Origin of the sequence: Paenibacillus baekrokdamisoli (genome assembly GCF_003945345.1) — a bacterium.
GTDB lineage: Bacteria > Bacillota > Bacilli > Paenibacillales > Paenibacillaceae > Paenibacillus_Z > Paenibacillus_Z baekrokdamisoli.
Map to the genome: position 1 here is coordinate 2,537,543 of NZ_AP019308.1, position 461,373 is coordinate 2,998,915.

At 45.6% G+C, this 461,373-nt stretch carries 432 protein-coding genes, 4 tRNA genes, 1 other RNA gene, 5 pseudogenes, 1 riboswitch and 2 other annotated features (2 of these 445 only partly in view); of the genes and pseudogenes, 61 read left to right on the forward strand and 381 right to left on the reverse strand.

Going from position 1 to position 461,373, the window contains the following annotated elements; translation table 11 throughout:
- The 43 genes from trpE to EKN16_RS11575 form a co-directional block, all read right to left on the reverse strand.
- A protein-coding gene (trpE, locus tag EKN16_RS11375) for an anthranilate synthase component I (RefSeq protein ID WP_125656729.1) crosses the window boundary here: on the reverse strand, positions 1 to 689 show its start. It extends 862 nt beyond the left edge of the window; the window shows 689 of its 1,551 coding nt (coding positions 1-689); the start codon lies at positions 687 to 689; its stop codon lies beyond the left edge, outside the window.
- A 357-nt stretch (positions 690 to 1,046) separates the two neighbouring features.
- Positions 1,047 to 1,415: a chorismate mutase gene (gene aroH / locus EKN16_RS11380; protein WP_125656732.1), complete on the reverse strand. Its 369-nt coding sequence runs from the start codon at positions 1,413 to 1,415 to the stop codon at positions 1,047 to 1,049.
- A 2-nt stretch (positions 1,416 to 1,417) separates the two neighbouring features.
- A complete protein-coding gene (gene aroB / locus EKN16_RS11385) occupies positions 1,418 to 2,524 on the reverse strand; it encodes a 3-dehydroquinate synthase (protein WP_125656735.1) in 1,107 nt (368 codons plus the stop codon).
- A complete protein-coding gene (aroC, locus tag EKN16_RS11390) occupies positions 2,524 to 3,693 on the reverse strand; it encodes a chorismate synthase (protein ID WP_125656738.1) in 1,170 nt (389 codons plus the stop codon). The genes aroB and aroC overlap by 1 nt, the downstream gene beginning before the upstream one ends.
- 203 nt (positions 3,694 to 3,896) lie before the next feature.
- A complete protein-coding gene (locus tag EKN16_RS32210; protein ID WP_164522768.1) occupies positions 3,897 to 4,067 on the reverse strand; it encodes a hypothetical protein in 171 nt (56 codons plus the stop codon).
- A 65-nt stretch (positions 4,068 to 4,132) separates the two neighbouring features.
- Positions 4,133 to 4,915: a CheR family methyltransferase gene (locus tag EKN16_RS11395; protein WP_125656741.1), complete on the reverse strand. Its 783-nt coding sequence runs from the start codon at positions 4,913 to 4,915 to the stop codon at positions 4,133 to 4,135.
- A 56-nt stretch (positions 4,916 to 4,971) separates the two neighbouring features.
- A complete protein-coding gene (gene ndk / locus EKN16_RS11400) occupies positions 4,972 to 5,415 on the reverse strand; it encodes a nucleoside-diphosphate kinase (RefSeq protein WP_125656744.1) in 444 nt (147 codons plus the stop codon).
- A 27-nt stretch (positions 5,416 to 5,442) separates the two neighbouring features.
- Positions 5,443 to 6,417 carry a polyprenyl synthetase family protein gene (locus EKN16_RS11405; RefSeq protein ID WP_125656747.1) on the reverse strand — a complete coding sequence of 325 codons (975 nt, stop codon included), beginning with the start codon at positions 6,415 to 6,417 and terminating at the stop codon, positions 5,443 to 5,445.
- Positions 6,414 to 7,274, reverse strand: a complete 861-nt coding sequence (locus tag EKN16_RS11410) for a menaquinone biosynthesis protein (protein ID WP_232016366.1) — start codon at positions 7,272 to 7,274, stop codon at positions 6,414 to 6,416. Before EKN16_RS11410 ends, EKN16_RS11405 begins: the two co-directional genes overlap by 4 nt.
- Positions 7,237 to 7,899 carry a UbiX family flavin prenyltransferase gene (locus EKN16_RS11415; protein ID WP_232016367.1) on the reverse strand — a complete coding sequence of 221 codons (663 nt, stop codon included), beginning with the start codon at positions 7,897 to 7,899 and terminating at the stop codon, positions 7,237 to 7,239. Before EKN16_RS11415 ends, EKN16_RS11410 begins: the two co-directional genes overlap by 38 nt.
- Positions 7,893 to 8,768, reverse strand: coding sequence for a UbiA-like polyprenyltransferase (locus EKN16_RS11420; RefSeq protein WP_125656753.1), 876 nt, complete (start codon positions 8,766 to 8,768; stop codon positions 7,893 to 7,895). The genes EKN16_RS11415 and EKN16_RS11420 overlap by 7 nt, the downstream gene beginning before the upstream one ends.
- Entirely contained in the window at positions 8,765 to 9,484 is a 720-nt protein-coding gene (locus EKN16_RS11425) for a demethylmenaquinone methyltransferase (RefSeq protein ID WP_125656756.1), read from the reverse strand. The genes EKN16_RS11420 and EKN16_RS11425 overlap by 4 nt, the downstream gene beginning before the upstream one ends.
- Positions 9,485 to 9,490: 6 nt before the next feature.
- Positions 9,491 to 10,360, reverse strand: a complete 870-nt coding sequence (locus tag EKN16_RS11430; RefSeq protein WP_125656759.1) for a heptaprenyl diphosphate synthase component 1 — start codon at positions 10,358 to 10,360, stop codon at positions 9,491 to 9,493.
- Between the two features lie 81 nt (positions 10,361 to 10,441).
- Positions 10,442 to 10,996, reverse strand: coding sequence for a hypothetical protein (locus EKN16_RS11435; protein ID WP_125656762.1), 555 nt, complete (start codon positions 10,994 to 10,996; stop codon positions 10,442 to 10,444).
- 75 nt (positions 10,997 to 11,071) lie between these two features.
- A complete protein-coding gene (gene mtrB, locus EKN16_RS11440) occupies positions 11,072 to 11,293 on the reverse strand; it encodes a trp RNA-binding attenuation protein MtrB (RefSeq protein WP_125656765.1) in 222 nt (73 codons plus the stop codon).
- A 310-nt stretch (positions 11,294 to 11,603) separates the two neighbouring features.
- On the reverse strand, positions 11,604 to 11,879 hold the full coding sequence (locus EKN16_RS11445; RefSeq protein ID WP_125656768.1) for an HU family DNA-binding protein: 276 nt from the start codon (positions 11,877 to 11,879) through the stop codon (positions 11,604 to 11,606).
- A 259-nt stretch (positions 11,880 to 12,138) separates the two neighbouring features.
- On the reverse strand, positions 12,139 to 13,125 hold the full coding sequence (locus tag EKN16_RS11450; RefSeq protein WP_125656770.1) for an ABC transporter permease: 987 nt from the start codon (positions 13,123 to 13,125) through the stop codon (positions 12,139 to 12,141).
- Entirely contained in the window at positions 13,122 to 14,636 is a 1,515-nt protein-coding gene (locus tag EKN16_RS11455) for a sugar ABC transporter ATP-binding protein (protein ID WP_125656773.1), read from the reverse strand. Before EKN16_RS11455 ends, EKN16_RS11450 begins: the two co-directional genes overlap by 4 nt.
- A 52-nt stretch (positions 14,637 to 14,688) precedes the next feature.
- On the reverse strand, positions 14,689 to 15,807 hold the full coding sequence (locus EKN16_RS11460; RefSeq protein WP_125656795.1) for a sugar ABC transporter substrate-binding protein: 1,119 nt from the start codon (positions 15,805 to 15,807) through the stop codon (positions 14,689 to 14,691).
- Positions 15,808 to 16,052: 245 nt separating this feature from the next.
- A complete protein-coding gene (gene spoIVA, locus EKN16_RS11465; protein ID WP_125656798.1) occupies positions 16,053 to 17,531 on the reverse strand; it encodes a stage IV sporulation protein A in 1,479 nt (492 codons plus the stop codon).
- Positions 17,532 to 17,872: 341 nt separating this feature from the next.
- The gene (locus tag EKN16_RS11470) at positions 17,873 to 18,610 is read right to left on the reverse strand and encodes a YphF family lipoprotein (RefSeq protein WP_125656801.1); all 738 of its coding nucleotides are present in this window, start codon (positions 18,608 to 18,610) and stop codon (positions 17,873 to 17,875) included.
- 48 nt (positions 18,611 to 18,658) lie between these two features.
- The gene (locus EKN16_RS11475; RefSeq protein WP_125656804.1) at positions 18,659 to 19,003 is read right to left on the reverse strand and encodes a 2Fe-2S iron-sulfur cluster-binding protein; all 345 of its coding nucleotides are present in this window, start codon (positions 19,001 to 19,003) and stop codon (positions 18,659 to 18,661) included.
- A complete protein-coding gene (locus EKN16_RS11480) occupies positions 19,000 to 19,602 on the reverse strand; it encodes a nucleotidyltransferase family protein (RefSeq protein WP_125656807.1) in 603 nt (200 codons plus the stop codon). The genes EKN16_RS11475 and EKN16_RS11480 overlap by 4 nt, the downstream gene beginning before the upstream one ends.
- An 18-nt stretch (positions 19,603 to 19,620) precedes the next feature.
- Positions 19,621 to 19,917, reverse strand: coding sequence for a 2Fe-2S iron-sulfur cluster-binding protein (locus EKN16_RS11485; RefSeq protein ID WP_125656810.1), 297 nt, complete (start codon positions 19,915 to 19,917; stop codon positions 19,621 to 19,623).
- Between the two features lie 47 nt (positions 19,918 to 19,964).
- Positions 19,965 to 20,186: a DUF2768 domain-containing protein gene (locus EKN16_RS11490; protein ID WP_375782056.1), complete on the reverse strand. Its 222-nt coding sequence runs from the start codon at positions 20,184 to 20,186 to the stop codon at positions 19,965 to 19,967.
- Positions 20,187 to 20,308: 122 nt separating this feature from the next.
- Positions 20,309 to 20,590, reverse strand: a complete 282-nt coding sequence (locus tag EKN16_RS11495; protein ID WP_125656813.1) for a stage VI sporulation protein F — start codon at positions 20,588 to 20,590, stop codon at positions 20,309 to 20,311.
- Positions 20,591 to 20,659: 69 nt separating this feature from the next.
- Positions 20,660 to 21,697, reverse strand: coding sequence for an NAD(P)H-dependent glycerol-3-phosphate dehydrogenase (locus EKN16_RS11500; RefSeq protein WP_125656816.1), 1,038 nt, complete (start codon positions 21,695 to 21,697; stop codon positions 20,660 to 20,662).
- 14 nt (positions 21,698 to 21,711) lie between these two features.
- Positions 21,712 to 22,305: a glycerol-3-phosphate 1-O-acyltransferase PlsY gene (gene plsY / locus EKN16_RS11505; protein WP_125656819.1), complete on the reverse strand. Its 594-nt coding sequence runs from the start codon at positions 22,303 to 22,305 to the stop codon at positions 21,712 to 21,714.
- 197 nt (positions 22,306 to 22,502) lie between these two features.
- Positions 22,503 to 23,825, reverse strand: coding sequence for a ribosome biogenesis GTPase Der (der, locus tag EKN16_RS11510; RefSeq protein WP_125656822.1), 1,323 nt, complete (start codon positions 23,823 to 23,825; stop codon positions 22,503 to 22,505).
- A 297-nt stretch (positions 23,826 to 24,122) separates the two neighbouring features.
- Positions 24,123 to 24,308, reverse strand: a complete 186-nt coding sequence (locus EKN16_RS11515; protein ID WP_125656825.1) for a capping complex subunit for YIEGIA — start codon at positions 24,306 to 24,308, stop codon at positions 24,123 to 24,125.
- Positions 24,301 to 25,227, reverse strand: a complete 927-nt coding sequence (locus EKN16_RS11520; RefSeq protein ID WP_125656828.1) for a YIEGIA family protein — start codon at positions 25,225 to 25,227, stop codon at positions 24,301 to 24,303. Before EKN16_RS11520 ends, EKN16_RS11515 begins: the two co-directional genes overlap by 8 nt.
- A gap of 6 nt (positions 25,228 to 25,233) precedes the next feature.
- A complete protein-coding gene (locus tag EKN16_RS11525; RefSeq protein ID WP_125656831.1) occupies positions 25,234 to 25,860 on the reverse strand; it encodes a YphA family membrane protein in 627 nt (208 codons plus the stop codon).
- A 239-nt stretch (positions 25,861 to 26,099) separates the two neighbouring features.
- A complete protein-coding gene (gene rpsA, locus EKN16_RS11530) occupies positions 26,100 to 27,338 on the reverse strand; it encodes a 30S ribosomal protein S1 (protein ID WP_125656834.1) in 1,239 nt (412 codons plus the stop codon).
- A gap of 105 nt (positions 27,339 to 27,443) precedes the next feature.
- On the reverse strand, positions 27,444 to 28,019 hold the full coding sequence (locus EKN16_RS11535; protein ID WP_125656837.1) for a lysophospholipid acyltransferase family protein: 576 nt from the start codon (positions 28,017 to 28,019) through the stop codon (positions 27,444 to 27,446).
- 3 nt (positions 28,020 to 28,022) lie between these two features.
- Positions 28,023 to 28,724: a (d)CMP kinase gene (gene cmk / locus EKN16_RS11540; protein ID WP_232016368.1), complete on the reverse strand. Its 702-nt coding sequence runs from the start codon at positions 28,722 to 28,724 to the stop codon at positions 28,023 to 28,025.
- Between the two features lie 132 nt (positions 28,725 to 28,856).
- Entirely contained in the window at positions 28,857 to 29,072 is a 216-nt protein-coding gene (locus tag EKN16_RS11545; protein WP_125656843.1) for a hypothetical protein, read from the reverse strand.
- 90 nt (positions 29,073 to 29,162) lie between these two features.
- Positions 29,163 to 29,816: a flagellar brake protein gene (locus tag EKN16_RS11550; RefSeq protein WP_125656846.1), complete on the reverse strand. Its 654-nt coding sequence runs from the start codon at positions 29,814 to 29,816 to the stop codon at positions 29,163 to 29,165.
- Positions 29,817 to 29,917: 101 nt separating this feature from the next.
- Positions 29,918 to 31,252, reverse strand: a complete 1,335-nt coding sequence (ypeB, locus tag EKN16_RS11555; protein WP_125656849.1) for a germination protein YpeB — start codon at positions 31,250 to 31,252, stop codon at positions 29,918 to 29,920.
- A 106-nt stretch (positions 31,253 to 31,358) separates the two neighbouring features.
- Positions 31,359 to 31,517 (reverse strand): hypothetical protein, encoded by a 159-nt coding sequence (locus tag EKN16_RS32215; RefSeq protein WP_164522769.1) that lies wholly within the window; start codon positions 31,515 to 31,517, stop codon positions 31,359 to 31,361.
- Positions 31,518 to 31,605: 88 nt separating this feature from the next.
- A complete protein-coding gene (prsW, locus tag EKN16_RS11560) occupies positions 31,606 to 32,301 on the reverse strand; it encodes a glutamic-type intramembrane protease PrsW (protein WP_125656852.1) in 696 nt (231 codons plus the stop codon).
- Positions 32,302 to 32,340: 39 nt separating this feature from the next.
- Positions 32,341 to 33,567 carry a Glu/Leu/Phe/Val family dehydrogenase gene (locus EKN16_RS11565; protein WP_125666145.1) on the reverse strand — a complete coding sequence of 409 codons (1,227 nt, stop codon included), beginning with the start codon at positions 33,565 to 33,567 and terminating at the stop codon, positions 32,341 to 32,343.
- A gap of 165 nt (positions 33,568 to 33,732) precedes the next feature.
- On the reverse strand, positions 33,733 to 34,338 hold the full coding sequence (locus EKN16_RS11570; RefSeq protein ID WP_125656855.1) for a genetic competence negative regulator: 606 nt from the start codon (positions 34,336 to 34,338) through the stop codon (positions 33,733 to 33,735).
- A 249-nt stretch (positions 34,339 to 34,587) separates the two neighbouring features.
- Positions 34,588 to 34,908: a hypothetical protein gene (locus EKN16_RS11575; protein WP_125656858.1), complete on the reverse strand. Its 321-nt coding sequence runs from the start codon at positions 34,906 to 34,908 to the stop codon at positions 34,588 to 34,590.
- 264 nt (positions 34,909 to 35,172) lie between these two features.
- Here EKN16_RS11575 and EKN16_RS11580 point away from each other — a divergent pair, with 264 nt between their 5' ends.
- Positions 35,173 to 36,114 (forward strand): polysaccharide deacetylase family protein, encoded by a 942-nt coding sequence (locus EKN16_RS11580; RefSeq protein WP_125656861.1) that lies wholly within the window; start codon positions 35,173 to 35,175, stop codon positions 36,112 to 36,114.
- Here EKN16_RS11580 and EKN16_RS11585 read toward each other — a convergent pair.
- Genes EKN16_RS11585 through EKN16_RS11595 form a run of 3 tightly spaced genes read right to left on the reverse strand, consistent with a single transcriptional unit; the run spans position 36,074 to position 37,808 of the window.
- Complete coding sequence (locus EKN16_RS11585) at positions 36,074 to 36,922, reverse strand: metallophosphoesterase (protein ID WP_125656865.1); 849 nt, start codon at positions 36,920 to 36,922, stop codon at positions 36,074 to 36,076. The two genes, EKN16_RS11580 and EKN16_RS11585, sit on opposite strands and share 41 nt — an antisense overlap.
- 38 nt (positions 36,923 to 36,960) lie before the next feature.
- Positions 36,961 to 37,218 carry a hypothetical protein gene (locus EKN16_RS11590; RefSeq protein WP_125656868.1) on the reverse strand — a complete coding sequence of 86 codons (258 nt, stop codon included), beginning with the start codon at positions 37,216 to 37,218 and terminating at the stop codon, positions 36,961 to 36,963.
- A complete protein-coding gene (locus EKN16_RS11595) occupies positions 37,215 to 37,808 on the reverse strand; it encodes a CPBP family intramembrane glutamic endopeptidase (protein WP_125656871.1) in 594 nt (197 codons plus the stop codon). The genes EKN16_RS11590 and EKN16_RS11595 overlap by 4 nt, the downstream gene beginning before the upstream one ends.
- A gap of 157 nt (positions 37,809 to 37,965) precedes the next feature.
- Between EKN16_RS11595 and EKN16_RS11600 the strand changes: the two genes are divergently transcribed.
- The gene (locus EKN16_RS11600; protein ID WP_125656874.1) at positions 37,966 to 38,889 is read left to right on the forward strand and encodes a hypothetical protein; all 924 of its coding nucleotides are present in this window, start codon (positions 37,966 to 37,968) and stop codon (positions 38,887 to 38,889) included.
- A 5-nt stretch (positions 38,890 to 38,894) separates the two neighbouring features.
- On the opposite strand, the gene EKN16_RS11605 is transcribed toward EKN16_RS11600, so the two are convergent.
- Complete coding sequence (locus tag EKN16_RS11605; protein WP_232016369.1) at positions 38,895 to 39,224, reverse strand: rhodanese-like domain-containing protein; 330 nt, start codon at positions 39,222 to 39,224, stop codon at positions 38,895 to 38,897.
- Positions 39,225 to 39,507: 283 nt separating this feature from the next.
- Between EKN16_RS11605 and serA the strand changes: the two genes are divergently transcribed.
- Positions 39,508 to 41,100, forward strand: a complete 1,593-nt coding sequence (gene serA / locus EKN16_RS11610; RefSeq protein ID WP_125656876.1) for a phosphoglycerate dehydrogenase — start codon at positions 39,508 to 39,510, stop codon at positions 41,098 to 41,100.
- 149 nt (positions 41,101 to 41,249) lie between these two features.
- Here serA and EKN16_RS11615 read toward each other — a convergent pair whose 3' ends face one another.
- The 17 genes from EKN16_RS11615 to ribD all read right to left on the reverse strand — a co-directional run bounded on the left by EKN16_RS11615 (position 41,250) and on the right by ribD (position 57,258).
- A complete protein-coding gene (locus EKN16_RS11615; protein WP_125656879.1) occupies positions 41,250 to 42,686 on the reverse strand; it encodes a HAMP domain-containing sensor histidine kinase in 1,437 nt (478 codons plus the stop codon).
- The gene (locus EKN16_RS11620) at positions 42,687 to 43,403 is read right to left on the reverse strand and encodes a response regulator transcription factor (protein WP_125656882.1); all 717 of its coding nucleotides are present in this window, start codon (positions 43,401 to 43,403) and stop codon (positions 42,687 to 42,689) included.
- A gap of 39 nt (positions 43,404 to 43,442) precedes the next feature.
- Positions 43,443 to 44,702: a cytochrome c biogenesis protein CcsA gene (gene ccsA, locus EKN16_RS11625; RefSeq protein ID WP_125656885.1), complete on the reverse strand. Its 1,260-nt coding sequence runs from the start codon at positions 44,700 to 44,702 to the stop codon at positions 43,443 to 43,445.
- A complete protein-coding gene (gene resB / locus EKN16_RS11630; RefSeq protein WP_125656889.1) occupies positions 44,699 to 46,372 on the reverse strand; it encodes a cytochrome c biogenesis protein ResB in 1,674 nt (557 codons plus the stop codon). Before resB ends, ccsA begins: the two co-directional genes overlap by 4 nt.
- 19 nt (positions 46,373 to 46,391) lie before the next feature.
- Positions 46,392 to 46,919 (reverse strand): redoxin domain-containing protein, encoded by a 528-nt coding sequence (locus EKN16_RS11635; protein ID WP_125656892.1) that lies wholly within the window; start codon positions 46,917 to 46,919, stop codon positions 46,392 to 46,394.
- An 87-nt stretch (positions 46,920 to 47,006) separates the two neighbouring features.
- Positions 47,007 to 47,747, reverse strand: a complete 741-nt coding sequence (locus EKN16_RS11640; protein ID WP_125666149.1) for a pseudouridine synthase — start codon at positions 47,745 to 47,747, stop codon at positions 47,007 to 47,009.
- A gap of 164 nt (positions 47,748 to 47,911) precedes the next feature.
- Positions 47,912 to 48,445 carry a spore maturation protein gene (locus EKN16_RS11645; protein ID WP_125656895.1) on the reverse strand — a complete coding sequence of 178 codons (534 nt, stop codon included), beginning with the start codon at positions 48,443 to 48,445 and terminating at the stop codon, positions 47,912 to 47,914.
- A complete protein-coding gene (locus EKN16_RS11650) occupies positions 48,438 to 49,118 on the reverse strand; it encodes a nucleoside recognition domain-containing protein (RefSeq protein WP_125656898.1) in 681 nt (226 codons plus the stop codon). The genes EKN16_RS11645 and EKN16_RS11650 overlap by 8 nt, the downstream gene beginning before the upstream one ends.
- On the reverse strand, positions 49,112 to 50,317 hold the full coding sequence (locus EKN16_RS11655; RefSeq protein WP_125656901.1) for a D-alanyl-D-alanine carboxypeptidase family protein: 1,206 nt from the start codon (positions 50,315 to 50,317) through the stop codon (positions 49,112 to 49,114). Before EKN16_RS11655 ends, EKN16_RS11650 begins: the two co-directional genes overlap by 7 nt.
- 282 nt (positions 50,318 to 50,599) lie before the next feature.
- Positions 50,600 to 51,067 (reverse strand): GerW family sporulation protein, encoded by a 468-nt coding sequence (gene ytfJ, locus EKN16_RS11660; RefSeq protein WP_125656904.1) that lies wholly within the window; start codon positions 51,065 to 51,067, stop codon positions 50,600 to 50,602.
- Between the two features lie 67 nt (positions 51,068 to 51,134).
- Positions 51,135 to 51,830 carry a DUF2953 domain-containing protein gene (locus EKN16_RS11665; protein WP_183530714.1) on the reverse strand — a complete coding sequence of 232 codons (696 nt, stop codon included), beginning with the start codon at positions 51,828 to 51,830 and terminating at the stop codon, positions 51,135 to 51,137.
- Positions 51,831 to 51,921: 91 nt separating this feature from the next.
- The gene (scpB, locus tag EKN16_RS11670) at positions 51,922 to 52,554 is read right to left on the reverse strand and encodes an SMC-Scp complex subunit ScpB (protein ID WP_125656910.1); all 633 of its coding nucleotides are present in this window, start codon (positions 52,552 to 52,554) and stop codon (positions 51,922 to 51,924) included.
- Complete coding sequence (locus EKN16_RS11675; RefSeq protein ID WP_125656913.1) at positions 52,523 to 53,305, reverse strand: segregation and condensation protein A; 783 nt, start codon at positions 53,303 to 53,305, stop codon at positions 52,523 to 52,525. Before EKN16_RS11675 ends, scpB begins: the two co-directional genes overlap by 32 nt.
- A gap of 277 nt (positions 53,306 to 53,582) precedes the next feature.
- Positions 53,583 to 54,053 (reverse strand): 6,7-dimethyl-8-ribityllumazine synthase, encoded by a 471-nt coding sequence (gene ribH, locus EKN16_RS11680; RefSeq protein ID WP_125656916.1) that lies wholly within the window; start codon positions 54,051 to 54,053, stop codon positions 53,583 to 53,585.
- A 30-nt stretch (positions 54,054 to 54,083) separates the two neighbouring features.
- The gene (locus EKN16_RS11685) at positions 54,084 to 55,352 is read right to left on the reverse strand and encodes a bifunctional 3,4-dihydroxy-2-butanone-4-phosphate synthase/GTP cyclohydrolase II (RefSeq protein WP_125656919.1); all 1,269 of its coding nucleotides are present in this window, start codon (positions 55,350 to 55,352) and stop codon (positions 54,084 to 54,086) included.
- Positions 55,353 to 55,392: 40 nt separating this feature from the next.
- Positions 55,393 to 56,088: a riboflavin synthase gene (ribE, locus tag EKN16_RS11690; RefSeq protein ID WP_125656922.1), complete on the reverse strand. Its 696-nt coding sequence runs from the start codon at positions 56,086 to 56,088 to the stop codon at positions 55,393 to 55,395.
- Positions 56,089 to 56,136: 48 nt separating this feature from the next.
- Positions 56,137 to 57,258, reverse strand: coding sequence for a bifunctional diaminohydroxyphosphoribosylaminopyrimidine deaminase/5-amino-6-(5-phosphoribosylamino)uracil reductase RibD (gene ribD, locus EKN16_RS11695; RefSeq protein WP_125666151.1), 1,122 nt, complete (start codon positions 57,256 to 57,258; stop codon positions 56,137 to 56,139).
- Positions 57,259 to 57,415: 157 nt separating this feature from the next.
- Positions 57,416 to 57,619, reverse strand: a riboswitch (FMN riboswitch).
- 444 nt (positions 57,620 to 58,063) lie between these two features.
- Here ribD and EKN16_RS11700 point away from each other — a divergent pair.
- Positions 58,064 to 58,480 carry a DUF4395 domain-containing protein gene (locus EKN16_RS11700; protein ID WP_125656925.1) on the forward strand — a complete coding sequence of 139 codons (417 nt, stop codon included), beginning with the start codon at positions 58,064 to 58,066 and terminating at the stop codon, positions 58,478 to 58,480.
- Positions 58,481 to 58,635: 155 nt separating this feature from the next.
- Here EKN16_RS11700 and EKN16_RS11705 read toward each other — a convergent pair whose 3' ends face one another.
- The 14 genes from EKN16_RS11705 to ald (EKN16_RS11770) all read right to left on the reverse strand — a co-directional run bounded on the left by EKN16_RS11705 (position 58,636) and on the right by ald (EKN16_RS11770) (position 70,757).
- On the reverse strand, positions 58,636 to 59,067 hold the full coding sequence (locus EKN16_RS11705) for a peptidylprolyl isomerase (RefSeq protein ID WP_125656927.1): 432 nt from the start codon (positions 59,065 to 59,067) through the stop codon (positions 58,636 to 58,638).
- 29 nt (positions 59,068 to 59,096) lie between these two features.
- Entirely contained in the window at positions 59,097 to 60,428 is a 1,332-nt protein-coding gene (gene lysA, locus EKN16_RS11710) for a diaminopimelate decarboxylase (RefSeq protein WP_125656930.1), read from the reverse strand.
- Positions 60,429 to 60,556: 128 nt separating this feature from the next.
- Positions 60,557 to 62,341 carry a spore germination protein gene (locus tag EKN16_RS11715; protein WP_197719127.1) on the reverse strand — a complete coding sequence of 595 codons (1,785 nt, stop codon included), beginning with the start codon at positions 62,339 to 62,341 and terminating at the stop codon, positions 60,557 to 60,559.
- Between the two features lie 39 nt (positions 62,342 to 62,380).
- A complete protein-coding gene (locus tag EKN16_RS11720) occupies positions 62,381 to 62,815 on the reverse strand; it encodes a stage V sporulation protein AB (RefSeq protein ID WP_164522770.1) in 435 nt (144 codons plus the stop codon).
- Complete coding sequence (locus tag EKN16_RS11725) at positions 62,805 to 63,467, reverse strand: stage V sporulation protein AA (RefSeq protein ID WP_125656933.1); 663 nt, start codon at positions 63,465 to 63,467, stop codon at positions 62,805 to 62,807. Before EKN16_RS11725 ends, EKN16_RS11720 begins: the two co-directional genes overlap by 11 nt.
- Positions 63,468 to 63,642: 175 nt before the next feature.
- On the reverse strand, positions 63,643 to 64,398 hold the full coding sequence (gene sigF, locus EKN16_RS11730; protein WP_125656936.1) for an RNA polymerase sporulation sigma factor SigF: 756 nt from the start codon (positions 64,396 to 64,398) through the stop codon (positions 63,643 to 63,645).
- A gap of 20 nt (positions 64,399 to 64,418) precedes the next feature.
- Positions 64,419 to 64,865: an anti-sigma F factor gene (gene spoIIAB / locus EKN16_RS11735; protein WP_125656939.1), complete on the reverse strand. Its 447-nt coding sequence runs from the start codon at positions 64,863 to 64,865 to the stop codon at positions 64,419 to 64,421.
- Positions 64,862 to 65,215, reverse strand: coding sequence for an anti-sigma F factor antagonist (spoIIAA, locus tag EKN16_RS11740; RefSeq protein ID WP_125656942.1), 354 nt, complete (start codon positions 65,213 to 65,215; stop codon positions 64,862 to 64,864). The genes spoIIAB and spoIIAA overlap by 4 nt, the downstream gene beginning before the upstream one ends.
- Before the next feature lie 167 nt (positions 65,216 to 65,382).
- Positions 65,383 to 66,570 (reverse strand): D-alanyl-D-alanine carboxypeptidase family protein, encoded by a 1,188-nt coding sequence (locus tag EKN16_RS11745; protein WP_125656945.1) that lies wholly within the window; start codon positions 66,568 to 66,570, stop codon positions 65,383 to 65,385.
- A gap of 461 nt (positions 66,571 to 67,031) precedes the next feature.
- On the reverse strand, positions 67,032 to 67,229 hold the full coding sequence (locus EKN16_RS11750; protein ID WP_125656948.1) for an aspartyl-phosphate phosphatase Spo0E family protein: 198 nt from the start codon (positions 67,227 to 67,229) through the stop codon (positions 67,032 to 67,034).
- Positions 67,230 to 67,345: 116 nt separating this feature from the next.
- A complete protein-coding gene (locus EKN16_RS11755; protein WP_125656950.1) occupies positions 67,346 to 68,170 on the reverse strand; it encodes a purine-nucleoside phosphorylase in 825 nt (274 codons plus the stop codon).
- 57 nt (positions 68,171 to 68,227) lie between these two features.
- Positions 68,228 to 69,127 (reverse strand): site-specific tyrosine recombinase XerD, encoded by a 900-nt coding sequence (xerD, locus tag EKN16_RS11760; protein WP_125656953.1) that lies wholly within the window; start codon positions 69,125 to 69,127, stop codon positions 68,228 to 68,230.
- A gap of 151 nt (positions 69,128 to 69,278) precedes the next feature.
- Entirely contained in the window at positions 69,279 to 69,512 is a 234-nt protein-coding gene (locus EKN16_RS11765) for a DUF4227 family protein (protein WP_183530712.1), read from the reverse strand.
- Positions 69,513 to 69,641: 129 nt separating this feature from the next.
- Positions 69,642 to 70,757 (reverse strand): alanine dehydrogenase, encoded by a 1,116-nt coding sequence (gene ald / locus EKN16_RS11770; protein ID WP_125656959.1) that lies wholly within the window; start codon positions 70,755 to 70,757, stop codon positions 69,642 to 69,644.
- Positions 70,758 to 71,152: 395 nt separating this feature from the next.
- Here ald (EKN16_RS11770) and EKN16_RS11775 point away from each other — a divergent pair, with 395 nt between their 5' ends.
- A complete protein-coding gene (locus EKN16_RS11775) occupies positions 71,153 to 72,382 on the forward strand; it encodes a S8 family peptidase (RefSeq protein ID WP_232016520.1) in 1,230 nt (409 codons plus the stop codon).
- Between the two features lie 146 nt (positions 72,383 to 72,528).
- Here EKN16_RS11775 and fur read toward each other — a convergent pair whose 3' ends face one another.
- The 4 genes from fur to EKN16_RS11795 all read right to left on the reverse strand — a co-directional run bounded on the left by fur (position 72,529) and on the right by EKN16_RS11795 (position 75,590).
- Complete coding sequence (gene fur, locus EKN16_RS11780; RefSeq protein ID WP_125656965.1) at positions 72,529 to 73,011, reverse strand: ferric iron uptake transcriptional regulator; 483 nt, start codon at positions 73,009 to 73,011, stop codon at positions 72,529 to 72,531.
- A gap of 98 nt (positions 73,012 to 73,109) precedes the next feature.
- The gene (spoIIM, locus tag EKN16_RS11785) at positions 73,110 to 73,754 is read right to left on the reverse strand and encodes a stage II sporulation protein M (protein ID WP_125656968.1); all 645 of its coding nucleotides are present in this window, start codon (positions 73,752 to 73,754) and stop codon (positions 73,110 to 73,112) included.
- 63 nt (positions 73,755 to 73,817) lie between these two features.
- Positions 73,818 to 75,014, reverse strand: a complete 1,197-nt coding sequence (locus EKN16_RS11790; protein ID WP_125666157.1) for an endonuclease Q family protein — start codon at positions 75,012 to 75,014, stop codon at positions 73,818 to 73,820.
- A gap of 18 nt (positions 75,015 to 75,032) precedes the next feature.
- Positions 75,033 to 75,590 (reverse strand): NUDIX hydrolase, encoded by a 558-nt coding sequence (locus tag EKN16_RS11795; protein WP_125656971.1) that lies wholly within the window; start codon positions 75,588 to 75,590, stop codon positions 75,033 to 75,035.
- Positions 75,591 to 75,738: 148 nt separating this feature from the next.
- Here EKN16_RS11795 and mciZ point away from each other — a divergent pair.
- Positions 75,739 to 75,825: pseudogene (gene mciZ / locus EKN16_RS32960) on the forward strand (Z-ring formation inhibitor MciZ); the annotation flags it as partial.
- A gap of 172 nt (positions 75,826 to 75,997) precedes the next feature.
- Here mciZ and EKN16_RS11805 read toward each other — a convergent pair.
- From EKN16_RS11805 to lpdA, 6 genes are all read right to left on the reverse strand, one after another.
- Positions 75,998 to 77,134, reverse strand: coding sequence for a M20/M25/M40 family metallo-hydrolase (locus EKN16_RS11805; RefSeq protein ID WP_125656977.1), 1,137 nt, complete (start codon positions 77,132 to 77,134; stop codon positions 75,998 to 76,000).
- A gap of 185 nt (positions 77,135 to 77,319) precedes the next feature.
- Positions 77,320 to 78,045 (reverse strand): lipoyl(octanoyl) transferase LipB, encoded by a 726-nt coding sequence (gene lipB / locus EKN16_RS11810; protein ID WP_125656980.1) that lies wholly within the window; start codon positions 78,043 to 78,045, stop codon positions 77,320 to 77,322.
- A gap of 17 nt (positions 78,046 to 78,062) precedes the next feature.
- Positions 78,063 to 79,460: a dihydrolipoamide acetyltransferase family protein gene (locus tag EKN16_RS11815; RefSeq protein WP_125656983.1), complete on the reverse strand. Its 1,398-nt coding sequence runs from the start codon at positions 79,458 to 79,460 to the stop codon at positions 78,063 to 78,065.
- 16 nt (positions 79,461 to 79,476) lie between these two features.
- On the reverse strand, positions 79,477 to 80,460 hold the full coding sequence (locus EKN16_RS11820; protein WP_125656986.1) for an alpha-ketoacid dehydrogenase subunit beta: 984 nt from the start codon (positions 80,458 to 80,460) through the stop codon (positions 79,477 to 79,479).
- A gap of 1 nt (position 80,461) precedes the next feature.
- Complete coding sequence (locus EKN16_RS11825; protein WP_125656989.1) at positions 80,462 to 81,493, reverse strand: thiamine pyrophosphate-dependent dehydrogenase E1 component subunit alpha; 1,032 nt, start codon at positions 81,491 to 81,493, stop codon at positions 80,462 to 80,464.
- Positions 81,494 to 81,633: 140 nt separating this feature from the next.
- Positions 81,634 to 83,067 (reverse strand): dihydrolipoyl dehydrogenase, encoded by a 1,434-nt coding sequence (gene lpdA / locus EKN16_RS11830; RefSeq protein WP_125656992.1) that lies wholly within the window; start codon positions 83,065 to 83,067, stop codon positions 81,634 to 81,636.
- A gap of 192 nt (positions 83,068 to 83,259) precedes the next feature.
- Between lpdA and EKN16_RS11835 the strand changes: the two genes are divergently transcribed.
- Positions 83,260 to 83,556 (forward strand): DUF2627 domain-containing protein, encoded by a 297-nt coding sequence (locus tag EKN16_RS11835; protein WP_125656995.1) that lies wholly within the window; start codon positions 83,260 to 83,262, stop codon positions 83,554 to 83,556.
- Between the two features lie 465 nt (positions 83,557 to 84,021).
- Here the strand turns inward: EKN16_RS11835 and clpP are convergent, their stop codons facing one another.
- Both clpP and EKN16_RS11845 read right to left on the reverse strand, forming a co-directional pair.
- Positions 84,022 to 84,600 (reverse strand): ATP-dependent Clp endopeptidase proteolytic subunit ClpP, encoded by a 579-nt coding sequence (clpP, locus tag EKN16_RS11840; protein WP_125656998.1) that lies wholly within the window; start codon positions 84,598 to 84,600, stop codon positions 84,022 to 84,024.
- Between the two features lie 24 nt (positions 84,601 to 84,624).
- Positions 84,625 to 85,350, reverse strand: coding sequence for an RNA polymerase sigma factor (locus EKN16_RS11845; RefSeq protein ID WP_183530728.1), 726 nt, complete (start codon positions 85,348 to 85,350; stop codon positions 84,625 to 84,627).
- A 278-nt stretch (positions 85,351 to 85,628) separates the two neighbouring features.
- Between EKN16_RS11845 and EKN16_RS11850 the strand changes: the two genes are divergently transcribed.
- Entirely contained in the window at positions 85,629 to 85,937 is a 309-nt protein-coding gene (locus tag EKN16_RS11850; protein ID WP_125657004.1) for a hypothetical protein, read from the forward strand.
- 152 nt (positions 85,938 to 86,089) lie between these two features.
- Here EKN16_RS11850 and EKN16_RS11855 read toward each other — a convergent pair whose 3' ends face one another.
- Positions 86,090 to 87,181, reverse strand: a complete 1,092-nt coding sequence (locus tag EKN16_RS11855; RefSeq protein ID WP_125657007.1) for a phosphotransferase — start codon at positions 87,179 to 87,181, stop codon at positions 86,090 to 86,092.
- Entirely contained in the window at positions 87,153 to 87,725 is a 573-nt protein-coding gene (locus EKN16_RS11860) for a hypothetical protein (protein ID WP_125657010.1), read from the reverse strand. Before EKN16_RS11860 ends, EKN16_RS11855 begins: the two co-directional genes overlap by 29 nt.
- Before the next feature lie 186 nt (positions 87,726 to 87,911).
- Between EKN16_RS11860 and EKN16_RS11865 the strand changes: the two genes are divergently transcribed.
- From EKN16_RS11865 to EKN16_RS11875, 3 genes are read left to right on the forward strand one after another with little or no spacing between them, the layout of a single operon-like run.
- Positions 87,912 to 89,228, forward strand: a complete 1,317-nt coding sequence (locus EKN16_RS11865) for a glycosyltransferase (protein ID WP_125657013.1) — start codon at positions 87,912 to 87,914, stop codon at positions 89,226 to 89,228.
- A gap of 26 nt (positions 89,229 to 89,254) precedes the next feature.
- Entirely contained in the window at positions 89,255 to 91,021 is a 1,767-nt protein-coding gene (locus EKN16_RS11870) for a CotS family spore coat protein (protein ID WP_375782059.1), read from the forward strand.
- A 19-nt stretch (positions 91,022 to 91,040) separates the two neighbouring features.
- Positions 91,041 to 92,186, forward strand: a complete 1,146-nt coding sequence (locus EKN16_RS11875) for a glycosyltransferase family 4 protein (RefSeq protein WP_125657016.1) — start codon at positions 91,041 to 91,043, stop codon at positions 92,184 to 92,186.
- Positions 92,187 to 92,383: 197 nt separating this feature from the next.
- Here the strand turns inward: EKN16_RS11875 and EKN16_RS11880 are convergent, their stop codons facing one another.
- Entirely contained in the window at positions 92,384 to 92,740 is a 357-nt protein-coding gene (locus tag EKN16_RS11880) for a hypothetical protein (protein WP_125657018.1), read from the reverse strand.
- Positions 92,741 to 92,979: 239 nt separating this feature from the next.
- Here EKN16_RS11880 and EKN16_RS11885 point away from each other — a divergent pair, with 239 nt between their 5' ends.
- From EKN16_RS11885 to EKN16_RS11910, 6 genes are all read left to right on the forward strand, one after another.
- The gene (locus EKN16_RS11885) at positions 92,980 to 93,966 is read left to right on the forward strand and encodes a sugar phosphate nucleotidyltransferase (RefSeq protein ID WP_125657021.1); all 987 of its coding nucleotides are present in this window, start codon (positions 92,980 to 92,982) and stop codon (positions 93,964 to 93,966) included.
- The gene (locus EKN16_RS11890) at positions 93,963 to 95,261 is read left to right on the forward strand and encodes a UDP-glucose dehydrogenase family protein (protein ID WP_125657024.1); all 1,299 of its coding nucleotides are present in this window, start codon (positions 93,963 to 93,965) and stop codon (positions 95,259 to 95,261) included. Before EKN16_RS11885 ends, EKN16_RS11890 begins: the two co-directional genes overlap by 4 nt.
- Positions 95,258 to 96,208 carry an NAD-dependent epimerase/dehydratase family protein gene (locus tag EKN16_RS11895; protein ID WP_125657027.1) on the forward strand — a complete coding sequence of 317 codons (951 nt, stop codon included), beginning with the start codon at positions 95,258 to 95,260 and terminating at the stop codon, positions 96,206 to 96,208. The genes EKN16_RS11890 and EKN16_RS11895 overlap by 4 nt, the downstream gene beginning before the upstream one ends.
- A gap of 81 nt (positions 96,209 to 96,289) precedes the next feature.
- The gene (locus tag EKN16_RS11900; RefSeq protein WP_125657030.1) at positions 96,290 to 96,991 is read left to right on the forward strand and encodes a class I SAM-dependent methyltransferase; all 702 of its coding nucleotides are present in this window, start codon (positions 96,290 to 96,292) and stop codon (positions 96,989 to 96,991) included.
- A 60-nt stretch (positions 96,992 to 97,051) separates the two neighbouring features.
- Entirely contained in the window at positions 97,052 to 97,879 is an 828-nt protein-coding gene (locus tag EKN16_RS11905) for a glycosyltransferase family 2 protein (protein ID WP_125657033.1), read from the forward strand.
- A 39-nt stretch (positions 97,880 to 97,918) separates the two neighbouring features.
- Positions 97,919 to 98,878 carry a glycosyltransferase family 4 protein gene (locus EKN16_RS11910; RefSeq protein ID WP_125657036.1) on the forward strand — a complete coding sequence of 320 codons (960 nt, stop codon included), beginning with the start codon at positions 97,919 to 97,921 and terminating at the stop codon, positions 98,876 to 98,878.
- 186 nt (positions 98,879 to 99,064) lie between these two features.
- Here EKN16_RS11910 and EKN16_RS11915 read toward each other — a convergent pair whose 3' ends face one another.
- The 29 genes from EKN16_RS11915 to EKN16_RS12055 all read right to left on the reverse strand — a co-directional run bounded on the left by EKN16_RS11915 (position 99,065) and on the right by EKN16_RS12055 (position 129,221).
- Positions 99,065 to 100,144 (reverse strand): tetratricopeptide repeat-containing glycosyltransferase family 2 protein, encoded by a 1,080-nt coding sequence (locus EKN16_RS11915; RefSeq protein WP_197719128.1) that lies wholly within the window; start codon positions 100,142 to 100,144, stop codon positions 99,065 to 99,067.
- Between the two features lie 29 nt (positions 100,145 to 100,173).
- Positions 100,174 to 100,404, reverse strand: coding sequence for a hypothetical protein (locus tag EKN16_RS11920; protein WP_125657042.1), 231 nt, complete (start codon positions 100,402 to 100,404; stop codon positions 100,174 to 100,176).
- 89 nt (positions 100,405 to 100,493) lie between these two features.
- Positions 100,494 to 105,494: a beta strand repeat-containing protein gene (locus EKN16_RS33470; protein WP_197719129.1), complete on the reverse strand. Its 5,001-nt coding sequence runs from the start codon at positions 105,492 to 105,494 to the stop codon at positions 100,494 to 100,496.
- 1,810 nt (positions 105,495 to 107,304) lie between these two features.
- Entirely contained in the window at positions 107,305 to 108,111 is an 807-nt protein-coding gene (spo0A, locus tag EKN16_RS11930; protein WP_125657045.1) for a sporulation transcription factor Spo0A, read from the reverse strand.
- 283 nt (positions 108,112 to 108,394) lie between these two features.
- Positions 108,395 to 109,720: a SpoIVB peptidase gene (spoIVB, locus tag EKN16_RS11935; RefSeq protein WP_179955603.1), complete on the reverse strand. Its 1,326-nt coding sequence runs from the start codon at positions 109,718 to 109,720 to the stop codon at positions 108,395 to 108,397.
- Positions 109,721 to 109,842: 122 nt separating this feature from the next.
- Positions 109,843 to 111,543, reverse strand: a complete 1,701-nt coding sequence (gene recN / locus EKN16_RS11940; protein WP_125657051.1) for a DNA repair protein RecN — start codon at positions 111,541 to 111,543, stop codon at positions 109,843 to 109,845.
- A gap of 69 nt (positions 111,544 to 111,612) precedes the next feature.
- Positions 111,613 to 112,062: a transcriptional regulator AhrC/ArgR gene (gene ahrC / locus EKN16_RS11945; protein ID WP_125657054.1), complete on the reverse strand. Its 450-nt coding sequence runs from the start codon at positions 112,060 to 112,062 to the stop codon at positions 111,613 to 111,615.
- Positions 112,063 to 112,089: 27 nt separating this feature from the next.
- Entirely contained in the window at positions 112,090 to 112,548 is a 459-nt protein-coding gene (locus EKN16_RS11950; protein ID WP_125657057.1) for a hypothetical protein, read from the reverse strand.
- A 229-nt stretch (positions 112,549 to 112,777) separates the two neighbouring features.
- A complete protein-coding gene (locus EKN16_RS11955) occupies positions 112,778 to 113,596 on the reverse strand; it encodes a TlyA family RNA methyltransferase (RefSeq protein WP_125657060.1) in 819 nt (272 codons plus the stop codon).
- A 16-nt stretch (positions 113,597 to 113,612) separates the two neighbouring features.
- Positions 113,613 to 115,511: a 1-deoxy-D-xylulose-5-phosphate synthase gene (gene dxs / locus EKN16_RS11960; protein WP_125657063.1), complete on the reverse strand. Its 1,899-nt coding sequence runs from the start codon at positions 115,509 to 115,511 to the stop codon at positions 113,613 to 113,615.
- A gap of 113 nt (positions 115,512 to 115,624) precedes the next feature.
- Positions 115,625 to 116,536 carry a polyprenyl synthetase family protein gene (locus EKN16_RS11965; RefSeq protein WP_375782060.1) on the reverse strand — a complete coding sequence of 304 codons (912 nt, stop codon included), beginning with the start codon at positions 116,534 to 116,536 and terminating at the stop codon, positions 115,625 to 115,627.
- 2 nt (positions 116,537 to 116,538) lie between these two features.
- Entirely contained in the window at positions 116,539 to 116,793 is a 255-nt protein-coding gene (xseB, locus tag EKN16_RS11970; protein WP_125657066.1) for an exodeoxyribonuclease VII small subunit, read from the reverse strand.
- Between the two features lie 3 nt (positions 116,794 to 116,796).
- A complete protein-coding gene (gene xseA, locus EKN16_RS11975; RefSeq protein ID WP_125657069.1) occupies positions 116,797 to 118,149 on the reverse strand; it encodes an exodeoxyribonuclease VII large subunit in 1,353 nt (450 codons plus the stop codon).
- 9 nt (positions 118,150 to 118,158) lie between these two features.
- Positions 118,159 to 119,019, reverse strand: a complete 861-nt coding sequence (gene folD / locus EKN16_RS11980) for a bifunctional methylenetetrahydrofolate dehydrogenase/methenyltetrahydrofolate cyclohydrolase FolD (protein WP_125657072.1) — start codon at positions 119,017 to 119,019, stop codon at positions 118,159 to 118,161.
- A 30-nt stretch (positions 119,020 to 119,049) separates the two neighbouring features.
- Positions 119,050 to 119,502, reverse strand: a complete 453-nt coding sequence (nusB, locus tag EKN16_RS11985; protein ID WP_125657075.1) for a transcription antitermination factor NusB — start codon at positions 119,500 to 119,502, stop codon at positions 119,050 to 119,052.
- Between the two features lie 105 nt (positions 119,503 to 119,607).
- A complete protein-coding gene (locus EKN16_RS11990; protein ID WP_375782061.1) occupies positions 119,608 to 119,838 on the reverse strand; it encodes a DUF2273 domain-containing protein in 231 nt (76 codons plus the stop codon).
- An 11-nt stretch (positions 119,839 to 119,849) separates the two neighbouring features.
- Complete coding sequence (amaP, locus tag EKN16_RS11995) at positions 119,850 to 120,413, reverse strand: alkaline shock response membrane anchor protein AmaP (RefSeq protein ID WP_125657080.1); 564 nt, start codon at positions 120,411 to 120,413, stop codon at positions 119,850 to 119,852.
- A gap of 102 nt (positions 120,414 to 120,515) precedes the next feature.
- The gene (locus EKN16_RS12000; protein WP_125657083.1) at positions 120,516 to 120,923 is read right to left on the reverse strand and encodes an Asp23/Gls24 family envelope stress response protein; all 408 of its coding nucleotides are present in this window, start codon (positions 120,921 to 120,923) and stop codon (positions 120,516 to 120,518) included.
- A gap of 162 nt (positions 120,924 to 121,085) precedes the next feature.
- Positions 121,086 to 122,444, reverse strand: a complete 1,359-nt coding sequence (gene accC, locus EKN16_RS12005; RefSeq protein WP_125657086.1) for an acetyl-CoA carboxylase biotin carboxylase subunit — start codon at positions 122,442 to 122,444, stop codon at positions 121,086 to 121,088.
- A 49-nt stretch (positions 122,445 to 122,493) separates the two neighbouring features.
- Positions 122,494 to 122,982, reverse strand: a complete 489-nt coding sequence (gene accB, locus EKN16_RS12010; protein ID WP_125657089.1) for an acetyl-CoA carboxylase biotin carboxyl carrier protein — start codon at positions 122,980 to 122,982, stop codon at positions 122,494 to 122,496.
- 163 nt (positions 122,983 to 123,145) lie between these two features.
- Entirely contained in the window at positions 123,146 to 123,835 is a 690-nt protein-coding gene (locus EKN16_RS12015) for a SpoIIIAH-like family protein (protein ID WP_125657092.1), read from the reverse strand.
- Between the two features lie 32 nt (positions 123,836 to 123,867).
- The gene (gene spoIIIAG, locus EKN16_RS12020) at positions 123,868 to 124,503 is read right to left on the reverse strand and encodes a stage III sporulation protein AG (protein WP_125657094.1); all 636 of its coding nucleotides are present in this window, start codon (positions 124,501 to 124,503) and stop codon (positions 123,868 to 123,870) included.
- 18 nt (positions 124,504 to 124,521) lie between these two features.
- On the reverse strand, positions 124,522 to 125,280 hold the full coding sequence (gene spoIIIAF / locus EKN16_RS12025) for a stage III sporulation protein AF (protein WP_125657097.1): 759 nt from the start codon (positions 125,278 to 125,280) through the stop codon (positions 124,522 to 124,524).
- 52 nt (positions 125,281 to 125,332) lie between these two features.
- Positions 125,333 to 126,637 (reverse strand): stage III sporulation protein AE, encoded by a 1,305-nt coding sequence (gene spoIIIAE, locus EKN16_RS12030; RefSeq protein ID WP_232016371.1) that lies wholly within the window; start codon positions 126,635 to 126,637, stop codon positions 125,333 to 125,335.
- Positions 126,638 to 126,644: 7 nt separating this feature from the next.
- The gene (gene spoIIIAD, locus EKN16_RS12035; protein WP_125666167.1) at positions 126,645 to 127,040 is read right to left on the reverse strand and encodes a stage III sporulation protein AD; all 396 of its coding nucleotides are present in this window, start codon (positions 127,038 to 127,040) and stop codon (positions 126,645 to 126,647) included.
- Positions 127,041 to 127,070: 30 nt separating this feature from the next.
- Positions 127,071 to 127,274 (reverse strand): stage III sporulation protein AC, encoded by a 204-nt coding sequence (spoIIIAC, locus tag EKN16_RS12040; RefSeq protein ID WP_125657100.1) that lies wholly within the window; start codon positions 127,272 to 127,274, stop codon positions 127,071 to 127,073.
- 15 nt (positions 127,275 to 127,289) lie between these two features.
- Positions 127,290 to 127,808 carry a stage III sporulation protein SpoIIIAB gene (gene spoIIIAB / locus EKN16_RS12045; protein ID WP_125657103.1) on the reverse strand — a complete coding sequence of 173 codons (519 nt, stop codon included), beginning with the start codon at positions 127,806 to 127,808 and terminating at the stop codon, positions 127,290 to 127,292.
- Positions 127,801 to 128,814 (reverse strand): stage III sporulation protein AA, encoded by a 1,014-nt coding sequence (gene spoIIIAA, locus EKN16_RS12050; protein ID WP_125657106.1) that lies wholly within the window; start codon positions 128,812 to 128,814, stop codon positions 127,801 to 127,803. Before spoIIIAA ends, spoIIIAB begins: the two co-directional genes overlap by 8 nt.
- Positions 128,815 to 128,954: 140 nt before the next feature.
- On the reverse strand, positions 128,955 to 129,221 hold the full coding sequence (locus EKN16_RS12055) for a YqhV family protein (RefSeq protein ID WP_125657108.1): 267 nt from the start codon (positions 129,219 to 129,221) through the stop codon (positions 128,955 to 128,957).
- A 375-nt stretch (positions 129,222 to 129,596) separates the two neighbouring features.
- On the opposite strand from EKN16_RS12055, the gene comA reads away from it, so the two are divergent.
- The 3 genes from comA to EKN16_RS12070 all read left to right on the forward strand — a co-directional run bounded on the left by comA (position 129,597) and on the right by EKN16_RS12070 (position 131,802).
- Complete coding sequence (gene comA, locus EKN16_RS12060) at positions 129,597 to 130,454, forward strand: phosphosulfolactate synthase (protein WP_125657111.1); 858 nt, start codon at positions 129,597 to 129,599, stop codon at positions 130,452 to 130,454.
- A 77-nt stretch (positions 130,455 to 130,531) separates the two neighbouring features.
- The gene (locus EKN16_RS12065; RefSeq protein WP_125657114.1) at positions 130,532 to 131,242 is read left to right on the forward strand and encodes a 2-phosphosulfolactate phosphatase; all 711 of its coding nucleotides are present in this window, start codon (positions 130,532 to 130,534) and stop codon (positions 131,240 to 131,242) included.
- A gap of 98 nt (positions 131,243 to 131,340) precedes the next feature.
- Positions 131,341 to 131,802 (forward strand): DUF441 domain-containing protein, encoded by a 462-nt coding sequence (locus EKN16_RS12070; protein WP_125657117.1) that lies wholly within the window; start codon positions 131,341 to 131,343, stop codon positions 131,800 to 131,802.
- Between the two features lie 124 nt (positions 131,803 to 131,926).
- On the opposite strand, the gene EKN16_RS12075 is transcribed toward EKN16_RS12070, so the two are convergent.
- The 5 genes from EKN16_RS12075 to EKN16_RS12095 form a co-directional block, all read right to left on the reverse strand.
- Entirely contained in the window at positions 131,927 to 133,180 is a 1,254-nt protein-coding gene (locus EKN16_RS12075) for an aspartate kinase (protein ID WP_125657120.1), read from the reverse strand.
- A 260-nt stretch (positions 133,181 to 133,440) separates the two neighbouring features.
- Positions 133,441 to 133,998, reverse strand: coding sequence for an elongation factor P (efp, locus tag EKN16_RS12080; RefSeq protein ID WP_125657123.1), 558 nt, complete (start codon positions 133,996 to 133,998; stop codon positions 133,441 to 133,443).
- Between the two features lie 64 nt (positions 133,999 to 134,062).
- Entirely contained in the window at positions 134,063 to 135,136 is a 1,074-nt protein-coding gene (locus tag EKN16_RS12085; RefSeq protein ID WP_125657126.1) for a M24 family metallopeptidase, read from the reverse strand.
- A gap of 58 nt (positions 135,137 to 135,194) precedes the next feature.
- Entirely contained in the window at positions 135,195 to 135,635 is a 441-nt protein-coding gene (gene aroQ / locus EKN16_RS12090) for a type II 3-dehydroquinate dehydratase (protein ID WP_125657130.1), read from the reverse strand.
- 96 nt (positions 135,636 to 135,731) lie between these two features.
- Positions 135,732 to 136,256 carry a YqhR family membrane protein gene (locus EKN16_RS12095; protein ID WP_125657133.1) on the reverse strand — a complete coding sequence of 175 codons (525 nt, stop codon included), beginning with the start codon at positions 136,254 to 136,256 and terminating at the stop codon, positions 135,732 to 135,734.
- A gap of 250 nt (positions 136,257 to 136,506) precedes the next feature.
- Between EKN16_RS12095 and EKN16_RS12100 the strand changes: the two genes are divergently transcribed.
- Together EKN16_RS12100 and EKN16_RS12105 are read left to right on the forward strand one after the other, a co-directional pair.
- A complete protein-coding gene (locus EKN16_RS12100; RefSeq protein WP_125666168.1) occupies positions 136,507 to 137,409 on the forward strand; it encodes a DUF1385 domain-containing protein in 903 nt (300 codons plus the stop codon).
- A gap of 37 nt (positions 137,410 to 137,446) precedes the next feature.
- On the forward strand, positions 137,447 to 137,740 hold the full coding sequence (locus EKN16_RS12105; RefSeq protein ID WP_232016374.1) for a hypothetical protein: 294 nt from the start codon (positions 137,447 to 137,449) through the stop codon (positions 137,738 to 137,740).
- A 125-nt stretch (positions 137,741 to 137,865) separates the two neighbouring features.
- Here the strand turns inward: EKN16_RS12105 and mntR are convergent, their stop codons facing one another.
- The 8 genes from mntR to yidD all read right to left on the reverse strand — a co-directional run bounded on the left by mntR (position 137,866) and on the right by yidD (position 144,679).
- Positions 137,866 to 138,288, reverse strand: coding sequence for a transcriptional regulator MntR (gene mntR / locus EKN16_RS12110; RefSeq protein WP_125657135.1), 423 nt, complete (start codon positions 138,286 to 138,288; stop codon positions 137,866 to 137,868).
- Between the two features lie 183 nt (positions 138,289 to 138,471).
- Positions 138,472 to 139,185 carry a cytochrome c biogenesis CcdA family protein gene (locus EKN16_RS12115; RefSeq protein WP_125657137.1) on the reverse strand — a complete coding sequence of 238 codons (714 nt, stop codon included), beginning with the start codon at positions 139,183 to 139,185 and terminating at the stop codon, positions 138,472 to 138,474.
- Positions 139,186 to 139,209: 24 nt separating this feature from the next.
- The gene (locus tag EKN16_RS12120) at positions 139,210 to 140,013 is read right to left on the reverse strand and encodes a metal ABC transporter permease (RefSeq protein WP_125657140.1); all 804 of its coding nucleotides are present in this window, start codon (positions 140,011 to 140,013) and stop codon (positions 139,210 to 139,212) included.
- Positions 140,014 to 140,015: 2 nt separating this feature from the next.
- On the reverse strand, positions 140,016 to 140,822 hold the full coding sequence (locus EKN16_RS12125; protein ID WP_125657144.1) for a metal ABC transporter ATP-binding protein: 807 nt from the start codon (positions 140,820 to 140,822) through the stop codon (positions 140,016 to 140,018).
- Positions 140,823 to 140,893: 71 nt separating this feature from the next.
- Positions 140,894 to 141,847 carry a metal ABC transporter substrate-binding protein gene (locus tag EKN16_RS12130; RefSeq protein WP_125657149.1) on the reverse strand — a complete coding sequence of 318 codons (954 nt, stop codon included), beginning with the start codon at positions 141,845 to 141,847 and terminating at the stop codon, positions 140,894 to 140,896.
- Positions 141,848 to 141,982: 135 nt separating this feature from the next.
- Positions 141,983 to 144,028, reverse strand: coding sequence for a methionine--tRNA ligase (gene metG, locus EKN16_RS12135; RefSeq protein ID WP_125657151.1), 2,046 nt, complete (start codon positions 144,026 to 144,028; stop codon positions 141,983 to 141,985).
- An 89-nt stretch (positions 144,029 to 144,117) separates the two neighbouring features.
- Positions 144,118 to 144,303: a hypothetical protein gene (locus tag EKN16_RS12140; RefSeq protein ID WP_125657154.1), complete on the reverse strand. Its 186-nt coding sequence runs from the start codon at positions 144,301 to 144,303 to the stop codon at positions 144,118 to 144,120.
- 100 nt (positions 144,304 to 144,403) lie between these two features.
- Positions 144,404 to 144,679 carry a membrane protein insertion efficiency factor YidD gene (gene yidD, locus EKN16_RS12145; protein WP_125666170.1) on the reverse strand — a complete coding sequence of 92 codons (276 nt, stop codon included), beginning with the start codon at positions 144,677 to 144,679 and terminating at the stop codon, positions 144,404 to 144,406.
- 434 nt (positions 144,680 to 145,113) lie between these two features.
- On the opposite strand from yidD, the gene EKN16_RS12150 reads away from it, so the two are divergent.
- Genes EKN16_RS12150 through EKN16_RS12160 form a run of 3 tightly spaced genes read left to right on the forward strand, consistent with a single transcriptional unit; the run spans position 145,114 to position 148,214 of the window.
- Positions 145,114 to 146,106 carry a Gfo/Idh/MocA family protein gene (locus EKN16_RS12150; protein WP_125657157.1) on the forward strand — a complete coding sequence of 331 codons (993 nt, stop codon included), beginning with the start codon at positions 145,114 to 145,116 and terminating at the stop codon, positions 146,104 to 146,106.
- Between the two features lie 54 nt (positions 146,107 to 146,160).
- Positions 146,161 to 147,114 carry an AraC family transcriptional regulator gene (locus EKN16_RS12155; RefSeq protein ID WP_125657160.1) on the forward strand — a complete coding sequence of 318 codons (954 nt, stop codon included), beginning with the start codon at positions 146,161 to 146,163 and terminating at the stop codon, positions 147,112 to 147,114.
- Positions 147,115 to 147,131: 17 nt separating this feature from the next.
- Positions 147,132 to 148,214, forward strand: a complete 1,083-nt coding sequence (locus EKN16_RS12160; protein WP_125657163.1) for a Gfo/Idh/MocA family protein — start codon at positions 147,132 to 147,134, stop codon at positions 148,212 to 148,214.
- 169 nt (positions 148,215 to 148,383) lie between these two features.
- On the opposite strand, the gene EKN16_RS12165 is transcribed toward EKN16_RS12160, so the two are convergent.
- Both EKN16_RS12165 and EKN16_RS12170 read right to left on the reverse strand, forming a co-directional pair.
- Complete coding sequence (locus EKN16_RS12165; RefSeq protein WP_125657166.1) at positions 148,384 to 150,345, reverse strand: stalk domain-containing protein; 1,962 nt, start codon at positions 150,343 to 150,345, stop codon at positions 148,384 to 148,386.
- A gap of 156 nt (positions 150,346 to 150,501) precedes the next feature.
- Complete coding sequence (locus EKN16_RS12170) at positions 150,502 to 150,723, reverse strand: hypothetical protein (RefSeq protein ID WP_125657169.1); 222 nt, start codon at positions 150,721 to 150,723, stop codon at positions 150,502 to 150,504.
- A gap of 425 nt (positions 150,724 to 151,148) precedes the next feature.
- Here EKN16_RS12170 and EKN16_RS32970 point away from each other — a divergent pair.
- Positions 151,149 to 151,331 (forward strand): annotated as a pseudogene (locus tag EKN16_RS32970) (response regulator transcription factor); the annotation flags it as partial.
- 104 nt (positions 151,332 to 151,435) lie between these two features.
- Positions 151,436 to 152,056: a YktB family protein gene (locus EKN16_RS12180; protein WP_232016523.1), complete on the forward strand. Its 621-nt coding sequence runs from the start codon at positions 151,436 to 151,438 to the stop codon at positions 152,054 to 152,056.
- A 74-nt stretch (positions 152,057 to 152,130) separates the two neighbouring features.
- Here the strand turns inward: EKN16_RS12180 and EKN16_RS12185 are convergent, their stop codons facing one another.
- The 3 genes from EKN16_RS12185 to EKN16_RS12195 form a co-directional block, all read right to left on the reverse strand.
- The gene (locus EKN16_RS12185; RefSeq protein ID WP_125657178.1) at positions 152,131 to 153,354 is read right to left on the reverse strand and encodes an MFS transporter; all 1,224 of its coding nucleotides are present in this window, start codon (positions 153,352 to 153,354) and stop codon (positions 152,131 to 152,133) included.
- A gap of 58 nt (positions 153,355 to 153,412) precedes the next feature.
- Positions 153,413 to 154,102 (reverse strand): FadR/GntR family transcriptional regulator, encoded by a 690-nt coding sequence (locus EKN16_RS12190; protein WP_125657181.1) that lies wholly within the window; start codon positions 154,100 to 154,102, stop codon positions 153,413 to 153,415.
- A 187-nt stretch (positions 154,103 to 154,289) separates the two neighbouring features.
- The gene (locus EKN16_RS12195) at positions 154,290 to 157,298 is read right to left on the reverse strand and encodes an efflux RND transporter permease subunit (protein ID WP_125657184.1); all 3,009 of its coding nucleotides are present in this window, start codon (positions 157,296 to 157,298) and stop codon (positions 154,290 to 154,292) included.
- A 239-nt stretch (positions 157,299 to 157,537) separates the two neighbouring features.
- Here EKN16_RS12195 and EKN16_RS12200 point away from each other — a divergent pair, with 239 nt between their 5' ends.
- From EKN16_RS12200 to EKN16_RS12210, 3 genes are read left to right on the forward strand one after another with little or no spacing between them, the layout of a single operon-like run.
- Entirely contained in the window at positions 157,538 to 158,311 is a 774-nt protein-coding gene (locus EKN16_RS12200) for an ABC transporter ATP-binding protein (RefSeq protein ID WP_125666171.1), read from the forward strand.
- Positions 158,308 to 159,327, forward strand: coding sequence for an ABC transporter permease (locus tag EKN16_RS12205; protein ID WP_125657187.1), 1,020 nt, complete (start codon positions 158,308 to 158,310; stop codon positions 159,325 to 159,327). The genes EKN16_RS12200 and EKN16_RS12205 overlap by 4 nt, the downstream gene beginning before the upstream one ends.
- Before the next feature lie 55 nt (positions 159,328 to 159,382).
- Complete coding sequence (locus EKN16_RS12210; protein ID WP_125657190.1) at positions 159,383 to 160,048, forward strand: TetR/AcrR family transcriptional regulator; 666 nt, start codon at positions 159,383 to 159,385, stop codon at positions 160,046 to 160,048.
- Positions 160,049 to 160,158: 110 nt separating this feature from the next.
- Here the strand turns inward: EKN16_RS12210 and EKN16_RS12215 are convergent.
- The 7 genes and pseudogenes from EKN16_RS12215 to EKN16_RS12245 all read right to left on the reverse strand — a co-directional run.
- Positions 160,159 to 160,275 (reverse strand): annotated as a pseudogene (locus EKN16_RS12215) (peptide-methionine (R)-S-oxide reductase); the annotation flags it as partial.
- 8 nt (positions 160,276 to 160,283) lie between these two features.
- Positions 160,284 to 163,052 carry an ABC transporter permease gene (locus tag EKN16_RS12220; protein WP_125657193.1) on the reverse strand — a complete coding sequence of 923 codons (2,769 nt, stop codon included), beginning with the start codon at positions 163,050 to 163,052 and terminating at the stop codon, positions 160,284 to 160,286.
- Complete coding sequence (locus tag EKN16_RS12225; protein WP_125657196.1) at positions 163,049 to 163,732, reverse strand: ABC transporter ATP-binding protein; 684 nt, start codon at positions 163,730 to 163,732, stop codon at positions 163,049 to 163,051. The genes EKN16_RS12220 and EKN16_RS12225 overlap by 4 nt, the downstream gene beginning before the upstream one ends.
- An 86-nt stretch (positions 163,733 to 163,818) precedes the next feature.
- On the reverse strand, positions 163,819 to 165,174 hold the full coding sequence (locus tag EKN16_RS12230) for a sensor histidine kinase (protein WP_125657199.1): 1,356 nt from the start codon (positions 165,172 to 165,174) through the stop codon (positions 163,819 to 163,821).
- On the reverse strand, positions 165,174 to 165,893 hold the full coding sequence (locus EKN16_RS12235; RefSeq protein WP_197719130.1) for a response regulator transcription factor: 720 nt from the start codon (positions 165,891 to 165,893) through the stop codon (positions 165,174 to 165,176). Before EKN16_RS12235 ends, EKN16_RS12230 begins: the two co-directional genes overlap by 1 nt.
- 334 nt (positions 165,894 to 166,227) lie before the next feature.
- The gene (locus EKN16_RS12240; protein WP_125657201.1) at positions 166,228 to 167,412 is read right to left on the reverse strand and encodes an MFS transporter; all 1,185 of its coding nucleotides are present in this window, start codon (positions 167,410 to 167,412) and stop codon (positions 166,228 to 166,230) included.
- A 21-nt stretch (positions 167,413 to 167,433) separates the two neighbouring features.
- Entirely contained in the window at positions 167,434 to 168,696 is a 1,263-nt protein-coding gene (locus EKN16_RS12245) for an MFS transporter (RefSeq protein WP_125657204.1), read from the reverse strand.
- 190 nt (positions 168,697 to 168,886) lie between these two features.
- Between EKN16_RS12245 and EKN16_RS12250 the strand changes: the two genes are divergently transcribed.
- Positions 168,887 to 170,356, forward strand: a complete 1,470-nt coding sequence (locus tag EKN16_RS12250; RefSeq protein WP_125657207.1) for an aminotransferase class I/II-fold pyridoxal phosphate-dependent enzyme — start codon at positions 168,887 to 168,889, stop codon at positions 170,354 to 170,356.
- Between the two features lie 194 nt (positions 170,357 to 170,550).
- Here the strand turns inward: EKN16_RS12250 and EKN16_RS12255 are convergent, their stop codons facing one another.
- Positions 170,551 to 171,381: a dienelactone hydrolase family protein gene (locus EKN16_RS12255; RefSeq protein ID WP_125657210.1), complete on the reverse strand. Its 831-nt coding sequence runs from the start codon at positions 171,379 to 171,381 to the stop codon at positions 170,551 to 170,553.
- 198 nt (positions 171,382 to 171,579) lie between these two features.
- Between EKN16_RS12255 and EKN16_RS12260 the strand changes: the two genes are divergently transcribed.
- Positions 171,580 to 171,999 carry a DUF1885 family protein gene (locus tag EKN16_RS12260; RefSeq protein WP_125657213.1) on the forward strand — a complete coding sequence of 140 codons (420 nt, stop codon included), beginning with the start codon at positions 171,580 to 171,582 and terminating at the stop codon, positions 171,997 to 171,999.
- A 57-nt stretch (positions 172,000 to 172,056) separates the two neighbouring features.
- On the opposite strand, the gene EKN16_RS12265 is transcribed toward EKN16_RS12260, so the two are convergent.
- The 3 genes from EKN16_RS12265 to EKN16_RS12275 all read right to left on the reverse strand — a co-directional run bounded on the left by EKN16_RS12265 (position 172,057) and on the right by EKN16_RS12275 (position 173,436).
- A complete protein-coding gene (locus tag EKN16_RS12265; protein ID WP_125657217.1) occupies positions 172,057 to 172,386 on the reverse strand; it encodes a DUF1292 domain-containing protein in 330 nt (109 codons plus the stop codon).
- Positions 172,387 to 172,499: 113 nt separating this feature from the next.
- Positions 172,500 to 173,069: a stalk domain-containing protein gene (locus EKN16_RS12270; protein WP_125657220.1), complete on the reverse strand. Its 570-nt coding sequence runs from the start codon at positions 173,067 to 173,069 to the stop codon at positions 172,500 to 172,502.
- Positions 173,070 to 173,235: 166 nt separating this feature from the next.
- Complete coding sequence (locus EKN16_RS12275; RefSeq protein ID WP_125657223.1) at positions 173,236 to 173,436, reverse strand: hypothetical protein; 201 nt, start codon at positions 173,434 to 173,436, stop codon at positions 173,236 to 173,238.
- Between the two features lie 172 nt (positions 173,437 to 173,608).
- Here EKN16_RS12275 and EKN16_RS12280 point away from each other — a divergent pair, with 172 nt between their 5' ends.
- On the forward strand, positions 173,609 to 174,337 hold the full coding sequence (locus tag EKN16_RS12280) for an MBL fold metallo-hydrolase (protein ID WP_232016376.1): 729 nt from the start codon (positions 173,609 to 173,611) through the stop codon (positions 174,335 to 174,337).
- A gap of 98 nt (positions 174,338 to 174,435) precedes the next feature.
- Here the strand turns inward: EKN16_RS12280 and EKN16_RS12285 are convergent, their stop codons facing one another.
- The 3 genes from EKN16_RS12285 to EKN16_RS12295 form a co-directional block, all read right to left on the reverse strand.
- Entirely contained in the window at positions 174,436 to 174,693 is a 258-nt protein-coding gene (locus EKN16_RS12285) for a DUF3892 domain-containing protein (RefSeq protein ID WP_125657226.1), read from the reverse strand.
- A gap of 107 nt (positions 174,694 to 174,800) precedes the next feature.
- Positions 174,801 to 175,052 (reverse strand): hypothetical protein, encoded by a 252-nt coding sequence (locus EKN16_RS12290; protein WP_125657229.1) that lies wholly within the window; start codon positions 175,050 to 175,052, stop codon positions 174,801 to 174,803.
- Positions 175,053 to 175,138: 86 nt separating this feature from the next.
- Complete coding sequence (locus EKN16_RS12295; RefSeq protein ID WP_125657232.1) at positions 175,139 to 175,333, reverse strand: hypothetical protein; 195 nt, start codon at positions 175,331 to 175,333, stop codon at positions 175,139 to 175,141.
- 154 nt (positions 175,334 to 175,487) lie between these two features.
- On the opposite strand from EKN16_RS12295, the gene EKN16_RS12300 reads away from it, so the two are divergent.
- Positions 175,488 to 175,563 (forward strand) — tRNA-Val (locus tag EKN16_RS12300).
- 239 nt (positions 175,564 to 175,802) lie between these two features.
- Here the strand turns inward: EKN16_RS12300 and EKN16_RS12305 are convergent.
- The 3 genes from EKN16_RS12305 to EKN16_RS32980 form a co-directional block, all read right to left on the reverse strand.
- Entirely contained in the window at positions 175,803 to 176,174 is a 372-nt protein-coding gene (locus EKN16_RS12305) for a hypothetical protein (RefSeq protein WP_232016378.1), read from the reverse strand.
- A gap of 1,556 nt (positions 176,175 to 177,730) precedes the next feature.
- Positions 177,731 to 178,003, reverse strand: coding sequence for a DNA adenine methylase (locus EKN16_RS32975; RefSeq protein ID WP_232016380.1), 273 nt, complete (start codon positions 178,001 to 178,003; stop codon positions 177,731 to 177,733).
- Between the two features lie 11 nt (positions 178,004 to 178,014).
- Positions 178,015 to 178,518, reverse strand: a complete 504-nt coding sequence (locus tag EKN16_RS32980; RefSeq protein WP_232016525.1) for a DNA adenine methylase — start codon at positions 178,516 to 178,518, stop codon at positions 178,015 to 178,017.
- 124 nt (positions 178,519 to 178,642) lie between these two features.
- Between EKN16_RS32980 and EKN16_RS32220 the strand changes: the two genes are divergently transcribed.
- The gene (locus EKN16_RS32220; protein ID WP_164522771.1) at positions 178,643 to 178,807 is read left to right on the forward strand and encodes a hypothetical protein; all 165 of its coding nucleotides are present in this window, start codon (positions 178,643 to 178,645) and stop codon (positions 178,805 to 178,807) included.
- Positions 178,808 to 178,896: 89 nt separating this feature from the next.
- Here EKN16_RS32220 and EKN16_RS12320 read toward each other — a convergent pair whose 3' ends face one another.
- The gene (locus EKN16_RS12320) at positions 178,897 to 179,868 is read right to left on the reverse strand and encodes an aldo/keto reductase (RefSeq protein ID WP_125657239.1); all 972 of its coding nucleotides are present in this window, start codon (positions 179,866 to 179,868) and stop codon (positions 178,897 to 178,899) included.
- A 209-nt stretch (positions 179,869 to 180,077) separates the two neighbouring features.
- On the opposite strand from EKN16_RS12320, the gene EKN16_RS12325 reads away from it, so the two are divergent.
- From EKN16_RS12325 to EKN16_RS12335, 3 genes are all read left to right on the forward strand, one after another.
- Entirely contained in the window at positions 180,078 to 180,416 is a 339-nt protein-coding gene (locus EKN16_RS12325; protein WP_125657242.1) for a L,D-transpeptidase, read from the forward strand.
- Between the two features lie 279 nt (positions 180,417 to 180,695).
- A complete protein-coding gene (locus EKN16_RS12330; protein WP_164522772.1) occupies positions 180,696 to 180,950 on the forward strand; it encodes a hypothetical protein in 255 nt (84 codons plus the stop codon).
- 194 nt (positions 180,951 to 181,144) lie between these two features.
- Positions 181,145 to 182,149 (forward strand): S-layer homology domain-containing protein, encoded by a 1,005-nt coding sequence (locus EKN16_RS12335; RefSeq protein ID WP_164522773.1) that lies wholly within the window; start codon positions 181,145 to 181,147, stop codon positions 182,147 to 182,149.
- A 291-nt stretch (positions 182,150 to 182,440) separates the two neighbouring features.
- Here the strand turns inward: EKN16_RS12335 and EKN16_RS12340 are convergent, their stop codons facing one another.
- The 24 genes from EKN16_RS12340 to lspA form a co-directional block, all read right to left on the reverse strand.
- The gene (locus tag EKN16_RS12340) at positions 182,441 to 183,154 is read right to left on the reverse strand and encodes a uracil-DNA glycosylase (RefSeq protein ID WP_125657248.1); all 714 of its coding nucleotides are present in this window, start codon (positions 183,152 to 183,154) and stop codon (positions 182,441 to 182,443) included.
- Between the two features lie 141 nt (positions 183,155 to 183,295).
- A tRNA-Leu gene (locus EKN16_RS12345) sits at positions 183,296 to 183,381 on the reverse strand.
- 19 nt (positions 183,382 to 183,400) lie between these two features.
- Positions 183,401 to 183,477: transfer RNA gene (locus EKN16_RS12350), tRNA-Ile, on the reverse strand.
- A gap of 27 nt (positions 183,478 to 183,504) precedes the next feature.
- Positions 183,505 to 183,581 (reverse strand) — tRNA-Met (locus EKN16_RS12355).
- Between the two features lie 83 nt (positions 183,582 to 183,664).
- Positions 183,665 to 183,829 (reverse strand): hypothetical protein, encoded by a 165-nt coding sequence (locus EKN16_RS32225; RefSeq protein WP_164522774.1) that lies wholly within the window; start codon positions 183,827 to 183,829, stop codon positions 183,665 to 183,667.
- 138 nt (positions 183,830 to 183,967) lie between these two features.
- Complete coding sequence (locus EKN16_RS12360; RefSeq protein WP_232016382.1) at positions 183,968 to 185,506, reverse strand: ABC transporter substrate-binding protein; 1,539 nt, start codon at positions 185,504 to 185,506, stop codon at positions 183,968 to 183,970.
- A 5-nt stretch (positions 185,507 to 185,511) separates the two neighbouring features.
- On the reverse strand, positions 185,512 to 186,390 hold the full coding sequence (locus EKN16_RS12365; RefSeq protein WP_125657252.1) for an ABC transporter ATP-binding protein: 879 nt from the start codon (positions 186,388 to 186,390) through the stop codon (positions 185,512 to 185,514).
- Positions 186,391 to 186,397: 7 nt separating this feature from the next.
- Complete coding sequence (locus tag EKN16_RS12370; RefSeq protein WP_125657255.1) at positions 186,398 to 189,292, reverse strand: ABC transporter permease; 2,895 nt, start codon at positions 189,290 to 189,292, stop codon at positions 186,398 to 186,400.
- 3 nt (positions 189,293 to 189,295) lie between these two features.
- Positions 189,296 to 190,384, reverse strand: a complete 1,089-nt coding sequence (locus EKN16_RS12375; RefSeq protein WP_125657258.1) for an efflux RND transporter periplasmic adaptor subunit — start codon at positions 190,382 to 190,384, stop codon at positions 189,296 to 189,298.
- Positions 190,350 to 191,045, reverse strand: coding sequence for an ABC transporter ATP-binding protein (locus tag EKN16_RS12380; RefSeq protein WP_232016527.1), 696 nt, complete (start codon positions 191,043 to 191,045; stop codon positions 190,350 to 190,352). The genes EKN16_RS12375 and EKN16_RS12380 overlap by 35 nt, the downstream gene beginning before the upstream one ends.
- A gap of 263 nt (positions 191,046 to 191,308) precedes the next feature.
- A complete protein-coding gene (locus EKN16_RS12385) occupies positions 191,309 to 193,048 on the reverse strand; it encodes a methyl-accepting chemotaxis protein (protein ID WP_164522775.1) in 1,740 nt (579 codons plus the stop codon).
- A gap of 266 nt (positions 193,049 to 193,314) precedes the next feature.
- Positions 193,315 to 194,145 (reverse strand): ABC transporter permease, encoded by an 831-nt coding sequence (locus EKN16_RS12390; RefSeq protein ID WP_125657268.1) that lies wholly within the window; start codon positions 194,143 to 194,145, stop codon positions 193,315 to 193,317.
- A complete protein-coding gene (locus EKN16_RS12395; protein WP_232016384.1) occupies positions 194,129 to 194,947 on the reverse strand; it encodes an ABC transporter permease in 819 nt (272 codons plus the stop codon). The genes EKN16_RS12390 and EKN16_RS12395 overlap by 17 nt, the downstream gene beginning before the upstream one ends.
- Positions 194,944 to 195,945: an ABC transporter ATP-binding protein gene (locus EKN16_RS12400; protein ID WP_125657271.1), complete on the reverse strand. Its 1,002-nt coding sequence runs from the start codon at positions 195,943 to 195,945 to the stop codon at positions 194,944 to 194,946. Before EKN16_RS12400 ends, EKN16_RS12395 begins: the two co-directional genes overlap by 4 nt.
- A 481-nt stretch (positions 195,946 to 196,426) precedes the next feature.
- The gene (gene pyrE, locus EKN16_RS12405; RefSeq protein WP_125657274.1) at positions 196,427 to 197,074 is read right to left on the reverse strand and encodes an orotate phosphoribosyltransferase; all 648 of its coding nucleotides are present in this window, start codon (positions 197,072 to 197,074) and stop codon (positions 196,427 to 196,429) included.
- A 1-nt stretch (position 197,075) separates the two neighbouring features.
- Entirely contained in the window at positions 197,076 to 197,810 is a 735-nt protein-coding gene (gene pyrF / locus EKN16_RS12410) for an orotidine-5'-phosphate decarboxylase (protein ID WP_125657277.1), read from the reverse strand.
- A 258-nt stretch (positions 197,811 to 198,068) separates the two neighbouring features.
- Positions 198,069 to 201,287, reverse strand: a complete 3,219-nt coding sequence (gene carB, locus EKN16_RS12415; RefSeq protein WP_125657280.1) for a carbamoyl-phosphate synthase large subunit — start codon at positions 201,285 to 201,287, stop codon at positions 198,069 to 198,071.
- Complete coding sequence (locus EKN16_RS12420) at positions 201,274 to 202,419, reverse strand: carbamoyl phosphate synthase small subunit (protein WP_125657283.1); 1,146 nt, start codon at positions 202,417 to 202,419, stop codon at positions 201,274 to 201,276. Before EKN16_RS12420 ends, carB begins: the two co-directional genes overlap by 14 nt.
- Before the next feature lie 131 nt (positions 202,420 to 202,550).
- The gene (locus EKN16_RS12425; RefSeq protein WP_125657286.1) at positions 202,551 to 203,843 is read right to left on the reverse strand and encodes a dihydroorotase; all 1,293 of its coding nucleotides are present in this window, start codon (positions 203,841 to 203,843) and stop codon (positions 202,551 to 202,553) included.
- Positions 203,844 to 203,893: 50 nt separating this feature from the next.
- The gene (locus tag EKN16_RS12430) at positions 203,894 to 204,793 is read right to left on the reverse strand and encodes an aspartate carbamoyltransferase catalytic subunit (RefSeq protein ID WP_125657290.1); all 900 of its coding nucleotides are present in this window, start codon (positions 204,791 to 204,793) and stop codon (positions 203,894 to 203,896) included.
- A gap of 16 nt (positions 204,794 to 204,809) precedes the next feature.
- Positions 204,810 to 205,361, reverse strand: coding sequence for a bifunctional pyr operon transcriptional regulator/uracil phosphoribosyltransferase PyrR (gene pyrR, locus EKN16_RS12435; RefSeq protein WP_125657293.1), 552 nt, complete (start codon positions 205,359 to 205,361; stop codon positions 204,810 to 204,812).
- A 323-nt stretch (positions 205,362 to 205,684) separates the two neighbouring features.
- Positions 205,685 to 206,920, reverse strand: a complete 1,236-nt coding sequence (locus EKN16_RS12440; protein WP_125657296.1) for an LL-diaminopimelate aminotransferase — start codon at positions 206,918 to 206,920, stop codon at positions 205,685 to 205,687.
- Positions 206,921 to 207,025: 105 nt separating this feature from the next.
- Positions 207,026 to 207,997: an RluA family pseudouridine synthase gene (locus EKN16_RS12445; RefSeq protein WP_125657299.1), complete on the reverse strand. Its 972-nt coding sequence runs from the start codon at positions 207,995 to 207,997 to the stop codon at positions 207,026 to 207,028.
- On the reverse strand, positions 207,951 to 208,481 hold the full coding sequence (gene lspA / locus EKN16_RS12450; protein WP_125657301.1) for a signal peptidase II: 531 nt from the start codon (positions 208,479 to 208,481) through the stop codon (positions 207,951 to 207,953). The genes EKN16_RS12445 and lspA overlap by 47 nt, the downstream gene beginning before the upstream one ends.
- 234 nt (positions 208,482 to 208,715) lie before the next feature.
- Between lspA and EKN16_RS12455 the strand changes: the two genes are divergently transcribed.
- Entirely contained in the window at positions 208,716 to 209,432 is a 717-nt protein-coding gene (locus tag EKN16_RS12455; protein ID WP_125657304.1) for a TraR/DksA C4-type zinc finger protein, read from the forward strand.
- Between the two features lie 60 nt (positions 209,433 to 209,492).
- Here the strand turns inward: EKN16_RS12455 and EKN16_RS12460 are convergent, their stop codons facing one another.
- The 35 genes from EKN16_RS12460 to mraZ all read right to left on the reverse strand — a co-directional run bounded on the left by EKN16_RS12460 (position 209,493) and on the right by mraZ (position 246,940).
- Positions 209,493 to 209,777, reverse strand: a complete 285-nt coding sequence (locus EKN16_RS12460; RefSeq protein ID WP_375782064.1) for a DUF5665 domain-containing protein — start codon at positions 209,775 to 209,777, stop codon at positions 209,493 to 209,495.
- Positions 209,778 to 209,959: 182 nt separating this feature from the next.
- Positions 209,960 to 213,052 carry an isoleucine--tRNA ligase gene (ileS, locus tag EKN16_RS12465; RefSeq protein WP_125657307.1) on the reverse strand — a complete coding sequence of 1,031 codons (3,093 nt, stop codon included), beginning with the start codon at positions 213,050 to 213,052 and terminating at the stop codon, positions 209,960 to 209,962.
- A 54-nt stretch (positions 213,053 to 213,106) separates the two neighbouring features.
- Positions 213,107 to 213,444 (reverse strand) — a binding site (T-box leader).
- Positions 213,445 to 213,507: 63 nt separating this feature from the next.
- Positions 213,508 to 214,005, reverse strand: a complete 498-nt coding sequence (locus EKN16_RS12475; protein WP_125657313.1) for a DivIVA domain-containing protein — start codon at positions 214,003 to 214,005, stop codon at positions 213,508 to 213,510.
- Between the two features lie 160 nt (positions 214,006 to 214,165).
- The gene (locus EKN16_RS12480; protein WP_125657317.1) at positions 214,166 to 214,948 is read right to left on the reverse strand and encodes a YlmH family RNA-binding protein; all 783 of its coding nucleotides are present in this window, start codon (positions 214,946 to 214,948) and stop codon (positions 214,166 to 214,168) included.
- Positions 214,948 to 215,217 carry a YggT family protein gene (locus tag EKN16_RS12485; RefSeq protein ID WP_125657320.1) on the reverse strand — a complete coding sequence of 90 codons (270 nt, stop codon included), beginning with the start codon at positions 215,215 to 215,217 and terminating at the stop codon, positions 214,948 to 214,950. The genes EKN16_RS12480 and EKN16_RS12485 overlap by 1 nt, the downstream gene beginning before the upstream one ends.
- 7 nt (positions 215,218 to 215,224) lie before the next feature.
- Positions 215,225 to 215,677 carry a cell division protein SepF gene (locus EKN16_RS12490; RefSeq protein WP_125657323.1) on the reverse strand — a complete coding sequence of 151 codons (453 nt, stop codon included), beginning with the start codon at positions 215,675 to 215,677 and terminating at the stop codon, positions 215,225 to 215,227.
- 74 nt (positions 215,678 to 215,751) lie between these two features.
- Entirely contained in the window at positions 215,752 to 216,462 is a 711-nt protein-coding gene (locus EKN16_RS12495; protein WP_125657327.1) for a YggS family pyridoxal phosphate-dependent enzyme, read from the reverse strand.
- Positions 216,459 to 217,334 carry a peptidoglycan editing factor PgeF gene (pgeF, locus tag EKN16_RS12500; RefSeq protein WP_125657330.1) on the reverse strand — a complete coding sequence of 292 codons (876 nt, stop codon included), beginning with the start codon at positions 217,332 to 217,334 and terminating at the stop codon, positions 216,459 to 216,461. Before pgeF ends, EKN16_RS12495 begins: the two co-directional genes overlap by 4 nt.
- Positions 217,335 to 217,423: 89 nt before the next feature.
- The gene (locus EKN16_RS12505) at positions 217,424 to 217,702 is read right to left on the reverse strand and encodes a YlmC/YmxH family sporulation protein (protein WP_125666185.1); all 279 of its coding nucleotides are present in this window, start codon (positions 217,700 to 217,702) and stop codon (positions 217,424 to 217,426) included.
- Between the two features lie 149 nt (positions 217,703 to 217,851).
- Positions 217,852 to 218,634, reverse strand: a complete 783-nt coding sequence (gene sigG, locus EKN16_RS12510; protein ID WP_125657333.1) for an RNA polymerase sporulation sigma factor SigG — start codon at positions 218,632 to 218,634, stop codon at positions 217,852 to 217,854.
- Between the two features lie 114 nt (positions 218,635 to 218,748).
- Positions 218,749 to 219,978 (reverse strand): hypothetical protein, encoded by a 1,230-nt coding sequence (locus EKN16_RS12515; RefSeq protein WP_125657336.1) that lies wholly within the window; start codon positions 219,976 to 219,978, stop codon positions 218,749 to 218,751.
- 12 nt (positions 219,979 to 219,990) lie between these two features.
- Positions 219,991 to 220,830 (reverse strand): hypothetical protein, encoded by an 840-nt coding sequence (locus EKN16_RS12520; RefSeq protein ID WP_125657339.1) that lies wholly within the window; start codon positions 220,828 to 220,830, stop codon positions 219,991 to 219,993.
- Entirely contained in the window at positions 220,827 to 221,516 is a 690-nt protein-coding gene (locus EKN16_RS12525) for an ABC transporter ATP-binding protein (protein ID WP_125657342.1), read from the reverse strand. Before EKN16_RS12525 ends, EKN16_RS12520 begins: the two co-directional genes overlap by 4 nt.
- Positions 221,517 to 221,531: 15 nt before the next feature.
- On the reverse strand, positions 221,532 to 221,930 hold the full coding sequence (locus EKN16_RS12530; RefSeq protein ID WP_125657345.1) for a GntR family transcriptional regulator: 399 nt from the start codon (positions 221,928 to 221,930) through the stop codon (positions 221,532 to 221,534).
- 202 nt (positions 221,931 to 222,132) lie between these two features.
- Positions 222,133 to 222,963 (reverse strand): MetQ/NlpA family ABC transporter substrate-binding protein, encoded by an 831-nt coding sequence (locus EKN16_RS12535; RefSeq protein ID WP_125657348.1) that lies wholly within the window; start codon positions 222,961 to 222,963, stop codon positions 222,133 to 222,135.
- A gap of 43 nt (positions 222,964 to 223,006) precedes the next feature.
- Positions 223,007 to 223,666, reverse strand: a complete 660-nt coding sequence (locus tag EKN16_RS12540) for a methionine ABC transporter permease (RefSeq protein ID WP_125657351.1) — start codon at positions 223,664 to 223,666, stop codon at positions 223,007 to 223,009.
- Positions 223,663 to 224,667: a methionine ABC transporter ATP-binding protein gene (locus EKN16_RS12545; RefSeq protein WP_125666187.1), complete on the reverse strand. Its 1,005-nt coding sequence runs from the start codon at positions 224,665 to 224,667 to the stop codon at positions 223,663 to 223,665. The genes EKN16_RS12540 and EKN16_RS12545 overlap by 4 nt, the downstream gene beginning before the upstream one ends.
- 609 nt (positions 224,668 to 225,276) lie before the next feature.
- Positions 225,277 to 225,999: an RNA polymerase sporulation sigma factor SigE gene (gene sigE / locus EKN16_RS12550; protein ID WP_125657354.1), complete on the reverse strand. Its 723-nt coding sequence runs from the start codon at positions 225,997 to 225,999 to the stop codon at positions 225,277 to 225,279.
- A complete protein-coding gene (gene spoIIGA / locus EKN16_RS12555; protein WP_232016385.1) occupies positions 225,978 to 226,985 on the reverse strand; it encodes a sigma-E processing peptidase SpoIIGA in 1,008 nt (335 codons plus the stop codon). Before spoIIGA ends, sigE begins: the two co-directional genes overlap by 22 nt.
- A 269-nt stretch (positions 226,986 to 227,254) precedes the next feature.
- A complete protein-coding gene (ftsZ, locus tag EKN16_RS12560; protein ID WP_125657360.1) occupies positions 227,255 to 228,379 on the reverse strand; it encodes a cell division protein FtsZ in 1,125 nt (374 codons plus the stop codon).
- A 17-nt stretch (positions 228,380 to 228,396) separates the two neighbouring features.
- Positions 228,397 to 229,638, reverse strand: a complete 1,242-nt coding sequence (gene ftsA, locus EKN16_RS12565; protein ID WP_125657363.1) for a cell division protein FtsA — start codon at positions 229,636 to 229,638, stop codon at positions 228,397 to 228,399.
- Between the two features lie 231 nt (positions 229,639 to 229,869).
- Positions 229,870 to 230,634, reverse strand: coding sequence for a cell division protein FtsQ/DivIB (locus EKN16_RS12570; RefSeq protein ID WP_125657366.1), 765 nt, complete (start codon positions 230,632 to 230,634; stop codon positions 229,870 to 229,872).
- Between the two features lie 113 nt (positions 230,635 to 230,747).
- Positions 230,748 to 232,010: a UDP-N-acetylglucosamine 1-carboxyvinyltransferase gene (gene murA / locus EKN16_RS12575; RefSeq protein WP_125657369.1), complete on the reverse strand. Its 1,263-nt coding sequence runs from the start codon at positions 232,008 to 232,010 to the stop codon at positions 230,748 to 230,750.
- A gap of 15 nt (positions 232,011 to 232,025) precedes the next feature.
- Positions 232,026 to 232,931: a UDP-N-acetylmuramate dehydrogenase gene (gene murB, locus EKN16_RS12580; RefSeq protein WP_125657372.1), complete on the reverse strand. Its 906-nt coding sequence runs from the start codon at positions 232,929 to 232,931 to the stop codon at positions 232,026 to 232,028.
- A gap of 170 nt (positions 232,932 to 233,101) precedes the next feature.
- Positions 233,102 to 234,217, reverse strand: a complete 1,116-nt coding sequence (murG, locus tag EKN16_RS12585) for an undecaprenyldiphospho-muramoylpentapeptide beta-N-acetylglucosaminyltransferase (protein WP_125657375.1) — start codon at positions 234,215 to 234,217, stop codon at positions 233,102 to 233,104.
- Positions 234,218 to 234,224: 7 nt separating this feature from the next.
- On the reverse strand, positions 234,225 to 235,322 hold the full coding sequence (spoVE, locus tag EKN16_RS12590; RefSeq protein WP_125657378.1) for a stage V sporulation protein E: 1,098 nt from the start codon (positions 235,320 to 235,322) through the stop codon (positions 234,225 to 234,227).
- A gap of 45 nt (positions 235,323 to 235,367) precedes the next feature.
- On the reverse strand, positions 235,368 to 236,804 hold the full coding sequence (gene murD / locus EKN16_RS12595; protein ID WP_125657381.1) for a UDP-N-acetylmuramoyl-L-alanine--D-glutamate ligase: 1,437 nt from the start codon (positions 236,802 to 236,804) through the stop codon (positions 235,368 to 235,370).
- Between the two features lie 45 nt (positions 236,805 to 236,849).
- On the reverse strand, positions 236,850 to 237,806 hold the full coding sequence (mraY, locus tag EKN16_RS12600) for a phospho-N-acetylmuramoyl-pentapeptide-transferase (protein WP_125666189.1): 957 nt from the start codon (positions 237,804 to 237,806) through the stop codon (positions 236,850 to 236,852).
- A 12-nt stretch (positions 237,807 to 237,818) separates the two neighbouring features.
- Positions 237,819 to 239,261 (reverse strand): UDP-N-acetylmuramoyl-tripeptide--D-alanyl-D-alanine ligase, encoded by a 1,443-nt coding sequence (locus EKN16_RS12605; RefSeq protein WP_164522776.1) that lies wholly within the window; start codon positions 239,259 to 239,261, stop codon positions 237,819 to 237,821.
- Positions 239,261 to 240,745: a UDP-N-acetylmuramoyl-L-alanyl-D-glutamate--2,6-diaminopimelate ligase gene (locus tag EKN16_RS12610; protein WP_125657384.1), complete on the reverse strand. Its 1,485-nt coding sequence runs from the start codon at positions 240,743 to 240,745 to the stop codon at positions 239,261 to 239,263. Before EKN16_RS12610 ends, EKN16_RS12605 begins: the two co-directional genes overlap by 1 nt.
- Before the next feature lie 46 nt (positions 240,746 to 240,791).
- Complete coding sequence (locus EKN16_RS12615) at positions 240,792 to 242,732, reverse strand: stage V sporulation protein D (protein WP_125657387.1); 1,941 nt, start codon at positions 242,730 to 242,732, stop codon at positions 240,792 to 240,794.
- Positions 242,733 to 242,855: 123 nt separating this feature from the next.
- On the reverse strand, positions 242,856 to 245,036 hold the full coding sequence (locus EKN16_RS12620) for a penicillin-binding transpeptidase domain-containing protein (protein ID WP_125657391.1): 2,181 nt from the start codon (positions 245,034 to 245,036) through the stop codon (positions 242,856 to 242,858).
- Between the two features lie 10 nt (positions 245,037 to 245,046).
- Positions 245,047 to 245,454 carry a cell division initiation protein gene (locus tag EKN16_RS12625; protein ID WP_125657394.1) on the reverse strand — a complete coding sequence of 136 codons (408 nt, stop codon included), beginning with the start codon at positions 245,452 to 245,454 and terminating at the stop codon, positions 245,047 to 245,049.
- A 58-nt stretch (positions 245,455 to 245,512) separates the two neighbouring features.
- A complete protein-coding gene (gene rsmH / locus EKN16_RS12630) occupies positions 245,513 to 246,445 on the reverse strand; it encodes a 16S rRNA (cytosine(1402)-N(4))-methyltransferase RsmH (RefSeq protein WP_125657397.1) in 933 nt (310 codons plus the stop codon).
- Between the two features lie 57 nt (positions 246,446 to 246,502).
- Complete coding sequence (mraZ, locus tag EKN16_RS12635; RefSeq protein ID WP_125657401.1) at positions 246,503 to 246,940, reverse strand: division/cell wall cluster transcriptional repressor MraZ; 438 nt, start codon at positions 246,938 to 246,940, stop codon at positions 246,503 to 246,505.
- 224 nt (positions 246,941 to 247,164) lie between these two features.
- Here mraZ and EKN16_RS12640 point away from each other — a divergent pair, with 224 nt between their 5' ends.
- Positions 247,165 to 247,416, forward strand: coding sequence for a hypothetical protein (locus EKN16_RS12640; protein WP_125657404.1), 252 nt, complete (start codon positions 247,165 to 247,167; stop codon positions 247,414 to 247,416).
- Between the two features lie 117 nt (positions 247,417 to 247,533).
- Here the strand turns inward: EKN16_RS12640 and EKN16_RS12645 are convergent, their stop codons facing one another.
- From EKN16_RS12645 to EKN16_RS12675, 7 genes are all read right to left on the reverse strand, one after another.
- Positions 247,534 to 249,174 (reverse strand): RNA polymerase sigma factor, encoded by a 1,641-nt coding sequence (locus EKN16_RS12645; protein WP_125657407.1) that lies wholly within the window; start codon positions 249,172 to 249,174, stop codon positions 247,534 to 247,536.
- A 182-nt stretch (positions 249,175 to 249,356) separates the two neighbouring features.
- The gene (locus EKN16_RS12650) at positions 249,357 to 250,433 is read right to left on the reverse strand and encodes a DUF4349 domain-containing protein (protein ID WP_125657410.1); all 1,077 of its coding nucleotides are present in this window, start codon (positions 250,431 to 250,433) and stop codon (positions 249,357 to 249,359) included.
- Positions 250,434 to 250,683: 250 nt separating this feature from the next.
- Positions 250,684 to 251,955 carry an adenosylhomocysteinase gene (locus EKN16_RS12655; protein ID WP_125657413.1) on the reverse strand — a complete coding sequence of 424 codons (1,272 nt, stop codon included), beginning with the start codon at positions 251,953 to 251,955 and terminating at the stop codon, positions 250,684 to 250,686.
- Positions 251,956 to 251,973: 18 nt separating this feature from the next.
- The gene (bshC, locus tag EKN16_RS12660) at positions 251,974 to 253,623 is read right to left on the reverse strand and encodes a bacillithiol biosynthesis cysteine-adding enzyme BshC (protein ID WP_125657417.1); all 1,650 of its coding nucleotides are present in this window, start codon (positions 253,621 to 253,623) and stop codon (positions 251,974 to 251,976) included.
- A gap of 164 nt (positions 253,624 to 253,787) precedes the next feature.
- The gene (locus EKN16_RS12665; RefSeq protein WP_125657420.1) at positions 253,788 to 254,183 is read right to left on the reverse strand and encodes a DUF3397 domain-containing protein; all 396 of its coding nucleotides are present in this window, start codon (positions 254,181 to 254,183) and stop codon (positions 253,788 to 253,790) included.
- A gap of 23 nt (positions 254,184 to 254,206) precedes the next feature.
- Complete coding sequence (locus tag EKN16_RS12670) at positions 254,207 to 255,154, reverse strand: ketopantoate reductase family protein (RefSeq protein WP_164522777.1); 948 nt, start codon at positions 255,152 to 255,154, stop codon at positions 254,207 to 254,209.
- Between the two features lie 213 nt (positions 255,155 to 255,367).
- Positions 255,368 to 256,015 carry an RsfA family transcriptional regulator gene (locus EKN16_RS12675; protein ID WP_125657426.1) on the reverse strand — a complete coding sequence of 216 codons (648 nt, stop codon included), beginning with the start codon at positions 256,013 to 256,015 and terminating at the stop codon, positions 255,368 to 255,370.
- 269 nt (positions 256,016 to 256,284) lie between these two features.
- On the opposite strand from EKN16_RS12675, the gene EKN16_RS12680 reads away from it, so the two are divergent.
- A complete protein-coding gene (locus EKN16_RS12680) occupies positions 256,285 to 256,521 on the forward strand; it encodes a DUF2626 domain-containing protein (RefSeq protein ID WP_125657429.1) in 237 nt (78 codons plus the stop codon).
- 73 nt (positions 256,522 to 256,594) lie between these two features.
- Here the strand turns inward: EKN16_RS12680 and EKN16_RS12685 are convergent, their stop codons facing one another.
- Positions 256,595 to 257,764 (reverse strand): class I SAM-dependent methyltransferase, encoded by a 1,170-nt coding sequence (locus EKN16_RS12685; protein WP_164522778.1) that lies wholly within the window; start codon positions 257,762 to 257,764, stop codon positions 256,595 to 256,597.
- 102 nt (positions 257,765 to 257,866) lie between these two features.
- On the opposite strand from EKN16_RS12685, the gene EKN16_RS12690 reads away from it, so the two are divergent.
- Complete coding sequence (locus tag EKN16_RS12690) at positions 257,867 to 258,952, forward strand: coiled-coil domain-containing protein (protein ID WP_125657436.1); 1,086 nt, start codon at positions 257,867 to 257,869, stop codon at positions 258,950 to 258,952.
- On the opposite strand, the gene EKN16_RS12695 is transcribed toward EKN16_RS12690, so the two are convergent.
- Complete coding sequence (locus EKN16_RS12695; RefSeq protein ID WP_125657439.1) at positions 258,923 to 260,260, reverse strand: ABC transporter substrate-binding protein; 1,338 nt, start codon at positions 260,258 to 260,260, stop codon at positions 258,923 to 258,925. The two genes, EKN16_RS12690 and EKN16_RS12695, sit on opposite strands and share 30 nt — an antisense overlap.
- A 172-nt stretch (positions 260,261 to 260,432) precedes the next feature.
- Here EKN16_RS12695 and EKN16_RS12700 point away from each other — a divergent pair, with 172 nt between their 5' ends.
- Positions 260,433 to 260,972, forward strand: a complete 540-nt coding sequence (locus tag EKN16_RS12700; RefSeq protein WP_125657442.1) for a hypothetical protein — start codon at positions 260,433 to 260,435, stop codon at positions 260,970 to 260,972.
- Here EKN16_RS12700 and EKN16_RS12705 read toward each other — a convergent pair.
- Positions 260,969 to 262,300, reverse strand: a complete 1,332-nt coding sequence (locus tag EKN16_RS12705) for a PhoH family protein (RefSeq protein ID WP_125657445.1) — start codon at positions 262,298 to 262,300, stop codon at positions 260,969 to 260,971. The two genes, EKN16_RS12700 and EKN16_RS12705, sit on opposite strands and share 4 nt — an antisense overlap.
- Before the next feature lie 113 nt (positions 262,301 to 262,413).
- On the opposite strand from EKN16_RS12705, the gene EKN16_RS12710 reads away from it, so the two are divergent.
- Positions 262,414 to 262,959, forward strand: coding sequence for a YhcN/YlaJ family sporulation lipoprotein (locus tag EKN16_RS12710; RefSeq protein WP_125657448.1), 546 nt, complete (start codon positions 262,414 to 262,416; stop codon positions 262,957 to 262,959).
- Between the two features lie 43 nt (positions 262,960 to 263,002).
- On the opposite strand, the gene EKN16_RS12715 is transcribed toward EKN16_RS12710, so the two are convergent.
- The 7 genes from EKN16_RS12715 to EKN16_RS12745 all read right to left on the reverse strand — a co-directional run bounded on the left by EKN16_RS12715 (position 263,003) and on the right by EKN16_RS12745 (position 268,411).
- A complete protein-coding gene (locus tag EKN16_RS12715) occupies positions 263,003 to 263,344 on the reverse strand; it encodes a PNPOx family protein (protein WP_125657451.1) in 342 nt (113 codons plus the stop codon).
- Positions 263,345 to 263,424: 80 nt separating this feature from the next.
- Entirely contained in the window at positions 263,425 to 264,465 is a 1,041-nt protein-coding gene (locus tag EKN16_RS12720; protein WP_125657453.1) for an LCP family protein, read from the reverse strand.
- Between the two features lie 14 nt (positions 264,466 to 264,479).
- Positions 264,480 to 264,752 (reverse strand): hypothetical protein, encoded by a 273-nt coding sequence (locus tag EKN16_RS12725; protein WP_125657456.1) that lies wholly within the window; start codon positions 264,750 to 264,752, stop codon positions 264,480 to 264,482.
- A 56-nt stretch (positions 264,753 to 264,808) separates the two neighbouring features.
- Positions 264,809 to 265,117 carry a YlaH-like family protein gene (locus EKN16_RS12730; protein ID WP_125657459.1) on the reverse strand — a complete coding sequence of 103 codons (309 nt, stop codon included), beginning with the start codon at positions 265,115 to 265,117 and terminating at the stop codon, positions 264,809 to 264,811.
- Between the two features lie 132 nt (positions 265,118 to 265,249).
- Positions 265,250 to 267,091, reverse strand: a complete 1,842-nt coding sequence (typA, locus tag EKN16_RS12735) for a translational GTPase TypA (RefSeq protein ID WP_125657462.1) — start codon at positions 267,089 to 267,091, stop codon at positions 265,250 to 265,252.
- A 68-nt stretch (positions 267,092 to 267,159) separates the two neighbouring features.
- Complete coding sequence (locus EKN16_RS12740; protein WP_125657464.1) at positions 267,160 to 267,642, reverse strand: hypothetical protein; 483 nt, start codon at positions 267,640 to 267,642, stop codon at positions 267,160 to 267,162.
- A 106-nt stretch (positions 267,643 to 267,748) separates the two neighbouring features.
- Positions 267,749 to 268,411, reverse strand: coding sequence for a YjbE family putative metal transport protein (locus tag EKN16_RS12745; protein WP_125657467.1), 663 nt, complete (start codon positions 268,409 to 268,411; stop codon positions 267,749 to 267,751).
- 245 nt (positions 268,412 to 268,656) lie between these two features.
- On the opposite strand from EKN16_RS12745, the gene EKN16_RS12750 reads away from it, so the two are divergent.
- On the forward strand, positions 268,657 to 269,355 hold the full coding sequence (locus tag EKN16_RS12750) for a TerC family protein (RefSeq protein ID WP_125657470.1): 699 nt from the start codon (positions 268,657 to 268,659) through the stop codon (positions 269,353 to 269,355).
- A gap of 35 nt (positions 269,356 to 269,390) precedes the next feature.
- On the opposite strand, the gene thiI is transcribed toward EKN16_RS12750, so the two are convergent.
- The 6 genes from thiI to EKN16_RS12780 form a co-directional block, all read right to left on the reverse strand.
- Positions 269,391 to 270,611, reverse strand: coding sequence for a tRNA uracil 4-sulfurtransferase ThiI (gene thiI, locus EKN16_RS12755; protein ID WP_125657473.1), 1,221 nt, complete (start codon positions 270,609 to 270,611; stop codon positions 269,391 to 269,393).
- Complete coding sequence (locus tag EKN16_RS12760) at positions 270,608 to 271,774, reverse strand: cysteine desulfurase family protein (RefSeq protein WP_311546842.1); 1,167 nt, start codon at positions 271,772 to 271,774, stop codon at positions 270,608 to 270,610. The genes thiI and EKN16_RS12760 overlap by 4 nt, the downstream gene beginning before the upstream one ends.
- 111 nt (positions 271,775 to 271,885) lie before the next feature.
- Positions 271,886 to 272,608 (reverse strand): lytic transglycosylase domain-containing protein, encoded by a 723-nt coding sequence (locus EKN16_RS12765; protein ID WP_125657476.1) that lies wholly within the window; start codon positions 272,606 to 272,608, stop codon positions 271,886 to 271,888.
- Positions 272,609 to 272,770: 162 nt separating this feature from the next.
- Positions 272,771 to 273,160, reverse strand: coding sequence for a hypothetical protein (locus EKN16_RS12770; protein WP_125657479.1), 390 nt, complete (start codon positions 273,158 to 273,160; stop codon positions 272,771 to 272,773).
- 6 nt (positions 273,161 to 273,166) lie between these two features.
- Positions 273,167 to 273,379 carry a DUF1540 domain-containing protein gene (locus tag EKN16_RS12775; RefSeq protein WP_125657483.1) on the reverse strand — a complete coding sequence of 71 codons (213 nt, stop codon included), beginning with the start codon at positions 273,377 to 273,379 and terminating at the stop codon, positions 273,167 to 273,169.
- A gap of 53 nt (positions 273,380 to 273,432) precedes the next feature.
- The gene (locus EKN16_RS12780; RefSeq protein WP_125666195.1) at positions 273,433 to 273,933 is read right to left on the reverse strand and encodes a YpuI family protein; all 501 of its coding nucleotides are present in this window, start codon (positions 273,931 to 273,933) and stop codon (positions 273,433 to 273,435) included.
- A gap of 193 nt (positions 273,934 to 274,126) precedes the next feature.
- Between EKN16_RS12780 and EKN16_RS12785 the strand changes: the two genes are divergently transcribed.
- Positions 274,127 to 275,998 carry a S8 family peptidase gene (locus EKN16_RS12785; RefSeq protein WP_125657486.1) on the forward strand — a complete coding sequence of 624 codons (1,872 nt, stop codon included), beginning with the start codon at positions 274,127 to 274,129 and terminating at the stop codon, positions 275,996 to 275,998.
- A 147-nt stretch (positions 275,999 to 276,145) separates the two neighbouring features.
- On the opposite strand, the gene rnpB is transcribed toward EKN16_RS12785, so the two are convergent.
- The 28 genes from rnpB to EKN16_RS32985 all read right to left on the reverse strand — a co-directional run bounded on the left by rnpB (position 276,146) and on the right by EKN16_RS32985 (position 302,573).
- An RNA gene (gene rnpB / locus EKN16_RS12790) (RNase P RNA component class A) lies at positions 276,146 to 276,566 on the reverse strand.
- A gap of 88 nt (positions 276,567 to 276,654) precedes the next feature.
- Positions 276,655 to 277,776, reverse strand: a complete 1,122-nt coding sequence (locus EKN16_RS12795) for a Nif3-like dinuclear metal center hexameric protein (protein WP_125657489.1) — start codon at positions 277,774 to 277,776, stop codon at positions 276,655 to 276,657.
- Positions 277,743 to 278,531, reverse strand: a complete 789-nt coding sequence (locus tag EKN16_RS12800; protein ID WP_179955605.1) for a tRNA (adenine(22)-N(1))-methyltransferase — start codon at positions 278,529 to 278,531, stop codon at positions 277,743 to 277,745. The genes EKN16_RS12795 and EKN16_RS12800 overlap by 34 nt, the downstream gene beginning before the upstream one ends.
- Before the next feature lies 1 nt (position 278,532).
- Positions 278,533 to 279,360, reverse strand: a complete 828-nt coding sequence (locus EKN16_RS12805; RefSeq protein WP_125657492.1) for a hypothetical protein — start codon at positions 279,358 to 279,360, stop codon at positions 278,533 to 278,535.
- 109 nt (positions 279,361 to 279,469) lie between these two features.
- Positions 279,470 to 280,594 carry an RNA polymerase sigma factor RpoD gene (gene rpoD, locus EKN16_RS12810; RefSeq protein WP_125657495.1) on the reverse strand — a complete coding sequence of 375 codons (1,125 nt, stop codon included), beginning with the start codon at positions 280,592 to 280,594 and terminating at the stop codon, positions 279,470 to 279,472.
- A gap of 18 nt (positions 280,595 to 280,612) precedes the next feature.
- Positions 280,613 to 282,475 (reverse strand): DNA primase, encoded by a 1,863-nt coding sequence (gene dnaG / locus EKN16_RS12815; protein ID WP_125657498.1) that lies wholly within the window; start codon positions 282,473 to 282,475, stop codon positions 280,613 to 280,615.
- A 41-nt stretch (positions 282,476 to 282,516) separates the two neighbouring features.
- On the reverse strand, positions 282,517 to 282,990 hold the full coding sequence (locus EKN16_RS12820) for a YaiI/YqxD family protein (RefSeq protein WP_125657501.1): 474 nt from the start codon (positions 282,988 to 282,990) through the stop codon (positions 282,517 to 282,519).
- A gap of 73 nt (positions 282,991 to 283,063) precedes the next feature.
- Positions 283,064 to 283,882, reverse strand: a complete 819-nt coding sequence (locus tag EKN16_RS12825) for a pyruvate, water dikinase regulatory protein (protein ID WP_125657504.1) — start codon at positions 283,880 to 283,882, stop codon at positions 283,064 to 283,066.
- 33 nt (positions 283,883 to 283,915) lie between these two features.
- Positions 283,916 to 285,997, reverse strand: coding sequence for a glycine--tRNA ligase subunit beta (glyS, locus tag EKN16_RS12830; protein WP_125657507.1), 2,082 nt, complete (start codon positions 285,995 to 285,997; stop codon positions 283,916 to 283,918).
- Positions 285,990 to 286,877 (reverse strand): glycine--tRNA ligase subunit alpha, encoded by an 888-nt coding sequence (gene glyQ / locus EKN16_RS12835; protein WP_125657510.1) that lies wholly within the window; start codon positions 286,875 to 286,877, stop codon positions 285,990 to 285,992. The genes glyS and glyQ overlap by 8 nt, the downstream gene beginning before the upstream one ends.
- A 336-nt stretch (positions 286,878 to 287,213) precedes the next feature.
- Positions 287,214 to 287,960, reverse strand: coding sequence for a DNA repair protein RecO (recO, locus tag EKN16_RS12840; protein WP_125657513.1), 747 nt, complete (start codon positions 287,958 to 287,960; stop codon positions 287,214 to 287,216).
- Positions 287,961 to 287,993: 33 nt separating this feature from the next.
- Entirely contained in the window at positions 287,994 to 288,152 is a 159-nt protein-coding gene (locus EKN16_RS12845) for a YqzL family protein (RefSeq protein ID WP_125657516.1), read from the reverse strand.
- 101 nt (positions 288,153 to 288,253) lie between these two features.
- The gene (gene era / locus EKN16_RS12850) at positions 288,254 to 289,168 is read right to left on the reverse strand and encodes a GTPase Era (protein WP_125657519.1); all 915 of its coding nucleotides are present in this window, start codon (positions 289,166 to 289,168) and stop codon (positions 288,254 to 288,256) included.
- Positions 289,169 to 289,208: 40 nt separating this feature from the next.
- Complete coding sequence (cdd, locus tag EKN16_RS12855; RefSeq protein WP_125657522.1) at positions 289,209 to 289,640, reverse strand: cytidine deaminase; 432 nt, start codon at positions 289,638 to 289,640, stop codon at positions 289,209 to 289,211.
- 55 nt (positions 289,641 to 289,695) lie between these two features.
- Positions 289,696 to 290,055 carry a diacylglycerol kinase family protein gene (locus EKN16_RS12860; RefSeq protein WP_125657525.1) on the reverse strand — a complete coding sequence of 120 codons (360 nt, stop codon included), beginning with the start codon at positions 290,053 to 290,055 and terminating at the stop codon, positions 289,696 to 289,698.
- The gene (gene ybeY, locus EKN16_RS12865; protein WP_125657528.1) at positions 290,055 to 290,552 is read right to left on the reverse strand and encodes an rRNA maturation RNase YbeY; all 498 of its coding nucleotides are present in this window, start codon (positions 290,550 to 290,552) and stop codon (positions 290,055 to 290,057) included. Before ybeY ends, EKN16_RS12860 begins: the two co-directional genes overlap by 1 nt.
- A complete protein-coding gene (locus tag EKN16_RS12870; protein WP_125657531.1) occupies positions 290,549 to 292,792 on the reverse strand; it encodes an HD family phosphohydrolase in 2,244 nt (747 codons plus the stop codon). The genes ybeY and EKN16_RS12870 overlap by 4 nt, the downstream gene beginning before the upstream one ends.
- A 258-nt stretch (positions 292,793 to 293,050) precedes the next feature.
- A complete protein-coding gene (locus tag EKN16_RS12875) occupies positions 293,051 to 294,028 on the reverse strand; it encodes a PhoH family protein (RefSeq protein ID WP_125657534.1) in 978 nt (325 codons plus the stop codon).
- A gap of 6 nt (positions 294,029 to 294,034) precedes the next feature.
- A complete protein-coding gene (yqfD, locus tag EKN16_RS12880; RefSeq protein WP_125657537.1) occupies positions 294,035 to 295,228 on the reverse strand; it encodes a sporulation protein YqfD in 1,194 nt (397 codons plus the stop codon).
- Positions 295,229 to 295,265: 37 nt separating this feature from the next.
- A complete protein-coding gene (yqfC, locus tag EKN16_RS12885; protein WP_125657540.1) occupies positions 295,266 to 295,544 on the reverse strand; it encodes a sporulation protein YqfC in 279 nt (92 codons plus the stop codon).
- 155 nt (positions 295,545 to 295,699) lie between these two features.
- Entirely contained in the window at positions 295,700 to 296,458 is a 759-nt protein-coding gene (locus tag EKN16_RS12890) for a YqfB family membrane protein (RefSeq protein ID WP_125657543.1), read from the reverse strand.
- A gap of 205 nt (positions 296,459 to 296,663) precedes the next feature.
- Positions 296,664 to 297,659, reverse strand: coding sequence for a flotillin-like protein FloA (gene floA, locus EKN16_RS12895; RefSeq protein WP_125657546.1), 996 nt, complete (start codon positions 297,657 to 297,659; stop codon positions 296,664 to 296,666).
- Between the two features lie 13 nt (positions 297,660 to 297,672).
- Positions 297,673 to 299,052, reverse strand: coding sequence for an NfeD family protein (locus EKN16_RS12900; protein ID WP_232016386.1), 1,380 nt, complete (start codon positions 299,050 to 299,052; stop codon positions 297,673 to 297,675).
- 254 nt (positions 299,053 to 299,306) lie between these two features.
- A complete protein-coding gene (locus EKN16_RS12905; RefSeq protein ID WP_125657549.1) occupies positions 299,307 to 300,656 on the reverse strand; it encodes an MATE family efflux transporter in 1,350 nt (449 codons plus the stop codon).
- A gap of 145 nt (positions 300,657 to 300,801) precedes the next feature.
- Positions 300,802 to 301,245, reverse strand: a complete 444-nt coding sequence (locus tag EKN16_RS12910; protein ID WP_125657551.1) for a GatB/YqeY domain-containing protein — start codon at positions 301,243 to 301,245, stop codon at positions 300,802 to 300,804.
- 15 nt (positions 301,246 to 301,260) lie between these two features.
- Positions 301,261 to 301,434, reverse strand: a complete 174-nt coding sequence (rpsU, locus tag EKN16_RS12915; RefSeq protein WP_090573672.1) for a 30S ribosomal protein S21 — start codon at positions 301,432 to 301,434, stop codon at positions 301,261 to 301,263.
- 125 nt (positions 301,435 to 301,559) lie between these two features.
- On the reverse strand, positions 301,560 to 301,901 hold the full coding sequence (locus EKN16_RS12920) for a histidine triad nucleotide-binding protein (protein ID WP_125657554.1): 342 nt from the start codon (positions 301,899 to 301,901) through the stop codon (positions 301,560 to 301,562).
- Between the two features lie 318 nt (positions 301,902 to 302,219).
- Positions 302,220 to 302,573, reverse strand: a complete 354-nt coding sequence (locus EKN16_RS32985; RefSeq protein ID WP_232016387.1) for a hypothetical protein — start codon at positions 302,571 to 302,573, stop codon at positions 302,220 to 302,222.
- A 7-nt stretch (positions 302,574 to 302,580) separates the two neighbouring features.
- Here EKN16_RS32985 and EKN16_RS12930 point away from each other — a divergent pair, with 7 nt between their 5' ends.
- The 4 genes from EKN16_RS12930 to EKN16_RS32230 all read left to right on the forward strand — a co-directional run bounded on the left by EKN16_RS12930 (position 302,581) and on the right by EKN16_RS32230 (position 305,674).
- Positions 302,581 to 302,907, forward strand: a complete 327-nt coding sequence (locus EKN16_RS12930) for a hypothetical protein (RefSeq protein ID WP_125657557.1) — start codon at positions 302,581 to 302,583, stop codon at positions 302,905 to 302,907.
- Between the two features lie 507 nt (positions 302,908 to 303,414).
- A complete protein-coding gene (locus tag EKN16_RS12935; protein ID WP_125657560.1) occupies positions 303,415 to 304,752 on the forward strand; it encodes a phytoene desaturase family protein in 1,338 nt (445 codons plus the stop codon).
- A 24-nt stretch (positions 304,753 to 304,776) separates the two neighbouring features.
- Positions 304,777 to 305,451, forward strand: a complete 675-nt coding sequence (gene rpiA / locus EKN16_RS12940; protein ID WP_125657563.1) for a ribose-5-phosphate isomerase RpiA — start codon at positions 304,777 to 304,779, stop codon at positions 305,449 to 305,451.
- A gap of 19 nt (positions 305,452 to 305,470) precedes the next feature.
- The gene (locus EKN16_RS32230; protein ID WP_232016388.1) at positions 305,471 to 305,674 is read left to right on the forward strand and encodes a hypothetical protein; all 204 of its coding nucleotides are present in this window, start codon (positions 305,471 to 305,473) and stop codon (positions 305,672 to 305,674) included.
- A gap of 44 nt (positions 305,675 to 305,718) precedes the next feature.
- On the opposite strand, the gene EKN16_RS12950 is transcribed toward EKN16_RS32230, so the two are convergent.
- The 11 genes from EKN16_RS12950 to EKN16_RS13005 form a co-directional block, all read right to left on the reverse strand.
- Positions 305,719 to 306,333 carry a hypothetical protein gene (locus tag EKN16_RS12950; protein ID WP_125657569.1) on the reverse strand — a complete coding sequence of 205 codons (615 nt, stop codon included), beginning with the start codon at positions 306,331 to 306,333 and terminating at the stop codon, positions 305,719 to 305,721.
- Between the two features lie 269 nt (positions 306,334 to 306,602).
- The gene (locus tag EKN16_RS12955; RefSeq protein ID WP_125657572.1) at positions 306,603 to 310,322 is read right to left on the reverse strand and encodes an AAA family ATPase; all 3,720 of its coding nucleotides are present in this window, start codon (positions 310,320 to 310,322) and stop codon (positions 306,603 to 306,605) included.
- The gene (locus EKN16_RS12960; protein WP_125657575.1) at positions 310,322 to 311,545 is read right to left on the reverse strand and encodes an exonuclease SbcCD subunit D; all 1,224 of its coding nucleotides are present in this window, start codon (positions 311,543 to 311,545) and stop codon (positions 310,322 to 310,324) included. Before EKN16_RS12960 ends, EKN16_RS12955 begins: the two co-directional genes overlap by 1 nt.
- Positions 311,546 to 311,572: 27 nt before the next feature.
- Entirely contained in the window at positions 311,573 to 316,054 is a 4,482-nt protein-coding gene (locus tag EKN16_RS12970; RefSeq protein WP_232016389.1) for a UvrD-helicase domain-containing protein, read from the reverse strand.
- Positions 316,051 to 319,614, reverse strand: coding sequence for a helicase-exonuclease AddAB subunit AddB (addB, locus tag EKN16_RS12975; RefSeq protein ID WP_125657578.1), 3,564 nt, complete (start codon positions 319,612 to 319,614; stop codon positions 316,051 to 316,053). Before addB ends, EKN16_RS12970 begins: the two co-directional genes overlap by 4 nt.
- Positions 319,615 to 319,884: 270 nt before the next feature.
- Positions 319,885 to 320,610, reverse strand: coding sequence for a ThuA domain-containing protein (locus EKN16_RS12980; protein WP_125657581.1), 726 nt, complete (start codon positions 320,608 to 320,610; stop codon positions 319,885 to 319,887).
- A 1-nt stretch (position 320,611) separates the two neighbouring features.
- Positions 320,612 to 321,715, reverse strand: coding sequence for a Gfo/Idh/MocA family protein (locus EKN16_RS12985; RefSeq protein WP_125657584.1), 1,104 nt, complete (start codon positions 321,713 to 321,715; stop codon positions 320,612 to 320,614).
- Between the two features lie 27 nt (positions 321,716 to 321,742).
- Positions 321,743 to 323,293, reverse strand: a complete 1,551-nt coding sequence (locus EKN16_RS12990; RefSeq protein ID WP_125657586.1) for an ABC transporter substrate-binding protein — start codon at positions 323,291 to 323,293, stop codon at positions 321,743 to 321,745.
- 66 nt (positions 323,294 to 323,359) lie between these two features.
- Complete coding sequence (locus tag EKN16_RS12995; RefSeq protein WP_125657588.1) at positions 323,360 to 324,247, reverse strand: carbohydrate ABC transporter permease; 888 nt, start codon at positions 324,245 to 324,247, stop codon at positions 323,360 to 323,362.
- A 35-nt stretch (positions 324,248 to 324,282) separates the two neighbouring features.
- A complete protein-coding gene (locus EKN16_RS13000) occupies positions 324,283 to 325,233 on the reverse strand; it encodes an ABC transporter permease (RefSeq protein ID WP_232016390.1) in 951 nt (316 codons plus the stop codon).
- 177 nt (positions 325,234 to 325,410) lie between these two features.
- Positions 325,411 to 326,286: a helix-turn-helix domain-containing protein gene (locus EKN16_RS13005; RefSeq protein ID WP_125657591.1), complete on the reverse strand. Its 876-nt coding sequence runs from the start codon at positions 326,284 to 326,286 to the stop codon at positions 325,411 to 325,413.
- A gap of 121 nt (positions 326,287 to 326,407) precedes the next feature.
- Here EKN16_RS13005 and EKN16_RS13010 point away from each other — a divergent pair, with 121 nt between their 5' ends.
- Positions 326,408 to 327,535 (forward strand): Gfo/Idh/MocA family protein, encoded by a 1,128-nt coding sequence (locus EKN16_RS13010; RefSeq protein WP_125657594.1) that lies wholly within the window; start codon positions 326,408 to 326,410, stop codon positions 327,533 to 327,535.
- On the opposite strand, the gene EKN16_RS13015 is transcribed toward EKN16_RS13010, so the two are convergent.
- From EKN16_RS13015 to EKN16_RS13025, 3 genes are all read right to left on the reverse strand, one after another.
- A complete protein-coding gene (locus EKN16_RS13015; protein ID WP_164522782.1) occupies positions 327,513 to 329,183 on the reverse strand; it encodes a response regulator transcription factor in 1,671 nt (556 codons plus the stop codon). The two genes, EKN16_RS13010 and EKN16_RS13015, sit on opposite strands and share 23 nt — an antisense overlap.
- Positions 329,158 to 330,948 carry a sensor histidine kinase gene (locus EKN16_RS13020; RefSeq protein WP_125657600.1) on the reverse strand — a complete coding sequence of 597 codons (1,791 nt, stop codon included), beginning with the start codon at positions 330,946 to 330,948 and terminating at the stop codon, positions 329,158 to 329,160. Before EKN16_RS13020 ends, EKN16_RS13015 begins: the two co-directional genes overlap by 26 nt.
- A gap of 258 nt (positions 330,949 to 331,206) precedes the next feature.
- On the reverse strand, positions 331,207 to 332,649 hold the full coding sequence (locus EKN16_RS13025) for a class I SAM-dependent rRNA methyltransferase (protein WP_125657603.1): 1,443 nt from the start codon (positions 332,647 to 332,649) through the stop codon (positions 331,207 to 331,209).
- 123 nt (positions 332,650 to 332,772) lie between these two features.
- Between EKN16_RS13025 and EKN16_RS13030 the strand changes: the two genes are divergently transcribed.
- Positions 332,773 to 333,789: a Na/Pi cotransporter family protein gene (locus EKN16_RS13030; protein ID WP_232016391.1), complete on the forward strand. Its 1,017-nt coding sequence runs from the start codon at positions 332,773 to 332,775 to the stop codon at positions 333,787 to 333,789.
- Between the two features lie 63 nt (positions 333,790 to 333,852).
- Here EKN16_RS13030 and EKN16_RS13035 read toward each other — a convergent pair whose 3' ends face one another.
- From EKN16_RS13035 to EKN16_RS13095, 13 genes are all read right to left on the reverse strand, one after another.
- Positions 333,853 to 334,284, reverse strand: a complete 432-nt coding sequence (locus EKN16_RS13035; protein ID WP_125657606.1) for an NUDIX hydrolase — start codon at positions 334,282 to 334,284, stop codon at positions 333,853 to 333,855.
- Positions 334,285 to 334,478: 194 nt separating this feature from the next.
- A complete protein-coding gene (mtaB, locus tag EKN16_RS13040) occupies positions 334,479 to 335,870 on the reverse strand; it encodes a tRNA (N(6)-L-threonylcarbamoyladenosine(37)-C(2))-methylthiotransferase MtaB (RefSeq protein WP_125657609.1) in 1,392 nt (463 codons plus the stop codon).
- A gap of 5 nt (positions 335,871 to 335,875) precedes the next feature.
- Positions 335,876 to 336,655 carry an RsmE family RNA methyltransferase gene (locus EKN16_RS13045; RefSeq protein ID WP_125657612.1) on the reverse strand — a complete coding sequence of 260 codons (780 nt, stop codon included), beginning with the start codon at positions 336,653 to 336,655 and terminating at the stop codon, positions 335,876 to 335,878.
- 138 nt (positions 336,656 to 336,793) lie between these two features.
- The gene (locus EKN16_RS13050) at positions 336,794 to 337,510 is read right to left on the reverse strand and encodes a site-2 protease family protein (RefSeq protein ID WP_125657615.1); all 717 of its coding nucleotides are present in this window, start codon (positions 337,508 to 337,510) and stop codon (positions 336,794 to 336,796) included.
- Between the two features lie 153 nt (positions 337,511 to 337,663).
- Entirely contained in the window at positions 337,664 to 338,647 is a 984-nt protein-coding gene (gene prmA, locus EKN16_RS13055; RefSeq protein WP_125657618.1) for a 50S ribosomal protein L11 methyltransferase, read from the reverse strand.
- A gap of 221 nt (positions 338,648 to 338,868) precedes the next feature.
- Positions 338,869 to 339,063, reverse strand: coding sequence for a hypothetical protein (locus tag EKN16_RS13060; protein ID WP_125657621.1), 195 nt, complete (start codon positions 339,061 to 339,063; stop codon positions 338,869 to 338,871).
- Complete coding sequence (locus tag EKN16_RS13065; RefSeq protein ID WP_125657624.1) at positions 339,060 to 339,233, reverse strand: YfhD family protein; 174 nt, start codon at positions 339,231 to 339,233, stop codon at positions 339,060 to 339,062. The genes EKN16_RS13060 and EKN16_RS13065 overlap by 4 nt, the downstream gene beginning before the upstream one ends.
- Before the next feature lie 97 nt (positions 339,234 to 339,330).
- A complete protein-coding gene (gene dnaJ / locus EKN16_RS13070) occupies positions 339,331 to 340,470 on the reverse strand; it encodes a molecular chaperone DnaJ (protein WP_125666209.1) in 1,140 nt (379 codons plus the stop codon).
- A 108-nt stretch (positions 340,471 to 340,578) separates the two neighbouring features.
- Positions 340,579 to 342,417, reverse strand: coding sequence for a molecular chaperone DnaK (dnaK, locus tag EKN16_RS13075; protein WP_125657627.1), 1,839 nt, complete (start codon positions 342,415 to 342,417; stop codon positions 340,579 to 340,581).
- A 123-nt stretch (positions 342,418 to 342,540) separates the two neighbouring features.
- Positions 342,541 to 343,116, reverse strand: a complete 576-nt coding sequence (gene grpE / locus EKN16_RS13080) for a nucleotide exchange factor GrpE (protein ID WP_375782065.1) — start codon at positions 343,114 to 343,116, stop codon at positions 342,541 to 342,543.
- 23 nt (positions 343,117 to 343,139) lie between these two features.
- Positions 343,140 to 344,165, reverse strand: coding sequence for a heat-inducible transcriptional repressor HrcA (gene hrcA, locus EKN16_RS13085; RefSeq protein WP_125657633.1), 1,026 nt, complete (start codon positions 344,163 to 344,165; stop codon positions 343,140 to 343,142).
- Between the two features lie 782 nt (positions 344,166 to 344,947).
- Positions 344,948 to 345,160 carry a hypothetical protein gene (locus tag EKN16_RS13090; RefSeq protein WP_125657636.1) on the reverse strand — a complete coding sequence of 71 codons (213 nt, stop codon included), beginning with the start codon at positions 345,158 to 345,160 and terminating at the stop codon, positions 344,948 to 344,950.
- A gap of 359 nt (positions 345,161 to 345,519) precedes the next feature.
- Positions 345,520 to 345,981: an N-acetyltransferase gene (locus EKN16_RS13095; protein WP_179955621.1), complete on the reverse strand. Its 462-nt coding sequence runs from the start codon at positions 345,979 to 345,981 to the stop codon at positions 345,520 to 345,522.
- Positions 345,982 to 346,174: 193 nt separating this feature from the next.
- On the opposite strand from EKN16_RS13095, the gene EKN16_RS13100 reads away from it, so the two are divergent.
- A complete protein-coding gene (locus EKN16_RS13100) occupies positions 346,175 to 346,717 on the forward strand; it encodes a DUF1572 family protein (RefSeq protein ID WP_232016393.1) in 543 nt (180 codons plus the stop codon).
- A 93-nt stretch (positions 346,718 to 346,810) separates the two neighbouring features.
- Here EKN16_RS13100 and hemW read toward each other — a convergent pair whose 3' ends face one another.
- The 5 genes from hemW to gpr all read right to left on the reverse strand — a co-directional run bounded on the left by hemW (position 346,811) and on the right by gpr (position 353,070).
- A complete protein-coding gene (gene hemW, locus EKN16_RS13105; RefSeq protein ID WP_125657645.1) occupies positions 346,811 to 347,974 on the reverse strand; it encodes a radical SAM family heme chaperone HemW in 1,164 nt (387 codons plus the stop codon).
- Positions 347,975 to 348,095: 121 nt separating this feature from the next.
- Positions 348,096 to 349,913 carry a translation elongation factor 4 gene (gene lepA / locus EKN16_RS13110; protein WP_125657648.1) on the reverse strand — a complete coding sequence of 606 codons (1,818 nt, stop codon included), beginning with the start codon at positions 349,911 to 349,913 and terminating at the stop codon, positions 348,096 to 348,098.
- Between the two features lie 67 nt (positions 349,914 to 349,980).
- Positions 349,981 to 350,472, reverse strand: a complete 492-nt coding sequence (locus EKN16_RS13115; RefSeq protein ID WP_125657651.1) for a hypothetical protein — start codon at positions 350,470 to 350,472, stop codon at positions 349,981 to 349,983.
- Positions 350,473 to 350,509: 37 nt separating this feature from the next.
- Positions 350,510 to 351,721 carry a stage II sporulation protein P gene (gene spoIIP, locus EKN16_RS13120; RefSeq protein ID WP_125657653.1) on the reverse strand — a complete coding sequence of 404 codons (1,212 nt, stop codon included), beginning with the start codon at positions 351,719 to 351,721 and terminating at the stop codon, positions 350,510 to 350,512.
- Between the two features lie 332 nt (positions 351,722 to 352,053).
- Positions 352,054 to 353,070, reverse strand: coding sequence for a GPR endopeptidase (gpr, locus tag EKN16_RS13125; RefSeq protein WP_125657655.1), 1,017 nt, complete (start codon positions 353,068 to 353,070; stop codon positions 352,054 to 352,056).
- 212 nt (positions 353,071 to 353,282) lie between these two features.
- Between gpr and rpsT the strand changes: the two genes are divergently transcribed.
- Positions 353,283 to 353,555: a 30S ribosomal protein S20 gene (gene rpsT / locus EKN16_RS13130; RefSeq protein ID WP_125657658.1), complete on the forward strand. Its 273-nt coding sequence runs from the start codon at positions 353,283 to 353,285 to the stop codon at positions 353,553 to 353,555.
- Between the two features lie 80 nt (positions 353,556 to 353,635).
- On the opposite strand, the gene holA is transcribed toward rpsT, so the two are convergent.
- The 8 genes from holA to EKN16_RS13170 form a co-directional block, all read right to left on the reverse strand.
- A complete protein-coding gene (gene holA / locus EKN16_RS13135; RefSeq protein WP_125657661.1) occupies positions 353,636 to 354,658 on the reverse strand; it encodes a DNA polymerase III subunit delta in 1,023 nt (340 codons plus the stop codon).
- A gap of 237 nt (positions 354,659 to 354,895) precedes the next feature.
- Positions 354,896 to 356,035, reverse strand: coding sequence for an anti-sigma factor (locus EKN16_RS13140; RefSeq protein WP_125657664.1), 1,140 nt, complete (start codon positions 356,033 to 356,035; stop codon positions 354,896 to 354,898).
- A complete protein-coding gene (locus EKN16_RS13145; protein ID WP_125657667.1) occupies positions 356,032 to 356,580 on the reverse strand; it encodes an RNA polymerase sigma factor in 549 nt (182 codons plus the stop codon). Before EKN16_RS13145 ends, EKN16_RS13140 begins: the two co-directional genes overlap by 4 nt.
- A 306-nt stretch (positions 356,581 to 356,886) precedes the next feature.
- Entirely contained in the window at positions 356,887 to 357,840 is a 954-nt protein-coding gene (locus tag EKN16_RS13150; protein WP_125657670.1) for a D-2-hydroxyacid dehydrogenase, read from the reverse strand.
- 159 nt (positions 357,841 to 357,999) lie between these two features.
- Entirely contained in the window at positions 358,000 to 360,702 is a 2,703-nt protein-coding gene (locus tag EKN16_RS13155; RefSeq protein WP_125657673.1) for a ComEC/Rec2 family competence protein, read from the reverse strand.
- A gap of 170 nt (positions 360,703 to 360,872) precedes the next feature.
- Positions 360,873 to 361,403 carry a deoxycytidylate deaminase gene (locus EKN16_RS13160; RefSeq protein WP_125657676.1) on the reverse strand — a complete coding sequence of 177 codons (531 nt, stop codon included), beginning with the start codon at positions 361,401 to 361,403 and terminating at the stop codon, positions 360,873 to 360,875.
- Between the two features lie 30 nt (positions 361,404 to 361,433).
- A complete protein-coding gene (locus EKN16_RS13165) occupies positions 361,434 to 362,726 on the reverse strand; it encodes a homocysteine synthase (RefSeq protein ID WP_125657679.1) in 1,293 nt (430 codons plus the stop codon).
- 69 nt (positions 362,727 to 362,795) lie between these two features.
- Positions 362,796 to 363,323, reverse strand: a complete 528-nt coding sequence (locus EKN16_RS13170) for a ComEA family DNA-binding protein (protein WP_125657682.1) — start codon at positions 363,321 to 363,323, stop codon at positions 362,796 to 362,798.
- 241 nt (positions 363,324 to 363,564) lie between these two features.
- Here EKN16_RS13170 and comER point away from each other — a divergent pair, with 241 nt between their 5' ends.
- Positions 363,565 to 364,404 carry a late competence protein ComER gene (gene comER / locus EKN16_RS13175; protein WP_125657685.1) on the forward strand — a complete coding sequence of 280 codons (840 nt, stop codon included), beginning with the start codon at positions 363,565 to 363,567 and terminating at the stop codon, positions 364,402 to 364,404.
- A gap of 106 nt (positions 364,405 to 364,510) precedes the next feature.
- Here comER and leuS read toward each other — a convergent pair whose 3' ends face one another.
- The 20 genes from leuS to EKN16_RS13275 form a co-directional block, all read right to left on the reverse strand.
- Entirely contained in the window at positions 364,511 to 366,952 is a 2,442-nt protein-coding gene (leuS, locus tag EKN16_RS13180) for a leucine--tRNA ligase (protein WP_125657688.1), read from the reverse strand.
- 340 nt (positions 366,953 to 367,292) lie between these two features.
- Positions 367,293 to 367,546, reverse strand: a binding site (T-box leader).
- A 208-nt stretch (positions 367,547 to 367,754) separates the two neighbouring features.
- The gene (locus tag EKN16_RS13185) at positions 367,755 to 368,528 is read right to left on the reverse strand and encodes a class I SAM-dependent DNA methyltransferase (protein WP_125657691.1); all 774 of its coding nucleotides are present in this window, start codon (positions 368,526 to 368,528) and stop codon (positions 367,755 to 367,757) included.
- Positions 368,529 to 368,609: 81 nt separating this feature from the next.
- Positions 368,610 to 369,566 (reverse strand): CvfB family protein, encoded by a 957-nt coding sequence (locus tag EKN16_RS13190; protein WP_125657694.1) that lies wholly within the window; start codon positions 369,564 to 369,566, stop codon positions 368,610 to 368,612.
- Complete coding sequence (rsfS, locus tag EKN16_RS13195; protein ID WP_125657697.1) at positions 369,563 to 369,910, reverse strand: ribosome silencing factor; 348 nt, start codon at positions 369,908 to 369,910, stop codon at positions 369,563 to 369,565. Before rsfS ends, EKN16_RS13190 begins: the two co-directional genes overlap by 4 nt.
- Entirely contained in the window at positions 369,907 to 370,482 is a 576-nt protein-coding gene (gene yqeK, locus EKN16_RS13200; protein WP_125657700.1) for a bis(5'-nucleosyl)-tetraphosphatase (symmetrical) YqeK, read from the reverse strand. Before yqeK ends, rsfS begins: the two co-directional genes overlap by 4 nt.
- Positions 370,472 to 371,059, reverse strand: a complete 588-nt coding sequence (gene nadD, locus EKN16_RS13205; protein WP_125666211.1) for a nicotinate-nucleotide adenylyltransferase — start codon at positions 371,057 to 371,059, stop codon at positions 370,472 to 370,474. Before nadD ends, yqeK begins: the two co-directional genes overlap by 11 nt.
- A gap of 72 nt (positions 371,060 to 371,131) precedes the next feature.
- Complete coding sequence (yhbY, locus tag EKN16_RS13210) at positions 371,132 to 371,428, reverse strand: ribosome assembly RNA-binding protein YhbY (protein ID WP_125657703.1); 297 nt, start codon at positions 371,426 to 371,428, stop codon at positions 371,132 to 371,134.
- Between the two features lie 30 nt (positions 371,429 to 371,458).
- Entirely contained in the window at positions 371,459 to 372,373 is a 915-nt protein-coding gene (gene aroE, locus EKN16_RS13215; RefSeq protein ID WP_232016395.1) for a shikimate dehydrogenase, read from the reverse strand.
- 63 nt (positions 372,374 to 372,436) lie between these two features.
- Positions 372,437 to 373,558 carry a ribosome biogenesis GTPase YqeH gene (yqeH, locus tag EKN16_RS13220; RefSeq protein WP_125657706.1) on the reverse strand — a complete coding sequence of 374 codons (1,122 nt, stop codon included), beginning with the start codon at positions 373,556 to 373,558 and terminating at the stop codon, positions 372,437 to 372,439.
- The gene (locus EKN16_RS13225) at positions 373,555 to 374,082 is read right to left on the reverse strand and encodes a YqeG family HAD IIIA-type phosphatase (protein WP_125657709.1); all 528 of its coding nucleotides are present in this window, start codon (positions 374,080 to 374,082) and stop codon (positions 373,555 to 373,557) included. Before EKN16_RS13225 ends, yqeH begins: the two co-directional genes overlap by 4 nt.
- A gap of 123 nt (positions 374,083 to 374,205) precedes the next feature.
- Positions 374,206 to 376,434 carry a transglutaminase-like domain-containing protein gene (locus tag EKN16_RS13230; protein WP_125657712.1) on the reverse strand — a complete coding sequence of 743 codons (2,229 nt, stop codon included), beginning with the start codon at positions 376,432 to 376,434 and terminating at the stop codon, positions 374,206 to 374,208.
- Complete coding sequence (locus EKN16_RS13235; RefSeq protein ID WP_125657715.1) at positions 376,431 to 377,675, reverse strand: DUF58 domain-containing protein; 1,245 nt, start codon at positions 377,673 to 377,675, stop codon at positions 376,431 to 376,433. Before EKN16_RS13235 ends, EKN16_RS13230 begins: the two co-directional genes overlap by 4 nt.
- Before the next feature lie 5 nt (positions 377,676 to 377,680).
- Complete coding sequence (locus EKN16_RS13240) at positions 377,681 to 378,637, reverse strand: AAA family ATPase (protein WP_125657718.1); 957 nt, start codon at positions 378,635 to 378,637, stop codon at positions 377,681 to 377,683.
- Positions 378,638 to 378,818: 181 nt separating this feature from the next.
- The gene (spoVAE, locus tag EKN16_RS13245; RefSeq protein WP_125657721.1) at positions 378,819 to 379,169 is read right to left on the reverse strand and encodes a stage V sporulation protein AE; all 351 of its coding nucleotides are present in this window, start codon (positions 379,167 to 379,169) and stop codon (positions 378,819 to 378,821) included.
- A gap of 22 nt (positions 379,170 to 379,191) precedes the next feature.
- Positions 379,192 to 380,202 carry a stage V sporulation protein AD gene (gene spoVAD, locus EKN16_RS13250; protein ID WP_125657724.1) on the reverse strand — a complete coding sequence of 337 codons (1,011 nt, stop codon included), beginning with the start codon at positions 380,200 to 380,202 and terminating at the stop codon, positions 379,192 to 379,194.
- Positions 380,203 to 380,204: 2 nt separating this feature from the next.
- Complete coding sequence (gene spoVAC, locus EKN16_RS13255) at positions 380,205 to 380,657, reverse strand: stage V sporulation protein AC (protein WP_125666215.1); 453 nt, start codon at positions 380,655 to 380,657, stop codon at positions 380,205 to 380,207.
- A gap of 228 nt (positions 380,658 to 380,885) precedes the next feature.
- On the reverse strand, positions 380,886 to 381,077 hold the full coding sequence (locus tag EKN16_RS13260; protein ID WP_125657727.1) for a twin-arginine translocase TatA/TatE family subunit: 192 nt from the start codon (positions 381,075 to 381,077) through the stop codon (positions 380,886 to 380,888).
- Between the two features lie 26 nt (positions 381,078 to 381,103).
- Positions 381,104 to 382,297, reverse strand: coding sequence for a ZIP family metal transporter (locus EKN16_RS13265; protein WP_125657730.1), 1,194 nt, complete (start codon positions 382,295 to 382,297; stop codon positions 381,104 to 381,106).
- Between the two features lie 16 nt (positions 382,298 to 382,313).
- Entirely contained in the window at positions 382,314 to 383,360 is a 1,047-nt protein-coding gene (locus tag EKN16_RS13270; protein WP_125657733.1) for a multicopper oxidase domain-containing protein, read from the reverse strand.
- Positions 383,361 to 383,863: 503 nt separating this feature from the next.
- Positions 383,864 to 385,021, reverse strand: coding sequence for a LacI family DNA-binding transcriptional regulator (locus tag EKN16_RS13275; RefSeq protein WP_164522783.1), 1,158 nt, complete (start codon positions 385,019 to 385,021; stop codon positions 383,864 to 383,866).
- 155 nt (positions 385,022 to 385,176) lie between these two features.
- Between EKN16_RS13275 and EKN16_RS13280 the strand changes: the two genes are divergently transcribed.
- Both EKN16_RS13280 and EKN16_RS13285 read left to right on the forward strand, forming a co-directional pair.
- On the forward strand, positions 385,177 to 388,422 hold the full coding sequence (locus EKN16_RS13280; RefSeq protein WP_125657739.1) for a beta-galactosidase: 3,246 nt from the start codon (positions 385,177 to 385,179) through the stop codon (positions 388,420 to 388,422).
- A gap of 237 nt (positions 388,423 to 388,659) precedes the next feature.
- On the forward strand, positions 388,660 to 390,180 hold the full coding sequence (locus EKN16_RS13285) for an MDR family MFS transporter (RefSeq protein WP_179955606.1): 1,521 nt from the start codon (positions 388,660 to 388,662) through the stop codon (positions 390,178 to 390,180).
- 153 nt (positions 390,181 to 390,333) lie between these two features.
- Here EKN16_RS13285 and EKN16_RS13290 read toward each other — a convergent pair whose 3' ends face one another.
- From EKN16_RS13290 to EKN16_RS13305, 4 genes are all read right to left on the reverse strand, one after another.
- Positions 390,334 to 390,903: a nitroreductase family protein gene (locus tag EKN16_RS13290; RefSeq protein ID WP_125657742.1), complete on the reverse strand. Its 570-nt coding sequence runs from the start codon at positions 390,901 to 390,903 to the stop codon at positions 390,334 to 390,336.
- Between the two features lie 494 nt (positions 390,904 to 391,397).
- Positions 391,398 to 392,297, reverse strand: a complete 900-nt coding sequence (locus EKN16_RS13295) for a cation diffusion facilitator family transporter (RefSeq protein WP_125657745.1) — start codon at positions 392,295 to 392,297, stop codon at positions 391,398 to 391,400.
- A gap of 228 nt (positions 392,298 to 392,525) precedes the next feature.
- A complete protein-coding gene (locus EKN16_RS13300) occupies positions 392,526 to 393,362 on the reverse strand; it encodes a sugar phosphate isomerase/epimerase family protein (protein ID WP_125657748.1) in 837 nt (278 codons plus the stop codon).
- Positions 393,363 to 393,394: 32 nt separating this feature from the next.
- The gene (locus tag EKN16_RS13305) at positions 393,395 to 394,471 is read right to left on the reverse strand and encodes a Gfo/Idh/MocA family protein (RefSeq protein ID WP_125657751.1); all 1,077 of its coding nucleotides are present in this window, start codon (positions 394,469 to 394,471) and stop codon (positions 393,395 to 393,397) included.
- A 123-nt stretch (positions 394,472 to 394,594) separates the two neighbouring features.
- Between EKN16_RS13305 and EKN16_RS13310 the strand changes: the two genes are divergently transcribed.
- Positions 394,595 to 395,464: an AraC family transcriptional regulator gene (locus tag EKN16_RS13310; RefSeq protein WP_125657754.1), complete on the forward strand. Its 870-nt coding sequence runs from the start codon at positions 394,595 to 394,597 to the stop codon at positions 395,462 to 395,464.
- Between the two features lie 256 nt (positions 395,465 to 395,720).
- Here the strand turns inward: EKN16_RS13310 and EKN16_RS13315 are convergent, their stop codons facing one another.
- The 8 genes from EKN16_RS13315 to EKN16_RS13350 form a co-directional block, all read right to left on the reverse strand.
- Entirely contained in the window at positions 395,721 to 396,137 is a 417-nt protein-coding gene (locus EKN16_RS13315; RefSeq protein WP_125657757.1) for an organic hydroperoxide resistance protein, read from the reverse strand.
- Positions 396,138 to 396,467: 330 nt separating this feature from the next.
- Positions 396,468 to 397,229: a DeoR/GlpR family DNA-binding transcription regulator gene (locus EKN16_RS13320; RefSeq protein WP_125657761.1), complete on the reverse strand. Its 762-nt coding sequence runs from the start codon at positions 397,227 to 397,229 to the stop codon at positions 396,468 to 396,470.
- 100 nt (positions 397,230 to 397,329) lie between these two features.
- The gene (locus EKN16_RS13325) at positions 397,330 to 397,878 is read right to left on the reverse strand and encodes a D-lyxose/D-mannose family sugar isomerase (RefSeq protein ID WP_125657764.1); all 549 of its coding nucleotides are present in this window, start codon (positions 397,876 to 397,878) and stop codon (positions 397,330 to 397,332) included.
- Positions 397,875 to 399,104: a carbohydrate kinase family protein gene (locus EKN16_RS13330; protein WP_125657767.1), complete on the reverse strand. Its 1,230-nt coding sequence runs from the start codon at positions 399,102 to 399,104 to the stop codon at positions 397,875 to 397,877. Before EKN16_RS13330 ends, EKN16_RS13325 begins: the two co-directional genes overlap by 4 nt.
- A gap of 2 nt (positions 399,105 to 399,106) precedes the next feature.
- The gene (locus tag EKN16_RS13335) at positions 399,107 to 400,264 is read right to left on the reverse strand and encodes a Gfo/Idh/MocA family protein (RefSeq protein ID WP_125657770.1); all 1,158 of its coding nucleotides are present in this window, start codon (positions 400,262 to 400,264) and stop codon (positions 399,107 to 399,109) included.
- Positions 400,265 to 400,287: 23 nt separating this feature from the next.
- Positions 400,288 to 401,121, reverse strand: coding sequence for a class I fructose-bisphosphate aldolase (locus EKN16_RS13340; RefSeq protein ID WP_197719131.1), 834 nt, complete (start codon positions 401,119 to 401,121; stop codon positions 400,288 to 400,290).
- Between the two features lie 178 nt (positions 401,122 to 401,299).
- Positions 401,300 to 402,250: a sugar phosphate isomerase family gene (locus EKN16_RS13345; RefSeq protein ID WP_125657773.1), complete on the reverse strand. Its 951-nt coding sequence runs from the start codon at positions 402,248 to 402,250 to the stop codon at positions 401,300 to 401,302.
- Positions 402,251 to 402,300: 50 nt separating this feature from the next.
- Positions 402,301 to 402,999 (reverse strand): PIG-L deacetylase family protein, encoded by a 699-nt coding sequence (locus tag EKN16_RS13350; RefSeq protein ID WP_164522785.1) that lies wholly within the window; start codon positions 402,997 to 402,999, stop codon positions 402,301 to 402,303.
- A 164-nt stretch (positions 403,000 to 403,163) separates the two neighbouring features.
- Here EKN16_RS13350 and EKN16_RS13355 point away from each other — a divergent pair, with 164 nt between their 5' ends.
- Positions 403,164 to 404,051 (forward strand): helix-turn-helix domain-containing protein, encoded by an 888-nt coding sequence (locus EKN16_RS13355; RefSeq protein ID WP_125657779.1) that lies wholly within the window; start codon positions 403,164 to 403,166, stop codon positions 404,049 to 404,051.
- A gap of 131 nt (positions 404,052 to 404,182) precedes the next feature.
- Positions 404,183 to 405,091 (forward strand): copper amine oxidase N-terminal domain-containing protein, encoded by a 909-nt coding sequence (locus tag EKN16_RS13360; RefSeq protein ID WP_164522786.1) that lies wholly within the window; start codon positions 404,183 to 404,185, stop codon positions 405,089 to 405,091.
- A 2-nt stretch (positions 405,092 to 405,093) separates the two neighbouring features.
- On the opposite strand, the gene EKN16_RS33715 is transcribed toward EKN16_RS13360, so the two are convergent.
- From EKN16_RS33715 to EKN16_RS13560, 39 genes and pseudogenes are all read right to left on the reverse strand, one after another.
- Positions 405,094 to 405,207 carry an IS3 family transposase gene (locus tag EKN16_RS33715; RefSeq protein WP_125666221.1) on the reverse strand — a complete coding sequence of 38 codons (114 nt, stop codon included), beginning with the start codon at positions 405,205 to 405,207 and terminating at the stop codon, positions 405,094 to 405,096.
- A gap of 57 nt (positions 405,208 to 405,264) precedes the next feature.
- A complete protein-coding gene (locus EKN16_RS13370) occupies positions 405,265 to 406,659 on the reverse strand; it encodes an L-arabinose isomerase family protein (RefSeq protein WP_164522787.1) in 1,395 nt (464 codons plus the stop codon).
- Between the two features lie 5 nt (positions 406,660 to 406,664).
- On the reverse strand, positions 406,665 to 407,717 hold the full coding sequence (locus EKN16_RS13375; RefSeq protein ID WP_125657788.1) for an amidohydrolase family protein: 1,053 nt from the start codon (positions 407,715 to 407,717) through the stop codon (positions 406,665 to 406,667).
- Complete coding sequence (locus EKN16_RS13380; RefSeq protein ID WP_125657791.1) at positions 407,714 to 409,195, reverse strand: xylulokinase; 1,482 nt, start codon at positions 409,193 to 409,195, stop codon at positions 407,714 to 407,716. Before EKN16_RS13380 ends, EKN16_RS13375 begins: the two co-directional genes overlap by 4 nt.
- Before the next feature lie 193 nt (positions 409,196 to 409,388).
- Positions 409,389 to 410,504, reverse strand: coding sequence for an alanine dehydrogenase (ald, locus tag EKN16_RS13385; protein ID WP_125657794.1), 1,116 nt, complete (start codon positions 410,502 to 410,504; stop codon positions 409,389 to 409,391).
- Positions 410,505 to 410,536: 32 nt separating this feature from the next.
- Positions 410,537 to 411,325 (reverse strand): DeoR/GlpR family DNA-binding transcription regulator, encoded by a 789-nt coding sequence (locus EKN16_RS13390; RefSeq protein ID WP_125657797.1) that lies wholly within the window; start codon positions 411,323 to 411,325, stop codon positions 410,537 to 410,539.
- Positions 411,326 to 411,329: 4 nt separating this feature from the next.
- Positions 411,330 to 412,889 (reverse strand): aminotransferase class III-fold pyridoxal phosphate-dependent enzyme, encoded by a 1,560-nt coding sequence (locus tag EKN16_RS13395; protein ID WP_232016397.1) that lies wholly within the window; start codon positions 412,887 to 412,889, stop codon positions 411,330 to 411,332.
- 481 nt (positions 412,890 to 413,370) lie between these two features.
- Complete coding sequence (locus tag EKN16_RS13400) at positions 413,371 to 413,766, reverse strand: hypothetical protein (protein WP_183530742.1); 396 nt, start codon at positions 413,764 to 413,766, stop codon at positions 413,371 to 413,373.
- Between the two features lie 246 nt (positions 413,767 to 414,012).
- Positions 414,013 to 414,216: a hypothetical protein gene (locus tag EKN16_RS13405; RefSeq protein ID WP_164522788.1), complete on the reverse strand. Its 204-nt coding sequence runs from the start codon at positions 414,214 to 414,216 to the stop codon at positions 414,013 to 414,015.
- 126 nt (positions 414,217 to 414,342) lie between these two features.
- Positions 414,343 to 415,095 (reverse strand): annotated as a pseudogene (locus EKN16_RS13410) (transposase); the annotation flags it as partial.
- 90 nt (positions 415,096 to 415,185) lie between these two features.
- A complete protein-coding gene (locus EKN16_RS13415) occupies positions 415,186 to 415,680 on the reverse strand; it encodes a hypothetical protein (RefSeq protein WP_125657811.1) in 495 nt (164 codons plus the stop codon).
- Positions 415,681 to 415,684: 4 nt separating this feature from the next.
- Positions 415,685 to 416,008 (reverse strand): M91 family zinc metallopeptidase, encoded by a 324-nt coding sequence (locus tag EKN16_RS13420; RefSeq protein ID WP_125657814.1) that lies wholly within the window; start codon positions 416,006 to 416,008, stop codon positions 415,685 to 415,687.
- 13 nt (positions 416,009 to 416,021) lie between these two features.
- Entirely contained in the window at positions 416,022 to 416,654 is a 633-nt protein-coding gene (locus EKN16_RS13425) for a hypothetical protein (RefSeq protein ID WP_125657817.1), read from the reverse strand.
- A 15-nt stretch (positions 416,655 to 416,669) separates the two neighbouring features.
- Positions 416,670 to 417,404 carry an RHS repeat-associated core domain-containing protein gene (locus EKN16_RS13430; RefSeq protein WP_125657820.1) on the reverse strand — a complete coding sequence of 245 codons (735 nt, stop codon included), beginning with the start codon at positions 417,402 to 417,404 and terminating at the stop codon, positions 416,670 to 416,672.
- Between the two features lie 386 nt (positions 417,405 to 417,790).
- Complete coding sequence (locus EKN16_RS33720; protein WP_125657823.1) at positions 417,791 to 418,345, reverse strand: DUF2569 family protein; 555 nt, start codon at positions 418,343 to 418,345, stop codon at positions 417,791 to 417,793.
- Complete coding sequence (locus EKN16_RS13440) at positions 418,257 to 418,487, reverse strand: DUF8617 domain-containing protein (protein WP_125657826.1); 231 nt, start codon at positions 418,485 to 418,487, stop codon at positions 418,257 to 418,259. The genes EKN16_RS33720 and EKN16_RS13440 overlap by 89 nt, the downstream gene beginning before the upstream one ends.
- A gap of 570 nt (positions 418,488 to 419,057) precedes the next feature.
- Positions 419,058 to 419,325 (reverse strand): annotated as a pseudogene (locus EKN16_RS13445) (sigma factor-like helix-turn-helix DNA-binding protein); the annotation flags it as partial.
- A 326-nt stretch (positions 419,326 to 419,651) separates the two neighbouring features.
- On the reverse strand, positions 419,652 to 420,410 hold the full coding sequence (locus EKN16_RS13455) for a glycerophosphodiester phosphodiesterase (protein ID WP_125657835.1): 759 nt from the start codon (positions 420,408 to 420,410) through the stop codon (positions 419,652 to 419,654).
- Between the two features lie 20 nt (positions 420,411 to 420,430).
- The gene (locus EKN16_RS13460) at positions 420,431 to 421,420 is read right to left on the reverse strand and encodes a CehA/McbA family metallohydrolase (protein WP_125657837.1); all 990 of its coding nucleotides are present in this window, start codon (positions 421,418 to 421,420) and stop codon (positions 420,431 to 420,433) included.
- Positions 421,421 to 421,425: 5 nt separating this feature from the next.
- A complete protein-coding gene (locus tag EKN16_RS13465; RefSeq protein ID WP_125657840.1) occupies positions 421,426 to 421,890 on the reverse strand; it encodes a hypothetical protein in 465 nt (154 codons plus the stop codon).
- On the reverse strand, positions 421,890 to 422,732 hold the full coding sequence (locus tag EKN16_RS13470; RefSeq protein ID WP_125657843.1) for an ABC transporter permease: 843 nt from the start codon (positions 422,730 to 422,732) through the stop codon (positions 421,890 to 421,892). Before EKN16_RS13470 ends, EKN16_RS13465 begins: the two co-directional genes overlap by 1 nt.
- Positions 422,729 to 423,901: an extracellular solute-binding protein gene (locus tag EKN16_RS13475; protein ID WP_125657846.1), complete on the reverse strand. Its 1,173-nt coding sequence runs from the start codon at positions 423,899 to 423,901 to the stop codon at positions 422,729 to 422,731. Before EKN16_RS13475 ends, EKN16_RS13470 begins: the two co-directional genes overlap by 4 nt.
- Before the next feature lie 26 nt (positions 423,902 to 423,927).
- Positions 423,928 to 424,959, reverse strand: a complete 1,032-nt coding sequence (locus EKN16_RS13480; protein WP_125657849.1) for an ABC transporter ATP-binding protein — start codon at positions 424,957 to 424,959, stop codon at positions 423,928 to 423,930.
- A 34-nt stretch (positions 424,960 to 424,993) separates the two neighbouring features.
- The gene (locus tag EKN16_RS13485) at positions 424,994 to 425,818 is read right to left on the reverse strand and encodes an ABC transporter permease (protein ID WP_125657852.1); all 825 of its coding nucleotides are present in this window, start codon (positions 425,816 to 425,818) and stop codon (positions 424,994 to 424,996) included.
- Positions 425,819 to 425,847: 29 nt separating this feature from the next.
- Positions 425,848 to 426,858, reverse strand: a complete 1,011-nt coding sequence (locus tag EKN16_RS13490) for a LacI family DNA-binding transcriptional regulator (RefSeq protein WP_125657855.1) — start codon at positions 426,856 to 426,858, stop codon at positions 425,848 to 425,850.
- A 364-nt stretch (positions 426,859 to 427,222) separates the two neighbouring features.
- Positions 427,223 to 431,605, reverse strand: a complete 4,383-nt coding sequence (locus tag EKN16_RS13495; RefSeq protein ID WP_125657858.1) for an Ig-like domain-containing protein — start codon at positions 431,603 to 431,605, stop codon at positions 427,223 to 427,225.
- Positions 431,606 to 431,799: 194 nt separating this feature from the next.
- Complete coding sequence (locus EKN16_RS13500) at positions 431,800 to 437,487, reverse strand: DUF4838 domain-containing protein (protein ID WP_125657861.1); 5,688 nt, start codon at positions 437,485 to 437,487, stop codon at positions 431,800 to 431,802.
- A gap of 164 nt (positions 437,488 to 437,651) precedes the next feature.
- Positions 437,652 to 439,139, reverse strand: coding sequence for an ABC transporter substrate-binding protein (locus tag EKN16_RS13505; RefSeq protein WP_125657864.1), 1,488 nt, complete (start codon positions 439,137 to 439,139; stop codon positions 437,652 to 437,654).
- 13 nt (positions 439,140 to 439,152) lie between these two features.
- Positions 439,153 to 440,478, reverse strand: coding sequence for a Gfo/Idh/MocA family protein (locus EKN16_RS13510; RefSeq protein ID WP_125657867.1), 1,326 nt, complete (start codon positions 440,476 to 440,478; stop codon positions 439,153 to 439,155).
- 244 nt (positions 440,479 to 440,722) lie between these two features.
- The gene (locus EKN16_RS13515) at positions 440,723 to 441,706 is read right to left on the reverse strand and encodes a carbohydrate ABC transporter permease (RefSeq protein ID WP_125657870.1); all 984 of its coding nucleotides are present in this window, start codon (positions 441,704 to 441,706) and stop codon (positions 440,723 to 440,725) included.
- A complete protein-coding gene (locus EKN16_RS13520) occupies positions 441,703 to 442,614 on the reverse strand; it encodes a carbohydrate ABC transporter permease (RefSeq protein ID WP_232016401.1) in 912 nt (303 codons plus the stop codon). The genes EKN16_RS13515 and EKN16_RS13520 overlap by 4 nt, the downstream gene beginning before the upstream one ends.
- Positions 442,611 to 444,848 (reverse strand): DUF5696 domain-containing protein, encoded by a 2,238-nt coding sequence (locus EKN16_RS13525; RefSeq protein WP_125657872.1) that lies wholly within the window; start codon positions 444,846 to 444,848, stop codon positions 442,611 to 442,613. Before EKN16_RS13525 ends, EKN16_RS13520 begins: the two co-directional genes overlap by 4 nt.
- Positions 444,841 to 446,877, reverse strand: coding sequence for a YIP1 family protein (locus EKN16_RS13530; RefSeq protein ID WP_125657875.1), 2,037 nt, complete (start codon positions 446,875 to 446,877; stop codon positions 444,841 to 444,843). Before EKN16_RS13530 ends, EKN16_RS13525 begins: the two co-directional genes overlap by 8 nt.
- Complete coding sequence (locus EKN16_RS13535) at positions 446,878 to 447,756, reverse strand: carbohydrate ABC transporter permease (protein ID WP_232016403.1); 879 nt, start codon at positions 447,754 to 447,756, stop codon at positions 446,878 to 446,880.
- A 4-nt stretch (positions 447,757 to 447,760) separates the two neighbouring features.
- A complete protein-coding gene (locus tag EKN16_RS13540; protein WP_125666227.1) occupies positions 447,761 to 448,696 on the reverse strand; it encodes a carbohydrate ABC transporter permease in 936 nt (311 codons plus the stop codon).
- A gap of 79 nt (positions 448,697 to 448,775) precedes the next feature.
- Positions 448,776 to 451,736, reverse strand: a complete 2,961-nt coding sequence (locus tag EKN16_RS13545; RefSeq protein ID WP_125657878.1) for an extracellular solute-binding protein — start codon at positions 451,734 to 451,736, stop codon at positions 448,776 to 448,778.
- Positions 451,733 to 452,860, reverse strand: a complete 1,128-nt coding sequence (locus tag EKN16_RS13550; protein ID WP_125657881.1) for an ABC transporter ATP-binding protein — start codon at positions 452,858 to 452,860, stop codon at positions 451,733 to 451,735. The genes EKN16_RS13545 and EKN16_RS13550 overlap by 4 nt, the downstream gene beginning before the upstream one ends.
- A gap of 111 nt (positions 452,861 to 452,971) precedes the next feature.
- The gene (locus EKN16_RS13555; RefSeq protein WP_125657884.1) at positions 452,972 to 454,357 is read right to left on the reverse strand and encodes an ABC transporter substrate-binding protein; all 1,386 of its coding nucleotides are present in this window, start codon (positions 454,355 to 454,357) and stop codon (positions 452,972 to 452,974) included.
- Between the two features lie 56 nt (positions 454,358 to 454,413).
- Complete coding sequence (locus EKN16_RS13560) at positions 454,414 to 457,215, reverse strand: DUF4838 domain-containing protein (protein ID WP_125657887.1); 2,802 nt, start codon at positions 457,213 to 457,215, stop codon at positions 454,414 to 454,416.
- A gap of 444 nt (positions 457,216 to 457,659) precedes the next feature.
- Between EKN16_RS13560 and EKN16_RS13565 the strand changes: the two genes are divergently transcribed.
- The gene (locus EKN16_RS13565; RefSeq protein ID WP_125657890.1) at positions 457,660 to 458,658 is read left to right on the forward strand and encodes a LacI family DNA-binding transcriptional regulator; all 999 of its coding nucleotides are present in this window, start codon (positions 457,660 to 457,662) and stop codon (positions 458,656 to 458,658) included.
- A gap of 284 nt (positions 458,659 to 458,942) precedes the next feature.
- On the opposite strand, the gene EKN16_RS13570 is transcribed toward EKN16_RS13565, so the two are convergent.
- Together EKN16_RS13570 and EKN16_RS13575 are read right to left on the reverse strand one after the other, a co-directional pair.
- Positions 458,943 to 460,475 carry a glycoside hydrolase family 32 protein gene (locus EKN16_RS13570; protein ID WP_125666229.1) on the reverse strand — a complete coding sequence of 511 codons (1,533 nt, stop codon included), beginning with the start codon at positions 460,473 to 460,475 and terminating at the stop codon, positions 458,943 to 458,945.
- Between the two features lie 152 nt (positions 460,476 to 460,627).
- Positions 460,628 to 461,373, reverse strand: partial view of a glycoside hydrolase family 68 protein gene (locus EKN16_RS13575; protein WP_125657893.1) — the 3' portion only. Its footprint extends 736 nt past the window's final position; 746 of the gene's 1,482 nt are visible here — the last part of the coding sequence; its start codon lies beyond the right edge, outside the window — the gene reads right to left on this strand; its stop codon occupies positions 460,628 to 460,630.

Below are 461,373 nucleotides of genomic sequence, written 5' to 3' on the forward strand. Positions count from 1 at the left end.
TGTTCTTTAGTCAAATTGGAGGATACCTCTCCAAGGTCCGGATCTGGGAGTATGGCACCACCCGCCATTAATGTAGTAGACAGCGGCTGCTGCAGTCGTTCAATTGTTGCTTCTATATTGCTGAGCGTCTCTTCATATACCTTCTGAATAGCTTCATCTGTTCCAGCATGGGGAATATGAACATTGCCAATGACTTGAATTTGTTGTTTGAAATGGTCGAACACAATGACTTGATCACAAAACATAAATTGAAGATCATTCATATTCAAATCGTCTATCCGGTGAGGTGAAAGTTTCTCATAATACTGCAGCAAATCATAACCGAAGAACCCGATGGCACCGCCTGTAAACGGTGGAAGATCACCAATTGACGGGCTGCGGAAAGAGCGTAAATGTGCTTTTAACAGCTCAATTGGTTTCTCACGCAGAATCGTTTCTTCACCGTTCTGCTCAATAACCATCTCGCCGTTCTTGCCGCGAATGGTCATGAACGGGTTCGTACCGATAAATGAATAACGCGCCCATTTGACACCACCCTCAACGCTTTCTAACAGGAAGGCTTGACGATCCTTATAGAAGTGTTGAAAAATGCGAATTGGTGTCTCCGTGTCTGCCATCATATGTCTAACGATAGGAATTAGATTATACGTTTCTGATAGCTTAATGACCTGTTGCAGCTCGTTGTTCATACTCTATCTCTCCTCTAATGGAAAATAAAAAAACTCCTGCCGAAGCAGGAGTGTTCATGTCAGAAGATGGATCATGAGTGCTGGAATCAGAATTCAGCGAAATGACACCCAGATAGCGTGAATTCCTGCCCAAAGGCATGGAATAAGCTACAGATCACCGCTTGGAATCCTGCTAATTCTTCACTATGCTCAGCTCTACTCATCTCATCTTGCCCTCATAAACACGAACTCACTCGACTCAACTCTACTCTTGCTCTAACTATAAAATCACTATAACACCAGCACTAAGGACCCGTCAACATTAACCTTATCCTAAATAAGGAAAATCTGACAGCTTTAGATGTGTGTCATGATTACCTATGATTTTGTCAAATCTGGTCGAAGCGTCTGAGCTCCGCCTAAGTACACATGCTCGATGGCTTTTTGAGATTTGTCTGTATTAACAAGGACCATAAGACGGATACATTTCTCTAAGCTGCCTTTAACAGGGACTTCGAGCGCACACATAAGCGGCACTAGCTCCCATCCACTCATTTGCCTAATGGCACGTGCAGGGAAGGTATCATCCAAATCCCCCGTCACCGTTATAAATACATAAGCAATATCTTCAGGCACAATGCTATTCGCTGCAACGATTCCATTCAACAACTCGACCGTAGCTTGCAAAATCGGCTGTTCCTCATTAACATCCACCGTAATGGCGCCGCGTATTCCCCGTACACTCATCCTTAAACGGCCTCCTGCTTCAATTGTTCCACGATCTCTCGAATGAGAGCAGCGGAAACGGATTTGTTGATCTCTACTTTACCAATTTCAATGGGAACGATGAACACCATGGTTCCTTCTGCGAATTTCTTATCATGCATCATCGCTTCCATAATGGCATCTGTATCTAGGTGCTCAGGCAATCGAACCGGTAAGCCAACTTGCGACAATACACGTTTGGTTACCGTATATACATCTTCAGACGCTCCAAGCTTCACTGCAAGACGTGCTGCTCCAACCATACCAATCGATATCGCTTCGCCATGCAGCAGCTCTTTGTAGCCTGCTACGGCTTCCAACGCATGACCAATCGTATGACCTAGATTCAAGATCGCTCTTAAATCATTCTCACGCTCATCCTTTGATACAACTTCCGCTTTTACACTGCAGCCCATGAACAGGGCGTATCCAAGTGCATCTGCATCAAGTGAAGTAAGGCGTTCCGCATTCTCGTCACACCATTGAACGAATGCTGGATCCCATATGAGACCATGCTTAACGACCTCGGAAAGTCCTGCACTTATTTCACGCTTCGGCAAAGTTTGCAGCGTATTCAGATCGTATAAAACAAGCTCAGGCTGATGAAAGGCACCGATGATATTCTTTGCCAGCGGATGGTTAACGGCAACCTTGCCGCCTACGCTGCTGTCGTGAGCAAGAATTGTGGTCGGTACCTGAACGAATTTAAGGCCCCGCATATAGGAAGCGGCCACGAATCCAGCAAGATCGCCAACCACGCCGCCTCCGAGTGCAACGATTGTTGATTTACGATCAAGACCAGCATCTAATGCTTTGGTTACGAGGCTCTCAAGAACAGCTAATGATTTGGAGCTCTCACCCGGCTTGATGATGGCTGTTGAGACGTCAAAGCCAGCTGCGACAAGAACAGTCTGAAGCTTCTCTAAGTGCCGCTCCGCTACATTCTCATCGGTAATAATCATGAGAGGTGACTTCTTGCTTATGCCGCGCTGCGCGAATAGCTCTCCTGCGTCATCGAGCAGACCTTCACCAATATAAATCGGATAAGAGCGATCACCCAGCTCAACGGTTAATTCACGTCGCGGATGCATTAGTACTGCTCCAGTTGAGCCAAGTAGTTGTTATAATTCGCCCGGATTTCTTCCATGGAATCTCCACCGAATTTCTCCAAGAATGCTTTCGCAACTTCCCAAGCTACAACATGCTCCATAACAACGCTCGCTGCAGGAACAGCACAACTATCGGACCGTTCCACTTGCGCCGTAAATGCTTCTCTTGTATCAATGTCTACGCTCTGAAGCGGCTTATAAAGAGTAGGAATTGGTTTCATAACACCGCGTACGACGATAGGTTCCCCGTTCGTCATTCCGCCTTCGAATCCGCCTAGACGGTTGGATGCTCGGTGATAACCGCGCTCTGCCGTGTATAGGATTTCGTCATGTACCTGTGAGCCCTTAATGGAACCAGCTTCAAAACCGATACCAATTTCACAGCCTTTGAAAGCATTAATGGATACAACTGCTTGCGCGATGCGACCATCCAGCTTACGGTCATATTGAACATGGCTGCCAAGTCCAATTGGTACGCCTTCTACGATACATTCGACAATACCGCCGATCGAATCGCCTTCCGCTTTAATTTCATCAATATAAGCGGTCATCTTCTCTTCCGTTTCCTTATCAACAACACGAACAGATGATTCCTCTGTTATACGGATCAGGTCATCGATTGGCAGGTTGTTAGCCGGTGCTTCAATTTCTCCAATACGAATTACCTGTCCAGCTACTTTAATGCCGAAGGCAGACAAGAACTGACGAGCTACAGCTCCTACTGCTACACGGGCTGCCGTTTCACGGGCACTTGAGCGCTCCAGTACATTACGCAGATCCTTCAAGTTATATTTGAGACCGCCATTTAAATCGGCATGTCCAGGACGCGGACGATGGACGCGGCGTTTCTCTTCATCTCCACCTTCGATAGGCTCAATATTCATAACGGAAGTCCAGTGTTTCCAGTCGTTATTAGCAACGATTAGCGCAACTGGCGCTCCCGTCGTCTTCCCATGACGAACCCCGCCAACAATATTCGCGGTATCCTTCTCGATCTGCATACGGCGTCCACGGCCGTGTCCCTTTTGACGACGGTGCAGCTGAAAATTCAATTCCTCAAAATCTAATTGCAAATTGCTTGGTAGTCCTTCAATAATAGCTGTAAGCTGCGGACCATGCGTCTCACCAGCTGTCAAATATCTTAAACTCACTGCAAAGCCCCTCCTTCAATCCGAACAATACGCGTACGTCCCATCCGGTAATGTATACCTGCCCAAATATCTTTGCTCATTATAGTATAGCCTAGTCGGTTTGACAAGGAATTCGAAGCTCTCTTTCAAAACGTCTATGTAAAGAAAAAAGCTACCATTCACTCCTCAGGTAAGGGTGATTGATAGCAGAAAGTGATATAACTTTAACCGATTACTGACCGTTTACTCTGCAAGTTCTGCTGAGGATCAGCACCAAGATGGGGATCATTGATTAAGCCAGTTATCTGGCCGACATCGACCCCGAGTATTTGCGCGCATTCGCGGACGTTAATGAATCCTCTTCTATATGCTGCAATTACTTTTCGTTTGTCCATTCTAAACCCCCAACATAGTTAGACTACTCCTAGTATCGGAGAAGTTAGGAGGTGATATACATGACTTAGGTGCGTTTACGATAAAAGAAAGTTTCAACGGATTCAAAATCATACTGAGCCGGTGTGAAAATTTGCTCCGTACTCCCAACAAACAGTATTCCGCCGGGACGAAGCGCCCCCGAGAATTTCTGGTAAAGGAGATGCTTAGCTTCCTCTGTAAAGTAAATCATTACATTGCGGCAGACGATAATATCAAATCCGCTATCAAACGTATCATGAAGAAGATTTTGCTGTTTATACGTGATCGATTTCTTCAAATGATTAACGATTGTATAGTTTTCTTTATCCTCTTTGGAGAAATATTTGTTTAAGTAGGATTGCGGTACGTCACGAATGGAACGCTCATGGTAATTGCCAAGCGCCGCCTTTTGTAAGACAATCGCATCTAAATCCGTTGCTAGAATCGAGGTGCGATCTAATGCGCCGAGCTCTGATGCAATCATCGCTAACGTATAGGGTTCCTCGCCCGTTGAGCAGGCTGCACTCCAGATTCGAACGCGCCCGCCACCTTTTAGCATCTCAGGAATAAATTTCTTTTCCATCGCTTCCCAACGACTTGGGTTCCGCCAAAATTCCGAAACATTAATCGTCATTCGATCAAGAAACTCGTTAAGCAATCTATTATCCCGTTCAATTGCGTCGAAATAGGCAGCAAAATTATTAAATCCATTCTTCTGCCTAAGTGTCGTTAATCTGCGTTTCATTTGTGCTTCTTTATATTGTGAAAGATCAATATCTGTCTTGGCTTTCATTCGTTTCACGAATAATTCGAAATCCATGTCTTCCAAACTCTATTCCCCCGCTGCGATCGACTAGAAGCACACTATTTTGTTAAAAAGAACCATTAAATCCAACGCTGCAGTGTTCGCTCATATTCAAGCACTTCACTTGGAGCAAAGAAAATACCAATCTCCCTTTCAGCGCTTGATACAGAATCCGAACCATGTATAACATTGAAATTCGTATGTACAGCATAATCCGAGCGGATCGTACCTGGTGCAGCATCAATCGCGTTCGTCTTCCCAATAAGGGCACGCGATAGCGCAATAACATTGTCGCCCTCCCATACCATAGCAAACACGGGTCCTGACGTAACAAACTCAACGAGCGGTGGATAGAAAGGCTTCCCAACATGCTCCGCGTAATGACGCTCAGCTAGCTCTGGGGTTATCTGCATAAACTTAGCGGCAACAAGTTTCAATCCTTTGCGCTCAAATCGTGATAGGATTTCACCAATTAAACCACGTTGTACCCCATCTGGCTTGACCATTAAAAATGTTTTTTCCATCTGCTTTCTACCTCCCACTTGGGTCTATTAGTAGTTCCTTTTAGCTGCAAAATGAGCAATGTCCGTCAAATTCTTCTTCGCCGGAATATCCGGCAAACCCTTCAGAGCATCAATAGCCTTCTTAATATAGCGAGTGGCCATCTCTTCGGCAGTGTGAATGCTAGCGCTCTTACGTATAATGTTCAACGCCTTCTTCGTATCCCCTGCTCCATTCGACTCTCGAATTTTATTTATTTCGAGTAATAACGATTCGTTGATTGAAGGTTCTTGAAGAGCAAGCAGAACAGGCAGGGTGATATTGCCTTGTTTCATATCTGATCCCGGCGGCTTGCCTATTTGTTTCTCTGTTCCGAGCAGATCAAGTAAATCATCACGAATTTGGAACGCCATACCAAAGTTATACCCAAACTTATACAGCAGGTTGGCACTATGCTGATCTGAACCTGATGCAATTGCGCCTAACTGACAGCTAATAGCAACAAGTAAGGCTGTTTTACGACGAATACGAAGTAAATAATTGCGAACTGTCTGTTCTGTATTAAAGAAATCACGAATTTGTTCCATCTCACCGATGCACATCTGCACCATAGCCTTAGATAAAATCTGATGAATAAGTGGATTTTGAAGATCGGTCACAATCGTGAGCGCCTTGCCGTAAATGTAATCCCCGGTGTACATCGCAATGCGATTATCCCATTTGGACTTCACGGTCAATTGACCTCGCCTTGTCTCTGCATTATCAATAACATCGTCATGCACCAGCGAAGCCATATGAATAAGCTCCAGAGGCACTGCTATCTTCTCCAATACATCCAGACGGTAGTCGCCGAATTTGCCCGAAAGCAACACAAAAACGGGACGTATTCGTTTGCCTCCCGCTTTCAGTAGATGTGTGGACGTCTCGCTGAGGAGCGCATGATCCGATGTAACGCTTCGAGCAAGCTGGTTCTCGATAATCTCGAGATCGCTTTTCATTTTGGCGTAAATATCAAGTAGTTTCATTCGTTCACCTGTAGGGCAGTATGGTCTTCAAAAAAACAGATTTGGATTTCTTCGTCAAGCAAACCGAGCTGCTTAGCATAATCAAAATATAAAGAAAGACCAGCTTGCTCGTCCGAGCCGAAATGATAGGTTAATTCTTGAAAGTAACGACTCCAGTATGAAGGCTCACCGCCTAATTGTACGCAAGCCTTCTCAATAAGCGGCGAAGGATCCTGTAAGCTTAATCGTTTACTCTCAGTCAATGCATGAAGCACAGTCGCCACCGCCTCTGGATCGGCCTCAGCCGTCGTTCTACGAACGGCTACAAGCGCGAACGTCATTCCATAACCGGTCCAGCTCTTCCAAAGCTCGCCCAGATCAATAACAGTGAAGCCCTCGTTGCGCCATGATGCTTGGATAGCGGTATCTCCTATGAGTAGTGCCGCGTCCGCTTGTTCCAGCATGGAGTCAAGCAATGGCTCCATTGTTATATAAGAGGGGTTTGCTTTGTAATAAAGTGACATGATTATTTTCAACAAATTGACGGATGTTGCCGAGGTCGAAGTCATCGCAATTGTACCTCTGAGAACTGTTTCGAGCGGTTTCTTCGTAATCAGCAGGATGGAGTTAACCCGTCCCTTCGCGCTGACAGATAAATTCGGCAGCACCAGATAATCTTTTGCATGTTCGGCATAGGCATAGGAGGACATGGAAGTAATATCAATCTCCCCCTGCGCAAGTGCGCGGTTTAATGCTGATGGGACACGCGTATCTATAATAAAACGATCCCTCGGCAGCCATTGCTCCGCATAATGAAATATTGGCCAAACGTTAGCATAGTCAATACGTCCGATTGTGATCGGTCGATTTAACCCCATGCTGCTCATCTCCCCATCTTCTGTACAAATCATGATTAATTGGAAGTTGATCGAGCACTTTTCCAACAAGAAAATTTATTATATCATCAATCGATTGAGGTCCATGATAGAAAGCCGGCATGGCAGGTATCAGCCTAACGCCCATCCTGGCAAGCGTCAGCATGTTCTCCAGATGAATCGCATGCAGCGGCGTCTCACGTGGTATAAGCAGCAGCTTTCGTCCTTCTTTTAGCATAACATCAGCTGCTCTAGTCATCAAATTATCGGAGATTCCATTCGCAATGGAGGCAATCGTTCCCATGGAACATGGCATAATAATCATTCCCTCTACTTGGAATGACCCACTAGCAATAGAAGCGCCAATATCTGCATTAGGATGAAGAACAAGCTGCTTGCTGCTCATTTGCTGGTGAAAAACAGCTTCAAACGCGGCTAGTCGCTTAGTCGTATCCCAACCAAGCTCTTCTTTCATGACACGCCAACCCGCCTCTGTCACAACAAGATGAACATCTATATCTGAAGCAAGCAGTGTCTCGATCAAACGAATGCCGTATATAGAGCCACTGGCACCTGTAATACCGACCACCCAACGCTTCCTCGCAGCCAATCTGTTCTCTTCTACCACTTATGCAGCACCACCAAGTCTAGAAAGGTAAAGACGAATAAGACCGTACTTAACGCACCATTCATCGTAAAGAAGGCCGTTTGGACACGGCTCATATCACTAGGTTTAACGAGCCAATGTTCATAGAACAGAATGCCAGCAGCGATAATTGTTCCCACTAGATAGCCCCAGCTAAGGTCCGTCATCCAAAACAACGCGATAAAGCCAATTGCCGTAATAAAATGAAACACCTTTGCTATTCGCAATGCTCCGATAAGACCGAATCGAGCCGGAATCGAATGAACGCCTTCTTTACGATCGAAGTCAAAATCCTGACAGGCATATATAATATCGAAGCCTGCTAACCATGTGGCTACAGCAATATATAGGACCCATGCAGACAAATCTAGATGACCGGTTATCGCGACCCAAGCACCAAGCGGCGCAAGACCGATTGTCAATCCAAGAACAACATGACAAAGCCAAGTAAAGCGCTTCGTGTAGGAATATAAAACCAGCATGAATACTGCGATCGGCATCAGCTTCAAGCAAATTGGATTCAGCTTAGCTGCCGCAAAAAACAATAGAACAAAGGCTACTGCAATAAAGAGGAGAACTTCTCCTACTTTGAGCAGTCCCGCTGGAATTGCCCGTTTGGCTGTACGTGGATTCTTCTTATCAATTGCACTATCGATGACTCGGTTGAGCCCCATAGCCGCACTTCTTGCTCCCACCATCGCAAGAATGATCCAGCCGATCTCCCCCCACTCGGGCAATCGCTTCTCCATCATAACAGCGCCTAACAGAGCTCCCATGAAAGCAAAGGGTAAAGCAAAGATAGTATGCTCAACTTTAATCATTTCAAGGATAATGCCTAGTTTGCGAATCATGCTTCGTCCGTTCCCTTCGTCCCCATGTGTAACGCCGCGATTCCACCAGTCAAGGGATAGGCGCGCACGTTCCGGAAGCCAACCTCCCGGTAAATATCAGCTAGTTGATTCAGATCAGGAAAAGCCTTCAGAGAATCGGGAAGCCACTTATACTGTTCATAACTCTTTGCAAATAGCTTGCCAAGTGAAGGTAAAATATGTTCGAAATAAAAATAATAAATGGACTTGAATGGCTGCCACATCGGCTTGGACAATTCCAAGCAAACAACTTGTCCACCAGGTTTAACAACACGCTTCATTTCTTTCAATACTTGAACTAGGTCAGGTACATTACGAAGACCAAAGCCTATTGTTGCATAGTCAAATCGGTTATCCTCGAACGGTAGCTCCATGGCATTGCCATGAAGAAGGGAAATTTGAGCCTCTAATCCTTCTCGCTTTACCTTCTGCTGACCGTAATCAAGCATATGCTGGCTAAAGTCTAAACCCACCGTCTTACCAGTCTGACTAGCGCGCGCGAGTGCAATCGTCCAATCGCCTGTACCGCAGCACAAATCGATGGACGTTGCGCCCGGCTTGATATCCATTTTGCGCATCGTGAATTTTCTCCAGGTTTTATGCCTGCGAAAACTGAGCAAATCATTCATAAGATCATATTTGGGAGCGATGCTTTCAAACACCGCATGAACATGCTTCTCTTTGGAATCAGCTTGCATTGATAGTCACCTTCTCTCGTTGAGGACCGAGGCTGCCGGGATTAGCGGTCGCACAAACGTCTCTCCTATTTGTAAAAGCTCTTGTACGAGCTTATCGGATTCCAGACGTGATACGACAGCCCTAACATGCTCTACGGATTGTTTAAGCTTCTCGGTCAGCTGGCTTCGAATATCATACTTGATCACCAGCGACGAAACGTTGGCAAACTCATCTGTTTGATTCATAATAGCTCGCTTTTCTTCTTCCGTTCCTTCACCTAGAACATGCCAATAAGCCCAGCTTCCGCTGAACTGTTCGGGTTTCTCGCTGCGGGTTAGCTCGTCTAGTACCACTTCACATTGCCCAACACTCTGAAGAAGATCTTGCCAGACTCGAACCATCTGCTCATCCAGAATACTTGTAAAGGCTTGAAACAATTCCGTCTTGATCTGGATGCATTGATTCAAATATTCTTCAGCGCTCATCTTAAACTGTTTCATTCGCATATAGAAATTCACTTTGAGCTTGTTCACTTCACAAACACCAGCACTTATGCTTCTTATCATGTCTACCTGCCCCGCCTGTGATAAGAGCTGGTAGAATCGGCTGCTGAAATAATCCCCCGCCAGCACCTTTAATTGACGTGAACGCATTTCGCGCTCAGAGACGTGACCCGAGTTAGAATCAATCATGTCATGCGCATCCATCCCAAGCTGCACAAGCGACGCTACTAGCGAATAAAGCTCACTGTGCAATAGAGGTATGCGTTGATTGGCTAAAAAAGTAAAAAGCAACCGGATTCGTGAATCAGGAAAGTCCGGAAGCTCCGTGTACGTTTGAATCATATCGTAATCCACGTACTTCTTGGCCATCTCTGGTACTTTGTATGGTTTCATGTGGTCAAGCCTCCGGACAAACAGCGCTTCTCTTGCTGCTTCTATAATCTAAATTATTATACCATTTTGTTTGATTTTTCGCTACAACGAGGACACTTTGGAACTGTTTCCAGAGATGCTCAGCCGCAGCCGCTGCTTCCAAATGATATCCGTAAATGGATCAGATGAGCCCAGCTTTGATAAATCTGTGGTGAGCCATGAATCCGTTCGCCGGATATCTGTCGCAGCAATAAACCGAGTCGTTTCATAGCCGCTTTCATTTACGAGACCAGGTTCAACAAAACGCACCAGCACTCGATTGACGTTCTCTGCTTTTATGAATGCCAGATATAGAAGTCGTTCCAAATCCCCCATCCACAGCTGCGTATTAGAATCATTTCCTTCAACCGATAAATCTACCGAAAGAACAGCTTGGTTCCAAACAACCCTCTTCAGCTTTAATGTCAGCTGTAACCCCAGCATGGAATCTACTAAGTTATCCGAACTAAGCCGCTTTACAGGAACGGAGCGAAAAACAGCCACATCGCCATTCATTGCTGTCCTGTTCTTGAAATTGTGTGGAAGCGCTGATAATAAAACGGTTACCGCTACCGTTATAACCGAAGTGAAGAGCAGTCTTTTCCATATGGACCTCATACATAGCCCCCGTCCCAAGAATGACTTACTCTTACTATTGTACAAACTAAAAAAGCAGGCTATGCCTGCTTATCGTTAGTCTTCTGTATCAACCGTTCCATATTTGGTCATAACCGTTGCTTTACCACGAATTTTTATCGCGGAGGTGTGGTCAGTGAACTGACAAATCAATACTTCATTCTTATCCAGCTTCTCCGTATGGTGAAACTTTGTATCCAGCCCACGGGTCAGTCCAATTACCTGCACACCTTGTGCTTTTGCTTTTATGACGATATACTCGCCCTGCATGTCACTCATTTTGACGTCCTCCTCATTTTAAAAAACTGCCTCCCGAACCAGAAGCTCAGGACAGCAGTAAGTATCTTGTTATGTAAAATGATCGGTTACCGAATTCAGAGATGGAACTTCCACCAAGCTGCCCTAGCACAAGCAACCCCAAGAACTGCAAGGCTCAGTGTACTGGAATTACTCAAGCTTGTCAATAGGATTGCCACCATGAAGTTGCCACCGTGAATCCTTACACATGACCATTGGGATGAACGATTAATGAAAAACGCCCGAATGCAAAAATGCCATTCGGGCGTTATCAGTTGGCTATTGCCACTTCTTATTTGGAGACAAGGTCTTTCAGAGACTTACCGGCTTTAAAAGACGGGATCTTGCTAGCTGGGATATCAATTTCTTGACCTGTTTGAGGGTTGCGACCTTTACGTGCTTCGCGGCTCTTCACCTCAAAGTTTCCGAAACCTACCAACTGTACTTTATCTCCACCTTGAAGCGCTTCAGAGACAGCATCAAAAACGGCATCAACCGCTTTGGAAGCATCTTTCTTGGAAAGTTCAGTCAATTCGGCTACTTTCGCAATCAGTTCCGTTTTGTTCAATTCTTTCACCTCCCCTGACGGCAGCTCATAAGCACATCATTATCATTCTGTTTTACCGAAACCTGAGAAAATATACCTGCAGGTAAAGCGTTAACTTTATCGTAGTCAATTATCTGACAGCGACCGATTACCGCAATCTTTTCAGAATTTGGATAAGTGTGCATCTCCTGCATGCTGAACCATGAACAGATTTATAGTAATACAGTGCCTTTAGAATTTCAAGAGGTTCATCAAGTTTTCCCCTACTGTTCCTAGGGTTTTATGTCTTTTTACGGTTAAGATGAATAAATGTGACAGCAAGAGCAAGCACAAGCACGCCGCCTTTAACAATATCCGATTTATAATTTTCCAAATTTATCATGGTCATTCCGTTGAGAAGAACCCCCATAAGAACGGCACCTAAGAAGGTTCCGATCACGTTCGGACGTCCTGCGCCGAGCACTGAATAACCAACAAAAACAGCCGCTACAGACTCCATCAAGAGCGATGAGCCGGCATCGATTTGGCCTGTTCCTACGCGCGCCGCAAAAAGGATGCCTCCAATAGCTGCGAATACGCCTGAAGCGACGTAAGCAGCCGTACGAATCCTTTTGACACGCACTCCTGATAGCCGCGCTGCCTCTTCATTGCCGCCTGTCATTTGCATCTGACGTCCCCAGCGTGTGTAGGTGAAAAATAAATGAACCACAACGACAGCAACAATCATCAGAATGACCGATACTGGAATGCCAAGCAGTTTGCCCTGGCCTAGCCAAAGAAAGGAATCCGTAAACTTACCAGGCGCAGTTGTCCCATCTGTCATTTGCATATTATTGTAAATCGAATACCCTTTTGTAAACGTTTTGTGAACACCGCCTATAATATACATAATAGCGAGTGTAGCGAGCAGATCAGGTATCCGAACACGTACGATAAGGAAGGAATTAATCAGTCCTACAATCGCTCCGATGACCAGCGGCACGACGATAACAACGACAAGCGGCTGCTGGTACCACACCATTAGAGCGGAAGAAACTACCGTCGTCAGCGACACCGTTGAGCCTACGGATAAATCAAAGCCATCTACCGTTAAGGAAAAAGTGACACCTATCGCAACAAATGTCACGATCGAGATCGAACGAAGAATATCCGTTAAGTTGCTATACGTAAAAAAATGCTCATTCCATAAGGATAGGAACAAAATGATAAGCGCGATGACGAATAACGATCCGAATTTGAATGCAAAATCCATGGCTTTGTTCTTCATCCTGTAACCTCCTCTCCTCCGCTTGCTAATAGAAGAAGCTGCTCTTGCGTAGCTTTCCCTCGTGGAAAGGTTCCAACGAGACGCCCATCACACATAACAAGTATGCGATCAGCAATACCCAAGGCTTCTGTAAATTCACAAGTTAAATAAACGATCGCTTTTCCCTGCCCTGCCAAATCACCAATTATGCGAAAAATATCACTCTTCGCACCAATGTCGACACCTTTGGTTGGTTCATCGAATAGAAAAACATCCACATCTGCAGGAAGCCATTTACCTATCGAGACTTTCTGCTGATTGCCACCGCTTAAATACATCGTTTGCTGAGAGGCTGAAGAGGCCTTTATACCCAAACGGTTTATTAATTGGGAGGCGTTTAATGTTTCTGCGGACCTAGATAAAAAGCCGAATTTGGATATCAGATTCAAAATGGGCAGGCTAAGATTTCGTTTAACTGATTCCGCCACCAAAATGCCCTGCTTGCGTCGTTCCTCTGGCACCAATGCAATTCCGCTTCGGATGGCAGAAGCCGGTTCGTCCAGCTTTACCTCTTGTCCATTGACTTTAACAGTACCAGCTTCCTTGAGATCTGCACCAAATAACAAGCGTGACAGCTCGGTTTTACCCGCTCCAACCGATCCTACAATAGCTACAATTTCGCCTGATTTCACTTCGAAGCTGACATCACGTACAACATGAGAACGCGTTAATCCCTTTACTTCAAGAACGGTTGCACCAATCGGCGCCTCTATTTTCGGGAATTCTTCTTCAAAGGTACGGCCAAGCATAAACCGAACGATTTCATCAATTGAGGAATCTTTTGTCTCTGTTGTCAATACGCGTTGACCGTCACGCATCACCGTAATCCGATCGCAATTCTGGAACACTTCTGGCAATCGATGCGAGATAAAAATACAGCCAATGCCATCACTTTTCAATTGGTGCATGACACGGAACAACCGCTCAGCCTCCTCGAGGCTGAGCGGTGCGGTCGGTTCGTCAAAAATAACTACCTTCGCTTGTTCCGTTAACAAACGGGCGATCAGGACGAGCTGTTTCTCCGCTAGTGTAAGCTCTTCAACTTTTTTGCGGACAGGAATGCTCGCGCCAAGCCTTGCGAGCACGAGCTCTGCTTCCTTATGAAGACTGCTCCATTGCAGCCACATCGAGCTGTGATGAGAGGATATCCGGTCAAGCATGATATTCTCGGTAACGCTCAATTGTGGGACCAAGGCCGTATCAATCTCTTGGTATACACAATGTATACCGCCCGCCTTGGCATCCCCCGGAGTCTTAATCGCAATGAGCTTGCCATCGATCTCAATTGAGCCCGAATCCAGCTCGTAAGCACCGGATAAAACTTTCATTAAGGTGCTTTTACCAGCGCCATTTGCACCTAGCAGTGCATGAATTTCTCCTGCACGAACCTCTAGGTCCACATTTTGCAGGGCAGGTACGCCGGCAAACGATTTATTAATATTTTGCATACTCAGCTTACTAGTCGTTCCCATTACGCACCTCCTGTCTACCTGGAATCCGCTTGTGGATCCAGTAGAAAACTATTTATTTCGAGGTTTCAAGCGCTTTTAGCCAATCCGTGTAGCCCTGATCACTGTTGCCCCAGCCTTTAACATATTGATTCAATTGCGTTGTATTTACTTTTTCAGGAGCTTTAGGCAGCTCCTCGCGTTTAACGAAAACAGGATTCAGAACAACAACATCATCTGTTTGATCACCATGCAATTTCTGGTACAAATAACGAACTTGTACTCGTCCAATATCTTTAGGATCAACAGCAGCTGATGCAACCCAAGGGCTAGCAGGATCTTGAATCATTTGAAGATCCTCGTCGCTCATATCGATACCGTATACTTTAATTTCTGTACGGCCTGCTTGCTGAATTGCGCGTGATGCACCTTTGGCGAATTCATCCCATGCTGCCCAGACTGCTGTAATATCGCCTTTATTGGGATATTTTTTAAGTATAGCTTCCATCTGTGCTTGTGTATCCATTGCTGGGTTAGTAGCATTACCAAAAGCAGAAATTTCTTTTAGATCCGGGTATTTAGCTTGAAAAGCTTTGTAAGCTGTTTGGCGGCGCTCCATTGGAGCAAAGCCCGCTACCCATACCTTAACGATTGTTCCTTTGCCGCCAGCATCTGCTGCAAGCTGCTCAAGTGACATATCGGCCATTACTTTATCATCCTGCTGGAGAACGGTTACTCCTGGCACTTTAATGTCAGCATCAAAAACAACTACAGGAATATTCTTCGCTACTGCATTCTTAACGCCTGCTTCGAGCGCACCGGCTTGACCATGGTCAATTAGAATACCGTCAAAGCCTTGGTTGACAGCTGCATCAAGGTTTGTAGCCATTTTGGCTAAGTCACCATCTGCAGCGAATACTTGAACTTCTCCGCCAAGCTTGCCCACTTGATCTTTAACACCCGCAATATATTGGGATGAGAATGTACCTGTATTGAACTGCATAACCAGTGCGATTTTTTTACCTTTAAGAGATGCTTCCTCATTCTTGTTACCAGTTTGGTTCGTTGTATTGGTCGTCGTCGAACCCGTAGTGTTCTCTTTATTGCTTTCATGGGACTTGCTACCGCAGGCACTAACGACTAGCACCAAGGCTACTAACATGAATAGAATCGAACTTTTTCCCCACTGTTTCATCTTCATTTCTCCTCCTAAGCCTAAGCTTATCTCTATTAAATTAATCTAATCTAATAGTATCACCATTTCCGAGTATGTCAATCGGAAATGTGAATATACATGTCGAATATTCGCATATTTTGTCGCAAATGTCATTATAAAGTGATTTTATACTGAAATGCAACCTTTACGCCTATTTATTAAGTCCTTTTTTCACAACAAAAAAGAGACACGCAGTTATGCGCATCTCTTCTTCGTTCAGCGACTTACAATATGATCGCTATTAATCCGCCAGAGCCTTCATTGATAATTCGTCCCAATGTTTCCTGAAGTTTATAGCGCGCATTGTCCGGCATCATTGCAATCTTGCCTTGAATGCCTTCTCGAACGATGGAATGAAGGGATCGACCAAAGATATCCGACTCCCAGATTTTGATCGGGTCGTTCTCGAAATCCTGCATCAGATAACGGACTAGCTCCTCGCTTTGCTTCTCCGTACCAATGATAGGTGCGAATTCCGATTCAACATCAACGCGTATCATGTGAATAGAAGGCGCTGTTGCCTTTAAGCGGACGCCGAACCGTGAGCCTTGACGAATGAGCTCTGGTTCGTCTAGAGCCATCTCAGCAAGCGAAGGAGCTGCAATACCGTAGCCCGTCGTCTTCACCATCTCGAGTGCTTCAGCGAATCGGTCATATTCTCTCTTAGCGTGAGAGAATTCCTGCATCAGCTGCAGCAAATGATCTTTACCACGAATTTCAACTCCTACTACTTCCATCAGAATTTGATCATACAACTCATCCGGAGCATAAAGGTCGATCTCGGCTACCCCTTGCCCCATATTCATACCACTTAATCCGGCTCTAGCAATGAACTCGTATTCCATAAACTGCGTGACGACACGATCGACATCGCGCAGTCGACGAATATCCTTCACCGTGTCTCGAACGGAATTCTCATAATTGCTGCGCAGCCAATGGTTATCGTTCAATACCATGACCCAGCTCGGTAGATTCACGTTAACCTCATGGACTGGGAACTCATAGAGCACTTCTCGCAGAACAGAGATAACTTCCTCTTCACCCATTGTAGCTACACTTAATGTAATAACTGGGATGTCATACTTCACTTGCAGCTCATTGCGAAGCTGAATCGCTTCATCACTTTTCGGACGTGTTGAATTGACGATAAGGACGAATGGCTTGCCCACTTCCTTCAGTTCATTAACGACACGCTCTTCCGCTTCAACATAAGCACTCCGCGGAATTTCTGCAATGGTACCATCTGTTGTCACGACTACACCAAGTGTAGAATGCTCTTGAATGACCTTACGTGTTCCGATCTCGGCTGCTTCCTGGAACGGAATAGGCTCTTCGAACCACGGTGTTGTAATCATCCGGGGACCATTCTCATCCTCATATCCTTTCGCACCGACAACTGCGTAGCCCACACAATCTACGAGTCGTATGTTTACATCCAGCCCTTCTGCCACTCGGAGCTGTACGGCCTGGTTTGGTACAAATTTAGGTTCGGTCGTCATAATTGTTTTGCCTGCTGCACTCTGAGGCAGCTCATCAATAGCTCTTACCCGATCGGCATCGTTCGTGATGTTAGGCAGCACAACCGTCTCCATGAACCGTTTGATGAAGGTTGATTTGCCCGTGCGGACCGCTCCAACGACGCCGAGGTAAATATCCCCGCCAGTTCGTTCGGCTATGTCCTTGAAAATGTCAACTTTCTCCACTGAATATCCCCTCCCAATCGAATTTCGCCAGTACATGGACGTACCGTTATTACTGTGCTTCCTCCTGCTGCGTGTCGTCAGGGCTCGTCGCTATCGTCTACTTAAGAAGCAGACCAGCGACGTAACTCGTACATGATTTTGGACTAGTAATAGCTTATTGCGCATTTGTCCCAATTATGACGACTGTGTGGATGAAATCTTTTTGCTTTGATTTCTTTTCACTTAGCCCGTTCCGACCTTCCAAGATTGAGGTATATGAGAGAAAACGGACTCCTATGCCATAAACGCAAAAAAACCTCTCATCCCGAGGTGGGGATAGGAGGTTAGAATATGTGTTAAATCTATTTGAGCATAGCTTGCGGTTCCCCATTCTTAAGTCGGTAAATAGGCGATTTAACCGGCACCAAATCGGAATGCTCGACCAGCAGTTCACGTAAATCCTGCTTGTCATCCGGCTTTTTGCCGCTATCAAGCTTGTTAAGGGCTTGGGTAATATCAATCCCATAATCCAGATAGACGTTGCCTTTAGCATCCATAATTGTTGAGAGGGTCTGTCCAGTAAATACACTTTGAAGGACAGGCTCCTTAAGATTTAAATTGTCATAATTAATGCTTGTAAAATCGGGATAAACAGACTTACCTGTAGGAAGCTTGCCCTGATGTGCATCTGAATAAGCTTTAACAGATGCTTGAATATCATTTACCTTTTGAGAGAGAACGAGATTCATCAGCTTGACGGTCGGATCTGTTTCTTCGTTGATGATGAGGTAGTAGTAACTGCCGCCCTTCTCATAGGCCGTTGCCGGAATATCAGAAACATAATTCATTTGCTGCAGCTTTTCAAAGTCAATCCGATATTTCTCATATAAAGGTGTCTCAGGTGTACTATTCAGAATGGGAAGCAGGCCAGTATCCTTTTGATATTGGTCAACAACTGCTTGTACGGTAAGAATGGCGTCTTTAGGCGGCAGCTTATTCTGAGTCAGCTGATCCTTCGGATACAAACAGCCCGACAAAGCGACTGTCATCATCCCAATCACAACCACAGATGCCACCCGTTTGAAGAAGTTTAATGTCATATTGCCTCCTAATAGGTTTTCACAAAGATTACATCGTATGCCTATTCCTTACCAAAGCTCATCTTCTTCAGCTTGGCGCATGAGCTGGCGTCTAACCGCCGCTTTGAGCGGATCCTCAGGAACCTCTACAACCGCGTGGCCAAGTACTCTTGCTTGACAGGAGAGCCTTGTACCCAAGCGATCTGTTCCTGCCAGCTTGCGTCGTTCATTATCTTGAAGCGGGGATAATCCCGAAGGATTCTCAGCTAACACCTTACACATCAAGCAGGCTGCTTTCCCATCACATCTGGTGCGAATGGAAACCCCCGCTCTCCTTGATGCATCTAAAACAGTTGTTCCAGCCCGTACACTTGCCTTACGTCCGGATGGAAGAAACGTGATATCAACATTCATGATGATTCCCTCGTTTCTTCAATACCCAATATTGCATGAACGCGTGCTACCAGTTCCAATGACAATTTATTGGTCTCCTCGATATCAAGAAAAGCATCCTTGTGAGTTGCTAGCTGACCTTGCAAGGCATTTGCAATGAGCTTAACACGGTCGTCACGTCTACGGAGAACATTAAACCACATCTCATGTGCAAAGGGCACAATCCCGATCTTATAGCCATCCACTTGGATAGATTCCATGTAAGGGACAAGCATACGAGAAACCTCAACCTTATAAAGATCGATCCCCGTTTTAATTTCGAATCCACCGACAAGCTCGATGGACACGCCTTCAATGGAATAGTGACTTAGTACGGAACGATAAATACCGCTCACATTCACTTCTTGCTCGTCTACTGAATAGTCTTGCAAAAGCTTATGCAGCCGCCGAGCATCCTCTTCATCCGCATATAGATCTAAATCACGAGGTCGATTATCAAGAGCAAGGCCCCGGAGCATAAGACCTGTACTGCCACCAACCAGCCATAAGGCATCACTCGCTTGAGTAAGCTGAGCTACAATGGCTAAAGCTCGATAAATAGGATCATTCTTATTATCCATAGGACCCACGTCCTTTAATTAAAAATAAGGTTTGTTAATGGCTTTAATAGAACCAGCATCTGGCTTTATTATGGCTTGACAGGCGAGGCGATACCCTTGATCGAATTCCTCAGGCTCCATCCGATCCCACTCCGCATCCGTTACCTCTTCCAGAAATGCTGCACCTTCTTCAACCAAGCAGCGACATCTTGCACAAGTTCCTCTCGTGCAAGAGAACGCCCAATCAAGTTCATGCTTAATAGCCAAATCAAGTAAAGACATTCCCTCTTCCGCATCAATTGTAATGGCGCGGGTTCTGCTTATTAGTTCTAGCATAAGGTATGCTAACATCCTTTCTCCATTGTGGACTTTGGTGACTTTCGTTATGTAATGGAAATAAAGCCAAGAATACCACCCAGTACTAACATACCGAATGCTAGGATAGAAAGAATAAACCGTAAGATGCCTTTTGTCTTATATCGAGCTAATGAAATGATGAGGGCCGCTATTGCCATAAGCCCAATTCCTACGAGTGAAACCCACATTTTGGTCATTGGATCCATTTCTTGTTTACGCCACCCTTGTCCAACAAATATTCGTATCATTATAACATTATTCGAGTTTACTCGGCTAGTTTTTGCCTCATTCGATGCTATGGAAATAAAAAAGACACAAAGGCAAAAACTGGCGATTGAAATGCCAGGCATGCCTTCGCGTCTTTTCACTGCTACCTCTTAAGCATAAGCTTCATCAGCGCTTCCATGTTGTTCATATTCATGCCGCTCTTCTTAACAGCTCCAACAATGTCATTGATCGTTTGATCTGTCACAGGCACCTTAGCCATTGCCGAAACCGATTTGATCAGCTTACGAAGCTCATCCTCATTGGTCACCGTACTTTCAGATACGCCACTGGCCAGCTTTTTCACTGCATTTTCGGTTATCGGCTTGCCTGTTTTTTTATTGACGGCATTGAGTACATCCTTCGAAATATTGTTTTTACCGCTCATATCGTTCCTCCTCAGAGCTAGATGATCGCAGGCATCCGCTAGGTGCTGCTAGCATCATATGAGTGGTGATCATGATTGGTGTAGGCCCCAAGAGCCCGCATCTTCTTCCATTTCATGCGTTCGGCCGCGTCCCATTAAAGATTCCACAGCCTGACGAGGCGGTTTATTTTCAAACAAAACTTGGTACAGCTGCTCCGTAATGGGCATCTCTACCTCATATTGAATAGAGAGTTCATGGGCGGCGCTTGTTGTGCGCACCCCTTCCACAACCATACCCATTTGAGTAAGAACATCTGCCAAAGGTAAGCCCTCCGCCAGCATGGAGCCAGCGCGCCAATTACGGCTATGTTTGCTCGTACAGGTCACCACTAAATCACCAACACCCGCAAGACCTGCGAAAGTGAGTGGATTGGCACCCATAGCAATACCCAAACGACTTATTTCAGCTAATCCTCGGGTGAGCAGTGCCGCTTTGGCGTTATCTCCAAAGCCAAGTCCATCGGTTAAGCCTGCACCAAGTGCAATAATATTCTTAATCGCTCCGGCAACTTCAACGCCGACCACATCCATATTCGTATATACACGAAAATATGGCGTAATGAAAGCATCCTGCGCCCTCTCTGCCGCCTCTTGTGAAAGGGATGCGACGACGACCGTAGTCGGCTGCCGACGTACAACCTCTTCAGCATGGCTTGGACCTGACAAAACGACCAAGCGATTAGGGTCACCCTTGAGCTCCTCGGCTAGAACGGTCGTCATTCTTTTAAAGCTTCCCGACTCAAAGCCTTTGGTAGCATGAATGCACAAAGCTTCTGGGGAGATGAAGGGCGCGGCCTGCTTAGCTACTTCGCGCATGGCAGACGATGGTGCGGCAAAAAGAACGATAGAAGCATCTAACAGCGCCTCTTCGATCTCCGTTGTTGCTTGAATGGAATCCGGAAGAACAGCACCCTTGAGAAACTTACTATTCGTATGCTTGTTGTTAATCTCCTCAACTTGAACAGGGTTCCGGGCCCATATGGTGACTTCATAATGATTGTCAGCAAGAACAGCTGCGAGCGCTGTTCCCCAACTACCAGCCACAAGAACAGTTGCTTTCCGCTTCATTCTAAGAAGCCTCCTTACCCTTTTCTAGCACCAAGCTTGTTTTCTTTACCTTGAAGCAGCTTCACAATATTTTTACGATGGCGTACAAAAGCAAGCACACAAATGATTAAACTTCCCCAAAGATAGGCTGTCGGTTTGTCCATCAACCAGACGAAAACAGGTAATAATAAGGCAAGAACCAATGAACCAAGTGAAACATAACGAGTAACGGCAATAAGAATGATGGCGATAACGCCAGCTATAAGGGCAGGAATGAAAGCAAGTGATGCCATAACACCTACTGTTGTCGCAATTCCTTTGCCGCCTTTGAACCCAAAGTATACCGGCCAGTTATGACCGGCTATAGCGGCTAAACCACAAAGAACCGGCGCCCAATCACCGCCGGCAATCCATTTTCCAAGCCATACTGCCAGGACGCCCTTAGCGATATCAAGTATAAAGACAGCAGATCCTGGTCCTTTTCCAAGTACTCGTAACGTGTTTGTTGCACCAGCATTGCCGCTGCCATGATTACGAATATCAATGCCTTTTACCCATTTGGCAATTAAAATACTGAATGAGATCGAGCCTAATAAATAACTAATAAGAACAGCTAGAATGGTTAGCATTGAGATTCTCCTTAATCTTAACTCCAAACCTCCAAGGAGAGCTGTCCAAAAGAATCCCTCTTAGACACCCGAACGTTTGTTGATCCTTCTACTCTGCATACTTTGCATTTAATTAGCAAGCTTACTGCGTAAGTTCATAGCATATAACAAACATGAATAGACGCAGTAAGCCAGCTAGGACTTACTTAGAAATGGCCTTAATCCTCGTCGGATTTGCGGCGGGTAAAGATTCGGATCGGTGTTCCTTCGAAGTCGAAGGCTGCACGAATTTTGTTCTCAAGATATCGCTCGTAGGAGAAGTGCATCATATCTGGATCGTTAGCGAATAGTACGATTGTTGGTGGTTTAACGGCGACCTGTGTCGCATAGTTAATACGCAATCGTCTGCCTTTGTCCGTAGGTGGCGGATTAATCGCGATCGCATCAGACAGCACGTCGTTAAGCAAATGTGTCTGAATACGCAAAGCATGCTGTTCGGAAGCTCGTGTAACAATTGGCAGCAGTTTATGTAACCGCTGTTTTGTTAGAGCAGATAAGAACACGATCGGCGCATAGGTCATGAATAAGAATTGTTCCCTAATGTCCTGCGTAAAGTTTTTCATCGTCTTCTCATCTTTCTCGACAACATCCCATTTGTTCACGACAAAGATTGAAGCCTTGCCTGCTTCATGTGCATAACCAGCAATATGCTTGTCCTGTTCAATGATACCTTCTTCACCATTAATAAGAACCAGAACAACATCAGCACGCTCGATAGCCTTCAATGCACGCATAACGCTGTATTTTTCCGTTGTTTCATACACTTTACCGCGTTTGCGCATACCAGCTGTATCAATAAGCACATATTTCTGTCCATCACGTTCAAAAGGCGTATCGATAGCGTCGCGTGTCGTACCCGCAACATCACTAACAATAACCCGTTCCTCACCAAGCAATGCATTGACAAGTGAGGATTTACCAACATTCGGTCGTCCAATCAGAGCAACGCGAATAACATCATCCTCATAATGTTCTTCTGTAAGCTCAGGCAGCTTTTCTACTGCGGCATCCAATAGATCGCCAATACCCATCCCATGAGCACCAGAAATTCCAATAGGTGTTCCAAAGCCTAAATTGTAAAATTCATAAATATCATCATGCCGATTCAAGTTATCGACTTTATTAACGGCAACAACGATGGGTTTGCGTGAGCGCAGAAGCATTTGAGCAACTTCATCATCCGCTATCGTTAATCCATCCTTGGCATCAACCATGAAAATAATGACATCTGCTTCTTCGATAGCAAGCTCTGCTTGCATCCGAACAGACTTCATGATTTGATCTTCACCGTCAATCTCAATACCTCCAGTATCTACGACACTAAAGGCTCTTCCGTTCCATTCCCCAGCACTGTAAATACGATCTCGCGTAACGCCGGGCTTATCTTCTACAATAGCTAACCGATCTCCAATGATACGGTTAAAAATTGTCGACTTTCCCACGTTGGGACGCCCTACGATGGCGATGATGGGTTTAGACATTTTTTCACTCCTCCAAATTTAGCGCAACTCTGCTTCAATCTTTCTACATGGCATAATGATGAGAAGAATACAGATTCTGCCCAGCCATTTATAATAATCCTTCAAAATTGGTTTCTAAAAATACAAGCAAAGTATAGTAGAGGGTGTACTTTCTTATATTTAAAGCGTTACGGTTAACTACCGTCCCTTTTACCTTCAGTGAGCATGCATTGCAAAGCTATTCAAAACATCTGCCCGTTCATACGAAATGACTCACGACTACCATCATAGCAAAAAACGTCGGGCTTGGCTAACTTTTCATTCATGCCGATGATCCACTAAAATAAAAGATCCATTCTTCAAATCATGAGCATTCGCATCCAAAATCTTTTCCAATAAGAATGCCGTCGATTCCCGTTTAATTGTGTCAGGTTCTACAAATATCGGGGCTCCTCCGCCAACCGAACCTCCTTCAATGGTCACGATAGCAACGATTTTAGCCATGACTTTCCTCCTTTCCGCTATTAACGCTCGCTTCAGTTGGCATTCTAACTGCAGATTCTAAGATCGGAGCTCGCTGAGCGACAGCCACTGCCTTATCTCCATCTTTATCTTGGGGCAAAAGAAATACGGCTAACCTACCATCAGTCATACTCAGCTTTGCCATCGGCACAAGTGCAGGCTCTCCGTCATCTCGAAATACACCTAAGACCGTGGAAAGATCGAATAAAATTGCCTGCCGCTGACCAAGATTACTAAGCGTCGCTCTCCCGTTTGCATTATAAGGTGTCAAAATCAGGCCAAGCCCACGCTCTGCGACCACCTTTTGATTAGAGGAGAGCCCTACATTCATAATATATATATCACCCACGAATAAATCGGGACCATCGATGCGAACATCTGCCAATTCAGTCTTTGCTATGTGAGAGACCGATTTTCCGGTTTTAAGCAGATTAACTAACACAAGGGTAAGTCCTCCCATTATGAGACCAAATGGGAGACCAAGCGCAAGAGAGGCTAGTGTAGTCAATAAAGCGGAAAGGATAACCAAGTAATTACGTCCTTCAAAAACCATTGCGATCCCTTCAATATATGTCGTCCCTCTTGGAACTAGCTCCATACTATCGATTTGAGTTAGCGTATCTCTTTCCATTTTACGAACATCTCGAAACTGCTGTGCAGCGAGGGTAAGGAAGGTAATCGCCGTAAAATCTTTCTTGTACAGCGCTGGAACAGCAACAGCTCCCAGCGCAGCCGCGATAACACCAAGTGAAATGTGAATAATCCTCCCGTGTGGATAGGTTGGATACTGCCGATAATCTGTACGAAGCATCATCAGTCTAGAGCATATTCCGAATGCAACGCCAAGCATGATACCATATAGGACATGGTGCGGTTGCCCTGATTTCAGTTGTTCCCACATCGCCGATCAATTTCCCCTTTTTTGTCCGAATGGATCTTCTAAGAATCGAAGCGATTTAGGTCGCAGCCAGCCCTTCAAATGACCCATTAATCTCGCGGTTACAAGTGCAATCGCAATTCCATCCCACCATGCTAATGCTCCGACTATTTGATGCTGAAGGCCGATTGAGGGATGAAGGTTCAAATGAAAGGAGCCTATAACCGCTGCAATAACAACCGCAGCAAACTGCGTTCGGAGGCGATCGCATAACAAGCCTGTTAATAAACCAGCAATCAGAGGTCCATCCCATGCCGGACGTAATAAAATAAATACAGGATCAGCGATGTACATCGATCTAATCCACAGCCAAATTATCCCTATCATCAAGGAGCATACGCCGACGAACATGATCGTACCTGCACGACGAAGCGAGAACAGAGCGTATAAAGCTACAACTATAGTGAGAACAGCACTAGCTTTTATTGATAAGACATTGCTAAGTGGAATCTCGAAGAACTGCAGGGTAAATACGCCAATTATAAATAACGATAACATTCGCCGTGAAAGCTGATCTGCTACAAGCTCATTCCAGCCTGTCATATATAAAATAACGCCCATCATCATAAACCAGATCGCGATGTAGCCATCATTCACTCTCTCATCACCTCTCAATTCATTTATTATGCTCTGCGAACGAGCAACCTAATCTAAGCTTTGAAAAGCACAAGAAGAAACGGCTTACGCCGTCCTTGGCGGCGAAGCAAGTTTCTTCCCTCTGAAATATAAGCAAAGTATAGAGGAAACTTATACTTTCTTATATTTAAAAAAAGCCGCTTTTCTTAGCAATGTTCTGCTAGAAAAGCGGCTTTTGGTAACTACTTTATTGTAAGGACCTATTTCAATTTACTAAGTTTGTCGCCAAAGCGTTCAGCTAGTGTAAAGCTCATGCTTTCATTGCTTAGGCTAACATTTGGATTGTTAAGCTCCACTTTTTGCGAAGAACGAGGTGCTCTCTCTGCACGAGGAGCGCGTTCTGGCTGTTCTGGTGCTTCTTCGGTTTCTTTGATGCTTAGGCTAACGCGTTTCTCAGCTGGGTTGAAATCAAGCACTTTCGCTTTAACTTCTTGACCTTCTTTAACAACCTCATGCGGAGTTGTCACATGACGGTGTGCTAGTTGAGAAATGTGTACTAAACCTTCAACGCCTGGCGCGATTTCAACAAATACGCCAAAGTTCACAATACGACGAACCGTACCTGTTACGATGTCGCCTGTGTTGAATTGGCCGCCTGTAGTTTCCCAAGGACCTGGTTGAGCTGCTTTAATACTTAGGCTGATTTTACCTGCAGACGGATCAACTTTAAGTACTTTCACGCGAACGGCTTGACCTTCGGACACAACATCCTTCGGATGAGCCACATGCTGCCATGAAAGTTCAGATACGTGAACAAGACCATCAATGCCGCCGATATCAACGAAAGCACCAAATGGTGTTAAACGTTGAACAGTACCATCAAGCTCTTGACCCACTTCTAAAGCACCAATAACCTGTTGTTTGTTTTGCTCAAACTCAGAGTCAAGTACTTCTTTAGCGGACAAAATAACTTTGTTGTTCTCACGATCGATTTCTTTCACTTTTACGCGAAGCGTACGTCCTTTATAATCGCTGAAGTCTTCAACGAAATGACGTTCTACCATCGAAGCTGGAATGAAACCACGAACGCCAACGTCTGCAACAAGACCGCCTTTTACAACGTCTGCAACAACGACTTCGAAAATTTCACCTGATTCAAAACGGCTTTGCAAACCGTCCCAAGCGCGTTCGCCGTCAACGATTTTTTTGGAAAGAACTAGCTTTTCTTTCTCGTCGTCGATGCTAACCACTTTCAGTTCAACCTCTTGACCCACTTGTACAGCATCAGCTGCATTTTCAAGTTGAATCGAGGAAAGCTCGCGAAGTGGAATGACGCCGTCATATTTATATCCAAGGCTTACAAACACTTGGTTATCTTCAATCTTGACGATCGACCCTTTCACCGTGTCACCTTTTTTTAAGGACACGAAATTATCCATAGCCTCTTGGCTGATCGTTTCCGCTGGTGCGGTTTCTTGCACATTTGTTTCTTCTGACATTGAAATAACCTCCTCAGTTCATACCCCAACTTTATTTAAACGTGATGCCTCAGGTTGAAACAACTCTCTTAAGCTCACCGTCTAAAACATGAATAGTAAAAATAATTACTTTTGATGAACCATTGCGCGAATTTCTAGCATAATGGTGTCTGTCACTCGCTCTAGTACATCCGGTGAAGAATCATGAATGAATGCAGAAAGATCAATTGGCTTGCCATAACGAACTCTCATCTTACGAAAAATTCCATATTTCCCGATAATCGCGACAGGAATAACCGTAGCAGAACTTCGCATGGCAATCATGGCAGCGCCTTTTTTCCCCATACCTGATGCTGAGTTCCGTGTTCCTTCTGGGAAAATCCCCATTACGCCACCATCTTGCAGCAATTTGATTGCACTGCGGATAGCTTCTTTGCTGACGCCTCCCCTTTTGACGGGAAATGCACCAACTGTCCGGATTAGGGGTCCAAATAAAGGAATGTTAAACAGCTCCGCTTTGGCCATGTAATGCACTTTGCGATGAAGCTTAATGCCAACCGTCGGCGGGTCAAATAGGCTGATATGGTTGGAGCAAAGTACTACGGGTCCTTCTGCAGGTACGTTCTCCGTTCCACTAGCTTCGAAACGAAATAGCACGGCGTAAATCATGCGAAGCAGGCTGCGGCAAATTTTGTATACCATAGTTTACTTCGCCTCCGCCATTTTGGTTCGGCTTAAGTCTAGAATAAGTGCGACAACTTGGTCAATTGTCAATTCTGAACTGTCGAGCACGATTGCATCCTTGGCACATGAAAGCGGAGAAATCTCACGCTGCTCATCACTTCGGTCGCGGTCTGCAATTTCCTGCTCCAGCTGTTGAAGCGGAATTCTTTCATTTTCTTTCAGTTCCTGATAACGACGAAGCGCTCTAATCTGCACACTCGCGATAAGAAAAATCTTTAATTCCGCTTGAGGCAGCACCTGTGTGCCGATATCACGACCATCCATCACAATTCCTTTTAATGAGGCAAGCTCGCGTTGCATATCAACCAACTTCATTCGAACCGCTTCATGTGAAGCTACTTGTGAAACTCGAAGCGTGACCTCACGTGTTCGTATCGCATTCGTGACATCTTCCTCGTTCAGAAGCACGATCTGACCATCTACTACCGGCTTCAGACGAATATGTATCGATTCGACAAGTTTTTTCAGCCTGTCCGATTCATGCGGTTCAATGCCCAATCGATTCGCGGCCAAAGTAACCGCACGATACATAGCGCCTGTATCCACATAAATGTAACCAAGCTTCTCAGCAACTTTACGAGCGACTGTACTTTTGCCGGCACCAGCAGGGCCATCAATCGCTACGTTAATGCGGTCGCTGTCACTTTCCCCACTCCTGCTCAACGGTGTTTGACCTCCTTGAGTAACCATCAGCGGCTGAGAACCATGCTCTTGTCATCAAGAAAAAAGCAGGCACTGCCTGCGACAGTAAAAATTATACCACAGCAATTAAGCAGATGCAAAGAAGGCGAACCTCTAAATGGGTGTTCCTTCCATCCGATCCACCCCCGTAATCCATACTCTAACCCGCGGTATTTGCAGGGCCAGCTGACTTAAAACGACAGCGATAAGAAGAATAATAATTATTTTTTTGAGAACATTTGTCACTTCGTCAGAAAGTTTGGTAAGACGAGTGGTTTGATTCTTAAATGGATGTCGTTTGCGGGGAAGCAGGAAATGTCGAACGTTCATGGAAAAAACCCCCTTTCAAATTAGATAGGGTTAGTTTTTCCACGAACGGTTTCATTATGCATGAGGACGTATTGGCCTAGGAGGTAGAACTTATTTCTTACGAAAATCAAGCTGGCGTTCAAAACAATATCGAATGATTTTTTGACGCTCACTATCCGAAATACTCGCAAATTTTGCCATGATGTGGCACTTACCCGTTTCAAGCGGTTTTACGCGGACTACTTCTGCTTTGAAGCAGGAATGATCGATTGACCCATTGCGATAAGGTACTAGCAGCCAACAATCCAGCTCCGTTCCTTGCTTGATTGCCCACCTTGCATCCACTAGAAACGAAATTCCCCCACCTCCAACATCATCGGTCATTCCGATAAAACGAATATTAGAAGACATGCATATGGCAATTTCAAGCTCAGAGGCCACTCTCAGAAAATTTCGGCGTTGAACTTTTGTGATGGATTCTGGATCGGGTTTACGAATACGCACCAACTTCACAACGTCCTCTTTAAACCCCAATACATGGGAGTTAAAATAGCTCTTAACGCCATCTTCCGATACAAAATAAGCGGATAATTCATCGCCGAGAAACAACCGTTTGAAGCGCCCCGTGCCTTCAACAATTGGGATGTCAATATACAGTTCATCATCAGTAGAATCAGCAATTCTCGATTTATATTCAGTGGCAGCTTCTTCTTCGTCGGATGAAGCTACATGCAAATATAAAAATTGATTTACACCTGGCAGCATAGTCGCTTCCCTCCCTATTTCCTCGATTATAGCACAGCATGTCGAAATTTGGGGAGAGTCCTCAAAAAGAAAAGGCGTGCAAAAGTCGCACGCCTTAATACCTATTTTGGCATTTGTTCGATGGCTTCCTCAAGCCCGGTATCCGCATTTATGTATATACGGTACATCCCGTCATTGATGTGTCCGACAAACTCATAACACAGAACTTCATTACCCAAATCATTTTTGATGAGTGCCATGCGAACCGATTTCGTTTTGAAATCAGGATTTAGCACAGCTCGTGCATCAGCACTTTTCACCTTAGGTTGCGGCAGAGTACGTTTATGATGCTCATAGATATAATCATTCGCCTGCAGCCCAACGGCTTCACCATTATCCAGCGCGATCTTCACCGTTAACTTCTCTGGATAGATCAGAACGCCGTTTTGAGTGCCTACGCAAGTAAAAACGGCAACGGAATCATACTTGTCATAATTAATCGCCTTCATGCCCTCATAACCGTGTTTCGACAAGAACGCTATCGCTTTCTGTTCAGCATCGTTTGTCTTCAGCGTTTCTTTTCCCACTTTACGCGAATTCATGAACCAAATGAGCTGACCACCCTTTTGCGTGTAATCCAAATGGATGGTATCTTCCGGTTTCCCTTTGCTAACCGTTACTGAATAGGAGGTATGCTCCGTTCCTTTGCCATTCTCCACCACTTTAATACCACTTGTGTCCGAAAGCTTCAAGAATTCAGCTGCCATCTTCTTAATGTCCTCAGGAGACTTCATCTCGCCTCCAAGCATCTTGATCGTACGCTTCTGATACATGCTTGAGACTGAAGGGCCCCAATTGATTTCTGGATATTCACTTACTTTTTTATCGACGGTCTTAAACCCATCAATTATTGTGTTGTCTAGCGTGGATTTCTCCGTTGCAATGGCGGTCTCGACATCCATCCAACGAAGATTTTTGGTGATAACTTTCTCTTGGACATGAAGAAGATCATTTGATATTTGCTCGGAATTTGCATAAAGCGTCTTTAACATTTTGAACTCGTCCTTGGACAAAGGCTGTTTGGTCAAGTCACGTACCGATGTTTTATATGAAAAGTTGGCGATACGTGAAAGAAAATCCTCTGTTCGATTGAAGGGAAGCAGTGTCAGCGGCAGTTGATTAATCTCGCTTTGCGCTTGACTCGTCAGCCTCCATACATTAACAAGACCCTTGCGATGAATGCCTTGTGAAGTACTGTTGACTGCCAGCGTATTCCCGAGCTCCCGATGAACCTGCTCAACATGGTAGCTTAGATCATGGAAAGCACGTTGGTATTGATTCTCGGCTTTAATTAGAATCGAATTCTTTTCTTGATGCTCCTGATAGCCCCAATAGATAGAACCGATAAAAAACAGTGACATAACGGGAAACAACACAGCACTTAATCGACGGTACATAAGACAAAAGCTCCTTTCGTGTGCAAACCTACTGTTAGTTTGGTTTGCTCGAAGGAGCTTTATGCATCTTTGGTTAAGTTAACCTTTTGCTATTATTCGAATAAAGCTAAAGCGCCCGTTCCTCGACATCAAAATCGTTCGCATTGTTGCACAAGCATTGCTTGAAGCCTGTATCGATCTTATCTTTTTCTCTGCGTCCACGAAGGACAAACTTCTCGCCGCAGACCTTACATCTTATCGTTACTTTCACGCGTACCGATATCATCGTACCCTTATTTCCTCCTGAACGTTTTTGCTATAGGCTCTGCCAGAAGATCTTCTAAACCAATCTTCACCTATTATTGACGAAAACGTTACAGCTTAACCTCTTCTTCATGGCCGACGAAGCGAAAGGGGGATATGGCACTGGCCCGGTTCATTTTACGCAGACCTTTGACCCACAAATAGATCATGAGCGGAACGATAAACCAAACCCAATACGTTGTAGTAGAGCCCATGATCCAATCATATACACCATGCTCAATGAGAGGCACGAAAGCAGATAGAAGCAGGAAACTTCGATTCGGTTTTATTTTGGCGAACTTTGCTTTTCCTAAATAATACCCCATTGTAACACCAAAGAGTGCATGTCCCGAAACAGGCAGTAAAGCACGAACAAGAAGGGTCCCGAACGTAGCTGGCTGAAAAACAGCATACAGTACATTCTCAACTGTTGCGAAGCCAAGTGAAATCGCTACAGCATAGACGATACCATCATAAGGCTCGTCAAATTCAGTATGATTATAAATAATATGGTAGAGAACAAACCATTTTACAAGCTCCTCTACACCTGCTGAAATCGCAAATGCAAAGAGAAACGGCTGATCGCTCCACCAGAGGAGAAGGCCACGCTGAATCACCATAATCGGAAGCACGATGAGCACGCCGAGAAGAAAGACGCGAATAACCATATGAATCGGCTCAGCCTCGTAGCGATCCTTCAAATAGAAATAAGTAAGCAGTGAAATCCCCGGCGCAACTGCAGCGGTTAATATGGATAAAAGCAGCATTCTCTCGATGTCACCCCCTATGGAATTTCGCGTTAAATACTAAACCCAACCTCTAAAACGAACAGCCTCAGCCATTTTCCTTACTCCAACCATATAAGCAGCGAGCCGCATATTTACATGTCTTGTTTGATGTAACTCATAGACCTGATTAAAGCCGTGAACCATCATTTCGCGAAGCTTAGTATCCACTTCTGCTTCTGACCAATAGTAGCCCTGATTGTTCTGAACCCATTCAAAGTAAGAGACAATTACGCCTCCCGCACTCGCTAAGACATCGGGTACAAGCAAGATTCCCCGTTCCGTTACGATTCGAGTCGCCTCAAGCGTCGTAGGACCATTAGCAGCTTCAACAATTATTTTAGCACGAATTTTGTCCGCATTGTCGGCCGTAATTTGATTTTCTATGGCAGCAGGGACAAGAATGTCACAATCCAGTGACAATAGCTCTTCATTGGTGATCGTATCCTTGAATAAATTGGTTACAGTCCCAAAGGAATCTCGCCTCTCCATTAAATCTTCAATATCTAGTCCCTTCTCATTATACAACGCCGCGTTCACATCCGAAATACCTATAACTTTGGCACCAGCTTCGTGCATGAATTTGGCCAAGTAGCTTCCAGCATTTCCAAATCCCTGAATAACGACGCGAGCATCCTGAAGTGGGATTCCTTTTTTGCTAAGCGCTTCATCAATCATGATCGCAACTCCGCGAGCCGTTGCACTTTCGCGACCAAGTGAGCCTCCAAGAACGAGCGGTTTTCCTGTAATAAAACCGGGAGAATCAAATTCACGAATGCGGCTGTACTCATCCATCATCCAAGCCATTATTTGTGAGTTTGTCATCACATCGGGAGCCGGAATATCCTTTGATGGCCCCACAATTTGACTAATAGCACGCACATATCCACGACTCAAACGTTCCAATTCTCGGAAGGACATCTTACGAGGATCGCAAATGATTCCGCCTTTACCGCCGCCGTAAGGCAAATTAGCAATACCGCATTTGATGCTCATCCAAATAGATAATGCCTTTACTTCCATTTCATTCACATCCGGATGAAACCGGACACCGCCTTTTGTCGGACCTACAGCATCATTATGCTGGGAGCGGTAACCGATGAAAACCCTCGTATTCCCATCATCCATCCTAATCGGAATACGAACGGTAAGTAGACGGATAGGTTCTTTGAGAAAAGCAATCATATCCTCCCCGTAACCGAGCTTCTGAAGAGCCTCTTCGATTACGAGCTGTGTCGACTCTAACATATTATTCGTCTCTATATCTGTCAAAGGAAACTCACCACCTTATCAACAATAATATGAGCGGTTATTCCCTCAACTATTCGAAGGCAAATTCCCTAATGGAACGCAAACAAAAAGCATCTCGTATACAGGGCTTACCTGCAGCGGATGCTCATTTGTTTGAATACTTTAGAAATGATTGCATATTTCAGTCACGACATCGGAAGCAACGATTACTTTACCATACTCATCCAGTACAGCAGTGGTAATGGATGTCGCCTCTCCATATTCGGCCAGAAGGGCAATAATGGCATGATAACGAGGTAACTCTACACCTACAGGTTCAAAGGATAGCATATATCTGCCGTTATAGGCATACAAACGTCCGTCGTCTACTAAATTAGAAGCTTTGAGCTGCTTACAAACAGAGATGACGTCTTCAATATCTCGAAAAGCATACAAAACAACATCACTCTGTTCAAGTGTCACTTCCATCTCGTAGACGTCTTCGTCGTTGTCATCTTCTTGAGCTCGCTCATCGGATTTCCCATTCACTTTACCTCGTGTGACGATAACGACCATTCCTTGCGCTGGAAGTGCAAAAACTTCAACTGCAAGCGGTCCATTAGCGTCGAACCCGAGCTCATTGTAGGCTTGGTCCATCATTTCACTGAATAACTCGTGTACCTTCGGAATTTCGCGCCACATGTCTTCCTTCTGGATCCCACGCTCCAGCAGGTCGTCGAACGTTAGGAAAATTCGTATTTTGTCTTGATTGAGTCGTTCGATTTTCATGATAGGATCCTCCTTTTCGGCAGCATCTGCTTCGTTTTTGGCGGAGCAAAACCATCTTCGAAAGCACACAAACGCGGGCAATATCTGTTATATACAGATTATGAAGCTGCGCGTATTTGGTGAATAAATTGTGCTATGTAACTATGTTAGCATGTCTGAGATGGGAATGCACTAATTTCAAACAAAAAAAGAATCGTTTGCGCCGTCTAATTATACTACGAAAAAAGACGGACAAACGATTCATTTTTTTTAATGAGATTTGGTTTCGGACACGATTTGCTCAGCTTCCCTTTTCACGCTCGGGTCACTGTTTACAAGCATTTCAATCTGTCCCCATGAATCATTTGATTGATCTTTGGATGAGCCAGTCTGTTTTGCGGTCTTCTCCTTTGTTTCATGATCGAACTTATGGTTTATGACCGCATTAAACGCTTTTCCTCTCATACCCGTCCACACTTCGCCTGCAGACGAGCTAGCCCAGGCAAACATACCCGGTCTTTTTTTCGCTACATAAACGGCCGCCGCCACGCCAGCTAAGCTGCCTATTAGAAAACCAGTCCATTTCATCATACAATCCTCCTTCATTAACATTAGGAATCGCGTATAGTTTGGCCTTCAAAAGCAGCGGTCATCCCAGCATAAAAAAAGGAAGCAAGCCATTTTAGAATCCATTCCTTTGTATGTTACAATGACAAGAAGAAACGGATAACGCCGTCCTTGGCGGCGAAGCAAGTTTCTTCCTTCTGAAATATAAGCAAAGGTTGGAGAAAACTTTTACTTTCTTATATTTGAACAAATTCCGAAGTTTCCAAGAAAAAACCGGAGGTACCGAATATGACAACCCTTTATAAGACTACAAAAACGGCCACTGCAATTATTATAGCGCTGGGTATCCTGTCCGGCTGCGCTGCCTCTCCACAAGACAAGGCATCTAATGAAGAGAGCAGTAAATTAACCACAGACTCTCAATCGGCCAATGAAACAAGCAACAAGAATGTGAACAACAAAAAGCCAGACAAGGAAGAGCATCCGGCGGCTGGAACCGAGACAAATAACGGTACGGAAAATGCCGGAAGTAATAAGGACACTCCGACTAGCGATAATAAAGAAGCAGCAGTAAAAAAGCTGTATCGAATCAATAAAGTTTATCGATTTGAGCCAATCTCTAAGGAAACATCGAATAAGGTAGTCCTTCTCACCTTTGATGACGGACCAAAAGAAGACAAAATGATCAGCGGGCTGCTTGATACACTTGACAAACATAAGGCGAAGGCTATTTTTTTCGTGAATGGTTATCGAGTCAAGAAACATCCGGAACTTCTCAAAAAAATAGCCGACCGTGGACAAACGATCGGGAATCATTCATGGGATCACATTGATTTGAAGAAAGAAACGGCTGCTGTCGTTCAGAAGCAAGTCGATGATGTACAGACGCTCGTTAAGGAGACGATTGGAACCGCTCCTCTCTTCTTCCGTCCTCCATTCGGTTCAGGAGGCGATACAGTTAAAGAAATCGTCAAGAAAGACGGTATGCTCTTTATGACTTGGTCAAACGGTTCTCTGGATTGGGACAAAAGCACCAAGAACAAGCCTGACCTTGTTATTAAGAATGTATTAGATCAGCTTCATCCTGGTGCTAATATCCTCATGCATGAGCTGCCATGGACTGTAGAAGCACTCGATACGCTGTTAACGAAGCTCGAGCAAAAAGGATATGGCTTTATCGATCCAGCAACTATCGATGTTGAGCCTTCACAGCCGAAGAGCGCAAAGTAATGCGATGAAACTGCGCTGGCGCTAACAGTCTTATCGATAATTTAGAGGTTCCGAATCCACAACTCACAAACAACCGAGGCGACCATGCTTCGGTTGTTAGTTTTGTCCCAAGATCAAACCACCCCCGCCAATAAACCTTCTCTAGCGGACCACGACTAATAGGACCAATGAATGGCAAACAAACTTGCCCCCCGTGTGTATGTCCACATAATATTAAATCAATCGACTTTATCTCATCTCTACGAAGAGCAATCACGGGATCATGAGCAAGTAAAATGGTGAAAAGTTCATTACCATCGGCCGGTTCACTTATGGCAAGCTTAAGATTATCCCGCTTGGTTCGAGGATCATCAACACCCACAAGTCGGATACGGCTCCCATCCTTTTGTTCAAGTACGACGGCTTGATTAATAAGCAAACCTACTCTTTCCTCTTGAAGCATAACCTCTAAGGGGCGAATATTCTCATCATAATCATGATTGCCATATACCATATATACAGGCGCAATCGTCATCAGCTTACGGATATTATCACGACTCCGGGCAATTGCAACACCCTTCTCACGGAGGTCACCGCCAATAAGTACCAAATCCGTCTTCCCCGCTGCTTTGCACTGCGCAATGATTTCATTGGAAATGCTACGTCTATGTATATCTGAGATAAATAAGATATGGGTCTGATCAAATGAAGCGGGCAGCCGCTCCAAAACCACAGATTGCTGATCAAAATTATACCGATATGATTCCCAAACCATGTAACCAAGAATACCTACTGCAATAACCCCAAGACCTAAAATAAAATCGAACACCACACGGTTCCCTCCCCTTTCATCGCGTTCACCCAATTCTAGAATTTAGCATAGTTACGTCCCCATAGGAGTAAACCGATAAGCAAGGAGATAAAAAGTACGAATAATAGTCTGTAAAACCATTTGGTCATTTGCTGTTTATTGGAAGGATGAATGTGCCGTCTTGCTGGCAGTCCATCCTCAGGATGCTCATGTAACATCTCCGCATCCGTAGGATTGTCTGCTTTCTTGTTCGTTTCTTTGGAAGGGGCGGGCTGACGGTTATGTCCTCTACCAAATTTTTCAACTCTACTCATTCTTCCCTCCGAAAACGAATTACGAATCCCATAATCATATCAATAATAAAATGAGCTAGAATAGGTGCCCATAAAGTGCCTGTATGAATATAGACCCAGCCCAATGCATAGCTAATTGAGAATACAAGACCTGTCGGGATCCAATGACGCAAATAACGAACATGAATGGTTGCAAAAATGATACTGGTCCAGTAGGGTCCAATCTGGTGCTGAATGGCACCTCGGAATAATGTCTCTTCACAAATAGCGATAACAAGTGAAAGCACGGCGATATGCCAAACAGGTCGATTTTTGAAAATGCGGTCATTAACCCCCCCGTCATCCCCGACATCCTCAGGCACAAAACGAGAAATCAACAGGTCAACCCCTATGACAAGTACTGCCAAACCGAGTCCCCATAAAAGAAAATTTAACGATGAGGGTAAAGAAAACAATAAAAAAGGGTTGCGGTGCTGAAATAATAGCCAGACCAAACCGATAATAAAAGTAATTGCTTGTGTACTATACAAATTTATCAGCAGCAGACGGTCATCGATTTGGTCAAGATTAACTTTTTTGAAACGAATATTGCGAATATCGAATTTTTTCATCACTAACCGCCTGTCTAAAAGGTTCATATTTCCTTTTCAAATGTTTTACCCTATACTAGTAGGACAATCGTATTAAAAGAATTAAAATTATTAAACTTATCCTGCTTTTTATTGTTATTTTATACATATAAACGAAATAGAAATGAAGGGGATTATCATGGAGAAACGTTTGACCCGCACTGAAATGCTGTTTAGTCTTGGCTTTCTATTCATGCTTATCTTCGCCGTTGGTGCCTTTTTCTATGGTGTAAAAATTGGCTCAGATAAAACTGAGGCTAAGCTCGTTCAATCTACTATTCATTTAAGCAGCAAGAATGGCGTACCTACAGCATATCAACAACAGGATTTGGTTTCATTCTATCATACCGTATTTTTACCTTATCGTGAATTTCAAACCGAATGGTTCCAAACGCTGCATAAAATGTCGAGCGGACAATTATCCGATTCATCATCGGCTTTGAAAGAATTGTCCAGTTTGGCAAAACAGAAGTACGATGATGCTGAGCATGCTTCCGTACCAAAAGCATCTCCACTGCTCGAACAAGCCCAGCTTCAATTGCTGAAAGGTCTCAAAATGTTTAGCGACGCTTCCCAGCGTGGATCGGTTTCGGCGAAGGATATGTCTTCCTCAGATCTTGTCACCGCATTGATGAAGGATGCTTATTATTTAGAAGGCGTCAAACAATCAATGGCGGGCCAATCGAGCTATTACTTTGCGATGTTAAAATGGAGCTCATCGGTTAACCCGAATATCCCTGATCAGTTTGAATCTCCAACGGTTCTAGATATTCATAAGTGGAAGACCCTTCCTCTAACTGTTAAGAATACATACGTGGCTGACCAGCTCAAAGCTCGAAAGCAGTTGACCTCCTTCTACCCGCAGGATTTAACATCCCGAGTAGACCTGTTCATTAGTTCGGGCCAAGCAACCACTATGAAGATGAAAACTGTCGATGCTATCGTTGACTTGCTGATCAACACGAATGCGGTACGTTCTGGCGACTTTAACGAAAGCAAGGATCAGTTTTATGCAAAGGAATTACTACCTCAACTGCCATTCTTCTATCCGTCCAATCAATAGAAGCATTAATCGTATTGAAAACCTTCAAGAGAGGCTACAGCTGCCATCCCGCCAACAACATTGCGGAGGCTGCCGTAGCCTCTTTCATTTAAGTACCGACATGCTGCAACGCTGCGCACACCATGTGCACAGATAATATATATGGGCTTCCCATTGCTGTTAAATTCATTAAGACGATTGGGTATGGTCTCTAACGGAAGAAGCGTTGACTGCTCCAAATGGTAATATTCCCACTCTTCTGGCTCACGAACATCAATGATTTGTTCCTTTGTCAGCTCGCCAGACTTCATTAGTTCCAAAAAAAATCCAGGCTCTACATCCAGCCAATTTTCCACAAAATCTCCCCCTATTCACGGTCGATCATAACGAAATTTTCACAATTGAGCAAGTTTCGGCATTGCTTTTGTCCGTATTCTTGCTATAAAATAATAGAAGCTACTACGATGACGTTTGTCCGCTTATCGCTTTTTAGAAATGAGCAACAGAGTGTGTACAGACTCTCGCCCCAGCTGATGACTTTAAAACAGCTGCCCGGCGAGGGTTTTTCGCTTCTTTATACTAACATAAATAGGCGCATCGGTTTGTGAAGCGTCATAAACTCTCAGGAGGCTATCCAACATGTTTAAAGTATTGGTTTCAGACCCGATCAGTGATCTTGGTATTCAAAAACTCATGGATGCTGCGGATGTCAGCGTAGACAAGAACCCAGGACTAAGCGAGGATGAGCTTGTTGCTATTATCGGCGATTACGATGCTCTGCTCGTTCGAAGTCAAACACGTGTAACCGCTCGTATCATGGAGGCTGGTAAACGTCTTAAGGTCGTTGGACGTGCAGGTGTCGGTGTTGATAATATCGACCTTCCAGCAGCAACGCAGCGAGGGATTATCGTAATTAACGCACCAGATGGCAACACCATTACAACTTGTGAACACACATTCGCAATGATGATGGCTGTCGCACGTCATATTCCACAAGCCTACTTAAAAACGGTGAGCGGCGAATGGGATCGCAAATCCTTCCTCGGCGTAGAACTGCGCAATAAAGTGCTTGGTGTTCTTGGAATGGGTCGCATCGGTAGCGAAGTTGCTAAACGTGCTAAAGCCTTCGGTATGGAAATATTGGGCTATGACCCCTTCTTGACAGAGGAACGTGCTGAGAAGCTTGGCGTTCGTTTATCCAGTGTAGACGATATCGTACGGAATGCTGATTTCATCACCGTACACACACCGCTTACACCGGAAACCCGTCATATGATTTCCCGTCCTCAGTTCGAAGTTATGAAAAAAGGCATGCGTATCGTCAACTGTGCGCGCGGCGGATTAATTGATGAGGCTGCGCTTGTTGAAGCGATTGATCAAGGCATTGTAGCTGGTGCAGCTTTCGACGTATTCGAAGTTGAGCCACCTGCAGCTGATCATCCTTTTCTGACAAATCCTAAGATCATCGTCACCCCTCACCTAGGTGCTTCAACGGTTGAAGCTCAGGAGAATGTTGCGATCGACGTTTCGGAACAAGTTCTCAACATTCTACGTGACATTCCGTTCATAAATGCGGTGAATATGCCTCCAATTCCAGCGAATGTTCTTAATATTCTTCAGCCATACTTCAGCCTTGGCGAGAAGCTCGGTAGCTTCGTAGCACAGCTTACTGAAGGTGCTGTTGAAGAAATTACAGTTAACTATGCCGGTGAGCTAGCAGAGGTTGATACACAGCCCCTAACCCGTTACATTGTACGCGGCATTTTGTCGCATCACCTTGGTGCCGATCAGGTTAATGTTGTTAACTCGATGCACTTGGCCAAAGAGCGCAGCGTTAATATCGTTGTACAGAAATCGCATATCGCACGTGATTTCACCAATCTTGTGACCGTATCGCTTCGCTCGAAGAAAGTGGAACGTCTCGTTGCAGGAACCCTTCTAACTGGTTATGGCCAACGTATTGTACAGATCGACAGATTCCCTGTTGATGTGGCACCAGAAGGCAATCTGATCCTTATCTCACATCATGATAAACCAGGGATTATTGGTAATGTCGGTTCACTGCTGGGCAGTAACGATGTGAATATTGCAACTATGCAGGTTGCACGTGAGCTTGCTGGCGGATCTGCCATTATGGTGCTGACTGTCGATAAAGTAGCTTCAAAAGAAATCATTTCCGAACTTGTTAAATTACCTGATTTGATCAAAGCGAAAGAAATCAACCTTCTCTAATAGCAATTAAAAAAGCAAAAAGAGCGCCCAGTGATTGGGTGCTCTTTTTTTGTCTTATGAAGTCAAAAGCAAAATGTTTCACGACCAACAAGATTAGTCGGCTTACTTCAACAAAAAAAGCGCTTCTAGTCGAAGCGCTTTGCTATAAGCTATGCTGCTTCGACAGGAAGCAGCAAGGTGAATGTCGTTCCTCTACCCAACGCGCTATCCGCTTGGATTTGACCTCGGTGAGATTCCACGATATTTTTGACGATAGCAAGTCCGAGACCTGTTCCTCCCGATGTGGCGCCTCGTGTTCGCGCTTTATCCGCTTTGTAAAACCGTTCGAAGATATAAGGCAAATCCTCCTGAGGAATGCCGTTTCCTTCATCTCTTACTTTAAGCTCCACAAAGGGATGCTGATCAATCGTTACTCGATTAGCTGAGAGTATAATTTGAGCCCCTCCAGCCGTATGTCTCATCGCATTATCCAGCAGGTTCGTCAGCACCTGTTCGAGGCGATCTTCATCAGCTGCTTCCATAATAAGCGGCTCCCCGGGCACATCGCAGATCAGACGAATACTACGCTCCTTAGCAAGTACAAGAAATTTCCGGTGCACACGCTTCATGAGACTCTCAAGATCAATCTCTTCGAGCTTCATCTCGATATGTCCAGCTTCCATACGTGCGAGGTCCAGCAGGTCCTTCACTAGGCGTCCCATACGCAATGACTCATCATAAATGACTTGTACAAGCTCCTTGCGCTCCTCTGGAGAAGCGGCAATATCATCAAGAAGAGCTTCGCTGTAGCCTTGCAGCATAGAAAGTGGCGTCCGAATCTCATGCGAGACGTTAGCAACAAAATCACGACGCAGCTTCTCAAGCTTCGATTCCTCGGTCACGTTTCGCATAACAGCGACAGCGCCACGTACGGACTCATTGGACTTGAGCGGTGCCATAACTACAGACCAAACACCACTTTGGACATGAACCTTTTCGGTCTCATCATGCCCTTCTCGCAATACCTTACGATAGAGCTCGAACAAGGGTCCAGGTACCTGTCCACGTGACAGACTTCCACTGCGAATCATCTCTTCATTGCTCCACTCCAGCATGTTCCAGCGATCAATTAGTTGTTGACCATGCGGGTTCGCTAGAATCACTTTGCCCTCCGCATTAAAAGTGACAACCGCATCCGCCATACTGCGAAGTACACTGCCCAGATGATCCTTCTCATGGTTAAGATCCCGGATCAACGTATCAAGCTCAGCAGCCATATGATTAAACGTATTCGCGAGATCACCGATTTCGTCAGAGGAGCGAATCGGTACCCGTGTACGATACTCACCGTGAGAAATCAAGTCCGCCGCTTTCTTCATTTGAAGTAAGGGCTGTGTGATCTTGGTTGATAAGAAAAAAGCAAAGAATGTAGAAAGCAAGAAGCCAATAATCCCTGTGTAAACAAACAGCACTTTAACATCATGAGGATCATTAAATGCTATATCGATATACTGCAGCAGAAACATACCGAGTATTAGCAGGACAGTAGCTACAAGCGCTATGATAGTCAGCCACAGCTTACCTACTACACTACGCCATAACATCATTTACTTCGGGACCTCTAGCTTGTAGCCTACGCCCCAGACCGTGGTTATCATTGTCGCTGCTTCTGGTGATACTTTATTCAGTTTCTCTCTCAATCGCTTCACATGCGTATCGACCGTACGTAAATCTCCGAAGAACTCGTAATTCCATACGTCCTTAAGCAGCTCTTCACGCGAGAAAACCTTGTCTGGTGATATAGCTAGATAATGCAGCAGCTCATATTCCTTCGGTGTCAAGCTTACTTCTTGACCTCCAGCCATGACACGGTGGGCATCATGCTCAATAATTAGATGTGGAAAAACGATATTGTTGCTCGTCAATGCTTCCTTCGTTAAGAAAGCCGTAGCTGAGGAACGGCGCAAAATCGCTTTTACCCGATAAATGACTTCACGTGGACTGAACGGCTTCACAACGTAATCATCTGCTCCAACCTCGAAGCCCTGAACTCGGTTCATCTCTTCGCCTTTGGCTGTCAGCATAATAACCGGCGTCGCCTTCACTTGACGAAGCCGCGCGCACACTTCAATACCATCGATTCCTGGAAGCATTACATCCAGCAGAATCAGATCAAAGTCACTAACTGTAGCAAGGCGCAGCGCAGTCTCGCCATCCTCAGCTTCCTCAATCACGTATCCTTCTTTTTCCAAGTACATTTTGAGCAACCTGCGAATGCGTTCTTCATCATCCACGACTAGAATACGATGTAATTCCTGAGACATCTGAACCCGACTCCTCTCCATCAATCGTTACAATTTGACTTAAACACCAGCATAGGAATGCAGACCAACTAGGACTAGATTGACACCTATGAGTGTGAACAACACAACGACGAAGCCGATAACAGCCAGCCAAGCCGATTTCTTGCCATGCCAACCGCGTGACAAGCGGAAATGCAAGTAAGCCGTATAGTAAAGCCACGTAATAAGTGCCCACACTTCTTTGGGATCCCATCCCCAGAAACGCGACCAAGCAATATACGCCCAGATCATGGCAAAGATTAATGCACCTAGCATGAATATGGGATATCCGATTGCGATAGCTCGATAACTAATCTCATCGATATCATCCTCATCGATACCTTCCATAAGCGGATGAATCGCAGCGCCGATACGTCTACGCAGAAGCAATCTAATGATACCATACAGAATTGTACCATTGATGATTGACCAAGTAATCGTGTTAAGCTTTCTAGCAGCATTTACGCCATGCATCCAAGACGGTGTTTCGAACACAGCCTTTTTCATGCCAATGAACGAATCAATGGAAACATCCTGGCTGTTATAAGGCTTGAAGATTGGAGGAAGCGTATAAACGACACTTTCAGTTGTCGTGTTCTCTGCCCCTTTATCATCGATAGTAACGGTCTCTTGCTTGAAGGTTGCCTCATAGCCCGCACCGCGGAATGCGAATACGGAACTAACAAAAGCAATAATAATGACAATAACATAAAGGGTAAATTCAACCCAAAACTGCTCACGACGGGCCTGCTGGCTCGTTTGCTTGAAGTCAACCGTTCTCAGCAAATACATGAGGCCTGCGGCAAATCCAACGGCGAAGAAGGCTTCACCTAGTGCTGCAGTCGTTACATGAATCCGAAGCCAGCCGGATTGAAGGGCTGGAATAAGCGGCTGAACCTCCTGCGGAAATACCGCTGCGAATGCCACGATAATAACCGTAAGCGGGAGAGTGAATAAACCCAGCAGCGGCTTACGGTAAATAGCATTAACGACGAAGAAGGCAAGCATAATCGCCATAGCTAGGAAAGACATGAATTCATACATATTACTCGTTGGGATATGTCCGCCACCGATCCAACGCGTAAAGAAAAAGGTGAGATGCGCGGCAAATCCTAGTGCTGACGTAACGAAAGCAATGCGGCCCCACCTGTGAGTATGTTCCTCCGGTTTACGATTGCTCCACCTTTGTCCGCCAATGCAAACGCCGTAGAACATGAATCCGAAGCAATAAAGAAAGAATGCGGCGATAAATGCGCCACTGCTGAAATCAACCAAACTCACGATTTGTTCCTCCCATTATCAAGCGACTTAGGCTCTACTACGACACCTACACCGCGCAAGGCGAATGCGACATCTGCACGCATGCCGTAATTATTTTTGTTCGTATGTGCACCAAGCGTGACGCGGCCTTTGTCGATTCGAAGCCAAACTCGGCGATGCTGCCAGTACGTACCAATCAGAAGACCGAACATTGAAATGCCGGCTCCCACCCATATATATGGCATGGCACGATCCGTTCGAATATTGAGAGAAGTCACAACTCCAGCGAACGAAACATCCGCCATCGATTTTACTTTCAGTTCAAATTTCTGACCAATTTCACCGTTAATCAAATCTTGACTGAACCTCTGCTTATCGATTTGCTTCGGGAAATACATATAAGGCATGCCTCCCGCTGGCAAATCAGGTCCTTTTATTACGAAAACAAAGGCTGGCGCATTCGGTTCTCTTGATTTGGTCGTCGGCTGTCCAGCTGTGTTAAGAGCAAAATCCATATAGGTCTGTTTGAGCTCAAGTGAATATGGACCTAGCTTATAATTCAGCTGTGGATTGCGCATATCAAGCACGAATGAACCATATTCTTTGCCTGTCTTCTTATCAAATAGCGAAGGCTTCACGGATTTGAGCTTCGGTGTATCATCAAAACCGAATTGATAGGCCTTCAGCCCTTTGTATGAAAGAGGATCATTCACGATGATATTATGACGCTTAACTTCAACTAGCTCAGGCTTTAGGGAAGGATCGTCGCAGTTTGCTGTACATTTGTACAGCACTGACTGCGTCTCATAGAGCTTCGCACGAGCCGTTCCTTGAAGCTCCTTTGGCAGTTCTTTATCGGTATAATAATTGATCGTGAACTTTTCATTCTTGATAAAATAGCTTGTATCTGGAATTTGTACCGTTTCACCTTCCGGAACCGTTACATAGTTATCCATCGACCAGCCTGGCAGAGAGCGAAGCAGGACAGCAAGCAGAAACACGATGAGACCGATATGGTTAATGTAAGGACCCCATCGGCTAAAACGGTTCTTCTCTGCAAGAAGTGCTGTGCCGTCTTTCGTCACGCGAAAATGACGACGTTTGAGCTGGTCAGCAATTTTCCCTGTCCAGATTTCCTCTTCACCTTCAATATCGGCCGTGTAAACCGTCTTCTGCCGGGTGAGGAATTGATGGTGCTTGCGGATTTGCTGCTTATTCAGCGCTCTATATAGCGGAAGTACGCGATCGAGACTACAGATAACGAGCGAGGTCCCAATCATAACTAGCAATCCAATAAACCACCAGGACTCGTAGGTATTCGATAATCCGAGTTTATAGTACCATTTGCCAATCCAACCATACCGATCTTCATAATAGGTGGAAGGGTCAAACGAGACGAATGCATTCTCTTGGGTAAAAATCGTTCCGACCATCGCCGCGATCAGTGTAATGACTATTAATCGTACCGCTATCTTAACAGAGGAAAAGAAACTCCAAACGCGGTCGATGATAGATGGGTTGCTCTTCTGAGAGCGACGAGCGATTCCATCGTAACGCATTTCAAGCGGAGCGCTCCGATCCTCACTCTCTTCATCACCAATATCAAGTGGGTTACCACAGTTCTCACAGAGCACGGTACCTACAGGATTCTGGTGACCGCATTCACACTTTGTATTCTCAAACTTCAACAAGCCAAAAGACCTCCTTCGGTTAGGACTGAAGCAGTTTCGTGACGCGCTCGTCAATGTCCTTTTCCGTCATCGGCCCGACGAAGATATCCATAATCGTTCCATCTGGCTTAACAAAAAAAGTCGTTGGGTATGATTTCAACCCATACTTACGCTCCACTTTCCGATTCTCATCATGCAAAATATTGTAGCTTACCCCATACTGCTTCACGAAATTATTGACCGTTAAATTGTCTTCGCCCAGATTGATGCCGACAATTTCAAGAGGCTTGTCTCCTTTTTTCTTGTATTGCGCCTCCAGATCCGGTGTTTCCGTGACACAACCAGGGCAGAATGTTCCCCAGAAGTTGATCACAAGTGCCTTACCTTTAAAGTCAGTCAATCGATGTGTCTTGCCGTCATTGCCCAGCAAAGCAAATTCAGGGGGGCTAGATCCTATACTCAGTTGTCCATCACTTTTGGAGAACAGCGCATTCCCTATGGCATAGCCGCCTAGCAGCAGAACACCGATGAAGATGACAATTTGAATGAGTCTGCGGTTTTTTTTCATGCGCCTCTGTCACCGCCCTTATCGTACATTATGGATTCTAAAGATCATTATAACGAAAATTCGACGGCAATTAATTGCCGTCGCCTCTTATTTTTGAATTTTATGTGTCTTGACAGCCGAAGCTAGCAAATCTTTTACCTCTTTAGGAGTTAAATGGCGAAACTTCCCTCTTGCTAGTCCAAGTAAGTTCATATCGCCGAATTTAATTCTTCGCAAAAGGATGACCGGATGATTAATTGCTTCGAACATCCGCCTAACTTGACGATTACGTCCCTCGTAAATGGTGATTGAGATCGTCGTCAAATTCTTCTCTTCATCTACGTCATGATACTCCACTTCAGCAGGAGCCGTCATTCCGTCGTCTAGCAGAACACCATTCTGCAGCCTCTCGAGTGCCGAGCCATGCGGTGTACCTTTTACGGTTGCCCAGTAGGTTTTAGGAACGTGATGACTAGGATGGGTAAGCAAGTTCGCAAATTCGCCATCATTCGTCAGAAGCAGAAGACCTTCCGTATCATAATCAAGCCGACCGACAGGATAGACACGCTCTTTAATACCTGGTAGAAAGTCAGATACGATCTTACGACCCTGTGGATCGCTTGCGCTCGTAATAACTCCCTTTGGTTTATTCAGCATGAGATAAAGCTTGCTTTCGCTTTTTATACGTCTGCCTCTTACCGTTATGATATCAACAGCTGGATCCGCTTTAACGCCCAGTGTTGTTACCGTTTCCTCATTGACTTGAACTTCTCCAGCCAAAATGAGTTCCTCACACTTGCGACGCGAAGCAACACCTGCTTGCGCCAAAATTTTCTGTAAACGTTCCAATGATTTCACCTCATCCTCCATCATACCCTAAAAGACCTCATGAAGGAAAGCGGACGCAAGAAGAAGCTGTCATATACAGCAAGAAACGCTAGCACAGGTGCTAACGTTTCTTGCTGCTCCGCTTATCATAGCGACTTTTATTGCTGACAAAGTATGTACAAAGCCTATCCAAATACGAATAAACAAATGATAATAGCAGCGGCAAAGCCGACAAAATCAGAGAACAAGCCTACCTTCAAAGCATAACGGCTCTTTTTTATCCCTACTGCGCCGAAGTAGACCGTAAGCACATAGAGTGTAGTATCCGTACTACCTTGTATAGTGGAAGCAATTCTTCCGATCATAGAATCTGGACCATAGGTCTTAATGAGTTCTGTAGTAAAAGCAAGCGAACCCGCTCCTGTTAAAGGCCGGAGTAAGCCAAGTGGAAGAACTTCACTTGGAATCCCAAGTCGATTGAACAAGGGGCTAATAAGCGAGGCGAGCATGTCCATCGCACCTGATGCACGAAACATACTGATCGCCACCATCATCCCGACAAGGTGTGGAATAATGTTAATCGCTGTACCAAAGCCATCCTTTGCCCCTTCAATGAAGGTTTCGTACACCGGCACTTTGCGAAAGGCGGCGTATAGTGGGATAAATACAATCATCAATGGAATGGTCCAAGAGGACACCAATGTTATCCATTCATACAACAGCCTCACCCTTTCCACTGTTAGACGAGTCTATAGGAATCGGATACAGCTGCTGGGAGATGGTTGACTGTCCATCCCGATTAATCGACTTTGGCGGCTTTGATCGATGCCTGTACCAACGATCCGCGGCGATGGCCGCTACTGTCGCTACAAGTGTCGCAGCAAGTGTCGTACCCACGATCTCAGCTGGATGTGCAGAGCTGTAAGTCATCCGTATCGCAATAAGCGTAGTGGGTACAAGCGTAATGCTTGAGGTGTTAAGTGCTAGCAAAGTACACATGGCGTCTGACGCTGTTTCTTTGTCTTCATTCAGCTTCTGCAGCTCCTGCATTGCTTTTATTCCCATTGGCGTTGCCGCATTCCCAAGCCCTAATATATTGGCGCTCATATTGCTCATGATATAGCCCAGTGCAGGATGACCTTTTGGAATATCCGGAAAGAGAAAACGAACAATAGGCTGCAGCAAAACTGCGATTTTACGCAGGAGTCCGGCATCCTCACCGATTCGCATCAGACCTAACCAGAATACCATCACGCTTATCAAACCAAAACTTACGGAAACACCGCTCTTGGCCCCCTCGAAAGCTGCTTCGGTCAGCGCCTCCATCCTTCCGTTAATAATGGCAGCAATAAAGCTGATCGCAATAAAAAACAGCCAAATGAAGTTTACCATCCCGCTGCCCCTTTCCCTCCAAACAGCGTAGATAGCGTAAGCATAAGCGCACTTCGGAAAGAAGATGACCATGGCTTAGCTACCTGCAATGCTGAATGAGTTGGCATTGCCCATGCAGGATGCTCAGGAAGTGTTATACGACTGCTGAGCGGCTCATACACAGGAGTTGTCCCGATCTTCGTCTCCCCAATAAACCATTCCAGGTAACCCCTCTCACCAAGTGAGTAAGCAGTTGTTTGAACATCCAGCAAGGTTAATTTGGACCTGAGCTGTTCTTTCTCCCCTTCTGCAAATGGATAGAGAAGCGAACGACCTACCGCGAGCGGGTATCCGTTTAAAGGCTGGCCTTTATGCGTCACTTCACTTAATGGAAAATTGCTGAAGCCCCAAGTAAGTAGATTCTGATGATCCAGCCAATCGTCGCCATCATTGATTGTAACCGCTGCTAACTGTTGTCCATTGCGAGTCGCGGAGCTAACCAAGCAGCGAAAGGCCTGTTTCGTGTATCCGGTCTTAACGCCATCGGCACCTTCGTACATGGTTAGCATTCGGTTTTTGTTTGTCCATGAATAATCCCAAGGATCGTTGGGATTCGGTGCTTTTTTCACCTTCGTCTTGACAATCTCTTTAAAGGTCGGGTTTTTGAGCGCATAGGCCGTAAGCTTGGCCAGATCATTGGCAGAAGAATAATGACCTGGGACATCAAGACCATGCGGGTTCATAAATTGTGTATTCGTCAGCCCAAGCATCTGAGCCTTCTCATTCATCATATGTACGAAACCTTCTTCAGAGCCTCCAACATGCTCCGCGATAGCAGTTGCCGCATCATTGCCAGAGCGCAGCATAAGCCCATACAGCATATTCTGCAGGCTCATCTCTTCCCCTTTCTTCAAATAAATCGATGAACCTTCCCTTCCAGCGGCCCGTATGCTTGTCTTCACCATATCGGACAATTTCCCATGCTCAATGGCAACAATAGCTGTCATGATTTTTGTTAAACTGGCTATCTTCATCGGCTTATCACCATTGGAGCTATAGAGCAGCCTACCGGATTCAACGTCAATAAGTGCGACGCCCTTGGCATGCGTTGAGATCGGATTTGGAGCGGCAGTTGCTGTTAGTGTCAACGCACCGAATAGGATACAGCATACAATGGCAAGCACTCCCAATTGACGAATAGATAAACGGACAAGCCTCACACGCTACCCCTCCTGAATTTTATTGAGTCGTTCTGTTTGTGATCAAGGCTGAAGAAGATCACAACTACAAACTCATAGCTAGTTTGCTTCATAATGGACACATCATTCACCTTCGTTCCGTTTTACAGGGGTCTTGTACCAGTATATGAATGGGAGAGTCGGATATGTCCTTTAATATACTCAGGCTATTTGTTCATAAAAAAAGAAACTGCCCGGAAGGACAGTTTCTGCTTGCCATGCGATTGTTATCGAATCGGCTTGTATAAATGCTAATACCAGACCTTAAACGTAGGTGTTATCTGGCGTGTCAAGTAAGACGGAATCCGCGGTGTTCTTATGATCTTCACGTCTGAACATGCTTTGAATTTTCTCAAATACTTGAGGAGCCGAGTCGATAACTCTCTCCATCAGGTGAGTTTGATTATCCAATGGTACAATTCGGACGCCCTGAGTACCTACGACTAGAAATGCAATTGGTGTAATGGATACCCCGCCGCCGCTGCCGCCTCCGAAAGGAAGTGATACAGCTGCATTGTGCGCGTCTCCAGACTTGGAAGTACTATCGGAGCTGTTGTCAAACCGAATATCACTGCCGCCAGCTACGAAGCCAAAGCCAACTTTAGAAATGGGCATAATTACACTGCCGTCCGGTGTTTGAACCGGATCGCCGACAATCGTATTAACATCCACCATTTCTTTAATGTTCTCCATAGCGGTTTGCATTAAACCTTGAATCGGATGGTCTGCCATTGTCCTAACCTCCTTTATATCGAGACTTCATCCATTATGTTGTCCTCGGTTCGTGGAGGTTATGTAATTATCCGCGAAGCAAAATTCGCTGCCAACCCATAAGGCCTTTTGAAATGCCATTGCTTTTTTTCATTTGCTGCATCAGGTGTATTCCTGCATACATGGCATAACCAAAATTGATTTTCGCTGTAAATTCTCCTTCTGTTGAAAAATAAGCCCGCGCATAGATAGGTTCAACTTCAAGCTTAGGGTCTATTTTTAGTCGAACAAGCTGAGAAAGCACGCCGATTGAAGTCGTTTTTACCGACCATAACATGCCGGTAATCATCGCCGTCCACATCGCATCTCCCGTTCCCACTTTGGTCTGCCACTTCCATTCGGTCAATCGAATATGAGCAAGAGTACGCCTGACCCATCCGAATAGATCATCTGTTTGCTTCAGAAGCATGTTTGCTGTTTCGATGGACTTGATGATAGAGTGACCATCAACATGTTTAGCTGCTGTATTTTGTTGGATCCCGCCCATGTTCTCACCTGTCATCTCTTGCTTGAAATCCATGCCCATCCCTTTCAACCGAGCAATAGGCAGCTTCCAATGGTAATGAATCAATCCAAACAAAGCACGAATACGGAGCTCTGCATCATCGTTATCCCCAACCCGCTTAACTTGACCATGAATAACAACCGTAGTCATTGCCATAAGAAAAAGAAGTAAACAAAAGAGACCTGTCCCGATCAACCATCCGTACGGGTATCCAAGCATGGATGCCTCTCCCCCGTTTCCCTTAATTTGGCCCGGATATAGTATGACCCTGTGAACAGATCTCATTCATTTACTTCTAATGGCAAGTCAGCTATTCCGTTTCGGCTACAATATCCTTAATCGAATCGGGAGGCAGCTCTTCAATCGTCATTTGTCGACCCTCTAACTTCTCAAACAGCAGCTGTGTTTGCTCATCGAGCGAATCATCATCGACTGCTTTTGGCTCTGGGAGTGCATCAATTCCAGCTAGACCAAAATATTCAAGGAATGATTTGGTTGTCCCATAAAGGATCGGCCGGCCAATCGCTTCTGCCCGACCGACTTCTTCAATTAAATCCTTCGCAACGAGGGTATGAAGCGGTCGTTCACTCTTCACCCCACGAATTTCCTCAATATCGATGCGCGTTATAGGCTGTCGGTATGCAACAATCGAGAGCGTCTCAAGAGCCGCCTGCGACAGACTCGAACGAGTTGGTGAATAAGCCATCCGCTCAAAATAAGGAGCATGCGCAGGATTCGTCGTCAAACGGTACGCCCCAGCGACAAGCGAAACTTGAATGCCGCGTTTCTTAGACTTCAAATCCTTCATCAAATCATTCGTAATATCGACCGCAACGGTAGCATCTAACTCCAAGATATCAGATAGCTGCTTCTTCGTCAGCCCTTCGTCTCCTGCCATAAAAAGCAGTCCTTCAATAATCGACTTCAACTTCGAATAATCCACCTTGAACCGCTTCTCCTCTCCAATGAATGACGATGTCGTCAAACAATTGATGCTGATAACATCGAATATGTTTCATTTTCATAAGCTCCAGCAGCGCCAGAAAGGTCACCACAATTTCATGCCGACTCATATCATCGCGGATAAGCTTGGAGAAACGGACCGTTTCATATTCTCGCAGCACTTCCATCACATCGCGAATACGATCCTTTACGGATATTTCATCACGATGAATGGTTGCCACTACATTCCGTCTGGTCGCTTTACGAAGCGCCTTCTGGAATGCCTTAACGAGATCATCAATGTGAAGCCCCTTAACAGGATTCTCTTGAACGACCTGCATGAATGGCGTTAGATCCTCCGGCTCTTTCGTGTAGACGAGACTTCTTTCAAACTCTTGCTCGCGAAGCTGTTCCGCAATTTGCTTGAACTTACGGTACTCGATGAGCTTGGCTATGAGCTCGTCATGAGGGTCCAGACCATCATCTGGCCATTCCTCATATTCATCGTTCTCAATTACCGGCGGCTTCGGAAGCAGCTGCTTGCTCTTTATTGCAAGCAGAGTGGCTGCCATGACGAGGAATTCGCTCGTAACCTCAAGCTCTAGCTCCTGCATCGCATTCAGATAATCCATATATTGGTCGGTTATTTCGCTTATGGACACTTCGTGAATATCGATTTCTGCTTTATCGATCAGATGAAGGAGCAGATCGAGCGGCCCCTCGAACGATTCCAGTTTGTATGTTACCGTCATGATGGCCTCCTAAAAAATTTTGAAGATATAACAATATCAATAAGCTCAACAAAAAAAATAAGTGCTTGATAAATGCGAATCATGGTGCGTAAAAGCCCGCTTCGCGGACGGATCATTCTTACGATCGCTGTTGTCTCCCTATTTCTTGATTCTATCCCTAAGGGGTAGAAATAAGGAGACAAAGGCGAACGCTATCGCTTCTTCAGAACGATTCCGTCCGCTTCGCTAGGTTATTCGTGAAGTTATGAACGGATTATGATTTAGAACCATCTATCATTTAGTTTTTCAATGCATTCGTTAAGTTGGCCATTTCAATAGCAGTCGCTGCAGCTTCCCAGCCTTTATTGCCCGCTTTTGTTCCAGCACGCTCAATCGCTTGCTCAATGGTATCCACTGTAAGTACGCCAAAGATCGTCGGCACACCCGTTTTTAGAGCGACAGCAGATACACCTTTAGCTGCTTCATTACACACATAATCAAAGTGAGGCGTTGATCCACGTATTACCGCACCAAGCGTAATTACCGCATCATACTTTCCGCTCTCCGCCATCTTCTGAGCAATTAATGGGATTTCAAAAGCGCCAGGCACCCATGCGATTTCGACCTCAGAGTCTTCAGCACCATGACGCTTGAATGCATCAAGTGCGCCTCCAAGAAGCTTGCTGGAAATAAATTCATTGAAACGTCCAACGACGACTCCGTAACGTAATCCTTTTGAAATTAAATGTCCTTCGTATACATGTGGCATTGCTTTTTCATCCTTTCGTTTATCCTATTATTAGATGGTATAGTCTATATCCTTCATATCGTCAAACCGGAGCAAATGTCCGAGCTTTACCCTTTTCGTGCGGAGATAATCATTATTGTCCGCGTTGGCATCCATCTGAATGGCTACGCGCTCCACGACTTCAATTCCATAGCCTTCCAGGCCGCGAATTTTGCGAGGATTATTCGTCAGAAGCCGCATTTTGCGAACGCCGAGGTCCTTCAGTATTTGTGCACCAATTCCATATTCGCGCAAATCGGGAGCAAAGCCCAATTTAATATTCGCGTCGACCGTGTCGAATCCCTGCTCTTGAAGCTTATAAGCCTTTAATTTGTTTATTAGCCCAATACCCCGGCCCTCTTGCCTCATATAGAGCAGCACACCGTTGCCAGCCTCATCAATTTGTTTAAGCGCTGCTGCCAGCTGAGGTCCGCAATCGCAACGATGGGAATGGAAGACATCACCCGTCAAGCATTCGGAATGAACTCGAACAAGAATCGGCTGATTGGAATCAATTTCACCTTTTACAAGGGCTACATGCTCTTTGTTATCCACCTCATTCGTATAAGCTACTGCACGGAAAACGCCAAAATCAGTAGGCATATTCACTTCTACGACCCGTTCAACCAGCTTCTCCTTCTCATTGCGATAATGGATCAATGCTTGAATGGAGATCAGCTTCAGACTGTGCTTGTTCTTGAATTCAACCAGGTCTGGAAGACGTGCCATGGTGCCATCTTCTTTGATGATTTCACAAATGACTGCAGCTGGCTCTGAGCCGCACATCCGTGCCAAATCAATAGCCGCTTCTGTATGTCCAGCACGACGCAGGACACCGCCATCCTTCGCGATTAGCGGAAAAACATGTCCAGGACGGCGGAAATCCGCCGCTTTTGTCGTTGGATCAATTAGTGCTTTAATGGTCTGGGACCGCTCGTGAGCAGAGATTCCTGTCGTTGTCCCGATATAGTCGACTGAAACCGTAAATGCCGTTCCGTGGTAATCCGTATTATGCGTCACCATTGGAGGAAGTTCAAGCTGCTCTGCGCGCTCCTGTGTAATTGGTGTACAAACCAGCCCTCTTGCTTCAGAAATCATGAAATTAATAATCTCAGGTGTCGCTTTATCTGCGAGTGCAATCAAATCACCTTCATTTTCACGATCCTCGTCGTCTACAACAATAATGGCTTTCCCAAGAATGAGATCATGAATGGCATCCTCAATGCTGTCAAAGCTTACCTGTTCTAAATGATCTGGCAGTGATTCCTTATGCTCCTTCATGCTATCCGTCCTTCCTTACATGCCATATTTCAAAACTATCTTAGAAGAATCCGTTCTCCGCTAGAAATGCGGCTGTTAAACCGCCTGCGGCTTTGCTGCTCTTCCCGTCTTGACCTGAAGCCTCGTGATTGCCATGATTCTCGCCTTTAAAGTGGAGTAAATGATCGACATATTTGCCCAATACATCACACTCTATATTAATCACGCTGCCCGCTTGTTTGTGCTGCAAGGCAGTTTCACGCAGCGTATGCGGAATAATGGAGACTTTGAAATTATTTTTGTCCGCCGCCACCACCGTCAGACTTATGCCATCCAACGTGACGGAGCCCTGCGGGATAACATATCTCATAAGCGAGGTATCATGAGGGCTAATTGTAAAAACGACCGCGTTGGCATCTGTTGTTCTCGAAATAATCGCTCCCGTACCATCCACATGTCCCTGAACAATATGTCCACCGAAACGACCGCCTGCTTGCATGGCCCTCTCCAGATTGACCCGCTCACCTGGACGTAAATCCTTCAGATTCGTGTGCCGATAAGTCTGCGGCATCACATCCACTGTAAATGCCGAGCCGCTTACCTCAGTAACGGTCAAGCAAACGCCGTTCACCGCGATACTGTCACCAATAGCTGCATCACTTAGCACCTTAGCGCCTTCAATGGTAAGCATCATAGCTTCGCCTTGCTTGTAGGATCGCTTAAGCGCTCCAATTTCCTCTATAAGACCTGTGAACATCTATTCCCCTCCCTTAGCATGTGACATCAGACCTCGAAGAGGTTGGGTCTACTCGGCTCCGCTCACGCGGTCGCCATACGCAGGATAACCAACGATACAGACGTCATTGCCAATCTGTTCTACGGTCATTCTTGTAAGCTCAATTGCCTCAGCCATTCGTTCAAAGCCCTCAAAATCAAAAGAACTTGGGGATGCAGCACCGCCAATAATCTTCGGAGCGATAAATAGTATCACTTTATGAACAAGCGACTGCTCCAGCATAGCCCCGTTCAATTTCCCCCCACCCTCAAGCAGAATGGAAGCAATTTCTTGTTCCCCAAGCAGCCGCATGGCCTCCGCCAAATCAACTTGCGGCCCGCTTCCGCAATTCAGCACTTGAGCACCTGCCGCTTCAAGCGCTTGCCGCTTATTGGCATCAGCTCCTTCTGTCGTAAGCACAATGACAGGGGAGATTCTTTCTCGAAGCAGCTTAGCATCTAGCGGAAGTCTTAGCTTGGAATCCACTACGATACGGATAGGATGAACGGCCGGTACCTGCAATCTGGTTGTCAGCTCTGGGTCATCAGCAAGGGCGGTTTGTGCCCCAACCATGATCGCCATATTTTGGTGCCTGAGGGTATGCACGAATTCACGTGACTCAGGCCCGCTGACATACCTGCTATCACCGGTTTTCGTGGCTATTTTGCCATCAAGCGTCATTGCCGATTTAACGGTAACAAAAGGGCGTCTCGTTGTAATAAAAGTGTTAAACGCCTCATTCATCTTCTCTGATTCCGAACCCAGCAAGCCGACTTCAACTACGATTCCCGCTTCGCGCAGCTTTGCGATACCACGTCCAGCTACAACTGGATTCGGGTCTGTGCAAGCGACAACGACACGTGCAGCCTTGGCTTCAATGATTCGTTCACAGCAAGGAGGAGTTCGGCCATGATGACTACACGGCTCAAGTGTCACATATACTGTCGCTCCCTCAGCTGCTGGTCCCGCCATCGACAATGCATGAACCTCAGCGTGGCCTTCACCTCGCTTAAGATGCGCACCAAGACCCACGATACGGCCATCATTAACAACTACGCAGCCTACAACAGGATTAATATCCGTCTGACCCTTCGCTTTGCTTGCCATATCAATAGCTAGGCGCATATATGTTTCGTCGTTCAGCACGTCCATGAACACAAAAAATCACCCCTCGGCAAACTGCCAACGGGGTGATGGATTCGACAAAAATCGTGAAGGGACAGATTCGAAGACACATTTAAACAAGCTCAGCATCTTTGTGAAAAAAAGAACAAAGAAAACCAAGAAATGAAAAAATGAAATCCGCAAACGTCTCCTTCTCCCATCCAGACTATACTGTCGGTCCCGGAGTTACACCAGGTCCACCGTCTTCGCAAGCACCGCATCAGTTGACGATAACGGGAGCTAAACGGGTCACGGACTGACAAAGCACTAGGCATACAATTCTGTTGAAAGGCAGCCAGACGCTTTGATCACCGCCGGTTGGGAATTTCACCCGACCCCGAAGGAAAGTCGCAAATACTTTGAGCAAATGTTACCACTTCAAAATGAAAATTGCAACCTTGTTTTCCTATCATTTTTCCTGATATCAAATTGCAGCACGCTTTCTTTAGCTCAATACTAAAAATAAGTGCTATTCGAAACCTTGTGCGTAAAAGCCCGCTTCGCGGACGGATCATTCTTAAGGGTCGCTGTTGTCTCCCTATTTCTTGATTCTATCCCTTAGGGGTAGAAATAAGGAGACAAGGGCGAACGCTATCGCTTCTTCAGAACGATTCCGTCCGCTTCGCTTTTGTTAGTCGTGTTGGCAAACACTGATTATGGTTTAGAATCCTTTCTTTTTTGTTATTTCATTGTGGGCCTTACTAAATTATGAATTTGCTCTCGTCAAAAGCTGCGTTTTGTTCTATACTATTCTTACCGGTAAAGTCGGAAAAATAACAGCGGGGTGTTCAACATGAAAGAAGTCCCGATCATTTATGTAAAAGCCAACCAAACAGGCATCATTCTATTTGTTATTCTGTCCCTCCTTCTGCAGCAGCCATGGCTGCTTGCTGTCCTGTGGATCATTCAAGCAGCGGGTCTTCTTACGAAAGGAAAGGGCAATTTGTTCGTCTCCCTGGCGAAGACTTTCCTCCATCCTTCTAGCGGATCTGAAATGCAGGCTGTCGAGCTGCAGCGATTTAATAATATATTAGCTGTCATCTTCCTGTCGTTTGCCCTAGGCGGCTTTGCACTAGATTTACGTATAGTTGGAACCGCATTTGCCCTTATGCTCGTAGCGGCAGCTGGTGCCGCTCCACTGGGCTACTGCGTTGGCTGTACTATCTATTTTCAATACAAGCAGTTTATTGCACGCCGACGTCTCAGCTAAGCAGTCTTCTTATGCATGTGGAATTAATGAAAGAAGAAGCAGACCCCACTATCATTGGAGCCCGCTTCTTCTAGTCTAGCCTTGCAATAAAAATAGCCCGCAGCCGGTCATAGAAACCGGAGCGGGTTATTCCTTTTGCTATACAGTCCTATTAATTAAACTTCGACAACTTCGACTTTCGCCATTTTGTCGCGGTTCTTGAATGTATCTACGTGCTCCATACCTTTGGAAACTTTACCGAACACCGTGTGTTGACCATCAAGGTGCGGCTGAGGCTGGAAGCAAATATAGAACTGGCTGCCGCCTGTATTACGGCCGGCATGTGCCATTGCCAACGTTCCACGCTCATGCTTGTTTGGGTTAATCTCGCAGTTAATGGAGTAACCTGGACCGCCAGTACCAGAACCTGTCGGGCATCCGCCCTGAGCCATAAAGCCAGGAATAACACGGTGGAATATAAGACCATTGTAAAAGCCTTCATTAGCCAGTTTCTCGAAGTTAGCTACCGTATTAGGTGCTTCTTGGTCAAAAAGGTCCAGAATGACTTCTGCGCCGTTTTCCATGGTGATTTTTGCTTGCTTTGCCATCGATTATTCGCTCCTTAGACAACTATTATTTATTTTGCTGCTGATGTCTGCTTCAGACGTGCAGGAATAACGTCGTTACCGACGATATCATCCAGCGACTCGCGCTTAACTGCAACGTCAGCTGCACCATCTTTGACAAAGACAACTGCCGGACGACGAATCCGGTTGTAATTGCTTGCCATTGCATAATTGTACGCGCCTGTGCAGAAAACAGCAAGTAAATCACCTGTCTTTGCTTTTGGCAGCTCCAAATCCCAGATAAGCATATCACCGCTTTCGCAGCATTTACCTGCAACCGACACGGTCTCTTCAACGGACTCGTTAGCACGATTAGCTAGGACAGCTTCATACTTGGATTCATAAAGAGCCGGACGCGGATTATCTGTCATGCCGCCATCAACAGCAATATATTTGCGAACGCCTGGGATGTCTTTGCTTGTCCCAACCGTATATAAGGTTGTACCTGCATCACCAACCATACTACGACCGGGCTCAACCCAGATCTCAGGCAATGGATAATCGGCATTGGTAAAATTATTAATGATCGAATCCGTAATGGCCTTCACATATTGAGCAATTGGAAGCGGTGTATCCCCTTCCACATAACGAATACCAATACCGCCGCCAAGATTAATAACACGGAAAGTGATGTTCAGTTCTTCGCGAACCTTCACTGCAAAACCAGCTACTTTATCTACAGCCATCGCAAAACCTTCGACCTCAAAAATCTGGGAGCCGATATGAGAGTGAACACCTAATAGTTCAATATTTGACTGCGCAGCAGCCTCTTGAATCGCCAGGTATGCTGTACCATTACCAAGATCGAAACCAAATTTAGAATCCGTTTGGCCCGTTGAAATATATTCATGCGTGTGTGCTTCGACTCCTGGTGTAATCCGGAGCAGAACTTGAACCTTTTTGCCTTTATCGCCAGCAAGGGCATTAAGCAAGTAAAGCTCATTAAAGTTGTCAACTACGAAGCATCCAATGTTCGCATCAAGCGCCATGTTGATTTCGTCTGGTGTTTTGTTATTGCCATGAAAGTGAATGCGTTGTGCTGGAAATCCTGCTTGTAGAGCTGTATAGAGCTCTCCGTCGGAAACGACATCAAGCGAGAGGTCTTCCTGCTCTGCAATGGCACACATAGCCATTACGCTGAATGCTTTACTTGCATAGGCGACTTGAAACTTCAAGCCAGACGCGCGGAAAGATTCAACATATTCGCGGGCGCGCTGACGTACAAGCGCTTCATCCACGATATAAAGCGGGGTTCCGAATTGTTTGGCGAGGTCAGCGACATCACAACCGCCGATTTCTAAATGTCCTTGTGCGTTAATTTTACTTGTACCATGAAAATACATAAATTTCCCCTCCGAGTTCTCCAATTAATCCCATTATACAACTTGCATCAATTTACATTAGTATAACGTATTCGCTCCCAGCTCGAAATGGATTAATTCGCATTTCATTTGTATTTTTTGCAAATGAACTACTTTTCGTCTGACTTAGTCGGCATTTTATCAAGCTGCTGTGCTTTAAGTATATTCGCGCGTGTACGATTTTGCAAAACAGGCGGCCGGATAAGAAGGTTACACATTCCTCTTAAATCAAAAGGAATAAGCGGCCACATGTAGGGACGATTATACGATCGTTCGACAACTAGTGTAATAAATATAAGTGTTGTTGCGATTACGAAGCCCTCAACTTTAAAGCTCGCTACAGCAATAATTAGGATCAGTCTGACGATTCGGTTCGCTAATCCCAGCTCGTAGCTTGGCGTTGCAAACATACCGATTGCTGCCACCGCCATGTATAAGACAACCTCGTTAACGAACAAACCCGTCTTAACCGCGATATCCCCGATTAGAATCGCTGATATTAATGACATTGCTGTCGCAAGGGGAGCTGGTGTATGGATCGAAGCCATTCGAAGCATATCCACGCCCACTTCAGCAATTAGAAACTGCGCAACCATTGGCAGGCGGCCTGGCTTATGTGCCCCAATAAAGTCCAGAGCAGGCGGCTTCAGCTCAGGCTTCAAGGTGAATAGAAACCAAAGCGGCAGCAGGAATAACGAAGCAAAGACACCTAAGAAACGAACCCATCTCAAATAGGTTCCAATAAACGGCGTCTGACGATTCTCCTCCGAATGCTGAAGCAGATCAAAGTAGGTGGTCGGTATGATCATTACACTTGGTGTCGTATCCACGAACAAAGCAATATGACCTTCCATTAAATGAACGGCGACCGTATCCGGCCGTTCCGAATATCGAACAAGCGGAAAAGGATTCCAGCCTCTCTTCACAGTGGCTTCCTCAAGCTGCTTGTCTGCTAGCGGAAGACCGTCAATCTTTACCTTTTGAATCTTGTCACGTACCGCTTCAAGTAATTCCTTATCAACAATATCGTCAATATAGGCGACACATACGTCCGTTTGTGTCCGCTGCCCAACTCGCATGATTTCATAACGAAGCTGTTTATCACGCAGGCGGCGGCGTACAAGCGTAACATTAACGAGCATCGTTTCTACGAATCCATCTCGTGAGCCACGGACGACCTTCTCAAGTGAAGGCTCCTCCGGATTACGTCCAGGGAAAGCCTTCGCATCGATGAGTAGCAATGTGGTCTCGCCATCGATATATAAAGCTGTTCCACCTGAAAGCACAGCGGTCATCATCTTGTTCCAATCGGACTCCATGGACACCTGCACCGCAGGTACATAGAGATCAAGAAATGAATGAATCGCATCTGAGGACAAATCCTCAGCCTGCAAATAAGAGAGCCTCTTTAGAACCTCTGTCAGAATCGTATCCTTTGCAAAGCCATTAAGGAAGAACAATGCCGTTCGCTTCTCCCCAAACGTCATCTCTCTAACCACAACGTCAAAGCTCTTCTTAAACCCGATCTCTTCCTCCAGCTTTTTCGTGAAGCACTCGATTTGCGCAGGAATTGAAACCTGTTCGGGCTGCTTTTCGGACGTTTCTTGGTTTTTATTTTTCTTCCGACGGCTAAAAATTGGACCCTTAATGGGAGAATTGATAGATCGCTCCTGCTCCTTCTTAGAGGAATCATTCCCTTCTTCTGACTTCACTCCTTCCTGTAGTTTCACTTGTTTTTCCGATTGTTCCGATTGTTCAGGTTCTTCGGATTGTTCCCGTTCTTCCGATTGTTCCGATTGTTCCGGCTCTGGTTCTACCCAATAAACATGTATGATATTCGACCCATCGTCCCCGTTATGCAACGATTCCCGATTATCTTTTTCTTGATCGCTCATCAAAAACCCTCCTTTGTCCCGATGCAAGATCGGTTACACTCATTTCCATTGGAACACAAGCCAATCAAATAAGGAGCCCGTTACTTTTCCGAGTACCATGGCCATTAATAAACTGACCAGATAGCCGCTAAGCCTCAGTCTTTTGGCCAAAATGGGGAGCACATTCATTACTTCCGTTAATGCCGCGGCCAGCATACCGATGAAAATACCATCCAGTAGACCGACAAAAATAAGTGAACTATGACTTGGCAGCCATAAACGAATATCTAGAAAATCGGCCAAAGACCAGAAAACAGCACCGCTTACTACCGCTGTCTCGTACCACAACGATTTGCGAAAGCCATAGGATAGCTGGGCTAATCGCGGAATCAGATCAAGCACAATAAGCAAGGCAACCAATCCACTCCCAACCGCCAGCCCTCCCGCTATACCAAGCAGCATCACAAAGGCGTTCGCAGCCCAGCTAATCATCATGCTCTCTGTCCTCCGATTCGCCTCGATTATGGTTATTCCTTTGCATTTCATCCGCAATAACATAGTTATTTACATTCTCTTCGTACATATATAGCTCAACCTCTAGCGGATTCGGCTCCTCATTGAAACGTTTGCGAAATAGATGATTAAAGAACACAAGCATGCCTAGTCCAATACCAAGAGAGTAAGGAATCTGAAACCACAACGGGTGATCGTTTCGTTTGCCGGTTACAAGCTCCGTAATTCGTGTATGCACTTCCTTCATACTGACATCTGTATGAAAGTTCATAATAGCGAGTCCTGAACCAAAAAACAGGAGCAGCCAGGTCATAGCCAAAACGATTATGCGCGGCTTCCTCGGTGAATCCGAAACGATGACAAGCACCTGTGGATCTCCAAATGGATCGATAATCACTCCAGATTCCGATTCATGGATGGCTTTCACAATTTGCATCAAATCGATGACGACACGGTTACCGTCGTTCAGATGATGTTTATGCAGGATAAGCGAGCCCAATCGCTCTTCGAGTGCAGGATCTGATGAGGATATTCGTGCTGCATGTCTAAGGGTGACGCTCTGACCAGGTTTGATGCAGATCCGTTTGCGCAGACGCAAATAGACTCGCTGTGCTCCTCCAGCATCTAAATTCATGCGTAAGCCCCCTTCCATCTTTCGAGAACATTAGACGACTTTCCCTTTTAGTATGATTAAAGGACGCGAAGGATAATCGGATCAGCAGAAACAAAAAAAACCAAATCGCCTGTTTGCAGGCAATTTGGTCTTTTTTCGGTTAGAGAGTCATCCACAAATGACATAGCTACGGCGTTTATTGAGCGATCTGATTGCGAATAGAAAGTAAGATTTTTTTCTCAAGCCGCGATACCTGCACCTGTGAAATGCCAAGCCTTGCAGCAACTTCGGATTGCGTCTGATCCCTGTAATAGCGCAGGAATACAATTAATCGCTCTCGTTCTGAAAGCCCGCCAATGGCTTCATTTAATGCAAGCTTGTCAAACCAACGATCCTGCGATTCGTCAGCGATCTGATCCATCAATGTAATCGGATCGCCGTCATTCTCGAATACGGTCTCATGGATCGAGGTCGGAGGTTTATTCGCTTCCTGCGCGAAGACAACATCCTCAGGCGTAATACCAAGCATCTCCGCGACCTCTTTAATCGTTGGCAGCCTGCCCATCACTTTAGAAAGTTCATCCTTGGCTTTGCGAACCTTATTTGCCGTTTCCTTGAGTGAACGACTTACCTTAAGCGTTCCATCATCTCGCAGGAACCGTTGAATTTCCCCGATTATCATTGGCACCGCATACGTAGAGAACTTCACATCATAGGATAAATCAAATTTGTCGACCGATTTCAACAGGCCAATACAACCGATTTGAAATAAATCTTCCGGTTCGTAGCCTCGTCCCATAAACCTCTGTACGACGGACCAGACGAGCCGAATGTTACACTGCACGAGGGTATCGCGAGCCACCGTTTCGCCGGATTGACTAAGCGCGATCAATCGTTTCACTTCGGAATCGTCCAAAAATGGTTGCGCCGTTTGTTTCATATCGACTTCCATGCGGTCCAACCCCTATGCGCTTAGTTAAAAAGCGCTTTTTTCGATTCGATACGCTTTGTCATGGCGATGGATGTCCCGATGCCTGGTTCGCTTGTGATGTCAAATCCATCCATGAAATTCTCCATAATCGTGAATCCCATCCCTGAACGCTCCAGCTCTGGCTTGGATGTATAGAGAGGTTGACGCGCCAAATCCAAGTCCTCAATACCGTGACCATTATCCTTGACAAGCAGCTTGACAACATCCCCCGTAATTATTGCTTGAATGGTTACCATCCCGTTTGGGTCATTGTCGTAGCCATGAATAATGGCATTCGTAACCGATTCGGAGATTACGGTCTTCAGATCGTTCAGCTCCTCCAAAGTCGGATCAAGCTGGGATACGAAGGCAGCAACGGCAACACGTGCAAATGCTTCATTCTCCGAGCGGGCGGAAAATGAAAGTGTCATCTCATTCGTTACGTTCATGAAACGACCTCCAGACTTGTGAGCGCCAATCGCTCGTTCTCGTGAATCGGCAATATTTTAAACAACCCCGATAACTCAAATAGTCGATACACGCTTTGATTCACGTCGCACACGACCATTTTTCCACCTTTAGCCTTGAGCTGCTTGTACCGACCAAGAACGACGCCAAGACCGGAACTATCCATAAACTGAAGTTCCTTCAAGCTGAGAATGACATGCAGCGCGGTGCCGCGCAAAATCGCGTCTTCCATCTTCATACGTACAACATCCGCCGTATGATGATCCAACTCGCCGCGAAGCCTGACGATGAGCACATTGCGGTAATGCTCCAATTCAACCTGCAAGCTCATAATGTTGTTCAACTCCTAAAAGTTTTTGCGGGTCTAAGGCTCTTCTTGGTGTTGAACAAGCATTTCTACAAGCTTGCTTCTATTTCCTGCCTCACGACAAAACTAGAAGCAGAGCGCTATGAGCAGACAAATTACGCACTGTTATGCAAATTTCGCCGCCGTATAGCTTATGAAAATAAGCTTCCGCATGAGCGTTTAAACAGCGTCCACCAGCCCGCGCGATCGACGGATACGGGTGCATCTACAGAAAACTCGGTTAACACCTGATCGCCTTGATAGACAATAAGCTTGCCGATTGGCGCATTAACAGTAACAGGTGCTTTTAACGGATCAATCTTCAATTCATAACGAATATCTTTCACAGAACTTCCTTTTTTGAGCAGGACGCTGTACGAATGCTTCGCTTTTAATTCAATCTGTGGAATATTACCTTTCTCCACGTTAACCGTACCCATAACCTCGTCTTTTTTGAAAATGGAATGGTTCATATATTGAGCAAACGAGAAATCAAACATTTGGGATACTTCCGCATTACGAGTCTTCGTGTTCGGCTCTCCCATGACAACGGCTATGATACGCAAATTATCCCGACGCGCCGTCGCAGTTAAGCAAAATTTGGCCTCCGCCGTAAAGCCGGTTTTGAGACCGTCTGCCCCCGAATAAAACCGTACAAGCTTATTCGTGTTCACCAGCCAGAACGGCTTCTCGCTCGATTTGCGAAGGTAATCTTGATACACGCCAGTATATTTGGTAATTTCGCTGTGCTTCAGCAGTTCACGGGACATCACCGCAATATCATGCGCAGATGAATAATGATTCGCACTTGGAAGACCATTGCAATTGTTGAAATGCGTATTCTTTAAGCCAAGCTCCTCGGCCCGTTTATTCATCATGCTCACGAATTCAGTTTCGGTGCCGGCAATTTTCTCTGCCATCGCTACTGATGCATCGTTACCTGATGCCATCGCAATACCTTTGAGCATTTCTTCCACGGTCATTTGCTCACCAGGCTCGAGGAAGATCTGTGACCCACCCATTGAAGCGGCATATTCACTCGTTGCTACTTTATCAGTCATTTTGATTCTACCTTCATCAAGTGCTTCCATGATCAGCAGCATCGTCATTATTTTCGTGATGCTTGCGGGTGGCAACCGGTCGTGGCTGTTTTTCTCGTAAATAATCGTTCCACTATCAGCATCCATCAGAATGGCAGAACGCGCAGATGGCGCTAATGCGCTCTGAGCGGTTGAAGGAGCAGGTGCTGCCCCCTCTTTCGCCATTGCGGCGGCAGGAACAGCTAGCAATACAATTGCAGCACAGCATAAGACGATCATATTCTTCCATTTGCGATTCATACGTAAGGTCCCCTCCTGAAAATGGCCTGCAGCTATGGAGTAACCACAGTTTGGCTAAAATCTCTTTCTTAGTGTCGACCGATACGCGTTAAAATATTCCAGTAGAAACAGAGAATCTATACTTCAATCACTAATTCGCCTTGTATAGACGCAAAAAAACCTCCTACTATCCAGTTATTGGACAAATAGGAGGCTTCCTATCACTACCTAATCTATTCTACGAGCCGCTGCACCCCTTAAGAGGTCCCACTAGAAAAGAGAAATGGTCGAAATCCGCTATTGCTTCCACCGTCATAACACGAAAGAAAACAGCCATAGCTTTAAGCTGACATTTGATATCCGGGAATGTCACCTTCGCAATAGCCGTTTATGAGAAATGACAACTCATCTGAAAAGAGAGCAGCGCCATTCTACTTTTTATGTATGAGATCGACCGCGCGCATTCGATGAGCTTCTCAAATTCATCGTGTTGGCATTGCTTCATTCTCTTTAGACGCATCGATTGCTTTGCATTTCTCTGTCTGCACTTTTACTATAATCTGATCCAGTGTCTGACTTAGCAGCAGCACTTCGGTATGCAGGAAGGTTTGCTTCCGCATTGCCGCAGCCACTAATTGGCCCCGAAGTCGCTCCATTCGGTGATACGTTTGATTGTCCATGTAAGCCTCACTTTATCCTCTTTTTGTATATAACACGGACATTATACGACGATCACCGAACAAAAAATGTCATAATCGGTCGAGGCAAATATTACATTTGTGTTACGACAAATTCCTTATAGCAAAGGAATAATGCCATTTACAAGATCAAGGAATCGATGCTTGACACGTTCCGTCGTTTCCATGACTTCCACATGAGAAAGCGGCTGATTCAATATACCTGAAGCCATGTTGCTAATACACGAAATACCAAGAACTTCGATGTCGGAATGTCGAGCAGCGATGACTTCAGCAACGGTAGACATACCGACGGCATCTGCCCCCATCCCCCTCATCATCCTAATTTCCGCAGGCGTTTCATAGGACGGACCGAGAACGCCAATATAGACACCTTCCTTAACAGAAAAGCCTTGTTCCTCAGCCTTGTTCCTTGCTAGCTCACGTAAACGGCCACTGTAAGCTTCCGACATATCCGGGAAACGAACGCCGAGCTCATCTTCATTCGGACCAATTAGCGGATTACGGCCCGTTAAATTAATATGATCGCTAATCAGCATCAGATCTCCCGGTTCAAAATTCGTATTAATTCCGCCAGCAGCATTGGTGACAATAAGCTTGCTCACCCCAATTGCTTTCATTACACGAACAGGAAAGGAGGTTAATTCCGGTCCGTAACCTTCATACATATGAAAACGTCCACGCATAAGAACAACTGTGCGGTCGGATAATGTTCCAATCATTAACTCTCCTGCATGGCCTTCAACCGTCGAAATGGGGAAATGAGGAATCTCGTGATATGGAATCGTTACTCCATCCGTCAGATAATCGCCGAGAATTCCAAGACCTGAACCGAGAATAAGTCCAACCTCAGGTTTAGTGGTAATACGTCCAGCGATATACTTCGCAGCCTCTTGAATATGAGAAGCTTTTAATTGAGTCATGATTGTTCCTCCTAAAAAAAATTATTCTGCTCAAGAGAAGGCAGCGTCGCGCGACTTTTACTTTATTTTGGCTCTTGGATGAGCCTGATTGTACACGTCCATAATGCGAGTCTTTGACACCTGCGTATACACCTGAGTTGTGGAAATATCCGCATGACCCAGCATTTCCTGCACAGCCCTTAGGTCCGCCCCATTCTCGAGTAAGTGTGTCGCGAAGGAGTGCCTCATCGTATGCGGCGTAATTTCACTCGCAATCTGCGCTTCAGCCGCATATTTCTTAATTATTTTCCAAAAGCCCTGCCTCGTCATTCGTGTACCCAGCTGATTAAGGAATAAGGCTTGTCCAGCACGCTCATCCTTAGCTAACTTGTCCCTCACCTCTGAGAGATAAGTTCGTAAGGTATCACAAGCAACTCCGCCTAGAGGTACGATACGTTCCTTAGTCCCTGTTCCCATGCATTGTAAGAAACCCATAGACAGGTTGATATGATTCACATCCAAAGAAATAAGCTCAGATACCCGAATTCCACTCGCATAAAGAACCTCCAGCATGGCTCGATCGCGAATTCCAGCGTTCGTTGCCGTACTAGGACTCGCTAACAGCTTCTCCACTTCACAGACGGTCAGTACCTTTGGCACTCTTTTTTCCTGTTTAGGTGTCTCTAGATGAAGAGTTGGATCTTGAAGCACCTGTCGTTCCTCTAAAAGGAAATGGAAAAAGGAACGAATAGATACCGTATGGCGTGAAACCGTTGCTACCGCACGTCCATCCTGACGAAGCTGAAGAATATAACGAGAGAGATGATGCTTTTGAACGTCACGGACTTCACTAATGCCCTGCTCGTCCATATATTTGAGAAAAAAGGATAAATCCCGCTCATAAGAATAAAGCGTATTGGAAGAAAGTCTCCGTCTGTCTTGTAAATACTGAATAAACGCTTGCAAATGAGCTTTCATGGGTTGTTCCTTTCCCAAGTCTTCCTACCGATTGAGTCAGCCTCTATAAGGGATATATTCCACAGGGAGACTCCATTCTCCTGCCTAACAGTGCATTATTTGTCGAATGATTCACTCATAAAGGGAACAGCCGCTTTGTATGCAACACCCATTACTCTCCGTACCAGTAAAAAAGTTTTAACCGTTCAGAGAATGTCGTGTTATCTGTATGCAGCATCTCTGGATTGAATACCTTCAACGCTTTGCCTTGTGGTATCCGGTAGGGATCATTTGGCGCTATCCATGTTGCAATAAATCGGCAGCTGCCATACATGACCATTGTGAGAATGCTAAGTAACAGGATGAAGAACAGTATTCGAAACCATTTGCGAGCAGACAGGACCATAGCCGCCACACTCCTTTCATAAGGGGAGAACAATACCGCATAGATTGCCTATAACAGTTGTCCTCTATGACACCTTATGAGTGAAAGGGCATAATCATGTCTTCGTTCAGAATGCCCCCGTACAAAGTATCACAAAAGTGTCTCAAGCTCTATAAAGGGTAACCCAACCGCCTGTGCAACCTGAGAGTGTGTGACCTGTCCCTTGTAAGTATTGACACCTTTACGGAGTGACTGGTTCTGAGAAATGGCTTGCTCAAACCCCTTATCCGCAAGCTCAAGTGCATACGGTATCGTCACATTCGTCAAGGCAAACGTTGAGGTACGAGGCACCGCTCCTGGCATGTTGGCAACAGCATAATGAAGAACGCCATGCTTCTCATATACAGGATTCTGATGGGTCGTTACCCGATCAATGGTTGCTATCGTTCCACCCTGATCAACAGCTACATCTACGATAACCGAGCCTTTTTTCATCGACTTAACCATTTCTTCGGTCACCAGATGCGGCGCGCGCGCACCAGGAATAAGAACAGCACCTATAAGTAAATCTGCCTTGCGGACGGCATTGGCAATATTGTACGGATTGGACATTAGCGTTCGAATACGACCATTGAATACCTCATCGATATCACGCATTCGTTCTGCGCTTCGTTCGAGAATAACGACACTCGCCCCCATGCCAAGCGCAATTCTAGCTGCATTGGTGCCAACGATTCCTCCACCTAATATGATCACTTCTGCGGGGGGAACACCTGGGACACCTCCAAGTAGGATGCCTCGTCCTCCATAAGATGCCTCCAGAAACTGTGATCCGACCTGAACCGCCATTCGCCCTGCCACCTCACTCATAGGTGTAAGCAGCGGCAAGCTTCCATTGGGCATTTGAATGGTTTCATAAGCAATTGCACACACACCTTTAGCAACAAGCGCTTTGGTCAAATCCTGTGCGGCAGCCAGATGCAAGTAAGTAAACAGCAGTAAGCCTTCACGAAAATACTCGAACTCCTCCGGCAGCGGCTCTTTCACTTTAATAATCATATCGGATCGGGTCCAGACGTCCTTGGCATCAATGGCAATCGTAGCACCTTCCGCTTCATAGGCCTCGTCCGTAAAGCTGCTTCCCTCGCCTGCACCAGGCTCGATTAATACCTGATGACCCGAAGCCTTCAGCATGCCAGCACCGGCTGGAGTCAATGAGACCCGATATTCGCTAGCTTTTATTTCCTTCGGTATACCGACTATCATACACATCTTCCTTTACAAGGTTATTGTGCAGCTCAGCTTCTGACGATCCCTAATTAGGCCGTCCTCCAAAAGCTACCTAAATTCATCGCGAATAAGGTTTTCCTTCCCAATACCTACATATGCAAATGAAGGACGGGTTGACAGTCCTCGACGATACGTTTTCCTGCACTCTCATAAATTATGTGTGAATGCGGCATCTACCCATGCCTGTATGCGGCAGCCTACATACACTAGATGTAACAAAGCGCCAAGCTTATGCTTTCGATGCTGCATTACTTCGTAAAGCGCCAAGTTTATGCTTTCGATGCTGCTTTACTTCGTAAAGCGCCAAGTTTATGCTTTCGATGCTGCGCTTTACTTCGTAAAGCGCCTTAGGAGGAAATGATTTGCCAAAGGTGGAACGATTGCTGCGAGATTGCACGTTGGGCCGTGCATCTGCATGCTCTTCACGTAAGCTGATCGGTTTGAAACGTCAGTCACATTACAAGCGTTGTTTACGAGAGCTATCCAAATACGGCATTACGCCTGTAAAAAGTATCCCCGACAGCCGTGTGATCTGCTGCCATGTGGATAAACGCCGAATAAGCACAATTCAATCTTTAACGAAACATCCATTCGTTAAATACGTTGAGCCAGATTTCAAAATGCGCGCTCATCCCATTACGACCTCCCTGAGTCGACCCGCCAAAGCAGTTGGTCGTACTCGGATGTTATCCGCGCCAAGCGGTGCGAGAAAAGATCATGGCTCGAAGCCCTGGTTGAAAAACTTTGTACACCTGCCTTCACCAAAAACAATAAGTCTAGTAAATGTAACCTGGAATATAAGGCGCGTTCAGGCCCCTCTTGTCTGGCCAATCACTCGCGGTAGTAGTAAGAAAATAGGCATCATTGATACAGGTATTGCGAAGCATCCTGACCTTGTCGTCTCGGGAGGCATCAATACCATTAATGGTTCTTCCTTCCTTGATGATAATGGTCATGGCACACATGTCGCAGGCATTGCTGCCGCACGAGGTACAAAAGGCCAAATTCCAGGAGCAGCCCCAAGAGCAGCGCTCTACGCAATCAAAGCTCTCAATGCAAATGGAGAAGGATTCGTTTCCGATATCATCAAAGGAATCAACTGGTGCATCGCGAGAAAAATTTCAGTCATTAATATGAGTCTAGGCTTAGAGGGTGAGAAAAGTGCAGCCCTTCGAGAAGCTGTCAAGCGTGCTCACAGGAAAGGCATCGTAATTGTAGCATCTGCCGGTAACAGCGGAATAAACAGCGGAGGAATTGATGAACCAGCAAGTTTTCCGGAGACGATAGCCGTCGCCGCTTCTACCATAAGCAATAGAATAGCCCCTTACAGCAGTCGCGGCAGGGGCGTCAGTATATCTGCACCTGGGAACAACATTCGCTCCACCTGGCTCAGAAACGGCTATAAAATTTTGTCTGGCACAAGTATGGCAAGTCCGCATGTTGCTGGAGGTGCCGCATTACTGCTTGCCGTAGAGCCGAATCTCAAGCCCACACAGGTAAGGAGTCGGCTCCAATCCACAGCGAGCAGGTTGACCGGCTATGGTCCGAGATCTCAAGGCGCAGGTCTTCTGCAGATCGCTAGCTACTGTGTTGAAGAATGAAAACGATCATTTCCTATCAAGAAGAAACGGCTTACGCCGTCCTTGGCGGCGAAGCAAGTTTCTTCCTTCTGAAATATAAGCAAAGTATAGAGGAAACTTATACTTTGCTTATATATTAAAAAACTCCCTAAGAGCGGGATGACCTCTCATTCCGGAGAGGACGCCGCATTAGGGAGTTGTTGTTGGTCGTTTTTTGCCCGACATTTGCTGCAGATACCTTGAAAATCAAGTCGGTGATCAATAACGGAAAAACCATATTCTTGTTCAAGCCGTTCTTCTAAAGGTCCAAGCCAGTCTTCCAAAATCTCGCTCATTGTTCCACATTGTACGCAAATGAGATGATGATGATGATGTTTGTTATTATCAGTCCGTAAATCATAACGTGCGACACCATCGCCGAAATTCATTTTCTCCACTACATGAAGTTCGCTTAAAAGTTCGAGTGTCCGGTATACCGTTGCTAAACCAATCTCAGGTGCTTTATCCTTTACGAGCATGAATACATCCTCTGCACTCAGATGATCCTCTTCATTCTCTAGAAGCACACGTACTGTTGCTTCACGTTGTGGAGTTAGCTTGTACCCCTGCGATTGCAGCTGCTGCTTAATTTTATCAATCCGGGATTCCATGGTTTCCCCCCTCGCACACCGCTCTCGTGCCCAATCGCCGGAAACGTTTGCTTTCATTATAGGGTCACATTGCGAGGAAAGTCAACTATTTAGAATGATTACAATTCATTGGTAGCACCAGCAATAAGCGGAGCTGCCCACTTGATTAGCAGTGGCGATACAAATGATTCAATCATCGCAGCTCCAATAATGATAAGCAGCATGAGCACCACGGTAGATGAATGAGCCACGAATGGATGACTAAGTGAGCCATATCTACTAAGAAAACGGTTCTTCACAATATAGATCGAAAAGGAAACAGACGAAACGCTGGCAATCAATAAAGCCGGAACGATAATCATATTGGGCGGCGCGATGGATACAAGTGAGAAAAGCAGACCCTTCCAAGCATGCTGACTTACAAGTGTTCCTATGGCGAATCCAACCAGCACACCCTTCATGAAGTCAAGTACAAGTACAAGCGGCATACCTACAACCGTCATGCCAAGCACCCCAATAAGAAGGATCCATTTGGCATGGAATAATGTTCTTTCCCAAAAGGTTGGAGATCCTCCTTGAAGCACGCCGTCCTGAACATGCTGTACGAACAGCTGAACATCACCAACCAAGTCTTGCTGTTGGCCCAGTGTTAATGCATTTACAAGAAGTGCTCCAAAAACGACCCCGACGGCGAACAGGACGGAGACAAAGACATAGAGCGTCATTTGATCCTTCAGAAGCGATTGCTGCATTGGTGAACGCATGGCACACTCCCCCATATCTAGATGGTAAAGTTTATGTTCACGCTTGTACAACTATGACGAGCTCTAGTTAGAATCCGCAGAGAAAGATCTAATTTTACCGTATTTACCGCCGCCACCTGCTTGCAGTTGAAGGATGCCTTCCCTAGCATCTGTAATGACAGCTGCTGCTGATTCTCCGACAATGCTGGCAATATCCTCTTGCTTGGCATCATGCAGCACATTCATCTCGGTATCAAAACGTGCTAGCAGCTTATCCATCGTACGTTTGCCAATGCCGGGAATAAACTCAAGCGGCACTTGATAGACATAACGAGGACGATTATTGGGCAAGAAAGGAAGCTCTCTACCCGCTCGATTGGCCAACTGTTCGATTCGATCCATTACGCCTCGGACTAGCTTTGTGCTGCCGCACATCGGACATCTGACTGCCGCAGCCCCTTCATCTGCAAGAGAGCCGCAATTCAAGCAGAATGTCCGGTGATATTTACCCAGTACAGGATTGAGCCCATAATTAGCAGAGATTGCCCTTCCTTCATGACCGTTCAAGGCAAGCTTGAATTCTTCAAAGGAAGGTTCAGCGAGAAGCAGCTCATTATATTCACGGCCTATCTTGGCCAGTGAATGTGCATCCGAATTCGTTAAAAAAGGTAAATGGTCTAGCTCCGGGATATAACCTGCCATCCGACTATCAGCACTTAGACCGAGCTCCACAGCATCGATGAGATCCGGGTCTAGCGTGTCTGCCAAATGATCCGAGCAGCTGCCAAATACACTTCTATGCGGGGTAAAGATATGCGCTGGGATGAATAGACCTCCGCGATCCTTTACTTCCTCCTGAAGGACACGAGAAGGTACATAAATGCGCTGAGAACTCAGCTGCACATTACGCATGTGGTAAGCCATCCACTTGGTAAACAACTGCATATCGGCAAATGTACGCATATACACGAGATGATGCGCAGGACCGAAGCCAGCATCCCTCACCTCAATCTCTGACCCGAGAAGAATAGTCGTATTCTGGTATCGAATGCCTCCGCCGTCAATCTCCGTCATCTCTCCGGAATCCAGAAGTCTCGCAATATCTTCCTGAACGCCTGGAGAATGGCAGTCAATAATACCAAGCAGTCCAATTCCTTTGCGTACAGCGGCTTCATGAGCAATGTTGCGAAAGGTCAGATCCCGGCTTCCGCTAATTTTGACTGCTTCGCCCTTCTCTGTACGCCCGATATGCAAATGAAGGTCTGCAAATACTCGGTTCAATGCCTGCTCCTTCACCAGCTAAATTTCTCCAGTTAAGCGATAAATATGCCAAGCGTATACAGCAAGAATCGTCTTCGCATCGCTTATACGTTCTTCTCGAATATATTGCTGCGCTTCTTCAAAGGTGATGGCCTCTACTGCCAGAAATTCATCCTCATCTGGGCGGCTGTCTCCTTTGACAAGATCCTCTGCCACATAAAGAAACAGCTTCTCATCGGCAAAGCCCGGCGACGTATAGAACGCGCTAATTGGACGAAGCTTTCCTGCTCGATAGCCTGTTTCCTCCTCCAGTTCACGGCCCGCTGCTACCATCGGGTCTTCTCCTGCATCCAGCTTACCAGCCGGAATTTCGATTTGGAACTTTTCCATTGGTTTGCGATATTGCTCGACGACTAGCATTTTGCCATCGATTAGTGCCAGTACGGCTGCTGCGCCAGGATGACGAATGATTTCTCTAGTCGCGGTTCCTCCATTAGGCAGCTGAATCGTATCCACCTGCAGGGAAATGATTTTACCTTGGAAGATTGGCTCGGACTTCACAGTCAGCTCCCGGTAGTGATCTGTTTTTTCTAACATTATTTTGTCACTCCTTTGAATTTAGGAAGCATAACCTGTCCTTTTTTTACATAGGTATGCTTATAGCAAATATGGGGAAATGACTTAGAGATAACAATATTCGGCTCAAGTTTGCTCATTCCAATACCTCGAAGGGGAGTTTGAGAGAATGAAACAATATTCCGTCGCAAGTCAGCTAATTTTAGTCGGTAAAGCCTGGGAAATTCGTCACCAGCTGAAGCAATTGTCCAAACAAAATAGTGCTAGCGGCACATCCTATAAGTCGGTCTCCACACTTGGCGAGTATTTGGAAAACCGTCGGCCTGTCAGTCGTTAAAGTATAGAGGAAACTTATACTTTGCTTATATTTTCAAAAAGGGCAGTGCCCAAAGTAGCTTTCCTACTTTGTGGTCACGGCCCTTTTGCGTTTATTTAGCTTGCTGCGCTGCTGCCTGTGCAATAATTTCAACGACAAGTGCTGTTGTTTTCACCAGATCTTCGACTTTGATCTGTTCCTTTGTCGTGTGGATATATTCATAACCAACCGCAAGATTCACAGTAGGTACGCCTAATCCGTTAAATATGTTTGCATCACTGCCTCCGCCGGAATGGAAGGTTCGTGGTGTTCCACCAATCTTCGTGATTGCTGCTTTGGCTAGCTCTACAACGGGGTCTCCATCAGCGTAGGAATAAGCGGGATAAATAAGCACACTTTCAAAATCCGCTGTAGCCCCATACTCTGCAGTTACATGATCAACCGCTTCTCGCATCGCTGTAACTTGTTGATCCAGTTTATCCTGTACTATACTTCTTGCTTCCGCATAGAGCGTAACCTGATCGCAGACGATGTTGGTCGCTCCTCCGCCCTCGAACTTGCCGATATTTGCAGTTGTTTCATGATCTATACGGCCCAGTGGCATCCGTGCAATTGCTTTACCAGCAACCTGAATAGCGCTTATTCCATCTTCAGGATTGACGCCAGCATGAGCGGATTTCCCATGAATAACAATCGTAATCTTCGCTTGTGTTGGTGCCGCCACCGCAATATCGCCAATAGCCCCGTTGGAATCAAGTGCATAACCGAATGCCGCCTCCAGCTTCGATTTATCGAGTGCTGCTGCCCCTAGAAGTCCGCTTTCTTCACCCACTGTAATGACGAATTGAATAGGACCATGCTGAGCACCGGTTTCTTTCAGAACACGAATCGCTTCGAGCATCGCTGCTAAGCCGGCTTTATCATCACTGCCTAGAATCGTCGTTCCATCACTTCTTATGTAGCCATCCGCGTCCAGCTGCGGTTTAATACCTTTACCGGGTGTTACTGTATCCATATGCGAAGTAAAGAAGATTGTAGGTGCACCCTCAGCCCCATTTGCTTCAAGCTTGATAATGAGGTTACCCGCTCCATGCCCCGTAATGGCAGCTGCCCCATCCTCCTCTACTGTTAGTCCTAGCGAGGAGAACTTCTTCGTCAGCACATCACAGATCTGACGTTCATTCTTCGTTTCACTATCTACACGTACAAGCTCCATAAATTCATCCACTAATCGTTTTTCTGATATCATTGTCTTTCCTCCATCCACCAATATCGTTTACAATAGAAACAATTACATAAATGTTTTGCTTAATTTATGAAATGGTTTCAATTAATACTTCTTATTCTTTGCGAAAGGAGCATGCTAGCATGCGTACGAATCGATTTACAAAAATATTTATTTGGCTGCTAATCGCTGTAATGCTACTATCCACCCTATTCATCAGCATTGGCTGGATATTCGAATAATTCCTTAACATCGGTATTCTCAAAGCCAAACTGTCTGCAAAAATGAGGCATAAGCTCCTTAGCAACCTGCTGGGTCGTCAAATGATTACCTGTTAGGTCAGCAAATGAGGTAACCGAATAGTCTTGAATACCACATGGAATAATGCCCCGGAAACCGTCTTGTGCTATGCCCGATTTCACATTCAGAGCGAACCCATGACTCGTCACGAATCCGCGACGGGTCATTGCTTTGTTGAATTTCACGCCAATTGCAGCGATCTTCTCATCTCCGACCCAGACACCTGTATACTCAGACTTTCGTCCACCTTCTATACCATAATCCGCCAGCCAGTCGATAATGACCTGTTCCAGTTGACGCAAATATCCATGCAAGTCGAGCCCGATCCCATCCAAATAAAGCAGTGGATAGCCCACAAGTTGGCCAGGCCCATGGTAGGTAATATCCCCGCCGCGGTCAATTTGGAATACTTCAATGCCTCGCTCTGCAAGCTCCTCTTCCGAGTAAAGCAGATGCTCTGGATGTTTCTGCGAGCCAATTGTATAGGTTGGCGGATGTTGAAGGAGGAGGAGCGTCTGTGGACGCTCCTCCTTATCGATTTGTTTTACATATGCTTTTTGCATATCCCATGCTTCCGCATAACCGAGCATAGGGATATATTGCGCTTCAATGATCTTCACGTTTGTTGTAGTCATAACGGTTTAGCCTCGTTTCAATACAATTTCGTGTCCAAATTGAAGCCTTCAAGATTTTCCTTCACTCGTTGAAGGAACCGACCACAAATAACGCCGTCCAGAATTCGATGATCAAGCGATAAGCAAATGTTCGCCATGGAACGAACGGCGATCATATCATTGATTACTACCGGTCGCTTCACAATGGATTCGAACGTTACGATTGCAGCCTGCGGGTAATTGATAATCGGATAAGACAGTATGGAGCCAAATGAACCCGTGTTGTTAACTGTGAAGGTTCCACCATCCATGTCAGAGAGTGTCAGCTTACCTTCCCTTGTCTTACGAGCCAAATCTTCAATTTCGCGCGCGAGACCCGCGATGTTCTTCTGATCTGCATTCTTAATGACCGGTACCTTCACCGCATCCTCAGTACCAACAGCAAGGCCTAAGTGAATGTCCCGCTTCACAATAATTTTGTCCACGGCCCAGACCGAGTTCATAATAGGGAAATCCTTGATCGCATTGACGACTGCTTTGACCCAGAAGGCGAGATAGGTCAGATTCACACCCTCACGCTTCTTAAAATCATCCTTCAATTTGTTTCGCAGCACTACAAGATTCGTTACGTCTACTTCCATCATCATCCAAGCATGCGGAATTTCAGTAACGCTTTGGCGCATATTCCGGGCAATCGCATTCCGTACAGGCGTAACGTCAATGAAATACTCGCTGCGCCCTGGAAGAGATTGTCCTTCCACTTCAATATTGTTTGGAATCCGTGGGGTCTCCGACAAATGCAAGCCCGAAGAACGAACGGTTTCCTTCGTATTTAGATTAACGGAATGCGGGGCGGATGTCTGAACCACTGCAGCTGGTTTACTTACACTGCCTGAAGCCACATACGCTAGTACATCTTTACGAGTTATACGACCGCCAAGACCAGTTCCATCAATGTTCGAAAGCGTGATACCATGTTCTGCCGCAAGCTGCTGTACAGCGGGTGAGAAGCGATTCCGCATGCTTGTATCGTTGTTGCTATCTGCTGACGCAGCAGTTGGGCTCTGTGCCCGCACTGCAGCGCGTGCATCGCTGCTGACCAAGGAAGTCGATCCTTCCGCTGCGCGGTTATTAGTCGATCCAGCTTGGGTCGCATCGGAATCAGTAGATTCGTTAGTATTCCCACTCTCTTCAACAATCTCAATGATGCAGACAGGTGTCCCTACAGGTACGTTCACACCTGCTTCGACTAATATTTCAACCAATGTTCCCTGCAGGGTTGAAGGCAGCTCTGCATTGACTTTATCGGTTATGATTTCACATAGAGGTTCGTACATATCAACTGAATCACCCGGCTGCTTCAGCCATTTCTCAATGGTTGCAGATACAAGAGATTCTGCTAGCTGTGGCATGACGACTTCCGTTAATGTTTTCATTCCAACCACTCCTTATTTAATAAAGGGCAAGCTTCTTCATGGCTTCTTTAACTTTCTCTTTATTGAGCATAAAGAACTTCTCGCCTGGTGGATTTATAGGCATTGCCGGCACATCAGGACCGCATAGACGCATAATAGGAGCATCCAGCTCGAACAGCATCTCTTCCGCAATGATAGCCGACACCTCAGCCCCGACTCCGCCGAACTTGTTATCCTCATGAATAATAAGCACTTTGCCTGTACGACGAGCAGCGGTAAGTACAGCTTCCTTGTCAAGCGGCTGCAGTGTACGCAGATCGAGAATATGGGCAGTAATTCCTTCCTCAGCAAGCTCTTCCGCTGCTTCTAGAGCAAAGTGAAGCGGCAGGCTGTAGCTGATTACGGTAATATCATCCCCTTCACGAAGGACGTTCGCTTTACCAATCGGCACAATATAGTCATCTTCAGGTACATCTCCGACAACCAGCTTGTAGCATTTTTTATTTTCAAAGAAAAGGACTGGATCTGGATCGCGCACCGCCGCCTTTAGAAGTCCCTTGGCATCATAGGCCGTGAAAGGCACAACAATCTTAAGACCAGGCGTCCCAAGAAATACGGATTCTGGACATTGGGAATGATACAAACCGCCAAAAATACCGCCGCCAATCGGAGCGCGAATAACGAGCGGACATGTCCAGTCATTATTCGAACGATAACGAATTTTGGCTGCTTCACTAATAATCTGATTCGTTGCGGGGAACATGAAATCCGAATACTGCATCTCTGCAATTGGCTTCATGCCGTACATAGCCGCACCGATCGCTGCACCAACAATGGCCGACTCCGCAAGTGGAGTATCCATGACTCGTTCCTCACCAAACTGCTCGATTAAGCCTTTGGTTGTTGTGAACACGCCGCCCTTGAGGCCGACATCTTCGCCAAGCACGAACACGTCCTCATCACGTTCCATTTCCTCTTTCATGGCAAGGCGGATCGCATCGATATATTCCATCATCGGCATGTTAGCGTCCTCCTTTGTCATCATCATCGGCATAGACATGAAGAAGGATATCTTCAGGTTTAGGGAAAGCTGCTTTATCACCAAAGGTAGTGGCGTCGTCGAGCATCGCTTTGAGCTTGATCAAAAGTGCTTCTTCCTTCTGTTCATCCCAAATTCCGCATTCGATCAAATATTGCTTATATTTGGCCATGCCGTCTTTATCGCGGTTCGCATCGATCTCTTCCTTCGTCCGATAAGCCAAATCGTTATCAGAGGTCGTATGCGGCGATAAGCGATATGTCATCGTTTCGATAAGAGTAGGCCCTTCTCCGGCAGCTGCCCGAGCGCGAGCGATTTTGACAGCCTCATAAACTTCAAGCGGATCGTTGCCATCGACCCGGACCCCTGGGAATCCGTAGCCAAGTGCACGATCTGATATTTTACCGGCAACCTGCTTATGCAAAGGCACCGAAATCGCGTATTGATTGTTCTCGCACATGAAAATAACAGGCAGTTTATGAACACCCGCCATATTGCAGCCTTCATGAAAATCTCCCTGATTGCTTGAGCCCTCGCCAAATGTGACAAAGGTTACAAAATCCTTTTTCTTCATCTTAGCTGCTAGTGCAATGCCTACTGCATGGGGGACTTGCGTCGTTACTGGACTAGAGCCTGTAACGATACGAAGGCGTTTGGAGCCAAAGTGACCTGGCATTTGACGTCCGCCGCTGTTAGGATCATCAGCCTTGGCAAAGACACACAGCATAAGTTCGCGAAGTGTCATACCCACAGAAAGTACGAAGGCGTAATCACGATAATAAGGTAAGAAATAATCAATATCACGATTGAGAGCGAATGCAGCACCAACTTGTGTGGCTTCCTGACCGATACCAGATACGTGGAAATTAATTTTACCTGCTCGTTGAAGCAGCAGGCAGCGTTCATCGTAACGCCGTGATGTCATCATCAACTCATAAATTTCAACGGCTTGTTCATCCGAAAGTCCAAGGCGTGTATGTCTGGACTGCTGGGTAACAGATTCGGATTTTGTCATGAGGGATGCCCTCCTTTTAGCTACTATTATAACCTGGTACTAAGACTTGACTATACCTATTATAACCGACTTTGGATCAAAAGGAAATGCGAAAAGAACGGACAAGATGCCCCTCTTTTCGCATTATAGAAATAACAATTTTAGAAAGCTATGGATTGACCATCTACAGCAAGCATGGCCTCGCCAATAACCTCAGAGAGTGTAGGATGCGGATGAATAACTTGTCCGACTTCCCAAGGAGCCGCGTTCAGCAGCATAGCTAGTGACGCTTCCGAAAGCAAATCCGTTGCATGAGGGCCAATTAAATGAACACCTAGAATATCATTTGTTTTGGTATCCGCGATTACTTTAGCAAAGCCTTCTGGCTCACCGAGAACTAATGCTTTCCCAATGGCTTGGAACGGCACTTTACCAACCTTAACATCATGTCCTCGCTTGCGAGCTTCATCTTCAGTTAAGCCGATTGAAGCCACTTCAGGACGTGAATAGATGGCGCGTGGGACACTTACAGGATCGGGAGCCTGCTGCTTGCCGCCAAGTAAATGCTCAACAGCGACGATTGCCTCGTGTGCAGCGGCATGAGCTAGCTGAAGACCACCATTCACATCACCTATTGCATAAATATGCGGCTCAGTCGTCTGAAAAAATCCATTTACTTGAATGTTTCCTTTCTCTACCCGTACGTCTGTATTCTCCAAACCGATGTTCTCTGCGTTGGCTTGTCTACCTACAGACACGAGCATCCGTTCCGCTGTGAGAATAACACTGCCATCAGCTGTATCGACTTCGATGGACACTTGTCCCTCTTCCTGCGCATAGGTCTCTACTTTCAATTGAATGCTCGTAAGAATGCGAACCCCTCTGCGGCGAAGCTGTTTGGCCAGCTCGGCTGAAGATTCTGCATCCTCACCAGGGAGCAGTCTGGATGCCATCTCGACAAGCGTAACCTCAACACCGAAGTCAATGAGCATGGATGCCCATTCTACGCCGATTACGCCTCCTCCTACTATAAGGATAGAAGCTGGGAGCTGCTCCATTCTGAGCGCATCATCACTTGACATAATGTATTGACCATCTGGCTCAAGACCTGGAAGTGTCCGAGGGCGAGATCCTGTAGCAATAAAGAGGTTCGTTGGGACGATCGTTTCCATCTCCCCATCTGCAAGCTCAACAGCAACACTCCCACTTCTTGGGGAAAAGATGGAAGGTCCAATCACACGTCCACTGCCATTCATGATCGTGATCTCATGCTTACGCATCAAATACTGAAGACCCTTATAAAGCTGTTCAACCGTTTGCACTTTACGCTGCTGTACACCCTCAAAGTCAATTGAAATCGCATTTTCTTCAACCTTAATGCCAAAGCTTGCTGCATTCTTCAGCGTTGCAAATACTTCAGCGCTTCTAAGCAATGCTTTGCTCGGAATACACCCCTTATGTAAACAAGTCCCACCAAGCTTTTCTTTCTCTATGAGAATGACTTTCTTCCCAGCTTTAGCTGCCTTAATAGCAGCTGTATATCCTGCAATGCCTCCGCCTATAATGGCCAAATCGCATGGTATCGTCGTCGTCATCGTCTTTCCCCTTTCAAAAATGAAAATGGCACTATTCCGCGGTTATTCATACACCGTTTATCTCATCCCTTACCTATTGTACCTTTTTTCTACGCTTGGGCAAACATCCCCTCTCATGAAATGGACAGTCTGCTGGTAAAAAGGTATGATGAGTAAATAGCTTTCTTCGTTCAATACAGGAGGATTTTTAAAATGAAACAAGTCATTCCACGTTTTATTGCTGTTTTACTGCTAGCTATCCCTGGACTTGCAGCCACTTACGGATTTCTACTTATGAAAGATGCGGCTTTTAACTATTTCTACTCCTTTGGAGAAGATCAGACCCCCCATCATTTTCAATGGTGGTTATTTCTAGGCGGATTCCTTTTGTTTGGTGCAGGCGTGGCCTTTATTGGCGGTTGGACATTCTTCCGTGATCGCAAACGCAATTATGTATCCTCTCGTTTTCGCGAGAAACGTCCTCGGCCTTCACGTCCGAGTACCAAGTAATGATTAAGCATCCACGGCGCAAATGCCGTGGATTTTTCTTTTGGGTTATACAAAAAAAGGGTCTATCCCAAAAGGGCAGACCCAAGTGAGCGAATCCCATTAAATGTGCAAAAGAACCTTCAAAACCACCATTAGAGTGGAAATGAAGGTTCTTTATTGAACGAATAATGCCTAAAAAGTGGGGACTTTATTTCCGTTAATGACTTATGGGACAGCCCCTTTTGCTGACCAACTTTCTAATTAAATTATGGGCTCTAAACCATAATCAGTGCTTGCCATCACGAAGTACCTAGCGAAGCGGACGGAATCGTTCTGAAGAAGCGATAGCGTTCGCCTTTGTCTCCTTATTTCTACCCCTAAGGGATAGAATCAAGAAATAGGGAGACAACAGCGATCGTAAGAATGATCCGTCCGCGCAGCGGGCTATTACCATATATCAAGCACTTTTTTTAGTGTTGAGCCAGATTATGCTGTAATTATTTTATCTACGAGCCCATAAGCCACTGCTTCTTCAGCGTTCATAAATCGGTCTCGATCAGAATCAATCTCAATTTGCTCCACTGATTGACCCGTATGATGGGATAGTAGAAGGTTGATTTTCTCTCTTGTTTTCAATATCCAATTCGCATGGATAGCAATATCCGAGGCTTGACCTCGTGCTCCTCCAAGCGGTTGATGAATCATAACTTCGCTATTAGGAAGAACAAATCGTTTACCATGAGCGCCTCCAGTTAGTAATATCGCTCCGAAGCTTGCAGCGAAACCAGTGCAAATCGTTGAGACATCCGGCTTAATAAACTGCATGGTATCGAATATCGAGAAGCCCGCAGTTACTGAGCCCCCCGGACAGTTGATATAGAGCTGTATGTCCTTCTCCGGATCATCCGCAGCCAGGAATAACAACTGCGCGACGATACTATTAGCCATAAAATCCTCAATTTCACCGCTAACCATAATAATACGATCCTTCAACAATCTGGAGTAGATATCGTAGCTCCGTTCTCCTCCTTTTGTCTGTTCGATGACATATGGCGTTAGGTTCATTTCCATCATCCTCCTTTAACTTAACTAAGCCGCGAATCGCAACATACTTGATTGAGAAGCTTTGATGCCCCTCTTATTTTGATTTGTCGTTGATTGAATGGCTCTGCCGATTACTTGAACCGCGTCCACACCCTCACTTTGGGCAAGAGCTAATAACACTAATGCATCTGGGTTCGACTGCCTAATCGCTAAGGTATAGGCTTGTAGTAAACTCGCTTGTTCTGCTGAATGAGAGGGGGCAGATTCTAAAGTGAGTATGCCTTCCTTTAACTGCTCAACAGCTGTTCTAGCTCGGTGTAAGGCAGCTTTGACCGCACCCTGAGTGGTATCAAGTGCTATAGCCACCTCAGATGCTTTAAAACCGTAGAATTCACGTAATAGAAATACCGAACATTGAAGTGGAGAAAGATGGTGCACGAGAAGACTCATTACATGCTCTAAGTCAAAAGAATCCTCATGAGGTTGAAAGAACAGCTTTTCATTGCCTGTTCGTTCGAGAGCTAGTTGTTTCCTACGCGCATGATCAACCGATAAATTCTTCGCCGTGCGCAGCAGGAATGCCGTCGGATTCGCATGCTGCTGCAGCCCGGTTAATATCGGCAGTGCTTTTAAACACGTCTCTTGAATAAGGTCCTCCGCATCCCACTTTGACCGGGTGATCCCATAACAGTAACGATTAAGAGCGGCTAGCCATTCTCCAAATTCGCCTGCTGTATTTTGCTGATTTGTCATACCAAAACGTTCGTTCAAATGTGCCTCACTCCTAAAAAAAATTTCACAAGCTGCCACTTTTGTAAGTCGATCTAATATGTAAACGAACAGGATATAGGAAAGGATACGCGAGGATATAATTATTTAATTTTTCTGCTGGAGTACATTCATTATACGAGTATCTTCTGTAGTAAGCACTAAACATGCAGCTTTTCTATTCACCAATCTGTGCATTTGTCTCTTAAGGCTAATACACAATCATTCTTGCTCGTTTCTTCGTACAATACAGTAGTCCAAATGGAGAGGAGTTTTGTTAAATGTCCTGTCATCCACATTGCCCCACTGCAACGGTATTTGACCCGCCCACACAAGTCGTAAACGATATTTATGATCCTCAATTAGTTAATGTTGTTCATACGGTTGAAGTTACTAACAGTCATCATTGTGTGCCTGTATACCAACATTGCTACCAATATGTTGTCAAAGAGGAATTCAATGCTCCTACATTCACTGCACCTACATTCACCGGACCTATGCATGCTAACACCTACGGTCGTCAGGTAAGAACCTCCGGTCTATCGAAGAATAAAACAAAAAAGAAAAGTAAATTCCAAAACAAGAAATAACGCGATACAGAAATGGCCAATCTGCACTAGCTGCAGATTGGCCATTTCTGTAAGATCATATTTGAGCAAAGTGTTCAAACTAATCACAGAAATAAGCGATCTTGCTCTCAACCTGAGAGAAGATCGCTTATTTTGCTAGCTGCATATTTTCATCAAAGCACTTCGCTATCCGTTCCTGACTTATTTTCAGAAGAATCGATAGGAGATTCCGATAGTGGACTGGCTATCAATTCGGAACCATTATCTTTCTCATCCTCAAGCTCCGGTTCTTCCTTTTTACCATGTACCAATTCGTACATTCTTTGCTCTCCATCTGACAATAACCAGTCTATTAAGGGCAGCTGTCTGCGAAACTGTTTATACCACTTCTCTGCGGGTCTGGAAGAATAGGCGGCCTGGAATAAGAAAAATAACCCAACCTTTGCGATCGCAACAGGTAAAATTTTCACTTCCTCATCCGTTAGGTTTGGGTAGCCTTTAATGAATATCTGGTCAAACGTCCTGGAGTGCTCCGGCAGAAGGATATAGATCGCCCATAAGGAATAGGCGATATCATGCACCCGTTTCCCCTGCTGAATGAAATCGAAGTCCATGACACTGCATATTTCATCGCCTTTATACAGCTGATTCCAGAAATGCCAATCGCCATGAATGATCGCAGTCGGTAAATCGTTTTCCGTTTTTTTCCAAGTATCCAATATTTTCTCTGCTCGTTGTTCAGCTTTATTAAGCTCGTGCTTCGGAATATCAGGCATTTTCTTCAAACGGTCCATTGCGTCTTCGTAATAGTGGATCGGGCGATAAAAGGACCAACTTGGCTCTGGCCCTGACCCAGTATGCTGCAGTGACCGGTGAAAGGCGTTAAGCATTCGAGCACTTGCATACACTTGATTTGGCCGACATTGAAAAACTTCCCCCCGCACAAATGGCGTTACTTGAAGCAGCTTCTCCTTATATCTAATAAAAAAATCCCCGCTCGATGTAAGGATCGGATTCAGAACCGGAACTCCTTCTTCATTCAGAATGGCAAATGCTTTTTGTATATAATGCAAATGCTCTTCCGTATTCGACCGATTTAGTATCCTAACAACAAATTCTCCTTTACTCGTCTCTACCTTAATATTCAGATTGTAGGATCCCCCTAATTTACGTCCTATCCCTATAAATTTCCCTATCGGGAACCATTCCGACAGATGTTTTATCGCAAATAGAACATCATTGGTCAAATGCCCGGAGGTTCCCATAACGATCGCTCCTTGTCTCTATATGATTCATCCATTTCCGGTACATATCGGAGTCCAGCTCTTTAATGTGCAGCATGAAGGGAGCCAGCAATCCCATTTTTGCCAATCCTTTGAGCATTACCTTTGGAATGAGATACTGTCTGTTGTAGGAGTTGACCAAATCAATAATTTTACTTGGCGCTCCCTCCTGAATGTAAATGTGAAATAAAGCCACATCAATTCTCGTGAAGCCTAAGCGCATCATTTCATGAATAATGTGTAGAATTTGCTCGGTTTCGTTTCGGGTAATAGTCCCTCTTCGGCTCAATACTTTTCTTAACGGCTCCCCATCGATAAACTCTATTACCAAGTAATTCGGCCCATGATCATAAAGCTTTGGAATAATTGGCGAGCCTTCAGCGTGGCAGTACGATTCGTATTCCATACGCGCGTATTTTTCATTGTTATACAACTTAACGCATCGGTCAGATGAAAGCTTATATACCGATCCTTGTTTTCCTTGTCCGATTAATACGGCTCCAGGAGGCAGTTGATGTATATTCAAGCTTCACACCTCATATCCAGATTTAATTATTTATACACATTATTCGTGAAGCGGGAAAAAAATATGGGATTATGACGCACTAAAATTGCATTTGACTAAAATCCACTAATGTACATATCATCCATTCACCTAATGACATAGCTTAGGAATAGATGCAAACCAAACCTGCTTAATGGAGGTGATTCCATGCTAAAGAAGAAACGGGGAGCACTATCATTACTATTAAAGATGAAGAAAAAGAAGAAGAAGCAAACCGCAACCATTCTTAACAAACTCCACGCCCCTGCCCGTGTACATCCGGATAGCCCAAAATTAGCAAGGAGTTTAGCGCCAATTCGCATCTTAATGGTAATCGATCAATTAAATTTAGGCGGTACGGAAACTCACACGCTTTCGGTCACAAGAGAACTCATCAAAAAAGGCGCTACTGTCGTAATTGCCTGTAAAAAAGGCAAGCTGCTTGAACATTTCCTAGGATTAGGATGCCCTTTTTACGAAATTGATTTTGTTCTAGATAATTATGAACCAGATCACGAAAACCATTTCAAGCATCTGCAGTTGTTGAAATCCGTCATCCTATCGGAGCAAATCGACCTTGTACATGGGCATCAAATCCCGTCTGGCAGTATAGCCCGTATAGCTGCAGAGCAAATGAATATTCCTTATGTATTTACTGTTCACGGCACCTACTATGAGCGCGACTTTCTGGATGCTATTCAAAAAAAATCGACGATTACTTGCGTCAGTCCTCCTATCAGGCGAATGCTACTATCGAACGGAATAGATTCCCAGATTATCCCAAATGGAATGGATACCAAAGAATATCATGCATATGGTCCAGCTTATCTGGATCATTTCCGGGTTAAGCTAGGCATCCCCCTGGACGCGACAGTGGTCTTGTACGCAGGACGTTTATCTTGGGAGAAAGGGGAGATTTGCGAGGAGATTATTCACACGTTAACTGCGATGCGGAATAATGGTTACCCGAATTTGCATCTGATAATTGCAGGAAGCGGCAATAAGCTAGAGAAGATTATCAAGCTCGCAGACAAAATGGAACAGCAAAGCTCAGAAACTTTCATCCATTATGTTGGCGAAGTCATGAATATGGGCGCTTATTACTCCGTAAGTGATTGTGTTATCGGTACTGGGAGAGTAGCACTCGAAGCCATGTCATGCGAGCGGCCCTTAATTGCTATTGGCACCAAGGGATTTCTAGGAATTGTAAACCCAGATAGCTACGAAAAGGCATGGGAGTGCTGGTTTGGTGATCATGATCATGACAAAAAAAGTTCAAGAGCTCTATTAACAGCCCATTTAAGAAAAATTATTAGTATGGAACCACGACCCAAATCACATTTAGTACAATCCGGTAAAAAATTCGTGACCGACCGGTTTCAAGCATCAAATACGGTCGATCAGCTGCTGAACATCTACAACCAATCCATTCAACAATATAAGGCAGTGCGCAGAAGCGAACTGAACAGCAAAAGTAATGATTAATAATACTTTGTTATGGAGTGATGGTGGTGGAAAATTATCAAATCGTCCCATGGATCGATGATGTTTTATCTCCAGAAGTGGTTCATAATATGTACGTCCCACCCGAAATGGAGACTATGGCCAGACAAGTAATGGAGCTTTACGATATGCAGGTCTTTGAAATGGTGCTCATTACTTCTAAGCCTGATAAAGGTGGAGCCATTTGGAAAATTGGCACTAACCATGGCAACCGCAGCATCAAGGTTCTGCACAGACGGCCTCAAAGAAGCCTCTTTAGTATCGGGGCGCAGGATTATATGGCAGGAATAGAAGCTCGAGTCCCCTCATTTATCCCAACCAAGGATGGCAATCTCTATGTAGAAGCCGGGGGTAAGATGTGGATTGTAACCGAATGGATTGAGCCTTTACTGCCGGTTTCAAAAATCGACCTGGAAGGCGCTTCCTCACTCTGTTATGGCCTGGGGGAATTTCACAAAAACTCTAAAGGCTACGTTCCTCCGTTCGGTTCGGAAGTATCATCAAGGCTCTACAGCTGGCCCAAATATTATGAGAAAATTATCGCCAAGATTGGTTGGTTTCGGGATATCGCCACCGCTTACCCAGAATTTACAGCAAGCACCCGTTTACTAGCAGTTATCGATGATTTCGAAAAGCAGGCTAATGAAATATACGGACGATTCATGCAATCCTCCTACTCTAAACTACTGTCGAAGGGCGAGGCTCATTGGGGACTCGCACACCAGGATTATGGTTGGTCCAATGGCCAAATGGGTCCAGGCGGTATCTGGGTTATCGATTTGGATGGGGTGTCTTATGACCTGCCTATTCGCGATTTGCGCAAATTGATGACCAGTACGATGGATGATATGGGGGCTTGGGATATAACCTGGATTCGCGGCATGATTGACGCTTATCATCAAGCCAACCCGCTAGATCAAGAAACCTTTGAGATTTTATGGCTAGATATGGCATTTCCGAATGAATTTTATAAGCATGTCAAAGAAATTGTATTTGAACCAATCCCCTTCTTTCAAACTGAGCTCGAACCCATTCTTCAAAGGGTGCTGGCTACGGAAACAAGCAAATGGCAGGTTTTAAATGAGCTTGAGAAGGATAAATTTAATTACCCTGCAGGAGATTACACGATGGAGGAACCCGAAGCTCTGTTCGAATTTGGACGTCCGGAACGCGCGCTTCAAGGGGATAGTCTGCTGCTTCCACAGGATGACTTTTGGACGCAGCCCATTGCTTCAGATGATCCTTCAGCCGCTCAACCTGAATTGGCTCCTATCTTAGAGAATGATCCACTTATTATGCAGCCAGAACTAATCCCGGCATTCTCAGAGATCGAGCTAGAGTATATAGAAGACAGACGTGTTGAAACCACACTTGATTCTGAGGCATTTGTCCTTATTCCAAATACTCCGGAACCTGGAATCGCGCTGCCAGCCATTGTTACTCAAGATCCAGCACCAGCTGCCCTATTCCATTTTCCTGCTCCAGCTCCAACTCCAACCAAATTTACACTTCGAATTCCTAAACGTTCTTCAAAAGCAAAAGGGATCAAGAAAACAGTCAAGCCAAAAAGAAAGTACCGCAAAAGAATACTCAAATCCAAAACCGGAACTATGATTAAAACTGGACGCAAGCTGAAGAAACCGCTTTTAAAGAAGGTCACTAGACCAATCTTTAAATTCAAAAAGAAAAGTGTGAAGCGTATAAAAGGTAAAAGGTCAAAAAATATCACACAACCACTGAAAAAGCAGCTTAGACCTAGACAAAAGACTGCTTGAGAAAGAAAGGTGTTAATTTGTGAACATTTTGATGATTTGTACGGAAAAGCTGCCAGTCCCCAATATTAGAGGCGGAGCTATTCAAACTTATATTTGCGGAGTTGTATCGCACTTAAGCAAGCATCACCGCATTACAATTCTCAGCAGAACGGACCCCGATCTGCCATTAGAAGAAGTTGTCGACGGTATTCGCTATGTTCGTTTTGACTCCGACGGGTTATTAGATGTGTATTCTAGAGGTGTTATCGATTTTCTTGAGAACAATTCTGAGTACTATAATATTATTCATATCTTTAATCGACCTAAGCTGATCTTGCCTGTGCGTAAGGTTGCTCCTTCGTCCAGAATAATATTAAACATGCACAACGATATGTTTAATCCAGCTAAGATTCATAGGAGTGAAGGCACCGCCGTTGTGGAACAAACCGAACGTATTATAACCATAAGCAATTATATAGGTAGTGCTATTTGCGATTTTTTCCCACAAGCGAGCACTAAATTGAAAACCATATACTCCGGTGTGGACTTGGCCCGTTTTGCCCCGTGGGTTGAATCTTCGAGCGCATTAGAAGCAAGGGAAAGCATCCGATCACAATATAACCTCGGATCCAAAAAAATAATTTTATTTGTCGGCAGGCTCTCACGCAACAAAGGCCCCCACGTCTTGGTTCGTGCTATGTCCGAATTAAAGCATTCGGATGCTGTACTTGTCATTGTCGGCGGCGCCTGGTTCAGCGATAACACGATAAGCGATTATGTCGCCTATGTTCGGGCGCTTGCCGAACGAGCACCAATTCCAGTACTCACTACCGGATATGTGAATGCCCATGATGTGCATCGTTGGTTTTGTGCAGGGGATATCTTCGTCTGCACCTCCATTTGGCAGGAACCGCTCGCAAGGGTTCATTATGAAGCTATGGCAGCCGGACTTCCTTTCCTCACAACAGCAAGGGGAGGCAATCCGGAAATTGTAAAAAATAATAACGGTTTGTTAATTTCCAATCCTGAAAATCCTTCTGAATATGCACAGAACCTGAACACTATGCTGTCAGACCTGAATCAGATGCGTCAGATGGGAATTAATGGACGACGATTGGCCGAGCAGCATTTCACATGGAAACGCGTAGCCCAAGATATTCTTTCCGTCTGGGAACAACGAGTTTAAACAATAATCCAATAGTCATAAACCGAAACAGGCTTGTACCCTCTTGAAATAATTTCACAATCCAATTTAATCTAAAATGAATTACCCGGTAAACATATACCGGGTTATTCATTTTAAGTTGTTTCCGTTAGAGTGAGTTCTAGTTGAACGAGCATGGACGTTTGGCAACATCCAATTATTTCGACTTACCGATCTTCTTAGTCTTCGTCTTTATCGTCGTCGTCATCGTCGTCGTCTTCGTCTTTGTCGTCGTCGTCGTCATCGTCTTCGTCGTCGTCATCGTCATCGTCTTCGTCTTCGTCATCGTCTTCTTCGCCATCTTCCTCCTCTTCTTCTAAATCAAACTCGGATTTAGATCCATCGGCATACTCCAGTTCAACTTCTTCAACCTGCTCCCAATCCACTTCTTTAAACATGTTATTTATGGCGTCTTCCCTGGATTCTTCCCCATCCAATGAATAATCCTTCGTGTCACCATTATGATACTCCACTTGAACCTCTGCAACATCTACATTACTTCCCAGCATTTCTTTCAACTTGTCTAAATTAGACAAACGGATCAATCCCTTCGGTTTAAGTTTCGAATCCTTTTCAGGTTTCCATCCATACTATGAATTTGCTAAACATCATGCTATAGGCTCTTGATAGAGTAGAATGGCGGATATATCAATTTCCAAGGATAAATGCATATATATACCGGAATATTTCCCTATTAGCTGGTAATCGCCCTTACACTTAACAAATTTCATCATAAATTAATATAGTCTTCGTATAGACAAGGAGGAAAACGCTTATGAAGGGATTAATTCTCTGTGCTGGCAAGGGCACAAGGCTCCAACCCTTTTCCAACCACAAACCTAAAGTGCTGCTTCCCGTAGCGAATAAACCCATTATCTACACCTGCATCGAAAAGCTTATTGAACTGGACATTTACGAGATTGGTATTGTTATCCGCCCCGATCATGCAGCTATGTTTATGGAAGAAGTAGGTGCAGGCGAGCGCTGGGGTGTACGAATCACCTATATCTATCAAAACGTATCACTAGGCATAGCCGATGCCGTAAGACATGCCGAAACCTATCTAAATAACGAATCGTTCCTATTGCTGCTAGGCGATAATTTGATTATGCAATCGTTAGAGGGGTTAAGCCACGCTATTCTTCAAGAGAATCATGAAGCGGCCATTCTACTAGGAATCGTATCGAACCCCCGTGATTTTGGCATTGCTGAGGTACAAGAGGATCGGATTATCGGTCTGGAAGAAAAGCCCGCTGTTCCCAAGTCAAACCTAGCCGTTCTAGGTGCGTATGCCTTTAAACCGGATATTTTCAAAGCTATTCATTCGATCTCCCCATCAGCCAGAGGTGAATACGAAATTACAGACGCAATTCAATGGATGATTAATAGCGGCTATTCTGTTGCCTGCCAAAAAACAGAGAAGCATTACTCAGATGTCGGTACGATGGAGCGTTGGCTCGAGGCGAACCAATGGATGCTGCAGCTTATGGACGACGCCGGTTTGCTTCATATCCATGAACGGTACAAGGGCAGCACCATTATCCCCCCTGTCTTAATCGATCCAAGCACGGAAATAATAGATTGCATCATAGGACCTTATGTGACCATCGGACCCGATGCTAAATTGGTAAAATGCACAATCGAAAACAGTATATTGCTCGAAGGGGTTCAGCTTACAAATCGTGTTGGTACGATGATGTCTCACTCGATTATTAGCACACAGTCTGTTTATAATCCGTACACTAGGGGGTCAAACGGATGAACATTCTTATCATGGGTACAGGCTATGTAGGCGTAACTACCGGACTGGTGTTTGCCGAGCTGGGATGGAATGTAACCGGACTTGATCCCGATCCTGCCAAAATAAATTCGTTGTCTCAAGGAAAGCTGACTTTCTACGAACCGGGGCTTGATACATTATTACTTAAGAATCTGAAATCAGGCAATATCCACTTTACATCCGATCCTGAGATGGCTGTACGTGAAAGCAGCTTGATCTTCCTTTGTGTTGGCACTCCCTCCACCCCCGATGGAGGCGCAGATCTTCAGTTCATTCGTCAAGCATCTGAAAATATCGGCCGTTATATGCAGGAATATAAACTTATTGCTGTCAAAAGCACAGTTCCTATAGAGACTAACCCAAAACTGGTTGAGTGGATACACAATGCTCAGCTGCTTCCTATTCCTTTCGATGTGGTTTCCAATCCGGAATTCCTTCGGGAAGGCTCCGCCTTACAGGATGCGCTTAACCCTGACAGAATCATCATTGGGAGCAGCAGCGATCATGCCGTTCATTTAATGAAGGTTCTGTATGAGAAAATTAATGCTCCCTTTTTCGTTACAAAACCGAAAACAGCGGAAATGATCAAATACGCATCGAATGGTTTCCTCGCAACCAAAATTTCATACGTCAATGAACTATCAAGGCTGTGTGAGAACATAGATGTGAATATATCAGATGTAGCCGAAGGAATGGGAATGGACCCAAGGATAGGGCAGCATTTCTTAAGAGCCGGCATTGGTTATGGGGGCTCTTGTTTCCCGAAGGATATTCATGCGCTGCTGTATACGGCCAAACAATATGAAGCTGAGCTCACTATTCTGGAGAAGGTCAACCAAGTCAACCAGACCCAGTCCTCCTATTTTTTGAATGTATGGGAACGAGAACTAGGGACATTTAGCAATAAAAGAATCGCAATTCTAGGCATTTCTTTCAAACCGGATACGGATGACTTAAGGGAAGCTCCCTCCATTGCTATCATTCAGCAATTACTCGAATGCCAGGCTATTGTCAGAGTCCATGATCCTGCTGCTAAGCTGCCTTCTGATCTGCTATCGGAACGGCTTCAGCAGTTCGATCATGTGGAGGATACGATAGAGCGGTGCGACGCTATTATCCTATGCTCAGAATGGGACCTTTATAAGAAGGCCGATTGGGCTCAGCTGAGAGCTCTTATGAACCAGCATTTCGTTTTTGATGGCAGGAACGTATTGGACGGCAAACAGCTGACAGCATTAGGTTATCACTATCATGGAGTCGGGAGGTTCATGCATTGAAAATCTTAGTCACAGGCGCAGCAGGGTTTATTGGTTCCACTCTATGCGAACGGCTGCTTCAGGAGGAAAGCTATGAGGTCATCGGATTGGATGCTCTCATTCCATCTTCTACGCCTGTAAGAGCCAGAGAGCACAATCTATCCCAGTTACTTCGACATCCCCGGTTTACTTTTATAAGACAGGATTTATTAAAAATATCATGGGAAAGCCTGCTCCCGAATGTCGACATCGTCTATCATTTAGCAGGAATACCCGGAGTGCGGTCGAGCTGGGGAGACGATTTTAAAACCTATATTATGAATAACATCGAAGCCACCCAACGTTTACTTGAAGGCTGCCGTCAGTATCCAGTCAAAAAATTCATTTACGCGTCGACTTCATCGGTTTATGGAGAAAAAACGGGGCAGGTTAACGAAGCCGCTATTACAGAGCCGCTATCTCCTTATGGGGTCAGTAAATTGACCGGTGAACATCTGTGCAAGGTCTACGCCCATAACGATAATATCCCTGTGGTCATTCTAAGATTCTTTACGGTGTATGGGCCTAGACAGCGGCCGGATATGGCCTTCCACCGGTTTATTACTCACATTCTCCACAATAAACCGATCACGATATATGGAGACGGCCATCAAACCCGCGACTTTACTTACGTAGAGGATTGCGTCACAGCCATAGCAGCGGCAGCAGCGGCCGAAGGGATTATTGGTGAAACGATCAATATTGGCGGCAAGGAGCGCGCTTCGGTATTAGAATGCATCTCGATGATTGAGGATATATTCGGTAAGAAAGTAGAGCTGCGATATATGGGTAAAGCATTCGGGGAGCCCCGTCATACATGGGCGGACATCAGCAAGGCACAGACACTGCTTGGCTATGAACCCACAACAGATTTATGCAAAGGAATGAAGGCGGAAATTCTGGATATTTGCAATAATCCCTCCTTATAATTTCAAAGTAACTATACCTAAATTCAGCCTAAGTAACCATATTCCTATGCACAGAATATTCTGGTGATAAGGGGGTGCGGTATGCATCGTTTCTGGGAAAAAGTAATTAAACCCATTCTAATCAAATATGACCCGCAGAACATGGTTGAAATTGGGGCGCTTCTTTCAGGTCGTACCACCATAAAATTATTAGAGTATTGTAAAATAATGGGTGGTAAATTAACTGTAATCGATCTTCATCCGGCATTCAATACTCAGGCTTTTGAGACTGTTTTTTCAGATGAACTGACCATTCATATAAAGCATAGCCTGGAAGCTATACCCGACATTCAATCAGCTGATGTCGTTCTCATAGATGGCGATCATAACTGGTATACCGTCTACCATGAGCTGCTGAATATAGAACAATTAGCGATTAATAGTGGAAAATTCCCTGTCGTTATTCTTCATGACACAGAATGGCCCTATGGAAGACGTGATTCGTACTACTATCCGGAAAATATTCCACAGGAGTTTCTGAAGCCCTATGCCAAAAAAGGCATGAGCGCAGAATCCAGCGAGCTACTTGAAGACGGAGGCATTAACATTAACCAGAACAATGCGATGCATGAATACGGGGAACAAAACGGTGTCATGACAGCTATTGAGGATTTCTTGAAGGTTACGTCCTTTCCTCTCAGCTTTCACCGTCTGGACTCCAATAACGGGCTCGGTATTATTATACCTAGTGATAAACATGCGGATGTAGTGATGCGATATATTATTGATACATCCGGGCTGTAGTTAAGCCCCTTTCTATGGTGTATACGAATTCTCGAACCTGACATAAAGGGGAATACTGCCATGCCCGCATTCATTTCAATTGTTATGCTGACGCGTAATGCTTTGAACTACACCAAGGAGTGTATAGAAAGTGTGATCCGGCATACTCCTGAGCATTTTGAATTTGTATTTGTTGATAACGGCTCGACGGATGGCACCTTGGACTATTTGCAATCGGTCCCTTCATCCAAGCTCATCTGTAATGAGGTGAATCGGGGATTTGCAGCCGGTAATAATCAAGGAATTGCTGCCGCTTCCGGAGATTATATTTGCCTTCTAAATAACGATACGGTTGTTACAGACGGTTGGCTTACCCGCTTGCTCGCTTGGTTGAATAAAGATCCATCGATTGCTATTGTAGGACCCCGTTCCAATAATGTCGCATGGGCACAAAGAGTTAATGAGGTTACGTATCGGGAGCCTTCGGAGATGGATGGATTTGCCTTCCATTGGGCGTTTCGCCATAAAGATCAAGGATTTTTCCCACATAAATTAATTGGTCATTGCATGCTTTTCCATAAGAGCCTCATCACTCGTATTGGCGTACTGGACGAAAGATTTTTTCCCGGAAATTATGAGGATGATGATTTTTGCTTGCGTGCCCGAATTAGCGGGAAAATATTATGGGTAGCCAACGATGTCTATATTCATCATTACGGCGGAAGCACATTCCGGACCAATCAAACGAATTATGCGGCCAGCGCACTGAACAATGCGAATAAATTTGCTCATAAATGGAGCTTGGGCATCTCCGGATTCGAGCTTGATAATTACGGCTACAACCCGTCTGATATCGTCGAGCGTGAGAAGCCTTTTCGCCCACATAGACACTACGTACCCTTGAAGTAATTAGGGCAGGACAAGCAAAACGCTAAGGAGGAACAGCGAATGAAAATCGCGCTGATAAGTCCGGATTATCTTCCAGTTCCCCCTATCAAATATGGAGGAATCGAACGTGTTGTCTATACACTTGCCGAAGAGCTTGTCAGCAGGGGTCATGATGTTACACTTTACGCACCCATAGGAAGTCAAACTAGTGCCCGATTAATCCCCTATTTGCATCATGGACATGATATGTGGCAAATACCAAGCTTTGTCAAGCTTACATTGCCTCAACACATTGATATCATTCACGACCACACTCAGCTATCCGTTGTTGGTCAAAAAAAGCTCGCTGTCCCAACCCTATGTACGATCCATAATCCACTGCACAACCCTGTTAAACATGCTGTATATCTTAGCAGACGGCATAAGGATTTGTTCGGACACTTTCCAGATAAATACGTTTATAACGGATTAAACCCCGATGAATATCAATTTTCGGATCAAAAGGATGACTATCTTTTATACATGGGTTCGATTATTGAATATAAAGGTGTTCATCATGCCATAGAGGTAGCCAATCGCTCGAATCAGAAGCTAGTTATAGCAGGCCCCATTTATGATTATAATTATTTCCATCATCAGATCTCCCCATTGTTAATGGTGAACCCGAACGTTCAGTATATTGGAGAAGTTGGGGGACAGGAGCGGCAAAACCTGTTGAAGAAGGCCAGATGTATGCTCTTTCCTACTCTATGCGAGGAACCGTTCGGTCTTGTTATGATCGAAGCACTTGCATGCGGCACTCCCGTCCTTGCTCTTTCCAATGGCTCTGTTTCTGAGGTCATGAGCGGGTTTCCTAATTTGATTTGTCATACCGTTGATCAGATGGCCGATAAAGCCATGCATGAAATATTGCCTAGCCCTGACGAACTTAGAGCGTATGTTCTGAATAATTTCACAACAAGTATAATGACTGACCGTTACCTGGAAATTTATGAACAAGTCATTAATGAAGAAGTGTAACCGTACACGAGGAGATTGAATGGGGTGTCATTCGTGTTCCTCTAGACTAGTCAACGATCCAATCAGACGTTAATGCTGCGAAGCCAGGAAATGAAACTTGAAGAGCTATAATCACCTAAATAAGGCAATCATCAAAGCAGCGACTGTTTCCCGATTTTATCGAGGTGCAGCCGCTGCTTTTTGAGTTCATTGATCTTTTTGTAGAAGCGCATCGAGGTACTTTTTATTTTGAAGAATACTGGAATCATTAGGGCGATAGCTCCGTGCCAGCTCGTTATGCTCGTAAGCCGCTTCATGATTCCCCAGTCGATCATAACAAACGCAAAGCTGAAGATGCGGCAACCATGTTGAGCAGGTAGGGTTAGAAAATCCCCAGTCATCCTCAGGTGGTTTCAGTCCTGCTCCTAATTTATACCAAAATATCGCCGATTCATACCGATTAAGATTTAGAAAATGAAACCCGAGACGGCAGCAAAATTCAGCCCTCGGACTATCATAACGAAAGGACCTAAACACCGATTCCAATTCCTTTTCCGTATTACCTATTTTATTGTAGCAATCTGCAAGCTTACCGCAGGACGAGATCTCGTCTTCCACCCAGCCTTTGCCGGTCGCGAGAAACTTATCGAAGTAAGTAATTGCCTTATTGTACTTTTGGTGATCCAGCAGCTCATTAGCGTAGTAATATAAGTCCCGAGGTGTAAACGTCTCCCCGCGCATCAGCCTGTTCTGGAATATCTTGAGGTTCCTGTCACTTTTACGATGAATTCTGCAGTGTGTAACGGAAATGTCACTGTTGACTATGTTTCCTTTTACATCCAAATATTCATGTATCGCACCGATCCACTTAAAATCGTTCTCTCTTTTCACCAACCGATTACGCCTAAATCTGGAAGTCGGATTGCCATATTCATCGAATGCATAATTATAAACCATGGTTACCGAATCGACGGATGGATCAAGCTCCTTCTTTAGCTCCATGAATTTATTGCAGTCCTCTTCCTTCAATATATCATCAGCGTCCAGCCATAGAATATAGTCCTTAGTAGCCTGCCGAAAAGCGAAGTTACGGGCTGCAGCGAAATCGTCTATCCATTTATAAGGGTACACTTTATCTGTAAAGGTGCTTACAATCGCTTTGGTTTGGTCCGTGGAACCGGTATCAACGATCACAATCTCATCAACTGCTTTTGCAATCGAAGACAAGCAGCCGCCAATCGTCTTCTCCTCATTTTTAACAATCATACAAAGACTTACCGTTACCAAAGTTTTCACTCCCAGCTGAGGTGTAATCATTATGCATTTATGATATTCCGGCCTTGCAATGGTGTGAGCAGACTCAAAGAAAATCGTATGTTGAACAGATTCTTATCTACAGCTGCTGTCATGATCGCCTGTTTGGTTACATTTTTAATTCCTCGCAATCGGCAATAGCGAAGCCCATCCGAAGCGTTATAACAGTATCCATGACGGTCTGTTGTTTGGTAGATAAGGGGTTGGGCATTCGGGTAAGATATAACTGTCATTTGGAAATTTATATAAAAATGGCTGTCGAAATTTCTCGACAGCCTGAGACATCTATTAAGTGTCTTAATATAAATATGAGAATTTTTCATTACACAATTGTAAAGCCCGCACTAACATAACCAGTGGCAGATGTAATAACGTTAAGCCCCGTAGCTGTGGATGAGAATACCATTAATAGACGTGTCTGAGGGGTTACGCCAATACTCAAACCGGTTGTAATAGCACTTCCAAAATCCCCTAGATTTACAGTTCCTGTTAAAGCTGGAAGTGTCACGATTGCTCCTGGGATTGCGGTGAAAGTGTTATCTGGCGTTGTAGATTGGAACAATCGCCCGGTAATCGTTACAGTAGTACTAACAAGAGTTAACGATATGGTATTACTGTAAAAAGCAGCAATAGATGTTATTGTTCCAGCACGAGGAACGGAAAATGCAAAGTTGATAATAGGTCCCGCAATAGTACCCGTCAAATCGATGGTACCACCAACAATAGAGATCCCTGTGGCAGAGCTTCCAAATCCAATTAGACTTGCTGTTCCGACTAATCCTAATGCAACTGTGGTCATAGTAACGGGTCCTCCAGATGCCAGTGGTATAATTGCACCATCACCTGTTGCTCCTGTTGCTCCTGTTGCTCCCGTTGCTCCTGTTGTTCCTGTTGCTCCTGTTGCTCCTGTTGCTCCTGTTGCTCCTGTTTCACCAGTCACACCTGTTACTCCGGTTGCTCCTGCTACCCCAGTCGCTCCAGTTACTCCGGTTGCTCCCGTTGCTCCGGTTTCACCAGTCACACCTGTTACTCCGGTTGCTCCGGTTGCTCCGGTTTCACCAGTCACACCTGTTGCTCCCGTTGCTCCTGCTACCCCAGTCGCTCCAGTTACTCCGGTTGCTCCGGTTTCACCAGTCACACCTGTTGCTCCTGTTGCTCCTGCTACCCCAGTCGCTCCAGTTGCTCCGGTTTCACCAGTCACACCTGTTGCTCCCGTTGCTCCTGCTACCCCAGCCGCTCCAGTTACTCCGGTTGCTCCGGTTTCACCAGTCACACCTGTTGCTCCCGTTACTCCTGCTACCCCAGTCGCTCCAGTTACTCCGGTTGCTCCGGTTTCACCAGTCACACCTGTTGCTCCCGTTGCTCCTGCTACCCCAGCCGCTCCAGTTACTCCGGTTGCTCCGGTTTCACCAGTCACACCTGTTGCTCCCGTTACTCCTGCTACCCCAGTCGCTCCAGTTACTCCGGTTGCTCCGGTTTCACCAGTCACACCTGTTGCTCCCGTTGCTCCTGCTACTCCAGTCGCTCCAGTTACTCCGGTTGCTCCAGTTACTCCGGTTGCTCCGGTTGCTCCAGTTACTCCGGTTGCTCCGGTTTCACCAGTCACACCTGTTGCTCCCGTTGCTCCTGCTATCCCCGTCGCTCCAGTTACTCCGGTTGCTCCTGTTTCACCAGTCACACCTGTTGCTCCCGTTGCTCCTGCTACCCCAGTCGCTCCAGTTACTCCGGTTGCTCCGGTTTCACCAGTCACACCTGTTGCTCCTGTTGCTCCTGCTACCCCGGTTGCTCCGGTTGATCCTGTTTCACCAGTCACACCTGTTGCTCCCGTTGCTCCTGCTACCCCGGTCGCTCCAGTCGCTCCGGTTTCACCAGTCACACCTGTTGCTCCCGTTGCTCCTGCTACTCCAGTCGCTCCAGTTACTCCGGTTGCTCCCGTTGCGCCTGCTACCCCGGTTGCTCCGGTTTCACCAGTCACACCAGTTACTCCGGTTGCTCCGGTTTCACCAGTCACACCTGTTGCTCCCGTTGCTCCTGCTACCCCAGTCGCTCCAGTTACCCCAGTCGCTCCGGTTTCACCAGTCTCACCTGTTGCTCCCGTTGCTCCTGCTACTCCAGTCGCTCCAGTTACTCCGGTCGCTCCTGTTTCACCAGTCACACCTGTTGCTCCCGTTGCTCCTGCTACTCCAGTCGCTCCAGTTACTCCGGTTGCTCCTGTTTCACCAGTCACACCTGTTGCTCCTGTTGCTCCTGCTACCCCAGTCGCTCCAGTTACTCCGGTTGCTCCTGTTTCACCAGTCACACCTGTTGCTCCTGTTGCTCCCGTTGCTCCTGCTACCCCAGTCGCTCCAGTTACTCCGGTTGCTCCCGTTGCTCCTGCTACCCCAGTTGCTCCTGCTACCCCGGTTGCTCCGGTTGCTCCTGTTTCACCAGTCACACCTGTTGCTCCCGTTGCTCCTGCTATCCCCGTCGCTCCAGTTACTCCCGTTGCTCCTGTTTCACCAGTCACACCTGTTGCTCCCGTTGCTCCTGCTACCCCAGTCGCTCCAGTTACTCCGGTTGCTCCGGTTTCACCAGTCACACCTGTTACTCCGGTTGCTCCGGTTTCACCAGTCACACCTGTTGCTCCCGTTACTCCTGCTATCCCCGTCGCTCCAGTTACTCCGGTTGCTCCGGTTTCACCAGTCACACCTGTTGCTCCTGTTGCTCCTGCTATCCCAGTCGCTCCAGTTACTCCGGTTGCTCCGGTTTCACCAGTCACACCTGTTGCTCCTGTTGCTCCTATTGCTCCCGTTGCTCCTGCTACTCCAGTCGCTCCAGTTACTCCGGTTGCTCCTGTTTCACCAGTCACACCTGTTGCTCCCGTTGCTCCTGCTATCCCCGTTGCTCCAGTTACTCCGGTTGCTCCGGTTGCTCCGGTTTCACCAGTCACACCTGTTGCTCCCGTTACTCCTGCTATCCCCGTCGCTCCAGTTACTCCGGTTGCTCCGGTTTCACCAGTCACACCTGTTGCTCCTGTTGCTCCTGCTATCCCAGTCGCTCCAGTTACTCCGGTTGCTCCGGTTTCACCAGTCACACCTGTTGCTCCTGTTGCTCCTATTGCTCCCGTTGCTCCTGCTACTCCAGTCGCTCCAGTTACTCCGGTTGCTCCTGTTTCACCAGTCACACCTGTTGCTCCCGTTGCTCCTGCTATCCCCGTTGCTCCAGTTACTCCGGTTGCTCCGGTTGCTCCTGTTTCACCAGTCACACCTGTTGCTCCCGTTGCTCCTGCTATCCCAGTCGCTCCAGTTACTCCGGTTGCTCCTGTTTCACCAGTCACACCTGTTGCTCCTGTTGCTCCTACTACCCCAGTCGCTCCAGTTACTCCGGTTGCTCCTGTTTCACCAGTCACACCTGTTGCTCCCGTTGCTCCTGCTACCCCAGTCGCTCCAGTTACTCCGGTTGCTCCGGTTTCACCAGTCACACCTGTTGCTCCTGTTGCTCCCGATACCCCAGTCGCTCCAGTTGCTCCGGTTGCTCCTGTTTCACCAGTCACACCTGTTGCTCCCGTTGCTCCTGCTATCCCAGTCTCACCTGTTGCTCCCGTTGCTCCTGCTACTCCAGTCGCTCCAGTCGCTCCAGTTACTCCGGTCGCTCCTGTTTCACCAGTCACACCTGTTGCTCCCGTTGCTCCTGCTACTCCTGTTGCTCCTGCTACCCCAGTCGCTCCAGTTACTCCGGTTGCTCCCGTTGCTCCTGCTACCCCAGTCGCTCCAGTTACCCCAGTCGCTCCAGTTACCCCAGTCGCTCCGGTTTCACCAGTCACACCTGTTGCTCCCGTTGCTCCTGCTACTCCAGTCGCTCCAGTTACTCCGGTTGCTCCTGTTGCTCCTGTTGCTCCTGTTTCACCTGTCACACCTGTTGCTCCTGTTGCTCCTGCTACCCCGGTTGCTCCTGTTTCACCAGTCACACCTGTTGCTCCTGTTGCTCCCGTTGCGCCTGCTAACCCGGTTGCTCCGGTTTCACCAGTCACACCAGTCGCCCCAGTTACTCCGGTTGCTCCTGTTGCTCCTGCCACCCCAGTCGCTCCAGTTACTCCGGTTGCTCCCGTTGCTCCTGCCACCCCAGTCGCTCCAGTTACTCCTGTTGCTCCTGTTGCTCCTGTTGCTCCTGCAACCCCGGTTGCTCCTGTTGCTCCCGTTGCGCCTGCTAACCCGGTTGCTCCGGTTTCACCAGTCACACCTGTTGCTCCTGTTGCTCCTGCCACCCCAGTCGCTCCAGTTACTCCGTTTGCTCCGGTTTCACCAGTCACACCTGTTGCTCCCGTTGCTCCTGCTACCCCGGTCGCTCCAGTTACTCCGGTTGCTCCTGTTTCACCAGTCACACCTGTTGCTCCCGTTGCTCCTGCTACTCCAGTCGCTCCATTTACTCCGGTTGCTCCTGTTTCACCAGTCACACCTGTTACTCCGGTTGCTCCTGTTTCACCAGTCACACCTGTTACTCCGGTTGCTCCCGTTGCTCCTGCCACCCCAGTCGCTCCAGTTACTCCGGTTGCTCCTGTTGCTCCTGCCACCCCAGTTGCTCCAGTCGCTCCAGTTACTCCGGTTGCTCCCGTTGCTCCAGCCACCCCAGTCGCTCCTGCTACTCCAGTCGCTCCAGTTACTCCGGTTGCTCCGGTTTCACCAGTCACACCGGTTGCTCCTGTCGCTCCTGTTACACCCGTTGCACCACCTGCTGGTCCTGTTACACCTGTCGCACCAGTTACACCTGTTGCACCTGTTACACCTGTCGCACCCGTCGCACCTGTCGCACCCGTTACACCTGTCGCACCTGTCGCACCTGTCGCACCTGTTGCACCTGTTGCACCTGTTGCACCTGTCGCACCAGTTACACCTGTCGCACCTGTTACACCTGTCGCTCCTGTTAACCCTTGCGCTCCGGTTACCCCAGTTGCTCCTGTTAACCCTTGCGCTCCGGTTACCCCAGTTGCTCCTGTTATCCCTTGCGCTCCGGTTACCCCAGTTGCTCCTGTTATCCCTTGCGCTCCTGTTGCTCCTGTTGCTCCTGTTGCTCCTGTTGGGCCGTAGTAATCGTTACCTTCAAATTCGATTTCCATTTGTGACCCGTTATACATTTTCACTTTAATTTCTTCTACATACTTCCACTTGATTGTTTCTAGCCATTCTTCAAGCATTTCCTCTCTTTCATCTTCATCTTTGTCCTTAGCAAACTTTAGCTCATATTCATCACCGTTGTAATATTCGAGTTCAATTTCTTTAATGTTTTCTATACCAACTGCATCAATAGTTTTACTCAGTTTCTTGTATTTATTAGTATTACTTCCCAATTAATCTGACACCTCCCTGAAAATTACAAATTAAACTTGTTCATTTGTAATACTTTCTTCACCGACATTTTCAAACAGATCTTTCTCCGTATTTTTTTACCTACACCTCACCCTCCCTATAATCCAATTAAAAAAAATAGTTACACTTTGTATTATATGATTCCTACGATTATGTGATTGGACGAATGAGAGAGAGAGCATATCCGTGGATGGCTGAAAACTATCAATCTGACCTAGCTTGTTTTCATTCCCCCTCTAGTAATCCGTGATAGTAATCTGATATATAGTATCTAATGTCTTCCTTATTCCATCCAAATATCATTTATCTAATATTAAGGATTCTTTACAATATTCTCTGTCACACTCATAAAAGAAAAAGGGTCGCATATCCACACAACACATATTCATGCGGTGAATTGCGACCAGTAAGTTAGATATTTATCTTGACTGCCACATGGATGTTACATTCTAACAACAATTAACTGGCACCATCCTCATATTGGGAGCTGGAACAACGTCATCATCTTATTGAATAAGGTTACATCTTTTCCGGCCTCTCAAATGTAATTTTCCGTGCTCGAAATTCATACCATACAGCCCGCAGATATGATCCGAAAATCGTGCCGTCGCTTCCTTATGGCTGGAGGAGAGGAATAATTACTCCGGCGTTATCTCACGTGTGAAAGGGGCTTGTTTCATCCCGAAGAAGGATAGCATGGCAGATTAACTCAATTTTTCATTCCTTGATCTTGGCAAAGTTTGTCCTCCAAGCTCTTCGCGTTTTTTCGCTTCTCGCTGCACTTTGAGACGTTCTAAATAGTTGTAGCCTATTAATACTATCTACTGCCAAATTACGGACGCGTGGAATGAAATAACGTCGGTTGACGGCTATTACGGTCACTTGACAACTCGCGATATGGGTACGATCGGTCGGTAAATATATGTATAAGCACGTTCCCTTATAATAACGTTGTGGCGAGCGACGTATTGGTAAAAAACACGAAGGTAACGGACTATGGGATTCATCGCGCATGATGTAACGGAGCACCCAGATGCGATCATCGAAGCGCAGCGCAATTTGAACGTAAAAAGAAGCCGATACTAGCCGAAGATATCCAGCGCGCGGTATCGGACTCATTTACGTATAAAAAACTACGCATGTTTAATCGTTTCGAAGACTTATATGTCATCAGTGTGGTTGAGGTATTGATACGCTTGGGAGACGGGTAGGCATAGACGGTGAGCGGTTCCTCATAGACGAAGTGACCGACGCTACTTCCCCTTAGCCTTCATTAGCGCTAAGATTGCTAAACCTAGTGCTGCCGCAGCTACAATCACTATTAATGTCATCATTGACCGGCACTTCCTTTCATGAACGAGTCAATCAATTCTCCGCCATTCTCACGTAAATTATACGTATAACTCACCGAAAAATTACGTGTTGATGGCGAATGCTTCGCTGAGACTCAAAGAAACTAAAGATGAATACGTAGAGTTAACGGTTAATCCAGGATCGTTTTGCAGCAAGAAGGAGTTCGTTAAAATGGCACTAGGTTCATAAACAGACTTTGCGGAACATTTCAATTACCGCAAAAAAAGCCGAGGCATAAAACGCCTCGGCTCGTTTGCTATTAACCAATTATCTTTAATACTCAACCACCCGACAAACTCACTTAGAAAGCGAGGTGAAAAACGCAGAAGTTTAACTCATTTGCAGCAATAAAGTTAATCGGAAAGGTGAAACTCCCTTGACCGCAAATTCACTGTTTCAGCAACCGCCAAATAACCGAAAACCTTACGCTGCTTACTTTCACGATACCTTATGCTCAATCCGCAGTTTATCCGCAACCATCGCAATAAACTCACTATTCGTCGGTTTCGATTTGCTGATGTTGATCGTGTAACCAAAAAGATGAGAGATGCTGTCAATATTACCACGTGTCCAAGCTACTTCTATCGCATGGCGAATGGCACGTTCAACGCGGGAGGGTGTAGTTTTGAATTTCTCGGCAATCGCTGGATAAAGCGTCTTCGTAATAGCCCCCAAGATTTCAATGTTATTGTAAACCATAGTGATGGCTTCACGTAAATATTGATATCCTTTAATATGAGCTGGAACACCAATTTCATGAATGATACTAGTGATATTTGCGTCTAAGTTTTTCCCTTTTGCAATAGGTACTACATTTGACTTTGACATCGATGAGAAAGATGATGAGTTAGAAATCACTGTTGAATTATTGACTAGCTGACGAATCCGGTTAGCTAAAATTTCCATATCGAATGGCTTGAGTATGTAGTATGAAGCTCCAAGCTGTACTGCTTTTTGAGTAATATTCTCTTGCCCAAATGCCGTTAACATAATAATCTTCGGCATCGGCGATAAATTCATTTCTCGCAGACGTTCCAATACCCCCAAACCATCTAAGTGAGGCATAATGATATCCAAAATTAGAACATCTGGTACTTCTCTCGTCTCTTCAAGCAGACGAAGCACTTCTTCACCATTGTACGCGATACCGGTAACGACCATATCGTTTTGTTCTGAAATATACTCCGATAACAAATTTGTAAATTCCCGGTTGTCGTCAGCTAATAAAACTTCAATTCTTTGCAAAGTATAGTCCTCCTCAGATAGAATCCGTCGCTAAAGTGTAAGAGATAAAACTTCCGTCTAACCCTTCCTGTCTAACTTACATTTTCGACACAAGAAATTAAATTCCTTCTGTCGAATAATATTTTTCTTTATTTTTTATTGGTGATACTTTATAATGTATATTTTAATACATGAACCATCATCTTTCGAACATTTTCGACAAAATAGCTTATTGAAAATTCATCTGAATTCATTAATGAATCTAAAGATGAGTTCCTCACCAAAAATAAAAATCTTAAGGCGATTAAGACGCCTTAAGATCCACGTTCGCTTGCTTTAAAAGTACGCCTGCATCCTGAAGCATCCATTCGATGAAACAACCATACCCCGAAGTCGGATCATTAACAAAGACATGTGTGACCGCCCCAATGAGTTTGCCATCTTGAATAATTGGACTTCCTGACATACCTTGCACAATCCCACCTGTTTGTTCCAACAATCTAGAATCTGTAATTTTGATTACCATTCCTTTCGTTGCTGGAGAAGATTGACGTGTGACATGAACGATCTCTACATTGAATCTTTCGACCTTTTGGCCATTCACAACCGTAAGGAGCTGAGCAGGTCCTTCTTTTACTTCTTCAGCAAAAGCAACTGGCACAGCGTCCTGATCATAGCTGTGAGATGGAAGCTCCTGCATTTTGCCGAATATACCGAAAGAGGTATTCCGCTCAATATTACCAAGAACCTTGCTTTCTTTTACAAAATGAGCACGTTTCTCACCAGGTTCACCATTTTGGCTTTTATTGATGGAGGTCACATTAGATTGTAAAATTTGGCCTTCGCCAACTTCAATTGGTGTTTGCGTGTCCATGTCCGTAATCACATGACCTAGTGCACCGTAAACGCCTTGATCAGGAGCGTAAAAGGTAAGCGTGCCAACGCCTGCTGCAGAATCACGGATGTATAAACCTAGACGCCAAGCTTGATCTTCTACATCGAATACTGGGGAAAGTGTGGTTTGGAAGTGATGAGTGCCACGCTTGACCGTTAGACGCAATGGCTGCTTGGAGCCACCTGCTTCCTCAGCCATCTCAGCAACCTTATGAACCTCATTCACATACTTCCCATTTATTCGAATAATAAGATCCCCTAATTGCAAATTAGCTGTTTCGCCAGGAGACACCTTTACTCCTTTGCCGCTCATCACCTGATGATGCCCAACTACCATAATACCAGCTGACTTTACTTTCACGCCGATTGTTTGACCACCCGGGATAACTCTCAAGTCAGGGACTACATTAACTTTGACCGTTTTGAATGGAATTTTACCGAACAGCTTCAATTTCATCGTAGTTTCACCGCTATGATGAGATTGTATCGACAATGGTCTGTTCAGATTAACGGATGAAGATCGATTCATCGAACCATTCACATGGAGCATATTAGGGTCAACGGTGACTTCCGCATGTACAGGCATGCCATAATCTAACTGCTTTAATTGACCTGAGAACAAACGAAGCTCATTTGGAAAGGCAGCAAAATGTTGAAATGGGGAGGAAATGCCAAGCATACAGACAATAATAACGAGAACAAGACCAAGCCACCGCTTTCGCTGATTGGCATTCAATGACTTCACGCTCCCTGTTGCTAAATCGCTTGACGAGAAAGGTGTTCGCCATTTGCGTACCTTTAAGGTATCCCTGCCCCCACTGTTTTATGTCGCCAAAAACATTCCCAAAATCCCTTCCATTAGGCTCCCTTTTGTTTAAAAGCCAAGTCAAGCATTTCTTGTGCATGATGGCGAGTTTTTTCCGTAACTTCCACACCACCAAGCATGCGAGCCAATTCTTCAATTCGTGTCATGTTCTCAAGCTCTGTGACAAGAGTGGATGTCCGCTCTGCCACAATTGTTTTTCTTATCTCATAATGGTGATCCGCCATACAAGCAACCTGCGGCAAATGTGTGATTGAGAAGACTTGGCACTGCGTCGATAAACGAGACATTTTCTCTGCAATTGCTTGCGCTGCTCTTCCACTCACCCCAGTATCCACCTCATCGAATACGAGTACAGGTACAAGGTCAATGGAAGCAAAGATTGTTTTTAGTGCAAGCATGATACGAGACATTTCGCCGCCTGAGGCAATTTTGTTAAGAGGCTTAAGCGGTTCCCCTGGGTTAGGGGCAATAAGAAAAGCAGCTTCATCGATCCCATTCGCATAAAGCCTATAAGACTCTCCCTCAGCCTGCTGATGAAGTTCAACACAAAACGTGGTTCGTTCCATTTGGAGTTGTCTAAGTTCTGCCTCAATCGCAGCAGCGAGTCGATTAGCCGCTTCTTGACGAACCACAGATAATTCCTTGCCAAGCTGAATGGCTTCATCATGCAATCGAGCTTGCTCCGCTTGTAGACGAGCCAGATGCTCATCTCGATTCTCAATTTTATCTGCTTCTGACTGAATTCGATCTAAATAGGTTAAGATATCAGGAATCGATTCACCATACTTACGTTTCAAGCTATGTATGAAATCAAGTCTGTCATCAATGAAGTTAAGGCGCTCGGGATCAGAATCAACACCATCACGGTAATCCCTCAACTGAAATGAAGCATCCTCAAGTTGATAAAAGCTGGATTGAAGCTGCTCCAAGAGCGGTCCAAGAAGTTCAGGATCATACTCACGTATATCTGTAATTCGACTTATAGCCCGACTGATTGCATCTAACCCCTTATTACCGTATAACAGGGTGTACGCTTCAGAAGAAGCATCACGCCGTTTGACGGAAGAGACTAGCTTAAGCTTCTCTTCCGCGAGCAGCTCATCCTCTCCAGCCTTTAGTCGTGCTGATTCAATTTCTTCAATTTGGAAACGATAAAGGTCAAGCATTTGCATGTTTTGTCTGGATGAATCCTCTAGTTCTCTAAGCTGGTGTCGTATCTTCTCATGCTGACGAAAGGCATCTTTATAATTGACCAATATGGAAGATACCTTATCACCCGCATAGGAATCTAACCAGTCCAAATGTTTCTCTGTACGAAATAAAGATTGATGTTCGTGTTGACCATGGATGTTAACGAGACATTCTCCTGCTTCACGAAGCATAGACATCGTGACAATATGTCCATTCACTCGGCTAACGCTTTTACCCTGAGACGAGAGCTCACGTCGAATAACAAGCCCTTCATCGGTCCTGGCATCTATTCCAAACGATTGGAGTATTCCCCATACCGGATGATTCCGCGGCAGCTCAAACATAGCCTCGATCTCCGCTTTATCACAGCCGTACCGAACCATATCTGACGATCCTCTGCCTCCAACAACAAGACTAAGTGCATCAATTAATATCGATTTGCCGGCTCCCGTCTCACCCGTTAATACATGAAATCCATCATAAAACCGAACCGTTACCGATTCAACGACAGCCAAATTACGTATGGATAGCTCGCGAAGCATGAATGCTCTCCTCCTTTATTTCTGTCAACTTATCTCATTGCTTTCATACGACTTCGTTCATGACCAAAATTAATTCATCAATCCAAGCAGTCGATCAACAACTTCCGCGCTTTGGATTTTGGTTCTGCAAATAATAAGAATGGTATCATCACCGCAAATGGTACCCATAACCTCAGTCCACTCCATATTGTCAATCATAGCTCCAATCGCATTTGCAGTACCAGGCAAGCATTTCATAACAACGAGATTGTCAGTAAAATCAATATGGACAAAGTGATCGGTTAATGTCCGTTTGAGCTTATAGATAGGGTTTACTCGCTGCTCTTGCGGCATTGAATATTTATAACGTCCATCTTCTGCTGGTACTTTTATCAGCTGCATTTCTTTAATATCTCTCGATACAGTTGCTTGGGTTACCTGAAATCCTTCTTCTCGTAAACCTTCAACAAGCTCATCCTGCGTTTCGATAACGGAATGATTAATTAACTCTCGAATTTTCATCTGTCTGACGCTCTTCATGAAATCCCCCTCAATTGGTTCAAGCTTTTAACCAAAACGGAATGTTATGGTTCTTATTGTTCTATCTCTCTGATCGATAAACAAAATACCTTCACATTCAGGCATAAGTAAAGCATAGACCAATAAACGGTCTCTTACTCCACTGCCAGTCCAATCAATTGGCATTCGGTCACGTGCGGTCTTTACGATATAATGCTTACCATCTTTCTCAGCAATTAAATCAATAAATAATCGACTATATAAAGTTTGTCCATCTAAATCAATTGTAATAGGCACACGGTACTTCCCATGAGTTACCTCATAGCCCGCTTGTTCTAAAAAAATAACATGCTCATCATTCTCACGTACTTCTTCTGCTCGGCTTAGCAGCAGTTTCGAGTTCAAGCCTGGCGGTTCATGTAACCAGCGATAAAACATTCGGTATAACCAGAAAATGAGTATGCTTCCGGCGATCAGCATCACAAGCCAGTCACCATACTTGTCCATTGCATCCCTCCATTCAATACCACGAAACGATTACTAATCATTTCGCGTTCAAGGGGGATATTTCCTCTTCCAGAAAACCGAACGCTTGTTTGGTTAGTGTATCAAATATTTTCAATTCTGAAAAGAGGAACATGCAGAAAGGATGCCCTTAATAAACAAAAAGAGTCATTTTCTCGGTCAAAACCGAAAAAAGACTCCATGTCCCATCATAGGACCTACAAATAATAACTCAAGAGAACGTTTGACTTGCTTCTGTTACCAGTTCAGCTATTCGCTCAGCATCTGGATGAGGTTGCTCAATTCCCGGTTGCCATTTCCAATGGGCAAGGAACTCAATATTTCCTTCACCGCCAGTTATAGGTGAGAACGTTAGATGCAGTAGTTCATAGCCTTGCTCAGCTGCAAAAGTCAAAACGGTATTTAAAACCTCTCTATGAACAGCATGATCTCGTATGACACCCGACTTGCCAACCTTATCGCGTCCCGCTTCAAACTGAGGCTTGATTAAGGCAACAACCTCAGCACCCGCACTCAGAAGTGTTCCAAGCGTAGGCAGTATAAGCTTTAATGAGATGAATGATACATCAATCGAAGCAAATGATGGCGCTGGACCAACAAGATCAGCTGGCTTCATATAGCGGAAATTCACGCGCTCCATTACGTTCACACGTTCATCTTGTCTCAAAGACCAGTCAAGCTGATTATAACCCACATCAATTGCATATACATAAGAAGCACCATTCTTCAGCGCGCAATCCGTGAAGCCGCCTGTGGAGGCACCAATGTCTAACATAACTACCTGGTCCATTTTCAATTCAAACTGCTTGATAGCCTTCTCCAGCTTTAAGCCACCACGACTTACATAAGGATGCAAGGCTCCCTTTACTTTGATTTCTGCCGTCCGGAGCACCTTCATTCCGCTCTTCTCCATACGTTCCCCATCAACAATAACGAGGCCAGCCATTAAAGCCGCTTTCGCCTTCACTCGACTATCATAGAAGCCTTGTTCGACTAGTAATATATCTATGCGTTCTTTTGCTATTGTCATCTACCTTCTCCCGTTCTTACGCCGGGCCAGTTGCTCGCTTGCGCACACTCGGCAGCAAAGCTTTAAGCTCGGTGACAACACGTTCCGTAGTCAGTCCTATTTCTTGACGCTGTTCCTCAATCGAGCCATGCTCAACAAAAACGTCAGGTACGCCCATAATACGAATTGGAGCAGTCTGTTTGTTATGAAGCGAGTAGAATTCCAAGATCGCGCTTCCTAACCCGCCAAGCTCTGCCCCTTCTTCTAAGACCAGCATATGCTGGCGTTCGTTAGCAAGCTTGAGCAGCATCGCCTCATCAAGCGGCTTGATAAATCTGGCATTGATTATGCGTAGGTTAAGTCCTTCCCGTTTCAACAGCTCCGCTGCTTCTTCAGCAATCTGCAGCATTGGACCGATGGCTACGATAACGGCAGAATCACCCTCACGCACGGTTTCCCATGAGCCAATAGGAATTGGAATCATTTCTTTATCCATAGCAACACCAAGACCATTAATTCGCGGATACCGAATGGCTATCGGTCCATCATTATAGTCAACTGCCGTTTTCATCATACGGCGAAGCTCGTTCTCATCTTTAGGCATCATCAATACCATGTTTGGGATATGACGCATGTAGGGGATATCAAACACACCGTGATGTGTTTCACCATCTGGACCAACAAAACCTGCACGATCAATCGCAAAGATAACATTAGCATTTTGACGGCAAATATCATGAACAATTTGATCATATGCACGCTGCAAAAAGGTTGAGTAAACCGCATATACCGGTTTCATGCCCTCCATCGCGAGCGCCGCGCACATGGTAGCCGCATGCTGTTCAGCAATACCTACATCAATCATACGGTTTGGATAACGCTCAGCGAATTTCAATAAGCCCGATCCGCCTGGCATAGCTGGGGTAACCGCAACAATCCGTTTATCCTGTTCAGCCAATTCCATTAAAGCCTCACTGAAAACCTCCGTATACATTGGAGGACCTACTGCCTTGAGCACCTGACCTGATTCAATCTTGTATGGCGTGATTCCATGCCATTTGAAAGAATCTGCTTCCGCGGGTGAATAACCTTTTCCTTTAACCGTAATGACATGGACAAGCACCGGTCCGCTTACACTGTTTGCTTGCTCCATCACATCAATTAATTGATTAAAGTCATGTCCATCCACGGGCCCAAGATATGTGAAGCCAAATTGCTCGAACAGAATACCGCTTACGAGCAAATATTTAATGCTATCTTTGAAACGCTCAGCTGTCTTAGCAAGCTTGCCACCGATAGCTGGAATTTTGTTTAACAGTTGGTTCAGATCTTCTTTTGCCTTCTGATAATGGCGGTCGGTTCTGATCTTGCCAAGATAGTGATGCAAAGCCCCTACGTTAGGTGCAATCGACATTTCATTATCATTTAGTATGACCATAAGATTCTTCTTCTCATGACCAATATGATTAAGAGCTTCGAGCGCCATCCCACCCGTTAGCGCACCGTCGCCTATGACAGCTACAACCTTATTGTTCTCGCCCTTCAAATCACGAGCCAAAGCCATACCCATCGCAGCGGACAGAGAGGTGCTGCTATGTCCTGCTTCCCAAACGTCATGCGGACTCTCGGAACGTTTAATAAAGCCGCATAATCCTTTATATTTACGCAATGTATCGAACTGGTCTTTACGACCTGTTAAAATTTTATGAACATATGACTGATGTCCCACATCAAAAATAAACTTATCCGTAGGGCTATCATATAAATAATGCAGCGCAAGCGTAAGCTCAACTACTCCTAGATTCGGAGCAAGATGACCCCCAGTTGCGGATAGCTTTTCAATCAAAAACTTACGGATCTCTTCGGCTAACTGTTCTAATTGGGCTACAGATAAAGTCTTCAAATCTTTGGGCCCGCTAATTTTTTCGAGCAACACGTTATTTCCTCGCTTTCCCGGTCAACGGCACACGCTGTCCAATAAACGTCTAACGTTTGTGACTAAAGTATAACATAGACGCTTCAGATACCCAAGACTAGACTACGAATGGATTAGTGGTCCCTGTTTACTAAATAATCAGCAATCGCAAACAATCTCTCAGGTTTTGCTAAATCAGCTTTCATAAGCGCTTGCTTAGCTTCCGCCGTTAGACGCTCAACGAGTGCTTTGCTCTCTTCCATACCGATTAGATAAGGATAGGTCACTTTTTGCTGTTGAACATCGCTTTGAGTTGGTTTTCCGAGCTTTGCTTCGTCACCAATCAAATCCAGAATATCATCTTGTACTTGAAAAGCCAGTCCAAGCTTACTTGCAAATTCCTGTAAAGCAATTAGCTGTTCATTCGAAGCCCCGCCTACTCGAGCGCCCGCTGTGACGGAGAACATAATGAGATCACTCGTTTTATGCAAATGAATAAATTCAAGCTGCTCGAGCGACGTAACACCTTGTTCACCCAAAATATCAGCCGCTTGTCCGCCCACCATTCCTGTAGCCCCCGCAAGCTCAGCCAAATCAGATACGATATCGAGTGCAACTTGAGCAGATACACCCTGCTTCACCGCTTGAGTAACTGCATAGAAGGCGTGAGTCAGCAAACCGTCTCCAGCCAATATAGCCATTGCTTCTCCATATACTTTGTGATTCGTTAATTTACCACGACGATAATCATCATTATCCATCGCTGGCAAGTCATCATGAATGAGCGAATACGTATGGATCATCTCAATCGCACAAGCAATCGGAAAGGCCGCTTTGCGGGCAAGATTGTCGTTATGTACAGCTTCTGCAGCAGTTAGAACCAAGATAGGTCGAAGCCGTTTGCCGCCTGCTTCCAAGGAGTACATCATAGCTTCACGAAGCTGATGAGGTATTTGCCAATCATGAGGGAATGCGGTCAAAAGCGCCTGTTCAATTTCGGATGCGGAGTGAGTTAAATATTCTACTGTAGTGCTCGAAGCGTTCACTCTTATTCCCCTCTATCTTCATTTGCAGGAGCAAACGGTTTTTTTTGAATGCCTTTTTCCGTTTCAATCAGCACTTCTATCTTTCTCTCGACCTGCTCTAGCTTGTCGCCGCACAGTTGTGAGAGCTGCATGCCTTCTTGAAATAAATCAATGGCAGCCTCAAGTGGAACATCTCCACTCTCCAGCTTGCTTACGATTGATTCGAGCTTCTCAATCGCTTCTTCAAAGCTGATTGGTTGTTTCTCTGCTTTTGCCATCGTTTACGACTCCCCTTTCATCTCCCAAACCTGACATTCCAAGTGCCCGTCGGAGAGCTTCACTTTGATCGAATCGCCCAGCTGTACATCATGAATCGACTTAATCAGCTGCTTTTCTTTGTCGTCATAGACAAGACTATAACCACGAGACATGACCTTAAGCGGACTTAAAGCATCGAGCTGACGGATCGCTGACGTTACATGCATTCGGCGCTGCTTCATCCCTGTATACATGGAGGCCTCCAGTCGCCTGGTAGCTCCTTGCAATCGTTTTGCTGCAAAAGCTGCTTTCTCTCCGGGGTGCATACTGGCAAGAGAAGCATGCAGTCGCATGAACTTCTCCCGACTTCTCTCCGTCTGCCTGTACGTCCGCGATTCCAGCCGCTCCTTCAGGCGATCTAACCTCTCTGCCTGCTGCAAAATATATCTTCGAGGATTCCCAAACAACGGCGATCTCTTCACACGTGCGAGCTGTTCCTTACGATTCCTCAGTGTCATACGTAACGTTTGCAGCATTCTCGAACGAAGCTGATTAAGCTGAGACTGGAGGTCAAGAAGGTTAGGAACCGCCAATTCTGCAGCAGCGGTTGGCGTTGCAGCGCGTAAGTCTGCTACAAAGTCAGCGATGGTGAAATCCGTTTCGTGACCCACCGCCGATATAACCGGAATTGTTGAGGAGGCAATACTGCGTGCGACCGACTCCTCGTTAAAAGCCCAAAGCTCTTCGAGCGATCCCCCGCCTCGTCCTACAATTAATACGTCTACTTCGGACATTTGGTTCATCATCTCGATGGCTTTTACAATCGCTGGCGCTGCACCTATTCCTTGAACAAGCACGGGAAAAAGCAGCACCGACACGGAAGGGTGGCGGCGCTGCAGTGTAATTATTATATCTCGCACAGCAGCTCCAGTTGGTGATGTTATAACTCCAATCGCAGTTGGAAAACGCGGTATTAATCGTTTGCGTGAAGCATCAAATAGCCCTTCCGCTTCAAGCTTACGCTTCAGCTGCTCATAAGCCAAATATAAGCTGCCTATCCCATCCGGCTGCATTTGGGTCACATAGAATTGATAAGCACCATCTCGTTCAAACACGGAAATATTCCCGCGCGCCAGAACCTTTGTGCCTTCTTTGGGTAGAAAAGGAAGCTTCTGATTATGAGAAGCAAACATGATACATTTGAGACGGCTATCCTTATCCTTCAATGTAAAATACATATGTCCACTTGAATGATGCGTAAAATTGGAAATCTCTCCTCGGAGCCAAACATCACCGAGTAATTGATCCGATTCCAGCTTCAAACGGATATAGTGATTGATGTCTTTGATCGAAAAAATGCGCGAACCGTCTGCCATTCGGATTCGTCACTCCTCGATTTGATTTTGTTGTTTCGCTGCTTTTAACGTGTTAAGCATCAGCATCGTAATGGTCATTGGTCCAACGCCACCAGGAACTGGAGTAACGTAACCCGCTGTATCCAGAACGTCATCGTAATCCACGTCTCCAGCAAGCTTGCCATCTGACAATCGATTGATACCGACATCAATAACAATCGCACCTGGTTTTACAAAAGAACGACCGATTGCCTTCGCTTTGCCGATCGCTACTACAAGAATATCCGCCGTCTTCGCAATGGCTTCCATATCAGCCGTGCGGGAGTGGCAAATCGTAACTGTAGCATGCTCACGAAGCAGAAGCATTGCTACTGGTTTCCCTACGATGTTGCTTCTTCCGATAACAACGGCATGTTTGCCTGCAATCTCGATTCCACTCCGCTTAATAAGTTCAATTACCCCAGCAGGCGTACATGGAAGCAAGCTATCATCGCCAATAACTAAGTTACCAACACTAACCGGATGGAAACCATCTACGTCTTTTGCAACACTAATGGCATCGATAACCGATTTCTCATCGATATGTTTAGGTAGAGGAAGCTGAACCAATATACCGTGAATATTCGATTGATTATTTAGTTTATCAATCAATTGAAGGAGCTCATCTTGAGAAGCTGCTGCTTCCAAGCGATGAACCTCCGAATAGTAGCCAAGCTGCTCACAAGCCTTTGCTTTGCTGCCTACATAAACCTTGGAAGCCGGGTCGTCACCGACTAGAACGACGGCTAACCCAGGAACGATACCGCGGGCAGCAAGCTTAGCCGCTTCTTCGCCAATTTCAACACGTATTGCATCGGATATTGCTTTACCTTCAATTCGTTGTGCGCACATAACAAGACCTCGCTTCTATAGCTTTTGTGATTATGCTTTAGGCTTGAGTTGATCTAGTGCTTGGAGAAGACGGCCTAGAACACCGTTTACGAACTTGCCGGACTCCTCTGTACCGAAATGCTTAGCCAGCTCAATAGCCTCATTGATGACCGCTTTGGGAGGAACATCATCCTTAAACACCAACTCGAAACATGCCAATCGAAGAATTTGACGATCCACACGTGATAGCCGATCTACCTGCCAACCCGTCAAATAGTCCTGCAGCATATCATCAATAGCTGCTTTCTTCTCCGATACTTCCAGCACCATAGCTCTAACATGCTGATCGATGCGACTCACGTCCGCTGCATTCGCTTCGATTTCGTTCTCTTCATTTACCTCATCAATAATCATGCTTACGGCATCCTCGGCCGTAGCGTCCTCATTCATTTCCATTTGGTACAAGCTTTGTACCACAATCTCCCGTGCGAGCCTTCGTTTCATGGGGCCTCCTGACAGTCCAGTTCTAATATGTCGAGAAAATATGATCTCCTCCCTGCCCCGAACAGACGTGTCCAATACGTCCGGGGTACGGAGGAGATCATATTACTATTTAAATGGTCTCCATCTCTGCATGAGCCATTCCGTCAGCCTTTGCCACGGAATGATAGGACCGCTTTGTTCATCTTTCATCTTCCCAAACGTATAACCTAAGCACAGAAGAAAAGCAAAGAAAAGCATATCCCAAAATCCTACGATGAAATAAAGAAGTCCAAGAATAACACCTAAAGTGACTCCAGCGATCCGACCACCATAGGTTGTCCAGATTTCCTTCCACATCGGCATCACCCCTATTCCACGCGACTCTTAAAGTTTGCCGTTTGGATGATGTTAGCTACAAACACCGATACCGTTGCCACCGGGATGCCAGTAATCTCCTCTACATGCTCTTTAACAGCCCGTTGAATTTCTTCGGTAAGCGTCGGAATGGAGCTCTCGCCATCCGCTATTGCACGTAACGAAATATCGATACCCGCTTCGCTAATATGAATGCGTGCTCGTAAATCCTTCACGCCACGCTGACGCGCAGCAGCTTTCAATGCCAAATTCTCAACCGTCTCAAGTGAAATCCGAATATCTCCAAATTCCGTCCTTTGATCAATGGAAGGTGCCGATGCATTGCTGCGACGAAGAGAAACATAAAAAAACCGCAGACTGATGAGAAACAATGCAGCCGAAACTGCAATCACTGTCACTTGCAGCCATTCTGATGTGCCATTGTACAAATTGTGAACTAAATTATTCAGCCAGTCTTCCGGGAACCAATTGAAACCTGCGCAAAAGGCTATTACTGCCACTGCACCGATCGCTAGGCTATACACAAATAATAACAGCTTGTCCAACACTCTAATCAACGAGAGATTCCTCCTTGGGGCGGACTAGATAAAACCCCCAAGTGCCGAGCGGCAAGCCCAACCACTAGGGGGTATGCGATCATTCTTCTGTATGCTTCTGCGTTATTTGACGCGCAGCAACAGTTCTTCTTCTTCTTCTTTTTCAATCGTCTTAAAATGAACGTCATGGATATGTACATTCACTTCTACAACATGCAAACCGGTCATTGTTTCGATGGAACGCTTCACATTATGCTGAATATCAGATGCAATCTGTGGAATCCGATTCCCGTATTCTACAATAATGGAAACATCTACAGCCGCTTCGCGCTGTCCAACTTCAACTTTGACGCCCTTTGACAAATTTTTGCGTCCCAATAGCTCAGCAATGCCTCCAGCAAATCCGCCACTCATTCCTGCAACGCCTTGAACTTCGATTGTTGCAAGTCCTGCGATGATCTCTATGACTTCGGGTGCGATTTGAATAGTGCCCATGTCGGTCTTTTCATAGTCCGCTGCTAACGTACTCATGGTTATCCTACACCTCCCGTAAAGTTGCGCGGCGCCTGCCTTTAGGGCCGATAGCTCATCCGCATCTTATTCCTATACTATAGCATTCTGGTGGAAATATGACAAACTTGGACGACTTTTCTTTGAAGGAAAGTCGTTACTTTAGAAGCGTTCAAGCTCCCTCTATTCTTCAGGATTGTTTACGTCGTAATCCTCAAGAAACTTAATATCGAAGTCACCCTTCAGAAACTTGGGGTGACTAAGCAATTTCATATGAAAAGGAATTGTCGTACGAATACCATCAATCGCAAATTCAGCAAGCGCCCGTTTCATTCGAGCGATAGCATCCTCACGAGTTGCTCCCCAAACAATCAACTTGGCAATCATCGAATCATAATGAGGCGATATGGTATAGCCCGGATATGCTGCACTATCCACCCGCACTCCAAGTCCACCAGGCGGCAAATAAAACTGAATTTGACCTGGAGATGGCATAAAATTACGATCTGAATCCTCGGCATTAATCCGACACTCGATAGACCAACCGTTAATAGCTAGTTCATCTTGCGTAATCGACAATGGATTTCCTTCTGCTACAGAAATCATCTCTTTAATCAGATCGACGCCCGTTATCATTTCAGTTACCGGATGCTCAACCTGTATTCGAGTATTCATTTCCATGAAATAGAAATTACCGTCTTGTCCAAGTAAAAATTCCAACGTGCCAGCTCCCGAATATTGAACAGCGAGTGCAGCACGAACCGCAGCTTGACCCATACGCTCACGCAGTTCAGGGCTGAGAATGGAACAAGGTGCTTCCTCAACAAGCTTCTGACGTCGACGTTGAACGGAGCAATCTCGCTCGAACAAGTGAACGGCATTCCCATGCTTATCTGCCATGATCTGAATCTCAACATGCTTCATGCCAGTCAAGTATTTCTCTAAGTAAACGCCGGCATTTCCAAATGCTTTCTGCGCTTCCTGCTGGGCATTTGTAATTTGAGCGATCAAGGTTTCTTCGTCTTCAGCGACTCGGATCCCCTTACCACCGCCACCTGCTGTTGCTTTAATGATAACCGGATAACCAATCTCACGAGCGACACGAATGGCTTCATCCAAATCTTCAACAAGACCATCAGAGCCCGGAATGATTGGAACATCCGCTTCCTTCATCGTTTGCTTCGCAACCGCTTTGTCACCCATTTTACTGATGGCTTGCGGCGATGGACCGATGAAAACCACATTGCAGGATTCACAAATTTCTGCGAAATTCGCATTCTCAGCTAGAAATCCATACCCCGGATGAATGGCATCACATTCGGTTAATGTTGCAACGCTCATTATATTCGTTAGGTTCAAATAGCTGTCCTTGGAAGCAACGGGTCCAATACAGTAAGCTTCATCGGCAAGACGAACATGAAGAGATTCACGATCTGCCTCCGAGTATACAGCTACCGTCTGAATGCCGAGCTCGCGGCAAGCGCGAATAATCCGAACTGCAATTTCGCCCCGATTTGCAATTAATATTTTATTGAATTTCACGTTTAAAGCTCCTTTCATACCCATTTGTTCCATTCGCTGTGTGACCGGCTTACTCCGGTTTTACTAGGAACAAGGGCTGTCCGAACTCTACAAGCTGTCCGTTCTGAACGAGTATCTCGACAATTTCTCCGCGAACTTCCGCTTCAAGTTCGTTCATCAGCTTCATTGCTTCTAGAATACATACGACGGACTTCTCGTGAATGCGATCGCCCACTTTTACGAAAGGACCATTCTCAGGTGATGAGGCATGGTAGAAAGTACCGACCATTGGTGAAACGATTTGATGGTAATTTGTTGTTATAGCAGGCTGAGCCGCTGCTGGAGCTTGAGCTGTCGAGGCTACTTCAGGCTGTGTTGCTGGGGGTTGGTAGGCCTGCATATATGTAGGTACGATCGACGCGGATTGCACGTTAACCACTTCTGTTTTGCCCGGCTTGCGAATAAGCAGGCGTGCGCCTTCGTTTTCAATTTCTAGTTCTTGTACTGATGTTTGATCAACCAGCTTGATCAGTTCTTTAATCTCGCTTAGCTTGAACATTGTTTCACTCCTAAATGTTTTCTAAGTAACTGAATACCAAAACTTGTACATAACAGACCTATTATAGCACAAACATGACGGAACACGTACCCATTTTTTACATCGCCTTAATGGAAAAAAGCCCCACCGCTTGATTCAAGCAGCGTGGCTCCTTCCGAATTCGTTATTGTACGTATTGTACGGATACCTGATCAGCGGTGACACCCAGCTCCTTGATCACCAGCATCATAATACTATCGGCCTGGCTTCTTTCGAGCTTTTTACTTTGCACAACAACCTTATATTTATTATTTTGTTCCGGAGAAACCGCGACGTTATTATATTGTTTCTGAAGTTCTTCTTCCAGTCCTATGATCTTTGCGCTCTTGTCATCAAGCTGGTTCAGCTGCTCAATTGCCTTGCCGGCATCTTCCTCATTTTGTTTCGTATCCGATATGACGCCATACACTTTGTTATAGTCTTCTTTAAATTTCTCATCGCGTTTTTCTTGCAATTGACTGAACACGCTGCTTACAGCTCCAGATGCTTCAAGTTTGTCAAGTACAGCCTGATCTTCTTTATTCAAAGCGGCTGCATCTTTCACGGCATCTTTGTTTTCTGTCACTAGAGGAGCCGATGTAGAATCTTTTCCTGTGGTCCCTTGCTTTGTTACTTCTGTAACGTTAATTCCATCAGAATTAGTTGCTGTCCCTGCTGCTTCCGTCGCATCCGTTTGCACTTGCTGCTTCGTTCCGTCTGTTGTTAATAGATCTGAGGATTTATTCACATCCTCTGTAAATAGATAGTAAGCAGATAGAATGACCATTAAACTCAGCATCGATACGAGCCAAACCGTTTGTCTTTTCGTATTCATTGATAATTGCCTCCCTTATATTCTTTCAAGTTTTATTGATGCTTTTTGGGTACAACCGAGATTCGGTTAACTGGAACATTAATACCTTTTTCTACCGCGTCCATAATGAGATGTCTTACCGTCATATTCTCAGCACCCTTTGCGACGATGAGAACCCCCCGAATTTTTGGTTTAATTCTTTTCTGAATGATCGGCGACTGGCTATTCGAAGTTTGGTAGAGTACCACTTGTCCATCCTTCGTAATAGAGGTCATGTTTCGTTTCCCACCACTTTTGTCTGTTTCATTCGTAACTTGCTGAGATTCTTTGTCGTTGCGTTCAACCACAACTTCCTCTGTAGAATCAATGGTTAGCAGCACATCGACTGAGCCAACACCAACGATTTTCTCTAAAATTTCTTTTAAACGAATTTCCAGAGGCTGCTCGATAGATTCAAATGAATCTCCGTCCGAATTACGCCCTAACGCTGATTGATCTGCACTCACCGCTGATGCCTCTGGCTGCTGCGGGGATGGATCGACATTTTTGAACGATAGAAAAGAATTCATCAGCATCAGCATCGCACCAATTCCGCCAATGACCAGAAGCCAGCGCAGCGTTCTCACTCGCTTGGGACCTCCTGGACCTCCGCCAACGACCGACTCGAGTCCTTCTAACCATTTGGCCAATGACCTTCTCTCCCTTCGTTATTGCTCTGCCAAGCCATCCCCTTTCCGTTCTACAACAGAGACGATGCCCGGTTCGACTGACCATTGATCCTGTAGAACTTGTTTAACGGTATCCGCTAGAGAACGATTCACCGGTATATAATCGCTGCCTCTGTTTTGACTTTCCTCAGGGCTTGTTCCACGATTTTCTACCTGCACATTAACTGAAACGGTTGGGACTTCTTCGATAGGTTCTGCTATGACTGCTACTGAATCCGAACGACCTGTTTCGCTCTTGTCTGTCCTGGAGTCACCTGCTGATTCTGGCGGCTTGGTAGAGAACGTGACGGTGACTGATTTAATGAGCGCCCCTGCGGTAATACCTGTCGTGACAGCCTCTAGCTCGAGGGCTACTCCCTCTACTTTACGATTAGTCCGCCGTTCAATTTGGCTTCGCATCTCTTCGGTCAGTTTCCGCTGTGTTAAAGATAAAGCAGCTCCCTGCTGTTTCTTCTTGAGATCAGAGGCATCCTTCTTAATGTCGTCCAGCGTCGGCATCCGTACATCTCTTGTCTTCTCCCCTTGAAACCAGCCAGCTACATCCTGATCGAGCTTCGCACTGAAATCTCCATGCAGTAGACGAATGATCGGCGTCAATATCGTTAATAAAATAATAAGTCCGGCGACCAAGCGCACGTATCGCTGCATCGCTTTGTTAGGTAGAAGCAAATCGATTAAGCCAGCAAGCAGCACGACGGCAATAATTTGCTGCAACCAAGAACTAAGCCAGCCAAGCATGCGGCCTCCTCCTTTGTCACATTATCATTCGCCTCTGCTTAACCACACTGTTTCACCGAATCATAACCGTAGCATTGCCAGCCGTTAGAATGATGGTTACCGCTAGGAAGAACATAAGGCCAACCGCTGCCAAAGCTGCAAACACGTAAATGAGCGTCTTGCCTATTGTCTGCAAGCAGCCCACAATCGGGCTGTCACCCAGCGGCTGCAGGACTGCTGCGGATACGTTATAAATGAGCGCAAGCGTCAATATTTTGATCGCTGGGAAGGCGCATAAGAAAAGCAAAATAACAACACCCGCTAGACCAATCGCATTCTTTACGAGCAGTGAAGCTGACATGACAGTATCCGCTGCATCGGAGAACGTCCGGCCAATGACAGGCACGAAATTGCCCGTTATAAACTTCGCCGTTCGCATTGTTACCCCGTCCGTTACCGAGCCCGTTGCCCCCTGTACCGATATGACACCAAGGAAAACAGTCAACATAACGCCCATCAGCCCAACGCTGAAATTACGGAGGACATTCGCAAGCTGAGTTACTTTGAATTTGTCTGATATTGCGCTGGCAATGTGCAGGACTGCCGAGAAGAAGAGCAGCGGGAATACAAGGGTATAGATGACGGTGCCTACCGCGTGAATCATAAAAATAATTAAGGGATGCAGGACCGATACCGTAACGACACTGCCCATCGTTGCTAATAGCGTGAGAAGCAGCGGCACCATCGCCATCATGAACTGAATCATTCCCGTAATGGCATCCTTCGCATAATCAATTGCCACATTGAAGCTATTCACCGCCAGCACGATCATGACCATGTAAGTAATGCTATAAGCAACTTTACTAACTGCATTGCGTTCGAATGCGGTTTGCATCGTCTCCAGCATCATACTGAATACCGTCAAAATCACAATCGTAACGAGCAGTTTCCCGTTGTAGAGCACCTCATGAAGGGCATAACGAAGCAATCCAGCAAGCACGGTCGTTAATTTAAGCCCTTCACCTCCTGGCATGATCATCTCCATGAAGCTAGGTACCTTTTGATCCGGGAAAAATCCGCCGTAATCCTTCATCAGCCGATTCCAGTAGGTCTCAACAGCCTCGGTATGAATACCTTTCAATTGTTCGCCCGCCAAGCTATCATTGACGCTCGAAGCATCTTGATTCGGCAGCATATTCGGAGTGCTAGAGGTGGTATTCTGCTGCACGGCCTGGGAAGATGAATCCCCATTATTCGGAGCAGCAGCCGATGCTTGAGTTGGTTCTGTCATTACAGCCGTAAGAAGCGGAATCAAGGTCAGCAGCAGCAGGATGGCTGTTGCCAGCATAGGTGGAAACCGGAGCGCTTGGAGTCTCACTTTTGCATCAACCTCCCGCCGGCAGAAGGCCGAGTACAGTTTCGACGATTACGCTTATAATCGGAACTGCCAAGACAAGGATGAGCACCTTGCCGGCAAATTCGATTTTGGATGCAATGCCTTCCTGACCAGCATCCCTCACGATCTGAGAACCGAACTCTGCGATATAAGCGATGCCGATGATTTTCAGTATGGTTTTCAGATAAATAGATGGAATACCCGAACGATCTGCAAGCTGCTCCAGCACCTGAATAACCGCTTCTATTTTGCCAATGACGTACAAGAAGATGAACAACCCGGTAAAAGCGGCGAGTAAAAACGCGAACATTGGCTTTTGCTCACGCACGACCAAGATCAGTACGGTCGATATCAGCCCAAGGCCGACGATCTGGATCATTTCCACGTCCGTTTCACCCGCCCTGCTGCTTCGCATTTATTGAAATAAGAAGATCGTTTTAATTTCTTGAAACAATTCATTCAGCATCCGTACAACCATGAACAGCACCACCACAAATCCGATGAGTGTCACCCAGTGCGCCATATCCTCTTTGCCCATTTGCTTCAAAACGGTATGAATCATAGCAATAACAATTCCGATTCCCGCAATTTGAAAAATGGCACTCACATCAATATCCATTCATTCGGCACCCCACTAAACGATCAAAATGACGACAAGCGCCGCGATGAGAACCCCGAGGCTTTTCCACATTTTCTCATACCGCGCTTGATCATCCCGCGCTGTGTCTTCCTCTGCCTTTAGCTGCTGCATTGCAAGACGCAAGTGCTTTATTTGATCCTCGCGATCACTAATGCCAAGTGTTGCTCCAAGACGGATAAGTGCGGATTGCTCAGCAGCTTTCATTGCTGTCCCCGGCCAAATTGCAGTAACCGATTGTTCCCAGCATTCTTTGAAAGTAAGTTCATTCCCTTCACTAAGCCGTTGATTGACCCCGCGGAGCAACGCAGCAGCTGGCTCGGATAGATGAGCGGCACAGCGTCCAATGGCCTCAGGAAGCGGGGTATATCCATAACCGATCTCCGTCTCAAGCCGTTGAAGGGCATAGCCGAGCTGGCGAATCTGACGAGGCCTTGATGCAAAACGAGAAGCTTGCATAAATCCAATCATCGTACCCGCGAACAAGATCAGAGCAGCACCGATTAGCTTAACCAAAGGCACCGCCCCCTTTGGTAGTTGTAGGTTCGCGAGCTGTGGGTGCTCGTCCTGCTGCGAGGGCAGGTACAACGCGGCTTGTAATTCCTCCTGCGGTGCTGCGCCGAAGCTCAACACAGAGCTTAAAGGCTCCCTCTTCTAGCAATCGTCTCAGCACTGGGCGCCCGCGCGCATCTTCGATATCATTCGCGTGAGCAGTTGCAATGACTGAGATTCCGGCATGGCTGGCATCCAGAATGGCATCCGCATCCTCATCGCGGCCAATCTCATCCACAATGATGACCTCAGGCGACATAGAACGGAGCATCATCATCATCCCTTCGGCCTTCGGGCAAGCATCCATGACATCTGTTCGCGGACCCACATTAAAGGTCGGCACACCTCTTACACATGCCGCAATCTCGGAGCGTTCATCAACGATACCCACTTTACGGCCCGTCCACCCTGCAGCAGCAGGATGACCCCATGCCCCGCTGCTTACCGCCCTAGCAAGATCCCGAACAAATGTTGTTTTCCCCTGCTGTGGGGGTGCGATTATAAGAACTGGGAGGATAGAGCGTCTGTTAATATCCAGAAGCTTAGGCAGGATACTTGCAGCAGCGCCAATAACCTCACGGGCAATCCGCAAATTAAAGGCTGCAACATCCCGAATCCCTCGTACCGTTCCATTCTCAAGAACTGTGCGCCCAGCAATGCCAATGCGATGACCGCCCGCGATTGTAATGTAGCCTCGACGAAGCTCTTCCTCCATCGAATATAAGGAATGATTGGTCACTTTCTCGAGCAGCTTGCGGCAGACCTCCGTACTCGGCTTGTACGCTTCTTCCGGTCGGCTGAGAAGGGTGCCTGCCGGGCTGACAAACCAGAAGCCATCCGCTGTACCGATCTCAAGCGGCTTACCCTCACGAATTCTTATTTCCTCAACGCTCGCCTTCACTTGCTCAGGGATACGCCCCAGAATCACATGAAGCTCGGAAGGCAGCAAGTTCGTAATCGGTATGAGCATGCGTAATCCCTTCCTCTCGGTATTTGAGTGTGATGTGAATCGCTAGTTTTATAGAGCAGGTCTGTCCATCTTTGATACCAAGTGTATTCAGGGATCAGGCTGAATATGACAATCAACCTTCTCTATTAACTAGACTGAGGCTACTTTTTTATAACACCTATCAGAATACAAGCCACACCTCCTATGACCCATGCAATTTTGCCCATAGACAATTTATCCGACATTCCGACAAGTCCGATTGTTGTTGTTGTTATGAGGATGATGGGTCCCACAAGTGCAAGCGATGAATTGATAAGAAGCGCTTTATCCAGTTGATTAAGCCGCAGCATAAGAAGCGCAGCACAAATTTCAATCGTCCCCGATAGCACCCGCAAAGAAGCCATACTCATCACAAATTTATTCAGCATATCGTGTCCTCCTAAAAGTTATTGTGTGGCTCTGCCCAATGTGCCGATATCTAGGAGGCACCATTAAGCAATAACTTACTTCGAAAGCATAATCCAAGTTATTGTGTGGCTCTGCCCAAAGTGCCGATATCTATGAGGCACTATTAAGCAATAACTTACCTCGAAAGCATAATCCGAGTTATTGTGTGGCTCTGCCCATGTGCCGATATCTTAGAGGTCTTTTACAGCTTATGCGGGCTTGTCTATGATTCATACCGACATTCATAGCGTCAGATGTGGCAATTATGGGCACGCGCCTCCTTTGCCTTGCATATATTGCTCTCGTAAGTGAGATGACTTAGGTAATCAAAGAATGACAAAGAGGAGATTGATTCTATGAGATCCATTCCCCGTACAAGTTGGCCGGCAGCTTTGTTCGATCCCAGCGGCCAACGAGGAATGTCCGCCCGCGCAAGCCTTGAGCAGAGCGCCCACCGGACTACCGGACGCGGACTTACGATGGTTATTGATAAAGGACTAGGACGCCATTCTTTCTCAGATTTACTAGAGACCGCCGGTGACTATATGGACTGTATTAAGCTCGGCTTTGGAACTGCTCCGCTCTACCCGACCGATCTTTTACTTAGCAAAATCGAACTAGCCAAGCGTTATGGCCTCACCGTAATGCCAGGCGGTACATTGTTAGAAACAGCTGTCCAACAGGATATTGTGCCTACTTTTTTCAATACCATTTGCCGCCTTGGATTCAATGGCGTCGAAATTTCTGATGGCACGATTGAGCTTTCGAGGAGCAAACGAACTGCTCTCATTCAAGAAGGTGTTAAGAACGGACTTCGTGTTGTAACAGAATATGGCAAGAAGCTGAACGGTTCGTTAATCGATGCTAATTTACTTGCTGTTACAGCTGATGAAGATTGGGCAGCGGGGGCAGAAGTACTAATCGTCGAAGCGCGAGAGTCTGGCGTCGGTGTTGGCATATTCGATGAAAAAGGGGATTGCCGCGAGGATGTACTGAATTCCGTAACACGGATGCTTGGAGACGTCAGTCGCATCATGTGGGAAACGCCTCTAAAGCAGCAGCAGGTATTGCTGCTGCAAACCTTCGGCTCAGATGTGAATCTGGGTAATATCCAGCCTTCTGATGTGTTGTCATTGGAAACGATGCGAAGAGGATTACGTTCGGACACGTTCCATTTCGGTTCAAAAGCAGCTCCATTTCATTACATGATTTAATCGAACTTCATGCATGTAGAACCTCCTTCTAGATGAGAGAAAAGTGGCGAGGATTAAGAAAGGAAGTTCGATTTCAAATGGAAATTGTCGTTATTTCCAGCGTCAATGAAGCACAAGCCGAATGCTTCACCCACCGAACTGCGATCGTCATTGACGTACTCAGAGCTACAAGCACGATGATTACAGCTCTGCAATCTGGAGCCAGCGGGGTTTATCCAGTGGAAACCGTTTTAGAGGCCCGAACCCTTCAACAAGAGGGTGATCTCCTGGCTGGAGAGAGATTTTGCCGCAAGATTCCTGGGTTCGACCTTGGGAATTCGCCAGAGGATTTCACCCCCGAAGTGGTCAAGGATCGACGAATCTTGCTAACCACAACCAATGGCACCCGTGCGATTCACAAAGCACTGCGCGCTGATAATGTGCTTGCTGGAGCGATCATTAATGCCTCTGCATGTGCGCGTATGGCACTGGAGCTCAAGCGGGATATTGTATTGCTCTGTGCGGGAAGTCATGACGATTTTGCTCTAGAAGATGGATTATGTGCGGGGTTGTTTATTGATCGGCTGCAAGCATTAAGTGGTATTGCTGTGGAAACAGATGATTTCGGAGCCGCCATGTTAGGTCTATACAAGAATGCATCCACTCGTATCTTGGAGCCTCTCCATCGCAGCTCTACAGGCAAAAGACTGCTCAAAATGGGCTATGGACGTGATATTGAACGATGTGGTCAAATCGATAGCAGCATAATCGTCCCACGAATGCAAGGCGATATGATTGTTCAGGGATGACATATCCGTAAGGCTTGTTCCATACATTGAAATATGGACGCCGTGAGCATATTTAGGTATCTAGCGGCGATGCAAGAATTTCGAAGGGGCATACAAGCATGAGCGGGGAAGTTGTGTTAGTTATCCTGATCATTATTGGACTGATCGGCCGTTCGCCGATTATCTCAACTGCAGCCTGTGTTTTACTCATCGTCAAGCTTATCCATCTGCAAAGGTTCCTACCGACTATTGAAAGACGTGGACTTGAGCTTGGTTTGTTATTTCTGACTTTCAGCGTCTTAGTCCCCTTCGCATCCGAACGTATACAAACCAAAGATATTGTCAGCGCATTAACCTCATGGCCAGGTATATTGGCTATGGTGGGTGGTGGGCTTGCTACCTATGTAAACGGCAGAGGACTAGAGATGCTGAAGCTCGATCCCCAGCTTATCGTAGGTCTCGTTGTCGGTTCAATCATTGGCATCGTCTTTTTCCGCGGCATCCCCGTTGGCCCACTGATGGCTGCCGGTATCACCGCAATATTATTCAAGATATTCAGTCTAATTTCTGATCGACTATAAACAAGTACGAGAAGCCGCAAGCCCCTCCCTTTCAGACCTCTAGCTTGGCAAAAACAACACAAGGACCGCAGTTTTCCCGCGGTCCTTGTGTCTGTGTAATGAACAAATTATGTTGTTATGATTGCTAGCGACGGTCTTGAGGGCCACCGACAAATGCTTGCTCTGCTGTGTCAAGACCATAAGCAGTATGAAGAGCGCGTACAACTTCGTGCACTGGCTCAGCGGCAATGATACAAGAAAGTCGAATTTCGGAAGTCGTTACCATCTTGATACTAATACCAAGATTATAAAGGGCCTCGAACATCTTGGCAGCCACTCCTGGATTGCTAACCATGCCTGCTCCCACGATTGAAACCTTTACTAAATTCTCTTCCGAATTCACTTCTTCGTAAGGAACCTCACTACGGATTCCTTCTACCACGCTAATGGCTTTCTCTTTATCGCCTAAAGAAACGGTGAAAGCAAAATCAGCTTTACCTTCTTGCACACCGCTCTGAACGATAATATCTACATCGATACCGCTTGATGCTAATGCTCCGAATACTTTAGCGAGCACACCCGGAATATCCTCAACACCCAAAATGCTGATTCTCGCTACATTTTTGTCATAGGCGATGCCGCGAACGACAATCCCTTGCTCCATGACTGCTTCCTCCTTTACACTCGTTCCCTCGTTTTGCGTGAAGCTTGAACGTACAACTAACGGTACGTTGTAATTCTTGGCATATTCAACTGCGCGCGGATGAAGTACGGCCGCCCCTAAGTTGGCAAGCTCCAGCATTTCGTCATACGAAATTTCATCTAGCTTGCGAGCGCATTTCACAATACGCGGATCAGTTGAGTAAATACCATCAACATCTGTGTAAATCTCACAAACATCAGCTTTTATAGCTGCAGCTAGTGCGACAGCTGTTGTATCAGATCCACCGCGGCCAAGCGTCGTTATTTCGCCATCTTCGGTCATTCCTTGGAATCCAGCAATAATAACGGCATTCCCTTCCTCGATCGCATTGATGATACGATCAGGACGAATATCGGTAATACGCGCTTTCCCATGTACAGCCTCAGTGCGAATACCAGCCTGCCAGCCCGTAAAGGACATTGCTTTATGACCGATTGAGTGAATCGTCATAGAAAGCAGAGCGACTGAAATTTGTTCTCCCGTCGTCAGCAGCATATCCATTTCACGTGATGGCGGGCTAAGATTAAGCTGCTTTGATTGGTCGATTAAATCGTCTGTGGTGTCACCCATTGCTGAAACTACGACAACGACTTGATGGCCAGCCTCTTTATAATCGGCAATCCGTTTTGCGACTCGCTGCATCCGTTCTGTCGAACCGACGGAGCTGCCGCCGAACTTCATTACTATCAACGACAACGCAGATCCACTCCCAAATTGTTCTATTTCTTATCCACAAAATAATGAATCATCCAAAATAAGATTATAGCATAGAAGTAAGGCTTTGGGTATGACAAAAGCCGCCCGGCGCAAGGACCTGACGGCTTTTTCGATAATCACTATAACTAGATCAAGAAGAAACGGCTAACGCCGTCCTTGGCGGTGAAGCTAGTTTCTTCCCTCTGAAATATAAGTAAAGTATGGAGAAAACATATACTGTCTTATATTTGAACAAAGGATTAAGCACGGGAAATGTATTTACCCTCACGCGTGTCAATCAGAAGAACGTCACCTTCATTAATGAATAATGGAACTTGTACCGTGTGGCCCGTTTCAACTGTTGCACTCTTCGTTGCGCCAGTTGCCGTATTGCCCTTGATTCCAGGTTCTGTTTCAACAACTTTCAAATCCACACTGTTAGGCAGCGTAATACCAATGATCTCTGTATTGTAGCTAGCAATGTTAACAGTCATGTTTTCTTTAAGGAAGTTGATTTCCCATTCCAGTTGTTTTTTATCAAGTGTAAATTGGTCGAAAGTTTCGTTATCCATGAAGGAATACTCGGAGCCAGAGTTATACAAGTACTGAACAGCCCGGTTCTCAATGATAGCACGGCCAATTGACTCTCCAGCACGGAAAGTTCTTTCAACTGTATTGCCATTACGCAAGTTCTTCAATTTGGAACGAACGAATGCCGCGCCTTTACCTGGCTTAACATGCTGAAACTCGATTACTGTGAAAATATCGCCTTCTACCTCGACGGTAAGACCTGTTTTAAAATCATTAACTGAAACCACTGAAAACCCTCCTAAAGTTGTACGAAGCACAATACTTCGTAAGCGTTGAACTTATATAAAACACTCATTCCAAGATGAATAATGCCTTGGGTGATGAGGTTAATAACGAATTTCCACCTGCTGTAATCACAATGTCATCCTCAATTCGAACGCCACCAAAGCCTGGGAGATAGATACCTGGTTCCACGGTTACAACCATTCCAGGCTCAAGGACAGTCTCACCTGTCTTCGAAAGTCTTGGGTTCTCATGAATTTCCATACCTAAGCCGTGGCCTGTACCATGTCCGAAGTTATCTCCGTAGCCATAACGAGTAATGATATCGCGTGCTACCGCATCGGCTTCACGGCCAGTCATTCCCGGTTTAACAGCGGCAAGTGTAGCAAGCTGAGCTTCTAATACGATCTCATAAATTTCACGATGCTTATCCGTTGGTTTACCAACAACGATTGTTCTCGTAATATCCGAGCAGTAACCTTTGTAGTAAGCGCCAAAATCTAGCTTCACAAATTCATTGCTACCTATAATTCGATCGCTGGCTACACCATGCGGCAATGCCGAGCGTTCCCCAGAAGCGACTATTGTTTCAAAGGAAGACGATGTCGCTCCTTTGCTGCGCATATAGAACTCCATCTCTAGCGCGACTTCACGTTCACTAAGCCCTGGTCTAATAAATCCAAGGATATGATTATACGTTTCATCAGCAAGTTTAGCGGCATCACGCATAATAGCGAGCTCCGCATCATCCTTGATCATCCGCAGCTGTTCCACAATACCAGAAACTGGTTGAAGCTGAATCTCTCCTAACGCGATCTTCCAAGCAGCGTATTCACTAAATACGACATGCTCCTGCTCGAAGCCTAATTGGGTTACACCTGCAGCTGCTGAGAGCTCCTTAACGGTATCGATCCATTTGACTCCATGCTCGATAACGGTAAAATCAACCGCTTGCTGTGGAGCTTGGGTCATATAGCGAAAATCTGTTAGCAGCCAGCTGTGATCAGCTGTTATTAGCAATACACCTGCAGAACCTGTAAATCCGCTTAAATACCGACGATTGACCGGATTTGTAATAAGAAGCGCATCTAGGCCAAGCTCCTGCAGCTTCTCTTTGACCCCGATTAAATTAGTGTTTGTCATGGTTAAACTTCCTTTCACCATGCCGCTTCCATAGGGTCTGAACGGTTTATGTACGGCCCTATTGCGACTTTAGATGATCTACAAGCGCTTGTAAGCCAAGCAAATAGCTCTGCGCGCCGAAACCAGCAATTTGTCCCACTGCTATAGGCGCGATGACGGATAGATGACGGAATGCTTCTCGCTTATGAATGTTCGATAAATGCACCTCAACAACCGGCAGCCCTACTCCGCTAATTCCATCACGAAGTGCGTAACTATAATGCGTAAGTGCTCCTGGATTAATTAAGATCCCATCAACCTTTCCATAAGCCTCTTGAACGCGGTCAATAAGAGCGCCCTCATGATTCGATTGAAAGAATAATAGTTCCACACCGAGTGTCTCTGCTTTTTCACGCAAAAGCAATTCTATGTCCGTTAGCGTTGTTGAACCATATACAGCTGGTTCCCGGATTCCAAGCATATTTAAGTTTGGTCCGTTTACTACAAGTATCGTTGTCATGGAATCCCTCCCGCCGCATAGATCAATTGCCATTTTACCACAAAGACCCTCGCTTTGAGAAGTGTCGTCCATGACGAAAGAGAGGAGTGCCCCTGCTTAGTTCGCTCCAATTGGTTCACGTGATACTTCATCCGTAAATTCAAAGGCTATCGTATACCCAATAAATAACCCCCAAACGGTAAAAACCGCTAGTTCCGTAACGATCGAATCCCAGTCAAGTTTATAAATCGGCTTCGTTATAGCCATGATTGGACCAATCCAGGCAAATAGAATGACCCACCAAATCATACCGTACCCAATACCAGCCCTAGGTCCTGAGAATCGTCCCAATAAAAGCTTATAGAGCAGAGCGGCAATAATCGAGAAAATAATGAAGCAGCCGATACCCACCACATTCCCCCAGCCTGTTTTAAGAAAAGCAAGACGAAAGAAAGGATCCGCCATAAACGCTGGAAGTACCTTTGTAAATTGCATGGCGTGCAGTAACCAACGCAGCAGACCCCAAATTAATCCGGCAAAGAATCCTGTCTTTACACAAAACCAGAAGCTATTCGTTCGATGCTCCTGCCGCTTCTTCGGATGAGAGGTATATCTTTTTAGTTTGCTGTGATCGGATTGCATAAGTATCCTCCATTAGTTGCACAAGTAGATTAATCTGTACAGGTTAGTATGCACAAATCAACTAGCAGTAAACGGTGAAGGGGCGATTTTTGGTCATGGATCCCGCGTGCAATCAGTAACAGAATCAAGTACAATAAATAAGAAGCTTCTAACTAAATGAGACATGATATGTCAAACTAAAGGATGGTGATTCGCCTTGTCACAGGATTCGCGTAACATTTATGGCGGACAAGCTGTCATAGAAGGTGTCATGTTTGCAGGCAAACATGCTAACGTCACAGCTGTGCGTCGCAAGAACAATGAAATTATGTTTTATGAAGTACCACGCACAACTAAGCCTTGGTTGCAAAAACTTAAAAAAATACCGCTTCTGCGCGGTATCGTAGCCATATTGGAATCAAGTGCCAAAGGCTCACAGCATTTGAACTTTTCATTAGAATCCTATGCTGAAGACGAGCTCGAGGGAGAGCAGGACGAGGCTAAGCTGGCTAAAGCCAAGAAAGCCGAAGAGAAAAAAGGCTGGAGCTTAAGCATGATTGTTGGTGTAGCGGTAGCAGGTATCCTCTCCTTTATCGTAGGGAAATTAGTTTTTACCGTCGTACCAGCAGCCGTAGAACAGTTGCTCTTTGGACATGCATTCTCGAATATAATAGTACACAACCTGATTGAAGGCGTTATCAAGATCCTGTTCCTGCTCTCATACTTGTACATTATTTCGTTAACACCGCTTATTAAACGGCTGTTCCAATACCACGGAGCTGAACATAAAGTAATAAGTGCCTACGAAGCTGGTGTTGAGCTTACCGTTGCGAATGTCCAACGTTATACTCGCCTCCATTATCGCTGTGGAAGCAGCTTTATTGTTTTTTCCGTGCTCGTCGGCATTATCGTCTACTCTTTCTTTCACTGGGACTCCATGTGGGAGCGAATCTATTTACGGGTACTGCTTCTTCCAGTTGTACTAGGTGCATCTTATGAAGCGCTTCGTTTCACGAATGCACTGCGTGATACACCGGTGCTCCGTTTCCTAGGTTACCCTGGATTGTGGCTGCAGAAGCTTACTACCAAAGAGCCGAATGACGAGCAGGTTGCCGTATCCATTGCATCCTTTAACCGTATGCTTGAGCTCGATCGTCAAGTCGCCAAAGCGTAACGTAGTATTCTAAGTTCGGAAAGAAAGGGTGAAGGTTATGCCTCGAAAAGTAAGTCCCTTATTACTCGTCATCCTTCTACTCGTGGGTGCCGGTCTTGTCTCACAGATGCTAGCGAATCCCACACAAATGATTATCCCGGTTGTTATCTTCGGTGCTATCTATTTGCTCTATAAGTTCCCGCCTGGAGGCGCTAGAACACGGACTAAACCAAGAAATAAACCGATTAACCGTAAAGAAGCGCAAACTACCAAGCCTAAATCTCGCAAAAACATTCCGTTTCGCGTCATTGAAGGCGGCAAGGATGACGACAATTTACCTAAATATCACTAGTGAATGAACTGGATCTTGGTTGTTACAAGATCCAGTTTTTTTGTGTTTAGTAATGCATATCAAAAAGCCATCTCCATATTTCATGGAGATGGCTTTTCAACGTGTTATGCTATATGTCGATTCGGTTATTCGGTGTCCATTTCCGAGCGGATACCTCTCAAGTCCTCCAAACGACTTGCATCACGGCGGAAATATTCAAGCAGCGTTTCAATGCAGGTAATGGAATCCCAGCTCAAGTGATGTTCTATTCCTTCAACGTCCTTATATATATTCTCTTCTTGAACGCCGATAAGGGTCAAGAATGATTCCAGCAGCTGATGACGATCCACCAGCCTCTTGCCCATCTTCTTTCCTTTGTTCGTTAGAATAAGCCCGCGATATTTCTCGTATATGAGATATTTATCTTTATCCAGCTTTTGAATCATTTTCGTAACGGAAGAAGGATGCACCTCTAGCCCTTCAGCAATATCCGATACTCGTGCATAACCCTTTTCGTCAATAAGCTTGTAAATTCGTTCCAAGTAATCCTCCATGCTAGGAGTCGGCATCGAAAGAACCTCCATTCACCATCATCCCGCGTTGATAATACCTTGCTGTTAAGCGCATATCATCAGCATCAGCGCAATTGCTGCGCATTACTCTTAGTATCATACACTGCTCGGCTACATGCCGCAACCTGCGCGACTTAACTTTCCATGATTGTGTCTACCATCCATTACTTCACTTAAACCTTAAAACTTCAGCCATTCTGGCGTGATTGAATTCAGCCAGATGGTAATCTTGGTCATTTGATCAGTGAAGAGTAAAATACCCATAAGTAGCATAACAGCGCCGCCGATCTTCATCATGATTCCCGAGTAGCGAACAATCCATCTCGTGGAGCCAATGAAGAAAGCCAGCACGAAAAACGGAATAGCGAAACCAAGCGCATAGGCAGTCGTTAGCTCAAACCATGTTCCAGGCTCCGATGCGGCCAGCAGCAATATACTTGCCAGAATTGGACCTGTACAGGGTGACCATCCAGCCGAGAAGCCGATCCCAAATATGAATGAAGCTAGATACCCTGATTTATTCAGCTTAAGAGGCATTTTGCGTTCCTTCATAAGCATGGTAGGTTGTATAAGACCTACCAAAATAAGTCCCATGAGTATAATAAAAACCGCTGATAGCTGACGAATTAAGGTCTGATAATCAGAAAAGAACTCTGCGAACTTATTTGTACTATAACCAAGTGTATAGTATACGACCGAAAATCCGAGGACAAAGAAAAGCGTATGGCTCATCGTCCTTATGCGTACTTGTTTCCCAGGATGCTCACTCTTCAAATCCGCAACTGAAACACCTGTTATGTAAGATAAATAAGAAGGATAGAGCGGTAAGCAGCAAGGAGATATAAATGATGCAATACCTGCTCCGAACGCGGCCCAAATCGTAACTTCAGACAATTGGATTCACCTCGCTATAATAATCTAGGCGCTGAACTTGCGCCTTGCAGAAAGTAACAAAAGTAAAATGGCGATAAGAAGCAGCACGATTGTACCACCAGGCGCTAAATTCCAGACACCTGCGATAAGAAGCCCGCCGATAACAGCAAATTCAGCAATAATTACGACTGTTATTACTGATTGACGGAAGCTTCTGGCAATCACAAGACTGCAAGCCGCAGGGATGGTGAGCAGTGCAGATACGAGCAGCGCACCTACGATTTTGATGGATACACTAATAACTAAAGCGGTCAGAACACTGATCATAAAGTTAAAATAACGGGTTGGCAGACCACTTACCGCTGCTGCATCCTCGTCAAAGGTAAGTAAAAACAGCTCTTTCGCATGTACCCAAACGGCTGCCAAGACCACAACGGTTACGACTGCGATTAGAATAATATCGATTTGATCTAGCGTATAGATGCTCCCGAACAAATAGCCGCTCACGCTTACATTGAAGCCCTTGCCAAGGGTAAACAACAGCGATGCCAGCGCAACTCCACCGGACATAATAATGGCAATAGACAGCTCGGCATAGGTCTTATAAGCTTTGCGCAGCTTCTCAATTGCAAATGTAGCCGCTAATGCAAAGATCAGTCCAACTCCAACGGGATAAACACCAATCAGGAAACCTAACGCTACTCCAGCAATGGATACATGAGCAAGCGTATCACCGATCATCGCTAGCCGTCTAAGCACAAGAAAGAGACCCATAAGCGGCGCGGTAATCCCGATTAAAACGCCGCCAATCAGCGCTCTTTGAAAAAATTCGCTTGTTACGATATCCAACTCTAAACGCCTACTTTCCCTCTCTCCATCGAATGACGCAAATCCTTCAAGCTATGCGTCAAATTCGTCTCCACACAATCCTCAAGATCATGAGAATGCTTCACGTAAAACTTGATTTTCCCGCATTCTCGCTTCGGTTCTTGACCTAGGTAAGAACGAATCATATCCATATCATGCGAAACGAGTAGAAACGTAATATTATGATGTTGATGCATATGCTTGATGAGATGAAAAAATCCTTGCTGCGTCTCGGAGTCTATGCCAACTGTAGGCTCGTCCAAAATTAGCAAAGCTGGATTGTTGATCAAAGCTCTAGCAAGGAACGCTCGCTGCTGCTGCCCGCCAGATAATTGTCCGATCCTTTTGCTGGCTAAATCCTCGATCTTCATCGCATGCAGCGCTTCATCACATTTAACTTGATCCGCTTTCGTGATCCGTTTGAATAGCTTATTCCGGCTGTACAGCCCAGAGAGAACAACCTCGCGTACAGTCGCTGGAAATAAAGGATTAAACGAATTCTTTTGCGGTACATATCCGACACGATTCCAATCTCGAAATTGCCCGATCGGTTGTCCGAACAACTTAATCGAGCCACTATCAGGCTTCAATAACCCGACTATCATTCGAAGCAGCGTTGTTTTGCCGGCCCCATTGGAACCGATCAATCCGACGAAATCCCTCTCCTGTACAAAGAAATTCACTTGTTCAATTACCGGTTTCTGCTGATACGAAAACGATACATCGGTTAGTTCAATAATCGGTTGATGACAAAAGCTCTGCTGGCCTTTCTGCGGCAGATCGTCTCGCATCCCTATCACTCCCGCTCTTCTGTTAGTGGCATCTGCCAATATTAAGCCTGCCTCAGAATTTAGCTATCTCTCTATTGTAAGGCTTGGAGCAAATTTTGCAAATTTGCTTCCATCAGCGAGAAGTAATCCTCGCCTTTCTTTTCCTGTTCTGGCGTCAGCCCTTCAAGCGGATTAAGCACCATTGTTTGGGCATTCACTTCTCTTGCGAGCGTCTTTGCTAGCTCGTCTGTCACTAGCTCTTCAAAGAAGATATACTTCACATTATTATCCTTCACGAATTTAGCAATACGCAGCAAATCCTGCGCCTTAGGCTCTGCATCTGGTGATAAGCCCATTATTGCCACTTGATGAAGTCCATAGTCCCTCGCTAGATAACCGAATGCCTGATGTGAGGTAACAATATTCTTATTCGAAACAGTGGACAGCTTCGTACGGTACTTATCATCTAATGCGGAGAGCTTTTCTCTCAGCTTCGCCTCATTTGCCTCGTACTCCTTACGATGTGCAGGGTCCACTTTAATGAGGCTATCGAGAACATTCTTGCTCATAATTATCATTGATTTAGGGCTGACCCAGGTATGAGGATCCACGCTTGTATCCTCTTTATTCGCTTGGCTCCCCTCATTATCAGCATGACCAGATATTAAAGGAATGCCAGCACTAGCTTTTAAAGTAACAAGCGGATTGTCCTTCGAAAGTCCATGGAGAAAGTTATCTACCCAACCTTCCAGTCCTGCTCCGTTATATAGAAATAACTGTGCTTTGGAAACTGTATCTAAATCACGGCTCTTCGGACTCCAATCATGCGGCTCAACGCCAGCAGGTATCATATTGATGACATTCGTTTGCTCTCCGCCAATTTCTTTCGCTAGAAAATAGAGCGGATAAAAGCTAGTAACGATATTAGTCTTTCCTTCTACCAACTTACTGCTGCTAGTGCCGCAGCCGGCTAAGGTTAGCATTACGAATGATAAAATAATCGCTATAGCAAAGAAGGAAAAGTTATTTTTTCTGCGCAGATTCATGACAAGCACCTCAAGTTTTATAGATATCAACTACGGTAAATCGTAAACATTACTACAAAATTATATAGGGATGCTGCAACTCATGTCAATGGAAAACCGCCGGAGCTGCGCGCCCCGGCGGTCTATCGTTCATTATTACTTCACAATTGAACCATTTGGCATTTCCTGTGGAACAGCTGCCAAAGTTAGCTGATCACCATGAGAAGCAGCCAGAATCATGCCTTGCGAAAGCTCACCGCGCAGCTTAACCGGCTTCAGATTCGTTACGCAAATCACCTTACGTCCGACCATCTGCTCTGGCGTGTAAAATTTAGCAATACCCGAGACAACCTGCCGCTGCTCGTAACCAAGGTCCAACTGCAGCTTCATCAGCTTGTCGGCATTCTTGACTGGTTCTGCTGCAATCACCTGTGCTACGCGAAGCTCAACCTTAGCGAATTCGTCAATTGCAATCTCTGCTTTTAGTTCTGGCGGTGCTTCCTGCACTGCTGCTTGACTGCTGCCCTCACTCGCCTGATCCTGTTTCACCACCTTGGAGTCTGCTGCCTCGTTATCACCTTCAGCTGCTTCTTCGATAGCTGGCACTGAGCCGCTGTTCATCGATTCTGCGATAAATGTCACTTCCACTGGAGCATCAAGCCTTGGGAAGATAGGGTCGCCCTTCGTTACACGTGTGCCTCCTGGTAACAAGCCAAACTGCTTCGTGCTTTCCCACTCTGTCAACGGCCCAGCTTCAATACCAAGCTGACTGCGCATTTTGAGAGGCGCGTTCGTTAGGAATGGCTGCAGTAGAATGGAGATGATCCGCAGCGATTCTGCAAGGTGATACATAACCGAAGCCAATTCTTCCTGCTTCGACTCATCCTTTGCTAATGCCCATGGAGATGTTTCATCAATATATTTATTCGTACGGCTTACCAGCTGCCAGATCGATGAGAGAGCAACGGAAAACTCCATTTTCTCCATTGCAACCTCGACATGCTCCGCAGTTCCGGACGCCAATGTAGATAAAGCTTCATCAAATGCCGTTACATGACCCGCATATGCAGGAATTTCACCACCGAAATATTTCTCAATCATTGCAATCGTGCGGTTCAACAGATTACCAAGATCGTTAGCTAGATCGAAATTCACTCGCTCAACGAAGCCTTCTGGTGTGAAAGTGCCGTCAGAACCGAACGGAACCTCACGCAGCAAATAGTAACGAAGGGAGTCAAGTCCATAACGATCAATCAACGTAACGGGATCAACAACATTCCCTTTGGATTTGGACATCTTGCCATCCTTCATGAGCAGCCAGCCATGAGCAAATACTTTCTTAGGCAGTGGAAGCCCTAGCGCCATCAGCATGATCGGCCAATAGATCGTATGGAAACGGACAATTTCCTTACCAACAATATGGACATCAGCAGGCCAGAACTTATCGTATGCGCCTTGGTCTTCCGTACCATAGCCAAGAGCTGTAATGTAGTTGGAGAGCGCATCAATCCAGACATAAACAACATGTTTCGGATCGCCCTTGACCTTAATCCCCCAGTCAAAAGTCGTACGTGAAACCGCCAAATCCTCAAGACCTGGCTTGATGAAATTGTTAATCATCTCGTTCTTCCGTGATTCTGGCTGGATAAACTCCGGATTTTCTTCATAAAATTGCAGCAATCGATCCGCATATTGACTCATCCGGAAGAAGTAGCTCTCTTCCTTCACAAGCTCAACCGGACGCCCGCAATCCGGACAGTTGCCGTTTACTAGCTGTCTCTCAAGAAAGAACGATTCGCATGGCGTACAATAAAGACCTTCATAATTGCCTTTATAAATATCCCCCTGCTGTAGAAGCTGATCAAAGATTTGTTCAACAACCTTCTTATGTCGTTCTTCTGTTGTGCGAATAAAATCATCATTGGAGATATCCAGCTTCTTCCACAGCTCTTTAATCGTCACGACAATATCATCAACGAACTGCTGCGGCGTCTTGCCCTTCTCCTGTGCCTTACGCTCAATCTTCTGTCCATGCTCATCTGTACCGGTTAAATACCATACATCATAGCCGCGAAGCCGCTTATACCGAGCCATCGCATCACCAGCTACTGTCGAGTAGGCATGACCGATATGCAGCTTATCACTTGGATAGTAGATTGGCGTTGTCAGGTAGAACGATGGTTTCTTGTTTGCTTCGCTCATTGAAAAGAGCCTCCTCATTCATTTGCTATTGCTATACATGCTTAAAAGCACAAAAAAAGCCTCATCCTCTATGGGACGAAAGCTGACGCTCACGCGGTACCACCCAATTTTCTCTCTTCGTCACAGCTTAGCCGCACCCCGAGAGCTTCATTAGTGCCATCCACATCGGATAGCAACGCAGCCGATAACGCGGCCTTGCGCCGCTCCCTTACCGCAGTATCGTTCGCTGCTGGCTTGAAGGCGGATTCTCCCGGACCATTTTCCAAAAGCTGCACCCTGCCGGCTTCCAGCTGCCCCGGCTCTCTGGTAAGGCCACTCTTCTGTACTTATCCGTTCATTGAACTAATAGATGTGAAAATGTTGCTCTTGATGAAACTATACCGAATCGGCTGCTGAGCTGTCAAGAGCGGCATTTGCCTGTTCAGCAAGCTCCTGACGTGTAGGAGGAACAAAATCGATCCCACCAGGATGAAAGGGGTGACATTTGCATATCCGCTTTGCTGCCAGCCAGCTCCCTTTTGCCGGACCATGCTTCTCAATAGCTTGGAGTGCATATTCAGAGCAAGTGGGATAAAACCGACAGGTTGGCGGTTTAATTGGCGATATAAAACGACGATAGAAATGGATTGGAGCCTGAACGATTTTTTTGATACCGTGCAACCTCCTCCTGAAGAAGCAGACACTCTTTCGTGTTGCTTCATTATATAGGAAAACCAATCTTTAATCCAATGCTCCCGTATAATCAGCTTTGCGTCAATGTAGAGCTGCTTAATCAAAAGGACAATCATTGATATGTCGTAATTTTGTAGCTATAATGTCATTTAAATAGATTATAGACGGCATATATTTATGATAACTTATATCCATGTCGTATAATTATAGATATTGAAACTAGGAACAGACGACATCATTCCTTTAGCTTTGACACTTTCGAAGTGAGTTTTTGCTTCCGATGCGAGTTTTTGTTCGCAGAGAAGTATTCAAGCAAGTATCACAAAAACTTAAGCTTATGCTTCCGATGCGAGTTTTTGCTCGCAGAGAAGTATCCGTGTAAGTTTCACAAAAACTTTTAGGAGGCAACAAAAATGATTCGCATTGCTATGCTTAGCTATTGGCATGTTCATGCCTGGGACTACACGAAACAAGTTCAAGAAAACCCTATTACCGAGGTTGTTGCAGTATGGGACGAAATTCCTGCTCGCGGTCTGGAAGCAGCAGCGAAGCTAGGCGTACCTTTTATCGCTGATTTGGATGAAATATTAGCACGTGCAGACGTTGATGCTGTTGTTGTTGACACACCAACTAATATTCACCGCGATGTTATGGTTAAAGCTGCACGCGCTGGCAAACATATCTTCACAGAGAAGGTTGTTGCGCCTACATTAAAAGAAGTGAATGAAATTCTAGCAGCAATTCGTGAGGCTGGCGTAAAGCTTACTGTTTCCCTGCCTCGCCTGAACGACAGTTACACACTAACGGCGCAAGAGGTAATTAGCCAAGGACTGCTAGGCCAGCTTACACAAGCTCGCGTACGTCTTTCGCACAATGGCGCTACTGCTGGCTGGCTGCCTGAGCATTTCTTCAATCTTGAGCAATGCGGCGGCGGGGCGCTGATCGATCTAGGCTGTCACCCAATGTACTTGGTACGCCTCTTCCTCGGGTTGCCACAAAGCGTTCATGCTACATTTGGCTACGTATCTGGTAAAGCTGTAGAAGATAACGCTGTAGCGACGCTGCGTTACGAGAATGGCGCAATCGGTATCGTTGAAGCCGGCTTCGTTAATAGCCACTCCCCGTTCTCCGTGGAAATTCACGGTACAGAGGGCAGCTTGCTATATGGTCTTCCGGATGAAGTGATCCGTGTCCGCAGCAACAAGCTGGATGCTTCGGAGTGGGTGACAATCGAGAAGAAAGAAAACCGTATTCCTGCCTTTGATCAATGGGTGGAGCATGTACTTAACGGTACAGAAGCAGATGAAAATATCGGTCTAGCGGTTGATCTCACGAAGCTTATGGAAGCATCGAATTTGTCGGAGGCTGAGAAACGTTCCGTTAGCCTTTCCGAATTGCAGCAATAATAGTAAAATTCGCTACATTTATGAAGTTCACAGAACTTTTAGGAGGCTGCAGGAATGGCAAAGCCATTTAGCTACTCGCTCATGGCCGAGAAGATGGATGCTCTGGACCTCTTGGATATTAAGTTCCGTTGGGGCGACTACGGTTTTCATGTTCTCCACTGTCACCTCGCCTCTTTCTCTCCAGGTAAGCTGATACGATTCCACAAGCATTCCGAGTACGAATTTCATTTTATACCTCGCGGTAAAGGAACAGTCATCATGGAGGATACGCTTTATCCTCTCCATGAAGGGCTGTTCTACCTTACTGGACCTAATGTCATGCATCAGCAGGAAGCCGATGCGAAGGAAGCTATGGATGAGCTTTGTTTGCATATTGATATCATTAAGCTGGATGAAATCGATTCTGCTGCAGAGTGGGGCGATCAGTGGGAGCGACATGAAGCCCAGATGTGTGTGAAAGCGCTGAATGCACTTCCCCTCAGGCCGCTAGCTGATCAATATAATGCGATGTCCTGGTTTCTTTCTGCATACCGTGCATGGAACGAAGGTCAGCCTGGTGCCTTCTCAACAATTAAGCAGGCCATCACTCAGATTCTACTTCGTGCAGCACGGATGTCGTCCATTCCGAGCATTACCTTTGATCCGCCTGCAAGGAATATCAACGAGCATCGATTCCGAATTGCAACACAATTTATTCATGATAACTATGCCTCCCCTCTTACGCTTCAGGAGATCGCCCAACGGATACCAATTAGTGGGCGTCAGCTGCAGCGTATTTTTCGAGATCAGGGTGTTGAATCCTTCAGCGCGTATTTAGAAAACCATAGATTGACTCAAGTATGCACCGCAATCTTGGAGGGTCAAAGCCCTATTGAGCAAATTGCGCTCGAGCATGGTTTTGCCAGCAGTAACTATCTGTACTACGTCTTCAAGAAAAGATTCGGTCTAACGCCAAAGCAGTTCAAAAAACAGCAGGCTTCCAAGGAGCATGCTGAATCGGAAGAATGAAGGAGATCATTCCCGCTATGATAAAAACCGTTCGAATTGGCATAATTGGCAGTGGCGGTATCGCCCATGCTCATATTAATCAATACAAGCGACTCCCTAATGTCCAGATTGTCGGGGTCGCAGATGTCGTTCCTGGAAAAGCTAAACAATTCGTGGATTCGCTCTCATTAACGGATACCCAAGCCTTCGAGGATCACCGCAAGCTTCTAGAGCTTGATCTTGATGGGGTTAGCATATGTACACCTAACGTCTCTCATCATGTAACAACGGTAGACGCTCTGCGTGCAGGCAAGCATGTCTTGCTGGAGAAGCCAATGTCTGTTACCTTGGCAGAAGCTGTCGATATGGTTAAAGCTACCAAAGAGTCCGGCAAAATACTAACCATTGGCTTTCAGCCGCGATACGACCCGAACATGAAGCTCGTTCAGGACATTGTTCAATCGGGCAAGCTTGGAAAAGTATACTACGTTGAAACTGGCGGTGGACGCCGCCGAGGCATGCCTGGTGGAACCTTCATTCGCAAAGATCTGGCAGGAGCAGGCGCGATGGCTGACATAGGGTGCTACTCTCTTGATATGGCATTAAATGCAATGGGCTATCCACGCCCGCTTACGGTCTCCTCGTTCACTTCCAATCACTTCGGAACCAATAAGCTCTATCACCCGGAAGCTGATCGTTTCGAGGTTGAGGATTTTGGAGTCGCTATGATCCGCTTCGAGAATGATCTCGTGCTGCAGTTCAAAATATCATGGGCGATGCACATGGATACACTCGGCTCGACGATGTTCCTGGGTACAGATGGCGGCTTGAAGGTTAATCCTGCTGGCACAGGCAACTGGTCCGGCGTTTGGGATGGCAAGGTCGGCGATTTGACATTGTTCCATGACTTTATGGGGCAGCCTACATCAACACCAATTCCAATTATTGAGCATACACAGGATCTATTCTTCGAAAAGGTACGTGACTTCGTTGATGCGGTCAGTGAAGGTCATCCAGCTCCTATACCGGGCGAACAAATTCTTATCCAGCAAGCCATCATCGATGGGGTGCTTCGCTCCTCCGAGTTAAAACGTGAAGTTGCTATCGAGTTACCTTATTAATTAAGAAGAACTGGTTGACACTGTCCTCTTGTGGTGAAGCAAGTTCCTTCCCTCTGAAATATAAGCAAAGTATAGAGGAAACTTATACTTTCTTATAATTACAAAGAGGCCTTCTCTATTCGCAGGTTAACCCTGCACGGATAGAGAAGGCCTTTATTGTGAGTAATGACTAATATCTTAGAGCAGGTAATGGCAAGAACATCATGGCGATCGGTAAATTGCTACCTGATGAAGGCGTGAAGACAATATCAACTGACTCTTCAGAATCCCCAGTACGGTAAAGGACGGCCGCCTCGGTATTATCCTTCAGGATGCTGGTATTGCTTACAGCTACGACTTGGCCGTTTACCACGAAACCTCCTGTGTAAAAACCGCCCCTAGGATTAATTGCAATAAGGGTATGCGGTGCAACATGAGGTAATCTCAAATGATACAGAACACCATAGTTACCTAGGTTCAATTCAAGCTTTCCCGTTACCTCATCAATACCATTCAAAATGGTATCAATGGTAGGATCACCGAGCCTAATCAACTGCGCCTGATTCCCAAGTATGTCAGGCATTTCAATGGTACGATTGGCGTTGTTGAAGGTACCTCTTACATGTTTGCCATCTCGCTCCATAATGGATAATGATGATAAGGAAGCAATTGGATCCTTCCCAACAGCAGCAACGACTACTCGGTACTCAAGCTCTTGATCGGCGTACACATCTCCATAAGCAGAGATGGCATCGTCCTGTTTAATTGTTACTTTACTGATATCATCCAAAAGGATTTCTGATTTACCAGGAGCAATGGATTTCCACTTTGGAGTCGGGTTTGCAAGGAGAGAGCTCAGATATCGAATGGTCGATAGCTTACCCGTATTCTCTACGAACTTGTCAGGACCACCCATCCCAAAGGAGCTTGTGCTTACATTAACTGCTGAGCTGTTATTATTCGTAGCGATCAGGTACATTTTGACTGGGTAACCAATCTTGTTCACATTGTGAAACATAAAGCGTACTTGACCTGATATTTGGGAATCATAAGCAATCCCCTCTTGGATTAATGTCTCCGGGCTGTTGCTTCGAACCAGCTGAGCATCTTCATTCTGAATTTTATAAGAGAGCGATTGGAACTTAAGGACAGATGCCCCATCAATAGTAAACTTGTCACCCACTGCTGTTTTTAGTCTTGCGTATTCGTCACGCGTGTAGAGCACTTCATTCGTCACCGTTATTGTCTTGGTTACCTGATGTGTCAATCCATGACGATCTTCTACCTCAAGGGTAACTGTTTTATCACCAGCTTCGAAGAACGCTTTATCATTACCGGTCCAGGTGCGGCGTACGATCGCGTTCTCATCATCTGTACTGAGATCCGTGTATAGGACATCTTCACCTATACGATACTGCTGCTTCTCAGTAGTGAAATCGGCAACAGGTGCCTGATTCGGTGCTTTTACTTCAATCGTAACTGAGAAAGGATCGCTCCATTGGCCTAATGCATCCTGTACTTGTCTTGTAATGGTATAGGTGCCTGGATTCGGAAACATATCCAATTTGCCATCCCAACGCTCATCTACCAATGGTTGACCCGAAGGGCTAGTCGATTGATCGACATAGGTCACATTCGTTTCCCCTGCATAGATTTCCTTGGGCTGCACATCAAAGTTAGCTGTTGGCAGCTTGAAAACGTTCCAGGCCAAAGTAACCTTGCCTCCAGCTACAGTCAGCTTACTGTCTGTCAGTTGTGCCCACGTACGCAGCGGAATCATAAGCGAGCCCTTTAATAGATAAGGTGCTGTAACATTAATCGGCTTATTATCGATGTAAACAATGGTGCTCCCAAACTTGAATCGAAGCACATGTGTACTGCTAGTGGCGATCGACTCCTTTTTCACGGAATCGAAGGACAGGACATACCCAAAGCGCGGTGCAATTGCACTTAGCGCAACAAAGGTTGAGCCTTTCACTGCGGTTAACGGCTGCGCTGACTTCCACATCGCACCGTTATGGACCATCACATTGCTATTTACTTGCAGGACGAGTTGGTCGGATACTCCCGCCGCTGATGCAGTTCGTTCAGAAACGTTAGCTAGAGGAATAATAAACAATGATAAGATCAACAACCATTTCAAAGATTTCATGCTCCGTCTCCTTTTCCACTCTAATGAATAACTGCTGCTTTGCTTTTGCAAAGCCTATTCAATGAGGTTTTCTGCTACTTCTCACGTCACCTTAAACGTATCGGATGTTGGAAAAGTTGCGGACATTTGGAAATAGACATGAATTGGACACAATTATTATCGGTTTACTCTCATATTGATTAGGAAAAATACTGCCATGGCAATAAAAGCTAGTACAACTATAATTCCAATAATTGTTCGTACTCGCACTGATCGTTTGATACGTTCTGCATCCTTCTGCAAACGAGCCAAGGTTACTGCACGATGCACGAATAATAACACAATCAGCATAGCGACAAACACCATATTCGTGAGAAACCACATTTGCTGCCAAAACATAATCCCTATCTCTCCCAACATCGATTCGAATCCATGTGTGAATCGTAATCTACCCCTTTTTCTCTTGAAAAGGGCTTTGAAGACCACGCACACAGCTAGAGTAGACTCTACCTGATTTGGAAGGGTAATGCAAATTCATTCCATCTATATATTCAAAGGAAGCTTGGCGTTTCATGACTAAAGCCATTTTCGTTCTTCGTTCACTTATGCCCAGCGTCCGTCTTCTACCATTTATGCTATAATAATAAAACTGAATGAAAGCCGGAGGCTTAGCAATGTCGCTGCTGCTTAATGGAATGAGACATCTACTCATACTTGTTCCTGCGAGCGTTACCATTCTTACAGAGCAGGTCGATTCGCAAGGATTGTTTATGTTTTATATTCTGCTTGCGCTGCTGTTCCTTCGTGCTGGACAAATGACTGCTCTTGGGCTGACACAGGTAGAGCAGCAGGTGGTCGATTTAATTGCGAAAGGTAAATCAAATAAAGAAATTGCATCTTTGCTATACTTGAGTGAAGGCACAATCAAGAATTACATCTCTGTCATTCTCGGTAAGCTAGAGCTGCGTGATCGTACACAAATCGCCATCTTCTATTTAACCATATAGATAAGATTCTATATTTTGCGAAAATCAGCATGAATGAGAAAGGAACAATAACCGCCATGACCCTTCAACAAACTCAAACAAAAGAAATAAGCCAGCAAATCGATATGTTTTCCGGTTTTAACGCAGATGATTTTGATGTATTCGCTGTACCTGGATTAGAGGCTCGCATGAGTGTTCTGATTGATCGGATCCGTCCCAAGCTTAATGAGCTGGGGACTCTGCTTGCACCGGTATTAACCGATCTCTGCGGTGAACCGATGTTTGCCCATGTAGCCAAGCATGCTAGGCGAAAGGTTAATCCGCCCAATGACACTTGGGTCGCATTTGCACCTAGCAAGCGTGGATACAAGGCTCACCCGCATTTCCAAATTGGCTTATTTGGCTCCCATCTATTCGTTCAATTCGCCATTATTTACGAATCGGATAAGAAATCTGTATTCGCTGAGCATGCACTTAAACAGCTCGACGAGATTGAGAAACATATCCCTGCTCACTATGTCTGGTCAGGCGATCACATGGTACCTGGCGGAGATAAGCAAGGTGATCTTGGACATGAGGGTCTCATTAAGCTGCTTGAGCGACTTCGTACCGTCAAAGCATCTGAGGCGCTATGCGGAATTATTATCGACCGGAATGATCCGCTGCTGCTCGATGGCGATGCGTTTGTTGAGAAAGTAAAAGAAACCTTCCGGACTGTACTTCCATTATATAAGATGTCTTTCTAGTAAAAATAAAAGGGCAAATGAACGTCACCACTTGGGATGACTTTCACCTGCCCTTTTTCCATATAAACACGCAATTAAGCGGTCGTCTCTATTGCCGCAGCTGCATTCAGCTTACTGTCTGTTGGCAGGAGTGCGGCAAGCAAACCAATCAGCGGCAAGAATGCACAGATCTGAATGATAAAGGAAATGCCCATTGAATCTGCTAAACTGCCTAGGATAGCCGACCCGATTCCACCTAATCCAAAAGCAACCCCGAAGAATAATCCCGAAACCGTCCCTACTTTACCGGGCAGCAGCTCCTGGGCATAAACGACAATGACAGAGAACCCAATATGGAGGATGAATCCGACACATATGCAAAGCACCGCCGAGAAAAACTCATTCGCATAAGGCAGCAGAATAGAGAATGGCGCTGTTCCCAGAATGGAGAACCAAATTGTATTCCGCCGACCGAAACGATCGGCAATCGGTCCGCCCATGAAGGTTCCAACTGTCCCTGCTGCCAATAAGGCAAAAATAAACAGCTGCGCACGTCCATTGGATAACTTAAAGTGATCCATTAAGAAGAATGCATAATACCCCGTCATACTCGCCAGATAAACGAATTTGGAGAACAGCATCATGATCAAGATCACCATCGAATAAGTGATCATTTTACGTGACAAAGGTTTGGCTGCTCGAATTGTACGACTCGCCTTCGGTCTATTCGCGATGTGTGTCTTATACCATTTTGCTACAAACATCTGAACGATAAAAGCTCCTGCAGCAGCGAATGTGAACCAAATGACGCCATACTGGCCGAGTGGAACGAATATCAAAGCCGTTAATATCGGCCCCAATGACGAACCGATATTGCCTCCTACCTGAAAAATCGATTGCGCTAATCCTCTGCGAGGCCCAGCTGCCAAATAAGCAACACGCGAGGACTCCGGGTGAAGTATGGATGACCCCAAGCCTATTAATATAACGGCGACAATCATTGCTGAGAACGAGCCAGCCAAAGCGAGGAAAACAACACCAGTAAGTGTGAAAAGGACGCCAATCGGCAGCATGTAGGGTAGCGGACGTTTATCCGTGTAGAAACCGATAAAAGGCTGGAATAACGAAGCCGTAAGATTCATTGCTAAGGCGATCAAACCAATCTGCCCAAAGGAAAGGTTAAGCGATGTGCGAATAATCGGGAAAATGGCAGGAACGACTGATTGAATCGTATCGTTCAATAAATGAACCAAGCTTATTGCATAGAGAACAGAAAATACCGTTATTTGCTGCGTACGAATTGAATTTGATTGACTCATCTGATCACCTCTTCATGTTAGTAAACATCATATCATCTGACGTTTAAAGATAAAATTTTTATTCAAGCGCTTTTTTAATAGCTTTAACCGTACCATCCAAATTCTGGAGGGTCCAATACATCGCTGTCTCTGCATTCTTCTCTACTATTGCTTGATACAAGTTCTCGTGAATCTCATCATGGGGATTGTGGACTTCCGTATCACTAACCAACTTATGTAACGCATCCTGAAGAACGGATGTGAAGGTCCGATACAAGTCAGTAACCACCGTATTCTTACTAGCAATTGCGATTGCGAGATGAAACTTAATATCCTCCGTTAAAAAGCCCGTCATATCCCGCTGCTTCTGTGCTTGCAACCGATTATCCAGAAAAATTCGCATCTGTTTCAAATCGTCTTCATCACGCCGCTCAGCTGCAAGCTTGGCGATCTCCAGCTCCAGCATCCGCCTCACTTCATAAACCTCCAGCAATTCTGCACGGCGCAATCTGCTATCAAGAGGCTCTTGAATCGTAGAACTCGCTGTGAGAAAAGTACCATAGCCCTGCTTCTTCTCCAGCATACCTGCATGGACAAGTACACGCACAGCCTCACGAATCGTAGACCTTCCCACACCGAATTGCTCCATCAGCTCAGGCTCTGTAGGAATTTTGTCACCCAATTTAAGATCTCCGCTCGAGATCTTCTTCTGTAACTGAACAACAACCTCATCCACTAGCTGATTACGTTTCAACGTTTGAAAATTCATCAGATCATCTCCTGTTTATAGATAATAACATAAAATGAATGCGAAAGAACACACTTTCAAAAAAAATAAAACAGGATGATATCGCCTATGAACAGCGATACCATCCTGCTATTTTATATGAACCGCCTTGAAGGAAGCGGGGCTTATAGCTTGCGGCCGTTTAGACCGTTTAGACCGTTTAGGCCGTTTAAGCTGCTTTTTCTACCTTTCCACCAACTGCAAGCCGCTGACGATAGGACTTGCGGAAGAAGAATAGCTCATAGATACAAGGGACGATAATCAATGTGAGTATCGTTGCTGCTGCCAGTCCCCCAATGACGACAATCGCCAAGCTCTGGGAGACGATACTGCCGCTTTCTGATGAGCCGAATATGAGCGGCAGCATCGCACAGATCGTAGCAACAGCAGTCATTAAGATCGGACGCATCCGAGTGGTTGCCGCCTCGACTAGCGATTCGCGGATCGTCATATGCTCTTCGTTCTGCTTCACTCGATCGATGAGAACGATCGCGTTCGTCACAACAATTCCGATAAGCATCAATGCTCCGAATACCGCCGTAAAGTCTGGCGTTATCCCTGTGATAAGCAGGGCTACGATGGCACCGATTGCAGCAAGCGGCAGTGAACACATGATGGCAAGTGGACCGCGCAGCGTTTTGAATGTGATAACCATAATCAGATACACAATACCGATCGCAATCAGCATAATGATACCTAGATCTGCGAAATCAGCTGATTGATCCGCTGAAGCACCACCAACCGTGAATTCCGTGCCAGTTGGAGCTTTCAATGCCGTTACCTTTTCGCTGATTTCTTTGCCGACTAAGGATAACTGGCTTGGCTCAATATCGGCCGATACTCGGATATAGAGCTTGCCGTCCTTATGGAAGAAAGCACTTGATTGCTCACTTTTCACAAGCTTAGCTACCGAAGATACTGCAGCTGGGCCGTTATCTGTTAGAATGGTAAGCTTATTCAAATCCGCTTCTGTCAACGGATTTACCGATGGCTGCAAAATAACGTTCGTCTCCCGATTATCGATTGTAATCGAGCCGATTGGAACTGGATTAAGCAAGCCCTGCAGCTGCATAGCTACTTCCTGCCCCTTCGCTTTTACCGGGTCAAGATCAAAGGTATAGACTGGCTTCTTCTCCTCTTGGTTCGATTTCACTTTAATAACGTCTTTAATCGGTTTGATTGCTGCCATAACTTGCTCGGCGCCTTTGGCAATCAACTCTGGGTTATCCCCTGTTACATCTACAATGATTTGGGTCGAGCCACCTCCGCCCATCATGCTCGATGCGCTAGCGTTTAGCTCTGCTCCTTTGTAGCTTGGACGCTGCGCTTTGAGGTCAGCTATTAATTTATCGGCATCTGCGCCTTCCTTCATATCAACCATATATGAGACCAATGTTGGTGAGGAAACTTCTCCATACTTCGCATTATCGGAACTGTTACCATTGGACATTAGCACCCAGTCGATATCTTTGCGACTATTGATATACGTTTCCAGCTTACGGCCTTCTTCAATAACCTTCTCATGCGGTGTCTCACTTGGATATTCCAGCGTAACGCTCAAATTACTAGCACTCGAGGAGTCGATAGCTCCTTTTGGCATAGACATGTAAGCACCGATTGACCCAATCAGAAGAACAAGGGAGATAATAATTGGTACCCATTTATGCTTCAAATTCCAAGTCAGGAAGCTAGCAAATCGTTTAGAACCTTCATGCTCCTTCATTTTCGTGCCTCGCAGAAGCACAGCACTCAGCAGCGGAACAACGGTAAGAGCCACGAGTAAGGAGGCGATCAACGAATAGGCTACCGTCAAAGCAAATGGCAGTAAGAACGATTGCAGAGAGCCCCTCAATAAGCCCATTGGCAGGAATACTGCCACCGTTACAAGCGTTGAAGAAGTAATTGCTGTTGCTACTTCCTTTGTGGCATCAATAATAAGTTGAACGGAAAAGGTTTCCTTCTGCAAGCGGCGATAGATGTTCTCGATAACGACGATACTGTCATCTACCAAACGTCCGACAGCAACTGCCACACCGCCTAATGTAATAATGTTCAACGTTACACCCGATAGGCTAAGCAGATAGAGCGTGATACCTAGCGATAAGGGTATAGAAACAATCGTGACGATGGTTGCTCGGAAGTTTCGCATGAACAAGAGAATAACAATCGTAGCGAACAGTGCACCTAGGAGCACCTCACGAAGCATTGAATTGACCGAATGCACGACTTGATCCGCTGTACTTAGCAATACCTTTGCGTCGGCACCCTTCACTTCTTTGTTTATCTTCTCCACCGTGCTGGCGACTTTATCACCAACCGTCACTGCATTTGCATTGGCTGTCTTAGATATCGTCAGCATCAGTACGTTCTTCCCGCCGATGCTGCTGATACTCTCTGCTTTATTATCCATTTTCACTTCGGCAATATCACCCAGAGTGACGCCCTTAGCAACAGGCAGCTTGCGAAGTGTGTCCAAATCATTAATTGAAGCATTTACACTAATGTTGCCTGTCGCGCCATCAATCGTTTTCTCCCCAATAGAGGAGGCTGTGCCACGACCCTGTAGAACGCCCATTAACGCCTGAAAAGGTACGCCTTTGTCTGCTAGCTTCTTGTTATCAGGTACGATAAGCACGCTTGGAATGACTTTCCCGCCCAGCGATACATTACCGGCGCCATCGATTTTCTTAAATTCATTGATGATGTTTTTCTCTGCTTTCTCGCGGTCAGCATCACTCATTCCATCGAGCCCGATCGATACCCACGAGATTGGAATCATCGAGGTGTTGAACTGAACGACGAATGGCTTCATCACTCGTTCAGGAAGTCCAACACCTGCAACGGCAGCTTCAACCTCTGCTTTTGCGTCCTTCATATTCGTCTTCGAATCAAATGCTAGATTAATAGTGGAGAATCCATTTCCTGAAGAAGAAGTCATACTGCTCTTACCCTTCACGAACTGAACGGCATCCTCTAGCTTCGATGTCACTTGTGTTTCCATGGACTTGGCATCATAACCAGGCCCGATAGCAGCGATGGTAACCATCGGGTTGTCAGCTTCAGGGAGGAACTCCATCGGTAATCGCCAATAGCTAAGTACCCCCATTACCAACGCCATTAGCACGATAAGTTTCATCGCCGCTTTGTTATTAAATGCCCACTTCGTTAACCTTTGCATTCTACTTCAAGCTCCCCTCACAATAATGTTCTTCTCTTAACTCCTTGCTAAAGTTTACCTGTTCCTCAGTCTCCCTAAAAACGTCTACAGACCAGTCTTTTTCCCCGACCTAAGACGGAGGAGCTTATACGTCTGTAGATTTAAATGTAAATGAGTGATTACTCACTTTACGTGTTTGCGATTGTAGAATATTATATAGATGAGTAATTACTCACAAATTATGAGGGAGTTGGTTCATGATGTCAGCCTTGTCCAAGTCAGCAGCTGCATCTTTGCCTTTAGAGCAGGACTTACCTGTTGTGGCGCTTCATAGCCTCGTCCGTCAATTCGGCACCACAATTGTTCTTGACGATATAACACTGCGCGTCGAACGAGGTGAATTGTTCGGCCTTCTCGGCCCTTCCGGCTCTGGGAAAACAACACTTATCAAGCTCATTACCGGTATTGATAAAGCCAACCATGGCACTGTCCATATGCTTGGCGAGCTCATGCCAAAGCTATCTATGCTCCAACGATTCGGATATATGGCTCAATCCGATGCGCTATATAATGAATTGACAGCTAAAGAAAATCTAATATTCTTTGCCTCTCTCTATGGTCTCCGAGGACAGCAGCGGAATAAACGCATCCAAGAAGCGATGGAGATCGTTCATCTATTGGAGCATTTGAACAAACCGGTTGCTGCCTATTCAGGAGGAATGAAACGCCGTTTATCCCTTGCAATCGCCTTGCTTCACGAACCAGAGTTGTTGGTGCTTGACGAGCCGACTGTTGGCATCGATCCCGTGCTTCGCCAATCGATTTGGAAGGAGCTTAAGCTGCTGCGCGAACGAGGTACGACCATTATTCTCACTACACATGTGATGGATGAAGCTGAGAAATGTGATCGTCTTGGACTGCTTCGTGATGGAAAGATGATAGCTATCGGTACACCCGAAGAGCTTAAGCAAAGCAGTGATAGCTCTACGTTAGAAGAGGCATTTATCGTTCTGGGCGGAGGTATGAGAGCATGAGAATACGCGCGCTTGCTATTCGGATTATTATACAATTCATACGAGACAAACGAACGCTTGCTCTACTGTTCCTCGCACCGCTGCTCATTCTTGGATTAATGAAATTTGTTTTTAATGGTAACACTGTGGAGCCGCAGATCGGCATCGTTCATGTACCTCAGGTAATTGTGGAAAGATTGCAACAAACAGAGGCTCAACTAACTTCCTTTAATGACATCGAATCCGCTCAGAAGGCGATAAAGAATAGAGATTTGGATGCCATCTTGATGCTTAAGAACGATAAACCAGCTATTATGCTAGAGGGCAGTGATCCAGCAACTAATAAAATGGTTCTTATGCTGCTCCAACGTACTCTGAGCATCCAACCAACTTTCGTTGAACCAACCATCACCTATTTTCATGGAAACGCGGACATGACATCCTTTGATTCATTCGGTCCTGTACTGATCGGCTTCTTCTCTTTCTTCTTCGTCTTCATGCTCGCTGGCGTTTCCTTCCTGCGTGAGCGAACGAGCGGTACACTGGAGAGGTTACTGACAACTCCGATTCGTCGATCTGAAGTCGTGTTTGGTTATTTATCCGGATTCGGTCTTTTCACTCTGCTTCAAGCTGCTCTTATTGCCTGGTTCTCTGTTCATGTTCTTGGCCTTTACATGGACGGTTCAATATGGCTCGTGCTTCTAATGAACCTTCTCCTTTCACTTACTGCACTTACATTAGGAACTCTCTTATCTTCATTTGCGAACAATGAATTTCAAATCATTCAATTTATTCCGTTAGTTATTGTGCCACAGGTGTTCTTCTCTGGATTATTCAATTTGGATGCCATGAATCCTTGGCTTCAGAAGCTGGGTCATATCATGCCTCTCTATTACGGAGCTGACGCCCTTCGAGCCATTATGATCCGTGGTGAAGGATGGAGCGATATTCAAACCAATATCTATGTTCTACTTGGTTTCTCCGCCGTATTCGTCATGCTGAATATACTGGCGCTGCGCAAGCACAGAGCGATTTAACAAAATAGTAGGGCTATGCTATGATCGAGTTCATGCATACTTGTAGGAGGACATCATGGAAGAGTCTATTGAGCAGTGGATGGAAGATCTGCTGAAGCTGGATACAGCCGGGGATAAAATGACCGAAAAGCAGACCAAAATCCTGCAATCTGCTATCGCGCTTTTTGCGGAAAAAGGGTACTCTGCTTCATCTACCAGTGAAATTGCACAGCGAGCCGGTGTAGCTGAAGGAACTATTTTCCGTCATTACAAGACGAAGAAGGACTTATTACTTGCTATTGTCGCCCCAGCCATGACGAAGCTCATCGCCCCATTCGTGCTGCGTGGGTTTAATAAAGTATTGGATACGGAATATGAAAGCTATGACCAGCTCATTCGGTCGATGATTGAGAATCGGATCGAATTCTTAAAGAAGCACAAGAGCATCTTGAAAATACTTGTTCAAGAAATCCCTTTTCATCCCGAGCTCCAAGCAAGCTTTCAAAGAGATGTATTGGCCAAAGTATTGGAGAGGCTCAGCAAATTGGTTGCTAAATTCCAAGCACAAGGCAAACTCATAGAGCTTCCCACAACCACAATCGTACGGCTAACCGTATCTACGATAATCGGTTATGTGCTGGTTAGAAGCTTCTATGGTGAACGACCAGACGCCGATTGGGATGATGATCGGGAACGAGAGGAAACGATAGCTTTCATCATGCGCGGTTTAGGAATCTCATAGATCATGAACGGATGTAAAAATCACCTGCTTATGTGAACGCCGCACTTAGCAGCTGTCCTCATGAGCAGGTGATTCTCTGTTTTAATCGCCAAAAAACTACTTATACCGGCTTACCGGCTGTACCTTTCCCGCTCCAAATCCTCAGTAGGGACGAATCGCAATGAGGCGGAGTTCATGCGATAGTGCAGCCCTGGCGGCTCAGGTCCATCGTTAAACAGATGACCCAGAGCGTCTATTATTCATCCGATGCCCGGAGCGCATCGGCTGGTGCTTGTTTCAGAGCGGAGCGGGCAGGACCTAAGTTAATAAGCACCGCGGAAACTAACAAACCCAGAATGACTGGCAATAGGATTTCGATTGGATAATCAAATGGAATCGGCTGCTCACCTGATCTAACATCCTGACTAATTGTTTGGATGAACACCTTTGCTCCAGAAGACCCTATTGCCCAGCCCGTCATGAGCCCTGCTGTACCTATGATGGAGCCTTCCAAGATGAACATCCAGGCAATATGTCTGCTAGGCAAGCCGACGCAGCGCATCATGGCAATCGCCTTGCCCCTCTCTCGGACTGCTCTAAATTGAACAACCGCTAATCCGAGCAATCCAATTAGCGCCGAGAAAGCCGTGAATCCAAGAAACCCAAGAAATATTTGTCGGTTAATAAGCTGCTCCGCCGAGTTATCCGCATAAGGAGCGTGGAAGGTCAAAACATCTCCGATCCTCATCCGATCCTCTAGCTGCTGTACGATATTGACGTCCTTATAATTGAATTTCATCAGTACGAATCCTAGCTCCAACTGATTAGGCCATTTGTATCCATATGGTTTGAGCTCTTCATATATGGCGGGATTCACATAGGTTGCCGAGTAGAAGTTAATATTCAATTTGTTTGCCGTATTTCGTTTCGCAATCCCAGCTATCGTAAAGGTCTTTTGGGCAAGTGGCGTCCATTGCTCATTCATCGTTCTCATTTTACTTTCATATAGAGGAAGTGTAATCGTTTCACCGACCTTAACTTCCTTTTCCGGACTTGCCCAATTGCTTCCCTTGCGATTATCCGCATACTCGGCTGGCAATACAAGGAAAGAAGGATCGTTACTCACTGCTTTCCATACCTCCTTGTCGCTTTTGAATTTAGGAGCACGCTTGAGAAGCTGTAATCCATCCCCATCGATCAGCTCCTGAGTAACGGGAATGATAGCTTGCGACCACTCCTTACTGGTCAACAGCATGAATGGCTCAACTGTTGTCACAGCCTTTACGCCACTTTTAATGACCTCATCGGATTGAATGAGAGACAGTATTTTATCCCGTTCCGCAATCGTTTGATAACCTGCATACCCACCGAACCCGAATGCCGTTTGATTCGTCTTATCAACATCATTCGCATTCAGGATTACACTACCCATACAGGCTGTAAATGTAATCACCATCATGACGAGCGCAAACAGCAGCGCAATCGTATAGGTTCTACCTGGATATTGCTTCGGATATTTGACCGCTAGCAGCAGAGAGCTATTCGGCAATCGCAGGAGACGCAGTATCCCACCAATGAAACCAGAACCAGCAGATACTAGCATCAGCATGAAGTAAACAGCACTCAAGCATCCCCCAAGCCAGAACAATAAGATGAGTAGAACCGAATCATTGTTTAAGTCCATTTTCACAATGAACGCCTCGCTCAAATGTACAGCTAGAACGATAGCCATGCTCAAACTCAACACTAAAAAACCGACTTTCCTCTTCGTCGATTTCATCGGTTTACCAAGAGGAACTCCCCGAAGCGCATCCATAATTCTCAGACGGCCTGCTTTACCTGCCGCCCACACAGCTATTAATCCCAAGAAGAGAGTCACCGTTCCAAAAATAAACAATAACGAGCCTGCCGTAACATGCGGCGTTAAAGTTAGATGTATGCCGCTCATCCTAGCCAGCTCACCTGAATACCTCCCGTAAAACTCATGAACGAGCACATAGCCACCGACTGCACCAAGCAGTGTTCCAATTCCGGCACTAAGCAGGGAAAGCAGTAAAGCTTCCGCAGTAAACATGCTGCGGATATGACCTCGCGATAAACCAATTGCTCGTAATAGCCCATAGAGCTCCCAACGTGCTTCTGCGATCATAATGAGGACCTGACGCATCAACATTGCGCTGGATACAATCGCAACTGCGCTTATCATCGATAGAAAGAGGGATAGATTCAATTGCTTGGTTTTATTCATTGCGTCATTTTTGAGTAAATTCAACTTAATAGGATGATCAGGAAACGTAGTAAATCCTGCAATTGGCATGGATAAGTCGTTACGACCTGCAAGGACAGCGTGATATCCGCTAGTAAGTCCTGTTAAAGTACGGCTTGTTGACTCATTCACGATAACTGTACCGGTTGAAATACCCGCTATGCCTTGGTAACCCGTCAAGCCATTTTCTTGCGCAATTTCTTTTACCTTGAAGGGCAGTCTGGCACCAGTCGAACCAGATAGAAAGATCGTATCTCCTCGTTCAATCACTAAAGATGAAGCCGTTTCTTGATCCACAATGATCTCGTTGTCAAGCAGCCCGCTGGACCATAATTGGGAATTAGCTGCATCGAACTTAATCGCTTCATCCGAATTAAACCCAATGAGCTGAAGCCCATTCTGACTATGACCAATCTTGCCTTGTTCATCTAACGTATACATTACCACCGTGTCGCTATTAATAATCGGCAAGAATCGAACCGGAACCTTATTTTCTAAATAGGGTTTCACAGTCTCTTGAACTTCCAAATCGGTTAGGGAGGTTGCGCCTGATACAGTGGAGGTCAAAGCCCAGTCTATCGGACCATAGTGAGCTGCAATCCATTGATCACTGCTATTCTTAACGGATACAAAATTGATTACTGAGACCGCGATGAGCATGGCACCAATTGTACCTGCAGCCACCGTAAGAAGGGTTTGGCGCCATTGACGCTTGATATTCCCCCATGCCATCGACCATATGAGACCGGACGCTATCATAGAGATGTGCTCCCATCATGAATAATGCGACCTTCCTGCATCCGGATAGTCCGATTCATCCTTGCAGCAATATGTGAATCATGAGTGACAATAACTAATGTCGTCCCGTAGTGACTGTTTAACATCTCGAGTAAACCAATTATTTGATCGGCCGTACCTGTATCTAGAGCACCTGTCGGCTCATCTGCCCATAAGATCTTAGGCTCGCCAATAATCGCTCTAGCAATGGCAACCCTCTGATTTTGCCCGCCAGACAGCTCACTTGGATACCGTTCAGCCCGCTCGGCAAGCCCCACCAGCTTAAGCGCTTCTACTGCCTTCTCTCGTGCTTCCTTACGATTCATTCCCCTGGCAATAATCGGTAGTGCCACATTCTCCCATGCCCGAAGCACGGGTATGAGATGATACGACTGGAATACAAACCCCATCTTCTCCAGTCGTAGTTTGGATAACTCGTCCTCATCAAGCATGTGGATCGCTGTCTCTCCAATCCACACTTCCCCTTCATCCATGCGCTCTATTCCTGCCAAGAGATGCAGCAGCGTCGTTTTCCCGCAGCCCGATGGTCCTGTTATAGAAACAGTTTCACCTGCTGAGATTTCCATGCTAATCTGCTTAAGTGCCCTTGTCTTTGCCTGACCGACACCAAATGTTTTACTCAATCCGTTCATACGTATCATCTCGGCGTATCTCTCCCCTTCTCCTACGACTACGCCTCTATCCTAGCAAGTTCATATGCAGACTCTATCGAAAAAATATGCAGAACTTATGCAGATCGTCCTTCTGACATAACCGGAAGAAGGACGGTAAAGGAAGCTCCCTCTCCCCAGCTGCTCTGAGCGGTTACCCGGCCTCCGTGTGCCTGAGCGTATTGCTTAACTATGGCAAGACCAAGCCCTAGTCCTGCAGCACTTGTCGTTTCGTGAAGAGATAGTCCAGATTGCGCCCGATAGAATCTCTCAAATAAACGTGGAATATCCTCTTCTTCAATACCGATTCCATCATCAGCAATCATCAGAAAAGCCCCTTCCTGCGACAATCCTACCGTGAGTGTAACCTTCGTTCTGGCATGACGAAGCGCATTACCCAATAAATTAACGACCAGCTGACGAAGCCGATTCTCATCTGCATGAATGCGAATATCAAGCTCTGTTTTGAACTGAATCGAGAGTCCCTTTTCTTCCGCATCCACAGCGATGGCCTCTATAACAGCAAGACTTAACTCCGAGAGCGAGAACCATTTTTTCTCCAACAGCAAATGGCCTGATTCTGCCAAAGCAAGCTCTTGCAGGTCATAGACTAGCTTGGAGACTCGGATCGTTTCAGAATGCAGCGCTGATATTTTGCTAGGCGGAAGAATAGTTTCTGTGAAGAGTGCATTCTCCAGCGTCGTTCGTAAGATCGCAAGCGGAGTCCGCAGTTCATGCGCTACATCAGCAACCATTGTCCTGCGGACCGTTTCCAGGCGATCGATGTATGCTTGTACAGCTGTAAGCGCATCCGATGCTGTAACTAACCAGTCATCGTGTTGATCTGAGTACGCAGCCCAAGCGGAATGATCCTCTTGTCTCTTGGGGAGCAAAGAATGAGCTTGGTTCACTAATCTTGCAAGCGATCTGTTCAAGCGACCCATCATGAGATTCATCCATACAAGAACGATCGCAAACACCACCAGACCGGCCGCTAATGAAAGCAACCAAATCGTTAGCTTCGGCCAATGCTCTTGATGGGATCCGGTAATAACCTTGCCTACATTCTTACCATTCACAATGATCGTTTTGAATTGCTTCTTGGAGCTTGAAGCGTGATTCTGTAATCGCTCTTCCCCAAGCCCGTAACTTGCTACTAGCTGCCCCTTAGCATCCAGAATCGCTACGTCAATTAACTCTTGTTCTGGATAATAAGGTCCATCAGCAGCCAGCTGCTTGTCCACCCCTTCCCATCCGCTATGGGATTCAGCAAACTGAGCGGCGTAGCTGCTCCAATAGAGTAATAGGCGCTGTCTTTCAGTTTGATCCGAATGGATCATTGTGAGCCAGCCGCATAGGAGAACAGCTGCAACTGTGATAAATGCGGTTATGGTGGCTAGCAGCCACATCCTAAGGGGATTCCTCTTTCCCATTAAGATATAGCCTCCTCGTTAAATTTGTACCCGACCCCATATACAGTAAGTATATATTCCGGCTCGGCTTGGTTATCCTCAATTTTGTGGCGCAAATTACGAATATGAGAATCTATCGTTCTCTCAAAGCCGAGATAAGCATTTCCCAGTGCTTCTTCCAGCAAATGAGAACGTGTATATACGCGGCCTGGATGTGCCGCGAGCTTCCATAGCAGCAAGAACTCTGTTCGTGTCAGCTCAACGGGAAGATCATTCTTCTTTACAGAAAAACTATCCGGCCTGATTACAAGTCTGCCTCTGTTAATCGTTCCTTCCGCTTGTTCGGTCACAGCCTGTGATTGACCAGTCGACCGCCGGGATCTTCTCATAACCGCTTTGATTCGAGCGCTTAGCTCGCGCAATCCAAAGGGCTTCTGAATGTAATCATCGGCTCCAAGCTCCAAGGCTAGCACCTTATCAAATTCATCACTCTTAGCGGTAACCATTATGATCGGAAGCTTCCACTCCCGCTCATTGATTTTGCATAGATCAAGTCCATTTCCTACGCCTGGAAGCATCCAATCGACAATGAGAAGTTCAGGCTTTGTGTCTTTAATTCGTTGAATCGCTTCATCATAAGACATTGCCCCAACAACCTGAAATCCTTCCTGTTCCAAAAAAAACTTACATTCGTCCAGCAGCTTAACTTCATCCTCCACCCATACAATGACCACCCTCATCCACCCTCTCTCAAATCTTCTATTTGGCTTCTATATAAGTTGAACTTAAGAAACGAACAATGGACCGCTGCACAGATGGAATGTTCTTCCGATCGCTGTTGAGCCCGGATTTCTTATTTTGTCCCCTGATAAGGGGGAAATCCGGTCTCAAAGGCGAACGCTGACGCTTCTCCAGAATCATCCATCTGCTCCGATCACTTGTTATATCTCAAGTTCAACTTATATATATCGGTGTAATCCTCGTTATAATAAAAAAAGCCGATCCCTTCATCGCTTGTAGCGAATGAAAGAAATCGGCTGCTGTATGTTCTGTATGGTCCATTCTAGTTGTATGTTATGCCGAGGTCGTTTGTTTCCCCATCTTCTTGTCCGCAGAACGGAATCGGAAGAGCAGCAATAGTGCTGCGAGCGAGAGTACGCCGCCTGCCACATAAGGCAGCTGCAAATTAATGCTGAATAGCAATGCTCCAGTAAGTGGTCCGATAATACGACCTAAGCTGTCCATTGATGAACTTAATCCCGAAGCTACACCTTGTCTAACTGTAGTCTTCTGGGTGATCAGCGAGGTTACGCAAGGACGAATAAGCGCGTTGCCGATACCGAATATCGCTAAGTAAATGGTAGCTGTCAACAAAGAATGCGCAGTAACGATCAGTAAGAAACCAATTGCTGAGATAACAAGTCCAATGGCGATAAACTTGGGTTCTTCGCCTTTTCGAATAAGACGACGAACGACACCGCCTTGAATCAGTGCTCCTACAAGTCCACACACCAAGAACATGATACCTACTTGAAGCGGGGTGACATCGAATCTCTTCATTCCGAAGAGCTGAAGTGTCGCCTCCAAGCCTGATAACGACAAAGAAACAAACAAAGCCAAAACGTACAAATATTTGACCGATCCCGTAAAAGCACTAAAGCGTGATGGCTGTTTCTCATTCGAAGCACGACGCTGCTCCGGTGGGAGCGATTCCGTCAACTTCGTAACGGCAAGCAAAAATGTAATTAAAGCAAGTGCTGCAGCTGCAAAGAACGGTGTATTTTGCGATACTAAGCTGAGCAGTCCTCCGACACCCGGACCAATGGTGAAACCAAGACCAATCGACATGCCTACCAGACCCATACCACGTGTCCGCTGTTCAGGCGGAGTAATATCTGCAACATAGGCCACGATGACCGAGGTCACGGCACCAGAGAACAAACCGCCTAATACACGTGAAGCATACATAATCGACAAGCTTCCATCTGCAATGCCGAAGAGAAGAAAACTAGCGGCAAAGCCTAATACCCCGATGAGTATAACGGGACGTCTTCCGACTTTATCGGACAGACCACCCCAGAAGGGCGATAATAAAAAGGAAACCGCTGAATAAATTGAAAGCATCATACCCGTATGAAACTCTACGGAACCTGGGCTGGCTTCTTTAATAAGCTCCGGTAAAACCGGAATAATAATGCCAAACCCAATAAATGTTGTCATAAGCATAACCATGACAATTAAAAGCCGCTTGTCCTTCATCTGTTTATTCCCTCCACCCCTTCATCGTACCACAACTTTTGGATGTCTTGTTATGAACAAATGAAGAACAAACAAGATCAATAACACAGCTCCACTTACGAAGAAAGGTGCATGTGGTCCCATACTATCCCAGAGCTTGCCAGACATTATGCTTCCAAATACCATACCTAACCCTTCTATCGTAAGGAAAAACCCCCATACCGCGCCGCGTTCTGATTTTGGGATGGCCTTTGCAATGAGCGCATTCCAGGCTGGAATAATACAGGCATATCCGATGCCAACAAACATGACGACTACGAGAACGTAGGGCAAATAACGACTATAACCCAATATAGGAAGGGCAATCGCCGCCGTGAGGAATCCAACATGCAGAAACCATCTGGTACCGAAACGATCTACCCATTTCCCAACTGGAATAAGGAAGAGTACGGTTACCGCCCCACCTGCAATTAAGTAAAGACTATACTGCTGTGGTGTTAAATGAAGCACTGTTCTTGCATAAAGCGTAAGTACTGGCGTCAATAATCCCAGAGCGAAATTCTGCAAAAACATCGCGGGGTACAGCAGCCGACTAGCATGTAGGGAGCTGCGGACTTTGGCAAAATACCGACGAGCCTTTTCACCAAGCGTCATCCCCTCCAAATGCTCAGCTTCAGCATCTACAGTTGGTAGGTCTCTTCCTTCAATCTCAAGCGACTTGCGTTTGCCTGGAAGGAACAAAGCTACGATTACGACGACAATCATCATCCCTATCAGCAATCGGAAAGCTGGTGCATAGGTATTCACAATAAAAAAATTAATAACGATGGGTCCGCAGCCTACGCCAAGCAGCCATGACATATAGACCACACTCATAATCGTCCCGCTCGCTGCACTGCCAGCAACCGCTGTTGCGCCTGTAATTACGCATGGCCATAATGGTGACGTACCAATGCCCAGAAGCAAGCAAGCGAGTATGATCCATCCGAGACTATTGGTTAACGCAACAATAGAAACAGCCGCGAACGTGAGGATAACGCCAAACAGCATGACATAGCGATATCCGAACCGATCTATGATCCAGCCTAGCGGACTGCGAAAGGCATTATCGCCAATATATTGTAGAGCCAGTGCCCAACCAATTGCATAGACGGACAAACCAAGCATTTGACCCATATAGACAGGCAGAATCGATACGAGCAAAGCTCCCTTCACAAACTCAACAAGGTACATAATAATGAGCAGTTGGATGACAAAAGGCGATGTAAGCACCTTTTTCCCAGCCCAGCCTTTAGCAATCTTCATAGTCGCTCTCCTCTCACAGCTATTATCATGTCATTATTCTTCCTATAATTAAGATGAAATAGTAGGCCTTCACCCGCTACGATCTGTTATTCACTTATTGTCAACAAAAATGTCACTTGCAATCCCCCCTAATTTTGCTATACTCAACCTTGTTTGTACGAACTTTAACATGAGAGGCTGGGATAAAGACATGGATCATACCCGGACCCCGCTGTTTAGCGCATTGCGCAATCATGCGGCTAATAACCCCGTTCAATTTCATATTCCTGGACATAAAAAAGGACTGGGCAGCGACCCTGAATTCCGAGCGTTCATCGGCGATAACACATTTTCAATCGATCTTATTAATATCGCACCGCTTGATGATTTGCATCAGCCCACTGGAGTCATAGAAGAAGCTCAGCAGCTCGCAGCGGATGCATACGGTGCCGACTATACCTTTTTCTCCGTTCAAGGGACAAGCGGTGCCATTATGACAATGATTCTTAGCGTATGTTCTCCTGGTGACAAAATCATCGTTCCGCGTAATGTGCATAAATCGATTATGTCAGCCATTATCTTTGCCGGTGCCCGGCCTGTATTTATCTCGCCAGCACGTGACGCTAACCTTGGGATCGATCATGGGATTACGCTAAGCTCGGTGAAGCGTGCCCTTGATCGCCATCATGATGCGAAGGCAGTCTTAGTCATAAATCCGACCTACTACGGCATTTGTGCCGATTTGAAGGAGATCGTAGATTTGGTTCACAGCTACGATGTACCTGTACTCGTCGATGAGGCGCATGGCGTTCTTATTCATTTTCACGAGAAGCTGCCTGTGTCTGCGATGCAAGCAGGTGCTGATATGGCGGCAACCAGCGTACACAAGCTTGGAGGCTCCATGACACAAAGCTCCGTGTTGAATGTCCGTGAGGGTCGCATTAATCCTCAGCGCGTTAAGACGATTCTTAGTATGCTGACCACCACATCGACTTCTTATATTTTGCTAGCTTCACTGGATACATCTCGTCGTAATTTGGCTTTGAATGGTCATGCTATCGCTGAGAAAGCGATTGAGCTTGCCCAATATGCGCGGGATGAGATTAACAAAATGCCGGGCCTATATTGCTTTGGCGAAGAAATTCTAGGTGGCGAAGCGACCTACGATTACGATCCGACTAAGCTAAGCGTTCATGTTCGTCATCTCGGGCTAACGGGATACGAGACAGAAAACTGGCTGCGAGATCATGGCAATATCGAAATCGAAATGAGCGATATGTATAACATTCTCGCCCTTGTAACACCAGGTGATACCCTTGATAATATTGAAGCTTTACTTAGCGGACTTCGCCATCTTGTCGAAACGCATCATGAAGTGAATGAAGCCAATGAGCTTGTCGTCAAAATCCCAGAAATCCCGCAGCTTTCACTCACACCGCGTGATGCTTTTTATGCAGAAACTGAAGTTGTACCTTTCAAAGAATCGGCAGGACGAATTATTGCCGAATTTATTTATGTATATCCGCCGGGTATTCCTATTTTATTGCCAGGAGAAGTCATTTCCCAGACGAATATCGACTATATCATCGATCATGTCGAGGTAGGCCTGCCTGTTAAAGGGCCTGAAGATCGCAGCATTGAATTCGTTAAAGTTATCGTAGAGGAAACAGCAATTTCCTAAGCAGCAACCCCTATACCTATAGCAAGAAGAAACGGCTAACGCCGTCCTTGGCGGCGAAGCAAGTTTCTTCCCTTTGAAAAATAAGCAAAGTATGGAAAAAACTTATACTTTCTTATTTTTTAAGAAAAGAAGATCGTTGCCCGCCTGCAAATAGGCTCGCAACGGTCTTTTTCCTTCTTAGAGCCGACTTTAAACTAACTTGCATCCTTGGTAAGTACATGCTGCAGAAACGTCAACATTCTCGCAAACGCATCCCGTGCTGCATCAATATGAAAAGACGGACGCGTATCATTAAAGAATGCATGAGGCGCATCGGCATAAATGTGATAATCGAATGGTTTGCCCGCAAGGAAGAGTGCCTCCCCAAAGGCGGGTACTTCATCTGTAATTCGTTTATCATGCTCTCCATAGAAACCAAGGATTGGACACTGAATCTCAGGAATAAGCTCAGCAGAGGGCGCACTTCCATAAAAGATGACAGCCCCCTTCAAAGAAGCGTCATTGGCAGCTAATAACCCGGATAAGCTGCCTCCTAGGCAAAATCCAACTGAAGCAACCGATTGACCAAGCGAATACTCATAGGTTTCTCTCAGCCAGCCCGATGTCATAACAACTTGTTTCACAAAGTCCTGCATCATTCCATTAAGGTTAAACAAGTAATCCAGTGAATCGGATACAAGCTTCTGCTTACTCTCGGGCAACTGAGATAAGGCAATCTGCCGCTGCTCCAGATCCCGCCAATGAGTCTGCGGAAGTGTATTAAGCACGCCTTGCGCCTCTTGAACACGCTCTGATCTAAGTGGCTCTGGCCTGACTCCATGCCTAGCAAACAAATCGGGTGCAAATGCTACATATCCTGCTTGTGCAAGCCTTCGAGTTACATCTTGTATATGTTCATCTACGCCCCATATTTCTTGCAAAACGATGATCGAGGGCATCGGCTCCTTCACACCGCCCCAACGGGCAACATAGCCGCTGTACTCACCATTATCTCCATAACGGATCCATTCCGTTTCTAACTTCATTTATATTTCCTCCCAATATCCTTCATTAACCATCGAACTTTATGGTTAACCACAATGATCTTATCTGCATGTGACGGCATGTCTATGAAAGACCCTTTACCATATTAACATATTTAGGATCGCGTTAAGAGAGGTGCTTTGGTGCTTATTGTCAATGCATAGCTTGCAATGCTATGATGTTAGAGGGGGTGGAAAGTAGTGGCTCAAAGCGCTTATATCAAATTCGTGCAAGGATCCGCAGTCGAACGTCTCAGCCTTAACGAGGTTAAAGATCGTCTGGAACGCTACTGTAAGCAAACGGCCAAAACAGGTGAACAGCTCAGCTGGGACTACACTGAGGCAGCCTTCCCTTACACCGTCGAAACAAAGCCCGGTGAAGAGAATCGGTGGTTTTATTTGAAAGGTACTGCCCCGCAGTACAGGTTCATCCTATTTGGAGTTGGTGAGCATACGGAGAGTGAAAGAACAGTACCTTACGTACAGGTCGTCCTCCCTGATGAATCTACTCATGGGGACAAATCCAAAGCAAATGAGCTCTGCAAATATTTTGCCAAGCATCTGCTAGCAGAACTAACGATGTTTAACGGAAGAACAATTTATTATAATCCGCGAAAATAAATAAAACTCCGACAGCCGTTATGGTTGCGGAGTTTTTTCATTTGACTCGAACAGCAATTAGTTGTCCTCTTCGTTCTCACGTTGAGCTACTTCTTCGTAAATACGCGTAACACGTTCCCACTCTGCATCATCTTCAATGCCGACTAAGAATGCTTCGCCGTCTTCTTCCTCAATTCGGAAAATAACACCGTCTGCCTCTGGGTCGTTACGGTCTAGCAATACCGCATATACTTGCTCTTCGGATTCGAATGTGTATACCATTACCATCTCACGTTCTACGCCTTCCTCGTCTGATACAAGGAATACGTGCTCTTCATGATCATGGTCGTGATTGCAATTCTCGTCATGCACATGCTCTTCGCCATTCTTATGCTCGTGATCGCTCATCAGATATACCTCATTTCCATTCTTGATACGTTTCCTCCGTATAGTAACATGGAACAAGTCTATGGTCAAACAAAAACACCCCTGCTCGAAGGGAGCAAAGGCGCTTAAAAGAATTACTGTGTTTTCGCTGAAATCGTCTTCTCTGATACCAATTTCCAATCGTCGCTAGCAGTCACTTTCATAAAGAAACGAATCGTGTATTTGCCTGCTGTATCAAAGGAATAGTTGATATCATCTGTCCGGTACCAGAAGTTATCCTTATCAATGGAAACATTCTTCGCTTGAATCAGCTTCTCTTCGCCATTGGGATCAAAAATCGATATTTTCACCGCAGCAATGTCAGTCATTAAATTATCGACCTGAGCGAATACTTTGAATGAGATTCGATTCCCCTTCACGACGTTACCGAAGATCGTCGTGTCTTGAAAAAGGAACATGTGAACATTAGGCTTGAAAACCGTTACCTTCTTAGCTGCTTCATCCCAAAAGACGAGTGCTTGTAGGGAGTTAGCTACTTGGCGTACCGACAAATAGGTCTTGCCGTCCGCAAATAGACCTGCATCATCTAATTCGGACCCATTGACGATAACTCGTACCTTCTGCGAAGCCGAATCGGCAAACATCATCGTTCCGCCCCACAGTGACATAACCAGTAGCAAGATGAGAAGCTTTCTGAATTTCATGGTCGTAATCCCTCCATCCGTTGTTGTCTGGATGAATGGTTATACTCACCAACTTGCCCAAAGTTGCGCCAATTCAAAATAATTTTTCCTTGTTTCATTTTGTCAATTCATGCTGAATTCTGCGCTTCCCCGGGAAATGATTGAGCGGGAAATTCAAGTTGCTAAATTAGCTAAACGTCCTTGTTAAGATACAGGGAACACCTTTACCGAGCGCTCCTGGCTCTTTCATCATCTCTCTGTATCGAATTCCACGGTTACAAGGCGTTTTACAAACATCGCATGTACCTGATAAGACAAGCTTCATATTTACTTGCTTGCGATCGGAAGCCGTATTTTTCTTCTTTTTTACTACTTTTCCTTTGGCCATAACTCCGCACCTGCCCATCTTCTAAGTCCATTCATAGATATCCTATGAATAAGCAGATCGGATGTGCATCGGATCCCTCTATTCTTATCGAAATTAAATGAAACATGCCCTTTCCATTTGAACAAGGAAATGATAAATTTGTTAATAATGGATTACATAGGAGGAAGCCCGATTGAACTTACAGATGCTCGGGACAGGAAGTGCATTTGCCAAGAAGTACTTCAACAATAATGCGTTGTTTTACGTGGGAGACCGAACCATTATGCTTGATTGCGGAATAACGGCTCCACTTTCTTTATATCAGCTCGGTAAAACCTTCAATGATATTGATGCCCTCCTAATTAGCCATATCCACGCTGATCATATTGGAGGAATGGAAGAGTTTGCTTTTCAAATGAAGTTCGTTTACAACCGTAAACCGCTGCTCTTTATATCCGAAGCTATTGTAGATTCACTTTGGGAGAATGCTCTTAAAGGCGGCCTGCTTCAAGAGGAATGCCACTCACTAGATCATTACTTCGACATCAAGCTGCTGAAGGAGGGTGTATCTACAGAAATCTATCCAGGTTTTTGTGTAGAACCGATTCTGACGAAGCATATTCCGAATAAGTCCAGCTTTTCGTTCCTTATCAATGGAAATTTCTTTTACTCGGCCGATATGAGGTTTGATCCAGACTTGCTTGAAGAGCTAGTTGCTCGTGGCTGCGAGACTATCTTTCATGATTGTCAGTTAACGCCACCAGGCGTTGTACATACCACACTGGAAGAGCTTTTGACTCTGCCTGAATCCATTCAAGAGCGGATTTGGCTTATGCATTATGACGATAGCAAAGAAAATTATGAACAAGAAATGCGTTCCATGCAGTTTGTAGAACAGCATAGAATTTATAGCTTCGAATAAATCCACATCAAAAAAGCCCGCTTAGAGGTCACATCCCAAACGTAAAGAGGATGTGACCACAATGCGGGCTTTTCTGTATCTATTAGGGTGTGCAAGGCTTAGAAGTTGGGAAGCTGATCCAAATTATTAGTAGGATCGCCATCAGCATCTCCACGAATATAAGTCTCTCCATCCCTACCTTTAAAGGCATTCACTCCAGCAATTAAGCCTCCTTGCACCTCTTCTAGAGCTTGCTCATAGTTAAGCACACGTCCTGAAGAAGTTTTGAAAGACGTAAGATCTCCATCACCGTTCTTCTGCGTCGCCACTATGGTTTCTCGGGCGGATGAGTCGAAAGCTTGTCCTGTCGTATCCATACGATGTCCTCCTTCTTAAACAGCTTGATCCTGCTAAATTAGGCTGTCCATGAATGAACTACTCTATGCTTACAATAAAAAATCGGTGCTAGCCGGTGTCGGTCTACTCATTCATCACTTTTGAGAGGTGCACGCTGTTCCTTCATTGCAGAATCATGTATTGGTGAAGGAGTAAGAACATGATTTATATTCGGTTCTCCATAGACCTCATCCCATACCGAGACGTCGCTCGGATAGACAACAGAGATCACGCTTGGAGGCCCTTCATCCCCCTCAGTTCCTGTGGGTTCCTGTCTTAGGCAGCCCGAACAAACAGATAAACATAGGAAGCCAACTAAAATAACGATACTCTTTCTCATGCATACCTCCCGTTATTGCACATTGATAAGGATTAGTATGCACCATCAGCTGGAAAGCCAAACCATAAACACTGTTTCCTCTCCACTCATTCGTCCTTACCTGATTCTTTGGGATGATCTTGCTTCCAAACGTATAGCTCATCGTATTTCGTTGAATCCTTAATAACCATACGCGCTACACAAACCAACACGGCACCAACAATGCCAAATAATCCAATCAGCCACACCGCCAAATAGGCAGCTTCCATATCGAAATAACCTGCCTCTCCTACCGCGATCACCTTTTGTGTAACGATATGCGTCAGAAGACAAATTTAGTCCAGCTCTATGTGATATTTTCTTGGAAATTTTCTTGGAAATTTTCTTGGAAAATGGGTTGACTTTATTTTTCTGGTTTGATATATTATTTCTTGTCACTAAACAAACATTTCATATGATCTGGTAGCTCAGCTGGGAGAGCACTATCTTGACAGGGTAGGGGTCACAGGTTCGAACCCTGTTCAGATCACCATAACTTAACTTCTGAAAGCCTTGGTAATCAAGGCTTTTTTTGTTTTTATGTGGTTAATCAATATTTGAAAAAGTGTAGATTTAAGCTCGTGATACGAATTTGATACGATTACCTCCTGATACGAAAAAAATGGTAAGAGCTATGCGCCCTTACCACCCTCGTTAAGAAAAATATTAAAGTTTGTTCCTTCGAGCCAATTCCTGAAAACAAGCTTGCTAATATATTTTTCCCTGCCTGCCTTAGTTACTCCCTGCGTCTGTCGCTTCTCCAGGGTTCTCGTCATCTTCCTGTTGGTCGCCCATAACAAGATCAGTATCTTCGCCTTCGCTTTCGTTGGTCTCTTCGGTATCCTCAGTATCCAGCTCCTCCTGCCCATCATCCTGATCTTCGTCATAGTCCCCAGCAACTTCTTCGTCCTCACCTTCTAAGCCCGGAAGCTCGCTTTCCTCATCGCTCCCACCGTCTGAACTTTCATCTAAATGTTCTTCAGTTTGCTTAGCAGCTTCATCGATCGTGAGCTGACAACCTTCTACGTTAACCGATCCATCGGGATCAATAGTTCCCCGAACACCTTGATGCTGCTGATGGCTATAATAGTCATCCATATCCATCTGTGAACTGGAGAATGTCAATGGTAAGAGTGATTTGCTCCTCTTATGCTAAATTGATACCTTTGATTTTCGCGTTAAGCATAGTTTTCATTTATAATTGCTCCTCTCAATTTAAGAACTGATGTTCTATTCATGGGTATGCGTTCACCCCAGATCACCAGAAACGTCTGTTTTGTAAGATTTTGATTCTTGAAGTGGTTCTTAAAATTAAGCTATTCTATTTGTAAGAGCCTCACTTACCTACAAACTGTAGTCCGATTAGGATACTCTATGACGTATTCGAAAGGCGTAAAAAGTTGAAGATAGGATTAATGTGAAGGTTCTTTGCTATGTCCACCCCTCCCATGATCCTCGATATTCAAATCTAGTTAATCATCATTACATAGCAAACATCCAATCACTAAGCTCTATCAACACATAATCTACATGGTATTAAAGACGATGGAGGTGAATTGAATAATGCACACTAGCTCTGGTACGATTCTGGTGCTTTTCATTTTATTAGTAATTATCGCTTGTAGCTGCGGAGTCTTCCCACGCGCAGAGATACGGGAAGAGAGACGAGAAGAAAGACGAGAAGAAAGACGAGAAGAAAGACGCTTCGGTTGTTGCTAATTGCGTAACCTCAGTTCGTTAATTCTTAAAATAGCACTAATGAGAAGGCTCATTCTATGGGCTTTCTTTTTCCAAATGAAACTTAATATTCAGCCCTGATCGTTGTCGTTTCCTGTACTTTCAATATCCGTCTCGTTATCTATCATTGTCCTCAATAGCGTAAGGTTGTTGACCCGGAATAAATATCTCTGCAACAAACACACAGTCACACATCAACATTAGCGCATAACTTATCATGTACCAAAACAAAGGAGGCGTATTTAGAAAATGTCTGAATTCCGTGAAGAGTTTCGTCACCGTCACAACCCCGCTCAAACCCTGGTGCTTTTCATTTTGTTGGCAATTATCCTTAGTACCTGCTTCGGCGGTTTCTTCTAAGTTCCTTAAAGGCCCGCTTGGTCAGCGGGTCTTTTGCTTTCCTTCCCCTTCCCATGATCCTCAATATTCATAGAGATACTTTCGAAATCGCTTCTCGAGCGAGCACAATCTATCATCGTCATGCGTCATCACACTACTCATCACTACTCTCACTGTTCTCAATAATAGAATTGAGTCCCTCGAGGAGAATCGCTCGCTCTCCGACCATATGCTTTAGCCACTCTTTCGATCGTGAGATTCCGATCGGCTAGTCATTGAGCACATGGTCAAGCAGCTGCTCCATATCAATCTTTGGCGGTTCCATCGGTAGCCTCCTAATCCATTTGATAATATACAGCAACGTCCCATCCCATAGTACGAAGTTCTTTCGCCATTATCTCTACAGCTTTTGAACGCTTATTCGCTTGACCGTCTACGTTAGGCTTAATCATGTAACCTTGAACAATCCAATGAGTTCTAGCACGACAATAGAGGCCAGCAGGTAACCTTTGGGCTTGGTCATTTCAATACCGCACCAGCAGCGACAGGGTTAATCCATAGGACCTCTGTCCGAGCGATGCCGTTTACTGGTTTACCCGATGTCGTCCTCCCTGCCAATGTTTCAGCCGCTCATTGTAAAATGGATGTTCATATCCTGTGAGCAGCACTGGCCCTGGATGATCATCAAGTAAATCCAATAAAGACGCATGCTGCTCGTCGCTCATCTCATTTTCATAAATAGCCCCGTTCCGAGTGTCCAGCAGATAAGACGGATCCGCAAAAATCAATACGTCAGAAGCTCGGTACCGCGATATTAATAATTCAGCCTGTACATTTTCAATTTGGACATTCCGCAAGCGATCAGCGACTATCTCCAAGCGTTCGGGCAGGACATTCCATTGCTTGATGTGGAAGGCGTCGCGCTCCGTAAATCGGCATCGCCAACCAGAGATGGAGTTTGTCTTAGGCCGAATAGCTTGCCAGCAGCGAACCATAAAGCGCCTCGCTCTCTCAAGATCAGTATCAGACGGCTCATGTGAAAGTCGATATTCATCTCTCGCATATGGCGTCCATCGGATTTGATAAGAGAGTTCGTCTGTTCCCGAACTATGCGGAATAAATTTATTACCTCTTCATTTAAGTCGTTTATGGTTTCTACTCCAGAGGGCTTCTTGTTAAATAGGATAGCGCCGGATCCGAAGAAAGGTTCAAGGTATACTCTGTGCTGCGGCATGTGACTGATGATCCATTTGGCGATTGCCCACTTACCGCCAGGGTAGGGGTCACAGGTACGAACCCTGTTCAGATCACCATAACTTAAACTTCGGAAGCCTTGGGAATCAAGGCTTTTTTTGTTTTCACCTGGAGACATACCTACCAAATACTAAGTTATTTCACATCCTTAATTATTATTCTCCTACAATAAAAAACAAAAGCTGTCGAACAAGCTGGATTAGGCTATACTTAATTACAGGCTTAATAAAGTGAGGTGCATCATGAAAGTTAATCCGCTGTTGTTGCAAGTGGTTAGTGCCTTTTTTCTCATTTATGGTATTGTCGATATCATCTTTGTTAATGTGTTACTCGGTATCATACTATTAATTATTGGGGTTGCTATGAATGTAGTTGCCTTGAATATTCGAATGAAAATGAAAAAATAGCAAGCATAATAAAAAAGACACCGCGCCTCCGACGATTAATTCGGACAAGCCAAGGTGTCTTCTTTTATATCCAACAGGATGATTACCGATTAAGCACCATAAAAGCTGCGAATCCAACGATGCTTCGCTAGCTTCTCGAGCTGATCCGCAGGCAATCCCTTACCATCGCCTACGCTCATGTTGCGCTCAACATTACGCACAGAACGCATGCCGGGTATAACGCTTGATACTGCGGATTGGCTTAGAACAAATCGAAGTGCTGTCTCCGCGAAATGATCCGCCTCCACACCAAGCTCTCCAGCCATCTGCTGTACTCGGTCGTAAACTTGCTGTTTACGATCTCCGCTAAAATAATTATTACGGAAGTCTCCTTCGTCAAATGTGGACTCCGGAGTGATGCGCCCTGTCAGCCCACCTTCATCAAGAGCCACACGAACAATTACACCCACATTATGCTTCTCGCATGCTGGGAACAATTGATCCTGAGGACTTTGATCGAAGATATTATAGATAACTTGAACGGTATCCACTAAACCAGACTCTACGAGCTGGATAGCACTCTCCGGTTGATGATCGTTAATGGATACACCGAAGTAACGAATTTTTCCTTGCTCCTTCAATTTACGTACACCTTCGAGCCAATCCCCTTGATGCAGCCACTCATCCGACCAAACATGGAATTGTTGGACATCGATCGTATCCAGCCCAAGATTTTTCAAGCTTTGCTCCGTTGATGCAATAATATGCTCAGACGTGAAAGTTTCATTGGCAGGAACACCAGCACGTGCAGGCCACTGATAGTTCTTAGGAGGAATTTTGGTTGCTACATAGATCGGCTCACTGTGCTCTCTTACAACTTGTCCAACCAGTCTCTCACTATGTCCATCCCCGTAACCAATCGCAGTATCGATGAAATTCAATCCCAATTCAATGGAACGATTTAACGCCTTTAAAGACTCATCGTCAGATGCACCAAGCCACATGGATTTGCCTATACCCCATGCACCATAGCCAATTTCGGATACCTGAAGTCCTGTTTTACCTAAAGTTCTATAATTCATTGTCTTCCTCCATTCTATTTTCTTACATCTTTATTAAGAGTCCAAATGACTGCCTCTCTAATAGTATATGGAATAACGATCAAAATTTTAAGCACTGAAATATTATTCAGTAACTTCCCTTTACCTGATTATTTATTTGATCATCTTTGTGTGCAGCCCTAAGCATTCACCTAGTATGCTTCATAGCATGGTACAAAGGAGTGAATAACATGCCTAACTACCGAATAATCATCGATTTATCCGACCGCACCTTATATCTCTTAGATGATAATATCGTGACCAATTCCTATCCCGTTGGAATCGGAAAAATGGTGACAAGAACACCTTTCGGTGAATTCACCATAGTTAACAAGCAACCGAATCCCGGTGGCCCATTTGGGGTTCTCTGGATGGGACTATCCAAGCCGCATTACGGCATTCACGGTACGAATGACCCATCCTCTATTGGCAAGCAGGTATCTCATGGTTGCATTCGCATGCATAATGAGGATGTTCTTGCATTATCACGACTGGTTCCTATTGGAACACGTGTATCGATTCGCCCATGAGTGCATTCATTTGCTGATGAGCCAATTTTAAGTAGGCAAGTATCCTTACCTGTCAGGCACGCATACGATACTAGCAGCAAATTATTTATTTGGAGGCCATTATACTTATGAGCTTTATTCCGAACGCATTTAATCAACCGCCTTATCCATATCCCCCATACCCTCCTTATCCTCCTAACTCGCTGTACCCTTATCCTTACCCCTATCCATACCCATACCCTTATCCAGATGTAGTCCCGCTGCCTGTTCCTATTCCCATTGGGGTAGGGGGAGCTCCCTTTGGCTTCCATGGCGGATTTCACGGTGGGCATGAATTTCATGGTGGGAATGGCGGATTTCATGGCGGTGGCGGAAGTTTCCACGGTGGAGATGGCGGATCTCACGGTGGTGGCGGAGGTTTCCACGGTGGGCATGGCGGATTTCATGGTGGTGGCGGACATTTCCACGGTGGAGGTGGCGGACTTCATGGCGGTGGGCATCGACCCTTCCCGCCCAATGCCCCTCAGAATCAGTTTGAACGCAGCTTCTAATTGACTTCAACATAACCATATTAAGGGTGAATCAGTTCTCTGAAGCACCCTTTTTTTCCTGTCTATATCGAGATATCGAGAATCCCTGCTTTCTTACTATTCAAATGCAACAATGTTATATTTAATGGCATGCAACTTTCCTCACGAGGAGGCCGTCTAAATATTACCAACCAAATAAATAACAGAGGTGACTTCACAATGAAAAAAACACTTTTTCTTTTTTCAGTTGTTGTGCTTGTTTTCGCAGCGATATCGCAGTCCGTTTGGGCATTCTCAGACACGAAGAATGATACCAACGAAACTAAAATATCCGCGCTGCAGGAACTAGGTATTCTTTCAGGAAGCAAAGACGGTTCATTTAAGCCCAAGGACAAGCTAACCTATGCGTCGGGTATCTCGATCGTTGTTAAGGGACTGGGCCTCAACATCGACAACCTGCGCTTCGTTAAACAACCACTAGCAAGCGACTCTTTCCCGAAAGCAAAAAATGATGCATGGTATTCCGATTCCCTCGTCATCGCTGCTTATAATGGTCTTGATTTACCCAAAGATCTTGATCCCTCAGCAGTGATGACACGAGAGCAGTTCGCTCATCTGCTATTCCGAGGAATCGAAAAGACTGGAGATTATGCGTTTCCCGAAATCTATGCACTATTAAATGACGAGGCTGCTGTTTCCACTACCTACATGGACAGCATTCAGAAGCTTTTAACAATAAGTGTTATAAAGCTCGATGCCAAAAATAACTTCAATCCTAAACTAGCTATAACACGCGGAGAAGCTGCTGGATGGTTATATGATGCCGCTCAATTCGTCAAAAAGAATGCGTCAAACCAACCAGCACCCGGAACGAAACACTCGTTTCCATTAAGCGATCTGACTCTCTCCATCAAAGCAATCACGCCAGAGGTCAATGAAGTAACAATAACCGCTCAAGCGCCAAACTCTGGGTATGGAATGCATATTACCTCTCTCACCTTTGATGGCGATCAAGCAGTAATCGATCTTGAACCTACCTTTCCAAAGCCCGGCATGATGTACCTGCAGGTTATTACAAAAGTAAAAGTAGTAACCTATGTTGCCTCCAACTACAAGCCTGTATTTAACAGCAGCCTCAGCTCTGTAGAGAGTTCAATGGCTGGCAGTGAAATATCCATTCTCCCTGCGTTGAACGCCTCGACAGCAGAAGCCACTATTCATTAATTAATCATTCACATTGAATATCGCTCTAAAACATAGAAACCCCCAAAGACGTGGAATATTGATCACCACTGTCTTTTGGGGTTTTTGGTTTTTGTAACCTTACAACTCTATAAATCCCACTTGGCCTAGCTCCCCTTATCACGCTTCAATTTAGACTCAGAGGGACGCTAATACATACCCGCTACACTTATGAAGAAATCATCGAAACAGCCTTTCTACACCTGTTAGAAAGGCGGACGACGGACAGCAATAATCGACTTGATCATATTCATGACCATGGATCATAAGCTGTCATAGAATCTCGTGTTCGACTGTTGTTTCAAGCTCGGCCAATGTTGGGATACGCCAGTCTATTTCTTTGGCCCCAAACTGCCGAAGATATGCATTTGTACGTGAGAATGGATGACTGCCAAAGAAACCACGACGCGCAGCAAATGGACTCGGATGTGCGGACGTAACAATACAGTGGCGGTTCCCGTCGATCGACGATGCTTTCTCCTGCGCATGCTTACCCCACAAAATAACTACCATCGGCTGCTCACGTCTATTCAGAGCGGCAATGACTGCATCGGTGAACCGTTCCCAGCCCAGCGCTTTATGTGACGCCGGAACTCCAGCCTGAACAGTCAGCACATTGTTCAGCAGTAGTACGCCTTGCTTCGCCCAATGGACCAAATTACCATGATCAGGAATTTCATAGCCCAGATCATCTCTTAGCTCTTTGAAAATATTTTGCAGCGAGGGCGGCGACTTCACTCCCGGCTGTACGGAAAAGCTTAAGCCATGTGCTTGACCTGAGCCATGATAAGGATCTTGCCCTATTATAACAACCCGTGTCTCAGCGAAAGCGGTATAATGAAGGGCATTAAATATATCTTCTGCTTGCGGATATATCGTCGTAGACTTATATTGATCCGACAGATAACTATATAATTGTTGAAAGTAAGGCTGTCCGATCTCATCGTGTAAAATATCAGCCCAATCGTTACTAAAGGAAACAGTCATAAGTACCTCCACATCAATATAATAGAAAACCTCCTTCGCCAGGATCTAAATGACTCAGATCGTGAGGAAGGAGGTTTCTTGTTTGTTGCTGATCGAACATTATGTACCAAACTATCGATCTTGCTTCGTTGTAAAGAAGGATGCCGAGGACGGGAATCGAACCCGTACGGTGGTCACCCACCGCAGGATTTTAAGTCCTGTGCGTCTGCCAGTTCCGCCACCCCGGCATGTGGTGAAGTGTTGAAATGGTGGGCCCTGAGGGACTCGAACCCCCGACCAATCGGTTATGAGCCGACCGCTCTAACCAACTGAGCTAAGGGCCCTTAAAAGAAAGACATTGGAAGGTTTGTTGGTTGCGGGGGCAGGATTTGAACCTGCGGCCTTCGGGTTATGAGCCCGACGAGCTACCGGGCTGCTCCACCCCGCGTCATTACCATTTCACCAGCATCAATCAATGGCGACAAGAATTAATATACAATAAGATAGCATGCTAAGTCAAGGAAAAATTTTTCATGGAAGAAATCGAACACCAAACCTCCCTTTACGGGACTTAAAAACCTCAACCTCCTGCGGACATTCATAGCCATATACCCACCAATCATTCTCCATTCGTTTAACAAGGCAGCCCGCTTGGAACTTCGTCTCATATAACCGAACCCAATATATCCAATTCATACCCATTTCCCTCCAATCTTTTTATTTAGATTACCCCAAATTTCGGATAATACATGCAAGAAGTCCGCGACTAAATAACAATCAAACAAAAAAAAAAAAGCAGACCCATTAATGGTCTGCTGTGAAATGAACTTACTTTTATCCTCCGAAACCCTGACTCGATATCCCTATGTTAGGATTATCCGTTGGATTCGGATTATCCTTTATTTTTTGCAGCGCGGCATCGCCTTGTGTTTGCCATTCCTTGAGGGCTTGCTCGACGGTTTTCTTGCCATCTAATACAGCTTGGAAAAGAGGTTGCCCAAGCTGTGTCACTTGGCCAATGCCCGGCTTATCTCTGTACAATTTATCCATATCAAGATCCTGCGGCGGTACTGGCTTAAGCGTGTAGAAAGCAGCAATATTATAGGTCATACCATCTTTTGGTTTCAAGAAGGATTTGCGAGCTACCATTTCATAAGTGCTGCGAGATTTGAGTTTTGCCCATTCCTTACTGTTATTGAATTGAATGAAATCCCAAGCATCTTTGGAATTTTGCGCTTTTGCATTGATAGCCATTAAGTTGCTCAAGTAAATATTACCACCAACATCTGGTACTTCTGTGAAAGTCGGAATGGTTACAACATCCCAATCGACACTCGGAATATTTTTATTTTTAGTCGAGTATTCTTTAGCTCTGGAAAGCTCATTGATATAGTCATAGCCACCGATCATCATGGCAACATGGCCACCTAGGAACATATCGCCTTGGAAAGGATTGTAAGACCGCTCCTTGCCATTTGCATTATCTCCTTCATTAATAGCATTCATATCAGTTTGTGTCGGAACGACTTTGTCTTTGTAAAGCCCCAAGACATCCTTCCAAACCTTAGCCCACTGCGGTGTATCAACCGTCATTTTCTCGCCTTTGTTGTCATAAATCTTGAGCTGCAGTGGTGCCGAATAATTCTGGGTGTCATAGAATGGATCTCCACTCCAGCGGTTAAATGAAAATCCAAATTTCCGATTTTTCCCCTCGCCTTTTGCTACCCGTTTGGCCAGGTCAAAGATCGCATTCCATTCCATTTTATCCGTAGGGACTGGAACACCTGCATCTGTAAACAACTTTTTGTTGTAGAAAAGTGCGGAAGCATTAAACGTAGGCGTAAGTGCGTATAAATTACCGTCGCCCGCATCTTTAATTCCATTAATAACAGTTGGAACAAAATCCTCAACATCAAATTTACTTTCTTGAATGAGCGGATCAAGCTGTTTCAATAGATTATCCTGTACAGCCCGCTTCAAATAGCTGGATTCGAGAACGATAACATCTACTGGATTTTTACCCACTAGCAATTCCTTCATCTTCTCATAAGGGTCTGGCTGCTTGGTTGGCTTCTTCGGGTCCTTACTAGGCTCTTCGAATCGTTGATCATCATAGTTAATCGCTGCAGCTATTTCAATATCGATATCCGGATGCATCAATTCATAGCCATCCGTGAACTGCTGCCGCTGATACTGCTCATTATCCGAGTTCGAATACAAGAAGCCCACTCGCAGCACTCGACGATCTGTACCGCTGTCCCCGCTTCCTTTACTACAAGCTGCCAGAACCGTTGTAAGAAGACCTACTGATAAAATAATAGCAGAAGCTTTGCGAATCGTTGTGCCAGCTTTCATACGCGGTGTTGTACCCATACTAGTTATCCCTCCAATGATTTGGGCGGCGAAATAATAATTCGCTCACCATCGAATTCCATTGATGCTTTATCGGTAATCTGTAAGGCTGTTAAATAGGTTTTCGGAATTTGCAGCCTCCCTACGCGGTCAATGACCACGTATTCCTCATGCGCTGCCTGGATACTGTTAGATAATGTACCATCCGCAGCAGCATCCAAGTTGGGATTGCGTTTAATAAACTCCGTACTTGTAAGCCCATCGCGAATCGCAACAACACGGTCAACCTTACCAGCGAGTGAAAGATCATGGGTTACGATAACAACCGTGATGCCAATTTCCTTGTTAAGTCTGCGAAAGATATCCATGATCATATCAGATGTTCGCGTATCAACTGATCCTGTAGGTTCATCGGCAAGCAGCAGTTTCGGACGATTAGACAAGGAAATTGCAATGGCTACCCGCTGCTGTTCACCACCAGAGAGCTGATGAAGCTTGTTATGCATCCGTTCCTTGAGGCCAACCCACTCTAGTAATTGCTTGGCATAGGCACGATCGAGCTTCGATGAGAGCATCATAGGCATTTCAACATTTTCTAGAGCGGTTAAGTAGGGCAGCAAGTTGCGCGCATTGCTTTGCCAGATGAATCCTACCGTATCTCGCTTATATTCGACTAGCTGCTCATCGGTAATTTTGAGTAGATCCCAAGGACCTACTTTCACCTGACCAGCGGATGGTCGATCCAATCCACCTAGAATATTCAGCATGGTGGATTTACCGCTCCCACTGTTCCCGATAATCGCCATCATTTCGCCTTCACGCACATTAAGGTTCAGACCTTGCAGTGCAACAACCTCGAGATCATCAGATTTGTAGATTTTGACTAGTCCTTCGCATTGAATCATGGTCTGCTTAACGCTCCTCTCCCATCTTAACGGCTTGGTGAACGCGCAACCTACGGATATGAATCAGCAGCAGCGTCGCTCCCATCAGCATCATACAGCCTACAACGATGTAGAGCTGGTTCGTATCCTTCGAATCAAATACGACTCTAAACGGCGGGACTGAATTTGCCACGTTCTCGGTCGTTTGTAGAAACGGAAGGAATAGAATGCTGGAGATTTTGCCAATGAGAATACCAAGTCCGATTGATAGTCCAGCAGTAAACACCTGCTCCAACAGGAGCATGCCCGTTAGCTGCTTACGTGATAGTCCCATTGCTCTTAAAACACCGAATTGAACAATACGACCCGATAGATTAAAGAACCAGAACAGGATATATCCTGTAAGCGAGACAATGATCGAGACTAGGAAGCCTAAGCTCAATATACCGAACACTCCGCCTCGCGTTGGGTGCTTCGCTTGTGTAGCAAGCTCAATACGCACATCCTTCACGCTGGCAAGCTCAATCCCTTTATCCTGCAGCTGCTTCATTATCGGTCCGGTAAGCGCACCCGGCTTCATTTTCAGCCAAACTTCATAAGGAGTTATCGGAACCTGATCGTAGATATAATCGAGGTTAGCGATAATGAAAGGTGATTGATCCGGATATTGGCTCGGCCAGTAAGGGACGATACCAACGACTACAAAATCAACCATACTATCCTGTATACCAGCTGAAACAATATCTCCGAGCTTAAGCTGGTATTTCTCTGCGACTTTAGATGGAATAATAGCCGCTTGCTCATACATCCCTAAATAATTCAGATAGTTAAAAGGATGGGCAGGGAACAAGTCACTGCGGAACCAAGCCACTTTCGAGAAATCGACATTATCGATGCCCATTACGGTTCCTTGCCCGATCGAACGGCCTGATACGACAATATTTCCTTTGGTCTGCAGGACTCGTGCTGCAGCCTCTACGCCATCAAGCTTGCGAAAGATCTCAAAGGGCGGCTCTGAATAAATCGTTCGAGTAGGCACATTTTGGCCGCCACCTTGACCACCGCCTCCATTTCCACCAGAACCACCATTTCCACCACCTTGACCACCGCCATTCCCGCCGCCGCCGCCATTATTCTGGCCGCCGGTATTTATGGCTTCCGGTTTACCATCCCAGACGGTCTGAATAACAACGTCCGTTCCGAACTTATATAGGGTGCGCTCCGTTGAGTTCAAATCAATGGTTCGAGCTGCAGAGGCATTATATACCCCTAACCCCAAGGTCAGAATGAGTAAGATCATAAGCGGATAATAGCCTTTAGAAGAGCGTGAGAGCTGTGTCAACGTTAGGAATACCGGTACCGGCAAGAGCTTCTTACCGAGCCAATTAAACAATTTAAGCAGCCATGGGAACACTCGCAGGAAGAATAGTCCCATAGCGAAGATCGCAAGCGCCGGAACAAAGAACAGAAACGGCTGTACGTCTAACTGATCAGTCGTCATTTTACTCTTAAATGAGATCATTTGACGCTCGTTAAACAAATACCATCCATAAGCGGCTATAGCAATCAACAGTACGTCCAAGTACCATCGCTGCCAGGCAGGCTTGCGATCTGATCTTGCGAGCTGCTGCTTGTAATTCACGATGGATGATCTTGCATAGAGAACAGCTGGAATAACGGTAGCTAAAATGGCTAAGAACACAGCAGCCAAGCCGGCGATTATCGCCTCGGAAGAGAATCCTACTGGAATGGACTGACGGTTTACAAATTCCAAGAACCCATTCGCTGAGCCGATACTCTTCGCCATGAACCAGCCAATTAAGGGGCCAATAATAAGCGCAACACCGCCTAGCAGCAAGCCTTCGAGCAAATACATCCATATGATTTGCCTTGTTCCGGCCCCTCTACTTCGCAGAACAGCAATATCACTTCGCTGTTTGTCTAGCGATTGGCGCGCATTCATCGCGATAAAGTAGAACACCATCGCCAGCATTGGCGCTGCAAGTGTGAAGAGGAGCATTTGCAGCTGCAAACTCTGCGTGCGGAAATCTCCAAGCAGTTTTGCAAACGAAATTTCTACTTTCGTATCCTTCAACCGTTGATAAAGCTCAATATTAAGTCGATCTAGCGTCTTGGTAAGCGGCGCAAGCTGACTCGTCTTGATCTCCTTCAAATCGAAGGCATAATACCAGTTAGCCGTATGAACCGGAATTTTCTTCTGCTTCAGAAGTCCTTCCTGAAAGGCTTTGTCACCAATCTGAAGGGTGTTCATGAGCCCTTCTAAACCTTGATACCAATAGGGGTCTGTTTCACTTGTCGGTTTGAAAGCACCAACAATCTTCACGCGAAGTGTGAGGTTAAGACCACTATATATCGGATATTCGAATACATCACCGATATGTATATCGCTTCGATACATCGCTTCTTCCATCATGACGGCTTCAACGGTATCGTCAGCTCCGATTGCATCCGTAAACCAACGGCCTTGTGCGAGCTCCGTTTTCTTGTCTAATCCAGACATCGTTACGAGAGCCATCTGCCGAACCCGACTTGGATCTACCTTAGAAGGATCTTCCGGGGTTAGTTCAGCACTTCGGATGGCCATGTTCTGCAAGTAAGTACCATAAGGAAAGCCAATTTCTTTTGGGACATCCTCCCTAACATAGCGTGCTACTTCCGTCAGAGCATTAAAGTCCGTCTTGCCTCCAGTCGCCTGATAACGCATCAATAGCGATCCTGCTGGCAAACCGCCGCTTTCGTCCTTAAGCGACTGTGCAACGACGCGCTTCAGTGCGCCATCTGCATACATCGGAATGCTTGTCGCGAACGCAACGGCAATAATCAAGCCAGCAAGCGAGCTTAGCGTCATCCATCGCGTGTTCCACATTTTGCGGAACAAAAAGCGGAATAGCGGAATCCCCATCGTTTATCGACCTACAACTTTCTGTCCAGGTGTCAATCCTTTAAGGATTTCTATTTCTGTGGACGTCTGTTGTCCTACTTGAACATCGACCTCGCGTTTACTGCCATCGCTATCCACAACCTGCACATATGTACGAGAGCCAATAGTCCGAAGTGTGGAAGGTGGAATAACGATTACATTTTCTTTGCGCTGTGTAATGATGTTAATGGACAATGGTGTGCCTCTCGTGGCAGCGGCCGGTAATTTATCGAGTTGTACAATTAGATAGTCCTCTGGACGCTCCATTCGCTGCGGTGCACCGCCAGGATTATTTCCGTTGCCATTACCATTGCCATTCTGATCGTCCGGCTTAATTACCGGCAGCTGTTTGACTTTCCCTTTGATCGAACCTGCATTATTAATATCGACTACGACTGGCATACCTACCGATATTCCCTTCAAGTCATCCGCTGTCATCTTCGCTCCAGCAGTTAACTGCGAGGTATCTGCAACGATACAGATTACATCGTATGCTTTGATGAGATCACCCTTCATTACATTTAACGATTCAATGGTTCCTGTGAATGGTGCTTTCAGTATCGCCTTATCAATTTCAGTCTGCGAATCTACCAACTTCTGGCGTTTCTCTTCAAAATTAATTTTGGCGAGCTCAAACGTAACGGGATCCATCTCATCCTTTTTACGCAGTGTGTCTTTCATATTGATTTCATCCGTTTGAAAAGACAGCTTGTCACTGCGAAGCTGCTTCTTCATATCATCTACGTCAAGTGACCCTATGATTTGGCCAGCTGTTACCTTTTGACCGGCTTTTACGTTTAATTCTTTGAGGCGTTTACCGTCGAGGGTAAAGTATAATGTCTGTTCCTGAAGAGAGATAATCTTTCCAATGCTGCTCGTTTTTGATTCCAGCGTTGTTGTCGTCACCTCATATTCGGGCTTCTTTGAGATTTGCGGCGGTGCGATGACCGGCAGAACCTCCTCCTTGTTCTCGCTGGGCAGTAAGGAACAGCCGCTTGAGAATACTAGCGTCGTTCCTAATACGACTGCTGCAGCTTTCTTAAATGAATTTTCCGTCAACCATTTCGTAAACATGATCGGCAACCTCCAAAATCGTGGGATCGTGCGTTGTCATACAAATTGTAACCTGCTCGGTGCGAATAATATCTTGAAAAACAGACATAATCTGGGCTGACATTTGTGAATCCAGCTCTGCAGTCGGTTCATCTGCAAGAAGAAGACGCGGTCTATGGGCGATTGACTTTGCAATTGCGACACGCTGCTGTTCACCACCTGATAGCTCGAAAGGACGATGATGCATCCGTTTGGACAATCCGACTAGCTCCAAGCAATGCTCAACGCGAGACTTCCATTCACTCCCAGGTATGCCTGCCATACGAAGAGAAAGCTCAACATTCTCATAGGCGGATAAGAGCGGCATTAGTGCGAATGCTTGAAAAATAAAACCCATTTTCTTACGACGAACCAATGTACGGTCATCATCACTCATCGTATGGAACGGCAAATCCTGAAAAAAGATATGCCCCTTCGTTGGCTGATCGAGACCGCCTATCATATTTAGCAGCGTTGTCTTCCCAGAACCCGAACGCCCACGCAGCATAACAAGCTGACGCGGCAGAAGTTCCATGTTTATTCCTTTCAGTACGTGCAGCGGTTGTCCTCCAACCTGGAAGGTCCGTTCAACCGATTCCACCGTTAATAGGGGATGTCGGTCTATCTTCTCTTCCACAATCATCTCATCCAAAACCTTTGATTCAGTGCTGATTGGGTCTTCGACAGCTGCTGCAACCTCTCGATTGCGTCTCCACCATGTCATACTCGTATCCGAGGCCCCCTTTCCCATTAGAAAACTTTAATCTTCTATATAACGTATAGACGGAGCTCAGTAGCAAAAAGTTACGGAAAACAGCCAGTAAAAGTTAAATATTTGATAAAGAGGCATCTATTCCTCGAATCGGATAGTTATTCCGATCAATTTACAGATGCCTCCATATAGAATTAAATTTTAAATGTAGCTACCGACTTATCTAACCCCTCCACAATCGTATGCAAATGCTCAGCGGATTTAGCAATATCCTCCATTAATATCAACTGCTCTTTCGTTGCTCCTGCGACACTTTGTGTGTTGATCAGACTCTTTTTGGCAGTATCCGCGGATTGCTCCATCGTTGCACTAACCTCCTCTGAGCTAGCAGACATCTGCTCTGTAATCGCAGAATTATCGTGGATTTGGCCTGCGATATTCTGGATGGATTGACGAATCTGTGTGAAGCTTTCGTTGACTTGAGTCATCATTTCTCCACCTTGAGCAACTTCCCCCAAAGTAGCAGCCATGACGTTAGATGCGTCAGACATATCATTTCTCGTAGAGATTACTAATTGATTGATGACATCCGCAGATTCAAGAGATTGCGTCGCTAATTTCCGAATTTCTGCAGCTACAACAGCAAAACCTCGTCCATGTTCACCCGCTCGCGCTGCTTCAATTGAAGCATTCAATGACAGGATGTTCGTTTGATTCGAGAAATTCGTTATATTAGCCGCAATGGAGCCAATTTCATTCGAGCGCTCATGAAGCTGGTTCACAATTCCCGACAATTGACCCATCATGTTTCTAATTCCCGCCAGTTGGGTACTAAGCTGATCCAGCTGGGTCTGACCGTGCTCCGAATCATGTGATGTTCGCAAGGAAGAATCCGAAATGGAAGAGGTATTCTCTGCAATCCGCCCTATCCCGACCGCCATCTCTTCAATGGCGCGAGCCGTTTCCTCAGCTGCACGAGACTGAATCTCCATACACTCGTTCACTTGATTAATCTCCTCCGATACTTGTGCAGCCGAAATGGCTGACTGCTGGGAGGTCGTATTCATCTGCTCGGATGCTCCACTGACCTGCTGGGCATGCTCTGAAATCGTAACGATTAGGTTCCTTAAGTTCTTTATCATTGTTTCGAGAGCTTGGCTTATCATACCGAATTCATCATTGCCATGTTTCCGGAATGGTTGCTCTCTTAAATCGCCTTGTGAGACGGAATTCGTCAATTGCAGGACATATTTTGCCGCTCTTGAGAGGTTACGGATGATGAAATATCCGATGATGACCATGAGCAATGAACAACCAGCAACGCCAAATAGGCTGGATTCTTGAAACGTTGACGCCTCTTTTTTGATTCTCTCTACTTCATTATTTGCGTGCTCATCCAGAATTTCTCCAATGACATTAATTCCGCCTCGAGCATTCTCAAATTCTGCGTTTAGTTTAGGGTCATAGAAAATTGGACTGCCATCCGTTATAGATTTATTTGCGAGAGCAAGCCATTGAGGAAATGTCTCATGGAATTTATCGACAATCATAAGAATAGTTTGGTTGTCATCCTTCTTCGATAATTGCTGCAGTCCATTTGCTTTAACAATTGCAACAGCTTGTTCGATTCTGTCTGTTGCTTGCTTCGCATTATCGCTCATTTCTGCTTTTAGCTTCTTCTTGGTTTGCTCATCGAGCGACTTATCCTTGAGTGATTGGAATGCGGTTAAGGATTGATACAGATCGCGATCTGCATTAAGGACGAGGGTATTCACTTGATTCGTCGTTAAGAACAACGATTTTGACATCGTGTTTATTGCCGAATCATAGACAAACATCCAATAGAACGTCGACCCCAAATAGAGTGTGATAGGAAAAGCAATTAATAAAATTAGTTTTGTACGAAGAGTCAGGGAACGCTTTTTCTTCAACATACTCATCATCCTTTTGACGTCGATTTTAGGTAGTAACACAGAGGTCACCATCTCCTATATATCGTAAGAAAAATCAAAAAAAAGTAGGGTGAGCAGCTATTATGTATTTTTTTAAACTTCTCCTGACTGACTTTATAAAATCATACAAGAAGAAACGGCTTACGCCGTCCTTGGCGGTGAAGCAAGTTTCTTCCCTCTGAAATATAAGCAAAGTATAGAGGACGCTTATACTTTCTTATATTTTGAAAAAGCCTCTAGAAGAGGGGCTAACTGCGCATAGCTAGGGTATTCCCAGAAGTATATCGTCGCAAGCCTGCATGGAAGAGAAGTACGCCAATAAATCCCAAAAGACCAGTAAATCCTATTGCTCCCAGGGCGAATAAAAGATCAAAATCCTTCAAAAGTCCAATGGGCAAGTAGCTTATAAAGCCTGCTGGAACCACTGTAAATAACAAGAGTCGGGCAATTCCCCTGAATATATCCGTTGGATAGGTGGTAAGCGCAAGGAAGCCATTAAAAATCTGCTGTGAAATACCTTCTGCGTTACCGATAAAGAAGGCGCAACAGCCAGCAATAATCATAATAGCCATAAATAAGGCTCCACTTATGAGAAGACTAAGGATGAATAATAAGGCCCCCGTTAACGAATGATCCCCAACCCATGCATAAACGACCAAACCAAAAATGAAATCTCCAACAGCAGTAAGCGACATACGACTAGCCATCACGTTTAGCAGCACTGGCTTGGGCTGAGACAAATATACGTCTAGCTGTCCACCTGCGACAATGGTTGCAATTCGATGGAAGTTTCCGAACAAGACATTAGCCCAGCCAAAGCCTCCTGCCCCAATTGCCCACAGCATCATCACATCATGAAGCTCCCAATTATTGACGATTGAAAAACGATGGAAGAATAAACTCCAGAAAAATAACCACATGAAGTTGTTGATAAACATCATCCCCGCCATGAGCAAAAAGCTAATTCTGTATTCCATAATCGAAGCCAAATTAACCTTCCAGCATGTCAGAAGAAACTGGATCGTTCCCAAGGCTGAATGCCCAGCTTTGCGTTTATTACCTCTAGCCACCGTTGACATGAAGCTTCGCCACTCCTCGCCTATAAATAATCATAACTGCCGCGCTTAGTAAAACTAACCACACCGCTTGAATGAGAAATTGCTGAAGAATAGGCGCTTGATCATAATTAACTGCGGTACGTGCAGGAAAGTAAAGTACTGCTTGAAAGGGCAGCCATGCACAGATACGCTGCAGCCAATCCGGCATAAAGTCTAACGGCAGCAGCATGCCGCCAACTGTAAATTGCAGCTTTTGCAAGACGAATTCCATCCCGCGTGTCTCTTCTACCCAGAAAGCACATAACGCTACAGTGGCATTAAGCAGGAAGCCAATTGTCAACGCACCAAGACTCAACATGAAGAGTCCCATCCACCCATAACCGAACGCAGGTGCTCCAACAAATACCCAAGCAATTGCACTTCCTACAATTAAATGAACGAGGAAACGAAAGTACGCTTCCGACATATAAGAAACATAATGATAACCGACATAGGACAAGGGCCTGATTAATCTCACCGCAATATCACCGTTCTTCACCTCTTCTTCAATCCGGATGCATATGTGCGGCGCCGCCATTGTTAGCGCTTCTGTAAAAACAAGATACCAGACGATTTGCTTTAATGTTAAGCCTGCAATTACTTTTGTAGCATCGCCCTCATAAGCAGCTGACCATAACTGAACGAATACAAAGAGGATGAGGAGTAGAAAAGATGCACGAACGATGAAATCTGTCTTATAAGCAAGCTGCTGACGCAAAGTTATTCGCCAAATCGCCCCGACTTTGAGCCCTTTTACGGACCAATTCATGAATGGCGTTATCATGGAGCGATCCCCCTTTGCATGCCATATATATATTTAATGATTTCTTCCATTGGTGGGTCTTCGACTGTTACATCATCAAACCGAAGCCGGCCAATTAATGCACTTAATACAGTCTCAATACCCGTTGTCTTCAAGTCAACCGTCAGCTTAACTCTTCTTCCTTCCACGGATGCAATTTCCATTCCCGCAACTTGAGGCAGGTCAAAGACCGCATTGCCTTCAGGTAGAGTTAACGTTAATGTTTTGCGGTTCATCACTTCTCGCCTTAACCTTTCAACCGGGGTATCAAGCAAAATCCCTCCATGATGAATAACAACTGCACGATTGCATAGTTCCTCCATATCACCTGCATCATGAGAAGTTAAAAACACCGTCGTTCCATCATTACGATTCAATTCGCGAATAAGCTCACGAATTCGCTGCTTTACAACAACATCGAGGCCAATTGTCGGCTCATCTAGGAACAAGAGTCGTGGTCTGTGCAAGAAAGAAGCCGCAATTTCACATCTCATTCTCTCCCCAAGGGAAAGCTTACGAACTGGCGTGTGGAGGTAGGGACCGAGCTCAAACCTCTCAATTAGATCCTCTCTTCTAGTCAAATAGTCGTTACGTTTTAGCTCATAAATTCGGCTAATCAAATCAAAGGAATCAATCGGCGGCAGATGATACCATAGTTGAGATTTCTGTCCGAATACAGCTCCAATCTTATAGGCAAGCTTAGTTCGCTCCAGCCAGGGGGTGTAACCAAGAACTTTTGCCTCTCCAGAGGTCGGGTGCAGGATGCCTGTAAGCATCTTGATGGTTGTTGATTTGCCTGCCCCATTCGGTCCGAGAAAAGCAACCATCTCCCCAGCTTCCACCGTTAAGTTAATATCCCGAACCGCTAATTTCTCTTCCCACTCCGGCCTCAAAAGGGATTTGAAGCTCCCTGACAATCCTGCCGACTTCCTTTTTACGATAAAATTCTTACACAAGTCCCTGGTCTGCAGTGCGATCATCCTGATGCTCCCCCTTCTCTTTCACTCTGCTCTGGTAACGAATAAAAGACCCTCGGCTAGACCCGCCTTTGAAGGCGGAACTTGCCGAAGGTCTTTTATCCCTACGGTGTTGCAAGACGTATTGTCCTATGCCGATTTCGCTCGGTTCGCAATTTAGCGACCCTAGAAACCCTTCCGATTAATGTAACATTCTACCATCGTATTCACAGATTGACAAGAACTTGTTTGGAACTTTTTTTGGAATATGTTGGAATAAGCTTTATTATCATTTAAACTCCCTTTCGATTCCTATCTAGGCTGTATATAAAAGATTCTCCATCATTGTCACTCATAGATTCTATTTGTTGAATATGCTAGTCTATGTAGCGATATTATTCTTTATTACCTCATGAGCTAAAATTGAAGCATTCACACAGTAAAAAAAGCAGCACTTGGAAAGCTCTCCAAGTGCTGCTTCTCTCTTTTACCTGCTATACCTAGCTTATAGACCAAAGGCTTGTGGATTCTCACGCCATGCTTGCAAAACAGCGATATCACTCGTCTGCACAGTCCCATTCTCTGCGGCTACCTCAATAAGCGATGAATAATTAGAAAGCGTCTGCAGCTCCACATTCTCCGCTGCAAACGCATCTGTAGCGATTTTGAACTGGTAGGTGAAGATAGCTACGACGCCCTGTACCTCACAGCCAGCTTCTCTGACAGCTAGCGCAGCTTTCAGCGAGCTTCCGCCCGTTGAGATAAGATCCTCGATCAGGACAACCTTTTGACCTGACTTGAAAAACCCTTCAATTTGGTTCGTTTTACCATGTCCTTTGGCTTTATCACGAACATACAGCATAGGCAGATTCAGCTTTTGCGCCACCCATGCCGCATGCGGAATACCGCCTGTTGCGATACCTGCTACTGCCTCACAATCGGGGTAACGATCGCGGATAATAGCCGCGAATCCTTCCGCAATCATCTCACGAATAGCGGGATACGACATCGTTAAACGATTATCGCAATAGATGGGAGATTTCATCCCTGAAGTCCATGTGAAAGGATCGTTAGGTCGAAGAGCGACCGCATTAATTTCGAGTAAGCCTTTAGCGATTTCACGTGGAAGTTGCTCCAAATTAGATGTCGACATACTAAACCAGCTCCTTAATAATGGCTTCTAGCGCTGCTCGCGGATCTGCTGCAGCTGTAAGCGGACGTCCAATGACCATGTAATCCGTTCCTTGCTTTAACGCCTCACTTGGCGTCATAATGCGCGATTGATCATTAAGTGCAGCACCTGCTGGCCTTATGCCAGGTGTAATAGTTTTAAAGTCATTCCCACAGGCTGCTTTAATGATCTGTACCTCCTGAGGTGAAGCAACAACGCCACCCAAACCAGCTTGCTTAGCAAGTTTGGCATAACGAACAACAGCTTCCTCAACTGAACCGCTTAAGCCAATCTCAGTGTTTAGTACAGATTGACTTGTGCTTGTTAGCTGAGTGACCGCAATCACTAAAGGTCGCTTCAAGCTGCTATCCCCAGAAAGTGCTGCCTCAACGCCCTCCAAGGCAGCCTCCATCATCTGAATGCCTCCGGCCGCATGAACATTGAATACATCGACACCAAGCTTTGTAACGCTGTTCGAGCCACCCTTGACCGTATTCGGAATATCATGCATCTTCAGGTCAAGAAACACCTTATAGCCGCGTTCCTTAAGTCCTGCAACGAAGCTAGGACCCGCTGCATAAAACAGCTGCATGCCTACTTTCATATAACATGGAATGCCTTCCAAGCTTCGTACCAGCGCTTCCGCAGCAGCAGCGTCGGGGTAATCAAGAGCCACCATAACGCGGCCAGCCGCTTCAATCTCATTCCGTTTCATCATTGGGAACCCTCCTAAAGAGTTTATTGCGACTACATGGAACACTTCTCGACTAGCAATAAACTCACTTCGGAAGCTTAAGCTGAGTTTATTGCAATAACCTACTTGGATAACTTCTTCGATTAGCAATAAACTCACTTCTGAAGCTTATGCTGAGTTTATTGCGACTACACTACCGTACAAGATGGTTATCGCATAGCGAAAGCCTGCTTGTAGGCAGGCTTTCGTGACCAGTTAGGTCATTAAATGAAAAGTATAAGGTTACTTCTTCAGCAGAACCGGCATAGCGCGCGAGGAGAAGTTTATCGTTTCAAGCATGGTAAGCAAAGCGCGCACCGTATCGAGCGATGTCATACATACGACGCCGTTCTCAACTGCTTCACGACGGATACGGAAGCCATCACGTTCAGGTGTTTTGCCCTTGGTCAACGTATTCACAACGAAATGTGCTTGACCATCACGGATGAGATCCAGAATATTCGGTGAGCCCTCGCTTAACTTATTGACGCGTTTCACACGCAAACCTGCCTCTTCAAGCGAGGTAGCCGTGCCGCCCGTTGCAATAATGTTATAACCAAGCTCATAGAAACCGCGCAATATTTCAAGCGCTTCTGGTTTATCCTTGTCCGCTACCGTAGCAATAATTGAGCCTGTTGGCGGAATCCGCATACCAGCACCGACTAAACCTTTGTATAGAGCTTTCGCATATTGGTGGTCACGGCCCATGACTTCACCAGTCGATTTCATCTCTGGTGTAAGAGTAGGATCCACTCGGCGCAGCTTCGCAAATGAGAATACCGGTACTTTTACCGATACCATATCATCCTCTGGCCATAGACCTTCTGTATAACCTAGATCGGCAAGCTTTGTTCCAAGAATAGCTTGTGTCGCCAAGTTAGCCATCGGAATATTCGTAACTTTACTTAAGAAAGGAACCGTACGCGATGAACGCGGATTAACTTCAATAACGTAGACTTCATCTTGGAAGATAACGAATTGGATGTTAACTAGTCCAACAACCTTCAATGCCTTCGCGATTTTGATCGTAATATCAATCATTTGCTGCTTCCATTTATCCGACAACGATTGCGGCGGATAGACAGCAATCGAATCACCGGAATGTACCCCTGCGCGCTCAACATGCTCCATGATGCCTGGTATAAGAACCGTCTCACCATCGCAGATCGCATCGACTTCAGCTTCTATGCCAAGCATGTAGCGGTCAATCAATACCGGATGTTCCGGATTAATTTTGACCGCCTGAACCATGTAAGTCAGCAGTTCCTCATCGGAATAGACAATCTCCATGGCACGACCACCAAGAACATAAGAGGGTCTTACAAGCACCGGATAGCCAAGGCCTTGTGCCGTTTCGACCGCAGCGTCGACTGTTGTAACCGTTTTGCCTTCCGGCTGACGGATATCAAGCTTGCGGAGCAAGGCTTCAAATTTCTTCCGGTCTTCCGCTTCGTCAATACTCTCAAGGCTTGAACCGAGAATACGAACGCCTGCTTTTGTCAATGGTGCAGCAAGATTGATTGCAGTTTGTCCACCGAACTGAACGATAACGCCAATCGGATTCTCTTGCTCAATAACGTTCATAACATCCTCGAAGAATAACGGCTCGAAGTATAGACGATCCGAAGTACTAAAGTCCGTTGATACGGTTTCTGGATTGTTATTAATGATAACCGCTTCATAGCCAGCTTTCTGAATCGCCCATACCGCATGAACAGTGGAGTAATCGAATTCAATCCCTTGGCCGATACGAATCGGACCAGAGCCCAGAACAAGTACCTTCTCTTTTGTTGTCTCAAGAACTTCATTCTCAACTTCATAAGTCGAGTAGTAATAAGGTGTTGTTGCTTCAAATTCTGCTGCACAGGTATCAACCATTTTGTAAACCGGTGTCAAGCCGCGCTCTTTGCGCAAGCTGCGAATTTCATTCTCATCGATAAGTGTTTTGTGATTGCCTTCTTTGCGGATTTCAGCGATCGAACGGTCAGAGAATCCTTTACGCTTAGCAGCATAGAGAAGCTCTTCAGACAATTCGGAAGCAGCGCGAAGCTCATCTTCAAAATGGATGATTCCTTCAATTTTATCAAGGAACCACCAATCGATTTTCGTGAGATCCTGAATATCTTGAAGCTTGTAGCCACGACGGAATGCTTCCGCCACAAGGAACATCCGCTCATCATCTGGCTTTTCCAGACGCGAACGAAGAATCTCATCATTTAGATCGCTTGCATCCTTCAGATGGATACGGTGAGCACCAATTTCTAGGGAGCGAACTGCTTTATGAATCGATTCCTCGAACGTACGGCCGATGGCCATAACTTCGCCGGTCGCTTTCATTTGTGTTCCTAGCTTACGGTTAGCAGAAAGGAATTTATCAAACGGCCAACGTGGAATTTTGGAAACGATATAATCCAGTGTTGGCTCGAAGCATGCATAGGTTTGTCCTGTTACCGGGTTGACGATTTCATCTAATGTGTAGCCCACTGCAATTTTGGCAGCCATCTTAGCAATCGGATAACCCGTAGCTTTGGAGGCAAGTGCCGACGAGCGGCTGACACGCGGATTCACTTCGATAACATAGTATTGGTAGCTGAATGGATCAAGCGCGAATTGAACATTACATCCGCCTTCGATGTTCAGAGCACGGATAATTTTCAGTGATGCTGAGCGCAGCATTTGATACTCACGATCGGATAGCGTCTGACTCGGTGCAACAACGATGGAATCGCCAGTATGAACGCCCACCGGATCGAAGTTCTCCATGTTACAAACAACGATACAGCTATCATTCGAATCGCGCATAACTTCATACTCGACTTCTTTCATGCCGGCAATCGACTTCTCAATCAAGCATTGGCTGATCGGGCTGTAACGAATACCGGATGCGACTGTCTCTAGAAGTTCAACTTCATTGACACAAATACCGCCGCCCGTTCCACCAAGCGTATAAGCAGGGCGAACGATGATCGGGTAACCAATTTCATTTGCAAAATCAACCGCTGCGTCTACAGTGGTGACGATAACGCTATCTGGTACTGGCTGCTCAAGTTCACGCATAAGGTCGCGGAACAAGTCGCGATCCTCCGCTTTCTCAATCGCTGTCAGCTGTGTTCCTAGCAGCTTCACATTCTCGCGCTCGAGCACGCCTGCACGCGCTAGTTCTACCGCCATGTTAAGGCCAGTCTGTCCGCCAAGCGTCGGAAGCAAACCATCCGGACGCTCTTGACGAATGATTTGTGTAACAAATTCAAGCGTGATTGGCTCGATGTACACTTTATCTGCCATATTCGTATCCGTCATAATTGTTGCCGGGTTACTGTTGATGAGAACTACCTCATAACCCTCTTCTCTAAGCGCTTGGCAAGCTTGTGTTCCGGCGTAGTCGAACTCTGCCGCCTGTCCGATGACAATTGGACCGGACCCGATAACGAGTATTTTCTTTAGTTCATTATTTCTGGGCATACTGCAGCTCCCCTCTCAGTGATTCCGCAAGTTGAGCCTGACGCGGTTTCTGTGGATGATTTCTCTTATGCTGACGAATCATTTCTAGGAATTGATCAAACAGATAGCTGGAATCGTAAGGCCCTGGAGCAGCTTCAGGGTGATATTGAACCGAGAAAGCTGGGTATTCGGTATGCTTCAAGCCTTCGATAGTCCGATCGTTGTTGTTGATATGTGTAACGGCAAGCTTCGTACCCTTTACAGATTCCTCAAGAACCGTATAGCCATGGTTTTGAGAAGTAATGTAACAGCGGTTGGTTTCCAGTTCTTTAACCGGATGATTCCCACCGCGGTGACCAAACTTCAGCTTAGAGGTATCAGCACCGCAAGCTAGCGCGAATAATTGATGGCCAAGGCAGATGCCGAAGATTGGATATTCGCCAAGCAGCTCTTTAATCATCGTAACGGCGTGAGGAACATCCTTCGGATCCCCAGGGCCATTGGACAGCTGTATGCCATCCGGCTTCAAACGTCGAATTTCTTCTGCTGTTGTGTCTTGTGGCACAACGACAACATCACAGCCGCGTTTAGTAAGCTCGCGCAGAATGCCGCTCTTCGCGCCGAAATCCACCAAAACAATTCGTTCCTTTTCGCCAGGACTTGAGAAAATGCTTTTGGTGGAAGTGCGAGCTACTTGATCTCGCATAAGCGGTGTTGCTCCAAGACGTTCTTGAAGCTCTTCGATACGCTCCGAGCCCGTAGTGAGAATCCCCTTCATCGTACCATGGTGACGAAGAATACGAGTTAACATGCGAGTATCGATCTCGCTGATTCCGATAATGCCATATTCCTTCAGCAAACGGTCAAGTGTATATTCAGCACGCCAGTTGCTAGGCACCGGCTCATGTCTACGAACGACAAACCCTTGAATGGACGGGCTAATGGATTCGAAGTCATCACGCGTAATCCCATAGTTTCCGATAAGCGGGTAGGTCATGGTTACGATCTGTCCACAGTAAGAAGGGTCAGATAATACCTCCTGGTAGCCCGTAATTCCAGTATTAAACACGACTTCACCAGCCGACTGTCCTTCAGCGCCAAAGCCAAGGCCTTTGAACAACGTGCCATCTTCAAGTAACAATCTCGCTTGCATCTGTGTCAACTCCTCAAAGTTTTTCGCGTCATCCTAACGTTAGCAGCATCCGCAAGCGGAAAACGACCTCGAAAGCATACGCTCGTTTTCCGCGTCTTTCTAACCTCATTAGCCTCTGCTACGTTTCGGCCTTACAGCTCCGACCAAACGATGGAGCCATCTACCATCGTCCATACTGGCCAACCATATAATTTCCAACCGCCAAACGGCGTGTTTTTCCCTTTTGATGCGAATAACTCAGGAGCTACTTCACGCTCAGTCTCGATATCAACGACCGTAATATCTGCTGGAGCACCTACGGCCAGTTTACCACTCGACAATCCGAACACGCGAGCAGGATCTAATGTCATACGTTGAAGTAGGAAGCCAAGCGTCCATTTACCCGTTTGTACGAACTTCGTGTACAGGAGTGGGAAAGCCGTCTCGAAGCCAACGATTCCAAATGGTGCTAGCTGTACCCCACGCGCCTTTTCTTCTGCGCTATGCGGTGCATGATCAGTGACGATCATATCAAGTGTGCCATCCTCAAGTCCTTCGATGACGGCCTGCACGTCGCGAGGCGTACGCAGAGGGGGGTTCATTTTCCAATTGGCATCGTCAAGTCCTGGAATATCCTCGTCTGATAAGAGCAAGTGATGTGGACATACCTCAGCAGTCACCTTAACTCCGATGGATTTTGCCAACCGGATGAGCCGCACAGACTGTTCTGTACTAACGTGGCAGACGTGATAATGAACGCCTGTTGCCTCAGCTAGTAGAACATCACGACCGACATGAATCGCTTCGGATTCATTCGGGATTCCTTTCAGGCCATGCTTCTGAGCGAACTTACCTTCTGAAGCCCATGCACCCTCAACCAGCGTATCATCTTCACAATGTGCGATAACAGGCATTCCCATGGAAGCGGCCAACTGCATCGCATTCTTCATCATTTGTGCGTTCTGAACACCGACGCCATCATCAGTGAACCCAATAGCTCCGGCTTCTTTTAAGGCTGCAAAATCAGTCAGCTCACGACCAAGCTCATTCTTCGTAATTGACGCATAAGGCAATACTTTTACAATGCCTTCCGTTGCCGCTTTGTCCAGAATGTACTTGACCGTTTCCGGTTTGTCCGTTACTGGACGTGTGTTTGGCATACAAGCGATTGTCGTAAAGCCGCCTCGCGCAGCAGAACGTGTTCCACTTGCGATATCTTCTTTATATTCAAAGCCCGGCTCGCGCAGATGAACGTGCATATCAATAAATCCTGCGGAGATAAGCTTGCTTTGCGCATCCACTATATCATGTCCTGCTGTATCTGGAGTTCCTTCCGCACTATCAACAATCGCGGCGATAACCCCATTCTCTATCCGGATATGCTTACCTTCAACTTGACCTGTGCTCTCATTCCATACCTGTCCATTCAATATCCATACTGACATGTTATTCAGATCTCCTTCCGGCTCTTTGGGACGTTTTATTTCGGGTTTGTCTACCCTAGTGCACGTTCAATGACGGCCATCCGAATCGGTACACCGTTTTGCATTTGTGTAAAAATACGCGATTGTGGATGCTCCACCAGCTCGTCGTCGATCTCCACATTACGATTAATTGGTGCTGGGTGCATGATGATCGCATGAGGCGCAATTTGTTTCGCTCGTTCCATGGTCAACCCGTATTGCTCGCGATAGTCCTCAGCGGATTTGATCATGCCATTCTCATGGCGCTCCAGCTGTACACGAAGCATCATAATGACATCCGATTGCAGTGCTTCTTCTATGGATATATAGGACACATCTAGATCAGCCGCTCTCATGTTCTGCGGGGCACAAAAGCGTAAATTGACACCGAACTTCTGCAGAGCATAGAAATTAGATCTTGCGACACGACTATGCATCACGTCGCCGATAATAGTAACTGTCAGTCCTCTCAGTTCACCGAACTGCTTGCGCATCGTATAAAGGTCGAGAAGTGCTTGCGTTGGATGTTCGTTGTTCCCGTCTCCGGCATTGATGAGCGGCACTTTAATTTGAGTCGCGATTTCCGCAAGAACCCCAATTGGCTTTAACCGAATAACTCCTGCGTCAATTCCCATTGACTCGAGCGTGCGAACCGTATCATAAATCGACTCGCCCTTCTGCACACTGGATACAGCAGCAGAGAAGTTCAAGACTTCAGTACCGAGTCTTTTCTCTGCTACTTCAAAGGAAAATCTCGTCCGTGTACTATTCTCAAAAAACATGTTAGCTACAAATTTGCCCTGCTGGACAGGCTCCACCTTATTCGGATTTGCTTCCCAGAAAGCTGCACGGTCCAAGATGGATTGAATTTCTTCTTTGCTTAGTTCCTTCAATCCGAGCAAACTCCGCTGTTTGAGCATCGTAGTTGTCATCCCAAGCTTGCCCCCTTTAATGAAATATCGTCACCTTGTCTTCTTCATCCACTTCCGCAAGCGACACCACAATTTGCTCCTGTTTAGATGTGGGTACGTTCTTGCCCACATAATCCGGTCTAATTGGCAGTTCACGGTGACCACGATCAACGAGAACGGCAAGCTGTATACTTTGCGGTCTTCCAATATCCATTAAAGCATCCATAGCTGCGCGTATCGTTCTTCCGGTGTAGAGCACATCATCGAAAAGAATGACGCGCTTATCTTCGACATGAATCGGTAAGTGCTGCGTCGTATTCGATGCAGCGGAATCCGTTACGGCTGCACTTCTAGCCTTTCGATCATCCCGATATAACGTGATATCAAGCTCATTCACTTCAATCGGCAGCCCTTCGATCTCGTGAATCCGCTCCGCAATACGCTGAGCTAAGTAAATCCCTCGGGTGCGTATGCCGACAATCACACAATTGTCGATTCCTTTGTTCTTCTCGACAATTTCGTGGGCAATTCGCGTTAGCGCCCGGCGGATCGCCGTGTCATCCATGATGATGCGGTGCTGACCTTCCATAAGCGATAATCGCCTCCTTGAATCCAAACGAGCCTCAATTTGCATAAAAAAACTCCTTGCGGGTTGCGCAAGGAGTGCGTTAGTTTATGTGAATTGCCTGTTTAGCGTAGGGCAAGCCCACTTGCGCGCTCAGCGCTAGCGGAGAATGTCCATTCCAAGCAATTCGATTCAACTATTCACGCTACCTTGACAGCCTCTCTGGACTGAGTTAAAGGTACTGCTATTCATCATAGGAATTATCCCACGTTCGACAAATGATGTCAAGTCTCAAAGGACATTTCAGATGGCTAGCAATGTGAAGGTTAATTATCTAAAACGCAATATTATAGACTTAATTTACGAATGCGTTCTACTGCTATTTCCGTATTTTCACGGCTGCCGAATGCGGTTAATCGGAAGTAGCCTTGACCGCTTTGTCCGAATCCTACACCAGGAGTACCCACAATATGCGCTTCCGATAATAATTTGTCGAAGAATGCCCATGAATCAAGACCGTTTGGCGTTTTCAACCAAATGTAAGGGGCGTTCACGCCGCCGAATACTTCAAGTCCAAGCGAAGATAAGCCTTCGCGAATAATGCGAGCGTTCGTCATGTAGTATTCTACAATAGAAGCAATTTGCTTTTTGCCTTCCGGTGAGTAAATCGCAGCAGCACCACGTTGAGTTACATAAGAAACACCGTTAAATTTGGTTGTATGACGGCGATTCCATAGATCGTTAACCAGCAGGATATTGCCATTCGCATCTTTACCTTTTAACTCGCGAGGAACAACTGTATACGCACAGCGAACACCTGTAAAGCCAGCTGTTTTGGAGAAGCTGCGGAATTCAATGGCAACTTCCTTTGCACCTTCGATTTCATAAATGCTTCGCGGCACATCTTCCTCTTGAATGAAAGCTTCGTAAGCCGAATCGTACAGAATGATACAATCATTAGCTTTGGCATAATCCACCCAACGCTTAAGTTCTGCTTTCGACAACGTCATACCCGTTGGATTGTTCGGATAGCACAAGTAAATAAGATCCACTTTGCGATCCGGTAAGCTTGGAATAAAATCATTCTCCGCGCTAGTTGGCAAATAAACGATTTTCTCATATTGCTTTGTTTCTGGATTGAATGCACCTGAACGGCCTGCCATTACATTTGTATCGACATAAACCGGATAAACCGGATCCTGTACCGCAACAATCGAATCTTGGCTGAAAATTTCTTGAATATTACCTACATCACATTTGGAACCATCGCTCAAAAAAACTTCATTCGTACCGATCTCGATGCCACGAGCTTTGTAGTCATTCTCAATGATGGCTTGAATTAAAAAATCATAGCCTTGCTCCGGACCGTAACCACGGAAGCTCCCTGGACTTGCGAGCTCGTCCACTGCAGCATGCATCGCTTGGATAACTGCTTCTGGAAGGCCGCGTGTTACATCACCAATACCAAGGCTGATGATTTGCGCATCTGGGTTTTCTTGAGTAAATTTTGTGCGGCGTTTCGCAATTTCAGAGAAAAGGTAGCTGCCCTGAAGCTCCGTATAGTTGTGATTAATGTTAGTCATTTGAATTCACTCTCACCTTTCCATACATACATTTGATTAAATCATAGCGTATTGGAACGGCTGAGCAGTATAAAGGATATGGCTAAAAGTTTGCACTATTCAGCACTAACGAACTCGCAATATGGTTAGCTCATGCTCGAGATCAGCAGGAATTGGCGCTTCGAATTCCAAATATTCACCTGTACGAGGATGATTGAATCCGAGAATAGCTGCGTGAAGAGCTTGCCCCTTAAGTGCAATGGTTCTGCTCTTGGTACGTCCATACACAGGGTCACCAGCAAGCGGATGTCCGATGTACTTCATATGAACACGGATCTGATGTGTTCGTCCGGTTTCGAGCTGCAGCTCAACAAGCGTATAATCACCAAACCGCTCAAGCACGGCAAAATGGGTAACCGCTCTTTTGCTGCCGCGCTCGATAACGGTAAACATTTTACGATCATTCGGATCACGACCGATTGGAGCATCTATCGTGCCATGCTCATGAGGTAAATTCCCATGAACAAGCGCAATATATTTGCGTGTAACCGTATGTGCCTTGAGCTGACCGGCAAGCGAGCCATGAGCAAGATCATTCTTGGCTGCCATGAGAAGACCTGATGTGTCTTTATCAATTCGGTGAACGATTCCTGGTCTCATCACACCATTAATCCCGGATAAGTCCTGGCAATGATACATGAGTGCATTCACGATTGTACCAGAAGGATGACCTGGTGCAGGATGCACAACCATGCCCCGTGGTTTATTCATCACAATGACATCGCTGTCCTCATAAGCAATATCAAGCTCAATGGCCTCGGGTACAATTACAGCTGCTTCAGGTTCTGGTATAACAACCGTCAGCTGATCAGCGGCGTTAAGCTTGTAGTTCGGTTTGACCTGCTGCCCGTTGACTAGGACTGCCCCGGTTCTAATCCAATCTTGCACCTGCGTTCTTGAGATGGAGTCATTCTCCATGCTTTCCGTTACATATTTATCAAGCCGTTCACCTGCCTCGGTCTCACCGACGACAAATTCTAAAGGCTCTTCATTAAATAGACTGCTGTCCGTCATGCTCGCTTTGTTTGTTTCGTTCATTTGAATCTCCGTTCTCATTTTTCATTGACAAAATCGCATCGAGTAAAATCAAACCGACGCCGCATACGATGCCCGAATCTGCTAAATTGAATATAGGAAATACATAACTGCCAAACGTGAATTGTAAAAAGTCTACGACCTGTCCATACAATGCCCGATCCAAGAAATTACCAAATGCTCCACCAAGAACTAGTCCAAGACCAGTAAGTAGCAAGGCTTTACCGGAGTTGCGATTTTTCACCATGTACCACACAATTCCCGCCACGACTAGCAATGTTATGGTAATAAATAACAGGGTCTGCTCCTGCAAAATACCGAAGGCGGCTCCTTTATTATGATGCAAAGTAATAATAAAGAAATGATTGCCAAGCACATGGATTTGCTCATCGATAGCCACATAATTGACTATCACTTTTTTAGTTACATAATCAATAACAAATACAAATAAAGCAATCCAATAATAATAATATTTCACTTTTAACATGCCCCCTCGTCCCAAACATTGTAGCATATTCATCCAATGCACACTAGCGAATCCTACAGGAATGGATGGCACTACCATTGTGCCCATCGATGCCCTTTCGTAAAATCAGGGCCATAAGCATAAGCTAACTTCAGTAAGAAGAATAGGCTGCCGATACATGTTAGCCACAGCGTATCCAGTACGTAACGTTCAATAACTGTCACCTTGCATCATAAGAAAAGAGGTCTCATTATTATGACGAATCTAACAGCCAAACAACTACGCTCACTGCGCAGCAAGCTTGAAGCCGAACGGACGACCACAGAGCAGCGCCTTACGAACAGTGAGCACTATGGCCTAGCTAATTCACTGAAAGAGGAAACAGGTGAGCTTTCTCTTATTGATAATCATCCTGGAGATGTTGCTACAGAAATGTACGAGCGCGAGAAGGATATCGCCTTACATGAGCAGGAGGAATTTCGTCTAGCCCGGATCGAAGATGCATTAACCGCCATGGATAACGGCGTTTATGGACTTTGCCGCACATGCGGCGAGCCCATCCCTTACCAGCGGCTAAAAGCCCTACCTGATTCTGTATTCTGCGTAGAGCATGCACCAAGACAAGAGGTTTCCGACCGCAGACCAGTTGAGGAAACTTTCCTCGCCCCCCCTTTCGGTCGATCAAGCCTCGATGAGCAAGAAGGCTATAATGGCTTCGACGGTGAAGATGCATGGCAAATTGTGGAGAGCTGGGGGAATTCCGATTCACCTGCCATGTCTGAGAATAGACAAGTCGAATCTTATGAACATATTGGGATAGAAGCCGATGAGGCCGATGGATATGTCGAGCCTCTCGAGAGCTTCCTCGCCACAGATATTACAGGCAAGCATGTCATGGTCATTCGCAATCGTGAGTATTATGAATACATGGACGATCAAGAAGGCGATCATGATCTGGAGCCGCTACAGTAGAAGCAATCGGCAATCGACAATCGGCCCATTCCGAAAGTATAAATGCCAGTTAATTATGCTCTAGTACGTCTTGCCTTCAAGCTGATGCTGAACGATACGGACAATATCTGCTATGTAATCACCGACGATCGGAAGATTAAGTGCTCCTAACAGCTGCAGGATATAAAGAATAGTTGCCGCAAAAAAGGTAAATCCCAGCGCGATTCCTACGCCGCGCGCTAAGCCTGCAAGTACATTTCGCCAGATAAGTGAAAAAGGATGGTTGAGCAGACGGACATATTCCGCTACCTCAGATCGTTCTAACAGCACGGTAACCTTGTCGAGCTTATTTTCAAGTGCATCGATTGATGAATGCACGATATCCGAACCTTTTTTATCCTTGGTTATGTTGATCACTCCTTTCCTGGAATGAAGCAGCCTAATTCACAAATAACAACGCCTAAGCATACTACCGAAGCGGCATTGCCGCTCGCCGTGTAGAATTCGCTTAGGCGTTCGTTATCTGCTGCTATTTAATTACTATACCCTTATCCAATAATTCGGATTCCAATTTCTTTCTCTCCAAGCTGGACCCTCTCCATACCTTCTTGCACACCATATTCGACTTTGCTTAACAGTACGTTCTCGAACAAGACCACTTCAAATGCTTGAAGAGCTTTAAGAAGTTCTGCATCGACATCCAGTAAGAGATGAATCCGCTTCTCGATCGGCAGATCCAGCTTCTTACGTGTATCTTGAACCGCACGAATGACTTCACGGACATAACCTTCCTGCTCTAGCTCAGGCGTAATGTCGGTGTTGATGGCAACCGTGAGACCATAACCTGAAGCGGAAGCAAAGCCTGACTTCGCCTGTTTCTCAACGAGAAGCTCCTCAACCGATATTGTAAGAGACTCCCCTTCAGCTGTTACGAATTGCAGCTGTCCGTTCTGGACAACTTCCTTCGTCTGTTCAGGCGCAAGTGACTTCAAGTAATTCTGGATAGGCCCAACTTCTTTGCCGTACTTCTTGCCAGCTACCTTCAAATTGAGCTTGAAGGTAAAATCAACGAATCCACTGTCTCCGCTTGCGATCGTGATAGCTTTGACATTGATTTCATCTTGAATGATTGCCTCGTAGTCGGACAAATCAAACTCACGGTCAAGAGCTACAATTAACTCCGAGAGTGGTTGACGAGTCTTGATACCCGTTTCGTTGCGCACGTTGCGTGCAAGCTCAACAATTTGTCTTGCTGTTTCCATATCACGCTCAAGTGTCTCATCAATCACAGCTTCATCAACCACTGGGTAGTCGGCTAAGTGAACACTAGTAGAACCGCCTAAGTTGTTGTAGACATCATCCGCTAGCAAAGGTGCGAATGGTGCGATAAGACGGGAAAGCGTGAGGAGTACTTGTCGTAACGTCCCATATGCATCCAGCTTATCATCCGTTAACCCGCTGCCCCAGAAACGGTCACGAGAGCGGCGGATATACCAGTTACTCAGCTCATCGACAAAGGTCTCGATCCATTTTGCCGCATTCAGGAAGTCATTTCCTTCAAGCGCTTTGTTCACTTGGCGGATCAGGCTGTTCTGACGTGAAATAATCCAGCGATCCATCTTGTTAGCCGATACTCGCTCAGGCTGAGCGGCAGGATCATAACCATCGATCGATGCATATAACGCGAAGAAAGCATGGGTATTCACAATCGTATCAATCACTTTGGATTTGGCTTCACCCACAATACTGCGGGAGAATCGTTTACTGTTCCAAGGCGCGCTATCTGCAAGCAATGCCCAACGGAATGCATCGGTACCATATTCGTTGATGATCTCCCAAGGGTCAATAACATTCCCTTTGGATTTAGACATTTTCTGCCCATTCTCATCTAAAATATGTCCCGTGGAAATGACTGCTTTATAAGGAGCTTTTCCATTATACAGGGTGGAAACAGCAAGTAAGCTGAAGAACCAGCCGCGTGTCTGATCGATTCCTTCACAGATCATATTTGCTGGATATTGCTCAGCAAATTTCTCTTGATTCTCAAACGGCTGATGGTATTGCGCGAATGGCATTGAACCGCTATCGAACCATACATCAATAACTTCTGATGTCCGTGTCATTACGCCACCTTCACAATGCGAACAATGAAGCTTCACTTCATCCACATAGGGCTTATGCAGCTCAATGTCTGGTGAGATCGGCTCAATCGAACGAGCAACTAGGTCAGCCCTGCTTCCTGGTGAATGTTGTCCACCACAGCTGTCACATACCCAGACGTTAAGCGGTGTTCCCCAATAGCGGTTACGGCTGATATTCCAGTCCACCAAATCCTCTAGGAACTTGCCGAAGCGCCCTTCACGGATATGTCCAGGGTACCAGTCGACTTTACTGTTGTTGGCGATAAGCTGATCCTTAATGGCCGTTGTCTCGATAAACCAGCTTTCTGTCGCATAATAGATAAGCGGTGATTTACAGCGCCAGCAGAAAGGATAACTATGCTCGTAACGCTCCTTGGAGAAAAGCAGCGTACGCTCGCTCAGCATTTTCACGATATCGATATCGCAATCCTTCACGAAACGACCAGCTAGATCGGTAATTTCATCCAGATACCGTCCTGCATTATCTATTACATTCAAGAAGCTAACGTTATTCTGACGAGCGACTTTATAGTCATCCTCTCCATGAGCTGGCGCGATATGAACGATACCCGTACCACTTGTATCACTAACAAAGTCACCCGGAATGATGAAATGACCATTCTCGATCGCTACATAACCAAACGGCGGCTCGTATTTAAGTCCAACAAGCTCGGAGCCTTTTACCGTCGACAGAATCTCATAATCACTTTTCATTACTTTTTCTACAAGGCCAGCTGCTACGATGTAGATTTCACTATCTTTACTTACGCGAGCATAATCAAGCTGTGGATTGACTGCCAATGCCACGTTAGCTGGAAGCGTCCAAGGTGTTGTTGTCCAAGCCAGAACGAATTCATTCTTATCAACAAGCTTGAACTTCACAGTTGCACTTAGGTCCTTAACATCCTCATAGCCTTGTGCGACTTCATGCGAGCTGAGTGTCGTTTGGCAGCATGGACAGTAAGGGCTGACACGATGACCGCGGTAGAGCAAACCTTTGCCATGGATGGTGGATAAGATATGCCAGACGCTCTCGATGTAGTTATTGTTTAATGTGATATAAGGATCATCCATATTCGTCCAATAGGCGATTGCCTCGGTTAGCTCTCTCCATTGACGCTCATATTCGAAGACACTATCCTTACATTTGGTGATAAATTTCTCGATGCCATAATTCTCAATATCCTGTTTGCCAGAGATACCAAGCTGCTTCTCAACACCAAGCTCTACCGGAAGACCGTGTGTATCCCAGCCTGCTTTGCGGATTACACGAAAGCCGGACATCGTTTTGTAACGGCCGATAAAATCCTTAATAACACGGCCGAGCACATGTCCGATATGTGGAGCGCCATTTGCAGTTGGCGGTCCTTCATAGAAGACAAAATTCGGTTTCCCCTCGCGGTTGTCAATCGACTGCTTAAATGTATCTTCCGTTCTCCACTTCTCCAATACCCGCATTTCGCGGTTCCTTGCGCGTTCCTTCACATCAATGCGCTGCATAATCAGTCAACTCCCTTAATGGATAATAGAAAAACAAAAAAAGCCCCGCCCCCAAAAAGGGACGAGACTAGCTCGCGTTACCACCCTTGTTCCAAGAACGTTGTGCAGTAGATGAAGCTCTCAAGGGAAAGCTTATCTAGGGCGCACCGTTGCATGGCACCTTAGTCACGAATGTTATCATTCGCGTTCCTGTTAACGGTGGACTTCCGGCGGCACTTAGTACACTCGGATTAGAGCACGACACAGCTTGCATAGCGCTCGATCAACCAAATGGTTCAGCTCCGCTTCTCAGAGAGGATATTCCGCGAACGTTCATACACCGATTCTCAGCAAATCATCGGCTCTCTGGGGTATGAATCAATTGGCGTACTCGTTCTCGTCAACGAATTCGTTTTGATTATTATGATTACATTTATACGCGCTTCGTAATCAATTGTCAATCCATCACAGAAGACTTAGGATTCACGAGCTAGCTCGTTCGATATCCGGCCTCCGCCTTCAAGCGAATCCCAGCCTTCATGACTAAGCAGTTCCAGCTGTGCTTCAACGAGATTACGGAAACGAGCTCGGTAAATCGAGGCTTGTTTCTTAAGCTCTTCAACTTCGAGTGCAACTTTACGGGATTTGGAGAGCGATTCATTTATGATGCGATCCGCATTCTTCTCCGCTTCTTTAAGAATGAGCTGTGCTTCCTTCTTCGCATTGCTCTTCAAATCATCGGCCGCTTCCTGAGCGACTATGATGGTTTTGCTAAGCGTTTCTTCAATGCTCGAGAAATGGTTCAGCTTTTCTTGAAGCGAGAGCGCCTGATTCTGCATCTCTTTATTCTCACGAATGAGCGCTTCGTAATCTTTAATAACTTGATCTAGAAATTCGTTAACTTCATCCTCATCATAACCGCGAAGACGTCTACCAAATTCCTTATTATGTATGTCCAATGGCGTAAGCGGCACTGGCGCACCTCCTAAAAGTTTTCCGAATGAAAACTCACTTCGCTTCGGAAGCACGGTTATTCGTTATCGAAGAAGCTTTGCACATGCAAACCGACATCGTAAGCAAGGAACCGAGTTTACCATATCATTCGACAAGCACGGCTATAATCCTGCATAACCATTAGATAAATTTACCGACTTTAAGACGAATTCTGCCTTTTTTTGAAACACCTTCCACTGTAAGCACTTTGAAGCGTCCAAGACCCTGCATGGACACAACGTCGCCTTCTTTGAGTGACGCAGAAGGATCTTCTTCCACTTTCCAGTTCACACGGCAGCGTCCTGCTCGAATAGGATCAACAATCTTGGCCCGACTTACCCGGTATACATCACTCGCAATCCCATCCAGACGTAAAGAGGCAACAGACAAGCCGAGCTCATCTATTGCTGATATTACAGGCTGCAGCTCTTGGAGTGGAATGATATCCGTCAGAACACTGGCACGATGGACCTGGCGAAGTTGAATATTAATATAGTCTGCAATCTCTTCTGCCGCAAGACAATGAGCAAAGTCCTCATGGATATGCAGGTCACCTACTCGATCTCTCTTGATACCAAGCCCCAGCAGGGCGCCTAAATAGTCACCATGATCTAGCTCAAGATGCCCTTGCGTTCCGCTTGTTACTTTAATAAGAGCTATACCCTCCGGCTCATCATCAAGCATACGATAATCGGGAGCTACGATAGCGCGCTTACGTTCTGCTCCCTCGTAGCCACCAAACAGCTTTACTTGAACCTCTGGCCGCCGATTCGCTAGACTGATCAAAATATCTGCTTGCCTCGGATCAAGGAAATCCGTGCGTTTGAGCTCATGTGCAAAAGCCGCACGTTCGATCCATTCGGTTGCGCGATCAACGAACGGCTTTTCATCCGGATGAAAATGTACGTAAAGTTCAGGTTTCATCAGATGAACAAATGCACGATGAAATCAATGCCTCTTGCTACGTAACGAAGTGCAATCAAGGCAACGATTGGAGATATATCCAGCATACCGCCAATAGGTGGTATGATTCGTCGGAACGGTGACAAATAAGGTTCAACGATTTTGCCAAGAAGTTCTCCTACAAAGCTCTCGCGCACGCTTGGTAGCCAAGACAATAGTACATAGCCCAGAATTAGATAAGTGTAGATCGTAGTTAACGTGCTAATGATGGTCGATACAGAATCAGTCAATTCAAGGTCACCTCATTTTTTTGTAATCATGCTCCTCAGTCAGCATTTCCGATATTGCCCCTTGAATTTCAACCGTGTCTGGTGTGCACAGAAAAATATTTGCTCCAAGCTTTGAAATGCTCCCATTTAGAGCATAAACGGTTCCGCTTAAAAAGTCGACAATACGAACCGCTTGATCTGTCCGAACCCGCTGTAGGTTCACAACAACTGAACGGCGTGACCTTAAATGGTCCGCAATCTCCTGTGCTTCATCATACGAACGCGGCTCATTCAATATAACCCGGACATTTTTTTGAGAATGAATACTGACGACGTTGTTTCCCTTCGTATTTTGTTTACGTGCTTCGAAAGGAGAAGTTTCAATCTCTTGCTCGTCATGATGTTCCAATCTTTCACGTTCTACAATTTCCTCTTCTTCCTGCAGCCCAAGAAAGTTCATGAATTTGTTCATCACACTCATTGTCTATACCTCCTAAAAGTTATTTTAAGCATTAACTCAATTCGGAAGATGTGCCCTGTCATCTCTGGTTGGTTCTAGCTTTTCCCAACGAGTACAGTACCCAATCTAAGCCAGGTAGCACCCTCTTCAACCGCGACTTCAAAGTCACCTGACATGCCCATCGACAATTCGGTTACCGGTTTGCGAAGCAAGGCGTGGGTATTCAATTCATCGCGCAGTTGTCGTAATCCTCGGAAGACAGGACGAGATTGCTCTGCCTCACCCTCTAATGGTGCCATTGTCATGAGACCGATCGGATCGATATGAGTCATGTTCGCAAGCTCTCGTGCAAACCCATGCAGCTCTTCAGGAGCCAGCCCATGCTTACTATCCTCACCAGAGACATTCAACTGAATAAAACACGGTACAACGATGCCAAGCTGCTCGGCTCGCCGTTCAATGGCTTGTGCTAACGATAGCCTGTCCAAAGAATGAATGTATGTAAACTTTCCAATGACGTCTTTGACTTTGTTGGTTTGAAGGGAACCGATAAAATGCCATATTGCCTCTGCGTCGCTTCCATTCTCACTATGCTTCCCAGATATAGCATTCCACTTCGCCTCAGCATCTTGCCAACGATTCTCGCCCAAATGAACGAGTCCAGCTTGCAAAACATGCTCCGTTTGTTCTATACCCACATATTTGGTCACTGCAATCAGTTTGATCTCCTGACGATCTCTGCCGCTCAGGCGACAGGTCTCAGCTAACCGCTGCTCAACCGTATCTATCCGCTCCATTAAAGTCACTCGTTTAGTTCTCCTTTTTTCATCCCGATCCAGCTGGACATTCGTCCAGTTGCTCCGCCTTCTAGTCGATGTGAGAAGAAGACATCTGTCGAACAACCTGTACACCACTGTGTTATTTCGATATGCATCGGCAAAATTCCTGCTTTTATCATAATCTGTCGGTTCAATTCTTTCAAGTTTATCCTCGCTTTTCCTGCTTGGGTTGGATTAATGATTGTTGAAAGGGTAGTTCGCTGTTCAAATTGTGACAACTCCAGCTCTTGGATAAGCGGCTTCACTAGTTTAAGCACCGTTTCGTCCACCTCATAACAGCATACCCCAATAGAAGGTCCGATTGCCGCCTGGATATCTCCCGCTAGGCAGCCATAGCTGCTTTGCATGGTTTCTACGGTTAGACGTGCGATCTCGAGAACCGTGCCTTTCCAGCCCGCATGAGCCAGTCCAATAACATCTTTCTTTGGATCAAAGAAATATAAGGGCACGCAGTCTGCATAGAACGACGTCAAAAGAACATCCTTCTCATTGGTCACAAGTGCATCGGAATCACCTATGGCTGTTAGACGGCTCAGGCGGCCTTTGCCCCGGTCATTAGCCGTCACTACATGGACATGACAGCCATGTACCTGCTCCCCGCATGTCCATGCCTCGAAGGGCCAATCTAACGCGTGAGCGAGCAAATCCCTGTTATGAACAACCGCTTCGGAATCGTCTCCGACATGCAGGCCCATATTAAGCGAGGACCACGGCGCTTCACTTGTTCCACCCAATCGACTCGTGAATCCAGCGCTCAGACCTTCGTTATGCTCCATCCATTCTGACAATAAAAAAAGCGAAGGCATCTTCGCTGAATCGTTACGTTTAAATGGTTCCATCCACTACTCACCTCATTCCTAGTCTACCATAGCAGATACTAACCTCGCGAGTGGTGTTATCTAGACACACGCAAGGTTAGCATTCACGCTTAACGGGCCTGCACATCGTCCTCTTCATTTCTGTAAACTTTGGCGGCTTCATCAATGCGGACCAATACAACATCCGTTCCAATCTTTACAATATTGCGCCATGGAATGATCACATCAGTCCCGCCCCCGAACAATCCAAAAAACTTCGTATTGTTCGGAACAACGATCGAATCAATTCTTCCTTGCCGCAAATCCAGCTCCAAATCACTGACTTGGCCCAGCTTGCGGCCATCTACAATGTTAATAACATCCTTCGTTTGAAAGTCGGATATTTTCACTTTACGCTCACCACGTTTCCGCAAAGGATTTCGTCCATTCGCTTGTATTACTACTATATGTTCGACATGGGCAAAATGTCCTGCTCGCTTAGGGAAAATGTGAGGCAAGTGACCAATTCAAATAAAAAAAACGGCGCGAGGTGCGCCGTTTACGTTTTTACATGCTTTTGCATTTGTTGGATAGCGGATTTCTCCAGCCGTGAAACCTGTGCTTGTGAGATGCCGATTTCATCAGCGACCTCCATTTGAGTCTTTCCTTCAAAGAAGCGCATCGACAAAATCATTTTTTCACGGGCATTTAATTTATGCATCGCTTCTCTTAGGGCGATTTCTTCGATCCACGATACATCCTTGTTCTTATCATCACTAATCTGGTCCATCACATAAATCGGGTCGCCCCCATCGTGATAAATCGGTTCGAACAATGATACCGGGTCCTGAATGGCATCGAGTGCAAAAACGACATCCTCTTTGGGAACATTTAAGGCTTCGGAAATTTCGAAAATAGTGGGCTCCCTTGAGTTCTTATTCGTTAAAGCATCTCGTACTTGCAGCGCTTTGTACGCGATATCCCGTAAACTGCGCGAGACACGAATCGGGTTGTTATCCCGCAGGTAGCGGCGAATTTCACCGATGATCATCGGCACCGCATAGGTGGAGAATTTCACATTTTGACTAAGATCGAAATTGTCGATTGCCTTCATGAGGCCGATGCATCCGACTTGGAACAGATCATCTACGAATTCGCCACGATTGTTGAAACGTTGAATGACACTGAGCACTAGCCTTAGGTTGCCGTTGACCAATTTCTCTCTTGCTGCCCATTCGTTTTGTGTTTGCAATGCCGTAAAAAGCTCACGCATTTCAGCATTGGTCAGGACAGGCAGTTTCGCGGTATCCACTCCACAAATCTCAACTTTGTTTCGGGTCAACGATGATTACCTCCCAAGGAGAAACATTAATGTACAGTATCTCCCCGGTACCCCAATTTATTCCCCTCGGACAAACAAACAGGCCTCGAATTTTTCGAAGGCCTGTTTGTTTACTCACCTATTCAATACTTGCAAGTTATATACATTTAATTTACTTAAATGTTCCTTTTCCGCACCTGTTGTGCCTTTTAATGCGACTGAACCCTTATAAACAACCTTTCCTGAACCTAAATCCACAATAATCATTCGTTTTGCATTTTGCTTTTTGACTAGCACATACAGATTCCGGGTATCTACATTCATGGAACTGATTGAATCAGCTTGCAGATCTTTAAGAGAAAGAACAATTTCAGGCTCCGACCTACGTCCCTCCAGATTATACTTCTGAATATGGATTCCTTCGCTGGAGGAAGCTGTCTGGATCAGTCGTTCTCCTGTATTAAAATAATCCACATTATTTTTATTGGATGGCTCGGTTAACGGGAAAGGAATGACCTCTTCCTTGCCAGTTCTCAAGTCATACGACACAAAACTGTTGTCTACCGTTGTACTTTCATACGAGTTCTCCGAGGTGACTTTTATTTTATTGGTACGAAGTTGAAAGACCATCCGTTCATTTGGTTTTATCAGATTTGTATCGTTAACGAGGGCGAATTGTAATTCCTGGCTCCCACCCAACTTATTATCGGTTCCTGCTATGCGGTCATCCACAAGCTTCTCCTCAGCCAGATCAATGGAACAGATATGAAGCTCTAAACTTAATCTATTGTTAGAGTCATTCTTATTTCGTTTGTTGTTTTGTGTAATGATCTTCAGCTGATTGTCTACTAGCTGAACATCTTGAACGTTTACCCATAGATAATCGCTAGACTTTGGAACATCTAGTTCGAATGATTTGGTTTGATTATTCTCTTTATCCAGTATCCAGACCTTAAGGCCAAAGGAATAATTCTGGAGAATTTCATGGTATGTAGATCGAATATCAGAGTAGACCAATACCTGTTTATCCTCATAAAATCCGGCTATATTCTCCTTCCCTCTCATGAAATTACGATGATCACTTACTAACTTATCGATTTGCTCCCTTCCAATTATATGGGGTGATAATTTTGTGAGATACGGCCGTTCACTGTCATATGTACTACCATTCTCGTCAATTACGACTTGGCCAGTGGAATAATTGTAGGACCCTAGAAGAATCACATGAGATGCTTCCTTCTCATCCCCTTCAAGCTTCATCAATTGAAAGTTCGGCAAAGGATTTGTCAACGTCTGAATGTAGAAAGTACCCATACTAATGATGATTAAGGCAACAAGCACAATGGATATCCAATATCGCTTCATTTTTTCATCCTCCTAAACCGTTACCTTGTTCTTTACTAAATAGAGACCGAGCCAAGCGGACAGTAAGCCGATGACTAGTGCGAGAATCAATTCCATACTAGCAAGCTCTACGGGGTATAAGTACGATTTCATTTGATTGGCTAAGGTAAAGAGCGGAATCAGCATGATCAGACCAATGACTAGCAAATAAAGAAGACCTGCAAGGAATCCCTTTAGACGATAGCTCCGCTCAAGAAGAATGACAGTAAAGATGATAATGACAAACGTTAAGCCCAAACCATAGATAAGCATGAAGTCGATAAAGTTATTAGGGGTCAATATAAGAAACGGCGGATAATAATGAATTAGTTCAAGTATGGTCATAGGCTCTGAGAGACCACTTGGAATCATCCAGTCATATATCAGCTTCTCGATAGGTAAGATCACTAATTGAAAAGCTACGAGGCCAAAAACGAGAAGCATAATAGCAGTAAGCTTAGCCAAATAGATATTCCGCCTAGCTGTCGGTATCATTAGAAGCCGATAGATAAATGAATTCTTGCCCATCCATTCCCGATACCAAATGAAAACCGTATAAAGGAGCAGTGCCGCAGCACTAAGAGCTATCGGAGCAATGAACCAAAAACTAGTATCCATTAGCAGGTTATAAAAACTATGCGAGCCGTACTTGATAATATATTGTGCATCTGTAAGCAGCTCCGTTTCCATGTCCCGATTTCTTGCATTCATATAAGCACGTGCTTGAAAAAATACACCTGCGCCTTGCGTTAGAACTGTAATCACGAACAAAGCCGCGTACAGCTTCCAGAAACGACTAATTTCCATGTGAACAAGCTTTACAAATCGGTTCATGCCTGGTACACCTCTCTCATGACATCCATGACGGATTTTCCTTCTTCTAGGCGGACTTCCTCACAGTTGAACTCTCTGGAAACTACACCTTGGTTAATAAGTACAACCTTATCAATCAGATGCTCAATATCGTTAATCTCATGTGTCGTAATAATAACACCACGCTCTTCAATCAAATGACTCGTAAATACAGACGCGATCTGTTCCCTGCTGAATATATCAATTCCGGAGAAGGGCTCATCCATCAGTACGTAATCTGCATCGACAGACAAGCCAAGCAGCAGGTTAAGCTTTGCCGCGTTACCTTTGGACAACTCCCCTACTCGGTCCTTCACATCCAGCTTGAAAAAGGCTGCCATTTCATCCGCTCGCTTCTGGTTCCAGCAGCTATAGAAATCCTTCATAAACAGCATACAGTTCGCAATCGTCATACTAGGCGGCATCGTAATAGCATCCGGGATAAATGTAACTTTTTCATAAGTAAGATTACTCAGCCTCTGTCCGTCTATGAGAATCTCACCACTTGTAATCGGGGTCAGTCCCATGATTGCTTTTAGAATGGTCGATTTCCCGACACCATTAATACCGATTAGACAAGTAATCTGCCCTTTCTCAGCGGTAAAGGAAATGCCATCCAGCACTCTCTTACGGCCGAATTTCTTCGTAATTTGTTTGGCTTCGATCATGACTCTGCCACCCCCCTAATCCTTCGAACATTCCGTCACATATTTGTTCTTCACAATGGTTAACAGCTCGTCCACCGGTACATTGATCTTGCGAATCGATGCCACGAATGCATCCACCGCATCGCTAATTAACTCTTCTCGGATCAAGCTCAGCACCTGAGCATCACTTGTAATCCGGCTTGGGGAATTTCCTTCCGTAATAATCAATCCCTGTTCCTCCATTTCTTTATAGGCCTTCTGAGCAGTGTTAGGGTTAATCTTGAATAACCCAGCCACCTCTCTTCGAGAAGGGATCACCTGTCCAGCCTCCAGCTTGCCCGTTGCGATTTCCTCTTTAAAATAGCGGACAACCTGGAGATAGACAGGATCGCGGTTGTTAAAGCTCAAGCTAAGCGGTCCGTCTCCAATGTTCATGCTTCATCCAACTCCGTTCCAAGTGTGTGTACTACTTGGTTCATACACTATATCTGTACTATATGCATAGTACACTTCTTTGTCAACTGTCAGCTTGAAGCCCAAACACTCTTCATCCAACAAATTCATCCCGTTGAACACGAAAAAGGCGCTTATCACCCATGTAGGAGATAAGCGCCTCTTCATCTATTCATGAAAATTGTTATTTAAAAGCGGGAACGATCGCGCCTTTATATTTGTCCTCAATGAACTTCTTCACTTCTGGCGATTGCAGTGTTTTGATCAACGTTTGAATCGCTTCGGAATCCTTGTTATCCGGACGGGCAACGAGGATATTAACATAAGGGGAATCAGGACCTTCTATGAACAGGGCATCCTTCGTCGGCACTAGACCGGCTTCAAGTGCGTAGTTCGTGTTGATCAGGGCAAGATCGACCTCGTCAAGTACTCGTGGCAGTGTCGCTGCTTCTACTTCTGTAATATCAAGTTTTTTCGGATTTTCCGTTATATCAGCCACCGTGCCCGCAACACCAACGCCGTCCTTCAGCTTGATCAGGTTATTTGCAGCCATCAGCGCTAATGCTCGGCCACCATTGGACGGGTCATTGGGAATAACGACCTTGGCGCCTTCCTTCAGCTCATTGATTGACTTCACTTTCTTGGAATAGGCGCCAAAGGGCTCGATGTGAACGCCTCCCACATTAACGAGGTTGTAGCCTTTATCCTTATTGAATTGTTCAAGGTACGGAATATGTTGAAAAAAGTTAGCATCGAGCTCTTTCTCATAGAGCTGTGTATTCGGCTGAACAAAATCGTTGAATGGAACGATTTCCAGATTAATGCCTTTTTCTTTCAGAATCGGTTTGATTTCTTCCAAAATTTCTGCATGAGGTACCGGGGTCGCTCCGACTTTCAACGTAACTTCTTTCGTCCCCTCATTCCCTGTTGTATTGCTCTTCTCCTTGCTGCTACCGCAAGCGGTTAGGACCACAGCAAGGACAATCGTTAGTAAAATCAAACTCCATTTTTTCATTGCAATTCCTCCGTTTGTAGGTTTACTATGTGATTGCCTGCTTTTATTTTCGGCTAAAACGACGAACTAACAGGTCTCCAGCCGTCTGCAGGATTTGAACCAGTACAATGAGCAGTACAACTGTGACGAGCATAACATCGGTCTGAAACCGCTGATAACCATAACGGAGTGCTAAATCTCCGAGGCCGCCGCCGCCGATAACTCCAGACATCGCCGTGTACGATACTAGCGTGACCGCCGTTATCGTCACCGCAGCCAACAATCCCGGACGCGCTTCCCGAAGCAATACACGCTGTACGATATCCCACTTTGAAGCTCCCATTGCTTGCGCCGCTTCGATGACGCCTTTATCCACCTCGCGGAGCGAGGTTTCCACAAGCCTCGCAAAGAACGGAGCAGCTGCAACGACGAGCGGCGGTATCGAACCTTCTACGCCAAGCGTCGTTCCCGTAATCCATTTGGTAACCGGCATGATCATAATCATCAGAATTACAAACGGCACGGAACGAAGCACATTGATAATAACAGATAGAATCATATAAATAATCGGTTGTTCAAGAAGTTGTCTGCGCGAAGTCAGAAACAAGATTACACCGAGTATTAAACCGAAAATAATTGTAAAAATAAGCGAGGAGGCCATCATGGACAATGTATCCTTCGTCGCTGTCCATATCTCTGTCCATCTAACGTTCTCGAAAGTCATGTCAGTTCCCCCACATCCAGTCCTTCGCCGCGCAACACAGCGATAACTTTATCAACCTCGGATCCGCTTCCAATCAATTCGATAACGAGCTGGCCGTAGGGCGTACCCTTCATTCTTGATACGATTCCCTGAAGTATCGTGAATTGGATAGATGTCGCTTTGACCGCATTATAAAGGATCGGCTCATAAGTCAAATCCCCGACATAATTCAATCGTACGAGCTTTCCTTTACGAACTCCGACCAGTTCACGGGGATCGAACGAATCAGCAACCTGGCTTACAAAATCCAACGTCACAGCATGCTCCGGCTTCAAAAACACCTTCAATACCTCACCCATCTCAACGACCTCGCCTTGATCGATAACCGCAACACGGTCGCAAATGGAGCGGATAACATGCATTTCATGCGTAATTAACAGAATCGTAATGCCTAGCTTCTGATTAATATCGACCAATAGCGCTAGTATAGAATTCGTTGTCTGCGGATCCAAAGCTGAAGTCGCTTCATCACATAATAGTACGTCTGGGTTATTGGCAAGGGCTCTTGCGATGCCCACCCGCTGTTTCTGGCCGCCCGACAGCTGCGATGGATATTTGTCCGCATGATCTGTAAGACCGACAAGCTGGAGTAATTCATCCACTCTATGATTGATTTCCTTCTTCCCAAGCTTTGCAAGGCGAAGAGGGAACGCGATATTTTCTCGAACGGTCGCAAGGCTCAGTAAATTGAAATGTTGAAAAATCATTCCGATTCGCCTTCGTTGGTTCTGCAGCTGGCCGGGTGAAAGGGTTGTCAATTCCGCGCCTCCGACCTTGACGGAGCCGGTTGTCGGACGCTCCAGTAAGTTCACACACCTTAGCAAGGTGCTTTTTCCCGCGCCTGAATGCCCGATTATACCGAATATTTCGCCCTTATTCACAGTCAAATTAATATTCCTAATCGCTTCGACTGAAACCGAGCCGGACCGGTATGCTTTGCTAATGTTCACGAGCTCAATCAGTTGTATGACCTCCTGCTGGGTTATCGCACTCCACTTGAGTAGAATACCCATTATTGTCAAAATGACTTCGTATCGTTAATCCTTCTATACTTTTCCATAGTATTCCTAGTGCAAAAGTCAGAAGTATGAGCAAAGGCTATTATAACGAACGCTAGTTCATCTGTCACTGGAAATAATTGCTGAGTGTAATAATTGCTGAGAGAAACATTCCTACACTCTTTTTGCTGAGGCATTTGTCTGCTAAACACATTGAATAACGTTATTGGATGATGCACAAAATATGTCCCATAAGAACGAGAGGAGGGTTTATCGAGATGTCTAAACAGCAAGGACAAGGCAATAAGAACACAACAACGAACAGGTCCAATAAAAAAAGCAAGAGCACAAGCGGCGGAGAAAGTGAAAAATAACTGTCGAAATTGTAACTGAACCGCATAACCAAGAAGAAACGGCTAACGCCGTCCTTGGCGGCGAAGCAAGTTTCTTCCCTCTGAAATATAAGCAAAGCATAAAGGAAACTTATACTTTCTTATATTTGCAAAAAGCCCGCATTCCTGTAAATAAGGAATGCGGGCTTCTCGTTTGTCATGTCTATCCAATAATCCGTCATTATACCATCTTGTTAAATTCCTTGCGCAGACGCTTGATGATGCGCTTCTCCAATCGGGAGATGTAGGATTGAGAAATACCAAGCAAATCTGCCACATCTTTCTGAGTCTTTTCTTCACCATCCGCAAGGCCAAAGCGCAGCTCCATAATAATGCGCTCTCTTTCCGTTAACTTATCCAGTGCTTTATGAAGCAGCTTGCGATCCACCTGCTCCTCAATGTTGCGGTAGATCGTATCATTCTCTGTGCCCAGCACATCAGACAGCAGCAGCTCATTGCCATCCCAATCGATATTTAACGGCTCGTCGAAGGATACTTCTGTCCTCGTCTTATTGTTACGGCGTAGATACATAAGGATCTCATTCTCGATACAACGAGAAGCGTACGTAGCCAATTTAATCTTCTTCTCTGGATCAAAAGTATTAACGGCTTTAATAAGCCCAATTGCACCAATGGATACCAAATCCTCGATATGGATACCCGTATTTTCAAACTTACGAGCAATGTAAACCACCAGTCTCAAGTTACGCTCAATAAGCATCGCGCGTATCGCCGTATCACCAGAAGGAAGCTTATCTAGCAGGTACTCCTCTTCTTCACGTGTTAACGGGGGCGGCAGCGCCTCACTTCCACCGATATAATAAATTTCCTCGCTCTTTAATCCGAATAAAAACAAAACCCGATAATAATATAACTGCAGGACTAATTTCCATTTGACGAGCATGCTGCCCCATCCCTTCCCGAAGAACTGTGAATTGAATCGATCGTGATGCTTCGATTTTGTAGAAGTGACGGATGGATGATCGCTTGATACGTCCCATCTGTGACTAATTTGCCGGCATCTAGACCAATAAGTACTTTGCGTGTTTCGAATCGCTCTCCCTCCCGGTCAACAATGACCAGGTCAGGCTTAATCGCAAGCATGAATTGTGCACCTCTGTTTACGCCACGGTAGGGAACTAGCCGAAGGCGGTCCTGCCAAATAAAGGAATCCTCTTCAGTCATATTCGCAAGCAGCTTATCAACCTGTGATTCACGGATTTTGTCTATCCACGAAGGCGGAAGCACATCCTGCCATACGCAAGCCTCCATAACCATAACCGGCGTGCGAGTAAGCGGTTCATATAATTGATTGCCCGTATCAATGAGACCTCTACAGGAATATTCACAATCACCAATTCTGACTATCACCTCCGCAAGATGATTGCGAACAAGATCACGTTCCCGACGTTGAGTCATCACTGACCGATAGATATAATAACCGACGCAGCTGAAGCTGAAAACGAATAACATAGTGAACTTGAGCATGAAAATGGGTTTGCTGCCATTTACTGATATTACCGTGTCCCACAACTCATTAGATCCATTCATTAATAAATAATGAAAGCCTAATACAGCACCAGCGGCAGCAAAATTGACGCCATAAAACGCGCCAATATGACGTACAAAATGCTGAATGCTGCCAAATCCAAAGGCTGTGAACAGCATAATGATAGACAGTAGGACCTTGATCACTAGGGTAAACATAAATGATAGTGGCGGGAAGATGATCAGCACTGCATAAAGTGAGCCAATAAAAGCTGCTAGTAATACACGCCACCATTTTGCACGGATACTACGAACCCATGCTGTAAGAAGTAGATTGGAACCATCAATGAGCAGATTTACCATGAATAAGACATCAATATAAACTGCATCCAGCGCTTTCACCTTCCTGCCGCATTTCCCAATCTAGGACGCCCTCCAGCTGCTTAGCGAGGATCAGCGGCTTGTGTCTAGTATAGTTAAAGCCTATTACAATGTCTGTCTAAACATGCCGTCAGCAGCGATCTTTTTTTGTCGATGCCTCGTGCTGGACAAGCAAACGATAGACGTGAAGTGCATAGCCCAAGCTGTAAGGAAAAGGAAAGAGAACGGCAAAAAAACCGCATTCCGATAGATCGGAATGCGGTTTAGTTACCTTACTGATTTCCTACTATTTAACGATCATTTCGCTTGTTGCGAAGAAATGCCGGAATATCAAGCTGATCGCTTGAAACCGTATTCCCGAAAGGCTTAGGCCCCGTACCAGCGCTAGATGTTGTTTGACGCGATTCAGAAGCCTTTTCTTCCACCTGTCCACTAACTGGCTTGCGGAAAGCTGCATTACTGCGGTGTTCAAATCCTGTAGCAATAACCGTAACTTTAATTTCTTCCTTCAAGTTATCGTCAATGCTGGCACCAAAGATCATATTAACATCTGGATCCGATGCAGAGATGACAATTTCAGCAGCTTCATTCACTTCATAAAGGGACAGGTTAGAACCACCTGTAATATTCATGATAATACCGCGTGCACCATCAATTGATGTTTCTAGCAGCGGGCTTTGAATCGCTTTGCGAGCCGCTTCAGCTGCGCGATTCTCTCCAGTAGCGTTACCAATACCCATAAGGGCAGATCCGCGCTCTGTCATGATTGTCTTCACATCAGCAAAGTCCAAGTTAATGAGGCCTGGTACAGCGATCAAGTCAGAGATACCTTGAACGGCTTGTTTCAGCACATTATCCGCTTCGCGGAACGCTTCGAGCATAGGTGTTTTTTTGTCGACGATCTCTAGCAAGCGATCATTAGGAATGACGATCAATGTATCTACTTTTTCTTTCAATGCTTCGATACCAAGCTCTGCTTGTCCAGAACGCTTACGGCCTTCAAATGTAAATGGACGCGTTACGACACCTACTGTCAATGCGCCGCATTCACGAGCAATTTCAGCAATTACTGGAGCCGCACCTGTACCAGTTCCTCCGCCCATACCCGCTGTTACAAACACCATGTCTGCGCCTTTAAGCGCGTTCATCACCGTTTCACGTGACTCTTCAGCCGCTTTTTTCCCTACTTCCGGATTAGCTCCGGCACCAAGACCGCGCGTCAGTTTATCGCCGATTTGCAGCTTTTGCTCAGAATGAGCCATGTGAAGTGCCTGTGCATCCGTGTTCACCGTAATAAACTCGACACCTTTAACACCGTTCTCGATCATCCGGTTAACCGCATTGCTGCCGCCGCCGCCAACGCCAATAACCTTAATTTGCGCCAGCTGCTCCATCTCAAAATCGAATTCCAACATGCTGTTATATCCCCCGATCAAATAAATTCGCTAAACATATTTTTTAATCTTTCAAACAGTCCGGGCTTGGAGGTTGAAGCTGTTCCTGCTTTCCGGCTGGTACTTTTCTTAGGCACTGAAACGGAGCGATTACGCATGTACTTGGAAACATATTGAATCATCCCAACACCGCTTGTGAAAGCTGGATCGCGTACACCGATATAATCGGGCACTGCAATTCGTACGGTAGATTCAAGCTCATGCTGCGCGAGTGCGAGCGTTCCAGGCATCGTGACAGAACCACCCGTTAGTACATAACCATTAACCTTCTCCCCGTAACCAAGACGATGTACCTCTTGATGAATGAGGTGGAAGATCTCCTGCATCCGAGGTTCAATAATGTTGGTCAAATCAACCTGTGAGAATTCTTTCTCAACATTACTGCCCATTCGCATGACTTTGAATCTTTGATCCTCTGCTGCGTCTTCAATAAGCGCACAGCCAAACTTTTGCTTAATTTTCTCCGCTTGCTCCGTTTGAGTACGTAACCCATAGGAAATATCGCTAGTTACATATTCGCCGCCAACAGGCAATGTCGATGTCGCGACAATGCTGCCTTGTTCAAAGACGGCAATCGTACAGGAACCTGCGCCGATATCTACAAGTACAGTTCCCATCATTTTCTCATCTTTAGAAAGAGCCATTTGGCCCGAAGCCAGAGACATTAAGATAACGCCAGCAATTCGCAGATTCGCTTTTTCAATACACCGGACTAAATTATGAATTGCTGTTTTTGCCCCAGTGACGATCGTCGTTTCCACTTCAAGCCGAACACCAATCATGCCTCGTGGGTCTGAAATCCCTTCCAAACCATCCACGAGATACTGCTTCGGAACGAGGTCAATAATCTCCCGTTCCGGAGGAAGCGCAACTACCTTCGCTGCCTGTAGAACACGTTCAATATCTTCCTCGCCGATTTCTCGGTCTTCGTTAGAAACAGCCACAACGCCATGATTAGTCTGTAGTCCGATATGATTGCCTTGTATACCCACATAAACGTCGCTTATTTGAATGCCAACCATACGCTCCGCATGATCCACCGCGTTACGAATAGACTGCACGGTTTGGTCGATATCAACGATTGCTCCCTTGCGGATTCCTTCCGAGTCGGCAGATCCAACTCCAATAATATTAATGACTCCGTTATTCACTTCGCCAATAATAACACGAACCTTGGATGTACCGATGTCCAAACTGACGATGATGTCGTTGCTGCTCAACCCTTGGCACCTCCGTTTCAACATTATTAAGGTACAATCTTCAAATATGTATCCAAGCTCATCCCTACTTAATTCAACGCAGTCCCTATTTTCCCTCTTTTTTCAACAATATTTTTAAGAATGTTCTATGTCTCCAAATGCTGTAAATACAGCATTTGGCTCTCGTCTGTAAGTGAAAAATGAAAGAATAGTAAATAATCTACATATTTAAAATACTAACACTCTTTTAGTCTATTGAGTAGTGTCTTTTTGCTCGGTATTGGTATTTTCTGTACTAGGCGGCACAAAAGGAGCATATTTATCTGCCAAAAGCATAGTTATAAGTCCAGGCTCCTGTGTTTCGATGACCGCATTAAGCGTTGCTACCTTTTCTGGCAGCAGTGAAACAGCGGTAATCACCTCGAAACGCGTGCGTGTATAAATTTTAATGCGATCCTTATATGATTCCGAAGCGGATGGAATAATTTCTGAGAAATCAGAAAGTGACTCCGCTGAAATGGTGCCTAGCTGCTTACATAGCTCTATCTTGACCGGATCATCTGTTTTCCAGCCTGAAAGAATCGGTTTATCAATTACATTATCCTTCCCTGCTGGGAGACCTGTCCCATTGGACAGAATGGCTGTAATTTCACCCTTGGTAGAAACTTCATAGGCAACGGTAGGCAGCTCCTGAACGATAATTCGTACATGACCTGGGAAGGACTTCATTACCTCAACCTTATCTATCCCTTTTAGCGCCTTTATTCTAGCTTCAATCTTCTTAGCAGAGGTGCCGAAATAAGCATCTCCCACTGTTACCCCGGATATCTTCTGAATGTCTGCAACCTTCATATATCGCTGACCTTCCACGGTAACAGAAGATATTTTGCTAATGGAAGAGTTGAGGAACAGCACGCATAAGATAACGATAAACAAAAGGAAGAGCACAATCAGCAGCTTTTTACCGCCTCTCCGCCTTTTAACAGGCTCCCGCAGCACAGGCATCTTGTCTGACATGACTTGTCCCCTCTTCGCGCAAACGTAAAACGGCTGGTTCCTGTTTCTTCACAGTCCATGCCGTTTACGATTATAATATCGATTCATTGATGAGAGTTATTGAATTCTGATCGTTAAGGCAACGGTGACAGCCGGGAAATGCGCGCCCCCAGACGAGTAAACATCGTCTCGATTCGGTCATATCCACGATCAATATGGTGAACCTGCTCCACAACCGTTCTGCCTTGTGCAGCTAAGCCTGCAATAACAAGAGCAGCACCTGCTCGCAGATCCGTCGCTTCGACAGTCGCTCCATATAGTCTGGATACTCCACGGACAACAGCGGCGTTCAGATCCACGCGAATATCAGAGCCCATTCGGGAGAGCTCATCGACATGCTTGAAGCGCCCTTCGAATATGGTTTCCTTCATCACGCTGACCCCATCGGCTAATGCTAGCAATACCATGACTTGAGACTGCAAATCAGTTGGGAATGCGGGATACGGCGAAGTAACAATTCGATCAATCGCCTTAGGCCTGCTTGCGCAGCCGACCTTAATTATATCACCGTCCACCGTAATTTGAACACCTGCACGTCTAAGCACATGGATCAGAGAGGTCAGATGGGACGGGTTCGTATTTTGCAAAGTAACTTGACCGCGTGTTGCGGCAGCGGCAACCATAACGGTACCGGTTACGATTCGGTCTGGAATAACTTGATAACGGCTAGGAGATAGCTTCTCCACGCCTTCAATCGTTATCGTATCTGTTCCAGCACCAATGATCTTCGCACCCATGCTGCATAAAAAACGCTGTAAGTCTTGAATCTCCGGTTCTCTAGCCGCATTCGTGATGGTCGTGAAACCATCCGCAAGCACAGCGGCCATCATAATATTCTCCGTCGCACCAACGCTAGGGAAATCCAAATGAACCTCTGCACCTTTAAGTCGCTTTGCAAAGCAGGAAATCCGACTGCCTTCTTCTTGAATTTGTGCTCCGAGCGCCATCAAGCCACGAAGATGCAAATCAATCTTTCTCTCTCCGATTGCGCAGCCACCAGGCTGATAAATCGTTACTTCGCCAAACCGCGCTAGAAGTGGACCCATTAAAAAAATGGAGGATCGCATCTGACGCATAAGCGCCTCTGGGACATGCGAGGAATGAGCGCTCGATGTATCAAGCAGCACCGTTTCTTCGTTATGTTCCGCCCGGCAGCCTAATTCGCGTAAAATGTTCAGCATGACATCGATATCAAGCAATTTAGGCACATGATCGATTGTCACTTTTCCTTCAACTAGCATACTTGCAGCCAAAATCGGCAAAGCAGCATTTTTCGCGCCTTGGATAACAATGGTTCCTGAGAGGGGTTTCCCGCCTTCAATCACCAATTTGTCCAATGTATCACCTCCGAATTACCGCTCACCCACGACTAAAACCTCCGGCACCAGTTCTACTCCAAACTGCTCTTTAATGGTGCTTCGGATCGTTGCCATTAGGGTGAGGACGTCTTCAGCCGTCGCTTGCCCAGTATTAACAATGAAATTAGCATGCTGTGTCGAGACTTCGGCTCCTCCATGGCGCATTCCTTTCAGTCCCGCTTCTTGAATCAACCTTGCGGCAAAATCTTTGGGCGGATTACGGAAGACACTTCCTGCACTTGCCATCTGGAGAGGTTGTGTAAGGAGACGACGCTCTTTGTTAGCAGCCATTGTGGCTAGTATTGATTTGCGGTCGCCTTGCTCCAGCTCCAGAGTGACGCTCACAACAATGCCAGGGCGCTCATGAAGAATGGAATGACGGTAAGAGAAACCCATCTCTTCAATTCCATAGCTTACTAATTCTCCTGTTTCCAGTACAATGTCAGCTGATTTGAATATACGTGACACATCCGACCCGAGAGCGCCGGCATTCATATAGACGGCTCCGCCGACCGAACCTGGAATTCCCCCTGCAAACTCCAATCCGGTCAATCCTTCTCTGCCTGATAGAACAGACAGTTTAATCAAGGAAAAAGCGGCACCCGCAGTAACGAGCGTGCCATCAAATCGCGCACAATCGAATTCATCGCCCGGCTGAATAACAACACCACGAATTCCTTTATCGCTGACGAGCATATTGGAGCCGCGTCCGAGATTCATCCATTGCATCTCGTGCTTATGGAGCAGCTTAACGACCGATATGAGCTGATCTTTGGTTTGCGGAATGATGAGTACGTCTGCTGGTCCACCGATTTTCCATGTTGTATATTCAGAGAGTGATCGGCCCAGCATGACGTTTCCTGCATCGGTCTGTTTCAACTCCGCCAAAAAAGCTTTCATCTGTCGTACCTCCTTTGTGCTTTGGCGATTGAAAACCTAGTGCTGCATCTACCCAGCGCCTGCTTCTAATTGCTTATGCGCTACGTGATGGGCCCGCCGGGTGACGGTCACGATTATGAGGTATACTATGCCCTCCAGCACTGGTGTGTGACAATCGCCTATATGACAAGCTATCTTTTGCTTTTATTCATCAATGTGATAAGTTCTGTTGTAATCAACGATGCGGATTGCGGCATGCCTAGCTTGCGCGCATTCTTCTTCATCTCGGAAAGTCGCGCATTACTATTCATAATAGCGCTGATCCGACCAAAAAGCACTTCTCCGGTAACTTCACGTTCCGTAATCATTTCTGCCGCTCCCGCATCAACCAAGCTCCGTGCATTCGCTTCCTGATGGTTATTCGTCACATTCGGCGATGGAATAAGGATGGATGGAATGCCAAGCGCGGTAAGCTCAGCAAGCGATGAAGCTCCAGAACGTCCCACAACAAGCTCGGAAGCTGCGAGCACCTCAGGCATATTATGCAAATAGGGCAGCACTTGAAGAGAAGTCGGCAGGCTCTTCATGGCCTGATTCATTCGCTCCTTTGTCTGCTCATAGTAGCTTTCTCCAGTTACAAAGACAAAATGGACCTCTGGCAGCCGATTCAGCAAAGGCACCATGTCCACCATCGCATCATTAATAGCCTTGGCCCCTCTGCTGCCCCCAACCATGAGTACAATTCGGCTTCCAGCAGGCAGCCCCAGCGAACCAAAACCTTTTTCCTTGCTCGCATGAATAACAGGTGTTGCACATGGATTTCCCGTATAAACGGCATGCTTGGATCGCTTGAACTGCGGCAGCGAATCCTTGAAGCTGACAGCTACGCAATCTGCGTAACGTGTAAGAAATTGGTTCGTTAATCCCGAGACTGCATTTTGTTCATGGATGAGCGTTGGAATGCCAAGCTTTGCTGCTGCATAGACAACAGGACCGCATACATAACCGCCTGTACCCACGACAACATCAGGTTTAAATTCCCTTAGAAGCTGTTTAGACCGTCGTACGCCTTTAAGAAAGCGCATGACGGTCTTGATGTTATCAAGAGATAGCTTTCGTTTGAATCCCGTAATTTCAACGGATTCAAAAGGGATGTTCTGAGCCGGAACGATCCGGCTCTCAAGCCCTTTGGGCGAGCCGATATAAAGAATGGAAGAGCCCGGTATCTCAGCGAGCACTTGTTTACCAACTGCAAGGGCGGGATAAATATGACCGCCCGTTCCGCCACCGGTCAATACGATACGCATATGAAAGTCACCTCGAATAACGCGATATATTAAGTAATATGCCAAGTGATGTTAAGAGCAGCGTTAAGGATGAGCCACCATAACTGACCAAAGGCAATGTGATACCTGTTACCGGCATCATGCCGATAACTACTCCAATATTAATAAATACTTGAACCGCCACAATGCCGACGATACCAACTGCAAGCAGGCTTCCGAACGTATCCGGAGCAGCAATTGCTGTACGCATCCCCCGCCAGACCAAGATGCCGAATAATAGAATGATTGACAGACCACCAATAAAGCCTAGCTCTTCCGCTACAATTGAAAAGATAAAATCTGTTTGCGGCTCCGGCAGGTAGTTGAATTTTTGCCGGCTCATTCCTAGTCCCAGCCCTACCAAGCCTCCAGGTCCAATCGCGTACAAGGACTGGATGATTTGATAACCGGAGCCAAGGGGATCCGACCACGGATCAAGGAATGCTGTTATTCGCAGCATGCGATATGGAGCAGCAATGATAAGGCCAATTAGACCAGCGACGCCTACCATCGCAAGGGAGCCCAAATGAGCGAGCCTCGCCCCAGAGGTGTAGATGACAATAAGCGAAGCGCCAACCATAACAGCGCCTGAACCCAGATCCGGCTGCATCATAATCAGGCCAAAAGCCAAACCAAGAATACCAAGCGGCGGCAGCAATCCTTTGGTAAAAATCGTGACGGCCTGCTGCTTCTCAGAAAGCAGCTTGGCAAGAAACATGACCATAGCCAGCTTCATGAATTCAGAGGGCTGAATCCCGAAGGAGCTGATTCCAAGCCAGCTTCGAGCTCCCCCGCGTACAACCCCAATACCTGGAATCAGCACGCAGACAAGTAAGCCAAAACAGATAAACAGCCCTAGCTTAGACCACTTTTTCCAAATCCAATAGTCTGCGTTCATCGTGACGAACATAGCGCCAATGCCAAGGGCAGCAAAAAGCATTTGCCTTTTCACATAGTAAAATTTGTCGCCAAATTCGTGAAAGGCGAGCACCGCACTCGCACTGTACACCATCACAAGACCTATGGCGAGTATAAATAATATCGATACAATCATCCACACATCCGGGGCAGATCTGGCCTTAGCCATAGCGCAAACACCTCTTGCCTGAGTAAGTAGGGACGAGCCCCCTACTTACAACTTATGCGCCGATTGTTTAAAAATGCGCCCCCGTTGCTCGTAGGATTTGAACATATCCCAACTTGCACATGCTGGAGAAAGAAGAACGATATCTCCGGGCTTGGCGATGGAGGCAGCTTCCCGCACTGCAAGCTGCAGTGCGTGTTCGGCGTCCTCCTCAGGTTCGACTATTCTGATATCAGTTAAACCTGCAAGCTCGGCAACACGGGCAATTTTGTTGCGTGTTTCACCGAGTGCAACTACCGCCTTCAGCTGATCACGGAAATGCGGCAGCAGCTCCATATAATCAGAACCACGGTCAAGTCCACCTGCAATGAGGATGATGTTGCCAGCGAAAGAACGCAGAGCAATAATCGTTGCAGTCGGATTAGTAGCCTTGGAGTTATTGTAGTAGGTGACTCCATCATGCTCACAGACATACTCCAAGCGATGCTCAACGCCCTTAAACTCACGTAGAGGCGCTGCAAGAGACTCTAGATCAACTCCAACAGCTAAGCAAGCTCCGATTGCTGCAAGCGCGTTTGCTGCATTGTGGCGGCCAGGTATGCCAAGCTCACTGACTGGCAGTATGGAATGAGTGATCCCCTCACGATCACGCCATACAATATAGCGTTCTTCTTCGTCAGTCGGCGCAGACAAGTCCTCTGGGAATGGCGGCTCGATACAGATCCCGTAGGCAAGCGGCTTCGTTGTCGAGAAGGGAAGGATGGATGCCTTGATCATTCCACTTTCCATCATTGCCAAGCAAACCGAATCATCCGCGTTCAGTACAGCCGTATCTTCATCAGTCTGATTCGCAAAAAGGTTCGCTTTGGAAGCTATGTAATCATCCATTCCACCATGGTAGTCCAAGTGCGTCTCTACTACATTTAAAAGCAGGGATACTCGTGGACGGAATTGCTGCGTACCTTTCAGCTGAAAACTACTGAGTTCAGCTACGATCCATTGATCCGCCGATGCTGTTTGAGCTGCTTCACACAGCGGCGTGCCTATATTACCTGCTAAGATTGGATTGCAATGAGCTGCTTCAAGCAGGTCGCCGATCCATGTTGTCGTAGTCGTCTTACCATTGGACCCTGTAATACCAATAATCGGCGCAGGGGACAGCAGATACGCTACCTCTACCTCTGTAACGACATCAAGTCCTAATTCAACTGCTTGCCGTACAGGCGGTGAAGTATAGGGAATTCCCGGATTTTTCACAACAAGTGATGTTTCTTCCGTTATTAATCCATCCGGATGACCTCCGCATATAACAGAAACGCCCAAAGCGTCCAATTCGTCCGCTTCGGGGCATAAATGACGTTCCTTTTGATCATTGACGGTGACGATCGCACCTAGCTTGTGAAACAGCTTCGCGACGCTGACGCCGCTTTTGGCTAGTCCCAGCACGACGACATGCTGGTTTTTGTATTGTGATGGGTGTTTCATAAGGTTAGATCCTTTCTTTCCTTAAATAGTGGCCTATCTAATCGTTTAGCGGCCAAGGACTAAGCCGAGCCCTGCGAAGATTAGGCCGATGAACCAGAATGTCGTGACAACGCGCCATTCGGACCAGCCGGAGAGCTCGAAGTGATGATGAATCGGGCTCATTTTGAAGATACGTTTGCCTCTTAGCTTGAAGGAGCCTACTTGCAGGATGACCGAGAACATCTCTAAGACGAATATGCCGCCAATAAGGATGAGCAGTAGTTCTGTTTTGGTTAATATTGCTACAGCCGCCATACCTCCGCCAATGCCTAGGGAGCCCGTATCGCCCATGAATACTTTTGCTGGATGCGCATTGAAGACTAGGAATCCTAGCATGCCACCAATCATAGCAGCTGAGAATATAGCGGATTCATGCTCGCTTGCATGCATGGCAAGGATAGCGAAGGCTCCGAACGCAATTGCGCCAGATCCAGCTAACAGTCCGTCAACGCCATCGGTGAAATTAACCGCATTGGTCGTAGCGAACAAGATGATCACCACGAACGGATAGTAGAACCAACCCATATCGAAGGATACGGATGTTCCCGGAATCCCGATTGCGGTACTGTGATGATTCTGATAGAGCAATATACAAATGATAACGGAAAAAACGAGTTGTCCGAACAGCTTTTGACGAGCGGTCAGTCCGAGCGAACGTTTGAATACGATTTTGATATAATCATCTAGAAATCCAACAAGACCAAATCCGAGTGAAGCGATCAACAGCACCCAGAATTCAGGCGTTTTATCCGAAAATTTAAGAAAGGCTAATAAGGCCGCAAGCATGATGATAATACCGCCCATCGTTGGCGTGCCTGTCTTCTTCAAATGGCTTTGCGGGCCATCCGTACGTATTTGTTGACCAAATTTAAGTCTTCTTAGCAGCGGGATGAACAAAGGTCCAATCAGAACCGCTAGTAAGAATGATGCGCCAATTGTTAATAGTATGACCTTCATGTCCATTTCTCTCACCCTTTATACGCGCTGCAGTGCATGGATGATTTCTTCCATGCGCATGGAGCGCGATCCTTTCACAAGCACGAGATCCTCCGGAGCAACCTTTGCCCGAAGCCACTCGATGAGTTCGTTTTTATTTTGAAAAGCTTTGACAGCTGCATCCTCTGCCTGATTCGCTGAGTGAGCAGAAGCATCCGTCCCGTCTTTCTTAAACTGTGTCTGTGCAGCTGAAGCAGTATGCTCCGAAAGAGAACCAAATGTTACCACCGCCTCTGCTTTAGCCGGCGTAATATATCTACCAATCTCCTCGTGAAGCTGTACCTCCTGAGGGCCAAGCTCCTTCATATCGCCAAGAACGATCCACCTGCGCCGGTACCCGGTTAACTGAGCGACAAGATCAACCGCTGCGCGTACAGCCGTTGGATTCGCATTGTAAGCATCGTTAAGCAGCATCGCTCCATTATACGCACGAAGCGGTTCGATGCGCATCCCAGTAAGCCGAAGCCCATTAAACCCTGCACGAATTTGTGCCGCCGGAACGCCCAAGCGTTTGGCTGCGCCAATGGCAGCAAGCGCGTTGGATACATTATGATGACCAGGAACTGGCAGCTTCAATTGGGAAAGCTGATCATCCTGCTCTACATCAAAGGAAGCGGATAAAGCATCCCCTTCCAAATTAATCGCTGTCCAATCGCTTCCCTCTTGCAGCCCGAAGGTTTGAATATCTATCGCTCGGTCAATCTTCAGATCTTGAATACCGCTCCGCAGCAGCGGCTCGTCACCATTGATTAAGAGCAGTCCTCCCGCACGCAGGCCAGAGGCAATCTCCAGCTTCGCTTTAGCAATTCCCTCACGAGAACCAAGCTGCAGCATGTGGGCATCCCCGATGTTCGTAATAATCGCTATATCCGGCTGCCCGATCCCCGTCAGCAGCTCGATCTCTCCGAAGCCGCTCATTCCCATTTCGAGCACCACAACTTCCACCGTTTCATCGAGCTGAAGGACCGTTAATGGTAGTCCAATGTGGTTGTTTAAGTTACCTTCTGTTTTATGGACACGAAAAAATCCGGAGAGCACCGACGCCACCATATCCTTCGTCGTTGTTTTGCCGTTGCTTCCCGTAATTCCAATCACGCGTAAGTTCAGCTCTTCACGATAAGCTGCTGCTAGCTGCTGTAAGGCAGCTAGTGTATCATCCACAAGAATAAGAGGCGCATTCGCAAGCGCCTCTCCTACTGGATGGTCTGATTGCCAAAGCAGCGCAGCAGCCCCATCCTCCAGCACCTTTGCACCAAACGCATGACCGTCAAAGTTCCCCCCAATAATTGGAATAAACAACTGCCCTGGCTGGACTCTCCGGGAGTCTGTCGTAATGCCCACTATCGTTCTATCCGCATGTTTATCATTCAATAACGTCCCGCCGCACATGCCCGCAACAGCGCCTATCGTTCGTTTTATCACTATAAAATACTCCTTATCGCTTCTTTCGCCACTTCGCGGTCATCAAAATGATACGTGGCACCGCCAATTAGTTGATAGGTTTCATGACCTTTTCCCGCAATTAATACTACATCGTTAGGGCTGGCCATTTCAACCGCTTTTTGAATAGCTGCTCGACGATCTGGAAGCATCTGGTATTGAGACTTCGGGATACCATTCTCGATAAGACCTGCTTCAATATCGAGCAGAATGCGATCAGGGTCCTCTGTTCTGGGATTATCTGAAGTAATGATCGCATAATCTGCATAGTGAGCAGCAATCTTGCCCATGATCGGTCGTTTCGTCCGGTCACGATCCCCACCACAGCCGAATACACAAATAATGCGGCCAACCGCATACTCCTTGACTGCACGCAGCACGTTCTCCAGACCATCTGGCGAATGCGCATAGTCAACGATAACTGAGAAAGGCTGACCTGCTATGACCGATTCCACTCTTCCCGGAACACCTGGCAAAGCTTCCAGACTCGCTTTAATTTGCTCCAACGGAATTTGTTCGATAAGTGCTGCACTAATCGCAGCCAATGCATTATAGACATTGAATTTACCAGTCATCTGAAGCGTTATATCAGTAGAACCTCTAAATGTATCTAAGTGAAAACTCGTACCCTGTGCCGTTATATGAATGCTAGTTGCCCGCACATCTGCTTCATTATCCACACCATAGGTCAGCACCTCTGCAGAGGTAACCCCAGCATAAGCAGCTGATGCTGCATCATCTGCGTTCAATACCGCATAAGAGCGATCTTCCTGTGAGGATGCATATTCATTCCCAAGACGAGAAAAAAGCAACCCTTTTGCGGCTGCATAATTTTCCATTGTACCGTGGTAATCCAAATGATCCTGCGTCAGATTCGTAAAAATCGCCGTCCGATATCGACAGCCCTTTACTCGTCCCTGCTCAAGGGCGTGGGAGGAAACCTCCATCGCGCAGAAATCCGTCCCTGCCTCTACCATCGCTGCAAGATGACGCTGCAAATCAAGCGCCTCTGGCGTCGTTCCAGACATCGGAACAGATTGATCTGCATAGCGCATCTCGACCGTTCCAATAACGCCTGGCCGGAAACCGGCATCCTTGAGGATCCGTTCAATCAAATACGTTGTAGTTGTCTTGCCATTCGTACCTGTGATGCCAATCAGCTTCAATTTCTGGCTGGGCTTTGCAAAATAATAATCAGCAATTACAGCCATTGCAAGGCGTGAATCCTTCACAATTAGTTGAGGCACATCCAGGTCAAGCTGTCTTTCTACTACCATAGCCTTCGCACCGTTTGCAAGAGCCTTCGGCGCAAAGGTATGTCCATCCACCGTGTGACCTGGCAAAGCTATAAACAAGTCGCCTTGCGACACTTTACGAGAATCAATCTGAATGCCATCAATTTGGGTTTCTTCATCTCCTAAAAGACGTGCCGTTGTCAGCAATGAGGCAAGTTGTTTTAGTCGCATCGTTAAGTCCTCCTGATATTATTCGACTTTCCTTCTATTATTATAGTCAAGGATGGTCGCTTTCATCATCATCTTTACCCAAATAAATACGTATCGTTGAGCCGCGGTTGACTCGTGTTCCGGCAGCTGGTGACTGACGAATAACGGTATCTCCGCTTCCAGCAGAAGCGAGATTGAAGTTCATGTTTAGATCCTCATAAAGATCAGATACGGTCTTTCCTACGATATTCGGTACTGTTACAATCGGGATTTCACCATACTTATATTCCTTTGTCATCTGGTCTTTACGTGGCTTTATTCCCATGTAAGGGAGTGCATCTGCCAAAATATTATGGACAATCGGTGCAGCAACAACGCCTCCGAATTGAATACCTTGTGGATTATCAACCGCTACATAAACGACAATCTTTGGATCATCCGCTGGGGCAAAACCGATAAACGAGACAATATGCTCATTGGGAGAGTACCGGCCGTTGATAACCTTTTGTGCTGTACCCGTCTTCCCACCAACTCGATAACCGTCTATAAAAGCATTCCTACCTGTTCCTTTGGCGACAACACTTTCGAGCGCCTCGCGAACCTGCTTACTTGTATTCTCTGAGATCACCTTCCGCACAACCTCTGGCTTAACCGAGTCCACAATCTCACCTGTTAAGGGATTTACCCAATCCTTAGCAACGTGAGGCTTATAGAGTGTGCCCCCATTAATAGCTGCTGAGACTGCTGTGATTTGCTGAATAGGTGTAACGGATACGCCTTGACCAAATGCCGTGGTAGCTAGTTCAACAGGTCCTACCTGACTCATCTTGAACATGATCCCATTCTCTTCGCCGCCCAGGTCAATCCCTGTCTTCGTTCCAAATCCAAAGTTCTTGATATAACCAAACAGCTTATCTTTGCCTAATCGATTACCCAATGTTACAAACCCTGGATTGCATGAATTCTGCACGACCTCCAGGAAGGACTGGCTTCCATGTCCGCCCTTCTTCCAGCAGCGAAGACGAGCACCGCCAATTTCAATAAATCCAGGGTCGAAGAAAGAATCATTCTTCAAGTCCACCTTTTTCTCTTCAAGCGCAGCAGCTAACGTTATAATCTTAAATGTCGATCCAGGCTCATATGTCATCCATATCGGTAGATTACGATTATACACTTGAGAATCTACATCTCGGTATTTATCCGGCTGATAGCTTGGCCGACTTGCCATACCTAGAATCTCGCCATTAGTCGGATCCATCGCGATTGCAATAATATTATCCGCTTGAAACTTCACCATGGCCTGATCAAGCTCGCGCTCCATGATCGCTTGAACTTGCTTATCAAGCGTAAGCTCTAAATTGAGCCCATCCTTTGGCTTTAAATACGTATCGGATGAGCCTGGCATTTGCCTTCCCTTCGCATCCGATAGAAAGGAGATATTCCCATTAATCCCTTCAAGCAAATCATTATATTTGGCTTCTATGCCCGTTAAGCCTTGATTGTCAATGCCGGTGAAGCCCAGTACATGGGAGGCAAAGGTTCCTAGCGGATAGTAACGTTTATTATCCTCCGCAACAACGATTCCAGGCAGACTCAGGTCACGAATCTGCTGCGCTTTCTCTGTTGTAATTTTCCGTCCACCTGGCTGTATACGTACGATCAACTGTTTCTTCTTAATCGTGGTATACACATTATCTTCTGAAATCCCCAATACTTTTGCTACTTGTGATGCTGTTACCCTCGCATCCTTAATCTGGGCCGGAATGGCCATGATCGTCGGGGAACTTATATTATACGCAAGCTTCTCGCCGTTTCGGTCCATGATTTCGCCGCGCTTGGCAGAGAATGGAATTTCGCGACGCCAGGAATTCTCCGCTTTGGCGGTTAGCTCCGGTCCATGCCATAGCTGTACATAACTAAGACGGATTGCAAGCAGCGAGAACGCAACAACGGCAATGATTAAAGCAGAGAAAAGACGTCGCCGTACAGTAACATTTGATACTTTCACCTCAGCATCCCCTCCGAAAGGCTCGTAAACGGGAAATTTCGTCCATCCGTTTCTTAATCCAAGCCTATTCGGAAAGAAAAAAGGTTAGAACAAGCTATCTGTCTTGTCCTATCGTCTGTTCAGCTACTTTTTCCCGCTCTCATTAACGGTTTCCGTCGTCTGCAGCTCAGCATCCGGCGGGGCAAGCATAAGCTTGAGTACGTTCTCTCCATTCTGCTTAGCCAAAATTTGTGAGGATACAAAGCCTTCTCCGACTGTATAGCAGCGCATTTGCAGGATCGAACAAATCTCTAGCGCATCACGAAGCGATAGCCCCTTCATGTTCGGGATCGGGAGCTTGCTCCGTTCCTCTGTCAGTAGATAAACACGCTGAGCCGGAGCTACCGCCGTCCCAGCCTTCGGTATTTGCTGCAGCACCTTACTGCCTTTACCTACGACCTCATATGCGAGAGCCCTAGATTTGAGCTGCGCTTGCGCTTGATTCAAGCTCTGATCTGCCAAATCTGGAACAGTTACCGTTTGTCCCTTTGGCTGTGCCTCACTAACGGTTGTAACCACTGGACTCACGCCCATATGACGCAAACTTTGCAATACGATCTGTTTGAAGACTGGGGCTGCAACAGTACCACCGCCTGCGAACTTATCGTTCGGTTCATCAACAACGACATAAACAACAATCTTGGGATTACCCACTGGTGCAAATCCGATAAACGAAACGACGTATTTATCACTGGAGTAGCCTTTACCTTTTACAACCTTCTGGGCTGTCCCGGTTTTACCTGCTACACGGTAACCTTCAATATAAGCATTCTTCCCCGTGCCGATCTTCTGATCAGAAACGACCTGTTCCAAATATTCATCCACCTGTTTCGCTGATTTCTCAGATATCACCTGACGGACAACGACTGGTTTCGTCACGGTCACCTTCTTCGTCACTGGATCTTCTATTTCTTTCACTAGGTGAGGTACCAGCAGTTTGCCGCCATTAGCAACCGCTGCAACGGCTGCAACCTGTTGAATCGGCGTAACTAGTACCTTACCTTGTCCGAAAGCAGCTGTTGCAACCTCTGTGGCATAGGTAGGGTTAACAACACCTGCTAACTCGCCATTAAGCTCGATACCTGTTTTTTGACTAAAGCCAAACTTCTTAATATAGTCCATCAAACGGTCTGCCTTCAACATCTCATAGCCAAGCTTGACGAAAGCGACGTTACTTGAACGCTTCAAGCCCTCTAGATAGGTTATCGTCCCCCATCCTGCACGATTATGATCGTGAATCGGGCTACCAGCGATTTTAATAACCCCAGACTGATATTTAGCTTCTGGATCAAACAGACCTTCTTGAACGGCACCGGCAAGTGTAACAATCTTGAAGGTCGAACCTGGTTCATATAAAGATTTGATCGAATGGTCATAAAAGTCCACAGGAGCAGCTTTCCAATATTCATTCGGATTAAAATCCGGCAAATTTGCCATGCCGAGAATTTCCATCGTCTGCGGATCTGCCGCAATGGCCGTGATGCTCTTCGGCTGATATTTCACATAGGCTTCTTTAATAGCCTCTTCAAGATAATGCTGAATCTCCATATCAATGGTCAGCTTGATGTTGTCACCGTCGTGAGAAGGTTTAAAGCTGACTGTCCCGTTCTCGAGAATAACACCATTGCCGTCCTTCTGATATTTAATCTCGCCTTCTTCACCTGTTAACTGCTTGTTCAGAGAGGCTTCTAGACCCATAATCGGCTTGCCATCTCTATTTAAGTAACCAAGTATATGAGAGGCCAAATTATTATTAGGATAATAGCGTTTCGTATCTGTAGTTAAGAAAATGCCATTGTCCTTCTCACCCGTTTGCTTTTCAAGTTCATCCTTGAATCTCTCTAACCGATCGGCAACGGATTTGTCGATTTTATACCCTTCTTTACGCACTTCTCGTTGATCAAAATAGTTGCCGTCTTTATTCTTTGCTTCAATAAGACTTCTAATTTCCGCTTCCGGCTTGCCTAACACGAGATGAAGCTTGCTAACAATAACAGCTTCAAGATTCAGCTTATGTATGACCTTTGGCTTCACAATTACAGTGTAAGCCGCGACATCCATGGCTAGAACTGCACCATCACGATCCTCAATCGTACCCCGTACAGGAAACAGCTTCTCTGATTTGGACCAAACCTCTCGCGCTTTCTCCGACCAGAAGTCGGCGTTAACGACTTGAACCCAATAGATTCGGCCTACTAAAACAACAAAAAGGAGGGTGATAAGCCCTCCAACCAATAACGTGCGTAATTTTATCCGTTTTGTCATCGTCCCTCACCTATTCCTTATTCATTGCGGTTGCGGTCTCTTTGGGTCCCGTTCCCACTTTAATAGGTCCATTCGGAGCTGCGCCATATCCATCTCCTTCAGCTGCCTTCTTGATATAATCCGGGTTGCTTTTCAGAGCCACTTGCTTCTTAAGCTCAACCATATCAAATTGCATTTGAGCTTGCTGTTTCGTTAATTGTTTGATCTGTAGATCCATTTGATAGATTTGGGCATAACGGAAAATAATCACGCCCGCCACAAGAACACAGACCAATATTGTGAACATGTACAACAGTTTTTCTTGCATGGGCAATGTCTTTCTTTTAACTACAACTGTTCTTGTCTCGCGGAACGCTTGCTTCTGCTGCTCCGGCTTTCGCTTGGGCTGTAAAGCTAGATTACCATTCACATATGCCATTATGTCTCTTCTTCCCTTCTGCTTCTTAAATGTTGGCCTCTATCTTGAAAAATATTATCTACAGTTTCTCTGCGACTCTTAGCTTCGCTGAACGTGCTCTTGGATTAAGTGCAAGCTCTTCTTCACTTGGAGCAATTGGCTTGCGGTTGACCAATTTCAATCGACCATTCCCGCCGCATACACATAATGGAAAGTCTGTCGGGCAGGTGCATTTTTCAACAAATTTTGCAAACAACTGCTTACAAATCCGGTCTTCTAGTGAGTGAAAGGTAATAACCGATGCTCTTCCGCCAGATTTCAACACATTTATCGTCTGCTCTAGTCCTTCTTCTTCCGCACCCAGCTCATCATTGACCGCAATTCGCAAGGCTTGGAATGTCCGTTTGGCCGGATGAGGCCCTGTACGCCGAGTTGCGGCAGGTATGCCGGATTTGATCAGCTCTACAAGTTCACCCGTCGTCTCAATCGGCTTCTCCTCGCGTGCTTGTACGATTTTACGAGCAATTTGCCGTGCAAAGCGTTCTTCGCCATAATTCGTAAGAATCCGCGCAATTTCTCGATCATCCCATGTGTTCACGATATCATTGGCTGTCAGCATGCTATCCTGATCCATACGCATATCAAGCGGAGCATCATGATTGTAGCTGAATCCACGGTCTGCCTCGTCAAGCTGCGGGCTTGAAACACCAAGATCAAACAACACGCCGTCTACGGCTTGTATACCAAGATCATGTAAGACATTCTCTAAATAACGAAAATTACTTTTTACCAATGTGACTTGCGGCATATAGGCTGCCAAGCGAATACGTGCATGATCGAGAGCCCAATCGTCTTGATCAAGCGCAATAAGACGCCCACCCTCGCTAAGTCTTGATGCAATTAGCTCACTATGACCTGCGCCACCTAATGTGCAATCGACATAGATACCTCCCGGCTTAATAGCCAGTCCGTCTACGGCTTCTTCCTTGAGCACTGTTACATGTTGAAACAAGTTGTAGCCCTCCCGGCTCTAAGGTCGCCTCTGCAATTACCGATTAAGGCCAGCGATCTAGAAATTAAAATCAAAATCCACAAGCTTCTCTGCGATATCATTAAATGTCTCTTCGGATTGTTTGAAGTAACCTTCCCAAATCTGTTTGCTCCATATTTCGACTCGATTGGAAACACCAAGCACGATACAATCCTTGTCCAGCTTCGCATAGTCGCATAAGTTATTCGGTAAGTTTACCCTTCCCTGTTTATCCAGCTCGCATTCGGTTGCCCCGGAGAAGAAAAAACGGGAGAAGGCTCGAGCGTCCGACTTCATCATTGGCAGCGACTTCAACTTCTGCTCCAATACGCTCCACTCACTCATCGGATAAACAAACAAACAGTTATCAAGGCCACGGGTGACAATGAATTGATCGCCAAGCTGGTCACGGAATTTGGCTGGAATAATAATACGGCCCTTATCATCAATGCTATGCTGATATTCACCCATAAACATTCGGCCGCTCCACCTCTTTCTCCTATATCACCACTTAGCCCCACTTTTCACCACTAAGGTTGATGTATTCGCCACATAAAATGTAATTCCTGCTCCATTAGAATAATTTCAAAAATATTTCACGGAATTAATCTTGTTACACTTTTGAAACTTTTACCTTACAACGATCGTGTAAACTGAAACCAATACACTCCGGGCGTTAACGAATGAAGGAGCTAATAGTAGTGATGAATACCATTTGTGATAAGAAAATAGAGCTGCTGCGTCCTGTTGAGCAATTGTGTTACCAAGTCGCGCATTATCTGCTTGGTAATGCTTCTGAAGCCGCTGCGGCAAGTGAAAGTGCCCTTATCGAGCTGTTTCGATCTCGATTGTTCGTGGAAGGCACGGAGGATGAGAGAAAGCGACTAGCCAAAGAGGCCGCTATCCGTAATGCCATGCGACGTGCATGCATCAATCAAATACCTTTGCATTAAGCGCTGAACGATCGTTCCCCTAAGCGCAACAAAAAGAGCAGGCGCCACTGCGCCTGCTCGAGTACTCCTAATCGTTTTACTACTCTGATCTAACTCCACCCTATACATCTGCTAAGCTTAATGAGGGTACCGCCAAAGAATGGTTGTAAGCCGTTTTTTTTCAGTATCAGCTGGCAACGACAGTTTACCCCTGCGTTCCAAATACTCCAATACAGCAAAAATAAGTGTTGCACCATCACCGATTGCTTTGTACACGATTTCTTTATCCGATATGAAAGACGGTGCGTCCCTTCTCCATATGGCTGTCATGTCCTCATAGATTTGGTCCAGCTTTTTTTTGAAATCTATGTCGCAAAATACTCGATCTAATATCAGGTGCAGCGCCTCATGTTGTGCAGCGTTAAAAAATGGAACAAGACACACCGGTTTACTACCATCCATTGACACAAAGCCCTTTTCAACAAGCCTTGCTATGATGAGCTTATCGTACTCGTTGTGAGATTCCCCGCTTTCAATAAGATCAACGACTCTTGCCATGTCCGCAATATCGGACACATCGAAGTCTCTCCATGTCATCCCAGACCACCACGATTCAATCTGAAGTCCGCCATAATAGTCACTGTTACGCGATTTGATGCCATTTGTGGCATATTTTCGGACAATCTCGTGGTTGGGTAGACGCTTTCGATACTCTTCTTCGCTATATACAATTGAAGCAGCTACTATATACTTCCCGCCGTCTTTTCTTTCATCAGGCTGATAGCGGGCATAATACGCCGTATCCTTCACTTGGTAATACTGCTGAAAGATTGCATAAGGTAATAACGCCCACAGAAGAAAGGTATCGTTCAAGTCCGATCCGTGAAAACCAAGACTGCGGATTTCACTCAGATTATCGGCCACACATGCACAGATTTCTTCCGCAAGCTCCTCTGCCTTGGATTTAATATAATCGGTTTCAGCAGACAAGCTCACCATCGTTTCAATGATGAAGTTCGTCCGGTACTTCCCTTTCCCCTTTTGCAACACCAAGTCCGACTTCTCTAGCTTCTGAATTTCATCTTCTACGAATGCGCTAGCAGTCCCAATCTTACGGGCGATATCTTCAATACTCAGAGCCTTCTCATAGATCGCAACGCAAATGTTCGCCGTTAATAAGGAATTGAAATAGCAGTTCGGTTCATTATTCGGGCCCGGTGACCCACTGTGACCGACCATCATCCTCACAGGATTAAAACTTAAGTTATCGACGGTTTGTTCCATCTTCATGGCCTCCTTCAGCTTCTTACGCACTTCAAAGAGATGCCACTTTACAGTCCCTGCAGCAATCTGCAAACGTTCAGCTATCTGCTCCACACTTTTTCTCTCATAGTAGTATTGGACCGTAATATCCCGGTGGAGGCGCGACAAATAAGCAACCTCCTGCCTTAGCCCTAGCAGCATATGGTCTGTCTCTTCTGTGAGAATCTCGGCTTTCTCGTCAAGCAGCGAATGCATGTGATCGATATCCACATTGCTCCAGTGGCGTTTCTCTCTGGCTAGATAATTGCTCCATGTATAACAGCAGATTGTGTGAACCCATGCGTCCATGTTATCTACCTGTCTGCCGGTACCAAGGGACCGATACAAAGCCAGCGATATCTCCTGAGACAGATCCTTTGCATTTTGTTCATGTGAGGTTTTTGATAGTGCAAAGCCGAATATTTTCTTCGAATAGACTTGTAAATGTGACTCAGAAAGCAGGTTGTGTGCAGTCATGTGGTGACCCCTTTGACAGTGGTATGCTATATAAGTAGCCGAAACGGTGCATCGGTTGGTATTTTGAGAAAATATTTATTCTCCTTTATTGGGTCTATTCCCTTCTTAGTAAAAAAAGAGCTGCCGCCATCAGACCATTGAAGGCCAGCGGTACAGCTCTTTATTCGATCCTTATATCATGATTACAATTTGTCATCATCTGTCGGAGGGGTGGGTTCTGCTGAATCTTGCGCTTCTCGTTCAGCGATTTTCTCATCCACTTGGACTTTAGAAGCGATGTTCGATTTTCCTCGACGGTTACTGCGGTAAGCCCAATACACCGGAATCCCGATAACAACCAACAGAAGCAGAACAGGCAAAGCGCCAGCGATGAAGATAAACACGCCTTGGATGAAAGCATAGACAACATTCGCACTACCTGACAGCGCATTCTGCAAGCTCTGCAGAAAACCCGTTTTTTCTTCCTTAACTACTGGAACTTCAGTGACCGTTTGTTGATACATACGCAGTTCGATTGTGGAGTACGCTACATTTTTGTCCAAATAACGCATTCTTCCCTTAATTCGTTCGATCTCCGTCTGAACATCACCAAGCTCATTGGAGATTTTCAGCAATTCATCTGTTTTTACTGCTTTCTCCATAAAAGATAATAACCGCGCCTCCACGACTTGCCTTGCTTTCATCCGCGATTCGAGATCCACATACTCTTCTGTAACATCCGTTCCTTCGATACTGCTTTCATAGCTTGAGCCTTTAAGCTTCTCTAGCGCAGTTAAGAAAGAATCAAAACCCGATGAAGGAACTTTAATTGTATAAGTACCACCCAGCTCAGCCGAGGTTTTCTTATCATCAAACTTGAGCAGATATCCGCCAGAAAGATGAATAATATTCTTCAGCAGTGTTTGCGCCTTTGCATAGTCATCTACCTGCATAGCCACGTTAGAGCGGTAAATCAGCTTGCGGTTCATACCAGCATCATCAGCTATGGAAGGATCGGTTTCACTCGCACCAAAGCTTGCTCCCGCTGCAGCTTCCGGCGATTCAGTGGCCGTATTACTTTTTGAATCTGCTTTGCTCTCGGATGCTACACTTCCCTCAGCTTTGCTAGTAGTCGCCAAATCAGCGCTTGAGTTGCTCTTGCTGTTCTCATTACTAGCCGCCGAGCAACCCGACGCTACAATAAGCGTGAATATGATCATCATAGCAGCAAGTATTTTTACTCCTTTAACCCCTCTAACACCCTTCTGAACCTCTTCCATACGACAACCCCCTATATTTATTTGGTTGGTACACCCTACTATACGAGATGCCGTTGGAAGATGTTGCAAATTAACCCAGTAAACAAAAAGAAACGTCTACGCCGTCCTTGGTGGCGAAGCAAATTTCTTCCCTCTGAAAAATAAGCAAAGTATGGAGAAAACTTATACTTTCTTATTTTTTAAGCAAAGAACCGCTTGAACGGATTTCCAAGAAAGAAATCCAGCTCCAAGCGGTTCTATGGATAAACGTTTATTCGTGTTCTGCCCAGCTTTGGAGATAGCTCTTCTGTTCTTCAGAAAGCTTATCGATCCCAATACCCAGTGCTTCTAGCTTGAAACGGGCAACCTGTTCATCAAGCTCATAAGGAACGTTAACGACTTTGCCGTCAATTTCATTATAATGATCATTCACATATTTAAGCGACATGGCTTGCAAAGCGAACGTCATATCCATAATCTCTGCTGGATGTCCGTCTCCCGCTGCCAGATTAACAAGACGGCCTTCTGCAAGCAGGTAGATGCTGCGTCCGTCTTTAAGCAGATACTCTTCAATGTTACGACGAACAGTACGTTTGCTCGAGGATAATGCTTCAAGCTCCGGTTTGTTCACTTCGATATCAAAATGACCAGCATTGCACAAAATAGCGCCATTCTTCATCACTTCATAGTGCTCGCCACGAATAACATCGCGATTACCCGTCACTGTAACGAAGAATTCACCCACTTTTGCAGCTTCGCTCATCGGCAGTACAGTGAATCCATCCATATAAGCCTCAACAGCACGGATGCTGTCGATCTCCGTCACGACAACGTTCGCGCCGAGTCCCTTCGCCCGCATCGCAACTCCTTTACCGCACCAGCCGTAGCCGACAACAACGACTGTTTTCCCAGCAACAACAAGGTTAGTCGTGCGATTAATGCCGTCCCATACCGATTGTCCTGTTCCATAACGATTATCGAATAAATATTTACAGAATGCATCGTTAACGGCAACCATTGGGAATTTCAGCGAACCGTCCTTCTCCATCGCTTTCAGACGAAGAATACCTGTTGTTGTCTCTTCAGCACCGCCACGAATTTGGGCCATTAAGTCTGGACGCTCTGCATGCAGGATAGAAACCAAATCGCCGCCATCATCAATAATTAGGTCTGGCTTAGTTTCCAGCGCTTTTACAAGAAGTTCTTTATATTCCTTAGGCTCCGGATTGTACTTAGCAAACACGGTAATTCCATCTTCAACCAGGGCTGCACAAACATCATCCTGCGTAGACAACGGGTTACTTCCAGTAATCGTAACCTCAGCGCCTCCAGCTTGAACGACCTTGGCAAGGTAAGCCGTTTTGGCTTCCAAGTGAAGAGAAATCGCCACCTTCAAACCTTTGAAAGGCTGCTCTTTCTCGAATTGCTCACGAATACGATTCAATACCGGCATATGTGCCGCTACCCATTCAATCTTCAAATGTCCTTCAGGCGCGAGCGCCATATCCGTTACGATGCTTGTTTCTTTCGCATTAATAGCCATTTCTATTCAGCAACCTCTCTATAAATAAATGATTCTATGACTGCCTAGACAATCAAAGGGAACTTCTAGCAGCCGATCCAGCCAAGAACGACCAAATCGATTCCAAAATACAGTGACATTAACTACACGTTCCTGCGGTTTGCCATCCGGCCATATCGATACTGCGATACGGTCCAATTGACGAAGCGAGGCGTCGAACTGCCTCGCATGGGCTTCCTTCGTACGTGTCTGGAGAAACGCGATCTGATCCATAATTTTCTGCTTATTGGTCTCACTCAATGCGGATAATCCGCCTTCAACCGTTGCGACCAGATCCATGATAGGTTGATACAGCTCAGCGAACTGCTGCTTCACCTCATCAAACCGAGCTTCAATATTATAACGATCCTGCCCATTAAGCCAAGCTTCCTTATATTCCGCAAATCGGTTTACAACATTCTCAAATGTTAATTCATATTTCATCATATGCTTGGTAACTGCTGCTTCGACCAAGGTAAACGACATACGTGGGACAATAATCGGCATCTGCATATCAAAAGAGCGAAATGCTGCTCCTGTTAACGCCCAATAGGCAATTTCTCCTGGACCGAGCACAGCTGCAAGAACAGGCAGAACATAGTCCTGCATCAATGGGCGAGTAAGCACATTGTTGCTGAGTCGTTCTGGCGATTCGTTAGCGATACGCAGCAGCTCCTCTTTTTCCCAGGCAACCGTTCCTTTCCGATTCTCAAATCGACCATCGCGTTTGTAAAGCAAGGTACGCTCTCCAACTGCACTGCCTTGATCATCTTGAAAAAGAAATACATTCGCACTCCCTGTCACGACATCCGCTTGAGGTACGAAGCCAAGTTCACGGATATGATCTGCGCCACATTGATAAGCTTCTTCAAGCTCATCATTACGTTCGATCATTCGCTTGAACAGGGGTCCTTCCAGCTTGCGAAGCGCCGGATCGTCCGAATCCATAAGAACAAGTCCCTGCTTACCAAATAGCCACCCCATCGTATAAGCGAACCATTCAGATAAGTTATCGGAGAGCTTGGCAAAGGAAGTCAAAGATGCTATCAAATCACGCTTGTATTCACTGTCAGGCAAGGTTTCGCCTAACTTTTTGACAGCTTCCAGCATAGCTTCCTGCTGCAGCTTCGTGCGACTGACCGATGTACGATTTCCTTTCGGACGCTCTATAGCAATCTTGACGAGCTGATTCTCTTGATTCACGATCAGGGTATGATTCGCTTCATCCCAATCATGATCTTCTCCTGCAATCCAGAACAAGGGGATAACGATCTGTCCGGTCAACTCGGCTGCATGCCTTGCAGCAGCAATAACCGAAATGGCTTTATGTATAACGAGAAGCGGTCCTGTCCAAAGCCCTGCCTGTTGACCGCCCACAACTACTGGAGCTCCATTGCCAATGGCTTCAATGGCCAATTTCACTTCATCGCTGTCATTAAAACGTTGATTGTACCGGGTTAGCGTCGTTGCCAATTGTTCTGCAGAAACACGATTAGCCGATTGATCCTTTAGCCATTGTGCCCTTCGCTTCCAATCCGTGTCTTCCGCCGGATGGCTGCCAAATAGTGACTCCACCTCGGGCCGAGTTCGTCTTACATATGCCTCGGTAATCGGCTGACCGAAAGGTAGCTGAACCGATTCGATTTCCATGTACAGTCTCAACCTTTCATTCACATGGGATAACTTTATATAACAATAGGAAAGAATAGATAACCGTTTTTTTCATTGTACACAACCTAAAGCACACCGTCAAAAAAAATCGCCTTCCTTTAAGCGGAAGACGATTAGCGTATAATACTCTAAAGGATCATTATCTATACAGTGAACAAGCTTCTTCCAATGCCAATAAACATCAGAATGACATAAAAGAGTCCCATAACAAAAAATCCAACTCGCCAGATGACCATTGTAATGCGCTTTACGTTGATCATGCCTTTCTCCCTGTACTGAACGTTGCCGAGGAGCCCCGCTCCAAGTAGAAATACAAGCAATATCCCATACAATCCAAAGGAACTATTGAAAAGGCGATCAAACAACACAGCGACGCAGCCAATAAGCAGGGCCGTCGTCACATCCATTGCTGTACGGAAAGCCTTCTTCCGATCACCGGTGTAAGCTCCAAAACCAAAATATATAAGTAGAAAAGGAACAATCGGAATGACGGCCAGAAACGCATAGACATGTTTAATACTTTCCCAAATCCACAGCATCACAGTCCGCTCCTCTCGCTACCTCATATTACTAACGATTTAATTAAGATGGTCATAGCATCATTCAGTGGCGAGGGTTTGTTCAATCGCTTGGCAAGTGCCGATATTCCACCATTGATCCACTCAACTTCAGTAGATCGTCCTGCTGACACGTCCCGAAGCATGGATGATTCATTGCCAGCCGTTTGTATACAAATGGTAAGTAAACGTTCCCAAGAATTTTCAGAATCCTGCATACCTGCTGCCCTTAAAACCGACTCGCTCTCTGCATGAAGCGCCATCATCAGCCTTTTTCTACTGGGATTTAAGGGAAGTTCTCCATTTCTTACGCCATAAATGGCCGTAAGTGGGTTAATTACCGCATTAATCAACAATTTGTGGTAAACTCGATTACCCATTTGATTCGACAGTTCTCTATTAATTCCTGCAAGGGAAAGAGTCTGAAGTAACATTTTTTGCGCTTTCTTCACTTCTTTTTCCTGAGATGACCAGTACCCAAACGTTAAGAGGCCATTGCCGGTATGCTTTACTGTCGTTTCATTGACACGAAGCGCTCCCTCTGTGGATACAGCTGCATACAGATTCTCAGGAGGAATCACCGCTTGCAATCTCTCCATATGTCCAATCCCATTTTGCAGGCACAGCACTGATGCTCCTCCTGCCGCTAATCGCGCTATATGATGAAGAAGCTTATCATCCAGATGGGGCTGTTTAACCGTAAGCCAGATCCAATCCTGCTGATTGGGTAACCCCTCATTTGGTGATTCAGTTGAAGTAAAGAATGGCTCGTCCAACGCAGCAGCTTTGATTGAAATTCGCGAAGTTATATCTTTCTCCTCAAGCGTAATGCCCTGCTCACGCAAAGCTTGAGCTTGGGCTGTCGTTCGAGTTAATAAGGTCGTCGAGATGCCTGCGCGAGCCAGCCTCGCAGCATACATAAGCCCGATTGAGCCTGCACCCACTATCATCATCCGCAAGTTCATCTTCCTCTACAACATTTTCTATCATGGTAACAGATAATAAATAAAAAATCCCGCCTAGGTGGCGGGATTTTTTATCGGTGATACATGCTTGGGTACAATCGGAAAAACCAATCATCATTTGATGAATGCTGCTCTCAACCATAGGTTGAGTGCAAACCAATCATCATTGCTGAACACAACCAGAGGTTGTGTTCAAACCAATCATTCTATCCGTTCCAAGTTACCGTTCGCATCCATTTTGAAGCGCGGCTTTGCTCCGTCTTCTTCCGTTAACACGGTGAGCCTTCGTGCACGATCCATAATTTGAATAAGCGTTTTATAATCATCATTAACCGCGCGGTAATCCGTTTGTACATTATTGACTTCGAGTGATAGACGTTCATTCAGCTCTCGCAAGGTGTACAATTCTTCTTCTTTGTCCCGAGCATCACGCTCAAGTGTTTTAATCTGCCGGTAAAGCTCCTGATAGGTTCCTTTCCATTGACGAAGGAAACGAATAACCGTATCAATCGATAAAGACTCTTCCGTCATTGGTTCGTTTTTGTACACGCGCTCTTCTGTGTCGACCATACCAATCGCGGATACATGAGGAGCTACCACGTACGATTGTTTTTTCATATAGTTCCGTTTCTGGCGCTGCTGCTTCGCAATCTGTATAGCATCTTCATAGCGCTTGCGGACGCAGCTATTCCAGCGAAAACCGCATGCGGCGGAAGTCCTAGCGATCCGCTCCCCGACTTCTTCAAAAGCGGCTAACTGTGTACTACCTTCGCGGATATGCCGCAGCGTTACCTCGGCGAGGATGAGATCATCATCCGGGCTCCACGCATCTTGTCTGACTGCTGTCATGCAACCAAAACCTCCTAACGTTAGGCGCTTACTTTATCTCTATGCCCTTGGTAGAGTTCATAGAATCTATCGGATACTAATTTGTATATCCATTTTTTTATGGGCTCATACATGTTTTTTTTGAATTTGAGGCAAACTTGTATCAAGTCTTATTATCAAGACAAAAAGTTTGCCAATTCGTCACGACTGAAATTGTTTACAGTCGTTACCTGAAACGTTATAATGGGCAATAGAAATCGGGTCGTGACTGACGAGAGGGGGATGAACTCATGGCACGCATGTTCCGAGTGCTTGGTTTTTGGACGCTTGTTATCGCTCTAATGGCTTTTGCAGGCCACATGACTGAGATGGCGCTGTTGTTTTTTATCCAAACCGTTGTTTTTGTCTTACTCGGCTATTTGAACTTCTCCGAGAAAACGTATTTGTTAATGTTCTGGGCATATATGTTTATCTCGTTTGTTGGATTTACTTACTGGACGGTATTCGTAATGGGCAATCCGTTCTAATATCCCCAACTAAACCTACAAATAGCCAAAAGGCTGCTCCAAGTAGACAACCTCTACCTGGAACAGCCTTTTTTCATTTTTGCAATACCATCACCTTGAAGGATTCGCTCATGCTATCCCCTAACAGTAGCTGCCGAATGGATCGGTTTCTTCTAGCTGCCTCTCCGAATGGATCTGAACCATCATGTGCGGTTAAATCTCCTAATAGCCCTTGGTCCAAAAGGAACTGTTTCTGCGTGTCATAATAGATCACCTGCCATCCTGCTTTCTCTGCGGCTCTTCGGCAAGCTGTGAAATTCACATGTGCGGTTATGTCCTGTTCTCCGATGAACTGAAAAGGATCGTCATGTGCCCGGTGATCCTTATAGCACAGCAGCGTCCCTCGCATACGGTGGGAAGCCGACAATTCAACGGCCTCATGGCCATAGTCAACAATTATAAACATACCTTCAGCTATTCGATCTGCCATCCAATCAATAAAGCGTTCAGCAGCAAGGTTTACCTCTAATTCCTGTCCCTCCCGAAGATGAATGCCATCTGCCCGCAAGGATTCCTCGATCAGGGGATCAGAAAGGGGCAGATAAGCATATTGAAAAGTACCTCCTTCACTACGTAGTTCTTCCTCCATAAAGGTCACACCAAGCTCCCAGAGCTGTCCCTCTCTCTTAACTATCCGATGAACGGGAAAGGCATCGAGCAGCTCGTTCGCCAGTAAGATCGTCGGCTTCGCTTGCCAATCACAAGCTTCTGTTTCTTTAGGCAGCATATATCGTAACCCAGCAAGTCTGAGAGGTCTCCCTTCTTGCTTCCCCACTCTTTGAGCTTCCTCCAAATGAACAGGATTACCATCAATAACACTGTAGTTCATTTGCTTTATCCATTCATGACCAGCTTGCTCCCATTCATGAATGATTTGATGCGATAACCGCCCTGTTCCTGCTCCCCATTCAGCAGCATCAGCACAACCCCCGTACCCCTCAACTTGCTGAGCAATATAACCTGCGAGCTTCTCTCCCATGATCGACCCAACAGCAGAACTTGTGTAGAAATCTCCTGTTTTACCTACTCTTACTTTGCCTGATTGATAGTAACCGTAATCAGGATCATAGAGACACATCGCCATATAATCATGAAAAGTAAGGCAGCGAACCTGTTCTGAATGAGCACCAAGCTTCATACCTGCCGCACCTTCTAGCTTTATCCTAGCTGCAATTCGGGTTCTAAGTTGTTCTGAATGATGCATAACAACCTCCATCAAAAGACAAAATTTGTTATTCAAGATATAATAGAATGATTGCAAGCATATAGTAGAGTTAGCAACCTGCCTTTGAAAGGGGAACAGCGCGTGATTGGAATGAAACGCCGACCTGCCTCGGCACTCGTCGTTTGCGCGATTGCCGTCTGGTTCACGATCTATCCCGTATTTGCGGAACCTCAAGTTCCTAATGATGAAGAAGTAAGACGCATTTTGGAGAAAAGCCTCTCCGTCGTGGAAATCGATAAAGAAATCGCTCGTACCCAGCTGGAGCAGAATCGCATTAAGTCCAAGCTGGCTGACTCTCAAGAAGAGCTGGATAAGAAGGAGCAATTGATTGAAAAGCAGCGCGAGGACGCGGGAGAGGTACTTCGATCCTATTACACCGGAGAACGAGATATCCTGCTGACCGCCTTGCTATCATCCCATAGTCTTCCTGAGTTGCTTACCATATTCGACTATTTCGATTTTATTTTCTCTAATGACAAGCTTACCTTGAACACGTACATGAAACAATACAGCGAATTAAAAAAAGAAATGGTCAAGCTGGATAAACAAGCCGCCAAACTGGCCGAAGTTCAGAAGGAACTGCTAACACAACGTGAGCGAGTAGCCGCCTTACAGAAAGATGTTGATGATCGTTTAAGTGGACGATCGGATGCAGATAAGCTGCGGCTGATGATGAATGAATTTAATAACTATTGGAAAACAGTTGGTTTGCTGGAGGTAAAGCGATACTTCAGCGCCCTATCCAAGGCAATGAACCAAATGCCAGCTTGGATTCAGAACGATAAGGATATGCTGGCGATTGATGGCTTCAATTATACGCTCACCATTCCCGAAGATAAGTTGAATTCATTTTTGCGGGAACAAAATCAACTGTTCAACAATTTTGCTTTCACCTTTAACAATGGCAGCATTCAGGTGAGTGGGAAGCGAGAAGGAATGGAAGTTAAGATAACGGGTCATTATACGGTGGAAGATGAGGGAACCATTCTATTCCATGTGGATGAATTATTCTTCAATGGCTTGGCGCTTCCGGACACGACCAGACATGCGCTTGAAGAAGAATTCGATCTCGGCTTTTATCCACAAAAAATCATATCCTTCCTAAAAACGAAGTCTGTACAAATAGAAGATGGCAAGCTAATGGTTAAGCTTACCATCTCCCTCTGATTGCGGCGCCTTTGTGGCGTCGCTTTTTTGCTCTCCATTCCATGTCCTAATAATCGTATTCATTTGCTCGATCGTAGATGAGGACCAGTCAAAAGAGCTCCATACTTTCACCCATTTGTCCCAATGCTCAGACCAATAAGGATCGGGCGTCACTTCGTCCTGCTTCAGCATGCCGATTAACCAATGCGGAGGTCTCTCGCTTATTCCCTTTAATGCAAATTCATTCGCATAAACGGAAATTTTGGCAGGTAGTCTGTTAAATAGTTGATAGTGCTCGATTTGCTGACTGGATGAGGTCATTTCGTTGATCCAAAGCCTTGCAGCTTCAAGCTCTTCTGATCGTGAAGATAGAACAAAGCTCCTCCCCCCGCTCCAAACGATTGGTGCCGTTTGATCCGCTACCGTTAACAGCTCACGCTGCTGATCCGTAATAGACTGATAAGCTGACCATGGCATTACGGAGGAAAGCAGCGATTTTGCCTCAAACGCTTGCATAAGCTCTGAAGTCTGCTGGGATGGATCCAAATAAGACATTGTTGAAGCATGGTCTATTGTGAAACGCAGCTGCTGTTTCATTGAATCAATGAAGGGCGCCAAATTAGCGGCTTTTTCTTTGGTGTCTTTGAAGGCACCTAACCAAGCAACATATTGACTGGGATTAGATGACGAGAAGTTGAATGATTTGACCTCTGGACTACTGGTTTGTAAGAGGTTTAGTGCAGTCAAGAATGCATTCCAATCCTTAGGAGGCGCATTCAAAGACGCTGATTTGAGAAGCTCACGCTGCCATACAACTAACAGTGGATTACAATCGAGCGGAACACCCCATAACGAACCATTCCATTTCAGTGGTTCTGTTAGCGCTTCCAATTGGTCTCCAAGCGAATCTCCTGTAAAGATACTGTCCGCCGGAAATAAGTAGCCATGAACCGCAAACTCCCTTACCCGGTTGTTATCCATGAGCATAATATCAAAGGGATCACCGATTTGAAAAGCTTCTTTCCACGTAACAGCTGCTTCACTTTCTGTGAAATTAGTCATGATGATCTTCACATTAGGATGGTTTAACGCATAACTTTCATTCCTTAATTGCCAATATTGAAACTCTGCATCTGTCATGGAGACCGCTATGTGTAGGGTGGAGGCAATAGTCTCACTTCCATCAACACCAACCTGTGGCTGCTGCGTCGAAGGAGTTCCATCGAACGGGATGACGGTTAGTACAGGTTTACCAAGTATCGGAACGAGCAGCGCTGCACATAATGCAAATACGCCGAGCAGCAGCATCATATATTTCCTGCGTGACACTTTTACCTCCTAAAATGCTAGATAAGTACAACATATTCATACCTTCTAATATTTCAAAAAATACTTCACAGCGATTCCCTACAACTTTTGTCCTATCTTTCCATTGTAGCAAGAAAGCGTTCCTTTGTCGCCTAAGATTTATTGCTTCTTACCAATAAAAGGATCATACTAAGTGATAATGCAAATTTTTGGAGGTCTTATTATGCTGCTCCTATATAGTGTTGAGCTTCATCTGCCGGCAGATAAATTACCCGGTTATTATGCACAAATCATTAAGGGAATTGCCGATATTGTGACTTTAATAGATCGTCATAAAACCTTATTATTCGTGAGCAGTGCGGCTGATGCCGATGCCATTGAGACGTTTGTCCAGCATTACAAAGTGAATTGCGAGAGGGGGCTTTGGCTCCAGCTTGATGATGACTGGACCATTAATGAAAGAACATTTACAGACTATGGTCTCATCACCCGGGAAGGCAATAGGTTTATAGACGTAGCGCTTACAGCTGTGGTCACGATAAGCGGTGATGCACCAGAGTCTGAGCTTGAACAAGCCCTCCAGCAGACAGATGAGCATACGTTGGCCCAACAAACAAAAGACGGCCGGCGGCTGCTCGCCGTCGACCGTCATCACATAGAATTGCTCGAAGGTATTGCTAGAGCCTATCACTGCCATGCAGAACCGCTTCAGCTGGCACCAGAGACACTCTAGAGCAGATCTGCGGCCAATTGGGCAAGCTTGGATCTCTCGCCCTTCTCGAGCGTCATATGACCGCTTACTCCTTCCTGCTTGAACCGCTCAACAATATGCGTCAGCCCATTGCTAATCGAGTCCAGGTAAGGATGGTCAATTTGCTCGGGATCGCCCATGAGCACGATCTTGCTCCCCTCACCGACACGGGACACGATGGTCTTCACCTCATGACGGGTTAGGTTCTGTGCCTCATCGATGATAATAAATTGCCCTGGTATCGAACGTCCGCGAATATAGGTTAATGCTTCTACTTGGATGCTTCCTAGACCCATTAATATTTTGTCAATATCCCCGGATTTCTTCGTATCGAATAGAAACTCCAAATTATCATAAATCGGCTGCATCCACGGACGCAGCTTCTCTTCTTTCTCACCAGGTAAATAGCCAATATCCTTCCCCATCGGAACAACAGGCCGAGCAATGAGCAATTTTTTGTATTTATGCTCATCTTCTACTTTCATAAGCCCCGCCGCAAGAGCAAGCAAGGTTTTACCCGTACCCGCCTTACCCGTTAGAGTAACAAGAGGAATATCATCATTGAGAAGCAGCTCCAAGGCCATTCGCTGCTGAGCATTACGAGCTGTCATCCCCCAAACGGGATCATTACTGAGATAGAGTGGTTCAAGCTTTGCACCATCTTGCGTCACCTTAAGCAAAGCTGATTTTGAAGTTCCCAGCTCATCTCGCAGAATCACGAATTCATTCGGCTGAAGTCGCGTGGTTAGCTGGAGGTTCTTTATCGTAAGAAACCGATAGGTGTAAAATTCATCAATGACAGCTGGATGAACAAACAATGTCAGATAGCCCGTGTATACATCTGAGGCCGCCACGACCTGATCGGATAAATAGTCCTGTGCAGACAGCCCAAGCACGTCCGCTTTTATGCGTACGAGTACATCTTTGCTTACGATAATAATGGGGCGCGGCTCTTCCTTCTCCTTCTCTTCTAGGGAATAATTCAAAGCCACTGCTAGAATCCGGTTATCATTAGACATTTCACCGAACATTTCTTGAACACGCAAATAGCTGCGATGATTTAGTTCAACCTTCAGAAGTCCTCCGTTTGGCAGCTTAATACCTTCATGGAGACGACCAGTCTCACGCATTTGATCCAGCAGACGTGAGACATGACGTGCATTACGGCCCAACTCATCAGCTAACCTTTTCTTCGAGTCAATCTCTTCCAACACAACCGCGGGAATAATGATCTCATTATCTTCGAATGCGAATATGGCTTGCGGATCATGTAACAGAACATTGGTATCGAGCACGAATATTTTTTTCATCGTGGGCCCTCCCGGCGTTGGAATATCGTTCAAAGGCGTACATAGCGATACCTGCTCTGGGCAAACTATTCTTGAACAGACGAGACGTGGATAAGAAAGGTTAGGTGGCGAATATGAGCAAGTGGCTGACTTCAACTATGGTCCTTTGCCTGCTTGCGACAGGTTGCGGTACCGTCGCACGCAATGAGACATCACCCTCTCCGCAAAATAATAACCGTGTGAAAGTCCAACAGACTGCACCGCGTGCAAAAGCGATCAGTAACCCCAAACAAGTCGCAGCCCATTTAGAATCGTTAGCGAAGCAAGTTCCCGGCGTTAATGGCGCCCACTGCGTCGTGTTTAAAAATACAGCGATCGTTGGCATTGATGTAGATGGCAACCTAGACCGGTCGCGTGTTGGCACGATTAAATATGCAGTTGCAGAAGCCTTTCACAAAGATCCTTACGGTATTAATGCCATCGTCACAGCCGATATGGATTTATCACATCGGTTGCGGGATGTCCAAGCTGACATAAACCGCGGGCGGCCATTCTCTGGCATAGCTGAGGAGCTCTCTGACATTGTAGGGAGAATCGTTCCACAGCTGCCCCGAGAAGTTCAACCTCGTCAGCCGGAGCCAGGCAAGCAGGAGCAGCCTAAGATTCATAAGAATTTGTAAAGAAATAGCCGCATAAGAACACAAAAAGCCTAGCGAAAAATAACTAGGCTTTTTTCATGGCCGCAAACACCTGTCCATCCAGTTTGTCTGCTGCTCTTTTGTCATACGTTTTTTCATACTCAGGTTGAGTGGACAAGCGTGCTCCATAGAACATCGCATCGCGGATTTCTCCAATCTCGATGTCAAAACAAACAAGCTTGAACGGCACATCTTCAAGTGCTTCAATAGCAAATCGAAGCGTCGAATGATCAACGGCATAAATCCATGAAATAGCACTTGATGTAGGCGAACCTCCATCAGCAGCAATGGTATGCAGAAGTACGAACGGATCGGTTTGCAATTGGTTGAATAAGTCATCGTTCAGTAGTGTAATCGGTTCGGCCATCCGCATTGCCTCCTTGCTAACAGTGTCATGAATGCTCCGATGCGATCATTATAACATAGCAAGGTCTGCTCTTCCACCCGTCATTCAGCCAGTTTTGCTTGCAATGCGGCTTTGGCGGCTTCAAGTTTTTTCTCGTCCAAATACACGTAAGGGCTTCTCCATTCACCCTCCAGTGGAATGAATGTAATATCGTTACGACTGATGCCAAAATAAGTAGAAATCATGTTCTCCACTTCACCTGAAGGAATATCCATTCGCATATTGTTGCCAACTGCTCGGATAACACCAGCAATTTTCGTTACACTCGAGAAAGATTTCAGCTTATCCGCAATTTCTCCGAGAACTTGACTCTCACGCTTATTACGGTCAAAGTCACTCGACATATTCGTACCATCATTTGATTTGCGGTAGCGTACAAAGCCGAGTGCATCATCACCCATAAGCTTGTGTTGGCCTTTTTTCAAATTGATGTTTGTACCGTCAGCATTATCCACGTAACGCATGTTCATATCGACGTCTACGTCTACTCCACCCAGCGCATCAACAACATCAGCAAAGCCTTGGAAGTTAATGGTTGCCGTATAATTTACGGGTATATCAAAAAATTCACCAAACATTTTACGTATATCCTGCTTCGCTTTTTTCTCAGCACTCTTTTTATCCAACCCATCCGATTTGGCACTAGAGTAGAATCTGGCATAATATGCGTTGGCTTTACGAGCTTTATATCCACTCAAATCGATTTTGGAATCACGCGGGATCGAAACGACCGTAGCTGATTTGGTTTTCGGGTTAAAAGCAGCCACCATCATGACATCCGAATTCAAGCTGCCAGTTTCTTTGCGTGTATCAAAGCCAAGCAGCATAATGGTAACGGGCTTCACCTTGACCGATTGATCAGGCGATACCTCAACCGTAGGATCTGCATCTGTCGTTATAACATTCAATGCATCCTTTGAAACTTTATACAAATAGCCTAGATAACAGGCACCACCAATAAGCAGTAGCAGGAACAGAATCATCACTCTGCGCAGCCAATAAACTTTCTTTTTCTTTTTTGGCTGCTTGGGTTCTCTTGGCCCTCGTACGGAGGAGCGCGAAGGCATAGAAGATTTAGTCATTGCGTCCACCTTTGTTAGTTGTATTTCGGATTCTCATTAATATCACTTAGCAGTCTCTCAGCCAGCTCACGCTGAAACTTTTGAATCTTGCTCGAACCTTCAAGTTCATAATAAACATGTATCATCGTGTTATCCACTTGATCGATTCGCAGCGAGCTAATAAGATGATCTTCCGTTAAAATTTGGAGGAAGAAATCACGGGTATCCACAGCTGCTTGGTCATCCAGTCGAGCCTCTGCTACGAGCTGAATTTGCAACCAATTAAACAACGCGTCATCTAATCGCAACGTAGTACCTCCTCATCCAAAGCAGAATAGCTTCAACTACATACAGAATCTCATAATTAAGCTTTCTTGCCGTTATCAGCGCTAGTATCCGAGCTGCCTTTTCTGCTCTTCAGCTTATCGTAGAGCTGGCGCCCACGAAGCATGAGCATCATAATGACAGCCACGGACATACATTGGATAATTGGAAGCTTGTCAAATTGCAAGACAAACAGAATAAAGGAACCGAACGCTATAACTAGATGTACAAGGATTTCCTTAAGTATGGGCAGCCGCTGCACGCGAAATACAGCGTTAAAGATGTAGATCGTTAAACACAAAATCAAAAGATACGTAAGTATGGGATGAGCATGGAACCAGTTTTGCACCTTGCGGCATCTCCCTTCAATTTGAAGCTTTGGCCAACCTACGCAAACGGCAGGATAACAGGATCGTATCGATCCGCTACCCTGCCTGCGTAGTCAAGCATTAACCCATGAATGGATTCTTTTCTTTATCTTTTATACGCCTTGAGCAGCAGATCTACGTTGTTTATCCGAACGTTCGCGCTCACTCTTATTCAGCAATTTTTTACGAAGACGAATCGATTTTGGTGTGATTTCACAAAGTTCATCGTCATTCAAGTACTCAAGAGCCTGCTCAAGAGAGAACAGTACAGGCGTTTTTAAACGAACGGTATCATCCTTAGACGCCGTACGAATGTTATTAAGTTGTTTCTCTTTACAAATGTTAACGATGATGTCGCTGTCGCGGTTATGCTCGCCAACGATCATGCCTTCGTATACTTCAGTACCTGGCTCAAGGAAGAGCAAGCCACGATCTTCTACGCCGAACATACCATAGAACGTGGAAGTCCCGTTCTCACTGGCAACCAGAACGCCTTGATGACGTCCACCTACGGATGCGCCAGCTAGTGGTCCGTATTTCTCAAATGCGTTGTTCATGATTCCGTAACCACGAGTTAGTGTCAGGAAGTTGGTGCGGTATCCGATCAAACCACGAGCTGGAATAATGAATTCCATACGTACTTGACCCGTCCCATTGTTAATCATGTTGACCATCTCAGCTTTACGGGATCCGAGACTTTCCATAACTGGACCCGTGCTTTCTTCTGGTACGTCGATAAGCAGACGCTCGTATGGCTCGTTCTTAGCGCCATCGATTTCTTTGATGATAACTTCAGGCTTAGAAACTTGCAATTCAAAGCCTTCGCGGCGCATATTCTCGATCAGGATACCAAGGTGAAGCTCACCACGACCTGATACGATGAAAGCATCCGGGCTATCTGTTTCTTCAACGCGCAGTGCTACGTCTGTTTCCAATTCTTTGAACAGACGCTCACGAAGTTTACGGGAAGTTACCCATTTACCTTCGCGTCCTGCGAATGGACTATTATTAACGAGGAATGTCATTTGTAGAGTCGGCTCGTCAATTTTCAGTACCGGTAGTGCTTCAGGGTTCGCTGGATCAGCGATCGTTTCACCGATATTAATTTCACGAATACCTGCAATTGCAACGATATCGCCTGCGCCTGCTTCTTCAACTTCTATACGTTTCAACCCTTGGAATCCGAATAGCTTCTCGATTCGAGCTTGTTTGGTTACGCCCTCACGGTTGATAACTGCTACGGTTTGACCTTGGCGAATTTTACCGCGATTGACGCGACCTACAGCAATACGGCCCAGGTATTCGTTGTAATCAAGCAAAGTAACCAAGAATTGCAGCGATTCGTCTACGCTTTCCGTAGGGGATGGTATACGCTCAATAATGGTTTCATACAAGGACTGCATGTTCTCGTCTTGCTTTTCCAAGCTCAGGCTTGAAGTTCCCATTAATGCGGAAGCATAAACGACTGGAAAATCAAGCTGTTGATCATTGGCGCCAAGCTCGATGAACAGATCAAGCACTTCATCGACAACGTCCTGAGGGCTTGCATTAGGACGGTCAATTTTGTTCAACACAACGATTGGCGTCAGATTGCTTTCAAGTGCTTTACGAAGAACGAATTTTGTTTGCGGCATACAGCCTTCAAACGCATCAACGACTAGCAATACACCGTCAACCATTTTCATGATCCGTTCAACCTCGCCACCGAAGTCAGCATGGCCTGGGGTATCTACAATGTTAATCAAATAGTCTTTGTAGTTAACCGCTGTGTTTTTTGCCAAAATCGTAATTCCACGTTCACGTTCCAAGTCATTCGAGTCCATTGCCCGCTCCTGAACGGCTTCGTTGTCACGAAACGTTCCTGATTGTTGAAGCAACTTATCGACTAGCGTTGTTTTACCGTGGTCAACGTGCGCGATGATGGCGATATTACGTAAATTTTCTCTGGCTTGCATTGTTAATTATCCACTCCACTTTGTTTAGTCTTTTTTCTAGTCTTGCCTTCTTACAACGCATCCAAAACTTACCAACGCGTTTTTCTTCCTGCGACCAACCATACTCCGATCCCAATCAGCCCTGCTGCAATAATGTACAATCCCCAGCCCCAGAATATCATGATGGCAAAAAAAGCGGCCCCTACAAGTGCCAAAAGTGTGGCTATTGTAAGCGGATATTTCGGACGTGACATTTCAAACAGATGGTACTCATATAATCCGAGCGCTACTCCCAGAATAAAGAAGGGCCATAAATAATGCATACTCCCCCAACCGAAAGCCATACAAAAGAAAAAAATGAAGGCGTTTATCGTCAAAACTGCTCCCGGAACGAGTACGAACGGTGGAAGCAATCGACCGAAAAACAGCACATGAAGCAATATGCCGGGAATCAACAAGAAAAGCGGCCAAAAATTCGTTCCAATGAAGGAGAACAAGCCCAGCTTTCCGAGTAAAATAACAGCGCCAGCAAATAAAAACAGGAGGCCGACGGTGTATTTATTTTTCGACATGCCTAAAGTTCCCTTCTCTCGACACTTTTTATCATTACTAGTGTACTGGAAAGGGGAGCAAAAAACCAGTGGAAGGAGACAAATTCCACTTAAAATGTTCGATAACTTACCTTTTTAGACGCAAAAGCGCAACAATAATAACGAATGGTACACATAATATTGGAAAAGCATGCTGAAATGTCGGGTAGTTATGAAGGACTAGCTTAACCATTCCTGGATCATGCATCATCATTTCTCCTGCTGCGTAACCAAGCAACCCCCCACCTAAATATACAAGTGGAGGAAATTTCTGAAGCAGCGTGCTGAGCAGTTGGCTTCCCCAGATAATCATTGGAATGCTGAGCGCAATTCCGAGGATGATCAGGACTGGCTCTCCCTCCGCAACTGCTGCAATCGCGAGAACATTATCCAAGCTCATTATGAAATCTGCTGCCACAATTGTGCGAATAGCCCCTGCAAGTGAAGTCGGTTGGCGTACATGACCGCTATCTTCGTGCGATTCACCGGCAGCATCGGTCACGAGCTTGATTGCGATCATAAACAGCAGAATTGCACCGACAGCTTGTAAATACGGTACTTGCAGTAAAGTCAAAGCAACCAGAGTCAACAAACAACGAAGGCCAACTGCGACTGCTGCCCCCCACCACACCGCTGTTCGCCTTTGGGCTGGAGGCAGCTTCTGACTAGCTAAGGCAATAACAACAGCATTATCCCCACTAAGCAGTACATTAATTAAAATAATCTGAATAAAGATTAGCAAGCTGTCCACATTTGACCCTCCTAAATTTTCACGAAATAAAGCTGCTTCATAAGCATCATCTTCCTTGTCACGAAGTAAAATCTTTCATAAGCGTAATGAGTTATCTGTACGACTCAACGACTTCGTATGTACTAGCTTATGAAACGTTTATGTGCAAATAGGACAGCTTATGAGTCAAATGTTTTTGAATCCTTCTTTCTTAACTAGCGTATATACTTTCAAAATTCAGAATTCGGAAGGGAGAGTCACAGTCCATGGAACTATTCTCATTTGAATTTTTTTCTGCCTTACTGACTATCGTCTTCATCGACCTCATACTTGCAGGTGACAATGCGATCGTCATTGGGCTCGCTGCTCGTAAACTACCTAAGGATCAGCAGACAAAAGCAGTCATTTGGGGTACGGTCGGAGCAGTCGTTATCCGGGCAGTCGCAACTCTGTTAGTCGTTTATTTGTTGGATATTCCTTGGTTGATGCTCGCAGGCGGCATTTTGCTGCTATGGATTGCTTATAAATTACTAGTCGATCAGAACGATCACGACATTAAAGCAGGCAATACTTTATGGCAGTCTGTATGGACGATTATCATTGCGGATGCCGCAATGGGTGTGGACAATGTCATAGCGGTTGCCGGAGCTGCTCACGGCCATGTCCTGCTTGTCATTATCGGATTACTAATCAGCATTCCAATCGTTGTATGGGGAAGCACTTTATTCCTGAAAATTATTAATCGGTTACCATGGATTGTCTATGTGGGCTCTGGTGTTCTCGCCTATACAGCCGCAAAAATGATTACGCATGAGGAGCGGCTCGAAGGCATTTTTGCAAGTAATCCTTTATTCAAATGGTCATTCATGATCGTGGTCGTTATTACCATCATCCTTGCAGGATTGTGGAAAAACAATACAAGAAGCAAACAAGGTGCAACGGAAAAAAGCAGGGAATCCCACTAGGGGCTCCCTGCTTTTTCTTCCTTAATGCGCTATATTTAAAACCATTCTTCGCTTCCATCATCTTCTTGCACATTCACACTCTCCGACCGGAGTTCGATAATCTCAGCTGTGGCGACCGCCTCATCAATCATGGCATCCAGTGTTTGAATGGAAGATTCAACTCGCTGCACAATCTTCAGGTTCGGGTTTGTACTTGGAGATTTAGGAACAAATAAGGTACAGCAATCCTCAAAAGGAAGGATCGATGTCTCATAAGTCCCGATCTGTTTAGCGATGCGAATAATTTCATTCTTATCTGTCATTATTAGTGGTCTCAGCAGAGGCAGTTCCACTGTACGGCCTATGACGTTCATGCTGCCAAGCGTTTGACTAGCGACCTGGCCGAGACTGTCCCCTGTAACAAGCCCGAGTGCCCATGATTGCTCAGCCAGCCGCTGGGCGATACGAAGCATGGCACGGCGCATCAAAGTGATTACAAGCGTCTCCTGATTGCTCTGAGCGAACGCAGTCTGGATGTCTGTGAAAGAAACCAAGTGCAGCTTAATCGGTACACCGCTGAAGTGAGATAAACGTCTAGCGAGATCAATGACTTTATCCTTCGCCTTTTCACTTGTGAAGGGGTAGCTGTGAAAGTGAATGGCTTCAATCTCCAGCCCTTGCCGCATCGATAAATAACCTGCTACAGGACTATCAATTCCGCCAGAGAGCAGCAGCATCGCTTTGCCATTCGTTCCATAAGGATAGCCGCCTGCTCCTTGGACAACTTCATTGAACACGTAAGTTCCCTCCGGTTGAATTTCTACACGGAGCTCAACATCGGGTTCCTTTACCTTTACTTTCAGATTCGGTATGGCACGCAGGACATGTGAACCGACCAAATGATTCATTTCTTGCGAATCATGAGGGAAATCTTTTTGCACACGTCGCACGGATACTTTAAAGGTTCCCGGCTCTTGGGGCAGCGTTGTCATTAAATCTAGAGCAGCCGCTCGTATCGCTTCCAGTTCATTGGCTGTACGTTTGACCGGACTAAACGAATGAATGCCAAAAATAAGGCTCAGTTGCTTTGCAATTGCGTCATAGGACTCATCATGGAGAGTAATGTATATACGTCCATAAGCATGGCTCATTATTGTCCCAGGGAATGGAACAAGCACTCTCTTGATCTGCTGCTCCATTCGTTTCTCGAACTGGCGGCGATTACGCCCCTTTACCATATATTCTCCAAAGCGAATAATAATCAGATCCGGTTTCATTCTCGACTCTCCTTCCTTTCTAAAGGTCTCAGCTTTTGGATAACCATCGGAAGCATGCGGCATAGCCATTCTAACTCCACTTCACCGTGCTCGTCTCCGAAGCTGATTCGGATACCGCTTGCCGCTCGTGCTCTGCCGAGTCCCATCGCTTCTAGAACACGACTTGGCTTGTCATCCTTGGAGGAGCATGCGGACTTCGTAGAAGCTATGATTCGGTGCTTCTCCAGCATATGGACAATTACCTCAGGCTTCATACCTGGGTATGAAAAAGAAACGATATGAGGCGCTGCCGTCAGCTGATTTTCCCCGCCATTAAGTACAAGCTCGGGCAATTGCTCAATACAAGCGATAAGCCGGCTTCGCAGCATATGCATCCGCTCATATCGCTCCGCTTGGCTTTCTATCGCCATGCGGAATGCTTTTGCAGATGCAACAATAGCGGCCACATTCTCTGTCCCAGGACGCAGACCACGCTCTTGTCCGCCTCCTTTATAGATAGATTCCAATTGAATCCCCTGGCGTACATATAACAATCCCGTACCTCTGGGGCCGTTAATCTTATGAGCAGAAGCGGAGAACAAATCAATGCCCCACCCGGTTAAGTCAATGGGCAGCTTACCAACACTCTGCACACCATCGACATGAAAAATAGTGCCGCGGCGTTTGCGAAGCAGCTCACCAATCTCGGCAAGCGGTTGAATAGACCCCGTTTCATTATTTACATGCATCACGCTAACGAGTATCGTATCGTCCGTTAACACCTCTTCGAGTTGACTTACGGATAGAATGCCTTCCTTGTTCACAGGCAGATAGGTGACACGGAACCCTTCTCGCTCAAGCCCCTTAAACGTATCATAGACGGATGGATGCTCAATGGCCGTTGTCACGATATGATTACCGCGACTCTTATATTGTCTCGCGGCTCCGATTATGGCAATATTGTTACTTTCCGTCGCGCCTGATGTGAATATCCAGTCTTTCTTCTCCGTGTGGAACAGATCTGCGATCAAAGCTCGCGCACGATCAAGAAGCTTACCCGCCTCCATCCCGCTGCGGTGCAAAGACGCAGGATTCGCGTAATGCTTTGCCATCACTTCAGCCAGCGTGCGGATAACTTCCTCATGCGGAGGCGTAGAGGCACAGTGATCAAAATAATACATCATTGCCCGCCTTCCTTCAAACAAAAATAATAGACCAACAAAGAAGCTCGGCATAGATACCGTTCAGAGCTTCCCCGCGATCTATTCTCTCCTAACCCAAACTACATCTAATTATTAAACTGCCCTGTATAATGCCTGCTTATGGAGTACCTTCCCCATATACTTCTGTGTTTCTTTCGGTAGGAGCTGCAGCTTGTCGGCCAAATCAGCATCGTTCTGGATACCCGTACGATCAACTCGTCCTGGTCCTGCATTATAAGCTGCCAGTGCCGTCTCCACGTTACCATCATACTTGCGGAGCAGGTAAGAAAGGAAACGTGTTCCACCATCAATATTTTGCTGAGGATCAAATGAGTTTGTAACGCCAAGCCCGCGAGCTGTTCCGTCCATTAGCTGCATGAGCCCTTTGGCACCTGCAGAAGAGACCGAATTTGTATTAAAGGAAGATTCTGTATCGATTACTGCTTTGATGAGTGTTGGATCCACCCCATACTTGTTCGCAGCTTGATTAATATAGGTATCGTAAGTCGTTGAGTTTGCTTGACTGCTCTCCAGATCGGATATCGGGGACATCCCTCCGATTGACTGATTAAGCATGGGAGTATTGTAGCCAAGCGGTATCGCATTCGATGAGGCTTGCAAACTTGTAACTGTCGGTAGATCTGAGCTATTGCCTGCACCCGCCATTAACTGCTGAAGCATTGTGCCGAACAATGAGGTTCCATCCTGACTACTATCTGTGGAAAGCACATTATTTTGATTCGAACCGTTTATATCGAGACTAGGCATCCATTGCAGCTGCAGCAACGTTTTTAGAATACGTGGATCAATGCTCATTGTTTGCCTCCATCATAAGTGATCATAAGTGTCTAAATGACATGATTTGTTTTTATTTTACATGTTTTTCATCATAACCGCCAGTGAGACCTTAGACCCAAATATGTTCTCAAAGAAAAAAGCCGACGAATAGTTCTCGCCGGCTTTGTTCATTTCACTAAATTAGGTTATTGCGTAGTAAATAGGAATGAGCACCAAATAAGTAGCTAGTGCGATAAGACCAAGTGTGATCGACCATATGCCAAGACCTCTTGCCCCTTGACGATAAGCCAAGAATCCGACGACAGCAGCTGTTGCACCAAGCAGCACCGGCCAGACAAACCATGACAGCAAGGCGATAACTAATGCTGCCCATCCTGTTGCATGGCCCGCTGAGCGTGTCTTGCGAACAGCTTCCTCTTCAAGAGGACGGTCGGAATGATTAATTCTTTGTATGGAGGACGGTGCAGCTAATTCAGCAGACATCTCTTCATTGTACGCATGACTGTCCTGATGGTAACCTGGACGCGTTTCAGTATCATCGTGCGGACTGTAATCGGGACGGCGCTCCATATGGCCTCACTCCTTCGCCTTGAAAGTATGACAACAAGTCTCAGCTTGATTGACTGCCTTATCCTTGTGTTCATGTCCAAAACCTTCAGCGGCAAATTCTGTATCCCCATTATTGTTCGCGTGACTGTCGATGTCGATCATGATTTGATCGGCATTGCATTGATTGCCTTGTCCCCAGAAGGAACAGTTTGCAACGCTGCAGCTTACGCCATTCGGCATAAAAATCACCCCCGGTATCAAGTTGCCCGTACCGGGGGTGAGTTATGCTTGCCTTATTTTTGTCCTTGCATACGACGCTGTGTCATGTAGTCGCTCTCGTAATAGGATAGATCGTCTCGAAGCTCTTCATACACTTTAGAAACCGTAAGCACGATATCCCGCGCATTGTTAACAGGCTTCTTGCGGAAGCGAATGGCATCTTGTCCCGTATAAGCGTAACGTCCATCCTCAGAGTAGCATTCATTCTTCGGATAAAAGAATGCATTTACACATTGGTGGTACACTTCATACAGAGCACGCTCGGCAAATTCAACTTCAAAATTAGCCCGCCGCAAAGCCACTCCCAGTTTCTCATAAGCCACTTCGGAGAATACGAGCAGGTGGCGAAGATCAGACAGCAATCCTTTATAGAAAAGCTCCGCTTCATTCTCTTGATCTTCAGCTGTTAACTGTTGAAGCGCATGCTGATTTAAAAACATCTCCAAATGACCAATAGATAATTTTAATTTGTCTCGCGTTGATTCACTAAGTGGTTTCACGTTATTGGAAGGCATAATCGGTAGATCCCCTTTCATAATCACAACAATACTTAAACCATGAACATCGTACCACAAAATACATGCGGATGGTACTGTCGTTTGCCAAGAATACTTGTATATTTTCATGCCTCACACCAAACTCTAATCATTAGCAGCCGGTTCAACCGGTTCATCAATGAGCAGTCATGTTCAAGGAGGTCCCACCTATATGCGACGCAAGTGGATCGGCTGGTTTGCAGTGCTGGCAGCGGCAGCTTTTCTTATTCCGCTGATGCCTTGGTTTGGCTCTCCCAATCACACGACCCCAATCAGTGATAAATCCAAAACCGTCAAGCCCATGGCCGCCGAACGGGAGCGAAATCTTAAGATGGCCAGAGTTAAACAAGACATGGAAGCCACCGCGTTACTTTGCAAGTCGGAATGTTCAAAGAACTTCCACAAATTATTGGTAGCTTCTCATAGTAAATCAGCAAGCTCCAATGAAAAGCAGCTTGCTGATTTGGTGAAGAAGCATAAACAGATGGTTTACGTCACATGGATTAAGAGTGGTCACGTAATCACAAGAGGGAATAAGCCGAGCGGTTCAACAGAAATAGATACCCATTTAGCGGAAGCGAAGAAGCTTTTGAGCAAGGGACAAGCTTACTCCTCTGCACCGTTAAAGGTGAACTCGCACAGATATCTTATCGTTTCCGTCCCTGATTCTCTTCACAAGGGGGATGGGATTATTGGGCTATTGCTCCAAGACATTATTACTCATGTTGAGCAGCATCAGCATCGCAACCTTCGCCTAATTCCGTATCCAGCTGAAGGAAAGTACAAGATCGAATCTGTCATACCCAATACTTTGCAGGATACAACCGTAAATAGCGGTGAAGACAACGGCAATGCCAGTCACTATCACATCAATGAAGTGGTTGTTAAATTTCAACAGCCTCCGACTAAAGCTGATCTGGAGCAGATGAAAAAAGATGTTTCCGCGCTTTCGATCAAAAAGCTTGGTTATACGTATGTTTTCCGTTCCGAGAAAATGGAAGCTGAACCGATGATGCGTTATTTTCAATCGACGTGGAATCCCCAATATGTCGAGCCTCATTATTTGTACATGACCAATGATGTTAAAGGAATTATTCCCAACGACGCGCTTTATTCCCAATACCAATGGAATTTGCCGTCTATTGAAACGGAGAAAGGCTGGAGTGTCTCCAAAGGCAGCGAGAAAGTATTAATTGCCGTCCTTGATACAGGCGTGCAGATGGATCATCCTGATCTTAAGGGCAAGATTGCAACAGGTACGAACCTTGTTAGCGATGGCGCTCCACCAGAGGATGATGTCGGCCATGGTACACATGTATCCGGCATAATTGCAGCCAACGTAAATAATGGAGAAGGTGTGGCAGGTCTGTCCTGGTATAACAAAGTACTTCCCGTAAAGGTTCTCGATAGCAGCGGAGCAGGGTCAACCTACACGGTAGCGGAAGGTATCATTTGGGCGACAGACCATGGAGCCAAAGTGATCAATATGAGCCTAGGCAACTATGCTCAAGCTGAGTTCTTACATGATGCAGTGAAATACGCCTATGATCGCGATGTCGTGCTGGTTGCTGCTAGCGGTAATGACAATACCGATCGTCCTGGCTACCCTGCCGCTTACCCCGAAGTCCTCGCCGTCGCATCGACCGATGCCAATGGCTCCAGATCGTCATTCTCCAATTTTGGCGATTATATCGATGTCGCTGCACCAGGAGCAAGTATCGCCAGTACGTATCCTGGAAGCCAATATGCAGCATTGTCAGGCACTTCGATGGCCAGCCCTCATGTCGCAGCACTTGCCGGTCTGATTCGCTCCACAAACCCGAGTTTATCCAACGTCGAGGTTATGGATATCATGAGGAAGTCGGCGAAAGATCTCGGTGCTAAAGGAAAAGATAATGACTTTGGTTATGGACAAATTGACATTGTCCAAGCGCTGGAAACGGCTAAACAAACTAAAGTATCCTTACAGCAGTTTCCTAAGCAAGTGGAGCGTCGATTAGAACAGATTGAACAAAAGTACAAGCAGTTCATCAAAAAACCATAAGCATGCTGATAAGAAATGAGAAGGACTTTCTCCAAGGTGAACAATCATCTTGTTGAAATGTCCTTTTGTTATATCCCGCTAGGCATATCTGTTCATCCATATACAAACAACCCGCAAGGCGAGTGCCTAGCGGGTTGTTTACTGTGAATGGAAAGTTTGCCGTAAGCCGGGTTCTGTGCTCGCCTGTGGTTCGAACGGGAACAACCCTCCCACTTTTGAGCGACAATCATCTATCTAGGCCGATCATTGCTAATCAGCTCAAGCAACCAACCCGAACGCTCCCCGGGCAAGGGTGCAGCGCAAACGGACTAATCCGCTCGTCTGCTTCGTTCTCTCGGTCTTGCTCCAGATGGGGTTTACCAGCACCGTTGTCACCAACGGTCCTCGTGGTCTCTTACACCACGGTTCCACCCTTGCCTGTTCCGGCTAACCGGTCATCGGCGGTCCATTTCTGTGGCACTATCCTTCGGCTCGCGCCGACTGGATGTTATCCAGCATCTTCGCCCTTCGGAGCCCGGACTTTCCTCTCGCGGCCTCATCAGCCACCAGCGATTGTCTGTCAAACTTTCCGGTGCTTAGCTAGTATACTAAGAATAAAGCAAAAGCTCAAGGCTGAAACGACTCCCAAATTTAACTCGTGAATAGATGTCGTGTCCCTAGATAAATTGAAACGGTTCTGTATTGACAGTAGAAGCTACAGCAGTGGTCGTAGATTTACGTTCCAGGAGACGACTGTTGAGCCATTCCGCTACCCTAGGCTTCATGATTTTCTCAATATTATGTCCTGGATCAATAATCGCCAAGCCAGCAGCTAGTGCATCCTGTGCGGTATGATAATCAATATCCCCCGTTATAAGCACATCCGCTCCCGCAAACATGGCGTGACGAATATATTTGGATCCTGCTCCCCCGAGTACGGCCACCTTACGTATCTCACGTTCCGAATCACCAACAAATCGCACCATTGACACGTCAAATACTTCCTTTACTCGGTCAATCAAGCCGCCAAGCTTAATAGGCGCCGTCAATTTACCAGCCCGTCCAAGACCAAAGGAACGCCCTTTGAGATCCATTGGATACAAATCATAAGCGACTTCTTCATAAGGATGTACCTTCAGCATAGCCTGAACTACTTTACGATGAGCACTGTAGGGAACAATCGTCTCCACACGAATTTCTTGAACCCGCTCTAAGCGCCCCTTTTCACCGATAAACGGGTGCGTACCTTCACCTGGCAGAAAAGTACCTGTGCCCTCTATATTAAAGCTGCATGATCTATAGTTACCTATTCCGCCAGCACCTGCATTCCATATCGCCGCCAAAACTTGCTCATGGTGGCTCTGCGGAACAAAGACGACCAACTTATACAGCTTGTCCGTGTGCACTTCTTCCAAACAAGTCCGTCCATCATTGGCGATACCGACCATGTCTGCCATCCAATCATTGATCCCATCTTCGGCAACATCCAGATTGGTATGTGCGATATAGACCGCAATGTCGTTCTTTATTAGTTTCTCATAAAGCTTTCCTGCGATTGTTGAGGTATCTACCTTCGCTAGCGGTCGATAAATTATCGCATGATGTGCGATTATGAGTTCAGCGCCTATCTTGATGGCCTCATCAACCACTTCATCCGTTACATCAAGCGCAACCAAAATCTTTTTTATTTCCTTTTGGAGGGTGCCTAATTGCAGTCCAATTTTGTCATTCTCAACCGCGTAATGTTTAGGAGCTAGCTGCTCCATTAGCTGGACGATGGTTTGACCGTTGGCAAACATGCAAGCACCTCCTTAATTTGCTTCATTTCTGCGCGATACTGCGCTTCTTTTCCCCTGGATTCTTCTGCTTCTGAGAGCGTAAGCTGCTGACAAATTCGAGACAGCTTCCCTAATTCAAACTGCCACTTCTTCGTAAGCAATTCTGATGGCTGACGCAATAAATACGGGCCCATACGATATAACCATTCCGTCTTCGTTTCATCTTCCATATCCACAGAGAGAATAGAGGTTTGATATACCCATTCATTATCATGATTAAGCTTCAAATGACTGGCTGACCAAGCATGAAGAACCTCATAGATCCGACCATCTTCTTCGAGAATCATCTCACCTTGCAAAACAAATCCCTTACTTATAAGCCAGCGGCGAACCAAATCCTCACCCACATTGGGCTGCAGCACAAGTTCCGTTACTCCAGCTAGCTTCCCCGAGCGCCAGCCAGCTTCAAGAATATCGGCCATAAGGCTTCCACCCATTCCGGCAATTGTGACCGTATCCACTTCACCAGGGTTCAGAACACTTAGTCCGTCACCTTGTCGAACCTGGATAACGCTCTTTAAGCCGGCCTCTGCCGTTTGTTTCTTAGCAGCCAGGAATGGACCATCAGGCAATTCCCCCGCGACTGCGGATGGGCTTTTTCCGCTCTGGACCAAATAGACCGGCAGCAGTGCATGATCGGAGCCAATATCAGCAATTCGGGAACCATCCGTAACAAGATCCGCAATCGTTTGCAATCGTTTTGATAACTTTATCATATTAAGCAACCCACACAATCCATTGTTTTCGAAGCGAGAATAGAATAGATCCGCCCACTATAATTTTGACAAATAGCTGAATTTGTAACCATGTATGATCCACTGCGAATACCGCAGCATATAATTCCGGCATAAACCAGATGAGAGCACCTGCAACAAACAGAATAGCCGCAACTGGCCTTGACCAGCGATGAATGAACCAACTGCACCATCCAAATACAAAAGAAGCCGGAAGCCAATAGAGCTGAATCTCATACCACGCAGGCGAAATCGTATTATTCGACAGCAGCCAGGCATATACAAGAAAGGAGGCCATCCATCCGCTCAAATGCAAAAGCGGTATTCGAGCACCTATCCCAAAAATAATCCAAAATAACGCGCAGGCTGCCAGAAGCCCTGCTTTCCAGCCCCAAGATTCTAGCTCATGAAGTTGCAGCATGTACAATCCCGAGCCAAGCATTAATAGCATTCCGATACCGATAAACCCGATGCCTGAGGCTTCATTTTTCCTTCGATAACGCTGTCCAATTAGCAATAAAATATACACCCCAGACAACGAAATACCGATTTGCAATAGCGGATGAAAAACGTTAAAATAAAGCACAACGAAACAAATCAAGGAAAAAATACCAAATGTAAGGAGCCATTGTTTCCAAGAAGCACGTTTCACCACATTGACGGCTTTGCCGGCAAAATTGGATGGTTCACGTTCTTCTCCTTGTTCTAGATACAGATTTAACAAGAAATCACAGTACTGATCTGGAAGCAGCTTACTTCGCTGCCAATGTTCGATCTCTTTGACAATCGTTTTACGACGCTCCTGATCCATGTTGGCCGTTCGTTCCCCTCTAGCGGCAATTGTAGAAGCCAGAATATGTACGCTTTGATACGCCTGTAAGGAAAAAGACCTCGCTGCCTAAGCAGAAAGGTCCATATGTTTACTCTAAAAAATCCTTCAATCGTTTGCTGCGGCTAGGATGGCGCAGTTTGCGCAGTGCTTTAGCTTCAATCTGACGAATACGCTCACGAGTTACTCCGAATACTTTACCTACTTCTTCGAGTGTCCGCGTACGACCATCATCAAGTCCGAAACGAAGTCGCAATACGTTCTCCTCACGCTCGGTCAATGTATCCAGCACGTCCTCTAATTGCTCCTTGAGCAATTCGTAAGCCGCCGCATCAGCCGGTGCAAGTGCCTCCTGATCCTCGATGAAATCGCCTAAGTGTGAATCGTCTTCCTCACCGATTGGCGTTTCCAAGGAAACCGGTTCCTGCGCGATTTTCATAATTTCTCGAACTTTTTCTGTGCTTAAGTCCATCTCTGCCGCAATTTCCTCTGGACTTGGTTCACGACCAAGCTCTTGAAGCAGCTGACGAGAGACCCGCACTAGTTTGTTGATTGTCTCGACCATATGAACGGGAATCCGAATCGTACGAGCTTGGTCAGCAATGGCACGAGTAATCGCTTGCCTGATCCACCATGTCGCATACGTACTAAATTTGAAGCCCTTGGTAAAGTCGAATTTCTCAACCGCTTTGATTAGACCCATGTTACCCTCTTGAATAAGATCCAGGAACAACATGCCACGACCTACATAACGTTTCGCAATACTAACGACGAGTCTAAGATTTGCCTCTGCAAGTCGACGTTTGGCTTCATCATCGCCAACTTCTATCCGTTTGGCTAATTCAATCTCATCATCCGCTGATAACAAAGGAACACGGCCAATTTCTTTCAAATACATCCGAACGGGATCGTTGATTTTGATGCCTGGTGGAAGCGCAAGATCATCGTCGAAATTGAATTCATCGGGCTCACGTTCCTGATCATCTCTATTGCTAATCGGAAGATCGTCGTTCTCATTCACTACTTCAATGCCAATATCGTCAAGCTGCTCAAAAAACTCGTCGATTTGTTCTGCATCCTGATCAAAGGGAGAGAGCTTCTCCATAATCTCTTTGTACGTTAAAGAGGATCTTTTCTTACCGTGTTCAATCAGCTGTTCTTTTACAATCTCCAGCTTTTGCTCGGTATCTAACTCAGTATGTTGATCATTCGCCATATTCCGACTCCCTCCTCCCTAGAAATGATCATCATTCCGACCTTTTAACTGTCTCTCTAGGGCTATAATCTCACTTGCAATTTGTGCCGCCAATAACATGTCGCCAGAACGTTCTGCTCGCACCATATCTTCTTTCTTATGTTCGATTTCACGAAATCTCGGAATTTTTTGAATTTCCTTTATGTAATCAACAAGCAAATGCTCGTCGAATGGAAATTCATCATCCGTCATTAAGATTGAAGCAGCCGTCCGCTCGAGACGGTCATCGTGGAGCGAAGCAATAAACCGGCTGACATCCGGATCATGTCCTAGCGCATAATAAGCATATAAGTAAGCAGCAAGAGCTGCGTGATCCTCCACGTTGAAAGCTTCTCCAAGCTTCTCGTGAACCGCATTTGCCGTATCGACATCCTGCAGCATTTGGGCAAGCAATCTTCGCTCAGCTACCTGATAGGCAGGCAGTACGGGCGGTGCCGAGGACGTACGTCGGTTTTCATTCCTGTTTTCATTCCTACCATTATTCCACGAATTGTCGTTATTATCCCTTTGTGGTTTCATTTTTTGCAGCTGCTGCCGATGTTGAAAGCAGTCCTGCTTTAATGACTCCAGAGAAATATCGAACTCACGGGACAGTTCCTTTAGATGAAACTCTCGCTCAGTAGGCGATTCAAGTTCAGCAACAATGCCGACTGCCTCGAGCAGATAGTTTTTCTGTCCCTCTTCTTCTAGGAGTATATGGCTTTTTTTTGTATATATTAGTTTAAATTTTGTTACGGATACGGGGTGTTCAATCGTATCCTGCAGAAAGGTATTCGGACCATATTGTTCAATAAAATCATCTGGATCCATGCCTTTGGGCAGCATAGCTACTTGAACCCGCAGACCTACCTTTTCCAAGATCGGAATTGACTTCAACACTGCTGCTTGTCCGGCATTATCGCCATCGTAACAAAGAATCGCTTCATCAACATTTCGCTGCAGCACGGCGGCATGCTCTTCTGTCAGCGCGGTTCCCATTGTAGCAACACCGTTACTTACACCGGCACTCCAAGCTTTAATCACATCCATGTAGCCTTCGAACAAAATAATTCGGCGGCTCTTCCTCATCGTTGGTCTAGCATGATGAAAGTTATAAAAATTCCGGCTTTTGTTAAACAGCATCGTCTCTGGCGAGTTCAAATATTTGGGTTGACCCTCTCCAAGCATCCTGCCAGCTAATGCAATCGTCTTGCCGTCTCGATTCCATATAGGAAACATGATCCGATCTCGGAATCGATCGATATAGCCGCTTCCATCATGCTTCGCCACAAGCAGTCCGCCTTTTTCCATCAAATCAGCTTTGAACTCCCGTTTCTCAAGAAAACGAGTGAGCGTGTCCCATTCCGGAGGCGCATAACCAATCATGAATTGATCGATTTGTTTATCCGTGACGCCTCTGGATCGCAGATACTGCATAGCTGGCTGGCCGTGAGTAGTGTTCATGAGCAAATAATGGTAAAACTTAGCAGTTAACTCATGAGCCTCGATCAACTTCTCGCGAATACTCGCCTCAGCCGAAGTTTGTTTGTCTTGCTGTCCTGCCCATGTGATCGGAATGCCAGCTTCCTCTGCCATGAAGCGAACGGCTTCAGGAAATGAATATTCTTCAATTTCCTCTATAAACTTAATGGAATTGCCACCTTTACCGCACCCATAACAATAAAATATCTGCTTCTCCGGCGTAACGGTAAACGAAGGCGTTTTTTCTGAATGGAAGGGACATAAGCCCTTCATGTATTTCCCGAGCTTCGAGAGGTGAACGTACTTGCCTACCGTTTCTACGATATCGTGATGCCGGAGCACCGCTTCAATTGCGGAATCCGGTATTTTATCGTAAGCCATACCCCTTCACCTTCATCCTAAATGACACGTAATACTATTCGCTACGGTTCATCATTCTCCTGCCAACTTCTTAAAACTTTTGTCAGCTTTTGCTGAAAACAGACACGATCTTCGGAAGTCATCGCTTTTGGACCTTTGGTTTTGCCTCCGCCGCGCCTGCGTTTGGCCAGTTCATGTCTGCGTTCCATTAAATAATCTATATTGCTGTCATCATATTGTTGACCTCGCGGTGATAAAGCGATTGCTCCTCTTGATAAAACGATCGTCGCGAGTCCAAAGTCCTGTGTTACGACAATATCTCCCTTGGAAATATGATTAGAAATATACAAATCAACGGATTGGTCACTTCGATCGACCTGCATAATTTGAACACCGGTTTCCGCTTCTAAACGATGATCATGCGATGCAACCATAAGCACCGGTATGGACCAGATGCGTGCAACATCAATAATTTCACGTTTAACCGGACAAGCATCAGCATCGACTACAATTGTAGGAACGGTTGTCATATTCATGCATCACCGCAATTTCTATTAAAGTACCGTACTATTATATACGGCAAATAACGAAAAAATCCTGCATAGGTATTTAGTTTGATTCGATATGCTCCAGTATAAGACTAGCCGTCTCCTCAACTGCTCGATGCGAAACATCAATGACCAGACAGCCAATTCGTTTCGTAATCGCAGCTGCGTATTCCAGCTCCCGTTCAATCCGGGTAATCGTGGCATAATCTGCACTATCCGGCAGCCCCAATGCCTTCAAGCGTTCTTTACGGATGATATTGAGGTATTGCACATTGATGGTAAGACCAATAACTTTATCTTTTGGAATTTGAAATAGCTCATCGGGAGGTTGAAGCTCCGGCATCAGCGGCACGTTCGCCACTTTGAACTTTTTATGTGCCAAATACATGGATAAAGGTGTTTTTGACGTGCGTGAGACACCGACAAGTACGATATCTGCTTTCAAGATCCCCGTCGTATCTCTCATGTCGTCATATTTAACAGCAAATTCAACGGCTTCCACCTTGCGAAAATAATCCTCATCCAGAACATGGTTCAGACCAGGCTCATGCCTAGAGCTTCGATTGGTCTTTGCCTCCAAGCTGTCGATTAAAGAACCAAGCAAATCAATAGCGACTACAGAATGCTCCTTAGCGAACTCCGCCATCCGTTCACATAGCCCTGGAAGAACAAGCGTATAAAGTAAAATCGCGTTATGTTCTTTGGCCTGGAGGACGAACCGTTCGAGCGTCGCAGCATCATGTACGAACGGCGCTCGCCGGATGTCCGCTATAAGAGGATGAAACTGGGCGACCGCAGCTCGCACAACAAGCTCACCTGTATCACCGGCGGAATCCGAAAGAACATAAATAATCACTTCGGGCTGTTCATAAGCTGCCATCGTCATCTCTCCTTATTTACGAACTTTTGTATACTACCAAACTAATTTGGAAAAATCAGCTACTTTGTTGATTCCATCTGCAAGAACCGCAAGCAAGGCAAGCCTATTCGCTCTAACTGCTTCATCCTCAGCCATTACCATGACCTGATCGAAGAATGTATTGATGGCATCTTTGATCTCCGTAAGTTTAATGATAGCAGCAGCAGGATCATTATTGTTTACAGCAAGCGTAAGGTCATCACTGACAGTTTGCCATGCCGCATATAATTCACTCTCGGCAGATTCAATAAACAGAACAGGCTTCACTTCTTTAGACGCTGCTTTTGAAGCAAGGTTGCACACACGGTTCAAAGCATCTACTACTGTTTTGAATTCTTCTTTACGTTCTCCTGCTGCAGCAGCTGTTACAGCAGCCGCGCGATTAACTGTGAGACGCAAATTGTTATAGCCTGAAGCCATTACCGCATCAATAACGTCATAACGAATTCCTTGTTCGGAAAGAACATTTTTAACGCGAAGCGCAATAAATTCATATAAGTCTTTACGAACGTCAGACACTTCACGTTTCATTGCTTTTTCGCTATGCACAGCAAGGGACAGATCGAATAGCACGTCAAGCGGAAGCTTAAGGTTATGAGCCAGTACAATTTGTACAATACCAGCAGCTTGACGTCTCAGTGCGTACGGGTCCTGAGAGCCTGTTGGGATAATTCCAATAGAGAAACAACCGACAATCGTATCGATTTTATCAGCTAAACTGACAACCGCTCCTACGATCGAAGCCGGTGTTCGATCACCTGCAAATCGAGGCTGATAATGCTCATTAATGGCTTGTGCTACCGCTTCTCGTTCCCCAGCCTTCCGAGCATAATCTTCACCCATTATGCCCTGAAGCTCAGGGAATTCGTAGACCATTTGAGTGACCAAATCAAATTTGCAGATCGCAGCGGTTCGTGCGACATCAGCTGCTATTTGCGCATCTAAATTCAAAGTATCCGCAATCTTACTTGCTGTCGCTTCAATTCTGCGTACTTTATCTGACACAGAACCAAGCTCTTCATGGTAGACAATGGTTTCAAGCTTCTTCAGTGCGGTTGAGATTTCCAACTTCTGATCCTCGGCATAGAAGAACTTCGCATCCGATAAACGTGCCCGAAGTACTTTCTCATTTCCTTTGGCTACCTGTTCAATGGATACACGATCACCATTGCGTACCGTAACGAAGAAAGGAAGCAGCTTGCCGTCGCCTCCAAGAACTGGGAAGTAACGCTGATGCTCGCGCATTGAAGTCACAAGTACCTCTTGCGGGATATTTAGGAATGACTCATCAAATGTACCAAACAATACACTTGGAAACTCAACGAGGAATACGACTTCCTCAAGCAAATCTTCTTTAATTGCAATTTCCCATTTTTTCTCATTTGCAAGTGCATTAATTTGTCCAAGAATAAGCTGTTCTCGCTCAGCTACGTCCACAATGACGAATTGCTCTCTGAGCTTCTCTACATACTGAGCAGGCTCTTCAACAATCGTTTCTGTGCCCAGAAAGCGATGACCTCGAGTCGTCTTGCCGCTCTTCACATTGGTGATTTCAATAGGCACGACATCGCTGCCGAACAATGCAACCAACCACCGAATCGGCCGAACAAACTTAAACTCATAGCTTCCCCAACGCATATTCTTAGGAAAGGATAAGGAAGAAATTATCGAGATCAAGCCTTCAGGCAGTACCTCGCTTGTTTCAGTACCGATGCTGCTTTTATTGGCATAAATATACTCAACACCAGCTAATTCTTTAAAATAAAACTGCTCTGGGTCGACACCTTGACTGCGTGCAAAGCCAAGGGCGGCTTTACTCCATGCGCCTTGCTCGTCGAGAGCAATTTTGCGGGAAGGTCCTTTTACTTCTTCGCTAACGTCCGTTTGTTTCTCTTCTACACCCTGGATGAGCACAGTAAGCCTTCGCGGCGTTGCAAATGCTTTAACCTCGCCATGACTAATTCGAGCTGTTTCCAGCCACTTAGCCGTTTTTTCCTTTAATTGATTCATGGCGGCACGCACGAATCGTGCTGGCACCTCTTCAAGTCCGATCTCAAGCAGTAGATCCTTAGCCATTTGCATTCACCTCTTTCTTAAGCAGCGGGAAGCCTAGGCGTTCTCGTTCCGCTAGATAAGTTGCCGCACAAGCACGTGCGAGATTACGCACTCGGGTAATATAACCCGTTCTCTCTGTGACACTGATCGCGCCGCGCGCATCAAGGAGATTAAAGGTATGGGAGCACTTAAGCACATAATCGTATGCAGGGAAAACAAGCTGATGCTCCATCGTTTTCTTAGCTTCTTCTTCATACATGTTGAATAATGAGAAGAGCATTGCAGAGTCTGAAGTCTCGAACGTATACTTGGAATGCTCGAATTCCGGCTGTAAGAAAACATCACCATAAGTAACGCCCTCTACCCACTCCAGATCAAAAACATTTTCTTTATTTTGAATATACGAAGCGAGCCTCTCCATACCGTACGTAATTTCAACGGCAACCGGGTTTGCATCGATACCGCCAACCTGTTGGAAGTAAGTAAACTGCGTAACCTCCATACCATCGAGCCAAACTTCCCAGCCAAGACCCCACGCACCAAGCGTCGGCGATTCCCAGTTATCTTCGACAAATCGAATATCATGGTGAAGCGGATCTACACCAAGTCTCTTCAAGCTTTCCAGGTAAAGCTCCTGAATATTATCTGGAGAAGGCTTGATAATAACCTGGAATTGATGATGCTGATAAAGCCTATTAGGATTCTCTCCATAACGGCCATCCGCTGGGCGGCGGGAAGGCTCTACGTAAGCGACATTCCATGGCTCTGGTCCAATCGAGCGTAGGAAAGTCATAGGATTCATCGTCCCTGCACCCTTCTCCGTATCATACGGTTGAACAAGGATACAATTTTGTTCAGCCCAAAACTGCTGAAGCGTCAAAATCATGCTTTGAAAATTCATTTCACGTCTCTCCCCTTTTTTTGTAAGCAGCTGAAGGCATATAAAAAAGCCCACGCCCCTACGTCTGATGTGTCAGACATAGGGACGAGAGCTATAATCTCCCGCGGTTCCACCCTACTTGGTTCCCAGAACAAGCACCCCTAGGATGCACGGAAACCCTCTTTTCATACAAAAAGTGAACTCCAGAGCGCCTTTCGCAGGGTTCGTCCGTCCGGGCTTTCACTACTCCCCAGCTCGCTTGTACAGTCGACTGTTCCAGCTACTTTCTCCATCATAGTTCCATATTCATAATAATAGATCATAGCCAATTTCTGATGTCATGTCAACCTTACTTTACTAAATTGAGAATTTATCCATTTGATCGATAAAAGAACGTGATTTCAACGTGATACCAATATGCGTATCCATCAGTAACCGTAAGGCTTGCTTTAGCTGCTTCTTCGTCTCATCTTTGACCTGAATAGCTCCAAGACGGCGCAAATCCATACGTCTGAATAGTCGCAACAGCTTTAGTGTCCCTTCGTTCAAGACAAGTGCAGAGGTATCCTTATATCGGCATCGTTCACATAGGACACCCCCAAAGCGTGCACTCAGCGCCATACTCCCTTGGTCATTATCGCAAGAAGTACAGCTCTCGAAGTTCGGTCCGTAGCCTGCTGCTTCAAGAATTTTCAGCTCGAAAAGCTGGATAATAATTTCTCCATCTTTTCCTTCTTCTATGGCAGTCAAACAGGCATGAAGCTGTTCATACATATATCCGCTTGCATCTTCTTCCTGCAGCACCCGGTCCGTGAGCTCCGCTGCATACGAGGAATAAGCAGCCATCTCTAGTTGTTCACGCAAAACATGGTGAGATTGTATAATCTCACCATGCGTCAACGTTCCCAGCCCGCTATTCCGAAAATAAATGAATTCTCCGTGCGTAAAGAGCTGGGTCATCGATCCATGTCGGCTTTTCGCTTTTTTAGCGCCGCGTACGACAATACCTACCTTGCCGTGCGTTTTCGTATAGATCGTCACAATTTTGTTGTTTTCCCCATAGTCCATGCTCCGGATGACAATACCTTCGACCCGGTACTGCATAGTGTTTCTCCCCCAACTTGCAATTACAGCGACTTAAAGCGATTGAGCAATATCCACTTCCGAAGCGATTACCGCTTCATCATCGCCACTGCTGGTCGTATCTGCTAACGCCAGCCCATCCACTTCCTTGTAAAGCAAAAAGGCGTCCACATCCCCGGTCAGCGTAAAATACTTCCACGAAAAGTCTCGCATTCGTATTCATCCTTTCCGCGCTCAGAAATGTTGCTCACGAATAGGATGCGATGAACCGGCCTGTCTTATGCTAGTAAAAAAACGGCATTTCCAAGAAAAACTTAATCGTTTCTAAAGCCTAGATCCTTTAGCACCCGCTCCTGGTTGCGCCAATCCTTCTTCACCTTGACCCATAGCTCAAGGAATACGCGAGAGCCAAGTAACGTTTCTATATCCCGGCGCGCTTGTCTCCCGACTTCTTTGAGAAGTGCGCCTTGTTTACCGATTACGATTCCCTTCTGGGAGTCACGCTCAACGTAAATAATGGCACCAATGTTAACAACACCATTCTCTTGAGCCTTCATACTCTCGATGGCCACTGCTATCGAATGGGGTATTTCTTCTCTGGTTGAATGGAGAATTTTCTCCCTGATGAGCTCCGCGCAAACGAACTGCTCCGGGTGATCTGTAACCTGATCAGCGGGATAATATTGTGGCCCTTCCGGCAAGTAGCCAGTTAAAACCTCAAGCAAGGTATTAATATTGTTGCCTTGAAGTGCAGAAATTGGAATAACCTCTGCCCAATCATGAAGGTCTTTGTATTTAACGATAAGAGGCAGAAGCAATTCTGGATGTATCTTATCGATTTTGTTCATGATTAGAAAAACCGGTGTTTTTACCTTCTTCAAAGCCTCAATTATAAATCGATCTCCTCCGCCTATCCCCTCTGAGGCATCAATGAGGAACAACGCAGCATCTACTTCACCCAGCGTGCCTATGGCGGATTTAACCATAAAATCGCCTAGCTTTGAGGTAGGCTTGTGAATTCCCGGCGTATCTAGAAAAACAATTTGGGAGTTTTCTTTGGTGTAAACACCATGTATTTTATTACGTGTTGTTTGTGCCTTGTCCGACATGATAGCAATTTTTTGACCGATCATTTCGTTAATTAGCGTGGATTTGCCAACGTTGGGTCTTCCTACAATGGCTACAAACCCAGAATGGAATTTCTTAGAACCTGTTGATTTTTGACTCATAATATTGCTTTGTTCCCCTTCCAACTTTTACCTCGTTCATCTATTTAATTAAGGATTCGGGTGTAAATGCGCCAGGCAGCAATTCAGCGACGGTCGTTACCTGAATGTCGCCATTCAAATTCCCCATTATAACAGGCATGTCTGGCAAGCAAAGCTCCACTAACACCTGTCTGCATACGCCACAAGGAGTAATAGGTCCATCAGTGTCACCCACAACAGCAATCGCTTGAAAAGTGCCTCTTTTGTTTCCGTCAGCAATAGCACGGAACAACGCGGTACGTTCAGCACAGTTGGTCGGACCATAAGCCGCATTCTCCACATTACAGCCAAGATGGACATTATCATTCCCATCAAGCAAAGCCGCACCTACTTGAAAATTTGAATAAGGCACATAAGCATTCTTACGTGCATTAATGGCTGCGTCCATCAATAATTTCCACGAATCTGTTAATTCTACTTTGTTGCTATTCATATTAACTACACACCTCCTAATTTGATAATTATAACCTCATTTCAATCCTATTAAATCAGCGGAAAATAGCTACCAAATGAGGCCCAAACACCAGTAATCCAACAATAACAGCTGCCATTGCAGTAACTAACACGCCTCCGGCAGCTGTATCTTTAGCTGCCTTGGCTAGCGGATGCCTCTCTGGACTTACGAGATCAACAACGTTCTCAATCGCTGTATTTAACAACTCTGCCCCAATGACGAGCGCCATCGTAATCACAAGAGCTGTCCATTCGTAACGATTCAGCCCCAGCAGCAGACCCGTCGTTGTCACGATAAGTGCAGCTGTCAGATGAATTCGCATATGAGCTTCTGTACGCAAGGCCAGGCTGATGCCTGACCAAGCTAACCCCATGCTTTGAACGAACTTACGCATTATCTATTCAAGCCGGCTTGCCTCAATACGGCTTCCTGCTTCTCCGTCATAATGGCTTCAGCTGCTTCATCCTGGTGATCGTATCCAATGAGATGTAAGAAACCGTGAACAAACAAAAAGCCGATTTCTCTCTCTAAAGAATGGCCATATTCTTCACTTTGCAGTTTGGCACGCTCGGTTGAAATAATGATATCGCCTAGTATTCCCTCGAAAGGAAGTACATCATCCTCGTTCTCAACCTCATAGATGATTTCGAGCTCTTCATCGCTTTCTTCCTGCATCGCAAAAGAAAGTACATCCGTTGGCCGGTCTATGTTTCGGTAATCCCGGTTAAGCTGATGAATTTCGTCATCATCCACAAACGATAGCATCACTTCGCCATCCGTCAGTCCTTCTGCTTCCGCCGCTAGCTGTAACAATTGCTCCAACCGACCGAAGAAAGCTTCCGGGATATCCACTTTATTTTGTTCGTTGCTCCACTCTAATCGCAAGCTCATGCCAGCCGCTCCTTTTGTTTAACATCTTCGGGATATTCGATCCGGGAATGAAAAATACCAATAACTGTTTCTTTTAGCGTTTGTGCGATTTTTTCTAATTCTCGCAGCGTAAGATCACACTCATTGAATTGATCATCATCTAATCGGCCTTTAATGATTTTGTGAATCATCGAGTCGATCTGTTCCATTGTCGGGCTTCGCAAGCTTCTCACTGCAGCTTCAACACAATCGGCAATGCCAACAATCGCCGCTTCCTTCGATTGTGCCTTCGGACCAGGATAACGGAAATCATCCTCCGTGAAGTCTGGCTCAATCCCCGCTTCTTCAGCCTGCTTCCAAGCTTTATGAAAAAAGAATTTCAAGAAGGTCGTACCGTGATGCTGCTCGGCAATGTCACGAATCGGCTTCGGAAGCTTATGATTTCGAAGCATTTCCACACCATCTCTTGCATGAGCAATAATAATGGATTTACTCAGCTTCGGATCGATTGAGTCATGGGGATTCTCGATATTCGTTTGATTCTCGATAAAATAACTTGGACGCTTCGTCTTCCCGATATCGTGATAAAAGGATCCTACTCGGCACAATAAACCATTGGCACCGATAGCTTCAGCCGCAGCCTCCGATAAATTACCTACCATCACGCTATGATGATAAGTCCCAGGCGTCTCCGTCAATAGCTTGCGCAGCAGCGGATGGTTCGGGCTAGAGAGTTCAACGAGCTTAAGTGCAGAGAGAATATTAAACGTAACTTCAAAAAACGGCATGAGCCCAATAACCAAAATGGCAGTCAATAGTCCTCCGGCAAAAGCAAAGGCAAGGGTCATGATGATCTCCGTCTTTCCAGGCAGATCCCCAAGCAGCATGATCGCTAATACCGAGATCATGCCAAAGAGACTAACCATAATGCCCGCTTTCAGAATCGTCGATCGCTGACTTGCTCGATGGATAGCGAATATAGCTGCGAATGAAACCACCGATGTCAGAAATCCATAATTGAAATCAAAGATACGATTTGAATCCACGTTGAAAATAATACTTCCTGTAATAGCAAACAGGAATGTGCTCACGACCGCAAGCTGTACATCCAGCAGCAATACGATAAGCATAGCTCCCATAGCAGTAGGAGCTAAATAACCTACGTAAGGCATTCCGACGCTCTGCGTTAGTTCAACAATATCCATCGTTAGAATATTGATCAAATAAATGAGAAACAGCATCGCCAACTGCGAATTATTATATCGTGTGTTGGCACCCTCATGCATAGCTGCTTTCTCAAGATAATTATAAATGACAAGCAGGAATAAAAGCGACAATAGCAGAAGCCCCAGCTGCGGCCAATAAGACTTCTTATTCTGCAGCAGTCCCAATGAAGATACTCGCTCATAGAGCTCCTTAGAGACGATCTGGCCCTTCTTGACGATGATATCTCCCTGCTTAATGATCACCTGAGGCGTATTTTCTTTGGCAGCAACGCGTGCTTCATTCGTCGCTTCCTTATCCGAGAACTTATTAGGCATAATTGCGAATCTCGCAAGCTCCTGCACAATCTCACGCGTTTTGCGCTCACTAAGTGAACTAGCGTTAACTAGCTCCGCCACCTTTGTTCGCGCTGTATCCGCCTCACGCAGCGAATCACTCATCAGCTTGCGCACAATATTCAAGCCAACCTGCCGCATTTCCTCAATTTGTATAGCCGATAACTGAGGCAGCTTATAATAAGTTTCTTCAGGAATCCGGTAAGCCTGTTTTTTGACGGTATCAGACATCTCTGTAAGCAGCGTATCGTTATAGGTTTCATTACCCTTACTGTTGCTGACAAAATGATCGACATAATCCATATACAGCTGAGGGATTTCGGTACGATAGATAGTTACCTTGTTTTCTGTCGTTACCTGATCGTCCTGATTAAGCTGCTCCATTCGGGTAAATATTTGCTCCAATAACGCATCTCCACGGAGTGCAACAATCGAATAAATCGGCTCTACTCGATCTGCTGCTTCTTCTTGAGCCTGCAGGGTCGCTTTCTCATCTTTAATCTGTGTCGGCGCTTCAATATTACGCTCACTAGCCTTGCCTAGCGCAATATCATATGTTTTGGGCAGCAAATGAGGGGCTAGGCTGCAATAAAAAAGCAATACAAACAGAAGCAACAGCACCCAACGTACGGCTGTGCTGTGCTTCCATCCACTCAATCCGAAAGACGGCTGTCCATCAGAATTGGTCTGCTGATTCACCATGAGTTGTATCCTCCTAAGGTGGTTAGACCCCCTTGCATACCATTGTCCAAGGAGAGCACATGCCCTTAAAGCCCCCTTGTTCAAAGGTGGCTCCAAAGACATCCTATCCTTGGACCCTGAATGTTCCGTGCCTGCCGCCTGGGCCGTCTTCGACCGTACTATTGCGATAGGTACGCTTTCGTCCACTTCGAGGACTCACTCTTCACAAGCTGTTCTTTGGCTGCAAATTGGATAGACGGTTGGAGCTCAAGTCTGCACCTATTTGTAGCCTTGATTCTCGGCATCTATGTTATAGGCGACGATGATTTTTTGAACGAGCGAGTGACGGACTACGTCTTGTTCGGTAAATGTGATAAATCCGATTTCCGGAATATCCCGCAGGATACGCTGTGCTTCAATTAGTCCGGATCGTTTGCCGCGTGGCAAATCGATTTGGGTAACATCACCCGTTATAACCATCTTCGAGCCAAAGCCAAGCCGGGTTAAGAACATTTTCATTTGCTCTGGTGTCGTATTCTGCGCTTCATCCAAAATAATGAACGAATCGTCGAGTGTACGCCCCCTCATATAAGCCAGTGGTGCAATCTCAATAAGTCCGCGCTCAAAAGCCTTAAGGGTTTGATCGGGTCCCATAACATCATGCAGGGCATCATAGAGCGGTCGGAGATACGGGTCTACCTTCTCCTGCAGATCACCTGGTAGAAATCCGAGATTTTCGCCTGCTTCAACTGCAGGACGAGTGAGCATAATTTTCTTAACTAGGCCCTCTTTCAATGCTGCAACAGCAAGAACCACAGCCAAGTATGTTTTTCCCGTTCCAGCTGGGCCGATACCGAATACGATATCCATTTTTCTGATGGTCTTCACATAGTGTCGTTGACCAATTGTCTTGACATGAATAGGCTTGCCTCTAAAAGTTGTCGTAAGTACTGCTTTGAATAAATCTAGCAATTGATCGGCTTGAAGTGTCTTTGCAAGCTCCAGCGCATACATAATATCACGCTCTGACGGTGAATAGCCGCCTCGTACCAACTGCTGCAATACAGTGAAAAGCTGTTCAATTGAATCGACTTCAGAGCTTGGCCCAGAAATGGAAATTTCCGCTTCTCGGGACATGATATCGGCTTCTGTCTGCTGCTGGACAAGTCGCAAGTATTTATCTTGCGGCCCGAATAGTGCTAGCCCTTCCGCTGCATTGGCAAGCGGGATTTTTACAACCTTCGTCTCATTCTGCAAAAATACTCAATCCCCTTGCATTTGAACTAACGGTCTCTCCATCGTGATAGACTGTTCTACCTCAAAAAGCACTTTCATATAAACTTTACCATTGTCCGTCTTTTCATGCAAAATGTTTTCCGCGCGCACCTCGGCACCTGGACCAAATTTCGCCAAAATATCGGCCCGAGCTTGCAGTAAACCTGCGGCTTTTGCTTCATCTACCGTGACAACTTGGTTATTTATTCGCGTTTCCATAACTGTTTCCTTCAATCGTCCAAATGGGAGCGTCCTCGTCCGCCAGCTCGCCTGCTCCAAATGCCGATGTGTCTCATATGAGGTAAAAGGCGGATCTCCGAAACCACTCACCTTCAGTGCTCTGCCTCCGATAACCACATACCAACGAATGACCTTTTCACCTGTATAGCCCTTCACTTGACGCTGCAGCGGGGAGACAATATCGTACTCATGCCATACGATTCCTTTAACCGAGCCTTTAGCTACCACATTACGGGTATGTCCCTCATCTCCAAGTATACCCGAAATTAGGATATCTCCCTTCTTCACACGCATGTTGCGAGTCACTACAGGCCTTCCAGCATCCGCCATAATCTGTGTAATAACCGCATCGGTGGAAGCAACCAAGTGTCTTGGACTTAATAAAGGCTTCACCTCGGGAATCGTCGTCTCAACCACCTGAATGGTGATCTTCGTTCCCCGCTTCTCCACACCGACCCACGCAGCCCCAGGAAGCTTCTGAGCTAGCCTCTTGGAAAGCACATCCGTATCCGCAAGTCGAAAGGACCATTGAAAAGGATATAACCCTTCCTGCTTGGCCACTGTTAAGATTTGCTCCTCAGACAAACGATCATTCCCTTTAATATCAATGGACCAAATAAGAGAGGACAACAGATACATCCCCACGAAGAAAAGGACGAGCCCTGCTCCAAAAAAAAGACGTTTCTCAAGCTTTACCAGCCAAAATGGCATCCCTTTTCGTGAAACCACATGCAAACGACAGCTTGTCTCTTTTAAAATCGGACGAAGACGAAAGAAATCGCCTACCGTCACTTCACAAATGAGTTCGCCATCGCTTGTCCTGCGTATGGACCATAGCTGCAGCCCCTCCGCAAGTGCTCGATTTACGAGCTTCTCCAATGCTTGCCCTCTTACACGAATCGTCACAATACCGCGCACCCACTGCATCCAAGTCGCATTCATTGCTGCTGCCCCCTAAGCATGAACAATTTGTTTCTAGCTATTCAAGTACTTCAATATGTTTAATTTGACCTTCTATGAATACTTCTTCTGTCCAGATGGTCCGAATAACCAATCCGTCTCCCGTTACTTCAAGCTCCCCTTTACTCAGGGCAAGCCGAAGCCGATCACTCGAGAAATGGAGCACGCCGCGATGGTTCTCAATATACAACTGACGATCTCCAATCATCGTCAATCTAGGCAAATCCATTACGACGTCAGGCGGCAAATCAAGCAGATCAGCAGCCATTTTACGCAGCTTGCGGTTTATGCGGCGCATGCAGGCAGAAGCCCCCTTTCCGTACTGTACCAAACTATGCGAGTGAAGCCGGAAATATGAGGAATGACCGCCCTGGATGCCTATAAAAGCATAAAAAAAACATCCTGCCATAATGACAGGATGTCAAATGTATTGAAATCGTTTAAATCTTCTTGCTACGATCTGCGAAAGGGCTGCTTCGCACGCGGTGGACCAAGTACCTCGGCTAGAATCACTGCTCTGCGCAGCTCGTTACCTTGTGCCATACGGAATGATTCAGAGCGTCTCTCTTGGGTATTTGAAGCCGAATGCGCTGTATGCTGTTTCTGTTCGCGCTCTGCAAGAGCTTTTTTTGCATTGAGTTCCTTCAAATATTCCGGTTCAACATATTCCGAACGGCTGCTGGAGGACTCCATGTTTGTCTGAGCCGAGCTGTAGGTCATCACAGGTCGTTCTATAGGCCGCTCCTCTGATCGCTGCTCAGCAGGGTACTGAGGCGATGAGCTGGCATTTGGAGTCGGCCTGCCTCCGAAGCTTGGCATCTGGGTAGTAGATGATCCTTTTTGGGCTTTTCTAATAACCGAAATAATGAAGCCAATTATGGCAATCACTATAAAGATGTTGCTGAACAGCAGCTTGAACAATTCGTTCATGGTGTATATGCCCCCCCGTACTCCGGTTTTGGCATTTGTGCTCTCGTGGTGCTTCGCACCAAAGTCGCTCAAATGCTCAAAACCTCCGTTGCAATTTAAATAACCAACCTTGACTTGGTGCTTCGCACCAAAGTCGCTTAAATGCTCAAAACTTACCTTGCTTTGACGCTTCGCATCAAAGTCGATCCAATGCTTAAGATCTATCGTGCCTTGGTGCTTCGAACCAAAGTCACTCAAATGCTCAAAACCTTCCTCGCTGGCTCCGCACCAAAGTCGAACCAATACTTAAACCTTCCTTGCTTTGACGCTTCGCATCAAAGTCGATCCAATGCTCAAGACCAACCTCGCCTTGGTGCTTCGCACCAAAGTAGATCCAATACACAAACCTTCTTGCTTTGGTGCTTTGCACCAAAGTAAATCCAATACACAAACCTACTTGCTTTGGCGCTTCGCACCAAAGTAGATCAAATTCTCCAAACCTGCTCTTTTAACGCTCTTCTTTATCTGGATTCGTTCCATCTGGTTTACCGATTGAATTACGCATCTGTGTATCGGCTTCGATGTTTTTGAAGTTCATGTAGTCCTGTATGCCAATATTGCCTTTCTTGAGGGCTTCTGCCATAGCTAGAGGAACTTGAGACTCAGATTCCACTACGAGTGCGCGCATCTCAACAACGCGGGCTTTCATCTCTTGCTCATGGGCTACGGCCATAGCACGACGTTCTTCCGCTTTAGCCTGCGCAATTCTTTTGTCCGCTTCAGCTTGCTCGGTTTGCAAATGCGCCCCGATGTTCTTGCCTACATCCACATCCGCAATATCGATGGAAAGAATCTCAAACGCTGTACCTGCATCAAGACCTTTGCCAAGCACAGTACGGGAGATCATATCCGGATTTTCCAATACGTCTTTATGTGAGTTGGAAGAACCAACAGTCGTTACAATACCTTCCCCTACACGGGCAATAATCGTTTCTTCACCAGCACCACCGACAAGTCGCTCTATGTTGGCTCTAACCGTAACACGGGCTTTTACCTTTACTTCGATACCATTCTTAGCCACAGCAGCTACGATAGGCGTTTCAATAACTCGTGGATTAACACTCATTTGAACCGCTTGAAGTACATCACGACCTGCAAGGTCAATCGCAGCAGCACGTTCGAACTCAAGATCGATGTTTGCACGCTGTGCAGCAATTAACGCATTAACGACACGATCGACATTACCGCCTGCTAGAAAATGGCTTTCCAGCTGGTTAATCGTCAAGCCTAAGCCTGCCTTGGATGCTTTGATAAGCGGATTAACAATCCGACTCGGTACAACACGGCGCAGTCTCATCGCTACAAGCGTAATAATACCAACCCTAACACCGGAAGCAACCGCGGAGATCCACAGCATGATGGGAAAAAAGCTTAGAAAAACAGATAGTGCAATAATAGCCAATATGACAATAATTACAATTGATATGACCGGATCTACATTCATGAATAACCCTCCATTATTTGGTTTCTGAATTCCATTGTTGCACAACAACACGAGTACCTTCAACTTTCACAACAACAATCTCTGAATCAACGGGAATAAATTGTCCAGCTGTGACTACATCTACCCGATCTTTGTCAATTTGAGCCGTGCCTGCTGGCCTAAGAGGCGTCAGCGTTAGCCCTCGTTTTCCAAGATAGGTGGATTTATTAGCCGTTGAAACATAGCCTTGCTCCGTCGTTAATTGATCACGAAGAATGAATTTGTTCCATATTCCTCGACTCTGGAATCTCTTTGCAATAATAAACACGATGACTGCCGCAATTGCAAGGGCTAGCGCAAGCGACAGAACAGCCTCTTTGGGATTCGCAGCAGCCATAATAACCCCCATAATTAAGGAGATTGCACCAAGAATACCGAGTATGCCGAAGCTGGAAATGAACAGCTCTGACACAAGCAGCAGAATACCAAGTACAAATAGGATGACGTCCTCCATGCCCGCAAATCCAATGATATAGTGCCCGAAGAAATAAAGCGCAAAAGCAACAATCCCAATAATGCCCGGTGCACCAAAACCAGGAACAATTAACTCAATTGCAACGCCTGCAATACCAATAACAAGCAGTAAAGTCATAATCGCAGGAAGGGTCAGGAACTGAGCGATACGTTCTATTATGCTTGCATTCACCTCAACGATATTGGGCTGCGATAGAGACAGATGATCGATCACCTCCGTAATGGAGGTTGCTGTAAAATCGGCGTAACCCACCTTCAGCGCATCACTGGCTGATAAGGACAGAATATCTCCCTTTTCTTTCGTACGTCCAAGCTCCTTCAGATCAAGGGTGATATTTGGATTCACCATAGCTGCCGCAATATTAGGATCACGGCCATTCAGCTTAGCTGCTTCTTTCATTTCCTCTGTCCAATAAGAGACGACTTTGGGATTGGTAACCAAAGTCCCTGAACCGTCTACAACGGCTGCAGCACCAATCGTGCTTCCAGGCTCCATTACAAGCTGCTTTGCGTTCAAAGCGATGTAAGTACCCGCTGATACTGCTTTCCCTTGAACAAAAGCAACCGTTGGAATTTTGCTCGTACGAATAAGATGTCCGATCTCTTCAGCACTGTCCACTCTACCACCAAGTGTGTTGATGATCAGCACAATATGCTGGGCACGAGCCTCCTCCGCATCTGCGTAAGAACGTTCTAGAAACTTCTGCAAACCTGATTCGATTGTTTGCTCTGCGCGAATCACATAAACAGTGGATCCTACCGATTCTGATTGGCTGCTAGCCTCAGCAGCAAAAGCAGCCGGAACAATAGATAACACATACAAAAGAAGGAAGATAATCGGAAGTAATCTTCGTATCATCCACTTAGTTCCTTTTCCCAACCTGGCCCCTCCTCAACGTTTTCATAGAAAACTCACTACTTAAACATTCATTTCCTATTCGCAAGAAAATAACTCCGCAAGCATTCACACGGTCTCACAGCCTTCAACTAGTCTGTAAGCATGTTCTGTGTTACACGGAGTGAAACGCTGATTATAAGCAAGAGCGCTCCGTTTCTTTCGAGAAAACGAAGCGCACTGCCCACATTATATTCGATTATACGTTACAAATGAAGGAAGGTTTCAAAGCGATAGGCTTAGCTATGTGAGGCTTCCTTCAGCCTTACTGCGGTCCAATCTGTTCGATAGAAACGCACCATAATCGAGATGCCCATTACCATTAAGAAGGAATAAAGAGATATCCACGCCCCCATACTTCCCCAGTGGAAGACGAAGATAAATACGTATGCAAGTGGTACAAAGACAAACCAACTGGCAATAAAAGAAATACGCAGTAGGAAGGTCGTATCACCCAATCCACGAAGTCCACCCGCAAAGAAATTGAGCAGTCCATCGAAAATTTGTAAATAAGCAGATACGGTAATGAGATATGCCGCAAGCTTGTAGACCTCTGGGTCACTCGTATAGAAATGAGCAATCTGTTCCGCAAATATTAATTCCACCGTACCCAGAATAATGAGGAAAATAGTTCCCAATATGGCTGTATCCGTTCCTGCCCTTCGTCCAATGAGCGGCGTACCCTTCCCTACATTTTGACCCACTAGAATCGTCGCAGTCGCGCCAAAAGCAAAGGCAGGCATAAAACCAAAAGACATGACATTAAGCGCAACCTCATTGGCTGCCAGTGCATGATCACCAAGACGAGCAACGAACGCGGTGAAAATATACATCGACAAGCTAAGCGAGAACTCCTGAGCGCCAAGCTTTCCACTTTCCAATGCGACTAATTTCATCTCTGCCCACTGAAAAACCATAGCGGCACGATCTCGAGTATGGAATTTTTTGTTAAGTACAAAAAAGAAGGTATACGCACATATTAAAAGTTGGAACGCTTCTCCTATAAAGACAGCAAGACCAGTCCCAGCAAGTCCAAGATGCGGCATGCCCCATTCACCGAACGTTAGCGTATAAGTCAAATAAATCATAATAACGTTGGTCATAATAGAGAGGACCATCGACATTCTTGTAGCTCCGATTCCACGTAAAAACCCATGAAAAGCAAAATTCAAAATACCGAACGACATCGCATAGAAGCGTATCTCCAAATAGAGGCTTCCTTGATGCACAAGTTCATCTGATCCACCTGTCCACCTTAGAATGTCATCTGCTCCCACAAAGCCAACTATCGCAATCAGAACAGCAAAAACGATACACATGTACATGGCCAAATAAGTTCTTTGGATGCCTTTGCGCATATCGCCTGCACCAAAGTTCTGAGCAACTAAGTAATTGAGTGTATGGCCAATTCCAGAAAATATCGCGAAAGCGTTATACATAATTATGTTGGAAACGCCCACTATTGCAATAATTAGAAAGCCCAGTTGTCCTACCATAATCAGACTGACTGTACCCGTCATTGTCTGGGTAGCGAAGGAAATGAGAGAAGGAATAGCAAGAAGCAAAATATTAATCCAATTACGCAGCATTATACTTAAGGCCTCGTTTCGTTTAGTTAGCCCCTATTGTGAGGGACCCAACGCGGAGGTGTCAATAGGTCTTCTGTGGGCGTCAATGGTGTGAAAATCGAAAAAACACTCCCTGCAACAGGGAGTGTTTGGCGGATTGCCTATGTTATTGCAGAAATTGCTGCACAAATGTGTTTACTAGTTTACCATCAGCACGCCCTTTTACCTTCGGCAAAAGTGCGCTCATGACTTTCCCCATCTCGGCTTTCGAAGAAGCACCGGTCTCCTGGATGGTCTGCTGAACAATGACTTTGATCTCTTCTTCGGTCAGCTGCTGAGGCAGGTATACACTAATAATTTCAATTTCTGCTGCGACATCTTTCGCAAGATCGTCGCGGCCGGCTTTTTCAAATTCTTGGAGGGAATCTTTACGCTGTTTGATCTCACGACTTAGAATATCAATCACTTCAGAGTCTTCTAGCGATCGTTTTAAGTCAATCTCCAAATTCTGAATGGATGCTCGCACCATACGAATTGTGGTGAGCTTAAATTTCTCTTGACTCCTCATTGCTTGCTTCATATCATCGTTCAATCGTTCGCTAAGGTTCATTGTGGAAGGATCCTCCTAAAACTTTCTCTTACGCGCAGCCTCGGACTTCAACTTACGCTTGACACTAGGCTTCTCATAATGCTTACGCTTCTTTACCTCGGCCAATACGCCATCTTTTGCGATGGTACGTTTGAAGCGGCGGAGTGCAGCATCGATTGTCTCGTTTTTGCGAACTTTTGTTTCAGACACCAGTTTTCCCTCCCTCCGAATCAGACCGTCCAAGAAAAGTTAACACGGTTCATCAAATTTAATTATATGATATAAAGAAAGGCAGTGTCAACTTGAATAGACAAGCTTTATTCTTACATCCAAAATCAGTCTGCTAAAGCTTTCATTTTATGACCACCAAGAAGGTGGATATGTAAATGATACACCACTTGCCCGCCCTCGTCATTACAATTATTAACCAGACGATAGCCCGTGTCTGCTATTCCCTGCTCCTTGGCAATTTGACGAGCGACCGTAAACAACTCTGCCATTAAAGCATCATCCTCTTCTGTCACATCATTCATGGTTGCTATATGTTTCTTCGGGATAATCAAGATATGTACAGGAGCCGCTGGAGCAATATCATGAAAAGCTACGATGCGTTCATTCTCAAATACTTTCTTTGAAGGAATGGCACCCTCAATTATTTTACAGAAAAGACAATCCATTCTGAAGCCCTCCTAAAAGATTTTGCGTGGCTTTGCCCACAACACCGGTAATAATCCAGGGCTTTAAGCAAAAACTCACTTCGGAAGCATAGGCTAAGATTTTGCGTGGCTTTGCCCACAACACCGGTAATAATCCGGGGCTTTAAGCAAAAACTCACTTCGGAAGCATAGGCTAAGATTTTGCGTGGCCCAAAATAGAGCCAGAAGCTCACTACTGTTTACTTTTATTCATAATAACGAAAAAAACTAGGCTCGTCCAATCTTAATAGCCGGCCCTGATCGGAACCGACTTCTTTGGCGTTCTTATGGATGCTGAACTTAATAAAAAGGTAACAAAGATATGGCCAAAAGCCCGGCAAGCGGAAATGCCTGACGAACAAAACGTCTTCTTGGATAATACGGGTAAGGATAAATTGGCGGATACGGACATGGACACCCGCGATCCCATTGTGCCTCACAATACGGAACAGCGATACAAACCATTTCGTCATCGATATGCTCCACAAATCCATCGACACAATAACCGTCATGTGTCTTTACGAGAACATAACGATGCATGTGTTCTTTGCACCAATTCTTTTTCTCGTGATGCTCCATCTGTTTAACAGCGGGATAGGCCACAGGCATTACCCATGCAGGTGCCTGTGCAACTGGTGCTGAAACATTTGGCATTACTGATGTGGGGGCCTTTGTATTCGGTGCTGAAATATTAGGCATTACTGAGGTAGGAGCCTTTGTATTCGGTACTGAAATATTAGGCATTACTGATGTAAGAGCCTTTGTATTCGGTGCTGAAATATTAGGCATTACTGATGTAGGAGCCTTTGTATTCGGTGCTGAAACATTTGGCATTACTGATGTAGGAGCCTTTGTAACCGGTGTTGAAACATTTGGCATTACTGATGTAGGAGCCTTTGTAACCGGTTCTGTAGCAATTGGTTTTACCGATGTAGATTTCTTAATCGGAGAATTTGACGTCTTTTCCATATTTAATGGACCCTCCTAAAAGTTTTGTGATACTTACATAAATACTTCTTTGGGAGCAAAACTCACTTCGGAAGCATACGCTGAGTTTTGTGATACTTACATAAATACTTCTCTGCAAGCAAAACTCACTTCGGAAGCATACTCTGAGTTTTGTGATACTTGGTTTAGATGGCTTCATGCTTGCAGAACTAGCTTCTAACGTACTCTACTCTCATGATATTCGCCCGTAGGCAGATGGCTCCTATAGAATCAAAAAATAGGCGCACAATTACGTAAATGATAATCATAATCAATGCTGATTTGATCAGGATATCCGTCTAAATTGAGATGGATTGACCTTTTTTTTCGGCGTATAATGAGTGCGAACCAAACTTTTGACACCATAACAACACGAATAAATAGTTTCCGGACATGTGGATTAAGATCTCAATGTAGTTTACTAATAACGATAAAGCTGTTAATGAGAACTGATTAAATACATAGCGAAGCGACAGTAACGCTTCTTTTGTATGAAGGAGGAAATTCGATGAAAGTTGCTATAATTGGAGGCGGGCTTGCAGGACTTACAGCGGCTGCTTATTTATCAAAAGAGACCGACGTGCAAGGTGTTCTATTCGAGCGAAGCCCACAGTTAGGCGGCCGAGCCTTCACTTATGAGAAAGCAGGCTTTACCTTGAATTATGGCGCTCATGCTATCTATGGTTTAGACCGTCATATCTTAACGAATATGGAAAATGAGCTTCAGCTTACATTTAGCAGCAAGCAGGTCGATAAACGCAAGGTTATGTATGAAAAAGGAGAACAGCTGACACCCGCTCCACTCGATTTTGTAAACCTGATGAAAACGGATATTTTAACAGTTAGGCAAAAAGTCCGTTTCGTAGGCGAGATAACTGCAATGATTGCGAATATTCATCAGATTAAGCATTACAATACGCTTGGCGACTACCTATCCGAATCGGGTGCCGATGAGGATGTTAAGGAACTTTGGGAGCATCTTGTTTGCAGCAATTTTTTTATAACGCCTGAGGATGCGCGTTTGGTCCCGGGCGCTGTAATTAGTGATTATTATCATAACTTATTCCTGTCGCAGCGACCGGTTAACTACGTGCTGGGCAGTTGGGCTGTCATCACTAATCAGCTTCGTGACAAGATAGCACTTACGGAGAGATGGTCCCTTGCTATGCAAGAGGGCGTGGATGGAATTCGTTATGAACAGGGAAAATACCTATTAAAAACGAAAGCACGGGAAGAATCGTTTGATCGCGTGATCTTCGCCATGCCGGTTCAGCAGGTCGTAAAGCTGCTCCGCGAAACACCATGGGAGCCTTTCCTCGAGCCTTATGAACATAATACAGCAACCGAAGTCATGGTTTATGACATTGGCCTGAGTCGTGTTGTAGCTCGCCCTTTCAGTTATATAAGCGATATGAATCACAAAATGTTTATTTCCGATGTGTCAGCGACCGACTATACACTGATCCCTGAAGGTGGACAATTACTGCAGGGTATCGCTTATTTGAGTGATGAGCCGATCGACGGGAATGAAGATCGTAAAGCTTATCTAAACGAACGCACCACGCAAATGGAGGATTTATTCGATCGCCACTACCCAGGTTGGCGTGATGCTATCGCTGTCAAACGAGTTTCTAAGAAAGCAATGGTCCAAAGCGTGAAGAATATAGCAGGCAACCGTTTATTACCTAACCGAATAGAAAGCGTTCCATTTTACTTCTGTGGTGACGGTTGTGAGGGTAAAGGTGAACTCGCCGAAAGAGCCTTCTCGAGCGGACGTCATGCGGCATCGCTGCTCACTGCAGATCTTCGAAAACATAAACAGCCCGTACTCTCCTACAGAGAATAGGCAGGCATAGGGTGGTAATAGGAAATGAACAGCAAAAAGCTGGCAGCTGAACATGCGGTTCAGTTTATCAAGAGCGGTATGATTGTAGGCTTAGGAACGGGTTCAACGGCTCACTTTGCCATTCATGCAATCGGAGCTCGGGTCCAGGCAGGGCTAACGATCCAAGCGATTGCGACATCTGAGCAGTCTGAAGCATTAGCTCGTGAACTAGAAATTCCTATTGTATCCTTCCAAGAGGTGAATGAAATTGATCTCACTATCGATGGAGCGGACGAAGTAGATTCAGACTTGAATGTAATTAAAGGCGGCGGCGGTGCTTTATTACGGGAGAAAATTGTTGCATCTGCTAGTCGTGAGCTGATAATCATTGTAGATGAAAGCAAAGTCGTTTCCCAATTGGGAGCGTTTCCACTCCCGATAGAGGTAGTCCCTTTTGGAATAGAGATGACCATGAAAAAGCTTGCAGCTCTGCTTGAATGTCCATTAACAGTAAGACAATCCGGCAATAAACCATTTGTAACGGATAACGAGCATTATATCGTCGATTGCCATACCGGCAGCATAGCGGATGCTGGGAAATTGACTCGAGAGCTAAATATGATTCCAGGCGTCGTGGAGAATGGGCTCTTTATCGGTATGGCTGCCAAAGTGATTGTTGGGTATATGGACGGAGCTGTACGTGAATTAAACCATACTTAGTCGATGAATGGTTAGAGGATTGAGATTGAGATTGAGAGCAAGAGCAAGAGCAAGAGCAAGAGCAAGAGCAAGAGCAAGAGCAAGAGCAAGAGCAAGAGCAAGAGCAAGAGCAAGAGCAAGAGCAAGAGCAAGAGCAAGAGCAAGAGCAAGAGCAAGAGCAAGAGCAAGAGCAAGAGCAAGAGCAAGAGCAAGAAATGCCGAACAGCCCGTAACCTTTTTCTAGGTATACGGGCTGTTCGAGTTGTCACATGCTTAACGAAGTTAGACCTATGGTTTGTACGTCACATTATCAGGTTCATTCATGATTTCCAGCATTTTTTTGCTAGCAATGACCCACTTATCGTCGAGCAATACCGTAAGCGCAGTCGTTCTGGATATAGTTTTGTAATTTAATGAATCAACAGCAGCCTGCAGCTTGGTATAAACCTCGAACACCTGCTTGAGATACGCTCGTTCTGCATCGGTCAGTGACCCTTCATGATTGCCAATTGCTTGTAAGGATTGGTCTACTTGCTCGAGAAATTCAGCTGCATTACGTTTAGGGGAAGCAAGTAATGGCTTCTCATTGGTAATCGCTGCTTCATCTATGATCCGAACCAAATCACGTTTCTCATTGAAGGCGGCTATAAGCGCACTCTTCGCAGCAAGACGCTTCCCGATATCATCGGTATCTAACAGAGCTTGGACGTTAGTCAGAACTTGACTGACATGAAGCTTGGTTTGCTTCGCCGTGTCCATAACTGCAAATCCCCGATCTGCAAGCTCGTTTTGATTAGATTGAATAGACCTTGTGAACAGGAACAGATTAGCGGTCACGCTAAATGTAAGCAATAGAAGTACGATTGGGGTAAAAATGGGACGTTTCTGCTTTGGCTCCTCCACGGATGAACCTCCAAATGATAAGCAGTCTCGAATTAGAGCTGCTTTTTCTAGTAGTAGTAAGAAGAAGAAAAATCGGTTGACACTGTTCTTGACGGAACTGCTGTTTCTTCCCTCGCATGATCCAAAAAAGAGATAAGTGTGAGCCTTGCAGCTTCTTGTTGTGAAATAATCTATTCCATAGATTATCTTTTTACGTGTGTGAATGCAAGCACCCAATGGTTCGATATGTGAAGGAATTAAGACAATCCCTCTCAGCAATCCTTACGGATTTACATCGTCTCCAGTTCAACCAAGCTGCCTCGTCCAGAAGGCTCCGAAGCCGTCACGATTAATCGACGCGGCAATCTTGCCCTCAGCTCGGGTACGTGGCTGATAACGCCTACGGCAAGGGTATCATTATGCAGCTTCTCAAGCGCTGTAATGACAGTATCTAGAAGCTCAGGATCTAGCGTCCCAAAACCCTCGTCTAGAAAAAAGAACTGCAGCGGATATTTACCCCTCAGCTGGATTTGTCCAGATAGCGCAAGGGCGAGCGCAAGAGAGGCCAAAAACGTTTCGCCGCCGGACAGCGTCGACACTGGCCGCCTAATGCCACCATTCGCATCATCTCGAATAACAAAACCTCCGCTGGAATCCACTTCCAGCGCATAACGGCGTTTGGTCAAGAAGCTTAGCCTCTCTGAGGCAGCTCGGCATACTTGTACAAGCTGCTCCTCCGCCACGTATTCGACGAATGCATTTCCTCTGAAAATCGTTTGCAGCGACTTTAATCGCCCTGTGAGCTGCTCCATCTGGATACGTTTCGTTTCAAGTGTATTCCATCGGTTTTGTTTGGTCTTGAGCTCATCAAGATCGCGCTCTGCCTTAGCCGCCGTTTGTAGTGCAGATTCATTGGTCGTACGTGCTAGGTTCAGTATAGCGACACATTGTTCCCACTCTTCATTAGTTAAGCTTCGCCCTTGCAATTGATCCCTTAGCAGTTCGATCTGTGCAGCTAGCTGCTGTTCCGTTTCACGGAAGCGAGTAATCTCTTCTGTCATACTTGCTTGCTGAGTGAGCAGCAGCTGCAAACCAGAGACTTCCTCATCGGATTGAAATGGCGATTCTGCTAGCGCAGACTTCCAGACTAACTGTGTTTCGTTATGTCTTGCATCAGCTGTTCGCTCCGCTTCGAGCGCAGCACTTCGCTGCTCGCCTGCTTCATTCAGTGCTGCTTGTGAGGCTTCATGAGCTTCTTTGCAATGTTTGAATTTCTTACGCAGTACAGTAAGCTCCAGCTCAGCCGCTTCCAATAATTCAGCTGCCGGTAGTCCTTTGGTCCACTGGAGCAGTTGTGCTTGCTTCTCAGCAAGCTGCTTCTTATACCCTTCCAAATTCAGGGAAAGCTCTAACACTTCAAGCTGAGCGGATTGTGCTAGTTTCTCATTCTCTTTAACTAATACTGCGGTCTCTTCTATGAAGCTAACGCTGCGTTCCAGACGGTTGCGAAGCTCATCGGAAGCATGGTCTCTTCGCTCCATATCGGTTAATAGCTCCTGAGCCCGTTCTGGCTTCACATCTGCGCCAAATTTCTCTCTCCATTGTGACAGCTCCTGATTCATAGCTTCTGAAGCTTCCGTATTTCTAGTTTGGGCACTGTTTAGCATCGACAAGAGGGAACGTTCCTCATTGGAAATAAGCTCAAATTGGCGTACTTCCTCACTGTACTGGTTGCGGCTGGTACTCCATTCAACCTCTTTTGCTGCAAAAAAGCGATCCTGCTTGGAGCATCTATGATCCGCTTCCGATAGACTTTCTTCGATGATCTTCAATATGGAATCTGCAAGAATGGGATCGAAGACCGGAGGCAGCTGAGAAAGGCGAGATAATTGGAATATCTCGGCATCTGAATGTGATTGGGACAGAAGCAGAGATTGAGATTGAGATTGAGATTGAGATTGAGATTGAGATTGAGATTCAGATTGAGATTGAGATTGAGACTGAGATTCAGATTGAGATTGAGACTGAGATTCAGATTGAGCCTGTGAGATAGGCAGAGTTATAAACTCTTTCTGTTGGTTGCCTTGCTCCGAGGCTGCTGCCGCTTCACTTTGAGTGCTTAACCAGCTTGCTCTTACATCTGCTTCTGCAGCTGTTGGCAAGTTATTATCTTTTGCTAAACGGTCTAGTGGTGCCTCCGAAATAATGAGTTCTTGAAGTCGCTCAAGAGCGGATGCTGCTTTGGAACGTAACGGTGTGACTCGAAGAAGCAAGCTTTGCGTTTGCTGCAGCGCCCGCTCCCACGATACTATTCTATCTTCCTCTTCGCTTTCAATCGCTGCTGTTGCCCTATTTCCATGCAAAAGGGGATGTTCACAGGAGCCGCAAACCGGACAGGACTCCCCATCCTTCAGTCCTTCTGCAAGCATCGCGGCTAGCTGTAAACGTTGATATTCACGCTGCTCCTTCCGAACACCTGTTATCCATGCTGGTAGATGCTCGCTTGCATGCTGCAGATTGTTTTCGAGCTGCTGAAGCTCGTTTAATGATGGCGTGAGCCCATGGGAATGCTCAATCAGACGATACCAAGCTTCACTTCGCTTGGTCGTGGCGATTGCAGCCTTGCTGTTGAGAAGCCTATGTTGCTCATTCAAAGCGGCTGCTTCACGCTGCGAGGCTTCCAGCTGTGACCGGAGTCCGTCATACTGCTGCAGACGACGGGAGAGCGCGCTGCGCTGCTCCCTATCAGCAGCGGTAAGCTCTATGGTTTTGAGCTCGGCCTTGAGCTCGCTCTGCTTGGCAGCGGCTCTGCCGAGCTTGTCCTGCGCGGCGGCGGCTAGCTCACCGTAGCTGCGCTGCCTGGCGGCAGCATCCGCATAGCGATGCTCGCCGCTAGCGGTGCTCGCGGCAAGCGCGGCGGCTTCGCCTTCAAGCCGCTGCGCTTGCGCGAGCTGGTCGAGCCGCAGCGCTAGGCGCGGCTCGGACGCCGCGGCTTCGGCGGCTGCCGCCGTCCACGCGGCGGCGGCGGCCGTGGCCGCCTCTAGCCGGGCGGCATGCGCCAGCCCGGCGGCCTCGCGGCGCGAAGCGGCAGCTCGCAGCGCCGCTTCGGCCGTGCCGGCAGCGGCGAGCGCGGGCATAAGCCGCTCCGCCGCCGCGAGGCGCTGCAGTTCGCGCGCCAGCGCCGCAATGCGCGGCGCCTCCGCTTGCTGCGCTTCCTGCAGCGCTTCCTTCGCACGGAGCGCTTCCAGCCGCTCGCGCACATGCAGCCGCTCCGCGTGCTGCTGCTCCGCCTCAGCCAGCGCAGTTCGCGCTGACGCTGCGGCGGCTGCCGCTTCGCGGTGTCGTTCCGCCGCTGCATCTACCGCGGCGGCGGAAGCGTCGCCGAGCCCAAGCTGCTCGGCTGCCGCCTCATTCAAAGCGGCTTCCGCCGCCTTCATACGCTGGCTTAGCTTCAGCGCCAGCCCATCCCCAAACCGCTCCAAACGAAACAACCGCTGCAGCATCGAGCGGCGATCTTTACCCGTAAGCGAAAGGAATTCCGCGAATTTCCCCTGCGGAAGCACAACGGCACGGGTGAAATCCTGCATCGTAAGACCGATTCGCTCTTCAACGCAGCGCGTCACCTCGACTAGCTTATCGGCGAGGACAACATCGCCGGCATCCGTAATCTCAATGAATCGACTGATTGAATTGTTTATTGTGATATCTCCGCTGCGCTTGAACTGACGCTCTACACGGTAACGACGCTTCTCTCCCGCACCGACCAGCTCAAATGTAAAGGCTACCGCGAGCTGCTTCTCTGCTTGATTCATAATGCCTTGTGTACCATTGGCTGCCCGTTCTACCTTGCCGTACAGAGCAAGCGTAACAGCATCCAGAATGCTCGACTTTCCGCTTCCGGTCGCGCCGAATATTCCAAACACACCCGCTTCACAAAGCCGCTCAAAATCGACCTCCTGCGCTTCACGATAGCTCTGAAGTCCGCTTAGCCGAAGCAAAATCGGTTTCATTAGCCTTCGCCTCCTTCCAGCTGGTCAACCCGCTCATCCGAATCATTGACCGCTGTACGCTCATCATCCTCAGCGATAAGCTCCAAAAACAACTGTACAGTATCCACATCCGGCTCTGCTCCACCTGTTTGACGGGAGAAGAAGCGACGAAAAAGCTCTTCAGCTGGAAGCTGTTCACGCGAACGAGTATCCACTTCAGCAGATGCTGCAGTCTCTGGATAAACAGGGCGGATATGTACAAGTCCTTCATGCTGACGCCGCAGCTGCTGAATATGCTGCAGCGTCATAGACTCCGTCATCCATACATCTAGATCGATCCAAGCACGGGCATCGCGCCCTTCCTCCAGCCAGCTATGAACCTCCGTTAGCCCGCCTTTTGCCACCCATCGAACTAAAGGCCTGCCGCTGCTAAGCAGCACTTCACGAGGCTCAATCAAGCTCCCTGGCTTCGCATCCATAACCACAACCGATTTCGCTTGTCCTGCCTCAGAAAAACTATAGGCAAGAGGAGATCCGCTGTAGCGCATGCGTTCGTCACCGTCCACCCGCTGCGGCCGATGCAAATGACCAAGAGCCACATACTGGGCGCCAACTCGCAGCGCCGAGGGATCAACCGTATACGCACCGCCAATTTGGATAGGCCGCTCTGAATCCGTCTCCAAACCACCTAAAACATAAATATGACTCATCGCCAAATTTACCGTATCCGCTCGGAATGATTCGCCAAGCTTGGCCATTAAACGCCCCACTCGCTCGGAATAAGCGCTTCGAAGCACAGTCTCATCGGTTGCCTCACTCAACAATTCTCGCAATCGCGACTCCGATGGATAGGGTAGGCCCGCAATGATCGCTCGCTCTCCTGTTCGAGCAACATCGACTATCATAGGCTCATCAGTTGGCATACCAATAAGTCTTATGTTGCTAAGAGAAGCAAGGGGTGCCGAGGCTGATACACGCTCAGGATGATCGTGGTTCCCTGCAATGACGGCTACCGTCCGCTTGCCCCCATCCGATAACCGCGAAAGAGCTTCATAAAACAGCTGCTCCGCAGCCGCTGGCGGATTAACGGAATCATAAATATCACCTGCAAGCAGCACTAGATCAATTGCCTCATCCTTCACAATTGCCGCTAGCTCATCGACAAAAGCCTCCTGCTCCTGCAGGCGACTCCGCCCCTCGAGCGACCGTCCAAAGTGCCAATCCGCTGTATGCAAAATGCGCATCGTTTGTTTCCCCACTCTCTTGTCCAACTAAAATAGCTTCACAGATTTAGCTCCATCAAAAAAGTACACATAACACTCATTGACCTGACGCCCCATAATACGCTGAAGCGCTTCAGCATACAGCTCCAATTGAAACCGATGCCGCTCAGCCGCTTGCTCCCACTGTTTCATAGATATCGTGTCAGTCTTATAATCAAGCAGTACAAGACCGCCCTCATCTTCAAACAAACAGTCAATAACGCCTTGTATAAGAATAGGCTCCTCATCCAGCGCTTCATTCGCCTGTGGATAGACACGGGATGCCGGAAACGTACAGCTAAACGGTGTTTCCCGCCTTACCCACTGTGCCTCAACAAGCCGACGACCCACCTTTTCCTGGAAAAACGAAGCGACGGCTGCAATGTTGACTGCTTTCGCCTGCATCGCAGATAACAAGCGTCGTTCCTGCAAAGAATCAACCGTGTCTCTTACAAGCTGCTCATCCACATCTGTTGAAAGTGGAATATGCTGCATGACCAAGTGACTGACAGTTCCTCTTTCAGCTGCAGTAAGCGAAGCTTCCTCCATAAATTTCGGACGCCGCAGACGGAACGTATACTCACCACCACCGTCTATCACAACAGGTAAAGATGCCGCTCCATCCAAGCTAACACCATGCGTATCAAAGCTTGAAGCATCTACATCCAACAGCAATTCCAGCTGAATATCGGTCATTTCGGGCTCGAAAATAGGCTGGTCTGCCTCTTGCAGCTGGACCCCAGTTATCGGCTCTTGTAAAAGTAAAATAGCCGCATCCTCATCAACAGCTGTCTCTGCATGCAGCCGTTTCATCTCAGTAACTGATGTTTTGGCAGCAATGGTTGTGGCCGCTGCATAGGGGTACTGCCAGGTCAGACGCCGATCAATCTCATCCGCTGCTTCTAAAGAGACAGGCAGAGGTACAAGTGCCTGAACCGCTTGCAATCGTTCTTCAAAAGCTGCTACAGCCTCGTCATCGACCGCGATGGAAGCGGCCGCTTCAACACCAAGCATGGACGCAGGGACAACCATGGTCTTCCAGTCACGGAAAGAACCTTCGGATGGAAATCGAAGAACAGACTTTTCCATGGGAAAGTCGACCAATTGTCCTTCTGATTGACCCTCTGATTGACCCTCTGATTGACCTTCTAAATGACCTTCTAAATGACCTTCTGATCTATCTTCCGATTCACTGTCAATTCGCATAGATCCCTGAGTATCTAGTTGATCCTTCTCTTCCTTCTTGCTTTCATTCATGCTTACAATCTCATTCTTGCTTTCAATCTTGCTCTCAAGCTTGCTCTCATTCTTGCTCTCATTCATGCTTCCACTCTTGCTCTCGTTCTCGTCTTCATCTCTGCCATCGTTTCCACTATTCCCAGCACCATCGATGCTGCCAAGCCCTTCTATTAACCCGCTCCGCCCCAGCTCCGCATCTCTCTCAATCGTAATCGGAATACCAGCATCCATCGCAAGAGGACCCACCCAATCAATGAATCGCTTGGCTTGTGCGAGTCGGAAGTCTGGGAGCTTCCCTTGCGGATCGAGTGCGGTTTGCCAGCGCTGAAGCTGCTTCGCAGCATCCGCAACCGTTCCGACGAGGAACATTTTCTCCTTCGGTCTAGTCAGAGCCACATATAAGATTCGCATCTCTTCTGCGAGTGTTTCCATCCGCATTCGCTGGCGAATAGCCAAATAAGGGAGTGTCGGATAGCTGACTCTGAGCTCTGTGTTAACAAACCGTGGTCCGAAGCCAAGCTGCTTATGCATAAGAAACGGACTGTTCAAATCTCGTCGATTAAACAGCTTTCCAAGACCAGCGATGAACACGACGGGAAACTCGAGTCCTTTGCTTTTATGAATAGACATAATACGTACGACATCTTCCTGCTCACCTAATGCTCGAGCCGTTCCTAGATCGCCGCCGTTCTCACGCATCCGATCGATAAATCTCAGAAACCGGAATAATCCGCGAAGAGTTGTCGCTTCATATTGCCGAGTACGATCATGCAAGGCCCGGAGGTTGGCCTGCCTCTGCAAGCCCCCAGGCATCCCGCCCACGAGGTCGTAATATCCCGTTTCGCGATAGATTCGCCACAGCAGCTCTGCAAGCGAGCCTCTCCTTGCTTCTTCGCGCCAGATCTCCAAGGAACTCAGAAATCCGTTCAGCTTATTCCTTGTTTCCTCTGCAAGCGAAGGGTCATTAACCGATAAGATAACCGCATCGTAATAAGAAGCTTTGCCTGCTAGAATTCGAATCATCGCAAGCTCTTCGCCGTTCAGTCCCACAAGGGGTGAACGCAGCGCTCCGGCAAGCGGAATATCTTGGTAGGGATTATCAATAATGCGAAGCAACGACAGCATCGTCTCTACTTCCGTCGCGTCAAAATATCCGCTGCTCAGCTCCGCATAGGCTGGTATTCCTTGCGCTTGGAGCTCCTCAATAATAAGAGGTGCCCACTGCTTATCTGCACGAAGCAAAATAACAATATCGCGCCATGCGAGCGATCGCTTCCGTCCGCGTTTGCCATCAAACACTTGGAAGGGCTGCGACTGATACCCGCCTTCTTCCTCCCGCTGAAGTCCCTTAAGACGAGCGATTTGGGCTGCAATCCACCGCGCTTCCAACTGCACCGTTTGCAAATCCTCCGCTGTCTCTGCAGCAGTCTCTCCCGCTTCTCCATCCATCGATAGATCCGCAGTTGGTCCAGCATCCTCTTCGGGATTCGTTTCTACTGCTCCACGATCTAATAAGGCAAACTCGACCGCATACCGCTCTGGAGAACCGCCTTCACTGGAAGAAGGATACGCTGCCCCGCAGACAAGCTCCGCGCGTTCATCATAATCCATCTCAGCTGCCTTCTCGCGCATAATAGCCCGGAAAACATTATTCACTCCGTCAACGACCTCGGAACGGCTGCGGAAATTCCGCGCAAGATCGATGCGAATCCCTCGGTCTATACCCGTAATCGGTTCTGCTTCTATCACCGCTGGAAGCAGGGAGCCACCTTCTGACTTCTCCGCCTCGCTCGAATCCATTTCATGTACCTCAACTGAATCCTGTAAGCCATCGCTATCAACAGCGGATTGATAGGCTTTATATTTACGAAGGAACAGGTTCGGTTCTGCCAATCGGAACCGATAAATACTTTGCTTCACATCGCCAACCATGAATCGATTGCCTTTGCCTGGGCGGGCAATCAGTGAAACAATCGCCTCCTGTACCATGTTTGTATCCTGATATTCATCGAGCAGAATCTCATCGAATTGACGCTGATATTCTAGTGCAGCGGCGGAAGGAACAGACTGCTCTGGCGTTGAAGAAGCATCGCGCAGAATCCGCAGACAATAATGCTCCATATCACCGAAGTCGATAAGTCCTTTATCGCGTTTAGCTGCTTCGAATCGACTTCCGAACTCCTTAACCAGTTCGGATAGCGTGGACATTAGTGGCGCTAGCTCCCTGAGCTCCAACGCAAAATCGTCCGGAGATCGAATGAACAGCTCATCCGTCATATCTGAGACCGTCGTCTTTGCCATATCCCTAAGCTCTTTGGCCTGCTCCTGCAATTCCTTATCAACGGAATCGCCGCGCTGACTCTTCAGCTTGCCAAAGCCAGCGGCGGAGAAAGCCTCATGCCAAGTAATCCAAGGCTCGTTTCCAACGCGGCCAGCTAACGTTCTGACAACTGTCAGATCATCCTCGAACGTAGTCGCATATGCATCTGGACCTGCCGGCTGACGCGTTAGCTCCAAGGCTTGCTCCAGCAAGCTTTGCGCACCTTCGAGACCTAGTGCAACGAAATCCGTCAAACTTGCCACCCAATCCGTGCGGCCAAGCGCCTTCGCATCCTTTACGTCGAAGGACGCTGCAGTCTCATCGAGCCAAACACTCGGATACGGGTGACTTTGAGAAAAGTTGTACAGCTTCATAACTAGCGCATATAACGGCTCATCTCCACGCTCACCGCCGAAACGGTCTACTAACTCGTAGAAGCCATCTGATCCCTCTTCCTCGGCATATCTCTCCTCGAATAGAGCATCCAGCACATCCATGCGAAGCAGCTCTGCCTCCGTCTCGTTCGCAATGCGGAAGCCTGGATCAAGACCGATGAGTGAATAATAGCGACGAATAACATCCAAGCAGAAGGAGTGAAGTGTCGTAATTGAGGCACGGCCCATTAGAGCCAATTGACGTCGCAAATGCTCAGAACCCGGATTATGATCCAGCTCCTTCTCCAGCGCGATCCGAATACGTTCCTTCATCTCGGCTGCCGCTGCTTTGGTGAAGGTTGCCACAAGCAATCGGTCAACATCGGTATCTGCCGATATTTTGCGAATAATTCGTTCGACCAGTACAGCTGTTTTACCCGATCCTGCTGCAGCTGCAACGAGAATATTTTGACCGCTCGTTACGATGGCACGCCATTGATCATCCGTCCAATTGCTTCCTTGCGGCTTGCTAGGAGTGGTAGTCTTGGCAATCGTCATTCTTCTCCCTCCTTCTCTCCCGTTTTCCGCTTGTCGATCTGTTCATCTATATCCACTCTATGATCGGAGCCTTCACCTGCGGCAAGCAGCTCCCATACTTCGTCTTTGCCCGGTTTATGCAGCTTCGTATAGCAATTACCTTCTATTAGAGGGTCAAATTGACAGACTGGCTTATAGGCGCAGAACTGACATGGCGTTTTTCCGCCAAGTCGATAAGGCGCAATCGAGACATCACCACCAGCAATTCGATCTCCGATTCTGCGCAGCGTAGCCCTGACCGATTGACGCAGTGTACCCCACTGCTCATCCGACACGACGGAAGAGCTGCTATAAAATCCGCCATCCCTTTTCAATCCAATTGGCAGAAGATCCGAATAGCCAGTCGAAAGCGAATCATCCATCATTTTGACCGTTCCTTCGTCGGCCAGCACAAGACCCTTCAACTTAAATCGTTTCAGCATCTCCATTCGTGCTTTGTCCGGCGATATTCCGTTGGCCGAAGAGAGCATCGGATTATGAACGTGAAAATAGAGTGCTCCAGCAGCTTTGGCCGGCTGTCCGAGCCATTCCGTCGCATTCGTCAGCAGGACATCTAGATAAGTGAGCATCTGCAGGGCCATTCCATAGGCAACTTCTTCGAGACGCAGCTGCTTGGCACTAGATTTATAATCAATAACACGCAGCAGTAAGCCATCGTCTGATTGGGCAACATCCACACGGTCAATTCTTCCTGCCATCTCAAGCATTCTTCCGCCATCCAGCGGAATTTGTACAGCCGGCAAAGGACCATCCGGACCGAAGCCAATTTCGAGACCGACCGGAAGGAACTGAGACCGCTTGGCATGCTCGCCAAGAATAATCGCTGCTTGTCCGACGATATCCTTTAGTTTGCGAGCTACATATTGATGGCGGCCGCTGCTGAACAGAATTTGCGATTGCAGTCTAAGCGCCAGCTCATTGACAATTTCAGCGGATGCCTCTTTTATCTCTTCCGGTGAGAGTGTCCCCCACCTCTCGCCAAGCGTTTCCGTAAGCCTGCTGAGCGCCGCATGAAACAGCTGTCCGATATCCGGTGCAGCCAGCTTGTACAGCTCACGTTCACGCAAGCGCAAGCCATGAATAGCAAAATGCTGGAAAGGACAAGAAACGAAACGTTCCATGCGTGATACACTTCCACGCAATAATTTGCCATAGAGCATATCCGCCACATGGATAGACAAGGAAGGCTCTTCATTCGAATAATCCAAGGATCCCACTAGCCGCTGCAGCTTGCCCTGCCACTCCGGCCGTACCGCATACCAGTTGAAGGCTTCCCACCAAATCGAGGCCATTCCCATTCCCTGCCGCCAGCCTCGCAGCTGCGTAATGAGATAAGAAAGTGTCCTTTCCGGATGCGCCATGAAGGCCTGCTGCTCGTTCTCCGTCAATGTTGGAAGAGGTTCAATAGCAATCATTCGTTCCGGTATGCCAGGGAATAGCTGTTTGACATGGCGAATAACCTCGGATGGGTGAAGGCTTTTTCCTTCTTCATCAGACATCGGCCAGCTAACCCAAAGATGGCGGCTTGGCGTTGTTAAAGCGTTATAAATAAGGAATCGTTCATCCAGCAGCCTTCTGCGAACGCTAGGCGCCATAGCTAGCCCGCCGTTCTCCAGTGTCTCCCGCTCCTGCTCTGTAAGTACACCATCCTCCTGCAGCCTCTGCGGCATAATGCCATCATTAGCTCCGAGGACATAACACACCCGTATATGACCAGACCTCGTCCTGTCCATGCTGCCGATCAGCACCTGATCAAGCGAAGGTGGAACGGCTGCCAGCTTCAAGCTCTCAAGCCCTGTCTCGATCATCCCAGAGAACAGCTCCAGCGTCATCGGCTCTTCTCCCGTCATCTCGGTCAGCTGATCCAGTACATCCATGACGCCATCCCATAGCTGCTTGTGCTCGCGAGCACGCAGCGTATCCCCTGAGGCAATTGCTTTGCGGCTCCACCTCTCCAGTCGATCGGGGGCATCTATTGTCATTAGAAGCCGATAGAGAGCTTCACACATTTGCCTAACCGTAGAAGCTTTCTTAAGCTCACGATTGAATTTATGCAGTATAGGAACGACCGCTTCGCGCGCCGCCATTATAACATCAAAATGACGAACCTCTCGCTCAGAGGCTTGTGCCGGATCCCCTTCCAATGTATCGCGTGTAATGGGTCTCCACTGGCTTCTTGTCAGCCAGCGATTGCCATTAATGCCTGCAGCTAAAGCGTAGTTCTCAAGCAAATCGAACGTTTCCCGGGTTAAGCTTCCGTCCTCCGGAATCAACAGCTCTGTCTTAATGCAGCGGAATACCGACTCGTAATGCCAACCATGTGTCGCAATCTCAAGCGCTGAACGAATAAACTCCACAAAAGGATGATGGAGTGCCGCCTTCTTCTGGTCAAGGAAAAAAGGGATCTGATAATCATTGAATACAGCTGTAATATAGTCATTGTAGTCCGGCGCATTACGCACCAGTAAGGCCAAATCCCGATATCGCAGTCCCTCGTCACGTACTCTGCTTACGATATCACGGGCAACCGCTTCTACTTCCGCACGTCGATTAGCAGCAGCATGCAGGGATATGCTGCCCTTCTCGAGTTCTACATCAGATAGACGCAGCGGCTTGCGGTCCGCATAATGACGCTCAACATGCGCCAGCATCGGACTATTGCGAAACCGATGATGGGGGTTGCCATTCAGCATAATAGGATCAAGAATCGTTACCCCGTTATTGAGTGCCAATTCCCGCAGCTTGAGGAACGTTTCCGCTGTAGGACGGAATAGGTCCAGCTCATGAGGCCGTTCATCAAGTCCATACAGCCGATCAAGGCTAAGCGCGATGGTCACATCCGCGGCATCACGAATTAACACTTCAAGCGCCTCGAATTCCTTCGGTGTAAACCCATTAAAGCCATCAACCCAAATCTGTGTCTGCTTCATCGAAGCTGCCTGTCCGAACCCCTTTACCAGCCAGCTCAAATAGTCCTCTGCATCCACATATAGACCAGCAAGCTCCTTCTCCAGCTCTAAGGCAATCTGCTGCAGATCATTCAGCTTGCGTCCAAGCAGCGGATTACTCGCTCCTGGAAGACTGCTTTGTGTAAAGTGATGCAGCTGCTCGGAATCGATGCCGTAACGCTTCCATTCCGTCATCAAGTCGCCCAGCCGTTCAATGAAACCATGCTGCGATTCACTGCCTTGGAACAACTGAAGTTGATTCTCAAGTCTATGTACGATTTTGTACAGCAGCATATTCTTACCATTCTCACTTATCGGAACAAGTGCAGTTCCACCTGTTTCCTGCATCACGCGAAAGGAAAGTCTCCTGAAGCTCAAAGCCTGCGCACGTATCGTTCCCTTAAGCTGCGTTCGTCCGAGTAAAGCATACTCAGTTTGAAAGGTCGCCTGCTCCGGGACGAGCATGACCATAGGAGCGCCATCCGGTTGCTCCAGAGCCTGCTGCCTTATCGCATCCAGACAATAATGTGTTTTCCCCGCACCTGAGCGGCCAATGACAAAGCGAAGTGCCATGCGTCCACCCCTTCATATTTCGATTCTACTATTCTACCATATCGGGACAATACTTTTCACCCGGAAACACAAACATTTGTTCGTTTTATACTCAGGTAAATAGTGCATTATCCCAGTGTGCTTCAACGCATATCCTAAAAGATGGCTGCGTACAAAAAAGCAGGCAAGCTTATGCTCACCTGCTTTACTTATAGAAGCTCAATAACAGCTAGATAAATGGTCTTTCACGCTAATTTTTAACAAATGTATTCTACAGTGATTCGTTTATAGCTACCTATGAATCTGTTCCAAAGGAACGGGTACGTGACCGTATTGAGGCTGTGCCCCCCGCCCATCTGCTGCCCAATTGACTGCATTTGCGATAACACGGATGATCTGAGGGTTATGATAGGTTGGATATGTCTCATGCCCTGGACGGAAATAAAAAACTTTGCCCTGTCCCCGGGAATAGGTACAGCCACTGCGAAAGACTTCACCGCCTTCAAACCAGCTGACGAATACGAGCTCATCCGGGGTCGGAATGTCGAAATGCTCTCCGTACATTTCTTCCTGCTCCAATTCGATATACTCACCAATGCCTGCTGCAATCGGATGCGCTGGATTCACAACCCAGAGCCGTTCCTTCTCATCTGCCTCTCTCCATTTCAACGCACAAGAGGTTCCCATCAGTTTTTTAAATATTTTCGAATAATGACCGGAATGAAGAATAATTAAGCCCATACCTTCGAGTACTCTAGCTTGAACTCGGTTAACGATTTCGTCGTCTACCTCGTCATGAGCCATATGTCCCCACCAAATAAGTACGTCTGTGCGATTCAGCACCTCTACAGTGAGTCCATGCTCTGCTTCATCCAAGGTTGCTGTCTGGGCAGAGAATCCATATTCCTCCTGCAGCTGCGTTGCAATTGCTGTATGAATACCATTTGGATAGATGTCCATCGCAATTGGATTGGTTCGTTCATGTCGATACTCATTCCATACAGTAACCTGCGTCATGCTAACTGACTCCTTCTGCTGTTCGTGTTTGTGTTCGAATATCTGCGGGAGCTATCGTTCTCTTCAGGCTTGCCGCTTGAGCAATGGCTTCCAGCACTTCTTGGTTCGCGTACCCATCTTGCAATCCCGGAAGCTCATCTCGAACGCTGCCGCGAAGCATATCAGCAAAATCCTGCATTTGAGTAACCGCATAGGGAGCGGGCACTTGATGACGTCCTGTCACGCTGAGTGATGGATCTCCCGATTCGGCTTGGGGACGAATCCAAGTCAATTCATTTCCTCGCTCACAGCTCACCGATAGAGTTCCAAGATCGCCATAGATGGTGACCTCTAACTGATTCCCCGACCCGTACGCATTGCGGGATGTCTGAAATACGCCCGCAACGTCGCCCTCTAAGGTTGCCAGGAAGCCCGTAAAGTCATCCACATCCACGGTACCCTCCGAGCCTGTAGCCGGATCATGTCTTTTGGAGATAAACGTCTTCATTTGAGCGGTTACCTCTGTAAATTCACCGATCATAAAGCGTGCCGCATCCACCATATGAGAACCTAGATCTGCTAATGCTCCTGTACCTGTTATGCTGCTTTGGTAGCGCCAATTCATCGGAGTGCCGACCATCGACACTCCCCATGATTGCAGGTATTGAACAAACACACTTCGAATGGCACCTAATTTCCCCTCCCGAATCAAATCACGCGCATAGCGGAAGGATGGCACATACCGATAGGAGAAGCCGACCATCGAAGGAATTGGATCTGTTTCATAGAGCTCGAATAGCTCCAATGCCTCTTCGTAGGTACGTGTAAATGGTTTCTCCGTCATAAAAGGCTTCTTATGAAGCAAACAGCATTTCACAATTTCATAATGCACGTTATTAGGGGTAATCGATAAGATTGCATCTACCTCATCGTCAGCGATTAAGTCCGCATAGTCGGCATATCGATGCTCTTGGGCAATGTTCAATTTGTCGCCTGCCTGTTCCACCGCTTGGGCGTTGGAATCACATATCGCAGTCACATGAACGCCTTCCAGCTTTGCCATCTGCTCCAAGTGGACGTTAGCCATTCCGCCCAATCCAATAAGGCCAATTTTAATTTCTTTCATGCTGCAGCTCTCCCTACGACCTTGTTATTAATTTGCCTTCGCCCATTCATCCAGCTGCTTTTGCTTCTCAGCAATGATCTTATCCATACCGGCTGCCTTAAGCTTGGTGATATAGTCCGGAATATATTTCTCTGGATCCACCGATCCTGTTACGATCACATTTTTAAATTCCTTCTCGACGTTGCTTGTTGCGGCAATTTCCGTTTTGACCGGCTCTGCGTTAAAAGCAAACCCTAACGCACGAGATTTCTCCGCACTCTTATTGTAATTCGCATAAGCTTCCCATTTGTTCGGATCTTCACTTGCCCAAAGATGAACGAGCGGGAGGTTGCCGAGCATCCAGTTTCTAGTTGGCGGGTAGCCAGAGCTGTTGCTGTCTACGCCCGCTGGGAAATCAATAACATTATCGGATTTGATCACGTAATGCTTGCCTTCAATTCCGTTGATCAGCAAATTCATAATATCTTTGTCTGTATACAGCAGATTGGCGAACATCATGGCGCGTTCTGGATCCTTCGACGTTCTAGAAATCGCCAGCACTGCACTGGTAGCATCCGTGGTGCTTGTGAATGGTTTGGCGAGCTGAATCTCAACCAGCTCTGTTCCTTGAGTCCGAGAATTATCCAAATTCGAGCCTGGCTTGAACGAACCCGTCTGTGCGAAAGCTTTGCCCGCTCCAAGTGATTTACCAATATCCTGCAGCGTTGCAGCATCTTTATTGATATAACCGGCTTGATACCATTTACGCATTAATTTTGCATACTCCATATATTTGGGATCTTCGATTTTATTGATTACTTTAAGTCCTGCTCCAGAGCGTGTCAGCTCACCAGGTCCTTCACCTAACATATCGTAATAACCATAGTCGAGAATCATGGCCGATGGCGATGCGCCGCCTGTCGTTATGAATGGTGTAACGCCTGGCTCATTTTCTTTAATGGTTTTGAACAGCGGCTCCATATCTGCAAGCTCTTTCACTTTAGACAAGTCGAATTTATATTTGTCGACGAGGTCCTTACGCAGAATCAACCCTTTATCAGCAGCAAATTCTTTATTGGCGACCATCCCGTACAATTTTCCATTTACCTTGGCTGCATTTACGATTTCAGGATCAATGGTTTTCGTGAAATCCTGACCATACTTGGCTACCAGATCATCCAGAGGTATAAACTGTCCTTTGGCAACCTGCTGCGTGAATCCGAACCAGCCTGCTGAGAACATGAGGTCGAATGGATCGTCAGAAGCAAACATCAGATTCGTTTTATCTCCCCAAGCACTCCAATCAATGGAACGTATTTCGAGCGTAGCATTGATTTTTTTCTGCAAAATTTTGTTGATTTCATCCTGCACCAGCTTCTGATCCTTCGGCTCCGGTCCAGGAAACACCATGACAATGTTATAAGGACTTAACTTGGAATCGTCTGCTGCCCCTGCATTGTCGCTGCTGCTTTTTCCTTCTGATGTTGAATTTGTTGGAGCTTTGTCCTCCTTGTTCGAACTACCGCAGCCCGCTGTGACTAGAGAAACAACCAGCAGCATGAGGAGAAAGTAATGAATCCGATTAATACTCTTTCCCATTCCAATAACCTCCCGTGTCTATCTTGTTATGTTATTTATACTAAACTGGACATTTTCATGCCAGATTCAGCCCTTCACCGCACCTACTGTTAAGCCTTGAACAATATACTTCTGGAAGAAAGGATACGCTAAAATGATGGGGCCGATTCCAATAATGGCCATCGCCATTCGAATCGTCTCTGTTGGTGCATGTGCCAGCAGCTGAGATTGCCCTGAATTCCCCGTTTGATTAAGCAGCACTTGAATGTCAAGCAGCGTCTTGTTCAGTAAATATTGAATACTGTATTTCTCTGAACTATTGATAAAGATCAGGCTGTTATACCAGTCATTCCAATAGGCTAACGTGTTGAACAGCCCTATCGTGGACATGACCGGAAGCGACAGCCGCAAAATAATTTGCGAGAAAATACGCACCTCTCCCGCACCGTCAATGGCAGCGGATTCAATAATGGACGGCGGTATCGTATTCATAAAGAAGGTGCGCATAATTAAGATATTGAATCCGCCGATAAGCAAATTCGGGAGAATTAAGGCAAGCAGCGAGTTGTCGATGTGCAGATATTTGGTATAAACCAGATACCACGGGACAAGCCCGCCGTTAAAGAGCATCGTGAGGAAAACGTAAAAGGTCAGTCCTTTGCGGAACGGAAAATCTTTTCTCGATATGGGGTAAGCGAACAAAGCAGTCAGCAGCAGACCTATGATCGTACCTATAATCGTGACCAATATCGTGACTCCATAAGCTCTGACAATGACATGGGAATCATGAAAGAGATACGTATACGCGCTGAAATCAATTTTTTGGGGTAGGATGGAATAGCCATGGATCAGCAGTGACTTCTCTTCTGTAATTGACACCATAAATACGAGCAGTAGTGGAAATAAGGTTGCTAGCATGTAAAGTATAAACAGAAGGTGAATGATCCACTGCTTACTAAGTCTGGTTGTTATCATATTCATGTTCCCCTTTGCTCCAGATGAGGGCGGCTTTAGAATAAAGCATGATCGCTGTTGATTTTTTTGACGATGTAATTAACAACAAATACAAGAACGAATCCGAGTACGGACTGATATAACCCTGCTGCCGATGCCATACCGATATCCCCCATTTGCAGTAAAGCTCTGTACACGTAAGTATCGATAACATCTGTCGTTGACATGAGTGCGCCCGAGTTCATTGGAACTTGAAAGAATAGACCAAAATCGGCATTGAAGATCTTGCCAATCTGCAGGAGCACCATAATCATGATGATCGGCATAATCAAAGGGAGAGTAATCGACCGAACCTGCTGCCACTTATTCGCACCATCTAGAACGGCGGCCTCATAATACTCGGAATCAATGCCGACAATAGCCGCCAAATATACAATGCTGAAGTATCCAATGCTTTTCCATGCATTGACGATGACTAGAATATAAGGCCAATATTTGGGCTCACTATACCAAGCTATCCCATCTAGACCGAGCGGCTCAAGAATTAATTTGTTCACGAACCCGTATTCCACACTGAGGAAGCTGAACACGAGATAACCGATAATGACGGCCGATAAGAGATAGGGCAGCAAGATGACACTTTGATAAAAACGAGAAACCAGCTTCCGACGAATGGCATTTAGTAAAATGGCAACCGTCACCGCCAGAATAAGATTCAGCAGAATAAAGATCGCATTGTACACCACCGTATTACGGGTAATGATAAAAGCAGCTTCGGTGCGAAACAGGAATTCAAAGTTTTTGAATCCGATCCAATCGCTGCCGAGAATCCCCTTCTTATAATCCAAGTTCTTAAACGCGATGATAACCCCAAACATCGGCAAGTAGTTGTTAATGAAGAAATAAAGTATTCCTGGGATGGTCATCACGATTAACACTTTATACTTCTTAATCTGCCTCCATAGCGACTCCTTCTTACGTACACCTGCGGCATGCACAGTTTGCATTATGCATCTCTCCAAATCGGTTGATTACTGTACAATCATCATAGATCGAACTCGCATAATGACCTACCTGTGAAATGACATTGCCGATACGGATGATGACATTTGATATAAATAAACACCTCGCCGAAGTTAATATTCGGTGAGGTGCTTATTAATAAACCTGATAGATGCTGCTGCCTAGATTCTTGCTTGTACCGAGCGCGCATATTCCGTGGGGGTCATACCGATCGTTTTCTTAAATGCTTTGGAGAAGCTGTGAACACTGCGGAACCCCAGATCTTCAGCAATTTCTGAGAAATTCCCTTTTGTTTCACGAATTTGCATTTTAGCCATGTCGATTTTCAAGCGCATGAAATATTTCATCACTGGATAGCCCGTCTGCTTCTTGAAGTCGTCTTTCAATTTAGTCTTAGTAAGGCGGAGTGCAAGACTTATATCCTCAAGTGACAGAGACTCTCGGATCCTCTCCTGCATGAGCTGGATCACGGCCCGCTTCAAATCATGCTTTTCTATCTCCTGAGCTACCGACAGCAGACTGATCCCTGTTAATACTCGATTGTCACTGCGCAGCAGACGGATTAAAAATTGTTCGAGCAAGGAGCGAATCATCTGCTCTCCCCCGATTAGGGGATTATCCCTGAGTATGAGTGGATGCTCGAATGGGTACATAAATGTTTGCATGGCCTCTCTAATAATCTCTGAAAGCAAGTTCCTCTCCGCATCATCCAACCGTTGAATACGATTCTCGAACTGCTTCATGACCTTCGATTTGGTATCAAAGCTGATGACAATAATATTAGGTGCCGTTCCGCCGCTGGCATAGAAGCTATGAAATTCATTAGGCTTATGAAAAATAATACTGCCGGATTCCAATCGATGCTGGCTGGTGTCAGCCGTCACCTCCACTTCTCCTTTGTCCGTATAGACCAGCTCCCAGAAATCATGACTCTCTCCATGGAAGACGTAATCCTTGGCAAATTCAAAATAATACATCGTTATCAGATTGTGAATTAATACAAGGGGTTTCAGCTTCGTTCGCAAGTATTCAGCCATATTCGACCACTCCTCTTACCCGGCTAATTCAGCAAAAAGTCAGGCTTTTTAAGCAAAGAAACAATTCCTGTTCCGCACTATAATAAACGTAATTCATCATACACAGGAGGTCTTCTCTATTATGAAACTAGGTGTTATTGGCTACGGTTTACGAATACGTCACGTCATCGATGAGATGAAAAAAATGGATCCCAGCTGCCAGGTTGCAGGCATCATTGACCCTAGAGCGGATATTCTATCCGCAAGCGACGAACCGATCCCCGTCTTCTCGTCGATCGCTGAGATGGTAGAAGCCATTCATCCAGATGGCTTAATGATCGGCACACGGTGTTCTCTGCATACACCCTACGCACTGGAGGCCATTCCAACAGGCATTCCTTTGTATTTAGAGAAGCCCGTCTCCACAACTTTGGAAGATTGGCTGCGGCTGCGGCAATGCAATGAGCAATATTCACCTTCAGTCGTCGTCTCTCATCCCCTGCGCCTTACTTCTATCGTTCAGCTAGCTAAGCAAATTATAGACTCCGGGCAAATCGGAACGGTTGAGCATGTTCAAGCGGTTAATAATGTCCCTTACGGCGGCGTTTATTTTCACGGCTGGTATAGAGATGAGGCCGAGACAGGTGGACTTTTCTTGCAGAAAGCCACACATGACTTCGATTATATCAACCATCTGATCGGACAGCAGCCAATTGGAATCTATGCCATGTCCTCCAAACAGGTTTTTAAAGGAGATAAGCCTGCCGGACTAACCTGCATGGAATGTGAGGAGAATCGCACCTGCGCAGAGAGCACTGTAGGCACCCCGATGCAAGAGGATTGGCGTTACTGCTGCTTTGCCAAGGATACAGGCAATGAGGATTCCGGAAGCGCGCTCATCCGCTATGAGAATGGGATGCATGCCTCTTATTCCCAGAACTTCTTCGCTCGGCGAGGAGCAGCGGCTCGGGGTGCCCGCTTACTCGGTTATAAAGGCACGATCGAATTTGATTTCACAACCGGTCTTCTGCGCGTTCATAACCATCATACGCCAAGAGTGGACAGCTATCAGTTTGAAGGTGATAACAACCACTATGGCGGAGATGAGAAGCTCGCGGCTAACTTTCTTGCCATCATGCGAGGGCAAGAAAGCTCAGATAGTACACTTAAGGACGGTCTTCTTAGTGCGCTCATGTGCTTGAAGGCAAAGCTTTCTGCTGAGACTGGAACTCTTCAGGAAATCAATCTTACAACTCAGCACTTGGTCTGATATCATGGTTATCCGTTTTAGTAGTCTGTGAAGCACGAGTGATCATAATCTGTCTTCTATATGCTTGCGGATTCATACCATAATACTTCCGAAACAGCTTGGAGAAATGCGAAAAGTTGGTGTAATGAAAAGCTTTGGCGATATTGCTTATCGTTTCATCCGATTGGATAAGCATATCGCTCGCTTTCTTCATTCTCTCCTGCTGGATATAATCGGTCAAGCTGAGCCCGACCTCTTTCTTAAACAGTCTGGATAAATACGCGGAATTAATATGCGCAATCGAAGCTAGATCTTCCCTTGATATTTCGTCCAACAGATGATCACCAATATAACGTTTCACCTTGTCCACAACGCTGTATTCCGTATCCAGCAGCGATAAATGCACCGTTACTGTATGAATGATCTGCTGTGTCCACTGCTGCAACTGCTGCAGCGATTTGGTAGCCGATAATTGATCTAATTCATTCCTGCCCGAGAAGACTGTTTGAGCCGAGATTCCTCGCTTGTGCAGTACGTAGTAGACGGTTTGTAGAAGAGCATGATAGAAGGTGTTCAAGGTTTCACCTGTAATTCCTACATCTCCGCGCAGCTGCTCGAACATCTGGCTAGAGAGTTCCATGAGTTCTTCTCGATTCGCCTGCTCTAGCAGCTCTGACCATTCGAACAGCGCAGGAAGCTGGGTTTCTCGTGACTCCTTGGGCTGTTCTTTAAAGAAGAGCACCGCCTGAGACATCGTCACATTGTTATGCTCCATTTGTATGAGGGCATTATACATCCGAGAAAGCTCGCTGAGATTCACCCATTCGCCAATATAACAGGTTAAGCTGCAATACAAGTATTTGGAGCATGCCTCTATATACTGTGTGCAGCTTTTTTTGATTTGATCGAAAGTCAGTGCTCGTTTATCCGATGTCTGGTCGTCGAATAAAAGGACAAAGTGTACGCCATTCCCATCCTGCAGCACCTGCCCTGACAACTGTCCGAGCAGCATTTCTTCGGCAGCGTTGCGTAAAGCGAACGCCATGATTTCTTCTTCCCTCGTACTGAGCGGCTTACCCCATTGCTCAATCCCCATTAGAATCGGCAATATTCTGGTACTGGGCGAAAGCGGCATGAGGTTCGAGGATAGCGCCTTTTCAATATTGTCTTTAGTCGGAATGATGCGCTGCCAGAACAAGTCCTGCCAGAAACGCTCATAAAGCAATATTTTTTTGGTTTCCCATTGACTATAGACCTTTAGATAGGCTTCATTACGATCCTTAGTCTCTTGAGCGATAATGATCTTCTCCAGCGCATGATGAACCGTTTCCTTCAGCTCATCATAATCTACAGGTTTCAACAGATAGTCCAAGCTCCCCAGATGGATGGCTCGCTGTGCATATTTAAAATCAGCATGACAGGTTAGGAATATCGTCTCAACAGCAAGGTTCTGCTCTTTCACCCATTCCATCAGCTCGATCCCGTTACTACCCGGCATTTCGATATCACAAATCATTACATCAATCTGCGTACGAATTAGAATCTCCTGCGCTTGCTCCGCGTTGTGCGCTTCGTAGATTTCGGAGATATGAAGGCTGTGCCAATCCACGCCTGATTTCAGCCCTTCAATAGCAAACCATTCATCATCTACTAGCAATATCTTGTACATGGCTGCTCTGGCCTCCTTCAATAACATATGTCTTACTTCTAGGGATACGCATGATCACAAGCGTTCCTTTCGGTACCCTTTGTTCAAAGGTTAGCTCGGATGCAGTCCCATACTGAAGCTTCAAACGATGACGAACATTCCAGATTCCTAAATGTCCATCTTCAAAATCAGCGTTCAAATCATTCCTCTGCAGCTCCTCCAATTGTTCATGACCCATACCGACCCCATTATCTGCAATATGGACTTCATAGTAAGGCGCATCCAGCTGAGTAGGTCTTATTACCATCACTTGAATAACGAAAGGCTCCTTGCCCATTACAAAACCGTGAATGACTGCATTTTCCACAAAAGGCTGAATAATAAGTGGAGGTATGGCTTCATTGGCAAGTTCTGTATCCAGTGAAATTTCATATCTGAGATAGTTTGGGAACCGAAGCTGTTGAATTTCCAAATAGCTTTCGATATGCTCCAGCTCCTTTGAAACGCTTACAGCATTCAGGTTCGTACGTGTGACGAAGCGAAAATACTTGGTAATATGCTTGGACATTTTCTTAATCAGATCCGTCTTATTCAGCTCAGCCAGATTATAGATAATATTGATCGCATTCAAGAGAAAATGCGGATTGATCTGTACTTGCAGATGCTTAAGCTCCGCCTTCTGGGTCCGGATATGCTCCTCATACACATCAATTTTCAAATCATGAATTTGAGCAACCATATCGTTAAAGGTGTCGTTAATAATCATAAATTCCTTGGAACTGGCTCCCGCTAGCCGTGTTTCCAGCTCTCCCCGCTTGATTCGCCTCATCCCTTTAATCAAGTAATACATCGGTTTAAGCAGCGTTCTCTGAAGGAGCAGCAGATAGATGGCGAGAACGACCATACCAATCAGCGGTATGACATATAGAAGGCGTTGAAAATAAGGCAGCTGCTGAAGCAAGGTGCTCTCTGGCACTAATACCGCTAGATGTATACTCGCTTTTCGAGAAGCTGTCGCCACAATTAGATATTTCTTTTCCTGGATGGTGCGAAGCGTTCGGTATAATTCTGTTGCCGCAGGAAGGGATAAGGTGTAGCTGGGTGCCTGAAGCTCACGAATGGTAGTCTTCGTTAAGGGCTTCCCTTGATTGGAAACGAACAAAGCTTGACCTTGATCGCCTAGATTCAAGTAATTGAGCGGAATCATAAGTTTATCTACATCCATCCAAACACCTACCAGCTGATCATTGTCCGTCTTAATAAGACGAACCATTGCCAATTCGCCGCCTCTTTGCAGAACCTTCCACTTTTTCTCCGATAGCGTACTGTCATTTTGCTCACTGATGAAATTTTTAAGTGCCTTCGAGACAGACTCCATCTTAGCAAAGTCTCCTCCGCGGAATGACGTGCTAAGCAGCTCACGATCTGAGCGAGAGTAAACAAAGAACATATTCACATTAGGGTAACGAATAATATCGGACATCATCTTATTCTGAAGACGCACTTTGGAGAAAAAATAGTCGGCGCTGCCTGTCTTGGCCTTTCCATATACCGACAAATCCGAATTTTGCACCACAAAATTGTAGACATAGCTCTCCGTATCCTCAAGCGTTCGGTCGATTTCATTCATGTACATGGCCAGCAGATTTTTGTTCGATTGCCCAACCTGAGCCCGAACGACATCCATAGCGTATAAATTGTTATACATCAGCAAAATAAATAGAGGAACGGTAACCGCCAGAAAACCAATGATGAGTTTGGATCGAAGAGACGCCCGTAAGTTCATCGCTCACACTGCCTTTTATCAGGTTATATGGAACTCATTTTACATGACTCTGAGGATACCGCCAATGAGAATTAGCTGGAATGGGTAGGATTGGATTGGATCGGATCGGATAGGATAGGATCGGATTCGGTTTAGCTCCACATAAGGAAAGCTGCCTTGTTCACATAGAAAAAGGCTCCCCCTTCTCTAAAATAAGAGCTGGGAAGCCTATTCATTCCTCTTCTTCGATTCTGAGATTCCGAGATTGATGCCGGAAAGCTACCGACTGCGTACCTCGAATATGCCGAATTTCAAATAGTGTCCTTCATTGACGCCTAAAATTTGCGGATGATCCTTGCCTGCAGCGCGCCATTCGATCAAGCGCACTACCTTACCCGCATCTACGGCAGCGGCTTGAATCGTCTCTAGAAATAACTCAGGCCTCATATGATAGGAGCAGCTTGCCGTAACGAGGTAGCCGCCTTCGTTCACGAGCTTCATCCCGTGAAGATTGATATCTTTGTACCCGCGAACCGCGCCTTCAATTGCATTTTTGTTCTTGGCAAAGGCTGGCGGGTCCAGAATGACAACATCCCATTTGCGACCTGCTTCGGTACTTATTGGCTTGGAGGTATCTGTTTTCCCTTTTCCTGGGGCATTTCCGCTGCTTATTTTTCCCCGTTCCATCCGCTCTTCGATGCCTTTAACCTGACTGCGCAAATATTCAAAGGCATCTGCAACGACAAACTCTACTCGATCCGTGAAGCCATTGCGAGCAACATTGCGCTCCGCTGTCTCAATAGCATGGGCAGACACGTCTAAGCAGGTCACCTTTTTCGCTCCGTATTTGCAGGCATGCAGCGTGAAGCTGCCCGTATGAGCGAAGCATTCAAGCACTGTAGCACCGTCCCAGTAAGGGAAAGTAACTACTTTACCATTGGCATTAACCGGAACCAGCTCCGTTTGCGCAAGCTCCGCAATGGCTCCAGTATCATCACTAGCTGCAGAATCGGCCTTCATGTCATCTAAATTGCGTGCCTCTAAACGTATGCCGCTGCGCACACCCCAGCCCTTCATAAGCGGTGCGATGGAAGCCCGATTCTCCCGTTGATCAAAGAAATAGCCGGTCTTTTGCCCTTCAACAATATCTACTTCCATATGCAGGCCATTCTCTACAATTTCGACAATACGAGGACATTCTCCATAGAGCAAGCCTTTCCGTTCTTCAAGACCTTCCAGCAGTCTAACCGACACATCGCTGCGCTCATAAATACCTTGTGGCGAGAATACTTCAACTAGAGCACTAATAATCGCTTCCCGGTGAATGTCCATCCCAAGCGTAAGCAGTTGAACTACCAATACTTCTCCGAAACGGTCAACGATTAGACCAGGGAGAAAATCAGCTTCACCATAAACGAGTCGACAATCACGTCCATCTACAAACCGACTGCGATGCTGCGCACATTGCTCGAACCGTTCACGGAAGAAAGCCTGATCCATAGCTTCTAAAGGTTTATACGAAATAACCCGAACGGTTATCTGAGATTTGGGATTCCAGTATCCCGTTGCCAAATAACGGCCTTGATAACTGACCAGATCAACCAAATCCCCCGCATTTGCTTCCCCATCGATTCGATTGATTTCACCTGCAAACACCCACGGATGTCCAAGCTCCAACCTTTTTTTTCGATCTCGTTGTAATACCGCTTTCGCGCGTTCCATAATTACTTCCACCCTTCTTAGATCCATCCTTATAGAAGCTTGTCATGCTTGTCCTGATTCTCACATATATTGGGTTACGAAGAGCTGGATTGGTTGCTTCACCAATTTTATTCCTGATTACATATGATTCCGAAATGGAAAGGAAAAATAAGGATGATCCATGCCATTATTATTCCCATGCTGATTGGTTTCACTGTCTTTTTATTCGGTATGAAAGCCATGGAGCTTGCCCTCCATCGATCAGTCGGGCATCATCTTCATCATGTGCTGCAAAAAACAACCTCTACGCCTATCCACGGACTTGTTGTCGGTACAGCAGCAACGGCTGTACTGCAGAGCAGCACAGCCGTCACGGTGATGTCGATAGGCCTTGTGAACGCAGGTCTACTTACGTTTCCTCGTACACTTGGCATTATATTGGGCACGAATATCGGAACATGCTTAACGACCGAGCTGATCGGACTAAATTTGAATCGAATCGCTTGGCCCCTGCTGGAGTGCTCTCTTGCGCTCTGGCTGCTCACCGCACTCATTGGCGAAATGGGACTTGCTGGAAAGTCGCGACTTCAATCATTCGCCACGAATTGGCTTCACCCATTGCGTAATGGAGCTGTCATTATTGGCGGATTCGCACTATTAATTATTGGCATCGGTCTCATGCAGTCGGTTGCACCTGCTATACAATCCAGCGGCCTCTTCAGCCTATTCCTCAATCGAGCCGAAGATAGCGTTGTTTGGGGGCTAGCCGCAGGAATCATCCTGTCCGCAGCCGTTCACAGCAGTGCAGCGGTTATCGGCATAATAATGGGACTTGCTTCAGTAGGCGCTATGCCTGTTGAAATCGGGATTGCCATTGTCCTCGGTGCCAACGTTGGAACCTGCATTACTGCGATCCTTGCATCAATTGGCGGGACAAGACCCGGTCGTTTCGTCGCTTGGTCCCATGTTGTACTGAATGTCGGCGGCGCGCTGCTCTTTGCTCCCTTTGTTACGGAAATCCAAATCGTAATGACCTGGATCACAGCCTCGCCTTCCGGACAGATCGCCCATGCGCAAACGTTATTCAATGTATTAAGTTCTCTAATCGCCCTGCCGCTTTGTTATCATCCCAGTCTGAGAAAACTATCTCCAAATGGATGACTCCTATACCTGCGGGGCATATCTATTTGTTCGCACCGTGTGCGAGCATCCCGCTCGTAAGTGTTAGCCATTAACCTCTAACCCAAGTAAGCGCAGCGCACCGCCCAGAATACGGTCGTTATTATTATAGCCGGACTGCTTTTGCCGCCTCCATGCCTCGGAAGGCTCAAACCACTCCACACCGCGAATTTCCTCTACCTGCGCTTGCAGCTTGCCGCCAACGGCTTCCACTAAATAATAATGCACTTCCTTGTCGACAGTGCCTTTTGTTTCGTGATTATATTTGTATTTGATCTGATCGATAGGCGCTATAATGACGCCCTCCATCCCAGTCTCTTCTACAATCTCACGGAGAGCCGTTTGTTCAATCGTTTCACCGGGCTCCATTTTACCTTTTGGCAATGAGATTTTCCCATAGCGATCCTGAATCAATTGAATTTGCAAAGCATCGTTCACTTTTCGGAACACGACGCCTCCTGCTGAAATTTCTTTCATCTTGAGTTCCCCCTTCGCGATCCATTCCCATAGCCCATGCATTATCCCCTAGCAAGGGCCCCTTCATGCTAGGTTCTATGCCAATGTAGAGCAAGGACTCCCTTCCAGCCCGGTTAGGGAGGACAAGAATCCTTGGATTACATATTAGGTATCCAGTAGTGGAAAGACTTCCTTCTCAGGTATTGCGGCAATGACTAGTTCGCTTGCAGCACCTGACGTACTGCTAATGGCTTCGTTTCTCCACCACGCGCAGCGGATGCTTCTGCATCAAGTACACGAACCAGCTGACCGAAGCATTCATTGACACCTGCTTCGGTTATTTTAACGCGGCATAGCTGACCAACAAGCGAGTCCGAGCCTTCGAATACAACCTGAAGATAGTTATCGGAGTATCCCATAACACGCCCAGTCCCCGGTGCGCCTTTGTAATCCCGCTCAGGAATCACATCTACGACTTCACCGACGAATTTCCTGCCATATTCAAGCTGCATACGCTCGGACAAGTCAATCAGCTTATGAACACGTGCATTCTTCACTTCATCATCAATCTGTTCTTCCATACGAGCAGCCGGTGTGCCGGTTCGCTTCGAATAAGGGAAGACATGCATTTCGGCAAAAGCAAGCTCTTGCATCACGCGATAACCATTCTCGAACATTTCGTCAGTCTCTCCAGGAAAGCCGACGATAACATCGGTCGTAATCGCAACACCAGGCATAGCAAGGTGAAGAAGCTTAATTTTCTCAGCAAATTGTTCAACGGTATACTTACGACGCATACGCGTCAGAATGCTATTATCCCCAGCTTGCAGTGGAATGTGCAAATGACGGCACATTTTGGCTGAACGGTTCAGAACGTCAATCATGGCATCATCAATTTGACTTGCTTCGATAGAACTGATGCGAATACGCTCAAGACCTTCCACTTTATCCAAGTCCCAAAGTAAATCCGTCAAGCGATAGTTCTCCATATCATCGCCATAGCCGCCCGTATGAATGCCTGTCAGGACGATTTCCTTATAGCCAGCTGCAACCAGCTGACGCGCTTGATTCAGAACACTTTCTGCTTCCCGACTGCGAGATAGTCCACGAGACCAAGGAATGATACAGAAGGTACAGAAATTGTTACAACCCTCTTGAATCTTGAGAAATGCACGAGTACGATCGGCAAAATCAGGAACGTCCAGTTCCTCGAACTCGCGAGTCTTCATAATGTTGCGTACCGCATTAACCGGCTTCCGATCGACCTGAATATCGCGGATGTAATCCATCAGCTTGTCCCGATCCTGCGTTCCGATAACGAGATCGACGCCTTCAATAGCCATGATTTCTGCTGGTGTCGTCTGCGCATAACAGCCTGTTACTGCTATGATTGCATCCGGGTTACGTCTAATGGCACGGCGAATAATTTGACGACTCTTTTTGTCGCCCGTATTCGTTACCGTACATGTATTGATGAGATAGACATCAGCTGTTGTCGTTTCAAAGTCGACCTGCTCATATCCTTCTTTTTTGAAAAGCTGCCAAACAGCCTCAGTATCATAGAAATTAACCTTACAACCTAGTGTATAAAACGCTACCGACGGCATAGTCGTTAAACGCCTCCCATTTCTCCAGATTCATACATGAGGCAGGCGAGTCCAACCATCGCCGCCGTCTCCGTGCGCAATATACGCTTGCCGAGTCCGACGATAATAGCACCAGCTGCTTCCGCTTCCGCAGCTTCACGTTCAGTGAAGCCACCCTCTGGCCCTACAATAAGCAGCACCTTGAGCTGCTCAGCCTCACTCTTGCCTTGATTTTCTCGATAAGCTCGAACAGCATCACGTAAACCTGCTCCGCCAATTCCGCCTTCCTTCTCATAACAAAACAATGCCAAATCATATGCTGCAAGTGCAGCAATCAGCTTACGCCACGTCATCACGGACTCCACCGCGGGAATTCGGCTGCGGTGAGCTTGCTCCGCTGCTTCCTTAGCGATTTTGCTCCAGCGTTCTAGCCGCTTCGCTTCCTTCTTGTCATCGTACTGCACAATCATCCGCTCCGATTGAAAAGGGATGAAGGACGCTGCACCAATTTCCGTACCTTTTTGGATAACAAGCTCCATTTTATCGCCTTTTGGCAAGCTTTGTGCTACCGTTACGGACCATCGCGGCTCACTATCAATCGGCAGCCAAGCTGAAATATCCGCTTCGACTCTTCCAACTGCAACGCTGCTAATAATCGCTTCGGCCACACGTTCCTTACCATCACTGATGATAATCGTATCCCCAGCTTCCATCCGCATAACGCGTCCAATGTGATGGGCATCATCACCGGTTAATACGACCTGGCTCTCACCAAGCTGCTCCGGCGTTACAAAATATCGTTGCATGGCAGTATACCCTTCGTTGTCAAATATAGAACTTTACGAACTCTAACCAAAAAAACTCTAACCTTCATCATACACGTTTTGAATCTGCTTCGCCACATCTTTAAACATTTTCCAGTGACTAGAACCGTTAGAACAATGTTAAAAATCGACCCAGAGCTTACCCCAATTTACAGCATTGAAAATGAGCTCGAATTTCCTAGCAAAGTAAATAAAAATATCATATCGATAAGCAAAAAGAGGATCTAATGTGTGCTGCCTAAGTGCAGGAATAAAGACAATTAACAAGAAAATAATCATACCCCATTGTACATGTTGATCCATCTTCAATCGTACCTTCAGAGGTACTAAATCTTGAATAATTCGATATCCATCCAGAGGTGGGATAGGGATTAGATTAAACAGGAACAGCAACAAATTCAAAAAAATGAGGTAATAGGAAAAGTGGCCAATCGCTTGTTGAACCCCATGAGAGGCCGAATCGATATATCCGGTTTGATTGACAATATAAACGGCCAATATCCCCAGAATCGCAATCAATAGATTGCTAAGCGGACCTACTGCTGATACGACGATTCCCATCAACCGCGGATATTTGAACCGTCCGCGATTAACCGGTACCGGCTTCGCCCATCCAAAACCAACAACAAGAAGAAGAATCGTTCCTAACACATCCAAATGCACACGAGGATTCAGCGTCACTCGCCCAGCGTCATATGCTGTACGATCGCCGAACTTATAGGCACTGAACGCGTGAGCAAATTCATGCACAGTAAAAGCAATAATAAGCACTAGAAATATAAAAGGTAAATCTTGAAGCGGATACCAAAGAAAATCGGCCACTTTTTTGCCCTCCATGTTCCGGTTTTGGCGTTTGTGCTCTCGTGGTGCTTCGCACCAAAGTCGCTCAAACGCTCAAAACCTACACCTTAGTAAGATCAAAACATTCAAAACACTTACACCTTAATAAGATCAAAACTTACAAATACTTACACCTGAGCTTACCGCGCTCTATTCTGGTTTCTTTGCCACAAACGCGATCCAATCCTGATCACGCTGACGATCAATGATAACGAAACCTGATGCCTCAAGGCCCACCGCTACATCCTCTTCTTTATTCTTGTAGATACCCGACGCGATGTAGATACCGCCTGGCTTAACAGCCGCATATACATCATCGACGAACAGGAGGATGATTTCCGCTAAAATATTTGCAACAACAAGATCAACCGGTACGGTTATGTTGATGGCTTGCGAAGATGAGCCTTCAGAGCTGTTGCTTTGCAGGACACCAAGCAAATCGCTTAGCTGAACCTGGATATCCCCTTCCAAACCGTTCAAACGGGAATTCTCGCCTGCCGCTGTAACGGCGATTGGATCTAGATCAAGAGCAAGGACACTTTTAGCACCTAAACGCATCGCTCCGATTGCAAGAATACCGGAACCCGTCCCAACATCAATAACTTCCTCACCACCGCGAATAACGGACTCCAACGTACGCAAGCATAATGCAGTAGTCGGGTGCGTACCTGTACCAAAAGCCATTCCTGGATCAAGTTCAATGATTTGCTCGCCCTCAGAGGCCGTGTAATCTTCCCAAGTCGGCTTAATGGTCAGTCGATCCGATACCCGAATCGGTTTGAAATACTGCTTCCACGCATTCGCCCAGTCCTCTTCATCAACGATGATATGAGAGATTGCATAGTCACCTGTATCGATGTCAAACTCACCGAGCTCGTCAATACGCGGCCGCAGATCAGAAACAACCGACTCAATGTCTATATCCTCGGTAAAATAACCTTTAATAACAGCCTTACCTTCTGGAATATCATTAAGCGGGAGCTCGTACCATTGCCCGAGTGAGGTATCACGTTCTTTATTGAGTGTACCTGATTCTTCAATGGATACGCCGCCAGCGCCCATTTCATGCAAAAAATTCGAAATCATTTCAATTGATTCTTCCGTTGTCGATATCGTTAACTCTGTCCATTTCACAGTTAAAATCCCCCTATGCAGTACTTACCTATTATTGCTAGGCAAACCATATGTCATCTATTTTACACCAAGTGGAGCGTACGCACAAAAAGTGATCCTAACAGCCCCATTTAATTCTTCCCATAAACGCAAAAAAACTGAATGTCAGCAGTCAGATAATCCGACCACCGACATTCAGCCTTGTATGAGCAGCCAGCCAAATAATGATAACCCGCAAGCCATCAAGAAGCTGTTATTCCGCCCGTTTCCTTAATCACATGGAGAGCAAGGTCCACAAACTCATCGCCAATCGTTGCTGTTAGCGAAGAGCCGTCTGATCCATCCTCAACTAGCTGAGCACGAAGCGCCTGCAGCTTGAGCGACGCTTCACGGACGCCGGAACCATCAGGATATACCGCATGTATCGTTGAAGTCATCGATTATCATCGCTCCCCTTTGAACGTTCCGCGCGTTTATCTGCTTCGGCTGCGCGCTGTTGTGCCTTAATATCGTTCTCGTCTGCTAGATCTTCTGAGAATTCGACATCCTCGTTCTTACTGATTGGTAAACGGCCGAAATTTTCCTTCTCTAAGCTCTTATCGTTCATGTCTGATCCTCCTTCACCTGAATCACTTTATGCTCAAGCACCAAGGTTAGGATAGACGATTAGACGAAATTCTATGCTCATCATTCTAGGTTAACGATTAGTCGCCGCGGAATGCCTTCTTCATTTTATCAAAAATGGACTCATGATGCTCTTGACTCGTTGACTCAGCATCACCGCTTGTGCTGCCGCCCGCAAACTGACGAAGCAAATCCTTCTGTTCATCGGTCAGACTAGTCGGTGTCACAATGGTTACTTTAACATGCTGATCACCTTGGCCATAGCCGCGAAGACGCGGAACACCTTTTCCTTTCAAACGGAAGAAAGTTCCGGTTTGTGTACCTGCTGGAATTTTCAGCTTCACTTTCTCACTTAGCGTCGGAATTTCAATCTCATCTCCAAGCGCCGCCTGAACAAAAGTAAGAGGTACCTCACAATAGATATCATCGTTCTCACGCTCGAAGAATTCATGCGCTTTGACGCGAATAACAATGTATAAGTCCCCTGAAGGACCGCCTCTGAGACCGCCTTCGCCTTCACCAGTTAAACGGATTTGTGCGCCATCATCTACGCCCGCAGGGATACGAACATTGATTTTGCGTTGACGTTTTACTTTGCCCGCCCCATGACAGGTTGTGCATTTCTCTTTGATAATACGACCACTGCCGCCGCAGTTCGTACATGCACGACGATTGACCATACGGCCAAACGGTGTATTCTGTACAACTTCCTGTTGACCAGAGCCTTTACAAACCGAGCAGGCCTCAGGCTTCGTCCCTGCTTTCGCTCCAGAACCCGTACAAGTGTCACAGGTTTCCGTGCGTGGAATAGTAATTTCGGTTTCTTTACCGAACACCGCTTCTTTAAACTCAATCGTCATCGTATACTGCAAGTCATTGCCGCGCTGAGGGGCGTTTGGATCTCTCCGGCCACCGCCGCCACCGCCGAAAAACATATCAAAGATATCGCCAAAGCCGCCGCCTGCATCGCCGAACCCACCGCCGCCGAAGCCTTGGTTCGGATCCACATGACCGTGTTGATCGTAGGTTGCCCGTTTACCGTCATCACTCAGTACATCATAAGCTTCCTTCATCTCTTTGAACTTATCTTCCGCATCCGCCGCTTTGTTCACATCCGGATGGTATTGGCGAGCCATCTTTCGGTAAGCCTTCTTTATTTCGTCCTCGGAAGCGTCTTTCCCAACGCCGAGAACCTCGTAATAATCCCGCTTATTTGCCAAGTCCGTCACCCCGTCTCCTATTGCTTAATGCTTTTTAACCATAGACACACGAAAAACGGCTGCGCCATCCGGATTTTCGGACGGCGCACCGTTTACGCGTGATAAGCTTTATTTCTTGTCATCAACAACCTCATAGTCAGCATCGACAACATTGTCTTTGCTTCTTGTATTGCTGCCGTCATCATCAGAACCATCTGTTCCTTGACCTGCTTGAGCAGCTTGCTCATACAATTTAACAGACAGCTGCTGAACGATCTCCGTCAATGCTTCAGTTGCAGCCGTGATTTCTTCAAGATTGTCGCTCTCGAGTGCCGTTTTCACTTTCTCTTTGGCTTCGTTCGCTTTTTCAATCTCACCTGCATCTACTTTATCGCCAAGATCTTTAATCGTTTTATCAACGGAGTAGATTAGTTGGTCAGCGCTGTTCTTCGCTTCAACTAGTTCACGGCGCTTACGATCTTCCTCAGCGTTAAGCTCAGCATCCTTCATCATACGCTCGATTTCCTCTTCGGACAAGCCGCTTGAAGAAGTGATGGTGATTTTTTGGCTCTTGCCTGTACCTTTATCTAGAGCGGATACGTTAACGATACCGTTCGCATCAATGTCAAAAGTAACTTCGATTTGCGGTACGCCGCGCGGTGCGAGTGGAATATCACCAAGAGTGAAACGTCCAAGCGTTTTGTTGCCAGCTGCCATTTGACGCTCACCTTGCAGAACGTGAATTTCTACGCTTGGCTGGTTGTCTGCATAAGTCGAGTACACTTGTGATTTGCTTGTTGGGATCGTTGTGTTACGATCGATCATTTTGGTGAATACGCCGCCTGCTGTTTCAATACCCAGAGACAATGGTGTTACGTCCAGCAATACCACGTCTTTAACATCGCCAGTCAGAACGCCCGCTTGAACAGCTGCACCAAGTGCTACAACTTCATCAGGGTTAACGCCTTTATGCGGCTCTTTGCCGATCAATTTCTTAACTGCTTCCTGTACAGCTGGGATACGTGTTGATCCACCAACAAGAACGACACGATCGATGTCACTTGCAGACATACCTGCATCTTTTAAAGCTTGACGAGTTGGGCCCAAAGTACGCTCAACAAGAGGTGCAGTCAGCTCATCAAATTTAGCACGAGTTAAGCTAAGCTCCAAATGCTGTGGCACGCCGTCAACCATTGTAATAAACGGAAGTGAGATCGTCGAAGTCAGAACGCCGGAGAGCTCCTTCTTCGCTTTCTCAGCCGCGTCTTTCAGACGTTGAACAGCTGCTTTATCTTTGGAAAGGTCTACGCCTTGCTCTTTCTTGAATTCAGCTACCAAGTAATCGATAACGACTTGGTCAAAGTCGTCACCACCAAGACGGTTGTCACCGCTTGTTGCTTTTACTTCGAAGAAGCCATCGCCAAGCTCAAGGATGGATACGTCGAACGTACCGCCACCAAGGTCATAAACAAGAATCGTATGATCCTCAGTTTTTTCCATACCGTAAGCAAGTGCTGCAGCTGTCGGCTCGTTGATGATACGAAGAACTTCAAGACCAGCAATTTTACCAGCATCTTTAGTTGCTTGACGTTGGCTGTCATTGAAATACGCAGGAACAGTAATTACCGCTTGTGTAACCGTTTGACCCAAGTATGCTTCTGCATCTGATTTAAGTTTTTGCAAAATGATTGCGGAAATTTCTTGTGATGAATAATCTTTGCCATCAATCACTTCTTTGTGGTTCGTACCAATATGACGTTTGATCGAGCTAATGGTGCGATCCGGATTCGTGATGGCTTGGCGTTTAGCCGCTTCGCCGACAATGCGCTCTCCGTCTTTCTTAAAGCCTACAACGGACGGGGTTGTACGGTTACCTTCTGGATTGGGGATGACGACAGCTTCGCCGCCTTCCATTACTGCTACACATGAATTCGTTGTTCCTAAGTCGATACCAATTACTTTACTCATGATTAATTTCCTCCTCAATGTTTTTGCGCGGCTCTGCTCAATAATGCAAGACATCGGCATTATCAAGCGATAACTCGCTTCGAAAGCATAAGCTTCTATTGGTTTGTATAGATAGCTGAACGTTTAACCGCTAACTTTAACCATTGCGGGACGCAGCACTTTATCCTTCAGCATATAACCTTTTTGCACCTCTTCAACGACGATGCCTTCTTCATGTTCTTCGGATTCCACCTGCATAATCGCTTGATGAATGTCAGGATTGAACGGAACACCTACGGTCTCCATCGCCTTCAGACCTTCTTGCTCAAGGACTTGCTCGAGTTGACGGAAGATCATATCAACCCCTTTTGCAAAGGATTCCACATCCCCACCGCTCTTCGCAGCTTCGATGGCACGGCCAAAGTTATCAACAACGGGCAGCAGCTGCCCAATCAGCTTCATGGAAGCATATTGTCCAAGCTCTTCTTTTTCCTTCAATGTACGTCTGCGGAAATTATCAAAGTCCGCCTGTACACGTAAAAAGCGCTGGTGATTCTCATCCGCTTGCTTCGCTAATTCATCCAGTCGTGCATCCTCAGAACTTTCAGTGAATGCGGAAGTTGAATCAGCTGTTTCTTCCTGTACCTGTACATCCTCTTGTTCATGAGAAGCGCCGTTGTCATCATGTTTATGTTCTTCATCAGTATGTTGTTCATTCACACTCACGGATCACTGCACCTCCTTCATTTATTCCAGCGGCCCAGCAGTACTGCCATATCCTTAGACAATACATCGAGCAAGCTGATTACCTTTCCATAATCCATACGAGTCGGACCCAGTATGCCAATGGTTCCTAGCGACTGCCCATCAACCGAGTAGGTTGCGGTAATTAAGCTGCAATTGTTAATCGCTTCATGTGCATTTTCAGTGCCAATTCGAACTTGAATGCCGCTTGGCAAAGCCGTGAACATTCGCATCAGTGTTGGCGTTTCATCGAGCAGATCGAGTAAAGTCTTTACCTTGTCAACGTCCTTGAATTCAGGCTGCGTAAGCATATTCGTAGTTCCGCTTAAGAAAACGCGACTATCATCCTCGCTCTTGAGCGCTTCATCTAATACACCAAGCAGCTGTTCACAGCCGTCAACATAACGTCCAAGCTCTTGACCAACCTCGGAATAAAGCTTCGATTTCAATCGTACAAGAGGCACACCAATGAGCTTCTTGTTCAAAATCTGAACGGCTTGCTCCATCTCCGCCATACTCATATCAGGAGGAATGGCGACCGTCCGATTCTCAACATGTCCCGTGTTCGTCACGACGATGGCAACAGCCGTATCCGAGCTGATCGGTACAAGCTGAAAGTGCTTCAGCGAAGTCGTGAAGGTCTCTGGTCCGAGAACAATAGACGTATAATTAGTTAGGTTAGAGAGAATCATCGCAGCATGCTGGATGATTTGTTCCGTTTGAATCATTTTTTCTGCGAAAAAGGATCGCACGGTATTAAGATCCTGTTCATTAACTTCCCCAAGTCTCACCAGATGATCAACATAATAACGGTAGCCTTTAATGGAAGGGATGCGACCTGCTGACGTATGCGGCTGCTCCAGAAATCCGAGCTCTTCAAGATCGGCCATTTCATTGCGAATCGTCGCCGGACTAAAAGCGACATCTCCGCGCTTTGAAATACTGCGCGAACCAATGGGCTCAGCTGAGCGGATGTAATCATCAATGATAGCGTTAAGTATCATACGTTGCCGATCTGTTAACATCGCAATCCCTCCTAAGCATTTTCGAAGAAAACCTGCTCGTAAGCATCAACTTCGTTTCGAAATTATTTACTCCGAAAGCAAAAGTCTAATTTGCCTCAAAAGCTCGATAAAGACGTTCCGGAATTCACTCATCCGAGAATCGTTAGCACTCATTGTGGTCGAGTGCTAATCATTAATACAAAAATACCAAACCAACTTGCCAATTGTCAAGTCAGTTCAGCATTTTATGCTCATCTATTTCATCGCAGCAGGGCTGTTTGGGGCAATTATAGCAAACTGTCCATACTTTCTCACGGAAGAAGTGAATATTTTTATCCGCTGCTCTCATTAGACATCCCTCGTTGTTCCATTAAGCGTCTTGGCTCCTATCTGAGAAGAATCATTCATGATTTCAAAACATCTTCAATAACCATCTTACACTCTTGAATTTTTGTAATAAACTCTTGTATATTTGTAAACCCCTCTAACAGCGATTCAGACGTCCAATTAGAAATAAGAGGAAAGCCTCCATTTCATTCTATCGATTTTGGGCTGAGTGGTTTCATTTCTCCCGTTAATCTTGCTGAGCGGACTGTGGAACCGCTATTCAGATCGAAACACGATTCCAAACAAATTCAGCGGACACAGGTTCCGCTATCAACTGAAATCTAGCTGATTTCAGTTGATTTGCTGGAGAATAGCGGCTTCTCTGTCCTTTATTCTACCTAATGCAGCGATTGGACTGAAATAAGAGCTCTCCTGTCCGCTCAACATCTGATTACCTTCGTCATCAACCACTAGTTTTAGTGTTGAGCAGAATTTTTTAATGCTAATGATTTCAAATCATCTAACTGCCCTTTATGCTTCAATTCAAAATTCACAAATAGTAACGAGTGTTTGAAAATGACATGATCACCCGTTTGTTCATTCGAGTAGGAAATACGACCACCTGTTTTAAGTAAATTTGAATCTGTATAAGAACGACTAAATCCAAATGACTCCATAAACGGATCCATATAATAAGAAAGCCACCCATATTGAGTGGCTAGTCATTAAAGAATGCTGAGCTACGAGCGCATCAATACGACCATAATGTAGTCTCTAAAGTAGAGTACGTCTACGCTGATTTACACGCCATTTGTAGGTAGGATTATTTTTCGAACCAATTATCTCCTCGCTAAATCTTCTAAATTTAGCGTTAATAGCAACTTTCAACAACAAAAAGACCATCTCCCATTAGTCAGCTAATGCCCTAACGATTAAGTGGTCTGATGAATTTGAATCTCGTTCTATCATTATTCTTTCCCTTTATAAAACCCTTGAAACCCGTGGTTAATCATTTTCCTAAAAAATACCAAACCAACTTGGCGTCAAGTCAGTTTAGCATTTTAAGTACAGCTATTTCATCGCAGCATTGCTGTTTGGGGCAATTGATGCAATCTGTCCATACTTTCTCGGGGAAAATTTCTTTATCTACAATGTAGAATCCATTCTTCTTGAAAAAGGATACCTCATACGTGAGTGCCATAATTTTCGGGATATTCTGTTCCTTCGCTTCGAAGATCAGTTGATCCACTAGTTTACTCCCGATCCCAAGTCCTTTATATCCCTCAGAGATTCCGAGCGAACGGATCTCAACCAAATCACTGCCAAGCTTGCATAAAGAGCCGCATCCTACGACTTCACCTTGCACCTCAGCTACAACAAATGTATCAATCTGCCGTTTCAACGTCTCGCGAGATCGCGGTAGCATAATACCTTTCTCGGCATAACCAGCTATTAACTGTTCTAATGTCTCTACATCTTCGTCGGTCGCCTTTCTGCATACCGCTTCCATTGCAATCGCCTCCAAGCCAGCTCTATAATTACATTCATTTTCAAAAAATAATTAACATGTATAAATATACAACACGATGCATGTTTCCACAAGTATAATTTATCAGGGTGATTTCAAATTTAGTTCAGGCTCTGCTCGCGATAACGTTATAATAAAGTTAATTTCTATTTACCTTCAAAGGAGAGTGGATGTATTGCTGGCTGAGCATCTATTAACGGTATCTATTCAAGATTTTCTGAGTATGAAATCTCTGGGGGACAAAGCGATGAAGTCGCTTCCCGAAGAAGGATTTCTATGGTCGCCAGAGCCAGAATCCAATAGTATCGCAATTCTTATTAACCATATGTCGGGCAATATGATCTCACGCTGGACAGACTTTCTCACAACAGATGGTGAAAAAGAAACGCGCAATCGCGATTCAGAGTTTGAATTAGGAACTATTAATCGGGATGAATGGCTTCAGCGTTGGGAAGCCGGCTGGGCCGTCCTGCTAGGGACACTTAGAGGCCTCGAGCCAGAGGATATGTTAGCAACCGTTCGTATACGCGGCGAAGCACACACGGTCGTCCAAGCCATCCACCGTCAAATTTCTCACTATGGCTATCATGTTGGCCAGATCGTCTACATTGCCAAAGCCTATTTAGCCACACAATGGCAGCCACTTAGCATTCCAAAAGGCGGGTCAGCCTCCTTCAACGCAAACAAGCTGAACGATGCACCTACGATAAAGGAATAACGTATGGAGATAACCTATACTTTCTTATGTTGTAATAAAATACGAGGTCTTGGGATGCTAGCACCCAAGACCTCGTTTTCTATCCAATCCTCATTAATTCCCAATAAAGGCTCCAAAAACCTCATTCCCGAGCGGAATACCTTTCTCGGATAGACGGTATCCTCTCCCTCCATCAGCATGCTCGATCGGCTCCAGAAGACCGTTATCTAACATACGACGCAAAGGAAGATCAAATACCTCTTCAAGTGTGCGACCTTCAAACTGCTGCTCAAAGCTGGCACAACTGACCCCATCCAGCATCCGAAGACCGACCATCATAAAGTCTTCCATCGCCTCTTCTTCCGGCACTTCATTCGTTTCCAGTCGTGGCAGGCGAGTTAAGCTTGCATCTATAAAAGGCTGAACCCCTTTTATATTGATATGCCGCTGACCTTTCGCATAACCATGCGCACCTGCACCAAGACCGTAATAAGGCTCATTACGCCAGTAGGTCGTATTATGCCGACTCTCGAAGCCTGGCTTTGCAAAATTACTAATCTCATAGTGATCACGCCCAGCTGCCTTTAATTTATCGATCAGCAGCATATACATGGCCAGCTCATCCTCTTCCGGAGGAAGCGGGAGCTCATTACGCTCATAAAGCGCATGAAACAGCGTATTCTCTTCCACCTTCAAGCCATATAGCGAGTAATGCGGCAGATCCAGCTCCAAAGCACGATTGACGCTATCGGAGAGCAGCTCGACTGTTTGCCCTGGCAAACCAAACATAAGATCAATAGAAAGATTAGTAAAGCCTGCTAGGCGAGCATTCTCGATGCTTCGATAAACATCCTCAACATTATGAATACGACCGATACGGGCAAGGAGCACATTGTCGAATGACTGGACACCAAAGCTAATTCGGTTCACGCCTCCAGCCTTCATAGCCTTCAGTTTATCGAGATCCGTCGTGCCTGGATTGGCTTCCATTGTGAATTCTGCATCCGGATGAATGGGAAAATACTTCTTCACCGAGCTTAGGAATCGCTCCATTTGTGCGGGATTCAGTACCGTTGGTGTACCGCCTCCGACAAATACAGTACGGATTTCCTCTGGCGGAATTTGTTCTACAGTCATAGCCATCTCACGTTCAAGCGCATCCAGATACTCGTCAACTGGCTGTCCTTTGAGCACATAAGATGTAAAGTCGCAATAATGACATTTGTTCGTGCAGAATGGAATATGAATATAAAGCGCTCGCGGCGCATGCATAAGCATGTAATCAGTCACCTCCAAGACAAGACATCCCTTCAAAAAAGGAAGCTTGTCATTGCTTTCATTAAGTAAACATCTATTTGTAATAAAAGAAAGGGAGCTCGCGGCTCCCCTCCAAAGTCGTTTAATCCTCGTCTATTCGCAATACCGCCATGAACGCCTCTTGCGGCACCTCAACACTGCCGACCTGCTTCATCCGCTTCTTACCTTCCTTCTGCTTATCAAGCAGCTTCCGCTTCCGGCTAATGTCACCGCCGTAGCATTTGGCAAGAACGTTTTTGCGCATTGCTTTAACCGTTTCCCTGGAAATGACCTTATTGCCAATTGAAGCTTGAATCGGCACCTCGAACATTTGTCTAGGTATAAGCTCCTTCAATTTCTCACAGATGATACGTCCGCGGTTGTAAGCACGATCGCGGTGAACAATAACTGATAATGCATCGACCTGTTCATTATTAAGCATGATATCCATCTTCACTAGGCTCGACTTACGATAACCAGACAGCTCATAATCGAACGAAGCATAACCCTTCGTGCTCGACTTCAGCTGATCAAAGAAATCATAAACGATCTCAGACAGCGGCAGATCATACGTAAGTGTTACGCGATTCAAGTCCAGATATTCCATGTTGATGAAATCACCGCGCTTGCCTTGGCAAAGCTCCATGATAGCACCAACATAGTCGTTCGGAACGATTATCGCGGCTTTAACGAAAGGCTCTTCAACAAAATCAAGCTTGCCGGCCTCTGGATAGTTGGACGGGTTATCGATTGTGAGAACTTCACCGTTCGTTAACGTGACGTGATAGACAACGCTTGGTGCGGTCGTAATGAGCGGAATGTTGAATTCCCGTTCAATCCGTTCTTGAATAATCTCCATGTGAAGAAGGCCAAGGAAGCCACAGCGATAACCAAATCCTAGTGCTGTGGATGACTCCGCTTCATAACGAAGGGAAGCATCATTGAGCTCCAGCTTCTCAAGCGCATCACGAAGGTCGTTGTAATCCTGTGTTTCAATCGGATACAATCCGCAGAATACCATCGGATTGATTTTACGATAACCAGGCAAAGCCTCAAGAGCTGGCTTCTTCGCGTCCGTAATGGTATCCCCGACGCGCGTATCTTTAACATTCTTAATGCCTGCGACAACAAAACCAACGTCTCCAACTGCGAGCTCGTCAACAATGCCCATGCGCGGCATGAAAGCACCAACCTCGATGACTTCGAACTCAGCAGCCGTCGCCATGAAACGAATCTTATTGCCTGCCTTAATGCTGCCATCAATGACGCGTACATAGACAATTACGCCCTTGTAGGGATCATAATGCGAATCGAAGATAAGTGCTTTAAGAGGATTGTCCGGATTCCCGGTTGGAGCTGGTACTTTCGCCACCACTTGCTCCAAAATCTCCTTGATACCGATTCCTGCCTTGGCTGAAGCCAACACTGCATCGCTCGCATCAAGTCCGATTACATCCTCAATTTCTTGCTTAACCCGCTCTGGTTCTGCACTTGGCAGATCAATCTTGTTAATAACGGGTATAATCTCCAAATTGTTATCAAGTGCCAAGTAAACATTGGCGAGCGTCTGAGCTTCAATCCCCTGCGCAGCATCAACAACGAGCAGCGCACCTTCACATGCCGCAAGACTGCGCGAAACTTCGTATGTAAAGTCGACGTGTCCTGGCGTATCAATTAAGTTCAAAATGTACTCTTCACCGTCATCGGCTTTATAACCAAGACGAACGGCCTGCAGCTTGATCGTAATGCCGCGTTCCCGCTCCAAATCCATCTGATCCAGTACTTGCTCCTGCATCTCACGCGAGGAGAGCGCTCCGGTAAATTCCAATATCCGGTCCGCTAATGTTGATTTGCCATGATCGATATGGGCAATGATTGAGAAATTTCTAATTTTCTTTTGTCGGTCACGTACGTCCGCCATGCCTAACCCCCAGAATTGCCTAAATAGCTAACCATTCTTTTTATTATAACAGTTCGAGGGGTAGCCATCAATCCGTAACGGATTCAAAAAAAGAAACGATGAAACGAATGCCTTTACTTGAGATGGATTGAAGCACGTCGGCCGTCCCATCGGCCAGTTGATTGACAGATGAATCCGTGCGCAGATCAGGAACGCCGGGAAGTCTTCCATAAGAATCTGTTTGCAGATTCTGGTCCGTTTGAAGCTTCGGTGGATCCTGTGTTTTTCTCCCATGCTGCGCATCGACAACGCGCTGAGCTCTAGTTGCGTTTGTTCCTTGATTTGCCGGAAGCTCTCGATCAACATTAAGATTATCCTCCGTACGAGTGGAGGATGTGGGTGATTCATACGAAGTAACGGGCTGCTCATATAAATTTGTTGGATTAACCGAAAGTGCCCCTGTCTGATCGATTGGACCGTTCACTCGTTCTATACCACTTGTTGCCATATCAATTCCAAATAGTACAACTAGCGCAACCGCTCCTCCGACTACAGCCATTTTCAAAGATTGACGACGCATGGTTTTCCCTCCTTATTATCTATCTCACGCCACATACCTAACTGGACTTCGGTGCGATAACCTTCTCATCACCCCAATACAGTTCCGAGATCACCTTTGCGAGTACATCTACTGTTCGATAGGACTCCTCAAGCGTATTATCAACACCGCCAACTTCGATCAGCACGCTGTCTGGTGCAATGGACTGGTTATATTCGCCATTGCCACTCGCTGTTGTTTTGCCATGAATTCCGCGAGAAATTCCTGGATATTGTTTATCGAGCTCGGCTTGAATTTGGTTCGCGAAAGCTTCGTTCTTTTTCCAATTCTTATTGGCTAGACCAATGATAAAGAAAACCTGCGCATAAGATTTGCCCTTAATGGTCGTGGTCGTGTTTTTGCGATGCGCTGAGTCACGATGAATATCGAAGAAATATTTTAACTCTTTGTTGGCAGATATCGCTGAGGTCACCGTTTTCTTGGAATACTTATAGGATAGGACCCAATTGAAATTTTTAATCGCGCTTGGATAATCAGTTGATGAATGAAGAGCGCCCATCCCTCTCGCTTCAAGCTTCTCTTCAAGTCGTTTACCTATGAGAGTAATATTTTTAGTTGAGGACTCTGCATATTTCGTGCTTTTCAGCTCAGGAAACCAAGACTCCCGGCTATGCGAATGATAAATAAAGACAACCTTACGTCCACTTGTAGTTGGTTTAGCTGCTGGATCTGTCTGTGTATTAGGATCCGTTACCGGTTTCGTGTCTGGAGCAGGATCTTGGGGTGAATCGGAGCCCTCAGCAGCTTGATCCCCAACAATAGGCAGAGGCTCGTGGTCCTCAGGCTCGATAGTCGAATCAACCGTTGAGCTGGCTCGGAGTAAGAACGCATCGTCTCCCCCAAGTCCCGGATACTCCCTAGCTAGCAAGCTCTTAGGGTCAGATGGGTTAACATCTGTTAACAGGCGAACGAGAAAATTACTAACCTGCCTCCCTGAGAAGGAAGACTCCATTCGCACCTGCCCGGTTCCCGGCATTTCCATGGATAACATGTCCATGAATAGTCCGCTGGATACCGTTGCAGCGAAGCCTTTCATAGAGGAGACTGGGGAGGATGAAGCTCTCTGCTGGAGGATCGCCCCTATCCCAATAACAAGAACTAGAACCATGGAACCAAGCGACATCAAGGCAAACATCCGGCCAGTTACGAGCAAGTGACGAATTTGTTTACTGCTTTTCCCTATGTTCCATGTCATGACAACTCGTTTCATCTCACGTATCCTCCCAGATGTTATTTCGTTTCTCTCGTATGCCCTTTTAGCTATTACTACCTTATGAGGATGCTTGAATTAATAGAACCGAAAGTTTAATAGAGTACCAGAATAGATAGAACTGCTAGATTACTAGATTTGTTCGTTTCAAGCTGCATTCCAAATTCGCATACAAGAAGAAACGGCTAGCGCCGTCCTTAGCGGCGAAGAAAGTTTCTTCCCTCTGAAATATAAGCAAAGTATAGAGGAAACTTATACTTACTTATATTTAAAAAAGAGCTTCCTCCACTGTAGAATAACCAGCTTGAGAAGCCTTGCTAAGGATAAGCGAGTTAATGCGTATAAGCAGATACGTTAGTTTTATCGACTGCATCATGGAGTGCAGCATTAAGCCCACTTGCAACAATATTGGCAATATCCTCAATAAACTGGTCAATTTCCTTCGGCGTTACAAGCAAATCGTGACCAAGAGGCCCAAGCGCTTCGCGAACAAGCTGCAAACGATCATTCTCTTCCATCTGGTTAATCAGCCCAAAGATATGATCGGTGTTCCCATTCTGATCCTTCACATGATTGCGCATAAGATCGATCGTATTATTAACGATCGTCGAAGCGTAGACCACGGTCGGCACACCGATAGCGATAACAGGAACGCCTAATAATTCCTTTGTTAGGCCTTTTCTTTTATTCCCAATTCCCGATCCGGGATGAATACCCGTGTCGGCGATCTGTATGGTCGTATTTACACGTTCAAGCGCTTTTGAGGCAAGGGCATCAATTGCTATAATGACGTCCGGCTTAGCACGCTCTACGATCCCCTGAACGACATCGCTGGATTCAATACCCGTAATTCCAAGTACCCCCGGAGCAATGGCACTGACATTGCGGTAGCCAGGAGCAACCTGATCCGGCATCAATTCAAAAAAATGGCGGGTCACAAGCGTATTCTCTACCACGATGGGACCGAGCGCATCTGGCGTGACATTCCAATTTCCTAGTCCGACAATGAGTACATTCGCCGTTTTCCCAATCCCAATTCGCTCAAGAAACGTTTCAAATTCCTGGGCAAGCTTAGTTGCAACTCGATCTTGTAAACCCGTATCCTGCTTTCTTAACTCAGGTACCTCAAACGTTACATAATGACCAATCATCTTACCCATAAGCTGTGATCCCTGTTCGTCCACAATATCAAGCCTTGTGATCGTAATGCCATCATCCTCTATCACCTCAGATAACACCCCTGGAATCGGCCCCTTGCCTCCGGATTCCACCATTTCCTTTGCCTCAAGTGCTAAATCGATACCGACGGTAAAACGCTGCAAATCAATATCATGCTCATAATCATTCATCGCAATAAGGGCGCCCCTTCCAACAAAGTTTAAGTTAGTTTGCGATGACCGAAGAAGATTTATGCGAAAGTAGGAGGAAATATACAAATTCGATTGCTTAATAGCCACAATGACGAATCGTTCAGCTATTGCAATTTGCCTATGCCCATGGTAGAATGTTTCAAGTTGTGTTTGTTACAAAGGGGTTTCCCTTTTTACAGGAGGTGAATGCAATGCCAAACATTAAATCCGCAGTGAAACGTGTAAAAACGATTGAAAAACGTCGCGCTTTGAACGCTTCGCAAAAATCGGCTCTTCGTACAGCCGTTAAAGCCGCTGACCTAGCTGTTGTTGCTACTGATGTTGATGCTGCTAAAGCAGCTCTTATTCATGCAACAAAAAAACTGGATAAAGCCGTTAATAAAGGCCTGATCCACAAAAATGCAGCTTCCCGCAAAAAGTCTCGCCTGGCGAAAAAGCTTAACGCTCTTTCGGCACAAGCCTAATAAAAACTCAAGTCCTGCTCACCGCAATTGCGGTAAGCAGGACTTTTTTATTGCCTTTTTTCCCTCCTATCCGTTGCTCTCTAGGTAGCAACAGATAAGAGAAAGAGTTCCAGTCCAAGCGTCTTATCGACTTGACCGGTCTTCATTTTATAATCCAGCTCAGCCAAACGGTTCAGATGTCCACCCAATACCTGCACAGATAGGCGCTTTGCTTTCTCAGCTGCCAGCTTTACCGCGTAAGGGTGAAGTCCAAGCTGTCCCGCCATTTGCTGAGGAGAGTAATGATGCCGCTCGAGCTCTTTTATCTGAAGCATGATGCGGAGCTGTCTAGCCATTAATGCAGCAATCTTAATAGGTTCCTCTCGCCTTAGCAATAGCTCGCGATAAAGCTTGAGCGCCTTATCGACCTGCTGGGAAGCCATCGAATCAATTAAAGCAAACACATCCTCCTCTACAGTCGAAGCGATAAGCTGCTCCACATCAATAGGACGGATTGTACCTCCTACGCCCGCATGTAAGCAGAGCTTGTCCACTTCATGAGCAAGCTGCTGCATATTCGTTCCCGTTCGCGAGAGCAGAAGCTCCGCAGCCTCACGGCTCATCTCTCTACCCTGCTCCTCAACCCGTTTGATTGTCCACTCGCGCAGTTCATTTTCCTGCAGCTCCTGAAAGGGAATAAGGGCATCCTGATCCTTCAGCAGCTTGACCACTTTACGACGTTCATCCAGCTTGTCCGCCATAACCTGAAAAACAATGACACTGCTCTCACAGGGCTGCTGCAAATAAGCAAGTAATCGATCCGTCTGATGATCAATCTTGCCCTCTTTACCTTGAGCCGCGGCTAAAACCGATTGATCGCGAATACTGACCAGCTTACGGGAAGCAAAGAACGGAAGCGTATCTGCCTCCGCGACAGCCTCCTCAATAGCAGTCTCTGATGTATCAAATTTCACAATACCTAGCTCGCGCTCATCCTCGGGCAGCAGCATGCTAATTAGCGTGGATAGGAACTGTCTCATCCGATAGCGGTCTTTCCCATATAATACATAGACTGGGCGAAATTTGCCCGCCTTCCATTCCTTTATCGCTTCTTTCATTTCCATTCTTGATCGACTCCTTATCCGCCGCACTTTTACACGTTCTGACATCAACAAAGGGATGAAGTCTGTGATGACTTCATCCCTTTGTCCCCGAACATCTATATAAACATACGCAGGCAGTCGGTCCATGGTTCCGTCCTGCGAATGGTCATACGACGTTAAGGTCCCGTCCTATGACGTTTTCCGTTTGCTCCATTATACGCGAATATCACGTCATGTGTGCGGAAAACGCAAAAGAAATTATTTGATTTGGGGCTGTTCCGATCCCGTGCTTATATCCACCACATATCCTGACTTACTCTTGCCGTCAGCTGAAGGCGTCTCATACGTGAGCGTCTTACTGTCCGGTGACCATAGCAGTGAATTAATCCCAGCCGTCCTTGCAGCACTTTGGAAAATCAACGTATTGTCTTCCGCCATGTAAATTTGGAGGGTTTGGTCCACAACATAAGCCCTGTATTTGCCATCTGGTGAATTCGCTTGTAATTCCGTGTTAATAACATTACTAACGCCTAGAGTAGCGTTTGTAGACTTTTCAGAATCTGCATCCGCAGCGAAGCCAGCTTTTCCATCTGTACTGGAAACCATCATTTTATCGGAATCCGTAGTATCAGCTGTATGATCCGAATTCGACTTATTCGGTACTGTTGTTTCAGATACTGAGAAATTGGGTGAAGTAACCTTATCTGAATTTTCTTGCATTTTCTCTTTGTACGTATGCTTCTCCAAAGGGGCTCCATTCGGATCCAGCGATTTGGTAGAAACCTCTCCTTGCTGATTCTTCATCGCTACACGTTCTTGTTGTTTAGACGCAGGCGCCTCCAGAGCGCTTACTTCCGAATCCGCCTTAGGTGAATCAGCAGAAGTAGTGGAGCTTGCCTCTGCAGTCAATGCCGTCGAATCCGGAGAAGAAGCTGAATCTGCAGTCATAGTGGATTCATTGCTCTTGTTAGATCCCGATTTAAGTGGATCCGCACCATTATAATTGACTAAGAATAAGCCTACGACAACCCCTGCAGCAATGACGCCGCCAACAGCACGAAGCGAGAAGCGGTCTCTCCACCTTCCCCCCGTTCGATTGCTAACCTCTCTTCTATGAATCGTGGAGATTGGTTCCTTATTGTCAATAGATCCCATATTGTCGGAGACAGCACTGGCCTGAAGTTCATGAAGACGCGGTAAAATCGCATCAACCAAGCTATAGCTCGGCATCACTTTGGGCAGACTTTCAAGACCGGAAGATAGCAGCTGCAAGCGTTCAAACATGGCCGCACAGTTAGAGCAATGCCTTGTATGAGTCATCAAGATTTCGGCTTCCTTGTCATCAAGGTCACCATCTAGCTGCCGTTGCATATATTCCATCACCTCTTGACAATTCATCCTCGGACACCACCTTTCTGATAATCGTGAAGGTACGTTTGCAGCTGCTGTCTGGCCCGGAAAAGATAAGATTTAACCGTATTGAGAGGCAGATCAAGAGAATCAGCAATTTCGTTATAGGAGAAATCCTGCAAGTACCTCAGCACCACTACTGCTCGGTGATGCTCTGGAAGCTTGTCGATTGCCTTCCTAATATCCTGTACTGCATAAGATGACAGCACTTCCTCCTCAACCGAATGCGAATCATGGAACACCATATCGTGCTCATCAATGGAGACAGTTGGTTTTGTGCGCCTAAACTTATCAATACAAATATTCGTAACGATTCGCTGCACCCAAGTTTTAAACTGCGCTTTCTCTTCATAGGTACCGATCTTTGTATATATCCGGATAAGCGCTTCTTGCGCAGCATCCATCGCATCTTGCTCATTATTTAATATATAATAGGCAGTCCTGTACACATGATTTTCAATCTCTCGCAATAGAGAAATCAGAGCATCGCCATCGCCAGCTTGTGCGGCTTTTATTAGGCCGGGCTCTACCACGGAGGCTCCCCCTCTCTTGCAACCTTTCAGACGGAAAGGTTCCTTATTATGTTGCAGTTCCCGATAAAATTCTTTAAAAAAAATTTAGGTTATAAAACACATTGCATTTCCATAAAAACAAACACATAGCTACCCTAAACAATAGCAGAAAAGTTGATTACCGTACACCCTCAGAATGCGATACCTTTCAAACATTTAGTCTTACTGGGAGCGTTATCCAATAAAAAAAGGGATGCGATAACGTCGATAAGCTGGGCTTAAAACCCAGATTGCGAGCGTCGCATCACCTTTTATAAAAAAGCCCAATTAATATTCATTCTTTAAATCGACGAGGTTCACAGAAGGCGAGCCATCACTTATGTATGCCTTCAGATTCTCCATAAATATATCCATTGCTCGATCATCATAGGCGGTCGTAACTCCAGCTGTATGAGGTGTAATAATCACATTGTCCAGCCCCCAGAGAGGATGATCCACTGGAAGCGGCTCCTTTTCGAAGACATCCAGCCCTGCACCTGCTATCACATGATGCTCCAGCGCTTCGACAAGCGCTGCTGTATCCGTCGTTTTGCCACGACCTATATTAATATAAAAAGCAGTTGGCTTCATCACAGCAAACTGTTCTTTACCAATAATATGCTCTGTATCTTTAGTAGAAGGAAGACAGTTTACGATATAATCGCTTTTCTCCAAGACTTCTTGAAGCCCATCGATCGTATACATCGTATCAATCCCTTCCGCAGGCTGCCCGGATTTACGGACCCCCAGAACCGTCATGCGGAACGCTTTGGCTATTCTAGCCGTCTCCAGCCCTATAGCACCGACTCCCAATATTCCGATTGTGCGATTATGCATTTCTCCCATACCGTCTTTCCCCTCCCAAATGCGGGATTGCTGATTACGAATGGATAGATGCAGATGACGGGTGAAGGAGAGCAGCATGGAAAAAATCGTTTCTGATATCGGAAAAGGATGCACGCCAGATGCATTCGTTAAATAAATACCATGTCTTTTGATCTCTTCAAGGGGTATATGATCAACACCTGCCCCAAAATGTTGTAACCATTTGAGTTTCAATTCTTCACCGTACAGAAGTTTCTTGACCGCTTTATTCCAGCCAATAATAATCTCAGCATCAAGAAGATGCTCTTGCAAGGTTTCGGGATTGTCGCCGTTAATGAAAGTCCATCCGGATGCTGCCTCCTGAATTCTCAAAACATGCTTCGGCTCAAGCTGTCTCGCCGCAACTATCTTCTTCATCCTCGTCCCCACCCTCGCAAAAATTTAATTGAAATACTACCATTTACAGATAGGGGTGTCAAACAACACAGAAGAAGAGAGTTCATTTAAGAAGATTATTGGGAAGTTAAAACTTCATCGGATTACGGAACTAGTACCGATTAGTTCGCTTCTCATGTACTAGTTATTCACTACCTTTTGTCTCATTTGCAGCTGATTCTTCTCCGATATCCGAAATTGTACCTCTCCGTTTAAATCCGTGCGCTTTACCTGAGTTCCAGATGTTTCTAAACGTTCAAGCACATTAGTGTTAGGATGACCGTACAGATTATTACGACCGACCGAAATAACAGCCATATTGGGATGCCAATAAGCGAGCCACGCTTCAGATGAGGAGGTTTTGCTGCCGTGATGAGAGACTTTTAGCACATCGATAGATTTATTCTGCTGCTGCTCAGGATGAAGCCTTTGGAACTGCGAAAGTAAAAAATCCTCTTCCGCTTTATCGGCATCTCCCGTAAGTATAAAGGTTCGATCATAGAGGTGTAATAGCAGAGCAACGCTTTGACCATTCTGTTCCTTCACGGTTGGTATAAACGCAGTCTGGTTAATTGTGGTGTCGGGTGCGGCTCCAATTAGTTCAATGGTTGCATGCTCATCCATTTTCCAGCTCAAACCTCCTTCCGCGCGGTAGAGTGGAATATGATTCTCGACTGCCGTTTGAAGCACAGATTGGGCATCAGGAGAGGGCTTATAGGTTCCATTCCATAATATTCTTTTTACAGGAATTTGCTTGAGAACCGCAGTTAAGCCTTTAATGTGGTCACTATCCAAATGTGACAGCACAAGCAGGTCTATAGCATGAACACCTCGCTGCTGTAAAAGCGGCACCACCACCTTTTGCCCCACTTCAAATGGATCCCTGCGCTCTCTCCATTCATCACCCGGCTTACGAAAAACGACCGATCCTCCGCCATCTATTAAAATATGCTTCCCGCTAGAAGTACGAATCAGAATAGAGTCGCCTTGTCCGACATCCAGAAAGCTTACATAAGCATCGTTATCCTTCCAATCCGGGTAATAAGCCCAAAGTAAGGGGATTACAAGTATCAATAAGCAAAATAAAGGAAGGAGCCTGCGGATTATAATATTCGGTTTGTAAGCTCCCTCTGACGAATACGGACTGATAAAAGGAATCGGTTCTGTTCGATCAAGTGGCTGTGTTTCTGTAAGATCACTTGCCTGCAAGGATTGAGATTGTGCAGATAAGGGGGAACCTTGCAATTCGTTGTTTGAATCGTATTCCAGTCCCTGCTCATTCGGTACTAGGTGTCGTCGGTTGAACGCACTTCGGAGCGTTGTTAAACTCACGGCTATTGCTGTATACATACAAAGTACCCAAATTAGTGAAGGTGTTGCCCATATCATACGGAAGCTCTGAATTTGGCTTAACTTCAGGACGAAACCAAAAGTTAGCTTGTTGCCAAGAATGGCAGCCATAGCAAGCAGGGATCCAGCCGGATGCCAAATGGCATCCAGAATAAGCGATGCTCCCCCCAGCGGCATCACGATGAAACTGATAAATGGCACAAGTACGAAATTCGCAAGTAAAGAGAGCAAATGAAATTGATTGAAATAATAAACCGTTAACGGAAAGGAAATTGCTTGAGCTACGATGGTAACCGTAATGAGGTCAAACAGTGCTTTGGTCCGCGGTCCGCTTGGCAGCCATCTGCGTACAGGCGGTACGCCTAAAATTAAACCAGCCGTCACTAGAAAGGACAGCTGAAAGCCAACATTGCTTAACATGTACGGATCCCATGCGAGCATGATCAGCGCAGCGGCGGCCAGCAAATGAAGGCCGTCCTTGAGCTTATCCATGCGAGCTGCCGCAAGGCCGAGCATGGCCATTATTCCGGCGCGCATCACCGATGGGGAAGCACCTGCGAGCAGCACATAGAAGGGCACTGCGACGATCATAAGGAGCAGCATCCGCTCGCGCGTCATGCGCAGCAGACGCAGTAGTCCGCTCAATACGTAGAGGAATACCGCTACGTGCAGGCCGGAGATCGCTAGAATATGTGTCAGCCCCAGCTGCGAAAACTGGCGGAACCGATCAGGGTCAAGATCGTCGCTTATACCGAGGACCAGCCCCTTCATGTATCCGGATTGTTCACCTGGGTATAAGGCATCCATGCGGTTGCCCAGCGCCGTTCGCATGGCATCGATGCGGCTGAGCATTGATGCCATGCTGAAGCGAGCCCCTGCACTTGTATGCAAGGAGGCGGCTCCGCTTGCTTTGAAAAGCCAATGTATGCGCTGACTCTTCAAATAGCGGCGATAATCAAATCCGCCGAAGTTGGTCGCCTCAGTCGGCTGCGTCAGCTCGCCGGCTATGCTTATGCGTTCTCCACGCTGCCACCTCGCCGCGAGCGCGAGCTCCGTCTGCGCTGCAAGTCTTACCTGTACGAGCAGGCTTTCGCCGCTGATGTCCCGCACAGCCTGTTCCCCTGTGAGGCGGACGTCATTCGCCGTCATGCGGAACTGAACGCGGTCACCGTCAATCTCGACCGAGGAGCTTATCGCTCCTGTCACCTCCGCTTCATAGGAGGTAGTAGTGCCTGGTCCTGCAGAAATGAGTATCTCAGGGAGTGAGCTTACATTATGCGAATCCACCCATACACGCTCCCCAGCAGCGATGCCAAACGCCAATAAACAAGACACAGCGAGCGGCCAAGCTGTACGCTGTCGAAGCAGCATAGCCAGCCAAGCAGCAGCAAGCGAGCCTCCTGCTAGCAGAACCCCGCGGCTTTCGAGTCCGGCCGCAGCACAGCTGCCTAACAGCCAGCAGATTGTAAATAGGACAAGTGGTCTTCGCAGCATTACAGCCCCTCCTTTCTGCACCCAACAAAAAAACCTCCAGCGCACGCCCTTGAAAAGAATCGCTAACCCGCGTTGGGCTAGCAAATTTCTCTACAATAGACGCAGCCAGAGGTTCTTCCTCATCAACTACGATCGCCAATCTAAACGAATCTAAACGAACAACAAAGCCGTTATGAAATCACATTCATCCCCGCCTGAGCTGGTGGCTCATAAGAAGGAAGGTTTCGGAAGATGATTCCCTTATTTTGCATAAGCTGAGTTACGTTGTCGCTGTCTTTCGGGTAAGAGCGATGATAAACGATTTCTTTGACCCCGCTGTTAGCAAGCATATTCGCACAAGTCCAGCATGGCTGATCGGTTACATAAACGGTTGACCCTTCCCGGTCAATCCGATCGGTGAAAAGAAGTAGATTCTGCTCCGCATGAATGGTACGAATGCAGCGTTGTTTCTTCACCATCTGCTCCTGTCCATCCAGCAGCTTCACTTCAAGCTCCTCCACGATCATACAGCCTGCTTCCGAGCAGTCAGAAACGCCCATTGGTGCTCCATTATAGGCAGTCCCGAGCAGTTTCTTCCCTTGGACGAGCAATGCGCCCACATGCCTGCGTGGACAACGGGAACGCGTCGAGACCATGTATGCGATATCCAAAAAGTAAGTGTCCCAATCTTTACGCGAGCTGTCTTGTAATTCCGTCACCATCGAAGCTCTTCTTCCTTTCTTTCCTATCGATTACTGCTGGCTTGCAGCCAGTGCTTGCTCTAAATCATGTAAAATATCATCTATACCTTCAGTACCAACGGATAGACGGATCATTCCCGGCCCAACGCCTGCCGATAATTGACCCGCTTCATCAAGCTGCTGATGAGTCGTGCTCGCTGGATGAATAATGAGTGACTTCGAATCTCCAACATTGGCCAAATGCGAGAAAAGCTGCACCGCATTTATAACTTTTTTGCCGGCATCTACCCCACCCTTAATACCAAAGGTCAATATCGCACCTTGACCCTTAGGCAGATACTTCTGCGCTAATTCAAAGGACGGATGACTTGGCAATCCAGGATAGTTTACCCATTCAACGGCATCATGAGCCTCTAAATATTGGGCTACAGCAAGTGCATTCGAGCTATGGCGTTCCATTCGCAAATGAAGCGTCTCAAGGCCTTGAAGCAAGAGGAATGAATTGAATGGTGAAATGGCAGCTCCCATATCACGAAGCAGCTGTACACGCATTTTGATAATATATGCGATTGGACCAACCGCGTCCGTATAAACCACACCATGATAGCTTGGATCTGGGCTTGTTAGACCTGGAAATTTACCGCTCGCTTTCCAATCGAACTTGCCGCTGTCCACAATGACACCGCCAATGGAAGTCCCATGTCCACCAATAAATTTGGTAGCGGAATGAAGTACAATATCAGCACCATGCTCAATAGGCCGGCATAGATAAGGACTTGGGAACGTGTTATCTACGATAAGAGGAATACCATGCTTATGAGCAATAGCAGCAATAGCTTCGATGTCAATGACATCTCCTCGCGGATTGCCGATCGTCTCTGCATAAAGTGCTTTTGTTTTGTCAGTGATCGCCGTTTCAAAATGGTTCGGATCAGAAGGATCGACGAATTTGACAGTTATGCCAAGCTTGGATAAAGTATTCGCAAACAAATTGTACGTACCACCGTAGAGGCTTGCAGCTGATACAATCTCATCACCTGCTCCTGCAATGTTAAGAATGGAATATGTAATCGCAGCTTGTCCCGAAGCGACAGCAAGTGCTGCTGGTCCGCCCTCAAGTGCAGCAATCCGTTTCTCGAATACATCGCTTGTCGGATTCATAATACGCGTGTAGATATTGCCGAATTCCTTCAGCGCAAACAAATCTGCCGCATGATCAGTATCGCGAAAACCATATGAGGTCGTTTGATAAATCGGCACCGCTCGGGATAAAGTTGTTGGATCAATTTCCTGGCCTGCATGTACGGATAACGTCTCTAGTGAAAGCTTTCTTTGTTCAGACATTTAAGAAATCCTCCTCGCTGGAATGGGTGGTCAGACAGCTTTTTCCACATCTGCACCATTGTCTCACAATCAGGGCAAGGCGACAATGGACGACTTCAATTTTTCTAATAGTTTTGGTCCAATTCCCTTCACACGGCGTAAATCATCAACGGTGCGGAAAGCTCCATTTTTCTCGCGATCCTCCACAATTGTCCGCGCCTTCACTTCTCCAATGCCTGGTAATGCATCCAGCTGCTCGGCCGTCGCTTGGTTAATATTCAGTTTCCCATCAGTCTGTCGGGGCTGTTGGGCCTGTTGGGGCTGTTGCCCGTTCTTTTGTTCGTCTTGCGTCCCTTCCTTTAGTTGTGAGGACTTCTTATCCGCCTCCACTACTATAGAAGATTTATCATTCTCCGCCGCTGATGGCTTCTTTGTTTCTTCTTTTTGTTCAAGTACAGCAAGCGTCTGTTCCACTTGGCTATTCACAGCCACCCATCCAAGGGGTTCACTAGAAGCGGATGGCCAAAGCGCTATTGTTAACAGGATGACACTTACTAAGAGCAGAGCAACAATCAAGATTTGCTGACGATTATTGGCAGCATGATTTCCTTTACGCATATAACGGATATCTCCCTTCATCCCTACCATTCTTATTGCTTGAATACCCATTTTCAGTAAAAAGGAGCCCTATTGATAAAATCAGGTCATCTTCGCCATGTTCCCTTGCATAAGATAGTATGAGCAGCATTAACCATTATACATTCGCGTATGTTCCTATACTGCGCAGAATGGAATGCGGTCTTTACAACCTGCTTTCATAGCTGCGCTTGATGAATTAGAGCACACAGGAGGGATTGCGATGAATGTCGGGTTTATCGGGATTGGAAGCATGGGCAGTTTACTAATTGATGCTTTCATCAGCTCGGGAGCACTCGATCCGAATCAAATAACAGCCAGCAACCGAACATTTGCAAAAGCAGAAAGTCTAGCCTTGAAATATACAGGCTTACACGCTGTCAAGACCAATCAAGATGCCGCTAGCGGCTGCGACATTATCTTCCTCTGCGTGAAGCCGCATGAATATAAAACAGTAATCGACGAGCTTCAGCTGATTTTGGAGCCTCAGCAAATCCTCGTTTCGATTACGAGTCCTGTCATGCTTGAACAGCTTGAGGGTTGTCTCCCCTGTAAAGTAGCAAAGGTCATTCCAAGCATTACCAACTATATGCATAGTGGTGCTACGCTCTGTATGTATGGCGAACGTATGTCTGACGAAGATAAGGCCATTCTGAACCATCTGCTTTCCTTTATTAGCACACCTTTGGCCATTGATGAGCAGCATACTCGAATTGTTTCTGACCTTTCAAGCTGTGGTCCAGCATTCATGGCTTACCTACTGCAGCGATTCATTGACGCTGCTGTTGAGGAAACTGGTATTCCTCGGGAGCAGGCCACTTTAGTGGCAAGTGCGATGTTCTTAGGAACAGGTCAGCTCCTGACAGAAGGCGGTATGACACCGGAAGCATTACAAGCACGCGTAGCTGTTCCCGGAGGCATTACGGCCAAAGCGTTAACACTGCTGGAGTCTGAGTTAGCTGGCGTATTCAACGCCGTTATTCATGCCACGCATGCCAAGTACCAAGAAGATTTGGATCGCGTAGCAGAGGCATTATACGGCAAAGAGGTGAATGGCCCTTAACGCATGCTTTGCGTTAATAAGCCATTCACCTCTTCATTTGATACCTCGGCCCCGTCAAAGAGCCTCCCTTACTAGCCATTCGTCATCGTAATAGAATGTTAGCCTGTTAGCCTACTACAATATTGACAAGCTTACCTTTGACAACGATCACTTTGCGAATCGTTTTACCCGCAATTGCTTCTGCCGTTTTGATAGATTCCTTAGCGATGCTTTCCATTTGAGCTTCATCCGTATCTGCTGCAATTGCAATGCGATCGATAATTTTTCCATTTACTTGAACGACGATTTCTACCTCTTGATCGATTGTCCAAGCTTCCTCGAACGTTGGCCAAGCTACATAAGAGATCGACCCCGTATGACCAAGCTTCGTCCAAAGCTCTTCGGCAATATGCGGAGCAAGTGGAGACAGCATCTGCACGAAATCCCCCATAGCTTGACGCGGCAATGACTCCAATTTATAAGCATCATTCACGAAAATCATCAGCTGGCTGATCGCTGTATTAAAGCGCAGGTTCTCATAGTCATCGGTAATTTTCTTAACGGTTCGATTCCATGTCCGTTTGAATGATTCCGAAGCCTCACCATCTCCAATTTTCTCGCTAAGCGATCCATTCTCACCGATAAACAGGCGCCATACCCGGCTTAAGAACCGATACATGCCTTCTACACCGTTTGTGTTCCAAGGCTTCGTTGCTTCAAGCGGCCCCATGAACATTTCGTACATACGCAGCGTATCTGCTCCATATACACTCACGATATCATCCGGATTAATGACATTACCGCGTGATTTGCTCATTTTCTCATTGTTTGTCCCAAGGATCATCCCTTGGTTAACAAGCTTATGGAAAGGCTCTTTCGTTGCAACAACACCCAGATCGTAAAGCACTTTATGCCAAAAACGTGCGTAAAGCAAATGCAACACGGCATGCTCTGCTCCGCCAATGTATAAATCAACCGGCAGCCACTCTGCCTGCTTTTCTTTGGAACAAATTTCTTGATCATTATGCGGATCGATGAAGCGCAGGTAATACCAGCAGCTTCCTGCCCATTGAGGCATTGTGTTCGTCTCGCGACGCGCTTTCATACCAGTCTCCGGATCAATCGTCTCGACCCATTCCGTTACATTGGCAAGCGGCGATTCGCCTGTACCTGATGGTGTAATTTCTTCAACATCAGGCAGCAATAGTGGCAGCTGCTCGAATGGAACGGGCTTCATCGTACCGTCTTCCAGATGGAGAATTGGAATCGGCTCACCCCAGTAACGCTGACGGCTGAACAACCAGTCGCGCAGGCGATACGTGATTTTGCCTTGGCCCTTGCCGCTCTCGTCCAGCCATTCAATCATACGCGCAATTCCGTCCTGATTGTTAAGACCATTCAAGAACTCGGAGTTAACATGAGGACCATCACCAGCATACGCTTCAGCTGTAACATCGCCGCCTTGAACCACTTCAACAATCGGCAGATCAAATTGCTTGGCAAATTCCCAGTCACGCTGATCATGACCTGGTACAGCCATAATCGCTCCTGTACCGTATCCGGCAAGAACATAATCGGCAATCCATATAGGGACTAAGGCTCCACTTACGGGATTCACCGCATAAGCGCCCGTGAATACGCCGCTTTTATCCTTAGCAAGATCTGTACGCTCGAGATCACTCTTACGCGCTGCTGTTTCTTGATAAGCTTCAACTGCAGCCTTTTGCTCCGATGTGGCAATACGTGCTACCAATTCATGCTCTGGTGCCAGTACGCAATACGATGCACCAAACAAGGTATCTGGACGTGTAGTGAAGACAACAAGAGCATCCTCATGACCATCGATGGCGAACGTTACTTCAGCGCCCTTCGATTTGCCAATCCAGTTACGCTGCATGTCTTTGATGCTTTCCGTCCAATCCAGGTCCTCAAGATCGTCCAGCAAACGCTCCGCATATTCGGTAATTCTCAGCACCCATTGACGCATTGGCTTACGGACAACCGGGTGATTACCGCGCTCACTTAGACCATTAATAACCTCTTCATTGGCAAGCACCGTTCCAAGCGCCGGACACCAGTTAACAGGCACTTCAGCCACATAAGCTAGCCCTTTATTGTAAAGCTGGATGAAAATCCACTGTGTCCATTTATAATAATCCGGATCTGTTGTACTAAATTCACGGTCCCAATCGTACGAGAAACCAAGTGATTTGATTTGACGACGGAAATTATCTATGTTCGTAAAGGTAATGTCACGTGGATGCTCACCCGTATTAAGAGCATGCTGCTCCGCTGGAAGTCCAAAAGCATCCCAGCCCATTGGGTGAAGTACATTATAGCCGCGCATTCTCTTAAAACGGGAGACGATATCCGTTGCTGTGTAGCCTTCTGGATGGCCAACATGCAAGCCAGCTCCTGACGGATAAGGGAACATATCTAACGCGTAAAATTTCGGTTTACCCGCATCTTCCGTAGTTTTGAAAGTCTTATTCTCATCCCAGAATCCCTGCCATTTGGGTTCGATGACTAATGGATTGTAGCCTTGCTGCTCTTGCTTTTCTTCTGCCATTTTGATAATTCCTCCTAAAGGATTTTGCGTGGTTCTACCCAATTCAGCCGAGTTATTCGGCATATTAGAGCAAAAACCACTTCGAAAGCATAAGCTAAAGGATTTTGCGTGGTTCTACCCAATTCAGCCGAGTTATTCGGCATATTAGAGCAAAAACCACTTCGAAAGCATAAGCTTAGGATTTTGCGTGGTTCTACCCAATTCAGCCGAGTTATTCGTCATATTGGAGCAAAAACCACTTCGAAAGCATATACTTAGGATTTTGCGTGGTTCCCACTCCCTGATTAATTAGGGAGTCGCCTGAAGCGCACATAAAAAAACTCCCGCCCCCAGCGTAAACGCTAGGGACGAGAGTATTATACTCCCGTGGTACCACCCTAGTTAGCAGAAGCATTCTTTGCCCGCTGCTCACTCAAGTCCCTTAACGCGGGCTATACGGCACGCTTAACTTAAAGAAACGGTCGGATTGAACGTCTCTGTAAGGTTCACATGCGGCTCCAAGGCGAGTTCGATTCTATGCTTGACCGGCTTGCACCAACCGCCGGCTCTCTGTTCAAGCGATAAGAAACTACTGCTCCTCTTCTACGCCACAAGAAGAAACGGCTAGCGCCGTCCTTGGCGGCGAAGCAAGTTTCTTCCCTCTGAAATATAAGCAAAGTATAGAGGAAACTTATACTTTCTTATATTTTAAAAAGAAAGGCAAAATGCCTATTCATTCGATCTAAAACAAAAATGATTAGTTCGATTATAATGAAGGTACCTGCTGCATGTCAAGCGGCCAATGAACGCACCAGCTGCTCCTTTACTTCACTGCCGCAAAGAAGAGTCGCTCCGTATTCCCGTCTGGCGCTTCTAGCTTGAAATCTCCGAACGAATCTATTCGACTAAAGCCAGCCCTCGTTAGCGCGCCCCGAATCCAAGCTGGATCATACGCACGCTGTACATGAACCTCTTCAATTCGTGTGAAGTTCTCCTGCTTGCGTTCCCCTTCTCTTGCAAAAATCGTCAGTCGATGCTCGATCTCCATTCGTTCTGCATCAAAATCACAGGTCCATATGTAAGCAACATCTCGCTCATCAAGCACAAAAGGCTGCGTATCCGCATATCGCTCAAGGGTCTTGGGTGGATGAACATCGAATAAAAAAACGCCCCCAGGCCTAAGCCCATGATAGGTTGCACGAAACGCAGCTTCAACATCCTCTTCTTCTGTTAAATAGTTCACACAATCACAGAAAGAAATGACGGTATCGACAGGCTCCGGCAATTCCCAGGCACACATATCCTGCTGCAGCCAACGAATTGAACCGATATTCGAACGGGTGGCCTGCTGCGGGGACTCCTCCCATTTATTTCGACCAATCGTTAACATGTCAGCGGATAAATCAATACCAAATACTTCGAAACCAGAACGAGCGAGCGGTATAGCTAGACTGCCTGTACCGCAGCCGAGATCAACAACCGTCTTGGGAATACCGTATCGCTCCCAGCTTTCCTGAGCAAATCGGAGCCAATCTGGGTACGGCATATCTTCCATAAGCCGATCGTATACGGAGGCAAATTGCCGATAAGCACGCATCTATTCCCCTCGTTTCAAAAAGTATTGCGCAAGCGAAACTCATTTCCTGAGTATCCGCTGCTTCTTGATGGCGCAGAAGCTTTACTCTTTCTCTTGCGATCCTACTTGTTCATCTACCGCTACTTCACTTGCTTCAGCTGCATCCGTTCCTGCTTGATGCTCTGGATTAAGCTTGGTCCAGCTTCCTTCTTGCGTTACGATTCCTTCACGCATAAGCTTACCAATAGCGCGTTTGAATGCACCTTTGCTAATGCCGAATTTCTGCTTAATTGTATCTGCCTGCGTTTCATCTGAATAAGGCATCGCACCGCCTGGACGCTCTCGCAGAAAGGCCAGAATACGGTCGGAATCTTCGAGACGACCTACTTCCTTACGTTGATTCATAGATAGATTGACACGGCCATCCTCACGAACAAAGGTAACACGAGCACGAACTCTTTCACCTAGGCGCAGCAGTCTTGTCCGATCTTCGGCGGGAATGAAGCCATAGGCCCCAAAACCAAGCACCCCTCCATCAATCATAATGAATGAGCCGATCTTAAGTGTTTTGGTTACCCAGCCTTCAACCCATGTATTATGCCAGGAGCTCGGTGCCCGAAAAGCAAGCTCAGACAATTCTTCCTCAAAGGCTACTTTGGCAACGAGTCGACCTATTTTGTCCTGCGCTAAAATAACATGAACCTCATCACCGCGCTTCGGTCTTAGCTCCTTCAGTTCAGGCTGCTCGGATAGAGGCAGCAGCAGCTGCCTCCCTAAGCCCATCTCCAGAAAAGCGCCAATTCGCGGATGAATATCCGCAATCGCAAGGCGAGCCACTTCTCCCAGCATAATGAGCGGAGTTTTCATTGTCGCCGCAATACGATCCTCGGAGTCAAAGAAAATAAACACATCATATTCTTCTCCAACCTTAGGACGATGGCCAACAATCTCCGTATAATGCATCAGTACTTCCGATTCCCCATCGGTTAGAAAGTAGCCATAAGGAGACACTTCACGTGCCAGCTTTAGCTTCTGAATCGTACCTGGAATCAAAGTCATGCGAATTCCACAACCTTCGCGTCGGACCACAGACGTTCGATGTTGTAATATTCACGTTCTTCGCGGTGGAATACATGAACAACGACATCCCCAATATCAACTAAGACCCATCTTCCGGAGTCCATGCCTTCAATACCGCGCACTCGAACGCCGCTCGCTTCGGCTTGTTTGCGAATTTCAGTCGTAATGGCTTGTACCTGTGTATCCGAATTACCATGACAAATAACAAAATAGTCCGCAACCAGCGAAATACCTGTTAAATGAAGGGCTATGATATCATGGGCTTTCTTGTCCTCTGCTGCTGCTACTACTATACGCATTAATTTTTCTGGTGCTACTGTCATTGCTCAGCCTCCCGTATAACTGCTAATAAATCATTTCGTGCCGCTACTGTAAGCGGAAAAATTCGTTTACCCTGCTCCAGCAAATACGATATCGTGGAATCAAAGCCAGCAATCAGCGCTTTCTCTAAACTATGCTCGGCTAATTCCCGTATTTTATGCACCCCTGGAAAATCACGTCCTGGCTCCATATAATCCGCTAGGCAGACGACTTTATCCATCTGCGTCATCCCTACACGCCCAGAAGTATGGAACCTTATCGCATCTAAAACTTCTATGTCCTTCACTGCGAATTGATGCTCGGCAACAAATGCACCAACCGGTGCATGCCAGAGTTCCTTATCGAATTCTAGCAATTCTGCAGGCAGCCCTTCCTCGCGAATAATCGTCTCCATCCGTGAGGTTTTCCAATACTTCGCTACATCATGCAAAATAGCTGCTTGCTCCGCCCGATCTGGATCCTCTCCGAATCGCTTAGCAAGAATAATGGATGTCTCCATAACGCCCATGGTATGAATCCATCTACGTTCGGGCATTTCTGCACGAACTGCTTCAATCATTGCCTCACGATTCATATAGACGATTCCTTTTTATAAATGAATATACTTTCTCCGGCACGAGGAAACGAATGGAACGCCCTTCGCTAACCCGGCGACGAATGTCAGTGGAAGAAATTTCGATAAGCGGCATTTCAATGACCGTTAATCGATTGGCAATAAAAGAAGGCAGCAGAGAAGTATCAATCGGCTCACCTGGCCGTTCAACACCGATAAAGCGGACTAGCTGCGCCAGTTCTTCGATTAAATGCCATTGTGGCAAATCATTCACACGGTCTGAGCCGATAATGAAACTGAACTCGCGGTCCGGATAAGCAGCCTGAAGCGATCGGATCGAATCGATGGAAAAGCTTGTTCCGCCACGTTCCAATTCCACATCCATAGCGCGAAAATGAGGTTGAAAATCAATGGCACGGTATACCATTTCCAGCCGCTGCGAGCCATCTGCGCCAGGTTCATTGTCCTTGAGCGGGGGATGAAAGGAAGGGATGAACCATACCTCATCTAAACCGCATGCCTCACGCGCCGTTTCGGCAGCTAGCAAATGGCCATAATGAATCGGGTCGAACGTGCCGCCCATGAATCCAACTTTAATCAAATTCATCCACTCCTACTCTGCTATGAGCTAATTATTCATTTATCACTATCCAGCACAATCAAAATCAATCTATTTCCTAGGAAGCTCTATCGTTTTGTGATCCTTTGATTCTTTGTAGAGCACGATCGTTTTGCCAATGACTTGGACAAGCTCAGAGCCTGACTCCTCAGCTACCCATGCGCCTACTTCCTTCGGATCATCCATACAGTTATTCAGCACGGATACTTTAATCAATTCGCGTACTTCGATAGCCTCTACAATGTGTTTAACCAGGTTATCGTTCGTGCCGCCTTTGCCCACTTGAAAAATCGGGTTTAAATGATGCGCCAATGCACGCAGATGTCTCTTTTGTTTGCCTGTTAACATATTCCTGTTTCCTTCTTTCGTTTCATCAAATTATCGTCCATGACCCAGCGCTTCAAGCACGGTTTCGCGCATGGCTTCCACCGGGGCATCGACGCCTGTCCAGTACTCGAATGCATAAGCACCTTGATAAATAAACATACCCAATCCGCCATGAATACGGCAGCCCTGCAGCTTTGCCTCTTCCAGAAACCGCGTAGTCATGGGATTATAGATCAAATCGCTTGCAATCGTATTCGGCTTGAGCCAGGCGGCTTGCAAGGGGGTTGTATCTACATTAGGATACATCCCGAGCGAAGTCGTATTAATTACAATATCAGCCTTTGCACAGGCCTCCTGCAGCGCTTCATTACCGATAGCAGTAATATCAGCGACCTGTCCGCGAAAAGCATCAGCTAGCTCCTGTGCCCGCTCCACCGTCCGATTGGCTATCACCACACTGGAAACACCTTCACGTGCCAGCGCGTACAAGATTCCGCGTGTAGCGCCTCCAGCACCGACGATCAGCACATTTGCCCCGGCTAAGTGAGGCTCTACTTCTTCTTTGAGCGAGCGCACATAACCAAGGCCATCTGTATTATAGCCAACTAGGTGACCATCATTATTGACGATTGTATTCACGGCCCCAATGGCCTGAGCGCTCTCATCAATTTCATCGAGCAGAGGCATAATGGCTAGCTTATGGGGGATTGTGACGTTGACACCGCGTATTCCCATTGCTCGCACGCCTGCTACGAAATCGCTAAGCGTTGCCGCAGTAACATGAAATGCCGTATAAATGCCGTTAATGCCTTTCTCCCGAAAAGCTCGATTCATCATAACAGGCGACTTCGAATGGCGAATCGGATCACCAATAACACTGAAGAGCACCGTATGGCTATCAACCGAATTGCCTGAATTGCCGAAAGATTGTGTACTAGAAGTTTGCAGCTGTTCTTTGGCCCCCACTGTCCGTTCACTCTCCTAAAGAGAAAAAGCTGCCGCTAATTGTTATTAGCGGCTGCTCTTCGTTTAAATAAGTGCGTCCCGTAATAGAACACGAATGCCTTTAGGCACATAAACATCGATCAGCGCGCCAGAGTCGCCGTTCACATGGATCCAACCTAATCCAGAAATGAAAACATCCGTTTCTGATCCCCGTTTAATCGTTAAGCGATGACGCGTCCAAGCCGGCATTTCTTCGAGCTGCTCTTTCGTCGGTGGCGCAAGCATGACACCCTTATGCTCGGCATACAGCTCTTCGGCCCTCTCGAGCTTAGTCCGATGTACAGGCAGCGCATTGGAAATATAGAGGGAGAACGACTGACGATCACCTTCTATAAAATCAAACCTCGCGAGTGCCCCGATAAACAAGGTTTGTTGACTATTCAGCTGATATACCAATTGCTTAATGGGTTTGTCTGGCAGCAAGGATTGAAGCACGCCCCGCGGCACGATTTCGGTCATCCGATGACTATAAACAATCCCTGGCGTATCGATAATTTCGTTGCCATCATCAAGCGGGATATGAATAGCATCAAGAGTCGTACCCGGATAACGAGAAGTTGTCAGCTCACGTTCCAGATCGCTGTAATCGCGAATCAGTCGGTTAATGAGTGTTGATTTACCAACATTCGTTGCCCCAACTACATAAACATCGCGATTGCCACGATGCTCGCTAATGGCTTCAATGACGCGCTCAAAACCCATATTCCGCTTCGCGCTGCAAAGCACGATACCAACGGTAAGAAGCCCTTGAGCTTTCGTTTGTTTTTGAACCCAATTAAGCAGACGATTCAAATTAATTCCTTTGGGAAGCAAATCGATCTTATTCACGACAAGCAGAACGGGGTTATTGCCTACAAACCGCTGAAGTCCGGAGATCAAGCTGCCTTCAAAATCAAACAAATCGACGATATGAACAACTAGGCTCTTCGTAGCGGCAATCCCGCCGAGCAGCTTGAGGAAATCATCCTGATTAATAGCGACCGAAGCCGCTTCATTGTAATTCTTGATGCGGAAGCATCGCTGACAGATTACCGGTTCACGATCCAGCGTTGATGCTGGAATATAACCTGGTATATCGGTCGATTCTGTCTGCAGCTTCACGCCGCACCCGGCGCAAGCTTCTTGCTCTAATTGCTGTTTGGTCACTTCTTGCTTTCCTCCTCGGGCCACAGCCCTTTTTTGCGTAGGCGAGACAGGGCGACTTTCTCAATCAAGCGATTGACACGCGTCATTACCCCTTCGTCACCTGGCGAAATTGGACGGACGAGTATGGTGAAAAGCCCCATTCGCCGCCCTCCCAGCACGTCTGTCATCATTTGATCACCAATGACAGCTGTTTGCTCCGCTGGCAGCCCAAGCAAAGCAAGCGCCTTGTTAAAGGCTTTGTTAGCAGGCTTGCGTGCAGCATGAACAAACGGAATTCCGAGCGGCTCTGCAAACTTAGACACCCGGGTCCTATTATTATTGGAGACGATAACCACCTTGAAGCCAAGATCACGCACATCATCGAGCCACTTGACCAGCTCAGGGGTGGCAAGCGCTTCCTTGGCTCCAACGAGTGTATTATCCAAGTCGGTAATAATGCCTTTCATACCCTGTTCTTTCAGCGTATGCAAATCAATATTATAAATGGTATTGACGCGCATCTGCGGCAACAGCCGTTCAAACATAGGTCCCTACTCCCTTACTTATCGCTATCACGCAAACTATACCATACAAAGGGAATTTGTTGCAAAGCTCTTCCCAATATAAAAAGCCGACATCGGCGCTGCTGCGCTTCTGTCGGCTCCCGCTTATCCAATTCGTTCCCGAATAACCTTCATGGTAGCTGTCACTCGCTCCGCTTCCTCCTGCGTCATTATTTGACTGCTGTACATCGCTTTCTCGAAAGCACCCTGCACAGCATGGAATTCACTTTGAAGGAAAGTTAACCTAGTTGACCAGCGAGCCATCGTTTCACGGACAGTCTCGAATTCATTATGGTCGAGACCTTTCTTACGGCCATATTTGATCAATCGGTTCGTCTCCCTAACAATCCTCTCATTTACCGAATCTGAACCCATTCTATACCTGCGCCAACCGTCCATAATAGAACGGAAACGCAAAGCAGCGATACATAGTACAAGGACACCTGCGGTTACATAGAACACCCAAACAGGAATATGGAAACCCGAAGCTGCCTTTTCTACTGTATCGTCGGTAACCGGCGTATTTGTCTCAGGAACCGGAGCCACTTTATCTTCGGGCAGAGCATAAGGAAAGCTGAAGCCTGCTGTAGCCTCGAATGGAAGCCAGCCATAGCCTTCAAAATAAACCTCAACCCAGGAATGTGCATCTGAATTGCGAACCGTGTAGGTACCCGCGCCCTCTGGATTCATTTCAATACCAGCGCCCGATTGCATACGCATTCTCTCCGGATCGTAAGGCAGAGAGCCAGGCGAATAACCTTTAACCCACCTCGCGGGAATGCCCGTAGCCCGGGTAAGCACCGCTAGCGCAGTCGAAAAGTAATCGCAGTATCCACTCTTCATTTCGAATAGAAAGGCATCAACGAAATCTTGGCTCTGCCGTTTGGATAAGTCAGGCTCATTCGTGTACGTATAGTTTAATCGCAAATAAGAGACCAGCTTATTGACTTTGTCATAAGGTGTAGCAGCATCCTTCGTAAGTTCCGCTGCGAGCTCCCTCACTCGCTCTGGAAGCTCCGAGGGCAGCTGCAAATAGATCGGATCGGCATCCTTTGCCGGCTGTGTGGCCGCTCCACTGCGAAGGGCTGCTTCATCGAGAACTGGTACTTCCGAAACGATAGTATACGACTTCGGATAGGCGCCTCTGCTCTTTGCCGGGAATCTCAATTCCCAGGACTGAGGCAGCCAATTCAATCGTGGAGGCACATCTGCTGCGTTAACAGCGAGAACTGTCGATATCGGTCCTGCACCGAACAAAACAGGAAATTTGTCCTTGCGAATGATCGTAAACGTCTGTTCGACCTTCTCCACTTTAGTCGTCTTGGGCTGCATTCCGGGAAGTAATACCTGTTTATATTGTTCCAACGGATCTGACTGTTCCTGCTTCTCAACAGGCGATTCTTCCCAGCCTGAACCATTATAGAAGGCTTTTGTTTCGCCGCGCCAGTAGCTGCGTTTCGTCGTAGAAACCGTCATGACTGGCGAATAATCAAATTTGAAGCCATTGCCAAGCAATTCATCGTTACGGCTGTAGCCCGAGCGGCTATCGCCGCTGCTGCTTGATGTCGGGCTTGTACTCACACCCTTATCGCCAACGAATGATCCGACTTCTTCACCGCGTGCTTCTTTCCAAGCGGTGTAAGGGTCAGTGAGGATCGGCTTAATAGAAGGAACGAACAATCCCGCACCCATAACAAAAGTAATAATGATTAGAATCGGCAAAAACAAACTAACTGGATATTCAAGCAGATGCTCCCAATTGTCAGGATGCTGCTTTTTAAAGGAAGAGAAGTGACTGGTTACAAGCCAACCAAGACCGATAAATAGAATCCAGGCGATCTCATCCCATAGGTGAATAGGCGTTAGCAGGGAGTCGGCAACCAATAAAGAGAGAAGGGCAAGACTGATTGTCCCAATAATGAATAATCGACGATTCCTCATCCAAACAATGAAGTGAAAAACCACCCAGATACTAAGACTGATCCATAGAAAGGGAGATAGCTGTTTGACATGAGACGCTAGCCAGATCGTCCAATCTACCACATTCTTTTTATCCCCTTCAAAGGGAATCCATGTATAACCTGAGTAGGCTACGTTCAAACCGATTAGAAAGATAAGCTGAACGAGACTCGAAAAAAACTTGGACGGAATGAGTATAATAGCAGCTGTCGATACGAACAGAACTCCATTCACAATCGTAAACGTTTCTTCCCACCAATAATCACCTAGACAACGAATCCATTCAAATAGGAGCAAAGCCGCCATAATTGCGGACAGCTTGTGGTATATACCCACCGTCAGCCACTTGAAGGTTTTACGATAAACGGCAATCATGCAATTCCTCCTTCCAGCACCTTCGGAAGCTCTTGTAGCGTGGAAATAGGATGAACGATAAACCCGCCGCGCTGCAGCAGCCGCAGCCACTGTTGGTCGCCGTTATCTTTAATAGAGTCGCCTTTTCCTTTCAAATGAACGAGTACAGGCATGACCCCCCTCTTGCTTAACCACTCCATTGATCGTACGGTTTCCTCTCCTGCTTGCGGACTTATAATGACAGCTAGCGAACCCGTAGGTACTAGCGATGTGGATTCCCGGAGCGCACGATAAAGAGGCGTGTCTCCATCTGCTTGAATGCGGACCAAGTGATTGAGTATAATTGCCCGTTGATCTGATTTCGAATGCGGAGCAAAGCCCTCTTGCTTCTTACCCGTTGAGACAAGTCCCATAGCGCTCGATCTACGAAATCCGAATTCTAGCATAGAAGCCGTAACGGAAACAGCCAGTTCAAATTGATCCTGCCGTTCATAAGTACCAGCATAACGATCCAGTACGAATACGGTACGCGGAAGTGATTCCCTCTCGAATTCTTTCGATTTCCATTGTCCAGTCCTTGCTGTCGCATTCCAATGAATACGTGAGAGCCTGTCTCCATAAATATATTCCCGAACGCCATTAATTTGTGTCGTTTCCTTGGAAGACAATCTTGAAGCTGATGTGGAGTAAGGGCCCTTCGATCCGCGTTTGAATAGCTGCCATTGACGAATCGGTACTATTCTCGGATAAACACTAAACGACGCTGAAGATTCAAAGTTTCCCGTGTGCTCGAATAAACCAAAAATGTCACGCGTTGAACATTCTGTTGGTGCGAAGCGATAAATGCCCCGCTCCAGTGGAGGTGTCATAAAGGAGACAACCCCCAGCCTGCGGTAGCTCGGCACAAATGAAGTCTCGAACGGAATTGCGCTGCCATTTTGATCTAATAATCGATCGCGAACCAATACATAGGGAATAGGCCAAACACCTGGGATTTGGATATGAAGGTTTACTTCGAGCCTTGTTCCTGCAAGAAGTGTTTGCTCCCCCGTCTGGGCTGTACCGTTAACTAAATGACGAACACCAGTCACACTGCCGATCCCGCTCCACCGACCAAATACTAGATAGATCGCCAGCACATTAAAAATACAAAAGAGCATGAATGACGTCTTCCCGCCCTGAAACAGCAAAAACAACAGGGAAATTGCATACAGGATACCAATAATCCGCCATCTCATCGTTGTCGCTCTTGCAGTAAGCATAGGCGTTATCGCTCCATCCGTACGGGAACATTCGTCTCACGAATGACCAGCTCGATAACATCCTCTGCCGTCAAGCCATTCAATCTCGATTCCGTATGCAGCATAATTCGATGAGCAAGCACAGGTGAAGCTAGTAACTTAATATCATCTGGGATCGTATAATCCCGCCCTTGCAGAAAGGCATTTGCCTTGGCTGCAGCGGTCAGAGAAATGGCAGCCCGCGGACTTGCGCCAAGCTGTACGCCGCTATGCTCCCTTGTTCCCCGAACGAGGCGGATCAAATAATCAGCAACGGCCTCATCGACATGAACCCGCCTGACGGTATCCATCATGCTGCGGATTTGATCGATATCTGCAACAGCGGTTAAGAGCTCGGCAGGTGATGTTGAATTCGGCGAAAGGATCATTTGTCGCTCTGTTGCAGCATCCGGATATCCAAGTGATATTTTCATCATGAATCGATCCAGCTGCGCCTCAGGCAAGGTATAGGTTCCATCGAATTCGATCGGATTTTGTGTTGCGACTAATGTGAATGGCGTTGGTAGTTCATGGGAATCGCCATCGACCGTAACATGACGCTCCTCCATCGCTTCTAGAAGCGCAGATTGTGTCTTCGTCGTTGCACGGTTGATTTCGTCGACTAGCAGCAAATTGGCCATTACCGGACCTGGCCTAAAAATAAAGTTCTCCGTCTTCGGATGGTAGATCGCTACACCGGTTATATCTGTAGGCAGAAGATCCGGATTACATTGGATCCTTCGGAATTGTCCGCCGATTGTTTTTGCTAATGCCTTCACGAGCTGTGTCTTACCAGTACCCGGAACATCTTCAATTAATACATGCCCTCCAGCAAGCAAAGCCGTCAATAAACGTTCTATTTCTGTCTTTTTCCCCAGGATACAGCTCTCTAAATTACGTCGAATTACGCTGGATAATAAGTAATCTGCGTTGCGGTTGTCCATGTCAAACCTCCTGGATGATCGAAATTGATAGTGATGTTATTATTTTACAAAAAATACAACTGACCGTATAGCGTAGATCCAACAAAAAAAATTGGAGAATCCCACAGAGGGATTCTCCAATTCATTCCGGCATAGGCAAGTGATACAACGGCCTTATGCTGGCAGCTTCTATAATAATGTATTAACCTTTCGGCTTCGCCACCAGCGCTGCCAAGAAAGAGAAAATAATGGCCGCCGAAATTCCGGCGCTTGTAACGTCGAAGATGCCTGTAATCACACCTATCCAGCCGTCACGGTGGAGCTCGGTTAGAGCACCATGTACGAGTGCATTGCCGAAGCTTGTGATCGGCACCGTTGCACCCGCCCCAGCGAATTTGATCAGTGGTTCATACCAGCCTACTCCATCAATGACTGCTCCTGCAACTACAAGCGCCGACATTGTATGTGCTGGTGTTAATTTGGCTACATCGAACATGAGCTGTCCAATGACGCATATCGCTCCCCCAACAAGAAAGGCCCATAAAAAAATCATTGTCGAATTACCCCTTTCACTCTTAGTGTTGACTTTCAATGGCAACTGCATGTGCGATACAAGGAATACTCTCGCCCTGTTGAAACGAAAGAGGCGACAATAGAGCACCTGTAGCAACGACGAGAATACGTCTTAGCTCTCCTTGCTTCAACCGTTTCAGTAAATGCCCATAAGTGACAACTGCTGAACAGCCGCAGCCACTCCCCCCTGCCTGTACCTTTTGCTTCTGGATGTCGTAGATCATTAATCCGCAGTCACTGAATACCGTTTGATCCATCGGTACACCACCGCGAGCTAGAAGATCGGTAGCAATTGTATGACCAACCGTAGCGAGATCACCCGTTACAATCAGGTCATAGTCCTTGGGCTGGCGACCTGTATCGTTGAAATGGGATTGGATCGTATCAACGGCTGCTGGAGCCATTGCCGCTCCCATATTAAAGGGATCTGTAATACCGAGATCTACGATTCTGCCAATCGTGGCGCACTGAACGACGGGGCCATCACCTTCGGCCGCGACGACAGCAGCCCCAGCACCTGTCACGGTATACTGCGCCGTTGGCGGCTTTTGCGAGCCATATTCTGTCGGGTAACGGAATTGCTTCTCCGCTGTACTGTTATGACTGCAGGTTCCTGCCAATACGTATTGTCCCGAGCCTGAGTTAACAATCAGCGATGCCAGCGCAAGAGATTCCATTGATGTGGAGCAAGCACCAAAAACGCCAAGATATGGGGCTCCTATTGTTCGAGCAGCAAATGTGTTGCTGATGATCTGATTCATTAAATCACCGCCGACAAAAAACTGCAGCTCCTGTTTGTTGATATTTGCATGCTTGAGAGCGATATCCGATGCTTGTTCCAGCAGCAGTCGTTCAGCCTTTTCCCAGCTCTTCTGCTGCATATCCAGCACGGGATGAACGAGGTCAAATTGGGAAGCCAGCGGTCCTTCGCCTTCATCAGGGCCCACTACGGTGCCGGTCCCAATAATGACCGGGCGTTTATCAAACCACCAGGTTTGTTTGCCTCGCAGCATCTTTAATGACCCCCAATGCCGAATATCCAATAAATAATCCCGACAAAGAAAGCAGCTACGGTGCCGAATACGATTACTGAACCAGCGAGTTTAAACATATTACCGCCGACACCGAGCACAAGCCCCTCACTGCGGTGCTCGAGCGCTGCAGAGCACATGGAGTTTGCAAAGCCTGTCACGGGTACAGCTGAGCCTGCTCCTGCCCACTGAGCCAGTTTATCGTAAACCCCCAGACTCGTTAGAATAACGGAGAGTAGAATAAGCACGGCAACAGTTGGATTACTTGCATCTATCCTCGTCATCTTGAACGCTGAAATAAAAAATTCTTGAATAGCTTGTCCGATGACACAGATGGTTCCCCCTACCAAGAAAGCTCTAAAACAGTTGGGTAATATTGATCTTGACGGTTCCCGTGTTTTGGCAAAAGCCTTATATTCTTTCGGCGACATCGTCATTTTCTTATATTTGTCCTGTCCTGCGCTTTTCGTAGTCACGTCAGACCTTACCTCCTTCAAGAAGCTGAACTATACCCTTACACAAGTATTTGTAATAAGCTTTCTTGTTATGCCAAAGATAGCCGAATGGTTTTTCTAATGAAAATAGCCCCTCGCATTAACTGCAAGAGGCACATTTGCTGGCACAAAATCCATCTTGCCTTCTAGCTTAAGGAAGGCGGCATTCTCTCATTTAATAGTTTCTTGTTTCGTCGTAGGCTCTGATTCTTCACTTTGCATTAAATCCTTCGTACCCGCTCTAAATTCTCGGAGCGTAGTGCCTATGGCTTTCCCAAGTTGAGGAAGTTTTGAAGGCCCAAAAAACAGTATCCCAATCACAGCAATAAATAATATTCCCGTCCAGCCGATGTTCAATGGCATGTAGGACTCCTCCCTTTTCTCACAAATTAAATACTTACAAACAGTGCGGTAGCATACATGAGGGCAATGCCGAGAGTCAGGCTGGCAAAGTTAACCCATGATACAGCTGGTCTTCCGCTCTTTGCAGCCTCATGGAAGATCATTTTGCTAATAACGAAAATGACTTGAATAATAGCGCCCGCTCCAATACCGAAGAACAACGCTGCTAAGGTATCATTGAACACGAATCCGCCTATCCATGTTCCGATAATTGCAGGTCCACCCCCCAGAACGGCTAATCCCAGAAAGGTTCTCCAGGTTGGACGTTCCTTCAATAGCGGGGCTGCGATTCCAACACCTTCAGTGATATTATGAAGTGTAAATCCGATAATTAAGAACGTTCCGAGAGACGCTTCGCCCAAAGCGAATGCTGCGCCGATCGCCAAGCCTTCTCCCAGATTATGAAGCCCGATACCACCAGCGATTTTATAAGCGACCTGTTTACCGCTATGGTTACCTCTGCGCTCGTTTGCTTGGTCCAGAGCAAGCAAGAATAAAAAGCTTATAAGAGCACCAAACCACACAAGACCCGTACCTTGAAAAATGCCAGGAGCTTCAGCTCCAAGTTCTAAGCCTTCTTGAAAAGTATCGATAACGAGAAAGAACAATAAACCGACCGTAAGGGCAAGCACACCTTGCATGCCTCTATCTGAGAATCTGCGTAAAAACGGGAACCATAATAAACCCAGTCCGACCGGAATTACGCCGACATAAAAGCCAATCAAAGCGTATTGTGCGAACCTGTTAGCATCCGGAACTGGCGTTTTTGCAGCAGCGGCAATCTCACCCGTAAATAGGAGCCCATTTGAAGTAATCAGCTTTATTTCGTACGGATCGCCTTCGACCCAACCGTAAGGTATTGATATATTGGTCTGATTGAGTCGTTCAATAGTAGCATCAGGCTGGAAACTGGCATTCCAAAAAGCATCGTTAACCAACACTTGCGCAATTGTCACCGAATCCGGTCCTGAGTTCAATACCTTTAATGTAAATCCTTCATCCGTAAGAACGATCCTCTGTACATCCAATGCTTCAATCGGTACTGTGGACTTATCTTTGATACCTGTTCCAAAACTTGAAACCAAATAAATGATGACGGCAAGCAATATTAGCGGGACAATACCCCAAATCCACATGATTTTAGATGGGCTGCGTTTGATAACGACGGTTTTTCCCTGCATGACCATTCCCCCTTTCTTAGGCTTCTGCTTCGAAAAAACCCATCCAACCAAGCTCCGCGAATTCACTTTGATGGGCATGAAACATGTATTTACCAGGTTCTTTGAACTCCATCTCCAATATGCCGCGCTGGCCTTGGCACTGCATGATCGTATCTGTATAAATCGCTCTGGCTTCCGGGTCCGCTCCGACTTCGTAATATTTGAAAAAATTTGCATGAAGATGGAATGAATTGATCAGATCGAATTCCGTTAAATTGCTCAAGTAGATACGGACAAGTTCCCCAACTTTGACCTTGATCGGCCATGCCTGAAATGCGAAAGCATAACCGTTAACTGTATAAATCTCATTCTCTCCATCCAAATCCAAATCATAGCCGTTCATGACCATATTAAGTTCTAAAGCGGGCTGTCTTGGCTTTTTGGGATCGATAATAAAATTTCCATATAGTCCTTTATGAATATGCTTTGCAAGGGGAGGAATGTGGCAATGGTAAATGTGCATGCCTGCTGGTTTGGCTTCAAACTCATAGATAAACTCCGTTCCGGGCTGTACAGGTTCAATACCGTCCATCTTAGTGGGGTGAATTCCATGAAAATGAATGGAGTGCGGATGCATGGAACCGTTCCAGAACTTGATTCGGACAATATCTCCCTCTGTACATCGGATCGTCGGACCTGGTATCGTTCCGTTAAATGCCCATCCCGGAAATTTGATTCCATTAGCGATTTCAACTTCTGTATCCGTAGCCACAAGTTCATACTCTCTTAAAATGCGTCCATCTACACGGGTACTTACTTTGCCGTAATCAAATTGGGTAAGAGCTCTGATCGCTGATTCTAATCCCTTTGTTTTTTCTGTTCCCGGATCGTATCCATGAGCCATCATTGCATGTTTTTGATGCTCTAGTGCAGAATGCAACTCGTGGTTATCCATGGCTTTGACGGTTTTCCCAAACCATGAACTCGGGTTTAACAGACTTCCTCCTAGAACACCCATCGCACCAGCTGCTCCCCACTTCAAGACTTCACGTCTGGAAACAGACCTCTTTGAATTTAATGGCATTTCCGTCACCTTCCTTTCTTTACTTAGGGAAACTAAGTTTACCTTGGGAAAAATAATAGACAAAAAAATATAATATGGACATGGGACAAAGTTTTGCCCCAGTGCAAAATTGATTAACCTAAATATACGCTGTTTTGGGAATTTTGTAAACAAATTAAAAAAGAGCGGTCAGCGTTACAATCCATATAAACGTAAAGAACCCGGAGGGCAGGCACCTTTTTCAAAGTGTCCATCCTCCGGGTCATAGCCCAGGTCAGAAGTTGATACAATATTATGTTTAAATTATAGCAGCAGCAAGCAGCAGAATAACAAGCAGGACGAATAGCAACAGTGCTAGCAGCATGACAGATTGGGCACGACGACGCATGATGAGCAGCTCCTCTCGATCAAAAAGCGGGCTATGCTGCATTCTATGCTGGTAAAAGTGGAAATGGAGATTGTCCCGCTGTTTTCCGCAGCCTGCGGCCTGCAGCTCGCCTATTCGATTTACGCAAATTTGTGTATTATCCCGATTCCCTTATGATGAGTCGTGCTGATAACGTAATATTCTCATGCTGGGCTTCAGGGCGGAGCCTTCTACGCACGAATGACTCCACTGCGCGTATACCAAGCCATTCTTTGGCCAAATCTACCGTTGTTAATGGGACCGCTGCTTCACGGCTAGCTGCCGTATTGTCGATTCCGACGACTCGGCAGCGGGTGGGGATCTCGATGCCACGGCTCTGCAACGACTGCATAAGTGCTAGAGCAATCTCATCATTGGCGCAAACGAAGCCATCCGGAAGTCCATCGTATTCCGCCTTAAACAGTGCCGAACCCTCCTCGTTGGACTCAGTAGCAGTTGAAATCCGGCGCTCAAGCGACTGACGCCATGACCGGCTCCCATATGGAACCGTCCATTTTTTCAAATGTACTCCTGCAAGCAGCCATGCCGCTGATTGCAATGAATTTGCTGCTAATTGTAGGGAATACATAGAGGATTTTGTCGTCTGTAATTCTTCGAGTGCGAGCCTGCAGCCCCAGAAGCGTTCGCGGAAGCTTACTGCGAAGCTGTCTCGCCCGACAAAAACAATAGATCGGCAGCCCTGAGAGAGAAGATGATGACAGGCCATACGTCCAGCTTCAATATTAGCGTTAAGCACGGCATCTGCCTGAATGACCGATTCTTGATGGTCCACTAAGATAATCGGTAAGCCCATACGGTTCAGCAACAATAATAGTTCTATTGGGCATCTGCCTACTATGATGAAACCAGTAACTTCTCTTAACGCTTCGCTCATCAATTGCTGCTCCAGGGCTGCAAGGGATGATTTGTCCCTCCCAAATGTAAAAAAATGCGGAGAGAGCCCATGTTCACTGCTGCCTGCTTCAATGCCTTGTCTCACTCTTTGCCAGAAATTCGGCTCATGGCCATGTCTTTCGTCTAAGCCAACCCACACCAGAGGGCTTACGATATCGATTTTATTGCCTGCATGAGTTTGAAGAGATTCTTCTGTCTCTGCATCCTTACGGACTCGATATCCGAGTGCTCTGGCCATAGCAATTACTTCTTTACGTGTGGCTTCACTTACTCCCTCTTTACCAGATAAAGCTTGAGAAACGGTATATTTGGAAACGCCGAGGCGGTCTGCAATTTGCTGCATGGATACTTTATGCGCCATACTCATTTCTCCCTTTCTCCAATTCGTGATTGAAGATTATTTCAATACCATTTTCGATTGACTTTCATGCTATTAAGCTCTATTGTAAGCGCCAAGATAAATCGATTACAACCTAACAAACCTAACAAACCAAACAAACCTAACAAATTTCAAAAATGTTACTTTCACAAACAGAATACCGGAAGGTGTGGCAACCATTGCAAAAATTAGTATTGTTCTACGATAAGACTTTCCCGTTTGCGGGAGAACGTCCAACTGAGCAAGCTCTTAACTATCTTAATGAGGCTTTTAAAGTTGTTACTGCCGAGCAATTAGCTGACCAATTATCGGATGCTGACGTATATATCCATCTTCATGGTACGTATTTCCCTAAACAAGCTTGGCAGGCGATTTTAGCTCATGTTAGCTTGGGCAAAGGCCTCGTTTTTGCCGGCGGCGCTCCTTTCAAGACACCTGTCTATCAAGAGAATGGCGAATGGATTCAAGAGCTTGAGCAGACCGCCTATCACCAGCAGCTTCATATCAATGAAGCGCTTGTTGTCTCAACAACTGGCATTAATACGTTGAAGGCGAACCACGATCTCCCTTTGTTCGCTGCCTATGAATCGCTTTTCTCGGTGGAACCAACTTACGGGCTTGTCCTTCATGTGACACATACTGATGACCGTCCAGGCGAGCTTGGCTCAGGTGGCCCTATCGATGCTCATATATATCCATTACTGAGAGGAATCAGCGGTGATGGCTTACAGCGCGAACTCTCAGCTCCTGCTATTCTGCTCGAGCATACAAAGGGGAAATTCAGCGGGGGACGTTGGCTCTTCGTCAGTCAAACCCTTTCAAGCAGCTTCTGGCAGGGCGATGGCGTGAGAGCGTTAAACGAGTGGGCAGCATTCGCGGCTCAAGGCGTAACAGAGCTTTGGCTGAAACCAAACTACGGCTCATATGAGCTCGGTGAACGTTCCGTACTGATGCTACAAGGGCAGCAGCTTCTTCCTGCTCGTCAGCAGCTAACGGCTGCACCGTCCGTAAAACGCAATACGCCCCTACAAGACAATAAGACAAGCTGGACCTTCAAGATTAGCGTTTATAAAGCGAAGAATAGCGAAGAAGCCAAATCGAATCCAGTCTTCATCTATGAAGAAGAACGTTTCTTGACCGCATGGCGGGGAGAATTGGAATTAAGCATTGGCCGAGAGCTTGCGATTACGCGCTTCACGCTGCCTTTTGAGATAGAAGCAGGTTACTACGCGGTGGAATGCGAAACGGTATCCAGCACTGGCGAGCGCAGAATTCTTCGACAAGGGTTCTGGGGATTCGATCAAGCGCTGCTCACCTCCGGCGAGATGATTACCTGTGACCGCGACTATTTCTGGAAGAACGGCAGCCCTCTTCCAATCGTGGGAATGACGTATATGACTAGCGATGTAGCTCGCAAATACTTATTCCTCCCTAACGCAGCAGTATGGGATCGTGATATGGCCCAAATGAAATGTGCCGGTATTAACGCGATTCGCACAGGTATTTGGACAGCCTGGCGCAATATTATGTTTGTAGACGGTCATCCTTACGAAGAAGTACTGCGTGCCATTGATGCCTTCTTCCTGACGGCCAAACGGCATGATCTTGAGGTAACCTTCAATTTCTTCTCGTTCACGCCTGAGTGCTGGGAAGGGGTCAATCCATTCTTGGATCCGCGCAGCGTAGAAGCGCAGAAACGTCTGATCTCGGCTGTTGTAACACGGCATGCGAAATCCTCTCATGTACATTGGGATTTGATCAATGAGCCTTCCATGTTTGATCCCAAACGGGCTTTCAGTGCTGGACCGCGTTCGAGCCATGACGAATTCGAGCGTGCTCATTTCCTGCAATGGCTTATTGAACGTCACGGAACAATCCGTCAGCTGCAAGAGAGCTGGAATATGACACCTGACGAGCTGCCTTCCTTTGAGGCGGCGAAGATTCCTGAACCAAGCGATATTAACTTCAACACAACCGAACAGCTCACCAAAAAAGGCGGCCCATGGCTTGATTACACGCTATTCTCCATGGATATGCACAATCGCTGGGCAGCTGATTTAATCGATACGATACGTTCGATCCAGCCTAAACAGCTGGTTACAGTCGGACAAGACGAAGGCCTTGGCGCTCAGCGTCCATCCCCTTTCTTCTATGCAGAGGCGGTTGACTATACAACCGTTCACTCCTGGTGGAAAATGGATGACCTCGTATGGGATGGCATCTTCTCCAAAGCGATCGATAAGCCCAATGTCATTCAGGAAACGGGCATCATGTATGTCGAGACACCAGATGGCCGGGCTAAGCGGAGCGAGGAAGAGCTTCGTAATATTCTGGAGCGGAAATATGCATATGCTTTCTCTACTGGCGGAGCGGGTGCTGTTCAATGGATCTGGAATATTAACTTTTATATGAACAATGTGAATGAATCACATATCGGCGCACTGCGAGCGGATGGAACAGAGAAACCGGAAGCGTCGGTATCTTATGACTTCGGTGCCTTTATGGGCCAAATCGGACATCTATTCGTGGGACGGGAGCTTGAAGAGGTTGCCGTGGTATTCCCGTATTCCAACGACTTCTCCAACCGTGCTCTTGCTTATGAAGCAACGAGCAGATCGATTCGGACCTTATCCTACTCGATGAATGTTCATGCCCGCGGTCTGAGTGAGTATCATCTTGAATCGCTTGCGGCTTCGAAACCCAGGCTGATCATCGTGCCGAGTCCTCACAATTTCAGCAGTCAAGCGTTGAAACAGCTGATCCAGCACATACGTAACAATGGCGGAACCTTGCTTATTACGGGACCTATCGGGCTTGACGAGTACTGGCGTCCAGTAAATCGACTGACTTCCGAGCTAGGGCTGGCACATTCGAGCGTTGGCAATCTGCTTCGTGAAGAGCTGCTGGAATTGAACGGTAGAATAATGCCCGTGTCATTCGGCGGCGCTCATATTGCTGACAGCAGCAAGCAGATTACCCATCCGGCTAACGGCGCTGCGCAGCTGACAGATGTTGAGCTTGGATCCGGACGCCTGCTCTGGTGCCCACTTCCGCTCGAATTAAATGAACGGCGTGAGCCGCTTGAAGCTGTCTATGCAGAAGCTCTTTCGAAGGCCGGCGTATCAACCGAGTTCGAATGGCTGCATGGGGGCGAGCTTCCAGGAGTCTATGGCCGCAAACTCGCTTTTGCCAAAGGTTCACTGTATATCTTCGTCTCTGAACTAGGCAGCGATGCAGCTATCTCTGTAAGAGATCGTCAATCAGGCAAAATTTATTCGTTTACACTCGGACAAGAACGCTCTGTATTATTTGCCACAGATGCTAACGGTAAACTACTAGCTGTTTACCGTCCGAATGAGGTTCACATTGACGTTATGGAATAACGAAATTTAGAATATAGCTTTCAACTTTAAAAGGGGTTTGCCAATCGTAGCTTTTTGCTGCAATTGGCAGCCCCTTGCTTGTTTAAAGGAAGACAACTACCGAGGTTCCAGACTTATCCCCCCTTTAATAAAATGGTAAACTTTTACACGATTGATTCGCGGTTCACCTATCCCTCTGTTATACTAAGCAGTGGACCTATTGTTTCCAAATTTTTATAGAAAAAGAGGGATTAGAGGATGGAGAAATCTGCTTCAACGACGACGCCGGAACAAGCTGAATTTCGTATGACCAGTATCATGGTGCCTTTATTCGCCATTATTGCAGGCGTATTCATGGTTATACTGGATTCAACGGCAATGAATGTAGCCTTATCCAGTCTAGTTAAGGACTTCAACTCCCAGCTGCCAACGCTGCAGTGGACAGTAACAGGCTATTTGCTTGCACAAGCCGCTGTAATTCCGTTAGCTGGCTGGTTATCGGACCGTTATGGGGCAAAGAACATCTTCCTGATGTCCGTTATTCTGTTTACCATCGGTTCTGCTCTATGTGCAACACCGAATACCGCAGAATGGCTAATCGTATTCCGAGTGCTCCAAGGACTTGGCGGCGGTTTCGTACTCCCCGTTGCGATGGCGTATATATTCCGTCTTAGCCCTCCTCATAAGGTTGGAGCTATTATGGGGATGATGGGTGTACCGATTCTGTTCGCTCCTGCGATTGGTCCTTCCTTAGCAGGCTGGCTGGTAGAATATCACTCCTGGCGGTGGATTTTCCTTCTTAATGTTCCAATCGGTATCATCTGTGTCCTTGTAGGGGTCAAATATTTACCAAAAGTTGCTCGCAACGCGGTAGCCGGTATGGATTGGCTCGGCATGCTGCTTGGACCACTAGCATTCTCGGCTTTATCATACGGGGTGAGTGAAGGCGCACATAGCTGGTCTTCTGGTAAAACGATAGGCGGCCTGATCATCGGCGGTATTTCTCTGATCCTATTCGTTATTGTGGAATTACGAGTGAAAACGCCACTACTAGAGCTTCGTGTATTCAAATCTATAGACTTCTCGCTCGGGATCGTTGTGCAGTGGGTGGCGCAGTTCGCACTGTATGGGGCAATCTTTCTTATGCCGCAGTTCCTGCAGCAGGTTCGCGGGTTTGGCGCATTCGACACAGGTCTTACGCTCATACCGCAAGCAGTTGCCTCTGGTCTCATGATGCCGATTGCCGGATTGTTGTATGACCGGATTGGGGTACGCTGGCTTGTTGTTGTTGGGCTCACTCTCGTATCGGGAGCCATCTTTCAGTACTCGCTTGTGGATGCAACAACTGTCGCAAGTGATTTAATCCTACCTCTAATTATGGCAGGTATGGGTATGGGCCTTATGATGATGCCGCTTAATACTCACTTAATGAGCAAAGCTCCAAGGAACTTAGTTAGCCGTGTCACATCTATTACGAACGGCCTGCAAATGGTCATTAACTCACTAGCCGTTGCAAGTCTTGTAACGATTCTGACCTCAAGAGTTAAAACGCATGCCGATGAGCTTCAGAAAGCAGCAGGCTCAGGTGGAAAAGTGAGTAAGGAAGTTATGCTCACAGCAGGCGTTCAAGGCTTCGACGATACATTCCGCATAATGATCTTTATCGCTTTATTCGGCGCCATACTTGGACTGGTGCTTCGTCGCACAAAGAAGCAGCCCCTGTCGCTAAGCGCTGAAGATGATAGTGCAAGTGCATCTGCCGGACTCATGCACGGCTAGGAAGCATCCTTTACTTCGAGTTCCGCAAGGTACGGTTCACTACTAATAAGAGGCCCTATCCCGATTATCCATTTACGGATCATCGAGATGGGCCTCTTGTTATTTATACTCCATATTCTCCATGTACTGAATAGTCTTCGTCATTGACACAGACTATTCAAACCAAATTGTCTTCTCCGAAGCAGGATGGCGCCGAACAACAGGTGCTGCCATATCGGGAATACCCAGATAGATAAATCCAAGCATCTTGTCCTGAGGACGAAGATCGAAGCTCTCATTCATAAGTGGATGATAGCAAGGCTCTCCAGAACGCCATACCGCACCTAATCCAAGGGCATGAATCGCCAGCAGCATATTCTGGATAGCAGCATTAACCGCTCCATATTCCTCCAGCTCAATAATTTCTTTACGATCACTCGGTGTGACGGCTACTGCGATAATAACAGGGGCACGCAGTGCTTTTTTTCGGGCACCCTCAACCTTCAGGAGATTCTCAGGTGAATCAGGATCCTCATGGTCCGCTAAAGCAATTCGAGCAAGCGCATGACCGAGCCGTTCTCGACCTTCCCCGCTTAATACGAAAAACTGCCATGGCTCGGTCAGCCTATGATTCGGTGCCCATACTCCAGCTTCCAGAATCGTTTCAATCGTCTCCTTGGCAATCGGATCCGGTTTCACTTTCCCTATACTTCTTCTTGTTCGTATAGCTTCCAAGACATCCATCTGCTTAACCTCCCATTCAATGTTTCTTTTCTTACATACTAGCATAAGGAAGGCTTCATTTCACGAAAGCAGTCGATTCTATCATGTGTGTCCGCGTAGAAGCCCGCTGCGCGGACGGATCATTCTTACGATCGCTGTTGTCTCCCTATTTCTCGATTCTATCCCTTAGGGGTAGAAATAAGGAGACAAAGGCGAACGCTATCGCTTCTTCAGAACGATTCCGTCCGCTTCGCTTTTGTTTCGTGTTGGCAAGCACTGATTTTGATGAGGTATACATTCTGACTCTGGCTCGAAAGTGCAGCACTGATTTCACAGGCAAATGTCTGCCAGCTTACCCCTCTCTTCAGGGGATGTTGGAATATGTACCTCCCTCTTGGCATTCGTCCAAGTAAACTTGCCTGATAATCATCATAATTTGCCGCACGTGTTATCTTTATTGATTAGCTGTTTTATTAAGAAATTACGATATTCCTTCAAAAGAAAAGGAACCCCAATCATTGGGATTCCTCTGGGTACCATGGATTCAAATGAATCAGCACTTCATCTACATCACTATGCTGCTCCATGATTCCTTTTTTGATTTCACGGGAGATATCATGTCCTTGCTGTATCGTTAATTCTGCTGGAATGCTGACCCTAGCATCTATTAGTACATAATGACCGTGTTCCCTTGCCCGTAAGCGGTCAATCCGTTTGACTTGTGGAATCGAGTTGATATGTTCGGCAAATGCGTTCAAGCGATCCAAGCTGACGGTTTTCTCCATTAGTGTATCCATCGTTTCTTGAGACATATGAATCGCTAATCTCAGGACGAGAATCGAAACCACTATTCCCGCTACAGGATCGCCATAGGCTAGAAAATGAATGTCATATTTATCTCCAAGCAATGCTAATGCGATCCCGACAACAGCTGCAATTGATGCATAGACGTCAGCAAGATGATCATAGGCAGTGGCGATTAAGCCCTTACTATTGATCCTTCTGCCGATTCGGATTGTATAAATGTACAAGATCTGTTTCCAAATAAGAGAAATGGCAGCTGCGATTAATGCAATTACACTTGCTTTTGCAGGCTCCTCAAATAGAGAGGACACGGCATGGTAACCGATATACATAGCCGCTAATCCTAAGATTATAGCTACAATTCCGGAACTAATCACCTCTGCTTTGCCATGACCATAAGGGTGATCCTCGTCAGCCGGCTGCTTTGATATTCGCATAGAACTTAGCGCCGCAACAGTTGCAATGACATCACCAGCATTATGCACGCCGTCTGCAAGCAATACGGGACTATTAAATACAAATCCAACTATAATTTTCAGAGCGGTAAGAATTAAATTACTAATTAAGCTGATCCATACGGCGATAAATGATTCATTGTTCCCCTTACTCATCTTTGATGCCCTCCGCCGAAACTTTTTCCCCAAGGAAACAAAAACCCTTGACTAGGGTTCGTCAAGGGTTGGATATTTTTAAATGGATGGTCTAAATGAAGCTGATTCATGATATTCCCCACAATATTAAGACATTCACTTATTATACCATGAGCATTTTCAGATGCAAAGTGATAAGGGACTATCCCTCAGGTCCTTATAGACCTTCAAGATAATCCCTCCTTATGCCTATAAACCGGCAGCTGTATATACTTTATCGAAGCCTGCTTTGGAGCGCTCGGCCAACGTCTCTGGAGAATCGGTAGGAGACTCAGCGGTAAGTATCTCTTGCGTGATTGCTCCCTTATAACCAATAGTATGCAGAGCACGAAGGAAGCCAGCCAAATCAATGACCCCTTCACCTGGATATACGCGACCATTGTCAAGTACGTCCGCAACAGGTACATCAATGGCATCATTGATGTGTACATGTACGATTTGATCGGCGCGGAGTCTTTCAATATCAACAACCGTTAACTCGTTCGTATACCAATGATAGGCATCGAACAATAGTCCAACATTCGGCTCGCCGATCGCATCAATCCAGTCAAGCGTCTCTTCAAGTGTCCAGATGAATGGATTCTTCCATGCTGTGCGAAGATGATGCGGTCCAACGAATTCAAGCCCAAGACGGATACCATAAGCACCAAGAATTTGAGCACAAATGCGTAACCGTCTGGTAGCTAATACCGTGAAATGCGCTGCCTTCATATCCGTGGATGGCAGAATATACGTACAGCAGCTTGTACACCCAAGTGCGGCTGCAGCTGCAGCTGCTTGAGCAAGCTTTACGATTCCTTCACGGAAGACATCATCCGTTGATCGCCATTCCACAGGAAGACCGATCGATCCAATCACGAGGTTATGGTTCTTCAGGAGCTCGCGAGCTCCTTCTACCCCATGACGTTCGATTAACCCTTGTGCATCTATATCTACGGCTTGAAAGCCGTACTTCGCAGCTAATTCGATCAAGCTTTCGTCATTTTCGATACGACCAAGCCCAGCACCTGATAATCCTCTAAGCATTTAAAATCCTCCAAAGCGTTCATTTTGTATGACTAGAAATTCCAATCGAGCTTCACTTCATTGCCTGTACGGGATGATTCGTAGATCGCATCAAGCACAAGGTTGTTTGTGAAGCCTGTCAATGCTGAAGTGATCGGCTGTTTGCCCTCACGAATGCACTGTAGGAAATGACGGCTTAGGCGGTTACGCTCGCCTTCGTCATTCTCTGGCTTAAACAGTTCTGTCTCCGTCGCTCGATCGAACTTCTCAGTAAGCAGCTTGCCGCTGGATCCGCTATAGCTTGCGCCGCCTTCGGTTCCCATCAGATGAACGAATGGCGAGTTATCCGTATCCATATGAACCGCCCAGCTCACTTCAAGCGATAATGTACTGCCATCTTCCATCTTAATCAAAGCTGTAGCTAAATCTTCTACGTCATAGGTTCCGTTCCAATTCGGTTTCCCCCAAGTACCGATTCCAATCTTACGTGGTCCGAATTCGGAATAAGTAGCCCCATAAACAGAAACTGGTTTCGGGTTGCCCATAAGATACAAAGCCAGATCCAGCATATGCACACCAATGTCAATCAATGGTCCGCCCCCGGATTGACCCATCTGAGTAAACCAAGTTCCCCAGCCAGGAATTCCTTTACGACGAAACCAGCCTGTTTTGGCTGTGTAAATACGTCCAAGCTCACCGCGATCGATCTGCTCCTTTATTTGCATCGGAATCGATTCCCAGCGCATTTGGTGACCAATCATGACAACTCTGTCAGATGCTTGGCTAGCTCTCAAAATTTGTTTAGCTGTATCTGAATTAATTCCCATCGGTTTCTCTAGCAGAACATGCTTGCCCGCTTCTAAAGCATGGATTGCAAGAGGGGCGTGGAATTGGTTCGGTACTCCAATGATAACGGCATCTACTTCCGGACTATTGATCAGCGCCTCAGGGTTCGAAGCTATACTTGGAATACCGAATTCTTTGGCTTTAGCTTCCGCCAAGGGAAGATAGGCGTCCGTGATGGTTGTTATTTCACATTCATCAATAAGCTTGGAGAACTCTGTTGCATGAACGCTGCCAATATTACCAGCCCCTATGATACCTATTCTAATTTTATTATTGTTTTCCACTTCTTTATTTCCTCCCAGAGTGCTGTCCTAACTTGCCTTTATCTATGATAAAATAAACGGGGCAAGAAAGCTTGCCCTATTTTTCGAAAAACGTCCCAATTCTTCGGAGGAGCCGAACGGATCATGACCTATTTTCCTGAATACTTTAAATCCTATCCCAATATGCATACCTCTTATCCGCTTAGTCTTTCGCTTCACCGGCTCGAGCATGGCTTTCGTGCGCATCGGCATGATTTTTTGGAATTCTCCTATGTCATTAGCGGCAGCGGCTGGGAAACGATCAATGAGGTCAAACACGCGATGGTTCCTGGTACCTTCACCTTTGTACTCCCCTACCAGGTGCATGAGCTGTTTACTGATCCCGGAAGTGAGCTAGTGCTCTTTAATTGTATGTTCAGCATGGATTTATTAATGGAATCGGGGCAAAACGACGGCTTGGCCGGACTAATCGAAATGAGTCCTTTACCTGCATTCACGCAGTTCGAGGGTAAACATAAAGATCGGATTCAATATTTATTAGAAGATATGCTGGAGGAATATAACGGTATTGACTCTTGGCGAAAAACGATTTTACAGCTTCGATTAAAAGAAATATTAATTTGCTTCGATCGATATCGACGACATGCAACTAGTAGTCCTATTCTTTCCTCTACAACCACTTCAACTAAACATGCAACCGTATGGCCAATCATTCACCATATCCATTGCAACTATCAAGAAGACCTGACTCTATCGAAGCTTGCCAGTCAATTCGACATGAGCGTCTCGCGAATTAGTGAGGTTATCAAGCTAACCACCGGTCAAACCTATGTTCATTTTTTGCATGATTTACGCCTCCGTCACGCCTGCAGCTTGCTCGTCTCCACAGACATGAGTATGGTAGAAATCGCCCTCGAGGTGGGCTACGGATCGTACAAGACATTCTCTCGTATCTTCCGGAAGAATAAAGGAGTTGTACCGAAGGATTATCGGAAATCAATAACGTACAGCTAATAAACTTTGTCGCAAAAAGCAACCTATCAAGAAGAAACGGCTTACGCCGTCCTTGGCGGCGAAGCAAGTTTCTTCCCTCTGAAATATAAGTAAAGTATAGAGGAAACTTATACTTTACTTATATTTAAAAAAAATCTAATCCTTCCCTCATCTTAAGAGGAGCCGGATTAGATTAGGGGCTAACTTCACTTCTATAGGAGAGAGTCGAGCTCTCCCTTGCCGAAGTCATCTATCTGCGTCATCAGAGGCCATTTCTTTAGACGACTTGAAGCTCCACAACAATGTTTCCTCTTGTTGCTTTGGAGTATGGACATACGCCATGTGCCGCTTCAACCAGCTCCTCGGCCACAGCCCGTTCAACCCCTGCGATCGCCACCTCTAGCTTAACCGCAAGCCCGAACCCACCATCTGTATCTTTGCCAATGGATACATGGGCAGTTACCTCTGTTCCTTCGACTTTTATTTTCCGAGTTCTGCAGACTAAGCCCAAAGCACTTTCGAAGCAGGCCGCATAGCCAGCTGCGAACAGCTGCTCTGGATTCGTCGCAGCACCGCCTGGACCTCCCAATTCTTTGGGTGTTCTAAGATCTAATTGCAGAACATTATCACTAGACACAAGCTTGCCGTCTCTTCCACCGGATACTTGAACTGTAGCTGTATATAATTTTTGCATAATAAAAACCTCCTGAATGAATTTTAATTTCAACTAAATTGTATACAATTTAGTTTCATACAATTTAATATATAGGTAAATGATACTCCTGTCAACTGTTCGATCCCTAGGTTGGAAAATAGGGCAACATTTCTCGTCTATTAACGCTCTCTTAAGCTATTCATAATGACAAAGAAGCGGGGCATGCCAGCTTTCTGGCATGCCCCGCTTCTTCTTTTTACAACCTATTCATTCGATTGGACAGGCACACTGCCCTCGCATTCGCATTATAAAAAGGAACGGTTGCAGCGGAGCTGATCAATGTCGGTCTTGGGCAGATACCCTCGTTCATCAGCTTAGTACGATTTCCACAGAGGCTTCCTTTAGAGTAGCCTCCAATTCCTGATCAGGGGAGCTGTTTGAAATAATTCGATCTACAGCATTCAGAGACGCGAACGAAAACAAATCCCTCAAACCATACTTCGTATGGTCCATGACAATATTCACTTCTGAAGCCTGCTCGATGACAAGCCGTTTAATTTCTGCTTCATGCATATTAGAGTTACTAAATCCATGCTTGAATGACACTCCAGTGGCACCAATAAAGACACGGTCAAACGCCATTTTGGCAATGGAGCCTGCTGCAATAGGACCTACCAAAGTCGCCGTTTTCTCCAGAAGCATGCCTCCAACTACGATTGTAGAAATTTGCTTCCCTTGAAGCTCAGCAGCAATATTAAGGGCATTCGTAACGACGGTAATATTCAAATCTGGTTTCAAATATCTGGCTACCTGCAGTGTTGTTGAACCGCCATCCAGAAAAATCGAATCACCGGACTGAACAAGCTGAGCGGCTTGCAATCCGATTCTCATTTTCTCATCCATCATTAAGCCCGTACGATCCTGCAGCGCAATATCCTTGCCAACGAGAATAGCGCCTCCGAATGTTCGCCTAAGCAGTCCCATGTATTCAAGCTTTTCTAGATCTCTGCGCAGGGTCATTTCGGTAACGTCAAACATATCTTTCAACTCAGCAATTTTAACTTCGCCATCTAAAGCCATTCGATCCAAAATCTGCTGCTGACGTTGGTTGATGGTTTGGTTATGCGTCATGGAGAACCCCCGTTACTTTTCTTCAATGACTCTATTATCCCTAGAACTTACTTTAGGATCAACCTTAAGTTATATTTCATCATCTCACGAGGTGATATTCTTATTCATCTTCCATAACGGTCGGCATCCGTTCGATTCGAGGATCTGTAAAGATATCATATTCATCACGGCTAGTGCTGGAGAATTCAGAGACAATGGCTCCTACATCACCAGCTTGAAACCAATGCTTAATTCCGGGCTCTATTGTATATTGTTCACCTGGAAGTAATTCTATCTCATGAAACACGGTGTAATAAGGCTCACTTGCTGGAGGAACAATCGCCTGGATGCTTGTCGGTGCTGCTCCCTCTACATACAAGAATACTTTTCCTGAGCGGCAGCGAAAGGTTTCCATTTTGCCGGGATCATTACCGATTGGCGGGTGTATATGCTCTGGGCATGTTTGACGTGGGAACAATACTAATTCTTTAGCACAGTAGCGGTCTGTATTCACATAAGTAATTAATTCCAAGCCCTGAATGTCAAGCTCTCCGAGCCCAAAACCCGCCACTTCAATGTGCGCAATTTCATGCTCCGTTAATGCAATACCACTAGACCTCAACATAGCTGCTGCGCGTTCTTGCGCTTTACCTATTTCACTTCGTTTCATAGGCTATCCCTGCCCTTCTCCTGACCTTTGTGATGAGGCCCGAGCCATAAGCCATCCTCATTAAAGCTCCAGTTATGCAAATCAAGCTTCATCTCACGCTTTGCCCAACCGCCGCTGATTCGACTCCACACCTCAGATCCATCCGGAATGCCGCTTGTCGCATCTGCTTGTTCTACATTACACGCACCGGCGCCGACAGCGGTATGAAGTGAATCCTCCAAAGATAAACCCCTCATCAGGCCAAGTAAAAACCCAGCAATCGTGCAATCACCAGCGCCTGTAGTTCCCACAACATCCACCTTATAGCAAGAAGATATCAACTCACTATTCGTCCAATTTCCATGGTGTTCTTGAGCAGGTGTGCAAAGTCCCATAGCCAGAAGACGACTATTATTGGGGGTTGTTCGCACATATAAGCCATGCTCTCCAAGCTTCAGTCCAACAATTGCAGCACCCATTTCTAGCAATTCTTCCGAAATTTCAGAAAGGAGGGCTCCACTCGCAAATGGTAAGAGATCTCCAGATGGAGCCTCTTGCAGCAATTGATCGTAATGTTCACGATGCAGCATGTAGAGAATTTCCTCAAAGCTAGGCAAGAACACATCGACATGCGGGAGTACTTTTGCAAATATAGCACGCCAATTGGCCTTACCCGCGTCGGATTTAGGATCAGGTTTAGCCAAATCTAGCGATACGGTCAATCCACTGTCCTTGACCTTCTTAAGCAATTGGGCCAGTTCATCACCGTCATTCTCATACATCCTGCGCATTAAAGGAGGATATCCAAAATGAAACAAGCGTGCACCTTTGAGCTGTTCAGGACTTAGGTCTGAAGCCGAATACGTATCGTTAGCACCAGTAAAATGAAGAAAGGTGCGGTCAATATGCGGAGGACTAATGACAATAGAATAAGAGCTGTGCTCATTAGGCGACACGATCATACCATCAACTAAGGACGAGCCATGCTGTCTTAAGACTGTAAGAATGGCTTCACCGAATTGATCATTCCCAATTTTACCCATCAAGTTTACCTTGCTGCCCAGCCGGTGAAGCGCAATTCCCGTATTGGAAACTGCACCCCCCGTTGAAATAACCGCAGGACCAATATCAACGAGCTTACCCGGAACTAGCAAAGCATCCATCCCAGATTGCTTCTCGTAGATTGTAGGTATAATATCCAAGCAGATATGCCCAGCAATGATCACTTCCGCTTCGTTCTGACTCAAAGCTAATCCCTCCAGTTGATCGATATCGTTTGCCCTGTTCGATTAGACTCCAATGCTGCTGTAAAAACCTTATGGCTGCTTGAGGCTTCTTCTGGAGTTGCACAGTAGAAAGGCTGCTGTATATCCTTGCCATTCGCCAGCTCATCACAGAAAGCTGCCCACATTTGGAGAATCGAATCCGAGAAGCCGAACTCAAAGATACCTCCAGTAATCGTGCCGTACGCCGATTTATATGGAGCATCTACGACATGCCATGCTTGAACTCCACCCGGTGTATAAGGTAAGGAAGCTACCTGTTTGGGATTTTTCGTTGTAAATTCTGCTGAGAAGTCCGTACCTGTTATCCGAATAAACCACGTATTCGCATTGCCCGGGGCAATACGTTTGGTTGATAGAACCATAGGAAACTGCTGGTCATCCATTTCAACATCACAGGCCAGAATGGCATTGTCCCACGTCTCACAAGGAACCATATTTCCCTTTCCATCTGGTCTTTCGGGTACGATTTTGGATAATAAGGCTCTTACGGACTTCGGCTTCCAGCCATAACGCATGGGTAGGTGTAGGACATGCATGCCTAAATCCCCCATACATCCGTATTCGCCATTCGTAGCGATTCGCCTTTTCCAGTTAATCACTTTTGTCGGATCGAGATCACTGGAATGCCAGAAGCCCGCTTCGACTTCGATAATTTTACCGAATTTATTTTCTTGGACCCACTGAAAGATTTGTTGAGCTCCCGGATAAAATGGAAATTCAGAGGAACAGCGAACGATGACGTTAGGATGCTTGTTAATAGCTTCTGAAATGAGTCGGTTTGCTTCCTGATCAATTCCAAACGGCTTTTCTCCTAGTAAATGCTTACCTGATTCAATAATATCGACATAGATTGTCGCATGAAGATTATGTGGAACAGCACAATAAATGGCATCTACATTAGGATTAGCAAGAAGCTCCTTATAGTCTGTGTAAGCTGCCTCCACGCTTGTAACGTTCTCCTGAAACCACTCCGTCGCAGCAGAATTCGCATCGCATACAGCTACTATCTTCGGTTCAAAATCAACATTTGTAAGATGACACCAACGGGCTGCCGCGCTTGCAAACTCTTTTCCCATTAAACCGCAGCCAATAACACCAAAGCGTATGATTTTTTTCGACATGATCAATGATCTCCTTTTAGATGTTATTGAGCTAATAAATCTAGTGCCTTCTCTTCGGTGGCTCCGTGGTGGACAATGGACATCAAGGCTTTCGTCATGCCAGCTGGATTCGGGTGCTGAATGACATTACGGCCATATACAATTCCAGAAGCACCTTGCTTCATCAATTCTACGGTACGGGTCACAATTTCCTCATCACTGGCTCTTCCACCGCCACGCACAAGTACTGGTATACCGGAAGCAATTTCAATGACACGGTGATATTCTTCTACATGGTCACAAGGATCTGCTTTAATCACATCTGCACCCAATTCAACAGCTTGACGTACAAGCGGCAAAATTTTCTGGATATCGCCATCTACCATATAACCGCCCTTTGCTTCATTTCCCAGCATAACTAAAGGCTCTACCATAAGGGGCATGCCGTATTTTTCACATTCTGTTTTTAATAGAGAAACATTTTTAACACATTGATAGTGCAGCTCAGGCTGATTAGGCAGCAGTAAAAGATTGACACAAACCGATACAGCATCCATTCGAACGGCTTGCTCTACAGCCTTATCGATAAGCTCGCTAAACAAGAAACGTGGCAGCACACTTCCATAAATATTAGCTGCATCTGTACGAAGTACGAGTCCAGGCTTCTGGCTGCCAGGAATCGATTGGAGATGTCTAGCCTGCCCAATACTTAGCTGAATACAATCTGGACCTGCTTCCACAATCGTCGCAATCGCTTGCTTCATATTCTCAATTCCAGCTAGAAATCCAAACTCGTTAAAAAAGCCATGATCAACAGCCACATCAAAACATTTTCCTTGCGCACTAAACATTCGGTTTAATCTTGGTTTTAGCGACAATTAAATCCACTCCCTCAATTTTTCGTAACTCGAAAAGTTTCTTTCAAACTTAAAAAGTTACTTTATAACATTATCATACGTTAATTTGTAACATTCGTCTACAGAAAAAACCGCCAGATAGAATATAATCGGGCGATTTTTTGAAATCTGATAGGTTCACACTGGATACCGAAACCATTTAATTACATTCAGCAACTAACGGACCAGCCAAATCCTTCATGAAAAATAATTTACCAGGCAATGTTGGCATATAGGTTGAAGGAATCCATGGATTCGGACCATGACGCAGCGTCGTCCATAACGACATACCTTGCCATTGCATTCCTCTTCCCAATGTTCCGTCACAGCCTCCAATAATTTGATCCGCCAATAGGAACAAGCCAGGACCAATCGTATTGGCATAACAAGGCACGAGTGTTGTCCTGCTCTTAAAGCTTGTAATGGCGTTCTGTTCAATGGTTAACGGATGGAGCTTAGCCCCGAGCCGATGCGCCGCCTTACTCCACTGATCCTCGGACTCATATTCTGCTGCAAAATGCGGCTCCCAGAAGGCAATGTGACACATTCGACCAATTCCAAAAACAACAATGAGTTTCGCTCCATCGTTTTTTAACGCCGTTATTTTTTCCAGATAGGTTGGAAGGTTTTCTTTAGTAGCAAAATTACGCTGTGCCACTGGGACGGTCAATGGACCGAGCGGTCCATAAAATGCCTGCTCCATGGAATATTGAAAAGAGCTGGGATTCGTGGGCTCTAACGTATTCCCCTCACTATCGCTCCACTCGTCCATATTAAAACCAAACACATGATGAGCATCAACATTCCATTCTTTTAAGAAGTAAACCACCCATTTGTACATTCCCATCGGCCCTACTGGCAAAATCATCGCCAGCTTTTGCCCCATTTCCTTGCTTCTGCGAATTTCCATAGCAATTTCGTGACCCATCATCATATCGAATTCGGTGAAATGGTCACAAGCCACAGGCTTAAAAGATTCATGCCAGAATGATTGCCGATCTGTAATTGTCTCTGGTGCGTGATCACAGCAATCATCGATTTTACGCAAATCCCATCCCTGAGGAAAAAAACCTTCCATCAGCGAGCCTTTAACTGTTGTTAAAAAATCCATATGTCTAGCCTCCCCACCAATTTTATTATCATTGTCATTTACCATTCACATTAAGGTAGAAGCTGCCCCGTACGCACTTTCCCCCATACGCGACAAGGAATGAATCCTTCCGCATACTTCACTCCGCACTGCAGCCCCCGAAACCGAGATCCCGCTGTAACAAACTCACTGAGGTCAATGTTGTCGTGTTCCATCAGCCATTTCGTCTGACTTTGATGCTGATTTAACATCTCTAGCTTTTGCTCCATCGTATCAGTAATATCTACGTACTCCTCAGGGTTGAAGCGGATCCCCGCTAAAGTATCCATGTAGTAAATAGGCACATTGAGTGCATGGGCTTCCCGACTCGTTTTGTAATAAGGGACAGTTGCCGAGAAACTTGCATCGAAGACGAGCTTACTCACAGCAACATGGTCCGGCATGTAGTCATCCGGATAATGCGTAATGATTACATCTGGTTTGGCATAGCGAATGAGGTCCACCACAGCGTCCCTCGACTTTCTATCATCCCCGTAAATTTCAAGATCGGGCATATCCAGACTTATTACCTCAGCACCAATAACCTCACCTGAAGAAATCGCTTCATTCTTCCTAATATCCCTTAACTCTTCGGTGGGAATGATCAAATGGCCTTTGTTACCATTAGCAACATGGCATAATATGACATCATGCCCCAGTTTTTTATATTTGGCTAACGTGCCCGCGCAGCTAATTTCAATATCATCCGGGTGGCAACCAATTGCTAACACTCTCAACGTCATCCCTACCTTTATACAGTTTTTTATGCGTCGTTATTTTTCACTGACTCGTTGTACTTTCGTCTAGCTTTACCTATTATATAAATAGAAGAAGCTATTTTCTTTGTCAATTAAGTCAGTTTATTTGCAATTATAGTAATAGGAGTGAAAAATAAATGGAAGTTGCCGATATCAGATTAGAAGAAACACTAGTCATCAAGAAACTCCAGTCATTCCATTATTTTGAGTTCGCTAAGGGCTTTCTTTTCGAAGGGGAAAGTCATGATTTCTGGGAATTTGTATACGTGGACAAAGGAGAGATTACCGTAGTTGCAGATTCGAGCATCTACCAGCTTAAACAAGGGAATATCATTTTTCATAAGCCAAATGAATTTCATACGGTATGGGCCAATCGTGAAATTGCTCCCAATTTAATCATCATCTGCTTTGAATGTGATTCACACAGCATGAAGTTTTTTGACAATAAAGTTCTCAGCTTGAGCGATGAGGAAAGAAATCTGTTATCCAATATTATCCGTGAGGGCTTCAATGCCTTTGAACAGCCCTTCGACCTACTCCGAGATCACCTATTGAAAAGGAAAGAGAATCAACTCATCGCCAGTGAACAAATGATCAAAATTTATTTGGAGCTATTTTTGATAAGCATCATGAGGAAAGACGCACTACTTGCGTACGACAATAAGCTCTCCTCTGCTTCAAAAGAACGTAATGATGATGAAATGATACAAACTATCATCGAATATATGAACCTTCATATTGCAAAAACACTAACCTTGGATGATTTATGCCGCAATTTTAACATTGGCAAAACCAACTTAAAAACAATGTTCAAGGAGCAAACGAACTCTAGTGTCCTCAACTATTTCAAAAAATTAAAAATCGAGCATACGAAAACAATGATACGTGATAATACATTCAATTTAACCGAGATAGCCGAGCAAAATGGTTACTCCAGCATTCATTCTTTTTCTAAACAATTCAAAAAATCAACTGGCATGTCACCCTCCGAATACGCCAAAACAGTAAAAGCTAGAGTGCTATAAAGAGTATAGTATCCGGAGCCATGCCATTGTAAGCGCTTAATAAAAGTAGGATGACAAACAAGTGAAATAGCATGTACCAGGGCAAGAATGATAATGATGTATTATTATATAATCACAAATGGAGGTATTTAATGACTAATATCAAAGCTCTTATAACCACTAAAAAGTTCATTCTGGCTATCTCACTAATTTCAATCATTTTAATGTTTCAAGCAGGAACCACTTCCGCCGCTGCGAATTCGAAGGGTAAACCTATCACATTAATTGTAAACGGACAAATCGTTCAAGGAGATGTAAATCCTAGCTTAATAGCAAATCGAACTTTTGTACCGATTCGCACATTAGAGTCGTTAAATTTAACTTTTAAATGGGATACAAAGTCCTCGAGTGTAACAGTAAATAATTCAAATCTAGAGGTTAAATTGATTGTTAATCAAACAACAGCATATAAGAACGGGTTACCCATTAAAATGGATGCACCGACTGCCGTTATTAATGGAAGAATACTGATTCCAATTAGGTTTATAAGCGAATTATTTAATTTCAAAGTGAATTACGAAATTGAAAGAGTGATCATTTTCATAAATAGCAATGATTATAAACCAGATCCTACTCTACTAGAAAGTGAAAATTTAAAAGAGGCTCGACTTGCTGCGATTTCTTTGCCTTGGTATAAAGAATTTTCGACACTTGAAAATAGCAGGCGAAATGAGCTAGACAGTTACACCTATACATTCCCAAAAGGAGAATTCAATAGCTACTTTTACCACAATGGTTATGTGCAAACCTATGTAAAGATAAATAATGGAGTAGCCCAAGTAATCTGGCAAGGTGATTATCATGGAGGATACGATAATAGTAAAGAGGTTGGAACTCGTCCAAATTGGGATAAAATTTTAAAAAACTCGATTATTATTACTCACGACAAGACGAATAAAGTAGCTTATGGATTCGCTTCGGGTCCTTCAGATCAACTTAAAATGGTTCCGTTTATGTCATATAAAGATATGGCACAATCATTGTCAGATGAGAAAAAGTAGCACTAAACAGCCTTAGTTCGGTACTCCACCGGACTAAGGCTGTTTAGTTTTTTCTGAAATCGCAGATAGTTGTAGAAGTGAATGTAGCACGCTCTTGTGGTTAACCCTAATCCGATCTATCCTGAGCTCCGCCTCGTTAGTATAGACGATCAGCGATACCCTATATCAAGTTTTCAGCCAATTCTCACTACTTTCCAACCCATCATTTCACCAAAGTTTTCCATTACCTTCATCGTATCGCCATAAACAATAACCCCATGATGAGTACCCCCATGCTTGCTGTAGGTAGAAAGAAAATCTGAAATCGGCAAAGAGGGCTTGAACCATCCATGTATGCTGCCTTCCATCCTGTCTTCACCTTCTACTGGGAGCATTTCTATAGGTGATAGTATCAATGAATAGGTATTGTCTCTTCCTGGTGCTAAATTGACATACACCGCATTCCCACTGCAGAATCTTCCATAAGCAACGACTGGATTATCCGCATCCGTGAATGGAAAATCCATTTCCTTCAGAGTAGGCTTATTAGCTGCTAGGCCTAAATTCATCTCACCCATATGACTTAGGAAAATGCTGTTATTCTTCCAATCCGGACAAAACATCTCGGTAAATGAGGTTTCCGGATAGACTGAAAGCAGCGCCCCCACTAAAGCCGCGGTGAGCACGTCACCTTCCCCTGCATAACCGATCCCTCTTGCCATCGCTTTGCTTGCTTCTAGGAAGGGCATGGTGGGAATACCCGATTGCTTAGTTATTTCCATGAAATTTATAGTAAACGCGCTCAATTCCTTTTGTTTGATCCATTCTCTTACTGCAAGACAAGCACGCGTCGACTGTCTGTAAACGGCGACATCGAAGCTATCAGCAGCGCTAAACTTATTGCTATCCGCTTCTATTTCTTCATCTATCTGTTTATTTGTAACCTCTTCGTAAAACTTTCTTCCCTCGTCCAGGTCCATTAAAACGGTTTCAATTCCTATTGTTGAGCGCATCAGATCTAGAGGTACATCGAAATCTCCCATACCTTCAAATACTTTACCTACTCTTCCAACCCTGGCCTTCTTCATATTTCCAGCCATTCTTGCGGCTTTCACACAGTCTACGATCCGGACTAGTACATCCGATTCTGACCAATGTCCCGCTTCAATAGAAAAGTCCTTCCCATTTCTCAGTAACAGGTTGCACATGTCTTGTACGCCATGTATACCATGATTATAGAAGAGCTCATCAGGGTTCTGGTTAGGACTGTAATCAAATGTAGGGGTTGTATCCAGAATAACTAACGGAAGCTTCGTCTCTGCAAGGATACTAGCGGATTCAAGGGAAGGCGAGTATGCTAAATGTAAAGTTACAATAGCATCTACCTCCTGCTTCTCAAAGAAATGGATCGCTTCCTTAAACTCAGTCTTAATCCTGCATACTTCAGCAGAGAACACTTCTACATTATTCTTTTCAAGCTCACCTATAATCGTATGTTGAAAAGAATCTATCTTTTCTCTTAAACTAGGCAAAAAATCATCATACAGTTTAATGTATAAAGGTAAGAGACCTATTTTCAGCTTCTTCATCCACATTACTCCTTGCCTGTATTTTGAATTATTTGTTGCGCGTTATTATAAAAAACATCTTCAATGTCCAATCTCGTTAGTTCTTCAGCTTGGGCGGCAAGCCTAAAGGCATCAAGCTGCTCATACATGAAGAAGGTTAAACCTTCTGCCTCAGAGCCTTCAACCTCACTCATGTGAACATCACCTGTTACATCCCCGTAAAGACCTTTTGGCACAAGATTTACATAATTCCCATTCTCGCAAATTCGCCTTGTCCTCATTCTAAGTATAGGGAGGTCACTGCCAAAAAGTATTCTTTTTGGTCCTACGGCTTTTATCAGCTGCTGGAATACATAACTGTTCGTATTTGCACTGAAGTCGTATACCATGTTTTTTGTCTCCGCAAGAATCTCGAAAGCATTGCCTACATCCTCAGGACAATACGCCCTTCCAACATGAGCAACAATAAGCTTTAAATCCGGATATTTCCTTTCTATTTCCAACAGCTGTGCAAGATTTACGGAATCTTTCAGCCGGCCATCTCTAGGTATATGGAGCATCGCAACCCAGCGGCGCCTGTTCAGGACTTCTAGATGATGAGGCGGTAGAAAGTCGAAAATACGTATTTCCTTCTCTGGTATATAAGGCGCTGCGAAATTTAGATATACCTTACATCCTAAAAACCCGCCTTTTTCAATTTCTTCTTCAAAATAAGAGGCACTCTGTTCGGGCTTGGTTACCATCAAGGACGGAAAATTTAATTGCTCCGCACATCTGCTTATATACTCGTTACCTGCGGTAATGTCAAAATTAAGGCTAACTTGTGAGAACATGAGTGGAGTTACCTTCTTGCCTGGAAACATAAGCTCATACGTTTCTATAAGGTCCTCCACCGGATTCTGTTTCGCAACCAAAGATGGCCAAGTTACAGCCCTCACAGGTGCACTCGCGGATTCCAGCCTGAATTTATCTAACCAAACGTGGGTATGGATATCAATCATCTGCTCAGGCAGAAAATCTCTTAATTTCTCATTATAAAAAATCTTATCTACTTCCTTGACCTCAAATAGATTACTCAATTCGAGTCACCTCCAGAATGAATGTTTTTGCTACTAAATTCACGATAACAATCCTTATAAACTTCATGAGCTGCTTTATCCGGTATCCTAGTAATCTTAATAAAGCTAGTCTGATCAAAAGCATCTCTTGCATCTGTATAAATACCCAGCCCAATGCCTGCTAAAATAGCAGCTCCAGCAGCTCCTGCACAGGTTCCATTAATGGTGCAGAGCTCCATGCCAAGAACATCAGCTACGATTTGCGGCCAGGGATATGTCTCCGAAGGCCCGCCTACCATAGTTACGGAAGAAACATGCATACCTTCCGTCTCCAGTCGTTCCATCTGCATTTTCAAGAGATATGCAGTGCCTTCCATTAACGCCCTTGCTATATCTGCCTTTGTGTATGCTGCCTGAACGCCTAAGACATCCTCGAGCAAAGGATTTATCATAAGTCCTCCTGCCCCAGGTTCTGCAGAAGCTGCAAGCTTGCTAAACGTCTGGTAGCGATCATGTTCATTGGAAATATAATGGCAAATGTATTTATCTATCGATGTGGCAATTGCTGGAAGGGAAAACATCGCTCCCCAAGGGCCTTCGGGTTGGAGAAAAGGATCTACCAGCATCTTTTGCCTGATCGCTTTTTCCCGTTCCTTCACAGGATAGAAGCCTACCCAAGAAGTTCCGCAAGAGATGAGCATCTGTCCCTCTTCCAGCACACCCGCTCCTCTTGCTGCACTCGGATGATCGAATGAACCAAGCACCACAGGTGTTCCAGGTGAGAGCCCCGTATCTACCGCAGCATTTGGGGTAATCTGTCCTACAATAGTTCCGGGACTATGTATGGACGGGAGCTTCCACTTTGGAATACCCAACTTTTGCAGGAATGAAAGATGATAATCTGCAGACTTCTGATCCTGAAGATAAAAGGTGGTAGCCGTAGAGCTATCAATTCCCCATTCGCCAGTCAGCTTAAAGTTAATAAAGTCCGTGCTCATACAAACTCTTGCTGAATTCTCAAGCAGCTCTGGTTTATGACATTTCAGCCACGAAAGATGTGCTAAAGGAAAGGTCTTAATCAACGGCCAGCCTATCCATTCATGTACTTCGTCTTCCTCCAGCTTCCCAAACACCTTTTCTATTTCTTCATCTGTACGAGAATCCATCCAGCTGAAGGCAGGAATTAACGGCTCACCCTTGTCATCCACCAAGAGGGTATTCCCGCTTGCTGATGATAGACTGAGCCCTGCTACTGAAGCACCTTCTGGAAGTGCAGCAGCCAATCTGCGAATTAAATCTGCAGTCAACCTATACAATTGATTAGCATCGAACTGGATACAGCCGCCTTCAAAAGTTTGATACTGGGTTTGAGCCGTCTCCCTGGAAACAATAGTGCCTCCTGAAGACATGAGTACCCCCTTTATAGCTGATGTTCCAATGTCAATGCCTATTAAATATTCAAGCTGTTGGTTTAAATCTTGAATCTCTTTGGCTGACATCCTGGATCATCCTTTCTTGTGCGTAGAAGCCCGCTGCGCGGACGGATCATTCTTACGATCGCTGTTGTCTCCCTATTTCTTGATTCTATCCCTTAGGGGTAGAAATAAGGAGACAAAGGCGAACGCTATCGCTTCTTCAGAACGATTCCGTCCGCTTCGCTAGGTTTGACGTGATGGCAAGATTTAGTGACTTTTATAAATATTGCTTTGGATCTACATAATCAAATCCAAGGTTCACTGCAACTGGCTCACAAGTGATCATGCCATTATAAGTATTCAGTCCTGCTAGAAGAGAAGGATCCTCTAATAGGGCACGATTAACACCTTTATTAGCGATTTGAACAAGGTAAGGCAGTGTAGCTGCTTCGAGGGCAAATGTGGATGTTCTCGGCACCGCACCAGGCATATTGGCAACCGAATAGTGAATGACTCCATATTTCTCGTAATAGGGTTTATCATGCGTCGTCACCCGATCGATTGTCTCTATAGATCCACCCTGGTCTATTGCTACATCTACGATTACCGCGCCTTTTTTCATTGTCTTTACCATATCTTCTTTTACTATTTTGGGTGCTTTGGCACCTGCAACCAGAACGGCTCCAATTAGCAAATCAGCTTTTTTTACAGCCTGTGCTACGTTAGATTCGTTGCAAATCAAGGTTGAAATTCTTCCACCAAATATATCATCCAAATAAACAAGCCTATTTTTACTCACATCCAATACGGTAACCCTTGCGCCAAGCCCTATTGCCATCTTTGCAGCATTGGTTCCTACTACTCCACCGCCTACAATAACCACTTCGGCACTACTTACTCCAGGAATCCCACCGAGTAAAATGCCCATTCCACCATTATATTTTTGAAGAAGAGTTGCTCCGATTTGAACAGACATTCTGCCGGCAACTTCACTCATTGGGGCAAGAAGAGGCAGCTGTCCATTGGCAAGCTGTACGGTTTCATAGGCAATTCCCGTAATCCTTTTTTCAATTAGCATCTCGGTTAGAGCTAAGTTTGGAGCTAAATGCAGGTAAGTGTAGAGTGTCTGCCCTGGTCTGAAAAGCTCATACTCCGATTCTAGCGGCTCTTTAACCTTCACAATAATTTCCGCTTGGTTAAAAAGCTCTCTCTTATCATCCAATATTACGGCTCCAGCCTCCAAATACTGCCCATCTTCAAAGCCGCTCCCAATGCCAGCATCCTTTTCTACAAGTACGTTATGCCCATTTCCTACTAGTTCGCTTACACCACCAGGTGTAAGTCCCACCCTATTTTCATTATTTTTAATTTCCTTTACTAATCCGATTATAATTTTAAAAACCCCCAGTAATATGATTTGCAGCCCTAAACCAAACGTACTTCAATCCCTTTTTCCTGAATAGCTTCGATATCATCCTTGTTTGCATTATGATTAGAAATTAAGCAATCAATTTTATCAATGCCTTCTATATGCGAAAAACTGGACCTGCCAATTTTCGTGTAATCAGCAACTACAATCGTCTTATTCACTCTAGCGATCATTTGTCTATTCAATTCCGCCTCAAGGTGATGATACGTTGTAACCCCAAACTCTGGGCTAACGCCATCTGATGAGAGAATGAGTTTGTCAGCCTTATACTTGTTTAATTGGCTTATTGCGTCATCTCCTGAGGTGAACTGATACTCGGCATTAATATTGCCACCTAGTAATACAACGACTTTGATATTTTTGTTGTAACCCACCTCTTGGGCAACAGATATAGAATTGGTGATAATGATCAGATTCTTTTGCTCTTTTAATTCTCTAACCACAAAAAGCGGTGTTGTGCCAGAACCAAGGATAACGGTATCGCCATCATTAATCATGGAAGCCGCCTCAATAGCAATCTTCCGTTTTTCCTCTTGATTCGTTCCCATACGGTCATGAAAGTTCATATTGTAATAGCTTTTGTAAGTACTAACCGCACCTCCATGAATGCGTTCAAGTAAGCCATTCTGCTCCAGTCCATCCAGATCGCCTCTGATTGTGACCTCCGAAATCCCAAAGCGTTTACTTAAGTCAATTACCTTCACTTTGCCTTCTGTATGGAGCAAGTCCAAAATCCTTTTTCTTCTCTCTTCAATATTAAGTTCTTCCATTTTCTGTTCCGACATCAAATCACGCCTCTTCTGAAATCATTTTTAGCACTTCATCCATTTTAAGCACGAAAAAGTCTAGCATAGCTTTTGTCGCAATAATCGGCGGTTTTGTCAATGCAGCCGGCGGACACATCGCTTTATAGGTTTGAGCGCTAATATCTATACAGTTATCGTTGAGAATCTTAGTAAATGTAAGAACATTGTCTACCTCATAAAAGAAAATGCTCGCAAGATGCCCCTTTCCTTCTATGCACTCAATTAAGGATGGATAACGCAGTGCAAGCTCTCTTAGCTTACCTTCATAATAATAACCCATCTCACGGATGTAGCTTGCGTTTTCTTCAGCAAACTTCATCGTGATGAGATACGCTAAGGCCGCCAATTCTTCCTGTCCATTAGTAACCAATGCACCGAATTGATTAAGGCTATCCATTTCGTAAGTAGTAATGAGACGGGAAGCTGAATACTGGCCCCCTGGGAAGCCTTTTCCAATGATTACGAAATCCGGATTTAATCCATATTCCCTGAAAAGATACATGCCTGGATACCACATACATGACTGAATCTCATCACACATAATCGGAGTATCATTGTCGTGGCAAAGCTCATAGACTTTTTTCAAGAAATCCTCTTCAAGCTTGATTCCACCATAATTCATCATAATAATTTCATGGATGAATCCAGCAGCCTTATAGGGCGGCTTATTATATTCATCGAATTTGGTCTTAAAATCTTCAAAGTTATTGATGCTTACGGGACAAACCTTCATAATTCCCGCTTCACTCATCTTCTCGTACATAGCAGGCCATAAATCCCGCATAGTCTGGGCGATGATTGTTGTTCCATGATAATTCGCTTTTCCTCCCCCTTCATTATCAGCAATAACGAAGAATACAGGTATTCGATCCCCATACTTGGGTTCGGGAAAGCTATAATCGAGTTTATAAAACCTCGACAGCATCATTTTGATTCCCGCTTCACAAGATAAAGTTCCTGTATCAAGATTAAGTACTCGGTTTAAAACATAGGGCTCTTGAGAAACAAGTATTTGATCTACAGCATCCGTTTCTTCTTGATCTATACCATTAACCGTTCGAACGAGTTCCCTTTCAAGCAGGCGTGTAATATATCCCCTTGTGTTATTATGTGTAGCGTTTGTAATGCCCAGAGCCTTTGCATTCTCAATCAGTTTGTAGCCTGGGAAATTATGACCAAGAGGTGTGTGATAATGCTCGCTTTTGGTCACCAAGTAAAGCCTTCCATCTTCACCCAAACGAAGGTAGCCTAAACCGCCAAGAGGACTCGCCTTCATATTAGCAGCCTTTTTGAAAGCATCTGTAGGCGCACCTGAATTGGAGATCTTAATTTCAGGAATAAGCTGAGTTCCTACTTCCGTTAATAGATGATCCACCTTTTTTATGAACGCCTCTGGCATAAATTCAACCTCATCAGAGGCCAGTCTTACTGCTTCTTCATTATCAAGGTCATAAAGAGCAATTGTTCCAGCTATTACAGCTTCCATATATTCTTTTCCTAATAGTTGGATTAATGATCTCTTTACTGATTCCATAGCTTTCATCTCACTCCTTATTTTGATTTCGTTTAGGTTTTGATTTCATTTCGATATTCTTATGATTTTACGATATATCAATTTTATGGAGTTGTCAATTTATTTCGATCAACTTTCGAATAACTTATTATTTTCAGTTGGAGACGAAAATTTGTTTAGTCATATCCGAATCTATAAACAAGACAAAGAAGGATTGCTCTTCAACTCTGAAGAGCAATCCTTCTTCAATACGACTATTTAAGCAACTTATTCCTTCTGTTGAGAAAAAGAGTATGTCTCTCTGGTTCTTATTCAACTATTACTTTTAAATTACCGCTTCACCTTATAAAATTCATGCTAAAGCCTCATCAAAGCGCGCTTCTCAATCCGCGACACATTCGATCAGCTGATCCCCAGCTCCTTGGTAATCTCCCGCTGCGTTCGCTCCCCCAAAAAAAAGACTCTGGCAGTCATAAACCACCAAAACCTTTGGAATAAAAATGTTATTTCCCTACTCTATCTTTGTATTAATCGAATAATAAGTAACACCGTCTATCTTTTCCTTTTCCCCTTGAACCACAGCATTTTTCAAAGTAAAACTTACACAACTAGGCTCATTGGGTTTTCTTTCAATTAAAATCTGCAATTTACTAGGGTGCTCTGGATCATAGGGTATTTTTTCCTCATAGACAATCTGATTGTTCAACACAAATATCATTCCAGTCATTAAATCCGTTGGACCTTTATATTCAACTCCTAAAGCTTTACTAATTTGCGAGTTGGAACTTCCTACTTGAAAAATAGCCATCTTATCCCATTTAAAAGTTGTGATCTCCTGAAGTGATATATTGCAATAATCATTCATCATACATTTACTATCTATTTCCTTTATTATCTGATCGCTCAAGGTACTTTTATCCTGACACCCTACTAATAATATTAATGTGAAGAGCAATGTTATTACCTTCAGTCTAAAACCTCTCATTTTCTCTACGCTTTTCACCTCGCCTTAATTTCATTATAAAAACCATTGTCATCAAGCTGGTTCATCCTGTTCCTTGCTTCATTATATTGAATTCTGATAGAAATTGTAGAACAATATAATGTCTTATCGTTGTTTCAGTGTATAGCATTTCCACAATAGAGACCCATTTCATGGAGCTATATCTTTTCTGGAAGCATCAGTACTCAAACCTGAGCCAATTTTCCTGCCCTCAATATTGTTCAATAGATCAATTGTCTGATCAGCATCTGATAAAGAATCAAAAAGCCTTATATTCAAATCCACATTCGGATTCTCTTCATGTACATTCCCTGCTTGTATTGCTATAGATACTCCCAATTCTACAGTCCTCATTGCTTGCCACAAGCAGATTATCGATCTCACCTTCATACGTATCCTAGTTTATAAAGCGTACTATGGGCGATAAAATGGGCGGCAGACTTGTTTGTGTTACAATCACCGCCCGATACTATGATTTTATCATGCCGCTTCATTACTGGATACTACTGGGATTACATATGCTGACTTGGTTTTCATCAGGTAATAGATGACGTTGGCCAGTTTTCTCATGATGCAGACAATCGCTTGTTGTTTGGTCTTTCCTGCCGCCATTCTCTGCTCATAGTAAGCATGGAAGTAAGGATTACGTGGCTCTTTCTTGGTACGGGTTACTGCAATTTGTCTGATAGCAAGGGCTTTGAAGATGTCGTGTAGTTCCCTGTTGCCCTGCTTGCTCTTATAGTACCGAACCTTATTTCCTGAACCTGCTACAATCGGAGCTATTCCGGCGAATCGTGCCAGTTTGTCAGGGCTTGCAAAGCGGTGAATATCTCCAATCTCCGCCACCAATTCAGCCGCCGTAACAAGTTCTATGCCTGTCATCGTCTCAAGTTGGAAACCTAGTTGCTTCATCAGGCTTTCGATTTCATTTTCGATTCGGGCTATTTCACGCTCGTAGAATCGGATATTACGAACAAGTCCTTGGACGATAAAGTCCCTCTTGTCTTGAAAATCGCGGCTAGTATCGCCATCCTCGGCTATTAGGGTTAGAATCTGTTCTGCCTTCTTGGTCGATAGTCCGTTATTGCTCAATTCCCGTAAGTATCCTGCCAGTTCCTCCACCCCCACGCTTGTCAGACGAGTAGGGAAAGGATACTTATGCCAAAATGCCAACGCTGTCTTTCCGTCCACTTCTGAAAAGAACTTCTTGTAGCTTGGATAATGGTAGCCCAACCACTCGCATGTGATAGAAGAAATAAGTACATATTTAATCATCTGCAGTTAATTTTTGAATATTGAAGAATATATATTAAGCTGTGAAAATTACGACCACCCATGCAGATCTACGGTAATTGGTGACAATGTAATTAGTTGATTAACTAATACATCTAAATCCACTGATTCATTACCATAGTAGTTCAAATCCATTATTTTTCCTTTGTAATAAATGGACACATCCCACCCATCCGCAATTAATTCTTTTGTGAAATTATCGCTCGTTTCTTCGATTCTATTTGCTGCATCGAGTAGAACCTTTGATTCTTCAGCAGTTAGTTTCCTTTTTTTCATATCTATTACTTTTCTTAAGAAAAAATCAGAATCAAACGTTTGATGCTTCCGAACACCTTTTGATACCTCGAGCATTTTATCTGACCTTACTACAAACAAATATGTTTCATCGAGTACTGCTGTAGGATATATTGAAATTTTCATTATTACATCATCGTCAACATCTTTCGAAGTAATCCTTAAGATATATAATCCTATCAAAAGACATACGATAATATAAAATAACCCAAAAAACATATTCTTTATCACTAGACTAATATGCTCCTCTCAAGGGTAACCCATGCTCGGCTCTTATAGCGTTTTCAGTTATATCACCTTTTCTTACATAATTTAACCCGGTAGTGGCTAATTCCTCTTTCGGCATCGTCTGTCTTTTCCTCCAAATTTCCGTATAATTCATTCCCAAAAAACTACCTGTTTTTGTTTTAATCTGATAACTATAAGTTCCCATCTCTTTATATTCGTATTGCGCTCCACGCATTGCTCTATCAGCATGAATCAATTCATGAGCTAAACCAACATAAGAAGGTCGTTTTTGTCCGCTAACATTTCCAGTTTCAGGGTCTACCGTTTGCATGTGGCTTATAACATTATAAATACTTTTGAGCTAGATTCGCTAACTTCAATCTGATTTTTTTATCAGCTGCTTCAAGATAAGGCATAGAGAGCAACTGAATTCCTTCCTTGGATATACAATCTTTTGAAATTGCGGATTCAAGCAATGGATATAACCTAAAATTCAATAGCGCATTAACCTTACTAAGGTCTAATTTGTTTCCTTTCATAATGTCAATCTGGCAAGAGTGAGCATATCGCTCTCTTTTGTAAGCCTTACTTGAAAACACACTGTCCGCATCAACAACTTGATTTACAGACAATATATTTGCTTTTAGCAATGAAATAACTATACTCTCCAAGGAAATATACTGAGTTTCCTTGTATACCAGCAATAAATCTTGAAATTCACTGTCCAAAATAAACTCATTAAATTTGCACTTAAAATACCACCAAACTAAATGCTCTTTAACTTCATCAGAAATTTGCAATCTAGCCCTATTTTCATAAAAAAACTTAAGCGCCTCAAGAGAAAGTAAGCTATGCATTTCCATCTGAATGTTTAATTCTACTTTGTTAATTAATTGATTGAATTTCTCCAATAGAATGTCTGCATTATCATTGAAGACAAATAAATCATTGATTTCTTGTACGACATGTTCCAACATTATCACCCCTAAAAATTACTTTCTTTGCTCGGGATACGCTCGATAAAATCTCATTATTTGAGCAACATTATTTCGGATTACACCTCTATAGGTTGAAATTAACTGTGCGTGATATCGATTGAATTTTCCGTCATCTTCGGGAGATATCGGCTTACCATTCTGACCAACCCTAACAGACACTCCATTCTTGTCAATTACATGAACATGAGGAACGGCATGGTCCCCAGAACGATAATAATGCTCTATATATCCAATACTTGTTGTTGGTGTAATCTGTTTCGGAGGCAAACTTGGTGTGCTTGCATAAGCTGTACTTCCTAAGAAAAACTCACCAAATGCACTTGCCCAACTATCACCAGAGCTTGTATCTTCCTGAATCTCAACCGCAAGTCTGACACCAATCGCTTTTTCACCGTTAAGAATAAAACTTGCAGAACCAACATCGCAACCACCAGCAAAGTAGCTGCAAGGATTATTCCTGATACCGTCATTTTCTTGCACTAGTAATTTTTGTTTAGCGTCCCACTTAGCGTTACACTTTGTTGAATCGCAATACTTTGCTTGATATCGTTCGATTTCCCACCACATACTGGAGTTTCTTGCGACAGTACCTTGTACCAGACTATTTAATTGCCCATCAACTCCACTAAATGAATCTACATAACATCCTACATCTTTTCCAGCTACACACATCCCACTCGGGTCAGTGTAAATCAACGGATTATTCAATACATAAGTATAAAGATTCAATGTCAGTGGATCATTGACCTGTCCTTCATACGTATCCTCATTGATAAAACTTACAACCTATAATCTTCATATTAAAGACTACTATCATTAAATTCATGTTTATGAATGATTTCAATCTTTTTGACGAACAAAAACCACATGGAGTTACTTGAAGTGCGCCCCTTAGAATTAATCGGATAAACTAGGTGTTTATTCCGATGTCCATTCTAAAGGGTGCACTTCTTACTCTTGCATGTGGTTCATAGTTATAAAACACTTTTCACTAGCGTTGCATAAAGTTCTGAATTAGAATCAAGAAATCTCTGCTCCGATCCGAAATCCAATAGCTTAAACATCCCTTAAAGGTATGATATTCCACAACTTTCAGCGTCTCATCAATAATAAAATTAATTAAAAGTCATTTTTACTCTATTAGAATTGCTGAAATAATAGATCCAAAAACAATTGACCAACGACAAGGTGATTGTATCTATTATGGTAACTAAACTGTTTTTTAAAGTTAGAAGATCCGAACCATTTATTAACAAAACACCCATTTCAAATAAGATAACGATTATGGGTAACAATCTATTTCTCTTGAAAAATAAATAAATTATTATTATATACACGAAAAGTGCAATGGTGAAATAAGTGAGTTCGCTCAGTGTTGATATAGAAAATTTATATTTCTTAATATTTAGTGCAATAACCTCTGATATTACGTTACTCCATACAATAAAACTAATATAAAACAAGTAAAAAATAAGCAATCCCCTAATTGGAACTTTCTTCATTTTATCTGCACCTCCGTACAAGTTACTCATAAATGATGGAACCACATAAGAGTTAAAACAATGTGGTTCCATTTGAAGGTTATTTATTCTCCAACACGTATAACTTTTCCAATTTACCATCTTTAAAAAAATATAACCGTTCGCAGTAAGGACATCTCCATACATCATACTCTGGCAAATTTGTTAGATGGGGGAATTGTTTATCAAGGACTTTTTTTTCAAATTCTGTTTGTGTGTAAACCCTTAGTTGAATATCATTATCCGATCCATTTGATAGAACAGCTCCACAATAACATTCCATTTTAGCCATTTATAAAATACCTCCTGTTATTACATTTCAATTTCACCAATTCTCATCGATCTGACAGGGTCATATACATCAAAATCATATATACCGCCTAGTGATAATTTCCAGATCAATACCCTCACCTCTAGCTTTTATGCTCTCAAGAGATTTTTTTAAATAAATCATATATGTACTTTTAATCCCAGTATCTATTAGTAAATGTCTTGTTATTGGACTCCGTCTATAAGAATATTATCTAAGTTTCATTTCGACATTAATTTGCACAAACCTCCAATAATGTGTTACTTTATCGAGATTACACCAGTTCACCCTATACTATCTTCCTTATGCTATCAGATCATGCTGTGATACATCCTTACGGTTTTTCTTAAATGAGAGACCAAGACCCGACCGAGAAAACTACGAGGTTGCGCCTAAATCCCATTTAAAGAATTAATCTTCATCCAGTTGTTTCATATATTAAATCATTAATTCACAAATTTGCTTGCTCATATGTTTTTATGTTCAAACACCAAAAGCCTTAGGATTTTTCTCCTAAGGCTTCTCATCCCATATCTTTACGTATTAGAATACCTATTGCTTCGCCTTATAAAATTCTTGATACAGTTTCATCCGCAGCGGCTGAGCCCCAGCTCCTTCGCGATCTCCCGCTGCGTTCGCTCCTCGCCAGCTGCTATCAATCCAAACCAACCAACAACAACTTCCTTCTTCCGATCATCCAATCGCCAGCTTCGTGCCTTTGATCGGCTGAAAGCTCTCAATCGCTTTAATAAGTCCGATAGTACTAATGGAGATGAGATCCTCCAAGTCCTACCGGTGTGTCGAATTTCTTGACGTTATGAACACGAAACGATGTAAATCTTCAACCGTTAACACACACGAATTAAACGCGGCTGTCCTATTTTTACAGTTTGCTCCTTATCTTCAATAACATCGCCGACTTGCGTAGAGGATCCTGCTAATACGGCTGTTTACACATAGTAATCGGTCAAAAAAGAGAGGTTCCGCACACACACAGATCCTCTCTCATTATTTCCAATACAATAGCTTTCTTTTTCAAACTCAGAGCATCTCGCTAAGCAACATCAACGCTAATCCAATTGGACGAGGTGGGCATAAGGGGTTCATTGATACGCTTGATATTACACATATAGGTTCCAATTATGTTTACTCGCCCAGCATCTTTTGATTTAATTGAACCAATGCTGAAACATTTCGTGTCGTAATGGAAGCTACGCCCAGTTCCGTGTAATGCCGCATTAACTCTTCTTCATTTACGGTCCACACATAAACCGGCAGCCCTTGCGAAGTGGCATAATCCATAAACTCCTGCTGTACGATACTGTGATAAATGTTGATTCCAAAACAGGAAGCTGCATGTGCATCTTCACAGGTTTGAACCATAGCATCCCTGTATGACAGTGTTCTAAACAAGAGAGTATCCGTATTTAGCAGTTTGCGCATTTCCGGGTTTAATTGCTGAGCCATCATTGCTCGATCTTTTTCGCATCCAGATAGGAAGACCTGCTCCGACAACCCATAGCTCCTAACCAATGCTGCTACTGGTTCAATGCTTTCATCTACCTTCAAGTCCAGATTCACGACTTTACCCGAAGTTTGAATGATCGGCAGCATTTCTTCAAGCCTGTAAATTCGAACCGTTTCATGGTGCTCACCATGATTGCACTCAAACTGAAGCTCTCTTAATTCTTCATAGGTCATTTGCGAGATGTACAATTTCCTGCCATCCACGGTAACCCATTCGTCATCATGAGCCAAAACTGGGATGCCGTCTTTTGTTACCCTAACGTCTTCTTCCACTATGTCAGCACCGAGCTCGAGCCCTGTTTGTACGGAATGAAGCGTATGAGCAATTGTGTTCATGCTTCCGGAGTGGGCCGTAATGAGTGGGAATCGACGAGACATTCTACAATCACTTCCTTCTATTAATCCACATATATAGCATTGGTAAAGGCGATCATCGCGCGAGCTCCGCGAACCGTTCCCTTGAGTTCTGCACGAACCCAGACCAGTTCATCGCCAGGAATTTCAATTACATAATTTCCTTGATCAATACGAACGTTTTGTTCACTTATAACACCTTTATTCCCAACCAAAGAGAGCACATAATGAGGCTCTGGAAAGTCCCATTTGCCTTGCCTCGTATGAAAATCAATCTTCACATTTGCCTTATAGCTGTCGCTTCGATCCTGCTTAGGAACGCAATCTCCAATCCTATAAACCGCAGTATCTGACCGCATCTCCAGCGTGACCAATGGTCCCATAGTTACCGACGCTTTACCCGCGGCGAGTGCACGCACCACTTTGCTCGTCACATCACCCTCCGCTTCATCGATGTCCAGATAGGTGACGGATAAAGGTTCATCCGTTTGCTCCTGAGTGTGCCAGTCGCGACCAGACGTTGCCGCAATCCGGCAGCCTTCGTTCAGCTTATCCGTCCATAAGCGGTAGGCGCGGGCATTATCCGTCTTTATCGAAGGGAATGTGCCGGACCAAACCTCGATATAATCGATATCATTCCAATCCTCAATCTTAAATTCCCAGAAACAGCCCGTACATATCGGGCTTCCAATACGAAATGGATGCGCCATACCGGCGATTCCGCCGTGGGCATGAACACCCGCAATCCCTTTATGGATATCTCCCGGTCCCGCAGGACGCCAATCAACAAATTCGGTCAGTCCGATTGTAACCATATGTCCGTAAAAGGTCGTCCATTCCATTCCCGATATAATCGAAACACCGGTTTCTTGTTCCACGTCTTCTTTATGATTCAAACCCGTCATCGTATTGTGATCGGTCAGAGCGATGCATGCGAAGCCTAGCGCCTTGGCCCCATATGCCAGCTCAAGCAAGGATTGTTGTCCATCGCTGTGAAACGTATGACTGTGTAATTCGCAAGCCATCCAGGGCATGGTCCTTATACCTCCTCTTGTTGGACTTGCAATTTGTAATGACAGTTGTCTGTTACAATCGCATGCAAGCTTAAAGTGACCTGCCATAGGCCTTCTATTAATCTACCGCTAACAAAGCCTGGGGAAGCTTCCTGCTCATCAATGAATAAGAGCTGCTTGGGATCATGACGATGGCCCGCACCGCGATGTCGCTCGGGATCGTCGACAGATACGGTGATTAAATTCTTCAGCGGCAGGAATGATTCCCATTTCGCCAGCATTCGATCACGCTGATTGGATTCTGCATAGGTGTTAATGCTCACCGTAATCATATCTCTGGCTTGTTCTCGATCTTCGAGATTCTTAGGCCAATAAGCAAAGTCGATCCACAGTTTACCAACGGGCTGATTCAAGTGGAAGATGTATGAAATATGGGTTTTGGAGGAAAGGGGCTGTACGTTTCCCTCTACATCCAGAATCAGTCGTTTCATTATGATCTCACACTCTCTTCTTTTATCATGCTTCGAATATAGAAATACCCCATCACCGAGCAAAGAAGAAACGTAAAGAATGCGACCGCTGCAGCTAACTGCTTGTCCTGGAAGACGCCGAAAATTTGCTCCATCGACACACCCAACATTTGTGGAGCGTTCGGTCCGATCAAGAACGGAGCGGTAAACGAGCCGATAACACCCATGAATACAAAAGTCACCGCTACAAGCAAAGTCTTATAAGTCAGCGGCAAGATGAAGCGAATAAAGATGCGCAATTTCCCAGCTCCCACGTCCTTGGCGCTTTCAATAATCGAGTTAGGGACACCTGACAAGGCAGACCCAAGCAGCATGGTCGTAAACGGAATGTTGAACCACAAATTGGCGATAATAATGCCTTTCATGTCGAAAATAATGCGCGGCATCGCCTCACCGCCCAGCAATAAAACCCACCTTGAAATCCAGCCATGATTGCCCAGCAGTTGAATTAAGCCGTACGTAGCAATAACGGATGGAATAAAGATCGGAATCATGTACATGTTCCGAATCCATGTCACGATTTTGCCAGTATTGAATCTCATATACGCGGCAAGCGAATAGCTGATGACCAATACGATAATAACGGAAATTATCGTTACTTCAAGAGTGAATATGATATTGGAGCGCATTAGCTTATCAGTAAACAAATACTTGTAATTCGACAGATCGTATCCGCCATCCTTGTTGGTCAAGCTTTCTTTGAAGGAAATAATAATCGGAACGACCACAGTGACAACGAGTAATAAAAAAGAGGGGATCACCAGAAGTAATCCCAGTATCCCCATTTTCACCTGCTTCTTCATTGGGCAGCGACATCACTTTGCCAGCGTTTGGCCATATCTTTGTCCAGATCGCCGATATTGAAGGTACGGAACCCTTCGGATGCACCTTTGAACGAGTCTTGAATGTCTTGCGGCATACTTGATAGATTGATTCCTGGGAAGCCGTGCATTTTGTTTACGACTACAGCCTGTGCTTCAGGAGAAAGAACGAAGTTCAGGAATTGATAGACAGCTTCCTTCTTTTCCGATAGCTTCGGCACCATCAAATAAGTAGGGCCGCCATTAAACCCAGGTTTGATTTGCGCGATTTTTGTTGTTTTGGGGAGTTGGCCCTTGGCGATTTGTTCAAGCGCCATATCTGACCATGCCGGTATCATGTCAACTTCACCGCTTGTCAGCAAATCTAATGTTCCTTGGTTTTTCTTTGGGTATATGCCATTTCCATAAACGGATTTCCCTAGATCCTTAAGCAATGCAAACCCTTGATCCCAATCTTTCTCAATGCTTGGATCTGAATTATGAATGGCAGCTTCGGGTAAAAATTTATAAAGAGTTGTCATGACGAAGGAATTCCCAGAACCGCCGGTGGATGGATCATTGTAAGCAAATTTTGTTGGATTTTTCTTGATCCAATCGTACAGCTCATCCAAAGTCGCTGGGGGCGTTTTTACTTTCTCACTATTGTAAGCTAATACTACGGCAGAAGAACGGAACGGAACAGCCAGATTGCTGATATCTTTTAACGTCGTCGCATCTACATTGGCCAGGTTTTTAATTTTGCCGCCGTCTAGCGTATCCCAGAGATCATCCTTTTGCCCTTGAGTCACAGAAGATAAACCATCCTCATATAAATCGATTTCGCCGGAACCTTTGTTTGCTTGTTTGGCAGCGCTAATACGATCATAGGTTGGTTGGGCGCCTGTTCCCGGCGGAACATAGACCGGGTTCACTTTAACCTCCGAATTATTCTTCTCGAACATCGGTATCAGAGTATCCCACAAATCTTTTACATTTTGCGAGCCGGTAAAATAGAAGTTGAATTCGACAGGTTTTGCTGCAGCTGTTTGAGCTGTGCTGCTGTTTGAATTCGCTGCACCATCGTTAGTTTTGGCGCTGCCGCAGCCGGATAAGAAAGCAGCAGTAACAGTCATCAGGGTCATTAACACGAGAGCGGTCTTTTTGCGAAACATGAATAATTCCTCCTTGATGTATCGGTTTAATTTTCCGGATATGCGAGTGCTTTTTTGAAGCTGGCTTGTATATGTTGACCCGAATACAGATCTTTGACGAAATCGCGCGGTTGAAATGCCCGAATGAAGCCGTAGCCCGGTAAATGGATGGACACTTCGGCATAATGCCCAAGTACCATTACCTGTTTGATTACGCCGGTTAGACCTTGTTCCTCTTGACCATTAATAATCACATCTTCAGGTCGAATAGCCAGGTTTACATTACCGGCCAGATTTTTTGGATTTGGAAAACTCAATTCTCCTACGGTTACCTGATTGTCCCTAATCACCCCTTTCAAAAAATTCATTTTGCCGATAAATTGTGCAACAAAAAGTGTATTCGGCTCGTCGTAAATTTCTTGCGGAGAAGCAATTTGTTCAATATTTCCTTGATTCATGACGACAATGCGATCCGAAATCGACAGCGCTTCTTCCTGATCATGGGTGACAAACACCATCGTAAGGCCTGTTTGAGCTTGAATCTCTCTAATCTCCTCCCTCATCTCGTGCCGAAGCTTGGCATCGAGTGCAGAGAAGGGTTCGTCCAATAAAAGAACGGCAGGCTTTAGGAGCAAAGATCTTGCTACCGCTACACGCTGCTGCTGTCCACCTGAGAGCTCACTCGGATATTTGCTCTCTGCTCCAGGTAAACGAACCAGCTGCAGGACTTCTTTGATGGCCTTTTGGATTTCGTCTTTTTTCGTCTTGCGTATTTTGAGACCGAATGCCAGGTTATCAAACACCGTCATATGCGGCCATAGATTGTAGCCTTGAAACACCATGGAAGTTGGACGTTTTTCCGGAGGCGCCTTAAGCACACTTTTACCCTCAATAAGAATTTCACCAGAATCCGGGTCAAGAAACCCTCCGATGCTGCGAAGCACTGTTGTTTTACCGCAGCCTGATGGTCCCAGCAGCGTGATTAATTCACCTTTGCGTACATCAAGAGAGATACCGGTAACTCCTTCTCCTGTATGGTAACGTTTCGTCAACTGTTGAATGGAAAGCTGTATGTCCATATGTGCCTCCTAATTTTGGCTAATTGATCTGTGGTTATTTAAGCTGGAAGCCGCTGGACATTATATCTGCGCTCACAAACCGCTGTGCAGCCAATAGCAAAATGATAGTCGGAGCTGTGAGGATAATCGAAAATACAGCACCCGCGTAAGCCGGATAATCACTAATGATCGAATACATGACGATTGGCATCGTTTTGTAATTAGGGATTCCCACCAAAAAGGTTCCCTGCGCTTCATCGAGCGAGTTCAAGAAAGTAAAGATCGAAGCTACAATAATACCTGGCATTGCCATCGGCAGTGTAATACTGCGGAAGACTCGAAGCGGGCTCGCCCCCACATCCCTCGCTGACTCCTCCTGAGCCTTATGCACATTGCGAAATGCAGCAGTTGGAATCCAAGTCATGAACATGAGCACATTGATCATATGGATCAATACAACCCCGAGCAAAGTGTTCATTAGTCCGAGCTTGTAAAAGAGCACAGCTATCGAAACATACAGTCCCATTTTTGGGAAAGCATGTGTAAGGAGAAACGAGAACAAGAAGAACCGGCTAAGCGGAAAACGGATGCGAGCAAACGCATAAGCTGCCGGAATACAAAGAACAATGGATAGAGCTGTCACTATGGATGCAATCATAAAGGACAAGCTGATCGATTTTGCAATGTCCTCCTGCTTGAATACAAACATCCACCATTTCAGTGACCATTGATGCGGTAAAACATCCGGGTAGGTCCAATTTCCGGTAAAAGCCAGAATGGCCAAATTAAGAAGCGGACCTAAGAAAAAGATGACGAACACAACAAGTATGATAAATTCAATGATTTTTCGTGAGCCTAGTGCATTTAAATACCAGCGCATACGAACTTACCACTCCTTTTCTGAGACGTTTATTTAGTTGACTGACGGAAAATCAATTTGGGCATCAGCTGCTTGGGATTCTCAATGTTCTGCTCCTGCCGGATTAGCTTGTCTAACAAGATAGTGGCCTGTGTCCCCATTTCCTCGGTATCCACTCTGATTGTCGTTAATGAGGGTGAGAACATGGCTGCGAAATCAATATCATCAAATCCTACAACGGCTATCTGATCTGGGATACGTATCGACTGCTCTAGTAAAAATTTCATGGCGCCAAGGGCAATCATATCGTTGGTGGCAAATATCGATGTATATCCGCCTTCGCGAAATTGCTCCCAATGGCTGCTCATTAGCTCATATCCCTCACCAAAGGTCGAAGTTGAAGCATACTTAACAGAAAATGATGGGACTGGAATTCCGATTTGTGCCATGTAATTGATAAATCCTTTAAGCCTCAAATTGTGGCTGCGATGCGTCTGCGGTCCGGCGATTACGAATATTCGGCTATGCCTTGCATTTGTTAGATGCTCGGCGACCATCCGTCCGCCTTCTTCGTCCTGATTGACAATGTGGATGACCCCGTCAACTTCTGTAGATCCGTTAACCATCACGTAGGGGACTCTGAATTTTGTGATGTAATCAATGACGTTCTGCTGCAAGCGGCTGATTAAAATCAGGCCATCCACCCTTTTTTCCATCATATAATCGGCGGAGCGCAGTGACATCTCATGATCAGTCGTAACGAACACAGAATAATTCAAGCTTGCTGCTGTCATTAAAATGGCATCGAGAATTTTCCCGTAAAATGGATGTGATGCTATAGGATGATGTCGGCGGTAAATAAGTACACCAATGTTGTGTGTTCTTTGTGAAACCATCGCCCTCGCTACTGCATTAGGTTTATATTGCAATTCTTCAATTAGCTGGAGTATCTTATCACGTGCCCCCGAGCTGGAATATCCCTTTCCGGAAATCACTCGCGATACGGTTGATTTGGACACACCCGCACGCAGGGCAATTTCTTTAATTGTAAGATTATCCACACTGCACTTCCTTTCTAACTTGTGAGATCGTTCCCACATCAATGTGAGATCGTTCCCACACACTTATATTAATCTAGTAATGTTTTTTCCACGTCAATCACAATATAAAGAATTGTAAAGCTTAAACCGTAGAAGGCTTCATTCACGCAAACAAAAACAGGCATCTGAATAATTCCAGATGCCTGCTTCAACGTTTTTATTCCCACAATAACTTTACAACTACCGCTTCGCATTAAGATTTATAAAAATCTTGATATATTAGATGATCGGGAAAAGGAAGTCGTTGTTGGTCGGCCAAGCTATTCTACGCACTTCCATCGGTTTAGCTGCCACAACAACATCAAACCTTACAGGGCTTTTTAAGTTAATTCTTTAATACCGCGACAGACTTCAAAGCGCCCCATTTCCCTCGTGAATCCTTAGCGTGCACATAAACCGTATGGTAGCCATTAGACCATCCAGAGATGTTGATTTGTGCCGTAGCCTGCTCCAATTTAGCACTAAAGGCTCCGTCATATGCGGCCATCGAAGTTCCGGTTCCTTCAAAGCCGACCGTATCTACAAAATATTCACCAGCGGCAATATTACCCCAGCCCGTTTCCGTTTCATCGGCAATCGCTCTAACCGTTACCGTTGTGCTTCCTTGCGTCGGACTTGGATTAACCCCCACATTCTGTATACGAGGTCCCTGAGCAGCTGTTTTGATAATGGTTTCAGTATAAAAAGGTCCCCAATTGCCTGCAGCATCTTTGCCGTGAATATAGAAGGTATGTTTGCTGTTCTCTGCCCATGCGGCTGCAGATACAGAAGCAATCACAGATTCACTCATCGCATCAAAGCTGCCATCTATAGCCCCCATAGCCGTTCCCGTCCCATTGACTCCCGTAGAATCTGTAAAATATTCGGCCGCAATAATTTGTGACCCGCCGTGGTTATCAATCCCGTCATCCACATTAGCCGTTAACAGAAACGAGGACAAGCCATCAGTTATGCCATGAGGATTAGTTCCAGCTACGACTGTTACAGGACCCTGAGTATCGCCTGCGGAGCTTTTGGTCACATTGACTTTAATCGACTGGGTAGGTCCCCAGTTTCCTGCGTTGTTCTTCGCCCGAACATAAACGATCGGCGTAGTTTCCTCCTGCCAGCGAGTTTCAGCAGATGCGCGAATTTGGTCTATATAAATTTTTTGCAGCGCACCGGATGCAGGAAGCATGCTGTCATCCACATCAAATTCGATCGCTTTTACATTGCTGTAATCAAAAACTCCGTTACCTCCGGAAATCGAATCGTAGTTCTCTCTGAAGCTCCAACGAATGTTCTTCCAAATGTTTGCCGGCAAACTGCTTGAGCCATAATAAGTGGGAAGTGAGGCTTGCAGTATCGTGCCGTCGCTGTCGATCAGCTTCACCTGGAGCTGGGTAAGAGTTGAGGCATCATCTTTCAACCAGAACGTTAATGTATCGAGATTGCTCAGATTTTGTAGACTAGCGCCATAGTCTTTAATAGCGGTAAAGATATTGGAGACCCCATTGTTATTATTGCTGACATCCAGACGTAGAAGTCCAGCCTCCAAATTTCTCGTCGCGCTCCCGCTCCAATCGGAAATATCATTCATATCATCAATCAGAATCGGCACTGTTGCGGCGAGAGCTGGAATGGTAATTGTCGCGGTTACACCCTCGCTTAAACTATTAAATACACCATCCGATGCTGACATCGCAGCTCCCTGACCTGGTTTTTGCACGGTATCGACATAATACTGCACTTGGGATATCGCTTGTGCGCTGTCCGCTGCCGTTGACGTAAGCACCAATGAGGTTGCCCCGTTCGTCGGATTGGAGGATAATGCTGCATTGGAAATAACCGGCCCACCCGCAGCAACCAGCGAGATAAAGGAGCTCGTATCGTAACTGGAATAGTTCGTTCCGTCAAAGGATCTTGCACGAACCGTATATTTTTTCGCCAAATCCAACCCGCTTGTATTCCAGGTTACCGTATATGGACTAGTCGTGTTGCTCCCAATCGTAGTCCAGCTATCGTTTGTTCCGTCATTATATTCATAGGTAACTGAAGCAATCGCAGCTCCACTTGGAGCAGCCTTCGCACTTAACGAAACACTGCCTTTTTCGACAACTTCAAAGCTTCGCGGGTACGTCAGTTCCACGTAAGGCTTTCCTTCTGTTGCCCTTACTTGCTTGGACATATCAGATACGGCCGCCCATCTCCGATCATTCATCGGATTGCCGTCGTCATCAACGAAATTCCATTTATTATTATCATCCGATCCATCATAAATATAAAAGGCAATTCCATTTATTCCTCCTTCAAAGTTCGTCCAAAGCGAATCCTTGAAGTCAGCAATTGCATCGAGATTGAGTGGTGCCAAACCTACATGCTGATAGTTCCTGTCACTCATCGCTGTCAGTAAATTGCTAGGTGACCAGGAATTCGTGTTTATTACATTTGTTTTACCCATACGCTGAGCTGTTTCCTTCAAACGATCCGTCCATTTGAAGCCTCCATAGTTGCCAAGCGTTGACCAATCCATAAACCAGGGCAGATCTTCGCCGGTATCGTACCACAGATAATTGATATGGTGCGTATTGGTGAGCCTATTCAAGCCGATAAGGGCGTCGTTGGCTCTAGTCTTCATAGCCAAATAGGTGTAATCCGCCGCGACAGAGCTCTGCAAAGAATTCGACCAGTAAACCTCCAGCTCATTTGAATTCAAATAGCTTAACGTATTATTATTAGGATCATACAGGCTCGTCTGAGCAGAATCGATGGAAGCCATTGCGTCTAAGCTTGAATGAATCAATGAGATATCCGGAAAGCTCGAACGAACTACTTTGAGACCAAGCTTTCGAGCCAATCCGGCATTTTTGGTACTTATATCGTTTCGTTGCCCGACATGCGTTACCAAAAAATCAACTCCGTGCTTCACTATATCTTGAAATGCTTTCTCGGGCTGCACATTGCTACCCTGATACATCCCGATTTGAAAACGATCAGCAGCGTAATCATAAGCTGTCGGGGCCAGCATCGGAACATCCTCCTTGCTGCGAGTCCACTCTCTGGCGGTCATGGCCTCCAGATTATCAAAGCTGAACGAGTTGCCGGAAATCCCTTTGACCATCTGATTGTCATTCACTATTACTTGGAATTTAGTAATATTAGTGTAGTTCATCACAGCATCACTGCCGCTAATTTCATCTGTAACCGTTTTAAATGGCCATTCGATATGCACCCATTTTCCAGGTACTAACTGAGAACCCCAAAGAATCGAATCCAGACGAATATAATTGCTGGTTCCATCCGCATCTACCACAGAAAATATCATTTTATCCGTTTCTTTAGAGACCAGAATCCAGAAGGAAAGCACATCATAAGACGAGAGATTTGCAGATAAACTCTTTATAGCAAAATAGTCATTTTCTAATCCGTCATTATTATTAGGAGCGGTAAAGACCACAGCAGCTTTAGAAGCATCCCGATAATTAAATGTATTTAATGTTATGCTTGAACCCGTTGTTGTTGTCCAACCGGTAGTACTGTCAATAGCGTCCAACATAAGGCGGTCATTATATTTGACAGCCTGTAAATCGTCGATATACATATCTGTATTACTTCCAATTGGCAGTTCAGAATCCCGTGTGACAAAGACAATCTCTTTAAGCGCATCAAAATTCATTATGCCGTTTCCACCTGTAATGGTTCCAGGATCCTCCCTAAACAAAATTCGTCCCTTGTACCATCTGTTAGCCAGCAAAGTGCCTCCTTCAGCAGGAAACATTCTGGCAAGTGTAAATTCCTCTGAAGTAGAATCGGTATCGGTTATCCGCACATTGAAAAAAGTCAGATTTTGGGTAGGTTTAATCCAATAGGTAAGCTCATAGGAGCCCGACAAATTATAATTGACATTAGTTCTATATAGTGATGGATACTCAGCACTCCCATTGTTGTTGTTCGTTGCCGTAAATTTAATGCTGGACGAGCCTTGCTTCACCTGTGCAGAAGAGGACGCTAGAGTTGCAAGGGCTGTCGTTAACCAAGCAGATGTAGTTTCCATCGCATCAATTTGTGTGCTGCTGTACAAGTCACTGTCCGCATAAAAATTCAAATCATCGATGTAAAAATTAGTTTGGGCTGTTTTCATAAAGGCTGGCCTACCATCCGTAGAGGATAGTGTTACCTTTTGGATCGCAGCGTAGTTCATGACTCCGTCTCCGCCACTAACTACACCGATATTTTCTTTGAAGTGCCAAAATACCTGATACCATTTATCCGGTTTAATTTCAGCAGGAATATTAGATCCTCGCACTACCATGGAAAGTATAATTTTACTCACTGTCCCGTCTGAATCGGTCAGCTGGACTTCCAAATACGGATTGAGTGTATCGGTCTGAATCCATAAGGACATCACATCATGACTATTGAGATTCAAATTCGGAGAATACGCTTTATAAACCGAGACGGCATCATTCACCCCATTGTTGTTATCTGTAACCCTGAAATTCATACTGTAGGAGCCTTGAAGCACCTGTGATGCTCCAGCATAAGTTGTCATTGATCCATTAGAAGGATTCACCAGCGTCCAATCGCTAACATCCTCCATATCGTCTCCAAGAAGTGGTGCTGCATCGGCTTGTTGATAGGAGTAATTAGTAAAAATAAGTCCAATAAACAATGATAGCAATAGCGCCAGAAGAAGCATACGTCCATGCTTATTGCGATTATTCATCATTATCAACCGCCTCACTTTATTTTTATTGCTGACTACGCCTGTTATACAATATCCACCTTCACCTTCTGTCTGAAGACTCCTGTCTTGTGTTGATCACCGCTACCGCTTATCGCAGTAGCGGTGAATTTGTTTCCTCCATCCACCCAATAGACCCATGACAATACGTCAGCTGCTGCTACCGAGCCTTCCTTGAACTATCTATGCACTTTCATCGCCACATCATCCAGATAAACGGCCTCGCCTTCCGCGAAATTCGTAAGTAGCATATTGATTCTAACGCGAGTTACAGCTTGACCATTGATTTCCGCTGGCACCGTACCTGTCCACTCCGCTTCGATCCATTCTCCCTGCGTATCTCCTACTTGTACAGGAGTCATTGCTGAGTCACCAATTATACTGCCGCTCTGGTTGAGAAAGTCGACATACAGCATGAGCTTGCCGTTTGTTGAGCCTCCTGTTGCTGTTTTGTACCAAGTCGACATGCGATAATCTCCAGGCTCGACGGTCACAAGCTGGCTGACTGCGCCTGTTTTCACACTATCCGCCTTCAAGCTGAAGGCTCCTGTCTTGTGCTGTTCACCGCTTCTGTTTATCGCAGTAGCAGTAAATTTGTTGCCTCCATCGATCCAATAGGTCCATGGCAAGGCATCGTCCGCTCCTGCCGATCCTTCCTCGAACGATCCATTCACGTTCAGCGCCTGATCCACAATGGGAGGCTCAACAGGAGCAGGCTGTTGCAAGGTCCATGCCATATCATCCAAGTAAACAACTTCGCCATCCGCGAAATCCGTAAGCAGTATAGCGAGTCTAACGCGGGTTACAGCTTCACCGTTGATTTCCGCCGGTACTGTCCCCTTCCACTCCGTTTCTATCCATTCTCCCTGCGTATCACCTACCTGCACGGGATCCATTAATACCTCACCGATTATACTGCTGTTCTTGTTGAGGAAATCGACATACAGCTTAAGCTTGCCATTTGTTGAGCCTCCTGCCGCTGTTTTATACCAGGTCGACATCCGGTAATTTCCAGGATCAGCGGCTATGATTTGGCTTACAGCACCTAATTTCACACTATTCGCCTTCAAGCTGTAGCTGCCTGTCTTGTGCTGCTCACTACTTCTGCTCATCGCAGTATCCGCAAATCTTCTGCCTTCATCGATCCAATAGGACCATGGCCGTGCGTCATCCGCTCCTGCCGAGCCTTCCTCGAACGATGCATTCCCGTTCAGAACTTTAGGAGGTGCTTGCTCATATAATTCCATATCATCCAGATAAACAGCCTCGCCATCCGCGAAATCATAAAGCAGTATAGCGAGTCTAACTCGGGTTACAGCTTCACCGTTAATTTCTGCCGGTACTTTCCCTGTCCACTTCATATCTTTCCATTCTCCCTGCGTATTCCCTACCTGCACGGGATCCATTAATACCTCACCGATTATACTGTTGTTCTTGTTGAGGAAATCGACATACAGCCTAAGCTTGCCATTGGTTGAGCCTCCTGCCGCTGTTTTATACCAGGTTGACATTCGGTAATTTCCAGGATCAACGGCTATGATTTGGCTTACAGCACCTGCCTTCACACTATCTGCCTTCAAGCTGTAGCTGCCTGTCTTGTGCTCCTCACTGCTTCTGCTTATCGCAGTAGCGGTAAACCTGTTTCCATCGATCCAATAAGACCATGGCAAGGCATCATCCGCTCCTACAGAGCCATTCTCAAATGAGCTATTTTGATTTAATGGTTTTTCTCCTACTACCGGAGGTACATAAGGATCGCTCAATCTGAAAAAATCCACATTATCCAAATAAATGATCTCATCTTCCTTTAACTTGCTCACTTTAACGCCAAATTGCAATTTTTTAACGGGGATTCCATCGACCTTCTCCGGAATATTGCCGACCCATTCAGCCAAATTCCATCCACTAACAGCATCTTTCAACTGCTTCTCTTCATTGTAGGAAGAAGCAAGCCAATTACCATTCGCATCATTATAGTAAATGAATAATTGCAATGTCCCTTCTGTTTTCAAACCCTCAGGCACATAATAATAAGCTGACATTCCGTGATAACCAGCATTCACTTTTCCAAGCTCATAGACGGGGGCCCCCAGCTTCAGACCATTTACCTTAATTCCATAATCACCTGTTCTCGGGTTTTCATTACTGCGATGAATATTGATTTCCGAGGTTTGACCATACTCCAGCCAATACCACCAATCATCTGCATCATTCCCAGTGCCCTTCTCAAATGAAGTATTCGTATTCAATGTCTCCCCTTTATCTGCCATTGCCAGCATCAGCTTGACATAATGAACGGCGTAAGCAGACTCTTCCTTTTGAATGATTGTATTCATTCGGGTTCTTACCCCGCCAGTCTTCGGTTCGTTCTTGATCCATTCCACCAAAGCCTGAACGTCACTGCTTTGGATGCCCGACCACATCATGCCGTAGGCTTCCGGCGACCATTCTAGCGAAAGAATATTATCGGATTGAAATTCTTGTACGAGGTCTTTTCTTTTCTCGGATAGCGCAAGTCGACTTACGATTTCATCCAGCAGCGTAATTCCCATACTCTCACTCGTGATTGCACCTGACGCTTCCAAATTCCCTGGATAGGTCAACACGGAGGATTCGTAATATTCAAATGCCTTCAATAACTTCTGAGCACGTACAAGCTGGGAAGCCGTACCCGTTTGCTTTGCATTTGCTACTGCCAATTCCAGCCATTGACGACTTTGGGCAATCTCTGCATCAGCTACTATCTTCAGATAGCTGGCATCCATGAAAGTCATAAAGTTGGTTCTTGGGTTCGACGTCTTCCACGCCTTATACCAGTCCGTCTGGAAAACACGATTCTGCCAAAAATCCTCCCAATGCGCGTAATACTTGGCCAAATAAGGTGCTGCATCAGCTCCGACTGCATTCACATACCAATCATGAAGCAGCACATCCACATCGGCTGTTGCATCCCACTGCAGCTTTGCTGCGAGCCAGCTCTTCGGACCTTCACCGAAATTCGGCGCCAGCTCCGTTGTTTGTGCCTCAACTCCTGTTTCATAAGCATATTGATAATTGTCCGCCATTTGATGGAAGTACGAGCGAGGCAGCACGTAAGGCCCCCCATACAAATATTCATAGAATGATGCCCCAGGAGCGGCCTGCTTCCATCGTCCTGTCAGTTCCTTACCTTTGCTGCCCATTGCCGGATCTGCCCAGCTCATCCTTTCGTCTGTAATATAGACAAGAACATTAGAAGGCAAGTGAATACCGGACGCAGCTGAAGGAGCATCATAGGTCTCATGATAAGCTATCGTGCTTAAATACTTATCCCCGTGCTGCGCATTGACTCCCTCTGCCACTGTTTGCACCCACTTAAAGTAGATGTCCGACATGTTCAACATGCCGAGAGAATTAATTGCACCGGTATAACCGGGATGTCCCGGAACTGCTTCACAATAGCCACCGCCGTCATTAACGGCAATGGAGTAAGAAGTGGCCTTCGGATTATCCGTAAAATATTGATTAATGACCTCAATAGCCTTGGCTGCCGTCGCAGGATTACTATAGCAAGGCTGCCAGCCGCCAAGTTGGTTCGGATTAATATTTGCTGGATACCAATCGGGATGTGCTTCCAAATACTTAGAAGGAGCAAATAAGTCGAACATCGAATGGTTCAAATATATTTGTCGATAGATCCGATTGTCTTCTGCCCAAGCCTCGCGGGTACTTGAGCCAAACGTTCTAGCAAAGAACGAAGGGGATTGAACTACGTTCTTCTTAGGTATGGTTAGGCTAGAATTCTGAGGCACAAACTCGCCATCAGCTCCCGGCATAAGCCATCTAATACCAACATAAGCCTCTAGAAATTCGTCTACGCCGAATTCAGTTCCCCAATCAGTGGGTCCGATAATCGTAATGGAATCAGAACCAAAATCGATCACAAAACCGTCTGCAGTTACTCCCTGAAGCGATTCATCAATATGTTCCTTATTCTGTGGAACTGTAATTCCCACATATATGGGCAGCAAATGATCTGGAATCTCAGCTCCATAGGTCAAGACATTCAGCTCAATTCCCGTTGCCTTCTTCACATATTTGCTCAGCTTCCATGCAGCAGCTCTTGCTTTGGCATTATTATTCTGGTCAGGTGCAACGATAACTGCTTGAGCAAGACCGCCTGAGGTAATCTCCAAGCCCGGAGCAACCGTAAACGGTTTAGACTCAAATGCATGACCGTTATTGTAGGAGACACTATATATAAGCTGTTGTTCTAATGCATCATAAGGAAGGATAGGCACAGATATAACAACCTGCTTCGTTATAGCTGATCCCGTTATGGAACTAGGGGTAACGGCAACCGCTGGTTGACCATTGACGATCTGCCGAATTGTAAAATCAGCAGCTACCGGATCGCTCGTCGGAAAAACAGCTAATTTGACAGTTATCGTTCCGTTGGTTGAGCTTACACCGGAAATATTATTGACAGGACCCGTTTCTCCTCCATTACCGCTATTACTGCCGCCAGCGTTCCCACCGCTCGAGCTTCGTACAATGATTAATGGCGCTGTCTCAAACGTACTTCCTTCTGCCTTCAAGCCTAATATCACTTTTTCAATCTTGCCTTTTCCCCATGCAGCTATCATACTGTCCGCGATGAGCTGCGCAATCTTCCCTTGCTCTTCTATGGTCAGTTTTATTCCGGTTGCATCCTCAAAAATCTTTAGAGTATGGATCGTTCCTGAAACAATTACGATCTCGCTTTTCGTAGAAAGCACGTTAACAACTTTAAATTTACCGATAAACTTAACAATCGATTGTGCAGGCAACTGAGCTTCCAAAGTAATATTGCTAATTCCGGCCCCTTCTAGCTCGGTATTCTCAATAATGGCTGATGATCTTATGCTGACATCAGTTGCCGTTGTGCTGCCATTAATCACAACGCGAACTCTGCCTTGTTTTTTGTCGATGATAACCTTAATCAATACACAATCCGTAAAGTGGATGCTGTTCTCCCCGCCTCCACGAACAATTGTATTACCACGAACGGTTACATTCTCAAAGAATGCATCCCCTTCACCAATCCCCGCTTCGAGGATTAAATCGCCTTCGATCACCATATTCTTCAACTTCACACCGGAAACGCTTACAAATACATCCCCAGCAATTGTCTGACTTTTGTCCATGCTGCCATATACACCAGCTTGATCATAATGGACTCCTGGAGATTTGGCCGCTAAGGCTCGGTCCAAGATTACAACAGTCTCAGCTCGGGTCAAAGAGGATAACGGTTTGAAGCTGCCGTCCACATAACCCGTAATGATCTTACGATGAAGCAAATCCCCAACCGCTGCCTTGCTCCATTTTGCAATAGATGCGGCATCGGTGAAGCTATCTGCTGCGCTAGCCTCATCTTTCACTTCCACTCCCAGTAAACGCGAAACGACAACAGCAGCCTCTTGCCTGCTAACCGCATTCTTTGAGCGGATCGTTCCATCCCCATACCCCTGCATATAACCTGCTTGCACCGCTTTGGACAGGTCTTCATACGCCCAATCGGTCTTCACTAAGTCTGTAAAAGCAAGGTCTTTTTTCTCCGTAAAGCCAAATGAACGATTAATGAGTGCTGCCAGCTCACCTCGGGTAATCAGTCTGTCAGGACCGAATTTTCCGTCACCATATCCCTGGATATTTCCTGCTGTAATCCAGCGATTCAGGATTTCTTCAGCCCAATTTCCAGCAATATCAGAATCCGTATTAACTGTGGCTGCTCCTATTGGAGCAGCTTGGACTGTCGGTATGTAGCTGCTTAGCATAATTACCGCAAATGATACGATGAAGAACTTCCTTATGAATGTGGTTCTTCTATTGGCCTTGTTCCGGTTCATCTGACTTCCTCCTTATACAATTACAATTTGATTCAGGTAAACTTATTCGCACTCGTGGTAAGATGACAACCGGTTGATTTCCGTTTATCCCGGCATTCAAAGCGTCTCCCCCTTACGCGAATAAATATTCGGGAGGAATACCCTTCCTCCCGAACCTAAACTGTTTACTTTTTTGGACGGTCTTTCTCGATTGCGATTTGCTTAAGCTTCTCCGCTTCTTCCAATACCGACGAAGGATCTTTCTTCCCTGTTGCCGCTGCTGTTATTAGCTCGCTCAGCAGCTTGTCGGCCTGCCCATGTTCAGGACTTGTAAGTCCGAATTCGCGACGATAGGAAATATACTGAACATTATGTTTTGTTGCATATGCCATTACGGCTGCCTGAGTAGGCTGAAGTTTCGCGATATGGGCAGGATCGTCGCCAAAGTCAAGTCTTGCTGGAAAGGCTCCAGCATCTGCAGCAATCGACTCCTGAATTTCAAAATCGTACAAGCTCAGGATGAATTCCTTCGCCCACTTTTTGTTTTGATCAGGCTTGTTTTTCCAGATTACAAATGCTGTATCGCCCACCCCGGAATTAACGAATATGGTTTGGTTAGCATCATTGGAAGCCGGTACGGCCATGAATCCCCAAGTGAAGCCTTCCGGCGTACTTTCTTTCATCTCATTGCCAACCCAATCTCCAGTTGAAACAAGAGCTGCCTTATGCTGAAGCACCTGCATTTGCGATTGCGTATGATTCAAAGCTGCTACTCCCGCAGGGAAATAGCCCTTCTTTCCAAATTCGTACAACCGCTTCCATGCTTCTTTGTTTTCTGCTGTTGTAAGCTGCGGCCCTGTAAAGCTACGGAAATTTTTGATGTAAGTATCAAAGGTTCCATTGGCTTTGGCCAGATCGAACTGAATCGTATTGAAGACATAATCGGTAAGGTACCCGGCATATACGCCTGGGAATGTAATCGGGATGACACCATCTGCTTTAATTTGATCCAGAAGCGCTACAAACTCGTCCCATGTAGCCGGATTTTTATTCCAGCCCTTCTCATCAAACAGCTTCTGATCATAGAATAGGCCTGCCGTATATCCGGCAATCGGTACCCTGGCCGTAAAACCCATACTAAGAGATGTATCGTATGCATCATCGGAAATAACCGATCTCAGTTTTTTGCCCGTCTCTCCCGGTAAGTCGCGATCCCACAAATCGTCTTGCGGCTCCAGCTTGCCGGCTTTAGCCAAACGTTCCAGTTGGCCTGCCGCCGAGAAGTTCGGAATAAACAAATCGAACATGTCATTGTCGTCGCCAGCTGCGATCTTTGGTTCGAGTATTGTCGACAGCGTTGGAGTTGAGGTAATGTCGAACGTGACATTCGGATATTTCTCGGTAAACTTCTTAACCGCCAGATCCATCCAGGCACGACCCGAACCCGCCTCCCAGAATCCCATCTTCAGCGTTACTTTCTCATCCTTGGACAATCCATTCTCCGGGTAAACATTGGCATTGCTCTCGGAAGTCGGAGCGTTTTCACTCGGACTTACGTTTGATTCCGTACTTGCCTGAGAACTCGCCGGCTCGTTGTTTTTATTCCCTCCACATCCCGCTAACAGAACAACTACCATAACAAGAGATAATAATAATGCGTTTACATTCCTCAAGGATATGACCCCCCTAAATAATTATTTCAGTTGATGCAATATGAAGCTGCAGAAAACTCAGCTCATCCGCAGAAGAACAGGTATAACGCGCGTTCAATTCCTCTACAACGACAGAATTTCCGCCCTCCAGCCTAGATTGTTCCGCTGCAAAGGCCATCAAATGGCTTTGCAAGGAAGCTTCCGCCGATGTCAGCCCTTGTCCGCCGATGTTGTTCCCCTTCCGAACTTGCTTCAGGAATTCACGCATCAAACCTTCATCTCCGCCTCCGTGGCCACCTTCTTCAACGGTCAGGGGAATTTCAATTGCTTTCTTTCCAAAAGGGTATAGAACAATTTCATTCTTCTCCATATAACCTCTGATTTCACCAAGCGTTCCCATAATCTGAACGGTTCTGGAGATATCGTGAGAGAAACCAGACATCGTAAATGAAGCGGTTGACCCACTTTCGAATTCCATATTAACCACCTGATGATCGACGACGTTATTATCGCAATGATAAACGCAGCGTCCGAAGGGACCACTTCGAAGTGCTTCCTTAATGCCTTCAGGTGTTATATCGTTCGTAATAAAACGAGACCACTCGTGCGTTTCCGCCTCTTCATAGATTCGGATTGCTGAATAAGGACATTCCCTCTCAACCGCGCACCCCTCTGTGCAACGAAGCGTTGTACCATCTGGAGCATTCTCCGAACGGAAATGCAGAAGCGAACCATATGAACTGACTCTCGTACACTTCTCGTCGATCAACCAGGATAGGATGTCCATATCATGGCAAGACTTCTGTAAAATCATCGGACTCGTTTCTTCGGACTTGTTCCAATTCCCTCGAACAAAACTATGTGCCATATGGAAATAACCCACATTTTCGCTTGACTGTATGGATACGATCGAACCAATGGCACCGCTTTCAATTACTTCCTTGATCTTCGACCAAAAAGGGGTATATCGTAGCACGTGACTGACCGTTAACAACCGATTATGCTTGCGGGATGCGTTCGCCATGTCAATAACTTCAATTGGCGATGGAGACATTGGTTTCTCAAGCAGAACATCATATCCCAGCTCCAAAGCCTTCATCGTAGGCGCATAATGCATTCTATCCTGCGTAGATATCACTGCGACATCAGCTATTTTTGTTTTCGTTAAAATTTGTTCCCAGCTTTCATATAACTGATCGGATGAGAGTCCATAATCCTTAGCAGCAAGCTGTCTTCTTTCTTTATTCGGTTCGGCAACTGCGACGATTTTTAGCTCCTCCGGATATTTCTTCGCATATGCTCCATATACGAATCTTCCTCTCGCGCCGGCTCCTACGAGCACTGCAGTAATTTGATGCACAACGTTGAATGATCCCTCCTTGTAAAAAATACATCGGTAAACTTAATTTCAACGAAATCATAACATTCGTTATATTTGATTGTCAACACGATTTTTTGTTCGGACATTCTAGCAATAAGATTTACACAAACAGCCACTTCTTTGTGATAATTCCACAAAGAAGTGGCTGTTTGCTGCCATAATTTGATGATAACTACTCTCCTGACTATAATATACCCCTAGTTATATCGATATCATGAAATTGCTACTCTACCATTCCCGTCCGTTCAATTCCCTCCGTAAACCAGCGCTGTGTAAGCAAATAAACAAGAAGAGGCGGGAATATAATAAGAAACGCGCCAGCCATCTTAGGCCCCTCCGTGAGAGGATCCTTTCCTATAGCTACTGCAAAATTAACCAATTTATTACCCATGAGCTCCTGCTCCAGCATGTTGAGCCGAATGGATAAAGGCTGATAGGCATGGTTCAAGAACATAGAAGGTTCATAATACATGTTCCAATACCAGACAAAGGAGAATAGAAAGACGACTATAATTGCCGGACGAGCGAGCGGCAGCATGATCTTGAAAAATAGTCGATAGGCGCTTGCACCATCGATCTTCGCTGCCTCTTCCAGAGCTTTCGGTTGAGTAAGGAAGAACTGTCTGAATATAATAATAAAGAGCGCACCTCTAAGCCCCTGAGCGAATAATGCCGGTATTATGAATACAAATGGCGTATTCAATACTCCAAGCTTACTAAATATGCTATATAGCGGAATGATTGTAATCTGAGGCGGTACAAGAAAGGAAATAATAATTAAGATAAACGCTATTGTCTTCCCTGGAAACTCCAGCCGCGCTAGTGCATATCCTGTAATCGCACAAGAAGCCACCTGCAGACATGAACATATTAAAGCAATCATCATCGTGTTCTTGAAGGCTTCAGGATACTTTAATCCTCTCCAGGCATCCTCCAAATTCCCGAAGTGCAGCTTCTGTGGAATCCACTGTACGACAGGATCAATCAAGTCGCTCTGAGACTTAACCATAGTTGATATCATATATAATAGAGGCTGCAAATATAAAAAAGCGATGATCGCTAATATGAAGTAGATGACCGTTTTCATAAGTAAGCCATCGCTCACGTGCTGGCCTAATATCAACTTTTTCATACGTTGTGCTTGACGGTTGTTTAGCCTCGCATTCAGCTCAGAATTCATCTGTCTTATCGTCTCAACTGCCTTCATCGGTACACCCCTCTCTTTAAAGTAGAACGATAGGCGATCAACAATGCTACCCCCAGCAATAGAAGGATTAGGGCAAAATAGAGCCAAGCCTGTGCACTAGCATAGCCATACCCCGTTTTTACATCAAACATATTTTTGCTAACCTGCTCCATGACAGGATTCATAGGAAAGGTGAACAGATCGACTATTGTAAATACGGCATTCAATCCAATAAACGGAATCATGCCTGGCAATGTAATTTTCCAAAAGCTTTCCCATGGGGTAGCACCATCAATACGTATAGCCTCATAAACCGTACGTGGTATAGTCTGGTATCCTGCTATGAAAATCAGAATCTGTACACCCGAATACCATAAAATAATAACGGCTTTGCCCAAAACACCCATTATCGGATCGGCCAATTGTGCTCCAACGTATCCTTTTATCAGCCCTTCTAAATTATATTGCTCAATAAAAGGTAGTTCGCCAGCACCTTGCCCGAATAATTCCATTAACACTTGGCCCGTGGCAAAGATAACAGGTAAAAAGAAAATGGCCCGAATCGGCCCACGTCCAGCAAACTTCTGATTGAGAAGCAGCGAGACAATGAACGAAAAAAATAAAATCAATGGGATTATAAGCAGCATTTCTTGAAAATATAAGAGAAGCTCTACCGGATACACATTGTCTTCCATAAGAATTCGTCGAAAATTGTTCAAGCCAACGAATTCATATTGGAAGTCACCGCCTCTTAGCTTTACATTATGGAAACTATTGAATAACGACCAACCGACTGGGAACGCTACAAAAACGCTAAAGCCGATTGCCCAAGGCAGCATAAAAAGATAACCATTCTTGTAATTATTCCAACGGTATCTCCAAAGCCCACCGCGTCGTTGACGTTTTACAACCTCCTTCTGTGAGTTCACTGTAGGCCCCCTTTCTTGGATACTTCAAATTCGTTCGTGTTATAGTTCACCGTGACTTTCGTACCATCATCATAGGTCATCTGATAAACCCCTTCAGCTTGCTTCTCATGCTTCACCATTCGATGATTGAGAAGCGATGCCAAGCGATTCAGCTTTTTATATTCTTCAGCGATCCGGTCTTGCCACACAGCATACTCGCTGCTGAATAAATGATCATAATCCGTTCCCTTCAATTCACGACTGCTTGAATAGGTCAACCGGAAGTAAGGAATTGCACCATATTCAATTAACTTAAGCTGTTCTTTCTCATATTCGTTCCTTGAGTTACCTTCTACACCTGTATACAGTATTGAACCATGAACAACCATCGCATAGAAGGGTACATTCTCATCAATTACGAAGTCATAGCTTCCATCCATAGGGAATTCCGTTAACAAATCCGTAGAACTCAGCACATAATCATTACCTCGATTAGTTGCAGCTACACCTAGCTTTCCCTTTGTAATAGCGAGCAGAGACTTGAAAAGTTGCCCCGTATCTTCACGTTCTAATTTACTTGAGCCATAATCTTTATAGATTGTACTGCCAGCCCCATTAAAAAGAATACCGCTTACACCTAACTTCTCAAGCTGATCTATCGTATCAATTGCCCTTCTAACGCCTATTAAGGGGTTCAAAAGATAAGAATCCTTCCGTTTATTCTGCAAAACGGTTGAATCAATGCTGCGTACACCATCTGTTCTCATAACCAAACTATTTTTATTAACTTTCATCCATGTCAAGAAATCCTCAAGTAGAAGCGGAATGTTCTTCTCTGCTAATGTTGAAGCCAGCCCTTTCAGGCCATCTGCGCCTCCTAGTTTTGGTTGAATCGGGAAACGCTGATCCGTCTCTCTAAGACCACTATTCTGCCATCCTTGATAGTAGACAATCATATTTTGAATGCCCTTAACCTCAAGATTGTTAACCATTTGACTAGCCTGCTCGAAGGTTGTTGCGGTAACGTAGCTGTCACCGCCAAATACATCCTTCGTGCCGCCACCCACTATTCCCAAAAGAAGCGGTATATTATCCATTTCTGGTAGTGAATTTGGCAACTGTTCCGTCTCTATTAGATAATCACGGTAAGCCATCGCCATGCCACTGTAATCTGCAGACTCTCCAGATAATAGTCGGTATTCAATTTTCCGATCTTCATGGACACGTTCTTTTTGAATGCTGCTCACAGATGAAGTCATCTTACTAACTTTCCGCAGATATTCCTCTCGATAATCAAATTTGGCCGCGATCATATGATACCCGATTTGCGCTCCAGCAGGAGCTGCCGATATCTTCGTCGTATATTTGCCATCTTTAATAATAGCGACATAAGCATGTCCATCACGCTTCATCCCAAATACAGGATAAGCAATCGCTTCTCTCGGAACCTCTATTTCTTGTAGGTTAGCAGGATCATTGTTATATAACATCTGTTCGTAGCTGTTTCCAATCGCGGGCCGGCTAGTATTATAATGGATCAGGCCCCCTGGACCATCCGGCACGAATAGATAACCCTCTTCATCCGTACGGTGCACAGCTCCAAAATAGGGAAGAAGTTGCAGTGCAAATATTTTGTATTCTGCATTTTCAATAATGCCTAATGTCGGAACCGTTAATTCCAGCCCATGCTCTGTAAGCTCATAGCGAACTGCAAAACTTAGGTCCAATTTCGTATAGTGATATTCGACTTCTACACCATGCTCTGTACGTACAATACTTTTACTCATATTTAGATCTAACGCATTAGTCGCATTGCGCTGCGTCTTTCCATCTATTACATAATCCAACAAATACGGAGACTGAAGATTCGTAAGTAATTGTCCTTTAAGCTTTTCATTATCAATCTGCTCTTTGGTCGGGTTGCTTCGCCATAAAAACCCGCTGCTCTTCTCGAGAATAGCCACTTGAGTTGTCTTTGGTTCCATAAATAATACGTAACTAGAATTTTCTATAACTTTAGCGAAGCCATTATTATCAAGCGTGCCCGGAACCCATTCCTCTCCCATACTCAATGGAGTAGAGGCATGCGCCAGAAGTTGGATTCCGTTATCCTCAAGTCTTGGAAGAGTATCCCTATTAATAAAAATAATCGTACCCACTAGGATGATAATTAGGAGGACAATGAGCAGGCAAATACGCAACCAATATTTTCTTGTTCTATGCATACGGGGGCTTGTAATCTCAGTCTCAGACATATATAGTTACCTCCCGATAAATTTGCTTAATAAAGTCGAACAAATTGTAGCTAAGAGCCGACAAGATAATCGTAAATATCCAAATAACAGATATGGTTACAATTGTAATGCCGACATTTTTACCTGCTTCAAGAAAATCAAAATTATGAATGACCTGGGTCATGATAAAGAAATTTACTGCAATCCAAATCCACATGACGTAGATAAGAGCATCTACTATTATTCGCTCCTCCAATACAACCAGATTGGAAAGTAAAATAGCAGGAGTCATTAATACAACATAAGGAACTAGCGCATAGGTGCTAGCCTGCAGCACTTCTCGAAAACGTCCTTCTCCACCTTTAACCGTACTAACTAAATAATTGGAAATACTCCACGTTGCCCAAGGCACGATCAATAGACATACCTCTAACAACACATTTACTCGACCGAGATCATAGGGGTGAAATATAAATCCCATGCCATAGATGGACAGCAAGCGAAGGCCAATGACAAATAGGATTATTGCAGCAAGCATAAGTAAAGATATCTTTCTCTCCTTCAATCGATAGAAGCCCTCATACGGATGCAGCATAACAAACCAGAAATCCTTAATTTCCTGTAGATACTTGGCGAGGGCTGGGGATTGCACTCGATTGCGCATGCGAACTCTATAACGTTTATACATCCATCGAAGGAGTACAATGAGGACAATGAATAGGAATGAAGCATTCACGAAATGATTACGAATCCATTCCTCACGAACACTCCAGAAAGACTCTGAATATCCTTCCGCATCATAGGATTCTTGGAAGTACTGCATGGCCTCACCATACGATTTTTCTTGGAGCAAAACTTCACCTATACCTTTGTATGGAAGATCCAGCATTCCATTCTGCTTAACAATAACATCCCAATAAGCCTTGCTCTCCTCATAGCTTCCCTCAATATACAGCTTTGTCGCATGCAGGAAGGCTTCTCCGAATGTTGTGCGCGAATAGATCTGAATTAAATTCAGACTGCTATCTGCAACCCATATCTCCTTCTTACTATTAATTGCTAGGCTTGTGGGATAATTAAACACGCCCTGCTGAGAGGCACCCTTGTCCAATTTTCCAAAAAAGGCAAGGACATTGCCATAGGGATCATAGACCGTGATTTCACCCCATTGACCGCTCATGCAATATAGAAAGTTATCCGAATCGATTGCTGTATCAATGAGCTGATCCTCTACAAAGCTTTTATTCAAAAAGGCATCTTTGCCACCAGCATTCAGCTTTTTAATTTGACCTTTGGAGATCCCAGAACTTGTCGTTAGTAAGAAACCATTGTCGGCTTGCGTTACGTTTTCAATCGCACCCGGACGATTCGCAACTTCCTTCTCCAGCTGTTTCTGGTTGAGAATCTTATTTTTAAATCTCGTTAACAGGCTTAACTCCGTTTTATTAGATCCAAAAAAGCCTGTAAATTGACCGGCTTCATTCATTCGCAGCAGACCCTGATAAGAATTCTTTACAACGACATACATCACACCACGCTTGTCCACGACTATTTTACTCGGTACGAAATGATAATCCCCTGGCAGCAATGAAGACTCCGGCTTCTCATAGCCACGTTCATAATGACCTTCTTGATCAAACACAGCAATGCGTTTATTCCCTGTATCTGCAACAAAGATTACTCCTTCATCCGTCACAAATACCCCTTCAGGAGAATTCAGTACACCTTTGCCCTCCGCATCCCCTATTGACCTCATGAATTGTCCATCCGCATTAAAAACAACAATACGATTATTGTTTGTATCCGCTAAATAGACTTGATCATCTTTGCCAATGTACAGATCACTCGGGCCCTGTATTGGAATATCAATATCTCCATACCCAATCGTACCTTTAGGGACATAAAGCGCTTGTATATTAAGCACGCGACCAGTCGTTTCGTCTACAAACCAGGTCTTATAGGACAATTTCGCAGAGACTGTCAACGGAAATAGTATTGAAGTTAGAAGCAATAAAGGGATTACAAGCTTGTAATAAGATCGCAACTTCAATTATTTCACCCCCGAATGGAGCATCGTCTGAATCATTTTGCGCTGGAAGAGAAGGAACATAATTAAGTTTGGAATGAACATGAGCAATGCTGCTGCAGCTGCCATACTTTGACCTGCCACACTATTCTGTAAATTAGCAGTTAGACTACTCACATAAAACGCAAGCGTTTTCATCGATTCTTTTGTCGTATATAGAGTAGAGCCTTCCATGTCCAAATAGACGGCTTGGAAAGTAATAATGGCAACTGTAGCAACCGCAGGTGCGGTTAACGGAATAATAATCCTCATGAAAATATAGAAATCGCTTGCACCATCTAATTTTGCCGCCTCTAGTAATGAATCTGGAATTTGATCAATAAACTGCTTCATTAAAAACACAGCAACAGGGGAAGCAATAAAAGGCAATATGTGCGCTAAATATGTATTCGTTATGCCTAAATGACTGACGATTAAATAACGCGGGATGGCTACCGTCTCAGGTGCAAACATCAGAGAGAGCATAATCATTGCCATAACAAACGTCTTGAACGGAAAGCGATGCTTGGCTATTACATAGCCGGCCATTGTACTAATAAGAATGACGAAAACAAGGGATAAACCGACAATAACTATACTGTTGAACAAATATCGGGTGAAAGGAATTTCAGCCGTACCCGCATGTAGAAACAATTGCGCGAAATTATGTGTTGTCGGCTCCTTAACAAATATAGTTGGGGGGAATAAGAATAGCTCATTAAGAGGTTTGAAGGCATTATTAAAAAGAAAGATAATGGGGAGCAGCATGAAAATTGCCAGACCTATAAAACAAATAACGAGCAGCGACCGGGATATGGAGATTCTCTTTAATCTGGACATCATATTTCGTGAAAGCCACGCCATTAGATTATTCTCCCTCCTTCGTCGCAAACAAACGATAGCAAAATCTCATTACTAAATATGAAAAAACGAGCAATGCAACAGATAGTGCTGAGGCATAGCCCCACTCATAGCGTATAAAAGCATAATCATCAATATGATTGGTCATTAAATGACCAGAGTACTTTGGTGTAATCGCTAAGCCTGTAAGCTGTGTCGAGATTGCACCCGCCTTCAACGTTCCCACAATAGTCATAACTGCACTGAACAGCATTTGAGGCTTCATGGAAGGAATGGTTATATAGAACACTTCCTGTAATGCATTCTTGATACCATCAATGCGACCCGCCTCATAGAGTTCGGTATTGACTGTCTGCAGCCCGCCCAGCATTGCTAAGAATCCAACCCCCATACTGGTCCATAGCGTGACAATGATCATAATATTCATTAAGTATTTAGGATCCTGAAGCCATAATTGGGGCGATTCAATAATTCCATAATTAAGTAAAATATTATTCAAATAACCAACCTGGTCCCCGCTGAAGGTTGCAATCCAGATTACAGATAACGCTACACCACCTGCCATCGAGGGAGCATAGAAGGCCAATGTGAAATAATCTCTTAGGCTCCGAGGCAGCTGATGGATCAGCCACGCAAATACAAATGATAATAAATAACCACCTAGACCAGTAATGATTGCAAATTTAAATGTATTCGGTAATGTGTACTTAATAAAAATCATGTCCTGTGTTAATAAATTAATAAAATTAGTGAACCCGATAAAGGTTGGAAATTCGAATCCATTAAAGGAAGTGAAGCTTAGCATTACAGCCATAAAGACAGGAATTAAAATAAAACAGCTAAAGGCAATTAGAAAAGGCGCCAAAAATAAGTAGGATAATCGAGCATTCCAGCACTCCCGTAAGAACCGTTTAAACCTTTTTACAAACCGCGGTCCATCAATAGGTACATGGGTCTGTCCACTATTAGAAGCAAGAGGGGGAAAAGAAGAAACAGACGTTGTCCCTACTGCTTTATTAATCTTATTCCGCACTATCTTGTCCTCCTCCCGATCCGAAACCCAATTCCTTCTGCTTACGCGTCATCTCACGCTGCAAGGAGACTGCTGCTTTACGGAGCGCTTCTTTAGCAGGCATATTGGTCAAAATTGAATTATTCCATGCGAAATCCATCTCACGTCCCAGGAAGTAGTATCCAGGAACATACGGCATATTTTTACCCCATCGTCCTTGCTCCGCTAATACTTCCATTTCTTCGCTCGGCCATGGCACATATTTCAAAGCCTCTCTATTCGCTGGATTCCAGCGATATTCCATTCCAGCCAGCGCCTCAATATCATTGGCGTATTTTGCCTGACTATCCGCAGAGGTCCACCAGTTTAAGAAAGCCCATGCTTCATCTTTTTTCTTGCTTTTTTCCATAATCATGCCTGCAGTCGTACTTTGTGAAGACCAACGTACCACCTGTCCTTTATCATTCACAACACCAGGCAAAGGGGCCATCTTCCACTTCCCGATAATTTCTGGAGCGGCTACACTTAATTGAATGTAGGTATTATAATCAGCAATACCAATTGGAATATCTCCGAATCTAAAATGATTGAAGAAAGCAGGCACTTCCATTGGCATGTTGTGTATATTAAATAAGGCTGTCCACCACTTAAATGCTTCTTGTCCTTCTTGGCTATTAATAGTGGTCTGCATACCGTCAGCTGAATAGAACTCTGCACCGTGTTGATAGAATGGCGTCACGAACTCTTTGGCTGGATAATAGATGTTCATTCCATTCTCTTGCAGTGTCGGCAGCAGTTCTAGTAATTCATCCCAAGTATTAGGTGGTGATAGCTTCAACGCCTCCAATACATCTGTGCGATAGAACATGACTAAGAAAGACTGCGTTTCAGGCAGACCAAATACACCATTATTGTAGTGATAGGAACGCATTACCCCTGGATTAAATCGTTGCTCCACTTCTTCGAATCCAGGAAGCTGTGATAAATCCATCGCCGCACCACGCATTGCAAACTCAACAGGCGTCTCCATACCAACACCAAGCGCAACATCCGGTTGATCACCAGCCGCATTTCCTAGAATCAACACGTTCGTACTTGGCATAAGATTGACGTTCACACGAATCCCCGTTTTTGGAGTAAAGTCCGATTCGATCATTTTTTGCAGCTGATCTACATAATCTCTCCCTCGCTGTACCCATACAGTAATTGCATCTTCTTCATTCAGTTCTTTCATGTCGTATTTCAGGAAAAAAGTTCGCGTGAAATTGATCATACTGTAACTGATGCTATCCCAAGTATTAGGTGTCTTTAAACCTGGATCTGCTTCCGGAGCACGCACAATGATGTAATCGAGCATAACAGCCTGACTCTCCATCGGCTTTAACCATGTATTAATGCTTGTCTGTATGTCCGAAAAAACTTGAATCTGATTGGGAATCTTATTAACATCCTTTTGCAGTTTCTCGAGCCTATTCATAGAAGCAGAGATAGCATTCGTCGAATCTGTAGCATTCTGGTTCAATCCATTTAGATAGTCACGAATGATTCGCAGGTGATCGATCATATTCGTGAGCTTTTCTTCAATAGCAGGATCATAAGTCTTAATTTGCCAGTTTCGCCCTATATCCAGATTCGTACTTGTGCCTGTACCATAATTCCCTGATATAAGACGGATCTCCCGATCTAATACGGATATATCTGTGAGCACGGCTTTCAATGAATCTATGGCAGGACTTAGTAAAGAACTATCTGCAATGAGCCGCAGCTGATGCTTACCCTTCTCTAGCCAGAAGGAGTATGACTTACCATTCCCATCCGCAAATGTAGCAATATTCATGCCTTGATTAGGCGGCAATGTGTAATGCAACAATTCGCGGAAGGGCACCTCACCATCGAGCATTACGGTGCGGTACACATTGGTTTTCCCGTTGTAGCCTTGAAAATACTTGTAGTCGATTGCATACCAGCCGTTAGCTGGAACTTCTAATTCCCATTCAATCCAGTTTCCTGCCTGCTGCCAGCTATCTCCTCCAATTGTATTATAAATAAGCCTTCCCTTTGGGTCCGGCGAGATGAACCGTTCAGCTAAACTAGCTGTGTGAATGGCATTCGACGACTTGACCCGATAGTGCTCAGCTTCAATAACTTTATACCAGCCTTTATCGTCAGTAGTTGTCGAACTCGCTTCCTGTTTCGCTGCTTCGATATATTCGCCATAGCTCGGAATATACTTCGGAGAGGCCAGCGTCAATGAAGCAATTGATAATGCCTCTCTACCGCCCGTAAGTCGAATCGTATGCTTACCTTTGGTCAAATCCCATAGCAATGACTCTGAAGAAACGCCATAGTTCGTTAATGAAACGTTACGCCATTCTCTTATTTCCTGTTGAACTGGACGAATTTCATTGCCCAGTTTATTACGCTCATAGGGATACTGACTATCTTTCCATAGGCGCTCAAGCGTTATAAATTCTGCCTCCTGATAGGGAAAGCTTTTATCAATTTGAACACCTCTAACAATATTGGAGAAGCTTCCGTCTAATGGATAGTAATCCATTTGAAGCTCGTATAGTCCATCCCGCGGAACATCAACAACCCACTCCATCCATCCGTTAGCATTAGTCCAGTCAATAACAGAACCCTTTTGTTTATCTTGTCGTTTGGTCAATTGAATGTCTTCAGATGCTGCTGAATAATCAATTGCTTCCAGCTGAAGCGATTCTCCTAGAGGACTTCCAGAAACCTGCTGCAACCCTTTTAATCTATTGGTCTCTCGAGCTTCTCTCCAATTCGTATAATTTGGAATAATTGGAGTTCCCTCGTTACTTTCCTTTCCCATCTGAAGCATACTGGCAGGAACTACAGGATACACCTGCTTTTCCTGGCCATTGCTCGAAATTCGCCAAACTGCAATGACTAACAGCAAGATCACAAAGATTAGTATTCGTCGGTAAGTTTTCGTCTTGTTCATTTAAGATCCTCCCGACCCGTTAACACTTCCCCACTTTCCCCCTCGAACAGATGAGCCTTATCTAAACGCAGAACTAATGATATGGAATCTCCCAAACTAACTCTCGTATGAGCATCCGCTCTAGAAATTAGCGTACCGTAACCCCAATTCGCGTGCACAAAGGTATCAGAGCCCATCGGCTCCTTCATTTCAATCGTTGCTTGTACTTTCCATTTCTCATACGCCTCTACTTGCAAGGCTTCTCCATCGCTCAGGACATGCTCAGGCCGCAAGCCCAGCACTACCTTTGGCTTCATAACACGTACATACTTTGAATAATGATCTGGCAAAGGCAAGCTCCATCTACGATTTTCAAAGTACACACCATCTGCGTGTTTCACTAATACTCCCTCGATAAAGTTCATTTGCGGTGATCCAATAAATCCAGCTACAAACATATTTTTGGGGCTGTCATATAACGTTTGCGGTGCATCCACCTGTTGAATTTTACCATCTCGCATGACAACAATTCTGGTCCCCATTGTCATAGCTTCTGTCTGATCATGCGTTACATAAACAAATGTCGTCTTTAATTGATTATGTATTTTAATAATTTCAGCTCGTGTCTGAGCACGCAACTTCGCATCAAGATTCGATAGCGGTTCATCCATAAGGAATACTTTCGGTTCACGAACAAGCGCTCTGCCTAATGCTACGCGTTGCTTCTGTCCACCAGACAGTTGTCCTGGCTTCTTCGTCATCAGATGAGAAATTTCCAGCATCTTGGCTGCCCGATTCACACGTTCTTCAATTTCATGCTTAACTACCTTACGCAGTTGTAAACCAAGTGCCATATTTTCATATATAGATAGATTCGGATATAGTGCATAATTCTGAAACACCATTGCAATATCCCTATCCTTTGGCGATACATAATTGGAAAACTTACCATCAATGTAGAGATCTCCCTCAGAGATTTCCTCAAGTCCGGCTAGCATCCTTAGTGTTGTTGATTTCCCGCAGCCTGACGGACCGACCATAACTAAAAACTCCCCGTCAGCCACTTCTAGATGGAAATCATTGACCGAGGAGGAGGACTCGCCCTTATAATATTTGTAAACATGTTGAAACACTACATTCCCCACGTATCTATTACCCCCCATCGAATTCTTATATTTTTAATAGCAACTTTCGCTGCATATAACAATGCAGCGAAAGTCTTGAACAGCATCTTATTTACTTTTACTTATTAAAGGTCACTTTAGTCCTAAAGCTTTTCTAGCATCTATAACGACTTGATTATTGTATTGATCTGCAGCAGCAAGTAATGGAGTTAGGTCAGCCTGTGTATAGAAATATTGGTTGAGTTTACTGATTACATTGGCGTTAAGCCAATCCACATCCAGAATCGCAGGGGTTTTGGTATAACAGCAGATTTCACCCGTCCGTTCAATCGCCCCTACATTTTTGCCTTTCCATACATCTACTTTTTCATAGTAGGATGTTAGCTCTGGATCATCTACAAATGCAGTTCCTGAATTTTCAATCATCCATTTTTGAGCCTCAAGCTCATACTGAAAGGTCAGCCATAGGAAAGCTGCTTCTTTATTCTTAGAAGTTTTCATAATTCCAAACGGTGCATTAAGATGCATCGTTGCTTGCATTTTCTTTCCGACAGGGAACGGGAGAACATCCCACTCAAATTTTGCATTATCGTTAAATCCAGGTACGTACCAGTCAGCACCAACACCGAATAATGATTTACCTGCTAAGAAATTGTTGCCTGAATCCCAACCGTAGCTTTCTGCTTCTTTCGTTGTAGGACGAACATGCCACTTGTAAGTCAAATCAGATACCCACTTCAGACTAGCAGCAACCTCTGGTGTGTTAAATACAGTTTTCGTTAAATCTTCATTCATGTAGCTGAAGTTAGGAATTGCACCGTTAGCCATGGCATAGATTTCAGTGAACCATGAATTGAATGTAGTGTCATACGATACGCCGTATTCTCCCGCTTTAAGATCTGTCGCTTGCTTGGCCATCTCCAGGAAATCATCATAAGTCCAGTCGTTAGTTGGCATTTCAAGTCCGTGCTTCGCTAGTAAATCCTTGTTAACTGCCATCCATAATGGAACGTCCGAGATTGGCATTGCATAGTTTTTGTTATCAAGTTTATAGATATTACTAATTCCATTTCTAATCTTTGCTGTTTTCAGGATTTCACTGCTTTCCATATAAGGAGTCAGCTCCTCAAGCAAATCCTGCTGCACGAAAGTCGTCATATTGTCAACAATCGCAAGATCGGGGCTATCCCCAGCAGCTACCTTTGCTACAACTGTTCCTAAAACATCGTCGGTTACAATTGGCTCAATCGTAATCCACGGGTATTTCTTATGGAACAAGTCATATTCTGCCTGATATTGACCAACAAAATAGGTGACATACTTTAAGGTCACAGGCTCCTTCGGCTTCTCAGGTGCTGCCGGTTCAGGTGTATCTGTTTCGGTACTCTTAGGTGTTTGAGTGTTGGAGGATGTGTTAGGAGAGGAGTCTTTATTCGAGTTGCCGGAACAGGCTGTCAAGATTACTGCAAACAATAGAATCACAGTCAATGTTAATGATGTTAATCTCAATTTCCTCATTGTTCATTCCCCCATAAATGTTTAATATTGCTGTAAAATTGCTGAATAGCTGCTCCTCATAATTTGAAGAAATTGATATCATCCAGATACAAGATTTCTCCATCCTTATATTTGGTCAATTTTATTCCAATTGTGAGTTTTTCAACCTTCATCCCGTCGTAAAACTCTGGAACATAACCAACCCAATCCGCTAAATGCCATCCTGGTCCATCATCAGCGACTGTCTTATCCTCACTGCTTGTAGAATGGAAACATTGAGCATCTGCATCATTAAAATATACAAATAGTTGCAATGTACCCATCGAATTAAAATCCTCTGGCACATAGTAATACGCCGACATTCCATAATAACCTGGACTGATCTGATGATTAATCTCGTAGACTGGTCCACCGTGGGAAAGGCCATTCACTTTGATTCCATAGTTTCCTGTTCGCGGATTCTCCGGACTTCTGTGCAGATGATTTGCTGAAGACTGTCCAAATTCCAACCAATACCACCAGTCATGCGCATCGATCCCGTCACCCTGCTCGAAGGAAGTATTACTGTTGACAGTCTCCCACTGATCAGCCGTCGCGAGAAGCAGCTTGACATAATGAACCGCATACATAGAAGACTCTGAATCTATGATCGTATTGATTCTGCTCCTTAAAGCACCTGTCGATGGCTCCTGCTTTATCCATTCAACTAAAGCCTGTGTATCTCTGCTCTTCGTACTTGACCACATCATTCCATAAACCTCGGGGGGCCAATGAATATTTAATATTGGATCCGACTTGAATTCCTCTACGAGATTTCTTCTTTTCTCGGACAGAGCCAGTCTTTCGACCAAAATATCCAACAAGTTTATTGCATGGTCAGTACTTTTAACCTCATCTGCCGACACTATATTGCCGGGGTATGTTAAGTATGAACACTCATAGTATTCAAACGCCCTTAGTAGGAGCTCAGCGCGTTTCCCCTGCAAGGATGTTCCATGCTGCTTGGCGAGTATGACTGCATTCTCAAGCCATTTGCGACTCTTTACAAGCTCAGTTAGAGCTACATTTTTAAGATAACTAGCAGACGTGAGGGACATGAAATTCGTTCTTGGAAGCGACATCAACCAAGAATTGTACCAATCCGTTTCATATACTCGTCTTTGCCAGAAGTCCTCCCAATGTTCATAATACTTAACTAAGTAGGGGGCAGCCTCTGAACCTACTGCATGTACGTACCAATCATGCAGCAATTCATCCACATCAGATGCCGCATTCCACTTTAACTTGGCTGCAAGCCACATTTTAGGACCCTCACCAAAGTTCGCCGGTGACTCTGATGTCAGCGCCGCGATTCCCATTTCACATGCATAACGGTAGTTATCTGCCATTTGATGAAAATAGGATCGTGGAAGTAAGTAGGGGCCTCCGTATAAGTAATCATAAAAAGAAGCTCCTGGGGCGACTTCCAACCATCTTTTCGTTAAGCTGTGTCCAACTGCTCGTCTCTCTGAATTCGACCAATTCAGTCTTTCATCAGTGATATAGACCAAAACATTCGGTGGTAGCTTCACATTCGATTCTATAGAAGGCGGATCGTATGTTTCGTGATAGGCTAGTGCAGCCAAATACTTATTAGGATGCCTTGCCAATATCCCTTCAGCAACCTTCTGTATCCACTTAAAATAAATATCAGACAAATGCAACAGACCCAAAGAATTAAGCTTCAACTCTGTATAAGATGGATGATGCGGATCTTCTTCACAATATCCTCCACCATCATTAACCGATAAAGAATACGATTCAGCGTTGGGATTACCCTCGAAATATTCGTTAATATACGCAATTGCTATGTCCACAGTCTCGAAATTACTGTAACATGGCTGCCACCCGCCGATCATGTCGGGCTTAATCGTTGTCGGATACCATTCTGGGTGATCGGCCAAATGTTTTTTGGGATTAAATAACTCAAACATGACATGATTGGTGTGAATTCGAGGATATATACGGTTGTCCCTGTTCCACTCTGTACTTTTGTCTGCTGAGCCAAAGATTCTTGAGAAGAAAGAAGGCTTCTCCACTCTTGTACCTACAGGCACAGTCAACCGTGAAGTAATAGGTACATGCTCACCATCAGTTCCAGGCAATAACCAGCGTACTCCTGCATAGGCCTCTAAAAACTCATTCACACCGAATTCCGTTCCCCAGCCACTAGAACCGATTATCGTAATCGCATCGACACTGCAGTCGATAATAAAACAATCCCCATCCAGCTCTTGTAATTGATGGTGAATGAGATCACGATTATGCAATCCCGTTACTCCAATATAAATAGGCAAAAGATGATTTGGAATCGCAGTACCATAGGGCACAAAGGTCAGCTCTATGCCCGTGGCCATCTTCAAATACTTAATTAGCTTACAAGCAGCTGCATAAGCATTAGCATCATTATCCTTCTGAGGAGCCACAATCACACATTTTGCAATACCATCCAAGATAATTGACAATCCTTCAGTGATTGTAACCCTTAGCTCTTCAATAGGAGTTCCGTTATTGTAAGAAACACTGTAAGTGATTTCCTGTTCCATTGATTCATAAGGGAACACTGGAACCGAAAGTACGATTTTTCTAGTTTGGGTTGACCACGTCATTGCAGTTGGTTTAGTGACAACCGGTGCCTGGCCCCCTATAACTTGATACACTGAGAAGTCATCCATCGAAGGATCAGTTAATGGCACATGACTTAGTTCCACTATTATTGTTCCATTCGATGCTTTCACACCTACAATTTCGTTGTTGATCAAAGCTGCTTCAGCTCTATCAAGAGCTTCATTCCCCGTCAAGCGTCCATCTCCGTTTAATGGAAACGTTGGATATGACACATGCTTCCCCCCTTCAGCAAGTATTGGTAGCGCTTTCAAGTTTTGCTTACTTTGTTGATAGCTTCCCGTCTAATCTTCTTCCGAATACGCCATTTATCACCCCTCTCATTCCTTTTGTGATTTGCACGTTCTGGAAGAGGCTCTTCGTTAATTGATTTCGCCATTTCTAATATACACCGATAAACTTAATCTCGACGAAATCATAACACTCGTTATCTTTCAATGTCAATCCTCAATAATAGACTTTTTTTCACTGAAAGCACTTATTTTTGATCCCTTTTCATTAACTATACTTTTTCACATAAAATTAACGAGTCTGAGTCATTGACCGCCATTGCTCACTTTTATTCGTATTACACTGTATTACACCTATAAATTGACGAACGCTTATTTTTCAGACTATAATATAACTGACGTTATGTTTATAAGAAGGAGCTTTCCCACATGGTTACGAAAAAGGAGATTGCCGAACACCTCGGTGTATCACGGACTGCCGTTTCTCTTGTCTTAAACAACACTCCAAGCAGCACGATTTCAACCGAAACACGCAATAAAATACTCCAAGCAGCCAAGGAGCTTGGTTATCGGGATATTGAAGTGTCTCCTAAGCTTTGCTACGTGCTATACGATAGGGAAGCGAATGACCCACGATATTTGGTAGATCTGCAAATCATGGAATCAGCAGCCAGCCAATTCAACTATGGATTGGTCTTCATGAATATTACGCATGCCCCTGATTCATTGAATAAACTGCAAAAGTACCTAGACAATCAAGAAATTGAAGGCTTCATCGTATCTGGTGACGTTGACGAAACACTGCTTGATTTATTTCGCCAGTCGAATACCCCTTATATTTTTTATGGGATGCCGTTGCGTGACAAAGAAGAAGGACTCAATTTCATCGCCTTCGATGAAAGAAAGCTGGCTCATGATGCCACAGAATATTTATTCTCACTTGGCCACACCCGAATCGCGTTGTTTATAGGGAGCTTGGATTACGATATCCATCAATTAGCCTTGGAAGGCTTTCGTCAAGCGCATGAAAAGAACGGAATTCCTTTAGACAAATCCCTCATTCAGATTAGTAATGATGAGAATGGCTATGAACTCTGCAAAAGAGCCGGGATGCTGCAACTGGATTATACGGCCGCCTTCTGCGCGAATACCATCATCCAATTCGGTGCCCTTCAGTACCTTCAGAGCACAGGCGTTTCTGTGCCCAACGATATCAGTCTGATTGGCTCCGGCCTAACTGAGCTTGTGAAGGTCAGCAGCCCTCAACTCACAACTTATTACGTCTCCGCAGAGGAAAAGGCCAAAACCGTGTCGATGTTGCTTGAAATTATAAACAATCGCAATCCCGAGGGAACGTTCTCGTCACGGATTACGGAATTTGAGCGTTTCGAGGGGGATACAGCCGCCCCTTGCAAAAAAGGCATATAACTTTATCATAGGAGGCTGCTCGACATTCGGTTCGTCATCCCGTCACTGGAGCCCTTGGCTTGCCACGTGGCTTCTTTCCCATTCGGCACGTCGGAAGGCTTTCACCGTCACCAAGGCAGCCATTCCGGAGCCGGTCGAAGCGACCGCAGTCGTCATCGGCTCTCGGGCGCCAGCATCGACCGCAACGAAGGAAAAAAAGCTGCCTTCGGTAGTTTACCGGAAGCAGCTTTCAGTCTAGGGTTTTCTCAGTGTCTACAAAGTGGGGACGCCGCCGCGTGACTTGTTCATTTTAGATTGATTTGATCTTTGTTAAAGTGCTTGATTACAACATTTTTAAAGATCGCGGTGCCGCCTTCAGAAAAAAGGGTAATTCCTTGATCGTTTAATTCCGGGAAAATTTCATTGGAAAAAACGATGGTTCCATCATCCACAAAGACTTCAATGCTTGTTTTATCGACGAGAATCTTAAAGTGAACGTTCTTCTTACTCACATCAAATGGTGACCTACTTTCGAAATATTTACCACTCTTGTCGGGCTGCCCTGTAAAAGCTCTATTGACATAAGAATATTGGCCTTCTATAAACACTCCGACATCAACATGACGGTTTTTGTCTGTTGATTCTCGAAGTCTTAATCCTACATTCTTGATATCTGACCACGATATATCTGTCTCGAGTTGGTAAGCATCGCCTGTTATAGGAAGAGTTTTAGAGCCATTAACCTCTATTTGTTTCAACGAATCCGTTGTATTTGTCAATTGATTCAATGCTTCAATAGGTTGTGAAGTCAAACGATACCTATGATCGCTTTCTTTTTTTAGATTAATTTGACGAATAATCGAATCCGTTCCGTTAAACCCTTCTTGAAGGGTTGGCGTATTATGGGGATAATCCCAATTATTCATCCAAGCCAAAGCATACCGATGATTGTATTTATCGCTGTCTTTTCCTTCTTCAAACGTGACAGCACCATACCAATCAAAGCCGTAATCTAACCACTGAGGGTCACTTTGATCAGGGGAAAATTCCTTTCCATTAAAGTGTCCAGTCCAATAGGCGTAAGTGTTTGGTTGACCAACCGGCTTACCATTTGCACTGACACCAAGAATCCATTTATAGATCCCGTCATTCGCACGCATCAAATAAAGATCAGGACACTCCACAATTCCGATATTCCCTGTAATAAAACCACTCGTATATTGCCAATCTTTTAAATTCGGAGACTCATAAAAACCAATCTTCGTCCCTTCCGCCATTGCCATCACCCATTTATTAATCTGATGATCCCAGATGATTTTCGGGTCTCTAAAATCTTTTGTGCCCGGATTCGGAATAATGGGATCGTCACTATAAGAAGTAAACGTTTTTCCTTTGTCCGTACTGTACCATAAATATTGTTCCTGTTTCCCCCCATCAGCAGAGGGCTGTGTCACGATCGCCACAATAGCCCCTTTTCCAAAGCCTGCTGTATTTGTATCGTCCACTACGACTGAGCCCGTCCATGGATCTCCATTTCTGTTCGTATATTTAGGAATGGCCACCCCTTCATCTTTCCAATGCACCAAATCCGTTGATGTCGCATGCCGCCATTCGGTTCCATTCCCGTTCGGATAATCATGATTATAGAGATAATAGTACTGATACTTACCATCAAAATAAATCGGCCGCTGAGGGTCGTTTTTCCATTTGTCTGGCGTAGTGAAATGATAGCTAGCTCGATACGTTGGCATAACTGAATCGATGGTTTCGTTCTTCTTATTGCTATCGGAATAATGAATCACTAATCCTATCGTCATCAAAATAATGAAACAAATCATAACTACACCTATTCGTTTTGCTGCTTTCTTATGATTTGTTGTATCGTTCAAGTTGACACCTCCTCGCTTTTGCTGCTGCTTATTCCTTTTTGTAAAAAAGAAAATGCCGATTTACATCGACATTTTCTTTAGCTTTATTGAGGATGCTTTCTTTATTTTTCGTTTTTCTTCTTCGTGTCAATCGTTAATTGCCCTTGTGCAAGGATACTATCATTGACAACCGAAGTTTTTGAACCATTAATGTTCAGCAAGAAACTCGGCGCAAAGGTAGATTTGTGGTCCGCATATAAACCTCTGTTTGTCATGTAACTTGTGATAACCACATTTTTACCGTCAGCTTGCGGTACTGCAAAGTGAGAATAAGTCCAAGTAAGATCCTTAGGATCAAGATTCATGTTTAATACAAGTCCGCTGTCATTTAACGGTTTGTATGTTCCTGTTAAGGAATTGGACACATAGCCTAACATGTATACATCATTCCCGCCGATTCCATCAATCGTCATTTTGGATCCTCTGGAATCTGTGAACAAATACCATTTGCCATTCATTTTAAATATGTTGGCACGTTCGATTTCATCTGTTACTGTGTTCGATGCAATTAACGGTTTCATGACTTTTTTCAACGTATAATCGTCGTTCAATTCAATAATTCCCAATGCGCCATTCGCTAACTCAGCAGCAATTTTTTTAGGACCTTGCAGCAATTTATTTTTTTCATCCTGGAAGAATTGCTTGTTTCCGCCGTAGAAAGCTTTGTTGAAGAGCGATGCCTCTCCTTGGTAGCCAACTTCCGTACCTGTGTTGGCTTCGAAAACAAGGTATTTATGACCATTGTCTTCCACATAGTGAGGGTCTCTAAATGTATGATTATCCGAATAGTTCTCCGCTTCGATTCCTT

Coding starts and splice junctions, on each gene's coding strand:
- EKN16_RS13395 (WP_232016397.1), bottom strand. CDS start 412,889: ATGAAAGCTATGGAATCAGTAAAGAGATCATTAATCCAACTATTAGGA.
- EKN16_RS13455 (WP_125657835.1), bottom strand. CDS start 420,410: ATGTCTCGTCGATTCCCACTCATTACGGCCCACTCCGGAAGCATGAAC.
- EKN16_RS12540 (WP_125657351.1), bottom strand. CDS start 223,666: ATGACTTTCGAGAACGTTAGATGGACAGAGATATGGACAGCGACGAAG.
- yhbY (WP_125657703.1), bottom strand. CDS start 371,428: ATGTTAACAGGCAAACAAAAGAGACATCTGCGTGCATTGGCGCATCAT.
- EKN16_RS12805 (WP_125657492.1), bottom strand. CDS start 279,360: ATGGATCAGGAGCGTCGTAAAACGATTGTCAAAGAGATCGAACATTGG.
- EKN16_RS12665 (WP_125657420.1), bottom strand. CDS start 254,183: ATGCTGTGGATTTGGGAAAGTATTAAACATGTCTATGCGTTTCTGGCC.
- xseB (WP_125657066.1), bottom strand. CDS start 116,793: ATGGCAAAAGCAGAGAAACAACCAATCAGCTTTGAAGAAGCGATTGAG.
- EKN16_RS13115 (WP_125657651.1), bottom strand. CDS start 350,472: ATGCGTCGTCAATCTTTGAAAATGGCTGTAGTCGGAGGAGCGGTTGCG.
- EKN16_RS12185 (WP_125657178.1), bottom strand. CDS start 153,354: ATGAGTCAATCAAATTCAATTCGTACGCAGCAAATAACGGTATTTTCT.
- EKN16_RS12650 (WP_125657410.1), bottom strand. CDS start 250,433: ATGGAAGAGGTTCAGAAGGGTGTTAGAGGGGTTAAAGGAGTAAAAATA.
- EKN16_RS11720 (WP_164522770.1), bottom strand. CDS start 62,815: ATGATGATTAGCTGGGCTGCGAACGCCTTTGTGATGCTGCTTGGTATA.
- EKN16_RS13285 (WP_179955606.1), top strand. CDS start 388,660: ATGGAGAAATCTGCTTCAACGACGACGCCGGAACAAGCTGAATTTCGT.
- mraY (WP_125666189.1), bottom strand. CDS start 237,806: ATGGACATGAAGGTCATACTATTAACAATTGGCGCATCATTCTTACTA.
- EKN16_RS13565 (WP_125657890.1), top strand. CDS start 457,660: ATGGTTACGAAAAAGGAGATTGCCGAACACCTCGGTGTATCACGGACT.
- EKN16_RS13160 (WP_125657676.1), bottom strand. CDS start 361,403: ATGGTGACGGAATTACAAGACAGCTCGCGTAAAGATTGGGACACTTAC.
- EKN16_RS11990 (WP_375782061.1), bottom strand. CDS start 119,838: ATGTGGAAGGAAATCTGGACAACCTATGGTGGTCGGATCGCTGGAGTC.
- EKN16_RS12680 (WP_125657429.1), top strand. CDS start 256,285: ATGGCACGCATGTTCCGAGTGCTTGGTTTTTGGACGCTTGTTATCGCT.
- spoIIAB (WP_125656939.1), bottom strand. CDS start 64,865: ATGAACGTAACGAATGAGATGACACTTTCATTTTCCGCCCGCTCGGAG.
- lipB (WP_125656980.1), bottom strand. CDS start 78,045: ATGACTACAACAAACGTGAAGATCATTGAAGCGCAATATATCCCTATG.
- lpdA (WP_125656992.1), bottom strand. CDS start 83,067: ATGACGACGACGATACCATGCGATTTGGCCATTATAGGCGGAGGCATT.
- EKN16_RS12190 (WP_125657181.1), bottom strand. CDS start 154,102: ATGAATTTTCAAACGTTGAAACGTAATCAGCTAGTGGATGAGGTTGTT.
- EKN16_RS32985 (WP_232016387.1), bottom strand. CDS start 302,573: ATGCCAAATGTTTCAGCACCAGTTGCACAGGCACCTGCATGGGTAATG.
- EKN16_RS13310 (WP_125657754.1), top strand. CDS start 394,595: ATGACCTATTTTCCTGAATACTTTAAATCCTATCCCAATATGCATACC.
- hrcA (WP_125657633.1), bottom strand. CDS start 344,165: ATGTTAACAGATCGGCAACGTATGATACTTAACGCTATCATTGATGAT.
- EKN16_RS13275 (WP_164522783.1), bottom strand. CDS start 385,021: ATGGCGCATAAAGTATCCATGCAGCAAATTGCAGACCGCCTCGGCGTT.
- EKN16_RS11620 (WP_125656882.1), bottom strand. CDS start 43,403: ATGTCTCAGGAATTACATCGTATTCTAGTCGTGGATGATGAAGAACGC.
- EKN16_RS12800 (WP_179955605.1), bottom strand. CDS start 278,531: ATGATAAAGTTATCAAAACGATTGCAAACGATTGCGGATCTTGTTACG.
- recN (WP_125657051.1), bottom strand. CDS start 111,543: ATGCTTCGCGAGCTATCCATACGTAATTTGGCTGTCGTTGAATCGGTA.
- rpsT (WP_125657658.1), top strand. CDS start 353,283: ATGCCAAACATTAAATCCGCAGTGAAACGTGTAAAAACGATTGAAAAA.
- spoIIIAF (WP_125657097.1), bottom strand. CDS start 125,280: ATGCTTGGCTGGCTTAGTTCTTGGTTGCAGCAAATTATTGCCGTCGTG.
- xseA (WP_125657069.1), bottom strand. CDS start 118,149: ATGGCAGACGGTTCGCGCATTTTTTCGATCAAAGACATCAATCACTAT.
- rsfS (WP_125657697.1), bottom strand. CDS start 369,910: ATGACAGTAGCACCAGAAAAATTAATGCGTATAGTAGTAGCAGCAGCA.
- ribD (WP_125666151.1), bottom strand. CDS start 57,258: ATGGACGTGCTGAACGACGAAACATATATGCGCCTAGCTATTGATATG.
- EKN16_RS11920 (WP_125657042.1), bottom strand. CDS start 100,404: ATGACAGTTATATCTTACCCGAATGCCCAACCCCTTATCTACCAAACA.
- EKN16_RS11595 (WP_125656871.1), bottom strand. CDS start 37,808: ATGAAAAAATTCGATATTCGCAATATTCGTTTCAAAAAAGTTAATCTT.
- EKN16_RS11795 (WP_125656971.1), bottom strand. CDS start 75,590: ATGTTAGAAAAAACAGATCACTACCGGGAGCTGACTGTGAAGTCCGAG.
- EKN16_RS12385 (WP_164522775.1), bottom strand. CDS start 193,048: ATGTTGAAGAAAAAGCGTTCCCTGACTCTTCGTACAAAACTAATTTTA.
- EKN16_RS12845 (WP_125657516.1), bottom strand. CDS start 288,152: ATGCGAGACTTTTCGTGGAAGTATTTTACGCTGACCGGGGATGTGGAC.
- yqfD (WP_125657537.1), bottom strand. CDS start 295,228: ATGAATGCGACTTGGATGCAGTGGGTGCGCGGTATTGTGACGATTCGT.
- typA (WP_125657462.1), bottom strand. CDS start 267,091: ATGCAAGCCAGAGAAAATTTACGTAATATCGCCATCATCGCGCACGTT.
- EKN16_RS11575 (WP_125656858.1), bottom strand. CDS start 34,908: ATGATGAAATGGACTGGTTTTCTAATAGGCAGCTTAGCTGGCGTGGCG.
- sigF (WP_125656936.1), bottom strand. CDS start 64,398: ATGGAAGTCGATATGAAACAAACGGCGCAACCATTTTTGGACGATTCC.
- EKN16_RS12645 (WP_125657407.1), bottom strand. CDS start 249,174: ATGACTGCACACAACCTGCTTTCTGAGTCACATTTACAAGTCTATTCG.
- EKN16_RS11410 (WP_232016366.1), bottom strand. CDS start 7,274: ATGGGGTTAAATCGACCGATCACAATCGGACGTATTGACTATGCTAAC.
- EKN16_RS11570 (WP_125656855.1), bottom strand. CDS start 34,338: ATGAAAATCGAACGACTCAATCAAGACAAAATACGAATTTTCCTAACG.
- carB (WP_125657280.1), bottom strand. CDS start 201,287: ATGCCCAGAAATAATGAACTAAAGAAAATACTCGTTATCGGGTCCGGT.
- comER (WP_125657685.1), top strand. CDS start 363,565: ATGAATGTCGGGTTTATCGGGATTGGAAGCATGGGCAGTTTACTAATT.
- ytfJ (WP_125656904.1), bottom strand. CDS start 51,067: ATGGCAGACCATCCGATTCAAGGTTTAATGCAAACCGCTATGGAGAAC.
- EKN16_RS12335 (WP_164522773.1), top strand. CDS start 181,145: ATGAAAAAAACACTTTTTCTTTTTTCAGTTGTTGTGCTTGTTTTCGCA.
- EKN16_RS12250 (WP_125657207.1), top strand. CDS start 168,887: ATGGATCATACCCGGACCCCGCTGTTTAGCGCATTGCGCAATCATGCG.
- mraZ (WP_125657401.1), bottom strand. CDS start 246,940: ATGTTTATGGGTGAATATCAGCATAGCATTGATGATAAGGGCCGTATT.
- EKN16_RS13090 (WP_125657636.1), bottom strand. CDS start 345,160: ATGGATCCGTTTATGGAGTCATTTGGATTTAGTCGTTCTTATACAGAT.
- EKN16_RS11805 (WP_125656977.1), bottom strand. CDS start 77,134: ATGATATCAGAAAAACGATTAGTGGATGAATTTATGGAGCTTGTACGT.
- cdd (WP_125657522.1), bottom strand. CDS start 289,640: ATGAATAGCAACAAAGTAGAATTAACAGATTCGTGGAAATTATTGATG.
- ribE (WP_125656922.1), bottom strand. CDS start 56,088: ATGTTCACAGGTCTTATAGAGGAAATTGGAGCGCTTAAGCGATCCTAC.
- EKN16_RS12740 (WP_125657464.1), bottom strand. CDS start 267,642: ATGTCGAAAAATAAATACACCGTCGGCCTCCTGTTTTTATTTGCTGGC.
- EKN16_RS13300 (WP_125657748.1), bottom strand. CDS start 393,362: ATGCTTAGAGGATTATCAGGTGCTGGGCTTGGTCGTATCGAAAATGAC.
- EKN16_RS12430 (WP_125657290.1), bottom strand. CDS start 204,793: ATGACAACTACGATGCTCAAACAGCGGAGTTTGCTCGGATTGAAGGAA.
- EKN16_RS12390 (WP_125657268.1), bottom strand. CDS start 194,145: ATGTCAACGGTGGCTAGAGGTAATAAACGCAAAGCTGGGCATTCAGCC.
- EKN16_RS12985 (WP_125657584.1), bottom strand. CDS start 321,715: ATGAAAGAAATTAAAATTGGCCTTATTGGATTGGGCGGAATGGCTAAC.
- nusB (WP_125657075.1), bottom strand. CDS start 119,502: ATGAAACGAAGGCTCGCACGGGAGATTGTGGTACAAAGCTTGTACCAA.
- glyQ (WP_125657510.1), bottom strand. CDS start 286,877: ATGAATTTTCAAAGCATGATTTTGACGCTTCAGCAGTTTTGGGCTGAA.
- EKN16_RS11500 (WP_125656816.1), bottom strand. CDS start 21,697: ATGAAGCGGAAAGCAACTGTTCTTGTGGCTGGTAGTTGGGGAACAGCG.
- EKN16_RS13265 (WP_125657730.1), bottom strand. CDS start 382,297: ATGCAGGGAAAAACCGTCGTTATCAAACGCAGCCCATCTAAAATCATG.
- EKN16_RS13555 (WP_125657884.1), bottom strand. CDS start 454,357: ATGAGGAAATTGAGATTAACATCATTAACATTGACTGTGATTCTATTG.
- EKN16_RS13335 (WP_125657770.1), bottom strand. CDS start 400,264: ATGTCGAAAAAAATCATACGCTTTGGTGTTATTGGCTGCGGTTTAATG.
- EKN16_RS12365 (WP_125657252.1), bottom strand. CDS start 186,390: ATGATTCAATGCGAAGGACTAGTCAAAATCTACAAATCTGATGATCTC.
- EKN16_RS11665 (WP_183530714.1), bottom strand. CDS start 51,830: ATGCTTGGATACCCGTACGGATGGTTGATCGGGACAGGTCTCTTTTGT.
- EKN16_RS12820 (WP_125657501.1), bottom strand. CDS start 282,990: ATGAATATGACAACCGTTCCTACAATTGTAGTCGATGCTGATGCTTGT.
- EKN16_RS13235 (WP_125657715.1), bottom strand. CDS start 377,675: ATGCTTACTGCAAGAGCGACAACGATGAGATGGCGGATTATTGGTATC.
- EKN16_RS12325 (WP_125657242.1), top strand. CDS start 180,078: ATGCCTAACTACCGAATAATCATCGATTTATCCGACCGCACCTTATAT.
- spoIIIAA (WP_125657106.1), bottom strand. CDS start 128,814: ATGCTCATACCGATTACGAACTTGCTGCCTTCCGAGCTTCATGTGATT.
- folD (WP_125657072.1), bottom strand. CDS start 119,019: ATGTGCGCACAACGAATTGAAGGTAAAGCAATATCCGATGCAATACGT.
- EKN16_RS33720 (WP_125657823.1), bottom strand. CDS start 418,345: ATGATGTATGGAGATGTCCTTACTGCGAACGGTTATATTTTTTTAAAG.
- EKN16_RS12795 (WP_125657489.1), bottom strand. CDS start 277,776: ATGTTTGCCAACGGTCAAACCATCGTCCAGCTAATGGAGCAGCTAGCT.
- EKN16_RS13015 (WP_164522782.1), bottom strand. CDS start 329,183: ATGTACAAGATATTGCTAGTAGATGATGAATGGTTTGCTATTGAAGGG.
- EKN16_RS12380 (WP_232016527.1), bottom strand. CDS start 191,045: ATGATTGTGGAAGAGAAGATAGACCGACATCCCCTATTAACGGTGGAA.
- EKN16_RS12935 (WP_125657560.1), top strand. CDS start 303,415: ATGAAAGTTGCTATAATTGGAGGCGGGCTTGCAGGACTTACAGCGGCT.
- EKN16_RS12525 (WP_125657342.1), bottom strand. CDS start 221,516: ATGATCGAAGCCAAACAAATTACGAAGAAATTCGGCCGTAAGAGAGTG.
- EKN16_RS11455 (WP_125656773.1), bottom strand. CDS start 14,636: ATGGGAACGACTAGTAAGCTGAGTATGCAAAATATTAATAAATCGTTT.
- accB (WP_125657089.1), bottom strand. CDS start 122,982: ATGTTCAAGCTAAGCGAGATTAAAGAACTGATCAAGCTGGTTGATCAA.
- spoVAD (WP_125657724.1), bottom strand. CDS start 380,202: ATGCTGCGAGGCAAACAAACCTGGTGGTTTGATAAACGCCCGGTCATT.
- EKN16_RS12340 (WP_125657248.1), bottom strand. CDS start 183,154: ATGACTGTTTCCTTTAGTAACGATTGGGCTGATATTTTACACGATGAG.
- EKN16_RS11425 (WP_125656756.1), bottom strand. CDS start 9,484: ATGCAAGCTGATTCCAAAGAGAAGCATGTTCATGCGGTGTTTGAAAGC.
- EKN16_RS12445 (WP_125657299.1), bottom strand. CDS start 207,997: ATGAACGAAACAAACAAAGCGAGCATGACGGACAGCAGTCTATTTAAT.
- EKN16_RS11470 (WP_125656801.1), bottom strand. CDS start 18,610: ATGACATTAAACTTCTTCAAACGGGTGGCATCTGTGGTTGTGATTGGG.
- ndk (WP_125656744.1), bottom strand. CDS start 5,415: ATGGAAAAAACATTTTTAATGGTCAAGCCAGATGGGGTACAACGTGGT.
- EKN16_RS12750 (WP_125657470.1), top strand. CDS start 268,657: ATGGAACTATTCTCATTTGAATTTTTTTCTGCCTTACTGACTATCGTC.
- EKN16_RS12705 (WP_125657445.1), bottom strand. CDS start 262,300: ATGAAAAAAATATTCGTGCTCGATACCAATGTTCTGTTACATGATCCG.
- EKN16_RS11855 (WP_125657007.1), bottom strand. CDS start 87,181: ATGGGAACCTCCGGGCATTTGACCAATGATGTTCTATTTGCGATAAAA.
- EKN16_RS12780 (WP_125666195.1), bottom strand. CDS start 273,933: ATGCCTTCCAATAACGTGAAACCACTTAGTGAATCAACGCGAGACAAA.
- EKN16_RS12150 (WP_125657157.1), top strand. CDS start 145,114: ATGATTCGCATTGCTATGCTTAGCTATTGGCATGTTCATGCCTGGGAC.
- EKN16_RS13295 (WP_125657745.1), bottom strand. CDS start 392,297: ATGAGTAAGGGGAACAATGAATCATTTATCGCCGTATGGATCAGCTTA.
- EKN16_RS12980 (WP_125657581.1), bottom strand. CDS start 320,610: ATGACGCAGGTTACTGTATGGAATGAGTATCGACATGAACGAACCAAT.
- EKN16_RS12785 (WP_125657486.1), top strand. CDS start 274,127: ATGCGACGCAAGTGGATCGGCTGGTTTGCAGTGCTGGCAGCGGCAGCT.
- EKN16_RS12085 (WP_125657126.1), bottom strand. CDS start 135,136: ATGACAAACACTAATTTAATCGGGGTCAAAGAGAAGCTGCAGGAGCTT.
- EKN16_RS32225 (WP_164522774.1), bottom strand. CDS start 183,829: ATGAATTGGATATATTGGGTTCGGTTATATGAGACGAAGTTCCAAGCG.
- EKN16_RS11600 (WP_125656874.1), top strand. CDS start 37,966: ATGGAGAAACGTTTGACCCGCACTGAAATGCTGTTTAGTCTTGGCTTT.
- thiI (WP_125657473.1), bottom strand. CDS start 270,611: ATGAAACCGGATCTGATTATTATTCGCTTTGGAGAATATATGGTAAAG.
- EKN16_RS13325 (WP_125657764.1), bottom strand. CDS start 397,878: ATGAAACGAAGTGAAATAGGTAAAGCGCAAGAACGCGCAGCAGCTATG.
- EKN16_RS12625 (WP_125657394.1), bottom strand. CDS start 245,454: ATGGCATATGTGAATGGTAATCTAGCTTTACAGCCCAAGCGAAAGCCG.
- comA (WP_125657111.1), top strand. CDS start 129,597: ATGAGATCCATTCCCCGTACAAGTTGGCCGGCAGCTTTGTTCGATCCC.
- EKN16_RS13320 (WP_125657761.1), bottom strand. CDS start 397,229: ATGACGCATAACCAAACCATCAACCAACGTCAGCAGCAGATTTTGGAT.
- EKN16_RS12100 (WP_125666168.1), top strand. CDS start 136,507: ATGTTTGCAGGCAAACATGCTAACGTCACAGCTGTGCGTCGCAAGAAC.
- EKN16_RS13065 (WP_125657624.1), bottom strand. CDS start 339,233: ATGAACGATAAGAGCTTAGAGAAGGAAAATTTCGGCCGTTTACCAATC.
- EKN16_RS11900 (WP_125657030.1), top strand. CDS start 96,290: ATGCATCGTTTCTGGGAAAAAGTAATTAAACCCATTCTAATCAAATAT.
- EKN16_RS13535 (WP_232016403.1), bottom strand. CDS start 447,756: ATGGCGTGGCTTTCACGAAATATGATGTCCAGATTAAAGAGAATCTCC.
- EKN16_RS12290 (WP_125657229.1), bottom strand. CDS start 175,052: ATGAGAAAGAGTATCGTTATTTTAGTTGGCTTCCTATGTTTATCTGTT.
- EKN16_RS12220 (WP_125657193.1), bottom strand. CDS start 163,052: ATGATAGCGTCCGGTCTCATATGGTCGATGGCATGGGGGAATATCAAG.
- EKN16_RS12070 (WP_125657117.1), top strand. CDS start 131,341: ATGAGCGGGGAAGTTGTGTTAGTTATCCTGATCATTATTGGACTGATC.
- EKN16_RS12305 (WP_232016378.1), bottom strand. CDS start 176,174: ATGGATATGGATGACTATTATAGCCATCAGCAGCATCAAGGTGTTCGG.
- EKN16_RS13370 (WP_164522787.1), bottom strand. CDS start 406,659: ATGAAGAAGCTGAAAATAGGTCTCTTACCTTTATACATTAAACTGTAT.
- EKN16_RS11705 (WP_125656927.1), bottom strand. CDS start 59,067: ATGGCAAAGCAAGCAAAAATCACCATGGAAAACGGCGCAGAAGTCATT.
- EKN16_RS12860 (WP_125657525.1), bottom strand. CDS start 290,055: ATGCGTAAGTTCGTTCAAAGCATGGGGTTAGCTTGGTCAGGCATCAGC.
- EKN16_RS11650 (WP_125656898.1), bottom strand. CDS start 49,118: ATGGTAAACTTCATTTGGCTGTTTTTTATTGCGATCAGCTTTATTGCT.
- EKN16_RS13475 (WP_125657846.1), bottom strand. CDS start 423,901: ATGTTTCGCAAAAAGACCGCTCTCGTGTTAATGACCCTGATGACTGTT.
- EKN16_RS13345 (WP_125657773.1), bottom strand. CDS start 402,250: ATGGATTTTTTAACAACAGTTAAAGGCTCGCTGATGGAAGGTTTTTTT.
- EKN16_RS13170 (WP_125657682.1), bottom strand. CDS start 363,323: ATGCGTAAAGGAAATCATGCTGCCAATAATCGTCAGCAAATCTTGATT.
- EKN16_RS32980 (WP_232016525.1), bottom strand. CDS start 178,518: ATGTCTCCAGGTGAAAACAAAAAAAGCCTTGATTCCCAAGGCTTCCGA.
- EKN16_RS13005 (WP_125657591.1), bottom strand. CDS start 326,286: ATGGCTGAATACTTGCGAACGAAGCTGAAACCCCTTGTATTAATTCAC.
- EKN16_RS12675 (WP_125657426.1), bottom strand. CDS start 256,015: ATGACAGCAGTCAGACAAGATGCGTGGAGCCCGGATGATGATCTCATC.
- pgeF (WP_125657330.1), bottom strand. CDS start 217,334: ATGGAACCATTTAAACGTAACGATTCAGCGAAGATGCCTTCGCTTTTT.
- EKN16_RS11485 (WP_125656810.1), bottom strand. CDS start 19,917: ATGCTAGAACTAATAAGCAGAACCCGCGCCATTACAATTGATGCGGAA.
- EKN16_RS13060 (WP_125657621.1), bottom strand. CDS start 339,063: ATGACTTCAACGATACATGCGGTATATCCTGATGGTTCCGGCGTCCGT.
- EKN16_RS13360 (WP_164522786.1), top strand. CDS start 404,183: ATGACTAATATCAAAGCTCTTATAACCACTAAAAAGTTCATTCTGGCT.
- EKN16_RS12825 (WP_125657504.1), bottom strand. CDS start 283,882: ATGGCAGCTTATGAACAGCCCGAAGTGATTATTTATGTTCTTTCGGAT.
- EKN16_RS32210 (WP_164522768.1), bottom strand. CDS start 4,067: ATGGACAAACGAAAAGTAATTGCAGCATATAGAAGAGGATTCATTAAC.
- EKN16_RS12265 (WP_125657217.1), bottom strand. CDS start 172,386: ATGAGCGATCACGAGCATAAGAATGGCGAAGAGCATGTGCATGACGAG.
- EKN16_RS11835 (WP_125656995.1), top strand. CDS start 83,260: ATGAAACAAGTCATTCCACGTTTTATTGCTGTTTTACTGCTAGCTATC.
- EKN16_RS13355 (WP_125657779.1), top strand. CDS start 403,164: ATGGAAGTTGCCGATATCAGATTAGAAGAAACACTAGTCATCAAGAAA.
- EKN16_RS13570 (WP_125666229.1), bottom strand. CDS start 460,475: ATGATTTGTTTCATTATTTTGATGACGATAGGATTAGTGATTCATTAT.
- aroH (WP_125656732.1), bottom strand. CDS start 1,415: ATGAGTGTACGGGGAATACGCGGCGCCATTACGGTGGATGTTAATGAG.
- EKN16_RS12765 (WP_125657476.1), bottom strand. CDS start 272,608: ATGAGCATTGATCCACGTATTCTAAAAACGTTGCTGCAGCTGCAATGG.
- EKN16_RS12920 (WP_125657554.1), bottom strand. CDS start 301,901: ATGGATTGTCTTTTCTGTAAAATAATTGAGGGTGCCATTCCTTCAAAG.
- EKN16_RS13465 (WP_125657840.1), bottom strand. CDS start 421,890: ATGAAACGACTGATTCTGGATGTAGAGGGAAACGTACAGCCCCTTTCC.
- EKN16_RS12720 (WP_125657453.1), bottom strand. CDS start 264,465: ATGACTAAATCTTCTATGCCTTCGCGCTCCTCCGTACGAGGGCCAAGA.
- EKN16_RS12240 (WP_125657201.1), bottom strand. CDS start 167,412: ATGAAGGACAAGCGGCTTTTAATTGTCATGGTTATGCTTATGACAACA.
- murB (WP_125657372.1), bottom strand. CDS start 232,931: ATGAAAGCTTTTTTGGCGGAGTTGAAACAGACCGATGCAGGAAACGTC.
- EKN16_RS11430 (WP_125656759.1), bottom strand. CDS start 10,360: ATGAAACCATACAAAGTACCAGAGATGGCCAAGAAGTACGTGGATTAC.
- EKN16_RS13025 (WP_125657603.1), bottom strand. CDS start 332,649: ATGGAACGCGCGAAAGCGGTATTACAACGAGATCGAAAAAAAAGGTTG.
- EKN16_RS11635 (WP_125656892.1), bottom strand. CDS start 46,919: ATGAAAAAAAACCGCAGACTCATTCAAATTGTCATCTTCATCGGTGTT.
- spoVAC (WP_125666215.1), bottom strand. CDS start 380,657: ATGACGATGTCGCCGAAAGAATATAAGGCTTTTGCCAAAACACGGGAA.
- EKN16_RS11520 (WP_125656828.1), bottom strand. CDS start 25,227: ATGTGGGAACAACTGAAATCAGGGCAACCGCACCATGTCCTATATGGT.
- EKN16_RS11460 (WP_125656795.1), bottom strand. CDS start 15,807: ATGAAACAGTGGGGAAAAAGTTCGATTCTATTCATGTTAGTAGCCTTG.
- EKN16_RS12155 (WP_125657160.1), top strand. CDS start 146,161: ATGGCAAAGCCATTTAGCTACTCGCTCATGGCCGAGAAGATGGATGCT.
- EKN16_RS11475 (WP_125656804.1), bottom strand. CDS start 19,003: ATGAATGTTGATATCACGTTTCTTCCATCCGGACGTAAGGCAAGTGTA.
- EKN16_RS11545 (WP_125656843.1), bottom strand. CDS start 29,072: ATGAACGTTCGACATTTCCTGCTTCCCCGCAAACGACATCCATTTAAG.
- EKN16_RS32215 (WP_164522769.1), bottom strand. CDS start 31,517: ATGATATCGGTACGCGTGAAAGTAACGATAAGATGTAAGGTCTGCGGC.
- EKN16_RS13050 (WP_125657615.1), bottom strand. CDS start 337,510: ATGGAGGGCAAAAAAGTGGCCGATTTTCTTTGGTATCCGCTTCAAGAT.
- serA (WP_125656876.1), top strand. CDS start 39,508: ATGTTTAAAGTATTGGTTTCAGACCCGATCAGTGATCTTGGTATTCAA.
- EKN16_RS13095 (WP_179955621.1), bottom strand. CDS start 345,981: ATGGAAGCGGTATGCAGAAAGGCGACCGACGAAGATGTAGAGACATTA.
- spoIIAA (WP_125656942.1), bottom strand. CDS start 65,215: ATGAGCTTGCAGGTTGAATTGGAGCATTACCGCAATGTGCTCATCGTC.
- EKN16_RS12160 (WP_125657163.1), top strand. CDS start 147,132: ATGATAAAAACCGTTCGAATTGGCATAATTGGCAGTGGCGGTATCGCC.
- EKN16_RS11725 (WP_125656933.1), bottom strand. CDS start 63,467: ATGAATTTAGATGCTGGAGGAGCACAGCGAGTCTATTTGCGTCTGCGC.
- ahrC (WP_125657054.1), bottom strand. CDS start 112,062: ATGAAGAGCGTCAGACAGATGAAAATTCGAGAGTTAATTAATCATTCC.
- EKN16_RS12715 (WP_125657451.1), bottom strand. CDS start 263,344: ATGGCCGAACCGATTACACTACTGAACGATGACTTATTCAACCAATTG.
- EKN16_RS13225 (WP_125657709.1), bottom strand. CDS start 374,082: ATGTTTGAACGGCTGTTGCCGCAGATGCGCGTCAATACCATTTATAAT.
- EKN16_RS12360 (WP_232016382.1), bottom strand. CDS start 185,506: ATGGGTACAACACCGCGTATGAAAGCTGGCACAACGATTCGCAAAGCT.
- EKN16_RS11480 (WP_125656807.1), bottom strand. CDS start 19,602: ATGGATAATAAGAATGATCCTATTTATCGAGCTTTAGCCATTGTAGCT.
- EKN16_RS12165 (WP_125657166.1), bottom strand. CDS start 150,345: ATGAAATCTTTGAAATGGTTGTTGATCTTATCATTGTTTATTATTCCT.
- floA (WP_125657546.1), bottom strand. CDS start 297,659: ATGAATGTAGATCCGGTCATATCAATTGTAATTATTGTCATATTGGCT.
- EKN16_RS13525 (WP_125657872.1), bottom strand. CDS start 444,848: ATGTCTGAGACTGAGATTACAAGCCCCCGTATGCATAGAACAAGAAAA.
- EKN16_RS12870 (WP_125657531.1), bottom strand. CDS start 292,792: ATGGTGAATCAGCAGACCAATTCTGATGGACAGCCGTCTTTCGGATTG.
- EKN16_RS12905 (WP_125657549.1), bottom strand. CDS start 300,656: ATGCTGCGTAATTGGATTAATATTTTGCTTCTTGCTATTCCTTCTCTC.
- EKN16_RS12105 (WP_232016374.1), top strand. CDS start 137,447: ATGCCTCGAAAAGTAAGTCCCTTATTACTCGTCATCCTTCTACTCGTG.
- EKN16_RS12420 (WP_125657283.1), bottom strand. CDS start 202,419: ATGCAAGCGAGATTGTTACTTGAAGATGGCACGTTGTTCAAAGGCCTT.
- EKN16_RS12270 (WP_125657220.1), bottom strand. CDS start 173,069: ATGAAATTCAGAAAGCTTCTCATCTTGCTACTGGTTATGTCACTGTGG.
- EKN16_RS11955 (WP_125657060.1), bottom strand. CDS start 113,596: ATGACAATAGCAAAAGAACGCATAGATATATTACTAGTCGAACAAGGC.
- EKN16_RS12395 (WP_232016384.1), bottom strand. CDS start 194,947: ATGATAACGCCATTCATGAATTGGTCCGTAAAAGGGCTCAAAGTCGGG.
- EKN16_RS13315 (WP_125657757.1), bottom strand. CDS start 396,137: ATGCAAAAATTATATACAGCTACAGTTCAAGTATCCGGTGGAAGAGAC.
- EKN16_RS12610 (WP_125657384.1), bottom strand. CDS start 240,745: ATGCGACTAAAACAACTTGCCTCATTGCTGACAACGGCACGTCTTTTA.
- rpiA (WP_125657563.1), top strand. CDS start 304,777: ATGAACAGCAAAAAGCTGGCAGCTGAACATGCGGTTCAGTTTATCAAG.
- EKN16_RS13420 (WP_125657814.1), bottom strand. CDS start 416,008: ATGCAAACGGTAGACCCTGAAACTGGAAATGTTAGCGGACAAAAACGA.
- EKN16_RS11435 (WP_125656762.1), bottom strand. CDS start 10,996: ATGAGGTCCATATGGAAAAGACTGCTCTTCACTTCGGTTATAACGGTA.
- EKN16_RS12570 (WP_125657366.1), bottom strand. CDS start 230,634: ATGTCAGACAAGATGCCTGTGCTGCGGGAGCCTGTTAAAAGGCGGAGA.
- ileS (WP_125657307.1), bottom strand. CDS start 213,052: ATGCAGCGCATTGATGTGAAGGAACGCGCAAGGAACCGCGAAATGCGG.
- EKN16_RS11950 (WP_125657057.1), bottom strand. CDS start 112,548: ATGGACAAGTATGGTGACTGGCTTGTGATGCTGATCGCCGGAAGCATA.
- EKN16_RS13140 (WP_125657664.1), bottom strand. CDS start 356,035: ATGAATTGTCAAGAGGTGATGGAATATATGCAACGGCAGCTAGATGGT.
- era (WP_125657519.1), bottom strand. CDS start 289,168: ATGAGTCAAAAATCAACAGGTTCTAAGAAATTCCATTCTGGGTTTGTA.
- EKN16_RS13260 (WP_125657727.1), bottom strand. CDS start 381,077: ATGCCATTGAACATCGGCTGGACGGGAATATTATTTATTGCTGTGATT.
- EKN16_RS13545 (WP_125657878.1), bottom strand. CDS start 451,736: ATGAACAAGACGAAAACTTACCGACGAATACTAATCTTTGTGATCTTG.
- EKN16_RS13150 (WP_125657670.1), bottom strand. CDS start 357,840: ATGAAGAAGATAGTTGCGGCGAGACAGCTTGAGCCGAAGCATGTTTTG.
- sigE (WP_125657354.1), bottom strand. CDS start 225,999: ATGCTCGTCAAATGGAAATTAGTCCTGCAGTTATATTATTATCGGGTT.
- EKN16_RS13165 (WP_125657679.1), bottom strand. CDS start 362,726: ATGTCTGAACAAAGAAAGCTTTCACTAGAGACGTTATCCGTACATGCA.
- EKN16_RS12480 (WP_125657317.1), bottom strand. CDS start 214,948: ATGAAACCTGAACTTTACGTACATTTTCATCCGGATGAAAAGCCGTTC.
- EKN16_RS13440 (WP_125657826.1), bottom strand. CDS start 418,487: ATGGCTAAAATGGAATGTTATTGTGGAGCTGTTCTATCAAATGGATCG.
- EKN16_RS12960 (WP_125657575.1), bottom strand. CDS start 311,545: ATGCGCATTTTGCATACAGCGGATTGGCACTTTGGACGGTCGCTCGAG.
- EKN16_RS12770 (WP_125657479.1), bottom strand. CDS start 273,160: ATGGAGCGCCGTCCCGATTACAGTCCGCACGATGATACTGAAACGCGT.
- clpP (WP_125656998.1), bottom strand. CDS start 84,600: ATGAACCTAACGCCATATGTCATCGAACAGACAAAAGGAGGAGAACGG.
- EKN16_RS12490 (WP_125657323.1), bottom strand. CDS start 215,677: ATGAGTGTGATGAACAAATTCATGAACTTTCTTGGGCTGCAGGAAGAA.
- EKN16_RS13495 (WP_125657858.1), bottom strand. CDS start 431,605: ATGATGAATAATCGCAATAAGCATGGACGTATGCTTCTTCTGGCGCTA.
- holA (WP_125657661.1), bottom strand. CDS start 354,658: ATGGAAATGAAAGAAGCGATAAAGGAATGGAAGGCGGGCAAATTTCGC.
- EKN16_RS13240 (WP_125657718.1), bottom strand. CDS start 378,637: ATGGACAACCGCAACGCAGATTACTTATTATCCAGCGTAATTCGACGT.
- EKN16_RS12685 (WP_164522778.1), bottom strand. CDS start 257,764: ATGCATCATTCAGAACAACTTAGAACCCGAATTGCAGCTAGGATAAAG.
- EKN16_RS11580 (WP_125656861.1), top strand. CDS start 35,173: ATGACAACCCTTTATAAGACTACAAAAACGGCCACTGCAATTATTATA.
- EKN16_RS12255 (WP_125657210.1), bottom strand. CDS start 171,381: ATGAAGTTAGAAACGGAATGGATCCGTTATGGAGATAATGGTGAGTAC.
- addB (WP_125657578.1), bottom strand. CDS start 319,614: ATGGCACTTCGCTTTGTCATTGGCCGCTCAGGTGCGGGGAAAACACAT.
- rpoD (WP_125657495.1), bottom strand. CDS start 280,594: ATGGCGAATGATCAACATACTGAGTTAGATACCGAGCAAAAGCTGGAG.
- EKN16_RS12440 (WP_125657296.1), bottom strand. CDS start 206,920: ATGACTAACATTAATCACAACTATACGGAGCTTCAGGGCAGCTACCTT.
- EKN16_RS13045 (WP_125657612.1), bottom strand. CDS start 336,655: ATGCAACGATATTTTGTAACGCCGGAGCAGCTTGGTGAGAGCCAGGTC.
- EKN16_RS13155 (WP_125657673.1), bottom strand. CDS start 360,702: ATGCTGCGAAGACCACTTGTCCTATTTACAATCTGCTGGCTGTTAGGC.
- EKN16_RS12205 (WP_125657187.1), top strand. CDS start 158,308: ATGAGAATACGCGCGCTTGCTATTCGGATTATTATACAATTCATACGA.
- lepA (WP_125657648.1), bottom strand. CDS start 349,913: ATGGCGGACGTACGTGACCGACAAAAGAAAATTAGAAATTTCTCAATC.
- spoIIP (WP_125657653.1), bottom strand. CDS start 351,721: ATGAAACGAGTTGTCATGACATGGAACATAGGGAAAAGCAGTAAACAA.
- EKN16_RS11820 (WP_125656986.1), bottom strand. CDS start 80,460: ATGCCGATGATGGAATATATCGATGCGATCCGCCTTGCCATGAAAGAG.
- EKN16_RS13425 (WP_125657817.1), bottom strand. CDS start 416,654: ATGTTGGAACATGTCGTACAAGAAATCAATGATTTATTTGTCTTCAAT.
- aroQ (WP_125657130.1), bottom strand. CDS start 135,635: ATGACAACGATACTTGTAGTAAACGGACCAAACTTAAATATGCTTGGA.
- glyS (WP_125657507.1), bottom strand. CDS start 285,997: ATGGCTAAGGATCTACTGCTTGAGATCGGACTTGAAGAGGTGCCAGCA.
- rpsA (WP_125656834.1), bottom strand. CDS start 27,338: ATGTCAGAAGAAACAAATGTGCAAGAAACCGCACCAGCGGAAACGATC.
- spoVAE (WP_125657721.1), bottom strand. CDS start 379,169: ATGATTTTTTTATGGGCCTTTCTTGTTGGGGGAGCGATATGCGTCATT.
- EKN16_RS12535 (WP_125657348.1), bottom strand. CDS start 222,963: ATGAAAAAATGGAGTTTGATTTTACTAACGATTGTCCTTGCTGTGGTC.
- EKN16_RS11890 (WP_125657024.1), top strand. CDS start 93,963: ATGAACATTCTTATCATGGGTACAGGCTATGTAGGCGTAACTACCGGA.
- EKN16_RS12065 (WP_125657114.1), top strand. CDS start 130,532: ATGGAAATTGTCGTTATTTCCAGCGTCAATGAAGCACAAGCCGAATGC.
- gpr (WP_125657655.1), bottom strand. CDS start 353,070: ATGAATGATTATGAGCATGATATTGATTTGCAGCGTTTTACCGTCGGT.
- xerD (WP_125656953.1), bottom strand. CDS start 69,127: ATGAAAGCTCATTTGCAAGCGTTTATTCAGTATTTACAAGACAGACGG.
- yqfC (WP_125657540.1), bottom strand. CDS start 295,544: ATGCGCCGCATAAACCGCAAGCTGCGTAAAATGGCTGCTGATCTGCTT.
- EKN16_RS32220 (WP_164522771.1), top strand. CDS start 178,643: ATGAAAGTTAATCCGCTGTTGTTGCAAGTGGTTAGTGCCTTTTTTCTC.
- leuS (WP_125657688.1), bottom strand. CDS start 366,952: ATGGCAGAAGAAAAGCAAGAGCAGCAAGGCTACAATCCATTAGTCATC.
- EKN16_RS11535 (WP_125656837.1), bottom strand. CDS start 28,019: ATGGTATACAAAATTTGCCGCAGCCTGCTTCGCATGATTTACGCCGTG.
- EKN16_RS12530 (WP_125657345.1), bottom strand. CDS start 221,930: ATGAACATTGGAGACGGACCGCTTAGCTTGAGCTTTAACAACCGCGAT.
- mtaB (WP_125657609.1), bottom strand. CDS start 335,870: ATGCCGTCGGTAGCGTTTTATACACTAGGTTGTAAGGTTAATTTCTAT.
- EKN16_RS12910 (WP_125657551.1), bottom strand. CDS start 301,245: ATGAACCTTAGCGAACGATTGAACGATGATATGAAGCAAGCAATGAGG.
- bshC (WP_125657417.1), bottom strand. CDS start 253,623: ATGGAAATCGAATCGGTTCAGCTACCTTTCGGTCAGCCGATTACCGAG.
- EKN16_RS11420 (WP_125656753.1), bottom strand. CDS start 8,768: ATGATTCGCAAACTAGGCATTATCCTTGAAATGATTAAAGTTGAGCAT.
- EKN16_RS12000 (WP_125657083.1), bottom strand. CDS start 120,923: ATGAGTACGTTAGCAGCGGACTATGAAAAGACCGACATGGGCACTATT.
- EKN16_RS11450 (WP_125656770.1), bottom strand. CDS start 13,125: ATGAAGAACAAAGCCATGGATTTTGCATTCAAATTCGGATCGTTATTC.
- EKN16_RS12235 (WP_197719130.1), bottom strand. CDS start 165,893: ATGAGGGTGGTCATTGTATGGGTGGAGGATGAAGTTAAGCTGCTGGAC.
- prsW (WP_125656852.1), bottom strand. CDS start 32,301: ATGCTGCTTTTATCCATATTAACCGCTGCAGTTGCGCCGGGGATTTCA.
- dnaK (WP_125657627.1), bottom strand. CDS start 342,417: ATGAGTAAAGTAATTGGTATCGACTTAGGAACAACGAATTCATGTGTA.
- plsY (WP_125656819.1), bottom strand. CDS start 22,305: ATGCTAACCATTCTAGCTGTTCTTATTAGTTATTTATTAGGCTCGATC.
- EKN16_RS12455 (WP_125657304.1), top strand. CDS start 208,716: ATGACGAATCTAACAGCCAAACAACTACGCTCACTGCGCAGCAAGCTT.
- der (WP_125656822.1), bottom strand. CDS start 23,825: ATGTCTAAACCCATCATCGCCATCGTAGGGCGTCCCAACGTGGGAAAG.
- EKN16_RS13500 (WP_125657861.1), bottom strand. CDS start 437,487: ATGAACCGGAACAAGGCCAATAGAAGAACCACATTCATAAGGAAGTTC.
- EKN16_RS11685 (WP_125656919.1), bottom strand. CDS start 55,352: ATGAAGGAGCATAAGGAATCACTGCCAGATCATTTAGAACAGGTAAGC.
- metG (WP_125657151.1), bottom strand. CDS start 144,028: ATGAGCGAAGCAAACAAGAAACCATCGTTCTACCTGACAACGCCAATC.
- EKN16_RS13380 (WP_125657791.1), bottom strand. CDS start 409,195: ATGTCAGCCAAAGAGATTCAAGATTTAAACCAACAGCTTGAATATTTA.
- EKN16_RS12655 (WP_125657413.1), bottom strand. CDS start 251,955: ATGGCTATTAATGCGAAAGAAACAAGCATCGTAACGGATATGGCGCTC.
- EKN16_RS13230 (WP_125657712.1), bottom strand. CDS start 376,434: ATGATTGCCGTTTATCGTAAAACCTTCAAGTGGCTGACGGTGGGTATA.
- EKN16_RS12195 (WP_125657184.1), bottom strand. CDS start 157,298: ATGCAAAGGTTAACGAAGTGGGCATTTAATAACAAAGCGGCGATGAAA.
- yqeK (WP_125657700.1), bottom strand. CDS start 370,482: ATGAATCGTGAGGCAATGATTGAAGCAGTTCGTGCAGAAATGCCCGAA.
- EKN16_RS13270 (WP_125657733.1), bottom strand. CDS start 383,360: ATGCCATTAAATTCAAAGAGGTCTGTTTCCAGACGTGAAGTCTTGAAG.
- EKN16_RS12670 (WP_164522777.1), bottom strand. CDS start 255,154: ATGATGATAGTGGGTGCAGGCTCAATCGGGCTTATGTATGCTGCGAGG.
- EKN16_RS12170 (WP_125657169.1), bottom strand. CDS start 150,723: ATGTTTTGGCAGCAAATGTGGTTTCTCACGAATATGGTGTTTGTCGCT.
- murD (WP_125657381.1), bottom strand. CDS start 236,804: ATGAAACACCCATCACAATACAAAAACCAGCATGTCGTCGTGCTGGGA.
- EKN16_RS12400 (WP_125657271.1), bottom strand. CDS start 195,945: ATGATCGCACTGCAGACCAGGGACTTGTGTAAGAATTTTATCGTAAAA.
- EKN16_RS12055 (WP_125657108.1), bottom strand. CDS start 129,221: ATGCTGAATAAATTTGTGATGAGTATGGCTTCTTTGCGGGTGCTATCG.
- EKN16_RS13485 (WP_125657852.1), bottom strand. CDS start 425,818: ATGCGCTGGTATTTAAATGCACTAGGCTCACGAAAAATCATTGAATTT.
- EKN16_RS11745 (WP_125656945.1), bottom strand. CDS start 66,570: ATGAATCGCAAATGGAAGAATATGATCGTCTTATGCTGTGCTGCAATT.
- EKN16_RS11565 (WP_125666145.1), bottom strand. CDS start 33,567: ATGTTAGAGTCGACACAGCTCGTAATCGAAGAGGCTCTTCAGAAGCTC.
- spoVE (WP_125657378.1), bottom strand. CDS start 235,322: ATGGCTAAGGCCAGATCTGCCCCGGATGTGTGGATGATTGTATCGATA.
- pyrE (WP_125657274.1), bottom strand. CDS start 197,074: ATGTCGACATCTAATTTGGAGCAACTTCCACGTGAAATCGCTAAAGGC.
- EKN16_RS12275 (WP_125657223.1), bottom strand. CDS start 173,436: ATGGCCAAAGGAAAAGTAGTAAAAAAGAAGAAAAATACGGCTTCCGAT.
- EKN16_RS11675 (WP_125656913.1), bottom strand. CDS start 53,305: ATGACGGTAACATACAAACTGGAATCGTTCGAGGGGCCGCTCGATCTG.
- fur (WP_125656965.1), bottom strand. CDS start 73,011: ATGGAATCCCGGATTGATAAAATTAAGCAGCAGCTGCAATCGCAGGGG.
- EKN16_RS13190 (WP_125657694.1), bottom strand. CDS start 369,566: ATGACTTTGATTCCAGGTACGATTCAGAAGCTAAAGCTGGCACGTGAA.
- EKN16_RS12245 (WP_125657204.1), bottom strand. CDS start 168,696: ATGAAGATTGCTAAAGGCTGGGCTGGGAAAAAGGTGCTTACATCGCCT.
- ald (WP_125656959.1), bottom strand. CDS start 70,757: ATGATAGTCGGTATACCGAAGGAAATAAAAGCTAGCGAATATCGGGTC.
- EKN16_RS11715 (WP_197719127.1), bottom strand. CDS start 62,341: ATGAGCGATCAAGAAAAAGATAATCGGGAATCGTTGCATAACGGGGAC.
- EKN16_RS13515 (WP_125657870.1), bottom strand. CDS start 441,706: ATGAAGGCAGTTGAGACGATAAGACAGATGAATTCTGAGCTGAATGCG.
- EKN16_RS11590 (WP_125656868.1), bottom strand. CDS start 37,218: ATGAGTAGAGTTGAAAAATTTGGTAGAGGACATAACCGTCAGCCCGCC.
- ftsZ (WP_125657360.1), bottom strand. CDS start 228,379: ATGTTGGAATTCGATTTTGAGATGGAGCAGCTGGCGCAAATTAAGGTT.
- EKN16_RS13020 (WP_125657600.1), bottom strand. CDS start 330,948: ATGAACTTACGGGCGTCTCTTCGATCCAAACTCATCATTGGTTTTCTG.
- EKN16_RS12015 (WP_125657092.1), bottom strand. CDS start 123,835: ATGAATACGAAAAGACAAACGGTTTGGCTCGTATCGATGCTGAGTTTA.
- EKN16_RS13030 (WP_232016391.1), top strand. CDS start 332,773: ATGATTCCGAAATGGAAAGGAAAAATAAGGATGATCCATGCCATTATT.
- EKN16_RS12210 (WP_125657190.1), top strand. CDS start 159,383: ATGGAAGAGTCTATTGAGCAGTGGATGGAAGATCTGCTGAAGCTGGAT.
- EKN16_RS12130 (WP_125657149.1), bottom strand. CDS start 141,847: ATGAATCTGCGCAGAAAAAATAACTTTTCCTTCTTTGCTATAGCGATT.
- murG (WP_125657375.1), bottom strand. CDS start 234,217: ATGCGTATCGTATTGACCGGTGGCGGAACGGGCGGTCATATTTATCCC.
- EKN16_RS12370 (WP_125657255.1), bottom strand. CDS start 189,292: ATGGGGATTCCGCTATTCCGCTTTTTGTTCCGCAAAATGTGGAACACG.
- recO (WP_125657513.1), bottom strand. CDS start 287,960: ATGCAGTACCGGGTCGAAGGTATTGTCATCCGGAGCATGGACTATGGG.
- EKN16_RS11765 (WP_183530712.1), bottom strand. CDS start 69,512: ATGGTCCTGTCTGCTCGCAAATGGTTTCGAATACTGTTCTTCATCCTG.
- EKN16_RS13280 (WP_125657739.1), top strand. CDS start 385,177: ATGTTACTTTCACAAACAGAATACCGGAAGGTGTGGCAACCATTGCAA.
- EKN16_RS13290 (WP_125657742.1), bottom strand. CDS start 390,903: ATGGATGTCTTGGAAGCTATACGAACAAGAAGAAGTATAGGGAAAGTG.
- EKN16_RS11865 (WP_125657013.1), top strand. CDS start 87,912: ATGCTAAAGAAGAAACGGGGAGCACTATCATTACTATTAAAGATGAAG.
- EKN16_RS13460 (WP_125657837.1), bottom strand. CDS start 421,420: ATGCCCTGGATGGCTTGCGAATTACACAGTCATACGTTTCACAGCGAT.
- lspA (WP_125657301.1), bottom strand. CDS start 208,481: ATGTTAAAAGTGAAATATTATTATTATTGGATTGCTTTATTTGTATTT.
- EKN16_RS12520 (WP_125657339.1), bottom strand. CDS start 220,830: ATGAACCGATTTGTAAAGCTTGTTCACATGGAAATTAGTCGTTTCTGG.
- EKN16_RS12710 (WP_125657448.1), top strand. CDS start 262,414: ATGAGCAAGTGGCTGACTTCAACTATGGTCCTTTGCCTGCTTGCGACA.
- EKN16_RS12180 (WP_232016523.1), top strand. CDS start 151,436: ATGTTTTCCGGTTTTAACGCAGATGATTTTGATGTATTCGCTGTACCT.
- EKN16_RS13405 (WP_164522788.1), bottom strand. CDS start 414,216: ATGAGGACTGTAGAATTGGGAGTATCTATAGCAATACAAGCAGGGAAT.
- EKN16_RS11550 (WP_125656846.1), bottom strand. CDS start 29,816: ATGCTGCCAGGTGTAAATCAATTTTTATATTTGCATGTAGCTTCATCC.
- EKN16_RS12375 (WP_125657258.1), bottom strand. CDS start 190,384: ATGTTTACGAAATGGTTGACGGAAAATTCATTTAAGAAAGCTGCAGCA.
- EKN16_RS11815 (WP_125656983.1), bottom strand. CDS start 79,460: ATGAAAACATTAACGGAAGTCGTCATGCCACAGCTAGCAGAATCTCTT.
- EKN16_RS12970 (WP_232016389.1), bottom strand. CDS start 316,054: ATGACGATTGCCAAGACTACCACTCCTAGCAAGCCGCAAGGAAGCAAT.
- hemW (WP_125657645.1), bottom strand. CDS start 347,974: ATGCTTATGCATGCGCCGCGAGCGCTTTATATTCATATTCCATTCTGC.
- EKN16_RS13470 (WP_125657843.1), bottom strand. CDS start 422,732: ATGAAGAAGCAGGTGAAAATGGGGATACTGGGATTACTTCTGGTGATC.
- EKN16_RS12620 (WP_125657391.1), bottom strand. CDS start 245,036: ATGACAAAACGGATAAAATTACGCACGTTATTGGTTGGAGGGCTTATC.
- spoIIIAC (WP_125657100.1), bottom strand. CDS start 127,274: ATGGATATTGATGTGAGTGCCATTTTTCAAATTGCGGGAATCGGAATT.
- EKN16_RS13185 (WP_125657691.1), bottom strand. CDS start 368,528: ATGCGTGCTTATCGGCAATTTGCCTCCGTATACGATCGGCTTATGGAA.
- EKN16_RS12425 (WP_125657286.1), bottom strand. CDS start 203,843: ATGTCAGTATGGATATTGAATGGACAGGTATGGAATGAGAGCACAGGT.
- EKN16_RS11850 (WP_125657004.1), top strand. CDS start 85,629: ATGTCCTGTCATCCACATTGCCCCACTGCAACGGTATTTGACCCGCCC.
- spoIIM (WP_125656968.1), bottom strand. CDS start 73,754: ATGCGTTCACCAATGCAGCAATCGCTTCTGAAGGATCAAATGACGCTC.
- EKN16_RS12995 (WP_125657588.1), bottom strand. CDS start 324,247: ATGATAACAACCAGACTTAGTAAGCAGTGGATCATTCACCTTCTGTTT.
- EKN16_RS11495 (WP_125656813.1), bottom strand. CDS start 20,590: ATGAGCGGTAAAAACAATATTTCGAAGGATGTACTCAATGCCGTCAAT.
- EKN16_RS13480 (WP_125657849.1), bottom strand. CDS start 424,959: ATGGACATACAGCTTTCCATTCAACAGTTGACGAAACGTTACCATACA.
- EKN16_RS13035 (WP_125657606.1), bottom strand. CDS start 334,284: ATGAAAGAAATTTCAGCAGGAGGCGTCGTGTTCCGAAAAGTGAACGAT.
- EKN16_RS12760 (WP_311546842.1), bottom strand. CDS start 271,774: ATGATGTATTATTTTGATCACTGTGCCTCTACGCCTCCGCATGAGGAA.
- ribH (WP_125656916.1), bottom strand. CDS start 54,053: ATGCCACATGTATACGAAGGACATTTAATTTCAAAAGGATTACGTTAC.
- mtrB (WP_125656765.1), bottom strand. CDS start 11,293: ATGAGTGACATGCAGGGCGAGTATATCGTCATAAAAGCAAAAGCACAA.
- EKN16_RS12515 (WP_125657336.1), bottom strand. CDS start 219,978: ATGAAGCGATATTGGATATCCATTGTGCTTGTTGCCTTAATCATCATT.
- EKN16_RS13010 (WP_125657594.1), top strand. CDS start 326,408: ATGAAACTAGGTGTTATTGGCTACGGTTTACGAATACGTCACGTCATC.
- EKN16_RS12285 (WP_125657226.1), bottom strand. CDS start 174,693: ATGGATACGACAGGACAAGCTTTCGACTCATCCGCCCGAGAAACCATA.
- EKN16_RS12320 (WP_125657239.1), bottom strand. CDS start 179,868: ATGAATTATAGAACTTTAGGTAAAACAGGACTTCAGGTATCCGAAATT.
- EKN16_RS13000 (WP_232016390.1), bottom strand. CDS start 325,233: ATGCAAACTGTGCATGCCGCAGGTGTACGTAAGAAGGAGTCGCTATGG.
- pyrF (WP_125657277.1), bottom strand. CDS start 197,810: ATGATGAAACGGAATGAGATTGAAGCGGCTGGCCGCGTTATGGTGGCT.
- EKN16_RS11615 (WP_125656879.1), bottom strand. CDS start 42,686: ATGATGTTATGGCGTAGTGTAGTAGGTAAGCTGTGGCTGACTATCATA.
- aroB (WP_125656735.1), bottom strand. CDS start 2,524: ATGCATCCGCGACGTGAATTAACCGTTGAGCTGGGTGATCGCTCTTAT.
- EKN16_RS12775 (WP_125657483.1), bottom strand. CDS start 273,379: ATGCCGAATGGCGTAAGCTGCAGCGTTGCAAACTGTTCCTTCTGGGGA.
- EKN16_RS13390 (WP_125657797.1), bottom strand. CDS start 411,325: ATGTCGGAACAGAAAATGGAAGAACTTAATATTGAAGAGAGAAGAAAA.
- EKN16_RS12200 (WP_125666171.1), top strand. CDS start 157,538: ATGTCAGCCTTGTCCAAGTCAGCAGCTGCATCTTTGCCTTTAGAGCAG.
- EKN16_RS11405 (WP_125656747.1), bottom strand. CDS start 6,417: ATGAAACTACTTGATATTTACGCCAAAATGAAAAGCGATCTCGAGATT.
- EKN16_RS11825 (WP_125656989.1), bottom strand. CDS start 81,493: ATGACAAAATCCGAATCTGTTACCCAGCAGTCCAGACATACACGCCTT.
- EKN16_RS11490 (WP_375782056.1), bottom strand. CDS start 20,186: ATGATACGAATATTTGTTGGACAAGGGTGGCGTAAACAAGAAATGGAT.
- EKN16_RS12095 (WP_125657133.1), bottom strand. CDS start 136,256: ATGCAATCCGATCACAGCAAACTAAAAAGATATACCTCTCATCCGAAG.
- lysA (WP_125656930.1), bottom strand. CDS start 60,428: ATGTATTTTCATGGTACAAGTAAAATTAACGCACAAGGACATTTAGAA.
- dnaG (WP_125657498.1), bottom strand. CDS start 282,475: ATGGCTTACGATAAAATACCGGATTCCGCAATTGAAGCGGTGCTCCGG.
- EKN16_RS11905 (WP_125657033.1), top strand. CDS start 97,052: ATGCCCGCATTCATTTCAATTGTTATGCTGACGCGTAATGCTTTGAAC.
- EKN16_RS11515 (WP_125656825.1), bottom strand. CDS start 24,308: ATGGCTAAAATCGTTGCTATCGTGACCATTGAAGGAGGTTCGGTTGGC.
- mntR (WP_125657135.1), bottom strand. CDS start 138,288: ATGCCGACTCCTAGCATGGAGGATTACTTGGAACGAATTTACAAGCTT.
- EKN16_RS12125 (WP_125657144.1), bottom strand. CDS start 140,822: ATGCGAGACGATCTGCCGCAGAAAGGCCAGCAGAGCTTTTGTCATCAA.
- ybeY (WP_125657528.1), bottom strand. CDS start 290,552: ATGAGCTTGCGATTAGAGTGGAGCAACGAACAAAATAAAGTGGATATC.
- pyrR (WP_125657293.1), bottom strand. CDS start 205,361: ATGGAAGGTCAGCACCGCATCATCATGGATGACACGGCGATCCGCCGG.
- EKN16_RS11755 (WP_125656950.1), bottom strand. CDS start 68,170: ATGACTCAATTAAAAGCTTCTCATATTCAAGAGGCTGCGAAGTATATC.
- EKN16_RS12230 (WP_125657199.1), bottom strand. CDS start 165,174: ATGGGAAAGAGGAATCCCCTTAGGATGTGGCTGCTAGCCACCATAACC.
- ypeB (WP_125656849.1), bottom strand. CDS start 31,252: ATGTACCGTCGATTAAGTGCTGTGTTGTTTCCCGTTATGTCACTGTTT.
- EKN16_RS11750 (WP_125656948.1), bottom strand. CDS start 67,229: ATGGACAATCAAACGTATCACCGAATGGAGCGACTTCGGGGCCAATTA.
- EKN16_RS11885 (WP_125657021.1), top strand. CDS start 92,980: ATGAAGGGATTAATTCTCTGTGCTGGCAAGGGCACAAGGCTCCAACCC.
- EKN16_RS12955 (WP_125657572.1), bottom strand. CDS start 310,322: ATGAAACCGATTTTGCTTCGGCTAAGCGGACTTCAGAGCTATCGTGAA.
- EKN16_RS11910 (WP_125657036.1), top strand. CDS start 97,919: ATGAAAATCGCGCTGATAAGTCCGGATTATCTTCCAGTTCCCCCTATC.
- EKN16_RS11700 (WP_125656925.1), top strand. CDS start 58,064: ATGAAAGAAGTCCCGATCATTTATGTAAAAGCCAACCAAACAGGCATC.
- EKN16_RS12225 (WP_125657196.1), bottom strand. CDS start 163,732: ATGATACGTATGAACGGATTGAGTAAAACATTTGGTGTCGGTCAGGCA.
- EKN16_RS12990 (WP_125657586.1), bottom strand. CDS start 323,293: ATGGGAAAGAGTATTAATCGGATTCATTACTTTCTCCTCATGCTGCTG.